Origin of the sequence: Pseudomonas fluorescens, from assembly GCF_900636825.1 — a bacterium.
GTDB lineage: Bacteria > Pseudomonadota > Gammaproteobacteria > Pseudomonadales > Pseudomonadaceae > Aquipseudomonas > Aquipseudomonas fluorescens_BG.
Map to the genome: position 1 here is coordinate 1516064 of NZ_LR134318.1, position 461373 is coordinate 1977436.

Consider the following 461373-nt stretch of genomic DNA (forward strand, 5'->3'; position numbering starts at 1 on the left):
TTGAATAACCATCAGGCGGCATTCCTGGTGGCCGAGTTGGGCTGGCAGGGTTTGCAACACCTGGTACTGGCCCATCTGAGCAGCAAGAACAACATGCCGCAGCTGGCCCGGCAATGTTTTGTCGACACCCTCGGGTGCGACCCGGACTGGCTGCAAATGGCCGATCAAGATTCAGGGCTCGACTGGCGCCACATCGCCTAGCCCACCTACTTAGCAAGCGGAGCCCATCATGGAAAAACGTGAAGAACTCTACCGCGGCAAAGCCAAATCGGTTTACAAGACCGACGACGCTGACCGCTTGATCCTGCTGTTTCGCAACGACACTTCGGCGTTCGACGGCAAGCGCATCGAACAGCTCGATCGCAAAGGCATGGTGAACAACAAGTTCAACGCCTTCATCATGCAGAAACTCGAAGCGGCCGGCGTACCGACCCAATTCGACAAGCTGCTGGCCGACAACGAAGTCCTGGTGAAGAAGCTCGACATGATCCCGGTCGAATGCGTCGTGCGTAACTACGCCGCCGGTAGCCTGGTCAAGCGTTTGGGCGTCGAGGAAGGCCTGAAGCTCAATCCTTACACCTTCGAACTGTTCCTGAAGGACGACGCCAAGGGCGACCCGTTCATCAACGAATCCCACGTCGTGGCATTCGGCTGGGGCACCGCCGAACAACTGGCGCGCATGAAAGAGCTGTCACTCAAGGTCAACGAAGTCCTGACCAAGCTGTTCGACGACGCCGGCCTGCTGCTGGTCGATTTCAAGCTTGAATTCGGCGTGTTCAGCGACGGCTCCATCGTCCTCGGCGACGAGTTCAGCCCGGACGGCTGCCGTCTCTGGGACAAGGACACCAAGAAGAAAATGGACAAGGACCGCTTCCGCCAAGGCCTCGGTGACGTCATCGAAGCCTACGAAGAAGTCGCCAATCGTCTGGGTGTACCGCTTTAACCGACGCAAGCATCTGATAGCACGGAGAAATTTTCGAAAGAGGGTTTGCTTTCGGTAGAAGTGTTGTTATGATGCGCGCCGTTGGAGAGATGCCAGAGTGGCCGAATGGGACGGATTCGAAATCCGTTGTACCTTCACCGGTACCTAGGGTTCGAATCCCTATCTCTCCGCCATACATACAAAAAGCCCCGTAGCTGAAAAGCTACGGGGCTTTTTTGTTTTTCGATCCCGTTGGCCAGGCTTTGCATGCTGCCTATGTGTCATAGGCAGCACTCTTCGGCGTTTAAATCTCCTTAACCGGCGTATCGCCCTGCACACCCTTGATCAACTCGATCACATGCAAACAATCTGCCTTGTTCACATAAGACTCGCCACTGGCCACAGTCTCGTGATTGCCTGCCCTCAGCCTCCAGCGCCATTGCCCTTTGCCAGTGCTCCGGGTGCCTCTGGATTGCCTGTAAATCTCGAAATACATTCGGTTCGCTCCATGCGATTTATACGTGCGACAGCCTCTGTGGCGCCTCGACCCAAGCCTAGCGCAGGCGGATTTTTTGGCTATCGGACATTTGTATCCAATCGTTGGTGGATGTTTCCGAGGACCGCGAAGCAGAGCCCGGAAATAGCCTTTTGTCTGGCCAACATGACGCCGCCGGATGCTTGCAACTCCATCGGGCGGGGACTGGGTTTCAACGATGATTCGCGGATCATGGCGCTGGGGCTGAAGCGCCTGTCGGTGAACTGACACGTCACGGTGATGGACGCCGCACCCATGGCCTTTCTACACTGCGGGCAGTCTGGGGACAGGGGGCAAGGGATGAACCGCAACGAATTACGCAAGGCCGACATCAATCTGATGGTGGTGTTCGAGACGTTGATGCTCGAACGCAACGTGACCCGCGCGGCTGAGAAACTGTTTCTCGGCCAGCCGACCATCAGCTCGGCGCTCAATCGCTTGCGCACAATGCTCAACGATCCACTGTTCATTCGCGTCGGCCATCGCATGGAACCGACCGCTCGTGCCGAAGATATCTTTCGCCACCTCAAGCCAGCCCTGGATTCTTTATCGGTGGCGCTGAGTCTGACCCGCGATTTCGATCCTGCGGTCAGCACCATGACCTTTCGCATCGGCCTGTCCGATGATGTCGAGTTCGGCTTGCTGCCGCCGCTGTTGCGCGCCTTGCGCCAGGAAGCGCCGAATGTGGTGTTTGTGGTGCAACACGTCGATTACTGGCGGATTCCCGATCTGCTCGCCGCCGGCGATATCACCGTTGGCATCAGCCAGACTCGAGGCCTGCCGGCCAATGCCAAACGCAAATTGCTGCGGCACATTCAGCCGAGCATTCTGCGTGCCGACGCCTCCGCGACTCCGCTGACCCTTGATGAATATTGCGCGCGGCCTCATGTGCTGGTTTCGCACACGGCCAATGTCAGCGGTTTCGCCGATGAGTGGCTGGCGGAACTGGGACGGACTCGCCAAGTGGTTTTGTCGGTGCCGCAATACAGCGCCTTGCCCGCGTTGTTGGCCGGCACCGATCTGATTGCCAGCCTGCCGGATTACACCGCTGCTGCCATGGCCGCTTCGGGATTACTGTTCAAGGAACCGTTCCCGTTCAAGACGCCGACGCTGGATCTGTCGATGGTCTGGCTCAGCCACGTCGACAGCGACCCGGCCGAGCGCTGGTTGCGGTCCAGGCTGGAACAATTCATGAGCGAAAGACCCATCACACCGGCCCCCCCTGTAGGAGCTGTCGAGTGAAACGAGGCTGCGATCTTTTGATCTTGATACTTGAAGAAGATCAAAAGATTAAAGATCGCAGCCTCGTTACACTCGACAGCTCCTACAGGGGCTGGCTATATGTACGACCTTTCCGCTGACCGACTGGAGCATCCGATGCCACACCTGCACATGGAATACACCGCCAATCTGCCGCAGTTGAACGCGGATGTTGCGTTGATCCGGCTCAACAATACGTTGGTGGGCTCCGGCCAGTTCGCGGCGGAGTCCGACATCAAAAGCCGCGCGATCAAGGTCGAGACCTTCAAGGTTGGCACCGCCATGGGCGAACGCGCCTTTGTTTACATCAAGCTGTCGCTGCTGAGCGGGCGTGCACCCGAGGTGAAGAAACAGCTGTCGCAGAGCTTGCTGGCGGTGTTGCAGGACCTCTGCGAATGGCCGGCCGGTGTCGACGTGCAATTGGCTGTCGAACTGGTGGACATGGATCGCGAGTCCTACAGCAAAGCGGTGATCGGCCACACGGTGGTTGGCCAGTAGTCATCAAGCGGGTGCGCGCTCGCTGCACACGGTGAGCGCCACTGACAAGTCATCGAAATCGAAGCGCTTCAACAGGCGCGGCAGGATCGGCCCGTGGAAACATTCCGGCGTGACCGCTTGTCGCGCTGGAGCACAGACGACAAAAAAGACCGCGTCAGCCAAACTGCCGCGCGTACTGACCACCACCCCACCTGCAAATCAAATACCTGAAGACAACCTGTAGGAGCTGCCGAGTTAAACGAGGCTGCGATCTTTTGATCGTGCTCGTTTAAAACATCGCACCCTCGTTTAAATCGTCAGCTCCTACATGAATCGCAAAAGTCTGGACAAAAGCTGAACCATTCCCAAACACTTCATAAGTTTCAAGGCCTAGCCTGATGGCAACTAATCGTTGGCGTCTTTTTCACGAAAAATTGATGGTTGCCTGCCTAAAGTTTGTCAGGCGTTAGTTAATGAAAATTTCACAATTGAATTTTTCTCCGGTGTCCAAGGCTCTTCTTCTCAGGAACTGCCCTCTCTATGTTGAAGTTAAAAGCCGTGCGCCCGGAATGGGTGACGTTGCTCGCTAGCGCCTTCCTTTTGGCCGCGTTCAACTCAGTGCTCTGGCAGCACTTGTTCGCCATTACGGCCGCCGACGGTAACGGCATCGCCATGCGCGTGGCTTTTGCGGTAATGATTTTTGCAGCATTCAACATTGTCTTGACGGTGCTGGCTTTTCGTCCGCTGCTTAAACCGATATTGACGCTGATATTTCTGATCAGCGCCGGAGTGGCTTATTTCATGAGCCAATATGGCGTGATGATGGATGCGGGCATGTTTCGCAACTTCGCTGAAACCAACGTGACGGAAGTTCGCGATCTGCTGTCGATGAAGTTGTTTGCCTATATATTCCTGCTCGGGATCGTACCGTCCTGGTTATTGTGGCGGGTGCCGATAAACTATCGCCGCTGGCACCGCGAGTTGTTCAGCAAAGTTATTGTAAGTGTAGCCTCGGCTGCGGTTGTCGGCGGCGTGGCCCTGGCCAACTACCAGGGTTTGTCCTCGTTGTTTCGCAATCACCATGAAATTCGGTTGATGCTGGTGCCGAGCAATTACATCGGCGCCTCAATCGGCTATCTGCACGAACAAGTGGTCTCGGCACAGCAACCGTTCATCAAAATCGGTGAAGATGCGCAACGCAATCCGCAGGTGCAACTGCAACCGCGAAAATCCCTGACGGTATTGGTCGTGGGCGAAAGTGCCCGGGCGGAGAACTTCGGCATCCTGGGTTATGGCCGCGACACCACCCCGACTCTGGACCGGGAAGCGGGGCTGATCGCCTTCACCGATGTGCATTCCTGTGGCACGGAAACCGCAGTTTCGGTGCCGTGCATGTTCTCCAACATGGGCCGCAAGAATTACGACGCCAGCAAGGCGAAGAACGAGGAAGGCTTGCTCGACGTGTTGCAGCGAGCGGGCATTGATGTGATCTGGCGTGACAACCAGTCAGGTTGCAAGGGTACTTGCGATCGCGTGACGGTGCAGGATGTCAGCAACTTGAAAGACCCTGCGTTGTGCGCCAACAGCGAATGCCGCGACGAAATCCTGCTGCAAGGTCTGCAAGGTTTTATCGATCATCTGGACAAAGACACGGTGCTGGTTCTGCACCAGATGGGCAGCCACGGACCGGAATACTTCAAGCGCTATCCCAAGGCTTACGAACACTTCACCCCCGTGTGTGAAAGCAACGCCCTGAACAATTGCAGCCGCGAAAGTATCGTCAACGGTTACGACAACACCTTGGTCTACACCGACCATGTGCTGTCGAGTCTGATTGATGTATTGCGCAGCAATCAGGACAAAGTCGACACCGCCATGCTGTATCTGTCGGATCACGGCGAATCGTTGGGTGAGTACAACCTGTTCCTCCACGGCACACCTTACATGCTGGCGCCGGAGCAGCAGAAGCATGTAGCGATGCTGGCGTGGTTCTCTGACAATTATCAAAAAGCCTATTCAGTTGACACCCACTGTCTGCAAATGAGCCGCGACAAGCCACTGAGCCAGGACAACCTGTTCCACTCGATGCTCGGCCTGCTGGAGGTCAAGAGTTCGGTCTACCAACCGGATCTCGATCTGTTCGCTGGCTGTCGAGGCGCGGTGATCGACGGCGTCCTCGCCAAAGAGTGACTTTCACCCTCTTGTAGGAGCTGCCTGCAACCTTTGTCAGACTATTCTTCCTCTCAGGCAGGACATTTCGTTACAGCTCTTGTCCTTCGCAGGCGCTCAAATCGCCGGTGGCGATATATACTGCGCGCCATTCTTCAAGGGAGAGCCGTGTGGCTATCGATATTCACTGGATTCGCGACAACGAAAGCCTCGCGCAGTTTTGCGCCGAGTGGCAGCAGCTGCCGTTCGTTGCCCTCGACACCGAATTCATGCGGGTCGACACGTTCTACCCGATTGCCGGCCTGTTGCAGATCGGCGATGGCAAACGCGCCTACCTGATCGATCCGCTGACCATCAATGCCTGGCAACCTTTGGCCGCGTTGCTGGAAAACCCGGCGGTACTCAAAGTCCTGCACGCCTGCAGCGAAGACCTCGAAGTGCTGCTGCGCCTGACCGGCAGTCTGCCGGCGCCGCTATTCGACACGCAACTGGCGGCCGCCTATCTCAACCTCGGGTTCTCGATGGGCTATTCGCGGCTGGTCCAGGCCGTGCTTGGCATCGAACTGCCGAAGGGCGAAACCCGTTCCGACTGGTTGCAGCGGCCGTTGTCCGAAACGCAGATCAGCTACGCGGCCGAAGACGCGGTGCACTTGGCTGAAGTGTTCGTGCAACTGCGGCCCAAACTGTCCGACGACAAGTTCGCCTGGGTTCTGGAAGACGGCGCCGAACTGGTCGCCAATCTGCGCCGCGAAACCGATCCGTACGAGGTTTATCGCGAGGCCAAACTGGCGTGGAAACTCTCCCGTGCGCAACTTGCGGTGCTGCGTGAGCTGTGCGCCTGGCGCGAAACCGAAGCCCGCGCCCGCGACCTGCCGCGCAACCGCATTATTCGCGAGCATTCGCTGTGGCCGTTGGCCCGCACGCAACCGGACAATCTTGTCGCGCTCGGCAAAATCGAAGACATGCATCCGCGTACCGTGCGTCAGGACGGGCAGTTTCTGCTTGATCTGATCAAGCGCTCTGGCAGTGTGGGGCCTGATCAATGGCCGCCGGCAGTGCCGGAGCCTTTGCCGGTCGAAGCGGCCGCGTTGATCAAACAACTGCGCGCACTGGGTCAGGCCGAGGCCGAGCGTCTCGACATTGCACCGGAACTGATGCTGCGCAAGAAAACCCTCGAAGCCCTGATCAAAAGCGGCTACCCCGAAGGACCTTACCAATTGCCTGAGTCGCTGCGTGGCTGGCGCCGCGAACTCATGGGCCAGAAGCTGCTGGACAGCCTGGCCACCGCCGGAGAACAGCCTTGAAACGTATTTGTTCCATCTACCAAAGCTCCAAGCGCAGCGGCATGTACCTTTATGTGCTCAAAAGTGATGCGCTTGAACGTGTGCCGGAAGCGCTGATGCTGGCGTTCGGCAAAGCCAGGCATTCCTTCGATCTGGTGCTGTCGCCCGAGCGCAAACTGGCCAGCGAAGACATCGTTGTGGTTCTGGAAAACCTCGACAAGCAGGGTTATCACCTGCAAATGCCGCCGGCCGAGGACGAGTACATCGAGCACTTGCCCGAAGAGTTGCTGCGACGCAACGACCCGGTCTGATCCGCGGGGCCCTGTTCTGGGCCCCGATTGATTCTGGAACTGTTTTTACCGCGACGCTCGCCCGACATCCGGGGATCGTCTGCACGGTTTGCGAAAGGTTTGAAGATGCGCGTTCTGATTGCCGAACACGACCACGCGATATACGCCCGACTGCTGCGTCAGGCGGCGCCGGAACTCGAAGTGCTGACCAGCGGCGACTCAGCCGAACTGGCGCGTCAGGCCGCCGATTGCCCAGTGTGGCTGGGCCAGCCGGACCTGCTCGCGACCCTTTTGCGCCAAGGGCACCAGCCACAATGGCTGCAATCGACCTGGGCCGGCATCACGCCGCTGCTCGCCGACGGTTTGCGCCGAGATTATCGCTTGACCCGCGCGGTGGGGATTTTTGGTCAGGTGATGGCCGAATACGTGCTGACCTACATCCTCGGTCACGAGCGCGAAGTGCTGGCGCGACTGGTCAGCCAGGTTGAGCGCAAGTGGGACAACCGCACCGGCCAGAGTCTCGTCGGGCGCAAGGTGTTGATCGTCGGCACCGGCGACATTGGCCAAAGTGTGGCGCAGTTTCTGCGACCTTTCGGCGTCGAGTTGTATGGCATCGCCAGCAGCGCCCGGGAGCAGGCACCGTTTGTTGAGGTCGGCTCGATGGCCGATCTGCCGCGCCTGGTCGGCGAAGTCGATTACGTGGTCAATCTGCTGCCCAATACCGAACACACCCACGATATCTACGACGCGGCGCTGTTCAAGCAATTCAAACCGACCGGGTTGTTCATCAACGCCGGGCGCGGTGTCGCGGTCGTCGATGCGGATCTGGTGGAAGCGCTGAAGGAAGGGCATCTGGCCGGGGCGGTGATCGACGTTTGCCGTCAGGAACCGTTGCCGCAGCGTCATCCGTTCTGGACTGCGTGGGGCTTGCTGCTCACCGGGCACAGCTCGGCGCCGACGTCTCCGGCGTTGATGGTGCAATTGTTTATCGAGAATTTGCAGGCGTATCAGGCGGGCGAAGCATTGCGCGGGGAAGTGGATTTCAACCGCGGATACTAAGTTGGCATCAAAAGATTGCAGCCTGCGACAGCTCCTACAGGGAACTTTGAACTCCTGTAGGAGCTGCCGCAGGCTGCGATCTTTTGCGTTTCAGAGGGTGAAGTCGCCTTCAGCCACCAGTTCGCTCAGCGGGCGACGCGGGCTCGGGGTCTCGCGGGCTTGCAGGTACTCGGCCAGCGTCGCCTTGTCACCCAGTTTGCCCACCGCCACCGCTGCGTGCAGGGCGTATTCCTGAGGAATGTTCAGCTCTTTGCGGGTCAACTCCTGATCGAAACCCGCCATGCCGTGAGTGTGCCAACCGCTGATGCTCGCCTGCAGCGCCAAGTGGCCCCATGCCGAGCCCGTGTCGAACGTGTGCCACAACGCAGGCGTCTCTTCAGTCGCGCCGGGGGCGGTGAAAGTGGTTTTCGAGATCACGATCACCAGCGCCGATGCGTGCTGCGCCCAGCCGCGATTGAATTCATTGAGCAGGCCCAGATAACGCTGCCAGTTCGGCGTATCACGACGTGCGTACAAAAAGCGCCATGGTTGCGAGTTGTACGCCGATGGCGCCCAGCGCGCGGCTTCGAAAAAACTCAACAGGGTCTCTTCAGGAATCGCTTCGCCGGTGAAGGCACGCGGCGACCAGCGCTCGGTGAACTGCGGGTGAATGGCGTAATCGGCAACGCGAGGGTTGGCACTCATGCACGGATTCCTTGCAAGTGAGGGTTGAGAAGTTCGCTGCAAAACCCTACTGGGCGGCACTGTGACTGACAAGCGCGATTTGCCGCCAGTCGCCAGCGCTTGGCCCGCAAGGCCTTGGCGACTAGACTGGCGGCCTTTTCACCACCTGATGTTGATGCTTGAGCCATGGTCGCCAAAGTCGAACCGTTCTGGAAACACAAAACCCTCGATCAACTCGATCTGGAGGAATGGGAATCGCTGTGCGACGGCTGTGGTCTGTGCTGCCTGCAAAAACTCGAGGACGAAGAAGACAACAGCGTCTATTACACGCGTATCGCCTGCAAACTGCTGGACCTGAACACCTGCCAGTGCAGCGATTATCCGAACCGGGTCAAGTTTGTGCCTGATTGCATTCAGCTCACGCCGGGCCAGGCTGAAGAGTTCAAATGGTTGCCGCCGAGTTGCGGGTATCGGCTGGTCAGCGAAGGCAAGGACTTGCCGTCATGGCATCACCTGGTGTGCGGCGACCGCGATGCGGTGCACCACGAGCGCATTTCCCAATCCGGACGGATGCTCGCCGAAGGCAGCGTGCCGGAGGATGACTGGGAAGATCATCTGATTTTTCGCGCGGGTTGATGAGGTGGTGGGTTCTTGAACCCGTAAATGTCAAAAAATCATCCGAACGCGGCCCGAGCCTGCGGCAGCTCCTGCAATGGAAAACGTTATTCCGTGTAGGAGCTGCCGCAGGCTCGGGCCGCGTTCGGACGATCTTTTGCTTTAAAGCCTCAAACGCCGGCTTGCGGCGATTTCAGCGAATCGTTGCCAGTGACGGTGGCCGTTTCGGTAGCCGCCTCGGCATTGGTTTTCAGCTTGCTCAGTTCTTCGCCGGCACGCTCGATCTTCGCCCGCACGTTATTCATGTCCTGGCGGCCCTTTTCCAGCAGGCTTTTCGCTGAGCAGTGACCGGTGATGCCGCGAGCCACGGCCATGCCGCCCAGTGCCACCTGGATCAGACCGAACACGCCACCGCGGCGCAGGCCTTTGCCGACCATCAGCACGCCGCCGGTCAGCGAGCCGATACGTTCCCAGCCGTGCACGTTCTGGTGCGATGGCGATTGGAACGGGGTGGATTCGATGCGTTCTACGCGTTTGAGCTCGCTCATGATCTATCTCCTGGCAGGATGCGATTGATAGATAAGCTGACTGCCGCGGCGGTCAGCTCGTTCCATCGAATGTGCGACGTTTCAGCGGAATTTCGGGCCGGAGCGAGTGTTCAAGCCTTTGGCCATGCGATCGTAGAGCACGACGTTTACTGTGGCGGCGAGGTTCATGCAGCCGGTGGTCGGGATGTACACGACGTCTTCGCACCAGTCGCGGATCTCTTTATCCAGCGAGCCGTCTTCGGGGCCGAAGATGTACAGGGCGCGATCCGGATGGGTGTACTCCGGCAACGGGCGAGCGCCCTCGACCAGCTCGACCGCGACGGGTACGCAGTTGAGCGGGAGGATCTTTTTCAGGTCGTCGATGCCGATCAAGGGAATGTCGTAATGCACGCGCTTGGTGTCGGTGACGAAGTCGGCGGCGCGTTCATAGCGCTTGCCGGTGTAGAACACCGATGCCACGCCATAGCAGCCTGCGGCGCGCATCACCGAACCGACGTTCTCCGGTGACTTGGGGTTATACAAACCAATGCAGCTGTACCGTTTGTCTGCCACGAGCGGGGTGCCTTCGGGAAAAAGAGGGCGATTATACGGGGATTGGGAGAGGGCGGGCAGATCCGAGATCTGCGGTGTCTGCTCTGGCCCTATCGCTGGCAAGCCAGCTCCCACAGGTATCTCGGGTGTTCACGAAATTTGTGAGCGACCAAAATCATTGTGGGAGCTGGCTTGCCAGCGATGGGGCCAGTTCAGGCGATGATGATCTTCAATCTTCTTTTTTCATCAGGCCAGCGAGGGCGGCGAAGGGGTTGTGTGTGGCCTTGGCGATCTTCGGCGTGCTCAGCGAGCCTTCGTTGAAATACTGCTGATCGGTGTAGCGCGAGTGTTCGTTGTCGTGGCAATACAGGCACAACAATTCCCAGTTCGAGCCATCCTGCGGGTTGTTGTCGTGATTGTGGTCGCGATGGTGCACGGTCAGTTCGCTCAGGCGCTTGCCGGAAAACTCGCGAGTGCAACGGCCGCACACGTGCGGATACATCTTCAGGGCCTTGTCGCGGTAGCCCATTTCCTTGTCGCGCTGGTTGTCGGCGAGGATGCGATCCAGCTTCGACGTGTTGGTTGGCGTGGACGAACTCATGGGTTCACCTTTGTAAAAGACTAATGACGGTTATGCGCAGAGTTTAGCTCAGCCTTTGAGCTTCTCGGCAATCCAGATCGTATGGCGCGTGCCCTTGTTGCCGTGGGCGAAGACCTGTACTTCTTCGGCTTTGAAGCCGGCCTTCTTCAATTTGTCGGAAAACTGCCGATCGGCGCTGGCCGACCACACCGCCAGCACGCCTTTGGGCCGCAGGGCTTTGGCGCAGGCATTCAGACCAGCGGCAGAATACAGCCAGCTATTGGCTTTCTGTGTCAGGCCTTCGGGACCGTTGTCGACATCGAGCATGATCGCATCGAAACCGTTCGGCTCGCTTTGCAGAACCTTGGCTACGTCTTCCTGGCGAATCACCGTGCGCGGATCGAGCAGCGGCCGGCCGGACTTCTCGCCGAGCGGGCCGCGGTTCCACTCGACCACGCCGGGCACCAGTTCGGCGACCACCACTTCGGCATTTTTGCCCAGATGCTTGAGCGCCGACGCGAGGGTGAAGCCCATGCCCAAACCGCCGATCAAAACCCGTGAGTTGTCTCGCCCGGCAACCTTGCGGCAGGGAATCTCGGCCAGCGCGTCCTCGGATCCGTGCATGCGCGTGTTCATCAACTGCCCGCCGTCGCCGCCCTGGATTTTGATGACGAAGTCCTCGCCATACTCGAACAGGCACAGGGCACCGCCGCTTTCAGGGATCGGGGTGGTGTCGAGCAGAACGAAACGTTTCATGGAAATCTCTACAAGGGGGAAGGCAAGCAGGCCCGTTGGGAGTAGCCTGAACACAGACTAAAGGCCAAACGGAGCCCTTGATGAAGCGCACCATTCTAACGGTCATTACCTTGGCCGCGCTCGCGATTACTGCCGTGCAGGCGCAGCAGGCCATTCGGGTCAGCCCGACGCCGCAACCGGGTTCGCCCGGCACTGCGACGCCGACGCCATATCCACAGATCACTCCGATCACGCTGCCCAAGTCCGGCGCGGGCAGTGGCAGCCCGCCGCTGGTGCCGATCGAAATGCCCAGCCCGCCGGGCAAGGATCAACCGGTGCCGGGCATTGAGTCGAACGGCAGCAAGGTCAAATCGCCCGGCGGTTAAACCTGCTGCGCTGCCAGTTGACCGTCGGCCATGCGCAGACGTTTGGACAGCGAGACGGCGAGGGCGCGGATGATCTTCGCGGCGATTTTCGGCGCATCGTTGAGCATTTTTTCCAGCGAGTCCTTGCCCAGATTCAGCAACTGACAGTTGCTCGCGGCGATGCAGGTGGCCGAACGGCGTTCGCCATCGAGCACGGCCATTTCCCCGAAAGCGCGGCCACTGCGCAGGGTCGCCATGGTGATGACCTGGCCATCGGCGCTGGTTTTCTGTACGGCGACCTGACCGGTATGAATGATGCACATGAAGCTGCCGGCATCGCCCTCATGGAAAATCGCTTCGCCTTCAGCGACGGTGCTGATGCTGAAGTAGCCCGAAGCGGCGGCAAAGTCGGCCAGCTGCAATTGATCGAACAGGCCACAGTCCATCAGCCAGTCGCGGATTTCGTTATTGAGGAAGGTCGGTTCTGACATGTCGGTGCGGTCTTTATTGTTTTCTCGGATTTCAGGCTTCACACGGACCCGTGTAGGAGTTGCCGCAGGCTGCGATCTTTTGATTTTTTAACCGCAAGATCAAAAGATCGCAGCCTTCGGCAGCTCCTACACAGGGAATCGGTGGAGGCGTTGGGTCTGCTGTTAAGACCCAAGCCACCCACAGAGTTCCTCAGGCAATACCCAAAACCTTGAACACGAATGCATATTCGAGCGCTACGTCACGTAATCCCTGATAACGCCCACTCATGCCGCCATGTCCGGCGCCCAGTTCGGTCTTGAGCAGCAGCACGTTGTCGTCGGTCTTGGTGGCGCGCAATTTCGCTACCCACTTGGCCGCTTCCCAATATTGCACGCGGCTATCGTTGTAGCCGGCAATCACCAGCATCGGTGGATAGTGCTGCGCAGTAACGTTTTCGTACGGCGCATAAGCCTTGATCCGATCATAAACCTCTGGCTCTTCCGGGTTACCCCATTCGTCGTATTCGGTGACGGTCAGCGGCAGCTCCGGATCGAGCATGGTGTTGAGCACATCGACGAACGGCACCTCGGCGATCGCCACGCCGAACAGATCCGGCCGCTGGTTGAGCACCGCGCCGATCAGCAAACCGCCGGCGCTGCCACCGCTGATCGCCAGTTTTTCCGCCGTGGTGATGCCGTTGAGAATGAGGAATTCGGCGCAGGCGATGAAGTCGCTGAAGGTGTTGTGCTTGTGTTCCTGCTTGCCGGCGCGATACCAGGCTTCACCGAGTTCGCCGCCGCCGCGTACGTGGGCGATGGCGAAGGCCATGCCGCGGTCGAGCAGGCTCAGGCGTGCGTGGGAAAACCACGGGTCGAGGCTGGAGCCATACGCGCCGTAACCGTACAGATACAGCGGCACCGGTTGGCCGACCATTTCGCGCTTCATCACCAGACTGATCGGCACCTGCGTGCCGTCTGGCGCGGTTGCCCACAGGCGCTGACTGACATAGGCGTCGGCGTCGAACGGACCGAGTACCGGAGTTTCCTTGAGGACAGCCTGTTCGCCGCTGGCGAGCATCAGCTGGCGCACCTGGGCCGGACGATTCAATGCTTCATAGCGTAATCGAATGCGGTCGCTTTCAAATTCCAGGCTGTTTTGCACATACAGGCTGTAGGCCGCATCCGGCAACTGCACGCGATACGACGCAAGACCGTGCGGGTGAACTTCGATGATCGGCAAGCCACCTTCGCGCAGGCTCAAGGTCATGGCCTCGGCGTTGAGGCTCACGCCGTCGAGCATCACTTCGTCGCTGTGCGGGATGAGGTTTTGCCACTCGGCTTCGGTTGGCGCGGTGCCGGTGTCCGGGGCCTGATACAGCGCGAAGTTGATGCCGTCGCGGTTGGTGCGGATAAACCAGGTCCAGACGCCATCGAGCAGACCGTGATCGACATCGTATTCATGGTCTTCGACCCGCGGCGCCAGGCACGCGAACGGCAAGTGCGGCTGGTTGGCGTCCAGCGCCCAGACTTCGCTGGTGGTCTTGCTGCCCAGCACCAGCAGCAATTGCTGCTCGGAACTGGACCGGTAGCAATGCAGGAAGAAACGCCCGTCGGTTTCGTGGAAGACTTCTTCAGCCGCGGTGCCATCGAGGCGGTAGCGCAGCAGTTTGTGCGGACGATGAGTGTCGTCGAGCACGCCAAAGAACAGCGTCAGGCTGTCGTTCGCCCAAGTCATGCTGCCGTCGCAGTCTTCGAATACCAGTTCGCTGACCTTGTCGTTGGACAGTTCCTTGACGAAGAGCGTATAGATTTCGTCGCCGGAGGCATCGACGCTGTAGGCCAGACGTTGGTGATCGGGGCTGATGCTGAACGCGCCCAGCGAAAAGAAACCGCCATTGGCCAGCGCGTTCGGGTCGAGCAGCAGTTGTTCGCGGCTTTCGTCGAGGGTCAGGCTGTCGTCCGCCGGACGCGGGCAGCGGTAATGCCGCGCATATTCGTCGCCAGCGGTGGTGCGCGTGTAATACAGATACGGTCCCCACGGCGAGGGCAGGGACAGGTCAGTTTCGAGAATCCGCCCTTTGATCTCTTCGAACAGGCTTTCGCGCAAGGGCGCCTGATCGGCGGTTTGCGCTTCTTGCCAGGCGTTTTCGGCCTTGAGGTAATCGAGCACTGCGTCGGTGTCGCGCTCCTGCAGCCAGGCATACGGATCGGCGCCAGGCGCCTTGTGGGCAATCGGAGCGCTGCTGATGTGGGCGGATTCGGGCATGGAAAGCTCTCGGGCAATATTCGGAATTAAGGTTTCGCGCGGCGCTTGAAATCACCGCAAAACCTTGTAGGAGTGAGCCTGCTCGCGATAGCGGTGTGTCATTCAAATCAACTCTGACAGATCCGCCGCCATCGCGAGCAGGCTCACTCCTACAAGGCGTGTGTCTATTGGGACAAGCCGCATGGGCGAAAAGTCGTTACTATAAGCGCCTATTTGCCTGCCTTGCCATGGACACCATGACCGAGAACGACTATCTGATCGCCTGGGGCCTCTACGCCTTTGCCGCTGTGGGCTGCCTGTTGGTGGGGATGCGCCTGACGCGCTGGATGTGGCGCTGGTTGCGCGAGCCACTGCGCGTGCTGATGGCGGTGTTGCTGTTCAGCCCGACCATCATTGACCCGGTGAAAGCCAAGGTCGCGCCGTCCATCGCCATCACCGCGCTGGACCTGGCCTTCAAGGTCGGCAACAACGCCTGGCGAGCGGTCTCCGATCTGTTCATGTACGGCATGATCGCGTTCGGTATCTACCTGGTTTTCGTATTGATCCGTTTCCCGATCGAACGCGCCTCCCGCGCTCGTCGCGAGCAATCGGAGGCCGCCAAAGCCGCGGCCCGCGCCGATGATCGCGACGACGATCAGCCATTCGGCGGTGCTGGCGACGACCGTTATGGTCGCCCGCCGGTGCCGAATAACCCGCAGCGCATGCGGGTTGAGCCGCGTCTGTAACCCGAGAGTCCGCACATGTGTGAATTACTGGGCATGAGTGCCAACGTGCCGACCGATATCGTGTTCAGCTTCACCGGCCTGATGCAGCGCGGCGGCCGCACGGGCCCGCACCGCGACGGCTGGGGCATCGCCTTCTATGAGGGCCGTGGCTTGCGCCTGTTCCAGGATCCGGCCGCCAGCAGTGAATCGGAAGTGGCCAATCTGGTGCAGCGCTACCCGATCAAGAGCGAGGTGGTGATCGGCCACATCCGTCAGGCCAACGTCGGCAAGGTCAGCCTGTCCAACACCCACCCGTTCGTCCGCGAACTGTGGGGCCGCAACTGGTGCTTCGCGCATAACGGCCAGCTTGCCGATTTCACCCCGATCAAGAGTTTCTACCGCCCGGTCGGCGATACCGACAGCGAGGCGGCGTTCTGCGATCTGCTCAACCGCGTCCGTGCAGCTTTTCCGGAGCCGGTCGAGGTCGAAACGCTGTTGCCGGATCTGGTCGCGGCCTGCGCCGAATACCGCAGCAAAGGCGTGTTCAACTGCCTGCTCAGCGACGGTGACTGGCTGTTCTGCTATTGCTCGACCAAACTGGCACAGATCACCCGGCGCGCACCGTTCGGCCCGGCGCGGCTCAAGGATGTCGATGTGATTGTCGATTTCCAGGCCGAAACCACACCCAACGACGTGGTCACCGTGATCGCCACCGAACCGTTGACCGAAAACGAAACCTGGACCCGCTACGAACCGGGCCAATGGAGCCTGTGGCGACGCGGCGAATGCGTCAGCCAGGGCAAGACCGAATAAGGATTGCACCCGATGTTGCTCAGTTATCTACGGCTGGTGTTGTTTGCGGCGGGCCTGTTGATCGGTGTCCAGGTGCCGGGGTTCATCAATGACTACGCGAAACGCGTCGAGGCGCATCTGATCGAGGCGCAGACCGGGTTGCGCGGTTTTCAAGGCACTGCCGATCAGTTCTTCAAAGGCGATATGCAAGCGCTGGTCGCGCATTATCGTGCCAGCGAAGACCCGATATTTCGCAGCGATGCCGACAGCCTGAACACGTTGCTCACCCGTCAGGTTGCGCTGGATAAACAGTTCCAGGCGATGCAAGGGCCTTGGTACATCCGCTTCCTGCAAGTGGTGCTGGCTGCTGATCCGGATATCCGCAAGGAAACCTGGAACGGCTACAGCTATCAGATTTTGCTGACCCCGGAAGCGATGATCTGGGGCATGAGCGGCGCGTTGCTGTTGTCGTTCGGCCTCGAGTGCCTGTTCCGCCTGATTGACTGGGTAGTCCTCGGCGGCAAGCGTCTGCGCCAGAGCCGACCGATCGAAGATCGCGACGTGCGCGGCCTCTGATTTGCTCGTTCCCACGCTCTGCGTGGGAACGCAGCCCGGGACGCTCTGCGTCCCTTTCAAGCCGAACGCGGAGCGTCCGTGGAGGCATTCCCACGCAGAGCGCAGGAACGATCAGTGTGTGAGGGTGACGTAACCCTTTCCCACCTTGCGTGCATAGTCCGCCAACACCTGCCGACACAACGTCACTATCTCCTCGACCCACTCAACCCCGATCCGCCACGACACCACCACCTGCAAATCTGGCGGTCGCTGTTCGATATTCAGCAGGATCAAATCCCCGCGCGCCAGTTCTTCGGCCACCAGCACCGGCGGCAGCACACCGATACCAAATCCGTCGCGCAGTAACCGCGTGATCGCCGACACCGAATTCACGCAATTCAAACGTGGTGCCAGCACGCCATTGGCCTGCATCAACGCCAGCAAGTCCTGATGCGGCCGGGAGTTTTTCGAATAAGTGATGATGCGTTCCTGCGCCAGTTCGGCGAGGTCGGCGTAGTCGCGGTGGTAGATCGACTGGCTGGCGACGATCCAGCCCAGCGGATGGCTGGCCAGTTCCAGGCTGCGCACGCTTTCGTGGCGGATCAGATCAGTTTGCAGAATGATGTCGAGAAAGCCTTTTTGCAGTTGATCGCAGAGGTTCAGTGCGGTGTCCGCGACCAATTCGATTTCGACCCGCGGATACAAATCGGTCATCTGCGCCACCAACGGGCTGAGCCAGGTGTGGATCACCGTGTCCATCACACCGATGCGCACCCGGCCGATCTTGCTCGAACGGGTCTCGATCGATTGTTTCAGCGCGGCCATGGTGTCGAGCATCTGCTCGGCGTAGTCGAGCACTTTCAAGCCTTCGGGCGTCAGGCTCACGCCACGCGAATCACGCAAAAACAGCTTCACCCCAAGCTCACCTTCGAGCACCGCGATGCGGCTGGAGATCGACGCCTGGGTGGTGAACAGCTTGTCGGCGGTCAGGCGAAAACTCTTCAGTCGGGCGACCCAGACAAAGGTCTCGAGAAACTTCAGGTTCATGGGCAAGGCTCGGGTGACAAGTTTTTCTTATGCCTAAGGCGGGTTTTTATTCGTTGGACGCACAAGCGCCGCGCGGCGAAAAATCGGCGCATGCGGTTCCCACGATAGGCGTCGTCGGAGCTTCGAACAAGACCAATAAAAACCTGCGGAGATTTGCCATGAGTGCTCCCGACACCCTCCCGTTATCCACGTCTGCGGCACGTCCGGGGCCGTTCGACTGGTATCGCAATATCAATCAGCAGGAGCGCCGCACGTTCTGGAGTTGCAAGATTGGCTACGGCCTCGATGGCATGGACACGCAAATGCTCAGCTTTGTCGTGCCGACCCTGATCGCGATGTGGGGCATCACCACGGGCGAAGCGGGGCTGATTCACACCAGCACCTTGATCGCCTCGGCCATTGGCGGCTGGGTCGCCGGGATTCTCTCTGACCGCATCGGTCGCGTACGCACCTTGCAACTCACTGTACTGTGGTTCGCCTTCTTCACTTTTCTTTGTGGCTTTGCGCAAAACTACGAACAGTTGCTGATTGCCCGCACCCTGATGGGCTTTGGTTTCGGCGGCGAATGGACCGCGGGCGCGGTGTTGATCGGCGAGGTTATCCGCGCCAAAGACCGCGGCAAAGCGGTGGGCATGGTGCAGTCCGGCTGGGCGTTGGGCTGGGGCCTGACGGCGATTCTCTATGCCGTGCTGTTTTCACTGTTGCCACCGGAAGACGCCTGGCGCGCACTGTTCATCCTCGGCATCGTACCGGCGATTTTCGTGATTTTTGTGCGGCGTCTGGTGAAAGACCCAGAGATCTACCGCGAGGCTAAAGCGGCGCAAACGCCGGAGAACCCAGCGAAGTTCTATGAGATTTTTGCGCCGGGCATGCTCTTCACCACGTTCCGCGCGTCGTTGCTGACCACCGGTGCGCTGGGCGGTTACTACGCAATCACTTCCTGGCTGCCGACCTTTTTGAAAAACGAGCGCGGCTTGAGTGTGCTCGGCACTGGCGGCTATCTGGCGATGGTAATTGTCGGTTCTTACGTCGGCTATGTGATCAGCGCCTATCTGACTGACCTGCTGGGGCGCAAGAAGAACTTCATCCTGTTCGCGGTCGGCTCGTTCACCATCGTTCTGCTTTATACGCAGATGCCGGTGAGCAATGGCGTGATGTTGTGGCTGGGCTTCCCGCTGGGCTTTTTCGCTTCGGGGATTTTCAGCGGTATGGGCGCGTTTCTCACTGAGCTGTTTCCCACGCGGATTCGTGGTTCGGGGCAGGGCTTTTGCTACAACATCGGCCGCGCACTGGCGGCACTGTTTCCGCTGTTGATCGGCCTGCTCAGCCAGAAAGTGCCGTTGAGCGTAGGTATCGGCGCGTTCGCTGCGGTGTCGTATGGCGTGGTGATTCTTGCGGCGCTGAGCCTGCCGGAAACCCGTGGCAAGCAACTCGACGCGCACTAACTGATAACCTGCCAGGCAAAGTCCTACAGACGAAAAGATCAGCACCTACAGGAGTGTTCACCGTGAGCCGCCTGCTATTGAATTGCGACATCGGCGAAAGCTTCGGCAGCTGGACCATGGGTCTGGACGCCGAGGTCATGCCATTCATCGATTGCGCCAACATCGCCTGCGGCTTCCACGCTGGCGACCCGAGCATCATGCGCAAAACCGTGGCGTTGGCCCTCAAGCATGGCGTGCAGATCGGCGCGCATCCGGCCTATCAGGATCTGGTCGGATTCGGTCGACGTTCCATGGCTTATTCGGCGCAGGAGCTGCAAGACATCCTGCATTACCAGATCGGCGCGCTCGACGGCATCTGCAAGGCGCAGGGCGGCCGGGTCGGTTACGTCAAACCTCACGGTGCGATGTACAACGACATGATGGCCAATCCCGCGCAATTGCGCGCGGTGATCCAGGCCGTGGCCGCTTATGATCGTGACCTGCCGCTGATGTTGATGGCGACCCGTGACAACGCTGCCGCGCAGCAGATCGGCGATGAGTACGGTGTGACGCTGTGGTTCGAAGCGTTTGCCGACCGCGCCTACGACAGCACCGGTCGCCTGGTTGCACGGCAGTTAGCGGGCGCGGTGCATCACGAGGCGGAAAAAATCATCGAGCAAGCGCTGACCATCGCCCGTGGCGGCGAACTCACCGCCAGCGACGGCAGTGCTTTGCAGCTGCAGGCCAACACCTTGTGCGTACACGGTGACAACGCCAGTTCGGTGGCCGCTGTGCAGCGCATTCGCCAGGCGCTGCAGCAGTCGAGTGCGTCATGAATCCACGAATTGAAGTGGTGGCGGTGGATTGTCTGATGGTGCGGCTGTTTGACGAAATTGCCGAAGCCCACATGCCGTGGATGCTTGCCGCCAGCGAGCGCTTGCGCGCGGTGTTCGGTGCGCAACTGATCGATCTGGTGCCGTCGTACACGACGTTGATGGTGCATTACGACCTGACGGTTTTGAGCCCGACCCAGGCGCGCGAATTGATTGCCGAAGCGCTGCGCGATCTCTCGCCGAATGCGCGGGCCAGTGGGCGCTGTCACGTCTTGCCGGTCTGGTACGACCTGAGTGTCGGGCCGGAACTGCGCCTGCTGGCGGGACGCAGCGGCCTGCCGGTGGCCGAGGTTATCCGTCGGCACAGTGCGCGCGAGTATCAGGTGTTCGCCCTCGGCTTCGCCCCGGGTTTTGCCTTCATGGGTTTAGTCGAAGAAATCCTCGCGGCGCCGCGCCTGGACACGCCGCGCAAGAAAGTCGCTGCGGGCAGCGTTGGCATCGCTGAGCGGCAAACGGCGGCCTATCCCGTGGTATCGCCCGGTGGCTGGAACCTGATCGGCCGCACTCCTGCGAAGCTTTTCGATCGCCACCGCGACGGCTACAGCCTGATGCAGCCCGGCGACACGGTGCGCTTCGAAGCGGTCGACCGCGCCGAATTCATTCGTCTGGACGGCGATGACACACCACTGGAGGCGCTGGCATGACGCGACTGACCATTGAAGCGAGCACGCCGCTGTGCCTGTTGCAGGATGCCGGGCGATTCGGCGTGCGGCATCTGGGCGTAACCCAGGGCGGCGCGGCGGATTGGTGTTCGATGCGTTGGGCGAATTGGCTGCTGGGCAATGCGCTGGATGCGGTGGTGGTTGAAATCACCCTCGGTGGGTTCGCCGTGATCGCCGACGCGGATTGCCTGTTGGCACTGGCCGGGGCGGATCTTGGAGCGCAAATTGATGGCCGGCCGCTAGCTCCGTGGCGCAGCTTCAAATTGGCCAAAGGGCAGACCTTGCGCTTCACCCAGCCTGTGCTCGGCGCGCGTGCTTATCTCGCCGCTCCCGCCGGTTTCGCAGCCCCCAAGGTGCTGGGCAGCAGTGCCACGGTGGTGCGCGAAGAACTCGGTGGGCTGGACGGAATGGGCTTTGCGCTCAGTAAAGGCGCGACGCTCGGTTACAGCGGTAACGGGCTCGCCTTGCGCGAAGTGCCATTGGCGCTGCGTCCGGATTTTGCAACGGACACACCGCTGGATCTGGTACTCGGCGCGCAGATCGGCCAGTTCAGCGGGCAAAGCCTGTTCAATGTGTTCAACAGCCCCTGGACGCTCGACAGTCGGGCCGATCGCATGGGCATTCGCCTGCTCGGCAAGGCCTTGCACTATCAAGGGTTGCCGATGATTTCCGAGGGGATTCCATTGGGCGCAGTGCAAGTGCCGCCGGATGGCCAGCCGATCGTGTTGCTCAATGATCGGCAGACCATCGGTGGATATCCGCGCTTGGGCGCCTTGACCCCACTGGCGCTGGCGCGGCTGGCGCAGTGTCTGCCGGGGGCGAAGGTGATGTTGAGACCGGTGATGCAGGACGTCGCGCATCGCGAGCATGTCGACCATCTGCAGCGTTTTGTTTGAGGATCAAAAGATCGCAGCCTTCGGCAGCTCCTACAGAGGTATTCGCGTTTCCCTGTAGGAGCTGCCGAAGGCTGCGATCTTTCAGATCGTCATTTGGAAAGAAACCGCATCCCCTCCTCAAGCCCGCGCAACGTCAGCGGATACATCTGATCCTCGATCAGATCCCGCACGATGTTGGTTGATGAGGTATAGCCCCACGTGTCTTTCGGATACGGATTGATCCAGATGAGCTTCTTGTATTTCTCCATGAAGCGCTGCATCCACACGTAACCCGGTTCTTCGTTCCAATGCTCGACGCTGCCGCCGGCCTGGGTGATTTCATAAGGCGCCATCGCTGCGTCGCCGATGAAAATCACCTTATAGTCGGCGCCGTACTTGTGCAGCAGATCCTGGGTCGAGGTGCGCTCGGAGGTGCGCCGCATGTTGTTCTTCCACACCGATTCATAAATGAAGTTGTGGAAATAGAAATATTCCAGATGCTTGAACTCGGTCTTGCACGCCGAAAACAACTCTTCGCAAATCTTCACGTGCGCATCCATCGAGCCGCCGATGTCGAACAGCAACAACAGCTTTACCGTGTTGCGGCGTTCCGGGCGCATCTGAATGTTCAGCAGCCCGGCGTCCTTGGCGGTGTGGTCAATGGTGCCGTCAATGTCGAGTTCTTCGGCGGCACCCTGGCGGGCGAACTTGCGCAAGCGACGCAGTGCTACTTTGATGTTGCGTGTACCCAGTTCCACCGAGTCATCGAGATTCTTGTACTCGCGCTGGTCCCAGACTTTCACCGCTTTGCCCTGGCGCTTGCCGGCATCGCCAACGCGAATGCCTTCCGGGTTGAAACCGCCGGAGCCGAACGGGCTGGTGCCGCCAGTGCCGATCCATTTGTTGCCGCCGGCGTGACGTTCTTTCTGTTCTTCCAGACGTTTCTTGAATTCTTCGATCAGCTTGTCCAGACCGCCGAGGGACTGAATCTGCGCGCGCTCTTCATCGGTCAGCGAGCGCTCGAATTCCTTGCGCAACCAGTCTTCTGGAATCAGCGCCTGCAAGTGATCGTCGAGCTTTTCCAGACCATTGAAGTAGGCGCCGAATGCGCGGTCGAACTTGTCGAAATGGCGTTCGTCCTTCACCAGAATCGCCCGCGACAAATAGTAGAACTCGTCCATGTCGGCGAACGTCACGCGCTGTTTCAGCGCGTTGATCAGGTCGAGCAACTCGCGCACCGACACCGGCACCTTGGCTGCACGCATTTCATTGAACAGGTTGAGCAACATGGCAGCAGCCTCTTAGCGGGTGCCGCGACGGCTCATGAACGCCAGACGTTCAAGCAACTGCACGTCCTGCTCGTTTTTCACCAAAGCACCAGCCAGTGGCGGAATGGCTTTGGTCGGATCGCGCTCGCGCAGCACTGCTTCGCCGATGTTGTCGGCCATCAACAGCTTCAGCCAGTCGACCAGTTCGGAGGTCGACGGCTTCTTCTTTAACCCCGGCACTTTGCGCACATCGAAGAACACATCGAGCGCTTCGCTGACCAGATCTTTCTTGATGTCCGGGTAATGCACATCGACGATTTTCTGCAGGGTCGTGCGGTCCGGGAAGGCGATGTAGTGGAAGAAGCAGCGACGCAGGAACGCGTCCGGCAGCTCTTTCTCGTTGTTGGAGGTAATGATGATGATCGGGCGCTTCTTGGCCTTGATGGTCTCGTCGATCTCGTAAACGTAGAACTCCATCTTGTCGAGTTCTTGCAGCAAGTCGTTAGGGAACTCGATGTCGGCCTTGTCGATTTCGTCGATCAGCAGAATGACCCGCTCCTCGGACTCGAAGGCTTCCCAGAGCTTGCCCTTCTTCAGATAGTTGCGCACGTCGTGGACTTTTTCGGTGCCCAGTTGCGAATCGCGCAGACGGCTCACCGCATCGTATTCGTACAGGCCCTGATGCGCTTTGGTGGTGGACTTGATGTGCCAGGTGATCAACTTGGCGCCAAACGACTCGGCGAGTTGCTCGGCAAGCATGGTCTTGCCAGTGCCCGGCTCGCCCTTGACCAGCAGTGGCCGCTCCAGGGTGATGGCGGCGTTGACCGCCAGCTTCAGGTCATCGGTGGCGACGTAGGCCTGGGTGCCTTCGAACTTCATCTGCTAATCCTCGAACGGTAGCGCCGACCTGACGGGCAGGGCGGAGGCGAAATAAACGGATGCCCGACTATAACGCGCAGGCCGGTCGACTGTGAACGCAGACGGCTCATTCAGTCTCTGAATGGAGCGTCACATGTTGACTCAGTCTCGGCTCATTGCCAGTATTCAGGTATCGCCGATTTGGCGATACCTTGCGGGCTTGGCAAGGAAGCGCTGGCATGGATAGCGGCCCATCAGGCGCAACTGCTGGAGGACTGGAAACGATGTTACCCATGAAAAGGCCACGCCTGTCGGCCGTGCAGGCACTGTCGGATTTTCGGTTGGCGCTGACCTTTATTGATGGTCAGAAACTTATCCTTGATCTTGATCGTGATATTCACACTTATCCAGGGCTACATCCTTTACTCGACCCGCAAGTGTTTGCGACGGTGACGCTGGACGATTACGGCTGGACCGTCGAATGGCTTGAGCCAGATATTCAGATTGGCGCGGACACGCTTTATATGGATGCGCTGGTTCAGAATGCCGCTGATGAAAACACGCGAATCTTCATTGCCTGGCGAGCTCGGACGGGGCTGTCACTCAACCAGGCTGCCGAGGCGCTTGGGGTGAGTACTCGAAGCATCAGCCGCTATAGCAATGGTCGAGAGCCAGTACCACGCTCGTTGGCGCTGGCGTGCCTGGGCTGGGATTCGCTTCAGCAAAACTCGACATTGGCTGCCGAGGAATCTGGCCGCTATGACATTAAGCGCAAAACCTAACCCTCATCCGGCTTCGGCCGTTCATAACGCGCACTGAACGCCTGAACGAAGCCATTGCGCAAAATTTGCAGGAAGGCTTCGAAGCCGTTGATGTTTTGTTGATGGACGTTGCCGCTGAGTTCGACGCGGGTGGCGAACTGGTTTTTGCCCTGATTCTTCAGCACGGTTTCGGTACCGCCGACCAGCGCTTCCCAGACTGAGCGAAAGAGCCCCTTGTTTTTGTTCTCCACGTCTTGCTGCCAGTTGAAAACATCGACGTCGCGCAGCAGAGGCTTGATGTAGCCGGTCAGCCGGGCTTTTTGCGCTTTCGCTTCGATCACCACGTCGCCGTGGCCGGCATTGAAATCGAACTTGCCGTAGGCCGACGCGAAGTCGTTCATGCGTTTGAGTTCGATGTCTCGGGCGCGCAGGCGGAATTCGAAATCTTCGAAGTTGCTCAAGGGATCGAACGTGGCCGTCGTTTCCATCGGGGCGTGCCCCAGGAGCAGGGCTTTGCCTTCGAAGCGGGCGTCGCGTTTGCCTTCTTTATCGACAACGTTGGTGAGGTTGTAAATGCTCGCGTCGACATTGGTCGCGTTCATGTTCACGGGCGGTTTTGAGTTGAAGTTGCGGAACGTGATTTTGCCGTCGTTGATCTGCACTTCGTCGAGGGTGATTGGCAGGAGCTTGCCCAGTTGCGCGCGCCAGTCCGTGCCTTGACCGGTCTGGGAATTCTGTTTGTTGGCGCCGCCATCGACGAAGTTGATCTCGGGTTTGAGGAATTGCACCTGCGCGACCACCGCATGGTCGTACCACAGTGAATGCCAACTGACCGATAAGTCGATCAACGGTGCATTGACGAAGGGCACCGGGACCTTGCCATCGACCTTGACGATTTTCAGCCCGTTGATCTTGTAGGCGCCGCGCCACCACGCGAGATCGACGTCGGTGATTTGTCCACGGTAATCACCCATGTCGGCCAGTTTTTCGTTGAGGTAGTCGCGCACCACATAGGGCAAGGCGATGTGCAGTGCGATCAACAGCACAACGATCCCCGCGAAAGTCCACAACGGCCAACTGTAGCGACGCTTCATGACTGCAATTCCCTGACGATGTAAAGCGATTGACTATCACGCGTTGCAGACGTTCGACCCGACTGGACGGGATTGGGCAACAGGCTTACCTTGGAAGGCTGAATTCAATGCTGCATAAGGACCCAGCCATGAGCCGTATTTTTGCTGACAATGCCCATTCCATCGGCAACACGCCGCTGGTGCAGATCAACCGCATCGCGCCTCGTGGCGTGACCATTCTGGCCAAGATCGAGGGGCGCAACCCCGGTTATTCGGTCAAATGCCGGATCGGCGCGAACATGATCTGGGATGCCGAAAGCAGCGGCAAACTCAAGCCCGGCATGACCATCGTCGAACCGACATCGGGCAATACCGGCATCGGTCTGGCGTTCGTCGCCGCCGCTCGTGGTTACAAATTGATGCTGACCATGCCAGCGTCGATGAGCATCGAGCGCCGCAAAGTGCTCAAGGCCCTGGGCGCCGAACTGGTGCTGACCGAACCGGCCAAAGGCATGAAGGGTGCCATCGAAAAGGCTGGCGAAATTGTTGCCAGCGATGCCGATAAATATTTCATGCCGGCGCAGTTCGATAACCCGGCCAACCCGGCCATTCATGAAAAGACCACCGGCCCGGAAATCTGGAACGATACCGACGGCGCAGTGGATGTGCTGGTGGCGGGTGTTGGAACCGGCGGAACCATCACTGGCGTTTCGCGGTATATCAAGAATACCCAGGGCAAACCGATTCTTTCGGTGGCCGTAGAACCGGTGTCCTCGCCGGTGATCACCCAGGCGCTGGCCGGCGAAGAAATCAAGCCGAGCCCGCACAAGATTCAGGGTATCGGCGCCGGTTTTGTTCCGAAGAACCTCGATTTGAGCATGGTTGACCGGGTCGAGCAGGTCACCGATGAAGAATCCAAGGCGATGGCGCTGCGGCTGATGCAGGAAGAGGGAATTCTGTGCGGGATTTCCTGCGGTGCGGCCATGGCCGTCGCGGTGCGTCTGGCCGAAACTCCGGAAATGCAGGGCAAGACCATAGTGGTGATCCTGCCCGACTCCGGTGAGCGTTATCTCTCGAGCATGTTGTTCAGTGACCTGTTCACCGAGCAGGAGAATCAGCAGTAACCCCGTTGATTCACGTCAGCCCAGGTTCAGGAGCGATAGGGTAATAATTGCTTTGTTGCGCAATCGTTAACAGTGAATCCTGACGCTTCCGGGTTTTTCCCGAGGCCGGTAATGTTTATCATGGCCGGCTGCCATGTCGGGTAAAGGGCATTGCGCAGCGTTGTTTTTATTCAAGGAGTTGTTGATGACCGTTTCGTTTGCCGCCAAGGCGTTTGTGCTGTTGCTGTTTCTGGGCAGCACGCTTTATGTGCATTTGCGCGGCAAGGCGCGTTTGCCGGTACTGCGTCAGTTCGTCAACCACTCGGCCCTGTTCGCGCCCTATAACGCACTGATGTACCTGTTCTCCGGCGTACCGTCCAAGCCCTATCTGGATCGCAGCAAGTTTCCGGAGCTCGATGTACTGCGCGACAATTGGGAGATTATTCGCGACGAGGCCATGCATCTCTTCGATGAGGGCTACATTCGTGCTGCCGAGAAGAACAACGACGCCGGTTTCGGCTCGTTCTTCAAAAAAGGCTGGAAGCGTTTTTATCTCAAGTGGTACGACAAACCGCTGCCGTCGGCGCAAACCCTGTGCCCGAAAACGGTTGCGCTGCTCAGTGCAATTCCCAACGTCAAAGGTGCGATGTTTGCGCTGTTGCCAGGCGGCAGTCATCTCAATCCGCACCGCGATCCGTTTGCTGGCTCCCTGCGTTATCACCTGGGCCTGTCGACGCCGAACTCCGATGATTGCCGGATTTTCGTCGACGGTCAGGTTTACGCCTGGCGTGACGGCGAAGACGTCATGTTCGACGAGACCTATGTGCACTGGGTCAAGAACGAAACCGATCAGACACGCGTGATTCTGTTCTGCGACGTCGAGCGCCCATTGCGCAATCGTCTGATGACCCGCATCAACCGCTCTATCAGCGCTTTCCTCGGTCGCGCTACCGCACCGCAGAACCTCGACGACGAACGCGTCGGCGGCATCAATCAGGCGTATGCCTGGAGCAAGCGCTTCAGCGACACATTCAGCGGCGGGGTCAAACAGTGGAAGCGCAGCAATCCCAAAGCCTATCGCGTGATGCGACCGGTGCTGGCGGTGCTGGTGCTGACGGTGTTGGGCTATTGGTTGTTTGGTTGAGCCGGGATCAGGCAATAAAAAACCGCTCCTTGTGAGCGGTTTTTTTATGAGCGCAAGGAGAAGGACAACCCGGCCAGTACGCCGTTTGGCTCCTCAACGGCTGGGTTAGCCAGTGCCTTCCTGATGCGATTCATCTCAGTGTCAGATAACTCACTGGAAGACTGCTTTCTTCCTGGCTTTCTGGACTTGGGTGATGCTTTCTTTTCAACGGCAGCTTTCATGGCATCTCCAACACTGATTAGGAATGAACAGATGATCCGATACTAGACGTAGTCAATTCGCTTCACAAGACGACCCTCGGGGTCGAACTCGAAACCCAATTGGCGATACAACGGTATGGCTCCCGATAAAGGCTCCTGAATTTCTATTTGCTGGCTGCCGATGATCCGTGCGAAGTGAGTAACCGCTGTTAGTGCAAACGTCGCTATGCGGTTCTTAAGGGGATGATCGGTTGATGGTTGACCCTCAAGACGCACAATCTTGACTCTCAAGCGGCTTCTGTTCGGATTGGCAAAGCATAATCCGCAAAGCTCATGGTCGAACCAGATTGCCAAATCAAAGCTCATTGGCTCTCTGGCCTTCCACCGGACAACATCCTCCCAGCAGAAATGAGGATTGATCCACTCCTCGTAAAATTTCATGGCAGATGCATCGATCGCTTCGAAGCGAACCCTGGAGTGATCAATATCTACAACCCCGCGCTCCTCCAGTTCGCTCTGTAGCTTCGAAAATGTAACAGCGGTCCGTTTTCTCGCGTCCGACCGATACAACTGATACCGCAAATATGTCCTTTCCCTTGGCATGTGATTTCGTGCATTCCATGTCTCCTGGCAAATCCGTTGCCACCGACAATTACCCTAATCTTCCAGCATTGGGTTGTCGCTACCGGCCCTTTGCCCAAGTCATTGCGGACTGTTTCCGTCCGGCCGTATCAGCTAGCGATCAAGATTTCAGCAACCCTGCAGATCAACGAGTAATCACCCGTGCAGGGGCCTCACCACCGCCGGTTTCAACACCAGCCACAACGCCAGCGCAATCAAAACCCCGCCATACACATGCGCCATCGACAGCGGTTCATCCAGCAGCAACGCTCCCCACAACACGCCGAATGGCGGGATCAGGAAGGTCACGGTCATTGATTTCACCGGCCCGATCGAGGTGAGCAGGCGGAAGTAGATGATGTAGGCGAAGGCCGTGCAACCGAGGCCCAGCCCCAGCAGCGACAGCCACACGCTCCAACCGCCCCAACTCACCGGTGGCGCGGTGACTATGCTGTAGCCGAACACCGGCAGCAGGAACAGTGTGGCGCCGAGCATGCTGCCCAGCGCTGACAAACGACTGTCCACTCCGCCGGCCTGATCCAGCCAGCGCCGGGCCAGAAACCCGGCAAAACCGTAGCAGGTGGTCGCTAGCAGGCAGGCAAGGGCGCCCATCAGCAATTGCATATCGAAAGCCACGGGCCCGGCACGGGTCAGCACGCCGACGCCGAGCAGACCGAGAAAGACCCCGCTGAACTTGGCCGCGGTGAGCTTTTCGCTGAAGAACAACGCGCCAATCAGCACGCCCATCAGAGGCGTGGTGGCGTTGAAGATGGCCGAATAACCGGCGGGCAGGACCAGCGCGGCGATTGAATAGAGCGTCGCCGGCAGCCCGGAATTGATCACGCCCAGCACCATCAAGGGTTTCAGTTTGCCTGTGAAATCCCAGCTGATACGCATCAGCCCGAGGATCACCAGCAGCCCGACAGCGGCAATCGATACGCGAAAAAACGCCGTCGGAACCGAGCCGATTACCGGCGCGATCACGCGCATGAACAGAAAACTCGCGCCCCAAATGGCCGCCAGCGACAACATCCGGACAATATCGACAGGGCTCACGGCGGGTCTCCTTCCTTGATCGGGACGAGAGTGTTACCGAGGCCCCGAATGATGGCAACCGCTAATCGGGCATTTAATTGTGCGTAACCGCCGCGGGCATGGAAGTGCGGTTTGCTACAACCGGCATTACATTTGGCAGAAATTGCACTTCACCTGCACACGCTTACGTGACTAAGCTCAGGCACAGATGCTCACATGCACGCAGAGGTTTCATCTATGCCGCAGCAATGGCCAGCCACCGACATCGCCCGCATGATCCTCGATGGCTTTGACGATTACCGCGAGCACTTTCGCCGGATCACCGATGGCGCCCGCGAGCGCTTCGAGCAGGCGCGTTGGCAAGAGGCGCAGGCAGCATCCGCGGCGCGGATCAACCTCTACGAAGAAAAAGTCGGCGAGACCATCGCCCGCTTGCGGGAATATTTCGATGAACCGACGCTGATGAACGTCAGTTGTTGGCCGCTGGTAAAAAGCGCTTACATCAGCGTCATCGATCTGCGCTTCGACGATGAGCTGTCCGAGACCTGGTACAACTCGATTTTCTGCGGTTTGTTCAGCCACGATCTGATCAGTGACGGCTGCATGTTCATCCACACCACACGCCCAAGCCTGCGCCGTGCCCGCGCCGCGCAAACCCGTACCTACAAGCCGCAAGGCCAGTTGTCGGGCATTCTGGCGAGCATCTTTGCCGATTACCGTTTCAGCGAGGATTACGCCGATCTGCCCGGCGATCTGCTGCGGCTCGAAGCGCAGTTGCGCGAGAACTTGCCGGATTGGGTGTGCAAAGACCCGGAACTCAGCGTCGAGCTGTTTTCCTCCGTGCTCTACCGCAACAAAGGCGCATATCTGGTCGGGCGCATTTACACTCGCGACGAACAGTGGCCACTGGTGATCCCGCTGCTGCACCGCGAGGGCAGAGGCATTCAGATCGATGCGTTGATCACCGACGAAGCCGATGTGTCGATCATCTTTTCCTTTACCCGCTCCTATTTCATGGTCGATGTGCCGGTTCCGGCAGAGTTCATCGGTTTCCTGCGGCGTATCCTGCCGGGCAAGCACATTGCCGAGCTGTACACGTCGATTGGCTTCTACAAACACGGCAAATCCGAGTTTTATCGTGCGCTGATCAATCATCTGGCCAACACTGACGATCAGTTCATCATGGCCCCCGGCGTGCGCGGAATGGTCATGAGCGTGTTCACGTTGCCGGGCTTCAACACCGTGTTCAAGATCATCAAGGACCGCTTTTCGCCGTCGAAAAACGTCGATCGCGCCACCGTCATCGAAAAGTATCGACTGGTGAAAAGTGTCGACCGTGTCGGGCGCATGGCCGATACCCAGGAGTTCGCCGACTTCCGTTTTCCGCTGAGCAAATTCGATCCGGCATGCCTGGAGGAATTACTTGAAGTCGCGCCGTCGACGGTGTCGGTCGAGGGCGAAACCGTGTTGATCCGTCACTGCTGGACCGAGCGCCGGATGACGCCGCTCAACCTCTATCTGGAAAATGCCAACGACGCGCAAGTGCGCGAGGCGCTGGAGGATTACGGTCTGGCGATCAAGCAGTTGGCCGCGGCAAACATTTTTCCCGGCGACATGCTTCTGAAGAACTTCGGCGTCACCCGCCACGGCCGTGTGGTGTTTTACGACTACGACGAGATCTGCTTTCTGACCGAGGCCAACTTCCGCCACATTCCCAAACCGCGCACGCCTGAGGATGAAATGGCCTCCGAGCCGTGGTATTCGATCGGGCCGCTGGATGTGTTTCCCGAAGAGTTTCCGCCGTTTCTGTTTGCCGATTCAGGGCAACGCAAACTGTTCGATCAGTTGCATGGCGAGTTATATAACGCCGATTACTGGAAGAGCCTGCAGGAAGCGATTCGGGCCGGGAAGGTCATTGATGTTTTCCCGTATCGGCGCAAGGGCCTCGACAACGAATAACAGCAGCTGCAAGCGGCAAGCTACAAGCTGCAAGTCACAACGGCTTTTTCTTGCGGCTTGTAGCTTGGCGCTTGCAGCTGCTTTTCTGCGACAATCGCCCCCCTGCATTAACAGACGACCGAATTGCGTACCCGATGACCGACGAATCGCCCTCCATCGACAAACTGCTGAAAAATCTCGATCACGCCATGCTCGCCGACCGTCACCGGCTGCGGCGGCAGTTGCTTGAGCTGCGCAAGAAACCCGACGAGGCCAAACTGGCCCAGTGGGTGGCGCGGATGCAGGCGTCCTGTGATCAGGTGCTGGCGCGGCGTGCCAGCCTGCCGGTGATTCGTTACGACGACAGTTTGCCGATCGCGGCCAAACGCGACGAGATCAAAAAAGCCCTGGAACAACATCAGGTGCTGATCATCGCTGGTGAAACCGGTTCGGGTAAAACCACCCAATTGCCGAAAATCTGTCTGGAAATCGGCCGCGGCCAGCATGGCTTGATCGGCCACACCCAGCCGCGCCGCATCGCCGCACGCAGCGTCGCCAGTCGGGTTGCCGAAGAACTCGGCACGCCGCTCGGATCGCTGGTCGGCTATCAGGTGCGCTTTGAAGATCAGAGCGATGCCAACACTTTGATCAAACTGATGACCGACGGCATTCTGCTGGCGGAAACCCAGAACGATCGCTACCTCGAGCGCTATGACACGATCATTGTCGACGAAGCCCACGAGCGCAGCCTTAACATCGACTTCCTGCTCGGTTATCTGAAAACGCTGTTGCCACGGCGTCCGGATCTGAAGGTCATCATCACCTCGGCAACCATCGATCTGCAGCGCTTCTCCAGGCATTTCGACGATGCGCCGATTGTCGAGGTGTCGGGCCGCACCTTCCCGGTGGAGACTTGGTATCGCCCGCTGACGCTGGAACAGGACGAAGAGGGCAACCGCGTCGAGGATGACCTGACCGTGGATCAGGCCATTCTCGCCGCGCTTGATGAAGTTGCCGCGTATGAGCGTAGCGAGCGGCGCAGTCCCGGCGATGTATTGGTGTTCCTGCCGGGCGAGCGCGAGATTCGTGACGCCGCCGACATGCTGCGCAAGGCTCAGCTCAAACACACCGAAATCCTGCCGCTGTATGCACGCCTGTCGCCGGCCGAGCAACAACGGATTTTCCAGTCGCACCCTGGTCGCCGCGTGGTGTTGGCGACCAACGTTGCCGAAACCTCGCTGACCGTGCCGGGCATCCGCTACGTGATCGACAGCGGCACCGCGCGCATCAGCCGTTACAGCTATCGCGCCAAGGTGCAACGCTTGCCGATCGAGGCGATTTCCCAAGCCAGCGCCAATCAGCGTAAAGGTCGCTGTGGCCGCGTCGAGCCGGGGATCTGCATTCGGTTGTACAGCGAGGAGGATTTTCTCGGTCGTCCGGAATTCACCGATCCGGAGATTCTGCGCACTAACCTGGCGGCGGTCATTCTGCAGATGCTGCATTTGCGCCTGGGTGAAATCACCGCGTTCCCGTTCATCGAGCCGCCGGACGGCAAGGCGATCAGCGACGGTTTCAATCTGCTGCAAGAGCTCTCGGCGGTCGATCGCAACAGTCAGCTGACCCCGCTGGGCCGCCAGTTGGCGCGCTTGCCGGTGGATCCGCGCATGGGCCGCATGCTGCTCGAAGCGGCGAAACTTGGCAGCCTGCAAGAAGTGCTGATTGTCGCCAGTGCGATGTCGATTCAAGACCCGCGCGAACGTCCGCCGGAGCGTCAGCAAGCAGCCGATCAGGCGCACGCACAATGGAAGGACGTCGATTCCGACTTCGCCGGGCTGGTGAATCTGTGGCGCGGTTTTGAAGAGCAGCGTCAAGCGCTGACCGCCAGCCCATTGCGCAACTGGTGCCGGAAGAATTTTCTCAACTACCTGCGGCTGCGCGAATGGCGCGATTCTCACCGGCAGTTGAGCCTGATCTGCCGCGACATGCAGCTGAGCCTGAATAAAGAACCGGCGGATTACCCCAAGCTGCACAAAGCGGTATTGGTTGGCCTGCTCAGTCAGATCGGTCAGAAAACCGAGGATGGCGATTACGTCGGCGCCCGTCAGCGACGCTTCTGGATTCACCCGTCGTCGGGCATCGGCAAGAAACGCCCGCAATGGCTGATGACCGCCGAACTGGTGGAAACCACCAAGCTCTACGCGCGCATGGTCGCCAAGATTGATGCCGACTGGATCGAACCGCTGGCCGGGCATCTGATCAAGAAAAATCACTTCGAACCGCATTGGGAGAAGAAGCGCGGTCAGGTCGTCGCGTTCGAACAGATCACCCTGTTCGGGTTGATCGTGGTCGGCCGTCGCCCGGTGCATTACGGCCCGATCGATCCGGTGGTTTCGCGTGAGCTGTTCATCCGCGAAGGCCTGGTGCGCGGCGAGATTCAGTCGCGCGCCAAATGCCTGAGCGCGAACAAGCAACTGCTGGAACAACTCGACGAGCTCGAAGCCAAGGCCCGTCGCCGCGACATTCTCGCCGACGAAGAAACCTTGTACGCGTTTTACGACGCGCGCTTGCCGGCGGAGATTCACCAGACCGCGACCTTCGACAGTTGGTACAAGGTCAACAGTCAGAAAGACCCGCAGCTGTTGATCATGCGCGAGGAAGACGTGCTGGCCCGCGAGGCCAGCGAAGTCACCGCGCTGCATTATCCGGACACGCTGCACATCGGCGATCTGGAGCTGGCGCTGACTTATCACTTCGAACCCAATCACCCGCGCGATGGCGTGACCCTGCGCGTGCCGGCGCCGCTGCTGCCGATGTTGCCGCCAGAACGCCTGGAATGGTTGGTGCCGGGGCTGATCGAGGCCAAGTGCATTGCGCTCGTGCGTAATCTGCCGAAAGCGCTGCGGAAGAACTTCGTGCCGGTGCCGGACTTCATCAAAGCCGCCTTGCAGCGCATGACCTTTGCCGAAGGCTCTTTACCGCAGGCGCTGGGCCGCGAGCTGTTGCGCATGACCGGCGCGCGTGTCAGCGACGAGGCGTGGGCGGAAGCCGCGCAACAGGTCGAAAGTCATCTGCGCATGAACCTGGAAATCGTCGATGGCCAAGGCAAGTTTCTCGGCGAAGGCCGCGATCTTGCTGAGCTGACCGCACGCTTTGCCGAAGCCAGCCAAGCCGCTTTGGCAGTGCCGCAAAGTGCGAAAAGTCAGCAGCCGGTGGAGGCCAAGGTTTTCGCCCCAGTGGCAGAAAAAACTCAGCAAAAGATCGCCGGACTGTCGATGACGGTCTATCCGGCGCTGGTTGAGGAGGGCGGTACGGTCAAGGAAGGGCGCTTCTCGACGCCCGCCGAGGCCGAGTTCCAGCATCGCCGTGCCTTGCAACGCTTGCTGATGCAGCAACTGGCCGAACCGGCGAAATTCCTTCGTGGCAAGTTGCCGGGACAGACCGAGTTGGGCCTGCTCTATCGCGAGCTGGGCCGCGTCGATGCGCTGGTCGAAGATATTCTGCTGGCGAGTCTCGACAGCTGCATCCTTGACGGCGAAGACCCGTTGCCCCGTGATGGCGCCGGGCTGGCGGCATTGGCTGAGCGCAAACGCGGCGGTTGGACCGAACATGCCGAACGTGTCGCGCGGCTGACCCTGGACATCCTCAAGATCTGGCACGGTTTGCAGAAGCGCTTCAAGGGCAAGATCGATCTCGCTCAGGCCGTGGCACTGAATGACATCAAGCAGCAGATCAATAATCTGGTGTATCCGGGCTTCGTTCGTGAAACGCCCATGCAATGGCTCAAGGAACTGCCGCGTTATCTGAAAGCGGTCGAGCAGCGTTTCGAAAAACTTGGCGCGCAGGTGCAGAAGGATCGCGTATGGAGTGGCGAACTCGCTGGCCTCTGGGCGCAATACCAGGCCCGCGCGGCCAAGCACGCGCAGGAAGGCAAGCGCGATCCGCAGCTGGAGTTATATCGCTGGTGGCTGGAGGAATACCGCGTGTCGCTGTTCGCCCAGCAGTTGGGAACGAAAGTGCCGATCTCTGACAAGCGCCTGAGCAAGCAGTGGAGCCAGGTCGAGGCTTGACTTCGCGCCTTGCAACGATCCTGTAGGAGCTGCCGAAGGCTCGGGCCGCGTTCGGACGATCTTTTGATCTTGATCTTTAAAAAAGCAAAATCAAAAGATCGTCCGAACGCGGCCCGAGCCTTCGGCAGCTCCTACAGGGATCGCGTTTAGCAGGAGGAAGGCGCCAAAACGCTGGGTTTATGGCAAACTTCGCCACCATAACGCGCCGTTTCGCGACTCAGAGCCTTCGACCGTGTCGCGATGCGGAATAAAACGATGCCAGGTTTGCGTCCCCCGGATGGGAATAGACCCTTTGCGTGTTGGTACGACGGTTCCAGCACTTTCTGCCTGAACAGATTAGAGAAACGACCATGCATAACGTCGTCATCAGCGGCACCGGCCTGTACACACCGGCCAACAGCATTTCCAACGAAGAGCTGGTGCAGTCTTTCAATACTTACGTCGCCCAGTTCAACGCGGACAACGCCGAAGCCATCGCCAGCGGCGAGGTAGAGGCCCTGACCGAATCCAGCGCTGCGTTCATCGAAAAAGCCTCGGGTATCAAAAGCCGTTTCGTCATGGACAAAGACGGCATCCTTGACCCGCAACGCATGGCTCCGCGCCTGCCGGAGCGTTCCAACGACGAATGGTCTGTGCTTTGCCAGATGGCCATCGGCGCTGCCGAACAAGCCCTGCAACGCGCCGGCAAAACCGCCGCTGACATCGACGGCGTGATCGTGGCCTGCTCCAATCTGCAGCGCGCTTACCCGGCCATCGCCATTGAAGTCCAGGAAGCCCTGGGCATTCAGGGCTTCGGTTTCGATATGAACGTTGCTTGCTCCTCGGCAACTTTCGGTATTCAGGCTGCTGCGAACAGTGTGCAACTGGGCCAGGCCCGCGCGATCCTGATGGTCAACCCGGAAGTCTGCACCGGGCATCTGAACTTCCGCGACCGCGACAGCCACTTCATCTTCGGCGATGCTGCGACTGCGGTGATCATCGAGCGTGCTGATCTCGCGACGTCCCAGTATCAGTTCGACGTGGTCAGCACCAAACTGCTGACCAAGTTTTCCAACAACATCCGCAACAACTTCGGTTTTCTCAACCGTGCAGCAGAAGAGGGCATCGGTGCCCGTGACAAGCTGTTCGTGCAGGAAGGCCGCAAGGTGTTCAAGGATGTCTGCCCGATGGTCGCCGAGCTGATCGGTGAGCATCTGCAGGAAAACCAGCTCAACGTTGGCGATGTGAAACGCTTCTGGCTGCATCAGGCCAACCTCAGCATGAACCACCTGATTGTGCGCAAACTGCTGGGTCGCGAAGCCACCGAAGAAGAAGCCCCGGTGATTCTCGACAGCTACGCCAACACCAGCTCCGCCGGTTCGGTGATCGCCTTTCACAAGTATCAAGACGATCTCGCCGCCGGTTCGCTGGCCGTGCTGAGTTCGTTCGGTGCCGGTTATTCGATCGGCAGCGTGATTCTGCGTAAACGTTGATTGCGCCATAAAAGATCGCAGCCTGCGGCCGCTCCTGCATCGATCTCTGCAGAAGCTGCCGCAGGCTGCGATCTTTTGTTTTTGACCCTGCGAAAAAGAGGCGCCAATGGCCGCGACGGGCGATAACCTACTGCTCGAACGCCTGCTTGCCGGCGAGCAACTGGCATTCAAGGAACTCGTCAGCACCTACCAGAGCGCCATGCGCGCGGTGGCTTATGCCATCGTCGGCCCGGGTCATGTCGAGGAAGTGGTGCAGGACGCCTGGCTGTCAGTGGTGCGCCACATCGGCCGCTTCGAAGGCCGTTCAAGCCTCAAGACCTGGCTGCTCACCATCACCGCCAATGCCGCGAAAAGTCGCTACAAGCTCAATCGCCGCGAAGTCCTGATCGATGATCTGCCGTCACCCCATGGCAGCATTGGCGACGAGCGATTCTCGCCGAACGACGGTCATTGGCTGATCGCACCGTTTGCGTGGCATCAGGACACCCCCGAAGCATTGCTCACCGAAAATGAATTGCGCGAATGTCTGGAACACACGCTGCTCAGTTTGTCGCAGCTGCAAAGCAGCGTCTTGCTGCTGCGCGAGCGTCAGGGGCTGGAACTGGAGGAAATCTGTAATCTTCTGGGAATCTCGCTCTCCAATGCCCGGATGTTGCTGCATCGTGCGCGATTGAAAGTGTTCGCCACGGTGGAGCATTTTGAGGAGACCGGTGAATGCTGACCTGTAAAGAGCAAGTGGCGCGCTCCAGCGATTATCTCGACGGCCAGTTGAGCTTGCGCGAACGCTTGTTGATGCGCCATCACTTGATGTGTTGCCCCAATTGCCGGCGTTTTATCCGCCAGATGCGCGTGCTGCAGGCCACGCTCAAGGCCATGCCGGAAAAACCGGATGAGAATGTCGATGCGCTGGCCGAACGCTTGGCCGAACAACGCCGCAAAGACCGGCTCCTGTAGGAGCTGTGGGAGCCGTAGGAACTGTATGACCTGTAGGAGCTGACGAGTGAAACGAGGCTGCGATCTTTTGCTCTTGTCATTCAACAGCAAGATCAAAAGATCGCAGCCTCGTTTCACTCGTCAGCTCCTACAGGTTCCAGCGGCAAGCTTCAAGCTGCAAGTAAGGGCGCTCGCTCCTAGCTTGTAGCTTGTAGCTTGTAGCTCACCGCTGCCGTTCTAAAACTTGGCTTCCGCATCCAGCTGCAGGGTGTTGCTGTCTGCGTCACGCTGGGTACGGCTGGCGAAGTCCGCTTTGGTCAGGAAGTACGTGGCGCCGACGGCGAAGTTCTTGTCGATGTCGTAACCGACCTTGAACTTGTGCCCGCGGGAACCGGTGGTGCCGTTGGCGAAGTCGGAGTCGGTGAATGCGCCGACCACGGCATTGCGCTGCACGTCGCGATAGTTGTAGTCGAGGTTGAAGCCGAAGACTTTCGACTTGGCACCGAGCAGCCACGCGGTGTCCTGATCGGTCACGGCATCGTTGTTCTTCACGTATTGGCCGTAAAACGACAGCGGCATTGGCAGTCCGCCAATGTCGATCTGGCTGAACCCTTCATACAGACGGAATTCGTTGTTGGCCGAGTTGCCGTTGACCGCCAACGCGCACGGCGTCGAGGTGCCGGTGCAGCGGCTGTCTTCGTCGTTCTGGTAGGCATAGACGCTGCCACCCAGAGTCATTTTCAGGTTGTCGGTGATGTTGAAACGGCTGCCCAACTGGCCCGCAGTCAGGCGCAGATCGTGACGGAATTGCACGCCATCACCGTCGACGTTGTCCTTGAGGTTGTAGTTACCCAGGCTGCCGAACAGTTCGGCGCTGCTGCCCAGCGGGTATTTATAAGTGAGAGCCAGACCTTCCGGGTTGATGTCGCTATCCCAGATCACGTCGCCCATGCTTACCCACGGTTGCAGCATCTTGCCGCCGATCACGTGCAGGTTCTTGATCTGGTCGGGGTGGTAGTCGATGTAGCCGAGGTCGAGCCAGATCTGCTTCTTGTCGAAGTAGTTGTCCTGATCCTGGTTGGTCGAGCGGGCATCGTCGCCGCCGCCGGTGGCGATGCGGATGCCGGTGTCGACTTGCGGGTTGATCTCGGTGTAAGCGCCCAGACGGGCACGGATGCGCTGACGATCCTTGTCACGGCCGCCGTTGTTCGGCTCGCCATCGATCTTGATGGTTTCCTGACGGATACGCACGTCACCCTTGAACTGAGTCTTGGCCGCCCAGGCCAGTTTCTGATCGAACACGCTTTGTTCGTTGGTCTTCTTCGCGACCGCAGCCACTTGTTCGTTGGTTTCCTGCTGCGCCTGTTGGGCGATTTGCTGAGCCTTCTGATCCTTGGCCAGTTCTGTTTGCAGCTCGATGTACTGCGCCTGGGAAATCGACCCGTTGGCCTTGAGCATGTCGAGCAGTTTGGCGTCGACTGCAGCACTGGCCGGAACGCTCATGGCCAGCAACAAGCCGCCGCACAGGGCCGCTGCAGTTTTCGTGGAAGCAAGACGCATAGCAATCTCCGAAGATGAGAGAGGATGGCTGATCCATCCTGGGCACAACCGACGGTTGAACGTCGGAAAACAGTGTCCGGGTTAGAACCCGGCGCTCTAAAAACAGGCGCCAGTATCGCGATGGTTTATGACAGAGCAGTGGCACGGTGATGGCAGGTTGATGACGATGCGTATCGAGCGTGAACTATCGATCTAGAGCGCTGTCGGCCGATTGAGCGTGTGCAACGGGGTCGCGATCAGCGATACTCACCAGGCTTTCTCGCCATGTTGTGGAGTGCCAGTGGATGCCGTTGCAACGCCTGCAAAACCTGTCAGAAATCGCCCCGGCAATGTGGGATGCGCTGGTGCCGGACAACCAGCCGTTCCTGCGTCACGCCTTTCTCAGTGCGCTGGAAGACAGCGGCAGCGTCGGTCCGCATTCAGGCTGGCAGCCTGAGCATTTACTGCACATCGAAAATGATCGACTGATCGCTGCGCTGCCCAGCTATCGCAAATGGCATTCCTATGGTGAATACGTATTCGATCATGGCTGGGCGGACGCCTGCGCTCGTGCGGGTATCGATTACTACCCGAAGCTGCTGACGGCCGTGCCGTTCAGCCCGGTCAGCGGCCCGCGCTTGCTGGCGGCAAACGTGGAGGACGGTTTCGAACTGCTGAAAAGCCTGCCGGGCTATCTGGAGATCGAAGAGCTCTCCAGCGCGCACATCAATTTCACCGACCCGTTTACCGACGCGGCGATGGCCGAGCAGCCCGGCTGGTTGCAGCGCATCGGTTGCCAGTATCACTGGCAGAACCGTGAGTACCGCGACTTTCAGGATTTCCTCGACGCCCTCAGCTCACGCAAGCGCAAGCAAATGCGCAAGGAGCGCGAGCAAGTGGCGGGGCAGGGCTTCGAATTCGAATGGCTGGAAGGGCGCGAACTCAGCCAGGCGCAGTGGGATTTCGTCTACGCCTGCTACGCCAACACCTACGCGGTGCGCCGGCAGGCGCCATACCTGACCCGCGAATTCTTCAGCCTGCTGGCCGAACGCATGCCGGAGTCGATCCGCGTGGTATTGGCCAAGCAGGGCGCGCGGCCAGTGGCGATGGCCTTCAGTCTGGTCGGTGGCGACAGTTTTTATGGACGTTATTGGGGCTGCTTGGCCGAGTTCGATCGGCTGCATTTCGAGACGTGTTTTTATCAGGGCATGGATTATGCGATTGCCCAAGGGATCCAACGGTTCGATGCCGGGGCTCAGGGCGAGCACAAATTGATTCGCGGGTTTGAACCGGTCATTACCCATTCCTGGCACTACCTGCGCCATCCCGGCCTTAAAGCAGCGGTGAAGGATTTCCTTCAGCAAGAGCGCGCCGGCGTTTTGGCCTATGCCGAAGAAGCCCGCACCGCATTGCCCTATCGCCAGACATAAAGCAAAAGATCGCAGCCTTCGGCAGCTCCTACAGGAGCCGGTGTAGGAGCTGCCGAAGGCTGCGATCTTTTGATCTTGGGGGCATCAATCGATGCCGACAAAGCCCCCGGTCTGATGCGCCCACAACCGCGCATACAGGCCTCGGTGCGCCAGCAGTTCAGCATGGGTGCCGCTCTCGGCGATCTTGCCGTTCTCCAGCACGACCAGCCGATCCATGCGCGCGATGGTCGAGAGGCGGTGGGCGATGGCGATCACGGTTTTACCCTGCATCAGGGTTTCCAGGCTTTCCTGAATCGCCGCTTCGACCTCCGAGTCCAGCGCCGAGGTGGCTTCGTCCATGATCAGAATCGGCGCATCCTTCAACAGTACCCGGGCAATCGCAATGCGCTGGCGTTGACCGCCCGACAGTTTCACTCCGCGCTCACCGACATGTGCATCAAAACCGCTGCGGCCTTCCGCGTCGGACAGCAGCGGAATGAACTCATCGGCGCGGGCCTTGTGCACGGCGTCCCATAGCTCGGCGTCAGTCGCATCCGGTTTGCCGTAGAGCAAGTTGTCACGGATCGAGCGGTGCAGCAGCGAGGTGTCCTGAGTGATCATGCCGATTCTCGCGCGCAGGCTTTCCTGGCCGACTTCGGCGATGTTCTGCCCGTCGATCATGATCTGCCCACCCTCGACGTCATAGAGGCGCAGCAACAGGTTGACCAACGTCGATTTGCCTGCGCCGGACGGCCCGATCAAGCCGATTTTTTCACCCGGTTTGATGGTCAGGTTGAGGTCGCCGATGATGCCGCGCTTCTTGCCGTAGTGAAAATCCACGTGCTCGAAACGCACTTCGCCATGGGCCACTTGCAGCGGTTTGGCCTGCTCGCGGTCGGTGACGCTGACCGGTTGCGAAATGGTGCGCAGACCGTCCTGGACCATGCCGATGTTCTCGAAGATGCCCGTGACCACCCACATGATCCAGCCGGACATGTTGACGATGCGGATCACCAGACCGGTCGCCAACGCGATCGCGCCAACGGTGATCAGCGACTGCGTCCACAACCACAGCGCCAGCGCGGTAGTGCCGACGATCAGCAAGCCGTTCATGGCGGTAATCGCCACGTCCATGCTGGTCACCACGCGGCCGGCCATCTGCGCTTTGACGGTCTGTTCTTCGATGGCTTCCTTGGCGTAATGCTGTTCGAAATTGGTGTGGGCGAACAGCTTCAGCGTGGCGATGTTGGTGTAGCCATCGACGATTCGCCCCATCAGTTTTGAACGCGCGTCGGAGGCTTCCACCGAGCGCTCTTTCACCCGTGGCACGAAATAATAGAGCGCGCCGATGTAGGCGACGATCCACATCAGCAGCGGGATCATCAAGCGCCAGTCCGCCTCGGCGAACAACACCAGCGAACTGATCGCATAGATCACCACATGCCACAGCGCATCGACCGCTTGCACCGCCGAGTCACGCAGCGAGTTGCCGGTCTGCATGATGCGCTGGGCGATGCGCCCGGCGAAGTCGTTCTGGAAGAAATTCAGACTCTGCTTGAGCACGTAGCTGTGGTTCTGCCAGCGAATCATGCTGGTCATGCCGGGGCTCAGCGTCTGATGCACCAGCAAGTCGTGCAGGCCGAAGAAGATCGGTCGCAACACCAGCGCGACCACCAGCATCCACGTCAGTTCGAGGGCGTGGTCGCTGAAGAAATTCGGGTTGGGGGTACCTTGCGCCAGATCGATGATGCGGCTCAGGTAACTGAACAGCGCCACTTCGATGAGCGCGGCGAACAGGCCGACCACCAGCAGGGCGGCGAAACTCGGCCAGACTTGCTTCAGGTAATAGGTATAGAAGGGCCAGACGCGATCTGGAGGAGACGCCGTCGGGGCGTCGCGGAATATGTCGATCAGTTGTTCGAAACGGCGATAGAGCATCAGATAACCGCCCGGAATACGGGCTCTCCTTTTATCAGTGTGAGCGGCGCGGGGTCAGCCCGGCGCCGCTCGATATGCCCTGGAGTACTCAGTCGATGCGCTTGGCCGACTTGATGATCACAGGGTCGACAGGCACGTTTTGCATGCCTTGTTTGGTGGCGGTCTGCGAGTTGACGATGACGTCGACCACGTCCATGCCCTTGACCACTTTGGCGAACACCGCGTAACCGGCGTCACGGCCCGGATCGAGGAAGGCGTTGTCGGCAACGTTGATGAAGAACTGGCTGGTGGCCGAATCCGGATTGGAAGTGCGCGCCATCGACAGGGTGCCGCGAACGTTGTGCAGGCCATTGCTGGCTTCGTTCTTGATCGGCGCCTTGGTTTCTTTTTGCTGCATCTGCTGGGTGAAACCACCGCCCTGGGCCATGAAGCCGGGGATCACGCGGTGAAAAATGGTGTTGGTGTAAAAGCCGCTGTCGACATATTCAAGAAAGTTCTTGGTACTGATCGGCGCCTTGACCGGGTCCAGTTCGATTTCAATCTGACCGTTGGTGGTATCGAGCAGCACGTGCGGCGCTTTGGCCGGTGTGGCAGCCATCAGGTTGGCGGCGAACAGTACGGTGCCGGCGGCGAGGACGAGTTTTTTCAGCATGGGTCAGTGATCCTGAGTTTTGGATTCGGCTGCTGCGAGAAACTCCAGCAGCGTTTGGTTGAAACGCTCGGGTTGATCGAGCGGCGTGGCGTGGCGCGAGTCGGTGATCACCACCAAACGCGCATCGGCCAGCAGTTTTACATAGGTTTCTTTCAGTGCAACCGGCGTGTAATCGCGGTCGGCGGTGACGATGAGGGTTGGACAGGTCACTCGCGAAAGTCGTTCCTGAACGCCCCAGCCCACAATCGCATCGAAGCTGGCGAGATAAGCACGTTTGTCGTTTTTTGCCCAGCGTTCGGACATTTTCTGCCGCAAATCAGCCTGGTCCGGTTTCGGGAAAAGTTTGCTGCCGAGGGTTTTGCCGATGGTTTCCAGGCTGAGCAGACGCATCAGGCTCCAGCGTTTGAACCACTGCCAGTAATCGTCGCGCGTGTGCAGTTTGACTTGCGGCGCGCTGTTGACGATGGTCAAGGTCTTGAGCGCTTGCGGCTGATCGACGGCGAGTTGAAAACCGATCATCCCGCCCATCGACAGTCCGACGTAGTGCACCGGGCCGAGGCGCAGGTGTTCGATCAAGGCGAACAGATCGGCGCTGAAGCCGGCGATGCTGTAGCGCTCGCGGGGTTTGTCCGAGCGCCCGTGGCCGCGAATGTCCGGGACGATCACCCGGTACTGCGCGGCGAGTGCCGGGATCTGCATTTCCCAGTCCAGCGTGCTTGAACCGAGCCCGTGAACCAGCAGCAACGGCGTACCGTGGCCATATTCCTCATAGTGCAGGTTGCAACCTTCATGCTCGAAATACGCCATCGGTGAACTCCATGTCAGGCTTGTTCAGGTGCGGCGAACGGTGCGTCCAGCGGCAAGGTGTCGAAAGTGCGCAGCAGTTCGATGAGGATTTGCGTCGCCGGGCCCAGGGGTTTCTCCTTGTTCGAATACAGATAGAAGCTGGAGTTGCGGCTGCCGCCCCGATCCAACGGTAGCAGCTTGAGCGAGCCATCCTTGAGTTCCCGGTCGATCATGTGCCGGGGCAGCCAGGCGAAGCCCAGGCCGCTGCTGACGAACGTAGCGGCCGTGGCGAGGCTGCCGACGGTCCAGCGCTGTTCGGCGCCGAGCCAGCCGACATCGCGTGGCTGTTGGCGGCCGGAGTCGCGGATCACCACTTGCATCTGGGTTTCCAGATCCTGGAAGCTCAATTCGCGATTAAGCCGATGCAGCGGATGGTCCGGGTGGGCGACGGCGACGAACTCGACATCGCTCAGTTCCGCGCCCAGATACCCCGGAATGCTCAGGCCGGTGATGGCCAGATCGGCGACGCCTTCGAGCAGCACTTCTTCGACGCCCGACAGCACTTCCTCGCGCAGCCGCACCCGGCAGCCGCGACTCTGCGGCATGAACGCGGTCAGTGCGCGGACGATCCGTGCGCTCGGGTACGCCGCATCGACCACCAGCCGCACTTCAGCTTCCCAGCCCTGCTCCATGTGATGGGCGAGGTCTTCCAGTTGACTGGCCTGTTTCACCAGTTGCCGCGACCGGCGCAGCAAGACGCCGCCGGCCTCGGTGAGCACGGCTTTGCGCCCGTCGATGCGCAGCAACGGCACGCCGAGCTGATCTTGCATACGGGCGACGGTGTAGCTCACCGACGACTGCGAACGGTGCAAGGCCTCGGCGGCCTGGGCGAATCCGCCGTGGTCGACCACGGCCTGTAATGTTCGCCATTGATCCAGGGTCACGCGGGGCGCTTTCATCAATAGCTCCTCTTGTCCTAAGCTGGCCGTCCCTCATGGAGACTGCCGAATGAAAAAATTCTGTTGTGTGCTGCTGGCGTTGCTGCCGCTGACCGCGTTTGCCTATCCGATCGATGTGCAGAAGGATCTCAATGGCATGAAGATCGATTATGAAACCTTCGACACCGATAACGACATCGGCTCGATTCGGGTGGCCAACTACGGCGATGTCGACGCAACCTGCAAAGCGGTATTCAGCAATGGCCCGGAAGCGCCACGCACGCGCACCATCGACGTCCCGGCGGGCAAACATAAAAACGCCACCGCCAAATTCACCCGCGAGATCATCAAGCTGCGGATCAAACTGACCTGCGCCCCGAAATAACGCTATTTCCCTGTGGGAGCGAGCCTGCTCGCGAAGGCGGTGTGTCAGTAAACACATTCCTTGACTGACACACCGCCTTCGCGAGCAGGCTCGCTCCCACGAGGTGCATCTAAACGAATTATTCGATGCTTTGCAGCAATTATTTGCGCTTTTTCATCGACTCGACTCTGTTTAACCTTCACTCCATCGACCTACAACATATTCGGATGGAGGCTACACACCATGTCCCGCGTTCTGATCATCGAAAGCAGCGCCCGCCAGCAAGACTCGGTTTCCCGTCAACTGACCCAGACCTTCATCGCTCAGTGGAAAGCCGCGCACCCTGCCGATCAGATCACCGTGCGTGACCTCGCCGTGAACCCGGTTCCGCATCTGGACAGCAACCTGTTGGGCGGCTGGATGAAGCCTGCCGAACAGCGCAACGAAATCGAACAAGCTTCGCTGGACCGCTCCAACCAGTTGACCGATGAACTCATCGCCGCCGATGTGCTGGTGATGGCTGCACCGATGTACAACTTCGCCATCCCAAGCACGCTCAAGGCCTGGCTCGACCACGTGCTGCGTGCAGGCGTGACCTTCAAGTACACCGAAACCGGTCCACAAGGTTTGCTCAGCGGCAAGCGTGCATTTGTGTTGACCGCACGCGGCGGTGTGTATGCCGGTGGTCCGGCGGATCACCAGGAACCGTACCTGCGTCAGGTGATGGGTTTCATCGGCATCAACGATGTGACCTTTATCCACGCTGAAGGCATGAACCTGGGCGGTGACTTCCAGGAGAAGGGGCTGAATCAGGCCAACGCCAAATTGTCCCAGGTCGCTTGATCGGTTAATCGCCAGATAATCGCTGGATGGTCTAGTGACCTGGCGCAACCCCTTCAAGGTTCCACGCGCATCGAACCTCCCTTTGCACTTTTTGCTCCTGAGTGCTGTAGCCCGATTGAACGCTTTAGCGAGATCGGGCTTTTTTTTGTCTGCGATTTGAAAGCAGACACAGCCCCGTGTAGGAGCTGCCGAAGGCTGCGATCTTTTGGTTTTAAAAAACAAGATCAAAAGATCGCAGCCTGCGGCAGCTCCTACATGGGGATTTGTGTTGGTTCCAGAAAGTAAAAACCGCTATCGTCGCCGCCATTCGATTTCCGAGGCGAGCATGGGCTATCTACTTTTTGTGACGCTGATCCAGGCGTTTTCCTTCAGTCTGATCGGCGAGTACCTGGCCGGGCATGTCGACAGTTACTTCGCGGTGCTGGTGCGCGTGGTACTGGCCGGGCTGGTGTTTATTCCGTTGACGCGCTGGCGTTCGGTCGAGCCGGCGTTCATGCGTGGCATGTTGCTGATCGGCGCGCTGCAGTTTGGTGTGACTTACGTGTGCCTGTACCTGAGCTTCCGCGTGCTGACGGTGCCGGAGGTGTTGCTGTTCACGATTCTTACGCCTTTGCACGTGACGTTGATCGAAGACGCGCTGAACCGTCGCTTCAATCCTTGGGCCCTAATCGCCGCACTGGTGGCAGTCGGCGGGGCCGCGGTGATTCGTTTCGACAGCATCAGCCCTGACTTCTTGATGGGCTTTTTGCTGTTGCAACTGGCCAACTTCACCTACGCCGCAGGTCAGGTGATGTATAAACATCTGGTGGCGAAGCACCCGAGCGATCTGCCGCATTACCGGCGTTTCGGCTTCTTCTACCTCGGTGCGCTGGCGGTGGTGCTGCCCGCATTCCTGATGTTCGGCAAAGCCAACTTCTTGCCCGAGGCACCGTTGCAATGGGGCGTGTTGCTGTTCCTCGGCCTGGTCTCCACTGCATTGGGCCTGTATTGGTGGAACCAGGGCGCATGCATGGTCAATGGCGGCACGCTGGCGGTGATGAACAACCTGCACGTACCGGTGGGGTTGTTGCTGAACCTGCTGATCTGGAATCAGCATGAGGAACTGGGGAGATTGTTCCTTGGTGGCAGCGTCATCCTCGCGGCTGTGTGGATCAGCCGGCTGGGCATCCGCAAATCCACCGTCAACGCCTAACCCCCTGGGGGGCCCTGCTGGCGATAGCGCAGTGTCGGTCATATCAATTTGGCTGACACTGCGCCATCGCAGTCCGTTTTTTTTCATACGCAATAACTATGTACCGCACCTGACTACCGCTTGATCGACACGCTGTGCCCTACAGACAAGGAGTGACTGTATGGCACAAAACACATTCAACGATGGCACGTCAGGCGATGTTGTCATCCGCTCCGGGCCACCTGCTTCAAGCGGTGGCTCCGGAAGCGGCTTTGGTGGTGGCGGTGGCGTCTCCGGCGGTTTCGGTGGCACCAGCAAGAAAAAACAAAAAGCTCGAAAACGTGCTTTAGCGGCTCATCGTCAGGCGCAGGCAAATCAGCAGGCCGAGGCGGCGGCCAGAGCGCAGGCCGAAGCGGCGCAAGCACAGGCGGCCCAAGCGCGGGCTCAGGAACAGGCGCGCCAGCAGGCGCTTTTGCAGTTTCTGGAAAGTCTGGCTCAGCGACATAACGTTATCAGAGCCGCAGCAGATAGCCGCTTCGCTGAGCGAACCAAGCAACTATCGCCGTTGCTGGAGCAGGAAATTGTCGCTTCGCGCAGACCGCCGACTATCAATAACAGCGAGCGCTGGCAGCTTCATACCATCACGCTGCAGAAGAATGAAATTGACGGACTGATCGCCCGTAAAACTGCAGACCTCAACGCAAAAAATACCTTGGCCCGATCCTTCGATGGCCATGATCCGCTGACCCGCAACGCCAACGATTACCTGACACGACTGGAGCAGTTTGGTCAGGCACTCAATGACGGTCACCAGATTTGGGAAACCGCTTATAACGCGGCCCATGAGGCGCGGTTGCTGGCGTCGCAAATCAATGTGCTGCGCGGCAAGTCCGCCGCACTGGCCCGCCATCACGCAGAGCAAAAGGTGGTCTGGCGCGAAAGGGATGCTAATTGGGAAGCGCAGCGCAAGTTTGTTGAACAGCGTGAAGCTCGTGTTCGGTTCAAGCAACAAGTTGACGAAAACGCCCGCGTAAGTCAGCTCAGGCAGGCCAATACATTCACCGTCCCGATGGCGCCTGGCGCAACGTTTTTGATGCAAGCCGGGGCGTGGGTGGCTGATGTGTCCACCAAGCTTCTTGTAAAGGCAGTGCAAGAAGCTGTCAGTCGGCTTGCCCTTCCCGCATTGGGTCCCCGACCGACCACTGTCTTGATTGCCGGGTTGGTGTACTCCCCGACGCTGGGCAATGGCGAACTGACTCCGGAACAGAGGCGGCGACTTTTCCAGTCTGTGGCCGTTCCTGCTCAGGCGCTCGGCCTTTCTGATGAGCAAGCGCTGCGGTCGATAGCGGATTCCGGCGGTTCGGTCGAGATGCCTTACCGGCTCAAAAACGAGAATGTGCCCGACGGAACCGCGGTGATTGTGGTCGCCACAGGTAATGACATCGGTACTCAGGTACCGGTCATCAACGCGGTACTAGATCCCCTGACCGGGGATTACACCGCTCAAGTACCCGGCTCCCCGACTCGATACTTGCAGTTCACAGCGGACATTCCCGTTTCGCAATCCGCCTCTAGCCAAGCTCGGGTTGCGGTACTCCCTCCGCTGACGCAGAACCTGCCCAAGGGCGCTGACCTACGCATTCAGGATTGCATTATCTGTCTGCCCGGTTCGGCACCGATCTATTTGTCCTTTAGCCCTCCACCATTGGGATCGGGCATTGTCACCGGGACCGGGCAGCCCGCCACCGCCGACTGGTGGAAGCACTCGACTGGCACGACCGGCGCGGCCATACCTACCCAGATTGGCGATCAACTTCGTGGCCGGGAGATCACTTCATTCCGAGCCTTTGACCAGACGTTTTGGCGAACACTCGGCGAGCAAGCGGCGCTCACCGAACAATTCGATGAGGTGAATAAAAAACGCGTCGAAAAAGGCTTCGCACCTTACGCACCGAAAAGCGCCTGGGTTGGAGAACGGCGTGACTTCGAACTGCGTTTTCAGGAAACCGCAGAAATCGGTGCCAATCCGTTCAACCTCGACAAGATCAGTGTTGCCACGCCGCGAAGCGCTCATGGCCGTCGAGGCGTCTTGCCGAACGTTCAGCCCTGGCCGGTTCCGCCCGTGGGAATTGGTACCTGGACGCCACCTGTCCCTCCGGGCGCGGAGCAGCTTGGATCAACCACCACACCGATTGCTCCGTCAACGCCCGTGGTTTATCCCGGCCAGCCTGTCATCCCGATCCTACCGGCAAACGAGACGTTTCCGGCTGTCGATGAAGGGCAGGTTGGTGCGAATATTCCCGGGTTCCCGGCGGACATGGAGTTGCCTTCGCCGGACCTGGTATTCGTCGGGCCACCGGTGGAGCCGCTGGAGGTTGGGCCGTATAACGAGCTGAGTGGGCGCAGTAGGGGAGATGGGTTGGATATAGACCATATTCCTTCGCGAAAGGCGTTGGATCTCCATTTGAGATATGCGTTTCCAGAGCTTAACCGGCAAAGAAGGGCAGATATGGTGAACAAAGCCCCCAGTGTGGCAATTCCAGTTTATGTACATCAAAAATTCAGTGAAACTTATGGTGGACGGAACAATAGAAATAAGCAGATGGCGGACGCGGAGAGCCTGCGACGTGCCGTAGACATAAATTTTGACGCTATAAAAATTGGTCTGTCGCAGATGGGATTTGATGAGGTGTCTATAGAGAAAGCTCGTTCTGAGATTCACGATCTTCATAACCGTCAAGGGTGGTACGAATGAACATGCTGGAAATTCATAAATGGATAGTTGTTCTTGGTAAAACGTATGATGTTCTCTTGGATAAAGGTTTTTTTGTCGCGTCTCATAAGTTAGATGCGCTGTACCCGGATTGTGATTTGCTGGATGTTGAGTTGGAGGCTGGGTTAAGTCTTGCTTTTTGGGCCGAAACAAAAAAGCTGGAAACTTTATTTGTTACTTTGAAAAAAACCACGCCCTCCACTACCGTTTATCAGGGGGAGCTTTCTGCACCCTATAAAAAAAATATGGATCAAAGAGATGTACATGCGCTTTTCGGAAAAGCCACTGAGTCCAGGGGGCCTATAAAGATGCCTGAACCAATGGGCCAGACAGGCGGTTGGGAGTCCTATCCGCTTGATCAAAAACTTTATCCCGGAGTAAAGGTGGTCTTTCAATATACAGCTGATATGCAGGTTGACACGTTGGTCTTTACGTTGATTGATAAAGCGCGAGAGTAACTGAATAAGTGCGGAGTTGCGGCTGTTACTTACGGCTTTATGGCTTCGATCCCTCAGCCTTCATTCCGACCTACCGGCAAACGAGACGTTTCCGGCTGTCGATGAAGGGCAGGTTGGTGCGAGTATTCCCGGGTTCCCGGCGGATATGGAATTGCCTTCGCCGGATGTGTTGTTTCTGGATCGGCGGGATGATCCGGGAGTTGCGACGGGGACAGGTTCTGTGGCTTCGAACGATTGGCAGGGGAGTTGGACAGCAAAAGGACTCCCTATTCCTTCCCAAATCGCGGATCTACTAAGAGGGAAGGAGTTCAGTAATTTTCATGGATTTCGCCGTGCATTTTGGAGGGCTGTCGCTGCAAATTGAGTATTGAGTAGAAGATTTAGCCCGATCGATTTGCAATTGATGAAGAAAGAGAATGCGCCATTCGCGTCCGCCAACGATAGGAACGGGGGAAGAGTGAAACTTGAAATTCACCACCTTGAAGAAGTCGCCAAAGGTGGGGCTGTTTACGATATGGACAACCTGATAGTGCTACCTCCAAGACAACATATTGATCTGCACAGGAAAGGAAACTGAAAGTGATTTTTAAAGAAAAATTTGAGGATTACAGCGAATCCGAATTTTTAGAGTTTTTACGAGCTCCTTATGAGGCACGGGAGGAGATGTCTGCTGATGAATACGATGCCTTCGTCATAAGAGGGGTACTGCATTTCGAAAAATTAACTCAACATCCTGATCAGTCTGATTTGATTTTTTATCCTAAAGCGGGATGCGAAAGCACTCCTGAAGATGTACTGCGAGTGATTAAGGAATGGCGGGCACTTAACAATAAGCCGGGCTTGAAACCTGAGTAAGCGCCTTCGAATCTCGGACCTCTGCGCCGGTATTCGCTCGACCACCGAGCGGGTACCTTCGCTGTACGCTGAACTAATAAACAAGGAAGTTTAGATCATGCAATTGAAACCATCCCTCAAGGATTACACCGAACCCGAATTCCAAGCGTTGGTCGACAGAATCTGGGCTGTCGATTTGCAAAAAGCCGATCATGATCGGTTGATCAACCATTTTGACCGGATAGCAGGTCATCCCAAGGGCGCCGATCTACTGTTCGATCCTCCTGATGAATACTCTAATCCAAACTCCGCTGACGCCGTGGTCTACTACGTCAAGGATTGGCACCGTAAACAGGGTCGTGTGGCGTTCAAGGGGCAGGCCTCGCTGGCTTCGCCTGCACAGCCGGTCATACCTCCAGCGACGATCAATTGGGCGCAAATAAATCAACAACGCATTGCCCGAGAACTGATTGATAACCAAAAAGCCAGTGCTGATCTGACGACCTCACAGCGTGCTGCGCAAGCGTCACTCAGCCTTCTCGAACAACGGATTGGTGATCTGCGCAGACGATTGAATGCGCAGATAACCGCTTCGGACTTTGAGAAGGATATTCGCAGTCTGGAGATCGCCGAGTTCAATGCCCGTATCGCTGTTCGCGGTTACGAGTCCTGGAAAATGAGCGTCCAGTTCAAGAGAGACAATGCGCAGCGTGAGGCGAATTACGTGCAAGCTGAGCGGGGGCAGTGGCAGAGCATTGCCCAGCAAATTGGCGCTACCTATGACGGATATGTAGCGAGCCTGACTGTCGTTAATCAGCAATTCAAGCGGTTTCAAGAAGAGGCCGAAATACTTCTAAAGACTGCCCAGTCGCAACTTGTAGAACTACGCGAGCGACAGAACGCAGGATCGCCCCCTTCGCCTGTGCAGCTGATTGCTCCGTTTTCTTTCGTCGATGCACGCCCGGCGCTACTGATCGATGGCGAACTATCGCGCACTTTGGAATCCCATCGCGTGGATCTGCAAAAATCCATTCGTTCGGCTGTTGCGGAGTTTACGTGGCAGATCACCTCCAACATGCCGAGGGAACAAATTCAATACGCCGGCGTATTGCGTTTCGAATTTCGCAGTCGCGCGGAGGTGGGCCGTTACGGGGTTTGCGTACCTTTGTCCGAGTTCATGGTGCTTGAGGGGCTGGATTGGCAATATCTTGCTGCGACTAATGGGATCGTCGATGTCCCTTTCAGAATGAGCAGCGGCCACTATGCAGTGCCGAAGGGAACTCTATTTCAAGGCATCAGAGAAATCACAAGCCTGCAGCAGGTGGCAATAACGCCCGTCAACAAAGAGCTGAAACCCGGAGTAAGAGTGCGACCGGCAACGTGGAACGAGTCTGCGCAAACCTACAGTTTCACGGCTGATGGCGACGCTTCGGTGGCCGTCATCTGGCGCCTGCCTGAAACACTGGAAAATTCTTCGCCGCGGACTTCCAACTCTGATTATCGAATGAGCAGCCTCCAGTCGCCGAAGACACCTCTGATAGAACTATTTTCTGGTTCGGCCAGCGTCACTTTCAATGACTATGTGGTGGTTTTTCCCGCCGATGCAGACTTGGAGCCTGTGTACCTGATGTTCGAGGGTTAAGCTGAAGTGGCGTCGGAACTTGTGGGAGCCAGCCCTGCTGGCGATAGCGCAGTGTCAGTCGGCATGACGGTGGCTGACACACCGCCATCGCTGGAAACAGCATGAGGAACTGGGGAGATTGCTCCTCGGTGGCCGCGTCATCTTCGCGGCTGTGTGGATCAGCCGCCTCGGCATCCGACGCACCGCATATCCCCTGTAGGAGCTGCCGAAGGCTGCGATCTTTTGACTTTCAAGATCAAAAGATCGCAGCCTTCGGCAGCTCCTACACGGGAATTTGTGGGTTACATGAGGTGTTTTTCAGGTTCCGGAACATGTGCCGAACCCAACACCGCCGGCAGCAACCCCGCGCGCAAGTCCCCACCACTCGGCTGCTGATAAAGGCTTAAGCCAAACTCCGGCAATACCGCCAGCAGATAATCGAAAATATCCCCCTGAATCCGCTCGTAGTCGGCCCACACAGTGGTGCGGGTGAAACAGTAGATCTCCAGCGGAATGCCCTGCGCGGTGGTCTGCATCTGCCGGACCATGCAGGTCATGTTCGGCTGAATCTCCGGATGACTCTTCAGATATGCCAGCGCGTAGGCGCGGAAGGTGCCGATGTTGGTCATCCGGCGGCGGTTGGCCGACATCGCCGCGACGTTGCCCTGTGCTTCGTTCCAGGCTTTGAGTTCGGCCTTCTTGCGACTCATGTAGTCAGTCAGCAAGTGCACCTGTGAGAGCTTTTCTTCTTCGTCGTCGCGGATAAAACGCACGCCGCTGGCATCGATGAACAGGCTGCGCTTGATCCGCCGCCCACCGGATTGCTGCATGCCACGCCAGTTCTTGAAAGACTCCGACATCAGCCGCCAGGTCGGGATCGAGACGATGGTCTTGTCGAAGTTCTGTACCTTGACAGTGTGCAAGGTGATGTCGACCACGTCGCCGTCGGCGCCAACTTGCGGCATCTCGATCCAGTCGCCGACGCGCAGCATGTCGTTGCTGGTCAACTGCACGCTGGCAACGAACGACAGCAGCGTGTCCTTGTACACCAACAGAATCACCGCCGACATCGCACCCAGACCCGAGAGCAGCAACAGCGGTGAGCGATCGATCAGGGTGGCGACGATGATGATCGCGCCGAACACGTACAAAACCATCTTCGCCAACTGCACGTAGCCCTTGATCGAGCGCGTGCGGGCATGTTCGGTGCGTGCGTAAATGTCGAGCAAGGCGTTGAGCAGGGCGCTGATCGCCAGCACCATGAACAGAATGGTGAACGCCAGCGCGACGTTGCCGAGAAAGTTCGTCGCGTTTTTACTGAGCTCCGGCACCAGATGCAGGCCGAACTGGATCACCAGCGACGGCGTCATTTGCGCCAGGCGCTGAAACACCTTGTTATGGCGAAAGTCATTGATCCAGTGCAGCGCCGGCTGTCGGCCGAGCATGCGGCTGGCGTGCAGAATCAGGTAGCGCGCCACTCGTCCGAGCAACAGCGCAATCACCAGCAACACCATCAGCGCCAGTCCCGATTGTAAAAGCGGATGTTCTTCGAGGGTGCCCCAGAGGTCCTGGACGTTGAGCCAGAGCTGTTTTATTTCCATAAGCGAAACGGTTCTTCTGTAAGACGCGAGGACCGATTAGAGCATTTAAGACGCTGTGTATTGCAACGAGTGACAAATCGGGCAACAAAAAAACCACTGATTGTCGCCGTTTGCACAAAGAAACTCGGCCTGAGCGCTCGAAACCGGTAACCTATGCAGCTGTTTTTTTGCATATCTTCGAGGTAGCACCCGTGTTTTCCCAATTCGCCCTGCACGAACGCCTGCTCAAAGCCGTGGCCGAGCTGAAATTTGTCGAGCCAACGCCTGTGCAAGCCGCGGCCATCCCGCTGGCGCTCCAAGGGCGTGATCTGCGGGTGACGGCGCAAACCGGTAGTGGCAAAACCGCCGCTTTCGTTCTGCCAATCCTCAATCGTCTGATCGGCCCGGCCAAGGTTCGCGTCAGCATCAAGACCCTGATCCTGTTGCCGACCCGCGAGCTGGCCCAGCAAACCTTGAAAGAAGTTGAACGCTTCTCGCAGTTCACCTTCATCAAGTCCGGCCTGATCACCGGCGGTGAAGACTTCAAGGTGCAGGCCGCGATGCTGCGCAAAGTGCCGGACATCCTCATCGGCACCCCAGGGCGGATGATCGAGCAACTCAACGCCGGCAACCTCGATCTGAAAGAAGTCGAAGTGCTGGTGCTCGACGAAGCCGACCGCATGCTCGACATGGGTTTCGCCGAAGACGTGCAGCGTCTGGTCGACGAATGCCCGAACCGCCAGCAAACCATGCTGTTCTCCGCCACCACCGGCGGTTCCGGCCTGCGCGACATGATCGCCAAGGTCCTGAACAACCCAGAGCATTTGCAGCTCAACGCGGTCAGCCAGCTGAACTCGACGACCCGTCAGCAGATCATCACTGCTGACCACAATCAGCACAAAGAACAGATTGTGAATTGGCTGCTGGCCAACGAGACCTATCAGAAAGCGATCATCTTCACCAACACCCGCGCCATGGCCGACCGTATCTACGGCCGCCTTGTGGCTCAGGAATACAAAGCGTTCGTGCTGCACGGCGAGAAAGACCAGAAGGATCGCAAGCTGGCGATCGATCGTCTGAAGCAGGGCGGCGTGAAGATCCTCGTGGCGACCGACGTTGCGGCCCGTGGCCTGGACGTCGATGGGCTGGATATGGTGATCAACTTCGACATGCCACGCAGCGGCGACGAATATGTGCACCGCATCGGTCGTACTGGTCGTGCCGGCAACGATGGCCTGGCGATCTCGCTGATCTGTCATGGCGACTGGAACCTGATGTCGAGCATCGAGCGCTATCTGAAGCAGAGCTTCGAGCGCCGTACGATCAAGGAAGTCAAAGGCACCTACGGCGGGCCGAAAAAGGTCAAGGCCTCTGGCAAAGCCGTTGGCGTGAAGAAGAAAAAGACCGATGCCAAGGGCGACAAGAAGAAAACCGCTGCCAAGACGCCGACCAAGCGCAAGAGCGTCAACCGTCCAAAACCGGATTCTCTGGTCAGCAGCGACGGCATGGCCCCGCTGAAACGCCGCAAGCCAGCCGAGCCTGCGGCTGAGTAAGGCTTTCGACGCGCATGAAAAAACCGGACATATGTCCGGTTTTTTTTGCCTTCAACTGTCGGCTTTTTTCTCCGCTGAACCCAGTTCCTTCAACCGCTGATCGATCAACTGGCATTTGTCCGGCAGATCGGCACTGGCCGTGCCCAGATCCATTTTCTGCAACTCGGCGTTGATCTCCTTTGCCTTGTCTGGATTCTGCTGGGTAAGCTTCGAGACTTCCTTGGCCAGTTGCTCGCGTTTGATCGTCGCCTCTTCCGGCGTACAGGCCCAGACGGGCAGGGCGCTGGCGAGCGTGGCGGCGAGAGTAAGCTTGATCAGGGTTTTCATGGGCAGGCCTCAGTTCCGGTTAAGGCGGGTACAGCGGTTGAGGGCACAAGCGTGAGAAAAGTTCACAAACTGTGGATTCAACGAGCGCTCAATCGCCATGGCAGCAGCCCGATTTCGTCGCGCCGTCATACCGATCATGATGCCGCACCCATTCCATGATCTCGTCCTCATTCCTGCCCTTGGGCGTCAGATCCAGAAAGTTGTAAGCGCCGACCAGCATGTCCAGGCCTCGGGCATAGGTTGAATAGGTGTGGAAAATCTGCCCTTGATCGTTGCGATAAAACACACTCAGCCCTGGCATTTCCTCCTCGGCGCTGTCAGTTTTTTCGTAATTATACGTAGCCTTTCCCTCGGCAACGTCTCCCGCACGGGCGCAGACGCCGAAATCGTAATTGAAGTCGCAGCCCTCGGACGAAACCCAATCGAATTTCCAGCCCATGCGCTGTTTGAACGGCTGAAATTGGTTGTACGGCGCGTGGGAAACCGCCACCACCGCGACGTCATGATGGGACAGATGCAGATCGGCGCCGTCGATGTGGTCGCTGAGAAATGAGCAGCCCTGGCAGCCTTCCTTCCAGCCTTCGGCGAACATGAAATGGTAAACGATCAACTGGCTGTGCTTGCCGAACAGGTCTTTGAGCTGCAGTTCGCCGTTGGGCCCTTGAAAATGGTAGTCCTTGTCGACTTTTACCCATGGCAAGGCACGGCGTTCGGCACTCAGCCGATCACGCTCGCGGGTGAAGGCTTTTTCGTGGGCCAGGTGCTGCTGACGGGCGGCGAGCCATTCTTCGCGTGATACAACCGGATGGTTTGCAACGTTCATGACCTGTCTCCTGCGGGATTGAACCGGCTGTTTCAGACTAGTCGTTCGACGCACAGCAGATTCGACAAACCGCCCGTCGGCCGCGGGCAAAATATGCGGCTGAACCGCTGCGCGCCGCTTCGGTCACAACCTTTGAACGCGGCACACATCACCCGCACCGGAGGTTGGATCAGGATGACGACTTATAACTGGGATTTCATTGAACGTTTGCTTCACGAAGTGCAGAACAGCGCCGGCCACAGCTTCGCGCCGCGCGCTTATGCCGAAGACTACGCGGCAGAGAAGGCCAGCGCTGGCGAGCCGATCGACAACCTCGATCACCTGAAAACGCTGGCCTGCGACTATGAGAAGCTCCTGCTGGAACGCGGATTCATTGAGCCACGTCCGGATGATCAGGGCAGTACCGGCAACAACTTCATTCTGACCCCGCGTGGGTCCAGCCTGTTGAGCCTGATCGACAGCAGCATTCCGGGCAATGACCATCCGCGTCAGGTGCTGGATGATCAAGACGATGCGCTGGATGAGCTGACGTTTGATGAAGTTGCGTCCAAAGCTCAAATCGCTTGATTAAACGGTATTCCCTTGTAGGAGTGAGCCTGCTCGCGAAAGCGGTTTGTCAGCCAAGGATGTGCTGAATGGGTAAACGCTATCGCGAGCAGGCTCGCTCCCACAGGAACATCGATATATTCAAGGTTTTTGCGCCGCCTTCAGGCACTTGAGGTCGTTGAAGTCCTTGCGCACGCCCTCGATCTTTTTCAACAAGCGCTCGCGTTGTTGCGGCGTGCTTTCCGCCATCAAGTCGACAAACAACGCGCGGGCTTGTGCTTCAGTCTTGGCATAAGCCTCGCGGTAGTCCGCTGTCCATAACCGCTCACGATTGACCAGCAGCGTCTCGATACGTTGGGGAAATTCGGGGCTTTTGCGCTGCGCGACGGCGGCGCTGAACTGTTGCTGCCAATGCGCGCGATTGGCGATCCACTGGGTATTCTGGTCGCCCAAGGCGCTGGTCCACGCGACGACGCGTTGTTTCTGTGTGTCGCTCAACGGCCCCAGCCAGTCATTCAGCCGTTTTTCCATGCGTTCGCCACGCTCCTTGATTTGCTGCGCCAAGGGCGGTTTCACGTATTCCTGCTGGCGTTTGCGCAGGTCTTTGGCGAACGCATCGTTCATCTCCGCAACCTGCTTATCGTCCAGCCCTTGCAGCAGCTCGATAGCGGACGGGGTGATTTCACGGGCGGTTTCGGCGATCGCCTGTTTGGCTTCGGCGGTGCGTTCCTGCAGCCCGGCGTCGGTGACTTGATTGGTCTCGACCATGGCCTGCAAGCGGTCCAGCCAATCCAGGTAACCGGGCAACTGCGTGGTGCAATGCCAGCTCAGATGCTCTTTGAGCCGCTCATTGAACCAGTCCTTCTGCTCGCCGTTCATGTCCACATAGTCGCCAAGCGACCATGGAATGATCACGTCGAGATTGCGGTAGGCCAGGCCCACGCGGCTGCATGCGCCGAGGGCGAGGGTAAACATCAACAGGGCGGCAATGTGTTTGAACCAGCGAGACATGGGCAAATCCTTGCGAGAGCCTGGCGTCGGGAAACTGATTCTTATGTGATGCAGGATGGGCGCGGCAGTTCAGCCGATCAGTAGAAAGTGCGCACAGCCTTGAGCGTGACGAGGCCGTCGCATTGGCTGTTGTGGCCGGAGTACGCCGAACAATCGCTGCCGCTAAGGCTGGAATTACTGTAAGTCAGATCCAGATCAACGCCCATGAACGGTCGGGACAGTTGCACCGACCAATCAGTGAAACTGCTGACATATCCGCCGTCTACCGCCACGGGTGTATTCAACTGGTGCGTGGTGTATTTCATGCTCACGCCGATGCCGAAGGGCTGATTGCCACCGAGGTCGGCAAACAAAGTGTTGTTTTGTTTATCCGGGTCGTTGCTCAACGCGACGCCGAAACGGCTGCCGAGCAGGGTCAGGCCACCGAACAGCTCTTGGCTGTCGAGGGTCTCCACGCTGGGATAGCTGTAGTGAATCATGCCGACTTCGTACCCGAGAATCTGATCGAAAGGCTGTTTGAAACCGACGTAGGAGTCGATCTCAAGATCCTTGCCGGGCGTGATGCCCATGCTCGGCGCGTACTGGCCGACATACAGGCCGCTGTCGTGGCTCAGATCGAGGCCGCCATGGAAGGAGCCGACTGCCGCTGGTTTGACCAGGCCTTGGGCCATGCTGCGGCTGGGAGTGGTGCCGAGTTTCAGGTCGAAGTCGCCCAACTCAGCCTGGAAAATCTGCGCGTGCGCACTCGGGCCCGCCAGCAGGCCTACGAGTAATAAACAGAATGTTTTGCGCATGCGTCTCTCCATGAACAGCGAGCGCAGGACAATGGGCCTGCTGAAACGCTTGATCTAGACGCGTGAAAGGATACCGGCGAATGCTCGGCATTGATGGCCGTTCGTCGATTGAAAAGGATTTTTGTTTAAAGCGAGGGGGATTACGCGGTGCCAGTCCAGACGCTTCGAAGCTCAAAGCGCCTATGGACGGGATGAAACCGGTTTTACTTCTTGCCCAGGCTGATCTGCTTGGACGGGCCGAACGTCTGGCCGCTGACGCCTTTGGCAATTTGCTGAATCTCGCCGCCGGACTTGAGGAACGCTGCGATCTGATCGTTGATCGATTCGCTGGTTTCAACGGCTGGAGCTGGCTTTGCTTTGCTGGTGGATGCTTTTACACGCATGGCGGCCATTAACCTGTAGAAAAGTAACTCGGCCAGGCATCGTACAGTAATAACTTGACAATTGCTTGGCAAATATCCCCGGAAATAACCCAACGCGGCGCTGCATTATTCTCGGTCAGTATTCGATATAACCAGCTAACCCCCTGTTTTAAATGAAAAGATCAAGGGGAACCGAACATGTGACAATCTGCCGCGAGCGTGCCGAGCCGACTGACGAGCGGCACCGCATGGGGCGCCAAGTCGAGGAAAAACAAGGCGCGGCACGGATTTCCCGCGAACCGCCGATCTGCCTCCCGGCGCCTTGCTAAAAACGGGTAGAATGCCGCCCACGCAATGAGGGTTCTGGAAATGGCTTTAGTCGGGCGCTACAACAGTTTGCAAGTGGTTAAACACACTAACTTCGGTTTATATCTGGATGGCGGTGCCGATGGCGAGATTTTATTGCCCAACCGTTATATTCCCAAAGATATTCCCAGCGAAGATGAAGACTGGCTCAACGTATTTGTTTATCTGGATAGCGAAGACAAACTTCTCGCTACCACCGAAAAACCGAAAGTTCAGGTCGGCGAATTCGCCAGTCTGAAAGTTGTGGAAGTCAACAGCATCGGTGTGTTTCTCGATTGGGGTCTGCCCAAGGATCTGTTGTTGCCGTACTCGGAAGAGAAGCGGCAGATGACTGCCGGCGAGTACTGCGTGGTGCACGTCTATCTCGACAAGCACACGCGGCGCATCACCGCCACCGCGCGTCTGGATCGCTACCTCGACAAAACCCCGGCGACGTACAGCCAGGGCCAGGAAGTTGATCTGCTGGTGGCTGAAGCGACCGACATGGGCTTCAAGGCCATTATCAACAACAAGCACTGGGGCTTGATCCACAAGAATGAAATCTTCAAGTTCATGCGTTCCGGCATGCGCGAAAAAGGTTTCATCAAGGAAGTGCGCGCCGATGGCAAGATCAGCCTGAGCCTGCAACCGGTGGGTCAGGAAGCGGCCAGCAGCCTCAACTCGAAGATCCTCGCCAAGTTGCGCGAGAATGACGGCACCCTGCCGGTCAGCGACAAGAGCGATCCGGCGCTGATCAGCAGCCTGTTCGGTGTCAGCAAGGGCAATTTCAAGAAAGCCATTGGTGCGCTGTACAAGGAAGGCAAGCTGGTCATCCACGCCGATCGCATTGAACTAACCTGACCCACCGCAGGCCCATGTAGGAGCTGCCGGAGGCTGCGATCTTTTGATCTTTTTTCTTCAAGATCACGATCACGATTAGGATCAGGATCAGGATCAGGATCAAAAGATCGCAGCCTTCGGCAGCTCCTACATTTGGAGGGAGTGGCAAATGAAAAAGGCGCTGATCGCTTACGTCGCAACGCTGCTGACGTTTCTGCTGCTCGACGGGATCTGGCTCGGCCTGCTGATGGCGCCGACCTATCGCGAACTGCTCGGTTCGCTGATGCTGGAAAAACCGCTGCTGGTTCCCGCAGCGGTTTTTTATTGTCTGTACGTCGTTGGCTGCGTGGTGTTCGTGGTGTTGCCGGCGCTGAGTTGGCAGCGGGCGGCGAAGCTCGGTGCGCTGTTGGGGCTGGTGGCTTATGGCACTTACGATCTGACGAATTGGGCGACCTTGCGTGGCTGGTCGATGCAAGTGAGTTTGATGGATTGGGCGTGGGGGACGGTGGCGACGGCGATTGCCTGCACGGTGGGCTTTTTGCTGGCGAAGCGACTGGCGTGAGCGGATCCAATGAACGTGATCGCAACGCTGGCCTCTTCGCGAGCAGGCTCGCTCCCACATTTTCCGGGTCGTTCAACGATTCCCTGTGGGAGCGAGCCTGCTCGCGAATGACGCGTAGCCGCCAGCCATTCGCCGCTGACGCCACTGACCAACTAAATGTCTTTTCCAGACGGCTTTTTCTGCGCATCTGATCGATAATCCCCGACACAGTTTTCTGACCATTGGATGGCCTGCCATGTTGTGTGTGTTCGAGGTGTCGCGGTGAGTGCCGAGCGGCGTAATGCCGACGGTTTTGCCCTGCAAGTGATGATCGGCCTGTGCCTGATCTGGGGTGTGCAACAGGTCCTGATCAAATGGGCGGCAACCGACATCGCGCCGGTGATGCAAGCAGCGGGGCGTTCGGGTATTTCGGCGCTGCTGGTCGGGTTGCTGATTTGCTGGAAGGGTGGCTGGGATCAAGTCGCCAGCACCTGGCGCGGTGGCTTGCTGGCGGGGGCGCTGTTCGGTCTGGAATTTCTGTTCATCGCCGAAGGCCTGCAACTGACTACCGCCGCGCACATGTCGGTGTTCCTTTACACCGCGCCGATTTTCACCGCGCTCGGCGTGCATTTCCTGCTGGCCAGCGAACGCCTGCGACCGTTGCAATGGCTGGGAATCCTGCTGGCATTTATCGGGATTGCGATTGCCTTCGCTGGCGGTGTGTCGTGGGATAACCTCGACCGCCGCATGCTGCTCGGCGATGCCTTCGGCGTACTGGCCGGCGCCTGCTGGGGCGCGACCACCGTGGTGGTGCGCGCGTCGCGACTGTCGGAAGCACCGGTGACGCTGACCCTGTTTTATCAGCTGATGGTCGGGTTTGTCGGCCTGCTGCTGATCGCGCTGTTCAGCGGCCAGATCACTCATGTCAGCCTGACCACCGTGGCGGTGGCGAGCGTGCTGTTTCAAGGCCTGGTGGTGTCGTTCTTCAGTTACCTGGTGTGGTTCTGGCTGCTGCGCCGTTATCTGGCGGCCAACCTTGCAGTGTTTTCGTTCATGACCCCGCTGTTCGGCGTGACCTTCGGCGTGTTGCTGCTCGGTGAACAACTGAGCGTGAACTTCGTCATCGGCGCCGTGCTGGTATTGCTTGGCATCACCTTTGTCAGCGCCGAGCAATGGCTGCGTCGACGGTTGCGCAAAGCGCTGGGCCAGTAACCGGCCGGCGTCAGGGCTGTTGATGACGGAATCGATGCTCGCCAGTCTGCCGGGTCGCGTGCGCGTCGCAGCGCAGCCGTGGCCGATCCGGTCGGGGGTGCGACAACATGGCTCATGGTGCGTAAAGGCATGGCCGGCGCTTATCTCAACGCGTGGATCGAGGTGCAGCAGGCTGTCTATCCCGCGCCTGTAGCGGAATCTGGAGAAATTGCCTGAACCAATGGCCATGGATTCTGTTCAATTCAGTAACAGAACTTTGCGGATTTGGCCGAGCATTGCGTAGGACTTCGGACTATTATCAGTGCGAAGCGGCCTCAGAATTCCAGCCGCTCAGCACCACCCTGAAGGGGGCATGACGATGAAAGAGAAAATCCAGAACTGGCTGCACGATTTGGGGGTTGCCCTCGGTTTGATCGAACCGCCTCTGCAACCGGTACCGATTCGCACGGACGACGAACAGCGTCGGCGCCAGCCACGTCGGCGTTAATATCGCCGATCAAGATTTCAGGATCGCAGCCGTCGGCAGCTTCTACAAAAGGTAGGAGCTGGCGAAGGCTGCGATCTTTTGCTTTTCGCCAGGCGAAAAAAACGGGTGTGGCTACCGACGCCACACCCGCTGAAGAAAACATCAAATCCTTACAGCTGATTCAGATCGCAGTCGCCACTGTCGCAGGACGCGGCGAGAACAGGCTGACCAGCACGAAGCTCACCAGGCTGACACCGAGGCTGTAATAGATCGGCGTGTTGGCGTCCATACCGTCCTTGACCATGAATACCAGCGCCGTGACAAAGCCTAGTGTCATCGCGCTGATTGCCCCGGCGGTGGTCGCACGCTTCCAGAAAATCGCGCCCATCAACGGAATCAGCATGCCGCCAACCAGCAGGTTGTAAGCCAGGGTCAGGGCGCTGATCACGTCGTTGACGACCAGAGCAATGCCCAGCACCGCAACCCCGGTCAGCAGCGTGAACAGGCGGCTGACGGCCACGTTGGACTGTTTGCCGCCACGCAGCTTCGGCAGCAGGTCTTCGGTCAGCGTGGTCGACGCGGCGAGCAGGCCGGCGCTGGCAGTGGACATCATGGCCGCCAGTGCGGCAGCGATTACCAGACCACGGATACCATCCGGCAGCGAGACTTTGACGATGGCGGCGAAGGCGTTGTTGACGTTATCCAGATCCGGGATCAGGACATGCGCGGCCATGCCGATCAAGGCACAGACCAGGCCGTAAATGATGCAGTAGATCCCGGCCGAAGTGCCGGCGTATTTGGCGACTTTTTCGCTTTTGGCGGTGAATACACGCTGCCAGATATCCTGGCCGATCAGGATGCCGAAGAAGTAAATCATGAAGTAGGTGAGGATCGTGTCCCAGCCGATGCTGGTGAAGTTGAAGCTGGCCGCCGGCAATTGCGCGACCAGTTGATCCCAGCCGCCGACGCGGTACAGGCAGATCGGCAGCAACACGAACATCAGGCCGACGGTCTGGATGCCGAACTGGACGATGTCCGTCAGGGTCAGCGACCACATGCCGCCAATCGTCGAATAAATCACCACGATACCGCCGCCCAGCAGCACGGAGATCCAGAACGGTAGACCGAACAGCACTTGCAGCACGGTGCCGATCGCGAGGATCGAGGTCACGCCGATCATCAGTGCATAAGCGAGCATGATCGTCGCACTGGCGGTGCGCGCCATCGGGTTGTAGCGCTTTTCCAGAACCTGGGTGACGGTGAAGACTTTCAGTTTAAGCAGCGGTTTGGCGAGAAACAGGTTCAGCGCGACGATGCCGCAACCCAGTGCCGCGCACAGCCAGAAACCGGAGATGCCATGCACATAACCCAGACGCACCGTGCCGACGGTGGATGCGCCACCGAGTACGGTCGCTGCCATGGTGCCCATATACAGCGATGGCCCCAGGTTACGCCCGGCAACCAGATAGTCTTCGTGGGTCTTGGCCTTGCGCATGCCGTAGTAGCCGAGTATCAGCATCGCAGCGGCATAAATGAGTACGACGAATAAATCCAAAGCCATGATGGCGTGTCTCCGATTGTCTTTTTTATGGTGAGGCTAAAGTCGAATTTCTGTGTGGGAGCGAGCCTGCTCGCGAAGGCTGCAGTACATTCAATAAGGATGTGACTGACAGACCGCTTTCGCGAGCAGGCTCGCTCCCACAGGGAATTGCGTGTGTTCAGGCGGCCTGGCGCATGGCGGGTTTAGCCGGGGCATCGTTGCTTTGGCTGCGCACATCCGTCGGCCCAAACACTTCCCGCGGTTCCGGGAACAGCTTGAGCAATGTCAGATACACCAGCGACGCCAGGCCCAGTGTCACCGGCAAGCTGATGTCGATGCCGCCGGCCAGTTCGCCCAACGGGCCAACGAATTGCCCCGGCAGGTTGACGAAGCACAGGCCGACCAGCGCGCTCGGAATCCACGCACCGAGGCCACGCCAGTTCCAGCCATGGTTGAACCAGTAGCGTCCGCCCTGTTCGCCACGGGTGAACACTTGCAGATCATCCGGGCAATAGAAGCCGCGCCGCACCAGCAGGCCGATGATCATGATCACCATCCATGGCGTGGTGCAGGTGATGATCAGTACGGCGAAGGTCGACACGCTCTGCACCAGGTTCGCGGCAAAACGGCCAATGAAGATGAAGGCGATCGACAGCACGCCGATCAGCAAAGTCGCCTTGACCCGGGAGAGCAGGCGCGGGAACACGCTGGACATGTCCAGCCCGGTGCCATACAGCGACGTGGTGCCGGTGGACATGCCGCCGATTACCGCAATCAGGCACACCGGCAGGAAGAACCAGCTCGGCGACACAGCGAGCAAACCGCCGACATAGTTGTTCGCCGCAATGTAATCCGGCGCCTTGATTGCGACGATGGTCGCGGTGGCCAGCCCGAACAGGAACGGAATCAGTGTCGCCAGTTGTGCAGCAATCACCGCCAGCATGATCCGGCCCTTGGGCGTTTCACGCGGGATGTAACGCGACCAGTCGCCGAGGAACGCACCGAAGGAAATCGGGTTGCTCATCGCCACCAGTGCCGCGCCGATGAACGCCGCCCAGAACCCGGCCTGGCCCAGCGCCACACTACCGGCGTACTGGCTGTCAAAAGCGGGAGCGAAGGCGAAGATGCCGAGCAGGAACAACAGGCTCGCGGCCCACACAGCGATGCGGTTGACCCAAAGCATGATGCGGAAGCCGTAGATGCACACGGTCAGCACCAGCAGCGCGAACAGACCGTAAGCCAGGCCCAGGGTCAGGTCGGTTTCCGGCAAATCGACGAGGCGTTTGGCGCCGCCGACCAGCGCATCACCCGAGCTCCATACGGAAAGGGAGAAGAACGCGATCGCCGTCAACAACGACAGGAACGAACCGACAATCCGCCCGTGCACGCCGAAGTGCGCACCGGAAGATACGGCATTGTTGGTGCCGTTGAGCGGGCCGAACAGGCCCATCGGCGCGAGGATCAGCGCACCGACCACCACACCCAGCACAATTGCCCAGACGCCAGCCTGAAACGACAGGCCGAACAGCACCGGGAAACTGCCGAGCACAGCGGTGGCGAAGGTATTGGCGCCGCCGAAGATCAAGCGAAACAAATCGCTGGGTCGGGCGTCGCGCTCGTGATCGGGGATCTGTTCGACCCCGTTTGTTTCGATGCTGCTAAGGCTTTTTTCGTTGTTGTTGTTATTCATGATCTGCTCCGATCATAAAGGCGCGCTCATCGTGCGTGAACGTCACCTGTCTTGGCTAAGGGGATGGCAGCCCTTCCGGCATTGCGGACAAATGTTCGTGACAGGCCAGCCATAGGCCTTGTTGTTCTAGGCTCGACGCTTGTTTCCTGAAAACAATCGTCTCGCGCTCCTGGCTGAAGTGTTGCTCCCCTTGCATGCGCAGCTCGGTGGCCACGTCATGGATGAAAATCGCCACGTCACCCTGCAGGCTGACAAAAGCGTTGCTCGAAGTGCACGACAGCACTTCGAAACCATCCTCGGCGCGCCAGCTGTCCCACAATGCCTGATAGGCATCGCGCGACAGCAACGGCTGGTCGAGGGTGTAGAAAACGAAGCTGGCATCGGCGCTGAACGCACCGAAGTAAGCTTCGCGATCATTACGCGCAAACGCGGCGACCAACTCGGCGGCCGCGTGCAAAACCTGATCACGTTCGTGCATGACCGAACCCTCAGCGGTGAACTACGCCAGGCAGTACGCAGAGCATTTCGTACAGCAGATTGGCGGCCAGCAGCGAGGTGTTGCCGGTGGTGTCGTAAGCGGGCGAGACTTCTACCAGATCGCAACCGATCAGGTCGAGGCCTTGGCAGCCGCGAATGATCTCAATCGCCTGAATGGTCGTCAGACCGCCGATTTCCGGGGTGCCGGTACCAGGCGCCCAGGCCGGGTCGATACCGTCGATGTCGAAGCTCAGGTACACCGGACCGCCACCGACTTTCTCGCGCACTTCGGCCATCAGCGGTGCCAGCGATTTGTGCCAGCATTCTTCGGCTTGAACGACGCGGAAGCCCTGGTCGCGGCTCCAGTTGAAGTCATCGGCCGTGTAACCCTGGGCACGCAAACCGATCTGCACCACGCGGTCGCAATCGAGCAGCCCTTCTTCGACGGCACGACGGAACGTGGTGCCGTGGGCAATCTTCTCGCCGAACATGTGATCGTTGACGTCAGCGTGCGCATCGATGTGGACCAGGCCAACCTTGCCGTGCTTTTTGTGAATCGCGCGCAGGATCGGCAGGGTGATGGTGTGGTCGCCACCCAGGGTCATCGGGATGACGTTGTGCTCGAGGATATTGTCGTAGGCTTCTTCGATGATGCGCACGGCGTCGAGCAGGTTGAAGGTGTTGATCGCCACGTCACCGATGTCGGCAACCGACAGCGAGTCGAACGGCGCAGCGCCGGTGGCCATGTTGTACGGGCGGATCATTACCGATTCGGTGCGGATGTCGCGCGGCCCGAAACGAGTGCCGGGGCGCAGTGAAGTACCGATGTCCAGCGGCACGCCAACGAAGGCAGCGTCGAGGCCGGCAGCGGTCGGTAAGTGGGGAAGTCGGAGCATGGTGGCGATGCCGCCGAAGCGCGGCATTTCGTTGCCGCCCAGTGGTTGGTGAAGAATCTTGTCCACGGGTAAGGCCTCATCGTCTTTGTTTTATTTATGCCGGCGCGCCGTTGAGCACAGGTTCGGACGCCGCTGTGGGGCCGATGATGCGAAATGTAGTGGCGGGGAAGAATCGCTACGGGCAAAAACTTAGTTCAGATTTTTCTAAACTAATGCCAAGGCCCGAGATAGACTCGTTGACATCAATGAACCCCTGTAGGAGCTGCCGAAGGCTGCGATCTTTTGATCTTGACCCTAAAAACAAAGATCAAAAGAACGCAGCCTTCGGCAGCTCCTACATTGGATGATGTGTGGACTCCTTATGGCCAACGCTTTACCCGACCTGAAACTGTTGCGCATCTTCGTCAGCGTGGTGCGGCATCAGGGTTTTGCCAATGCGCAGCAGGAACTCAACCTGTCGACCTCGGCGATCAGCACCTACATGAGCCAGCTTGAAGCGGCGCTCGGTCTGGTGCTGTGCCATCGCGGGCGTGGCGGGTTCAGCCTGACCAGCAAGGGCGAGCTGTTCCATCAGGAAACCCTGCGTCTGCTCGCTGAGCTTGAAGGATTCGAGCAATACGCCGCCGCGCTCAAGGGCGAGTTGCGCGGCACGCTCAATTTGGGCGTGATCGATTCGACGGTCAGCGACAAGGCCCTGCCATTCGCCGAGGCCATCGGCGCGTATAGCCAGGAACACCCGGCGGTGCATTTGCATTTGTCGGTGATGAGCCCGTACGAATTGCAACTCGGCGTGCAGGACAACCGTCTCGATCTGGCCATCGGCGCGTTTTCCACGCGCATGAGCGGTCTGGTGTACATGCCGCTGTACCGCGAACAGCACTGGCTGTATTGCAGCAGTCGCCATCCGCTGTTCAACGAGCGACGGATCCCCGAGCAGGTCATCACCCAGCAACGCATGGTCGGGCGCGGTTACTGGAGCCAGGCGGAACTGGCCCGGCATGGGTTCAAGCACAGCGCCGCGACGGTCGAGAGCATGGAGGCGCAGCTGATTCTGGTGCTCTCCGGCGCTTACATCGGTTATCTGCCGGAACACTACGCACAGGCCTGGGCCGACAAGGGCGATCTGCGCGTCCTGCTGCCGGCAACCTTCGGTTATCAGGCGCCGTTTTCGATGATCATGCGTCGTGGCCGCAGCCGCGAGCCGCTGATCCAGACCTTTCGCGATCTGCTCAAAGCGCAATTGAATCAGGCGTAACCCATCATGTCCCGACCCCAATGCCCGCGCTGCCTGCGCCCCCAGACACATTGCCTGTGCGCGCTGATTCCGCGCCTCGACAGCCGCACCCGAGTGTTGCTGTTGCAGCATCCGAGCGAGGTCAATCATGCGCTTAATACTGCGCGACTGGCCGCGCTGGGTCTGAGCAATGCCGAGCTGATCGTTGGCGAGGTATTTGAGGATTTGTCGGCGCTGTTGAACCGGCCGGGGTATCAGGCGCGGTTGTTGTTCCCGGCTGAGGATGCGCAGCCTTTGCAGGCTTACAGTGACTCCGATGAGCCGTTATTGCTGGTGGTGCCGGATGGCACGTGGCGCAAGGCGCGCAAAATGTTGCACCTCAATCCGCTGTTGGCGGCATTGCCACGGGTGACATTGGCTGAGGGCGGCGTGTCGCGTTATCGATTGCGCAAGGCTCCGGGGCCGGGGGCGTTGTCGACGATTGAGGCGATTGTGCAGGCGCTCGAAACCCTCGAAGCGCCATACACGTTTGCTCCGTTACTGAAGCCGGAGCGCTGATCGAAGGACAGATTGCGGCGATGGGGGAGGAGACCTTTCAGCGTAATCATGCTGAAAAATAGCCGTTGTTGTAGCTGGCCCCATCGCTGGCAAGCCAGCTCCCACAGGTTCTGAGGTGTCCACAGGTTTTGTGGTCGACACGGACTCTGTGGGAGCTGGCTTGCCAGCGATAGGGCCAGTCAAATCACCACAAAATCCAGAGGTGACTAGCGTTCGCGCATCGCCTCGGTCCGCGCTTTCAGCACCGGTTTGAGCAGGTAATCCAGCACACTTTTTTCACCGGTAATAATGTCCACCGTCGCCACCATTCCCGGAATGATCAGCAGTGGTTTCACATCGCCGCCCAGGTGGTTTTTATCGGTGCGCACCTGAATCAGGTAGAAGCTGTTGCCCTTATCATCGGTAATCGTGTCGGCGCCGATCAACTCGAGCTTGGCGCTCAGCCCGCCATAAATCGTGTAGTCGTAAGCGCTGAACTTGACCATCGCCTTCTGGCCCGGATGCAGGAACGCGACATCTTGCGGGCGGACCTTGGCTTCGATCAGCAGGTTATCTTCCAATGGCACAATTTCGACCATGTCGCTGCCCGGCTGGACTACGCCGCCAATGGTGTTGACCTTCATTTGCTTGATCACCCCGCGCACCGGTGACGTCACCGTGGTGCGGCTGACGCGGTCGTCGATGGCGATGCTCGACGCGGTGATTTTCGACAGGTCGGTGCGTTTCTCATTCAGCTCTTTAGCCGCTTCCGAGCGGAAGGTTTGCTCGGATTCGTCGATCTTGCTGCGAATCTCGGCAATGGCCGATTCGGCGCGGGGAATCGCCAGTGTCGTCGCATTCAGCGAGCCGCGAATCTCCACCGCACTGCGTCTGAGCCGGAGGATTTCCACCGGCGAGACGGCGCCGGTTTTCACCAATGGCTCGGACATGTTCATCTCTTGTTGCAGCAATGCCAGGCTGGAACTGAACTGGCCCTGCTTGGAACGAAACTCCGCCAGCTCCTGGGTTTTCTGCCGCAGCTGTTCGCTCAGTGTGCGCTGCTCGCTGGCGAGCCGGCGCTGGCGCTGTTCGTACAGCGAGCGCTCGTCTTCGGCGACTTGCGGCGCCTTGGCGGTCACTTCAGCGGAAAGCTTGAACGGCCGACCTTCGGCCTCCGCCGACAGACGCTCGACTTGCGCGGTCAGCGCATAGCGATCAGCTTCGCTTTCACCCTTGTTCGAGCGAAACCGCGTGTCATCCAGGCGCAGCAACGTGTCGCCCTTGTTGACCATTTGCCCTTCGCGAACGAAAAGCTCAGTGACGATTCCGCCCTCAAGGTTCTGGATCACCTGAACCTTGCTCGACGGAATCGCCTTGCCTTCGCCCATGGTTACTTCTTCGAGCACGGCAAACTTGGCCCAGACCAGCGCTGCGATCAGCAGCGCCGCTGCCAGCCACACGGTAATTCGTGATTTGCGCGGCGAATCCTGCAGCGAAGCGCCGGCGGTTTCCGGCATGAACTCGGCCTCGGCGCTTTTGCCGAAACTGTCGAAATAGCCGCGAGGCTTGTGTTGCGAAGAAGCGGACATGGGGTGATACCCCTCAATTAAGAAACATCAAACTGGGTGGCAAATCAGTGTCCCAACTATCGTGGCCAGAGAGTTTCCCCGCAGCCAGACAACTTTCCTGTGGCGAGGGGATTTATCCCCGATGGGTTGCGCAGCAGCCCCAAAAATTTTATGAGCGCTGCGCACCCATCGGGGATAAATCCCCTCGCCACAGGTTTTGTGCGTGCCATCAATAATCTCTGTGCATTCATACTGCCGCCGAGCCGACACGGCCCTTGCGCAGTGCATCGATGACCGCTTCTTTCGGTCCGTCAGCGACGACCCGGCCGTTGTCCAGCACCAGCAAGCGGTCTACCAGGCTGAGCATCGAGGTGCGGTGAGTGACCAGCAGCAAGGTTTTGCCTTGGACCCAGCCATGCAGCTTCTGGCGCAGCGCATCTTCGCTGCTGTTGTCCATGGCGCTGGTGGGTTCGTCGAGCAGCATGATCGGCGGATCGAGCAACAGCGATCGCGCGAGCAACACGGCCTGACGCTGGCCACCGGAAAGCAGTTGCCCGCGTTCCCCGACCGGCCGATCAAACCCCTGCGGATGCTGGCGGGCGAGTTCGGTCACGCCGGTCAACTCTGCCACTTCGAGCATGCGCGCATCGCTGATGTAACGGGCGCCGAGGGTCAGGTTGTCGCGCAGGCTGCCGGCGAGCAATGGCAGATCATGGGCGACGTAACCGATTTGCTGGCGCAGGTCAGCGACGTCCAGTTGCCGCAGGTCGAGACCGTCGAGCAACAGCTGGCCTTCCTCGGGTTCGTAGAAGCCCATGAGCAAGCGTGCCAAGGTACTTTTCCCGGAACCGCTGCGGCCGATGATGCCCACGCGTTCGCCGGGCGTCAGGCTGAAACTGACGTTACTCAGCGCCGGTGCACTCTGGCCGTTGTAGTGAAAGGTCACGCCATTGACGTCCAGCGCACCTTGCAGTTGTGTGCGCTCCAGCGGGCGCTGTTTGCCGTCGCGCTCTTGCGGCAGGGCCATCAGCGCATCAGTGCTTTTCATCGTCAGTTGCGCCTGCTGATAGCGGGTGATCAGCCCGGCAATCTGCCCCAACGGTGCCAGCACGCGACTGCCGAGCATGTAGGTGGCAACCAGTGCACCGACGCTGAGATTGCCGGCGATGATGCTGTAGACCCCGGCGACAATTGTCGCCATCCCGGAAAACTGCTGAATGAACAACGTGCCGTTGGTGGCCAGCGCCGAGAGGTTGCGCGCGTGGCTGTCGAGGCGGGCGAGGGCGCCGTGGGTGCTTTCCCATTTGTGTTGGCGCTCGCTTTCGGCGCTGCATGCCTTGAGTGTTTCCAGACCGCCGAGGGTTTCGATCAGCACCGCCTGACGTTCGGCACCCAGGCTCAGGCTTTTTTGCACGGTGTCACGCAGGCGCACCTGGATGATCATGGCGAAGATGATCGTGATCGGAAACGCCAGCAGCGGAATCACCACCAGCCAGCCGCCGAGCAAGCCAATCACCGCCAGCATCAACACGACGAACGGCAGATCAATCAGGCTGGTCAGGGTCACGGCGGTGAGAAATTCACGCAGCCCCTGAAAGTCATGAATGCTTTGCGCGAAACCACCGATGGTCGCGGGCCGCGCCTTCATCGACATGCCGGTGATGCGCTCGAATAAAGTCGCGGAAAGGATCACATCGGTTTTCTTCCCGGCGGTGTCGAGCAAGTGCGCGCGCACCACGCGCAGCACCAGTTCGAACCCGGTGCCGATCAGCAAGCCAATCGACAGCACCCACAGGGTCGAAGTCGCCTGATTCGGCACCACGCGGTCGTAGGTCTGCATGACGAACAGCGGCACCATCAGGCCCAGCAGGTTGATCAGGAAACTGGCGAGAATCGCGTCGCTGTACAGCCATTTCGACAGCTTCAAGGTGTCGCGAAACCACGCATGCACCCGTGGCACCAGCGGCGAACGCAGGTCTTCAAGTTCATGGCGCGGGCGGGCGAACAGGGCTTGGCCGCTGTAATGTTCGTTGAGTTCTGCAAGGCTGACCCATTGCTCGCCGCCCTCGGCTTCGCTGGGCAGGATCAGCGCTTTGCCGTCCTCGCTCAAGCGCCGCAGCACAGCCGTGCGGCCATCATTGAGCAGCAGCAGAATCGGCAGATTGAGCGCCGAAATGTCTTTCAGCTCACGGCGCAGAATTCGCGCCTGCAACCCGGCCCGCGCGGCGGCACGGGGCAGCAGATCGAGGCTCAGGCGTTGTTTGTTGAGCGGCAACCCCGCGCTCAGGCTGGCACGACTGACCGTCGCGCCATGGAGTTTGCAGAGAATCAACAGACCGTCGAGTAACGGATCATCGAAGCTCAGGCGCGGATCGACCCCGGTGGCGCCGGGTTCCATGCTGGTCATATTGAACGCCTCTGGTGAACGGTGATACGCGATGAACACAGCCCCTGTAGGCGCTGGCGAAGGCTGCGATCTTTCGATCGTTGCCATGCTCTGCGTGGGAACGCCTCTAAGGACGCTCTATGTCCAGTGACGCGGAGCGTCACGGGCTGCATTCCCACGCGGAGCGTGGGAACGATCATCAAGATCAAGAGATCGCAGCCCTTCGGCAGCTCCTACACAGAGTTATTTCAGCTCGGGCAGGCGCGCTTCGTTTTTGATTTCGGTCGCGGCAATCGCATCAGCCGGCAGCACCACCCGTTGTTTGCTCAGCAACTGGCCCATATTCGCCAGCACCCGGTACATCGAGTATTCCTCGGTGTAGCGGATTTCGGTGTAGCGACGGTTGGCGTTGTACAGCTCGTTTTCACTGTCGAGCAGGTCGAGCAGGGTGCGTTGACCAAGGCCGAACTGATCCTGATAGGCCGCGCGGACGCGCTTGGTGGTTTCGGCATATTCGCGGGCGGTTGGCGTCTGCTTCTTCGCGTTTTCCATGGCGTTCCAGGCCAGACGAATATTCTCGTTGAGCTGACGCAGGGCGTTGTTGCGGATGTCCATGGCCTGATTGATATCGTGGGCGTTCGCCGCCAGACGCGCCTTGTCACTGCCGCCACGGAACAGGTTGTAGTTCATCACCACGCCCACGCGCCATTCGTTGTCGTGGCCTTCGTCACCCTGCACGTTGTTGTTCGCGCCCACCGCCGCTTCTGCATCGAAGCGTGGATAGAACGGCGACTTGGCCACTTCATACTGGCTTTCGGCGGACTGCACGTCGGCCTGCGCCGATTTCAGATACGGGTTGTTATCGACCATGCTCTGCTGCGCTTCACGCAGATCAGGCGGCAGCTCACCGCGCGTCGACGCCGGGGTTTCCAGCTCATCGGGCATGCGCCCGACCACGCTGTAGAAATTCGATTCGGCATCGGCCAGATCGACTTCGGCGGTGTCGAGGTTGTTTTGCGCCAGCGCGCGACGGGCGACCGACTGGTCGGAGTCCGCCGTGCTGCCGATGCCGCGCTCGGTGCGCAGACCGATCTGATCGTTGACCCGCAGGTGCGCCTGCAGGTTGTTCTTCGCCAGCGTCACCAGCTCACGACGCTTGAGCACTTCGAGATAGACCTCGATGGTGCGCAGGGCCAGGTCCTGCGCGGTGCCTTGCGCGTAATAGGCGCGCGAGTTGGAAACGCCCTTGGTGCGCTCGACCTCGTTGGCGGTGTTGAAACCGTCGAAAATCATCTGCCGCAGGCGCAACTCGGATTGGGTGTAAGTAAGAATTTCGGTGTTGTGATTGCCGAAGGCGCGGGTGTTGGTGTTGTCGCTGTAGCCGCGACCGTAGGCGGCGTTCAAATCGACGGACGGATAGAAGCCACCCTTGGCGACTTTGACCTGTTCATCGGCCGACAGCCGAGCATCCACGCGCGAAGCCAGTTCCGGGTGGGTTGCGATGGTGCTTTGAATCGCCTCGGTGAGGTTCATCGCCTGGGCTTGGGAAGTGCAAGCCATGGCCAGCAAAACCGCGCTGCAGAGGGGGGTTAAAACGCGCATGGGTGCATCTCCCTGGATCTCAATGTTGTGTTACTGTCGCCAAATATTTGACGTAAAATTAGGGTGTAAGCGTTTCACTCTTGTAACAACAGAGCTAAGAACATCCTAGAGCCTAGCTAAGAAAAAATTTTCATAAGGCTTATTCCAAAAAAAACTTATGCGGTTTTTCAAAAGCAGCACATTGTTCAGCTCGAAAGCCTTTGTTTTATGCGCTTTAGGGAGCTCGGAAAGGCTTGAGGAAAGTTCCATTCACTTTGCGAGACACGGCGAAGTACTGCTGAAGGGGAGGGACGCGTAGCGGCGAATGAGCGACATTTTTTTGTCACTCGGGTGATTCACCACCGTTACGTAGCGCGAGTGGGTCGATGCGCTGAACAGGGTTGGCAAGTGCTTGATGGCGCTGACAATTCTTATCAGACGAGACCTGTGAAGCGAACTGTCGAAGGTGCGAGCGTCACTTCCGACAACCCGATTGAGCCATGGGCTGCTTCGCGAACCAGTGCCGACGGTGGTCGGCAGCGGGGGATTTCACATGGCAACGCTCATCGGTACGGTCACGAAAGTCATTGGTCAGGTGTTCGCTCAGGCGGGCGACGGCATCAAGCGTCCGTTGTTCGAGGGCGATCGCCTGTATGCGGGCGATCAACTGATCACTGGCGCAGAAGGCGCGGTGGCGGTGAAGCTGCAGAACGGCCAGGAGTTGACCCTTGGTCGCGGCAGCAGCATGACCATGACTGGGCAGTTGCTTGCCGATCAGGCTGTCCCCGTGAACGTGGCGGAAGCGCAGACTCCGAGCCAGGCGCAACTGACCGACGTCGAGCAGATCCAGAAGGCAATCGCTGCCGGTGAAGACCCGAGCAAAACCGCCGAAGCCACCGCCGCAGGTCCCAACGCGCCTACCGGCAATACCGGTGAACTGGGCGGCGGACACAGCTTCGTTCTGCTGACAGAAGTCGGCGGCCAAGTCGATCCGATCATTGGTTTCCCCACTGCTGGCTTCAACGGCATTCCCGAATTTCCCGAGTATCGCCGCGACGCGGACATCGACGATGGCGACGATGGCGACGATACGCCGGCGCCTGTCGTGGTAGCACCGCCACCGGTGAACAATCCGGTCATCCTCAATGGCCTTGACGCGGCGGGCGGCGAGCTGAATCTCAATGAAGCCAATTTGCCTGACGGCACCGCAGCCAACCCGGGCGCACTGACCCAGAACGGCAGCTTCAGCGTTACTGCGGCGGACGGGCTGAGCAGCCTGAGCATCGGCGGCATCAATGTGATTGTCGGCGGCGTGCCCATCGGATTCCCGCAATCGATTACCACGCAACTCGGCAACACCCTGACCATCACCGGTTACAACCCGGCGACGGGCACCATCACTTACAGCTACACCCTCAACGGCAATGAAACCCACGCGGCCGGCGATGGCGTAAACAATCTCAGCGAACAGTTCACCGTGATCGCCACCGACAGCAATGGCGACAGCGCCACTGGCACGCTGGACGTGAATATCACCGACGATGTGCCCAAAGCCTTTGACGACGCTAACGGCACAGCCTCGGAAACCTTGCTCACCCTGACCGGCAACGTCCTTACCAACGACATCCAGGGCGCCGACCGCGTGCCAACCGGTCCGGTAACCCCCGGCACGTTCACCGGCACTTACGGAACCTTGGTTCTGAACGCCAACGGCACTTACACCTACACCCTGAACACCAGCGACGCGGATTTCAAAGCGTTGACCGGTGGCGGCAACGGCACTGAAACGTTCGCCTACACCATCACCGATGCCGATGGCGATACCAGCACCGCCAATCTCGTTCTGCAGATCCACAACAACGACGATCCGGTCATTATCGACGGCCTGAACGTTGCGGGCGGCGAGCTGACGGTTTACGAACAAAACCTCAGCGACGGCAGCGCCCCGGATGCGACCGCGCTGACGCAGAGCGGCACGTTCACCATCACCGCGCTGGACGGCGTGACTACGCTGACCGTCGGCGGAATCGCTGTGGTCAGCAATGGCGTCGCGGCAGGTTTCCCGCAATCGATCACCACGCCGCTCGGCAGCACGCTGACCATCACCGGGTTCAATGCCACCACGGGCGTGGTCAGTTACAGCTACACCCTGGCCGATAACGAAGCGCATCCAAACGCCAGCGGCGCGAACAATTTGCCTGAGCAATTCGCGGTCACGGTCGTTGATGACAACGGCACAACCGCCACCGGCACGCTCGATGTAAATATCGTCGACGACCTGCCGAAAGCCAACGATGACAGCAACGGCACAGCGTCAGAAACTCAACTGACCCTGACCGGCAACGTGCTCACCAACGACATCCAGGGCGCCGACCGCGTGCCAACCGGCCCGGTAACGCCCGGTACGTTCACCGGCACTTACGGCACGCTGGTTCTGAACGCCAACGGCACTTACACCTACACCCTCAATACCAACGACGCGGACTTCAAAAACCTGCACGGTGGCGGCAACGGCACTGAAACGTTCGCCTATACCATCACCGATGCCGATGGCGATACCAGCACCGCCAATCTGGTGTTGAACATCCATAACAATGACGACCCGGTCGTCCTTAACGGTCTGGACGTCAACGGCGGCGAACTCACCGTTTACGAGAAAAACCTCAGCGATGGCACCAGCCCGAATTCCTCGGCGCTGACCCAGAGCGGCACCTTCACCGTCAGCGCCCTCGATGGCTTGCAAACGCTCACCGTGGGCGGCATCAACGTCATCACTGGCGGTGTGGCCGCCGGATTCCCGCAGTCGATCGTCACGCCGCTGGGCAGCACATTGACCATCACCGGATACGACCCGGCGACCGGCGTGGTCAGCTACAGCTACACCCTGGTCGATAACGAAAGCCATCCAGTCGCCAACGGCGCTAACAGCCTCACCGAAAACTTCAACGTCGTCGCGACGGACACCGATGGCAGCACCGCCAGCGGCCAGATCAACGTCAACATCGTCGATGATCTGCCGACGGCGCATGCAGATGCCGCATCGGTGGCGGAGGGCGACACCGTCAGCGGCAACGTGCTGAACAACGACATCGGCGGTGCTGACGGCCCGGCGGTGACGGGTGCGGTGGTCGGCGTGCGTGCCGGGGCTGACACCTCCACTTCGGCAATCGGCGGACTCAACTCGCAGATCAACGGCACATACGGCTATCTGACCCTGGACGCCAACGGCAACGCGGTCTATCACAGCAATCCCAATGTCGTGAACGGGCCCGGCGCGGTGGATGTATTCACCTACACCGTGCGCGATGCCGACGGCGATGAAAGCACCACGACCATCACCATTGACGTCTACAACAGCTGCCTCAAAGCGGTCAATGACAGCGACGTCAGCGTCTACGAAAAAGCCCTCGATCTGAACAAGGATGGCGCCGATCTGGCGCCCGGTACTGTCATCGGCAGCGACCCGAGCAACCCCGGCGAAACCGCGTCCGGCACGTTGGTCGGCTCGGTCACCGGCGCGGTCGGTGCGATCAGCTATGCGCTGGTCGGCAGTGCCACCGGCAACTACGGGCAGATTGTCCTCAACGCCAACGGCACCTACACCTACACGCTGACGTCGCCGGCGACCACTACGCCGCATGCCGACAACGGCGCCAATACCCTGACGGAAACCTTCACCTATCAGGCCACCGATTCGCTGGGCAACGTTGTCACCAGCAACATCGTTGTCAGCATTGTCGATGATGTGCCACGGGCGCTGGACGACAGCAACGCCAACAACGCTGCGGAAAATCAACTGACGCTCACCGGCAACGTGCTGAGCAACGACGTGCAAGGCGCCGATGTCGTGGCGACCGGGCCGAATGCCGGGCCGATTACTGCCGGCACCTTCACTGGCACGTACGGCCAACTGGTGCTCAACGCCAACGGCACCTACACCTACACGCTGGACACCAACGACGCTGATTTCAAAAACCTGCATGGCGGCGGCAACGCTACCGAGACGTTCACTTACACACTGACTGATGCCGATGGCGACACCAGCACCGCCAACCTGGTGTTGAACGTGCACAACAACGACGATCCGGTGTGCCTCGACGGCCTCGATGCGAAGGGCGGCGAAATCACCGTTTATGAGAAAAACCTCGGCGACGGTACCAGCCCGAATTCTTCGGCGCTGACCCAAAGCGGCACCTTTACCGTCACCGCGCAGGATGGTCTGCAAACCCTCACCGTCGGCGGTATTGCGGTGATCAGCAATGGCGTGACTGCCGGTTTCCCGCAGTCGGTGGTTTCGCCGCTGGGCAGTACCTTCACCGTCACCGGTTACGACCCGGCCACCGGTGTCGTGAGTTACAGCTACACCCTGGTGGATAACGAAGCTCACCCGAGTGCCAACGGCGCCAACAGCCTCACCGAGAACTTCAGTGTGGTGGCCACAGACACTGACGGCAGCACTGCCAGCGGTCAGATCAACGTCAACATCGTCGATGATTTGCCGACCGCCAGGGCGGATGCCGCTTCGGTCGATGAGGGCGGCACCGTCAGCGGCAATGTCCTCAATAACGATATCGGCGGCGCTGACGGCCCGGCGATCTCTGGCGCAATCGTCGGCGTGCGAGCCGGCGCCGATACATCGACTTCAGCCATCGGCGGGTTGAACACCCAGATCAACGGCACCTACGGCTACCTGACGCTGGACGCCAACGGCAACGCCGTCTATCACAGCAATCCCAACGCGGTGAATGACCCAAGCGCAGTGGATGTGTTCACCTACACCGTGCGCGATTCCGACGGGGACGAGAGCACCACCACCATCACCATCGATGTGCATAACAGCTGCCTGACAGCTGCAAGCGACACTGACGTCACGGTTTACGAAAAAGCCCTGGACCTGAGCAAGGATGGCGCCGATCTCGCCCCCGGCACGGTCACCGGCAGCGAACCGGGGAACACCGGCGAAACCGCCAGCGGCACGCTGGTCGGCTCGGTCAGCGGTGGCAGCGGCGCGATCACTTACACGCTGGTCGGCAACGCCACCGGCAGCTACGGGCAACTGCAGCTCAATGCTGATGGCACCTACACCTACACGCTGACGTCGGCGCCGAAAACCGCGCCGAGCGCCAACGACGGGGCAAACACCCTGAGCGAAACGTTCACCTATCAAGCCACTGATGCGCTGGGCAACAGCACCACCAGCACGCTGGTGGTGAACATCGTCGACGACGTGCCGAAAGCTGTTGCCTCGGATCGGTCGGTGACGGCGGTAGAGATTGATTCCAACGTGCTCATCGTTCTCGACATCTCCGGCAGCATGGCCGATGCCTCCGGTGTGCCGGGCCTGTCGCGGCTGGCTCTGGCCAAGCAGGCGATCGGCGCCTTGCTCGACAAGTACGACGATCTGGGCGATGTCAAAGTGCAGTTGGTGACCTTCAGCAGCAACGCCGCCGACCGCACCACGGTGTGGGTCGATGTGGCGACTGCGAAGTCATTGCTCGCGGGGCTGAATGCCGGCGGCGGCACCAACTACGATGCGGCAGTGGCAGTGATGCAGAGCGCGTTCAACACCTCGGGCAAACTCACCGGGGCGCAGAACGTCGGCTACTTTTTCTCCGACGGCAAGCCCAACGAGGGCGACATCGGCACCGCCGACGAAGCCGCGCTGAAGAACTTCCTCGACGCCAACAACATCAAGAACTATGCGATCGGCCTGGGCAGTGGCGTGAGCAACGGCAACCTCGATCCGCTGGCCTATGACGGCATCAATCACACCAATACCAATGCGGTGGTGGTCACCGATCTCAACCAGCTGAACTCGGTGCTGTCCGGCACGGTACAGGGCGCACCGGTCACCGGCTCGCTGCTCGGCGACGGCGGTTCGTTCGGTGCCGATGGCGGTTTCATCAAATCCATCGTGATCGACGGCACCACTTACACCTACGATCCGAAAGCGCTCAGTGGTCAGGGCTCGCTGACCGCCAGCGGCGGCGCCAATCACGGCACCTTCAACACGGTGAACAACACCGTCAGCATCGCCACCAACAACAGCGGCACGTTAGTGGTCAACCTCGACACTGGCGAGTACAGCTACACGTCGCAGAAAACCACTGCGGTGGTCATCACCGAAAACGTCGGCTTCACTGTCAGCGACAACGACGGCGACCTCGCCAGCTCGACGCTGACGGTAAAAGTGATTCCCAACGCGCCGCCAGTGGCGATGGACGATCATGTCATCACCAATGTGCTGTCGGGCAACATCGTCGTGCCGGGTGAGTTGCTACTGGCCAATGACACCGATCCGAACGGCGATGCGCTCAACGCCACGCCCACCAGTTTCAACACCGGTTGGGTGTCGAAAGCGGCGGACTTCACAGGCTCCGGCGCAATCAACTTTACTGGCACCAACGTCAATACTGCGGCCAACCAGAACCTGGCCAATGTGCGCAGTGCGTTCTCTGCCACTGCGGCGACGACGACCGCTGTGCTGGTGATCAGTGGCTGGCTGGGCGCGGTGACCAACAGCAACGCCAATGACGAAGACCGCATCACCGTCAATCTGCGTCAGGGCGAAACCCTTAACCTCGACCGCAACCTGGGGGCGGGGCACGTCGCCATGGAGTATTCGCTCAACGGTGGCAGCTGGATCGCCCTCGCGGACGGCCAGACGCTTACAGCGACAAACGATGGCGTCTATCAGATCCACATCACCAACATCACCAACACCTCGGGGGGCGGCGCCAATGCTGCCGAAAGTTATCAACTGACGATGACCCTCAACTATGCCGGAGCCCACGACATCACTCCGGACTACTACGGCACCTACACCGCCAATGACAATCATGGCGGCAGCGACTCGGCAGGCGTGACCATCAGTTATCAGGACGGCCACACTTTGACCGGCACCGCAGGGGATGACGTGCTGGTGGCCGGCGCCGGCAACAACGTCATCAATGCCGGTGACGGCAACGACGTGCTCACCGCAGGCAATGGCAACAACGAACTGCACGGCGGCGCCGGCAACGATTTGCTCTACAGCGGCCTGGGCAATGACCTGCTCGACGGTGGTAGCGGCCTCGACACCGCCAGCTATGCCCACGCGACCGCCGGGGTCACGGTCAACCTCAGCCTGCTCACCGGGCAAAACACCCTCGGTGCCGGGACGGATACCCTGACCGGAATCGAAAACCTCATCGGTTCGAACTTCAACGACTCGTTGACCGGCGACGGCAATAACAACGTGATCAACGGCGGCCTCGGCAACGACTTCCTCAACGGCGGCGCTGGCGATGACCTGTTGATCGGCGGCATGGGCAACAACACCCTGACCGGCGGCGCAGGGGCGGACACCTTCGAGTGGCTCAAGGGCAACAGCGGCCACGACCTGATAACCGACTTCAACCCCGGCATCGACAAACTCGACCTGTCGCAACTGCTGCAAGGCGAAAACGGCACTCCCTCGTCGCTGGACGATTACCTGCACTTCACCGTCAGCGGCAGCGGCGCATCGGTGATGACCAGCATCGACGTCAGCGCCATGGCCGGCGCGGCGCCAAACCAGACCATCGACCTGGCCGGCGTCAACCTCGCCAGCCACTATGGCGTCACTCCGGGCGCAGGCGGGATGATTGCCAGCGGCCACGACACAGCGACGATCATCAGCGGCATGCTGAATGATCATTCGTTGAAGGTGGATACGGTTTGATCTGAGGTCGGAAACGACAAAACCCGCCGTCCCGATTGATTCGAGGCGGCGGGTTTTTTCTGTCTGAACGCAGGCACTGTAGGAGCTGCCGAAGGCTGCGATCTTTTGACGTTGATTTAAACAAACACGCAACGTCAAAAGATCGCAGCCTGCGGCAGCTCCTACAGGGGATATGTTTCTGTCACGCCTGCCTGACTGCCGCCATTCACTCGAGGATGATCAACTGCGCGATCCCCAACAACGCGCTTAGGCCAATCGGCAGACTTCAAAGCCTCTGCACAAAGATATTGGCAATTTGGAAGTCGTTTCCGCCTTGGGCCCCGCCGTAGCCGCCCCGGTCTTCATGATTCACAATCTGGATTGTGTGAGTGCCGCTACTTTGCACTCTGAAAGTCGTCGTCTGCGGATAATACTGACTTGTCCTCGGGACGGTGAATGGGGGGAAAATGGGCACTCCGGAAGAAAATCTGGCGCTTATCACCGGCGGAAGGTTATCGGGTTGCGGACTAACATTCGCAACGCTATAGCCCAGCCGGTAAGTTCTCGCAGCACTGAATTGGAACGTTTGACTGAGTAACACGCCCGAATTTCCTCCTGCACCGTAAGTGTAATTCTCGTAATAACCGTAGACGAACCTGGCGGTACTTGAGGCGGGTCCGAACGCCCAGCGGCTCAAATCTCCGTCTGAGTCGCGCCAGGTATCCGGCAGAAAACTTAACGACAGCTCAGGTGAGCGGAGCTGGTTATTGACCAGATAGGTGACTTCAACCCGGCGACCGGCATTGGCGATGCAGACTGAACGGGGTATTGAAAAGGTCAAAGGAGTAACACTTGCTACGGTCTGGGGAAATGTGGAGTGGCTTTGTCCGGAACCTTGTAAGTGCACAATCACAGTTTGTCCCGCGGACATACCGCTATAAGCTGGCACCTGGATATCAATACCTGTGTCAGGGATGTCATCAACGTTTAGATTTTGCGACGGCAAATGCAACAGCTGGGGTGCGGTGAGTATCAAAGACTTGACCGCATACCTGCGAACAGGAAAAAGCACAGCTGTTGCCAATTCAGGCTTGTCACTCATGCTTGCCCAAAAGCTGATCGTCACCTCGCTACCATCCTTGAGCCCGCGTAACCATTGTAGATTCACGGGAACTTTAACCCCTGATGCGGATTCGAGTGGCTGGCCGTTCCACACCGTGTCCTGGACCGGTTTTCCGTCATTGCCTGTTCCACCGTAGCTTAGCCAGACCGGCTGCCTGACCCGTTGGCCGATCCAAGGATCGATGGTCAAGTTATCCGTTGCTCTTAATGACGTGATATCCAGTACTTGCCCGGTCTGGCCGGCAACCACTGGCATGGGAAACCGCACGTCCTCGTTTTCAATTTTCTTTATTTCGACGGTGAGAATTGGGGATTGGTCCACCTGCTGGCCACCTCGGTTCAAGTTCCAGCGTAACCGCACATCCGTGCGGCCGTGTCTGGCGGCGAGAAACGCTTGGGTCAGGAGTGTGTTGGTGCGTTGGTTGTTGTTGAATAACTTCAACTCAAAGGGTGGTTCCCCGGCAGGCGCGTTGACTTCAACTAACCGCGCCTTGTCCCCTTCTATCGCCCCGAGATGCTCGACCCGCACGACCACCCCGTCCTGAGAGATCATTACATCGATCGGACTGACTGCCGGTTTCACCAGGAAAGGTGCCAGTAGTTCGATTTTGGCAGCTGCGCCAAACTTCAATTCCAGCAATTGCGAGGTGACCTCGATTTCACCCGGATTGGTAATCGTGTTTTGAACCAGCAAAGGCTGGTTGGCGTAAGGTGAGATGTATCTGGCCGGGACTTTGAAGACCACCGGTTTGCTGGGCTCGGCGACGATCACCTGGAAGATGAAAAGCGCGCCTATGCCGTCCTTATCCGTGGTTTGCCAGCGCAATTCGACCTTGGCGCCAGCCTTCAGTGGCCAGTAAGCGGCCACATGCACCGTCGCCTCAGGTGTGTCGACCGGAAGTGTGTTGTCTATCAGCGGTTCCACGACTGGCAGACCCAGCGGTTGAGAGGTGCCGCGGATCCTCGCGTCAGCCTGTTTGGACGGCTGAATTTTCCCCGCCCTGGTCAGTGTGTAAGTGGCACTCAGTGAGCCGCCGATGAGGTTGCGTATCCACTCGTTGTCGATTTCAAAGCTGATTTCTCTCGCATCGACCAATAGCGTTTTACGAAAAGTGTGAGTAACCGCTTCACCTCCTTTCGCGTGGCCTTGCAAGGTGAGCTCTATCAGGTCGCTGCTGGTAAATTTGCCGCTGACTTCTACCTTCGCAAAACCCTCGAGGGCGTCATGATCGATGACGTCGTTAAAGTCCGCCTCTAAAAAGACAGGCGCGGCGAGCAAAATAACGCCGGGCTTGAACGGCAGTACAAGCGCATCGGACCAGCCGCTGGTATTTTCCACTCGATCAATTATTTCGTAACGCACCATCAAAGTGTTCGTCGATGCCAGCGTGGCCAGCATGTCGGGCGTCAGCTCGAAAACCACATCACCCGGCGCAGTGACTTCGGCTTCCAGCGTCAGCGAGCCAAACGCCAAGACCACGATGTCGCCGATGGATTGGTTGAAGTATTCCAGAACGGTCACATACAGGCCGTCACCTACCACCGTCTTGTCAATGAAACCTTCCGAGGACACGGGCAGCTTGAGTCCTTGGTTAAAGGGCATACCGCCATCGGTGTCTGCTTCGCCCGGGGCCGGGTATTTGTAGAAAAGTGCTACAGGAGGCGAGCTCTCAGTGGTATTGCCGCTGACACGCGTCACTTCATACCAGAATTTTTTGTTGTCTGTGCCAGATGCGTCGAATCGGGAGGCCATATCTGTGGCGGAGATGTAGAAGGGGATGTTTTTCGCCAATCCCTGGTCATCGAAATGCGCGTCGGTAACGGTGAATTTGGCTACCGGCGCGTTCGCCGTGTCGATAAACACTTCGATGGCATCCCCCTCGGCCATGTTCGTGTACGCGAGGATGTAGACCAACAGGCCATCGCGGTCGCCCTGAACCATGTGAATGTTGACGCCCAGCGCCCCGTCCTCCTGCAATTTGTAACCGATCGGCAGAGGCGGGGCGACGCCCAAAACACCGATACCAGGCTCGGGCGGGAACACCACGACTTGGGAAATGGCAGAGGCATCAGCATTGGTGATGGGGCTGTTCATGGCGACGTTCCTTTACAGAACCGCCCGGGAGGGCGTGGCATTGATGGAAAAATGATTAAAACGCCGACGATGGATGCTGCCTACTGTCATATCTGACAGGTGTAAGCGGTTTTCGGACGAGTGGTAGACTCAGTTCTATGCGAGTCTGATCGTTTCAAACTCGCGCGATCTGCGCCTCTCAGTTAGCTGCCTCTGCTGAAGCACTTAAACCCGTCGTCAGTAGGGGATGAGAACCAGCGCCATTAATGGCGTACTTTGACCCGGATCGCATACGATACCCGTGGGAACGAACCAGACCTGGCTGGTGCCGGCTGGACACCCTGACGTCATGCACATCCTCAAAATTCCGTTGCTTGGCAATGGCCAGCCTCCCGATGGGCCATAGACCACTTCCATACTGTTCATGGCATGGTTTAAAGGGATCGCTCCCGGAACGCTATTTATCCAGTTGATTGATTGTGCGTAGTTGACCCGATCTTTACCCATTTCCAACATGTAGACGTTGCTAACATTGACCAGCACATTGATTGAGTGGAATCTGTCTTGAACTGTGATGTAAGCACTACCCCAGCGAAGTCCGGTAATTTTGCCGTTAGTATCTACGGTCGCCACGGATGGATTACTGGAAGAGTATTTGATAGGTATGACACCGTGGAAAACTTGCAGAGATTGCGTATTGCCCGGGAAGTCTCGTCCTGTTTCTGGCCATCCGGTATATACCCTGTAGCCGTTCAAGTTGATTACCGTCATGTTCGCCTGAAGGGGGCGGTGCACGGTGAATGAACGAAGAGGTGACAATTGCTGGCTGCCATATAAAGCTTTGATCCGGATGTGGGTTGCCCTGTCGTAGACAAAACCTGACAAACTTTGGGAAATGAATTGACCGCTGGCGTCAGTGGTCAGCGTCACTTTCGGTTCGTCATCGACCAGAATCTGCACGTGTTGATTGGCGCTTGCCGTTCCTGATATCACTACGCTGGTGGCAATGGTCGGACTGTTATGGGGAATATCAACGTTCTGGGGAGTTTTCACCGAAGTGATCAGTGGTTGGAGTTCGATCAGCGAATGCACCAGATAGTTTTGCTTCGGGAACATTACCGGTTGTGCGCCACGTCGAAAGACCACGCTGAACGTAATGCTTAATTCGGATTCATTCTTGAGTTTCTTCAACCACTCGAGCGGTAGCGGTCTGTGCAAGCCTTTTTCCTGACCGGAAGCTACGCCCTCCAGGTCATCGAAGCGAACCGCGTTGCCTGCTAGATCGATACCCTCGTAGGACAGGAATAAAGGCTGTTCGGGGGTTTGTCCGGGCCATTCCTCCACTGCCAGTAAATTCCCGTTGCTCAAGTTGATGACGTCTATGACACCGTCGATGTTGGTAATGTGCGGTGTGGGAAGCCTCTCGTCTTCTTGTGCGATCGCCTTGACTACAATCTCGACGGCTGGGGAAGTGGCAATCCGTTGTTCGTTGCGCCGCAGATTCCAGGCCAACTGGAGGCTTGTGCCTTGGCTGGCGACCAATAGTGGCCTCTCTAAAACAAAGTTGGCTTGATGATTCTGGTTCAGGAGCTTCGCCGGGAACGTTTGCGAACCGGGCTGGGCCTGCCTTTGAATCAGCCTCGCCCGGTCTTGCGGCTGCGCGGCGGGAAATTTTACGCGTATCGTCGGAAGCTGGCCGAGAGGGTCGATCAAAACAGTGGCGGGTTCCACCGGGAAGGGTGGTGACAACACTATCTCTACCGGAGCGCCGAATTTCAATTCCAGCAACTGCGAGGCGACTTCCATTTCACCCAGATTGGTAATGGTGTTTTGAACAATCAAGGGCTGATTGGCGTAAGGCGAGATGTATTTGGCCGGGACTTTGAATACGACAGGTTGGCTGGGGTCGGCGACGATCAACTGGAAAATGAACAGCGCGCTGATCCCGTCATTGTCCGTAGCTTGCCAACGTAAACCGACCTTGGCACCTGGTTTCAATGGCCAGTAAGCGGCCACATGCACCGTCGCCTCAGGAGTGTCGACCGGAAGTGTTTCGTCCACCAGCGGTTCCACGACGGGCAGGCCAAGTGGCTGGGAGGTGCCGCGGATCCTAACTTCGGCCGGTTTCGACAGGTGTTTTGTGGTGCCCTTGACCCGCTCATAAGTAGCGCGCAGACATCCGCCGATCAAATTGCGTATCCGCTCATTCTCTACTTCGAATTCCACGCTCCTCGCAGCGACTCCCATCTTTTTCGTATAAACATGCGCGACAGGGTCGCCCCATTTTGTGTATCCCTGCAAAGTAAGATTGATCACGTCATCGACGGCAAATACGTCCGTAACGAGAACGGTCGTTGGGCCGCCGATCAACCAGTCATGATGCAGGTCGTCGGCTGGATCGGCCTGTGTGAAAATCGGCGCTCTTAGCAGCAGAACTCCCGGCTTGAACGGCAATACGAGAGCATCGGACCAGCCGCTGGAGTTTTCCACGGTGTCGAATATCTGATAACGCACCGTCAGGCTGTTGGTCGGCGGCAGTGTCGCCAGCTGATCGGACGACAAGTCAAAGAACACATCCCCCAATGCAGTGACTTCGGCTTCCAGCGTCAGCGACCCGAATGCCAGGACAACAATGTCGCCGATAAATTGATTGAAGTACTCCGGCACGGTCACGTACAGGCCTTCACTTACCACCGTCTTGTCAATGAAACTTTCCGAGGACACGGGCAGCTTGAGGCCTTGGTTAAAGGGCATACCGCCGTCGGTGTCTGCTTCGCCAGGGGCCGGGTATTTGTAGAAAAGTGCTACAGGAGGCGAGCTCTCAGTGGTATTGCCGCTGACACGCGTCACTTCATACCAGAATTTTTTGTTGTCTGTGCCAGATGCGTCGAATCGGGAGGCCATATCTGTGGCGGAGATGCAGAAGGGGATGTTTTTCGCCAATCCCTGGTCATCGAAATGCGCGTCGGTAACGGTGAATTTGGCTACCGGCGCGTTCGCCGTGTCGATAAACACTTCGATGGCATCCCCCTCGGCCATGTTCGTGTACGCGAGGATGTAGACCAACAGGCCATCGCGGTCGCCCTGAACCATGTGAATGTTGACGCCCAGCGCCCCGTCCTCCTGCAATTTGTAACCGATCGGCAGAGGCGGGGCGACGCCCAAAACACCGATACCAGGCTCGGGCGGGAACACCACGACTTGGGAAATGGCAGAGGCATCAGCATTGGTGATGGGGCTGTTCATGGCGACGTTCCTTTCCTAAAAATGCTCCGGGAGGGGCGGGCATCGGTGGAAAATGATTAGAACGCCGGCAGGGATCGGTGCCTACTGTCATATCTGACAGGTAAAGGAAGGTTTTGGACGAACGGTAGTCAGAGCGGGTATCTACAGCTAGGGCTTTCGCAGGGTTTTTTGTCGCAGAATATACACGGTAACCAGCACCGCACTGGTCAGCATAAAACCCCGCGCCCACGGCATAGGCACCAGATAACAAGAGAACAGAATGCTCGCCCACATCAGCCCGATCGCGTAGACCTTTCCTTTCAGTGGAATCCCATTGCCATCGAGATAGCCACGTATCCACGGACCAAGCCGGGGATGCTCGACCAGCCAGTTGTAGAAACGTGGAGAACTGCGCGCAAAACAGGCGGCAGCCAGCAGGAGGAAAGGCGTGGTAGGCAGGACGGGCAGGAAGATGCCGATCACCCCCAATGCGACGCTGAGCCAGCCGATGGCCAGCAGGACGTAGCGCAACATCAGGGGGCGGTTGCCTATGGGGTTGTCCATAGGCCGGGTCTTAGTGGTGGCGTGGTTTGAGGATCGCCGGTTTTTCGTCGGGTGCCTGGCACAGCAGGTACAGCGCGGTCAGGGCTTCCGGGATCTGCACGATCATGTCGTCCATCAGGTTGGCATCTTTGGCGATGTCTTCGAATTCAGGCTGTTCGTCGAACAGACCCGAACCGACCATGATCGGCAGGAGCATTTCGCTGACTTCTTCTTCAGCGGTTTCGAACCAGGCGGCTTCACGCAGGAACACGCCTTCCATGAAACCGATGCACCAGCCGCGCAGTTCGGAGTCGTCCGGCTCTTCGCCCAGATCCAGTTCGCAGGGCAATTCGAATTCTTCATCCGAGGCCAGTTGACGAGCGATATGCGCTTTGAGGCCAATCAGCGTGGCTTCGATTTCGGCGCGCTGGGCTTCGTCGGTGTAATGCGGTTCCTCAGCGAACAGGGCGTCGATCCATTCACGCTCCGGTACGTCTTCGGAGCAGATCGACAGCGCGGTCAGGTAACCGTGAGCGGCCACATAATCCAGCGCCTCGTCGTGCAGCTCGTCGGCGTCGAGAAAGACTTGCAGGCGGGTCAGTTGCTCAGCGAAGGACATTACGGGGCTACCTTGGGGAATAAACAATGCGGGAATTCTAGGCCTTCTTGCGCGCTCTAGCCAGCCGCAAGGCAGATTTGCCGCAATTGCTGGACGGTATACAAGTCCATGTGGGAGCGAGCCTGCTCGCGAAGGCGCCGGTCCAGTCAATGCAATCGAACCTGACACACCGCCTTCGCGAGCAGGCTCGCTCCCACACGGTTTTGTGTGTGGCAGGTTTATCAGTGTCTTATCAGCGGCACCCTGCGCACGAGAGGCCTCGGGTATACTGCCGCGTTTTGCGATCCCTGCCCGCATTGCGCTTGTCATGCAATGCGCTCTTACGTTTTGTTTAAGCAGCCGTGGCTGTTCTGAACCAGCCTGAGCAGGGAAGTATCGGTAGATTTCTGGAGTTTCTATGCTCGAACAGGCTCAACGCGTCCTCAAGGACATCTTCGGCTACGACAGTTTCCGTGGCCGTCAGGGTGCAATCATTGAGCGCGTGGCCAGTGGCGGTGATGCACTGGTGCTGATGCCTACGGGCGGCGGCAAGTCCCTGTGTTTCCAGGTGCCGGCACTGTTGCGCGACGGGCTGGCGGTGGTGGTTTCGCCGTTGATCGCCCTGATGGACGATCAGGTCGCCACCCTGGAAGAACTCGGTGTCGCCGCCGCCGCGCTGAACTCCACGTTGAGTGCCGAGCAGCAACGTGACCTCGCCGCGCGAATCAAGCGTGGCGAAGTGAAGATGCTGTATCTGGCGCCGGAGCGTCTGGTTCAGCCGCGCATGCTGGCATTTCTGCAAAGCCTGGAGATTGCGCTGTTCGCCATCGACGAAGCGCATTGCGTGTCGCAGTGGGGTCACGACTTCCGCCGCGAATACCTGCAACTGGGCCAATTGGCCGAGCTGTTTCCCAATGTGCCGCGGATCGCCCTCACCGCGACCGCCGACAAGCGCACCCGGGAAGAAATCGTCGATCGCCTGCACCTGCAAAATGCTGAACGCTTCCTGTCGAGTTTCGACCGCCCGAACATTTTCTATCGCATCGTGCCGAAAGAGCAGCCGCGCAAACAGTTGCTGGCGTTCCTCGCCGAGCGGCGCAGCGACGCCGGCATCGTCTATTGCCTGTCGCGCAAGAAGGTCGAAGAAGTGGCCGCGTTCCTCAGTGAGCAGGGTTTTCCGGCGCTGCCTTATCACGCCGGTTTGCCCAACGATCTGCGCGCCTATCACCAGAAGCGCTTTCTCAATGAAGAAGGTTTGATCATGGTCGCCACCGTGGCGTTCGGCATGGGCATCGACAAGCCCAACGTGCGTTTCGTCGCGCACCTCGATCTGCCGAAATCCCTTGAGGCGTATTACCAGGAAACCGGTCGCGGTGGCCGTGACGGTCTGCCGGCGGATGCCTGGATGGCCTACGGTCTGCAAGACGTAGTGATGCTCAAGCAGATGCTGCAAAACTCCGAAGGCGACGAGCGCCACAAGCGTCTGGAGCAGCACAAACTCGATGCCATGCTCTCGCTGTGCGAAGAAACGCGGTGCCGCCGTCAGACCCTGCTGGCGTATTTCGACGAGGACATGCCCGAGCCGTGCGGCCATTGCGACAATTGCGTCGACGGCGTGCAAACCTGGGACGCCACCGAACCGGCGCGGCAGGCGCTGTCAGCGATTTTTCGCACCGGTCAGCGGTATGGCGTCGGTCATCTGGTCGACGTGCTGTTGGGCAAGGACAACGAAAAGATCCGCAGCTTCGGCCATCAGCACCTGTCGGTGTATGGTGTCGGCACGGCGCTGAGCGAAAGCGAATGGCGGTCCCTGTTCCGCCAATTGGTGGCCCGTGGCCTGGCGGATGTCGATCACGAAGGGTATGGCGGTTTGCGCCTCAACGACAGCTGCCGGCCTTTGCTTAAAGGCGAGGTGACGCTGGAGCTGCGCCGCGATCTGAAGCCGCAGGTTACGGCCAAAAGTGGCAGCAAGAGCCAGGCGAGCCAATTGGTGCGCGGCGAAGAACGCGAACAGTGGGAAGCGCTACGCGCCCTGCGCCGCAAACTCGCCGAAGAACATGGCGTGCCGCCTTACGTCATCTTCCCCGATTCCACGCTGCTGGAAATGCTCCGCAGCCAGCCGACGACCCTGGCGGAAATGGCACGGGTCAGCGGTGTCGGTGCGCGCAAGCTCGAGCGTTATGGCGATGCCTTCCTCGAAGTGCTCGGTGGCGAGGCCGAGGCGCCGAAAGTGGTGGCCGATGTCCGTCACGAACTGATTACCCTGGCCCGCGCCGGGATGACGCCGCTGCAAATCGCCGGGCAACTGCAATGCTCGGAGAAGAACGTTTACACCATGCTTGCCGAGGCGATCGGCAAACAGCAATTGTCGCTGGAGCAGGCGCTGGATTTGCCCGAAGACCTGATGGGCGAGGTGCAGGACGCGTTTCTTGATGGCGAGGGTGAACTGCCATCGGTGGCCGAAGTGGCCGAGTTGTTTGCCGGGCGGGTGCCAGAAGGCGTGCTTTATTGTGTGCGGGCAGCGTTGCAATCCGAGTTCGAAATGTAACTCGGCTTTGCGCCTTATCTGAACGTCGATTGCCCACCTCCCGGTCTCGTGGCGAGAGCAGCTTTTGATCGGAGCACAGTTGTAACGATTCAGTACAGAGCCACGCTTGCCTATAACTGCGGCTCATGCTTAGCTGGCTAATAATTAGATTCTCCGTATTTCAGTCTAACCGTGAGTGTTTTATGCCGTTAACCGATCAACACCGCTTTGGCATGCAACTGGCCCAGATGTCCCGTGGCTGGCGCGCTGAACTGGATCGCCGACTCGCCGGCCTGGGATTGTCTCAGGCACGCTGGCTGGTGCTGCTGCATCTGGCGCGCTTCGAGGAAGCACCGACCCAACGTGAGCTGGCGCAGAGCGTCGGCGTCGAGGGTCCGACCCTTGCACGCTTGCTCGATAGTCTGGAAAGCCAAGGTCTGGTGCAACGCCAGTCCGTAATGGAAGACCGTCGGGCGAAAAAAATCGTCCTCTGTGCCCCGGCGCTGCCGCTGATCGAACAAATCGAAACCATTGCCACGCAGCTGCGTCATGAATTATTCGACGGCGTCGACGAAGCGGATTTGAAGGTGTGCATGCGCGTTCACGGGCACATCCTGGGCAATCTGGAAAAATCTTGAGGCACAACCCCGTGCCGAATCTTTGAGAGATCGCGCTGAGCCGACTATAAGAACTACTGGGCAATATCGTGTTCGTACCGGATGTGCGAACGCATAGAAGTCGGTTTTGCTTATTTTTAAGGGATGCTCATGCTCGCAAGTCGGCACGTGGGATTACGCAGTGGCGCCAAATGGCTGCTGCTCGCTGGCGTATTCAGTTATTCGACTGGTTCGATGGCATTGGGGCTGGGCGACATCATTGTCCATTCGGGCCTCAATCAGCCGCTCAAGGCCGATATTGCCTTGCAGGACGTCGGCGCGCTGAGCCAAAACGACCTTTCGGTCAGTCTCGCCTCGGCGGACGAGTTCGGTCGGGCCGGGGTCGAGCGGGTATTCTTCCTCAACGACCTGAAATTCACCCCGATTCTGCATGGCTCGCGGCAAATGATCCGGGTGACGTCGAGCAAACCGGTCAATGAACCTTTTCTGAATTTTCTCGTGGAACTCAATCAGCCCAATGGCCGTTTGCTCCGCGAATATACGGTGCTGATCGATCCGCCGGGTTCGCCCGGCATAGTGCCGGCCACTGATGAACCCGATCCGCGAGCGCAGTCCTCCGACTTTCCCACGGTGGAACCGGTGGCTGCGCCGCCACAGGCAGCCCAAGGCCGACGTCAAAGCGCACCGGCGCCAGCACCGGGCCCCGCCAGTGATGCGTTGGCCGAGCAACTGGCCGCCAGTACGTTGCTCAACCAGCAGTTGCAACAGACTGTCGACGAACAGAAAGCCCGGCTGCAGGCTCAAGAGGTACAGATCGCCGAGGGCAATAAGCAGCTCAGCGAACTGCGCACCCGTCTCGCAGAACTTGAAAAAGCCGCGCCTGTCCCCGTCGCTGCACCGGCGCCAGCTCCAGCCGCCGCGTCAGTCGAACCGGCGGAGGAGGGGCTGAACTGGCCGTTGCTGGCGGGGTTGCTGTTATTGCTCGGCGCATTGACGGCGCTGTTCGTGCGTCGCCGGCAACAAAGGGGACGCGGCGACGAGCCGTTGCCGTTTTTCGCGCAGCGCGATGAACCGGAAGTAGACGATCCAGACCATCCTTCGCCGGCCCGTGGACACAGTGCAGCAGAACACCGCGAAGAGCCCGCGACCGGGGACGTTCTGGAAGCCGTCGGGATTTACCTGGCGTATGGCCGGCTCGGTGAAGCCGTGGGCCTGTTGCGCGACGCCTTGCAGAAAGAGCCCGAGCGCATCGATCTCGGCATGCAATTGCTCGAGGTACTGGGACGCCAAGGGGATAACGCCGCGTATGACCAGCAGGAAAATCACCTGCGCGCCCTTGGGGTGGACGAACGGCAACTGCAGGACACGCGTGCCCGGCATCCGAAACTGGTGAGCACCGTGCCACTGGCGCCAGTCGTCGCCGTGCAGCCCGCGGTTCCTGTGCAGGCGTCCCCTGAAGATGATTTCGAATTGAATCTGGGTGAGTTGTCGATGGAATCCAGTTGGGATCTTGAGGACACTCGCTCAGCGCCAGTGCAGGGGGCGGCGGCGCTCGGTTCAGGCCTGGAGGTGCTGCCGCAGGATTTCGAGTTGCCCGAATCGACGGCCGCTGACGAGGCCGAACTGGAATGGATTCCCGATCCCGATGCCCAGCCGCTGGATGATGGTTTTCTCAATGAGTTTGCCGATCCGGCGCCCTCGATGGTGCTGGAGCCGCTGGAGCTGCAACCCTCGGAGGCGCTCGTATCGGCCGGCTCAGAGAAGCTCGAACAGGCGCAGACGTGCATTGATGACGGCGATATCGATAGTGCGATCGCACTCCTTAACCAGTTGCTCAAGGAAGGTGATGAACCTTTGAAGCAGACGGCAAGGACGTTGTTGGCGGGGATTCGCTGATTGTTTTGGCAGTGACTGATGTGTCGAAAGTGCTGACGCCTTCGCGGGCAGGCTCGCTCCCACGATGAGATGCGGTTTACCCCATGGGAGCGAGCCTGCTCGCGAAGACGATCAATTGCCGGGCTTGATCAGAACGTCTGCCCCAGATTCAGATAAATCGCCTGCTCATCCGCATCATTCAAGCCATAACTGAAGTTCAGCGGCCCCAACGGCGTGTCGAAACCGATGAACACACTCGCCGCATTGATGTAGCCACTGTCGAACTCGTTGTCGTTGTTCCATGCTCGTCCACGTTCCAGCGAGGCGCCGGCGTACAGCGGAAAGTCCAGCGGCAGATACGATCGCGGCGTTAATCGACGGTAATAAACGGCGCGCAGCAGGCTGACATTCTGCCCGGACACCGCATCCTCGCGGAAACCTGACAACTGCCGCGCACCGCCGAGCAGGAAGCTCGAAGTGACTACGCTGGCATCGTCCAGCGTGCGCCCGTAGCGCCCGCCGAGAATCAAGGTGTCCGGCCCGTGGCTCAGGGCTTTATCGAGTTTGAATTCCCATTGCCGGTATCGCGTGTCCGAACCCAGGCTGGGCTCGAACTGGGTCAGCGTCAGGCTGATGTCTTTGCCTTCGTGGGGAAAGTACACGTTGTCCAGCGAGTCGTAGGAATACTTCAACGTATAAAACCCTTCGTTGAAACTTTCATCCGGTAAGTCCTGATCGCCGATCCGCACATCAGCCTTGCCCCAGGCTTCACCGACGCCGAAACGTATTTCGCCGTTGTTGCCGATCTGTCGACCCAGGTTGAGGCCAAAGCCGTAGCGTTCTACGCGGTACTGCGCGATTGGATCATTGTCGAGCACCGACTCGACGTTTTGCGCTTCGAAGGCAGCGTAGGGCGCGACGAAGTAGCGCGAACCGACGTCGAGAGGCTGATAGAACTCGGTGTACAGTTCCTGCTTGTCGCCAAGTTGTGCGCGGGTCAGCCATTCCGCGCCGAGGCGGTTGATGCCATTAATGCGGTAACTGGCGCCGAGGTTGAAGGCGCTGTCGCCACGCATGTCGTCGGACAGGTTGAGGCCGACCCGCAGGTAATCGGTGCCGCTGCGTTTGCCGCGGGCGCTGATCACCAGCGTGTGATTGTCGCCCTTGTGCGCCACGCGATACTGCACCTGCTCGAAGTAGTCGAGGCCGTACAACGTGCCCATGTCCGAGTGCAATCGTCCCAGATCCAACCGCTCACCGACGGGCTGACGGATGTAGTAACGGATCACGTCATCATCGACTTTCGAGTCGTTTTCGATTTTGATCGCGGTGATGATCGGCGTGCGCTGGCCCGGTGAGCGAGCGGCATTGAGTTCGGCGTCCATCGAATCGGCGGGTTTGAGCGCTGCCAGGCGCGCGTCGAGAATTCGCGTCGCGCGATAACCGGCGTCGATCATCTCCTGGGCCTTGCCGAAATCGGTGACACCGAACGCTGCCAGGGCCGGCTGGATCAACACATCGGTCGGTTTCAACGCCGCCAGTTGCTCTTCGGAATTGCTGCGGGTCATCAGGGTGATCGACTGGTTCAACACGTCGACCACGGTGGCCAGTTGTTTACGATTGCGCAGCGGCGTGCCGATGTCGACGACGATGGCGACGTCGACGCCCATTTCCCGTGCCACATCGAGCGGAATGTTGTCGGTCATGCCGCCGTCCACCAGCAATCTGCCGTCGAGTTCGACCGGGGCAAACACCGCCGGAATCGACATGCTCGCGCGGATCACTTGCGGCAAATGACCCTTGCGAAACACCACTTTTTCGCCGTTGGCGATGTCGGTGGCTACGGCGCGGAACGGAATCGGCAGTTTGTCGAAATCGCGGGTGTCGCTGGTGTGGGCGAGCAGGCTTTCCAGCAGCAGCGCGAGGTTCTGTCCCTGAATCACACCCAGCGGCAGACCCAGGCTACCATCGTCGCGAAAGCTGAGTTTCTGTTTCACCAGAAAATCGCGGTCATCCTGTTTGCGCCGAAACGGCACATCTTCGCGCGGTGGCGCGTCGGACAGCGCGGCCTGCCAGTCGATCTGCAGCGCCAGTTTTTCCAGTTCGTCGATTTTGTAACCCGATGCATACAGCCCGCCGACCACCGCGCCCATGCTGGTCCCGGCAATCGCGTCGATCTTGATGCCCTGTTCCTCGAGTGCCTTGAGCACACCAATGTGCGCCAGCCCGCGCGCAGCACCGCCGGACAGCACGAGGCCGACCTTGGGCCGCGATGCCTCGGCGGCTTCGACGCTGGCGTGGAGGAACAGGGGCAATAAACCCAGGAGCAGGCAGAACAGCAGACGGCGCATTGTGAGTCTCGGGGCAAGCGGTAAAGCCGGCTATTATAGCGGCGCCCTCTGTCTCAGGAGTTTCAGTCAACATGACCGTCGCCAAAGCCGAAATCGTCATCACCTATTGCACCCAATGCCAGTGGCTGTTGCGTGCCGCGTGGCTGGCGCAGGAACTGCTCAGTACCTTTGGCGATGACCTCGGCAAAGTCTCGCTGGTGCCGGGCACGGGCGGGGTGTTTCACATCACCTGCGACGACGTGCAGATCTGGGAGCGTAAGGCCGACGGTGGTTTTCCCGAGGCCAAGGTACTCAAGCAACGGGTTCGCGATCAGATCGATCCGGGCCGCAACCTTGGCCATAACGAGCGCTCTCAGTGAGACGCGGCCTCGGCGGCGACAGTTTTCTTGTCGGCATGGCCGGACATCCGCGCTGACACGACGATGGCAACAATTATCAACGCGCCGCCGATCAACATCTTCGGCGTCGGGTTTTCATTGAACAGCAGCCAGGCGACAGTGATGCCGTAAACCGGCTCCATGGCGAACACCACCGCGGCCGTGCGTGCCTTGATCACCGCGAGGCTGGCGACAAACAGGCTGTGGGCGACGCCGGTGCAGAACACCCCGAGCAGGGCGATCCACAGCCAGTCGAGCGCGCGCACGTCGCTCAGTTGCGGCGCGGCGACCGGCAGCAGACACACCGCCACCACGACGTTCTGACACAACGCCGCCTGCACCGCCGGGATGCGCGCGGAGCTGGCGCGGTTGGTCAACGACAATAAGGAAAACAGCAAGCCCGACAGCACCGACCAGAGCAAGCCGATAGTCGCGCCACTGCCCAGATCGAAGGCTGGGGTTACCAACACCAGACCGATGCTGACCAACACGACCAGGACAATTTCATTGGCTCGGATACGTTCGCGAAAAATCAGCCCTTCAAGAATCACCGTAAACGCCGGGAAACTGGCAAAGCCCAGGGTCGCGATGGCCACGCCGGCAATCTTCACCGAAACGAAAAAGCTCACCCAATGCCCGGCCAGCAGCACGCCGCTCAAGGCCAGACGTCGCCAGTCCTGGGCCTGGAGTTTTTGCCAGCCGGTCTGGCTGGCGAAACGGGCGAAGAACGCCAGGGCGAGTACAGCGAAAGCGGCGCGCCCAAAGACGATCACAGCGGGGGAGGCGGCAGCGAGTTTGCCGAACACGCCGGTCAGGCCGAACATCAAAGCGCCGATATGCAGGGCGCCGAGGGCGGTACGCGGAGTCATTGCAATCCTTAATCAAAACGCCATTTTTTCGTTGATCGTCGCCACGTTCTACGTGGAAACGACCAATAACTGTAGGAGCTGCCGAAGGCTGCGATCTTTTGCTCCTGCCCTGATCGTTCCCATGCAGCGCTTGGGAACGATCAATCAAAAGATCGCAGCCTTCGGCAGCTCCTACAGTTTGGACCGAAGGAGTTGAGAAGTCTGTCGGCAGGCTATCGTCTTTTGTTGTAGGAATCGCGCCGGAGTTGGCCGGGCGATGTACCACACACTCGTAGGATCGCGGCCGAGAAAGCGCCGGCTGCGAATGTTCTCCATCGGTGTCAGTCTACACCGACGCGTTCAGGCTGCGCTGTCACAAGAATGACTTGCCCTTGTCATGGTCGATTAACCGGGCGCGCGCACGCTGGCGCAAACATCATCGAGGGTTGCCCATGACCAGCGCCGAGCTCGCCAGACCCAGCCGCAAACAACGCGTGCGAACCCTGTGGATTTCTGACGTGCATTTGGGCACGCGAGACTGTCAGGCGGAACACCTGTCGCAGTTTCTCAAGGGCTACCATGCCGACAAGATCTATCTGGTCGGTGACATCATCGATGGCTGGAAACTGCGCGGCGGCATGTATTGGCCACAGGCGCACACCAATGTGATCCGCCGATTGCTGACCATGAGCAAGCGCGGCACCGAGGTGATTTATGTCACCGGGAATCATGACGAATTCTTGCGGCGTTATTCGAAGCTCATTCTGGGCAACATTCAGCTCGTCGACGAAGCGGTGCATATCACCGCGGATGGCCGGCAGCTGTTGGTGATTCATGGCGATCAGTTCGACGTGATCACCCGTTATCACCGCTGGCTGGCGTTTCTCGGCGACTCGGCGTACGAATTTACGCTCACGCTCAATCGCTGGCTCAATCACTGGCGCGCTCGGTATGGCTACGGTTACTGGTCGTTGTCGGCGTACCTGAAACACAAGGTCAAGACTGCGGTGAGTTTCATCAGCGACTTTGAAGAAGCCATCGCCCATGAATGCGTGAAGCGCAAATTGCACGGCGTGGTCTGCGGGCATATTCACCATGCCGAAATCCGCAAGGTGGGGGCGGTGGATTACCTCAATTGCGGCGATTGGGTGGAGTCATGCACCGCGCTGATCGAGCATTGGGACGGCACGATCGAGCTTTATCGCCTTGGGGATGCGCAGGCGCGGGAAGCGGAGCTCAAGGCTGCCAAAGTGGCCGAACTTGCCTGATTCTCGGGTGGTTGTGAGGGGCCTCATCGCTGGCAATTCAGCTCCCACAGGGTTTTGTGGCGTTCACAAAACATTGTGGGAGCTGGCTTGCCAGCGATGGGGTCAGAACAAGCACCATCAAACCGTGGTGTGTTCTTCCATCGCCGCTTTGTAAATCGAGTTCTTTGGTTGAGCAAACAACCGCTCCAGCATCGGCTCGAAAAAGCTCAACGGCAGCGACTCATACGCCGGATCAAACGCTGCAGCGTCGTATTTGGCGCAGAATTCGGCGGTCGCCTGATACTGCGGATGTCCGCTGAATTGCTCGCGCAGATGCCGATCCATGCCCAGATGATGAAAAAAGTAATAGCCCTGGAAGATCCCGTGTTTCTCCACCATCCACAGATTCTCGGCACTGACGAACGGTTTTAGAATCGCCGCCGCAATGTCCGGATGGTTATAGGAACCGAGAGTGTCGCCAATGTCATGCAACAGGGCGCAGACCACGTATTCCTCGTCACGCCCGTCGCGAAAGGCGCGGGTAGCGGTTTGCAGCGAGTGGGTCAGGCGGTCGACCGGGAAACCGCCAAAGTCGCCTTCGAGCAGTTTCAGATGCGCCATGATCCGCGCCGGCAATTGTCTGGCGTAGGCACTGAAGTCCGCAGCAATGATTGCCCAGTCTTCCTGGGTGCCATCCTGCATATGGGTGAAGCGTGCATTGGCATTCATAGGCTGAACTCCTTCAAAACGCCACGCGACCGAGGATCATGTCGCGGTACATGACGAAATCGCCGAGCAGGCTGTACAGCGGATGCTGAAACGTCGCCGGTCGGTTCTTTTCAAAGAAGAAGTGACCGGCCCAGGCAAAGCTGTAACCGGCCAGCGGCAGGGCCCATAACAGCGGCCAGGCGCCTTTGGCGATGGCCATCGCCAGAACGAAAATTACCAGGGTCGTGCCAATGAAATGCAGGCGACGACAGGTGCTGTTGCCGTGTTCGCTGAGGTAATACGGATAGAACTCGGCGAAACTGTTGAAACGCTTGATGTTTTCCACGACCGCTTCTCTGTGGTTATTGTTCTGGCGACAAGTTGTTCTGCGGGTAGCTTATTTGAGTCTAGAGTGATCAGTGATGTGGGCCAGTGACAATCGGCGCCACTTTAGTATCCTTCGAAAATCAGGCCGCAAGCTGCGACCCACCTGTAAAAGAAAAACGCCATGAGCGAACGAACGACTTCTGCAAGCTGGGCGATGGGGATTGTCAAAGCACTGGAAATGGACGGCCTGGATTGCCGGGTGCTGTTCAAGCAATTGGGGCTCGATTATTCGGCTCTGGATGATCCGGATGCACGCTTCCCGCAAGATTCCATGACCCGACTTTGGCAACGGGCGGTCGAACTGTCCGGTAATCCGGCGATCGGCCTGAACATGGGCAAAGTGGTGCGCCCGGCGTCGTTTCATGTGGCCGGCTACGCGCTGATGTCGAGCAATACGCTAGCCGAAGGCTTTCGCCGCCTGGTGCGCTACCAGCGAATCATTGCCGAGAGTGCTGACCTGAGCTTTCGTCTGCTCGAAGAAGGCTACGCGCTGATCCTGACCGTGCACGGCGACCACCTGCCGCCGACCCGGCAAAGCGCCGAAGCGTCGCTGGCGTGTGCGTTGGGCCTGTGCGGCTGGCTGAGCGGACGCACCTTGCATCCGGTCAAAGTGCTGGTGCAGGCTGAGCAACCGGTCGATCTGGAGCCGTATAAACAGGCCTTTCACGCGCCGTTGGTGTTCAACGCACCCTATGACGCTTTGATTTTCGAACGCGCCGACATGGAAGCACCGCTGCCCACGGCCAACGAGGCGATGGCGCAGTTGCATGACCGGTTTGCCGGGGAATATCTGGCGCGTTTTTCCGAAAGCCGCGTGACCCACAAGGCGCGCCAGGTGCTGTGCCGCTTGCTGCCGCAAGGCGAGCCCAAACGCGATACCGTGGCGCAGACGCTGCATCTGTCACAGCGCACCTTGCAGCGCCGCTTGCAGGAGGAGGGGACGAGTTTTCAGCAGTTGCTTGATGACACTCGCCGCGAACTGGCCGAGCAGTATCTGGCGCAACCGAGCATGACCTTGCTCGAGATTGCCTACCTGTTGGGCTTCGCCGATCCGAGCAATTTCTTTCGTGCGTTTCGCCGCTGGTTCGACACCACGCCCGGCGATTACCGGACGCGGCTGTTGCAGGCGTCCAGTGCGCTCAATGACGCCAAAAGGCCGGAATACACAGCACAAACACCGTGATGATCTCCAGACGTCCGAGCAGCATGCCGAACGACAGGATCCACTTTGCCGCATCCGGCAGGGTGGCGAAATTGCCCGCCGGGCCAATGGTCTCTCCCAGCCCGGGACCGACACCCGAAACCGTACTGGCGGCGCCGGTCAGCGCGGTCATCCAGTCGACGCCCAGCAACGACAGCAGCAACGCGATCACGCAGATGGTGATGGCGAAGAAGAACGAAAAGGTCAGGATCGAACGGACAATTTCCTCGTCGAGGCGGTGTCCGTTGTATTTCTGCTTGATCACCGCGCGCGGGTGAATCAGTTGATTGAGGTTGGCCTTGAGCAGGATGTAGGCAACCTGGAACCGGAAGATCTTGATCCCGCCGGCCGTCGAGCCGGAACAGCCACCGACAAACCCCAGATAGAAAAACAGCATCAGCGAAAAGTTGCCCCACAGGCTGTAGTCGCCCAAGGCAAAACCGGTGGTGGTGACCACCGAAGTCACGTTCAGCGCCACATGCCGTAGCGCCTCGAGCCAGTGCAGTTTGGTGGTCCACCAGTACCAAGTGCCGAGTACCAGCCAAGTCACCAGCAACATCGCCAGCAAGCCCTGCACCTGTTGATCGCGGAGCAGCGCTTTGCGATTGCCGCGCAATGTCGCCACGTACAGGGTGAACGGCAGGCTGCCGAGAATCATGATGACAATCGCCACCCAGTGCACCGCCGGTTGTGTCCACTTCGCCAGGGACTGGTCGGAGGTCGAGAACCCGCCCGTGGAAATCGCCGACATCGCATGGTTGATCGCATCGAACGGGCTCATCCCGGCCCACCAGAACGCCAGGCTGCCGAGGATGGTGATGCCGACATACGCTGCCACGATCAGCCGCGCCACCATGTGCGAGCGCGGCATGACTTTCTCTGAACGATCCGAGGATTCGGTCTGGAACAGACGCATGCCACCGATGCGCAACAGCGGCAGAATCGCCACCGCCATGCCGATAAAACCGATGCCGCCGATCCAGTGCAGCAGCGAACGCCACATCAGAATGCCGGGGGACATGCTGTCCAGATGATTGAGCACCGTGGACCCGGTAGCGGTGATGCCGGACATGCTTTCGAAAAACGAGTCGGTGTAACTGATGTGCTGGGTCAACAGAAACGGCAGCGCGGCGAAAATGCACACCACCAGCCAGCTGCTGACGGTCAACAAGTACATGTCGCGCGGGCGCAGATGAATGTGTTCCGGCCGGCCGGGAATCACCAGCGCAAGACCTGCGACGAAGGTGATCATGCTGGCCCAGAGAAACGATGGCAGGTCGCTGGTGCGTTCGAAAATCACCAGGGTGGCCATCGGCACGACCATGGCCACAGCCAGGGTGATCAGGAAGATGCCGATGATGAAACCAATGATCCGTAAGGTCGGCAACGCCATGAAGTCCGCTCGGGCTGATGTGGGAAGGGCGCCATTCTACCCGCGGGGCCCGGCATGTAAACCGGCATCCCTGCGGAAGATACCGCTAGAATAGCTGCACATTTTTCTCTGGAGGTGGCCGATGCAGGCTCTCGACGCTTTGCTCAACCGTGTTTCCGTTCCACGTCTGGTCGAACCGGCCCCGACCGCTCAGCAGCGCGAAGCCCTGTTCGGCGCAGCCTTGCGCGCACCGGATCACGGGCACTTGCAGCCGTACCGCTTCCTCACCATCGAAGGCGCGGCGCGCGAGCAGATGGGCGAATTGCTGGCCGAAGCGGCGCAAATGCAGGAAGGCGAAGTCACCGAGGCGATGATCGACAAGGCCCGCAACGGCCCGCTGCGCGCCCCGCTGGTGGTAGTGGTCATCGCGAAATTGCAGGATCACGTCAAATATCCGAAGGCTGAGCAGTTGCTGGCTGCCGGCTGTGCGGCTCACGGGATTTTGCTGGCGGCGTATGCGCAGGGGATTGGCGCGGTGTGGCGCACCGGTGATCTGGCGTATTCGAAGCACGTGGCTCAGGGCCTGGGCTTGACGGACGACGAAGAAGTGATTGCGTTCCTTTACCTCGGCACGCCGCAGAAGGAACCGCGGGTGGCGGAGAAGGTTGATCTGGCACAGTTCGTCAGCGCGTGGCCGGGTAAAGCCTGAAGATCAAAAGCCCCTCACTGTAGAGACCGGTACATCCTTTACAAATTAGACCGGGGACATCGTTTACACCTTTACAGGCTTGCTACGCGTTTAGCGCCGTGTTCAAGCCTGCCTAAACAGTGGCTGCAAAGGTACAGCTCCCAAGCATCATCTGCCACTTCCTTCAACGCGATGTCCTCTCCAATCAAAGCCTCTCCGAGAAAAATCAGCTGTCCTTTCCATTTGATTTCACCATTTGACCGAACCTTGCGTACTTCAACATCAGAGCCGTATTCAAGGGCAGGCAAGTGACCGGGATAAGCACGTTCCGACGGGCTATAGACCGAAGCTGGCGGTTTCATGCCCAGCGCGGTGTGGGGTCGGTGGTGGTTGAAGTCTTGGATGAAATCCTGAAAAGCCAGCTGCTGGCGCACAAGGTTTTCCGCAGGTGGCACCGCTGCCTTTAGCGTTCGATGCATCCGTTCATGTCGACCATTTTGGTCGGGACGGCCAGGCGTAATCGTTTCGACATGGATTCCAAGCCTGATGAACCAAACTGATAACTTCGAAAGTCGCGCCAGTCCTGTCGAGGCAAAAGGAGCGCCATTGTCAGTGCGGATCACATCCGGCAGCCCATATTCTCGAAAAGCCCACTCGAAGCCTTCCCGCGTCGGCGCGCCATGCGTACTGGGCAAAGCTCGACAGACGAATAAAAAGCGGCTCATCTGATCGGTAATGGTAAGCGGGTAGCACCAGTTACCGTCCTGCATTTTGAACTGCCCTTTGTAATCAGCACACCAGGTCTGATTGGGCGCGTCGACCGGACGCAAATGCGTTGGCGCACGGGGACGTGGGGGATAAGGTCGTCGCGCCATGACCAAACCAGCTTTCTTCAACCACTCTCCGGCAGTACTCGCCGCCGGCCACTGGATATGCGGATCGGAAACGCGCAGGCGATCGATGATCTGTTTGGGCCCTCGATCGGGATGTTCGTTTTTCTTGGCAAACAACTTGGCAATGATTTCGTCGGAAGTTTGATGAGGGCAGTTCAGCGGCTTGCGCGACTGCTCTTTCAAACCATCAACGCCCAACGCTGCGTATCGGTCCAACCACTTGTCGATGGTAGGGCGGCTGACACCATACCGCCGGCTTAACTGGCTTTTGGTGTAGCTGCCGCTAAGCCAATCGCTGATTAACTTTACTCGTTGATCCATTGGGGACTCTTGTTTCCAGGGCATGGTCAGCACCTCCTGACCACGATTGATACCTGTAAACCATGTCCCCGGTCTCAAACGTAAAGGATGTATCCGGTTTTTACCTCACCCTAACCCTCTCCCAGAGGGAGAGGGGACTGATTGGGAGATGCTTTGGAGTTACACCGACCTGAGCGACCTTCGCTGAATCCAGAGTCGGGATACCGGACGTGTTGTTTCTGCGAGTCCATAATCGACCCGGTCTTTCACGTCGATGCATTACGCCAGACACCTCGGTCAGCTCCCTCTCCCAGAGGGAGAGGGAGCTGATTGGGGGATGCTTTGGAGTTACACCGACCTGAGCGACCTTCGCTGAATCCAGAGTCGGGAACCCGGACGTGTTGTTTCTGCGAGTCCATAATCGACCCGGTCTTTCACGTCGATGCATTACGCCAGACACCTCGGTCAGCTCCCTCTCCCAGAGGGAGAGGGGACTGATTGGGAGATGCTTTGGAGTTACACCGACCTGAGCGACCTTCGCTGGATCCAGAGTCGGGATGCCGGACGTGTTGTTTCTCCGAGTCCATAATCGACCCGGTCTTTCACGTCGATGCATTACGCCAGACACCTCGGTCAGCTCCCTCTCCCAGAGGGAGAGGGGACTGATTGGGGGATGCTTTGGAGTTACACCGACCTGAGCGACCTTCGCTGAATCCAGAGTCGGGGTACCGGACGTGTTGTTTCTGCGAGTCCATAATCGACCCGGTCTTTCACGTCGATGCATTACGCCAGACACCTCGGCAGCTCCCTCTCCCAGAGGGAGAGGGCTGGGGTGAGGGGCTTTTCAAGGCTGGACGATAACTCCCGGCACCAGCGGCAATTCCAGGCTCGCCACAAAGCCCCCCTGCGGATGATTGGCCAGCGTCAAACTCCCGCCATGCCGCTCTGCCGCGCGCTTGGCAATCGCCAGCCCCAAGCCATGGCCAGCAGCGGTTTGCCCCGGCGCCCGATAAAACGGCTCACCCAACTGGCTCAAATGCTCAGCCTGCACCCCCGGGCCATGATCGCGCACGCTGACGATGATTTTTTCGCCCTGCCGCGCGGCCTGCAGCTCGATCGGTAGATCCGGCGGATTGAAGCGCTGGGCATTGCGCAGCAGATTATCGACCGCCCGTTCGATCATCGTTGGCCAGCCTTTCAGATTGAGCTGCGGCTCGGCCTCCAGCCGTACGGTCTGCTCGGGCGAGCCCAGTTTCGCATCCTTTTGCAGCGCGGCGAGCAGCGCGTTCAGGTCGACGTTTTCCGCGCTGGCGTTGTCGGCATCCACGCGCGCCAGCACCAGAATTTCACTGATCAGTGCTTCGAGGCGATCGCACTCTCGGGTCAGTCGCGGCCAGAGTTTCTCGCGTTCTTCAGGATTGGCGCGTTCCGCCAGGGCCAGGGCAATGCGTAGCCGTGCCAGTGGCGAACGCAATTCATGGGACACGTCGCGCAGCAACTGACGCTGACTGCCAATCAGGCTTTGCAGACGCGCGCCCATGCGGTTGAAGTCGGTGGCAAGCACGCCGAATTCATCGCGACGGTTGGCCAGTTTCGCCAGGCTGTTCTGTTGATAGGTGGTCTGTCCCAGGTCATGCACCGCGCCGCGCAAACGGCTGAGCGGACGGGTGATGGAGAACGTCACCAGCAGACTGAACAGGGTCAGCACCACCAGTGCGATGCCCAACGCACTCAATGGCCAGAGCAGACTGTCGCGGTGCCAGGCGTCAAGTTCCGGGTGCGGGATGCGATAGATGAAGAGGTAGGTGTCACCGGTCTTGTCACTGGTGAATTCGTCGGTCAGACGCCGCCACGGCAGGCGCCGGTCATCATTGTTCTGTCGAGCTTCGAACGCGGCGGCGCGGCGCGGGAAGGTGCCGCGCACCACTGGATCGCCGCTCTCGTTGAGCACTTGAACGTCGATGTGATATTGGCGTTTGCGTTGTTCAAGGATGTCCTGCGCGGCTTCCTCGCCTTGGGCTTCATAGGTCTGCGTCCATTCGCCGGCCAGGGTATTGAGGCCCGGATGGCGACTGAGAATCCACGCGTCCTGATTGAGCATATGCCCGAGCAGAATCGACAGGCCCGCGACCAGAGCGATGGCCAGCCAGAAACTCGCGAGAATACGCCAGAACAGTGAACGCACAGAAAGCCCTCAAAACGATGCAAAACCCCCTGCAGGAGCTGCCGCAGGCTGCGATCTTTTGATTTTGCTTTCGAAAAACAAGATCAAAAGATCGCAGCCTGCGGCAGCTCCTACAGGGTTGCGATGAAAATAGACCCGACGGCGTTAACCGTCGGGTCCGGGTCAGAACATTATTGCGCTTTTTGCGGCTGCTGCGCTTTCCAGGCCTTGAATTCGGCCCATTCGGCGCGACGTTCGGCGCGTTTTTTCTGGATCTGGTCGAACTGCTTCTGTTGCTCGGGTTTCAGCAGTGCGCGGACATCGGACTCGGCCTTCTTGTGGTTGGCAGCGATCTCGTCCTTCATGGCTTTCTGGTCAGCCGGCGAGAGTTTTTCCAGGTATTTGTCGACCACCTGCTTACGCTCGTGCATCTGCTCGCCCATGATCTTGCGGATCTGCTCGCGCTGTTCGCGGGACAGGTCGAGCTGGCTGTACGGGCCTTTGCCGTGCATGCCGCCGTGCATCTGACCACCGTGACGCGGGCCGTCGAGCGGGCCACCCATCGGACCGCCATCTTGCGGCATCGCCATAGCGACGGTTGGCAGAGCGGCAGCGAACATCAGAGCGATAAGAGTCTTGCGCATGGTGTATCTCCTTGTCTCGTTCCCGGTACGTTCCGGATGAGTTCAGATTACGCAGATCAAGGTCAGCGGCGGTCAGCGCAGCGTAAAGCTTCGGTAAAGACCCTTCGGTCCCGCCCTTACACATATCCCTGTAGGAGCTGCGGAAGGCTGCGATCTTTTGATTTCGCTTTTAAAAAACAGATCAAAAGATCGCAGCCTTCGGCAGCTCCTACAGGATCTCGTGTGCGGCTCAGAGGCTGTAGTAATAGCCGCGGCTGCGCAGGGCGACGATGCGCGGACGGCCGTCGGGGTGGGAGCCGATCTTCTTGCGCAGGTTGCTGACGTGCATGTCGAGGCTGCGGTCGTACAGGGTCAACTTGCGGCCGAGGGCCAGTTGCGCCAGTTCCTGTTTGTCCAGCGGCTCGCCGGGCTGTTTGAGCAGGGCTTCCAGCAGGCGGCTTTCAGAAACAGTCAGGGTCAGTTCTTTTTCGTCGATGCTGACCACGCCGCGCACCGGGCTGAAACTCAAATCACCCAGTTCCAGCTGCGTCGACACGGCGGCGGGATGGCTGCGGCGCAACACCGCGCGCAGGCGTGCAGTCAGTTCGCGCGGGTCGCAAGGTTTGGCCAGATAGTCATCGGCGCCCAGTTCGAGGCCGAGGATACGGTCCAGCGGTTCGCCGCGCGCCGAGAGCATCAGCACCGGCAGATCGGCATGGTCGTTGCGCAATTGCTTGAGCAGTTCCAGACCGCTGCCATCGGGCAGCATCACGTCCAGCACCACCGCCGCCGGGGCGGTTTCGGCCAAGGCTTTGCGGGCGCTCTGGCCGTCGTGGCAGGCGCGCACCTGGAAGCCTTCCTGGCTCAACCAGCTACTCAGGAGTTCGCACAACTCCTGGTCATCATCAATCAGTAACAGCTCGCTCATGACTCACTCAATTTAGCCATTGCCGACGTTTTCGGCTTGCACCACTGGCAAAGATACCGCAGAGCAGCGCCAATAGCGCTACCCCGGCACCAGTGACGAACCACTGTTGCTGATCGGTCAACAAGCGCGGCAGCGGACTGGCCTGGGCTTCCTTGAGTTGCAGCTTGAGGCGCTGGTTCTCCTGGCGTAGCCGGGCGAGTTGGGCGCTTTCGCGCGTGTTGTCGGCATTCTGCAGTTGTTTGTTCAGTTCTTCCCGCTGCTGTTCACTGGCCTTGAGGCGCTGTTGCAGCTCGGTGATCTGGCTGCCGGCACTCAGTGACAATGGCGTAGAGCTGCCACCTTCGGTGGTTTCCTCACCATGGGCGGGGGCCATGATCGACAACGTGAGCAACATCAGACACAACGGACCCTTGCGCATCGCGACACCTGCTTCCAAATGGTTATTGGGCAGGTTGTCGGCAGGCAAACGAGAATAATGAGCGATTGAGAGCACGATGAACCGAGAAGGTTCATCGTGCGCAAGGACTTAAGGCAGGACTTGCTTGAACGGCTTGACGATCACGTTGGCGTAGACACCGGCGGCGATGTACGGATCGGCATCAGCCCAGGCCTGGGCGGCGCTCAGGGAGTCGAACTCGGCAACGATCAGGCTGCCGGTGAACCCCGCTGCGCCCGGATCATTGCTGTCGACAGCCGGGTGAGGGCCGGCCAATACGATGCGGCCTTCGGCCTTGAGCGCTTGCAGGCGTTCCAGATGGGCAGGGCGCGCGGCGAGGCGGGCTTCGAGCGAGTTGGCGACGTCGGTGGCAATGATGGCGTAGAGCATGTCAGTCCTCGGTTTTTGGTGTTGTGGTATCGGCGTCGTGCAGATGACGCGACAGGTAAATGCCCTGTGCGACCAGGAACAACACTGTCATGCCCAGACTGCCGAAAACCTTGAAGTCCACCCAGATGCTCTGGAAGGTGAAGGCAACGAACAGATTCGCCGCGCCGCAGAACAGGAAGAAGGCAATCCAGGCGATGTTCAGGCGCGTCCAGACCGGATCCGGCAGGGTCAGCGCGTGGCCCATGATGCGTTTGATCAGCAGGCGGTCACCGATGAAATGACTGCCGATGAAGGCGATCGCGAACAACCAGTTGACCACCGGCGCTTTCCATTTCAGGAAGGTCTCGCTGTGGAAAGCCAGCGTGAGGCTACCGAATACCAGACAGGCGATCAGGGTCAGCCATTGGCTTTTTTCCAGCTTGCGCTGTTTGATGAACAGCGCGCCGTACACCACCAGAGAACTGATGATCAGCATCGCCGTCGCACTGTAAATACCGCCTACAGTCACTTCATGGCCGGCGATGTCGACGACCCGTGGATCAAGTTTGTAAACGATGAAGAACAGCAGAAGCGGGATGAAATCGATGAATTGTTTCACAGTGAGAGCCAGAAGCTGGATGTGGCGGCATAATAACAAACATATGGGCGCGCGATAGCGCCAGCTGATTTGAGGTTACAACTCCCCGTGAATGTCGATTTGCACTGCCACAGCACGGCCTCCGATGGCGCCCTGGCGCCTGCGGTTCTGGTTGCGCGTGCGTTTGAAAACGGCGTGCGAGTCCTGGCGTTGACCGACCATGACACCCTCGAAGGCCTCGCCGAAGCGCGTACGGCTGCCCATGCGCTGGGTATGCAACTGGTCAACGGCGTCGAATTATCGTGCACCTGGGGCGGGGCGACCATTCATGTGCTCGGCTACGGTTTCGATGTCAATGCCGCGCCGTTGGTCGAGGCGATCGCGAAATTGCACGATGGCCGCTGGCTGCGGTCGGAAGAAATAAGCCGCAAGCTCGCCCTCAAGGGCATGCCCGGCGCCCTCGACGGCGCCAGGCAAGTCCAGCAGGAGCTGGGCGACAGCGGCAATGCACCGGCCCGTCCGCATTTCGCTGACTGGATGGTGCGCGAAGGGTTTGTAAAGGATCGCGCCGAGGCGTTTCGCAAATGGCTCGGCGCCGGCAAGCTGGGTGACGTCAAGTTGCACTGGCCGACCCTCGAAGACACCGTCGGCACCCTGCGCGCCGCTGGCGCCTGGGTCAGTCTGGCGCATCCGTGGCACTACGATTTCACCCGTAGCAAACGCCGCAAGCTGATTGCCGACTATATTCAAGCAGGCGGGCATGCAATCGAGGTGGTCAATGGCCATCAACCCGCAGAACAGGTCGGCAGCCTGGCGATTCTTGCCCGTGAGTTCGGTCTGCTGGTCAGCGCCGGCAGTGACTTCCATGGCCCTGGCGGCTGGTCTGAGATCGGCCAGTACCGGCCGGTTCCCGAGGACCTTCCACCCCTGTGGTGTCGGTTCAAACATGACACAGATATTGCCGCCGTCTGAACAGGTAGAGAACGTGAGTCAATTTTTCCAGATACATCCGGAAAACCCGCAAGCGCGCCTGATCAAACAGGCGGTCGAGATCATCCGCAAGGGCGGGGTGGTGGTTTATCCCACGGACTCTTCCTACGCTATCGGTTGCCAGATCGGCGACAAGACCGCGATCGAGCGTGTGCGTCGCCTGCGTCAGCTCGATGAAAAGCATAACTTCGCGCTGATCTGCAGCGATCTGTCGCAACTGGGCAATTACGCGAAGATCGACACTGGCACCTTTCGTATCCTCAAAGCGCACCTGCCGGGGCCTTACACCTTCATTCTCAACGCCACGCGCGAAGTGCCACGGCTGCTCCTGCATCCGAAAAAACGCACCATCGGTCTGCGCGTGCCGAGCCATCCGATTGCCTTGGCGCTGTTGGCCGAGCTGGGCGAGCCGCTGATGAGCGTGACGCTGATCATGCCCGGCGATGAAGATCCGCTGAGCGATCCGTACGAAATGCGTCAATTGCTCGAACATCAAGTGGACTTGATCATTGACGGCGGCTTCGGCGGGATCAAGGCGTCCACGGTGGTCGATCTGACCGGGGATGATCCCGAGGTCGTGCGCGTGGGTTGCGGCGATCCGACGCCATTCATGGTCGAGGCCTGAATGTCCGCAGTGGAACCCGTCGTCGATCCCCAGGCCGGCGCTCAGCAGGAGCTGCCGTTCGCCATGGTCTACGGCCAGGCAGTCCTGGAAATGCCGCTGGACCTGTACATTCCGCCGGATGCGCTGGAAGTCTTTCTTGAAGCCTTCGAAGGCCCGCTCGACCTGCTGCTCTACCTGATCCGCAAACAGAACATCAACATCCTCGACATCCCGGTGGCGGAAATCACCCGGCAGTACATGGGCTATGTCGAGTTGATGCAGTCGGTGCGCCTGGAACTGGCCGCCGAGTATCTGGTAATGGCGGCGATGCTCGCCGAGATCAAATCGCGCATGCTCCTGCCGCGCGCCGAAACCGTCGAAGACGAAGAAGACGACCCGCGCGCGGAACTGATCCGCCGTCTGCAGGAATACGAACGCTTCAAGGCTGCCGCCGAAGGTATCGACGGCTTGAGCCGGGTCGGCCGCGATGTGATTGTGCCCAAGCTCGACGCCCCGGAAGCGCGGGCGCGCAAGCTGCTGCCGGATGTCGCGCTGGAAGAAATCCTGATGTGCATGGCCGACGTGCTGCGCCGTGGCGACATGTTCGAAAGCCACCAGGTCAGCCGCGAGGCACTGTCCACCCGCGAGCGCATGAGCGATGTGCTGGAACGGCTCAAGGGCGGCGGTTTCGTGCCGTTTGTCGAGCTGTTCACCGCCGAAGAAGGTCGCCTCGGGGTCGTGGTGACCTTTATGGCGATCCTTGAACTGGTCAAGGAATCTTTGGTCGAGCTGGTGCAGAATGAGCCGTTCGCCGCGATCCACGTGCGAGCCCGAGCCGAATAACGAGTCCAAACATGAACCTGACTGAACCCCGCGAGCTGGCGCCCCTGCTTGAAGCCTTTCTGTTGGCCTCGGGAAAGCCGCAATCCCTTGATCGCCTTTTCGAATTGTTCGAAGAGGGCGAGCGCCCCGAGCCAGCGGTTTTCAAGAAAGCCCTGACGCTGCTGGGCAAGTCCTGCGAGGGCCGCGCCTTTGAACTCAAGGAAGTCTCGTCCGGCTATCGCTTGCAGATTCGCGAGAAGTTTTCACCGTGGGTTGGCCGGCTCTGGGAAGAACGTCCGCAGCGCTACTCCCGTGCCTTGCTGGAAACCATCGCGCTGATCGCCTATCGCCAGCCGATTACCCGCGGTGAAATCGAAGATGTGCGCGGCGTAGCGGTTAACAGCAACATTGTCAAAACCCTGCTGGAGCGCGAGTGGATCCGCGTCGTCGGTTACCGCGATGTGCCGGGCAAACCGGCAATGTTCGCCACCACCAAGGCGTTTCTCGACCACTTCAACCTGAAAAATCTCGAAGACCTGCCGCCGCTGGCAGAACTGCGCGAGATGGAAGCCGAGCCGGTGCTTGATTTCGACGACGCGCCGGTGCCGCAAAGTCTGCAGGATGCTGTGGACGCCAGCGCTGAACCCGACGAAGAGAAGGAAGAAACCAGTTTTCACACCTTGCTGCTGGAACTGGACAGCATGGAAGAGGGGATCAAGACCGACTTCGACGATTTGCTGCGCGATGCGGTGGATGGGGAAGCGCCGACGGCTGAGTCTGAAACCGAAACCGAAATCGCCGGGCCGCTTGTGGACGTTGAAGCGGTTATAGAAGTTGAACTTGAAGCCGAGCCCGAACCCGAACCGGAAGAAGACATTCTTGGCGTCGCCGAAGCCCGCGAAAAGCTGCTGGCCGCCGTCGCCGCCCTCGAGCAACCGGCGCCCGAACCTAAGCTAAGCGAAGAAGAAGCCGAGGCCCGCGCCCTGGCCGAAGCCATCGAAGCCGAACGGCGCGAGTTCGAAGACTGAGGGCCGCCGAAAAGATCGCAGCCTGCGGCAGCTCCTACAGGGGCCACATTCCAAGGTAGGAGCTGCCGAAGGCTGCGATCTTTTGATCTTCCAAAGGTAACCCAATGAGCTCGACAAAAGACCCGTGCATCAGCCTCTGCAAATTCTCCGACGACATCTGCCTCGGCTGTGGCCGCAGCAAGCGCGAGATCAAGGCCTGGAAAAAGCTCGACAAGGATGACAAACGCACGGTGCTGGCCGAAGCCGCGCTGCGCTTGATCAAACTCGGCGGTGCCGGTCGGCGGAAAAAGAAATAACCTTGTCGTGATCGACTAGTCTCTGATGCGCAAAGACGCACATCCGCGTATGATTCGCGACCCTTCGCCGATCCCTTCGGCCAAGTACCCAGATTCCAATGCTTCAGGCGCCCAATTCAGAGCGCTTGAACAGACCACACCGGGAGGTGCCCAGATGAGTGACATCAATCAGAAAGACGACCAGGAAATCGGCCCAGCAGGCGAAAAACTGCAGAAGGTTCTCGCCCGTATCGGCGTCGGTTCGCGCCGTGACGTGGAATCCTGGATCAGCCAACGCCGGATCAAGGTCAATGGTAAAGACGCCACCCTCGGCCTGCGCGTCGACATGCACGACGCCATCACCATCGATGGCAAGGTGATCAAGCGCGAAGAAGCCGCCGAAATGGTGCGCCGCGTGATCATGTACAACAAACCCGACGGCGAAATCTGCACCCGTGACGACCCGGAAGGCCGTCCGACCGTGTTCGACAAACTGCCGCGTCCGAAAGAAGGCCGCTGGATCAACATCGGTCGCCTCGACATCAATACCACCGGTCTGCTGATGTTCACCACCGACGGTGAACTGGCCAACCGTCTGATGCACCCGTCCTACGAGATGGACCGTGAGTACGCCGTGCGTGTGCGTGGTGAAGTCGATGACGAAATGATCGAGCGCCTGAAGGCCGGCGTCGTGCTGGAAGACGGCCCGGCCAAGTTCACCGACATCAAGCAGGCCCCGGGTGGCGAAGGCTTCAACCACTGGTATCACTGCGTGGTGATGGAAGGTCGTAACCGTGAGGTTCGTCGTCTGTGGGAATCCCAGGGTCTGGTGGTCAGCCGTCTGAAGCGCGTGCGTTTCGGTCCGGTGTTCCTCAACTCCGACCTGCCGATGGGTCGCTGGCGCGAAATGAGCCAGTATGAAGTCGACATTCTCAGTGCCGAAGTCGGCCTGACACCGGTCGCGATGCCGCAACTGAACGCCAAGAGCAAGGACAAGCTCGAGCGTATGCAGCGTAAATCGTCGCGTCCGATGGGCAAGACCGAGCGTGTGCGCACCCTGCGTCCCGCCGCTGGCGCACCGACCGCCCCACGTCCGAGCCGTGAGCCGCAGATCGAAGGCGAACGCCCGGCGCGCAAACCGGTGGCTCGTGACGGCGAGCGCGCTCCTCGTCCAGCCAATGGCCGTACTGAGCGTGGCGAACGTGGCGCTCCTGCCGGTCGCGGTACGCCGGTAGCGGATCGCCCGGCCGACACCACCAACAAGCGCCCGGCCAAACCAGCGCCGAAGCGTCCAGGGATCAAACTGGTTGACGGTGACAAGCCGTCGGGCAAGCGTCGCGGTGCACCGGCCGGTGCCGGTCAGCGTCCGGGTTTCGGCCGCAAGAAGCCGGAGTGAGGCAGCGGTGAGTTGTAAGCTGCAAGCTGCAAGCTAGAGCAGAAACGCCAACCTCAGGGTTGGCGTTTTTTTTTTGTCTGGCTGTCCGGCACGGCATCCACTCGCCCTGTAGGAGCTGACGAGTGAAACGAGGCTGCGATCTTTGCATCTCAAAAACAACATCAAAAGATCGCAGCCTCGTTTCACTCGTCAGCTCCTACAGGAGGCTAGTACGCATTTAGGAGACAAAGCTGCCGTCAATTTTATTATTTGAAAACAAAAAACTATCGGCGAATTTTCTTAGCACACTTGCTAGCGTCAATTTGCAGAGGTCCTACGGAAAATACTGATTTGGAAATAATGCGTTACGCGCCGTAAAGAAAAATTTACGAAAACCGCCTTGGAATCCCATGAATCGCCGGCATCAGCGAGCGCGTAAGGAAAACCTTCCGCGATCTTGATTCCCATAGCCCGCGAAAGGCTCTGGCCCGCTTGTTTCAAAGGTGATTGAAGGGTGAGATGCGTTCCACGCCTGTCGTGCAGGTGAATAACAAGAAGGAGGCGCAATGAACGCCGCGACTGATTTCCACTTCTCTCCGTGGGACGGTTTTTTCCTCGTCCACGTCGATGGCCCGCAAAGGCCTGACTCAATTTTTGCAGCCGCTCGAGTCGCTCGGGGCGGCCCCGCGCAATCCCGGCAACCGACACGCTGATCCAGCGAGGTCTGGCAGCAGGGGGTTAGCGGTGTACAATGCGCCGCGTTTTAACTGTGACCCTCTGCGTAATCGCGAATCTCAAGGCTATCCGCCTTGTTCACTCCGTGACGCCACAAGCGTTTCGGGTTCGATTTCGTCACAGATAAAAACAAACAGGTGACGCATGACCGTTGTAAAAAAGCTGAACTCCTGGTGCCTGCGCTGGGGTTTGATCGGGGCTGCCTGAAATCGCAACCTTGCAGCAACGTCTACTGAACATCATCAAACCTTGCGTGAGACCTTTTTCATGAGTGGACAACCCTCGCATTCAGGCGAGCTGAAACGCGGCCTGAAAAATCGCCATATTCAACTGATCGCCCTCGGTGGCGCGATCGGTACCGGATTGTTCCTCGGTTCTGCCGGGGTGCTGAAATCCGCCGGTCCGTCGATGATCCTCGGCTACGCCATTTGCGGCTTCATCGCCTTCATGATCATGCGCCAACTCGGCGAAATGATCGTCGAAGAGCCGGTGGCCGGTTCCTTCAGCCATTTTGCGCATAAATACTGGGGCGGCTTTGCCGGTTTCCTGTCGGGCTGGAACTGCTGGATTCTGTACATTCTGGTGGGCATGTCGGAGCTGACGGCGGTCGGCAAGTACATTCACTATTGGGCGCCGGATATTCCGACCTGGGTATCGGCGGCGGCGTTCTTCGTGCTGATCAATGCGATCAATCTGGCCAATGTCAAAGTCTTCGGTGAAGCCGAGTTCTGGTTTGCAATCATCAAAGTCGTGGCGATTGTCGGCATGATCGCGCTGGGCAGCTACCTGCTGGTCAGCGGCCACGGCGGCCCGCAAGCCTCGGTGAGCAACCTGTGGTCGCACGGTGGTTTCTTCCCGAATGGCGTCAGCGGCCTGGTGATGGCCATGGCGATCATCATGTTCTCTTTCGGTGGTCTGGAAATGCTTGGCTTCACTGCAGCCGAAGCCGACAAGCCGAAGACCGTGATCCCGAAAGCGATCAATCAGGTGATCTACCGCATTCTGATCTTCTACATCGGCGCGCTGGTCATTCTGCTGTCGCTGACCCCATGGGACAGCCTGCTGCAAACCCTCAATGCGTCCGGCGATTCCTACAGTGGCAGCCCGTTCGTGCAAGTGTTCTCGATGCTCGGCAGCAACACCGCCGCGCACATCCTCAACTTTGTCGTACTGACTGCAGCGCTGTCGGTTTATAACAGCGGCACCTACTGCAACAGCCGCATGCTGCTGGGCATGGCCGAGCAGGGCGATGCGCCGAAAGGCCTGGCGAAGATCGACAAGCGCGGCGTGCCGGTACGTTCGATTCTGGCTTCGGCGGCAGTGACGCTGGTTGCGGTGCTGCTCAACTATTTGATCCCACAGCATGCGCTTGAACTGCTGATGTCGCTGGTAGTTGCGACGTTGGTGATCAACTGGGCGATGATCAGTTTCTCGCACTTCAAGTTCCGCCAGCACATGAACAAGACGCAGCAGACACCGCTGTTCAAGGCGCTGTGGTATCCGTACGGCAACTACGTTTGCCTGGCGTTTGTGGTGTTCATTCTTGGCGTGATGCTGTTGATTCCGGGCATTCAGATCTCGGTGTATGCGATCCCGGTATGGGTCGCATTCATGTGGATCTGCTACGTGATCAAGAACAAGCGCGATGCCCAACACGCGTTGCCTGCAACCGCGAAATAAACGCGCGAGCAGAAACGACAAACCCGGCCAGAGTGCCGGGTTTGTCGTTTCTGTGTAGGAGCTGCCGCAGGCTGCGATCTTTTGATCTTGCTTGTTAAAAGATCAAAAGATCGCAGCCTGCGGCAGCTCCTACAGGGCTCATGGCGTATCCTGCACGTTCTGATTACGGACGCTTTTCCATGCTGGTGATTTCCAACAACGTGCATCTGCCCGATGCCGAGATCGAATTGACCGCCATCCGCGCCCAGGGCGCCGGTGGGCAGAACGTCAACAAGGTGTCCAGTGCGATGCACCTGCGCTTCGACATACCCAACTCGTCGTTGCCTGAGTTTTACAAGGAACGACTGTTGGCGCTGCGTGACAGTCGCATCACCAGCGAGGGCGTGCTGATCATCAAGGCCCAGCAATACCGCACGCAGGAAGCCAATCGCGCCGATGCGCTGGAGCGGTTGGTCGAGCTGATTCTCAGCGCCACCAAAGTTGAAAAGAAGCGCCGCCCGACCAAGCCGACACTGGGTTCGAAGAAGCGTCGGCTGGAGTCGAAAACCAAGCGCGGCAACATCAAGGCCGGGCGCGGCAAAGTGGATTTTTAATCCTCGCGATATTTTGCCGTGTGTTTGTACAAATAAACGCTCAACCCCAAGCCGCTCAACGCCGCGAGGGCAGCGAACAGGAAGATCGAGGCAAAGCCGAATCCCGCCGCAATCGCGCCGGCCAGTGGCCCGGTGACACCCAGTGACAAATCAATGAACAGCGAATAAGCGCCAACCGCAGCGCCGCGACTGGACGCCGGCACCAGATTCACCGCTTCGACGCCCAGCGCCGGGAACACCAGCGAGAAGCCGAACCCGCTCAGCGCCGCCCCGGCCAACGCCCAGTGCGCGTCTGGTGCGATCCACAGCAGCAACAGGCCGAGGGTTTCCACCGCCAGGCAGGCAATCGCCACGCGGAAACCGCCGAGACGGTTGATCAGGTTGCCGAACAGCAGACGCGCGCCAATGAAGCTGGCGCCGAACAGGCTCAGACACAGCACCGCGTTATCCCAATGCTGTGTCGCGTAATACAGGGTAATGAAGGTGGCGATGGTGCCGAAGCCGATCGAGCCCAGCGCCAGCCCGCAGCCATGAGGGAAGACTTTACCCAGCACATGCATGAACGGCAGTCGCTCCCCGGCAACGACAGGCGCAGCGGTTTTCGGCCATGCCAGCGCCAGACCGAGCAAGGCGAGGAGGATGATGCTGACGCCCATGCTCCACAAGCCCAACCGGCTCACCAGCCAGACGCCGAACGGCGCGCCGATCGCCAGCGCGCCGTAACTGGCGATGCCGTTCCACGAAATCACCTTGGCAGTGTTGACCGCACCGACGCGGCCGATGCCCCAGCCAATCGAGCCGGAGCCGACCAGACTTTCAGCGCTGCCGAGCACCAGCCGGCCGATCAACAGGCTGATCAGGCTGAACATCGGCATCGTCGGCGTCCACGCTGAGATCAGCATGAACACACCGCTCAAGCCACAACCGGCCAAGCCAATCATTACCGCGCGTTTGCTGCCCTGGTTGTCGATGATCTTGCCGGCATATGGGCGGCTGAGAAGGGTGGCGAGGTATTGCACGCTGATCACCAGACCGGCGATCACCGCACCAAAACCCAATTCACTGTGGACATAACCGGGCAGCACCGCGAGCGGAATGCCGATATTCAGATAGCCGATGAAGGTGAAGAGGACGATGGAAACGACTTGCAGCGTGACCGCCAGCGGGCGCTGGGGCTCGGATATAGAGGACGACATGGGTAACGATCCACGGGAGCAGCAGATTAGATAGGCTGCTCATGATACCGACGTGAACCGATCACGGGCGGGTAAAAGTAAAACTATTTGCCGGGCGGCGCTTTCAGGGTTTTGCCGGGGCAACCAGGTGCGTGGTGACGAGCGCGGCGAGGGCATTCTCTTCGCTGCCGAAACGCTCTAGCAGAGCGGCTTGTTTTTCAGGCGAGAGACGGTTCCAGATGTCGATCATCTTCTCGGTGGTGCCTATGAGTACGGCAGCTTGGCTTTCGGAGAATTCGTCGGTCATGGCGGGCTCGCGGTTCAGGCAGTGTGGAAAGCGCATGTTAGCGCTTTCCACACGGTCTGTACGACGTGGTCTTACTCTTCGTTGTCGGCCGGGCGGCTCTCAACGGCTTCTTTCTGCTCGGGCTGTTGGGCGCCGGCTTGTTGCGTGGTCGTCTGCTCAGGTACGTGCAGGCTTGGGAAGGGGAGATTAGGAATCTCGTGCATGGTTGCGCTCCTCGCTAAGTCTGTTGATAGATCTGGTAGATCCGCGCTTCTACAAAGCCTGCGCAGGATACAGCAGGAAAAATGACAATCAGACTTTTAATTCAAATTAATGCGACAGATGGCCGCAGGGGCGGGGACCCCCACAGGTTATTTGTTGCCGGTCTGAAGGAAGACGCCCCTGTAGGAGCTGCCGAAGGCTGCGATCCTTTGATCTTGATGTTAAAAACAAAGATCAAAAGATCGCAGCCTTCGGCAGCTCCTACCGGGGAATGCGGGGAGTGGGTTATTTGCAGACGTCGGCGATCGCGTCGGCCAACAGGGCCAGGCGGGTAGCGTCGATGCCGGCGACATTCGCCCGGCCGGAGCTGACCATGTACACGCTGTGCCGCTCACGAAGGTTTTTCACCTGCTCCGGCGAGAGGCCAGTGTAGGAAAACATCCCGCGCTGCACGCCAATGTGCGCAAAGCGCTCGCGCAGGCCGTGCGGCTCCAGCGCTTCTACCAGGCCGCTGCGTAGCTGCGCGATGCGTAAACGCATGGCTTCCACTTCGTCGGCCCAACGGGCTTTCAGCTCGGGATCGGCCAGAATCGTTGCGACCACCGCAGCGCCATGATCCGGTGGCGTCGACCACAGGTTACGGGCGATGTTGGCCAACTGGCTGCGGATATCGATGAGCTTGTCGGCGCTGTTTGCGCAAACAATCAGCGCACCCGTGCGGTCGCGGTACAGGCCGAAGTTCTTCGAACACGAACTGGTGATCAGCAGCTCTGGCACTTGCGCGGCGAACAAACGAGTCGACCACGCATCCTGCTCCAGCCCATCTCCGAACCCCTGATAAGCGAAGTCGATCAGCGGCAGCAGGTCGCGGCTGCGCACGACCTCAAGGACGCGCTGCCAGTCGTCGTGGCTGAGGTCGAAACCGGTCGGGTTGTGGCAGCACGCGTGCAACAGCACCACATCACCTTTGGGCACTTCCTTGAGTACGGCGAGCATTGCATCGACGTCGAGGCGGTTGTCGCTGCCTACATAAGGGTAATGACTGACCTTGACCTTGGCAGCGGCGAAAATGGTTTCGTGGATCGGCCAGGTCGGGTTGCTCAGCCACACGCCTTTGCCCGGCAGGCATTGCGCGATGAAGTCGGCGGCCAGACGCAATGCGCCCGTGCCGCCCGGTGTTTGGGTGGCGCCGGCACGTTGTTCGGTAATCAGCGCCGAGTCGGCACCGAGCACAAGCTCGTTGATGACTTTGCCGAACAGTGGATTGCCGTGGCCGCCGATGTAGGTCTTGGTGTCCTGACTTTCGACCAGACGCGCTTCGGCGATTTTCACTGCTTCAGGGATCGGCGTCAGGCCTTGGGCATCCTTGTAGACGCCAACGCCGAGGTCGAATTTGCGCGGGTTGCTGTCCTGCGCATACGCCTCCATCAAGCCGAGGATCGGATCGCCGGGTACCCGGCCGATGGCGTCGAAGTGCATTACTTGCGTCCTTCTGCAGTCTTCGCCACTTCGTCCGTGCGCGCGGCCATGATGAAGTCGTTGCGATGCAGACCTTTGATCGAATGGCTCCACCAGGTCACGGTGACTTTGCCCCACTCGGTGAGCAGGCCCGGATGATGACCTTCAGCCTCGGAGATCTCGCCGACCGCGTTGGTGAAGGCCAACGCGTGCTTGAAGTTCTTGAACAGGAAAACCTTTTCCAGCTGCATGATGCCGTCGCGTACTTCGATGTTCCAGTCGGGGATCTGCTTGATCAGGATCGGCAGTTCTTCATCGCTGACTTGTGGCGCATCGGCGCGGCAGGCTTCGCAGTGGGCTTGGTTCAAAGTCGACATGGTTTATTCCTGAAATCGAGTGTGTTTTTTTTATTAAAGCGTATTTGCCGTCACGCTAAAGCAAAGTGACGGCAACTGACAGGCGCAATTGTCAGCAAAAGTCGCGGTTCAGGCGGCTTTGGGTTTTGGCGGAAATTTCGGCGCGTGCAGACCCAGCTGCATGCCTTGGCGAACCATGGCCATGATGTCTTCATGGGCGACATCGAACAGGCGCTTGAGGTTGGGCAGGACAAAGTACAGCGGTTGCAGAATGTCGATGCGGTAAGGCGTGCGCATCGCTTCGAGCGGATCAAAAACCTGGTGCTCCGGCTCGTCCGACAGCGAGTAAACAGTCTCTTTTGGCGAAGACAGAATGCCGCCGCCGTAGATGCGCTTGCCTTGTGGGGTATCGACCAGACCGAACTCGATGGTCATCCAGTACAGGCGCGCCAGATACACGCGCTCTTCCTTGCTCGCCTGCAGACCGAGTTTGCCGTAGGTGTGCGTGAATTCGGCGAACCACGGATTGGTCAACAGCGGACAGTGACCAAAGATCTCGTGGAAAATATCCGGCTCTTGCAGGTAATCCAGTTCTTCGCGGGTGCGGATAAACGTCGCCACCGGAAACTGTTTACTGGCGAGCAATTCAAAAAAGGTCTGGAAAGGAATCAGCGCCGGTACGCGAGCGACCTGCCAACCGGTGGTCTCGCCGAGCACTTTGTTGATCTCGCCCAATTGCGGAATGCGGTCGTGGGGCAGACCGAGTTTTTCGATACCGTCCAGATATTCCTGGCAGGCACGCCCTTCGATCACTTTCAACTGGCGCGTGATCAGCGTGTTCCACACCGCATGTTCTTCGGCGGGGTAATCGATAAAACCTTGCGCATCGGGCTCGCGGGCCACGTATTGCGTCTGCTTCATGCTGCTCTCCTGCTAGGGGAATTCGTTCTTGTTATGTCCAGCGATGGGTTTAGAAATACCGGAGAGCGGGGCGGTGCGCATCAGGTTGAAAATCACCTGCGTAGGAAAATTCTGCGGTTTTCGTAAAATAATCGTTACGCTTTCGCCGATTACTCGCGTTTACGCGGATATGCAGGTTTGAAAAGCTTGGCTACTGTCACATAATCTTGACAACTATCTGCGCGCCTCGACAGAAATGCCGGCGTCGTTCCCCTGTAGGAGTGAGCCTGCTCGCGATAGCGGTGAGTCACGACCGCTATCGCGAGCAGGCTCACTCCTACAGGGTTTTGTCTTCGTTCATCCGGATCCTTACCTATGCGAATCAAAGTCCATTGCCAAAACCGCATCGGCATCCTGCGCGACATCCTCAATCTGCTGGTGGAATACGGGATCAACGTCGCCCGTGGTGAAGTCGGTGGCGAGCATGGCAATGCGATCTACCTGCACTGCCCGAACCTGATCAACATTCAGTTCCAGGCATTGCGCCCCAAGTTCGAGGCGATTGCTGGGGTGTTTGGCGTCAAGCGGGTAGGGCTGATGCCGAGCGAACGTCGGCACATGGAGTTGAATGCCTTGCTCGGTGCCCTGGAGTTTCCGGTGTTGTCGATCGACATGGGCGGTTCGATCGTTGCGGCCAACCGCGCAGCCGCCCAGTTGCTCGGCGTGCGGGTCGATGAAGTGCCGGGTATTCCCTTGTCGCGTTACGCCGAGGATTTTGATCTGCCGGAGCTGGTGCGCGCCAACAAGTCGCGGATCAACGGCATGCGGGTGAAGGTCAAGGGTGACATCTTTCTCGCCGACATCGCGCCGTTGCAATCGGAACACGACGACAGTGAAGCCATGGCCGGCGCCGTGCTGACCTTGCACCGCGCCGACCGGGTCGGCGAGCGTATCTACAACGTGCGCAAGCAAGAGCTGCGCGGCTTCGACAGCATCTTCCAGAGTTCCAAGGTCATGGCGGCCGTTGTGCGTGAGGCCCGCCGAATGGCGCCGCTCGATGCGCCACTATTAATAGAAGGCGAAACCGGCACCGGCAAGGAGTTGCTCGCGCGTGCCTGTCACCTCGCCAGTCCGCGCGGCCAATCGCCGTTGATGGCGCTCAATTGCGCGGGATTGCCTGAGTCTATGGCCGAGACTGAATTGTTCGGCTACGGCCCCGGCGCCTTCGAGGGCGCACGCGCCGAAGGCAAGCTCGGGTTGCTCGAGTTGACGGCGGGCGGCACATTGTTCCTCGACGGTGTTGGAGAGATGAGCCCGCGTTTGCAGGTGAAATTGCTGCGCTTTCTGCAGGACGGTTGCTTCCGGCGAGTCGGTAGTGATGAAGAGGTTTATCTCGATGTGCGGGTGATCTGCGCGACTCAGGTGGATCTGTCCGAGCTGTGCGCGCGCGGCGAGTTTCGCCAGGATTTGTATCACCGCTTGAACGTGCTGTCGCTGCACATTCCGCCGCTGCGCGAATGCCTCGACGGGTTGACGCCATTGGTCGAGCACTTCCTCGATCAGGCCAGTCGGCAGATCGGTTGCGCGTTGCCCAAACTGGCGCCGGCGGCGATGGATCGGCTCAGTCATTACCACTGGCCCGGCAACGTGCGGCAACTGGAAAACGTGCTGTTTCAGGCGGTGTCGCTGTGCGACGGCGGCACGGTGAAGGCGGAACACATTCGCCTGCCGGACTACGGCGTGCGTCAGCCGCTTGGCGATTTTTCGCTGGAAGGCGGGCTGGACGAGATCGTCGGGCGTTTCGAGAAAGCGGTACTGGAGCGTCTGTATTCCGAACACCCGAGCAGTCGGCAATTGGGCAAGCGGCTTGGCGTTTCGCACACGACCATTGCCAACAAATTGCGCGAATACGAGGTCGGCAAAGACCTCGAAGCTTAAGATCAAAGGATCGCAGCCTTCGGCAGCTCCTACAGGATTACCCCATTTCCGATGTAGGAGCTGCGGCACGCTGCGATCTTTTGATCTTTTGATCTTTTGCCGCCAAGCGGCATGACACCGCCGGTTTTTCGTCTTCGATACATTGCAAATTTCCCCTCGCTATCCCTCAAGTCCTTTGTTTCATGGGCCTTTGGCTGCCAGAAAAAAGTTGGTCTGCAAATTGCTTATGGCTCAGCAGTACAGCGGTGGGCGGCAAACGTCCGGCATGCAGAGGAAAGAGTGTGGACAAGTACCTTTATGTGGCAATGACCGGCGCCAGCCAGAACGCGCTGGCGCAAAAGGCTCATGCGAACAACCTGGCGAACATCTCCACCAACGGTTTTCAGAAGGACCTGGAACAGGCCCGTTCGATGCCGGTGTTTGGTGACAGCTTTCCGGCGCGTGCGTTTGCCATGAGTGAACGTCCGGCCACTGACTTCTCGCCAGGCTCGCTGGTGGAAACCGGGCGTGACCTGGACGTTGCCGTGACCGGCAACGGCTTCATCGCCGTGCAGAACCCCAACGGTGGCGAAAGCTACGTGCGCACCGGCAGCCTCAACATCGACGCCCTCGGCGTATTGCGCGCCGGCAACGGCATGGCCGTGATGGGTAATGGCGGTCCGATTGCCGTGCCGCCTGAGCAGCAGGTCGAAGTCGGCGAAGACGGCACCATCAGCATTCGGGCGATGGGCGAAGGCCCGCGCGTCATGGCCGAAGTCGACCGCATCAAGCTGGTCAACCCGGACATCAAGAACATGAACAAAGGCCTCGACGGCTCGATTTACACCAAGGACGGCCAGCCTGCGCCAGCCGATGCCAACGTCAAACTGGTGTCGGGATTCCTTGAGTCGAGCAACGTCAATGCCGTCGAAGAAATGACTTCGGTACTGGCCTTGGCCAAGCAGTTCGAGCTGCACATCAAAATGATGAACACCGCCAAAGATGATGACCAGGCCATGGCTCGGGTCTTGCAGATCAGCTAATTATCAGAACGTCGCGCCGTAAAACAGGCGCACGAGGAGAATCGAATGCTTCCGGCTCTATGGGTTGCCAAAACCGGTCTGTCCGCCCAGGACACCAACCTGACCACCATTTCCAACAACCTGGCGAACGTGTCGACCACGGGTTTCAAACGTGACCGTGCCGAGTTCCAGGACCTGCTGTATCAGATCAAGCGTCAGCCTGGCGCCCAGTCGACTCAGGACAGCGAACTGCCGTCGGGTCTGCAGCTGGGTACCGGTGTGCGCATCGTCGGCACGCAGAAAAACTTCACCGCCGGCAGCCTGCAAACCACCGAGCAGCCGCTGGACATGGCCATCGACGGTCGCGGTTTCTTCCAGATCCTGCAGCCGGACGGCACCACGTCCTACACCCGTGACGGCACTTTCCACCTCGATTCCAATGGCCAGATCGTCAACGCCAGCGGTTTCGCGCTGGAGCCTGCGATCGTCATTCCGAACAATGCGCAGAGCTTCACCGTTGGCACTGACGGCACTGTGTCCATCACCGTTCCGGGCAACCCGGCCGCACAAGTGATCGGCAACCTGCAGACCGCCGACTTCATCAACCCGGCCGGTCTGCAAGCGGTGGGCAACAACCTGTTCCTGGAAACCGCTGCTTCCGGCGCGCCGCAAATCGGCACCCCAGGCCTGAACGGTTTCGGCACCACGCTGCAGAACACCCTGGAAGGTTCCAACGTCAGCACTGTTGAAGAGATGGTCAACATGATCACCACTCAACGCGCTTACGAGATGAACTCCAAAGTGATCTCGACCGCCGACCAGATGCTCTCGTTCGTAACGCAGAATCTGTAATCAAGTCTATGTGGCAGCCATGCGGCTGCCTGCAACACCGTGAGGTAGGGTCATGAAACGCTTCGTATCTGTTCTGGCATTGGGTGGGGTCGTCTCGCTCGCGGGCTGTGTCGCACCGACGCCAAAGCCCAATGACCCTTACTACGCTCCGGTGTTGCCGCGCACACCGTTGCCGGCAGCGGCCAACAATGGCTCCATCTATCAGGCGGGCTTCGAGCAGAACCTGTACAGCGACCGCAAGGCATTCCGGGTCGGTGACATCATCACCATCACCCTGAACGAGCGCACCCAGGCGAGCAAGAACGCCAACTCGCAGATGGACAAGAACAGCGACAACTCGATCGGTCTGACATCGTTGTTCGGTTCCAGCCTGACCACCAACAATCCGATTGGTAGCGGTGACTTGAGCCTGAACGCCGGCTACAGCGCCGACCGCTCGACCAAGGGTGACGCGAAGTCCGGCCAGAGCAACAGCCTGACCGGTTCGATCACCGTGACCGTGGCTGACGTGCTGCCCAACGGCATCATCGCCGTGCGTGGCGAGAAATGGCTGACGCTCAACACCGGTGACGAACTGGTGCGCATCGCCGGCATGGTCCGCGCCGATGACATCGCCACTGACAACACCGTGTCGTCGACCCGCGTCGCCGATGCCCGCATCACCTATTCGGGTACCGGCGCGTTTGCCGATACGAGTCAGCCAGGCTGGTTCGACCGTTTCTTCCTCAGCCCGCTGTTCCCTTTCTAGGTGGCTACGTTGAATCTGAAAAGCTTCATGCTGGCGGCGGCGCTGATGTCCGCAGCCTTCGCTGCACATGCCGAGCGACTGAAAGACATCGCGAGCATTTCCGGCGTGCGCTCCAACCAGTTGATCGGCTATGGCCTGGTCGTCGGGCTAAATGGCACCGGTGACCAGACCACGCAGACGCCGTTCACCCTGCAGACCTTCAACAACATGCTCTCGCAGTTCGGCATCAAGGTGCCGCCGGGTTCGGGTAACGTGCAGTTGAAGAACGTTGCGGCAGTGTCGGTGAGTGCCGATCTGCCAGCGTTTGCCAAGCCAGGTCAGCAGGTCGACATCACCGTATCGTCGATCGGTAACTCCAAGAGCCTGCGCGGCGGCACCTTGTTGCTGACCCCGCTCAAGGGTATTGACGGCAACGTCTATGCGATCGCTCAAGGTAACCTCGTGGTCGGCGGTTTTGATGCCGAAGGTCGCGACGGCTCGAAGATCACCGTCAACGTTCCGTCGGCCGGTCGCATCCCTGGTGGTGCGTCGGTGGAGCGTTCGGTGCCGAGCGGTTTCAACCAGGGCAACAGCCTGACGCTGAACCTCAACCGCTCCGACTTCACCACGGCCAAGCGCATCGTCGACAAGATCAACGACATGCTCGGCCCTGGCGTCGCTCAAGCCATCGATGGTGGTTCGATCCGGGTCACTGCGCCGCTCGATCCGAGCCAGCGCGTCGACTATCTGTCGATCCTCGAAAACCTCGAAGTCGACCCGGGTCAGGCGGTGGCGAAAGTCATCATCAACTCGCGTACCGGCACGATTGTCATCGGCCAGAACGTCAAGGTTTCGCCAGCCGCCGTGACTCACGGCAGCCTCACCGTGACCATCACCGAAGACCCGATTGTCAGCCAGCCAGGCCCGTTGTCGAACGGGCAGACTGCGGTGGTGCCACGTTCGCGCGTCAACGCCGAGCAGGAAGCCAAACCGATGTTCAAGTTCGGCCCGGGCACCACCCTCGACGAAATCGTCCGGGCGGTGAATCAGGTTGGCGCGGCACCGGGTGACTTGATGGCGATTCTCGAAGCACTGAAGCAGGCCGGCGCATTGCAAGCCGACCTGATCGTGATCTGAGGACAGCCATCATGGATATGCGCAAAGGCAGTCTGGTCAGCAACAGCGATTCGGGTTCGTACTCCGACCTCAATCGCCTGAATCAGCTGAAAGTCGGCGACAAGAACAGCGACGGCAACATGCGCAAAGTGGCGCAGGAATTCGAGTCGCTGTTCATCGGTGAAATGCTCAAATCGATGCGCTCGGCCACCGATACGCTGGGGCAGGACAATCCGCTCAACACCCCGGCGGCCAAGCAATATCAGGAAATGTCTGACCAGCAACTCGCTGTGTCCATGTCTCGCGAGGGCGGTGGTATCGGCCTGGCTGACGTGCTGTTGCGCCAGATGCAGAAGAACAAACCGATGGCTCCGGGTGAGGCTGCTGCCGCATCCGCCGCCAAGCAAGAAGAAGCCAGGGCCAAAGCCGCTGCCGTGGCGACGCCGATTGCTGCCGGAACCACCGCCATCAACGGCCCGCTGTCGCGCGTCAATGGCGAACGTCCGCTGTGGGCGTCGCGTTCCGGGCGGGTGTCGAACAGCGCCGATGTTTCGCACAGCAATGACATGGCGATGATCAACAAGCGTCGCCTGGCGTTGCCGCCGAAACTGGCTGATCGTTTGCTCGCAGGTCTGGTGCCGTCGGCGACGCCGACAGCCACGCCGGCGCCGAACAACTTGCTGCCGCGCGCCCCCACGGCCGCCGCGGCGCCGACCGCCGTCGCCACAGGTGCCGGTCCGTTGTACAACGGCGACTGGCTGGCCCGCGCCGAAGATGCAAAAGCGGCTGGCGGACAGATGCAGGTGTATGGCCGCGCCATGGCGCAGATTCCGTTGGCGCCGGCGAAGAAAGCCTTCAGCTCCGCCGACGAATTCGTCAACACCATGCTGCCGATGGCCAAGGAAGCTGCCGACCGCATCGGCGTCGATCCGCGTTATCTGGTGGCGCAAGCGGCACTGGAAACCGGCTGGGGCAAATCGGTCATGCGCGCCCAGGATGGCAGCAGCAGCCACAACCTGTTCGGCATCAAGGCGAGCAGCAACTGGAAGGGCGATTCGGCGCGAGCGATCACCAGCGAATTCCGCGACGGGCAGATGGTCAAGGAGACGGCCCAGTTCCGCTCCTACGCCTCGTACAAAGACAGTTTCCATGATCTGGTGACTTTGCTGCAGAGCAACAATCGCTATCAAGATGTCCTGAAGTCTGCCGATAACCCAGAACAGTTTGTACGCGAGTTGCAGAAGGCCGGTTACGCCACCGACCCGAACTACGCGACAAAGATTTCGCAGATTGCCAAGCAGATGAACAGTTTCCAAAACTACGCTGCGGCGGGTGTATCCACCACGCCTTTATAAGGCACAAGGTATAAGGTCTGAACCATGAGTTTGCTCAATATCGGGATGTCAGGACTGTCGGCCAGCCAGTCCTCTTTGGCTACGACAGGCAACAACATTGCCAACGTCGACACCGCCGGTTATTCACGTCAGCAAACCGTGCAGGGCACCAAGTCGTCGCAGCAGTTCGGCACTGTGTTCATCGGCACCGGTACAACCCTGGCCGATGTACGCCGGGTCTACAACTCGTATCTGGAAACCCAATTGCACACGGCGACTTCGCTCGACAGCGAGTCGGCCGCGTTCTTGAAGCAGGCGACCCCGCTGGACGCCATGCTGTCGGACACCAACACCGGCCTGACCGGCGTGCTGCAGAAATTCTTCACCTCGCTGCAGGGTGTATCGACCTCGGCTACTGATGACACGTCGCGCCAGTCGGTTCTGACCGGTGCACAGGCGCTGACCAGCCGCTTCAATACCCTTGCCAAACAGCTGAACGATCAGAACACCACGATCAACGGCAGCCTCGCCGACATGGCGGCGCAGGTGAACAAACTCGCCACCTCGATCGCCAATCTCAACCAGAAGATCGGTGAGATTTCCACCAGCGGCGGCGCGCCGAATGACCTGCTCGATTCGCGTAACGAAGCCGTGCGCCAACTGTCCGAGTTGACCGGCGCGCAGGTCGTCGAGCGCGGCACCAGTTTCGACATCTATGTCGGCAGCGGTCAGCCGCTGGTGATCGGCAACACCACCAATACCCTGAGCACTGTGCCGCTCAAAGACGACCCGTCGCGCGTGGGCATTCAGATGGATCGCGGTTCGAGCACCATCGACATCACTTCGGTGATCAGCGGTGGCGAAATCGGCGGTCTGCTGACCTATCGCAAGGAAGTCCTCGACCCTTCGCTCAACGAGCTGGGGCGTGTTGCGCTGGTGGTTGCTGACCAGATCAACAGCCAGCAGGCGCAGGGCATCGACAAGAACGGTGACTTCGGCGCCGCGCTGTTCAACAACATCAACAGCGCCGCGTTGATCAGCCAGCGCAGCATTGCCAAAGATGGCAACAGCGCAGGGTCGGGCAACCTTGATGTGACCATCAAGGACACCGGCAAGCTGACCACCAGTGACTATCAGGTGACGTTCACCAGCGCCACTGATTACACCGTCAAGCGTTCCGACGGCACCGACCTGGGCGCGTTCAGCACCACCACCAATCCGCCGCCGGTGATCGACGGCTTCAGCCTCGCGCTGAACGGCGGCGCCCTGAGCGCCGGTGACAGCTTCAAGATCACCCCGACCCGTGGCGCCGCGGCGAGCATTCAGACGGTACTCAGCGATCCGAAGAAGATTGCCGCAGCAGCGCCATTGACCGGTACGGCCAGCGCCGCCGGCCTGGGTACTTACACGCAGCCGACGCTCAGCGACAAGATCGACATTTACAACCCGACTGCCCAGGCTGACATGCAGGCAGCGCTGAAGAATTCGACGCCGGTCAAACTGGTTTTCGGTGCGGCCAGTGGTGGCAGCCAGTCGTACAACCTGGTGGACGCCAAAGGCGCGACCATCGGCACCGGCACCATCGTGCCCGGCCAGGCGAATACGCTGAACCTGAAAGTCGGCATCGTCGATGCCAGCGGCAACCCGGTGATGGACACGACCGTCACGCCGAACGTGCAGAAGACTTTCACCGTGCAGACCACCGTGGGCGGTACGCCGAAGTCCGGCGAAACCTTCACCATGAACCTGACCGGCGCGGCGTCTTCGGACAACCGCAACGCCCAGGCACTGGTCGCCCTGCAAACCAAGCAGACCGTCGACACCGGTTCGGCGAGCAAGGGCATCAGCCTGACCGACGCCTACAACACCCTGGTGACCAACGTCGGTACCAAGACCGCCCAAGGCAAGTCCGACAGCGCCGCGACCACAGCAATTCTGGATAACGCCAAAGGTGCACGCGATTCGCTGTCCGGGGTCAACCTGGATGAAGAAACCGGCAACCTGGTCAAATACCAGCAGTACTACACAGCGTCTTCGCAGATCATCAAAGCTGCGCAGGAAACTTTCGCCACGCTGATCAACAGCCTTTAAGGAGTCGTAATTCATGCGCATTTCCACCGCCCAGTATTACGGCACGCAAGCGTCGGACTATCAGCGTAACTTCAACAAGGCTGTGGCCAGCGCCAGCGAAGCGAGCAGCCTGCAGCGCATCAACACGGCGGCCGATGATCCGATTGGCGCCGGTCGTTTGCTGCAGTTGGGCCAGCAGGCCGCGATGCTGGATCAGTACAAGACCAATGTCGACACCACCAAAAGTTCGTTGACCGTGCAGGAGTCTACGCTGGAATCCATCACCACGGCATTGGCGCGCGCCAAGGAACTGGCTTTGGCCGCCAACAACGGCACGGCCACCGACAAGGACCGCCAGGCTTACGCCTCGGAACTGGGGCAGATTCAGCAACAAGTGCTGGGCCTGATGAACGCCAAGGATGCCGGCGGCAACTATCTGTTCTCCGGTTCGAAAACCGACACCGCGCCGTACTCGCAAAATGCCGATGGCACGTATTCCTACAACGGTGACCAGACCACCATCAATCTGGGCATTGGCGATGGCATGACCGTCGGCACCAACACCACCGGTTGGGCAGCTTTTCAGCAAACCATCAATACCGCGCGCACCAACGTCACCATGACCGCTCCGGCCGTGGATGATGGCCGCGTTGTGCTGTCCAACGGCACGGTGGGCACCGCCGCGACCTACGATTCGAAGTTCACCGCCGGCCAGCCATACACCGTCAGTTTCGTCAGCAGCACCCAGTTGAAAATCACTGATGCCTTGGGCAACGACGTGACCGCTGAAGCGAGCCAGAACGGTCTGGTCAGCAACAGCAGCGGGGCCAACCAGACGATCAGCTTCCGTGGCATCGACATGAAGCTGAACGTCAACCTGAAGGCTGGTGACACCAACCCGGACGCAGTCATCGCCGGCCACAGTTTCGAGTTGTCCACCGCATCTGACTCGTTCACCACTGCGCGCAGCCCGGGTAACCCGTCGACCGCAGTCATCACCGGTTCGAATATCACCGATCAGGCAGCCTACACCGCGGGCTTCCCGCAGGGCGGCGCCGTTCTCAAGTTCACCAGCGCCACCGCGTTTGATCTGTACGCTGCGCCAGTCACGGCCGACAGCAAACCGGTGTCTTCGGGCACTGTAGTGGGTGGCAACGCGACTGCCGCGGGCGTGACCTTCGCGCTGGGCAATACCCCGGCTGCAGGCGATCAGTTCTCGATCCAGGCGAACGATCACCAGACCCAGAACGTGCTCGACACCTTGGGCCAGATGATTACCGCGCTGAATACGCCGAGCGACGGTGATCCGGTGGCCAAGCAGAAATTCCAGAACGCGATGGAGGCCGGGATCGGCAACATCGATGCCGCGAGCAATCAGATCGGCACGGCGGTCACCGAGATCGGTGCGCGTGGTCAGGCGCTGGACATGCAGGCCATTACCAACGACAGCCTGAGCACGGCCAACTCAACCACGCAAGGTTCGATCCGCGATTCGGATCCGGCCGAAGTGATGACGCGCCTGACGCTGCAACAGACCATGTTGCAAGCCTCGCAACTGGCCTTCAGCAAAATCTCCCAGTTGGGTCTGTTCAACAAGATCTGACCGTGAGCGGGCGCGCAAGCGCCCGTGTTGTCCTGTTCCTTCAATAGTTAATGTCTTTTTGCGGTTTCAAGGGCTCGCTTTCTGAGCGGGCTCGCACCGCCTGTGAGCCCGCCGTGAATTCACTCCCCCTCGTCAGTCTGGTCATCCCCGCATTCAATCCGCGCTTTTTCGAGCGCGCGCTGAACAGTGCCGTGAGCCAGAGCTACGCGCCTCTCGAAATCATCGTTTGCGACGACAGTCGCGGTCAGGCGATCGAAGCCATTGTCGCGTCAGTGGTCGAGCAGTCCGGCGTTGCCGTGCGCTATGTGCGTAACCCGCGCACGCTGGGCATGGTCGGTAACCTCAAGGCGTGCCTGGAGCAGGCGCAGGGCGAATTCGTCAAGTTTCTGTGCGACGACGATCACCTCTATGCCGCCTGCATCGAGCAGCAGGCCCAAGAGATGTTGCGCGAGGAAGTCAGCCTGGTGCTGGCGCAGCGGCTGTTGTGGGATGCCGATGACATCATTCTTCCGGCGCGGCTGGAAAATACTTCGTTGTCGCCGGCCAGCGGCTTGTTCAAGGGTGATGACCTGCTGGGGATCTTCGAGAAATTCCCGGTCAATGTGCTCGGTGGATTCAGCAACGCATTGTTCCGTCGTGCCGATCTTGCGGAGCTGTTGCCGGCCCTGACGCAAGAAGGTCATTGCTTTGTCGCGACACTGGATTTCGCCCTGTTCGTGTGCCTGATGCGCCGCGGCAACATCGCCGTCTCAAACAACGTCCTGAGTGCCGAGCGGCTCTACCCGGAACGCCTTAGCGCCCAGCAGTCGATGAAGGATGCGGTCGAGGTCGAGCGCGAGTGGATTCTGCAGATGCTCAAGGCTCGCAGCGGTGAGGCCGCGCCTGCGCCAGGCTGGGTTCGCTATGTGCCGTTGAGCAAAGCCGACGAGGCGCCGCGAGCGTGGGAAGAGCTGCCGCTGAGCCGTACGCTCGGCACCAAGCAAAGCCGTCAGGAGTGGTGCGTCGGTATCGATAGCTGGAGCTTCGCCGAACTGTACGCGCACTGGCTCGAATGCCGCGCCCTCACCGAAGGGCAACGCAAAGTGCTGCCCGAAACCCTCGCCGCGTGGTCGCACCAGCCGCGGATTGTGCCGATCGTCATTGATGCTGAAGGCAGTCGCGACGCTGTCGAGCGCACACTTGAGGCGCTGGCCGCGCAGGATTACTCGCCAGAGCTGATTTTGCTTTTGTCTGCATCCAGCACCGAGGCGCAGCTGGATGGGCGCGTGTTCCGCATGCCTTTGCAGGACGATGGTCTGGAACAGATCAACAGTCTGCTGCCGCAACTGGAGGGCGCCGACTGGTTCTATCTGTTACAGGCTGGCGACCGTCTGGTGATGCCGGCATTGCTGGTGATGGCTGACCGAATCGCCCATGACCCGTCGTTGACCTGTCTGTATAGCGACGAAGGCAGCCTGCGCAACGGCGAGTCCGCCGAGCCTGCGTTCAAACCGGATTTCAACCTCGACCTGCTGCGCAGCTATCCGTACGTCGGACGTGCTTTGGCGTTCAAGCGTGAACGCTTCCTTGCGCTCGGTGGATTCACCGCGACGTTCGCCGAACTGGCGCCGCACGACATGCTCTGGCGCATGGTCGAAAGCGACGGCACGCAAGTGGTCGGGCACGTTGCCGAGGTTTTGCTGGAATCGCCGTTCGATCTTGGTGGCTGGCTTGCCCACCCAGGCGTCATTGCGCAAAACCCGCGTGTGCTCGAAGCCCATCTGCAACGACTGGGGATCGCTCACGAGATCCGTCGCGGCAGTTCTGCTTTGCTCAATCGCGCCGATTATCGCCATGCCCGGCGACCTTTGGTGTCGATCATCATCGTCACCCAGGATCAGACCGCCGCCGTCCAGCGTTGCGTAGAAACGCTGTTGGAAAAAACTGCCTACAGCGAGTACGAGCTGTTGCTGGTCGATAAAGGCAGCGAAAGCGCCGAAGCCTTGGCGTGGCTCGATGGCATGGCGCAATTGGGCAGTGATCGCATTCGTGTCTTGCGTTATCCCCAACACGGCAACACATCGGCTTTGCACAACTTTGCGGTGCAGCAGGCCCGAGGCGAATACATTCTGCTGCTCAATACCTTCGCGGTGATCACCCACGCCGAGTGGCTCGACGAGCTGCTCAATCAGGCGCAGCGTCCGGAAGTCGGTGTGGTCGGCGCCAAAGTGTTCAACCCCGACGGTTGTGTGCTGCACGCCGGTCTGATTCTCGGCCTGCAGGGTGCGGTCGGACTGCCGTTTTATGGTCAGGCCTTGCAGGCCGACGGCTACATGTTCCGCTTGCAGGCAGTGCATGACCTGAGCGCCGTGGGCGGTGATTGCCTGATGGTGCGCAAAGCCGTTTACCAATCTGTCGCAGGGCTCGATGAGCAGGATTTGAAGCAATCGCTGAACGTGGCCGACCTGTGTCTGCGGATCGGCCAGGAAGGTTATCTGGTGGTATGGACGCCCTATGCCTTGCTCGCATTGGGCACCCGCCCGAGCGTGGCGGCGAGTGCTGACGAAGACCAGCAGCACGTGCATGAGCAGGAAACTTTTTACAAGCGCTGGTTGCCGCGCATTGCTCGTGATCCGGCGTTCAACGTCAATCTGTCGTTGCAAGGTGTCGGCGCCACCAGTTTCAGTCTCGAGCCAGGCCTGCGTACCGGCTGGAGCGCATTTTCCACCGCGCAGTTGCCGAACGTACTGGCGGTACCGATCAACGCTTCTGCCATCGGTCACTACCGCATGAGCCAGCCGCTGATCGAGCTGGAAGCGGCGAACCGTGCGCAGGGCCGGATCTGTTACGGCTTGCCGTCGATCATCGATATCGAGCGCCAGTCACCGGACGTCATCGTCTTGCAAGGGCGCTATTCGCAAGGGGCGATCGACGAGATTCCGCCGCTGAAAAAGTTCTCTCATGCGCGGCGCATTTTCGAACTCGACGACTACGTGATCGATGTTCCTCATCGCAACGCGCATATCCGCAACATGCCCAACAAACATGAGATGGAGCGCATGGTGCGCCAGGCGATCGGTCTGTGCGATCGCGTAGTCGTGTCGACCCAGCCGCTGGCCAATGCGTTGGCGGACATGCACCACGATATTCGTGTGGTGCCGAATATGCTGGCGCAGGACTTGTGGAGCAACCTGCGTGGCCAGCGCCGTACCTCGAAAAAGCCGCGCGTCGGTTGGGGTGGCGGCACCAGTCACCACGGCGATCTGGCCGTGATCGCCGATGTCGTGCGCGAGCTGGCCAATGAGGTCGACTGGGTATTCTTCGGCATGTGCCCGGATGACTTGCGTCCTTATATGCATGAGTTCCACGGAGTGATTCCGCTGGATGTCTACCCGGCCAAACTGGCGAGCCTGAATCTCGACCTGGCTCTGGCACCGCTGGAATTCCACATCTTCAACGACTGCAAGAGCAACCTGCGTCTGCTCGAGTACGGCGCCTGCGGTTTCCCGGTGGTCTGCACCGATACCGAAGCGTATCAGGGCTACTTGCCGTGTACGCGGGTCAAGACCAACAGCACGGATGAGTGGCTGCAAGCGATTCGCATGCACTTGGCTGACCCGGATGCCAGCTACCGCATGGGCGATGATCTGCGCGAAGTGGTGCTGCGCGATTACGTGCTGCGCGGCGACAACCTGCGGTATTGGGAAAATGGCTGGCTGGCGGATTGATTCGCGATAACGCCCACTAAAAACATCCCCCTGTAGGAGCTGCCGCAGGCTGCGATCTTTTGCTCTTTTAATTTGAGATCAAAAGATCGCAGCCTGCGGCAGCTCCTACACCGGAAGGCGTGGCGCTGATGCATCAGAGGCTCGCTGTAAACCGGCTCCCAGCGAGCTGGCGCTGGCAGGCGGATCACTCCGCAAAATCCCCTCCCGAAAACATCTCCCCCTGTAGGAGCTGCCGCAGGCTGCGATCTTTTGCTCTTTTAACCCGAGATCAAAAGATCGCAGCCTGCGGCAGCTCCTACACCGGAAGGCGTGGTGCTGATGCGTCAGAGGCTGGCTGTAAACCGGGCTTCCACCGAGCTGGCGCTGGCAGGCGGATCTCCCGCAAAACCCTCCGCCGAAAACATCTCCCCCTGTAGGAGCTGCCGCAGGCTGAGATCTTTTGCTCTTTTAATTTGAGATCAAAAGATCGCAGCCTGCGGCAGCTCCTACAGCGGAAGGCGTGGCGCCGATGCGTCAGAGGCTGGCTGTAAACCGGGCTTCCACCGAGCTGGCGCTGGCAGGCGGACCATTCGTAAAACCTCCCGCCGAAAACATCTCCACCTGTAGGAGCTGCCGCAGGCTGCGATCTTTTGCTCTTTTAATTTGAGATCAAAAGATCGCAGCCTGCGGCAGCTCCTACACAGGAAAGCGTGGCGCCGATGCGTCAGAGGCAGGCTATAAACCAGCTCTCACCGAGCTGGCGGTCCGCAAAACCTCCCGCCGAAAACGCCCCCCTGTAGGAGCTGCCGCAGGCTGCGATCTTTTGCTCTTTTAATCTGAGATCAAAAGATCGCAGCCTGCGGCAGCTCCTACACCGGAAGGCGTGGCGCCGATGCGTCAGAGGCTGGCTGTAAACCCCCTCTTACGGAGCTGGCGCGTTTCCTGCAAGTGCCCGGTAAATCGCCATAAAACGAGCGCTCGCGGTCATCCCACCTGCGCCCGGATCGGCAAAAGGTTTGGCCAGACGGCCCGCGCAGCTCAACGAAGCCGCATGCGGCCCGGTGACGCACGAGAGGGGAGACGATGAAGGCAGTAATTTTGGCGGGTGGCCTCGGCACGCGCATCAGTGAAGAGTCGCACCTCAAGCCCAAGCCGATGATCGAGATCGGTGGCAAGCCAATTCTCTGGCACATCATGAAGCAGTATTCCGCGCACGGAATTCACGACTTCGTGATTTGCCTGGGCTACAAGGGCTATGCGATCAAGGACTTCTTCGCCAACTACTTCCTGCACACCTCCGACGTCACTTTCAACATGCGCGAGAACCGCATGGACGTGCACCAGAATTACAGCGAACCGTGGAGCGTCACGCTCATCGACACCGGCGAGGAAACCATGACCGGTGGCCGTCTGCTGCGCGCCGCGCGTTATCTGGAGGATGAAGAGGCGTTCTGCTTCACCTACGGCGACGGCGTTTCTGACATCAATATCGCCGGGCTGGTCGACTACCACAAAGCCCACGGGCGACTGGCGACCGTCACGGCTGTGCAACCGCCGGGTCGCTATGGCGCCCTTGAACGTCAGGGTGATCAAGTGCTCGGTTTCACCGAAAAGCCTCGTGGCGACGGTGGCTGGATCAATGGCGGCTTCTTCGTGCTTTCGCCGAAAGTGCTGCCCTATATCGCCGATGACAGCACGACCTGGGAGGCCGAACCTCTGGCACGCCTTGCTCAGGACGAACAGCTCAAAGCCTTCGAGCATGAAGGCTTCTGGCATCCAATGGACACCCTGCGCGACAAGAACCATCTCGAAGCGCTGTGGCAGAGCGGGGAGGCCCCATGGAAGCAGTGGGCCTGAGTGCGGATTTCTGGCGTGGCAAGCGCGTTCTTGTCACCGGACACACCGGCTTCAAGGGCAGTTGGCTGACCCTGTGGCTGCAAAGCCTCGGCGCGCAAGTCAGCGGCTTTTCCCTTGATCCGTCGACCGCACCGAGCCTGTTCGAACTGGCGCGTGTGCACGAAGGCATTAACGATCAGCGCGGTGATCTACGCGATCTCGGCGCCTTGCTCGAAATCATCGCCGAGACTGAACCTGAGATCGTTCTGCATCTGGCCGCTCAGCCATTGGTGCGCGAAGGCTATCGCGATCCGCTCGGTACTTACTCCAGCAATGTCATGGGCACGCTGAACCTGCTTGAAGCGATTCGGCAGATCGGCGGCGTGCGCGCCTGCGTGCTAGTGACGACCGACAAGGTCTACGCCAACAAGGAATGGCTGTGGCCGTATCGCGAAGACGAAGCCCTCGGCGGTCACGATCCTTACAGCAGCAGCAAGGCCTGCTGCGAACTGCTCGCGCAGTCGTATGCCGCGTCGTTTTTCCCGCCCGACAAACACGCCGAGCACGGCCTGGCCCTGGCCACCGCGCGTGCCGGCAATGTGCTGGGCGGCGGTGACTTTGCTCCCGAGCGGTTGATTCCCGATGTGCTGAAAGCCTGGACCGCCGACGAGCCGGTGACCCTGCGCTATCCGCAAGCCGTGCGTCCGTGGCAACACGCGCTGGAGCCGCTGGCCGGTTATCTGCAACTGGCGGCCGGGCTCTACGAATACGGCCCGGAATACGCCGGTGCATGGAACTTCGGCCCGGGCGAGGCGGATATGTGCAGCGTCGGCGAAGTGGTCGAGTTGCTCGCCAACCGTTGGCCGCAAGCGCGCGGGCTGCGCATCGAACCGAGCGAGTTGCATGAGGCCGGCCTGTTGCGTCTGGACAGCAGCCGCGCGCGTCAGGTGCTTGGCTGGCAGCCGCGCTGGTCGTTGCAGGCCTGCCTGGCACAAACCCTGGATTGGCATCTGGCGTGGCAGAACGGCGATGACATGCGCGCCGTGACCCTCGGCCAACTGAACCTGTACCGAGGCGCGCTGTGAGCGAGTTCTCTCTGCAGCCGCTGCCGCTGGCCGGATTGTTCAGCGTTCAGCACAAGCGTTTCGAAGATCAGCGCGGGCACTTTGCCCGGCTGTTTTGCGAGGGCAGCCTGAGTGCGTTCGGCAGCGAATTTCACATCCGCCAGATCAACCATTCCTGTACCCGCGAGAAGGGCAGTGTGCGCGGTCTGCATTATCAGAATGCCAACGCTCCCGAGGCGAAATTGATCACCTGCCTGCGCGGCGAGGTCTGGGACGTGGCGGTGGATCTGCGCCGCGATTCCGAGACGTTTCTGCACTGGCACGCCGAGCACCTGAAGGCCGGTGACGGCAGAAGTCTGCTGATCCCGGCCGGCTTCGCCCATGGCTTCCAGACGCTCACTGACGACGCCGAATTGCTCTATCTGCATAGCGCCGACTACGCGCCGGAGCACGAGGGCGGCTTGTCGGTGAATGATCCTCGGCTGGCGATCGCCTGGCCATTGCCTGTCAATAATTTGTCAGCGCGCGATTCCAGCCATCCCGCGCTTGATCAACACTTTGCTGGAGTGCATCTATGAATTGCCGTGGGTGCGCCGCACCGCTGAGTCTGCCGCTGATCGACCTCGGCACCTCGCCACCGTCCAACGCCTACGTGCACGCCGATCGCCTCGAGCAGGCCGAGCAATGGGTGCCGCTGAAGGTCGCCGTGTGCCAGCAATGCTGGCTGGTGCAGACCGAGGATTACACCCGCGCCGACAGCCTGTTCGATGCTGAATACGCTTACTTCAGTTCGTTTTCCAGCACTTGGCTGAGCCACGCCGAGCGCTACGTTGCCGAGATGGTCGAGCGTTTCGGATTGACCGCTGACAGCCGTGTGGTGGAAGTCGCTGCCAACGACGGATACCTGTTGCAATACGTCGCCGGTCGCGGCATTGCGTGCCTGGGTGTTGAGCCGACCCGCAGCACTGCGCAGGCAGCCCGAGAAAAAGGCCTGGAGATTCGCGAACTGTTCTTCGGCCGCGACACCGCCACGCAATTGCGCAGCGAAGGCTGGGACGCCGACTTGATGGCGGCCAACAACGTGCTCGCCCATGTGCCGGACATCAACGATTTTCTGGTAGGGTTCGCGACGCTGCTCAAGCCGACCGGCGTAGCCACTTTCGAATTTCCGCAGTTGCTGACGCTGATGGCCGGCGCGCAGTTCGACACGCTGTATCACGAACATTATTCCTACCTGTCGCTGACCGCCGTGCAACGCCTGTGCGAGCGCAATGCTCTGGAAGTGTTCGACGTCAGCCAACTGACCACTCACGGCGGATCGTTGCGCGTGTTTGTCCAGCGCCAGGACGGCCAGCGTCGCCCGGTTCAGCCAGCGGTGCAGCAGCAGTTGCAGGCCGAACTGGAAGCCGGGGTGAAAACCGCCGGGTACTACGCGACCCTCGCGCCAGCCGCCGAACGCATCAAGCATGACTTGCTGCGTTTTCTGTTGCAGGCCAAAGCCGACGGCAAGCGTGTGGTCGGTTATGGCGCAGCGGCCAAGGGCAATACGTTGCTCAACTACGCCGGGGTCAAACCGGATCTGCTCGCCTGGGTGGCCGATGCCAACCCGCACAAGCAAGGCAAGTTCATGCCGGGCAGCCGCATCCCGATTGTTGCGCCCGCGCAGATCGACATCGAGAAGCCCGATTACGTATTGGTGCTGCCATGGAACCTGCTGCAGGAAGTCAGTCAGCAACTGGCGCAGGTGCGTCAGTGGGATGCTCGCTTTGTGATCGCCGTGCCTGAGTTGAAAGTGCTGTGAAGGTTCTGGTCACAGGCGCTACAGGTTTTGTCGGTCGGCATCTGGTTGCCGCATTGCTGGCGCGCGGCTGCGAGATTCGCGCCGTGGCGCGCAGTCTGCAAAAAGCCCAGAGCATGCCATGGATCAATGACGTCGAGTTCGTGAGTGCGGATCTTCACGCGAGCGATCTCGACATCGCTGCGCTGATGGAAGGAGTCGATGCGCTGGCACACTTGGCCTGGCCTGGCTTGCCAAATTATCGGGCGCTGTTCCATTTCGAACACAACCTGATGGCCGACTATCGCTTCATCAAAGGCGCGGTGGAGGCGGGCGTGAAGCAGGTGCTGGTGACCGGCACCTGTTTCGAATACGGCATGCAAAGCGGCCCGCTCAGCGAAAGCAGCGAACCACGGCCGAGCAATCCCTACGGTCTGGCCAAACACACGCTGCACCTGTTTTTGCAAAACCTGCAGCAGGAGCGGCCGTTCACCTTGCAGTGGGCACGTCTGTTTTATCTGCATGGCGAAGGGCAAAACCCCAACAGCCTGTTGGCGGCACTGGACCGCGCGATCGATGCCGGCGAGCCGTCGTTCAACATGTCGGCCGGTGAACAGCTGCGCGATTTTTTGGCCATTGAAAGCGCCGCCGGGTACCTCGCCGCGATCCTGCAACAACGTGACTTCAACGGCGTGATCAATTGCGCCAGCGGCCAGCCGGTTTCCGTCCGTGCGCTGGTCGAGCAACGCCTGCGTGAACGCGATGCGGCGCTGCAACTCAACCTCGGCCATTACCCCTATCCCGGCCACGAGCCGCTGGCGTTCTGGGCGGTGACCGAGCGTCTGCAACAGTTATTGGGAGCGTCGCGATGAAGCACGAGTTGTATCGGGTCACCGACTTGCCGGTGCTGCAAAATCGCACGTTTGCCGACGCGGCGACGGCGCAGGCCTCGGCCCGCGCCGACATGCTGTTGGTGCAGGACGAACGCAGCGGTCTGATCTTCAATGCGGCCTTCGACGCCGACAAGCTCAGTTACGACGCCGACTACCAGAACGAACAGGCGCATTCCGGCCAGTTCCAGCAGCACCTGAGCGACGTCGAAGGCATCATCGCCAAGCATTTCAAGGGCCAGGAACTGATCGAAGTCGGTTGCGGCAAAGGCTACTTTCTGGAGCTGCTCAAGGGCCTCGGCTATTCGATCACCGGCATCGACCCGGCTTACGAAGGCAACAACGCCGCGGTGATCAAAGCGCCATTCACCCGCGGTCTGGGGCTGGCGGCTGACGGCATCGTGTTGCGCCACGTGCTGGAACACATTCAGGATCCGCTGAGCTTCCTCGCCGAAATCGCCGACGCCAATCAGGGCGGGCAGATCTACATTGAAGTGCCGTGCTTCGACTGGATCCTCGACCATAAAGCCTGGTTCGATCTGTTCTACGAGCACGTGAATTATTTCCGGCTCGATGATCTGCGCCGCATGTTCGGCACCGTGCATGAGGCGGGTCACCTGTTCGGTGGCCAATACCTGTACATCGTCGCTGACTTGGCGACCTTGCGCCTGACCCCGACACAACCGGTGCCGCGCCTGACCCTGCCGGACGGGTTCACCGCCAGCCTGGATCGCGCGGTGCAGATTATCCGGTCCGCGCCTGAGCAGGGTTCGGCGATCTGGGGGGCGTCGTCCAAGGGCGTGATCTATTCATTGTTTCTGCAGCGCGCCGGCGTCGCGGTAGATCGCGTGGTGGACATCAACCCGGCCAAACAGGGGCGTTATCTGCCATTGAGCGGTGCCCGAGTGTCCTCGCCTCAGGAGGCGATGGATGCGCTGCCTGAAGGCGCCAATCTGTTTGTAATGAATTCCAATTACCTCGAAGAGATCAAGCGGATGACCGGTGGACGCTACGTCTATCACGCCGTCGACAGCGCTTCGTTTCAGTGACCCTTGAGACTATCAAAATGACCGACAACAGCATCAACCAAGCCTTCGAAGCCGAGTGCCGGGAACAGATCGCCCAGCAGGGTGAGGACCAGAAACTCACCGGCCTGGCGCGGGACTTCTTCAACGAATCGGCCAAGCATAAATACAGCTACCACTTCTCGTGGATGGGCCGTCCGATCATCCAGTTGCCGCAAGACATGATGGCGATGCAGGAAATCATCTGGCAGGTCAAACCGGATCTGGTCATCGAATGTGGCATCGCCCACGGCGGTTCGATCATCTACTACGCCTCGTTGCTGGAGCTGCAAGGGCACGGCGAAGTGCTGGGCATCGACCTCGACATCCGCCCGCACAACCGTGAAGCGATTGAAAGCCACCCGATGGCCAAGCGCATCAAGATGATCGAAGGCTCGAGTATCGACCCGGCCATTGCTGCGCAGGTGCAGGCTGCGGCCAAGGGCAAGAAAGTCATTCTGGTGCTGGACTCCAATCACACCCACGACCACGTGCTCGAAGAGCTGCGCCTGTACGCACCGCTGGTATCGGTCGACAGCTACTGCGTGGTCATGGACACCGTGGTTGAAGACATGCCGGCCGATTTCTTCCCGGACCGTCCATGGGGCCCGGGCGACAACCCGAAAACCGCGGTGTGGAAATACCTGGAAGAGAATGGTGATTTCGAGATCGACCAACAGCTGCAGAACAAGCTGCTGATCACTGTGGCGCCGGATGGATATCTGCGTCGCGTTCGTTAATTCGCAACATCCCCGAAGCGTTATCCTGGCGAGTCGCCGGTTGTGGAGAGAAGTTATGCAAGGCAAGTACAGTTCCGAACTGACGCAACCGCTCAACGAGCTGTTGACCGTGGTGCTTATTACTCATAACCGGCCGGCGTTTCTGCGCCGGGCGGTGAAGTATTACAGCAGCCTGCCGTGCAAAATCATGGTGCTGGACTCCACCGCCGAGCCTGCGCAGGGCGATTTTTCTTCGGTCGATTATCACCACGTGCCGCAGTTCGCCTATTGGGGCATGCAAGCGAAACTGGCTTACGGCGTGGAGCAACTGACCACCCCGTACATGGTGCTGGCGGCCGATGACGATTTTATCCTGCACGATTCGCTGACCGAATCCGTGGGCTTTCTACAGGCCAACCCGGATTACGGCATGTGCCACGGCTATTGCCTGATGTACCTGACGCTGGCCGGCGGTGTGAGCTACTACCGCCGCGACAAGAAAGTCCAGGAGGACTACGCGTCCGAGAACGCGCAGGATCGCGTCATCGATTACATGAGCCAGTACATCCCGCCGTTTTACGCGGTGACTCGCACCGACCTGATGAAAACCTGGCATACGGCGCTGCCGCCGGGCACCAGTTTCCAGTGGCAGGAAATCGGCCATGTCTACTTCCTGCTGGCTAGCGCCAAGGCGCGAATCCTGCCGATCCCTTACGTGGTCCGTGAGATCAACTATGGCGTCTCCGAGCACAGCACCGAGGTGTACCACTCGCTGACCTATGTCGACGCCAAGTCCGTGGCCGAGCGCGAGGCATTCGCCGAATTTCTCGCCGCATTGCCTACCGCGATCACTGGTCTGGACGCCGCACAGGGCAAGGCGCTTGCCCTGCAAAGTTTCGAAGCGATGGTCGATAGCCTGCAATCGAGCCGCGCGTTGACGGCGGAACTGATCATCCAGTCCACCTGGAATCAGGAACTCAAACGCCCGGATCGTCGCTTCGGGCCATTGCAGTACGTCGAAATGCCGTTCTATAACGAGGCGTTCTTCGATCGGCTGGCACAGTTCGAATTCATGCTGCACGCGATGCCGGCGGGACGCATTCAATTGGAAGGCCTTGAAGGCGTCTGGACTCGCCAGGCGCACTTGCTGCAAGCGCGCAACAACGACACGCCGGAAAGTGTGCTCGATCGTCTGTGGCAGGCCCACGACCTCAACGCGTTCAACCGCACCGTGGTCAAGCGTCTGGCGGCGCAACTGGCGTCGATGGGCGAGGCCGAAGAAGCGCAAGACATGCAGGCATGGATCGAGCGTCTCGAGGCGTTGAGCGGCGAAGATCATCACGCGGTCATGGACAACACGCAGTCCGGACGCCTGCTCAAATGGCTGGCTGCGCGCAAGCCCGGCGAGCAGCAAGTCGAAGCGATCGGCCAACATCTGGCGGTCAATGGCGGTGGCCCGCAATTCGGTATTTTCCTGCTGGATCTGGACGACGACATCGACAAGCTCCAGGTCTCGCTCGATAGCTTGCTGGAAGGCCAGTGCAAGGCCTTCCGCATCGTCGTGTTCACCACCGGCGAAGCCCCGGCCGCGACCACCGCACAGAACACCCTGCACTTCGTTCGGGTGACGCCGGCCAACCTCGTCGACAAACTCAATCAGAGCGCGCGGCAGTCGCCGTGCGACTGGTTGCTGCTGGCCGAGGCTGGCGACGAATTCACCGCCAGCGGCCTGCTGCGCGCCAGTCTGGAATTGCTCAACGCCGGCGACTGCCGCGCTGTGTCGACCGATGAAATCCAGCGCGAGGAAAACGGTGCGCTGCGGGACGTGTTCCGTCCGGGCTTCAATCTGGATCTGCTGCTGAGCCTGCCGACCTTGATGGCGCGGCACTGGCTGGTACGTCGCGATGCGTTGACGGAGATCGGTGGCTATCGCGCCGACTTCGGCAAGGCACTGGAACTCGACGTGCTGTTGCGCCTGATCGAGGAGCATGGCCTCAACAGCCTGGCGCATCTCGACGAGCCGCTGCTGATCACCCAAGCGCCAACTCTGCAGGAAAACCCGGACGAGCGTCTGGCGTTGCTGCGTCACTTGGGCAACCGCGGCTACAAGGCCAAGGTCACCTCGGCGGTTCCCGGCATTTACCAGATCGATTATCACCACAGCGAACGTCCGCTGGTGTCGATCATGATTCCAGCGGGCAACGATCTTGCGGCGCTGCGACGCTGCATCGAAGGCGTGTTGTTGCGCACTCGCTATCAGTCGTACGAAGTGCTGGTCGCCACCTCGGCTGATCAGTCGGCCGCGGTCAATGACTGGCTCGGCACTTATAAACACTCCAAAGTCCAGGTGCTGCGCAGCGACCGCTCGCTGAACGAACCGGCCTTGTACAACGCGGCCAGCCGTCAGGCGCGCGGCGAGTACCTGGTGCTGCTGGCGGCTGACGCCGAAGTGGTCAACCCGAACTGGCTCGACTCGTTGCTCAACCATGCCTTGCGCCCGGAGATCGGCGTCGTCGGGCCGAAACTGATCAACCGCGAGCGCGAGATCAGCCAGGCCGGCCTGATTCTGGGCATGAACGGTGCGGTCGGTTCGGCATTCGTTGGCGACAAACACGATGCTGAGGGCTACTTGCATCGCCTGGCGGTGGAGCAGAACTATTCGGCGGTATCGAGCGTGTGCCTGATGGTGCGCAAAGAATTGTTCGAGGCCTTGGGCGGTCTGGACGACAGCAGCTTCGGCGACGGCTTCAGCGATGTCGACCTGTGCCTGAGCGCGGGTCAGGCCGGTTATCTGACCGTATGGACACCCGCCGTGCAGGTGATTCATCAGGGCAGCATGCCTGAGGCTCCGCAAGCGCTGGCGGCCTTGCAGGAAAAATGGTCAGCCGCGTTCGCCCAGGATCAGGCCTATAACGCCAACTTGAGCCTGAACGGCAAAGGCTTTGTGCTCAATGACAGCGCGGTGCTCGACTGGTCGCAGTTGCTCGCTTGAATCGTCCGAACAGGAGACAGGAATCGACACATGTTCAACGGAAAATCGATCTTCATCTCCGGCGGCACCGGCTCGTTCGGGCGTAGATTCATCGCCCGCCTGCTCGAGCAATACCAGCCCAAGCGCGTGGTGGTGTTTTCCCGTGATGAGCTGAAGCAGTACGAGATGCAGCAGACCTTGAACGCGCCGTGCATGCGCTACTTCATCGGTGATGTGCGCGACGCCGATCGACTGCGTCAAGCCATGCGCGGCATCGATTATGTGGTGCATGCAGCAGCACTCAAGCAAGTGCCGGCGGCGGAATACAACCCGACCGAATGCATCCGCACCAACGTCAATGGCGCGGAAAACATCATCGCCGCGGCCATCGACAATGGCGTGAAGAAAGTCGTGGCGCTGTCTACCGACAAAGCTGCCAGCCCGATCAACCTGTACGGCGCGACCAAGTTGCTTTCGGACAAGTTGTTCGTCGCGGCGAACAATATCGCCGGCGAGCAGGAAACCCGATTTGCCGTGGTGCGCTACGGCAACGTGGCCGGTTCCCGTGGCTCGGTGGTGCCTTTCTTCAGCAAACTGATTGCCGATGGTGCAAAGGAGTTGCCGATCACCGACGAACGCATGACAAGGTTCTGGATCACTCTCGACCACGGCGTGCAGTTTGTCCTCGACAGCTTCGCGCGGATGCACGGCGGCGAAGTGTTCGTGCCGAAGATTCCGTCGATTCGCATCGTCGATCTGGCGCGTGGCATGGCTGAACATCTGCCGCGCAAGAACGTGGGCATTCGTCCCGGTGAAAAGCTCCATGAATTGATGGTGCCGCTGGACGACGCGCGGATGACCCTCGAGTTTGAAGATCACTACACCATTCAACCGTCGATCCGCTTCACCAGCGTCGATGTCGATTTTGCCGTCGACAACGTCGGTGAGCGCGGGCGGGCGGTCGGCGAAGATTTCGAATATCGCTCCGACACCAATCCGCATTTTCTCTCGGTCGAGCAGATTGCTGACCTGCACGCGAAGCTCTCGCAATGATTCCCTACGGTCGGCAAAGCCTTGATCAGGCAGACATCGACGCCGTCGTCGAGGTGCTGCAATCCGACTGGCTGACCCAAGGGCCGAGCATCGAGCGTTTCGAGCAGGCGATGGCCGAGTGTTGCCAGGCCGATTACGCCGTGGCGGTGAGCAATGCCACAGCGGCGCTGCACATCGCCTGTGTGGCGGCGGGTCTGGGGCCGGGCGACCGGTTGTGGACGACGCCGAACACCTTTCTCGCCTCAGCCAATTGCGGACGCTATTGCGGTGCCGAGGTTGATTTCGTCGACATCGATCCACTGACCTGGAACCTCGATGCGTTCGCCCTCGCGGCGAAGCTCGAACAGGCCGAACGCGACGGCATCCTGCCGAAAGTGCTGGTGGCAGTGGCGTTCTCCGGGCAGAGCTGCGACATGCGCAGGATTGCCGAACTGGCCGAGCGCTACAACTTCACCGTGATCGAGGACGCTTCTCACGCGGTCGGCGCATCGTACGCGGGACGCCCGGTGGGTTGCGGTGAGTTTGCAGCGATGACGGTGTTCAGTTTTCATCCGGTGAAAATCATCACCAGTGCCGAGGGCGGCATGGTCCTGACCAATCGAGCGGCGCTGGCCGAGCGTTTGCAGCGTCTGCGCAGCCACGGCATGACCCGCGATCCGCAGCAGATGACCGAGCCCAGTCACGGGCCGTGGTATTACCAGCAGATTGAACTGGGCTTCAATTACCGAATGACTGATTTGCAAGCAGCGCTGGGGTTGTCGCAGCTGCGCAAACTGGACGAGTTCGTCGCGCGGCGCCGCGAACTGGCCGCGCGTTACGATCAGTTGCTGGCGTACCTGCCATTGACCTTGCCCAGCGCACAGCCGGAGGCGCAATCGGCGTGGCACTTGTATGTGGTGCGCTTGCAGACCGAGCGCTGCAACCTCAGTCATCGCCAGGTGTTCGAGGGTTTGCGCGCAGCCGGCATCGGCGTGAATCTGCACTATATTCCCGTGCACCTGCAGCCTTACTATCGCGACCTGGGTTTTGCCGAAGGGGATTTCCCCGAGGCGGAACGTTACTACGCCGAGGCGATCAGCTTGCCGCTGTTCCCTTTGCTCAGCGACGCACAACAGGAGCAGGTGGTCGAACAACTCCGCCGACTGCTGCTTGAGGAGTAAGGCACCGTGAGCTGCGTTGCGATCATTCCCGCCCGTGGTGGCAGCAAGCGCATCCCGCGCAAGAATCTCAAGCTGTTCGACGGTGTGCCGATGATCGTCCGCTCGATCCGCACCGCGCTGGACTCAGGGCTGTTCAAGGCGGTTGTGGTCAGCACCGACGATGAGGAAATTGCCGAGATCGCCCGGGCTAATGGCGCCGAGGTGCCGTTCATGCGTCCCGCCGATCTGGCGGATGACTTCACCGGCACGGCTGCGGTGATCGTGCATGCCTTGCAGCACCTGCCGGCCTTCGATTACGCCTGCTGCATTTACGCCACGGCGCCGTTGCTGCAGGCGCGCTATCTGCGCAAGGGGCTGGAGTTGCTCGCGCGGCATCCGTCCAGATCGTTTGCCTTTTCGGTGTGTAGGTTCGGTTTCCCGGTGCAGCGCGCGTTGACCCTCGACGGAGAGGGCGCCTTGACTTCGATGTATCCCGAGTTTCGCCACACCCGTTCGCAGGACCTGCCCGAAGCGTTTCAGGATGCCGGGCAGTTTTACTGGGGCCGCAGCGCAGCGTGGTTGCGTGGCGAGACGCTGTTTTCGCCGGCGAGTCTGCCGGTAATCCTGCCGCGCCATCTGGTGCAGGATATCGACACGCCTGAAGACTGGCAGCGCGCCGAATACCTGTACGCCGCGCTCAAGGCCGGCGGAGAACTGTCATGAGAGTGCTGATCCGCGCCGACGCTTCGCCGACCATCGGCAGCGGCCACATTGCCCGATGCCTGACGCTGGCGCGGGTGCTGCGCGGGCAGGGCAGCCATGTCGCGTTCGCTTGCCGGCGTCTGCCCGGACATCGGCTGGATGTGCTCAACGCCGAGGGCTTCGAAACCTTCGCGTTGCCCGAACGTTATGCTGATGAAGACCCGCAGCAGGCGATCGAATCGATGCTGCCGTGGCAGGCCGACATCGCGGCGTTGGGGGCGTTGCTTGAAGGTCAAGAAGCGTTCGACTGGATCATCGCTGATCATTACGGCCTCGATCATCACTGGCAGACCGCCGCGCGGCGCTGGGCGCATCGGATTGCGGCGGTGGACGATCTGGCCACGCGACGCTACAGCGTCGATCTGCTGCTCAATCAGAATCTGTCCGGTGTCAGCGAACACTATGCGCCGTTGCTGCCGCAGGGCTGTCGTACTTTGCTCGGCCCGCGCTACGCCATGCTGCGTGAAGAATTCAATTGCCCAGCCATCGAAATCAGACCGAAGGCGCGCCGGGTGTTGGTGAATTTCGGCGGCTTCGACGCGGCGATGCAGGCCCATCACGCGATGCTTGCCTTGGCTGATTTCAGCGAGTTGCAAGTGGACTTCATCGCCGGCGCCGACAACCCGGCGTGGGCGCAAATGCAGGCCTTGGCCGAGACGCGGCCGAACTGGCGCCTGCACAGTTTCGTCAGCGATTTCTACCAGCGCATGACGCAAGCCGATCTGTTTATCGGCGCCGGCGGCGGCACCAGTTGGGAGCGCGCGGCGCTCGGTTTGCCGACGATCTGTATTGCCGTGGCAAACAACCAACAGGCCAACGGCGAAGTGATGGCGGCGGCCGGCGCGCATGTGTTCATGGGAGCGCGGGAACATGTCAGTGTCGAGCAATTGCGGGATGCGGTCGGCTTTGTGGTGGACAATCATTTCCTGCGCCGCAGCCTGGCTGAGCGCTCGCGGCGACTGGTCGATGGGCGTGGCGCCGAGCGGGTCGCGGCCGCATTGGCCGGTGCCGTGCTCAAGCTGCGCCCGGCAACGCTGGACGACGCGCAATTGCTCTTCGATGGACGCAATGCCGAAGCGGTGCGGCGCTGGTCGCTGGAGACGGGCGTGATCAATTGGTCGCAACACCTCAACTGGCTGACGGCGAGTTTGCGCAATCCGCAGCGGCTGCTGTTGATCGCCGAGGCGGATGACGGTCCGGTCGGCGTGCTGCGTTACGATTTGCGCGGGTTTGCCGCCGAAGTATCGGTTTATCTGTTGCAAGGTCGTTTCGGCCTTGGCTGGGGGCGGGCGCTGTTGAGTCGTGGCGAGACGTTTGTTGCCGCGCACTGGCCGCAATTGACGCTCATCAACGCCCAGGTCCTGCCAGCCAATCAGTCCTCACTGAAATTGTTCAGCGACGCCGGGTTCACTCAGGAAACCTGCGCGTTTACCCGTGTTTTGAAGGATCACCCGCATGCCTAGTTTCAAGATCGGCAACCACACCATCGGTGCCGACGCGCCGCCGTTCATCATCGCAGAGATGAGTGGCAACCATAATCAGTCTCTGGACGTCGCCCTGCAGATTGTCGAGGCCGCCGCGAAGGCCGGCGCGCATGCTTTGAAACTGCAAACCTATACCGCTGAGACCATGACTCTGGATTTGTCCGAAGGCGAGTTCTTCATCCAGGATCCGGGCAGTCTTTGGGCGGGCACTTCGCTGTATGAGCTGTACGAAAAAGCCCACACGCCGTGGGAATGGCACGCGCCGATTTTTGCTCGGGCCAAGGAATTGGGGATGCTGGCATTCTCGACGCCATTCGATGACAGCGCAGTGGATTTTCTCGAAAGTCTCGACGTGCCGGCGTACAAGATCGCCAGTTTCGAGAATACTGATCTGCCGCTGATTCGCCGCGTTGCGGCCACCGGTAAACCGCTGATCATTTCCACCGGCATGGCCAGCATCGCCGAACTCGATGAAACCGTGCGTGCTGCGCGCGAGGCGGGGTGCACGGATCTGGTCTTGCTCAAATGCACCAGCACCTACCCGGCAACGCCGCTCAACAGCAACGTGCGCACTATTCCCCATTTGCGTGAATTGTTTGGCTGCGAGGTGGGGCTGTCCGATCATTCCATGGGCGTCGGGGTGTCAGTGGCGGCGGTAGCGCTTGGCGCGACGGTAGTAGAAAAACACTTCACGCTCGACCGTTCGGCCGGTGGTGTCGACGCGAGTTTTTCCCTGGAGCCGGCGGATATGGCCAGTCTTGTGCTGGAAACCGAACGCGCCTGGCAAGCCATGGGGCAGGTGCAGTACGGTCCTACCGAAGCCGAGCGCAAGTCGCTGGTCTATCGCCGTTCGCTGTACGTCAGCGCCGATATGGCCGCCGGTGAGGCTTTTTCGCCGGACAATCTGCGCGCCATCCGCCCCGGTCTCGGTCTGCCGCCCAAGCACACCGAAGCGGTTCTCGGCCGTCGCGCGCGGACCGCAATCAAGCGGGGCACGCCGCTTGATTGGTCGCTGGTCGAATAAGTCGATCTGCACCGATTCGGCAAAATAGCGTGACCTGCGAGTCATAACGCGCATCTTCACTGTATTGTATTGACCGGGGAGATGGCGCCTGGGCCGTTTTCGGTGCCAGTGATAGCCCTTTGCGCTTCCCGTGGCTGCCCGTTGTGGCGGCCGTTTTTTGTTTGTCGGCGCCCCTCGAATCCTTGCGAGCGGTGGTTTTGGGCTGTTTTTTATTGGGAAGCCGTAATGATTGGCATAAAAAGCATTGCGAGCTACGTTCCTGTAGCCGGCGTGGACAATTACGCACAAGGTGCAAAATTCGAGAAGGATGAAGAATTCATCCTTGGCAAGATCGGTTCGGCATTCCTGCCGCGCAAAGACGCTGAGCAGGAAACTTCCGATCTGTGCGTGGAAGCGGCCAATGCGCTGTTTGCCAGCAACCCGGAACTGAAGCGTGAATCGATCGACGCGTTGATCGTGGTTACCCAGAACGGTGACGAAGAAGGTCTGCCGCACACGGCTGCCATCGTCCAGGACAAACTCGGCCTGCCGACCCATGTCGCGGCGTTTGATATTTCGCTGGGTTGCTCCGGTTACGTCTACGGCATCTACGCGATCAAGGGCTTCATGGAAGCCGCCGGCCTGAAGAACGGCCTGCTGATCACCGCTGACCCGTATTCGAAAATCGTCGACCCGGAAGACCGCAACACCACCATGCTCTTTGGCGACGCCGCCACCGCAACGTGGATGGGCGAAGATCCGACCTGGGCGTTGGGCAAAGCCAAGTTCGGCACCGACGGCTCTGGCGCTCCGCACCTGAAAGTCACCGATGGCGTGTTCTTCATGAACGGCCGTCAGGTATTCAACTTTGCCTTGCTGAAAGTCCCGGCGCACTTGCATGAGTTGCTCGATGATTCCGGGCTGAAGGCAGATGACATCGACGCGTTCTGCATTCACCAGGGCAGCGCGGCGATTGTCGACGCGGTGGCGCGGCGTTTCGAAGGCGAGCCGGAGAAATTCATCAAGGACATGGTCGAGACCGGCAACACCGTGTCGTCGAGCATTCCGTTGCTGCTGGAAAAACACGTCATCGATTCCGACTGGCAGCGCATTGCACTGAGCGGTTTCGGTGTGGGGCTGTCGTGGGGCTCGGCGATCATTTATCGCCCTTGAGACAGTCGAAAGCGGTAGATATGAAAATAGCGCTCAAAGGCTGACCTCTGAGCGCTATTTTTTTTGCCTGAAAAGGAGTGTGAGGCAACATGAGCGAGATTTTCCAGGCCAATGCCGAAGTGCTGCAGCGGCGCTGGCCGACGCTGTTCGAGCGTCTGTTGGCGGAAGACAGTGCGGCCGTGCAGGCCGAACTCGTGCAAGGGCTGGGATCTACGCTGAGCGTTGACGGTATCCAGCTGACCAGCCGCCGTGATCGTCTACGCGAGGCGCAAACCCAAGCGGCGAGCCTGCCGGAGATACCGCAACTGCACGTCTATGGCACCGGGCTCGGCGACTTGCCTAACGTGCTGCTCGAGCGTGCAAGCCTTGAGCGGCTTTACGTGCACATCCTCAATGGCGCGCTGTTCGCGCTGGTCCTGCAACTGCTCGATCAGCGGCAGTGGCTGGATGATCTTCGTGTCGAGCTGTTTTACGCCGGTGATCACCCGGACTTTTTCACGCCGTTCTTCGCGCTGCCGGCCGAGATGCTGCTGGCCGATGATTTCAATGCGAAGATCCGCGACCGGCTGGTCAATGAAGTCCATCTGACATTCAATAATCGCGATTTCGATCCCCAGTCACCGCAGATCCGTCAGCGCTTGCAGGATTGTCTGCCGGTACTGCTCGGCGATGCCGATGTGGCGCATTTGTTCGGCACCTGCGCCGGCCAGGAAATCTACGTGATTGCTACCGGGCCGACGCTGGAGCAGCATTTCGAACGTCTGGCAGCGATCCGTCAGCGTCCCGAGCGCCCGTTGTTCATCTGCGTTGATACCGCTTATCGGCCATTGCGCGAGCACGGCATCGTACCTGACCTGGTGGTGAGCATCGATCAGCGCATCGGCTTGCGCCATCTACCGTTCGAGGCTTCTGACGGCATCACGCTGGTGTACCTGCCGATGAGCGACCCGCGGGTGCTGAAGGCGTGGAAGGGCAAGCGCTTCGGCGGATATTCGGCGAGCCCGATTTATGCCGGGCTGACGGAACAATATCCGCGCGGCCAGTTGCACGTCGGCGGCAGCGTGATCCATCCGGCGGTGGATCTCGCGGTGAAAATGGGTGCGGCGCGGGTCACGCTGTTTGGCGCTGACTTCGCCTTCCCGATGAACAAGACCCATGCCGGTTGGAACGATGGCGACCTCGGGCCACCGCTGGCTCAGGCACGGCACTGGGTGCACGATGGCCATGGTCAGCGCGTCAGCACGCAGCTGAATTTTCGCGGTTATCTGTGTGTGCTGGAGCGCTTCATTGCCGCGCATCCACAGGTCGAATTTCTCAACAGTAGCCGCGCGGGTGCGTTGATCGCCGGAACGACTTTCCATCCGGAGTTCGTGAAATGAGTGCGCTGAGCCAGAGCCAGAGCCAGGCGCAGTGCCGTCAATGCGCGGCGTTGTTTCGTCTGGGGCGTGACGTCGAGGCTGCACTGACGATGGTCGATGTGTTCGAACAGGTTCAGCAATGCCTGGCGTCCGCGCCCGCAAGTGTGCGGCAAGGTTGGGCACAGTTACTCACCTCAATGCTCGAGTGCCAGGAACGGCAGGACTGGTTGGGCCTTGCTGACTATCTGGAATATGAGCTGGTTGAATTGCTGGAAACGGCCCGACGCTGAACCGCTGCGGGGCACTGGCCCGCGGCTCTGCGGATCAGCCGGTTTTATGACGCCATTTTTCAGCGATTGATGTGCTGCTAAGTCTTTGTTTTCTCGGGAGTGGCCGGGTGATGGCAAAATTTTTTTAAAAAGCCCTCAAGCAACCTGCAAACCCGACGATAACTATTACGAAGGTTCTCTAGGCCATACCCGGCGGTTGCCAGGGCCGGAAGCCGCAGTACCCAACCAACGAGGAATTCGTCATGGCTTTAACAGTAAACACCAACACCACATCGTTGAACGTTCAGAAAAACCTGAACCGCGCTTCCGACGCTCTGTCCACCTCGATGCAGCGCCTGTCTTCCGGCCTGAAAATCAACAGCGCTAAAGATGACGCCGCTGGCCTGCAAATCTCCAACCGTATGTCTTCGCAGATCCGCGGTAACACCCAGGCTATCCAGAACGCCAACGACGGTATCTCCGTAGCTCAGACCGCTGAAGGCGCTCTGCAAGCTTCGACCGACATCCTGCAGCGTATGCGTGAACTGGCTGTTAAAGCACGTAACGGTACCAACGGCACTGCTGACCAGACCGCAACCAACGCTGAATTCGCTCAGATGTCTGACGAAATCACCCGTATCTCCGCGGCTACCAACCTGAACGGCAAAAACCTGCTGGACGGTTCGGCTGGTACTGTGACCCTGCAAGTAGGCGCGAACACCGGTTCGGCTAACCACATCGACCTGGTACTGAGCTCCAAGTTCGACGCCGTCAGCCTGTCGGTTGGTAGCGGCACTGTAGTTCTGACCGGTACTTCGGGTACTGGCGCTGGTTCGGCTTCGCAGAACATCGACAACGCGATCACTGCAATCGACGCCGCTATCGCTTCGATCGGTGCAACCCGCGCCAGCCTCGGTGCTTCGCAAAACCGTCTGACCAGCACCATCTCCAACCTGCAGAACATCACTGAAAACACCACCGCTGCTCAGGGTCGTGTACAGGACACCGACTTCGCCGCAGAAACTGCTAACCTGACCAAGCAGCAAACTCTGCAGCAAGCTTCCACTTCGGTTCTGGCTCAAGCCAACCAACTGCCTTCCGCTGTACTGAAGCTGCTTCAGTAATTCGGAACAAGTTTGAGCGGGGGAGTGCGCTTGTCGTGCTCTCTCGCTTTTTTACGTTGAGAGGTGATGGGCATGGACATGAGCGTAAAGCTTAACCTGTCTTATCCTGCTCCCAAGCCAGTGCCACCGGTTGCTGACAAGCCGTCAGAAACGCCTAAAGTTGCCAAGACTGAAGCGCCGGTCGCTGCCAAGAGTCAGGAATCGGACGACGCCAAGTTGAAACTGGCGGTGCAAGAGATCGAGAAGTTTGTTCAATCGATCAAGCGCAATCTGGAGTTCTCGATCGACGAGCATTCCGGCAAGGTCATCGTCAAGGTGATCGCAAGCGAGACGGGTGAAGTCGTTCGACAGATTCCTTCCGCAGAAGCGCTCAAGCTCGCAGACAGCCTCGCCAACGCAAGTCATGTGTTGTTCGACGCCAAGGTCTGATAGCTGGCATGAATAGTGTCTGTCTTTCTTGATGATGCCGACAGGGGTCAAAAGACTGGCAGCAAACTGAAGGGAGATGCACATGGCAAGTCCAATTCTACCGGGTTCCGGACTGGGTTCCGGCCTGGACATCGGCGCGATCGTGACTGCGCTGGTCAACGCCGACAAGTCTGCCAAGCAGACCCAGATCGACTCCGCGACCAAAACCAATACCCTGAAGATCTCCGGTATCGGTACCTTGAAAAGCGCCCTGGCCGCTTACCAGAAGGCGATGACCGATCTGGGCAGCAAGACCAACCCTGCGTTTGCCGGCTACACGGCGACTTCGGGTACTCCGGCCACGCTGACCGCGACCTCCGACAACACTGCCGTATCCGGCACTTACAGTGTTGTGGTTAACAACCTGGCGACCGGCTCGAAAGTGGCCAGTGCATCGTTTGCCGGCGGTGCGGCCAGTGCCATTCCGAGTGGTACCCTGAAAATCAGTCAGAATGGCACTGATTACAACGTCACGATTCCTGCCAATGCCACGTTGCAGAGCACTCGGGACGCTATCAACACCCAGCAGGGCACCAATGGTATTTCTGCCAACATCGTGACTGACAGCACGGGCGCGTCGCGTCTGGTGATCAGCTCGAACAAGACGGGCGCCGGCTCCGACCTTTCGACCAGCGGCATCGCCGGTCTGGCAATCGATGGCACCAAAGTGATGTCGTCGACACCGGCTGCCGGTGATTCGGGTTCTGTGGGTTCTGTCGCAATGGACGCCAAGCTGACCATCGACGGTCTGACCGTGACCAGCAAGAGCAACACCGTGACCGGCGCCGTGAGCGGCCTGACCATGAACCTGGTCGAAGCCAGTCCCACCGCGGTGAAAGTGACTGTCGACACCAACACCAAGGGTCTGCAGTCCTCGGTCCAGGCATTCGTCGATGCCTTTAACACGCTGAAGACCACCATCGACACGCTGTCCAAGGCGACGCCGGACGAAGATGGCAGGCTGACGGTGCAAGCGGCGTTTACCGGCGACTCCATGCCGCGCACGCTGCTTGCCGATCTTCGCGCTCAGTTGACCACTTCGTCACCAGGCGATCTGTCTGTGTTGTCGCAGATCGGCGTTCTGACCGATCGTGACACTGGCAAGTTGACGCTGGACAGCGCGGCGTTCACCAAAGCCATGGCTCAGCCGGGCATGACTGGCCAGGTTCAGCAACTGTTCTCCGGAACCAACGATACCAATGGTCTGCTGGCGCGGATGAGCAAGGCGGTCGACCCGTATCTCAAAGCTTCTGCCGATGGTAAGTCCACCAGCGGTTTGCTGGATCAGCGTCTGACCATTCTGACCAACAACACGCGCACCCTTACCAACCAGCAGTTGGCGCTGGATCTGCGTGTTGCCAACCTGACCAAGACGTTGACCGCGAAATACAACGCCATGGATTTGCTGGTAGGGCAGATGAAGGCGACGGCGAGCAACATCACGTCGTTCTTCAGCTCGCTGAACGCTCAGCAGTCCGCGAAGTAAGCTGCAATTGCGACAAAAACCCGGCTACGCTTTATCGGCGTGCGCCGGGTTTTTGTCTTTTGATCTAAAGTTTTCCGATTCGTTGGCGATACACTGGTTATACGAGTCATTGTGGCAATGAGGTAGAACATGAACCCAATGTTAGCCCTTCGGCAATATCAGAAAGTCGGCGCTCACGCGCAGACGTCCGAAGCGAGCCCGCACCGCCTGGTGCAAATGTTGATGGAAGGTGGTCTTTCCCGTATCGCTCAGGCCAAAGGCGCCATCGAGCGCAAGGATGTGCCTGCCAAGTGCACTGCCATCAGCAAGGCGATTGGCATCGTCAGCGGTCTTCGCGAAGGCCTGGATCTGGAAAACAGCGCGGACACGCTGGCGGATCTGGACGGGTTGTATATCTACATGATGAAGCGTCTCGCCGAGGCGAACATCAGCAGTGATCCACGCATTCTCGATGAGGTTGCAGGCCTGCTGAGTACGGTAAAAGAAGGCTGGGACGCCATTGCGCCCGTGCCGGCGCCGCAGTTCTGAAGGAGATCACCATGAGTCTTGTATTGCAGCGAATCGCCGATACCCGTGAAGCATTGGTCGGAGCGTTGGCCGAGCGAAACTGGGAAGCCATCGGCGAACTGGATCTGGCTTGCCGTTCCTGCATGGAAGACGTCATGGCTGAAGCTTCGCTGGATGAAGTCGCATTGCGCGACAATCTTGAAGAGCTGCTCCACGTATACAAAGATCTGCTCGAAGTGGCGATGGGGGAGCGGCAGGCAATAGCCAATGAAATGTCGCAGATCACCCAAGCGCAAAACGCGGCAAAGGTTTACCATCTGTTTGGTTGATTAACCGTCAGTTAAACCAGAGATGTGCGCCATAAATTTGACTGTGCACGGTTTTTTGACTTAACTAGTGGCTATTATCAGGTTTAGGGCGTCTACAGGCACATGGTGTCCTGCAAGCGTCTCGCTTGCCCCTAATTTTCGGGCATTGAGTTGACTAGGGAAGTTGCTATTGCATGTGGCGTGAAACCAAAATTCTGCTGATCGATGACGATAGCGTCCGCCGCCGCGACCTGGCGGTGATTTTAAATTTTCTTGGCGAAGAAAATTTACCCTGCGGCAGCCATGACTGGCAGCAGGCAGTCGGCTCTTTGTCGTCTAGTCGTGAGGTCATCTGTGTACTGATCGGGACGGTCAATGCTCTTGGTGCACTTTTGGGCTTGCTAAAGACACTCTCAACCTGGGATGAGTTCCTTCCGGTTTTGTTAATGGGCGATAATTCTTCCGTTGACTTGCCTGAAGACCAACGTCGTCGAGTGCTTTCGACCCTCGAGATGCCGCCCAGCTACAGCAAATTGCTTGACTCACTGCACCGTGCCCAGGTCTATCGCGAGATGTATGACCAGGCCCGCGAGCGCGGCCGTCATCGCGAACCCAACCTGTTCCGCAGCCTCGTCGGCACCAGTCGTGCGATCCAGCACGTGCGTCAGATGATGCAGCAAGTGGCCGACACCGACGCCAGCGTGCTGATCCTTGGCGAGTCCGGCACCGGCAAGGAAGTGGTCGCCCGCAACCTGCATTACCATTCCAAGCGCCGCGACGGGCCATTCGTGCCCGTCAACTGCGGGGCGATCCCCGCGGAACTGCTCGAGAGTGAATTGTTCGGCCATGAAAAAGGCGCCTTCACCGGAGCAATCACCAGCCGTGCCGGGCGCTTTGAGCTGGCCAACGGCGGCACGCTGTTTCTCGACGAAATCGGCGACATGCCACTGCCAATGCAGGTCAAGCTGCTGCGCGTTCTGCAGGAACGTACGTTCGAGCGTGTGGGCAGCAACAAGACCCAGAGCGTCGACGTGCGCATCATCGCTGCAACGCACAAGAATCTCGAAAGCATGATCGAGATCGGCACCTTCCGCGAAGACCTTTACTATCGCCTGAACGTGTTCCCGATCGAGATGGCGCCGTTGCGTGAGCGCGTCGAAGATATTCCGTTGCTGATGAACGAGCTGATCTCGCGCATGGAGCACGAGAAGCGCGGTTCGATCCGCTTCAACTCCGCCGCCATCATGTCGCTGTGCCGTCACGGCTGGCCTGGCAACGTTCGCGAGTTGGCCAACCTGGTCGAGCGCATGGCGATCATGCATCCGTACGGGGTGATCGGCGTGGTCGAGTTGCCGAAGAAATTCCGCTACGTCGATGACGAAGACGAGCAAATGGTCGACAGCCTGCGCAGCGATCTGGAAGAGCGCGTGGCAATCAACGGCCACACGCCGGACTTCAGCGCCAATGCACTGCTGCCGCCGGAAGGCCTGGACCTCAAGGATTATCTCGGTGGTCTGGAGCAGGGCTTGATTCAGCAGGCGCTCGACGACGCCAATGGCATCGTGGCGCGTGCTGCCGAACGGCTGCGCATTCGTCGCACCACGCTGGTGGAGAAGATGCGCAAATACGGCATGAGCCGGCGCGAAGGTGATGAACAGGCGGATGATTGACGCCTGTTTTTCAATTCCTTCATTTATAAGCGATTTTTTTTAGGCACGGGTATTGCTACATCCCTCGCAACGTTCCGTTTCACTGACGGTCAGCCAAGCGAGAGAGCACAATGCCCCAAGCCGCCCAGATCTCTTCTGCCTCCAATATCGTGGGGCAACCCTCGTCCGTAGAGCAGGCAAGCCGTCAGGGACTTGAGCACGCGTTCCAGCTGTTCAACCAGATGTCGAGCCAGTTGACCGACTCCTACAGCATGTTGGAAGCGCGGGTCACCGAGCTCAAGGGTGAACTGGCCGTGGTCAGTGCCCAGCGCATGCAGGAACTCGCGGAAAAAGAGCGCTTGGCCAATCGGCTGCAAAACCTCCTCGACCTGTTGCCCGGCGGCGTAATCGTCATCGACGGCCACGGCCTGGTGCGCGAAGCCAATCCCGCTGCCATCGACTTGCTGGGCTCGCCGCTGGAAGGTGAGCTGTGGCGCCACGTGATTGCGCGCTGCTTCGCTCCGCGCGAAGACGATGGTCACGAAATTTCCTTGAAAAACGGTCGACGCCTGTCGATTTCCACTCGCTCGCTGGATGCCGAGCCGGGGCAGTTGGTGCTGCTTAACGATTTGACTGAAACCCGTCATCTGCAGGATCAACTGGCGCGGCACGAGCGTTTGTCGTCGTTAGGGCGCATGGTCGCCTCGCTCGCCCACCAGATTCGCACGCCGCTGTCCGCCGCGTTGCTCTACGCCAGTCATTTGACTGAGCAGCAATTACCGGTCGACACCCAGCAGCGCTTCGCCGGCCGCCTGAAAGAACGGCTGCACGAACTCGAGCATCAGGTGCGCGACATGCTGGTGTTTGCCCGTGGCGAGCTGCCGCTGACCGATCGCATTACTCCCAACGCTTTGATGCAAGCGCTGCAAGCGGCGGCGCTCACTCATGTGCAGGATCTGCCGATTCGCTGGCAATGCGACAGCCATGACGGTGAGTTGCTGTGCAATCGCGACACGCTGGTCGGAGCGCTGCTGAACCTGATCGAGAACGCGATTCAGGCCAGTGGCGGTAACGCGCGCCTGAAAGTGCATTGCTATACACGTGATCACACTCTGCGCCTGTGCATCAGCGACAGCGGCAGCGGCATCGAGCCCGCAGTGTTGGCGCGGTTGGGCGAGCCATTCTTTACCACCAAAGTGACAGGCACCGGCCTCGGCCTGACCGTTGTCCAAGCGGTTGCACGGGCGCATCAAGGAGAATTGCAGTTGCGCTCGCGAGTCGGGCGCGGCACCTGTGCGCAAGTGACCCTGCCGCTGTTTTCCGCTGTCCAGGGAGCTGAGTGAACGTCATGGGCATCAAGGTGTTGCTGGTCGAAGATGACCGTTCATTGCGCGAAGCACTGGCCGATACGCTGCTGCTCGCCGGCCATGATTATCAAGCGGTCGGCAGCGCGGAAGAAGCGCTGACGGCGGTGGCCCGCGAAGCGTTCAGTCTGGTAGTCAGCGACGTCAACATGCCTGGAATGGATGGGCATCAACTGCTCGCACTGTTGCGCGCGCGTCAGCCGCAGTTGCCGGTGTTGCTGATGACTGCGCATGGCGCCGTCGAACGCGCGGTCGATGCGATGCGCCAAGGGGCGGCGGATTATCTGGTCAAACCGTTTGAACCCAAGGCACTGCTGGATCTGGTGGCGCGGCATGCGCTGGGCCGGATCGGCGCCAGCGACACCGAAGGTCCGATAGCGGTGGAACCTGCCAGTGTGCAGTTGCTCGACCTTGCCACACGCGTTGCGCGCAGCGATTCGACGGTATTGATTTCTGGCGAATCCGGCACGGGCAAGGAAGTGCTCGCGCGCTACATTCATCAGCAATCGCCCCGTGTCGATCAGCCGTTCGTTGCAATCAACTGTGCAGCGATCCCGGACAACATGCTTGAAGCGACGTTATTCGGCCACGAGAAGGGCTCGTTCACGGGGGCCATCGCTGCGCAGGCCGGCAAGTTCGAGCAGGCAGATGGCGGCACCATTCTGCTCGATGAAATTTCCGAAATGCCCTTGGGTCTGCAAGCCAAGCTTCTGCGTGTTTTGCAGGAGCGTGAGGTTGAGCGAGTGGGCGCGCGCAAGCCGATCAGCCTGGACATTCGCGTGGTCGCGACCACCAACCGCGATCTGGCCGGCGAAGTCGCGGCGGGGCGCTTTCGGGAAGACCTGTTTTACCGCTTGTCGGTTTTCCCCCTGGCGTGGCGTCCACTTCGCGAGCGCACTGCCGATATCCTGCCGCTGGCCGAAAAGTTGTTGGCCAAGCACGTCAATAAAATGAAGCACGCGGCGGCGAAACTGTCGCCTGAAGCGCAGGCGTGCCTGACCGCTTACCCGTGGCCGGGCAATGTGCGTGAGCTGGACAACGCAATTCAGCGCGCGCTGATTCTGCAGCAGGGCGGTTTGATCCAGCCGCAGGATTTCTGTCTCGCCGGTTCGGTGACATTTGCTGCGTTGCCAATCCCAGCGCCGTCGTCAGCCGTGATTCGTGAAGTCGAAATCGACGTGGATTCGGCCGGCGCATTGGGCGATGACCTGCGCCGCCGGGAGTTTCAGATGATCATTGATACCTTGCGCGCCGAACGTGGCCGCCGCAAGGAAGCGGCCGAAAAGCTCGGCATCAGCCCGCGGACCTTGCGCTACAAACTGGCGCAAATGCGTGATGCGGGAATGGACGTCGAAGGCTATTTGTTCGCGACGTAACCTGTAACGCCATACATCCAGAATGCTTTTCTGAAGGGGTGCCCATGAGATGGCACCCTTGTTGCTAATACCTGTGTATCCGCCGAGTGAGTGTCAAAAAAATGCGGGCCGCCCAAGAGAGTAGACCATGAGCCAAGGTATTGAATTTAATCGGTTGATGATGGACATGCAGGCCATGAAAGTGGATGCCATGTCTGCGCGCAAATCGACTGCCGCTGTCCCTGAAATCGCTGGCAGCAGCTTTTCCGACATGCTCGGTCAGGCCATCAATAAAGTCAGCGATACCCAGCAGGCGTCGACTCAACTGGCCAACGCATTCGAGATCGGCAAGAGCGGTGTCGACCTGACCGACGTGATGATTGCGTCGCAGAAAGCCAGCGTGTCGTTCCAGGCTCTGACCCAGGTGCGCAACAAGCTGGTTCAGGCTTATCAAGACATCATGCAGATGCCGGTTTAAGGGCGAAATAAGTCATGGCAGAAGCAGTCGCTGATAACGTTCCGGCCAAGGCCACCCCGATCGACGGCAAACCGCCGCTGTTCGGCCTGTCCTTTCTGGAAAATCTTTCCCAGATGACCGTGCTGCGTCAGGTCGGCCTGTTGGTCGGTCTGGCGGCGAGCGTGGCGATTGGCTTTGCCGTGGTGCTGTGGTCGCAGCAGCCGGATTACCGTCCGTTGTACGGCAGCCTTGCCGGCCTGGACGCCAAGCAAGTCATGGAGACTTTGGCCGCCGCGGATATTCCATACAACGTCGAACCGAACTCTGGCGCCTTGCTGGTCAAGGCCGATGACCTGTCCCGTGCGCGTCTCAAGCTCGCGGCCGCTGGTGTCACTCCCAGCGATGGCAACATCGGTTTTGAAATCCTCGACAAGGAACAGGGTCTGGGCACCAGCCAGTTCATGGAAGCGACCCGTTATCGTCGCGGCCTCGAAGGCGAACTGGCGCGCACCATTTCCAGCCTGAACAACGTCAAGGGCGCTCGCGTACACCTGGCGATTCCAAAGAGTTCGGTGTTCGTGCGTGATGAGCGCAAGCCGAGCGCTTCGGTGTTGGTCGAGCTGTACAGCGGTCGTTCGCTTGAGCCGGGCCAAGTGGTGGCGATCATCAATCTGGTGGCGACCTCCGTTCCCGAGTTGAGCAAATCGCAGATCACCGTCGTCGATCAGAAGGGCAACCTGCTCTCCGATCAGGCGGAAAACTCCGAAATGACCATGGCCGGCAAGCAATTCGATTACAGCCGCCGCATGGAAAGCATGCTGACCCAGCGCGTGCACAACATTCTGCAACCAGTACTGGGCAATGATCGCTACAAGGCTGAAGTCTCGGCCGACGTCGATTTCAGTGCCGTCGAATCGACTGCCGAGCAGTTCAACCCGGATCAACCGGCGTTGCGCAGCGAGCAATCGGTCAATGAACAACGCACCGCCAGCAATGGCCCGCAAGGTGTGCCGGGTGCTCTGAGCAACCAGCCACCGGCGCCGGCTTCGGCCCCGCAAACCACCGGCGGCGCAGCTGCACCAGCCGGCATGATCCAGCCGGGTCAGCCGCTGGTTGATGCCAACGGTCAGCAGATCATGGACCCGGCCACCGGCCAGCCAATGCTCGCACCGTATCCGGCGGACAAGCGTCTGCAATCGACCAAGAACTTCGAGCTCGACCGTTCCATCAGCCACACCAAACAACAGCAGGGTCGCCTGAATCGTCTGTCGGTGTCGGTTGTGGTCGACGATCAAGTCAAGGTCAACGCCGCCAACGGTGAAACCACCCGCGCACCGTGGAGTGCCGACGAATTGGCGCGCTTCACTCGCCTGGTGCAGGACGCCGTCGGTTTCGACGCCAGCCGTGGTGACAGCGTCAGCGTGATCAACATGCCGTTCTCCGCTGAGCGGGGCGAAGTGATCGCCGATATTCCGTTCTACTCCCAGCCATGGTTCTGGGACATCGTCAAACAAGTACTGGGTGTGTTGTTCATCCTCGTGCTGGTGTTTGGTGTGCTGCGTCCGGTGCTTAACAACATCACCGGCGGCGGCAAAGGCAAGGAGCTGGCCGGTCTGGGCAGCGACGTGGAACTTGGTGGCATGGGCGGCCTGGACGGCGAACTGGCCAACGACCGCGTGAGCCTCGGTGGTCCGCAGAGCATTCTGCTGCCGAGCCCGAGCGAGGGTTACGACGCGCAACTGAATGCAATCAAGAGTCTGGTAGCTGAAGACCCGGGTCGCGTGGCTCAGGTCGTAAAAGAGTGGATTAACGCAGATGAGTGATAACCGAGCCGCCGCCGTCAAACTGACCAAGGTCGACAAAGCCGCGATTCTGCTGCTGTCCCTCGGTTCGACCGATGCTGCGCAAGTGCTGCGCCACATGGGCCCAAAAGAGGTCCAGCGTGTCGGCGTGGCCATGGCGCAGATGGGCAATGTCCACCGTGAGCAGGTCGAACAGGTGATGAGCGAGTTCGTCGACATCGTCGGCGATCAGACCAGCCTGGGCGTCGGTTCCGATGATTACGTGCGCAAAATGCTCACTCAGGCATTGGGCGAAGACAAGGCCAACGGCCTGATCGACCGCATCCTGCTCGGTGGCAACACCAGCGGCCTCGACAGCCTGAAATGGATGGAGCCGCGCGCGGTCGCCGACGTCATCCGTTACGAGCACCCGCAGATTCAAGCGATCGTGGTGGCGTACCTCGATCCCGATCAGGCCGGTGAAGTGCTCGGCAACTTCGATCACAAAGTGCGTCTGGACATCATCCTGCGCGTGTCGTCGTTGAACACCGTGCAACCAGCGGCGCTGAAAGAACTCAACCAGATTCTCGAGAAGCAATTCTCCGGCAACTCGAATGCCTCGCGCACCACCTTGGGTGGCATCAAGCGTGCGGCGGATATCATGAACTTCCTCGACAGTTCGATCGAAGGTCAGCTCATGGACTCGATTCGCGAAGTCGACGAAGACCTGTCCGGTCAGATCGAAGACCTCATGTTCGTGTTCAACAACCTCGCCGACGTCGACGATCGCGGTATTCAAGCATTGCTGCGCGAAGTGTCTTCCGATGTGCTGGTACTGGCCCTCAAAGGGTCGGACGAAGGCGTCAAGGAAAAGATCTTCAAGAACATGTCCAAACGTGCCGCCGAACTGTTGCGCGACGACCTCGAGGCCAAAGGCCCGGTGCGCGTCAGCGACGTCGAAACGGCGCAGAAGGAAATCCTCACCATTGCCCGTCGTATGGCCGAAGCCGGCGAGATCGTGCTCGGTGGCAAGGGCGGCGAGGAAATGATCTAAGCCCATGGATAAGCCTGACGAGTCTGTGACCGATCTGATCCGCGCCCGCGATGTCCGCGGCTTCGAATCCTGGGCGCTGCCCAGCTTCGATCCGCCGAAACCGGAACCCGAGCCGGAGCCTGAGCCCGAACCGCCGGAAATGGAAGAAGTGCCGCTGGAGGAAGTCCAGCCACTGACCCTGGAAGAACTCGAAAGCATCCGTCAGGAGGCTTACAACGAGGGCTTCGCCATTGGCGAAAAGGAAGGTTTCCACAGCACCACGCTCAAGGTTCGTCAGGAAGCCGAAGTGGCGCTCAACGCCAAGCTCGCCAGCCTCGAACTGTTGATGGCCAACCTGTTCGAGCCGATCGCTGAGCAAGACACGCATATCGAGAAATCGCTGGTCGACCTCGTGCAGCACATTACCCGCCAAGTGATTCAGCGCGAACTGGCCATCGACTCCAGCCAGATCGAACACGTCATGCGCGATGCGCTCAAGCTGTTGCCGCTGGGTGTCGACAACGTGCGTCTGTACGTCAATCCGCAAGACTTCGAGCAGGCCAAAGCCCTGCGCGAGCGTCACGAGGAAAGCTGGCGCATTGTCGAAGACGAAGCGTTGTTGCCGGGCGGCTGCCGGGTCGAAACCGCGCACAGCCGCATCGACGCAAGCGTCGAAACGCGCGTCGGGCAGGTCATGGCCAAGCTGTTCGATCAGTTGCATGAACAGGCCTTGCACCCGGCCGAAGCGGACCTGAGCCTGGATATTCCCGAAGACGTGAAACCGGCGGCTGCTGCTGAAGCGCCGCTCGCGGACGCTGCCGATGCGCCTTGAACGCACCAGTTTCGCCAAGCGCCTGAGCACCTATGCCGAGGCGACCGAGCTGGCGGGCGCGCCGATTCTTGAAGGGCGCCTGCTGCGCATGGTCGGCCTCACCCTCGAGGCCGAAGGCTTGCGCGCCGCCATGGGTACGCGTTGTCTGGTGATCAATGACGACAGCTATCACCCGTCGCAGGTGGAAGCGGAAGTCATGGGTTTTTCCGGCAGCAAAGTCTTTCTGATGCCGGTTGGCAGCGTCGCCGGTATCGCCCCGGGCGCCCGCGTGGTGCCGCTCGCCGATACCGGGCGCTTGCCGATGGGCATGAGCATGCTTGGCCGTGTGCTCGATGGCGCCGGCCGTGCACTGGACGGCAAGGGTGGCATGAAGGCCGAAGACTGGGTGCCGATGGACGGCCCGACGATCAACCCGCTCAACCGTGACCCGATCAGCATGCCACTGGACGTCGGCATCCGTTGCATCAATGGTTTGTTGACGGTCGGTCGTGGCCAGCGTCTGGGTCTTTTCGCCGGTACCGGTGTCGGTAAATCGGTGCTGCTGGGCATGATGACGCGCTTTACCGAGGCCGACATCATCGTCGTCGGCCTGATCGGTGAGCGCGGTCGCGAAGTCAAGGAATTCATCGAGCACAGCCTTGGTGAAGAAGGTCTCAAACGCTCGGTCGTCGTCGCCTCGCCAGCGGACGATGCGCCGCTGATGCGTTTGCGTGCGGCGATGTATTGCACGCGGATCGCCGAATATTTCCGCGACAAGGGCAAGAACGTCCTGTTGCTGATGGATTCGCTGACGCGTTTCGCCCAGGCCCAGCGGGAAATCGCCCTGGCCATCGGCGAGCCGCCGGCGACTAAAGGTTATCCGCCATCGGTGTTCGCCAAGTTGCCGAAACTGGTGGAGCGCGCCGGTAATGCGGAGAAGGGCGGGGGTTCGATCACTGCGTTCTACACCGTGCTGTCCGAAGGCGACGATCAGCAGGATCCGATTGCCGACTCGGCGCGGGGCGTGCTCGATGGTCACATCGTGCTGTCGCGGCGCCTGGCCGAGGAAGGGCATTACCCGGCCATCGACATTGAGGCATCGATCAGCCGGGTGATGCCGGCGGTGGTCTCGCCGGAGCAGATGCAGCGCGCGCAATACTTCAAGCAGTTGTGGTCGCGCTATCAACAGAGTCGCGACCTGATCAGCGTCGGGGCCTACGTGGCCGGCGGTGACCGCGAGACCGACCTGGCGATTTCCCTGCAACCGCAATTGGTGAGATACCAGCGTCAGGGGCTCAACGACAAGATCACCATGGGCGAAAGTCAGGCCTATCTCGAAACCCTGTTTGCCCCTGCGGCGGGCGGCTAACCGGTCATGGCTACCGTCAGTCGAGCCGCGCGCCTGGCTCCGGTGGTGGACATGGCCGAACAGGCCGAGAAAACCGCCGCGCAACGCCTGGGTTATTTTCAGGGGCAGGTGAAGGTGGCCGAAAGCAAACTCGCCGACCTCAATGCCTTCCGGCTGGATTATTCCGAACAGTGGATCGTGCGCGGCAGCACTGGGGTGAGCGGCCAATGGCTGCTGGGTTTTCAAGGCTTTCTGGCGCAACTCGACACCGCGGTCGATCAGCAACGGCAGAGTCTGAACTGGCACCAGAACAACCTCGACAATGCCCGCGAAGCCTGGCAACAGGCGTTTGCCAAGGTCGAAGGCCTGCGCAAACTGGTACAGCGCTACCGTGAAGAGGCGCAACGCCTCGAAGACAAGCGCGAGCAGAAGTTGCTGGATGAATTGTCGCAGCGCCTGCCGCGACGGGATCCTTTTTAAAGCAGATCAAAAGATCGCAGCGTTCCGCAGCTCCTACATCGGTCTCCGTAGGAGCTGCCGCAGGCTGCGATCTTATGAATTGTCGCAGCGGCTGCCGCGACGGGATCCTTTTTAAAGCAGATCAAAAGATCGCAGCGTTCCGCAGCTCCTACACCGGTCTCTGTAGGAGCTGCCGAAGGCTGCGATCTTTTGAATTGTGGCAGCGGCTGCCGCGACGGGATCCTTTTTGAAGCAGATCAAAAGATCGCAGCGTTCCGCAGCTCCTACACCGGTCTCTGTAGAAGCTGCCGAAGGCTGCGATCTTATGAATTGTCGCAGCGCCTGCCGCGACGTGATCCTTTTTAAAGCAGATCAAAAGATCGCAGCGTTCCGCAGCTCCTACGCCGGTCTCTGTAGGAGCTGCCGGAGGCTGCGATCTTTGGACTTTGTTCTTGGCCTTGCCGCAAGTCTGTCCAGATGCTAAACCTTGTACAAGTTCGCCCATGACAAGGAAGCCACTCAATGTCAGTCGTTACAGAAGTTTCACCGGATGGCCACAAACTGACCATCGCGGTCAAAGGCCGGTTCGATTTCGGTCGCCATCAGGAATTTCGCGAATCCTATGAGCGGCTCGACAAGACGCCCGAATCCATCGTGGTCGATCTGAAAGAAGCCACCTACCTCGACAGCTCCGCCCTGGGCATGCTGCTCCTGCTGCGCGATCACGCCGGCGGCGACGATTCGGATATCCGTGTCGTCAACAGCAGTTCCGACGTGAAGAAAATCCTCGCGATTTCCAATTTCGACAAACTCTTTAACATCAGTTGACGCCCATGCAGGCGCTAGAGCCGCTCACCATCCTGATTGCTGAAGACAGCGCCGCCGACCGGCTGCTGCTGTCGACTATCGTCCGCCGTCAGGGTCATCAGGTGCTAACGGCGTCAAATGGCGCCGAGGCGGTCGAAACGTTCAAAGCGCAGCAACCCGATCTGGTGCTGATGGACGCGATGATGCCGGTGATGGACGGCTTCGAAGCTGCGCGGCGGATCAAGGCGCTGGCGGGGGAGACGCTGGTACCGATCATCTTTCTCACCTCGCTGACTGAAAGCGAAGCGTTGGTTCGGTGCCTCGAAGCCGGGGGTGACGACTTTCTGGCGAAGCCTTACAACCAGGTCATCCTCGCCGCCAAAATCAAGGCGATGGATCGCCTGCGCCGGTTGCAGGCGACGGTCTTGCAACAGCGCGATCTGATTGCCAAGCACCATGACTATTTGCTCAATGAACAGCGCGTCGCCAAAGCGGTGTTCGACAAAGTTGCTCACTCCGGCTGCCTGAGTGCGCCGAACATCCGTTACCTGCAATCGCCTTACGCGTTGTTCAACGGAGACCTGTTGCTGGCGGCGTACACGCCGGCGGGTGACATGCACGTGATGCTCGGCGATTTCACCGGACATGGGTTGCCGGCGGCGGTCGGTGCGATGCCGCTGGCCGAGGTGTTCTATGGCATGACCGCCAAGGGTTACGGCCTGGCGGAGACTCTGCGCGAGATGAACGCCAAGCTCAAGCGGATCCTGCCGGTGGACATGTTCTGCTGCGCGATCCTGTTGTGCCTGAGCTCGCAGCGCCGCTCGGTGGAGGTTTGGAATGGCGGCATGCCCGATGGCTACCTGCATCGCATGGACAGCGGCGAGCGCGTGCCATTGCCGGCGCGGCATTTGCCGCTGGGGATCCTCGGCGCGCAGGCGTTCGATGATCGCACCGAGGTCTACCCGATGGCCGTTGATGACCGGGTATTCCTGTTGTCGGACGGCGTTATCGATACCTGCGACGCCAATGATCAACTGTTTGGCGTGGAGCGTTTGCAGGCGGTGTTCGCCGCCAATCGCGAGCCGGATCGACTGTTCGAGGATATCGAACAGGCCCTGCGCGATTTTCGCGGACAGGCCCGCGATGACGTGAGCATGGTCGAGGTCAGCCTGCTCGACTCGGCCGAGGCGCAAGTCTCAGCGCCGGTGTATTCCGACAGTGGCCAGTCATGCCCACTGGACTGGGCGGCGAGCTTCGAATTTCGCGGTGCAACGCTGCGGCGCTTCAATCCCCTGCCGTTTCTCCTGCAGTTGCTGCTCGAGGTGCACGGTTTGCGCTCGCAGAGTGGCGCGCTGTACAGCGTGCTCGCCGAGCTGTATTCCAATGCACTGGAGCATGGCGTGCTGGGGCTGGATTCCAGCCTCAAGCGCGATGCCGCAGGGTTCGCTCGCTACTATCAATTGCGCAGTGCACGGCTCGAGTCGCTGCAGGATGGGTATGTACGCGTGCATTTGCAGGTGCAGCCGCAAGGTGAGGGCGGTCGTCTGGTGATTCGTGTGGAAGACAGCGGCAAGGGATTTGACGTTGCGCGGGTCATGGAGCGACCGCTGGATGTCGTCCGTCTGTCGGGTCGCGGCATCAGTCTGGTCAGGCAACTGGGGCTCAACGCCAGTTGGACGGACGAAGGTCGGAGTGCTCGCGTGGAGTTTTCCTGGGAGGTTCAGGCATAATTCGCGCAATTCTTGATCAAGGAGTGAGCAAGTGACTGACCCACATGTAGATCGCGATGTCCTCGACACCTTGCGCGAGGTGATGGAGGACGGTTATTGGGAGTTGCTGGAGACCTTTCTGGCGGACTCGGATATTCGCTTGCACGAGCTGCAGAAGACCACCAGCGCCAAAGTCCTGTCCGACATCGCCCATAGCTTCAAGGGCAGCGCGAGCAATATGGGCGCGGTTCGACTGGCGGAGTTGTGCCAGGATCTGGAAGCGAACGCCAAGGACAAAAGTCCCGAAGCGCTCGTTCAGCTGGTTGCCGAAATTCACGCCGAGTTTGCCGACATACGCCCTGTGTACAAAGACGAACAAAACCACGCTCAAATCCACTGAAGGGGCCGTCCGGCGGTTTTCGCAAGCGCCGGATCAAACTGGCCCGGCACTTGCAACTATCTCGCTCAACTGTACCTACGATTCCAGTGCAGCGGAGACCGTGTCATGCCTGCAAGCCCAAACATTCTTCTTCAGAGCGCCGCTCAGGCCAAGGCCCAAGCTGCCTCGGCCAAATCATCGGCGATGGCCGTAGACGCCGGGAACAAGGCTTCCAGCTTCGCAAAAGTGTTTGCCGATCAGGCGCCGGCCAAACCTGCCGTCAGCGCCGATAACGCCCCGAAACCAGCGCGCGACAAGGTCGCTGACAACAGCGCCAAAAAGGACGTTGGCAAAGATCAGTCTGCCGCGCCGGAGCCGACGGTTGCCGATAGCGGCAAAGCGTTGCCTGCCGACAAAACGGCGGCAACCGACGACGAGACGGCCAGCGCTGACGATACCGCACAAACTGCGCAAACCCCTGTGGCCGATGCCGCGCCTGCAGATCCGGCGCTGGATCCGGCCTTGGTGCAAGTCGTCCAACCGTTAGTCCCTGCCCCCGTTGGGCAAGCCCCGGTTGCTGCGACACCGGCGCAAGCGGAAACCGAAACACCTGCATTGGCTCTCGTGCCGGGTATGGTCAAGGATCCGGCGGCAACCGACAACGAATTCGATCCTTCTGCCGATCCGTTGGACTCAATGCCAGCCGTGCGCATGGCGATGGAGCAGGGCGGGCACATTTCCGCCGCCAGCCAGGCGCAACCGAAAGCATCACCCGCCCAGGCGCAGGCTGATGGTGAGTTGACCTCGGCGCAGAATTTCGCCGCTGGCCTGGCCAGCATGCTCGACGTGCAAGCCGACAAGGACAGCACCAGCCAGGGTGGCGACAAGGCCTTCAGCGGGCTGATCGACGATGGCCTCAAGGATCTGAAGTCGGCCACCAGCGACACGCGCGTCGATGACTTCGCCAACCGTCTCGCCGCGCTGACCCAAGCGGCCACGCCGAAGACTGCGAACGCGGTGCCGGTGAATCAGCCGATCGCCATGCACCAGAGCGGCTGGACCGAAGAAATCGTCAATCGCGTGATGTATCTGTCGAGCGCCAACCTCAAAGCCGCCGACATCCAGTTGCAGCCGGCCGAACTGGGGCGTCTGGATATCCGCGTCAACATGGTTCCGGATCAGCAGACTCAAGTCACCTTCATGAGCGCCCATCCAAGCGTGCGCGAAGCGCTGGACGGACAGATGCATCGTCTGCGCGACATGTTCAACCAACAGGGCATGGGCCAGGTCGACGTCAACGTTTCCGACCAGAACCGTGGCTGGCAAGGCCAGCAAGGTCAGGAACAGGCGCAGCAGGGGCACAGCGGCCGCACCAATGCGAGCGGTGGGCGTCTCGATTCGATGGACGAGGAATTGGCACCGGCTACTGTGGCTGAAGTGGCGGCGCAGACCACCAGCGTCATCGGCAGCAGCGCGGTCGACTATTACGCCTGACGGTTGCGGTGGCACTGAAAGATCGCAGCCTTCGGCAGCTCCTACAGGTGTATACGCGCCTATGTAGGAGCTGCCGAAGGCTGCGATCTTTTGCTTTGTGCTTCTAGCAGTTCCCGCAATTCTTCGCTTCGACACTTCTGGCATAACACTTGCTCTTGCCTTGCCGTGCGACTGTGAAAACCCGATTAGTGACGGATTATTGGCATGGCGAAGAGCGAAACAGCAGCAGTAAAAGACCCCGCGACCAAAGGCAAACTCAAGCTGATCATCGTGATCGTGCTGGCGTTACTGCTGGCGATCGGTGTATCCGTGGGGGCGACCTGGTTCTTCATGCACAGCGCGCAGAGCAAGCCTGCCGAAGCGGCCGAAGCGGCGCCGACAGGCAAGCAACCGGCGATCTTCGAACCGATGGCGCCAGCCTTTGTCGCCAACTACAACCAGAACGGCCGTCAGCGCTACATGCAGGTGAGCATCACCATGCTGGCGCGTAATCAGGCCGATCTCGACGCGCTCAAAGTGCACATGCCGGTAATCCGCAACAACCTGGTGATGCTCTTCTCCGGTCAGGATTTCGCTACGCTGGCGACCCCGGTCGGCCAAGAGATGTTGCGCCAGAAGGCCACAGCGAGCGTCCAGGAAGTGGCGCAGAAAGAGCTGGGCAAAGTGGTGATCGAACAGTTGCTTTTCACTAATTACGTACTGCAGTAGGAACACGACATGGCCGTGCAGGATCTGCTGTCCCAGGATGAAATCGATGCGCTGTTGCACGGCGTCGACGATGGTCTGGTACAGACCGATAACGCTGCCGAACCCGGCAGTGTCAAAAGCTACGACCTGACCAGCCAGGATCGCATCGTCCGTGGACGCATGCCGACTCTGGAAATGATCAACGAGCGTTTCGCCCGCTACACCCGCATCAGCATGTTCAACATGCTGCGCCGCTCGGCGGACGTTGCCGTCGGTGGCGTGCAGGTGATGAAGTTCGGCGAATACGTACACTCGCTGTACGTGCCGACCAGCCTCAACCTGGTCAAGATCAAACCGTTGCGCGGCACGGCGCTGTTCATCCTCGACGCCAAACTGGTGTTCAAACTGGTGGACAACTTTTTCGGCGGCGACGGCCGTCACGCGAAGATCGAAGGGCGTGAATTCACCCCGACCGAACTGCGCGTGGTGCGCATGGTGCTCGAGCAAGCCTTCGTCGATTTGAAGGAAGCGTGGCAGGCGATCATGGAAGTCAATTTCGAGTACATCAACTCGGAAGTGAACCCGGCCATGGCCAACATCGTCGGCCCGAGCGAAGCAATCGTCGTATCGACTTTCCACATCGAACTCGATGGCGGTGGCGGCGATCTGCATGTGACCATGCCGTACTCGATGATCGAGCCGGTGCGCGAGATGCTCGATGCAGGCTTCCAGTCCGATCTCGACGATCAGGATGAACGTTGGGTCAATGCGCTGCGTCAGGATGTTCTCGATGTCGACGTGCCGATCGGCGCCACCGTGGCTCGCCGCCAGTTGAAACTGCGCGACATCCTGCACATGCAGCCGGGCGATGTGATCCCGGTCGAGATGCCGGAAGAGATGATCATGCGCGCCAACGGCGTGCCGGCCTTCAAGGTCAAGATGGGCTCGCACAAAGGCAACCTCGCGTTGCAGGTGATCGAGCCGATCGAGCGTCGCTGAAGCGGCGCTTTCACCCCACACATTTAGCTGAATTGTTGCCCGCCGAGGACACATGATGAACGACGATATGAACGCTCAGGACGACCAGGCACTGGCCGATGAATGGGCTGCTGCCCTGGAAGAAACCGGTGATGGCAGCCAGGCTGACATCGACGCACTGCTGGCCGCCGACGCTGGCAATTCCAGCTCCAACCGTCTGCCGATGGAAGAGTTTGGCAGCGTGCCGAAAAACAACGATCCGGTGACCCTCGACGGTCCGAACCTCGATGTGATCCTCGATATTCCGGTGTCGATTTCCATGGAAGTGGGCAGCACCGACATCAACATCCGCAACCTGCTGCAACTCAACCAGGGTTCGGTGATCGAGCTTGATCGTCTGGCCGGCGAGCCGCTCGACGTGCTGGTTAACGGCACGCTGATTGCGCACGGTGAAGTGGTTGTGGTCAACGAGAAGTTCGGCATCCGCCTGACCGACGTGATCAGCCCAAGCGAACGCATCAAGAAGCTGCGCTGAGTGAAAAGATTTCTCTGGGCTCTGCTGGCATTGCCGTTGAGCGTGCTGGCCGCCGAGCCGAGCGCAACCACTGCTGCGCCTGCCGCCACCGCGCCGATGGTCACCAGCGGCGTGGCCGGACAATTGACGCAGCTGGTGTTCGGTTTGCTGCTGGTGCTGGGCTTGATCTTCTTCCTCGCCTGGCTGTTGCGCCGGGTGCAGCAGGCAGGGCCGGCGGGGAAAGGGCAGGTGATCGAGCTGATCGGTTCGCGCGCTCTCGGTCCGCGTGACCGCCTGTTGCTGGTGCAGGTCGGCAACGAGCAGATTCTGCTTGGCCTGAGCCCCGGCACGATCACTGCGCTGCATGTGCTCAAGGAGCCGGTTGAAGTCCCCGCGACCAGCGAAAAAGCGACTCCGGAATTTGCTCAGCATCTGCTGAAAATTCTCGGCAAGGATCAGAAGGATACGAAGTAATGGGTGCGTTCCGCATCGTCTTGACGCTGGCCCTGTTGCTGGCCGCGCCACTGGCGTTCGCCGCCGATCCGTTGTCGATCCCGGCTATCACGCTGGGCACCAACGCCGACGGCGCGCAGGAGTATTCGGTCAGTCTGCAGATTCTGCTGATCATGACCGCGCTGAGCTTTATTCCGGCGGCGGTCATCCTGATGACCAGTTTCACCCGGATCATCATCGTCTTTTCGATTCTGCGTCAGGCCCTGGGCCTGCAACAGACGCCGTCGAACCAGATCCTCACCGGCATGGCGCTGTTTCTGACGCTGTTCATCATGGCGCCGGTATTCGATCGGGTGAACAATGACGCACTGCAGCCGTATCTGGCCGAAACCCTGACCGCGCAGCAAGCGGTGGAAAAGGCGCAGGTGCCGATCAAGGACTTCATGCTCGCCCAGACGCGCACCAGCGATCTGGAGCTGTTCATGCGCCTGTCCAAGCGCACCGACATCGCCACGCCGGATCAGGCACCGCTGACCATTCTGGTGCCAGCGTTCGTCACCTCTGAACTGAAAACCGCGTTCCAGATCGGCTTCATGATCTTCATTCCGTTCCTGATCATCGACCTCGTCGTCGCGAGCGTACTGATGGCGATGGGTATGATGATGCTCTCGCCGCTGATCATTTCGCTGCCGTTCAAGATCATGTTGTTCGTGCTGGTCGATGGCTGGGCATTGATCATCGGCACCCTGGCCAGCAGTTTCGGAGGTGTCTCGCCATGACGCCGGAAGTCGCGGTCGATATCTTTCGTGAAGCGCTGTGGCTGACCACCATGATGGTCGCCATTCTGGTAGTGCCGAGCCTGCTGGTCGGGCTTCTGGTGTCGATGTTCCAGGCCGCCACGCAGATCAACGAACAGACCCTGAGCTTCCTGCCGCGTCTGCTGGTGATGCTGGTGACCCTGATCATTGGCGGTCCGTGGATCGTGCAGACGTTCATGGAATACATCATCCAGCTGTACAAAAACATTCCGATGGTCATCGGCTAAGCCATGCAATCGCTGCTTCAGCTGACCGACACCCAGATCAGCACCTGGGTGGCCTCGTTCATGTTGCCGCTGTTTCGCGTCGCCTCGATGCTGATGGTCATGCCGGTGTTCGGCACCACGCTGATTCCGCGTCGCGTGCGCCTGTATTTCGCCGTAGCGATCACCGTAGTCATCACCCCGGCACTGCCGCCGATGCCGGCCGTCAGCCCACTTGATCTCAGTGGCTTGCTGCTGATCGGTGAGCAGATTCTGGTCGGCGCCGTGCTCGGTTTTTCCTTGCAGTTGTTTTTCCAGGCTTTCGCCGTGGCCGGGCAAATTGTCGCGATCCAGATGGGTATGGGTTTCGCCTCGATGATCGACCCCACCAACGGCGTCTCGGTGGCGGTGATCGGGCAGTTCTTCACCATGCTGGTGACGCTGCTGTTCCTCTCGATGAATGGCCATCTGGTGGTGTTCGAAGTGCTCACCGAAAGCTTCACCACGTTGCCCGTCGGCGGTGGCTTGATGGTTGCGCATTATTGGGAACTGGCGGGCAAACTCGGCTGGGTCCTGGGCGCAGCATTGTTGCTGGTATTGCCCGCCGTCACCGCACTACTGGTGGTCAACATCGCGTTCGGCGTGATGACCCGCGCGGCCCCGCAATTGAATATTTTCTCCATAGGTTTCCCATTGACCCTGGTGCTCGGGCTGTTCATCGTCTGGGTCGGGCTGGCGGACATTCTCAATCAGTATCAACCGCTGGCCACCGAGGCCTTGCAGTTGTTACGTGAATTGGCACGGGCGCGCTGAGTCATGGCAGAGAGCGAAAGCGGTCAGGACAAAACAGAAGACCCCACGGAGAAACGTAAAAAGGATTCCCGTGAAAAGGGCGAGATTGCCCGATCCAAAGAACTCAACACCCTCGCCGTGATGTTGGCCGGCGCCAGTGCTTTGCTGATCTTCGGCGGCATGCTCGCGCAAGAGTTGATGGACGTGATGCGCCTGAACTTCACCCTGTCCCGCGAAGTGGTCATGGACCAGGGCGCGATGGGCCGGTTTTTGCTGGAGTCCGGCCTCATCGCATTGCTGGCGATCCAGCCGGTGATGATCACGCTGTTGCTCGCCGCCGTGATCGGACCGATTTCCCTCGGTGGCTGGCTGTTCGCGGCCGGTTCCCTGGCGCCCAAGTTCAGTCGGATGAATCCCGCCGCTGGCCTGAAACGAATGTTCTCGTTCAAGGCTGTGGTCGAACTGCTGAAGGCGCTGGCCAAGTTTCTGATCACCCTCGGCGTGGCGCTGGTGGTGTTGATGTCCGACGTCGACGACTTGCTGCGCATCGCCCATGAGCCGCTGGATCAGGCGATCATTCACAGCGTGCTGCTGGTCGGCTGGAGCACCCTGTGGCTGGCCTGCGGCCTGATCATCATCGCCGCCGTCGATGTGCCGGTGCAGCTGTGGGAAGCGCACAAGAAACTGTTGATGACCAAGCAGGAAGTGCGCGACGAACACAAGGATCAGGAAGGCCGCCCGGAAGTCAAACAGCGCATCCGCCAGACCCAGCGCGAAATGTCCCAGCGGCGGATGATGGCGGCGATCCCCGACGCCGACGTGGTCATCACCAACCCGACCCACTACGCCGTCGCGCTCAAATACGACGCCGAAAAGGGCGGGGCGCCGATGTTGCTGGCCAAGGGCAGCGATTTCCTCGCGCTGAAAATCCGCGAAATCGCCGTGGCCAATAACGTCATGCTCCTCGAATCGCCGGGGCTGGCGCGTTCGATCTATTACTCCACTGAACTCGACCAGGAAATCCCCGGTGGCCTGTATCTGGCGGTGGCGCAGGTCCTGGCCTACGTCTACCAGATCCGCCAGTACCGCGCAGGCAAGGGCAAACGTCCGGATCCGCTGAAGGATGATTTGCCGATTCCACCGGATTTGCGTCGCGATTCCTGAACGCAGCCGTCTGTCTGAAAAAAAGCCACTGAACTAACCCCGAAGCAAGTCTAGATGTGTAAACCCACCACGTTGTTCACGGATGCTATTCGGCTAATCGGTGGTAAATAACTCAAACTGGCATGCGGGCGATGCCAGTTGTACTCGTGCAACCAAGGCGTCAGATAGGTCGCGCGTTGATCTGAGCTTTCATAACTTCTGGCGTAGGCCCATTCGCGCAGAGCGGTCTGTATAAATCGCTCTGCCTTGCCATTCGTGCCCGGCGTGTAAGGCTTGGTAAAGATGTGCTTAAGCCGTAGCCGCCGGCACAGGCGCTTGAAGCTCATGGATTTGTAGCAAGGGCCGTTATCGGTCATTACCCGCTCGAATTTCACGCCAAGCGTTTTGTAGTAACGCAGGGCCCGGATCAGCGCGAGGCAGGCGCTACGAGCGGTTTGGTCCGGGTATAAACCACAGTGCGCCACTCGACTGTGGTCGTCGATGGCAACATGTCCAAATTCCCAACCCACATGGTAAGAACGACCTTTCAGACGGTCTTTTGTTACTCGATGACCAGGTTTGTTAAAGCGCCCCAGCCTCTTGATATCCAAGTGCAGCAAGCCCCCCGGCTGAGGGTATTCGTAGCGAATGACGGCAACTGGCGGATCTAGATAAGCCAAACGGTTGAGTCCGTTGCGGCTCAATATTCTGCCTACCGTGCTATGTCCCACCTTCAAAGACTTGCTGATCTCGCCATAGGTTTTTCGCTCACGGCGAAGCTTGATGATTTTCTCCAGACACTCTGGGGCAGTAGCGTGCGGGCAGGAAGCCGGGCGGGATGAGCGATCCTGGAGACCTTTTTCGCCTTCGGTTCGATAGCGATTTATCCACATGTAGGCAGTGCGAACGCTGACCCCCTGAGCCTTGGCCACCTCCTCAACTCTCAAACCCTCTGTGAGGGCCCTTTGAACAAGAAGGGCTCGACCGGAAACAGTTAATCGGGCATTTTTATGAGTGTTCACTCGGGGCCTCCGGGGGCTTGGTTTGGTTCGCACCTCCAATTTCCGGGAAAAGCCCCGAGTGAACAACCTACAGAGAGATCACATCTAGACCGCGCAATAACCCGCAAAATCAACAATATATCGCAGCCTTCCGTAACTCCTTCGGGTGGAATACATCCCTGTGTAGGAGCTGCCGAAGGCTGCGATCTTTTGATGTTCAACCAACCAGGATCCAAAGATCGCAGCCTTCGGCAGCTCCTACAGGGGCATCGATTGCAAATGCGGATCTTTTCGTCCGGGCAAAAGTTGGAAGGCTTCTTGCAATAGCCGCCGTGCGCCCGCTCTGGGCGTCAAAAGTTTGCTTTAAAGGAACGGGGAAAACCGGTGGATCGCTCTCAGTTATTCAACACAGCACGCACAAACGTTGCCGACCTCAGTCGAGGCAATCTGGGCGTGCCGTTGCTGTTGCTGGTGATGCTGGCGATGATGATGTTGCCGGTGCCGCCGTTCCTGCTCGACGTGTTTTTCACCTTCAACATCGCTCTGTCGATCGTCGTTCTGCTGGTCTGCGTGTACGCGCTGCGGCCGCTGGATTTTTCGGTGTTCCCGACGATTCTGCTGGTCGCGACGCTGTTGCGCCTGGCATTGAACGTGGCCTCGACGCGCGTGGTAATGCTCCACGGTCAGGACGGCCATGCCGCCGCCGGTAAGGTGATTCAGGCGTTCGGTGAAGTGGTGATCGGCGGTAACTACGTGGTCGGTATCGTGGTCTTCGCGATTTTGATGATCATCAACTTTGTCGTGGTAACCAAAGGCGCCGGGCGAATTTCCGAGGTAAGCGCGCGTTTCACCCTAGATGCGATGCCCGGTAAACAAATGGCGATCGACGCCGACCTCAATGCCGGCCTGATCGACCAGAACCAGGCCAAGTCGCGCCGTCAGGAAGTTGCCCAGGAAGCCGAGTTCTATGGCTCGATGGACGGTGCCAGCAAGTTCGTCCGCGGTGATGCCATCGCTGGCCTGCTGATTCTGTTCATCAACCTCATCGGCGGCATGGCGGTTGGTATCTTCCAGCACAACATGAGTTTCGGCGATGCGGGCAAGGTTTACGCCTTGCTGACCATCGGTGACGGTTTAGTGGCGCAATTGCCATCACTGTTGTTATCTACAGCAGCGGCAATCATGGTGACTCGTGCTTCCGGCTCGGAAGACATGGGCAAGCAGATCAATCGCCAGATGTTTGCCTCGCCGAAAGCGCTGGCCGTGGCCGCCGGTCTGATGGCAGTGATGGGCCTGGTGCCGGGCATGCCGCACTTCTCGTTCCTGAGCATGGCAGCGCTGGCCGCCGGTGGCGCGTACCTGTTCTGGAAAAAACAGAACGTGGCGAAAGTCGTGGCGTTGGAAGAGGTCAAGCGTCAGCAGGAACTGCTGCCGTCGCCGGCCCGCGCCATGGAAACCAAAGAGCTGGGCTGGGATGACGTGACGCCGATCGACATGATTGGTCTGGAAGTGGGTTATCGCCTGATCCCGCTGGTCGATCGCAATCAGGGTGGGCAATTGCTGGCGCGGATCAAAGGCGTGCGCAAGAAGCTCTCGCAGGATCTGGGCTTCCTGATGCCGACCGTGCACATCCGCGACAACCTCGATCTGGCGCCCAGCGCTTATCGCCTGACCCTGATGGGCGTGATTCTCGCCGAAGCGGAGATCTACCCGGATCGCGAGTTGGCGATCAACCCCGGCCAGGTTTACGGCTCGCTCAACGGGATCAACGCCAAAGATCCGGCTTTCGGCCTGGAAGCGGTGTGGATCGAAATCAGCCAGCGTGCGCAGGCGCAATCGCTCGGCTACACCGTGGTCGATGCCAGCACCGTGGTCGCCACGCACTTGAACCAGATTCTGTACAAGCACTCCAGTGAGCTGATCGGTCACGAGGAAGTGCAGCAACTCATGCAACTGTTGGCCAAGAGCTCGCCTAAACTGGCGGAAGAATTGGTGCCGGGCGTGGTCTCGCTGTCGCAATTGCTCAAAGTGCTGCAGGCGCTGCTTGCCGAACACGTGCCGGTGCGCGACATCCGCAGCATCGCCGAAGCCATCGCCAACAACGCCGCCAAGAGTCAAGATACCGCCGCGCTGGTGGCCGCTGTGCGGGTCGGCGTATCGCGTGCAATCGTCCAAAGCATTGTAGGCACTGAGTCTGAGCTGCCTGTTATCACCTTGGAGCCAAGGTTGGAACAGATATTGCTCAATAGTCTGCAGAAGGCAGGACAAGGCTCGGAAGAGGGCGTTCTGTTGGAGCCAAGCATGGCTGAGAAGCTGCAACGATCGCTGATCGAAGCGGCCCAGCGTCAGGAAATGCAAGGTCAGCCGGTGATCCTTTTGGTCGCCGGCCCGATCCGCGCGATGCTCTCGCGCTTTGGCCGCCTCGCCGTCCCCGGATTGCATGTGCTGGCCTACCAGGAAATACCGGACAACAAGCAAGTGACCATCGTTGCGACAGTAGGGCCCAACGGCTGAGGTAGTGGTTTATGCAAGTTAAGCGTTTCTTTGCCGCCGATATGCGTCAGGCCATGAAGCTGGTTCGTGATGAGCTGGGCGCTGATGCCGCCATCATTGGCAACCGCCGCATTGCCGGCGGTGTCGAGCTGACGGCGGCACTGGATTACAAATTGTCGGCGCTGGCGCCACGGGTTCCGAACATGGAACTCGAAGACGAGCTGCGCAAGACCCAGTCGCGCATCGTCACCGCCCAGGCCGAGCTGAGCCTGCGTGGCGAAGCCGATGGCAATAGCAATCGCCAGATTTTCGCCGGGCTGCCGCTGACCGCTGGCCTGCCGCTGACCGCCGCTGAACCGCTGACCGAGCCGACCTACGCGGCGCCGGCGCGTCCAGCTCCGGCCCCTGCGCAAGCCGCTGGTGGCGTTGATCCGCGGGCACTGGATTCGATGCGCTTTGAATTGAACAGCCTGCGCGAGTTGATGGAAGTGCAACTCGGCACCCTGGCCTGGAATCAGCTGCAAGGCAGTCGTCCGGCTCAGGCCAACCTGTATCGCCGTCTGCAGCGCATCGGCCTGTCCGGTCCGCTGTCGCGCGATCTGTTGGCGATGATCAGCGATATCGAAGAACCTCGTCAGGCCTGGCGCATGTTGCTCGCGCATCTGGCGCGGATGATTGCCGTACCGGAAGTTGAGCCACTGGAAGAGGGCGGCGTGATCGCCATGGTTGGCCCGGCCGGCATGGGCAAGACCACCACGCTGGCCAAGCTCGCTGCGCGTTATGTGCTCAAATACGGCGCGCAGAATGTCGCGCTGGTGAGCATGGACAGCTTCCGCATCGGCGCCCAGGAACAACTGAAGACCCTCGGTCGCATCCTCAATGTACCGGTGACCCACATCGATCCGGGCCAGTCGCTGGTGCAAGCGCTGGATCCACTGCTGCGCAAGCGCGTGGTGCTGATCGATACCGCGGGCCTGCAAGCCAGCGATCCGGCCCTGCGTATGCAGCTCGAAAGTCTTGCCGGACGTGGCATCCGCTCAAAAAATTATCTCGTGCTGGCAACCACCAGCCAGAAACAGGTTCTAACCGCCGCTTATCACAGTTACAAGCGTTGCGGGCTAGCCGGCTGCATTCTGACTAAACTGGATGAAACAGCCAGTCTTGGTGAAGTTTTGAGCCTGGCGATCAGTCATGAATTGCCGGTCGCGTACCTGACCGATGGCCCACGGATTCCGGATGATCTGCATCTGCCGCGGCGTCATCAACTGGTCAGCCGCGCCGTCAGCGTGCAAATGCAGGAAGAACCCAGCGAAGAAGCCATGGCTGACATGTTCGCTGATATCTATCACAGCCCGACCAAGCAGGTTGGCTGAGGTATTCATGAACAGTTTTTGTACCTACATCGATGGTCTGCCATGCATTGTTCCGATTGTGAACGCGCAGCCAGTAATGTGGCCTCCGTCTATGCAAGACAAGGTAAAGAAATAACATGGGCAGCATGCATCCCGTACAGGTGATCGCGGTGACCGGCGGCAAAGGTGGCGTCGGCAAGACTAACGTTTCAGTGAACTTGTCCCTGGCGCTGGCAGAGCTTGGCCGTCGGGTCATGTTGCTGGACGCCGACCTGGGGCTGGCGAACGTCGACGTTCTGCTGGGGTTGACCCCGAAACGTACGCTGGCCGACGTGATCGAAGGCCGCTGCGAGCTGCGCGACGTACTGTTGCAAGGCCCGGGCGGGATTCGCATCGTCCCTGCGGCGTCCGGCACGCAGAGCATGGTGCACCTGAGCCCGGCGCAACATGCCGGCCTGATTCAGGCATTCAGCGACATCGGCGACAATCTCGATGTCCTGGTGATCGACACCGCTGCGGGTATCGGTGACTCGGTAGTCAGTTTTGTTCGCGCCGCGCAAGAAGTGTTGCTGGTGGTCTGCGATGAGCCGACCTCCATCACCGACGCCTACGCACTGATCAAACTGCTCAACCGCGATTACGGCATGAACCGCTTCCGCGTCCTCGCCAACATGGCGCAGAGCCCGCAGGAAGGGCGCAACCTGTTCGCCAAGTTGACCAAGGTCACCGATCGTTTCCTCGACGTCGCTCTACAATACGTCGGCGCCGTGCCTTACGACGAAAGCGTGCGCAAAGCTGTGCAGAAGCAGCGTGCCGTCTACGAAGCCTTCCCGCGTTCCAAGTGCGCGCTGGCATTCAAAGCCATTGCACAAAAGGTCGATACCTGGCCGCTGCCGGCGAACCCGCGCGGCCACCTTGAATTTTTCGTCGAGCGTCTCGTGCAGCAAACCGCAGGGCCCGTGCTATGACTGCAAGCGGTATGAATTACTACAAAAAGTCGGCACGCGACGCTCAGTACGAGCTGATCGAGCGTTACGCGCCACTGGTCAAACGCATTGCCTATCACTTGCTGGCGCGGTTGCCGGCGAGCGTGCAGGTCGAAGATCTGATTCAGGCCGGGATGATCGGTTTGCTCGAAGTCTCGACCAAATATGATGCCAGCAAAGGCGCCAGTTTCGAGACGTACGCGGGCATTCGAATCCGCGGCGCGATGCTCGACGAAGTGCGCAAAGGGGACTGGGCACCACGCTCGGTTCACCGCAATACCCGTATGGTCAGCGACGCGATTCGCTCGATTGAAGCTAAAACCGGCCGTGACGCTAAAGATCACGAAGTTGCGGCCGAACTCCAATTGAGTCTCGACGATTACTACGGGATTCTGAATGACACCTTGGGCAGCCGCCTGTTCAGTTTCGACGACCTGCTGCAGGACGGCGAACACGAAGGGCTGCACGAGGATGGCGCCAGCGCTCATATGGAGCCGTCACGCGATCTGGAAGATGAACGCTTCCAGGCGGCGCTGGCGGACGCGATTGCCAATTTGCCGGAGCGTGAGCGACTGGTCTTGGCGCTGTACTACGACGAAGAGCTGAACCTCAAGGAAATCGGTGAGGTCCTTGGCGTCAGTGAATCGCGGGTCAGCCAGTTACACAGCCAGTGCGCGGCCCGTTTGCGGGGGCGTTTGGGGGAGTGGCGAGCGCGCTGAAGGCAGTGTGGGGACACTGCGAAACGAGGCTGGTGCGGTGAGAAACGGCGCCGGTCTCGATCCGTTGTGCTCCAGACAAACTTCGAATGCTCTGCCGATTGATTGAAGTGGCGCGCCCAGGTGCTGGGCGCGTTTAAGACTGCTTGGAGGTCGAATTGAACAAAGACATGAAAATCCTCATCGTTGATGACTTCTCAACGATGCGGCGGATCATCAAGAACCTGCTGCGCGATCTGGGGTTCACCAACACCGTCGAGGCCGACGATGGCACAACCGCCATTCCGGTGCTCAACAGCGGCAGCATCGACTTTCTGGTAACGGACTGGAACATGCCCGGCATGACCGGGATCGACCTGCTGCGTCACGTGCGTGCCGATGAAAAACTCAAGCACCTGCCCGTATTGATGGTCACCGCTGAAGCCAAGCGCGAGCAGATCATCGAGGCCGCTCAGGCCGGTGTGAATGGCTACGTAGTCAAACCTTTCACGGCTCAAGCGCTGAAAGACAAAATCGAGAAGATTTTCGAACGCATCGGCTGATGAATGCGCGGGGGAGCTATGGAGCATAAAGAATCTTCACAGGGCGATTTTGAATCGACCCTGAAAAAACATGCGGTCGAACTGGTCGAGAGCCTTGAAAAAGGCAAGTTCGGCGACGCGGTGCAACTGATCCATGAGCTCAATCAGACCCGTGACCGCGGCCTGTATCAGGAAGTGGGCAAGCTCACACGCGAACTGCACAGTGCGATCGTCAATTTCCAGATCGATCCGCACATGCCGCAGGCCGAGGAAGTGTCGCAAATCACCGACGCCACCGAACGCCTCGGCTATGTGGTCAAGCTGACGGAAGCCGCGGCCAACCGCACCATGGATCTGGTGGAAAGCGCCACGCCGGTGGTCAATGGTCTGGCTGAAGAAGCCGAGGCCTTGAGCGCCGATTGGGGTCGCTTCATGCGTCGCGAGGTCGGGGCTGAAGAGTTCCGCGAGCTGGCACGCCGGGTCGACGGTTTTCTGTCACGCAGCACCACCGACAACCGTGCGGTGTCGAGCAATCTCAACGACATCCTGCTGGCCCAGGATTACCAGGACCTCACCGGTCAGGTGATCAAGCGCGTGACCCAACTGGTCACCGAAGTCGAAAGCAACTTGCTCAAACTCGTACTCATGGCCAGTCAGGTCGACCGCTTTGCGGGCATCGAACATGACCGCGCCGCGATGCTTGCAGAAAAAGATCCACAAAAACATCTCTCGCAGGGTGAAGGTCCGCAGATTCATGCCGATAAACGAGAAGACGTTGTGTCCGGTCAGGACGATGTGGACGATTTGTTATCCAGCCTGGGATTTTAAGGTTTCAGCATTCTAGGTTTTTTAGGTTTTTAGACCTGTTAGGAGCACCCCATTAATGAGCTTCGGCGCCGATGAAGAGATCCTTCAGGATTTCCTGGTTGAGGCCGGCGAGATTCTTGAGCAACTGTCCGAGCAACTGGTCGAGCTGGAAAGCCGCCCGGATGACGCAGATCTGCTCAATGCAATTTTTCGCGGTTTCCACACTGTAAAAGGGGGCGCCGGCTTCCTTCAGCTCAATGAGCTGGTGGAGTGCTGTCACATCGCCGAAAACGTGTTCGACATCCTGCGCAAGGGTGAGCGTCGCGTTGATGCAGAACTGATGGACGTGGTGCTCGAAGCACTGGACGCGGTGAACAGCATGTTCAGCGAAGTCCGTGAGCGCTCACCGATTACCGCCGCCACGCCGGAGCTGCTCGCCGCGCTGGCGCGTCTGGCCGAGCCACAATCGGCGGACGAAGCCCCGGCTTCGCCCGTGGCCGAGATGATCGAAGAACTGGTCGTCGAAGGCGATTCTGGCGACATCACCGATAACGAATTCGAACAACTGCTCGACTCGCTCAACGCCGTCAAGGCTGAAGCAGAAGCACCGGCCGCTGCGGCACCTGCTCCATCTGCCGATGGCGCGGCCAGCGATGAAATCACCGATGCCGAATTCGAGTCGCTGCTCGATCAGCTGCACGGCAAAGGCCAGTTCGCAGTGGATGCAGTTGCTCCAGCCGCAGCCGCTGCTCCGGCAGCGCCTGCCAAGGGCGACAGCACGGACATCACCGACGACGAATTCGAAGCGCTGCTGGATCAGTTGCACGGCAAGGGCAACTTCGCCGTTGAGGCGCTGGAGTCGGCGATTGCTTCGGCACCGGCTGCGCCAGCCACACCGGCCGCCGCTGCTGCGGGCAGCGACCTGATCAGCGATCACGAATTCGAATCGCTGCTCGACGAATTGCACGGCAAAGGCAAGTTCACTGAAGTCGGCGCCGCCAAGGCAGGCAGCACATCGGCGGTTTCCACGCCGACGGCAAAAGCGCCGGCAGCCGCCGCAGCGCCCAAGCCTGCCGCCAAGCCTGAGCCAAAAGCTGAAGCGCCAAAACCGGCGGCTGCACCGGCTCCGGCCCGTGCTGCTGCGACCCCGCCGCCGGAAAAACCGGCGAGCGAAGCCGAGACCACCGTGCGCGTCGATACCGCGCGTCTCGACGAAATCATGAACATGGTCGGCGAGTTGGTGCTGGTGCGTAACCGTCTCGTGCGCCTGGGCCTCAACAGCGGCGACGAAGCCATGTCCAAGGCCGTGTCGAACCTCGACGTGGTCACCGCTGACTTGCAGACCGCAGTGATGAAGACGCGGATGCAGCCGATCAAAAAGGTCTTCGGGCGCTTCCCGCGTCTGGTTCGTGACCTGGCGCGTCAGCTGAAAAAAGAGATCAACCTGGAACTGGTGGGCGAAGAAACCGACCTCGACAAAAACCTTGTCGAGGCCCTGGCCGACCCGCTGGTCCACTTGGTGCGCAACGCGGTCGACCACGGCATCGAGTCGCCGGAAGAGCGCGAAGCGTCGGGCAAGGCCCGTGGCGGTCGCGTGGTGCTCGCCGCCGAACAGGAAGGCGACCACATCCTGCTGTCGATCTCCGATGACGGCAAAGGCATGGACCCGAACGTCTTGCGCTCGATCGCGGTAAAACGCGGTGTGATGGACAAGGACGCGGCTGATCGCCTGAGCGACACCGAATGCTACAACCTGATCTTCGCCCCGGGTTTCTCGACCAAAACCGAGATTTCCGACGTGTCCGGCCGTGGCGTCGGCATGGACGTGGTGAAGACCAAGATTTCCCAGCTCAACGGTTCGATCAACATCTACTCGACCAAGGGCCAGGGCTCGAAAATCGTCATCAAGGTGCCGCTGACCCTGGCGATCATGCCGACCTTGATGGTCATGCTTGGCAACCAGGCGTTTGCGTTCCCGTTGGTCAACGTCAACGAGATCTTCCACCTCGACCTGTCGACCACCAACGTCGTCGATGGTCAGGAAGTGGTGATCGTGCGGGACAAGGCACTGCCATTGTTCTACCTCAAGCGCTGGCTGGTGCGCTCCGCCGCTCATGAAGAGCAGCGTGAGGGCCATGTGGTGATCCTTTCGGTGGGCACGCAGCGGATCGGCTTCGTCGTCGATCAACTGGTTGGCCAGGAAGAAGTGGTCATCAAGCCATTGGGCAAAATGCTTCAGGGCACTCCGGGCATGTCCGGCGCCACCATCACCGGTGACGGCCGCATCGCGCTGATTCTCGATGTTCCAAGCATGCTCAAGCGTTACGCCGCACGGCGTATTTGAATCCGGGGCGGCGGGGCGATCACGCGCCGCTGCACCTAATGGAGTGTTTATGGCAGTCAAAGTCCTGGTGGTGGACGATTCGGGGTTTTTCCGCCGCCGCGTCTCGGAAATTCTTTCAGCGGATCCGAGCATCCAGGTGGTCGGCACCGCAACCAATGGTAAAGAGGCGATCGATCAGGCGCTGGCGCTCAAGCCGGACGTGATCACCATGGACTACGAGATGCCGATGATGGACGGCATCACGGCGGTGCGGCACATCATGCAGCGCTGCCCGACCCCGGTGTTGATGTTCTCCTCGCTGACGCACGAAGGCGCGCGGGTAACCCTCGATGCGCTGGACGCCGGCGCCGTGGATTTTCTGCCGAAGAATTTCGAAGACATCTCGCGTAACCCTGAGAAGGTCAAGCAACTGCTGTGCGAAAAAGTCCACAGCATCTCGCGCAGCAATCGTCGCTTCAGTGCCTATAGCGCACCGGCGCCTGCCGCCGCGCCAGCACCGACGCCTGCGCCGGCAGCGACGAGCCACAGCAGTCACAGCAGCCCTGTTGCGGCGCGTCCGGCGCCAGCGCCAACGCCTGCCCGTGCACCCGCTGCCAGCGCTTCGTCGTCGGCACCGAAACGCAAAGCCTACAAACTGGTTGCCATCGGTACGTCGACGGGCGGCCCGGTTGCCCTGCAACGTGTGCTCACGCAATTGCCGGCGAACTTCCCGGCGCCGATCGTGCTGATCCAGCACATGCCGGCGGCGTTCACCAAGGCTTTTGCCGAACGTCTCGACAAGCTCTGCCGCATCAGCGTCAAGGAAGCCGAGGATGGCGACATCCTGCGTCCGGGCCTGGCGCTGCTGGCGCCGGGTGGCAAGCAAATGATGATCGATGGCCGTGGCGCGGTAAAAATCCTGCCGGGCGACGAGCGTTTGAATTACAAGCCGTGCGTGGACATCACGTTCGGTTCCGCCGCCAAGTCCTACGGCGACAAGGTTCTGGCCGTCGTGCTGACCGGCATGGGCGCCGATGGCCGCGAGGGCGCGCGCCTGCTCAAGCAGGGTGGCAGCTCGATCTGGGCGCAGGACGAAGCCAGTTGCGTGATCTATGGCATGCCGATGGCCATCGTCAAAGCTGAACTCGCCGATGCGGTGTACAGCCTGGATGACATTGGCAAGCACATTGTCGAGGCGTGTATCTGATGGATGTTTTAAGCCTTATCGGGATCATCATGGCGTTCGTCGCCATCATCGGCGGCAACTACCTTGAAGGCGGTCACCTCGGTGCGCTGGCCAACGGCCCGGCGGCGTTGATCGTGCTGGGTGGCACGGTCGGTGCCGCGCTGCTGCAATCGCCGATGAGCGCGTTCAAGCGCGCCATGCAGATTCTCGCCTGGATCCTGTTTCCGCCACGCGTCGATCTGGCCGGTGGCATTGACCGGGTCGTCAACTGGAGCCTCACTGCGCGCAAGGAAGGCTTGCTGGGGCTGGAAGGCGTGGCCGATGCCGAGCCCGACAATTACTCGCGCAAGGGCCTGCAATTGCTGGTCGATGGTGCCGAGCCGGAAGCGATTCGCAGCATTCTCGAAGTGGACTTCTACACCCAGGAAGCCCGCGACATCGAAGCCGCCAAGGTCTTCGAAAGCATGGGCGGTTACGCGCCGACCATCGGCATCATCGGTGCGGTGATGGGCCTGATTCATGTGATGGGCAACCTGGCGGATCCGACGCAACTGGGCAGCGGCATCGCCGTGGCCTTCGTCGCGACGATCTACGGCGTGGCCAGTGCCAACCTGGTGTTGCTGCCGGTGGCGGCCAAGCTGAAGTCGATCGCGTTGCGGCAGTCGCGTTATCGCGAAATGTTGCTGGAAGGAATTCTGTCGATCGCCGAAGGTGAAAACCCGCGCTCTATCGAGCTGAAGCTTCAGGGCTTCATGGATTGATGGGGGAGATGGAATATGGCTCGTCGCAGGCATCAGGAAGAACACGTTAATCACGAGCGCTGGCTCGTGTCCTACGCGGATTTCATCACCTTGCTGTTCGCGTTCTTCGTGGTGATGTACTCGATTTCGTCGATCAACGAAGGCAAGTACAAAGTCATTTCCGAAGCGCTGATCGGCGTGTTTACCGACGCTGATCGCTCGCTCAAGCCGATTCCGATTGGCGAAGAACGGCCGAAGACCGTGACCCCGGCCAAGCCGCTGGTCAAGGACGCCGAGCAGGTTGACGCCGGGATTGCCGGCGCCAGCGATCCGCTGAAAAGCATCGCCGATGACATCAGCGCCGCGTTCGGTGACTTGATCAGCTCCAATCAGATGACCGTGCGCGGCAACGAGCTCTGGGTCGAGATCGAACTCAATTCCAGCCTGTTGTTCGGCAGCGGCGACGCCATGCCGAGCGACATCGCGTTCAACATCATCGATAAGGTCGCGGCGATTCTCAAACCGTTCGACAACCCGATCCACGTTGAAGGCTTCACCGACGATCAACCGATTCGCACCGCGCAATACCCGACCAACTGGGAGCTGTCCTCGGCGCGCTCGGCGAGCATCGTGCGCATGCTGGCGATGCAGGGCGTGAATCCCGGTCGCCTGGCGTCGGTGGGTTACGGTGAATTTCAACCGGTCGCGAATAACGCCACGGTAGAGGGTCGCGCGAAGAACCGCCGCGTGGTGCTGGTGGTGTCGCGCAATCTTGATGTGCGTCGCAGCCTTACGGGCACCGGAACCGCCAATGCGCAACCGGACGCCGCGTTGAAGCGCGCTGGCACACAAACTGCACCGACCCCGGTCAAGACGCCGGGACGCGAGAGTGCCGTCAATTCTCCGTCGCCCGCATTAACACGCTGAACCATGTCTCGGTCGAGCATCTTGGCCGAGAGGAACGAACTGAATGAGAGTCTGGGCAGTCGCCAATCAAAAGGGTGGTGTCGGTAAAACCACATCTTCTATCGCTTTAGCCGGATTGCTGGCGGAGGCGGGCAAGCGCGTGGTCGTAGTCGACCTCGACCCGCACGGCTCGATGACCAGCTACTTCGGTTACGATCCCGACAGCCTCGAGCACAGCAACTACGACCTGTTTCTGCACAAGGGCAGCGTGCCGCAGGGCCTGCCGGGGCAGTTGCTGTTGTCGACCAGCGACGAACGCATCTCCTTGCTGCCATCGAGCACCGCGCTGGCGACCCTCGAGCGTCAGTCGCCGGGGCAAAGTGGCTTGGGTCTGGTGATCGCCAAGAGTCTGGCGCAACTGTGGCAGGATTTCGATTACGCCATCATCGACAGCCCGCCGTTGCTCGGCGTGCTGATGGTCAACGCCCTCGCCGCGAGCCAGCAATTGGTGATCCCGGTACAGACTGAGCACTTGGCCGTCAAAGGCCTGGAGCGCATGGTCAACACCCTGGCGATGATCAATCGCTCGCGTAAACAGGCGCTGCCGTTCAGCATCGTGCCGACCCTGTTCGACCGTCGCACGCAGGCTTCGATGCATACCTTGCGCGTGCTGCGCGACAAATTTCCCGACGAGATCTGGCAGGGTTATATCCCGGTCGATACCCGTCTGCGCGACGCCAGCCGTGCCGGCGTCACGCCTTCGCAATTCGACGGCAAAAGCCGTGGCGTGCTGGCCTACCGCGCATTGCTCAAGCATCTGCTTGCGCAGCAACTTGTTCCGCAGGTGGCCTGAATGACGTCGTCTCATGTAGGAGCTGCCGCAGGCTGCGATCTTTTGATCTGGCCTGTCAGTGTTCCTGAAAAGATCAAAAGATCGCAGCCTGCGGCAGCTCCTACAGGGGACTGCGTATGAACCGGCCCTTAAAGTTGACGTCGAAGCCGCAGTTGGCTTTGCAGTCGTACCTGGACAGTTTGCTGCAGGAAATTCCTGACGCGTTGCCGACGCCAGTCGAGGTTGTCGAAGAAAGCGCCGAGGCCATGGACGAGTTCCAGGCCGCTGTGCTGGAAGAGCAGGCTCGCGATGCGCAGAAATCCGCCGGCCCGGTCGCCGCGCCCGCTGCTGCTCTCGTGGCCAAAGCACCGGTCGCGCTGATCGACGAACCGCGCGCGCCGCTGTCGACGCTGGCCCCGCTGCTGCAAACGCAATTATTGACCGTGCCGGAAGCAGAACCAGAACCGGAATCCGCGCCGCCAGTGGCGGAGCCGCAGGCCCTGGTTCCGCCGCTGGTCGAAGTGCATCTGCCACCGAACAACCCGCCGCCACCGTTGGAAACCGATGGCCGTCCGGCTTGGGCCGCCGATGCGTTCGAATGCCTGCTGTTCGACGTTGCCGGGTTGACCCTGGCGGTGCCGCTGGTGTGCCTGGGCTCGATCTATTCGCTGGCCGGTCATGAGCTGACACCGCTGTTCGGTCAGCCGGAATGGTTTCTTGGCATTCTGCCGAGCCAGGCTGGCAACCTGAAAGTTCTGGACACCGCACGCTGGGTCATGCCGGATCGCTATCGCGATGACTTCCGTCAGGGCCTGCAATACGTGATTTCGGTGCAGGGTTACGAATGGGGCCTGGCCGTGCATCAGGTCAGCCGTTCGTTGCGTCTGGACCCGAATGAAATCAAATGGAGAAGTCACCGAGGTCAGCGGCCATGGCTCGCCGGCACGGTGATTGAACACATGTGCGCCTTGCTCGATGTCGCCGCACTGGCCGAGTTGATCGCCAGCGGCGGGGCGAAGCACATGTCCGGCAGTAAGCCGAGCCACAAACCGACTTAACACTGACATAACAGACAAGCACCGGCATTCGCATGGCGGGGCACAGAACTACACCGCGAGTGCGGTACTTCGAGGGGCTAGGGTATGAACGACAAGGCGACGGCGGCAAAGGGTTCTGAAGATCCGATCCTGCAATGGGTGACCTTCAAGCTGGACAACGAAACCTACGGCATCAACGTGATGCGCGTGCAGGAAGTGCTGCGCTACACCGAGATCGCTCCAGTGCCAGGCGCACCGAGCTACGTGCTGGGCATCATCAACCTGCGCGGTAACGTGGTTACCGTGATCGACACCCGTCAGCGCTTCGGCCTGAACAGCGGCGAGATCAGCGACAACACCCGTATCGTCATCATCGAAGCCGACAAGCAAGTGGTCGGGATCATGGTCGACAGCGTGGCTGAAGTGGTTTACCTGCGTCAGTCGGAAATCGAAACTGCACCGAACGTCGGTAACGAAGAGTCGGCCAAGTTCATCCAGGGCGTGTGCAACAAGAACAACGAGTTGCTGATCCTGGTCGAGCTGGACAAGATGATGAGCGAAGAAGAATGGTCGGAACTGGAGAGCATCTGATTTGATTCTCGAGGTTGCGGTAATTGTCCTGTTCCTATTTTGGGCAGGCACGCTGGCGATGTTTGTGTCTTACATCAAGGCGCAAAAAGTCATTGCTGCGCAACAGGCCCAGGGCGATGCGCTGCGCGATCAGCGCATCAAAGACCTGGCCAAGCGCGTCGACGATTACCAGAACGGTAACGTGCGCATGGGCGAAGCCCTGCATGAATTACGTGCGGTGGTGGGCCCGTTGCCGGACAAGATCGTTGCGCTGGAACAACGCGACCCGTCGAGCCTGTCATTCGCCCAAGCGGCGAAACTGGTAGGCATGGGCGCCAGCGTCGATGAACTGACTCAGTCATGCGGGTTGACCCAGGCTGAAGCGGAGTTGATGCGCAAGTTGCATAAGAGCAGCTAGTAGCTTCAAGCTTTAAGCAGGATCAAAAGATCGCAGCCTGCGGCAGCTCCTACATGAAATCCGTGTAGGAGCTGCCGAAGGCTGCGATCTTTTGCTTTTGGGGTTTAATAATCATCGCCGCGATCGGTGATGTCCTTCTCGATCATCGGCGCATCCGGGTCGTGTCCCTCGGGGAATTTGCCTTTCAGGTTCCACGCAAACGCGATGATCTCGGCGATGGTGCGATAGAGCTCTTCGGGAATGCTGTCGCCCAATTCCATCCGCGCCAACAAGCGCACCAGTTCGGCGTTTTCGTAGATCGGCACTTCGCAATCGCGGGCGATGCGCAGGATTTCTTCGGCCAGTTCGTCGTCGCCCTTGGCGGTGAGGGTCGGGGCGTGGTTGCCGTCGTATTTGAGGGCGATGGCCTGGCGTGGGGCAGTGGAATCGTTCATGCGGTTTCGTCGACCCAGCGGTGTTCCAGACGGGTTTGATTGCCTTGCGGTGGCGTGCCGTGGTGGCAGTCGATATCGCCGACGTTGAGCCCGCGATCGAGCAGGCGCTGACGCAGGGCGAACAGGTTGTTTTCGATCAGATCGGCGGTGTACGGCCGTTCGGCCCAGAGTTGGCTCGACAGGCTGCCGGCAATCAACTGCGCCTGAATCTGCAGCGGCCCGAGCGGTTCCATGTCAAACGCCAGATCGACGCGCCACAGCTGTTGTTTGGGCTCACGCTCGCTGCGGCGTTCGTGGGGTTGCGAGTCTCGCTCCGGGGCCTCTTCACGCTGGAGCTTGACCTGCAACGGCACGATGTCTTGCAGGTTGCGCATCGGAATTTCCAATTGCCAGGTGCTGAGCAAACGGCCGTCGTCGGTCACACCCGTTTGTTCCAGGCTGGATAATTGATGGCTCTGCAGGCGCGACACCGCAGCGGCGGCTAGACGCAGCAACTGCTCAAGATCGCCTTCGCCGTCCATGCTTTGCAGCAAGCGCTCGGGCAGGGGGAAGCTGCTCGGCACGGGCTTGGCACTGACTTGACCGAGCGTGCCAAGGGCATTGCGCACGAAACTTGGCAAGGCCTGCGCGAGAGTATTGGCGGCGATGATTGCGTTGAAACTGCTGCTGTTCGGCAAACCCGGAGTCAATTGTGCGATCAGCTTGAGCAGATCGGCTTTCATGTCCGGCGCCAGTGTCGGATTTTGCCCGCCGAGCAGTTTGGCTTCGAGGAACGCGCCGCTGTTGGCCAAGGCCAGCGCTACACCTTTGGCGGTGCTCAATTGCTGCACGTCGGGCAGGCTGGCGAGTAATTTGTCGACCACTGCGCGCAGGTCTGCTGACGTTTGATCAGTGTCGGCCGGCAGATTTTGCAAGGCACTCAACAACCCCGTCAGCGACGCCTGGCGACTCTGCTGGCCGAGCAGTTGCTGACTGACCGCCAGCTGCTCCTGGCGGCTGCTCAATGGCAGGAATTTCAGGGTTTGCGCATCTTCCACCAAGGCGGACAGCAGGGTGCCGATACGCAGCGGTTGCGGGCTGTCGATGGTCAGCGTGCTGCCGCTCTGGGCGGTATTGAGCAAACTGACCAGAGAACGAAATACCGTCGCTTGCCCCGGCGTCTGTGGCAAGACCTGTGAGGTCAATACTTTGCCCTGCAGCAACGTGCCGACTGGCAACTGCGCAGTGTCGATACGGGTGAGGGCGGCGACGCTACCGGCGATGGCCTGTTGCACGGTAATCGCCAGGTTGCCGGCCGACGGCTGAGTGATCGCCACGCTGGTGCCTTGCGCCAGCGGCAGATTGCTGGTGGCCTGCACGGTGGTCTGGCGACCGCTGTCGAGGGTCACTTTGAGCAACAATTCAAACGTCTGATCCGCCTGCTTGAGCGACAACACCTCAGCCTTGGCGCTTTGCCCGGCGCCGATCAAGCCTTCGACCGGCGTCATCAGCTTGAGCAGCTCACCGACTTGCGGGCGAACAGTCGGCGCCGGGGTGGGCGGAATCGGGAGGATGTTCATTTCGCCTGTCATACGCGGACACAACCTGAGGAAAATGCACTCTTGGGAGTAAGGCACGGCATGTATAATGCCGCCCGTCTTGCGCTTTGTTCAAAAAAACCTAGCAATTGTTTGACGCAGCTCTCTGGATCGAGCCGTCAATGCATTTATGCTGCATCTCTTTAACGGCCGCGCCAGAGCCGACTTGAACCGTATAAGGCCCGTGATCCCTTGACCAGTCCTGTCCTGCAAACCGTTGCCCTCGCGTGTGAACGTGATCTCAGGCTGCTTTTCGAACATCTCGAACTGCGTCTGGTCAGCGGCGATATGGTGCAGATCAGCGGCCCCAACGGTAGCGGCAAAACCAGTTTACTGCGCCTGCTCGCCGGGCTGATGCAGCCGACCGACGGCCAGGTCCTGCTCAACGGTCAACCGTTGGCCGCACAGCGCAGCGAACTGGCGCGCAACCTCCTGTGGATCGGCCATGCTGCCGGGATCAAGGAGTTGCTGACCCCGGAAGAAAACCTGTCGTGGCTTTGCGCCTTGCATCATCCCGCCGAACGCGACGCGATTTGGCAAGCACTGGCAGCGGTAGGATTGCGCGGCTTCGAAGATGTTCCCTGCCACAGTCTTTCCGCCGGCCAACAACGCCGGGTGGCGCTGGCGCGTCTGTATCTCGACAGCCCGCCATTGTGGATTCTCGACGAACCGTTCACCGCTCTCGACAAGCAGGGCGTTGCGCAACTTGAAGAACATCTCGCGGGGCACTGCGAGCGCGGCGGTCTGGTGGTGCTGACCACGCACCACACTCTGAGCCGGATGCCGGCCGGTTATCGCGACATCGATCTGGGGAATTGGGCCGTATGAGTGTCTTCGGCCTGCTGCTTGCCCGTGAATCGCGACTGCTGTTTCGCCGTCCGGCGGAACTGGCCAATCCGCTGATTTTCTTCGCTATCGTCATCGCGTTGTTCCCGCTGGCCGTCGGCCCGGAAACTCAAGTCTTGCAAAACCTGTCCCCCGGGTTAGTCTGGGTGGCGGCGCTGTTGTCGGTCCTGCTTTCGCTGGATGGACTGTTCCGCAGTGACTTCGAAGACGGCTCGCTGGAGCAGTGGGTCCTTTCGCCGCACCCGCTGCCACTTCTGGTCCTGGCCAAAGTGCTGGCACACTGGCTTTTTTCCGGGCTGGCGCTGGTTTTGCTTTCGCCCTTGCTGGCGTTGATGCTCGGCTTGCCTGTCGCGTGTCTGCCGGTTTTGCTGTTTTCGTTACTGCTGGGAACGCCGGTACTGAGCTTGCTCGGTGCGGTGGGCGCGGCGCTGACGGTCGGTTTGAAACGTGGCGGCCTGTTGCTGGCGCTGCTGATCCTGCCGTTATACATCCCGGTATTGATCCTCGGCAGTGGCGCCTTGCAGGCCGCCTTGCAAGGCATGCCGGCGACCGGGTATCTGCTGTGGCTTGGTAGCCTGACCGCCCTGGCGATCACCCTGACACCCTTTGCAATAGCGGCTGGCCTGAAGATCAGCGTCGGCGAATAATGAGGTCTGGTTAAATTTTAATCAGCAAAGACCCTGAGACTGCTCACATCGATGAGCGGCATCCGTGATGGAAACAGTATGAACTGGACCTGGTTTCACAAGCTCGGCTCGCCCAAGTGGTTTTACGGCATCAGCAGCAAGTTCTTGCCGTGGTTGAGCATCGCAGCGTTGCTGCTGATCGGCGTCGGCGTCGTTTGGGGCCTGGCCTTCGCGCCGCCGGATTATCAGCAAGGCAATAGCTTTCGCATCATTTATATCCATGTGCCCGCCGCCATGCTCGCGCAGTCGATTTACGTGATGCTGGCGGTGTGCGGCGTGGTCGGCCTGGTGTGGAAGATGAAACTCGCCGATGTCGCCCTGCAATGCGCTGCACCGATCGGTGCGTGGATGACCGCCGTGGCGCTGGTCACCGGGGCGATCTGGGGCAAACCGACATGGGGCTCGTGGTGGGTCTGGGACGCACGACTGACCTCGATGCTGATTCTGCTGTTCCTGTACTTCGGCGTGATCGCGCTGGGTAATGCGATCAGCAACCGCGATAGCGCCGCCAAGGCCTGCGCGGTGCTGGCCATCGTTGGCGTGATCAATATCCCGATCATCAAATACTCGGTGGAGTGGTGGAACACCCTGCACCAGGGCGCAACGTTCACCCTCACCGAAAAGCCGGCGATGCCCGCTGAAATGTGGCTGCCGCTGCTGCTGACAGTGCTGGGTTTCTATTGCTTCTTCGGCGCTGTATTGCTGCTGCGCATGCGCCTTGAAGTGCTCAAGCGTGAAGCCCGCGCGAGTTGGGTAAAAGCAGAAGTGCAGACCAGTCTGGAGGCTGCTCGATGAGTTTCGCTTCATTTGGCGACTTCCTCGCCATGGGCCATCACGGCCTGTATGTCTGGTCGGCCTATGGCATCTGTCTGGCAGTGCTGGCGTTCAACGTGGCGGCGCCGATCCTGGCGCGCAAGCGGTATCTGCAACAAGAGGCGCGTCGTCTGCGCCGGGAGAACGGCAAGTGAATCCGCTGCGCAAAAAACGTCTGATCATCATTCTGGCCATTCTGGTCGGGGTCGGCGCTGCCGTCGGCCTGGCCCTCAGCGCTCTGCAACAGAACATCAATCTTTTCTATACGCCCACCCAGATCGCCAACGGCGAAGCGCCGCAAGACACGCGCATTCGCGCTGGTGGCATGGTCGAGGCCGGTTCGCTGCAACGTTCGCCTGACTCACTGGACGTCAAATTCGTTGTCACTGACTTCAATAAATCCGTGACCATCGCCTATCGCGGCATCCTCCCGGATCTGTTCCGCGAAGGGCAGGGCATTGTCGCGCTCGGCAAGCTCAACGCCGACGGCGTGGTGGTCGCCGATGAAGTGCTGGCCAAGCACGACGAAAAGTACATGCCGCCGGAAGTGACCAAGGCCTTGAAAGACAGCGGTCAGTCCGCCCCAACACCTGCAAAGGAGGGTTGATTCATGACCTCGGCAATCTTCATTCCTGAGTTGGGTCATCTGGCGATGATTCTGGCGCTGTGTTTCTCGCTGGTGCAGGCGGTGGTGCCCTTGGTCGGTGCCTGGCGCGGCGACCGTTTCTGGATGAGTCTGGCCCAGCCCGCCGCGTGGGGACAGTTTGCCTTTCTGCTGTTTGCGTTCGGCATTCTGACCTACGCATTCATGAGCGATGACTTCTCTGTCGCATACGTGGCCAACAACTCCAACAGTGCGTTGCCTTGGTATTACAAGTTCAGCGCGGTGTGGGGCGCCCACGAAGGGTCGTTGCTGTTGTGGGCGCTGATTCTCGGTGGCTGGACGTTCGCAGTGTCGGTGTTTTCCCGGCAATTGCCACAAGTCATGCTGGCGCGGGTGCTGGCGGTGATGGGCATGATCAGCACCGGTTTTCTGTTGTTCCTGATTCTTACGTCCAATCCGTTCAAACGCATTCTGCCGCAAATGCCCAGCGATGGCGCTGACCTCAATCCGTTGCTGCAGGACATCGGCCTGATCGTTCATCCGCCGATGTTGTACATGGGTTATGTGGGTTTCTCCGTCGCCTTCGCGTTTGCGATCGCCGCGCTGATGGGCGGGCGCCTGGATGCGGCGTGGGCGCGCTGGTCACGTCCATGGACCATCGTCGCCTGGGCCTTCCTCGGCATTGGCATCACGCTCGGTTCGTGGTGGGCGTATTACGAACTCGGCTGGGGTGGCTGGTGGTTCTGGGACCCGGTGGAAAACGCCTCGTTCATGCCATGGCTGGTCGGCACTGCACTGATTCACTCGCTGGCAGTGACGGAAAAACGCGGCGTCTTCAAGAGCTGGACAGTATTGCTGGCAATCGCCGCGTTCTCCCTGAGCCTGCTCGGTACTTTTCTCGTGCGCTCCGGCGTGCTGACGTCGGTGCACGCGTTTGCGTCAGACCCCGAGCGCGGGGTGTTCATCCTCATCTTCCTGCTGTTCGTGGTGGGCGGCTCGCTGACGCTGTTCGCCCTGCGTGCACCAGTGGTCAAGAGCCAGGTCGGCTTCAACCTGTGGTCACGGGAAACCCTGCTGCTGGGCAACAACCTGGTATTGGTCGTGGCCGCGTCGATGATTCTGCTCGGCACGCTTTATCCGCTGATACTCGATGCCCTGAGCGGCGCGAAAATGTCGGTCGGCCCACCGTATTTCAATGCGCTGTTCATTCCATTGATGGCGCTGCTGATGATGGTGATGGCGGTCGGCGTGATCGTGCGCTGGAAGGACACACCGGTGAAGTGGCTGGCAAGTATGCTCACCCCGGTGTTGCTTGGCAGCGTCGCCTTGGCGGTAGTGGCCGGCGTGGCGTATGGCGATTTCAACTGGGCAGTGATCGCGACGTTCCTGCTCGCCGCGTGGGTATTGCTCGCCGGTGTCCGCGACATCGTCGACAAGACGCGCCACAAGGGTCTGATCAAAGGCCTGCCGACCCTGACACGCAGCTATTGGGGCATGCAGATCGCTCACCTCGGCATCGCCGTGTGTGCGCTGGGCGTGGTGTTGTCGAGCCAGAACAGTGCTGAACGCGACTTGCGTCTGGCACCGGGCGAGTCGATGGACCTGGGCGGATATCACTTCGTTTTCGAAGGCGCCAAGCACTTTGAAGGGCCGAATTTCACTTCGGACAAGGGCACCGTTCGGGTCATTCGTGATGGCAAGGAAATCAGCGTGCTGCACCCGGAAAAACGTCTGTACACCGTGCAGAACTCAGTCATGACCGAGGCAGGGATCGACGCCGGTTTCACCCGCGATCTCTACGTTGCCCTTGGTGAACCGCTGGATAACGGCGCCTGGGCGGTGCGCGTCCACGTCAAACCGTTCGTGCGCTGGATCTGGTTCGGTGGCTTGCTGACCGGTTTCGGCGGTTTGCTGGCGGCGCTGGATCGACGTTATCGGGTCAAGGTGAAAGCCAAGGTGCGTGAAGCGCTGGGCATGACGGGAGCGGCTGCATGAGACGGTGGTTGATGCTGGTGCCATTGGCGATTTTCCTGCTGGTGGCGGTGTTTCTTTATCGCGGTCTGTACCTGGATCCGGCGGAGCTGCCGTCGGCGATGATCGACAAACCGTTCCCGGAGTTCGCCTTGCCCAACGTGCAGGGCGATAAGCAGCTGACCAAGGCTGACATTCTTGGCAAACCGGCGCTGGTGAACGTCTGGGGCACCTGGTGCATTTCCTGTCGGGTCGAGCATCCGGTGCTGAACAAACTGGCTGAGCGCGGCGTGGTGATCTACGGCATCAACTACAAGGACACCAATGCCGATGCCTTGAAGTGGCTGGCCGAATTCCACAATCCGTACGCGCTGGACATCCGTGATGACGAAGGCTCGCTGGGCCTGAACCTTGGCGTCTACGGCGCGCCGGAAACCTTTTTCATCGACGCCAAGGGCATCATCCGCGACAAGTATGTCGGGGTGATCGACGAGCAGGTCTGGCGCGAAAAACTCGCGGCCAGGTATCAGGCGCTGGTCGATGAGGCCAAGCCATGAAGCGATTTTTAGCCGCGCTGGTATTGGGCTTGAGTCTGGCCGGCGTGGCGCATGCCGCCATCGATACTTATGAGTTCGCCAAAGAAGGTGATCGCGAGCGTTTCCGTGAGTTGACCAAGGAACTGCGCTGTCCCAAGTGCCAGAACCAGGACATCGCCGACTCTAACGCACCGATTGCTGCCGACCTGCGCAAAGAGATTTTCCGCATGCTCGGCGAAGGCAAGGACAACCAGCAGATCATCGATTTCATGGTCGATCGCTACGGTGATTTCGTCCGCTACAAACCAGCGCTCAATTCGAAGACTGCGCTGCTCTGGTTCGGCCCGGCCGGTCTGCTGCTCGGTGGTTTCGTGGTGATCGCGCTGATTGTGCGCAAGCGTCGCGGGCAACGTGCCGAAACTCCGTCATCGCTGTCTGCCGAAGAACGTCAGCGCCTCGACCAACTGTTGGATAAAACCCAAGAATGATTGATTTCTGGCTTGCCGCAGGGCTGCTGCTTCTGGTCGCCCTGAGTTTTCTGCTGATCCCGGTGCTGCGCGAGCGCCGCGCCCAGCGGGAAGAAGATCGCACCGCGCTGAACGTCGCGTTGTATCAAGAGCGTGTTGCCGAGTTGCAAGCGCAGCAGGCCGAAGGCGTACTAGATGCCGCGCAAATGGACAGCGGCCGGGCCGAAGCCGCGCGTGAATTACTGGCCGATACCGAAGGGCTTGCCGCGCCGCGGGTTTCCCGATTGGGCAAGCCGTTGCCGCTGCTGGCGGCCGTGTTGGTGCCGGCGTTGGGACTGGGCCTGTACCTGCATTTCGGTGCCGCTGACAAAGTCGAGCTGACCCGCGAATTCGCCCAGGCGCCGCAGTCGATGGAGGAAATGACTTTGCGTCTGGAGCGTGCCGTGGCCGCGCAACCGGAATCCGCTGAAGGCCTGTATTTCCTCGGCCGCACTTACATGGCCCAAGAGCGTCCGGCGGATGCGGCGAAGATGTTCGAACGCGCCGCGAGCATTGCCGGCCGCCAGCCGGAACTGCTCGGCCAATGGGCACAGGCGAAGTATTTTGCCGACGGCAAAAAATGGTCGGCCCAGGTTCAGGCACTGACCGACGAAGCTTTGAAAGCCGATCCGAAAGAGGTCACCAGCCTCGGCCTGCTGGGCATCGCCGCGTTCGAAGGCGAGCGTTATCAGGAGGCGATCGATTACTGGAACCGTTTGCTCGCGCAACTGCCGCCGGACGACAACTCCCGCGCCGCTCTGCAAGGCGGGATCACACGCGCGGCCGAGCGTCTGCAAGCCAGCGGCGGCAAAGTCGCACAGGCCCCTGTTGCCGCGAAAGCTGCAGTGTTGAAAGTCAGCGTCGAGTTGGCCGCTGAGCTCAAAAGCAAGGTGCAACCGGGCGACAGCGTGTTCATCTTCGCCCGCGCCACTTCTGGCCCACCGGCGCCGTTGGCCGCCAAACGCCTGACCGTGGCCGATCTGCCGGTGACGGTCGAACTGAGCGACGCTGACGCGATGATGCCGCAGTTGAAACTGTCGAACTTCCCTGAAGTCCAACTGGTTGCGCGCGTCTCCCGTGCCGGCCAACCCACGGCCGGTGAATGGGTCGGTCGTAGCGGCCCGCTGGCCAGCAGCACCACCGCGCCACAAAAACTGATCATCGACATCCCGGATCAATAACCGGACACAACAGGAACGTATCGCCATGCACACCATCGCCCGAATCACAGTCCTCACACTGGCCCTGGGCTTGAGTGCATGTGCGGTGCAACGCCCTGAACCGACGACCAGTCTGCCGCCAATCCCGCCGTCTCAGCCAAGTCCGACCCCATCGACTTCGCCAACCCCGGGCAAAAGCATCCCGGCCAAACCCGCCAAGCCCGTGCCACGCACCTCGGCCAGCTTCGCCCCGCCACCGGGCGGCAACAGCCACTGGGACCAGAAACTTGGCGTCTATGTGCTCGACGACCAGACCAACACCTTCTATCGCCAGCGCACCTACTACCGCTGGAACAACGGCTGGAGCCGCTCCGTCAGCCCTAACGGCCCTTGGGAAGACACCAACATCCACGGCGTACCGCCGGGGTTGGGCAAGAAATTCGGACAGTAAAGAGAAACGGCGATCCTGGGATCGCCGTTTTTTTGTCTGCGTTGTACGCAGATGTTGCAGCTGTCAGAGAAGTCTTGTGGGCCTTCGCCTGCTCGCGATTGTCCAGGAATTAGAGCGCAGCCTTGCCGATTGGGCTTCGACCGTCGACAAACAGCTGCGATCAATCACATTCGGTAAAACAACCGGGCCTCGTACTGAAGTTTCCTGTGCTTGAATAAAGATAACTCTAGGGTTATCTTCAGAAATCCAAAGCAAGGAGGCGGTTGGTGCAGAGCAGGCTATTGATAAAGGAGCTGGAGGCGGCTGGGTGGACGCTTGATAGAGTCACCGGCAGCCATCACATCTTCAAGCACCGTTACAACCCACACACGATTCCCGTCCCCCATCCGAAAAAGGATTTACCGTTGGGGACGGTCAAAAGCATCAGGAGGCGGGCCGGGTTGCACAACCCGCCAGCCGGTTACGAAGGAGATCCATAATGCAATATCCAATCTGCATCGAGTGGGGAGATGAAAACACCGCCATCGGTATTCAGATCCCCGATATTCCTGGCGCCGTGACAGCCGGGGATAGCTTTGAAGATGCTTACAACGCGGCGGTTGAAATCGCCCACATCATGCTGCAAGAGATTGCGGCGGACGGGGAGTCGATTCCGATGCCGACTTCGGCATCTGCGCATCGCAATAATCTGGAGTTTGCCGACATGGGATGGGGCATGCTCGATCTCGACATTTCGCCTTATCTCGGCAAGACCGAGAAGGTTAACGTAACGCTGCCCGGTTACGTGATCCAGCGAATCGACCGTTATGTGCGCGAACACAACGTCAAAAGCCGCTCCTCCTTTCTGGCGGATGCGGCGATGGAAAAACTGGTTCGCTATTAAACATCATCGCTCCCCGGGTTCAGTGCATTACCTGTGGGAGCGAGCAAGCTCGCTCCCGCTATGACACCGCCTCAGGAAGCGACTTTTCGTTGCGCCAGCGAAGCGCTTTTCGATGCGCTCAGGAACCGCAGCAACGCCAACAGCGGAAACACGCTGCCGACGATCACGATCCACAACCAGCCGCCGTGCTCGTACACCGCACTGGCCACCGACGAACCAAACGCGCCGCCGATGAAAATGCTGGTCATGTACAGCGCGTTCAGGCGACCGCGGCTTTTTGCATCCAGCGAGTAAACCGCGCGTTGGCCGAGGACCATGTTCATCTGCACGCAGAAGTCCAGGACCACGCCGGTCACCGCCAGGCCGATGACGCTGTAGGCCGGGTGAATGAAGGCGGGCAGGAAGCTGACACTGGCGAACAACATGGCCAGCAGCGAAGCGATGCGGGTGTGGCCGGCGTCTGCCAGGCGTCCGCTGATGGGTGCGGCGATGGCACCGATGGCCCCGACCAGGGCGAAGATCGCGATCTCGCTCTGCGACAGGCCATGGTTACGCGCCAATTCCAGCGGCGCAGCGGTCCAGAACAGGCTGAACGCGGCGAACATGCAGCCCTGATAAAACGCGCGTTGGCGCAATACCGGTTGCTGACGCAGCAATGTCCACAGCGAGCCGATCAACTGGCCGTACGTGGCGCTGTGATCGGGCTGGCGCTTGGGCACGGTCAGCGCCAGCACCACGCTGATCGCCGCCATCAACGCGGCGGCGATCATGAACATGGCGCGCCAGCCGAGGTGATCGGCGACCACGCTCGACACCGGTCGGGCCAACAGAATGCCCAGCAGCAAGCCGCCCATGATCCCGCCGACCACACGGCCACGGGATTCTTCCGGCGCGAGATGCGCAGCCAGCGGAATCAGGATCTGTACCGACACCGAGCTGAAGCCGACCAGCAGCGAGATCAGCAAAAACACATTCGGCTGTTCGGTGAACGCTGCGCCCAGCAAACTCGCGATGGCCACGACGGTGGTGATGATCATCAGCCGTCGATTCTCCAGCAGATCACCCAGCGGCACCAAAAAGAACAGGCCCAACGCATAACCGATCTGCGTCAGCGAAACGATGAAACTGGCCATGGTGTCGGAAAGGCCGATGTCCGGCGCGATCAGGCCAATGATCGGTTGTGCATAGTAGATGTTGGCAACGATGGCGCCGCAGCAGAACGCGAACAGCAGAACCATGCCTCGGGTCATTGCGTGAGGAGTGGTGGTCATAGGAAATCTCGGGTCGGGCGCAGGAAAGCGGTGAGGCTAATGGACATTACGGATCGGCAGAAGACGTTTTCGGATGATAACCAATATTACGATGTGTAATGACCGGTATTGCCGCTCAAACAAAAAGGCGACCCAGTGGGTCGCCTCTTGGTTTTCAGATCAAGCTTTACTGGCCGCTATAGATCTGATCAAACACACCACCATCGTTGAAGTGAGTTTTCTGCACCGTGCGCCAGTCACCGAAGGTCTTCTCCACCGAGAGGAAATCAACTTTCGGGAAACGATCGGTGTACTTCGCCAGCACCGCGGGATCACGCGGACGCAGATAGTTCGCCGCAGCAATTTCCTGGCCTTGCGGCGACCACAGGTATTTCAGGTATTCATCGGCAGCGGCGCGCGAACCTTTCTTGTCGACCACTTTGTCGACCACGGACACCGGTGGCTCGGCCTCAGCCGAAACGCTCGGATAGATCACTTCGAACTGATCACGACCAAACTCACGGGCGATCATTTCCGCCTCGTTCTCGAAGGTCACCAGCACATCGCCGATCTGATTGGTCATGAACGTCGTCGTCGCCGCGCGGCCACCGGTATCGAGGACCGGCGCCTGCTTGAAGAGCTTGCCGACGAAGTCCTTGGCCTTGTTTTCGTCACCACCGTTTTTCAGCACATAACCCCAGGCCGACAAGTACGTGTAGCGGCCGTTGCCCGAGGTTTTCGGGTTGGGCACGATGACTTGCACGCCGTCCTTGAGCAGGTCCGGCCAGTCTTTCAGGGCTTTCGGGTTGCCCTTGCGGACGATGAACACGGTGGCGGAGGTGAACGGTGCGCTGTTGTTCGGCAGGCGCGTGACCCAGTTATCTGGCACCAGTTTGCCGTTGTCGGCAAGGGCGTTGATGTCGGTGGCCATGTTCATGGTGATGACGTCAGCCGGCAGGCCGTCGATGACCGAACGCGCTTGCTTGCTCGAACCGCCGAAGGACATCTGAACGGTGATGTTTTCGTTGTGCTCGGCTTGCCAGTGTTTCTGGAACGCAGTGTTGTAGTCCTTGTAGAAATCGCGCATCACGTCGTAGGAAACGTTGAGCAGCGTCGGGGCTGCCTGAGCGATGTTGGCCAAGGCCAGGCCGGCGGCGAGAAGTGAGGCGCCAAAGAGTTTTTTCACTGCGCATTCCTTGTTTTGTTTATGTGTAGGAGCTGCCGGAGGCTGCGATCTTTTGATCTTGATCTATTCAATCTTTTTGATCTTTTTGATCTTTTTGATCTTTTTGATCTTTTTGATCCTTTTGGTCCTCTGGAAAAACAAGATCGGAAGATCGGAGCCTGCGGCAGCTCCTACAGGGGGTGATGTGTAATTGCCAGTGACTATAACGGGGCGCGCATAGTCGCTTAAAGATTAAAAAGCTCTGTGCTTATTCCAGTTTCTTGAATAGCGGGTTGCCACAGCGTGAGCAGTACGCTGCGCTTTGCTCATGGCTGTTTTTCTTACACACGGGGCAGTCATGTTGCAACTGTTCGCCGCGCATGGCATTGGCCAGTTCGGCGGTGAATATGCCGGTCGGCACGGCGATGATCGAGTAACCGGTGATCATCACCAAGGATGAAATCACCTGGCCCAGCGGGGTCTTCGGCACGATGTCGCCGAAGCCGACCGTGGTCAGGGTGACAATCGCCCAATAGATCCCTTTTGGAATGCTGGTGAAGCCGTGTTCCGGGCCTTCGATCACGTACATCAGCGTGCCGAACACCGTGACCAACGTGCAGACGCTGACCAGAAACACCACGATTTTCTGCTTGCTGCCGCGCAGCGCCGACATCAGGTAATTGGCTTGCTTGAGGTACGGGCTGAGTTTGAGCACGCGGAAAATCCGCAGCATGCGAATGATGCGGATAATCAGCAGATATTGCGCATCGCTGTAATACAGCGCAAGGATGCCGGGGACGATTGCGAGCAAATCCACCAGCCCGTAAAAGCTGAACGCATAGCGCAACGGCTTGGGCGAACAATAGAGCCGCAGAATGTATTCGCCGAGAAAGATCGCCGTGAAGCCCCACTCGATGTAGGCCAGCACATCGGCGTAATTACGGTGAACGCTGTCGATACTGTCGAGCATCACGATCACCAGACTGGCGAGGATGATCAACAGCAGGATGCCATCGAAGCGACGCCCGGCCGGGGTGTCGCTCTGGAAAATCATGACGAAAAGCCGTTCGCGCCAATTGTTGCTGCTGTCCATGAATAACGCCTGAATCGAAGATCAGCGCAGCCTAGGTTGATTCTCCCCGTGAGCGCAAGGCTCATGCGCAAGTGACGCTTTGCCGAGCATCTGGATGCCGGCGCGGATCAGCCAGCAAGCGAGAATGAACGGCGCGGTCAAGGTCGCGAGACCAATGGCTGCAAACAGCGGCGTGACCAGCAGTGCCAGCACGATACCGAGCAGCGGCAGCCACGGTTGTTGCCGTTGCGCGCTGAAGGCGAGTGCGGCGAGCACGGCGTTGTAACTGCCCAGCCCGAGCAGCGCGGCGGACATCTCGTGATGCAACAGACTGGAGCCCAGGCCGATCGCCGAAGCCAGCAGCGCCCAACAGAAAGCACGACGATCAGCGATCAGCAAACCGCAGGCAATCAGCGCTCCGGCCAGCGGATGATCGAGAAACATCACCTGGCCGAATCCGCGCAGTTCAGCGCTCAGAGCATTCGCCGTGTTCAGGTCGATGTTTGCCATCGGTGCGGACGGTTCGGCGAACAGCAACAGCACCCAGCTAATCACCACGAACGGCGAGGTGTAGGCCGGTATGGCGCGGCTGCGGTAAACGTGTTTGAGCCATTGCTGCGTCAACATCGCACTCAATCCTCCGGCCGCAAGAATCAGTGGCGGAAGCAAGGGCGACCAAGGGAAATACAGGCTCACCAGCAAGCCGAGCAAAACACCGTTGTAGCTGAACAGCCCGGCCTGGCGATCAGCCTTGGCGTAGTTGCGCCGTTGCGCGGTGAGCAAACCGGCGACGCCGCCGAGTAGCGCTCCGGCGAACAGCACCGGCGCCGTCAGCAGAATCGCCAACAGGCACAGCAGGCCGCACAGCGGATGACGCTGGAAGAAAATCTGACTGAAACCGTTGAGCAAAGCCTCGGCCCAGTCGGGGCAGTGGGTATTGAAATGATTGGCAGGCATGGGCAGTTCTGAAAGTCAGTGAAACCGAGTTGCCGGCATCGCCAGCAGGCTGGCTCCCACACTGAATCTCTGTTCAGTCTTGGTCTTGTGAGCAACCCAAAACCAATGTGGGAGCCAGCCCTGCTGGCGATGAGGGCAGTTGTTGCGCTCAAGCATTTTGATTGAAGGAATAACCGCTATTCCCGCAGCTGCTTTTTGAGCCTGAAACGATGTGGCTTAGATCAACGTCTCGATACGCAGCGAATTGGTCGACCCCGGCTGGCCAAACGGCACGCCGGCGGTGATCAGCAAAGTGTCACCACGCTCGGCCATGCCTTGCGCCTGGGCGATTTCCAGCGCGGTCGAGCAGACTTCGTCGACCTGACGCAGGCGATCGTTGACCACCGAATGAATGCCCCAGGCCACGCTCAAGCGCCGTGCCGTTTGCAGGTTCGGTGTCAGGTTGAGAATCGGCGCTTTCGGCCGTTCCCGCGCCGCACGCAGCGTTGACGCGCCCGACTCGCTGTAATTCACCAATACCGCGACCGGCAGCACGTTGCTGATCCGGCGGATCGCGCAACTGATCGCATCGGAGACGGTTGCCTCGGCTTTCGGTCGGCTGACGTCGAGTTGAGTTTGATAATCCGGACCGTTTTCCACTTGGCGGATAATCTTGCTCATCATCTGCACGGCTTCCAGCGGGTATTCGCCGGAGGCAGTTTCCGCTGACAACATCACCGCATCGGCACCTTCCGCCACGGCGTTGGCAACGTCGGTGACTTCGGCGCGGGTCGGGGCAGGGGAGAAGCGCATCGACTCGAGCATCTGCGTTGCCACCACCACCGGTTTGCCCAGTTCGCGGCAGGTGGTGATGATGTTTTTCTGAATCTGCGGCACGCTTTCGGCCGGCACTTCTACGCCGAGATCGCCGCGAGCGACCATGATCGCGTCGCTCAATTCAGCAATTTCGCGCAGCTGCTCGACGGCCGATGGCTTCTCTATTTTCGCCATCAGGAACGCCTTGTCGCCGATCAACGCGCGGGCTTCGACGATATCCTGCGGGCGCTGCACGAACGACAGCGCAACCCAGTCCACGCCCAGCTCCAGCCCGAAGCTTAGATCGCGGCGATCCTTGGCGGTCAACGGGCTGAGGTCCAGCACCGCTTGCGGCACATTCACGCCTTTGCGGTCCGACAATTCGCCGCCGTTGAGGACAGTGGTGTCGATCGCATCAGCGTACTTTGTGACCACGCGCAGGCGCAGTTTGCCGTCGTCGAGCAGTAGATCCATGCCCGCTTCAAGCGCGGCGATGATCTCCGGATGTGGAAGATTTACCCGACGTTCATCGCCCGGCGTCGCATCGAGATCCAGACGGAACGCCTGGCCGCGATGAAGCTGCACCTTACCGTCAGCGAATTTGCCGACGCGCAGTTTCGGCCCCTGCAAATCCATCAGGATGCCCAGCGGGTAATTGAGCTGGCGCTCGACTTCGCGGATCGATTGATAGCGCTTGGCGTGGTCGGCGTGATCGCCGTGGCTGAAGTTCAGCCGGAAAATGTTCACGCCGGCCTCGACCAGCTCGCGGATGTCTTCGATGCCGTCGACAGCAGGCCCGAGGGTGGCGAGGATTTTGACCTTTTTATCAGGCGTCATGATTTGCAGTTCTCTAGGATCAGGATGGCGCGGAAGTCGTTGACGTTGGTGCGGGTCGGCTCGGTGACGATCAGCGCATCGAGCGCCTGGAAGTAGCCGTAGCCGTTGTTGTTATCCAGCTCATCGCTGGCGCTCAGGCCCAGTGCAGCGGCGCGGGCGTAGCTGTCCGGGGTCATGATCGCGCCGGCGTTGTCTTCCGAGCCGTCGATGCCGTCGGTGTCGCCGGCCAGCGCGTAGACACCGGCCTGCCCCTTGAGGCTGTCGGTGAGGCTGAGGAGGAATTCAGCGTTGCGTCCGCCACGGCCATTGCCGCGTACGGTCACGGTGGTTTCGCCGCCGGAGAGAATCACGCACGGCGCCGCCAGGGGCTGGCCATGGTTGATGATCTGGCGGGCGATGCCAGCGTGGACCTTCGCCACTTCGCGGGATTCACCCTCGAGGTCGCCGAGAATCAACGTGCTGAAACCGGCCTGACGGCATTTCACCGCTGCGGCATCCAGCGATTGCTGCGGGCGGGCGATCAACTGAAAGTGGCTGCGCGCCAGACTCGGGTCGCCGGGTTTGACGGTTTCCGATTCCGGGCTTTGCAGCCAGGTGCGGACAGAGGCTGGAATGTCGATGCCGTAGCGCTTGATGATCGCCAGGGCTTCGGCCGATGTGCTTGGGTCGGCCACGGTCGGGCCGGAGGCGATGACCGTGGCGAGGTCACCCGGTACATCGGAAATCGCATAGGTATATACAGTCGCCGGCCAGCAGGCTTTGCCGAGACGGCCGCCCTTGATCGCCGAAAGGTGCTTGCGCACGCAGTTCATCTCGCCGATGGTCGCGCCGGATTTAAGCAGGGCTTTGTTGATCGACTGCTTGTCGGCGAGGGTGATGCCTTCGGCGGGCAACGCTAGCAGCGCGGAGCCGCCGCCCGAAAGCAGGAAGATCACGCGGTCGTCTTCGCTGAGGTTGCTGACCAGTTCCAGCACGCGTTTGGCCACGGCCAGACCGGCGGCGTCCGGCACCGGATGCGCGGCTTCGACCACTTCAATTTTTTCGCACGGGGCGCCGTGTCCGTAGCGGGTGACGACCAGGCCCGTGACTTCGCCTTCCCAGCAGCGCTCGACCACTTGCGCCATGGCGGCCGCCGCTTTGCCGGCACCGATGACGATGACGCGACCGCTGCGGTCGGCGGGCAGATGGGCTTCAAGGACTTGGTTCGGATGCGCCGCGTCGATGGCTGTGGCAAACAGCTCGCGCAGCAGTTGTTGCGGATCGACCGACATGGCGGGCTCCCGGAATTCTTGTTATTCGAAAGGGCAACTCGTAACCCTGTGGGAGCTAGCCCTGCTAGCGATTCAGGCGGCGCAGTCGTGCAGGCACACCGCGTCGATTCCATCGCCAGCAGGGCTGGCTCCCACAGGTTTGGTGCAGGTTGGGGCAGGGCTTACTTCTTGTCGCGAATCGAGAAGTTGGCCATGTGTTCCAGACCCTTGATCAGCGCCGAGTGGTCCCAGTTGCTGCCACCGATGGCCGCGCAGGTGCTGAACACTTGCTGAGCGTTGGCGGTGTTCGGCAGGTTGATGTTCAACTCCTTGGCGCCTTGCAGGGCCAGGTTCAGATCCTTCTGGTGCAGGCTGATGCGGAAGCCCGGGTCGAAGGTGCCTTTGATCATGCGCTCGCCGTGCACTTCCAGAATCTTCGAAGAGGCGAAGCCACCCATCAGGGCTTCACGCACTTTGGCCGGATCGGCACCGTTTTTCGAAGCAAACAGCAGCGCTTCGGCAACGGCCTGGATGTTCAGGGCGACGATGATCTGGTTGGCGACTTTGGCGGTCTGACCGTCACCGTTGCCACCGACCAGAGTGATGTTCTTGCCCATGGCCTGGAACAGCGGCAGTGCGCGTTCGAAGGCATCAGCGTCGCCACCGATCATGATGCTCAGGGTCGCGGCCTTGGCGCCGACTTCACCACCGGACACTGGGGCGTCGAGGTACTGGGCGCCTTTTTCGTTGATTTTCGCAGCGAACGCTTTGGTTGCGGTTGGCGAGATCGAGCTCATGTCGATGACGATTTTGCCTTTGCTCAGGCCCGCTGCAACGCCATCGGCGCGGAACAGCACGTCGTCGACCTGCGGGGTATCCGGCACCATGACGATGATGAATTCAGCTTCTTGCGCCACTTCACGCGGGTTGGCCAGGGCAACTGCGCCAGCGGCAACCAGATCAGCCGGGGCAGCGTCGTGATGTTGCGACAGGAACAGGCTGTGACCGGCTTTCTGCAGGTTCGAAGCCATTGGGTGGCCCATGATGCCGGTGCCGATAAATCCGATTTTAGCCATGAGAAAATCCTCTTGTTTTTGTATGTCTCCCTGTAGGAGCTGCCGCAGGCTGCGATCTTTTGATCTTGATCTGCAAAATAACAAGATCAAAAGATCGCAGCCTCCGGCAGCTCCTACAGGGTCATGTGTTTGTCAGATTGCGTTGTGGGTTTTCAGCCAGCCGAGGCCTGCTTCGGTGGTGGTCAGCGGCTTGTATTCGCAGCCGACCCAACCTTGATAACCGATACGGTCAAGGTGCTCGAACAGGAAGCGGTAGTTGATCTCACCGGTGCCCGGCTCGTTGCGGCCCGGGTTGTCCGCGAGCTGCACATGGTTGATCTCGCCCAGATGCGATTGCAGGGTGCGGGCCAGATCGCCTTCCATGATTTGCATGTGATAGATGTCGTATTGCAGGAACAGATTGGCGCTGCCGACCTGTTCGCGAATCGACAGGGCTTGCGCCGTGTTGTTCAGGTAGAAACCCGGAATGTCACGAGTGTTGATGGCTTCCATCACCAGCTTGATGCCCGCCGCTTGCAGCTTGTCGGCGGCGTATTTCAGGTTGGCAACAAAAGTTTTTTCCACCGTGGCATCGTCAACGCCTTGCGGACGGATACCGGCCAGGCAGTTGATCTGGGTGTTGCCCAGCACTTGCGCATAGGCAATGGCCAGATCGACACCGGCACGGAACTCTTCGACCCGGTCTGGCAGGCACGCGATACCGCGCTCGCCCTTGGCCCAGTCACCGGCCGGCAGGTTGAACAGCACTTGCGTCAGACCGTTGGCGTCGAGCTTGGCCTTGATCTCGGCGGAGTTGAAATCGTATGGGAACAAGTATTCCACACCGCTGAAACCGGCCTTGGCGGCGGCGTCGAAACGGGCAAGGAAATCCTGTTCGGTGAACAGCATGGACAGGTTGGCTGCGAAACGCGGCATGGTGGTCTCCTAAAAACGGATGAGGCACGGTGGGTCAGACTAAACGCGATCAGTTCCCTCTCCTGGGGGAGAGGGCTAGGGTGAGGGCGCAGTCCCGAGTCTGATCCCGATACCGCGAACGACGCAAAACCGTTCCCTCACCCCAGCCCTCTCCCGGAGGGAGAGGGGGCTAAAAGCAGTTAATCCAGCAACGAAATCGCCGTTGGCGCATCGTTGCCGACCAGCGCCAGGTCTTCGAACTCATTGACCGCGTTGATCTCGGTACCCATGGAGATGTTGGTCACACGCTCCAGAATGATCTCGACGATCACCGGCACTTTGAACTCTTCGATCATCTGTTCGGCCTTGCGCAGTGCAGGGGCGATTTCAGACGGTTCGAACACACGCAGAGCCTTACAGCCGAGGCCCTCGGCGACTGCGACGTGATCAACCCCGTAACCGTTGAGTTCCGGCGCGTTGAGGTTATCGAAGGACAACTGCACGCAGTAGTCCATTTCGAACCCGCGCTGCGCCTGACGGATCAGGCCCAGGTACGAGTTGTTCACCACGACGTGGATGTACGGCAATTTGAACTGAGCGCCGACCGCCAGTTCTTCGATCATGAACTGGAAATCATAGTCCCCCGACAGGGCCACGACTTTACGGTTCGGATCGGCCTTCACCACGCCCAGCGCCGCCGGAATGGTCCAGCCCAACGGGCCTGCCTGGCCACAGTTGATCCAGTGACGCGGCTTGTAGACGTGCAGAAACTGCGCGCCGGCAATCTGCGAAAGACCAATGGTGCTGACGTAGCAGGTGTCCTTGCCGAACACCTGGTTCATTTCTTCATAAACGCGTTGCGGCTTGACCGGCACGTTGTCGAAGTGAGTCTTGCGATGCAGGCTGGCTTTGCGCTGTTGGCAATCCTGCAGCCAGGCACTGCGGTTTTTCAGTTTGCCGGCGGCTTGCCATTCACGGGCCACTTCGATGAACACGGTCAGCGCGGCGGCGGCGTCGGAGACGATGCCCAGATCCGGCGTGAACACGCGGCCGATCTGCGTGCCTTCGATGTCGACGTGAATGAACTTGCGGCCTTCGGTGTACACATCGACCGAGCCGGTGTGACGGTTGGCCCAACGGTTACCGATGCCCAACACAACGTCGGATTTCAGCATCGTCGCGTTGCCGTAACGGTGCGAAGTCTGCAGACCGACCATGCCGACCATCAGCGGGTGATCGTCCGGAATGGTGCCCCAGCCCATCAGGGTCGGGATAACCGGAATACCGGTCAGCTCGGCGAATTCAACCAGCAGATCGCTGGCGTCAGCATTGATGATGCCACCGCCGGCGACCAGCAATGGACGCTCGGCCTGATCGAGCAGGGCCAGAGCTTTCTCAACTTGCACGCGAGTGGCGGTCGGTTTGGCCAGAGGCAGTGGCTGATAGGCGTCGATATCGAATTCGATTTCGGCCATCTGCACGTCGAACGGCAGGTCGATCAGCACTGGACCTGGGCGGCCGGAGCGCATTTCAAAGAACGCTTTCTGGAACGCGTAAGGCACTTGGCCCGGCTCCAGAACAGTGGTCGCCCACTTGGTGACTGGCTTGACGATGCTGGTGATGTCGACAGCCTGGAAGTCTTCCTTGTGCATACGGGCGCGGGGTGCTTGCCCGGTGATGCAGAGGATTGGAATCGAGTCGGCCGAGGCGCTGTAGAGCCCGGTGACCATGTCGGTACCGGCCGGGCCGGAGGTGCCGATGCACACGCCGATATTGCCGGCCTTGGTGCGGGTGTAGCCCTCGGCCATGTGCGAGGCGCCTTCAACGTGGCGAGCAAGGACGTGATCGATGCCACCGACCTTCTGCAAGGCGGAGTACAGCGGGTTGATCGCTGCGCCCGGGATGCCAAAAGCGGTATCAACCCCTTCACGGCGCATCACCAGAACGGCGGCTTCGATTGCTCTCATTTTGCTCATGGTTTTGTGCCTCTTTACGTTTTGTAATTGTATACAAGTGGCTTTGCGCAGAGTGTATTCACGGCGGACGGCGCAGGTCAATCCATTTTCTCAAGCGCCTGTTTCATTCGTCGGAAGCCATTCAAACTGTGGCTTTTCGTCGCATGTGGCGCTTTTCGATAATTATTGTATACAAAAAAATAACTCATTGTGTTCTATTTGTGTGATCGGACTGCGGCAGAAACGCGCAGTCCCACGACTTTCCCTATAACAAAATGAGGACGGCACCATGAGCGCTTTAACCTTGAAAGTCGCAGTCAACCTGGTCAACCAGGCCATCAACGCAGGGCGGGAGGTCAACGCCGCGCCGCTGACGATTGCAGTGCTTGATACCGGCGGCCACTTGATCGCCCTGCAACGCGAAGACGGCGCGAGCCTGCTGCGCCCGCAAGTCGCCATCGGCAAAGCCTGGGGCGCGATCGCCCTCGGCAAAGGCTCGCGCCTGCTCGCCCAGGACGCCCAACAACGCCCAGCGTTTTTCGCCGCCCTCAACAGCATGGGCCAAGGCAGCGTCGTGCCGGCACCGGGCGGGGTGTTGATTCGGAATCAGGCGGGTGTGGTACTGGGAGCGATCGGGATCAGTGGGGATTTGTCGGATGTGGATGAGCAGGTGGCGATCAAAGCGGTAGAGGCGCTGGATTTGCGGGCGGATGGGGGAGTGGCTGCCTGATTTCACCAGAACTGATGGCGTGATGATGACGAAAAGGGACGGGGTCTATAGACTGCCGCCCCTCTCGTTTATGTATCAAGGAAGATCTGCGTGAAGACTTTATTCACCATCACTTTGGCCGCGGCCATGACCCTCTGTATCTCCGTCCTGCATGCGACGGAAACCCCCGACGCCGACGAAATCGCTTTCAACGCGCTGAGGCCGGTGGTCTCCGCATTGATCAACGCAGACGATGCGCAAGAACTGATGGATCGCGCCGAAAAGCTCGAATCATCCGATACGTTGCAGGCCATTGCGGTGTATCTGGCCGCCACCCGTGAAGACCCCAAACAATTGCAGGCGCCTTATCAGGTCGCGGCTCTTTTTGCTCGCCGTGGCGATGACGAATTGGCCGAACGCTTTCTGCGCGTGGCCGATGATCGTGGCTTGTGGTTCGGTCCGTTGATGGCAAGCGACAAAAATTTCGCCGATCTGCGCGAGTCTGCTACCTATAAAAGCGTTCTTGCCAACGCTCAGGAGCGCTACAAAACCATTGCCGCAGGCAAGGTGGGCGCGATTTCCGTGCTCAATCCGTCGGCCAGCATCCCCGCCCCCAAAGCCTGCCGCCCGGTGGTGGTCTGGCTGCACGGTTACGGCGTTAATGGCGAGCTGGATGGAGACTACCAACCGCTGGCCGACACCGGTGCAATCATTCTGGGGATCAACGGCAATGAAATGATCAACGCAGTCGACAGTTTTCGCTGGACTGGCCCCGGCTTCGAAGGCACTCATCAAACGGTGCAGAAGGGCCTTGAAAGCTTGGAGGCCCAGCAATGCATCGACCGCAAACGCGTGTTCCTTATGGGCTTCTCACAAGGTTCGCAACACGCGGGCGCTCTGTTGGCGCAGCACCCGGACGATTACGCCGGCGCGCTGCTGCTATCGCCCGGCGGCATGCAAACGACGCCAACCGAAAGCAAAGCGCGCGGCAAGCGTGTGTTTGTCGTCAACGGTAAAAAAGAAGGGCCGCGCAATCAGCAGATGAGCGCCGATTTCCGTCAATTGTTCAGCGGCGGCAACGAGGTCAAGTCCCGCACACATGAGGCTGGGCACACCTTCCCGGACGACTGGAGCACTTCGCTGCCACAGGCACTGCGCTGGTTGATGGGAGAGGAGGCTTGAGATGCGGGTGTATCAGTTGGATCATTTGCGTCTGATCGATTGTCATCGCTGGCAAGCCAGCTCCCACATGGTTCTTTGTCGTGGTCAGATTTTGTAACCAATACAAAAACCTGTGGGAGCTGGCTTGCCAGCGATGGCGTCACCGCGGTCTTATTGATCCGGCTCACACCCCTTCAACACCAACCTGATAATCGTCTGCGCCGCCGCTTCATAATCCGCCTCATCGAGCTTGTCTTTCCCCGTCACTGCAGAAATCTGCCAGTCGAAGTCAGCGTAGGTCTGGGTCGCGGCCCAGATGCTGAACATCAGGTGATTGGGGTCGATCGGGGCGATCTGGCCGCGGTCGATCCAGCTCTGGATGCAGGCGATGTTGTGCTTGGCCTGACTGTTGAGCTGCTCGACCAGATCGGCGCTCAGGTGCGGGGCGCCGTGCATGATTTCGCTGGCGAACACCTTGGAGGCGTAGGGCAGGTCGCGGGAGATGCGGATTTTCGAGCGAATGTAGCCGCTCAGCACTTCACTCGGCACGCCGTCCGGATTGAATGGCGTCGACGCCTGCAGAATCGGCTCGATGATACTTTCGAGCACCTCGCGGTAGAGGTTTTCCTTGGACTTGAAGTAGTAGTAGACGTTGGGCTTGGGCAATCCCGCCTTGGCGGCGATGTCGCTGGTTTTGGTCGCCGCGAAGCCCTTGTCGGCAAACTCCTCGCTGGCGGCACGCAGGATCAGTTCTTTGTTGCGCTCGCGGATTGTGCTCATAAACCCGGTGGTTCCTTGCCTGTTCTGGCGGTGGCGCATGGTAGCACCGGCCTCGCGCAGCGCTCAAGAATGCCCCGTGTGGTCCGTGGTCGCGTTATGCTTCGCAACATTCATACATAGAAGGAAACAGGATTCATGGCAGGAAGCAGTTTGCTGGTGCTGATCGATGACATCGCCACCGTTCTGGATGACGTTGCGTTGATGACAAAAATGGCCGCCAAGAAGACTGCCGGCGTGCTCGGTGACGATCTGGCGCTCAATGCCCAGCAGGTCTCGGGCGTGCGCGCCGAACGGGAAATACCCGTGGTATGGGCCGTGGCCAAGGGCTCGTTCGTCAATAAACTGATTCTGGTGCCGTCGGCGCTGGCGATCAGTGCGTTCGTGCCATGGTTGGTAACGCCGTTGCTGATGGTCGGCGGTGCCTATTTGTGTTTCGAGGGTTTCGAAAAACTCGCGCACAAGTTTCTGCACAGCAAAGAGGAAGACGCAGCCGGGCATGCGCAACTGACCGAGGCCGTCGCCGATCCGGCCACCGATCTGGTGGCGTATGAAAAGGACAAGATCAAAGGTGCGATCCGCACTGACTTCATCCTCTCGGCAGAAATCATCGCCATTACGCTTGGCACCGTCGCGGATGCTTCGCTGACGCAGCAAGTGGTTGTGATGTCCGGTATCGCCATCGTCATGACGGTCGGCGTCTACGGCCTGGTAGCGGGCATCGTCAAACTCGACGACCTCGGTTTGTGGCTGACGCAGAAGCCTGGGCTGGCAGCCAAAAAAATCGGCAGCGGCATTTTGAGCGCGGCACCTTACATGATGAAAACCCTGTCGGTGGTCGGCACGGCGGCGATGTTCCTGGTGGGCGGCGGCATCCTGACTCATGGCGTGCCGGTGGTGCATCACTGGATCGAAGGTGTCGGCGCGGCGGCGGGTGGTGCCGGGTTTGCCGTGCCGATGTTGCTTAACGGTGTGGCGGGGATTATCGCGGGCGCGGTGGTGTTGGCGGTGGTTTCCGTCGTCGGCAAAATCTGGAAATCTGTTAAAGGCTGAAAGATCGCAGCCTTCGGCAGCTTCTACAGGGTGTACGCGGTGCCCATGTAGGAGCTGCCGCAGGCTGCGATCCCTTGATCTTAAAAAGGGCCATCCGACTTCCATCGAATGGCCCTTTTTTGTACCCGCCGAAAACTACTCGGCGATCTGCAACTTACGCGCTTCGGTATACACGTAACGGACTTTCTCGTACTCGAACGGTGAATTCATCTGACCGTAGCGGAAGCTGGTCTGGTAACGCTTGTCGATTGCGCGCAACGCCCACACTTCCGGATGGTTGGAGCTGACTTCGGCGACGTTGAGGAAGTTGATCGCGGTGTCGGCGGTGTAGTCCACGGCGAGACCAGCAGTGTCGCGGATATTCGACGGGCCGAAGATCGGCAATACGAAGTAAGCGCCGCCCGGCACACCGTAGAAGCCCAGCGTCTGACCGAAGTCTTCGCTCTGGCGCGGCAGGCCCATCGCGGTAGCCGGGTCCCACAGGCCGGCGATGCCGATCGTGGTGTTGAGCAACAACCGCGCAGTGGTTTCCATCGAGCGCTGCCCTTTGAACTGCAACAGGCTGTTGAGCAGGTTTGGCACGTCACCGATGTTGTTGAAGAAGTTGCTCACGCCGGTGCGCACAAAGCTTGGCGTGATGTAGCGATAGCCATCGACCACTGGCAGAAATACCCATTGGTCGAAGCGGTAGTTGAAGTGATAAACCCGGCGGTTCCATGATTCCAGCGGGTCGTAGACGTTCAGCGCGTTGAGCGTCGAGCGCTCGAATTCGCGCTGGTCCAGCCCCGGGTTAAATTTGAGTTTGGACAGCGGCTCCTTGAAGCCGTCGCTGTCGACCACAACCGGGGCGTTAGCTTTACTGTTGTCGGCCTGGGCCACGCCTGCGCAGAGAAGCGCTGCAATCAGCAGGAGATATTTAGCCACGGAAGAACTCCAGCATGGCGTCGCTGTTGACGCGGTAGTTAAGGTTGCCGCAGTGGCCGCCCAGTGGGTAAACGGTCAGGCGATCACCGAAGGTTTTGCGCAGGAAGCCCAGGTCGCCCGGGCCGAGGATCACGTCGTCGGCGTTGTGCATGACGGCAATTTTCGGGCTGTCGTGCAGGTAATCCTTGAGCGCGTACAGGCTGACCTGATCGATCAGTTGCAGCAGACTGCCGCCGTCAGTGCGCGCACGCCACATCGGAATCACTTGTTCGGTGAGGTAGCAGTCAAAGTCGCATTGCAGCGCACGCTTGAGGAACGGCGTGAGGCTGGTGCCTTCGGTGATCGGGAATTTCGGCGGGGTGATCAGGCCACGACGATTGACCAGGTCCGAGGTGTAGGCAATGTCGGCCGCCGAGAAGCGGAACGAGGTGCCGATCAGCATGGCCATCTGTTCGTTGGTCAAATGCTGCTTGGACTGCTGGAAGTCATACAGCAGCGCATCGTTGAGGTCGATGTAGCCTTTCTGCTGAAAGTAGCGGGTCAGCTTGCTCAGCACCAGCTCATAAAAAGTGGTGCTGTTGTTGATGCCCTTGACCTCGGTCTGTACCAGCTTGTCGAGGTTGGTCACCGAGGTATAGAGATTGACCGGCGGGTTGAGCAGCAGAACTTTCTTGAAGTTGAAGCTGCGGCGGGTCTCATCCAGATGCGCGACGAACGCGGCATCGAGAGCGCCGAGGCTGTAACCGGTGAGGTAGTACTCGGTGACCGGCAGTTTCGGGTTTTGCGCCCGCACCGCCTGCATCACCCGGTACATATCTTCGGCATCTTCCTTGGTCACGCCCGGAGTGGCGAAGCGCGAAGCGGCGCTGATGAAGTCGAAACTGGTCGGCGACGACAACTGAACAACGTGGTAGCCAGCCTTGTAATAGAGCTTTTTCAGGTACTCGTTGAGCGTGCTGTCGAAGCGCGCGCCGGTGCCGGCGATGAGGAAAATCAGCGGTGCTGGCTTGTCCTGAGTGGCGATGCGATAGGTGAGCTTTTTCACTGCCCAGAAGTTGTCCGGCAGAATGAATTCTCGCTCCGGGCGCAACGTCAGGCTGCGATCCGATTGAGTGATGTCATCGTCCAGCGGCAATTCCGGACGCAGATCCGGTGGTGTCGTGGCGATGGTCGCCTCGAACGGGTTGGTCAGCGGGTAGCCATAACTGGCGGCGTCGATATCCACCGCCAGCGCGGACGCACTCAAGATAAGGCCACTGAACAGCGCGGCGAAGCGCAAGGAACGGAGCATGACTAGATCCCTTAGAGGAAGGTGCCGAATGAAGTTCGCAGGCTATGACCACCGGGCTTGCGCCAAAGTGCCATGCTGCGGCACCAAACAGGCGGAATTCGGAGTAATAGTAGCTGGACGATACACTTTGCACTGCCTGAATGAACAGTTAAGTGTTGTTAGCGCTTGCGTATGGATGGCGGCGGATTAAGCTGGCCGCCGATTTCCGAAGATTGGAGTAATTCATGTCCCGCCGCCTGCCCGTGATTGTGCTGCTGGTTTTCCTGCCGCTGTGGCTCGCCGTCAGTTATGCCGCGCGTTATGGCTTCATGGAAGATGGACAGTGGGTGGGCATTTGCGTCGACGAGGCCAGTCGCTGGGAATGCCAGGTGCGCTCGAACCTTGGTTTGATGATCCATTTCAAGGTGCTGGGCTGGGTGGCGTTGGGGGCGGCGCTGATCGGTTTTGTCGTGCCCGGCCGGGCAGGGTGGTGGCTGGCGGTGCTGGCGCTGGTGGTCGGGGTGCCGGCGCTGGCGTTGTACAACACGACGCTGGCGGTGTTCGCGTTGGTGATTGCCGGATTGCGGTTGGTTCGCGAGTCTCGTAGCGCCTGATCGGCCGCTATCGCCAGCAGGGCTGGCTCCCACACTGGATCTCTGTGAACACAATATTTGTGTCGGTCACCAATCCCCTGTGGGAGCTAGCCCTGCTAGCGATGAGGCCATCACGGCTGCTGCAAATTATCGGGAACGAACCCGCAGACAACGCCACAACGCCGTCACCATCAATACGCTGACCAACGCCCAGCCCCACGCCTGTTGATTGAGCAGACCTTCCCGATACAGCTGCGGCGCAATCCCCGCGCCGATGATAAACGTCAGCAAGGCAATCTCACGACGTGGCACGCTCACCGGGCGGCACAGGTAAACCAGCGCCGGTACTACGAAAGCCATGCTGGCGAAGCTGCGATAACGCGGATCGAAGACCATCTCGAGCATCATCACCGCCGCCGCGAAACCGGCGACCGCGACCAGCCAGCCGGCGTGACGCTCAAATATGCCGAACGCGCGTGCACGCCATCCAGTCCGCGTACTCAACGTCAACGCAGCATGCGCAAGCACCAGCAGATTCAACGCCGTCAGCAAGCCGACCCACAACCATTCGCTGGCAAATCGGGTCGTCACTCGCGCCAGATCGCCCCAGGCGCCAAGCGAGCAAGCGGCGAGGGCGCCGAGCAGTGGCAATAGAAGTGCCGAGCGCGTCGTCCGAACGCATCCGCCGAGAAATAACGTCGCCAGGAAAATCAAGCCACCGAGCGCCAGCCACTCCTTCCAGTACGGCACATTGCTCACCGGGCCGGCGAGCACGCCTTTATCCTCCCGATCGGCATCGTACAAACCCCAATAGCCACCGACCGCGCCTTCACTGCCGCGTTTCCATGGCTGATCAAACGCTTCGATCAGGTTGTAACGCCAGCCTTCTTTCTCGGCCATCGCGACGAACCCGCGAATGAATTTCGCTTCGTTCACCCGGCTCGGCACGGCGGTTTCACGCTGGCGGCCTTCGCTCGGCCAGCCGGTTTCGCCGATCATCACGTCCTTGGGCGCGAACTTGTTGCCGAACACCTGGCGCACATCCGCCACGTGCTGCAGGGCGACGTCGATGTTCGACGGATCATCTTCCCAGTACGGCAATAAATGAATGGTAAGGAAATCCACGGCCGGCGCGACTTCCGGATGCTGCAGCCAGAAATCCCAGACATCGGCATAGGTCACCGGTTGCTTGACCTGGCTTTTGACCTTGTTGATCAATCGGGCCAGTTGCGCGCCAGTGACTTCCTTGCGCAGCAGCGCTTCGTTACCGACGATCACTGCACTGACCACGTCGGCATTGGCGTTAGCTGAACTGATCAGCAGCTCGACTTCTTTCTCGGTGTCCACCGGGTTGCTGTTGACCCAGGCGCCGATCATCAATTTCAGCCCGTGTTTGCGCGCCAGCGCCGGCAGCGCTTCGAGGCCGGTCATGGAATAGGTGCGGATGCATTCGAACCGCGTCGCCAGCAGCGCAAGGTCGGCGTCCATCCGTTCCGGGCGCAGCTTGAACGGTACGTCGAACGGCGATTGGTCTTTATCGAACGGCGTATAGGAGGCGCATTGCAGCTTGTGCGTGGGGGTTGCCGCGTCCGGCAGCATCACCGGCTGGCCGAGGCCGTACCAGAAACCGCCGAGGGCAAACAGCCCGAGCACGCAGGCAAATAAATAAGCAGGAAGCGCAAAGCGGGACATCGCGGACATAGTCAGGTCGAGTGGCTGCAAAGCGACGCATGTTACCTGCATTTATCCGGGGTTGGTGGCTTGCATCATTTGCACATGCAAAGTTCGGGCGGATTGTCTGGCGTCAATTATTCAGGGCCGCTTAATGGCTTTCTGATGTCGTTTCTCGGTGCCTTGAGGTCGCTGACAGAGCAGGTCGTTAGCGGCGTCAGGTTGATGATCAAACCGTCAGTACCCTTGTTGAACAATCGCTGATGTTCGAACGAGTTTTCGGTCAGGCGTGAGGGGGCGCTGTGCACCATAACAATACGTTGACGATGCCCGGCATCCGTCGGGCGCAGCATTTCGGGGAAGTAAACGATGAAGAAGCGACGACTTTTAGGCGCAGGTGCCGCAGTGGTGCTTGCGATGAGTTCCACTTTCGCCAGCGCTGAAAAACAGACCCTGAACATCGGATACGTTGACGGCTGGTCCGACAGCGTTGCGACCACCCACGTGGCCGCCGAAGTGATCAAGCAGAAACTCGGTTATGACGTGAAGCTGCAAGCCGTCGCCACCGGGATCATGTGGCAGGGCGTGGCCACTGGCAAACTAGATGCCATGCTGTCGGCCTGGCTGCCGGTGACCCACGGTGAATACTGGACGAAAAACAAGGATCAGGTCGTCGATTACGGCCCGAACTTCAAGGATGCGAAAATCGGCCTGATCGTGCCGGAGTACGTCAAAGCCAAGTCGATCGAAGACCTGAAAACCGACGACACCTTTAAAAACCGCATTGTCGGCATCGACGCCGGTTCGGGCGTAATGCTCAAGACCGATCAGGCGATCAAGGATTACGGTCTCGACAAATACAGCCTCAAAGCCAGCTCCGGCGCCGGCATGATCGCCGAGCTGACCCGCGCCGAGAAGAAAAACGAATCCATTGCTGTCACCGGTTGGGTGCCGCACTGGATGTTCGCCAAGTGGAAACTGCGCTTCCTCGACGACCCAAAAGGCGTGTATGGCGCGGCGGAAACCGTGAACAGCATCGGCAGCAAAGGCCTCGAAGCCAAGGCCCCGGAAGTGGCGAAGTTCCTGAAGAACTTCCAGTGGGCGTCGAAAGACGAAATCGGCGAAGTGATGCTGGCAATTCAGGATGGCGCCAAGCCTGATGCCGCGGCCAAAGCCTGGGTGGCGAAACACCCGGAGCGTGTGGCTGACTGGACCAAATAACCCGAAATAGCATCGTTCACCACGAACCCTGTGGGAGCGGGCTTGCCCGCGATAGCGGTCGGTCAGTTGACTAAAAGTTGGCTGGTACGACGCCATCGCTGGCAAGCCAGCTCCCACATTTTTTTGTTGTGTACTCAAGAATGGCAAAAACATCATGGCCATCTACTACTAAGGTCGTCTGGAACCTCTCCCGCAGCCGCATACATTAGCTACGTTCCAACAATAATTTGTGCTGCGAGGATAAAAACAATGAACGACAGCATTTACCTCTCGATTCAAAACAGTCCCCGATTCAAGGAGCTGGTTCAGAAAAGGGAACGATTCGCCTGGATTCTCTCGGCAATCATGCTTGGGCTGTACTCCGCATTCATCCTGCTGATCGCATACGGGCCACATGTGCTCGGGGCGAAAATCAGTCCTGAATCTTCAATTACCTGGGGCATTCCCATCGGTGTCGGTCTGATTGTTTCGGCCTTCATCCTGACCGGTATCTACGTGCGCCGCGCCAATGGCGAGTTCGACGACCTGAACAATGCGATTCTCAAGGAGGCTCAGCAATGATCCGGCGTCTGCTTGCTTTACTTGGCGTTGCCGCTTTTGCGCCTGGCGCCTGGGCTGCTGATGCCCTGACCGGCGCTGTGGCCAAACAGCCGCTGAACATCCCGGCGATCCTCATGTTCGTGGCGTTCGTCGGCGCGACCTTGTACATCACTTACTGGGCTTCGAAGAAAAACAACTCGGCCGCTGATTATTATGCAGCGGGCGGCAAGATCACCGGTTTCCAGAACGGTCTGGCGATTGCCGGTGACTACATGTCGGCAGCGTCCTTCCTGGGGATTTCCGCGCTGGTGTTCACCTCCGGCTACGATGGCCTGATCTACTCGATCGGCTTCCTCGTGGGCTGGCCGATCATTCTGTTCCTGATCGCCGAGCGCCTGCGTAATCTGGGCAAATACACCTTTGCCGACGTGGCGTCCTATCGCCTTGGGCAAACCCAGATTCGCACCCTGTCCGCCTGCGGTTCGCTGGTGGTGGTGGCGTTCTACCTGATCGCGCAAATGGTCGGTGCCGGCAAACTGATTCAGCTGTTGTTCGGGCTCGATTACCACGTTGCGGTAATTCTGGTCGGTGTGCTGATGTGCATGTACGTGCTGTTCGGCGGCATGCTGGCGACCACTTGGGTGCAGATCATCAAGGCTGTGTTGCTGCTGTCCGGTGCCTCGTTCATGGCGCTGATGGTAATGAAGCACGTTGGCTTCGACTTCAACACGCTGTTCTCCGAGGCGATCAAGGTCCACGCCAAGGGCGAAGCGATCATGAGCCCGGGCGGTCTGGTCAAGGATCCGATTTCGGCGTTCTCGCTGGGTCTGGCATTGATGTTCGGTACCGCTGGCCTGCCGCACATCCTGATGCGCTTCTTCACCGTGAGTGACGCAAAAGAGGCGCGCAAGAGCGTTCTGTACGCTACGGGCTTCATCGGCTATTTCTACATCCTGACCTTCATCATTGGTTTCGGCGCGATCCTGCTGGTCAGCACTAACCCGGCCTTTAAAGATGCGGCGGGCGCGTTGCTCGGCGGCAACAACATGGCGGCGGTGCATTTGGCCAACGCTGTGGGCGGCAGCATCTTCCTCGGCTTCATCTCGGCGGTAGCGTTCGCGACGATCCTCGCGGTGGTGGCGGGTCTGACCCTGGCCGGTGCCTCGGCGGTTTCTCATGACCTGTATGCCAGCGTGATCAAGAAGGGCAAAGCCAACGAGAAGGACGAGATTCGCGTCTCGAAAATCACGACCATTGCCTTGGCGGTGTTGGCGATTGGTCTGGGTATTCTGTTTGAAAGCCAGAACATTGCGTTCATGGTGGGCCTGGCGTTCTCCATCGCGGCGAGCTGTAACTTCCCGGTATTGCTGCTTTCGATGTACTGGAAGAAGCTGACCACTCGCGGTGCGATGATTGGTGGCTGGCTGGGTCTGGTCAGTGCGGTGGGTCTGATGATCCTCGGCCCGACCATTTGGGTGCAGATCCTGCATCATGAGACGGCGATTTTCCCTTACGAATATCCGGCGCTGTTCTCGATGATCATTGCGTTTGTGGGGATCTGGTTCTTCTCGATCACTGACAAGTCGGCGGCTGCGGACAATGAGCGGGCGCTGTTCTTCCCGCAGTTTGTGCGTTCGCAGACTGGGTTGGGGGCGAGTGGGGCGGTTTCGCACTAAGAGGTTAGCTACAAGCTGCGAGTTTTAAGCTGCAAGCTGCAAGCTGTAAGAAATGCCCTGATTGAGAGATTGGGGCATTTTTTTTGTGGGCGGTTATCGGTTGGTTTGGGTGAATATCCGTTTTTTCGGTGCGGCGGCTTGCGGTTTCGCCCTTACGGCGACTTACTTTTTTACAAGCGCCTAAAAAAGTAAGCAAAAAACGCTTGCTCCTGCGTTCGGCCCGCTCGCTGAGGCTCGGGGTTCCTTCGCTCCGGGATCGATCCGGGCGCAGCGCCTCCGGTTTGCTTCGCTGCACCTCCTCTCGCTGTGTTTGGCTGCGCCAAACGGTCGCTACGCTCCCACGCCCGGATCAATCCCTCCACTCAGCCTTCCGACGTCGCCCGTGGATCAAGATCAAAAGCTTTACTCGAGCTTGCGCTCATTGTTGAGTGGGGCGGCTTCGCCGCGGGCAGCTGCGCTGCTTTGCTTTTATGTGGGAGCGAGCCTGCTCCGAGCGGCGATCCGGCGATGGCGGCCTGACAGCCGACCTGTTCGTTAGCTGTTACGCGATCCAACTGTAGGAGCTGCCGAAGGCTGCGATCTTTTGATCTGGCTTTGCTTTGGCTTCTGCTTTTGATCTTTTGCCCCTTCGGCAGGCCGAGCGAAGGTGTTCATCCGGGGGGTAGGCGCGCAGCGCCGTGCGGCGCAGCCGCATTCATCGAGAGGAGGTGCAGCGAAGCAAACCGTAGGCGATGCCCCCGGATGGACACCGTAGCGAGGGAACACTGAGCCTAAGCGAAGTGCCGTACGCCGGGGCAAAGCCTTTTGGGTTACCTTTTCGGCGTTTGGAAAAGGTGACTCGCTGTAAGAGCGAAACCGCCAACCGCAGCGCCCGAAGCAACGGATATGCCCCCAAATCCAAGAACCAGTCGGCCCGAAGGCCGCTGAAACCACAAACAAAAACGGCCTCTATATAAGAGGCCGTTCCTGACACACCACTAAACCATCACAAACAACAAAACCCTTATTTGCGATCTTCCAGCGAAGTAATATCACGCGACTCGTAACCGGTATACAACTGGCGCGGACGGCCAATCTTGTACGGGCTCGACAGCATTTCCTTCCAGTGCGAAATCCAGCCAACAGTACGTGCCAGAGCGAAAATCACCGTGAACATGCTGGTTGGAATGCCGATCGCCTTGAGGATGATCCCCGAGTAGAAGTCGACGTTCGGATACAGCGAGCGCTCGATAAAGTACGGGTCGGTCAGGGCGATCTCTTCCAGGCGCATGGCCAGTTCGAGTTGCGGATCGTTGTTGATGCCCAGTTCCTTCAGCACTTCGTCGCAGGTCTGCTTCATCACAGTCGCGCGAGGGTCGCGGTTCTTGTAAACGCGGTGACCGAAGCCCATCAGCTTGAACGGATCGTTCTTGTCCTTGGCCTTGGCGATGAACTTGTCGATGTTCGACACATCGCCAATTTCATCCAGCATGGTCAGAACGGCTTCGTTCGCACCGCCGTGAGCCGGGCCCCACAGTGCGGCGATACCGGCGGCGATACAGGCGAACGGGTTGGCACCCGAAGAACCTGCCAGACGTACGGTGGAAGTCGATGCGTTCTGCTCGTGGTCGGCATGGAGGATGAAGATCCGGTCCATGGCCTTGGCGAGTACCGGGCTGATCGGTTTGATCTCGCACGGGGTGTTGAACATCATGTGCAGGAAGTTTTCCGCGTACGTCAGGTCGTTGCGCGGGTACATCATGGGTTGGCCCATGGAGTATTTGTAAACCATCGCTGCCAGAGTCGGCATCTTGGCAACCAGACGGATCGCGGAGATTTCGCGATGCTGCGGGTTATTGATGTCGAGGGAGTCGTGGTAGAAGGCCGAGAGGGCGCCGACTACACCGCACATGACGGCCATCGGATGGGCGTCACGACGGAAGCCGTTGAAGAAGGTTTTCAGCTGCTCGTGAACCATGGTGTGGTTTTTCACGGTGCTGACGAACTGGGCCTTCTGTTCTGCGGTCGGCAGTTCGCCATTGAGCAGCAGGTAGCAGGTTTCCAGGTAGTCCGACTTTTCAGCCAGCTGTTCGATCGGGTAGCCGCGGTGCAACAGAATGCCGTTGTCGCCGTCGATATAGGTGATCTTCGATTCGCACGAGGCGGTCGACATGAAACCCGGGTCGAAAGTGAAGCGGCCCGTGGCCGTCAGGCCCCGAACATCAATAACATCGGGACCAACGGTGCCGGTTAAAATGGGCAGCTCGACGGGGGCTGCGCCCTCGATGATCAACTGCGCTTTTTTGTCAGCCATGTGGCCTCCTATTTATGCTTGAACCATCAGACAGACCCCCCACGCAGGGCCCGCACCACTATAGTGAGATAAATTCGAATGTCAATTTGCCTAAAGTCTTGCTCCAGAAGGCTTTAAGCCGACTTTTTCCTCGAAATTGCCTGCCATTTACGCCTTTTATGCAACTTGTGCAATCCGCTATTGGGGGTAGGTGTACGCGTTGTCATTAGTAACCTAACTGTCTATACTCGGCCACCGACCGCCAAGGGCTTTGGGCCTGCTTTATTGGGGGTCGCATCCCTGGGTGGTGGTTACCTGACCAGTGCACTCCCCAACAACTTTGCCCTGATTGTTAGGGGCTCTTCAGTGTGAAAAAAAAGCCGTGAAAAGCCAACGACCTGTAAACCTAGACCTAAGGACCATCAAACTCCCCATCACCGGCGTTACGTCGTTTCTTCACCGTGTTTCCGGCATCATCCTCTTCCTTGGCATTGGCTTCATGCTTTACGCATTGGGCAAATCGCTGGGTTCAGAGGAAGGTTTTGCCGACGTGAAGGCAGGCTTGACCAGTCCGCTGGCCAAGTTCGTAGCATGGGGCCTCCTGTCCGCTCTTCTGTATCACCTGGTAGCCGGTGTGCGCCACTTGATCATGGACATGGGCATCGGTGAGACGCTGGAAGGCGGCCGCCTGGGCTCGAAAATTATCATCGCCGTTTCCGTGGTGCTGATCGTTCTGGCAGGAGTTTGGATATGGTAACCAGCGTTACGAACCTTTCGCGTTCTGGCCTCTATGACTGGATGGCACAACGCGTGTCTGCGGTTGTTCTCGCGGCTTATTTCATTTTCCTGATCGGATACCTCGCAGCGAATCCGGGCATTGGCTACGACCAGTGGCATGCGCTGTTCGCCCACAACGGGATGCGTATCTTCAGTCTGCTGGCCCTCGTTGCCCTGGGCGCTCACGCCTGGGTCGGCATGTGGACCATCGCGACCGACTACCTGACGCCAATGGCGCTGGGCAAGTCCGCGACTGCAGTACGTTTCCTTTTCCAGGCAGTATGCGGCGTTGCGATGTTCGCTTACTTCGTCTGGGGTGTGCAGATTCTCTGGGGTATCTGATTCATGGCTAACATTCCAACGATTTCTTTCGACGCCATCATTATTGGTGGTGGCGGTGCCGGCATGCGCGCTGCGCTGCAACTGGCACAGGGCGGTCACAAGACTGCCGTGATCACCAAGGTTTTCCCGACCCGTTCGCACACTGTGTCGGCTCAGGGCGGCATCACTTGCGCAATCGCGTCCGCTGATCCGAACGATGACTGGCGCTGGCACATGTACGATACCGTCAAGGGTTCCGACTACATCGGTGACCAGGACGCTATTGAATACATGTGTCAGGAAGGCCCGGCTGCCGTATTCGAACTGGACCACATGGGTCTGCCGTTCTCGCGTACCGAGCAAGGCCGAATCTACCAGCGTCCGTTCGGCGGTCAGTCCAAGGACTACGGCAAGGGCGGTCAGGCTGCGCGTACTTGCGCGGCTTCCGACCGTACCGGTCACGCGCTGCTGCACACTCTTTATCAGGGCAACCTGAAAGCCGGCACCACGTTCCTCAACGAGTACTACGCTGTCGATCTGGTGAAAAACCAGGAAGGCGAATTCGTTGGTGTGATCGCAATCTGCATCGAAACCGGCGAAACCTCCTACATTCGCGCCAAAGCCACCGTATTGGCGACCGGCGGTGCAGGTCGTATCTACGCGTCCACCACCAACGCCCTGATCAACACAGGTGACGGCGTCGGCATGGCTCTGCGTGCTGGCGTACCGGTGCAGGACATCGAAATGTGGCAGTTCCACCCGACCGGCATCGCCGGCGCCGGTGTACTGGTTACAGAAGGTTGCCGTGGTGAAGGTGGTTACCTGATCAACAAGCACGGCGAGCGTTTCATGGAGCGTTATGCTCCGAACGCGAAAGACCTGGCTGGTCGTGACGTGGTTGCCCGTTCGATGGTCAAGGAAATCATCGCCGGCAACGGTTGCGGTCCGAATGGCGATCACGTGATGCTCAAACTCGACCACCTGGGCGAGGAAGTGCTGCACAGCCGTCTGCCAGGCATTTGCGAACTGTCCAAGACATTCGCACACGTTGACCCTGTGGTTGCGCCGGTTCCGGTTGTTCCGACTTGCCACTATATGATGGGCGGCGTTGCCACCAACATTCATGGCCAGGCGATCACCCAGAACGCTGAAGGCGTGGATCAGATCATTCCTGGTCTGTTCGCTGTCGGTGAAGTGGCTTGCGTATCGGTTCACGGTGCCAACCGTCTGGGCGGCAACTCGTTGCTCGACCTCGTGGTATTCGGCCGTGCTGCGGGCCTGCACCTGGAAAAGGCGCTGACCGACGGCATCGAATACGACGATGCTACCGAAGCCGATATCGAAGCGGCTCTGTCGCGTCTGAACGCGCTGAACAGCCGTACCGACGGTGAAGACGTGGCGACTCTGCGTCGCGAGCTGCAAAGCTGCATGCAGAATTACTTCGGTGTATTCCGTACCGGTGAATACATGCAGAAGGGCATCGCTCAGCTGGCCGACCTGCGTCAGCGTATCGCCAACGTGAAGATCAACGACAAGTCGCAGGCGTTCAACACTGCGCGTATCGAAGCGCTGGAACTGCAGAACCTGCTGGAAGTGGCCGAAGCTACCGCCATCGCTGCCGAAGTCCGTAAAGAATCCCGCGGTGCTCACGCCCGTGAAGACTTCGAAGACCGTGATGACGAAAACTGGCTGTGCCACACCCTGTACTTCCCGGGTGACAAGCGCGTCACCAAGCGTGCCGTGAACTTCTCGCCGAAGACTGTTCCGACTTTCGAACCTAAAGTCCGGACTTATTAAGGGTGACCGCCATGTTGCAAGTCAGTGTTTATCGCTACAACCCTGATCAGGACGCTGCGCCGTTCATGCAGGATTTCCAGGTCGATACCGGTGGTAAAGACCTGATGGTGCTGGACGTGCTGGCCCTGATCAAAGAGCAGGACGAAGGTTTTTCCTATCGTCGCTCTTGCCGTGAAGGCGTCTGCGGCTCCGACGGCATGAACATCAACGGCAAGAACGGTCTGGCATGCATCACGCCGCTGTCCGCCGTTGTAAAAGGTAACAAGTTGATCGTTCGTCCACTGCCAGGTTTGCCGGTTATCCGTGACCTGGTCGTCGATATGAGCATCTTCTACAAGCAATACGAGAAGGTGAAGCCTTACCTGCAGAACGACACGCCGGCTCCGGCCATCGAGCGTCTGCAGTCGCCGGAAGAACGTGAAAAGCTCGACGGTCTGTACGAGTGCATCCTGTGCGCTTGCTGCTCGACCTCTTGCCCGTCCTTCTGGTGGAACCCGGACAAGTTCCTGGGTCCAGCTGCACTGCTGCAAGCCTATCGCTTCCTGGCAGACAGCCGTGACACCAAGACATCCGAGCGTCTGGCTTCGCTCGATGACCCGTTCAGCGTATTCCGCTGCCGGGGCATCATGAACTGCGTCAACGTATGTCCGAAAGGCCTGAACCCGACTAAGGCCATCGGTCACATCCGTAACATGCTGCTCTCGAGCGGCGTGTGATTCAGCTGCTGTAACCGTTGCACCGTACAGGCTGTGGCGCGGGCTTCAACCCGCGTCATGGCTATAACCAGAGCCGTAGTCATAAGCTGCAGCTCTTCTTTTGAAGAAATGAGACAAGCAGGGGCATCCGGGCTGGTACCCGGACTATCAGTGTGATCCTAGGTGGCTTGTTTTAGTCGCTGCATTCGGACTTCTGCAAGTTTGCTCGGTGTCGACACCGATGGTGTTCCCCTAACCGAGGGTGACCAAGCATGCAAGAAAGCGTGATGCAGCGCATGTGGAACAGCGCCTACCTTTCAGGTGGAAACGCTGCCTATGTGGAAGAGCTTTATGAGCTCTACCTGCACGACCCTAACGCTGTGCCAGAAGAGTGGCGCACCTACTTTCAGAAGTTGCCAGCCGACGGCAACTCTGCCACTGATGTTTCGCACTCGACGATTCGCGATCATTTCGTGCTGCTGGCAAAGAACCAGCGCCGCGCCCAACCGGTTTCCGCCGGCAGCGTGAGCAGTGAGCACGAGAAGAAGCAAGTTGAAGTGCTGCGATTGATCCAGGCCTACCGTATGCGTGGCCACCAGGCAGCCCAGCTTGACCCGCTGGGGCTGTGGCAGCGTCCTGCACCTGCAGACCTGTCGATCAATCATTACGGCTTGACCAATGCCGATCTTGATACGACCTTCCGTGCCGGCGACCTGTTCATCGGCAAAGAGGAAGCGAGCCTACGCGAAATTCACGAAGCGTTGCAGCAGACATATTGCCGCACCATCGGCGCTGAATTTACGCACATCACCGATTCCGAGCAGCGCCAGTGGTTCCAGCAGCGTCTGGAAAGCGTGCGCGGTCGCCCGACGTACTCCGCTGATATCAAGAGCCATCTGCTTGAGCGCGTGACTGCCGGTGAAGGCCTGGAAAAATACCTGGGTACCAAATACCCGGGCACCAAGCGTTTCGGTCTGGAAGGCGGTGAAAGCCTGATTCCGATGCTCGACGAACTGATCCAGCGGTCCGGTTCCTACGGCACCAAGGAAGTCGTCATCGGCATGGCCCACCGTGGCCGTCTGAACGTATTGGTCAACACCTTCGGCAAGAACCCGCGTGAGCTGTTCGACGAGTTCGAAGGCAAGAAAAAGGTCGAGCTGGGTTCCGGTGACGTTAAATACCACCAGGGCTTCTCGTCCAACGTGATGACCGCCGGCGGTGAAGTTCACCTGGCCATGGCGTTCAACCCGTCCCACCTGGAGATCGTGTCTCCGGTGGTCGAAGGTTCGGTTCGCGCCCGTCAGGATCGTCGTAACGACCCGACCGGTGAGAAGGTTCTGCCGATCTCCATCCACGGTGACGCTGCGTTTGCAGGTCAGGGCGTGGTCATGGAAACCTTCCAGATGTCGCAGACCCGCGGTTTCAAGACCGGCGGTACCGTGCACATCGTGATCAACAACCAGGTTGGTTTCACCATCAGCAACCCGCTGGACTCGCGTTCCACCGAGTACGCCACCGACGTTGCCAAGATGATCCAGGCGCCGATCCTCCATGTGAATGGCGATGATCCGGAAGCCGTGCTGTTCGTAACCCAGCTTGCCATCGACTACCGCATGCAGTTCAAGCGTGACGTGGTCATCGATCTGGTCTGCTACCGTCGTCGCGGCCACAACGAGGCCGACGAACCTAGTGGCACTCAGCCTCTGATGTATCAGCAGATCACCAAGCAGCGCACCACCCGTGAGCTGTACGCTGATCGCCTGACCCAGGGCGGTGTTCTTGACGCAGAGCGTGTTCAGGCGAAAGTCGACGAATACCGCAACGCGCTGGACAACGGTCTGCACGTGGTGAAGAGCCTGGTCAAAGAGCCGAACAAAGAGTTGTTCGTGGACTGGCGTCCGTATCTGGGCCACGCCTGGACTGCGCGTCACGACACGCGTTTCGACCTCAAGACCCTGCAGGAACTGTCCGCCAAGCTGCTGGAAATTCCGGAAGGCTTCGTGGTTCAGCGTCAGGTCTCGAAGATCTACGAAGACCGTCAGAAGATGCAAGCCGGCGGCCTGCCGATCAACTGGGGTTACGCCGAAACCATGGCGTACGCGACCCTGGCGTTCGAAGGTCACCCGATCCGCATGACCGGTCAGGACATCGGCCGCGGTACGTTCTCGCACCGTCACGCTGTGCTGCACAATCAGAAAGATGCGGGCACCTACATTCCGCTGCAGCACTTGTACGACGGTCAGCCTCGCTTCGACCTGTACGACTCGTTCCTGTCGGAAGAAGCGGTATTGGCGTTCGAATACGGTTACTCGACTACCACGCCGGATGCGCTGGTGATCTGGGAAGCCCAATTCGGCGACTTTGCCAACGGTGCACAGGTTGTAATCGACCAGTTCATCACCAGCGGCGAGCACAAGTGGGGTCGCCTCTGCGGTCTGACCATGTTGCTGCCACACGGTTATGAAGGTCAGGGCCCTGAGCACAGCTCGGCGCGTCTTGAGCGTTACCTGCAACTGTGCGCCGAGCACAACATTCAGGTTGCCGTTCCAACCACGCCAGCGCAGATCTACCATTTGCTGCGTCGTCAGGTGATTCGTCCACTGCGCAAGCCGTTGATCGTGCTGACACCGAAGTCGCTGCTGCGTCACAAGCTGGCCATCTCGACACTGGAAGATCTGGCCGAAGGTTCGTTCCAGACCGTGATCCCGGAAATCGATGCTCTGGACCCGAAAAAGGTCGAGCGCGTTGTTCTGTGTAGCGGCAAGGTCTACTACGACCTGTTGGAAAAACGCCGTGCCGAAGGCCGCGAAGATATTGCCATCGTGCGTATCGAGCAGCTGTATCCGTTCCCTGAAGATGACTTGAAAGAAGTCCTGGCGCCTTACACCAATGCCAAACATGCGGTCTGGTGTCAGGAAGAGCCGATGAACCAGGGTGCGTGGTACTGCAGCCAGCATCACTTGCGCCGTAGCATCGGTAACCTCGACAAGTCTCTCGTACTCGAGTACGCGGGCCGTGAGGCTTCTGCTGCTCCTGCTTGTGGTTACGCATCGATGCACGCCGAGCAGCAGGAAAAACTGCTGCAAGATGCTTTCACTGTTTAACGCCTTCGCGCTGACTGAAACCGAATTTTAAGGACCCACAGATAATGGCTATCGAAATCAAAGCCCCGTCATTCCCGGAATCGGTTGCCGATGGCACCGTTGCCACCTGGCACAAGAAACCAGGTGAGGCCGTCAAGCGTGACGACCTGATCGTCGACATCGAAACCGACAAGGTCGTACTCGAAGTGTTGGCTGAAGCGGACGGCGTGCTGGGCGCAATCGTTGCCAACGAAGGCGATACCGTACTTTCCAACCAGGTATTGGGCTCGATCGAAGAGGGTGGCGCTGCCGCCGCTGCTCCAGCCGCCGCCGCTGCTCCGGCTGCTGCCGCCGCGCCAGCCGCTGCTGAAGGTGAAGACGATCCTGTCGCTGCACCGGCTGCTCGCAAGCTGGCTGAAGAAAACGGCATCAACATCGCTTCCGTTGCCGGTACCGGCAAGGGCGGTCGTGTGACCAAGGAAGACGTGGTGGCTGCTGTTGCTGCCAAGAAAGCCGCTCCGGCTGCCGCGCCTGCCAAGGCTGCTGCTCCTTCGGCTGCCGCTCCTGTGTTCGCCGCTGGCGACCGCATCGAGAAGCGCGTACCGATGACCCGCGTTCGTGCCACCGTGGCCAAGCGTCTGGTTGAAGCACAGTCGAACATGGCGATGCTGACCACCTTCAACGAAGTCGACATGACTGAAGTCATGGCGCTGCGTTCGAAGTACAAGGACCTGTTCGAGAAGTCCCACAACGGCGTACGCCTGGGCTTCATGTCGTTCTTCGTGAAAGCGGCCACCGAAGCGCTGAAACGCTTCCCGGCTGTTAACGCATCGATCGATGGCGCTGACATCGTCTACCACGGCTACGCGGACATCGGCGTTGCCGTTTCCAGCGACCGTGGCCTGGTTGTTCCGGTTCTGCGTAACGCCGAACTGATGAGCCTGGCTGAAATCGAAGGCGGCATCGCAACATTCGGCAAAAAAGCCCGTGACGGCAAACTGTCGATGGACGAGATGACCGGTGGTACCTTCACCATCACCAACGGTGGTACCTTCGGTTCGATGATGTCGACCCCGATCGTCAACCCGCCGCAGGCAGCGATTCTGGGCATGCACAACATCATCCAGCGTCCTATGGCCATCAACGGCCAGGTCGTTATCCGCCCGATGATGTACCTGGCACTGTCCTACGATCACCGTCTGATCGATGGCAAAGAAGCTGTGACCTTCCTGGTGACCATCAAGAACCTGCTGGAAGATCCGGCTCGTCTGTTGCTGGATATCTAAGAAACAGCTGCAAGCTTTCAGCTACAAGCCTCAAGCTCAAGACGAGCCGGTGGGCTTGCAGCTTGAAGCTTGCGGCTTGTAGCTTTATTGCTAAAGAGGATTTTTTGAATGTCGCAGAAATTTGACGTAGTAGTGATCGGTGCCGGCCCTGGCGGCTATGTTGCTGCCATCAAGGCCGCTCAGCTGGGCCTGACCACTGCCTGCATCGAGAAGTACACCGACGCTGAAGGCAAGCAAGCCTTGGGTGGTACCTGCCTGAACGTGGGCTGCATTCCTTCCAAGGCGCTGCTTGACAGCTCCTGGAAATACAAGGAAGCGAAAGAAAGCTTCAACGTTCACGGTATCTCCACCGGCGAAGTCAAAATGGACGTCGCTGCGATGGTTGGCCGCAAGGCTGGCATCGTCAAGAACCTGACCGGCGGCGTAGCCACTCTGTTCAAGGCCAACGGCGTCACTTCGATTCAGGGCCACGGCAAGCTGCTGGCTGGCAAGAAAGTCGAAGTCACCAAGCCGGACGGCTCGGTAGAAGTCATCGAAGCGGAAAATGTCATCCTCGCGCCAGGTTCGCGTCCGATCGACATTCCACCGGCTCCGGTTGATCAGAAGGTCATCGTCGATTCGACTGGCGCTCTGGAATTCCAGACCGTGCCTAAGCGTCTGGGCGTGATTGGCGCTGGCGTGATCGGCCTGGAACTGGGTTCGGTCTGGTCGCGTCTGGGTTCTGAAGTGGTTGTCCTCGAAGCACTGGACACCTTCCTGATGGCAGCGGACACAGCGGTTTCCAAGGAAGCGCTGAAAACCCTGACCAAACAGGGTCTGGACATCAAGCTGGGCGCTCGCGTTACCGGTTCGAAAGTCAACGGCGAAGAAGTCGTGGTCAATTACACCGATGCCAATGGCGAACAGACCATTACCTTCGACAAGCTGATCGTTGCCGTTGGTCGCCGTCCAGTGACCACTGATCTGCTGGCTGCAGACAGCGGCGTGACCCTCGACGAGCGCGGTTTCGTGCACGTTGACGATCACTGCGCGACCACCGTACCGGGCGTTTTCGCCATTGGTGACGTGGTTCGCGGCATGATGCTGGCGCACAAGGCTTCGGAAGAAGGCATCATGGTTGTCGAGCGCATCAAGGGCCACAAGGCTCAGATGAACTATGATTTGATCCCTTCGGTTATTTATACTCACCCGGAAATCGCGTGGGTAGGTAAAACCGAGCAGGCGCTGAAGGCCGAAGGCGTTGAAGTCAACGTCGGCACCTTCCCGTTCGCCGCTTCCGGCCGTGCGATGGCTGCCAACGATACCGGTGGTTTCGTCAAGGTCATCGCTGATGCCAAGACTGACCGCGTATTGGGCGTTCACGTGATTGGCCCGAGCGCTGCAGAACTGGTTCAGCAGGGCGCGATCGGTATGGAATTCGGCACCAGCGCTGAAGACCTGGGCATGATGGTTTTCTCCCATCCGACCCTGTCTGAAGCCTTGCACGAAGCTGCTCTGGCAGTGAATGGCGGCGCCATCCACATTGCCAACCGCAAGAAGCGTTAACAGACAATAAGAAACCACGGCGGTAACGGCCCGTCGTGAGCCTTGCGAGCAAGTCTCACCGCGGAATGTCCGCCGGACGCAGTCTTGCGTAGCTGCACCGGGTAACCGGAAAGCTGCGCAAGCAGCAGTCACAGGTGGCGCGGCACTCAATCGAGCGCAGCGCCGAATGCGCAGTACCTAACGAAGACGGTAAAAAGCATGAATCTTCACGAGTATCAGGGTAAGCAGCTGTTCGCTGAATACGGCCTGCCAGTTTCCACTGGTTACGCAGTAGACACCCCGGAAGCAGCAGCAGAAGCTTGCGACAAAATCGGCGGCAGCGAGTGGGTTGTCAAAGCTCAGGTCCACGCCGGTGGTCGCGGTAAAGCGGGCGGCGTTAAGCTGGTTCGCAGCAAAGAAGACGCCAAAGCCTTCGCACAGCAGTGGCTGGGCAAGCGTCTGGTGACTTACCAGACTGACGCCAACGGCCAGCCAGTCACCAAGATCCTGGTTGAATCGTGCACTGATATCGCTAAAGAGCTGTACCTGGGCGCTGTCGTTGACCGTTCGAGCCGTCGCATCGTGTTCATGGCTTCCACCGAAGGTGGCGTGGACATCGAGAAAATCGCTCACGACACTCCAGAAAAAATTCTGAAAGCCACTATCGATCCACTGGTTGGCGCTCAGCCATCCCAGGGTCGCGAGCTGGCATTCCAGCTGGGTCTGGAAGGCAAGCAGGTTACTCAGTTCGCCAAGATCTTCGTTGGTCTGGCCAAGCTGTTCAAAGACCACGACCTGGCTCTGCTGGAAGTGAACCCGCTGGTGATCAAGGCTGACGGCGATCTGCATTGCCTCGACGCCAAAATCAACATCGACGCCAACGCCATGTACCGTCAGCCTAAGCTGAAGGCTTTCCACGATCCGTCGCAGGACGATCCGCGCGAAGCGCACGCTGCCAAGTTCGAACTGAACTACGTAGCACTGGAAGGCAACATCGGCTGCATGGTCAACGGTGCTGGCCTGGCCATGGGTACCATGGACATCGTCAACCTGCATGGCGGCAAGCCAGCCAACTTCCTCGACGTAGGTGGTGGCGCTACCAAAGAACGCGTAACTGAAGCGTTCAAGATCATTCTGTCCGACACCAATGTCGCTGCAGTACTGGTCAACATCTTCGGCGGCATCGTTCGTTGCGACATGATTGCCGAAGGCATCATCGGCGCTGTGAAAGAAGTCGGCGTGAAAATCCCGGTTGTTGTTCGCCTTGAAGGCAACAACGCTGAGCTGGGCGCTAAAGTATTGGCAGAAAGCGGTTTGAACATCATCGCTGCTACCAGCCTGACCGACGCTGCTCAACAAGTTGTCAAAGCTGCGGAGGGCAAATAATGAGCGTCCTGATCAATAAAGACACCAAAGTTATCTGCCAGGGTATTACCGGTTCGCAAGGTAGTTTCCACACCCAGCAAGCCATCGAATACGGCACCAAGATGGTTGGCGGCGTAACTCCGGGCAAGGGCGGCACCGAGCACCTGGGTCTGCCAGTGTTCAACACCGTTAAAGACGCAGTAGCGGCCACTGGCGCTACCGCCAGCGTGATCTACGTTCCGGCTCCGTTCTGCAAGGACTCGATCCTGGAAGCGGCGTTCGGCGGCATCAAGCTGATCGTCTGCATCACCGAAGGCATTCCTACCCTGGACATGCTGGACGCCAAAGTTAAGTGCGACGAGCTGGGCGTAGTCCTGATCGGCCCTAACTGCCCAGGCGTGATCACCCCAGGCGAATGCAAGATCGGCATCATGCCAGGTCACATTCACTTGCCAGGCAAGGTCGGTATCGTTTCGCGTTCCGGCACCCTGACCTACGAAGCTGTGAAGCAGACCACTGACGCCGGTTTCGGTCAGTCGACTTGCGTCGGCATCGGCGGTGACCCGATCCCGGGTTCGAACTTCATCGACATCCTGAAGCTGTTCCAGGAAGACCCGAAGACCGAAGCGATCGTGATGATCGGCGAGATCGGCGGTTCGGCTGAAGAAGAAGCGGCTGCCTACATCAAGGCACACGTGACCAAGCCGGTTGTTTCCTACATCGCTGGTGTGACTGCTCCTCCGGGCAAGCGCATGGGCCATGCTGGCGCGATCATCTCTGGCGGCAAAGGCACTGCAGACGAGAAATTCGCTGCACTGCAGGACGCAGGCGTTAAAACCGTGCGTTCGCTGGCAGACATCGGCAAGGCCTTGGCCGAGCTGACTGGCTGGGCTGTCAAGTAAGCCTCGCGCTTAGCTGACGCTCCGCCAAACAAAGGCCACCTTCGGGTGGCCTTTGTCGTTTCTGCAATTCGGAAGATCAAAAGATCGTCCGATCGCGGCCCGAGCCTTCGGCAGCTCCTACAGGAGGAATGCATTGCAAAGGTAGGAGCTGCCGAAGGCTGCGATCTTTTGATCTTTGCCGTAGCAACGAAAAATAAATACGTAAACGCGACACAGAAATGTCGCGTATCGGATAGTTCGCCCTCCAACAGTGCGTTTGTCAGCCAAATTCGTTAGGCTGGCAGCCATTTTTGCGTCCGCCGCCCACAAGGCAGCCACGCGCTTTAAGGGTCAGTCCCATACGGATCGACAGCATTTCCCTAATCCAACAGGGCAATTCCCCTCTAAATTCCGATTCAGTAGTGTGGTATTACCTTAATGAAAGTTTTGAAAGGTCAGGACATCCTGGCGCTTGGCTTCATGACATTTGCCCTGTTTGTCGGGGCTGGCAACATCATTTTTCCCCCTATCGTTGGCTTGCAGGCCGGACCTCACGTCTGGATGGCGGCGCTGGGCTTTCTGATCACTGCAGTAGGTCTGCCTGTGATCACCGTCGTCGCGCTGGCCAAGGTCGGTGGAGCGATGGACGCACTCAGTAGCCCGATCGGTAAAGTGGCCGGGGGCATTCTGGCTGCAGCATGCTACCTGGCAGTCGGTCCGTTGTTTGCGACTCCACGCACCGCGACCGTTTCTTTCGAAGTCGGCCTCGCGCCGCTGACCGGCGAGAGCCCGCTTGCGCTGTTTCTCTACAGCTCGGTGTACTTCCTGCTGGTGTTCTTCATCTCGCTCTACCCTGGGCGTTTGCTGGACACCGTGGGCCGCTTTCTCGCGCCGCTGAAAATCATTGCCCTGGCGGTACTGGGCATCGCCGCGTTCGCACTGCCGGCCGGTGACATCGGCCATGGCACACCGGAATATGTCGCGGCACCGTTCTCGCAGGGGTTCATCAATGGTTACTTGACCATGGATACCTTGGGCGCGCTGGTGTTCGGCATCGTCATCGTCAACGCGATTCGTTCGCGCGGTGTCGATTCGCCCAAGCTGATCACCCGTTACGCAATCATTGCCGGCCTGATTGCCGGCGTTGGTCTGGCGCTGGTCTACGTCAGCCTGTTCCGACTCGGTTCCGGCAGTCATGAAGTCGCGGTCGGTGCAACCAACGGTGCGGCGGTTCTGCACGCTTACGTTCAGCACACTTTCGGTTCGCTGGGGAGCGGCTTCCTTGCCGTGCTGATTTCGCTGGCGTGTCTGGTGACAGCGGTGGGTCTGACCTGTGCCTGCGCCGAATACTTCAGCCGCGTATTGCCGCTGTCGTACAAGACGCTGGTGATTATCCTCGCGGCGTTCTCGCTGTTGGTTTCCAACCTGGGCCTGACCAAGCTGATCGCTTTCTCGATCCCGGTACTCACTGCGATCTACCCGCCGTGCATCGTTCTGGTCGCGCTGAGCTTCTGCAAAGACTTCTGGCATGAACACGGGCGCATCCTTGGCCCGGTGATGCTGGTGTCTTTTGTCTTCGGTACGATCGATGCCCTGAAGGGCGCGGGTCTGGCCGACTGGATGCCGAGCGAGCTGTCGCATCTGCCGCTGAGCGAGCAAGGCTTGGCCTGGCTGGTGCCATGCGTGATGACGCTGGTTGTTGCGGTCGTTTGCGACCGCCTGCTGGGCAAGCGCAGCCAAGCCATGGCCTGACGTGGTGTGAGCCGCCACAAGCGGGTCAAGCACGGTTAAACAGAAATGCCCCGTATCAATCGGTACGGGGCATTTTTTATGCGCGAGGCAGTGTCTTTTTTGCTGAGCTAACGTCGAAGGGTTGCTTAGCTTTTATGTAGGAGTGAGCCTGCTCGCGATAGCGGTCTGGCAGTCACCATTGTATTGACTGACAAAACGCTATCGCGAGCAGGCTCGCTCCCACAGGTCGTTCGTACCGTGTTCACATCTCACAGGGATTTGCATGTCGTTCATCCAAGCCAATCTGATCCACCTGCTCGCCGCGTGCTGGTTCGTCATCTGCTGGGGCGGTTACACCCGTTATGCCACCTGGAAGGGCCGCGATACTGCGTGCCTGGCTAGCGTGCTGCACCTGTACCGCGAAGACTGGATGCGACGCATGTTGCTGCGTGACAACCGCATTGCCGATGCCAGTGTGATCGGTAACCTGGAGCGCAACGCTTCATTCTTTGCGTCCAGTACGCTGATCATTCTTGCCGGTATTCTCACGGTGCTTGGCGCGTCCGAGCGGGCGGTGTCGTTATTGGCGGACATCCCGATGGTGCAGCAGGCGTCACAGGGAATGTCGGAGATCAAACTGCTGTGTCTGGCCATGGTCTTCGTCTACGCCTTCTTCACTTTCAGCTGGTGCATGCGTCAGTACAACTTTGCAGCGGTGCTGGTTGGTTCGGCGCCGATGATCGGCGAACGACATGTCTCCGAACAGGAGCGCAAGGCGTTCGCTGCGCGGGCCGCGCGGGTGATTTCGATGGCGGCCAACCAGTTCAACTTCGGTCTGCGCTCTTATTACTTCGGCATGACCATGCTGGCGTGGTTCGTCAGCCCATGGTTGTTCATGTTATTGAGCGCCGGAGTGGTTCTGGTGTTGTACCGGCGCGAATTTCATTCCGACGTTCTTGACGTAATGGTGTATACCCCTACAGAAGCGCCCATCCCCGAGGCGAACAAAGAGGCTGTTTGATGAGTATTCCGTTCTGGTGTGTATTTATCAGTGCGCTGTTGATCTACATCGCGCGCATGCCGGTGGGCAAAGCCATGAAAGAGCAGGGCGGTTACAACAACCACCTGCCACGCGAACAGCAGGCACAGTTGACCGGTTACGGCGCCAGAGCATTAGCTGCGCACCAGAATAGTATCGAGGCATTCATTCTATTCGCGGTGGGCGTGCTGATGGCGCATACCACACAAACCGCGGGTTGGTTGATCGATGCACTGGCGATCATCTTTGTGATCGCGCGGATCCTCTACGTGTGGCTTTATCTGGCTGATGTGCCCGCACTGCGAAGTCTGGTATGGCTGGTTGGCTTAGTTTGTTCGCTGTTGCTGATGATTAGTCCAACGTTCAGAACTGTGTTGCTCTAAGCCCGGTAAATTCCAGGCAAAAGAAAACCCGCACATGGCGGGTTTTCTTTTTATACCAAAGAGCTTATTGCTTCTTGGCAGCTTCGTCTTGCGCAGCAGCGTTCGATTCAGCCTGAGCTTTGGCAGCTTCAGCGTTTTCTTTTGCTGCGTCGTTCACTTTATCCTGAGCTTTGTTCATGTCTTGCTGAGCTTGCTCAGCATGTTGGTTGGCATCTTGAGCTTTGTCCTCGGATTTTTTATCGCAGGCAGCGAGACCGAGGGAAGCGGTCAACATCAAGGCAATAGCTAAAGTCTTACGCATGGGGTGTTTCTCCTTATGGAAAATAACTACTGGCCTTAAGAACTCGGCGCCGCGGGTTAAGTTCCTCATTTGTTTCAGATATATAAGTTTGTTTTATCACGGAACTTTTGCCGCTTTTCCCACTACTGGCACAACGCCTTAATGCGAGTAATTATCGAATGGCTGAAAACCCCGTTTTTGAGCGCGCGACGCGCTTTCTGTCGGCACTACGCCACTGTCAGGTGCTGAACCTGCAACTACACAGCGCGTCCGGCGAAGGGCTGACGGTGATCCTGCCTTATAGCGAAAAAATCGTCGGCAATCCCGAAACCGGGGTGATTCATGGCGGCGCAATTACCTCGTTGATGGATACCGCCTGCGGCATGTCCACACTGTGTGTATTACCCGAATTCGAAGTCTGCCCGACCCTGGATCTCCGCATCGACTACATGCACGCCGCCGAACCCCATAAAGATGTCTATGGCTTTGCCCAGTGCTATCGGGTGACCACCGATGTGATCTTCGCCCGTGGCTTCGCCTATCAGGACGACCCAGACCAACCCATCGCCCACGTCGTCGGCACGTTCATGCGCATGGGCAAAGGACTCAAAGGCGCGAAAGGCTTCGCCGGCGCGATCAAGGGAGCTCAGCCATGAGCAGCGATCTCAAGGATCGCCTGCAGCAGGCGCATGCCGAAGGCGATTACGCGCCACTGTTGCAACTGATCCCTTATGCAGGGCTGATCGGCATTGAATGCGCGCGGGTCGGCGACGAATTGCTGTTCAAGTTGCCAGCGAACAAGGACAACATTGGTAACCCTTTGTTGCCGGCGATCCACGGCGGGGTGATTGCCGGCTTCATGGAGCTTGCGGCGGCCCTGCATTTGCTGATTTTCACCGAGACGCCGGGCGTGCCGAAAATCATCGACTTCTCCCTCGATTACCTGCGCGCCGGGCAATTTCGCGACACCTGGGCCAAATGTCAGGTGTGCCGCCAGGGCCGGCGCGTCGCCAACGTGGCCATCACTGCTTGGCAAAGCACCGAGGGCGAACCGATTGCCACCGCTCGCGCACATTTCAAAATCGATGAGCCCTTGAAATCCTGAACAGCGCCCCAAACTCAGATGACAACCCGCCGCCGACCATTCGGGTCGCGGCCAATGCCATCTGATTGGAGTTTGATGACCATGAGTGTGGAAACTCAAAAGGAAACCCTGGGCTTCCAGACCGAGGTAAAGCAGCTGCTGCACCTCATGATCCATTCGCTGTATTCCAACAAGGAAATTTTCCTTCGCGAATTGATCTCGAACGCCTCTGACGCTGTCGACAAGCTGCGCTTCGAAGCCCTGGCCAAGCCAGAGTTGCTCGAAGGTGGCGCTGATCTGAAAATCCGTGTGAGCTTCGACAAGGACGCCAAGACCGTCACCCTCGAAGACAACGGTATCGGCATGAACCGTGACGATGTGATCACCCATCTGGGGACCATCGCCAAATCGGGCACCGCCGACTTCATGAAGAACCTTTCCGGCGATCAGAAGAAAGATTCGCACCTGATCGGCCAGTTCGGTGTGGGCTTCTATTCCGCCTTCATCGTTGCCGACCAGGTTGACGTTTACTCCCGTCGCGCGGGCACTCCAGCGAGCGAAGGCGTGCACTGGTCGTCGAAAGGCGAGGGCGAGTTCGAAGTCGCCACCATCGAAAAAGCAGAGCGCGGCACACGCATCGTCTTGCACCTCAAAGCGGCGGAAGACGAGTTCGCTGATGGCTGGCGTCTGCGCAACATCATCAAGAAATACTCCGACCACATCGCTTTGCCGATCGAGCTGCCGAAAGAAGCTGCTGCCGCCGAAGGCGAAGAAGCTCCCGCCGTCGAATGGGAAACCGTCAACCGCGCCAGCGCACTGTGGACCCGTCCGCGTACTGAAGTGAAGGACGAGGAATACCAGGAATTTTACAAGCACATCGCTCACGACTTCGAAAATCCGCTGTCGTGGAGCCACAACAAGGTTGAAGGCAAGCTCGAGTACAGCTCGCTGTTGTACGTGCCGGCCCGTGCACCGTTCGATCTGTACCAGCGTGAAGCGCCCAAAGGCCTGAAGCTGTATGTCCAGCGCGTGTTCGTCATGGATCAGGCCGAGTCGTTCCTGCCGCTGTACCTGCGCTTCATCAAAGGTGTGGTCGATTCCAACGACCTGTCGCTGAACGTGTCGCGCGAAATCCTGCAGAAAGACCCGATCATCGATTCGATGAAAACCGCGCTGACCAAGCGCGTGCTGGACATGCTGGAAAAACTGGCAAAGAACGAGCCTGAGCAATACAAAGGCTTCTGGAAAAACTTCGGTCAGGTCATGAAAGAAGGCCCGGCAGAAGATTTCGCCAACAAAGAGAAAATTGCCGGTCTGCTGCGTTTCGCATCGACCCACGGCGACGACGGCGAGCAGGTTGTCGGTCTGGCTGACTACCTGGCCCGTGCCAAGGAAGGTCAGGACAAGATCTACTACCTCACCGGCGAAACCTACGCGCAGGTCAAGAACAGCCCGCACCTGGAAGTCTTCCGCAAGAAAGGCATCGAAGTGCTGCTGCTGACCGACCGCATCGACGAGTGGCTGATGAGCTACCTCAGCGAATTCGATGGCAAGACCTTTGTCGACGTTGCGCGAGGTGATCTGGATCTGGGCAATCTGGACTCGGAAGAGGACAAGAAAGCCGCAGAGGAGGTCGCCAAGTCCAAAGAGGGTCTGGTCGAGCGCCTGAAAACCGCGCTGGGCGATTCCGTCGCCGAAGTTCGCGTGTCGCATCGTCTGACCGATTCGCCGGCCATCCTGGCCATTGGCGAACAGGACCTGGGCCTGCAAATGCGCCAGATCCTCGAAGCCAGTGGGCAGAAGGTGCCGGATTCGAAGCCGATCTTCGAATTCAACCCAAGCCACCCGCTCATCGAAAAACTCGATGGCGAGCAAAGCGAAGAGCGTTTTGGCGACCTGTCGCACATCCTCTTCGATCAGGCCGCGCTGGCGGCTGGCGACAGCTTGAACGATCCGGCGGCTTACGTGCGCCGTCTGAACAAGCTGCTGGTTGAACTGTCGGTTTAATCAAGTTGTAGAAAAACCCGCTTCGGCGGGTTTTTTCATTCTGGTGTTTAAACGAATCAGGAGTGAGAAATGAGCCAAGTCACTGTACGTTCCGTGGTCTATCAGATTGACGGCCAGCCTTATGAAGGCCGTCTGGCGTTCGACGCTGAGCACAGAGGCGCGCGTCCGGGCTTGCTGATGGCGCCGAACTGGATGGGTGTTGGTGCTGGCGCTGAAGAGATCGCCAAATCAGTCGCGGCCGAGGGTTACGTGGTGTTGATCGCCGACGTTTACGGTCAGGCCGTGCGTCCGCAGAACAACGATCAGGCGCTGGCTGCGATGACGCCGCTCAAGGACGACCGCGCGCTGCTGCGCAAACGTCTGCAAGTGGCCTTCGAACATCTGCAGACTCAGGGCGAGGCGGCGGTGGATACCTCGAAACTGGCGGTGTTCGGTTTCTGCTTCGGCGGTTGCTGTGCACTGGATCTCGCGCGGACCGGCGCGCCAGTAAAAGCGGTGGTGTCATTCCACGGCACGCTGGATTCGCCAAACCCGGCGGACGCGAAAAACATCAAGGGCTCGGTGCTGGTGCTGCACGGCGCTTCCGATCCGTTGGTGCCGAAAGAGCAGTTGCCTGCGTTTGAAGACGAAATGAACGCAGCGCATGTGGACTGGCAGCTGTTGAGTTACGGCGGCGCCGTGCACTCGTTTACCGATCCGCATGCAAATGTGCCGGGCAAGATGATGTACGACGAGAAGACGGCCAAGCGCGCGTTCAAGTCGATGCATGATCTGCTGGATGAAGTGTTCAACGGTTAAAAGCGAAAAACCCCTCACCCTAGCCCTCTCCCGGAGGGAGAGGGGACTGATTGGGGGTTGCTCGGGAGTGGCGTCGACCTGAACGTGAATAGGTGAATCCATAATCGCCGAGGCTTTTCAGGTCGATGTATAACGCAAGACACCTCGGTCGGCTCCCTCTCCCTCTGGGAGAGGGCTGGGGTGAGGGTAAGCGGCCTAGCGCGGTAGTTCGATCCGCTCGACTTCCCCCGGCACCGTCGGCCAATCCCCGGCTGCCCATTTACGCCGTGCCTCATCGATGGCCGCCGGATCACTGGCAACAAAATTCCAGTTGATTCGGCGCGGCCCGTCCAGCGGCGCGCCGCCGAACACCACTGCGTGTACGTCGCTTTCGGCAAACAGACTCAGCTCCTCGCCCGCTGGCAATACCACCAGCTCATGCGGCTCGATCAACTCGCCATCCAGCTGCGCATCGCCACTCAAGACATAAATCGCGCGCTCTTCGTGTTCGATCGGGATTAGCAGCGTGGTCGCGGTTTGCATGTTTACCTCCGCATACAGCGTAGGAGAAAGCACCGGCACCGGCGATTCCAGGCAAAAGCCTGACCCGGCGATCATCCGGATCTGCACGCCAAGGTTATCGCTGACTGGCAACGTCGTGGCCGGGTGGTGGCTGTAATGTCCCGGGCCTTGCTCGTGCGCCTTGGGCGAGGCCAGCCAGACTTGCAAGCCGTGCAGGGTAAAAGTTTCGGCGAGCAGCGGCGCAGGAGTGCGCTCGACATGGGCGATGGCGCTGCCGGCGGTCATCCAGCTGACATCGCCAGCGCTGACCACTTGATCCGAACCAAGGCTGTCTTTGTGTTGCAACTGCCCTTGGAACAGATAAGTGAGGGTCGACAGACCGATGTGCGGATGCTGTCGGATGTCCATGCCTTTGCCTGTCGGATAAACCGTCTCAAGCATGTGATCGAAAAATACGAAAGGCCCGACATTGCGGCATTTGGCTGACGGCAGTGGGCGCAAAATCGGCTGCCCTTCGACGTCTTCGGCGCGTGGGCGAATGATCAGGGGTGGCGTGTCCATGGTGGATTCCAGGCTGAGCGGGTGATGCCAGAAGCATAACCCGCCGCTGGCGTGAGGAGGATTATTGGCTATCGAAGCCTTGCGGGGCGTGAGTTTCGATGGTGACTTCGCTGGTGGTCATCAGCTTGTGGATCGGGCAGCGGTGGGCGACACGCAGCAGTTCCTCGCGCTGGGCGTCGGTCAGCACGCCTTTGAGAGTCAGTGTCACATGCAGGGCGTATTTGCCTTTCTGCTCCTCGCTGTTGTCGCGCTTCACTTCGACCCCGACACCGGTCAGCGGAATGTCTTTCTTCTTCGCGTACATCTTGAGGGTCAGGGCCTTGCAGGCGCCGAGTGCGGCGTCGAAATAATCGTGCGGCTCGGGTGCGGTGCCTTCACCGCCGGCAGTCTTCGGCACGTCGGCGAATAACTCGTGATCATCGATCTGGACAGTGTGACGAAAACCTTCAGCGGAGACGGTATTGACGGTAACAGTCATGGAAACCTCACGGGCAGTAGGAAAAATCGTTCGATAAAACGGGATCTCGCAGTTATAGAACATTCCCACGCGGTACGCGTTCCGCTTTCCTGCGCGATGAACCCTTATCGTTGGGGCGCGGTCTAGGCTATGCCTATTTGCTGGAGATTACTTGTGTCCCTGTATCGTTTGAGTCTCGCCTGCCTGCTGGTGGTTGCCGGTAGCGCCAGCGCCCGTGAATACACCTACAGCGATGCGCACCTGCACTACGTGGATTTTTTCCAGGAAACAGCCGGCATGCAGAAATTGCTGACGGCCATGCAAGAAAATTCCATCGAGCACGTGATGATTTCCGGCATTCCCGTGGCGAAGAAGTGGCACGAAGACGAACCCAAGCGTCCGCGCTACTACGCGGGGGACGACGCCGATGCCTATTGGTACAGCGCCACGGATGTGATCGTTGCCGATGCGGTGCAGAAACTATCGCCCGAACAGCGTCAGTACTTTCATCCTTTTCTGTCGGGCTTCAATCCCAACGACAAGAATTCCGCTGCGCACATCCAGCGCATGCTCGACCTGTACCCCGGCCTCTGGCAGGGCATCGGCGAAGTATTCACCCGGCATGACGACCTCACGGCGTTGACGTCCGGCGACACGCCACGCGCCAACAACGAGGCAATGACCAGAATTTATCACCTTGCCGCGGAAAACGATTTGCCAGTGATGCTGCACTCCAACATCACCTCCAAGCGTGAGAAAAATCCGCTGTACCTGAAGGAAGTCGAGGAGCCGCTGCGCAATCATCCGCATACCCGTTTCATCTGGGCACACGCTGGCACCAGTGCGGAAATCCATCGGCATCAGACGCAGTTGCCGTTTCTCTTGCCAACTTTGACGCGCCTGCTTGAAGCCTATCCCAACCTGTTCATCGATCTGTCCTGGAGCATGCTCACGCCGTATCTGCTGGACGAGCAGGGCCAGCCTCGACCGGAGTGGCTGGCGCTGGTGGAAAAGTATCCGGAGCGCTTCATGCTCGGCTCAGACGTCGTAGGACGGTTCAACAAGCTCGGTCAGGAAATGCACAGCTATAAACCGTTTCTCGACGCGCTGCCGGAAGCAGTAGCGCGAAAAGTCGCACGGGACAACTTCCTGGCGATATTGCCGCGTGCAGCGGCAACAACCGGGTCCTCGCGATGATCGTTCGCTGTGAGCTGACGATGGTCGCCAATATCCCGATGCGACCAAATCCCCTGTAGGAGCTGACGAGTGCAACGAGGCTGCGATCTTTTGATCTTGATTCGATGCAAGCATGAAAAGATCGCAGCCTCGTTGCACTCGTCAGCTCCTACAGGGGTGGCAGTGTGGCGGGAATTGCAGGCAAAAAAATACAGGGGGGGCGGTGTGGCGGGAATTGCAGGCAAAAAAAAGCCCCGCATTTAACGGGGCTCTTTGTTGTGGTGGCGGATCAGCTGCCTTTGACAGCTTTGCCGTTGACGGTGCCGTCCTGGAGCATGATGTTGTATTCCTTGCCGTCGGTCTCAACCTGTTGCAGGCGGACCAGCAAGTAATCCCAGTCCTTGGCGAACCACAACACGGTGATGCGCTTGCTTTGAGTCGGGTCGCGGACGCGCTCGACCTTGATCGCATCGATCTGGCCAGCCTTGGTCTCGACTTTCTCGGAACCCAGCACGCGGAAATCGTACGTATCGACTTCGCCGTCATCGACCACTTGATAGCTCATGGTCTTCTTGCCGGCAGCAACGTCATGCTGCAACGCCAATTGATAGGTGGACTTGTCGACCATGCCACGGTTCAGCGGGATTTTCACCGCGTCGCCACGGTCGGTACCCGTGACCATTTTGCTGTTCCAGTCGAAGTCCAGATCAGCCTTTTTCGCTTTGCCCAGGCCACCACGTTCGAAGTGGTAGGACTGCGGCAGCAGCGTGTCCTTGTCGACGGTCAGGGTGCTTTCTTCATTCAGGCTGGCGATCATCATCGAGGCCTTGAAGCTGAGCTTCCAGACGCCGTTGGCTTCCTTGGTCAGGCTGCGCTCGGCGGTGCCGCTCATGGGTAGCTGTTTCCAGTCGGCGGTGTAGCTGGCGGAGAACGGTTGAAGGTCCGCTGCCTGCGCGAAGGGCAGGGCAAGCAGAGCGCAAGCGAAGAGCAGGGCGCGACGCATAATATCTCCTAGATTCGAATCAAGTGGCCGCTGGCCGCGAGTAACTGGCCGTCCAGTGAAGCACCGTGTTCACCGAGTGCGAGTCTGCCTTCGGCAAACCAGCGTACGGCCATCGGGTAGATCCGGTGTTCCTGAACATGGATTCGCTGCGCCAGACTCTGCGGCGTGTCATGCAACTCTACCGGTAATACTGCCTGTACGACCAGCGGTCCGCCATCGAGTTCCTCGGTGACGAAGTGCACAGAGCAGCCATGTTCCGTGTCGCCGGCCTCCAGCGCGCGCTGATGAGTGTGTAACCCTTTGTATTTTGGCAGCAGCGACGGGTGGATGTTGAGCAGGCGGCCCTGATAGTGGCGCACGAAATCAGCGCTGAGGATGCGCATGAAACCGGCCATTACCACGAGTTTGGGATTGAATTCGTCGATCAGTTCGATCAGTGCAGCATCGAAGGCCTCGCGACCTTCGAATGCCTTGTGATCCAGCGAGCGGGTGGCGATACCCGCAGCACTGGCGCGTTGCAGGCCGTAGGCGTCGGCGCGGTTGGAAATCACCGCAGCGATGCGGACCGGGCTGTCGCCGGTCCGCGTGCTGTCGATCAGAGCCTGCAAGTTACTGCCGGTGCCGGACAACAGCACCACGACATCACAGGTTGCGGTCATTAATGAGCCTTAAGGTTCTGCAGATCAACCTGAGCGGCACCTTCGGCGGCGGCAGCGATCTGGCCGATTACCCACGGCTGCTCGCCGGCGTCACGCAGCGTACTCAGCGCTACTTCGACGTGCTCCTGAGCGACGCAGATGACCATGCCGACGCCGCAGTTCAGCACGCGGTGCATCTCGGTTTCGTCAACGTTGCCTTTCTCTTGCAGCCAGTCGAACACGGCCGGGCGGGTCCAGCTGGCCACGTCAACCACAGCTTGAGCGCCTTTTGGCAGAACGCGCGGGATGTTGTCGAGCAGGCCGCCACCGGTGATGTGGGCCATGGCTTTGACGGCGCCGGTGTCTTTGATCAGCTTGAGCAGCGGCTTCACGTAGATACGGGTCGGAGCCATCAGCAGGTCGGTCAGTGGTTTGCCGTCGAGCTGGATGTTTTCGATGTCAGCACCCGACACTTCGATGATTTTGCGGATCAGCGAGTAGCCGTTGGAGTGCGGGCCCGACGATGGCAGAGCGATCAGCGCGTCACCGGTGGCGACTTTCGACCCGTCGATGATTTCCGCTTTTTCCACCACGCCGACGCAGAAACCGGCCAGGTCGTAGTCTTCGCCTTCGTACATGCCTGGCATTTCAGCGGTTTCGCCGCCGACCAGCGAGCAACCCGACAATTCGCAGCCAGCGCCAATGCCGGTAACCACTTGGGCGGCGGTGTCGACGTTGAGTTTGCCAGTGGCATAGTAATCGAGGAAGAACAGTGGCTCGGCGCCGCACACCACCAGGTCATTCACGCACATGGCGACCAGATCGATGCCGATGCTGTCGTGCTTGTTCAGGTTCAATGCCAGACGCAGCTTGGTGCCAACGCCGTCGGTGCCGGACACCAGCACTGGCTGCTTGTAGCCGGCCGGGATTTCGCAGAGGGCGCCGAAACCGCCCAGGCCGCCCATGACTTCCGGGCGCGCGGTGCGCTTGGCGACGCTCTTGATGCGTTCGACCAATGCTTCACCGGCGTCGATGTCTACACCGGCGTCCTTGTAGCTCAGGGAGGGTTGCTTGCTCATGATCCAGGCCTTTAGGGGAGGGGATTCAGGGGTAACGACCGAGTTCAGCGGGAACTTCGAAATCGACGGGGCGATGGCCTCACGCGAGTTTCGGGGTGCCCGGCTGTTGCCGGTCTGCGAAGGCGCGCGATTTTATCAGGCTTGAGGGGCAGCGGCCATCCTCGCACCGACGGGCAGGGCCATTATCTCCGGAAATTTTTTGCAATCGCAGGGTACGAGTGCCTGTATAAGGTCTGGCTATTAACCGTCTATCGTTATCAGTGTGCAAAAACTTATCGCCGCCGTGTGAATGTTTTGCAACGGCAAAGGGTCACAGCGTTGCTCAACCGGTTCACGCGGCCTGTTCCAGCCGCTCCTGTCGACGGGAATTCTCCATGCGTCTGTGCAAATTATTGTTTGTGGGCTGTTTATCGCTGATCAGCCTGGCGAGTCATGCCGAAAACCTCAAAGGTCTTTATCAGGTGCGTGAGCCGGTCAGCGGCCAGGCGCCGCAGGAACGTGATCGCGCCACGCAAGCGGCGCTTGATACGCTGGTGCTGCGCCTGACCGGAGATCCGAAGGCGCCACAAAGTCCGGGCCTGGCGGCCCTGCGCAAGGACCCGCAGCAGATCATCAGCCAGTTCGGTTTTGACGCCGGGCCGCCAGAGGTGCTGAAAATCGATTTCGACCCGGCCAGCACCGAGCAAGCGTTGCGTCGTGCCGGATTGTCGATGTGGGGCGCCAGTCGGCCGTCGATCCTGAGTTGGTGGCTCAACGATTCGGCTGAAGGTTCGAGCCTGGTCGGCGATGGTCAGGCTGCGGCGGCACCTTTGCGTACCGCGGCGCAACATCGTGGTTTGCCGTTGCGTTTGCCGCTGGCGGATCTCAGTGAACAGTTAGTCGCCACCGCGCCAGTTCTTGAAGGTGCAGATGCGGCACCGTTGCGCGCGGCGTCCGAGCGCTACAGTGCGGATGCTTTGCTCGCCGTGCACGCCCGCGAGGAAGGCGGGCAGTGGCAGGCCAAATGGCGTCTGTGGTTGGGTGAGCAAAAAGAGGCCGGCAGCGTGCAGGGTGCCGATCAGGCCGCCGTCGCTGACGCAGTGATGCTGGCTGTGGCTGAGCGTCTGGCGCCGCGTTTCGTCGCCAAACCTGGGGCTTCAGGTCAGCAGACGCTGGAAGTTCAGGGCATGAATCTTGAGCATTACGCGGCGCTGTTGCGGTTACTCGAACCGTTCGGTGTGCGTCTGCAAAGTGTGGATGGCGATCGCATTGTCTATCGGGTCAATGGCAGTGCCGATCAAATGCGCGCGCAATTGTCGCTGGCCAAATTGCAGGAGTTGCCCGCCGAAGCTGCGGCTCCGGTGGCAGCACCACAACCTGCGGAGGCCGGTGCGGCCCCGGTCGCGCCGCCGGCCCCGGTCCCGGCGGCACCGTCATTGCGGTTTCGCTGGTAAGTCTTTCCTTATATAGAAACATCAGGAGTGGTAAATGGCCGATACACGGCGTTGGTTCTGGCTCGGTGGGGTAGTCCTGCTTTGCGCATTTGTCTGGTTGCTGCACCCGATCCTCACGCCGTTCCTGGTCGCGCTGTTGCTGGCGTACCTGTTCGATCCGCTGGTGGATCGCCTGGAGCGCCTCGGTTTGTCACGAACCTGGGGGGTGATCGCGGTGTTTGCCCTGTTCACCCTGATCGTGACCGCGTTGCTATTGGTGCTGGTGCCCATGCTTGCCAAGCAGTTGCTGCGTTTGTACGAACTGGCGCCGCAAATGCTCGACTGGCTGCAGCATTCGGCACTGCCATGGGCGCAGGCGAAGCTCGGCCTTTCGGACGGTTTCTGGAAGTTCGACAAGGTCAAAGCGGCGATCAGCGAGCACATGGGCCAGACCACTGACATTGTCAGCGTGGTGCTGAGTCAGGCGACCGCGTCGAGCCTGGCGCTGATCGGCTGGCTGGCCAATCTGGTATTGATCCCGGTGGTGAGTTTCTACCTGCTGCGTGACTGGGACGTGATGATGGCCAAGATCCGCAGCCTGCTGCCGCGTGATCGTGAGCCCACAATCGTTGCGCTCGCCGGCGAATGCCATGAGGTGCTGGGGGCCTTTGTTCGCGGCCAGTTGTTGGTGATGGTGGCGCTGGGCGTGATTTACGCAGCGGGCTTGATGATCGTCGGGTTGGAACTGGGGCTGTTGATCGGTTTGATTGCGGGTTTGGCGGCGATCGTGCCGTACATGGGGTTCGTGATCGGCATTGGCGCGGCGTTGATTGCCGGGTTGTTCCAGTTTGGTGGCGATCTGTATCCGATGGTCGGAATCGTCGCGGTGTTCATGGTGGGGCAGGCGCTGGAAGGCATGGTGCTGACGCCGCTGCTGGTCGGCGATCGCATCGGTCTGCACCCGGTGGCGGTGATCTTTGCGATTCTGGCGGGCGGCGAACTGTTCGGTTTTACCGGCGTGTTGCTGGCGCTGCCGGTGGCGGCGGTGATCATGGTGCTGGTGCGCCACGTCCATGACTTGTACAAGGACTCTGACATTTATAGTGGCGCCGACGAACCGGAGTTGTGACGGCTAGGGTCCGCCCGGCGGAGCGCCGGGTTGGCCCGGCTCATGCAGGCATTCTTCGCCCGGGCGTGCCAAAGAATCTGTCATAAAACCAATGTGTTAACGCAAACCTTTGATTTTGCTTGGACTCTGTCGCATTGTGCGCTCAGCTTCACGGGTATAAACTTCGCCAACTTTACACAGAGGCCACTAACGGTTCCTTGAGAACTGTTCAGTCAGCATGAAACCGATTCAGCTGCCCCTAGGTGTGCGTCTGCGTGACGACGCCACCTTTATCAACTACTACCCAGGCGCCAATGCCGCTGCACTCGGCTATGTCGAGCGTCTATGCGAAGCCGACGCCGGCTGGACAGAGAGCTTGATTTATCTGTGGGGCAAGCACGGCGTAGGGCGCACGCATCTGTTGCAGGCAGCTTGCCTGCGCTTCGAGCAGATGGGCGAGCCGGCGGTGTATCTGCCGCTGGCCGAGTTGATGGACCGCGGCGTCGAAATCCTCGACAACCTCGAACAGTACGAACTGGTTTGCCTGGATGATCTGCAGGTGATTGCCGGCAAGGCTGACTGGGAAGAGGCGATGTTTCATCTGTTCAACCGCCTGCGTGACAGCGGTCGGCGCTTGTTGATTGCTGCTTCCGTTTCACCGCGTGAGTTGTCTGTGAAGCTGGCCGATTTGAAATCACGTCTGACCATGGCACTGATCTTCCAGATGCGCCCGCTCTCCGATGAAGACAAATTGCGCGCCTTGCAATTGCGCGCGTCGCGCCGTGGTTTGCACCTCACAGATGAAGTCGGACATTTCATTCTGACTCGCGGTACCCGCAGCATGAGTGCGTTGTTCGATCTTCTCGAACAACTCGATCAGGCGTCCTTGCAGGCACAACGCAAACTGACCATTCCCTTCCTAAAAGAAACGCTGGGCTGGTAACGGCGCGGCTTTCAGCGCATTTCGGCATAATTCAGGCGCCAGAAAATCCGCTTTCCCGCGCCATTGCAGGCCGCGTCTCGTCTCAAATGGGCTTGAGCGCTTAGATGTAAACGAGAAACCGGGAAGTCACATAAAGTTCGATTGAATTTGCAAATGGGTCTGATAGCGGGCATAGTCTCGCCTTCTTTACAACTATCAGCCACGGTCGTGCCCATGCTAAAGCGCTTCGCACCCCTCGTGCCTCTCGCACTTGTTACCCTGTTGTTCGGTTGTGCCGCTCATTCTCCAGTTCAAGAGCCGCCTCAGCAGGTAAAAAATTCTGCCACTGCCCAGTCCTCCGTTATTTATCAGGACGAGCTGGACACCGAAAAAGAACTCAACGAATTCAACGGCAGCAAGCCTTATCAGCTTCCTGTTCTGGCCGACAGCATTCTCGAACGCGGCATGTCCCTGATCGGTACCCGCTATCGTTTTGGCGGTACGTCTGAAGCCGGTTTCGACTGCAGCGGCTTTATCGGTTATCTGTTCCGCGAAGAAGCCGGCATGAACCTGCCTCGCTCCACCCGCGAAATGATCAACGTGGACGCGCCGCTGGTCTCGCGCAGCAATCTTGAGCCGGGCGACTTGCTGTTCTTCGCCACTAACGGTCGTCGCGGTCGCGTCAGTCACGCCGGGATCTACCTGGGTGATAACCAGTTCATCCATTCCAGCAGTCGTCGCAGCGGCGGTGTTCGCATCGACAGCCTCGGTGACAGCTACTGGAGCAAGACCTTCATCGAAGCCAAGCGTGCACTCGCCATGGCGCCGACCGTGGTCACCGCTCGCAAATAATCTTCCGATGTCGCCGCGTTCGTGGCGACAAATCGGCCCGGCAACGGAGTAGACCTAAACTTTACAAGGTGAAGTTAAAGTCTTACTTGAAGTTTGCCGCGTAGCCGCTAGAATCCTGAATCTAATTGATGGCAAACCGCCTGCGTGCTGACGCAGGCGGTTTTGTTTCTGTCCACTCGGCAGAGAAAGCCGCAGCCAGATCAGGATGTTCTGCTTATGACGATGTCGGCCCGCCTCACTTTGATCCTTTGTGCCGCGCTGCTCAGCGCCTGCGCCAGTCGCCCGCCACCGCCAGCCCCCGTGGTTCGCGCGCCGATCGTGTTCGGCCCGGCCCAGGCGTTTTCTCCCGTTGCTGAAGACGTGCTGTTCCGCGCACTCGGCCTGGTTGGCACGCCTTATCGCTGGGGCGGCAATACGCCGGATTCGGGTTTCGATTGCAGTGGCCTGATCGGCTTTGTCTACCGCGACGCAGCGGGTATTGCGCTGCCACGCTCAACCCGCGAAATGATCGTCATGCAGGCACCGAATGTTGGCAAGGAAGGCTTGCAGACCGGTGACCTGATTTTCTTCGCCACCAATGGCGGTTCGCAGGTGAGTCACGCGGGCATTTATGTCGGAGAAGGGCGCTTTGTGCATGCGCCGGCCACGGGAGGCACGGTCAAGTTGGACAGCCTGTCGAAGGCGTATTGGCAGAAGGCCTATCTGAGCGCCAAGCGGGTGTTGCAGCCGGGGCAGTTGGCGCATAACCCTTAGATCAAATATTACACAATCCCTGTAGGAGTGAGCCTGCTCGCGATAGCGGTCTTTCAGTCAACAATGATGTCGACTGACAAGGCCTATCGCGAGCAGGCTCACTCCTACAGTTGTCTTGTGTCAGGCGTTAATCATTTGGCGGCCGAAACGCGCCAAACCTTGTTCCCCACATCATCGGCCACCAGCAAGCCACCTTGCTGATCGATCACTACGCCTACCGGGCGGCCCAATGCGTTCTCGTCCTTGTCGAGGAATCCGCTCAACACATCGACCGGTTGCCCAGTCGGCTTACCGCCGCTGAACGGCACGAAAATCACTTTGTAGCCGCTGTGCGGTTTGCGGTTCCAGGAACCGTGCTGGCCAATAAATGCGCCTTCCTTGAATTGCGCCGGCAGGCTGTTGCCCTCGGCGAAGGTCAGGCCCAGAGACGCGGTGTGCGGGCCGACGGCGTAATCCGGAACGATCGCTTTGGCGACCAGGTCGAGATTCTGCGGTTTGACCCGCACATCGACGTGCTGCCCGTAATAGCTGAAAGGCCAGCCATAGAAACCGCCGTCCTTCACCGACGTGATGTAGTCCGGCACCAGATCGCTGCCGATCTCGTCGCGCTCGTTGACCGCTGTCCACAGTGCGCCAGTTGTCGGTTCCCAAGCGAGGCCGTTGGGGTTGCGGATGCCTGAGGCGAAAATTCGATGATTGCCGGTCGCGCGATCGACTTCCCAGATCGCCGCGCGACCTTCTTCCTGGTCCAGACCGTTTTCGCCGACGTTGCTGTTCGAGCCGACCGTGACGTACAGCTTGTTGCCGTCCTTGCTGGCGATGACGTTTTTGGTCCAGTGATGGTTCAGCGTGCCCCCGGGCAAGTCGACGACTTTGATCGGCTGGGTTTTTATCTCGGTCGCGCCGGGCTCGTAGTTGAAGCGCAGCAGGCGGTCGGTGTCGGCCACATACAGATCGTTGCCGACCAGCGTCATGCCGAACGGAGAGTTGAGATTCTGCAGAAATACCGTGCGGGTTTCTGCCACGCCATCGTGGTCGGCGTCGCGCAGCAGGGTGATGCGATTCGCGCTCGGCACGCCGGCCCCGGCCTTGCCCATGACTTTCTTCATCACCCAGCCCTTGATGCCTTTGCTGTCATCCGGTTTCGGCGGGGCGTTGGTTTCCGCCACCAGCACATCGCCGTTCGGCAGCACATACAGCCAGCGCGGGTGATCGAGGCCGTCGGCAAATGCCGCCACCTGAGTACCGGCAACCGCGGTCGGTTTGCCGCCCTCGGGCCAGCCGACCGCAGGGGCGATATTCACCGTCGGGATCAGCGTCTTGTTCGGTTCAGGCAGTTTCGGCGCCGGTCCGGTACCGTCGGAAACTTGCAGGCTAGAGGTCTCACCGCAGGCGGCGAGCCCTCCGGCGAGGGCGATGACGAAAACGAGTTGGGGCTTGCGCATTGCTGATCTTCCCTATGAATGCATTCCTAATCATAGAGGAGAGGGCGAGCCCGATGGTTCAACCTCAGCCGCGGGCTTCCTTGAACAATACGGCGATACCCGGATGATAATGGCCAGCCTCGCTGCGCAACTTGCGGTAGGCGTAGGGGAAATACCAGGCCACGGCGCAGGTGTGTTCCTTTTGCAGATCGTCGACCATGTCCTGCAACTCTTCGGGGCTGGCGCTGTGCTGGGCCTTTTGCGGGGCGATGAACAGGCAGCCGAGTTTTAGATCGCTGGCAAAACCGATGCGCTTGGCATCGCTGGTGATGTCTAGCAAGGCTTGCGTCAGGTTGAGGTTGTTCACCTTTGGCCAGCGTTGTGTGGCCTGAATGTAGGCTCGATCTTCAGCGCTGGCGAGGAACAGATCTGCCCGTGCGTTACGCTCGCCTTCTTCGGTCTGTTTGCGCGTCGGCGTGTCGTTGAGGGTCACCAGCTCGGCCATCCATGCTGCCGCTGTGAGCAGGCCGAGATTGGCTTTCTCGTCGTGCCAGTAAGGCGTGTCGCTGTCACCGCGCACGGCGTTGTAGCGGTCGATACAGTCAAACCAGCGTTCAAGCACCGGGCGCAGGAATTCCAGGCGCGGGTTGCTGATGATCATGCCTTGCATCGTCATCATCCTTCTTATTGTTGTGGTGGGCTTTTTGTGAAAAGCATGGCTCTTTGATATCACTTGTCGCAGTGTGGCACAAGAAACGCGCGTGATAATTGATCGCCGGCAGTTATTCGCCTGCTGGCTGCCTCTTTAATTGACGCTCCACCCCCAACCCTCTAACCTTCGCCGCTTGTTTCAGGTGCTCTGTGACTTGCGTCGACAGAGTGAAACAGGGAAGCCGGTGAGGGTTGTGTTCGTTTCACGAACCGCCACGATCCCGGCGCTGCCCCCGCAACGGTAAATGAGTGAAAACTGCGCCTTGAGCCACTGCCTCGAAAGAAGCGGGAAGGCGCGCAGTCTGGCGAAGCGCCGCTCATGAGCCCGGAGACCGGCCTGATCCATCCAGCGGCATCACGGTGGGCGATGCCAGGCTTTTTGCCGTCTATTCTTGTGCCCGCCCGCCGTTATCCAGCCTCAACGGAGAGCTCCCCATGACTGATTCCCCCGAGCGTGACGAACGCCATCTGGCGCGCATGCAGCGCAAAAAAGCCGTGATCGACGAACGCATTGCCAACTCCCCCGATGAGTGCGGTCTGGTGCTGGTGTTGACCGGCAATGGCAAAGGCAAGAGCAGCTCCGCGTTCGGCATGCTCGCGCGCGCCATGGGCCACGGCATGCAGTGCGGCGTGGTGCAGTTCATCAAGGGCCGCAACAGCACTGGCGAAGAGTTGTTTTTCCGGCGTTTTCCCGAGCAGGTGCGCTTTCATGTGATGGGCGAGGGTTTCACCTGGGAAACCCAGGACCGTCAACGCGACATCGCCGCTGCGACCGCCGCTTGGGAAGTTTCCCGCGAGCTGCTGCGCGATCCGTCGATCGGCCTGGTGGTGCTAGATGAACTGAACATCGCCCTCAAGCACGGCTACCTCGATCTCGATCAGGTGCTCAGCGATTTGCAGGCGCGTCCGCCGATGCAGCATGTGGTCGTCACCGGTCGCGGCGCCAAGCCGGAAATGATCGAGATGGGCGACACGGTCACCGAAATGGGCATGCTCAAACATGCGTTCCAGGCCGGCATCAAAGCGCAGAAAGGCGTCGAACTTTGAATCAGCCACGTCACTGCCCGGCGGTACTCATCGCCGCGCCGGCCTCCGGTCAGGGCAAGACTACCGTCACCGCCGCGCTCGCCCGTTTGCATCGCAATCAGGGGCGCAAGGTGCGGGTGTTCAAATGCGGTCCGGACTTTCTCGATCCGATGATTCTCGAGCGTGCCAGCGGTGCGCCGGTTTATCAGTTGGACATGTGGATGGTCGGTGAGCAGGAAAGCCGCCGGCTGTTGTGGGAAGCTGCTGCCGAGGCCGATCTGATTCTCATCGAAGGCGTGATGGGGCTGTTCGACGGCACGCCTTCGAGTGCTGATCTGGCGCGGCATTTTGGGGTGCCGGTGCTCGGCGTCATCGATGGCACTGCGATGGCGCAGACCTTTGGAGCACTGGCGCTGGGGTTGGCGAAGTATCAGCCGGATTTGCCGTTCGCTGGCGTGCTGGCCAATCGCGTCGGCACTTTGCGCCATGCGCAATTGCTCGAAGGCAGCCTCACCGAAGGTTTGCGTTGGTACGGCGCGTTGTCCCGCGAGACCGGCATCGAATTGCCGAGCCGTCACCTCGGGCTGGTGCAAGCCAGCGAATTGCTTGACCTCGATGTGCGTCTCGATGCCGCCGCCGATGCTCTCGCCAGCAGTTGCGAGGTCGCGCTGCCGCCGGCCGTTGAATTCGCCGCGCCGGATGTCATCGCTGCACAGCCGTTGTTGAGCGGCGTGCGCATCGCCGTCGCCCGCGACGAGGCGTTCGCCTTCACTTACGGCGCCAGCCTCGATCTGCTGCGGGCGATGGGCGCCGAGTTGAGCTTCTTCTCGCCGATCCGCGATACGCAATTGCCGGAGGCAGACAGCCTGTATCTGCCGGGCGGTTACCCGGAATTGCATCACGTCGCGTTGTCGCAGAACACCGCGATGCTTGCAGCGATCCGCGCGCACCATGCGGCGGGCAAACCGTTGCTCGCTGAATGCGGCGGGATGCTTTATTTGCTTGATTCGCTGACTGATGTCGAAGGCACCCGTGCTGAGCTGGTCGGTTTGCTCAAGGGCGATGCGGTGATGCAGAAACGTCTGGCGGCGCTGGCGTTGCAGGCGGTTGAACTGCCGGAAGGCTCGCTGCGGGGGCACACCTATCATCATTCGTTGACGACGACTGAACTGACGCCGATTGCCCGTGGACTGAGCCCGAATGGCGGGCGTGGTGCTGAGGCGGTTTATCGCGAAGGGCGGATGACGGCTTCTTATGTGCACTTTTATTTTCCGTCGAATCCTGTGGCTGTCGCTGCGCTGTTTGCGCCCGGCCTTGAGACCGCCATCGCTGGCAAGCCAGCTCCCACAGGGGATTGCGTTTCGTCAGGTATTGCACCGCCCACTGTGGGAGCTGGCTTGCCAGCGATGGGGCCATGACCGACAACACTTTCTCCGCAGCCGAACGCGCAGCGGTCTACAAAGCCATCGCCGAACGTCGCGACATGCGCCACTTCACCGGCGGCAGCGTCGAGCCCGACTTGCTGCGCCGCTTACTTGAGGCTGCTCATCAAGCGCCAAGCGTCGGCCTGATGCAGCCGTGGCGTTTCATTCGCATCAGCGACCGCGCTTTGCGCGGGCAGATTCAGCAACTCGTCGAAGAAGAACGCATCCGCACCGCCGAAGCCCTCGGCGAGCGTAGCGATGAGTTCATGAAGCTCAAGGTCGAGGGCATCCATGACTGCGCCGAAGTGTTGGTCGCCGCGTTGATGGACGATCGCGAAAAACACATCTTCGGTCGCCGCACGCTGCCGGAAATGGACATGGCGTCGTTGTCCTGCGCCATCCAGAATTTATGGCTGGCGTCCCGCGCCGAAGGCTTGGGCATGGGCTGGGTCTCGCTGTTCGAACCGCAAGCGCTGGCCGATCTGCTGAAGTTGCCAGCGGGTGCCAAGCCGCTCGCGGTTCTGTGCCTGGGCCCGGTCAAGGAATTCTATCCGGCGCCGATGCTGGTACTCGAAGGGTGGGCGCAGGCGCGTCCGCTCAATGAGTTGCTGTACGAAAATTATTGGGGAGTGAGTCAATGAGTGTGGCGTTGTTGAGTGTCGCCGCGGTGGCGCTGGATGCGCTGCTCGGTGAACCGAAACGCTGGCATCCGCTGGTGGCGTTCGGCAATTTCGCCGGGCGCATCGAGCGACGTTTCAACGCCGCTGGCCGTGGTTGGCGCAGTCATGGCGTCACCGCTTGGGTGCTCGCGGTGCTGCCGCTGACCTTGCTCGCCACCGCGCTTTCGTGGGCGCCTTACGTCGGCTGGGTCGTCGAGATTCTCGCGCTGTATTGCGCTCTCGGCATGCGCAGCCTCGGTGAGCATGTTGCGCCAGTGGCCGCGGCGTTGCGCGCCGATGATCTCGACGAAGCGCGCCGGCGTGTCGGTTATCTGGTCAGTCGCCAGACCGACGAACTCGACAGCACCGCCGTCGCCCGCGCCGCCACCGAATCGGTGCTGGAGAACGGCAGCGATGCGGTGTTCGCCGCGCTGTTCTGGTTTGTTGTGGCCGGTGCACCCGGCGTGGTGCTCTATCGCTTGAGCAATACGCTCGATGCGATGTGGGGTTATCGCAACGAACGTTTCGAGCGCTTCGGCTGGGCGGCGGCGAAAATCGACGACGTGCTCAACTATATTCCTGCGCGGTTGGTGGCATTGACTTACGCGTTGCTGGGCCAGACCCGACTCGCGTGGAAATGCTGGCGGACTCAGGCGCCGAAATGGGACAGCCCCAACGCCGGCCCGGTGATGGCGGCAGGCGCCGGTGCACTGGGCGTAGAGTTGGGTGGCCCGGCGATTTATCACGGCGAATTGCATGAGCGCCCGCAGCTCGGCGAAGGCGCTCCGGCCGACGCCGATTCCATCGACCGCGGCTGGCAATTGGTTCAGCGCGGCGTATGGTTATGGCTGCTGATTCTCTGCGTGGGAGCTGAATTTTATGCTTGAACACGGTGGCCGGTTGCGCAAGGCTGCACGCGATTACGGTATCGCCGAGACCGACTGGCTCGACCTCTCCAGCGGACTGGCGCCGTGGCCATTTCCGATTCCGCAAATCCCCTTGCGCGCCTGGGCCCGTTTGCCCGAAGCCGACGACGGTCTGGAGCAGGCCGCTTGCGATTACTACGGCGCCACGCAAGTGCTGCCAGTGGCGGGTTCGCAAATGGCCATTCAGTTACTGCCGCGTTTGCGCCGCGCCGGCAAGGTCGGCGTGCTGTCGCCATGCTATGCCGAACACGCCGAAGCCTGGCGTCGCAACGGTTACATCGTTCGTGAAGTGCTGGAACAGGAAGTCGAATTCTTTCTCGACAGCCTCGACGTGCTGGTCGTGGTCAACCCCAATAACCCGACCGGCCTGAGTCTGAGCCCGGCGCTGCTGCTTGACTGGCACGCCCGTTTGGCACAGCGCGGCGGCTGGCTGGTGGTCGACGAAGCGTTCATGGACAACACGCCGCATCTCAGCGTGGCCGCTCACGCCCATCAGGTCGGTTTGATCGTCTTGCGCTCGTTCGGCAAGTTTTTCGGTCTGGCCGGTGTGCGCCTGGGCTTTGTCGTGGCTGAGCGCAAGTTGCTCCGATTGCTGGCCGAACAGGTTGGGCCGTGGGCGGTGAGTGGACCGACGCGGGTGCTCGGTCAGGCCTGTCTGCAAGACACGGCAAACCACGCGCGCCAGCGCATTCGCAGCGATGCCGCGAGCGAACGGCTCGCGGCGCTGCTTGAGCGTCATGGTTTCAAACCGCAGGGCGGATGTGCGCTGTTTCAATGGCTGATCACCGATCATGCGCAAGCGCTGCACGAATTCATGGCGCGGCGCGGCATTCTCCTGCGGCTGTTCACGCACAACAGCAGCCTGCGCTTCGGCCTGCCTGCTGACGCAACCGAAGAAGCGCGGCTCGAATCCGCTTTAACCGCTTTCACCAAGGACAACCCATGACCACCCTGATGGTGCAGGGCACCACTTCCGACGCCGGCAAAAGCACGCTGGTGACCGCGCTGTGCCGCTGGGCCACCCGTCAGGGCGTGGCGGTCGTGCCCTTCAAGCCGCAGAACATGGCGCTCAACAGCGCGGTCACGGCGGACGGCGGCGAGATCGGGCGCGCTCAAGCGGTGCAGGCGCAAGCGGCGTTCCTCGAACCGCACACCGACATGAACCCGGTGCTGCTCAAGCCGAACAGCGACACCGGCGCGCAAGTGATCATCCATGGTCGCGCGGTGACGTCGATGAATGCCGTGGCGTATCACGATTACAAAGCCATCGCGATGAAGGCTGTTCTGGCTTCACACCAGCGACTCAGCGCTGCATATCCGTTGGTGATGGTTGAAGGCGCCGGCTCGCCGGCGGAAATCAATCTGCGCGCCGGCGACATCGCCAACATGGGCTTCGCGGAAGCGGTGGATTGCCCGGTGGTGTTGATCGCCGACATCAATCGCGGCGGAGTTTTCGCCCATCTGGTCGGCACCCTGGAGCTGCTCTCGCCAAGTGAACAGGCGCGAGTCAAAGGCTTCATCATCAATCGTTTTCGTGGCGACATCGCTTTGCTGCAACCGGGGCTTGATTGGTTGGAAGCACGCACCGGTAAACCGGTCGTTGGTGTGCTGCCGTATGTGCTGGATCTGCATCTGGAGGCCGAGGACGGCATCGATCAACGGCAGATCGACAAGGCTGATCGCGTGCTGAAAGTGGTGGTGCCAGTGCTGCCGCGCATCAGCAATCACACTGACTTCGATCCGCTGCGCCTGCATCCGCAGGTTGATCTGCAATTCGTCGGGCCGGGGCAGGCGATTCCGTGCGCTGACCTGCTCATCTTGCCCGGCTCGAAAAGCGTGCGCAGCGACCTGGCATATCTGCGGGCGAATGGCTGGGAAGCGGCGCTCAACCGGCATTTGCGCTACGGCGGTAAAGTCCTGGGGATTTGCGGCGGTCTGCAAATGCTCGGCGAGCAGGTGCATGACCCGCTCGGGCTCGAAGGCGCCCCCGGCTCAAGCGCTGGCCTGGGTTTGCTGGCCTTCGAGACGCAACTGGAAGCCGACAAGCAACTGCGCAACGTGCGCGGGCGGCTGGCGTTGGAAAATGCTGAAGTCAGCGGCTATGAGATTCATGCCGGCGTGACCACGGGAGCGGGGTTGGAAAATCCGGCGGTGCATCTCGACGACGGTCGTTGCGACGGCGCGCAAAGTGCCGATGGCCAGGTGTTCGGCACCTATTTGCATGGCTTGTTCGAATCGCCGCAAGCCAGTGCGGCATTGTTGCGCTGGGCCGGGTTGAGCGAGGTGCAGGAAGTGGATTACCACGGCTTGCGCGAGCGTGATATCGAACGGTTGGCGGATCTGGTGGAGAAGCATTTGGATACCGATCTGCTGCGTCAGCTCTGTGGGATTTGAGGTGGATTCATCGCTAGCAGGGCTAGCTCCCACAGGAAATCGAGTCGTACACAAACTCATGACCTACTGAAGTCCACTGTGGGAGCTAGCCCTGCTAGCGATGACTGCGGTCGCCACACCGTATATTTACAGGATGACCCCATGCTCCAACTGATCCTCGGCGGCGCCCGCTCCGGCAAAAGCCGTCTGGCGGAAAAACTCGCCAGCGAAAGCAACCTCTCGGTTACCTACATCGCCACCAGCCAAGCGCTCGATGGCGAGATGAGCGACCGCGTCGCCCAGCACCGCGCCCGTCGTCCAGCCGAGTGGGCACTGATCGAAGAACCCCTGGAGCTGGCCCGTGTGCTGCGCGAATCCGCGCGTGCCGAGCGCTGCCTGCTGGTCGATTGCCTGACCCTGTGGCTGACCAATCTATTGATGCTTAACGATGCCGAACGCCTCGCCAGCGAACGCGATGCGTTGCTCGAATGCCTGGCTGTGCTGCCGGGTGAAATCATTTTTGTCAGCAACGAAACCGGAATGGGCGTCGTGCCGCTGGGCGAATTGACTCGCCGCTACGTTGATGAGGCCGGTTGGCTGCATCAAGCTCTGGCCGAGCGTTGTCAGCGTGTCGTGCTGACCGTCGCCGGCCTGCCCCTGACTTTGAAAGGACCTGCGTTATGAGCCGAACCTGGTGGCTGAACCCGTGCAAACCGGTGAACGCCGATGTTGTTGAGCAAGCCGCTGCGCGCCAGTTGCAACTGACCAAACCGGCCGGTTCGCTGGGGCAACTGGAGTCGGTGGCGGTGCAATTGGCGGGTCTGCAAGGGCAGCTCAAGCCGACGCTCGACCAGCTCTGGATCGCGATTTTCGCCGGCGATCATGGCGTGGTTGCGGAAGGCGTTTCGGCGTTCCCGCAGGAAGTCACCGGGCAGATGCTGCACAACTTCGTCAGCGGCGGCGCGGCGATCAGCGTGCTCGCACGTCAGCTTGGCGCGCAGCTGGAAGTGGTCGATCTGGGCACCGTGACACCGACACTGAACCTGCCAGGCGTACGTCACTTGAACATCGGTCCCGGCACAGCGAATTTCCTATACGGCGCGGCGATGACGCCGGCGCAGGGTGAACTGGCGTTGCAGGCCGGCCGCGACAGCGTGTTGCGCGCGAAAGCGGCCGGTGCGCAGTTGTTCATTGGCGGTGAAATGGGCATCGGCAATACCACGGCCGCAAGTGCGCTGGCGTGTGCTTTGCTCGATTGCCCGGTGACGCACCTTACAGGCCCGGGCACGGGATTGAATGCCGACGGCGTCAGTCACAAAGCGCAGGTGATCGAACGCGCACTGGCATTGCACGCTGCACAACGCGGTGATCCGTTGCAGACGCTGTTCAATCTCGGCGGCTTCGAAATTGCGGCGCTGGTCGGAGGCTATCTGGCCTGCGCTCAGGAAGGCGTGGCGGTGCTGGTCGACGGCTTTATCTGCACGGTCGCGGCGCTGGTGGCGGTGCGCCTGAATCCGGCTTGCCGCGCGTGGCTGCTGTATGGCCACCGTGGCGCTGAGCCAGGTCATCGGCATGTGCTGGAAACCCTTCAGGCCCAGCCATTGCTCGACCTTGGCCTGCGTTTGGGCGAGGGCAGCGGCGCGGCGCTGGCCGTGCCTTTGCTGCGTCTGGCGTGTGATCTGCACGGCCAGATGGCGACGTTCGCTGAAGCGGCGGTAGCGGATCGTCCGGCATGAATTTGCGACTGGATCTGCTGCGGCACGGCGAGACTGAACTGGGCGGCGGTCTGCGCGGCAGTCTCGATGATGCGCTGACGGAGAACGGTTGGCGTCAGATGCGTGCAGCAGTGGCTGAGGGCGGGCCGTGGGATCGCATCGTCAGCTCGCCGTTGCAGCGCTGTGCGCGGTTCGCTGCCGAACTCGGTGAACGACTGAATCTGTCCGTGCATCTCGACAAGGATTTGCAGGAGCTGCATTTCGGCTCGTGGGAAGGGCAGAGCGCGGCGGCGTTGATGGAAACGGATGCCGAGGCGCTGGGGCTGTTCTGGGCTGATCCGTATGCGTTTACGCCGCCACAGGGCGAACAGGTTGGTGATTTTTCCCGCCGCGTTCTGGCAGCGGTTGCGCGTTTGCACAGCGTCTACGCCGGTGAGCGGGTGTTGCTGGTCAGCCACGGCGGCGTGATGCGGTTGCTGCTGGCACAGGCGCGAGGTTTACCGCGCGAGCAATTGCTCAATGTCGAGGTCGGGCACGGCGCAATGTTTGCGCTGACAGTCGAGGCGGATGGCTCGCTCAAGGAAGGTTACTGACATGTTGCCGCTGTGGATCGCCCTGCAATTTCTCAGCAGTTTGCCGATTCGTCTGCCAGGAATGCCGGAGCCGGAGCAACTCGGGCGTTCGCTCCTGTTCTATCCGCTGGTGGGGTTGCTGTTCGGCCTGCTGCTGTGGGCGTTGAATCTGGTATTGGCGGGCGCGCCTTTGTTGTTGCATGCGGCGTTGTTGCTGACAGTCTGGGTGGTGCTCGGCGGCGCTATGCACCTTGATGGTCTGGCCGACAGCGCCGATGCCTGGCTCGGCGGTTTCGGCGATCGCGAGCGCACGCTGTTGATCATGAAAGACCCGCGCAGCGGTCCGATTGCGGTGGTCACGCTGGTGCTGGTGCTGCTGCTCAAATTTGCGGCGCTGCTGGCGCTGATCGAGCAGGGTCACGCCGTTGTGTTGATCATTGTGCCGGTGCTCGGGCGGGCGGCGCTGTTGGGTCTGTTTCTGACCACACCCTATGTTCGTGCGGGCGGGTTGGGGCAGGCGTTGGCGGATCATTTGCCGCGCAAGACTGGCTGGCAGGTGCTTGGGGCGAGTGCGCTGGGCTGCTTGTTGATTGCCGGGGTTCACGCGGTCGTGGCGCTGGTGATTTCGCTCGCAGTGTTTGTCTGGCTGCGTAGGGTGATGATGCGGCGGCTGGGCGGGACAACGGGTGATACGGCGGGGGCGTTGCTGGAGCTGTTGGAAATGGGGGTGATGGTGGGGTTGGCGCTGGTCTGACAGACTTTTGCTGACTGAGGTGGCCCCATCGCTGGCAAGCCAGCTCCCACAATGATTTTGGGTGGATGCAGATTTTGTGGACTCCTCAAATCCCTGTGGGAGCTGGCTTGCCAGCGATAGCCCAATATTCTTGGGTAAATTCATCTGTAACTTGATTTAACACAGTCGCGGGTATATACACGCATCATGCTTTCTTCTCAGTGTTTGTGTACCAACCTGCGTCGCGCCGCGCGTGGCGTCAGCAGGCATTACGACGGCGCCCTCGATGGCTTCGGGATCAACGTTGCGCAGTATTCTTTGCTGTGCAACTTGCAGCGTCTGGATCAGCCCAGCATTTCGGAACTGGCTGAAGCCATGGGCCTGGATCGCAGCACCCTCGGGCGCAATTTGCGCGTGCTTGAAGGCGAGCGGCTGGTGACGCTGGCGGAGGGCGAGGACATGCGCAACCGCATCGTTCGGCTCACCGAAACCGGGGCGCAGCGTCTGGCGGCGGCATTGCCGGCCTGGGAGGCGGCGCAGCAACGGTTGATCGACCGCCTCGGCGCCGAGAAACGCGAAACCTTGCTCAGACTGCTGGATGAACTGGCCTGAGGCCGGTTTTTTCCAAACTCAAGCGGGTATATACCCGCAAGCGGAGAATAATAATGACATCGATGTGGCGTACGTGCGGATGGGTTTTGCTGGGAAGTGCGCTGATCCTGGCGCTGTCGTTGGGCGTGCGGCACGGTTTCGGGTTGTTTCTGTCGCCGATGAGCGCGCGGTTCGGCTGGGGTCGTGAGGTATTCGCCTTTGCCATCGCCCTGCAGAACCTGATCTGGGGCCTGGCCCAGCCTTTCACCGGCGCCTTGGCTGACCGTTTCGGCGCCGCTAAAGTCGTGCTGATCGGCGGCGTGCTCTACGCCGTGGGGCTGGTGTGCATGGGCTTGTCGGATTCGGCGGTAACGCTGTCGCTAAGCGCCGGTCTGCTGATCGGCATCGGCCTGTCCGGCACATCGTTTTCGGTCATTCTCGGCGTCGTTGGTCGCGCGGTGCCACCGGAAAAACGCAGCATGGGCATGGGCATTGCCAGCGCCGCCGGTTCGTTCGGTCAGTTCGCGATGCTGCCGGGTACGCTTGGTCTGATCGGCTGGCTCGGCTGGTCGGCCGCACTTCTGGTGCTGGGCCTGCTGGTGGCACTGATTGTGCCGTTGGTGAGCATGCTCAAGGACAAACCGCTGCCAGTGCTCGGCCATGAACAAACGCTGTCCGAGGCGCTGCGCGAAGCCTGCTCACATTCGGGTTTCTGGCTGCTGGCGTTCGGTTTTTTTGTCTGCGGTTTCCAGGTGGTGTTCATCGGTGTGCATCTGCCGGCGTATCTGGTCGATCAGCACTTGCCGGCGAGCGTCGGCACCACCGTGCTGGCGCTGATCGGGCTGTTCAATATCTTCGGTACTTATACGGCGGGATGGCTTGGCGGGCGGATGTCCAAGCCGCGTCTGCTGACTGGTTTGTACCTGCTGCGTGCGGTGGTGATTGCGCTGTTCCTGTGGCTGCCGGTGACGACCACCTCGGCTTATCTGTTCGGCATGGCCATGGGCTTTTTGTGGCTGTCGACGGTGCCGTTGACCAACGGTACCGTGGCCACCTTGTTCGGCGTGCGCAATTTGTCCATGCTCGGCGGTATCGTGTTCCTGTTTCATCAGCTCGGTTCGTTTCTCGGCGGCTGGTTGGGCGGGGTGGTGTATGACCGAACCGGGAGTTATGACTTGATCTGGCAAGTGGCGATTCTTCTGAGCCTGCTGGCGGCGGCGTTGAACTGGCCGGTGCGTGAGCTTCCAGTGGCGCGCCTGCAGACCAGTGCGAGCGCCGCATGAGTCGATTTTGGCCGCGTCTTGCCATCACCGCATTCGGCGCCGTTGTGCTGGCGTTAGTCTGGTGGGGCTGGCAGCGCGGCGGCCTGGCTTTGATGCAGTTGGGCATGAGCATTTGCTAGAAGCGGGCGTGGCGAGTAACGTCGAAGTCTGACGACTGCTCAAGGATGTTCGAGATGCTGATGCGCTGGTGTGCTGTTCCCGCGTTGCTGATGGCGTTGACTGGCCTGGCCCAGGCCGCTGACTGTCCGGATTTGCTGCAAGGCTCGCTTCCCAAATTGCGCGCCAAGGAATCCATCGATCTGTGCAAACAGTACGCCGACAAACCGCTGGTGGTGGTCAACACCGCCAGTTTCTGCGGTTTCGCCCCGCAATTCGAAGGGCTCGAAGCGCTCTATCAGCGCTACAAGGCGCAGGGCTTGCAGATGCTCGGCGTGCCGTCCAATGACTTCAAGCAAGAGTCCAAGGACAGCGCCGAAACCGCGAAGGTCTGTTACGCCAACTATGGCGTGACATTCAACATGACCGAGCCGCAGAAAGTTCGCGGCGACGACGCGACCCATCTGTTTCAGGTCCTGGCCGCCCAGAGCAACGCGCCGAAGTGGAATTTCTACAAATACGTGGTGGATCGTCAGGGCAAGGTCGTGGCCAGTTTTTCCAGCCTGACCAAACCGGATGATCCGGAGTTCATCGCCGCAATCGAAAAGGCGATAGCGTCAAAACCGCGGCAACCCTGATCATCGCAGTGATTCTGCAGGAGCTGCGGCGCGCTGCGATTTTTGAGAAGGTCAAAAGATCGCAGCCTCGTTTCACTCGACAGCTCCTACAGGGGCTGAGCCGTACGGTTTGTGTAGGAGCTGCGGTACGCTGCGATCTTTTGATCTTGAGCGCCACAGTCGAAAGACGGAATTCCAGTCAATAAAAAGCCCCGCCTCTGCAAACAGAGCGGGGCTTTTTGATGGGCGAGGGATTAGCCTCGCCAACACGCATCAGAAGCGATAGGTCGCGCCGACACCGAAACCGTTCGCCGAGTTTTCATACTTCGAATCGTATGTCTGGCCACGAGCGTTTTCGTTGCGGATGTTGACCGACTCTTCCTTCAGGTACGAATACGCGACGTCGATGGTCAGGTCGTCGGTCGGGCTCCAGCCAGCGCCGATACTGAAGATCGTGCGGTCGCCAGTCGGAATGCGTGGCGAACGATCTTCGTTATTGGTTGGCGACTGGTCGAAGGTCAGGCCGGTACGCAGTACCCACTCCTTGTTCAACTGATACGACGTACCTACGGCGTAAGCCCAGGTGTCGTGCCAGTTCTGGTCTTCGTTGATCGAACCGAACTGACCGGCCAGCAGCGGCTGCACACCGGAGTTCTTCACGGTGATCTTGTCCAGCTGGCTCCAGCGAGTCCAGGTGGTCCCGGCGTAGACGTTCCAACGATCGTTGATCGCCTGGGTGACCGAGAGATCGACGGATTCCGGGGTGGTGATTTTCAACGAAGCGTCGTACTTCTGGCTCGCGCCCAGACCGACTGCGGCCAATGCGCCGTAGTTGACCTTGGTGTCGCCTTCCAGCTTGTAGTCGACTTTGGAGTGGTAAGTCAGGCCCAGGCGAGTAGTGTCGGTGGCTTGTACCAGCAGGCCGACGTTGTAGCCCAGTGCGGTGTCGTCACCCTTGATCTTGACCTTGCCGTCCGGCAGAGCCTGAGTGATCGACAGGTTGGATTCCAGCGAACCGTCGATGCGGTTGATGGTCGGGCCGAAACCGATCGACACCTTGTCGTTGAACGCGTAGCTGACGGTCGGTTGGAAAGTGATGACTTGGACTTCGGACTTGCTGCCGAAGTAACGGCCGGCAAAGCCGTTTTCATAATCAGTGATCAGGCCGAACGGCACATAAACGCCGAGGCCGAATGCCCAGTGATCATCGATCGGTTTTACATAGAAGCCCATCGGTACGGCGGTGAGGGGCACCATATCGCCCTTGTTGCTGCCACCGTTAGGGCTCGAGCTGGCGTCGCTGATATCGGTATGCGCGTCGACCAGGGCTACACCGCCGGTGACTTGTTCGCGCTTGATGCGCGCCATGCCGGCCGGGTTGCCATAAACAGTGCTCGCGTCGTCGGCAGAAGAAGATCGCCCGGCAAAACCAGTCCCCATCCCACTGATGCTTTGTTCGTTGAGGGCAAAACCTGCCGCGAAGATTTGAGTAGAGGCAAGAGTAACGGCGAGGCTAAGGGTGGTTTTGAGCATGACTTTTTTCATTATTAGAACTCCTGGTGATCACCGGGGCGAAAATTACCAACATTTTCGTCCCAGCGCTATAGCCTGTATGCCTTGAGTTAGAGCGGTTTTGTAGGACAATCTGACTAAAATGACGGCCTGTTGCGAGAACTTGTGAAACCGCGCGGTCAGCAAGCGACCTGATTCAGCGGTGAAACACAGGTTTGCCAGGCACAGGTGAAGTCACGCAAACGGCCTTGGGGCTGAAACGTCTGGCGCCAGATTCGCGCCATGCCGAGCAGGTCATTCGGTGCGGGGAGGGTGGGGTTTTGTTCTTCTACCAACAACCAGGCGATGGCGGTGGCGTAACGCAGGTTGACGGTCAGTTCCAGATGCGGACCACTGAGGAACGCATGCTGACTGGCGAGGCCGCGCACCAGGCTGGCGCGCTCCGGATCCAGCGCCAGATAATCGTCCCAGAGCGACTGGTGACGATGCTCGGCAATCCGGTAGAGGCCGTGGCCCCGGCGATCGTGCAGGGCGGACCCGAGGGCGGACTGGCTGGCGGCGATGCCCAACAGCAGGGATTCGGCGGTTGCGCAGTGGCGTCCCAGATAAATCAGTGTGGGACGGATCACGTAGCGGCACAGTTCGCTGGCAGCGATACCCATAACACCCTCGGTTTCTTGTAATAAAGGGCGAGTCCTGAAGGGCTTTGGCAGCAGTGGATCGACTCAGGCTCGCCGCAAGCGGGTCAAGCCGCTTGAGTTGAAGTGTCGTGTCATATTCGGCGTGTAAAGGTCTGTTTTTAAAATATTTCCGCCGGCGAGTTATAATCGTTATATCCGAAGGTACTTAAGCATCGGTGGCTAAAAGTGAAACACCGGGCAATAAAAAGCCCCGCATTTTCGGGCGGGGCTTTTGCTTTTGCAGCCTTTTCGGCTTTCAGGCAACCAGTGCCTGACGTGTACGATCGATTACGGCCTGCAGCGGTTCGGCGCTGGAGTACTGATCGGGGTACAAGCGCTCGGTGTGACGAGCGATCCCGTGTTCATTGACCACGGTGAAGCTGAAGCAGCCTTTGCGAGCGGCCATGATCAGGCAGTTCATTGGGGCAAAAGCGTTGGTTAGGGTGCGAATGGCATCCTGAGTATGGATTTGAGTAGACATAGTTATTAGGTGTTCCTACAAATGACACGGATAAGAACCGTGCAACGTTAAAACGTTCCAGTAACGTCGATCACCATTGATCGAACGAAGAACCCGACTGGAACAAAGCAGCCAGTTTGAAGCGCAATCAAGTTGGCGCGCTTGGGCTGGCAGGTAGGTACTTAGGAGGACAGGCATCACAACGAGGGCAAAGGTTCTGGGCCCGGGGTGAAGATCCTGATCAATTTGCAGGTTGGTTCGGTCAGAGTAAGTGCTCTTCGCAACACCCTTCGCATCATTCGAAGGCAGTGTCGTCGCAAGATTTACCTGGAAACCATCGAGGGGTCGTTCCCGCTTTTTTCGGCAAAGGCTTCTTTGAAGAAGGCTGACCGTGGGGATGTGTTCGACCGGAATTGACTTTCAGCTTGGTACTAACGCCGCGGATACTAACCGATCGAAAATCCTAAAGCAAATGCCTGGCGAAAAAATGTCCAGGAAGCTGTGACTATTTCATTGCTCGAACTCGCCGATGCGCCTGAACCGGGCACAGTTTGCGACCACTGGTCGGAGGGAATCACCTCTGCAAGCCACTGCCGCACCGGTTTATGCCCAGCGCAACGACAAAATTGACCCGAAAAAGCGCGCTCATATAACCGAGTAACAGGCAGTTGTGCACATTAGTTGCGCAGGCTGTCACATGCCTGTCACACACAACCTGACCTGGGTCGCTGCCTGTATCGAAAGTTTAAGTCAATGAAAAACATCGCTTTTTTTTGTTGGTGAAAAAATCGTCAGTTTGACTGGGAGCCCCATTCCATAAGGCTTTGCGACGGTTGCAGGGCGGTTGTCCACTGAGTTATCCACAGCTTCTGTGGATTGTCCCGAGCGCTTGCTCTAGCACGGGCGTGCCGGGTTGTTTTTCGACTTTACCTGTAAGAAAAAGAGAGTAGAGTGGCGCGCCTTCCGATCTGTCCCACAGTGCTTTATGAAGTTTCGCTCAGTATCAGACTCTGTTACCTCACAATCTCTTTCTGTTACCCCGATCAAGCGATTTTCCGTGCGTGTCGCCGAATGGCTGCTCGACAGTCCGCGCTTGAGTGACAGTCACAACGCCAAACACTTGGCCGGTCGCCTGCTCAAGCAACCGGCGCGCGAAGGCGTGGTCGCAGCGCAAAGTCGTCTCGGTCAGTTGATGTGCCGTGAGTGCGGCAACGCCCGGGATCGGCGCATCGGCCAGGAGTTGCTGCGTCAGGCTGCTCGCGCGGGGGACCTGCGGGCACAGCAGGAACTCGGGCTCATCGAAGACTGAGCTGTCCAAGCTCTGACGCCTTGGTTAACCTTCAGGTTTTATCGGATCGGCAGGAGTCGCTATGGCTATGGACTTGACCAGCGTGTTGCTTGGTCTCGCAGGGGCAGGTCTGCCGCTGTTGGCGCTGGCCTGGCAACTGCAGCGCCGGGCGAGCAATGGCCAGGCCGAAGTGGCGCTGCTCGAAGAGCGATTGGCCATGGCGCAACTGGCGCAAGACGGGCTCAATGCTCAGCTCGAGGCCAGTCGCGATGAAATCGCCGATCTCGGTCAGGCCAACGCTGCTAAACAAGCGGATCTGGCTGCGCTGCGCCGGGAAGTCGAGTTGTTGCAAATCGAGCGCGACGATGCCCGTGATGCCTCCCATGCCTGGAATCTCGAACGTGCCAACAAAGACGCCGAGCTGCGCCGCCTCGACGCGCAGGCCGCTTCCTTGAGCGCCGAATTGCGCGAGCAGCAGGAAAGCCATCAGCAACGCCTCACCGATCTCCAAGGCTCGCGCGATGAGTTGCGCGCGCAGTTCGCCGAGTTGGCCGGGAAAATTTTCGATGAGCGCGAACAGCGTTTTGCCGAGACCAGTCAGCAGCGCTTGGGGCAACTGCTCGATCCGTTGAAAGAACGCATTCAGTCCTTCGAAAAACGCGTGGAAGAAAGCTATCAGGCCGAGGCCCGTGAACGCTTTTCGCTGGCGAAAGAGCTGGAGCGCTTGCAAGCGCTAAACCTGCGCCTGAGCGACGAAGCGACCAACCTGACCCGTGCCTTGAAAGGCCAGAAAACCCAAGGCAACTGGGGTGAGCTGATTCTCGAGCGCGTGCTCGAACATGCCGGTCTGGAAAAGGGTCGCGAGTACCAGACCCAAGTCAATCTAAAAGGCGCGGATGGCGAGCGCTTCCAGCCGGATGTGATTATTTATCTGCCAGGCGACAAGCAGGTGGTAGTCGATTCGAAAGTCAGCCTTACCGCGTATCAACAATATGTTGCGGCCGATGACGATACCCTCGGACAGATCGCGATCAAGCAGCACGTGCTGTCCTTGCGCAATCATGTGAAGGGCCTGGCCGGCAAGGATTACAAGCGACTGGAAGGCCTGCACAGCCTCGATTTCGTGCTGCTCTTCGTGCCGATCGAAGCGGCATTTTCCGCTGCTTTGCAGGCTGAGCCTTCGCTGTTTCAAGAGGCGTTCGACCGCAACATCGTTATCGTCAGCCCAACCACGCTGCTGGCGACCTTGCGCGTCATCGACAGCCTCTGGAAGCAGGAACGGCAGAGTCAGAATGCCCGGGAAATCGCCGAGCGCGCCGGGTGGCTGTACGACAAATTCGTGCTGTTCATCCAGGATCTGGATGAGGTCGGCAATCGTCTGCAGCAACTGGACAAGGCCTACAGTTCAGCGCGCAACAAGCTGACGGAAGGGCGCGGCAATCTGGTCAGCCGCAGTGAACAGCTCAAATTGCTGGGTGCGCGGGCGAGCAAAAGCTTGCCGGCGGATTTGCTGGAGCGGGCGATGACTGATGTTGATGGCCTGGTCGAGTTGCCTGAATAAAGATCGAAAGATCGCAGCCTGCGGCAGCTCCATGTAGGAGCTGCCGCAGGCTGCGATCTTTTGCTTTTAAAGCGGCACATACCGACTCAACAGAGCCCGCAACGCCGCCGGTTTCACCGGTTTGGCCAGATAATCCAGCCCCGCTGCATGCACCTGCGCCACCGTTTCAGGTCGCCCGTCCGCGCTGATGACTACGCCTGGCACCGGCTCACCGATTGTCGTGCGCAACCAGGCCATCAATTCGGTGCCGGTATCCCCGTGATCGAGGTGATAGTCGACCAGCGCCAGTTGCGGACGCACGCCGTCGCTCAGCAACGCCGCACATTCCTCGCGATTGCGCGCCGTCCAGACCTGACAGCCCCAGCGGCTCAACAAACTGTTCATGCCGATCAGGATGCTGTCTTCATTGTCGATGCACAGTACCCGCGCGCCGCTGAGCAATTTGCCATTCGATTCGGCAGCAGCACTGACGGGCGCGGTTTGCGTGCGCGCCAACGGCACGCTGACGCTAAAGACGCTGCCGCGCCCCGGCCACGAACGTACGCGTAAGGTGTGGCCGAGCACGCGACACAAACCGTCAGCAATCGCCAGACCCAGTCCCAAGCCTTTTTCGGCGCGGGTCTGATGGCTGTCGAGACGTTTGAATTCTTCGAAAATCACTTGCTGTTTGTCTTCCGGAATGCCCGGCCCGCGATCCCAGACTTCCAGGCACAACTCCTCGCCACGCCGACGCACACCCAGCAAAACCGGGCCTTTGGCATAGCGGAACGCATTGGTCAGGAAGTTCTGCAGAATCCGCCGCAGCAACTTGATATCACTGTCGACGCGCAAACGACTGCCGCGCACGCGGAACGTCAGGCCCTGTTCCTGCGCCAGTGCCATGAATTCGGCCCCAAGGGTGTCGAACAGCTCACTGATCGCGAACGACTTGCGATCCGGATTGATCTTGCGGTTTTCCAGGCGCGATATGTCCAGCAGATCGCTGATCAGGTCTTCAGCCGAACGCAGTGAACTGTCGAGGTGCTGCACCAGTTTCTGCGCCTCGCTGGTCAAGCCTTCCTCCTGATGGGAGAGGGCGGCGGAGAACAACCGCGCTGCGTTCAACGGCTGCATCAAGTCATGGCTGACGGCGGCGAGGAAGCGGGTTTTCGACTGGTTTGCCGACTCGGCATGACCCTTGGCCTCGGTCAGTGCAACGTTGAGTTGCGACAGTTCCTGGGTGCGCTCACTGACCCTCTGCTCAAGGCCTTCGTTGGCCTCGGTCAGCGCCTGTTCGGCCTCGCGGAACGCGGTGATGTCGGTGAAACTCATGACGAATCCGCCGCCGGGCATCGGGTTGCCGATCAGCTCGATCACCCGACCGTTGGGGAATAGCCGTTCAGAGGTGTGCGCCCGGCCTTGACGCATCCAGTGCAGACGTCGGGCGACATGGACTTCCGCTTCACCGGGCCCGCACAAGCCGCGCTCGGCGTTGTAGCGAATGATGTCGGCAATCGGCCGGCCGAGTCGGATCAAGCCATCCGGGTAGTTGAACAATTCCAGATAGCGGCGGTTCCACGCCACCAGCTTCAGCGACTGGTCGACCACGCTGATGCCTTGGGTAATGTTTTCGATCGCGCCTTGCAGCAGCGCGCGGTTGAATTGCAGGACTTCCGAAGCTTCGTCGGCGATTCGCACGACATCCTCGAGCTGCATTTCGCGACCTTCGATGGCGGCTTTTACCACGGCGCGGGTCGACGAAGCACCGAGGACGCCAGCCAGCAGACGTTCGGTGTGGGCGATCCATTCGCCGTCGGCGTTTTGGTTAGGGTTAAAGCCTTTGCCCTGGCGATAGGCGAAGCGAATAAAGCTCTGGCGCGCACGTTCTTCACCAACGAAGCGCGCCGCCAGTTGCAGCAGATCGTCGATTTGCACCGCCAGCATCGAGCGTGCACTCGGCCTGGCGCTGATTTCCTGACCGATAAAACGCCCGGCTTGCCAGTGCTCGGAAACCCTCGTGCGCGACAGCACGGAGACCCACGCGAACAAGGTGAAGTTGCCGGCCAGCGATAGCACCACGCCTTGCGTCAGCGGGGTGATGGGCAGGTTGAGCGGGTTGCTGTGCAGCCACGCCAGACCTGGAAAACTGCTCAGCGACCAGCCGAGGCTGTGCGCGGCAATCGGCAGAACCAGGGTGTAAAACCACAGAAACGTGCCCGTGGCCAAACCGGCAAAAACTCCACGACGGTTGGCCTGTTTCCAATACAGCGCGCCGAGCATGGCCGGGGCCAATTGCGTCACGGCGGCAAAGGCAATCTGGCCGATGGTCGCCAGGCTCGCGGTCGAGCCGAGCAGGCGATAGCTGACGTAGGCCAGGAGCAGGATGACCACGATACTCACACGGCGCACCGACAACATCCATTGGCGGAACACTTCGAACGGGCGCTCGGCGTTGTTGCGACGCAGCAACCATGGCAACAGCATGTCGTTGGACACCATGGTCGACAGCGCCACGCTGGCAACAATCACCATGCCGGTGGCTGCCGAGGCGCCACCGATAAACGCCAGCATCGCCAGCGCCGGATGGGCCTGCGCCAGCGGCAGGCTGATCACGAACGAGTCGGGCAATACGTCGCTCGGTAACATCATCTGACCGGCCAGAGCGATGGGTACTACAAACAGCGCAGCCAAGGCCAGATAGGCCGGAAACACCCACTTGGCCAGGCGCAGATCCTGCGGATCGATGTTCTCCACGACGGTGACGTGGAATTGCCGGGGCAGGCAGATGATCGCCATCATCGCCACGCCGGTCTGCACCACCATTGACGGCCAGTTGATGGTTTCCTTCCAGTATTCCTCCAGGCGCGGGGCGAGCATCGCCTGATTGAACAGATCGTCGAAGCCGTCATACAAGCCATAAGTGACGAAGGCACCGACGGCGAGAAAGGCGAACAGTTTGACTAGGGACTCGAAAGCAATTGCCAGCACCATGCCGCGGTGGTGCTCGGTGGCATCGAGGTTGCGCGTGCCGAAGACGATGGTGAACAGCGCCAGCACCAGCGACACGATCAGCGCGGTGTCCTGGGCGCGGGTGCCCATGGCGTCGGCACCGGCGCCGATCAGCAGGTTCACGCCCAGAACGATGCCTTTGAGTTGGAGGGCGATATACGGGAGTACGCCGACCAGACAGATCAATGCGACCACCACCGCCAGCGATTGCGATTTGCCGTAGCGCGCGGCGATGAAGTCGGCAATGGAGGTGATGTTCTCCTGTTTGCTGATCATCACCATCTTTTGCAGAACCCACGGCGCGCCGACCAGCAGCAGGATGGGCCCCAGGTAAATCGGCAAGAACGACCACAGCTGCTCGGCGGCCTGACCCACCGCGCCGAAGAACGTCCAGCTGGTGCAATAGACCGCCAGCGACAGGCTGTACACCCACGCACGCACGCGCGGCGGCAACGGCGTGCTGCGCCGGTCGCCGTAGAAGGCGATGGCGAACATGATGGCCATGTAGGCCAGGGCGACGGCGGCGATCAGCCCGGTGGACAACGACATGTAGCACTCCCGACAAAAGACTCCCCGGCGACCCTGTCCGGGCGGACAGTCTCGCATGGGCGGGGGCGGTTAGTCAGTGTCGACCAAGGTCGTGGCGCGGCGCGGTGTCGCAGGCACAAATGCGCCGCAGTCCGGAGGAGCTGTCGAGCGCAACGAACCTCTAAATCAACATCAAGAGATCGCAGCGTTCCGCAGCTCCTACAGGGGCTGGCATCGCCCCTCATCTGTAGGAGCTGTCGAGTGCAACGAGGCTGCGATCTTTTGATCTTCGCTACTAACCTCAACAGATCGCAGCGTGCCGCAGCTCCTACAGGGGCTGATGTCGCAGCTAACTCTGTAGGAGCTGTCGAGTGCAACGAGGCTGCGATCTTTTGATCTTCGCTACTAACCTCAAGAGACCACAGCGCGCCTTAAGTGCGATTGTGCGCAGTTTCGGTGATTCAATCCGCGGGCAGCGTTTGAGTGAATATTCACAAAACAGATAACAGTTAGAGATATTACCCGTTATATAGATATTCGATTTGGTTCTACCATGGATTCAACCTCACCAGAGGACAGGAGTTCATGATGATTTGCCCCAACAGCACCACCCCAAGCTACAAGCCTTTAAGCCAGCTTCAACACCCGCGCGAAGTGATCCGCCAGTTCACCCCGAACTGGTTTGCCGCGACCATGGGCACCGGCGTGCTGGCATTGGCGCTGGCGCAATTGCCCGTGGCCATTCCCGGACTGCACTCGGTCGCCGAAGGGCTGTGGTTGTTCAACATTCTGTTGTTCACGCTGTTTACCGCTGCCTACGCTGCGCGCTGGATGCTGTTCTTCGATGAGGCGCGGCGCATTTTTGGCCACTCCACCGTTTCAATGTTCTTCGGCACCATCCCCATGGGCCTGGCCACGATCATCAATGGTTTCTTGCTGTTCGGGCTCCCGCGATGGGGCGAGGGCGTCGTGCAGATCGCCGAGGTGTTGTGGTGGATCGACGTGGCGCTGTCGCTGGCCTGCGGTGTGCTGATTCCGTACATGATGTTTACCCGTCAGGAACACAGCATCGACCAGATGACTGCGGTCTGGCTGTTGCCGGTCGTGGCCGCCGAAGTGGCGGCGGCCAGCGGTGGCCTGCTCGCACCGCATCTGAGCGATCCCCACTCGCAACTGGTGGTGCTGACGACGAGCTACGTACTTTGGGCGTTTTCCCTACCCGTGGCGTTCAGCATTCTGACAATTCTGCTGCTGCGCATGGCCCTGCACAAATTGCCCCACGAGAATATGGCTGCGTCGAGCTGGCTGGCGCTGGGTCCGATCGGTACCGGCGCGTTGGGCATGTTGCTGTTGGGCGGCGAGGCGCCGGCCATTTTTGCCGCGAATGGTTTGCCGGGTGTCGGTGAAATCGCCTCCGGCCTCGGCCTGGTGGCGGGAATCACGTTATGGGGTTTCGGGCTGTGGTGGATGCTGATGGCGCTGCTGATTACCCTGCGTTACCTGCGCGATGGCATTCCGTTCAACCTCGGCTGGTGGGGTTTTACCTTCCCGTTGGGCGTGTATTCGCTGGCGACGCTGAAACTGGCAAGCATCCTTGGCCTGACGTTTTTCAGTGCGTTCGGAACGGTGCTGGTGATTTTGCTCGCAGCGATGTGGCTGATTGTTGGCAAACGCACCGTGCAAGGCGCCTGGCGGGGCGAGTTGTTTGTCTCGCCTTGTATTGCAGGTTTGAAGCAATAATCCGCAAAGTTTAGGTAAGGTGTGGCCTGGATCGCGGTTCGAGATTCCAATAACAAGCAACCAGGCCTCTCTACCTCACATCAGGAAACACGGAAGATGAGTCACCCCTCACAGTTCACCCTGCTGCGTACACGGCGTTTTTTGCCTTTCTTCATTACCCAGTCGCTCGGCGCGTTTAACGACAACGTTTTTAAACAATCTTTGATCCTCGCCATTCTCTACCGGCTGACCATCGAGGGTGACCGCTCGATCTGGGTCAACCTGTGCGCGCTGCTGTTTATCCTGCCGTTCTTTCTGTTCTCGGCGCTGGCCGGGCAGTTCGGGGAAAAATTCGCCAAAGATGCGTTGATCCGTCTGATCAAGCTCGCGGAAATCGCCATCATGGCTGTGGGATCTGTCGGCTTTCTCTTTGATCATCTGTCGCTGATGTTGGTGGCGCTGTTTGCGATGGGCACCCATTCGGCGCTGTTCGGACCGGTGAAATATTCGATCCTGCCGCAGGCGTTGCGCGAAGACGAACTGGTCGGCGGCAATGGTCTGGTGGAAATGGGCACGTTTCTGGCGATTCTCGCCGGGACCATTGGCGCCGGAATCATGATGTCTTCGGCGAACTACGCGCCGGTGGTTTCCGCCGCTATCGTCGGCATTGCCGTGTTGGGTTATCTGGCCAGCCGCAGCATTCCGCGCGCGGCGGCGTCTTCGCCGGAAATGCGCCTGAACTGGAACATTTTCAGCCAGTCCTGGGCGACGCTGAAACTCGGCTTGGGGCAAACGCCGGCCGTGTCGCGCTCGATTGTCGGCAACTCCTGGTTCTGGTTTGTCGGGGCGATTTATCTTACGCAGATTCCGGCATATGCCAAGGAATGGATGCATGGCGACGAGACCGTGGTCACGCTGATTCTTACGGTGTTTTCGGTTGGTATCGCCTTGGGTTCGATGCTCTGCGAAAAACTCTCCGGGCGCAAAGTCGAGATCGGCCTGGTGCCGTTTGGCTCGTTTGGCCTGACGGTATTCGGGTTGCTGCTGTGGTGGCATTCCGGCGGGATTCCCGACAGCGTCAGCGGGCATAGCTGGGTTGAAGTGCTGGGCTTCGTGCACACCTGGGCGGTGTTGATCGACATCCTCGGCCTCGGCATTTTTGGCGGCTTCTATATCGTGCCGCTGTACGCGCTGATCCAGTCGCGCACCGCCGAGAACGAGCGGGCTCGGGTGATTGCCGCCAACAACATCCTCAACGCGCTGTTCATGGTGGTCTCGGCGATTGTTTCGATCGTTTTGTTGAGCCTGGCCAAACTGTCGATCCCGCAGCTGTTTCTGGTGGTCTCGCTGCTGAACATCGGCGTCAACGCGTACATCTTCAAAATCGTCCCCGAGTTCAGCATGCGGTTCATGATCTGGCTCCTCAGCCATTCCATGTACCGCGTCGAGCATCGCAATCTTGAGGCAATCCCCGACGAAGGCGCGGCGTTGCTGGTGTGCAACCACGTATCGTTCGTTGACGCGTTGCTGATCGGCGGGGCGGTGCGTAGGCCGATTCGCTTTGTCATGTACTACAAAATCTACAACCTGCCGGTGCTGAACTTTATCTTCCGCACGGCGGGCGCAATTCCTATCGCCGGGCGTCAGGAAGATATCCAGATTTACGAAAAAGCCTTCACTCGCATCGGGCAATATCTGAAGGACGGTGAGCTGGTGTGCATCTTTCCGGAAGGCAAGCTGAAGACTGATGGTGAAATCAACGAATTCCGCGGCGGCGTGACGCGGATTCTGGAGGAGACATCGGTGCCGGTGATTCCTTTGGCGTTGCAAGGCTTGTGGGGCAGCTTCTTCAGCCGCGATCCGAACAAGGGCTTGTTCCGTCGGTTGTGGTCGCGGGTGACGCTGGTGGCCGGGCCGGCGGTGATCGAAGGCGCGGAGCCGGCGAGATTGCAGGGGTTGGTGGGGGAGTTGCGGGGAGCCGTTAAATAGTTGGTGACTGGGCGGCCCTCATCGCTGGCAAGCCAGCTCCCACAGGTTCGATGGTGTACACCAATCTTGTGGGAGCTGGCTTGCCAGCGATGGGGCCAGAGGCCTAAGCGCTGACTTTAAGGCCGATCAAACCCGTGATGATCAACGCCACACTGGCCAGCCGAATCAATGCCATCGACTCGCCAAACAAGATGATCCCGGCGATCACCGTGCCAACCGCACCAACACCTGTCCAGATTGCGTAAGCCGTGCCGAGCGGCAACTCCTTCATCGCCAGACCGAGCAAGCCAAGGCTGATGGCCATGGCAGCAACGGTCAGGACAGTGGGGAGCGGTCGGGTGAAGCCGTCGGTGTATTTCAGGCCGACGGCCCAGCCAACTTCAAACAGGCCGGCGCAAAACAGAATGATCCAGGACATGACAGACCTCCATCGATTTTGACGGGGTCGTCCCCAGATTAAATGACTCGATCGAGCCGCAGGGTCGTCCCCGCGTTGCGCGATAGTGTGACGAGCATTAATCCTGGGTCAAGTGCGCGCGTCATTCGGCAGCCCGTTGCGCAAGAGTGTCGCGATCTTCCTTCTCGCTCATGCGGCGGAAATAGGTCGACAGTAGCGCCCCGGAAATATTGTGCCAGACGCTGAACAGCGCACTCGGCACCGCCGCCAGTGGCGAGAAATGCGCGCTGGCCAGCGCGGCGCCCAGCCCGGAATTCTGCATGCCGACCTCCAGCGCCAGCGACTTGCGCTGTGCCAATGGCAGTTTGAACAAGCGACCGGTGAAGTAACCCAGCAGATAGCCGAAGCTGTTGTGCAGCATCACCACGGCCATGATCAGCAGGCCTGATTCAGCGATTTTCGCCTGACTGGCGGCAACCACGGCGGTAACGATAATCACGATGCTGACCACCGACACCAGTGGCAACACATCAACAGCGTGACGAACCTTGTCACCCAGCAGACGTTGCGCGACCACGCCGAGAACGATCGGCAGCAGCACCACTTGCAGAATCGACCAGAACAGCTCCATGAACGAGACCGGCAGCCAGGCCGAGGCCAGCAGCCAGATCAGCGCCGGGGTCAGCAGCGGCGCGAGGAGCGTGGTGACGGCGGCGATGGCCACTGACAGTGCCAGATCGCCGCGGGCCAGCCAGGTCATCACATTGGAGGACGTACCGCTTGGGCAGCAACCGACCAGAATCACTCCGACGGCGATTTCCGGTGGCAGGTGAAACACTTGGCAAAGCAACCACGCCACACCGGGCATGATCACGAAATGCGCAACCACCCCCAGCGCCACACGCCACGGATGGCGGGCGACGGCAGCGAAGTCGTCGAGTTTGAGGGTAAGGCCCATGCCGAACATCACCAGCCCCAGCAGCGGGACGATGGCGCTTTTGAGGCCGAGGAACCACGCCGGTTGCAGGAATGCGATGACCGCGAATATCAGAACCCAGTAAGCGAAGGTATTGCCGACAAAGCGGCTGAGTGCAGCCAGTGCGCGCATGGCTTGATCCTTGTTATGTGAAAGCGTTAGGAAGCTAAGCATACGTCGCCAGCAAAAAGATCGCAGCCTCCGGCAGCTCCAACAGAAAAACACGTCATCTGAAGGAGCTGCCGAAGGCTGCGATCTTTTAAGCGTTCACACAAAAAACCGCTTAGATTCCCTGCGGCATCTCTTCCCCGCCCAGCGCTTCAACCAGCGCTGGCAGGAAGTCGCCGAACGTCAGCATCATCAGCGTGAAGCTGGCGTCCAGTTGGCCCAGTGCCTCATCGCCACCGTCCTGTTCCGCTTGATCCTGCAACAGGTCTTCGAACTTCAGACGTTTGACGGTCATCTTGTCATCGAGCATGAACGACAACTTGTCTTGCCAAGCCAGCGACAACTGAGTGACCACTTTGCCGGTGCTCAGGTGCAGCTGAATCTCTTCGCTGGTCAGGTCCTGACGCTTGCAACGGACGATACCGCCGTCTTCGTGGGTGTCGCGCAGCTCGCACTCGTCCAGTACATAGAAGTCGTCGGCGGCTTTTTGCGTGGTGACCCAGTCAGTCATGACCGCAGTCGGTGCCATTTTCACGGTCAGCGGACGCACGGGCAGGGTGCCGATCACTTCTCGCAGGGTCGACAGCAGATCTTCGGCACGTTTCGGGCTGGCCGAGTTGACCAGAATCAGACCCTGTTTCGGCGCGATGGCGGCGAAGGTCGATGAGCGACGGATAAACGCACGCGGCAGGAAGGCCTGGATGATTTCATCCTTGATCTGATCGCGTTCCTTCTTATAGACCTTGCGCATTTGCTCGGCTTCGATCTCTTCGACCTTTTCCTTGACTGCGTCACGCACGACGCTGCCCGGCAGAATGCGTTCTTCTTTACGCGCAGCGATCAGCAGGAAATCACCGCTGACGTGCACCAGCGGCGCATCTTCGCCTTTGCCGAACGGCGCGACGAAACCGTAGGTGGTCAACTCCTGGCTTGCACATGGACGCGCCAGTTTGGTGGCCAGTGCAGTTTCCAGCGCCTCGGCATCGACAGGCAGGTCTTGGGTCAGGCGATAGATAAGCAGGTTCTTGAACCACATGGGGTGAGTCTCTCCTTTATACAAAGGGGGGCATTATTGTCTTCGCCGTCCCATAGGCCAACCCTTCTCTAAGCCTTTGGAAGGCCTCGGAAAATTATTTAAAAAAGTGCTTGCCAGAGGTGGGGTCGCTCCGTAGAATGCGCGCCACACCGAAGCGAAGGGTGATTAGCTCAGCTGGGAGAGCGTCTGCCTTACAAGCAGAATGTCGGCGGTTCGATCCCGTCATCACCCACCATTCGTTTCAAGTGTTTAGCGCAGCGGTAGTTCAGTCGGTTAGAATACCGGCCTGTCACGCCGGGGGTCGCGGGTTCGAGTCCCGTCCGCTGCGCCATATTCGGTAACCTGGACCACTGAACGCCAGGTCACCACGGAAAAACCCGCTGAAGCGGGTTTTTTTCTGCCTCAAGGTTGTACCGCGGGATGCGCCGTTTCACCGGTTTTCGGATTTAACTGAAAAAAAATTCAATTAAATCAACACATTACGAAAACTTGTGGCATAATGCGCCCCGTAACGAAGCGAAGGGTGATTAGCTCAGCTGGGAGAGCGTCTGCCTTACAAGCAGAATGTCGGCGGTTCGATCCCGTCATCACCCACCATTCGTTTCAAGCGTTTCGCGCAGCGGTAGTTCAGTCGGTTAGAATACCGGCCTGTCACGCCGGGGGTCGCGGGTTCGAGTCCCGTCCGCTGCGCCATATTCGGTATCTGGAACTGAACGCCAGATACCACGGAAAGCCCGCCTAGTGCGGGCTTTTTGCTGTCCGGGATTTACAAAAATCCTGTAGGAGCTGCGGCACGCTGCGATCTTTTGATCTTCATAAACAAGAGCAAAAGATTGCAGCGTGCCGCAGCTCCTACAAGGGATGTGTGGATGCGTTTTGGCTGTGTCGATAATCGCTCACCGCCTCATACACCGCTTTGCGCAGGCGATTGATGCCGCCAATCGGCCGATGCGCCTCGACCCCGAACCATGGATTGAACGACAGGTTGTCACAGGCAATATTCAGCGCTGGCGTGTCGAAATCCTGCGGAGGCAGGGTAATCCGCGCCACGGTTTCAAAGGGCGAATCCTGCTCACGCCACTCAATGCTGGTGTCTTCGATCGGCATGTACTTGTGCGCATCCTGGCGCTGAATCTGCAGGACAAAACACGCCGGCACTCGATCCGTCGACAATTGCTGATTCAGCGCAGTGCGCAAGAAATTGGGCAGCGCATGATTTTGCTTCGGCACGGCATAGGCAGGGCAGTTCTCCGGGGCCGGCGCCACGCGAAACTTCGCATTGGTTTCACCGAATTTGTATGGTGACACTGAGAAATAGGTCGTCCCCGTCGGGCTGTCTGGCGGCGGCGATAGCGTGGCCAGCGCGATGAATAAATGGCGGACCTGCCAGCTGCGAGGATCCCAGTCGGGAAAAAACGCCATGATCCTTTCGCCGTCAGCCTGAGCGGCCACATTCTGACGATACTCAGCGACATCGCTGACGAAGAAATTCGGATGGCTGAACATGACGAAATCCTGTTCGCGGCGCTGTGCGCGGTCGCTGAGCAGTTGTTTACCGGGCACATCCAGTAATTTGATCGCCATGCCGCGAGCGTCGCGAATACTGTCGAATTGCGGGTAGGCGTTGCCGTTGGAGAGGCGAATCATCGCCTGCCAGGTTTTTCCCGGTTCGCTGAAAACACCTTGTCGCAAAGACGACGCCAGTTCCGGCAAAACCTGCACCTCAGCTTTCAAACAACCATGGGCCTTGGCGTGAGCGTCTCGCAGATACCGAGTGCTTTCCCGATGTTGGTCGACGATGCGCACCGCAGTCTGGATCACCTCTTGCGTCATCGCCGCTTCGCCGGGCGGAATTTGTTCGTTTGCCGACACCGGCCCGCGATGTTGCCAGGCGAACCAGGCGCTGACGATGGCCCAGCCAAGCAGACCGGCCGCAAGAAAAATCAGCAGGATCTTGCCGAGCGCGCGCCCCAGCCACAACCAGATCCGGGCGAGCAGCGGCAATTCACGTTTGAGGGTTGGCAGGATCATGGCAATTGCGCCTCCAGTGGGCCGCCGAGGACTTTCAGGTATTCGAGCAGTGCCCAGCGTTCCTCTGGCTGCAACAGTCGGCCGATGACCCCATTGCCACGCTGGCCGGCGCGAAATTCGTGGCCGCTGTTGTGGTTGCCAGAGATTCGCGTGTCGAACACGAAGCCATTGACGAATGCGTCGGTGCGATAACCCAGATGCCGTGGATCGTATTCGAAGGAGCCTTTATAGAAAGTGCTGGCGCGTTCATCCTGCGGTGAAAGCAGCTGATAAATGCTGGGCACTGAACCGTTATGCAGAAACGGCGGGGTAGCCCAGACCCCAGCCAATGGCCGGGCCTTGTAAGCAATTTTTTCGCGCACCCCGATTGGCAGACCAAAGCCATCCAGGCTTGGTTTTTCCTCTGGCGTGACGTTGGCTTCGCGGTAGGCGCGGTTCTCAACGAAAGCGGTGACGTAAGCCAGGCCTTTGGCGACTGACAACTGGCTCAGGTCCAGCGGTTCCTTCGGCGCCGGGTGCAGCTTCACGTCCATGCGCTGCAGTTCTTTCAGATCCCATTGCAGGGCCGTCAGGTCGAAGCGATGGGTTGCAATGTTGTTGGCAGCATTCGGGTCGGTGCCGATGACATCCACCGACAGCATGTGCAGGTGCTGCACCCAGCGTTCGCCTTCACGGGTTGTGCGCGGGACGTGACAACCGGCGCAGTTCTCGCTGAACAGGGTGCGACCCTTGGCTGCCAGCGGTTTATCGACGGCGCCCAACAGTGCTTCTGGCCAGGCGGGTGGCTGCAGCTTTTGCAGGGTTTCTTCGATTTTATGCAGATCGCGCACGCGCACGCTGGAGGGATAGCGTGCGTCGCCTTGCAGCGGCTGGCCGTCGGCATCAAAAAAACTCAGGGTCGCGCCGACGCCCAGCGCCTCGCCGATGTTGCGCGCCATTGGCTGCTGCGCCGAACCGTTCCACTGCACCCAGTCGAACGTCCACATTTCCCACAATTGCGGGTAGTCCACCGGAGCGTTGGCCACACGGTAGTTGGTCGCGGAGATCGCGTCGCCGAAGGTGGCGTTGGCGATCCGTCCGAACGCATCGGCACGACCCGGTCCCTCTTCGGTTGGATAAAGGCCGCGGTGGGTGTCGTTCCAGGCGACTTTAATAAAGGTATCGAGCGATGCCTTGAAGTCTTCGCGCAGTTGCGCGTGACGGGCGTCGTATTGATCGCCCAGCACGTTTCGGGCGAACCGCTCGAATTTCCATGGGTTGTAGTAAGTCGAGGCCAGACTTGCGACCAAAGCCTGTCCGAAACTTCCACCACGCAATGTCGGAACACTGGAAGGCAACATATGCTGCGCCGTGCCGCCATCGATGCGCACCGCTTGCCCTTTGAAGCGCAATTCGCCTGTGTGGCAAGCGGCGCAAGTTATGTCCAGATATTGCTCGGAACTGGCGGGATTTTGATGTCGCGCGAAGCCGACGGGCAGGTTGCCGGGGTTATTCGGTGTGGCTTTGCGCTGCGGATCGATGAGAAAACCGAAGCGGGCAAGGTAATCGGGGGAGGCGAACCGGTGCTCGGAGAATGGCAGTTCCAGCGCCTCAAACCATTCATAGCGCAAGCCTTTGACCTGCGTGCCCTGAGGCGTGAAGTAGTAGGTTTGCCGGTCTTCTTCACTCCATTGGTCCAGGTAATGCACCTGCTGGGCGGGCGTATAGAAGGGCAATTTCGGATTGACGACGTAATAAAGCACCACGGCGAGAACGAGTCCCAGCAGTGCGACGATCATGGCCAGCACACGGAATAAGAGGCGCAAGATAAACATCCTTGTCGAATTGTTGCGCTGTTATGCCTGAGCTGGATCGTGCCGGCAAGTGGCCATTACGCCAGATGTTGTGGCGGGCTCTTCGGTCGTTGTCGGATACAGATGACAGAAGCTTCATCGTGCCTTTATCCAAATGCGTTTTAATCCCTGAACTTATCGGAAGAATCCTGCTCTCATGCCGGTAGCCATTGGTCGTGGCGGCCTGATAAGCTCGCGGCTTTACTCGATTGCCCATTCGGCGCATGAACAAGGAAATAGCATGAAACAGCATCGGTTGGCGGCGGCGGTTGCCCTGGTTGGCCTGGTCCTCGCGGGTTGTGATTCGCAGACCAGCGTAGAGCTGAAAACCCCGGCGCAAAAAGCTTCCTACGGTATCGGCCTGAACATGGGCAAAAGCCTTGCTCAGGAAGGTATGGATGATCTGGACTCCAAAGCGGTAGCCCAGGGCATCGAAGATGCCGTCGGCAAGAAAGAACAGAAGCTGAAAGATGAAGAACTGGTCGAAGCCTTCGCCGCCCTGCAAAAGCGTGCTGAAGAGCGCATGGCCAAGATGAGCGAAGAGTCGGCAGCCGCCGGCAAGAAGTTCCTCGAAGAAAACGGCAAGAAGACTGGCGTGACAACCACTGCTTCCGGTCTGCAATACGAAGTCATCAAAAAAGCCGACGGCCCACAGCCCAAGCCGACTGACGTAGTGACCGTTCACTACACCGGCAAGCTGACCAACGGCACCGTATTCGACAGCTCCGTCGAGCGCGGCAGCCCGATCGATCTGCCAGTCAGCGGTGTGATTCCGGGTTGGGTCGAAGGTCTGCAATTGATGCACGTTGGCGAGAAGTACAAGCTGTACATCCCTAGCGATCTGGCTTACGGCGCGCAGTCGCCAAGCCCGGCAATCCCGGCCAATTCGGTTCTGGTCTTCGACCTGGAACTGCTGGCCATCAAGGATCCAGCCAAAGAAGACGCCGCTGCTTCGAAGTAAGCAGCCGGTTTCAACAACAACGCCTCGCTTAAGCGGGGCGTTGTTGCATCTGGACTTCGACAAGGGTAAACAAAGCGAACCGACGCCGGGCGCCGGAGTCATAGCTTTTGAGGCGTCCTGCGCTAGACGTGCTGAGCTGCCAAGTCAATGAAATATTGGGGTTTTTTATGTGAGTAAAAAACGCCCGATCTGAGCGCGGCCCTTGTAAAACGGGGCTCTCAGCGCTGAAATGCAGCTCTGTTCACAAGGTTATCCACAATTTGTGTGGATAACATTTCAACGGGAGGAATAGATGAAGGCTCCGTGGAATTTCGCTCGATTCCTGCCCTTGGCTGGCCGCTTGCTTGCCCGTGGACGGCTGCCGACGTTGCTATTCGCCGTCGCCAGCAAAGGCGCTGCGCAAGGCAATCGCCTCGGTAAACTCAAGGATGATCTGCGTTTGCTCCAGGCGTTGTGCCTGGCTTACTGGCGTGGCGAATACCGTGCAATCAGTGGCAAGGCTCTGGTGTCGGTGGTAGCGGGCTTGATGTATTTCGTCAGTCCGGTGGATGCCATACCTGATTTCATCCCGGTCTTCGGCATGCTCGACGACCTCGCCGTTCTCGCTTGGCTGATGAAAACCCTCGACGACGAACTCAATGCTTTCCGTGTCTGGCGCAAGCGTCAGCAGCCGGAAAAACTCGCTGTCGTCGAACGCCTCCCCGATACACCCGAGCAACTTCAACTTCAGGGACCGAAAAAGCCCTGAAGGTTGTAGTCCCTTTCGCAGATAGATACCCCCCGCGACCTTGGCCGCTGTTAGGATTACACTTCTAGGGAAAAGTGCCGACTCGCTAAGTGTTGTTGTCCTACGGGGTAGTCATGGATATTCAGATAATTGCACGCGATGGCGAACCGGAGTACGCGGTTCTGCCCTGGGCTCAATATCAAGCTCTACTGAAAGCAGCAGGTATCAATGAAACGCCGTCGCGACAGGCCCCCGCGCCACTCGCGACCACTCCAAATGCGGTTCTTCCAGGTCTGGATCAACTACGCAGTTTGCGCGAAGGGAAGGGCATCGCCATCGAGGCGCTGGCCCGCACGGTAGGCATCAGCCCGTCTTATCTGGCCATGATCGAAAGTGGTGAGCGTCTGCCCGACGCCGCGATTCGCCGCAGCCTGGCCTGGGAATTGGCGGTGCCAGGTTGGAGGGATGAATCGTGAGCGTACGCATCAGTCGTCAACATTGGGATGGCTTGCTCGGGGAATTGGATCAGGCGCGCCGACAGCGTCATCTTCTGACCTATCGAGCGCTGCTCGAACGCCTGCAATTGCCGACGCCCGCGATGCAAACCCTGACCGCAGCTCTTGAGCATCTTGCCGCGCTGGACGCCAAAGCCGAACAGCCGTTGCGCAGTTCGCTGGTGATCAGCCAAGGCGCCAGCCGTCTGCCGCGCACCGGTTTTTTCGAGTGTGTCGAACGTTTGGGGCGTTTTTCGGGGCCGTCGGACGGGGTCGCCGCGGCGTCCTGGCATGCTTCGGAAGTGGTCCGTGTTTTTGAATATGAGTACCCGGAATCGGCGGAGGCCTGAGTGTTTCTACAGCTCAAGGCACGTTCCAGTTATTGGCTGGCCCGCCGGCTGTTTCACTGGGCCTGGTTTGTCCGCCAGCCGCGCGGCTGGCGCTGGCTCGAAGGCCAGTTTGCGCGCATGGCCAATCTTGGCGATGTCGGTGCGCAGAGCTTTTACGGGCATATCCTGTTGTTTCGCGGGGTCGGTCTGGGCGCGCGTGAAGAAGGCGTGCGGTTGTTGCGTATGGCTGCGCTGGCGGGCGATGGCAAAGCGGCTTATCAGGTTGGCATGATTTGCCTCAAAGGTACGCCCAGCAAGGCGCCTGATCCGGTTGAAGCCGCACGCTGGTGGGCGATGGCGGCGAAAGCCGGGCATCCCTTGGCCGAGCTGAAACTGAGAGAACTGAACCTGCCCGACGCTTAGTCTTAAAAACTTGTTTGCAAAAGAGTCCATGCTCCGCTTTATAAACGTGGCGTGAGGGAAACCTCACGCCACGTTTGCTTTTTTCCGTGCCCATTTTCCTGAAACATGTGCTTTACAGATTAATCCTACAGCTATCGCCTACTTGCCTGACTTCTTTCCTGATTGATCCCCCGCACAGTTCCCGCGCCTAATTTTTGCGCGAGGGAACGCTCATGTTTGACCCGCTTATTCAGTCCACTCCGCACATCTGCGTGCGCTGATGGAAGCCGTCACCCGTATCGAGCAAGAACTCGACAGTTTCCCAGAGACCCTCAGCCTTTATCGCGAGCAGCTCAAGCATTGGACGAGTCGTGCGGCCGACAATATCAGTCACGCGGCGGACCTGCCGTCGCTGATGGGCATGGAACGGATCATCCGCTTCGGTGACAGCAATACTGCCGTCAGCAGCAGCGATGACGAATTCTTCTCCAGCGTCGTACAGTGCCAGAAGACCGGGCTGATGCTGATCGAAAGCAAGTTCGAGTCCGTCTATGACATCCCGCTGGGCAACATCGCGGTCGATGTGATCGCTATGGACGGTGGCCAAACCACTCCCATCACTCTGGATGCGCAAGGCAAGGGCTCATTCACAGGAACGGCCGGCAAGTTTTATCGAGTGCAGGTGCACAGCAAGGTCACCAGCGGTCAGGTCGATGATTTGTTCACTGCCTATGACGGCCTGACAGCAGAGCTGAATGGCTGGCTGCGCAGCGAGTGGCAGGGGTTCAAACCGCAGTGGTCGCAGTCGCTGGCAACCGCGGCTGGCAACGGCCTGTTGGCCGGGAGCTGGGCGGCCATCGAAGGCGTGTGGAACAGCCTTGGTCTGCTTTCGGACATTCTCAAGGACCCAGGGGCGTTTGCCGACCGATTGGGCGAGGGTGCCACGCAGTTGATGGCGCTCGCTGCGACGGCCCCCGACGTCATGGAAAAGCTGCAATTGCTAGTCAGCGACGAAGCGGCTCTGTGTTTACTGCTTCGCACTGCAAGCCTCTGGCTGGAGATGTTGCCGCCCAGCGAGATGGCCGGGAAAACCGCTGAAGCGGCGTCGATGGTGATCGTTCAGGTGCTGATCGATGTGCTGATCGGCGTGGTTCTGACGTTCGTCGGGGCGGGCGCAGGGATCGCTTATCTGACGCTGCGCCTGGCGAATCGCGCTGCGCAATTGCTGTCAGCGGTGACGCGCTTGGTGAAGGCGATGTTTGGCATCGTCGAGGGGTTCATCAAATACGTTGATCAATACAAATCGGTCGCCGCCCGTGGCATCGCCGCCGGCGTGAAAAAGGGCCGAATGCAGCTGCGTTGGGACGCCAAACGCAACGCCACGTTGAAGAAAAACGAAACCCACGACGACGCCTCTGATCAGGCGAAAAACCCCAACGGCGACAGCGCCGATTGCGCCGCGCTGACCTGCACCAACGGTTGCCCGGTGTCGATGGTCACTGGCGAAGAATTGCTGACCCTGACCGATGCGGTGCTCGACGGCGTGCTGCCGTTCGAGTTCACCCGCTTGTACCGCAGCAGCGCCGTCGAGATCGATATCGGTCTGGGTTTCGGCTGGAGCCATTCGCTGGCGCATCGGCTGGTGTTCGAAGGCGATTTCGTCGTCTGGATCGACCATGAGAACCGTCGTACACGGTTTCCGCTGCCGAACGTCGAGCGCCCGGCGATTCACAACAGCCTGTCGCGGGCGGCGATTTTCCTTGGGGCTGAACCCGAAGAGCTGATTCTTGCCCTGGCGGGGGATTCGGCGCGGTTTTATCACTTTCGTGCGGGCCGGCTGACGGCGATCAGCGATGCCTATGGCAATCGTCTGCGCATCGATCGTGATCGCCAGGATCGGATCAGTCGTGTGGATAACGGCGCCGGTCGTGCGCTGCTGTTGCGTTATGACCGGGCGCAATTGGTGGCGGTCGATTACCAGGTCTTCGCTCAGGGTGAATGGACGACCGAACAAAACCTTGCCGGTTATTGCTACGACGCTCGCCAGCGTTTGCTCGCCGCGACCAACGCGGTCGGCGACAGCGAACGCTACGATTACGACGACAGCCACGTCATTCTGCAACGGCAGTTGACCGGCGGCGCCAGTTTCTTCTGGGAGTGGCAGCGCGAGGGCAAAGCGGCGCGTTGCGTGCGGCACTGGGCGTCGTTCTCGCAGATGAACACCCGCTACGTCTGGAACGACGACGGCAGCGTGACGGTGTACTACGTCGACGGCACCGAAGAGACCTACGTCCACGACGACCGCGCGCGGCTCGTGCGCAAGACCTCGGCCGACGGTGGTGAACAGCTCAAGGCGTACGACGAAGCAGGACGGCTGATCGCCGAGCAGGATGCCCTCGGGGCGGTCACTGAATACCACTACGACGACGTCGGACGGCTGATCGCGCTGATTCCACCGGATGACGCGCCAACTTCCTACGAGTATCGCAACGGTTTTCTCTACCGACGTTCACGCGGCGACGCGGTGTGGACTTATCGGCGCAACGCCGAAGGTGATGTTACGGAAGCGGTCGATCCCGACGGCCAGGTCATCCATTACTACTACGACATTTACGGCCAGCTGCTGTCGATCCGCTATCCGGACAGCAGCCGGCATCGACTGGCCTGGAATACGCTGGGGCAGTTGATCGAGGAAACCCTGCCCGACGGTGGCGTGCGGCGCTTTTCCTACGATGCGCTGGGGCGGCGGACCACAACCGAGGATGAACACGGTGCAGTGACCCGTCAGCAGTGGGACGCCGCTGGCCGACTGCTGCAGACGACTTTTCCTACCGGCGCCAGCCGCGCCTACAGCTACGGCGCCTACGGCCAGGTCACCGCCGAGCGCGATGAACTGGGGCGCATCACCCGTTACGAATACGACGATGACCTGCACCTGGTCTCGCGGCGGATCAATCCCGACGGCACGCGGGTCCAGTACCGCTATGACCACGCGCAACTGCTGCTCACCGAGATCGAGAACGAGTCGGGTGAAAAATATCGACTGGACTACACCTCGACCGGATTGATCCGACAGGAAACCGCCTTCGACGGACGACGCACCGCCTACGCCTACGACCTCAACGGGCATCTGCTGGAAAAGACCGAGTTCGGCGATGTCGGCTCGCAGTTGGTCACCGCGTATGAACGTGACGCTGCCGGGCGCCTATTGGTGAAAACCCTGCCGGACGGAGTCAAGGTCAGCTATCGCTATGACCGCCTAGGTCGTTTGACTGGCGTCGACGATGGGCAAAACCACCCACTGGTCTTCGAATACGACCGCCAGGATCGGCTGATCACCGAGCATCAGGGCTGGGGCACGCTGCGTTATGCCTACGACGCCTGCGGCCAGCTCAAGCAGATGCGTTTGCCGGACAACAGCAAGCTCGATTATCACCACGCCAAGGGCGGTGCGCTGAGCGCCATCGACCTCAACGGCGCGCAACTGACCACGCACATTTTCCTGTCCGGGCGCGAACAGCAACGTCAGCAAGGTCTGCTGCTCAGCGAATATTCTTACGACGATCAGGGCCGTTTGCTCGCTCACGCTGTCGGTCATTCCCACGATTCACTTTATCGCCGCGACTATGCCTACAGTGCCAACGGCAATCTGGACCACATCGCCGACACCCGCCACGGCCAGCGCACCTACGGCTACGACACCCTCGACCGGCTGATCCGCGTCCGCCATTCGCGCGACGAACTGCCCGAATCGTTCGCCCATGACCCGGCTGGCAACCTGCTGATGCAGGACCGCCCCGGCCCGAGTCAGATCAAGGGCAACCGCCTGCTGATGCAAGGCGATCGCCATTACGACTATGACGCCTTCGGCAATCTGATCCGCGAACGCCGTGGCGCCGGGCAACAAATCGTCACTGAATACCGCTACGACTGCCAACACCGGCTGATCGGCCTGACCCGCCCCGATGGCCAGACCGCGACCTATCAATACGACGCCTTCGGTCGGCGCATCCGCAAAACTGTCGACGGCGTCGTCACCGAGTTCTTCTGGCAAGGCGAGCAGATCGTCGCCGAAAGCAGCCAGAACGAATACCGCAGCTACGTCTACGAACCCGGCACCTTCCGCCCCTTGGCGCTGCTCGACGGCAAAGGCCCGAAAAAAGCCTGCCCGTTCTACTACCAACTCGACCACCTCGGCACCCCGTTGGAGTTAACCGACTACAGCGGAGAAATCGTCTGGTCGGCGCAGTACGACGCCTACGGCAAGGTCGCCGCCCTGACACTCGCCGCTGATGAATATCTGGATCAGCCGTTGAGGTTTCAGGGGCAGTACTTCGATGCTGAAAGCGGGCTGCACTACAACCGGCACCGGTATTACGACCCGAGGTTGGGGCGATATCTGACGCCGGACCCGGTGAAGCTGGCGGGTGGGTTGAATCAGTACCGGTACGTGCCGAATCCGACGGGGTGGGTGGATCCGTTGGGGTTGAGTTGCAGTTGTCCGCCGCCAGCGCCGCGACGTCCGATGCGGTACGAGGCTGGTCGCGTCGTTGTGGACGAGGGTGCGCCCCCGCTGCCAAAAATGACGGCGCAGGAGCGTAGAGCGAGGATTGATGAGGTAGCGGAGGAAAATGCTCATAGGAGGTTGGATGAAATGGAGAGAGCCACACAAGGCGCCCATTTTTTAGAGAAGCATGGCGCCCAAACAACTCTACGATCTCAATTTGAACGAATCATGTCAGGAAAAAATCCGACAACTGGAATAATAGAGATCTACAACGGCGGACCAAACCATGGGCAACCTAAAATTCCAAGTGCAGCCACTCATTTTCTCAGCCATAGAGACCAGCTAAATGCTATCTACAGAGCCAAACTGATACTCCGGCGTACCGATCTTCAAACGTCGAGAAGGCCGATGGATATGGGCAAGATCATAGGCGAAGGTTATACGAAAGACGGGATTTACGGGCAGCAAAGGAAAGCAGTGGTTATTCTCAAAGCAAACGGCAACACGGTAACTTCATACGCGGATTTCGATCGATGAAAAAAAAATATGAAATTGTGGACATAAAAAATCTGCTGTTTGTTTTCGATATTGAAAATACTCACGACATTGTGCGAGAGCGATTGATAGCGGAAAGAAACGTCAATGATTTACAACATTTAAAAGAGCTTTTCGACACTCTGCTAAAGCCTGAATTTTATGAGTACACGGATAAAGAACAAGAATCCCTTATAAACACAGTCGATCATTTTCTAGATCAAAATGACAATTTTGATGCTGTGTTTAACCGGATGACGACGTATTTCGGGACGGAAGTCGCCGATAGGCCAAGTTTCATGCGGGTTTTACTGGAATGCTTAAAAAAATACCGAGAGGAACAAGGCCCAGGCTGTTGAAGTCAAAAACTCGCAATGTGCCCGAGTAGGCCCCGGGAGCAGTACGTCAACCAACCAGGATGACCGGTACAGCATCAATCACATGCACACTAAACCCCACAACATCCTTCGCATGATGCTTAGCCTGCGACGCCATTTCGGCAAGTTGGCTGGCATCAAGCGTTGCGCAGTCTTCAGGCCGTAGATGAACAACCCCAATCGACAATGACAACAACGCAAACTCCTGCCGCACGCCCTGTCGATTCGGTGCGATAAAGCATCCCGCTTCCAGATGCTCGGGGCGGTAGAAGCGGCGGCATTGGTTCTGGAAATCGTCGAGCAGTTGGTTGAGACGTTTGCGCCAGTCTTCCGGGCCCAGGACGAGGAGGAAGTCGTCGCCGCCGATGTGCCCGACGAAGTCGCGGGAGGGGTCGACGCGTTCGTTGAGGCATTGCGCGAGGCACAGCAGCACCTCGTCGCCGCGTCCGTAGCCGTAGATATCGTTAAACGGTTTGAAGCTGTCGATGTCGACGTAGCAGATGACGGATTCTCGGCCCTGCTGCAGCAGGCGAGTGAGGCATTGCTGAATCGGCACGTTACCGGGTAACAAGGTTAGCGGGTTGGCGTAGCGGGCCTGTTGGATCTTTAGCTCGGTGATCAACTTGAGCACGTCAATGACCCGGCCGAGGCCCAGGTAGCTGCCGTTGAGGGTGATGATGAAGTCTTCTTCGATGCGTTGGCGGGCGCGGCTGGTTATCAGGCGGCTGACCTGTTGCAGCGACTGGCTCATTTCCACGGCGAGGAAGTCGTCGTTCATCAGGCGGCTGATCGGTTTGCGCGCGAACAGGTCGGTAGCGAACGGTTTGAGCAGGGCGTCCGACAGTGAGTGACGATGGACGATGCCGCACGGCTGGCCTTGTTCGTCGAGCACCGCCAGTGAATTGAGGTTGGCCTGGCGGCGGAAGGCTTCCAGCACCGTGGCGGTCGGAGTATCGCGCTGAACGGCGGGCTGGTCGTTGAGCAAAGCGCTGAGGTCGCTGCCTTCATCGTTCAGCGCGACGGCGCTACTGTCGTGTTTGGGCATCAAGGCGCGGGCATCGCGCGATGGATGTTCCTGAGGTCGCCCGAGCAGGTAACCCTGTACCAGGTCAACGCCCATTTCCGTCAGCACGGCGAGTTCCTCTGGCAGTTCGATGCCTTCCGCGATCACCTGCGCCCGTGAAGCTTTAGCGATTTGCAGAATCGAACCGACAAACTCTCTTTTCAGCGCATCCTGATGGATGCCATCGATAAAGTGCCGATCAATCTTCACGTAATCGGGGCGCAGCTCGGACCACAGGCGCAGGCTCGAATACCCGGCTCCGAGGTCGTCCAGCGCAATGGAAAAGCCCATCGCCCGGTAATGATGCAGCGCGGTTTGCAGCAACTGAAAATCGTCGATCGGCGTCTGTTCAGTCAGTTCGATTACCACTTGGCTCGGCGGAATTCCGAAGTCCTGCAGCAATTGCAACGTACGTCCCGGTTGATGTGCGGCCTCAAGCAAGGATTCCGGCGAGACGTTCAGGAACAGCTTGCCCGGCAGTTGCTGCTCATTGAAGCGGCGGCAGGCGCTTTGGCGGCAGGCAATTTCCAGTTCGCTCAGTCGGCCAGCCTGGCGCGCTACGGCAAACAGCGCGATAGGCGAATGAAGAGGGCTGTTGGACGGCCCTCTGGTCAGGGCTTCATAGCCAAGTATGCGTCGCTCGGATAGACAGATAATTGGCTGGAACAGGCTGTGTAAACCGCTTTGAGTCAGGATCGAGCTCAAGGCGCTCAGCTGTTCGGTCGTGGTCATGGCAATCTCTGGCGATAAAAAAAAGGACCGGAAGCATTTGCTTCCGGTCCTTTATTGCACGACAGAATGATGACTGTTTGATGACGATCCATGGATCGCCAACACTAAATTGCCATCACTTACTTCTTGGCCACCTGATTGCTCAGCTTCAGGTAGTCCAGCAGCACGCGCCCGGTTTCGCTCAGGTAGGCATCGTCTTCCGGTTTGACCTTGTCCGGCTCGGCCGCGGCCAGCGCGTCCTCGTCTTCTTTCTTCAGTTCTTTGAGCGGTTCTTCGCCTTTGGCCTTGCGACGGATGTTCTCCATCGCCAGTTGCTTGGCGTCGATATCGGCATGCTGGGCACGACGTTCGGCTTCGTTGAGGCTGACGGTTTTTTCTTCCATCAGTTTCTGCGCCAAGGCCAACTTGTCGCGGATGAACACGAACTCGGCATCTTTGTTGCTGCGCGCGTCATGTTCGGATTTCAGCTGAGCCAGGTACGGTTTGAACGGGTCGGCCGCCGGTTTGATCGCCGCGCGGATGGTGTCCCACGGCATGGCTTCCGGCAGGGCGCTCTCGCCGATTTCCTTGGTGTCGATCAGCGACGGGTAGTCGATGTCCGGCAACACGCCTTGATGCTGGGTGCTCTGACCGGAAACCCGGTAGAACTTGGCGAGGGTCAGTTTCAGTTCGCCATGGTTCAGCGGCTGAATGGTCTGCACGGTGCCTTTACCGAAGGTCTGGCCACCGATGATCAGCGCGCGATGATAGTCCTGCATGGCGCCGGCGAAAATCTCCGAAGCCGAGGCGGACAAGCGGTTGACCAGCAGCGCCATCGGGCCTTTATAGAAGGCGCCCGGGTTTTCATCTTCCAGTACATCGACGCGGCCATCGGCATTACGCACCAGAACGGTCGGGCCCTTGTCGATGAACAGACTGGTCAGCTCGGTGGCTTCCTGCAGGGAACCGCCGCCGTTGTTGCGCAGGTCGATGACCACGCCGTCGACTTTGTCTTTTTGCAGCTCGGTCAGCAGTTTCTTGACGTCGCGGGTGGTGCTCTTGTAATCCGGATCACCGGCACGGAACGCCTTGAAGTCGAGATAGAAGGCCGGGATCTCGATCACGCCGAGCTTGTAGTCCTTGCCATCCTGTTTCAGGTTGAGCACGGACTTCTTCACGGCCTGGTCTTCGAGCTTCACCGCCTCACGCGTGATCGGCACAATCTTGGTGGTCTGGTCGTTCGGCGCATTGCTCGCCGGAATCACTTCCAGACGCACAACGGTGCCTTTCGGACCACGGATCAGCTTGACCACTTCATCCAGACGCCAGCCCACCACGTCGACCATCTCTTTGTTGCCTTGGGCAACACCGATGATCTTGTCGGCCGGGGCGACTTGCTTGGTCTTGTCGGCCGGGCCAGCCGGCACCAGACGCACGACTTTTACCTGGTCGTTGTCGCTCTGCAACACGGCACCGATGCCCTCGAGGGACAGGCTCATGTTGATGTCGAAGTTTTCCGCGTTATCCGGCGACAGATAGTTGGTGTGCGGATCGTAGGACATGGCGAAGGTGTTGATGTACGCCTGGAAAATGTCTTCCGGACGGGTCTGATCCAGGCGCGCCAACTGGTTCTTGTAGCGCTTGGTCAGGGTTTCCTGAATCTGCTTCGGCTCTTTGCCAGCGATCTTCTGACGCAGGACTTCATCCTTGACGCGTTTGCGCCAGAGGTCATCCAGGTCTGCCGTGGATTTGAGCCAAGGGGCGTCCTTGCGATCGATCAGCAAGGTCTCCTTGGTGTTGAAGTCCATCTTGTCGACGCCTTTGTTCAACTCGGCAAGGGCGAAATCCAGACGCGCTTTGACGCGGTCCAGGTAGCGCTTGTAGATGGTGAACCCGGCGTTGAGGTCGCCGCTCTTGAGGAAGTCGTCGAACTGGGTCTTCCACTTGTCGAATTCGGCGATATCGCTGGCCATGAAATAGCTGCGCGACGGATCCAGCAGCTTGATGTAGCTGTCGTAGATGATCACCGAGCGCGCATCGTCGAGCGGCGGCTTGCTGTAGTGGTGACGCTTGAGCAACTCGACGACGTTGAGACTGGCGATGACTTCATCGCGATCAGGCTGCAATTTGTCCCAGCTGTTGGCTGCGAATGTAGTGCCCGACACCGGCAACAAACCGATACCGATGAAAAGAGCGAGGGCGGTGCTGGGGAGCAGATGCTTCATGCTGATTCGACGCGGGGACAATTGATAACGCATATTAGGCCGTCTTTGAAGTCGCCGGTTCTACGAGAGCCGGTCGCATAATGCAAAAAGCCCGGCGCTACAGCTTCGGGCTCAGTCCAGACTCACTATGGAGGCACTGTGAAGGCATTGCAAGGCGTTGAAGGTCAAGTGGCATGGGTTGAAGAGCCGAGTCCTACATGTGATGTAGGACAAGTTCGCATCCGAGTGGCGGCAGCTGGCCTCAATCGCGCCGATTTATTACAGAAAGCAGGGCTTTATCCGCCGCCGCCAGGGGCCAGCCAAGTGCTCGGTCTAGAGTGTTCGGGGGTCATCACCGAGGTCGGTGCGGGCAGTTCGTGGCAGGTCGGCGATCGGGTCTGCGCCTTGCTGGCCGGGGGCGGCATGGCCGAGGAAGTGGTCGTCGACGGGCGGCATGTGCTGCCGGTTCCCGAAGGTGTTTCGTTGATCGAAGCAGCGTCATTGCCCGAGGTTTACGCAACAGTCTGGCTGAATGTGTTTCAACTTGCGGCGCTCAGACCGGGTGAGAAAATTCTTCTGCATGCCGGGGCGAGTGGAATCGGTTCAGCCGCCATTCAGCTGTGCAAGGCGTTCGGTAATCCGTGTTGGGTCAGCGTCGGTTCGGCCGAGCGTCTGGCTTACTGCGAGGCGCTGGGCGCTCAGGGTGGCGTCGTGCGCACGGACGATATCGAAAGCTTGCGTGACTTCGGGCCGTTCGATGTGATTCTCGATCCGGTGGGCGGTAATTATTCGGCGCTCAATCTGAAACTGATCGCGCTGGATGGGCGTTGGGTGTTGATCGGACTGATGGGTGGCCGCGAGGCGAAATTGGATCTGGCACAGGTGTTAGGCAAGCGCGTGCAATTGCTCGGTTCGACCTTGCGCAGCCGTGACGATCAATTCAAGGCCGATTTGTTGTGTGATCTGGGCCAGCACGTGTGGCCGTTGTTTGCCGAAGGGCGGTTGAGTCCGCAGTTGGCCAAGGCGTTTGCGGTGAAGGATGCCGAGGCGGCGTTTGCCGAGCTGGCGAGTAATACGGTGGCGGGGAAACTGGTGTTGGTGATTGACGAAAGCCTGAGCTGATACAAGAGCAAGATCAAAAGATCGCAGCCTTCGGCAGCCCCTACAGGAGAATGCATTCCAAATGCAGGAGCTGCCGAAGGCTGCGATCTTTTGCTTCTATTTCCAGTGGTGGATCGGCCAGGCGGATTTTTCCGCATGTTCCAGCAACACCGGATCCGGGTTGACCACGTGCGGGAAATCAACCTTCAGCAACAACGGCAAATCATTACGCGAATCGGAATAGAAACTCGCGCCTTCGAGGTTTTCTTCTTCGGCATCCAGCCACTCCAGCAAGCGCGTGATCTTGCCTTCGCGGTAGGTCAGGGTGCCGACGGCGTTGCCGCTGTAAACGCCATGGGCGACTTCCAGTTCGATGGCCAGTATTTCGTCGATGCCCAATCGGTCGGCAATCGGACGAACCAGATGCGTACCCGACGCCGAGATCACCAGAATGCGATCACCGGCCTTGCGGTGTGCGGCGATGGTTTTGGTGGCGTCGCTGAAGATGATCGGCTCGATGAAATCTTCAACCCAGGGGCCGACCAAGTGTTCGATTTCTGCCGGCGTGCGGCCGATCAACGGTTCGAGGCTGAAGGCCATGTAGTCTTCCATCGCCAGATGGCCGCGGCCGTAGGCGTCCATCAATTCCTTGTCGCGCTGCATGAACGATTCGCCATCGACCCAGCCGAGGCGGACCATCTGTTCGCTCCAGAGCGTGGAGCAGTCGCCGTGAATCAACGTTTCGTCCAGATCAAAAATTGCCAAAGCCATGGGTTCTCTCCGAGAACAGCTGCAAGCTACAAGCTTCGAGCTGCAAGAATAAAATCAGGTGCGCCGCAGTCTACAGCTTGAAGCTGATAGCTCGAAGCTTGCAGCTGCTCCTAAGCGACTTTGCAAAGGGCGGTCGGATCGATGAAAAGTGCCAGGCGCTGTCCCTCGGGATGCAGATCGGCCGCGGAGCGGTTGAGCACATCGACCACCAGTTCGACGCCGCGCGCTTCGACCCGATAGCGGATGACGTTGCCCAGCAGACTGTGGCTGCGGATCTCTGCGTCGAGGTCGCCGTCGAGGCTCAGTTCGATGGCTTCCGGGCGGATCGCGATGCGGTGGTTGATCGGCCGTTGCAACAGCTTCGAGGCGGCATCGGCGTCGAGCAGGTTGTAGTTGCCGATGAAGCCGGCGGCAAACACATCAACCGGCGCGGTATACAGCGTTTCGGCGTCACCGCTTTGTACGATCTTTCCCTGATTCATCAGGAAAATGCGATCGGACATGGTCAGCGCCTCTTCTTGATCGTGGGTCACGAAAATAGTGGTCAGGCCGAGTTCGCGTTGAATCTGCCGGATCTGTTCACGCAGATGTTTACGAATCCGTGCATCGAGGGCCGACAGCGGCTCATCCAGCAGCAACAGGCGTGGACGGGTAACCAGCGAACGGGCGAGGGCGACGCGCTGGCATTGACCACCGGATAACTGATGCGGATAGCGGCTGGCGAAGTCGTGCAGTTCAACCAGTTTCAACACCTCTGAAACGCGTTTATGACTGTCGTCGCTGTTGACCTTCTGCATGCGCAGACCGAAGGCAACGTTCTGTTCAACGGTCATGTTGGGAAACAGCGCATAGCTTTGAAACACCATGCCGATCCCGCGTTTCTGCGGGCTCAACGGCACGATGTCGACGCCATCGAGGAGGATTTTGCCGCCATCCACCGATGTCAGCCCGGCGATGCAACGCAGCAGTGTCGACTTGCCGCAACCGGAGGGGCCTAGCAGGGTGACGAACTCGCCTTTGTTGATTTCGCAATCGATGTCGCTGAACACCGTGGTGCCCGCATAGCTTTTCTGCAGATGTTGGACGCTGACGTAGCTCATTCGCTTTTGTCCTTGTTCAAGATGTTGGCGATCCAGGTCAGGACCAGCACGAAAAAGAAGTACGAAATGACCAGCGCGCTGGTGAAGTGGCCACTGCTGTTGCGCATGTTGTTCAGGTAAACCTGCAGGGTTTCGTAACGGGTGCCGACGAGTATGTTGGCGAACACGAACTCACCGAACAGAAACGAGAACGACAGCAGCAGTGCGACCATCAGGCCTTTGCGCAGGTTTGGCAGTACCACCAGAACCGCTGCCTGAAAGGTGCTGGCGCCGAGCAGTTGTGCGGCGTCCATCAGGTCGCGCAGGTTGATCGCTTGCAGGTTGTTGGTGATTGCCCGGTACATGAACGGCAGGGCCACGGTGAAATAGCATCCGATCAGAATCCATGGCGTGCCGACCATCGCCATCGGCCCGGACCCATAAAGCTGCAACAGCCCCACCGAGGACACCACCGGCGGCACCGCGAAGGGCAGCAGAATAAGGATGTTCATCAGTGCGTCGAGTTTCGGGAAGTGGTAATGCACGACGAACAGCAGCGGCAGGATCAGCACCACTGACAACACCAAGGCGCCGACGCAGACGATCAGCGACTGGCCGAACGCATGCAGAAAGCGTGGATCACTCCACAATTGGATGTACCACTTGAAGGTGAAGCCGCTGGGGAGAATGGTCGCCGACCAACTGCTGGCGATTGAATAAACCAGCGTGCCCACCAGCGGCAGCAGAAGAATGGCGAATAACAGATAGACCACGACGCGGTGGTAGAGGCCGGCCGGGCCGGATTCAGCGCGAGACATGGTAGCTCCTCTTCAACAGCAGTTGGTGCACCACGGTGACGATGGTCATCAGCGCCACGAGCACCACGGCCAGCGCGCTGGCCAGGTTCGGATCGAGCGAAATATCCCCGGACACCATGGCCGCGATACGAATCGGCAGGACGTTGAAGTTGCCAGTGGTCAGCGCATAAACCGTGGCGTACGCGCCGAGAGCATTGGCCAGTAGAATCACGAACGTACCGAGCAATGCGGGCGTCAGCACCGGCAGGCCAATGTGCCGCCAGAACTGCCAGCCGTTGGCGCCGAGCAACGCGGCGGACTCACGCCAGTCTTCGCGCAGGGCATCGAAAGCCGGATAGAGCAGCAGCACGCCGAGGGGAATCTGGAAGTAGGTGTAGAGAATGATCAAGCCGGTTTTCGAGTACAGGTTGAAGTCCTGAATGATCCCCGACTGCTTCAACATGATCGTGATGCTGCCATTGAAGCCGAGCAGGATGATGAACGCGAACGCCAGCGGCACGCCGGCGAAGTTGCTGGTCATGTTGGCGAAAGCATTCACAAAATTGCGCAGCTTCGAGTCGACCCGCCGCAGCGAATAGGCACCGAGCACCGCGATGATGATGCCGAACACGCTCGACCAGAAACTGATCTCCAGACTGTACTGGATCGCCTGTAGATAAAACTTCGAGCTGAAGATCTTGCTGAAATTGGCGAAGCCCCAACCGAACTCTTCCGATTGCAGGCTGTTGATCATCACCCAAACCAGCGGGGCGATTTCGAAAACGATAAAGAACAGCGCGAAGGGCACCAGGCACAGTGCCGCGAGCCATTTGCCGCGAGTCATGGAATTCACTTGAGCAACTCCCGGCACACAGGTTTGTCGTGAGGCACGCCAAGCAATTCGCAAACGGTACCGCAGATATCGGTCTGCTTCAGGGGGGCGTCCGGGTTCAGGCTGAAGGCATCGCCGAGCACGAACAGCGGCACCTCGCGCTCTTCCGGGAGCAGGCCGTTGTGCGAGCGGTCGTTGTTCATGCCGTGGTCGGCGGTCACCAGCACTTGATAGCCGCAGTCGAGCCAGTTTTGCAGATAGTCGGCAAGGATGACGTCTGCCGAGCGTGCGCTGTTGCGGTATTGCGAACTGTCGAGACCATGCTTGTGTCCGGCGTCGTCGATGTTCATCGGATGGATCAGCAGAAAATTCGGCGTGTGGCGCAGGCGCAGATTTTCGGCATCGGCGAACAGGTGCGAATCCGGGTAGTGATCGTTCCAGTAGAAATGCCCGTGCTGGATTGGCAGCGATGAATCGTCGGTGTGGCGGTCGCGGCTGGCCACGAATGGCGAGCGGTTGTACAACTCGCTGACCCAGTGGTACGCCGCTGCGGCGGTAGTCAGGCCGGCGTCGCGCGCATAGTGATAGATGCTGCGCTGGTTGGACAGGCGCGACACATTGTTGTGGACGATGCCGCTGTCAATCGGCGGCACGCCGGTAAGAATGCACTCGTAAAGCGGTCGGGACAGGGCCGGCAGTTCGCACTCCAGTCGATACAGCGCCGCGCGTCCTGCGCCAACATAAGCCTGCAGATGCCCCATGGCGTGGCGCGCGACCTCATAGCTGAGGCCGTCGAGCACGACAAGGATGACGTTGTGCTTCATAGGGGCAAAAACTCCGAAAACCAATCTGGAACCAATCCCTGTAGGAGCTGCCGCAGGCTGCGATCTTTTGATGTTGCTCTTAAAGGGCAAGATCAAAAGATCGCAGCCTGCGGCAGCTCCTACAGATGAAGGATTACTTCATCTCTACGATGACTTCTTCGTTCCACTGCTGCGGCAGGGCTTTGGAGGTTTTTTCCCAGGCATCGGCGTCTTTGATCGGCGTGACCTTTTTGTACTGCTCGTTCGGCAGCAGTTTGGCTTTCACGTCTTCCGGCAATTGCAGGTGTTCGGCGCGGATCGGACGGGCGTTGCCGCGTGCGAGGTTGGTCTGGCCGGCATCGCTGAAGATGTATTCACGGGTCAGCTTGGCGGCGTTGGGGTTTTTCGCGTACTTGTTGATGATCGTGGTGTAACCGGAAATCACCGAACCGTCGGACGGAATCAGCACCACGTAGTCATCCGGATTGGCCATCTTGGCTTTGTAGCTCAGACCGTTGAAATCCCAGACCACGCCGACTTCGATCTCGCCTTTTTCCATGGTGGCGATGGTCGGGTTGGCCATCGACAGGCGACCCTGTTTGGCGATGTCGGCGAACAAAGTCAGTGCCGGCTTGATGTTCTTCTCGTCGCCACCGTTGGCCAGTGCCGCCGCGAGGACGCCGTTGGCTGCCTGGGCGGCAGTGCTCACGTCACCGATGGAAACCTTGTATTTGCCGCTTTTCAGATCAGCCCATTTTGTCGGTACTTCGGAGCCGTGCAGCAGCTTCTTGTTGACGATGAACGCGATAGTGCCGGTGTAGGCCAGCGCCCAGTTGCCGTCCTTGTCCTTGGCCCAGTCCGGGACTTGATCCCAAGTGCTCGGCTTGTAAGGTTGCACCACGCCTTGCTTGACCGCAATCGGGCCGAAGGCGGCACCGACGTCGCCGATATCGGCAGTGGCGTTATCCTTCTCGGCGGCGAATTTGGCGATTTCCTGGGCCGAGCTCATGTCGGTGTCGATGTGTTTCAGGCCATATGCCTTGGCCAGATCTTCCCAGGTGCCTTTCCAGTTGGCCCAATCATCGGGCATGCCGACGCTGTTGACGGCGCCTTCCGCCTTCGCAGCGGCTTCGAGGGTTTTCAGATCGGTGTCGGCCGCCATGGCGGCGGTGCACATTGCAATGGTCGAGCCTAACAGTGTTGCCAGGAAAAGCTGTTTCATTCCGAAGCTCCTTGGTCGTGTTCAACGCTGCGATTGCGGTTTGTGTTGGTCTAGGTCAGCAATACCTGAGCCAATTTAGGCTGACTGGATGACACTTTGATGTCGAAGGCCTGATCGCGAGACTTTGGCGGTCCCAGGATCGGCAGATGCGAGATAAGCGTAGACCATGCCGAGGCCCCGACAGGCAAGGGACTTGGCCGATGTATTGCAAGTCATGAGCACGACCGTTCGGACGTTTTGTCATCTCTCGGTCATCTGCACTGCCTAGGCTTGCATCATGTGGTGAAGGTGATAAACCGGGCGGTTCTTGCCCTGAAACAGTGCTGGTCTAGTCCAGATAGGTAACGTTGATGCGTGATGAGGCAACAAAAGCGGTGACAGCGATTGGCCAGGTGTTGCAGGAGCAGCTCGATCACGGCTTGTTGGCGGCGGGCAGCAAGTTGCCGGCCGAGCGCAAGCTCAGCGAGTTGTTCGGGACGACGCGAATCACGGTGCGCGAGGCGTTGTTGCAGCTGGAGGCGCAGGGACAGATTTATCGCGAGGAGCGCCGCGGCTGGTTCGTGTCGCCGCCACGATTGGCGTACAACCTGATGCAGCGCAGCCACTTTCACGCGATGGTCAGTGCGCAGGGACGCGAGGCTTCGACGGAGGTGATTTCAGCGCGGTTGCAGCCGGCGTCGGCGGCGGTGTGTGCATGGTTGCAGTTGCCGGCGTTGTCGAGCGTGATTCAGATTTGCCGTTCGCGGCGCATCGACGGGCGGTTGGTGTTGTATGTGGAGCACTATTTGAATCCGCAGTTTTTTCCGGGGATTCTGGATTTTGATTTGAATCAGTCGATTACCGAGCTGTATGCGCGGCATTACGATTTGCATTATGGACGGGTGCGGTTCGAGATTGTGCCGACGGCGTTGTCGGTGGATGCGGCGGCGGCGCTGCGGGTGTCAGTAGGGAGTCCGGGATTGCGGATTGCGCGGGTCAATTATGATCAGCATGGGCGGTTGATTGATTGTGATCTGGAGTTTTGGCGGCATGATGCGATTCATGTTGGGGTTGATGTTGTTTGATCTTTTGGGTGTATATCCGTTGCTGCGGTAACGGCGGCTTAAGGTTTCGCCCTTACGGCGACTCACTTTTTTTCAAACGCCAAAAAAAGTAAGCAAAAAACGCTTGCTCCTGCGTTCGGCCCGCTCGCTGGGGCTCGGGGTCCCTTCGCTGCGGGATCTATCCGGGGGCAGCGTCTACGGTTTGCTTCGCTGCACCTCCTCTCGCTGTGTTTGGCTTCGCCAAACGGTCGCTGCGCTCCCACCCCCGGATCAATCCCTCCACTCAGCCTTCCGACGTCGCCCGAGGATCAAGATCAAGAGCGGTACTCGAGCTTGCGCTCATTGTGCTGAGTGGTGAGGAGCAGAAGCGATATAGGTTTACGGTTGGACTTAATCCTTGTGGGAGCTGGCTTGCCAGCGATGGCGGCCTGCCAGCCGACCTGTTTCTGGCGGATGAACTCGATCCAAATGTAGGAGCTGCCGAAGGCTGCGATCTTTTGATGTTGATTCCGGCGATCGCTCAATTGCCCAGATCAAAAGATCGCAGCCACGTTTCACCCGGCAGCTCCTACAGGTCGCGGGCGTTGGTATAGAGGTAGTCGGTTGCCAACGACGCTAGTGTTCTCACCCCGACCACCAATGCCGATTCATCCACAAAGAACCCCGGATTATGATTCGGCGCGGCTTTGCTCATGTCCTGATCCCTCGGTGTCACGCCGAGAAACACAAACAACCCGGGCACTTCCTTGGCGAAAAATGAGAAGTCTTCCGCGCCGCCCACCAGCGGTGCATTGACCACGTCATCCTTGGCCGCCCACTTCAACGTCGGCAGCATTTTTTCCGTCAGCGCCGGGTTGTTGATCGTCGGGTCGTATTTTTCGATGATGGTGACGTCAGCTTTCGCACCACCACTCTCGGCGATTTTTTCGATGGTCTGGCGGACGTCGGCGTGCAGTTTCTGGCGGATGCCGTAGTCGTAGGAGCGAATGGTGCCGCTCATGTCGAGCGACTCGGGGATGATGTTGTAGCGGGTGCCGCCGTTGATGGTGCCGATGCTGACCACCGATGGATAGGATGAAATATCGGTGCGGCGGCTGACCACGGTTTGCAGGCCGACGATGGTTTGCGCGCCGACGGTGATCGGATCGATGCCGTCCCACGGGCGGCCGGCGTGGGTTTGTTTGCCGTGGATTTTGATGCGCAGGTCATCGGAGCTGGCGAGGGTCGGGCCTGGACGGTAGGCGATCTGCCCGGCGGGTACGCCGGCCCAGACGTGCAGGCCGAAGACTGCATCGGGTTTCGGCGATGCCATGACGCCTTCTTCGACCATCATCTTCGCGCCCCAAGTGTTTTTGCCGTCGGGGATGAAATCGCTCGGGCCTTCTTCGGCGGGCTGGAAGTAGAACACCACGGTGCCGGGCAGAGTGTCGCGCATGGCTGTGAGAATTTTCGCCGTGCTGAGCAGGATTGCGGTGTGTGCGTCGTGGCCGCAGGCGTGCATCACGTCGACTTCTTTGTCTATATAAGTCCCTTTGGCCTTCGAGGCGAACGGCAGATCGGAGTTTTCTTTGACCGGCAGCGCGTCCATGTCGGCGCGCAGGGCGACGGTCGGGCCGGGCAGGGCGCCTTTGAGGACGGCGACCACGCCGGTGCGAGCGACGCCGGTTTTTACCTCCAGGCCCAAGGCTCTCAGTTGCTTGGCGACCAGCTCAGAGGTGCGTTTCTCGGTGTTGCCGAGTTCCGGGTGGGCGTGTAGATCGCGGCGGGTTTCCAGCAATTGCGGTTCAAGTTTTTGCGCTTGTTCGGCGATGTCAGCGCGGGCGCTGTCCATTGTCGCGGCGCCGGCGTGGCTCGCCACGAGGGTGAGCAAAACGGTCTGGGCAATGCGCGTCAGGTGCATCGGTTTCTCCTTGATTATTGTTGTCGGGCTTCCTTGCCTGTGACTGCAACCGCGCGCTTGAGTGCTATTCCTTCGGCTGACCGCCACCGGCAGTGATCACCTGCACGCTCATCCGTGGTGTCGCCAGATCGAGGCCGGCCTCATCCAGATGGCGTTTGAGCGAAAGATTGAAGGCCCGGGAAACTTCCCACTGTTTGATCGGTGCAGTCTTGAACCGTGCGCGCAAGATCGCGCTGCCGGACTCGAAGCTCTCGACCCCCTGAATTTCCAGCGGCGACCAGATATTGCGCCGCTGCAGCGGGTCGGTGCGCATCTTCTGGCCGACTTCGCGCATCAGTTTGATCGCGTCGTCGATTTCCATGTTGTACGGCACTGCCACGCGGAATATTGCGTAGCCGAATTCTCGCGAGTAGTTCTTGATGCTCTTGATTTCGCTGAACGGAATGGTGTGGACGATGCCGTCTATGTCGCGCAGACGCACGGTGCGGATGGTCAGGCCTTCGACGGTGCCGAGGTGGCCGCCGACGTCGACGTAGTCATCGATGGCCAGCGAGTCCTCGATGATGATGAACAGGCCGGTGATCAAGTCCGCAACCAGCGACTGTGCGCCGAAACCGATCGCCAGGCCGATGACACCGGCACCGGCCAGCAGCGGCGTGACGTTCATGCCCATGTTCGCCAGCGCGACGATCAGCGCAATGATGAATATCGCCACGAACAGCACGTTGCGGATCAGCGGCATCATGGTTTGCGCGCGCGCATTCGCCAGGCCTTTGCGTGAGCGAGTGAGGGCGTGGTGCACGGCGGTGTCGGCGAGAATCCAGATCAGCCAGGAGAAAATCAGCGTGCCGATCAGACTGAACAGTTTGACGCTGATGTCGTGGCCATCACCTTCGGCGAACGCGATCAGCGACTGGCCCCACACGCGCAGGCCCAGTTCGATGAAGATCAGCCAGACCAGCAGATGCGCCAGGGTATAGAAGAAATTCTTCAGCCGCTCCGAGTACAGCGCATGGCGTTTCGGTCCGCGTTGCGGCTTGAGCGAATAACGGCGGACGAGGCCGTTGATCACCATGCACAACACCAGCAGCACGGTGCAGATCAGCGACTGGCGCAACGCGGTGCTGGTGTCGCCGGCAGATACGAACGTGGCGAACAGCGAGATGCCCACCAGCACCAGTGCTGGCACGTACCAGAAGGTGCCGAGAATTTCGATGGTGTCGCTGAGGGCACGGCGGGTCAGGCGCCGCGACAGGGGTTGATTGCGGATCAAGTGCGCGATCGGTCGGCGGAATCGCAGGATGAACAGGCCGGTCGACAGCGCGGCGAGGACATTGGCGATGGTCGCTGCGGTGTGCGCCAGATGCACGCCCAGACTTTCCACCAGACGCGGATCGCTCAGCGCCTCGCCAAACGCGGCGAAGCTGCCGATCAGCCACAGCGGCCGAAACGCCTGATGGCGCAAAATATACAGCGCGCGATGGCGGTGCGGGCCGTCGAGCAGCGAGAAGGCAATGACGCAGATCGCCGAGAAGCAGGTGCCGACCACCAACGCATAAGCCAGCACCATCGCCAGGCTTTTGCCCAGCGACGAGGGCAATGCGTAGCTCATGTAGACGGTCATCACCAAGGCAATCAGCCACGGCCCGAGTTTGCGCAGGGCGAAGCGCAGCATGTCGAGAGCTTTGGGATGTTGCGGCAGTTCTTCAGTGAGGCCGAAGCGCAGGCGCACGCGGTGGCCGAGCCAGATCAGTGCAGCGGCGAGCAGGCTCCAGACCGCGAGGATCATCGCGAAGCCAAAGATGATCGGCAGCCATTCGTTGGCCGGCAGCAGCATGCTGCGCAGTTCATCCTTGGCCAGGTCGAACTCGTTGCCCCAACGATTGAGCGGGCTGTCGGCGCCGGTAAATTGTTTCTCGAAGTTGGCGAGGGTCCCGCCGATCAGGCCGAGAACGCCTTCTTCCGGGGTGGCCTGGGCTTGTTTGGTCGCGTCGCGCAGCTTCTTCAGATCGCTGAGCAACTGCGCGCGTTGCTTGTCGTTTTCCAGCGACTTGATGACCTCGTCCAACGACTGGCCGAGCGGTTCCTGGGCTTCCGCCTGCGGCTTGGAGGTATTGAGCAGGCCGGGCAAGCCGACCGCTTGCGCGGGCGCCATCGGCAGCAGCGTCATCAGGCAGACAAGGAACAGACCGGGCAAAGCAAAAAGACGAGCGAACACCAGAAAACAACCTCGCGAGGGGCGGATGCGCTGGAGTGTACGAGGCCCATTGGCTCAATGCGAGCCGGGCACCGTTATTCGTTGAGTTTGGCGAGGATCTTGTAGACGACGGTGGCGAGGATCATCAGCATGCCGATCCACATGGCCAACACGCCGGCGTTTTTGTCGCGGAAGTTGAAGCCGATGGCCAAGAGGATCATCCCGGTGAGGATGGGAATGAGCATGGCGTGGAAGGAGGACATCGAGATCATGAAGACTGCCTTGTCTGTAGAGGATGCTTGCAGTCTAGGCGGGTTTTCGAGGCAGGGTGTGATGTGGCTCAGGAATGCATCAGGCCGAGAGGATTCTGCTGTCTGCACAGGCGCTTTCGCGAGCAGGCTCGCTCCCACAGGTTGATTTGCATTCCAAGGGGAGATGACTGGCTCCCACAATGAAATGCAGTTCAATTGTGGGAGCGAGCCTGCTCGCGAAGCTTGTCAGCCGCTACGGCAAATCGCGACTGGCATAGAACGCGCTGAGCACTTTGACCAAGTGCGCCAGGTCATGACTGCCGCACAGTTCGCGGATCGAGTGCATGGCGAAGGTCGGCAGGCCGATGTCGACGGTGCGCACGCCCAAGTGGCTGGCGGTGATCGGGCCGATGGTCGAACCACAACCCATATCGCTGCGCACCACAAAACTTTGCACCGGCACTTCTTCGGCCATGCACAGATGGCGGAAGAAACCGGCGGTTTCGCTGTTGGTGGCGTAGCGCTGGTTGCTGTTGACCTTGATCACCGGGCCGGCGTTGAGTTTCGGGCCGTGGTTGGCGTCGTGTTTGTCCGCGTAGTTGGGATGCACGCCGTGGGCGTTGTCGGCCGACACCAGCAGGGATTTCTGAATGGTGCGGACGAACTCGTCGCCTTCCGGCAGCACGCGGCGCAAGGTCTGTTCGAGCATCGGGCCGTCGGCACCGCAGGCCGAGCAGGAGCCGACTTCTTCGTGGTCGTTGCACACCAGCACGCAGGTTTCGTCGGTTTCGGCGCTCAGCAGTGCTTGCAGACCGGCGTAGCACGACAGCAGATTGTCCAGACGCGCACCGGCAATGAAGTCGCCGTTCAGGCCGATCACCGCTGCGCTTTGCGTGTCGTAGAAACTCAGCTCGTAATCGAGTACGACGTCGGCGTTCAAGCCGTGTTCGCGGGCGAGTTGATCAGTCAGCACGGCGCGGAAATCGACGCGTTCATCGCCAGCAAATTGCGCGAGGATCGGCGGCAGCTCGGTCTGCGCGTTGATCGCCCAGCCCTGATTGGCTTCACGGTTGAGGTGGATGGCCAGATTGGGAATGATCGCGATCGGCGCCTTGAAGTCGATCAACTGGCTCTCGACCTTGCCGTCGCGGCGGAAAGTCACGCGGCCGGCCAGCGACAGATCGCGGTCGAACCACGGCGCCAGTAGCGCGCCGCCATACACTTCGACGCCCAACTGCCAGAAGCCCTGGCGCTGCAGTTCCGGCTGCGGCTTGACCCGCAGGCACGGGCTGTCGGTGTGCGCGCCAACCAGACGGATGCCGCCGTGCAGCGGCGAGGTGCGGCCCATTTTGATCGCGACGATCGAAGAGTCGTTACGGGTGACGTAATAGCGGCCGTTGGCTTCGGTGGTCCATGGCTCGCGCTCGTCGAGGCGCACGTAACCGGCGGCCTCCAGACGCTGAACGAGACTGGCGGTGGCGTGAAACGGGGTAGGGGAGGCCTTGAGGAAGTCGATCAGGCCTTGGTTCAACTCTTCGCGCATAACAAGCTCCAGACAGCAATGGGCGGAAGTTTAACGTATTGGCCGAACAATTGAATCCGACGCATAGCCCCTGTAGGAGTGAGCCTGCTCGCGATTGCGCTGTGTCAGATCATTATTAATTGACTGACAGAGCGCAATCGCGAGCAAGCTCGCTCCCACAGGGGTTCGGTGGTGGCAGTCAGAACGGCGCCGGGCACTCGAAGCGCAGGCGTTCGCCGCTTTGCGGGTGGGTGAAGCTGAGCATGCTCGCGTGCAGGCACAGACGCGGCCAGGCGGCCAGCGCTTGCTCGTGCGCATATAGGCCATCGCCCAGCAGCGGATGACCGATGGACAACATGTGCACGCGCAATTGGTGCGAGCGGCCGGTGATCGGCGTCAGTTCAACGCGGCACCAGTCGCCGCAACGTTCCAGCACGCGCCAGAAGGTCAGGGCGTGTTTGCCGAACTCGTGATCGACCACATGACGCGGCTTGGTCGGCGGATCGTAGCGCAGCGGCAAGTCAATGCTGCCGCTGTCGAGTTCCGGTTGGCCCCAGGCCAGCGCGGTGTAGGCTTTTTCGGTTTCACGATCGTGAAACTGGCGGGACAGCTCGCGGTGGCTGTCGGCGTCCCGGGCCAGCAGAATGATGCCGGAGGTTTCCCAGTCCAGACGATGGACGATGCGCGCTTCCGGGTAGCCGTTTTCCTGCAAGCGGGTAATCAGGCAATCCTTGTTGTCATCGGCGCGACCGGGCACCGAGAGCAGCAACGTCGGTTTGTCGACCACCAGTACGGCGGCGTCCTGATGAATGATGCGGATGTTGGACAACGGCATTAAACAGCCTCGTAACAAATGCCAACGGCGGCTCAGGGCCACATTCCCTGTAGGAGCTGAGGCACGCTGCGGTCTTTTGATCTTTTAAACGACAAAAGCAAAAGATCGCAGCGTGCCGCAGCTCCTACAAAAGCGTGTAGGCCCTGAGCCGCCGTCGCGACTGCCGGATCGACTCAGCGATCGGGCAGGGTGATGTTGAGTTCCAGAATCGAGCAACTGCCCTGGCTTTCCAGTGCAACATGTACGTCATCGTTACCGATGTTGACGTACTTGCGGATCACGTCGACCAGTTCCTTCTGCAAGGCTGGCAGGTAATCCGGCGTGCTGCGCTGGCCGCGCTCATGCGCCACGATGATCTGTAGACGCTCTTTCGCTACCGAGGCGGTACTTGGCTTTTTGTTGGCACGAAAGAAGTCAAAAAGGTTCATTACCTACCTCCAAACAGGCGCTCGAAGAATCCCTTCTTCTCGACATCGAGGAAACGGTGGGCTTTTTCTTTGCCCAGCAGGCGGTCGACGGTATCGCTGTAAGCCTGACCGGCATCGCTCTGGTCGTCGAGAATTACCGGTACGCCCTGGTTGGATGCCTTGAGCACCGCCTGGGATTCCGGGATCACGCCAAGCAGGGTCACCGAGAGGATTTCCTTGACGTCTTCAACGCCAAGCATCTCGCCCTTTTCCACACGCTCTGGATGGTAGCGGGTGATCAGCAGGTGTTCCTTGATCGGGTCTTCGCCACGTTCGGCGCGACGCGACTTGCTCGCCAGCAGGCCGAGCATGCGGTCCGAGTCACGTACCGAAGACACTTCCGGGTTGGTCACGACAATCGCTTCGTCAGCGAAGTACATGGCCAGGTGCGCGCCTTTTTCGATGCCCGCCGGGGAGTCGCAGACAACGAACTCGAATTGTTCCTTGAGCTCCATCAGGACTTTTTCCACGCCTTCGACGGTCAGCGCGTCTTTGTCGCGGGTCTGACTGGCGGCCAGTACGTAGAGGTTTTCCAGGCGCTTGTCTTTGATCAGGGCCTGTTGCAGGTTGGCTTCGCCGTTGACCACGTTGACGAAGTCATACACCACGCGGCGCTCGCAACCCATGATCAGGTCGAGGTTACGCAAGCCCACGTCGAAGTCGACAATCACTGTTTTGTGGCCGCGCAGAGCGAGACCGGTACCGATAGCGGCGCTGGTGGTGGTCTTACCCACACCACCCTTGCCGGATGTAACCACGAGAATCTTGGCCAAGGTGTTTCACCCCTAAGGAAGAAGGACTGTTCAGCCCCTGAAAAACATCTCTTGAAAACTACTGCAGTCGGACAGCCTTGGCTGGAATTTGGCTTTTGGCCTTTTTCCTACTTCGTTTGAGCCGTTTTCGCTACGTTTTAGAGATGCTTGGAAAATGCGGCAGTATCCGTTAAAGCCGAATGATGTTCAACACGTCGCCCGATAGGCTGACCTGTACGCCCGCGCCCCACATCGGGTCGCGACGCAAATCCTCGGACACCTTGTAATGACCGGCGATGGAGATCAGTTCAGCGCTCAATTGCTGACAGAAAATCCGTGCCTTGGTGTCACCTTTGACGCCGGCCAGCGCACGGCCACGCATCGGGCCGTATACATGGATGTTGCCATCGGCAAGAAGTTCCGCCCCCGGACTTACCGATGAGACCACGACCAGATCGCCACCCTGGGCGTATATCTGTTGGCCACCACGCACTGGCGTAGTGATTACACGGGTCGGTTTGACGGTCGGCTCGGGAGGTTTTTCCGGCTTCTTTTTGACTTCCGCTTCAGGCATGTCCAGCGGCCGCTCGCGGGCACCGGACGGCGGCAGCACGGGAATGTCGATGGCGATGGCGGCGGCGATGTCTTCGATCCGGCTGGCGCGAATGGCCAGCGTGCGCAAGCCATGTTGACGGCACACGCGCATCAGTCCGGGCAGGTCGACGGCGCCCTGATTCGGCGGCAGTTTGTCCAGGGCCAGAACCAGCGGTGCGTTGCTGAAGAAATTCGGCGCCTGCGCAACTTTTGCGGCCAATTGCCGATCAAGGCTGTCGAGGTCGTTACGGGCCAGTTCCAGCACGGTGATGGCCAGCATACTGCCCTTGAGCTGGAATACGGGATCTTGGTCTAACGGGTCGGTTTGGCTCATGTCGGCATACAACGGCTTGTCACTAAAAGTGCCGAGACTTATAACGAGAACGCCCGCGAGCCGCAAGCCGGGTCGAACGATGTAGAATGCGCGGCCACTGTATTTACGGAAGCTTTAATGGATCGCCCGCGTTTTCAAAAAGCATTTCTTGCTCCGCGCTTCTGGCCGCTCTGGTGCGGCCTGGGGCTGTTGTGGCTGATCGTGCGACTGCCTTATCCGGCCTTGCTGACCATCGGTCGAGTTTTGGGCGCGTTGATGTATCGCTTTGCCAGCGACCGGCGGCGCATCGCCAAGCGCAACCTGGAATTGTGTTTCCCGAAAAAATCCGCTGAGGAGCGCAAGCGCCTGCTCAAGGAAAACTTCGCCTCCACTGGCATCGCTTTTTTCGAGATGGCGATGAGCTGGTGGTGGTCGCGCGAGCGTCTGGCAAAACTGGCCCACGTCGAAGGTCTGGAGCATTTGCAACAGGCCCGCCGCGACAACAAAGGCGTGATCCTGATGGCGGTGCATTTCACCACGCTGGAAATCGGCGCGGCGTTGCTCGGTCAGCAGCACACCATCGACGGCATGTACCGCGAACACAAGAATCCGCTGTTCGACTTCATTCAGCGTCGGGGTCGTGAACGGCACAATCTTGATTCGCTGGCGGTAGAACGCGATGACGTTCGCGGCATGCTCAAGTTGCTGCGCTCGGGGCGGGCGATCTGGTATGCGCCGGATCAGGATTACGGCGCCAAGCAAAGTATCTTCGTTCCGCTGTTCGGCATTCAGGCGGCGACCGTGACCGCGACGACCAAGTTTGCGCGGTTGGGAAAGGCCCTGGTGGTGCCGTTCACCCAGGAACGTCTGGCCGATGGCAGCGGTTATCGCCTGGTCGTGCATCCGCCGCTGGAAGATTTTCCGGGCGGGACCGAAGAGGACGATTGCATTCGCATCAACCAGTGGGTCGAGGGCGTGCTGCGTGAATGCCCGGAGCAATATCTGTGGGCGCATCGGCGCTTCAAGAGCCGTCCACCGGGCGAGCCGAAGTTGTACGCCAAACGCGGTTGATTGACCCATCCCTGCAAGCGTCATGGAGTGTTGCGATGAGCCCGACTGAACCGGTCACGGGTCTGATTCTCTCCGGCGGCGGGGCTCGGGCGGCGTATCAGGTGGGCGTGCTGGCGGCGATTGCCGAACTGCTGCCGCCGGGTGCAGACAATCCGTTCCCGATTATCGTCGGCACTTCCGCCGGGGCGATCAACGCCGTGAGCCTCGCCAGTGGCGCCAGCGATTTTCGCGCTGCCATCGAACGCCTGACGCTGTTCTGGCAAGGCTTTCGCAGCCATCGCGTGCTGCGCAGCGACTGGCCCGGAGTGATCCGCCAAGCCACTCGCTTTGTCAGCCACAGCCTGCTCGGTCTCGGCCGGCAAATGCCGGTGGCCCTGCTCAACAGTTCGCCGCTGCGTGAACTGCTCGATGAAAAACTGCACTTGCCCGGCATCGCCGAATCGATCGCGCGCAAGCAATTGCATGCGGTAGCGGTGACCGCGTTCGGCTACGAGTCGGGACAGGCCGTCACCTTTTATCAGAGCAGCGGCAAGATTGATGCGTGGTTGCGCCATCGGCGCATCGGCGTGCCGACGCAATTGTCGGTGGAACATCTGCTGGCCAGTTCGGCGATCCCATTGTTATTTGCACCGGTGAAGATCGGCGATGAATATTTCGGCGACGGTGCGGTGCGTCAGTCGGCCCCGATCAGTCCGGCGCTGCACCTGGGCGCGAGCCGCGTGTTAGTGGTCGGTGTCAGCGGCAACCCGCGCGGGTCCGATCCGCAGCGCCCGCCGGTGCGTACCTGCACCGGGCAGCAGCCGACACTCGCGCAGATCGGCGGGCACATGCTCAACAGCACCTTCATTGACAGTCTTGAAAGCGACATCGAGTTGCTGCAGCGTCTCAACCAGTTCAGCCAGTTGCTGCCTGCCGGCACGCCGACCCGCGCGTTGGGGGTGGCGCCAGTAGAGGTGCTGGTGATTTCGCCGAGTCAGCCAATCGATGAGATTGCCGCCCGGCATCGCCAGGAATTGCCGGCAGCGTTGCGTCTGTTTTTGCGTGGGCCAGGGGCGACGAAGACGAGCGGGGCGGGGGTGCTGAGTTATCTGCTGTTCGAGGCGGGGTATTGCAGCGAGTTGATTGATTTGGGCCGGCGCGATGCATTGGCCAAGCGCGAGGAGCTGTGCCGGTTTTTGGGATTGCCATTTTAAGGCAAAAGATCGCAGCCTTCGGCAGCTCTCCTACATTGGAATGCGCTATCCCTGTAGGAACTGGCGAAGCCTGCGATCTTTTGATTTTTATCAGAAGTGGAACTTCACCAGGAAGTTGGTCACGCTCTGATTGGTCTTGAACGCACCGGTGTCGTCGATGCCGTATTTGTCTTTCCAGTAGTCGTACTCAACACCGACATACAACTGCTTCTCGCCGTAATGCAGCGCTTTGCCCAAGTCGTATTTGACCTGTGGGTTGAAGTGCAGGTTGGCGTGGTAATCGCCCTTGGAGTTGGAATCGTTGTCGGTGACCCAGTCCATGTAGCCGTCGATCAGGATGTTCGAGTTGCCCACGGGAAGGGTGTAGGACCAGACCGGGGTGATCTGCCAGACATTGTCGCCGGCACGCGAACCGTCGGTGTGGCGCTGATAGAAGTTCACCTGGAAGTAGTCGAAGCCCGGGATGGCCAGATCGAAGCCAGGACCGATCAGGTAAGACTCGGAATCACCTTCGCCGAACTCGTAGGTCATCGCCAGCAGCACGTCTTTGATTGGGCCGAACTCGATCTTCTGGTCGAGGACCTTGCCCAGCGAGATGCGTGGCTGGAACTCGCCGTAGTAGGTGTTCGGACCATTGGTGAAGTCCTTGTCACCGTTGTAGAAGATCTTGTCGAGGAAGAAGAAGTTGTCCCCGTACTTCCATCCATCGGCGTGCTCGAAAGTCACAGTCTGCTGAATGCGCGGGTTGACCTGGAAATCCTTGCCATAGAGGTAGGTCAGGCTGTTGTCCTGCCATTGCAGGAGGCCATCGGCCATGGCCTGGCCGCCCGCCAGCATCGATCCCGCGAGCATCAGGCTGGTGCACATACGTTTCATTCGGTTGCTCCCAAAGTAGGTGTTCCACATTATTTTTTTAAGTTCGGCGCTCTGGTGTGGCGCCTTTTTTCGTTGCTGCAAAAATCATCCGATCGGTCAGGTTCATTGCTGTTAGCAAGACCTGCGCCAAGGCTTTTCGAAAAACAAAAAAACGCCCGTCGGCTGCTGAAAAACAGTCGATTGGGCGTGTTTTCGGAGTGCCTCGGTACTGACCAGGGCCGGGATAAGTTGGCTTTTCGGTCAGGAATTAAATCCGGGCTTTTTTTTAGACCGAATTCAGAAGGCCGCGGAGAATACTGACTCCTCGGCCAGCGCTCAAGTGCCCCGCAACAGAGCACCGACGACAGGTATGGCGCACGGATGCGGGCCATCTCAGAAGTGCACCTTCAACAGCAGACTGGCGGTGTTCTGGTTGGTGTCGAAAGAGTGGGTGTTTTCGATTCCGTATTTGTTCTTCCAGTAGCTGTATTCGGTGCCGACATACACCTGCTTCTGACTCCAGCCCAAGGCTTTACCGAGGTCGTATTTGATCTGCGGATTGATGTGCAGGTTGGCGTGGTAGGTTCCGCGCGAGTTCTCGTCGTTATCGACAACCCAGTCGAGGTAGCCGTCGATCAACACGTCGGAGTTGCCCAGCGGGAAGCTGTAGGACCAGGCGGGCGTGATCTGCCAGACGCCATCGCCAGGGCGCGGGCCTTCGGTCTGACGACGGAAAATGTTCAGGGTGACGTAGTTGAAGCCGGGCACTTTCAAGTCGAAGCCGGGGCCGATGAGATAGGCCTCGCTATCACCTTCGCCATACTCGTATGTCATCGCCAGCAACACGTCTTTGATCGGCCCGAATTCGAGCTTGCGGTCGAAGATCTTGCCGAACGAAAAGCGTGGGGTGAATTCACCGTAAAAGGCATGCGGACCTTTGTTGGCGTCCTCTTTGCCGTTGTAGAAAATCTTGTCGACGAACAGAAAGTTGTCGCCATATTTCCACTTGTCGGCATGCTCGAAAGTCAGCGTCTGCTGAATCGCCGGGTTGATCGCGAAATTCTTGCCGTACAAGTAGCTCAGGCTGTTGGTCTGCCACAACAGCAGGTCACCGGCCATGGCTTGACTGGCAGCCAGCAGGCCGCCACTCAACAAAACGTTGGTGTGCGTGCGAATCATCTGTTGCTCCCTCTTGTTTTTATTTTCAAGGCACAGAGTTGCGATCCCCTTGTAGGAGTGAGCCTGCTCGCGATAGCGTGATTGCATTCAACAAATCAGTTGACTGAAGAGACGCAATCGCGAGCAGGCTCACTCCTACAGGGGTTTGGTGTGGCTGTCAGTGAGCATGGCAATCGTTGATCGCTGCACGCTCCTTGCCGCCAAGAATGTTGAACAGCAGGTTCAGCGTCAGTGCGCTGAGGGTGGCCATGGCGATGCCGCTGTGGGTGATCGGACTCATCCACATTGGCAGGTGGGCGAAGAATTCTGGACGCACCACCGGGATCAGGCCCATGCCGATGCTCACCGCGACCAGCAACTGGTTGCGCCGGTCACCGATGTCGGCCTCTTGCAGGATCTTGATGCCGGTGGCCGCGACCATGCCGAACATCGCAATCGCCGCACCGCCCAAGACAGCGGGTGGAATCGATGCCACCAGAAACGCGGCTTTGGGCAGCAGACTCAGGACGATCAACAAACCGCCGGCAACGATCGTCACCGAACGGCAGCGCACGCCCGTCATCTGCACCAGGCCGATGTTCTGTGCGAACGAGGAGTGGGTGAAGGTATTGAAGAAACCGGCGAAAAACGACGCACCGGCATCGCACAGCAAGCCGCGCCGCAGCATGCGCGGGCAGACTTCCTGACCGGTGATCTTGCCCAGCGCGAGGAACATGCCGGTCGATTCAACGAAGATGATCACCACCACCAGACACATCGACAGAATCGGCGCGAGCTCGAACTTGGGCATGCCGAAATGCAGCGGCGTGACGAACTGAACCCACGGCGCGTTGGCCATGCCGCTGAGGTCGACCATGCCGATCACACCGCACAACACGTAGCCAAGGCACATGCCGATCAGCACCGAAATGTTGACCCAGAAACCGCGCATGAAGCGATGCACCAACAAAATGGTGCCTAACACCAATGCAGCGATGGCCAGATAAATCGGCGAGCCGAATTGCGCGGCGTCGACCCCGCCACCGGCCCAGTTCACGGCCACGGGGAACAGCGATAAACCGATCGAGGTGATGACCGTGCCGGTCACCAGCGGCGGGAAGAAACGCACGACCTTGGACATGAACGGCGCGATCAGCATGCCGAAGAAACCGGCAGCTATCGTCGCACCAAAGATGCCTTGCAGACCGATGCCGGGCATGCCGGCCATGGCCACCATGCTGCCGACCGCAGCGAAACTGGCCCCCATCATCACCGGCATACGGATGCCCATCGGGCCGATGCCGAGCGACTGCACGATGGTGGCGATGCCGGCGACGAGCAGGTCGGCGTTGATCAGGAAGGCGATTTCTTCACGACTCAGGCCAGCGGCCTGTCCAATGATCAGCGGCACCGCGATGGCACCGCCGTACATCAGCAGAACATGTTGCAGACCGACCAGGATCAGTTGCAAAAGGGGCAAACGCTGAATGGCGGGTGCGTCGGGGATGCGCGCTTTGGACAGCTCGGACATGCAACACCTCGGATCTTTTTTATTCTTGTGATTAACAGCTGCGGGGTTGCTTGCAGCTGTTTCTTTGCATCAGGGGGACCGCGTTGCGGCGGCTATTCGCGAGCAGGCTCGCTCCCACAGGATCTCTGTAGGCGTGAGCCCGCTCGCGAAGCTTTTACGGCTTAGTTGGTCTGCGCTCCCTGCACAATCCAGGCGCCGATCAGCTCGCGTTCCTGCTGGGTCATCTGAGTGATGTTGCCCAGTGGCATGATCTGACTGGTAACGGCTTGTGCCTGAATCCGCGCTGCGTTCTGGCGGATCTGTTCAGGGGTGTCGAACATCACACCCGCCGGTGCAGCGCTGAACAACGGACTGGTCGGTTTGGCCGAATGGCAAACCGTGCAACGCTCTTGAATCACGTTGTGCACCTTGTCAAAACCCGGCCCGGCGTTGGAGGCTTGCGCCGCCGCAGCAGGTTCGGCCGGTGCTGCCGGTTGCGCCGCTTCAGCCGGTTTCGCGCCACCACCCAGAGCCGTTTCCGGCAGCGGTTGGTACTCGATTTTTGCCGGTGCCTTGGCCACTTCTGGCGCGTTCGACATCGGCATCGGGCCGGTGACGTACGCCAGACAGATCATGCCCACCGCTGCCACCGGCAGGGTCCAGGCAAATTTGTGGCTGTCGTGACGGGTGTTGAAGTAGTGACGCACTAACACCGCCAACACCGCGATCCCGGCCAGGATCAACCAGTTGTATTGGCTGCCATAAGTGCTCGGGAAGTGGTTGCTGATCATGATGAACAGCACCGGTAGGGTGAAGTAGTTGTTATGACGCGAACGCAGCAGGCCTTTGGCCGGCAGCGCCGGATCCGGCGTACGGTTTTCGGCAATCGCTGCCACCAGTGCCCGTTGCGCCGGCATGATGATGCGGAACACGTTACCGACCATGATGGTGCCGATGATCGCGCCGACGTGCAGGTACGCACCACGACCGCTGAACACTTTGCTGAAGCCATACGCCGCGCCGATGATCAGCACGAACAGGATGAAGCCCAGCAGAGCAGGGCGTTTGCCCAGGGCCGAGTCGCACAGGAAGGAATAGATGAACCAGCCGATGAACAGCGAGCCGATACCGATGGCCACGCCTTCAGGACCGCTCAGTGTGCTGCCGGGGGCCAGCAGGTACAGCGTTGGATTGGAGTAGAACACCACGCACAGCAGCGCTATACCCGACATCCAGGTGAAATAGGCTTCCCACTTGAACCAATGCAGGTTATCCGGCATGGACGGAGGGGCCAGTTTGTATTTTTCCAGGTGATAGATACCGCCGCCGTGGATCGCCCACAGATCACCGGCCAGACCGGTTTTCGGATTGACGCGGTTGAGGTTGTTCTCCAGCCAGACGAAATAGAACGACGCGCCAATCCAGGCCACGCCAGTGATCATGTGAACCCAGCGCACGCTCAGGTTCAGCCATTCCAACAGATGTGCTTCCACAGTCTTTACCTCTCGCCTGTCACTCTTGTTGTCGAGTGATCAGACCTTCTCTTATTGGTGGGGGGCGAGGATCAAACGCTCATCCTCTTTGAAAAAATGCTCATCGCAGTTATTGCCTGTGCCACTGCGATCAACCACCAGGAAGTCATCCCGCTTTTCGATCGTCAGCACCGGATGGTGCCAGACGCCGCGATGGTAATTGATGCCCTGCCTGCCGTTGGTGACGAAGGCGCGGACCAAGCCTGATACAGGTTCATCGCCAACTGGCGCGACCACGATCAGAAAGGGGTTGCCGAGCAGCGGAATGAAAGCCTGGCTGCCCAGCGGATGGCGTTCCAGCATGCAAACGGTCAGCGGCATGTCCTGCGCGTCGGCGCGGAAAATGCTGATGATGGCGTTGTCCTCAGGCGTAGCGGTTTCGACCGTCGCCAGTTTGTGGAAGCGCATGGTCGAACCGTTGTTGATCATGAAGTGATCGCTGCCGTCGGTTTCGATCACGTCACCGAAAGGGGCGAAGGCTTCTTTGGTCAGCGGTTCAATCGTCAATGTGCGCATGCTGTTCTTCTTATCCAAAATTCTGTGTTGTTCAACTTGTCAGTGCGTCTCGCGCGATCCCTGTAGGAGCTGGCGAAGCCTGCGATCTTTTGATTTTGCTTAAGATCAAAAGATCGCAGCCTGCGGCAGCTCCTACAGGTTTTGTGTCGCTGCTTATTTAGCGACCTTGCCGAGAACACGCAGGCGACTCACGCCACCATCCGGGAACACGTTCAGGCGGATGTGGGTGATCGGGCCCAGTGCCTTGATCTGCTCGACGAAGGTGTGCTCGGCGTGCATTTCCAGCTTCTGGCTTGGCAGCAGTTCGCGCCAGAACAGCGACTGGGTTTCGATCTGGCTGTCAGTACCGCCCTTGACGAACGCGCCCTGAATCGAGCAGGTGTCCGGATAGTTACCTTTGAAGTGCAGGGTGTCGACAACGATCTTCTCGATCTCGCCCGGATGACCCAGAGCGACGATCACCCAGTCATTGCCCGGCGTACGACGACGTGCGGTTTCCCAGCCGTCGCCCATGTTGATGCCACGGCCCGGGTTGAGGATGTTGCTCATACGACCGAAGTGTTCGTCGGAGCAGGCGAGGGCGCGGCCACCATTCAGGGCTGCGGCCAGATCGACTTGCTCGTTGTCGCCAACCGCCGACCAGTCGCGGAACGGAACACCGTAAACGCGCAGACGGGCAACACCGCCGTCCGGATAGATGTTGAAGCGCAGGTGACTGAACGCTTGGTCGTTGCTGATTTCGTGGTAGTGGTGGCTGTTGCCCTGCAGCTCGACGGCCGACAGCACTTCGGTCCACTGGGTGTTTTCATCCGGCTCGCCCGAGGCCAGGAAGCACGCTTCCAGCGAGGCCGATGGCGGATAGTTGCCGGTGAAGAATGAAGTGTCGATGTCCACGCCTTTGATCGAGCCCGGTACGCCCAGACGGATCACCGCGCTGTCGAAACCTTCGAAGCGCTTGCGGCGCGATTCCCAGCCGTCCATCCACTTGCCGTTGTCATCGAACACGCCCTCCTTCCATACGGCCGGGGTCGGTTGGAACAGACGATTGGCGTCTGCGAACCAGTCATCGGTGACCGAAATGATTTTGGTGCCCAGGCGGGCGTCGGCCAGGTTGACGTATTTTTCGAAAGGTACGGCGTAAGCTTTCATTCTTCTTGTCTGCCTTTGAATAAGTGGCTGGGGATGCTCGCAGGGCCCTGGGCGTTTACGCGTTCATTTACGCTCGGGCCAGGCTTGCTAGAGAGTCAGTAAACGGAACAGGGCAATCTTGTTGATCTCCGCCAGCGCGCACTTGAACTCGGCTTCTACCGAATTGTTGATGCGCGTTTCGAACGCCGCGAGGATCTGATGCCGGTTGCTGCCTTTTACCGCCATGATGAAGGGAAACTTGAACTTGGCTTTGTAGGCGTCGTTCAGCTCGGTGAAGCGCTGGAACTCTTCGGCCGTGCATTGGTGAATACCGGCGCCAGCCTGTTCATTGGTGCTGGCTTCGGTCAGTTGGCCCTGGACGGCGGCTTTGCCGGCCAGGTCCGGGTGAGCGTTGATCAGTGCCAGTTGACTGGCGTGATCGGCGCTCAACAGGATGTCGCTCATGCGCTGGTGCAGGGTTTCGATCTCGTCAATCGAAGCGTCCGCGCCCAGATCGTAGGCCTTCTCGGCCACCCATGGCGAATGTTCATAGATGTCGGCGAAGACCTTGACGAAAGCGTCGCGGCTCAGGGTCGACGGTTGCAAGGTTTGAAAGCGGCTCATTGGGCGGCCTCTTGGTACGGGTGGGTTTCGTGCCAGTGACGTGCGATGTCGACGCGGCGGCTGAACCACACCTGTTCATGACTTTTGGCGTATTCGATAAAGCGTTTGAGCGAAGCGAGGCGACCTGGGCGGCCGATCAGGCGGCAGTGCAGACCGATCGAGAGCATCTTCGGTGCTTCAGCGCCTTCGGCGTAGAGCACGTCGAACGCGTCTTTGAGATATTCGAAGAAATCGTCACCCTTGTTGAAACCCTGCACCTGAGTGAAGCGCATGTCGTTGGTATCAAGGGTGTACGGGATCACCAGGTGCGGCTTGCCGGTCGGGTTGTTCGGTTCCCAGTAGGGCAGGTCGTCGTCGTAGGTGTCGCAGTCATAGAGGAAACCACCTTCTTCCATGACCAGACGACGAGTGTGCGGCCCGGTGCGGCCGGTGTACCAGCCCAGCGGACGTTCACCGGTGAGTTCGGTGAGGATGCGGATCGCTTCGAGCATGTGCTCGCGTTCCTGCGCTTCGTCCATGTACTGATAGTCGATCCAGCGGTAGCCGTGGCTGCAGATCTCATGACCGGCCTCGACCATCGCGCGAATTACGTCGGGATGGCGCTGGGCAGCCATGGCGACCGCGAAAATGGTCAGCGGAATATCGAATTCCTTGAACAGCTTGAGAATCCGCCACACACCGGCACGGCTGCCATACTCGTAAAGCGATTCCATGCTCATGTTGCGCGCGCCCTGCAGCGGCTGAGCGGCGACCATTTCCGAAAGGAAGGCTTCCGATTCCTTGTCACCGTGCAGAATGTTGCGCTCGCCGCCTTCTTCGTAATTCAGTACGAACGACAGCGCGATGCGTGCATTGCCCGGCCAGTGGGGGTGAGGAGGGTTACTGCCGTAACCGATCAGGTCGCGTGGGTAGTCAGCGCTCACTGCAGTCTTCCTTCTTGTTCGTTGACAGATTTTTGTGGCGGCCTGACGGTGAGTTGCAGGCTGGTGTCACAGCGATGGGATGATTGTATACAACTTCAATCGCAATTTGTAAGCCTGAATTTTCGCATTTTTCACCGGCTGTCATCTTTCATGGAGAATGTCATCAGTCTGCAAGAAACCTGCCTGACTCGTCAGTTAATGGCTGTGGAGTTCAGTCATCTGGCGCCTTGCCGGCAGATCAGCAGTAAAAGCCCGGATGACGGGGACGGCAGAAAAAATGTCGTTTTTATTGTGTACAATTTTTTTCAAAAGTGTCTTAATCAGTCGCTCGCCGCAGCTTTTCGTGCTCCGAACTGGTGCGGTCTCCTTTTCAACTGACTTCGGGAGGCGCGAAGTCTGACTGCTTCCACGCAGGCAGGCGCGCAGAATCAATGGGACGTTTGACAACACACGTTTTGGACGCTGCACACGGTTGCCCGGGCAGTTCGATCAAGGTCGAGCTGTACCGCGTTGAAGGTTCGCAACTGGAATTGGTCGCCAGTGCCGTAACCAACAGCGATGGCCGGGTCGATGCACCACTGCTGCAAGGCGATGATTATCGAACCGGCGTTTATCAGGTTCAGTTCCATGCGGGCGATTACTACCGCGCCCGTGGTGTTCAGTTGCCGGAACCGGCATTCCTGGACGTGGTCGTGCTGCGCTTCGGCATTTCTGCCGAACAGGATCACTACCACGTCCCATTGCTGATTTCGCCGTACAGCTATTCCACGTACCGGGGCAGCTGACCCCCAAGCAGATGCCCCCAACCGGGAAGCGACTGCGCATATAGCTTCTTTGGTCTTTCGCCCGCTCACACTGCGGGCTTTTTTTTGCGCGTGATTCGCTGGCGGGTCAGCGCAATGGCGGCGCGTCAGAACATACGCATGTCATCGCGGACGATAAACACTAGATCCTGGGTGCCCGATACCTGCAGACCACCCTTGAGCCACACGATCTTACCGAGACTGTCGGCGTCACGAACGGCTTTGGCGGCGTCCTCACCGACACGGTCGTTCAGTGATGTTGCGGTTACCGGATCGGGTATTGCCAACAGTTCGATGGTGTCGCCGTTGACGCGATACACGCTCAGGAAAAACACCGAATCATGGCCGTCACGGGTAAATACCAGCGTTGGCCAGCCATGGGTGAGGGTGGGCTCGAAGACGGAGTAACCATTACGGGTCAATATCCCCGCCATCAGCTTTTTCAGGTTGAGTCCGCCGGGGCGGGCGTAGTAAGCATCCATCTCGGTACGGAAATAATTGGGATGAAAGTCCAGCCGCAGCAGCTCTTGAGTCGTCTGCGCCGGAAGCGTCAGCATGCGACCCTTGCCTGTCGGCTGCGCGGTGACCGCCAGAGACGGCAGCATCAGAAGCGGGTCGCACAGCTCCGGTCGACGGAACGGCCCGGGCTCACTCCAGTCGTGAATGGCCTGCCTCAGCGCGGTGAGTCCTGCACCGGTTGTGCGATCCGAACCATTGGCCAGAACGAATTGGGTTTTGGCGACACGCTTGATCGCCTCGGTCGAAAGCTCTGGCAATTGCTTGAAGACGCTCAGCGTCAGCGGGCGTTCAAACGGCAAGCGCGGATCGATGACCCAATGATTGTCCGGCGGCACTCGCGTTGCCCCTCGAGGCTGATGCTGCGGAGTGAGGATCAGCAATTGCTCGAACGCCTGGAAATTCGAAACCGGATGGTCTGCCTCGTAGGTGTAGACAATGCCGCTGTCCAACTCGGCGTTTGTTGGCAGTACTCGGTGCTGCTGGTTATCAACCGTAATGGATTCTTGCGATGACGGTTGAGAAGGGCGCGCAGGCTCGACCGTCGACGTCGCTTCGATTGCTCTGGCCGGGGCTGGCCTCCTGATGATAAAGACAGAAGGTGTTGAAAGCTTTTCCATTTCGACGCCGCCGCTGAGCCAGATGAGCTCATCGCGCGCGTGGGCCACAGTCAAAGCATCGCGGGTATCGGCAAGCAGGCCCGAGGCGAAATTCGCCGACTCTACATCGGCTGCCTTGTAATCGATAGACGCCGTCCGGGTGACGTGAATGGTCAAATGATAGAGCTGCTGCTCTCGCCGGAAAGCCACTTCGTTGCCTTTCGAATCGCTCAAGGGGAAAACTTCGTAGCCACTGCGGGTCAAAATCTTGCTGAAGATCTCGCTCATCGACAGCCCTGTCGTCGGCTCTGTGCTGACCAGATCCAGACGCATAGGTGCTTGTCCCGAGTCGACCGGCGCCAGCGCCATTGTCGCTTGATCGTCGACGTGAACCACCGGGGTCACCGGTAGCAATCGCAAAGGGTCGGATAATTCGCGAGGAGACATAGGGAAACGGCTGGCGACATCGCCAGTGCTGCTCGCGGTCGGGCTGCTCCAGCGCTCGAGTGTGGCTGCCACTACTTGCAGACCGTGGCTGGTCGGTAAATTCCTCGGATTGGCGCGCTCAAACAAGGCTCTGGCGACACTCAGCGAGGAAGCAGCAGAAAAGTTGGGGAACGCGGCAGCAATGGATTGAGCGATCGGTCGTTCAAACAACGGCCCTGTGACGTTCCATCCCACGGGCGAGGGCGTTGCTGGCGCGAGGACGGGGGAAGGGCTTGCGCGGGTGATCGCAACAGCTTTTACCGGTTGTATCCAGGGCTTGGATGCCAATATGGATTCAAAATAATCGAAGCTGTCCGGCCATTGGGCGTAATGAATCATCGCGGTGTTTTCACTCACACCGGGCAAGGTTCTGTAATACAGGTTGCCGATGCGAATACATCCTTCGGGGTGTGGCCTTTGATTGCCCCAGGTCAGCCATAGGTGCGGATTGAGTAGCGGCACCGCCACGGTGTCGTCCAGTCGTGGACGCTTGGCGGAGCTGGACGTTGCGTCGTTCTGCGGATCCGCAGCGGTTTTTGTTGCACTGACATTTTCAGGACGCTCACGCCAGCGTGTCGAACCTTCGATTCGCTGAAGCTTGGGGCCATTGGGCGTTAACAGTCGTCCGCTCATTGCCTGTAATCCACCGTTTTCCAGGGTCGCGACCATCACGGTGCCGAGGCTTTCCAGGTCGACGTATTTCCTTCCAGTCGAATCATGGCGAATGCCGTCCGCGTCCGCCGCGCTCAATGTATCCGCATGTTTTTTCGGAATGAGCAGTTGTGTCAGACGCACCGTCTGCAAGTGCAGCGGTATTTGTACATCCCACCCTTTATCTGACGCAGGCAGCGATTGCGAATGTTTTTGCCACTGAGGTTTGCCTGGGATTTTTTTCAGTGTCAGAAGATGGCTTTGCGTGGAGGTGGTCTGGACCTCGAAATGCCCGTCGTCGTTTTGTCTGACCCGGACAGCGCCGATACCGTCAATGTTGGCGCACAGGTCGCGACTCCCGTTGACGAAGAACAAACCGGAATCCCCGATCGGAACCAGTCTCCCCTTGAACACTTCCATGTCTGGCGGAAACTCGGAAGGTCCCTTTTGCACGGCCGGAATTTCCTTGACGATGACCACGGATTGTTCGTCAGCAAGAGGATCTGTCGCCACGTCAGCGCGGCTTGGCTCTGTGGCGCTGTCTATCTTTGCTAACGCAATCTCGGGATGTACGGCGCTGACAGGGTGCAATAGGCCGGAAGGATCATCCGGGGTGATGCGCGGCGGCGGTTCGTGCTCGGTGCCGAGCGCCGGGGTGGTATCCAGCGCAGTGCCCAGCGTCGTGCCGGGATTGGGTTTTCCGTCAATGGTTTTCGTTGTCTTGCCCACGTTGATCTCCAGTTAATGACGCGCAGATCAATTTGCGAGACGCGGCCGTGCGGGTAAGCGCCCAGCGTCCGGGCGACGCGTGGCGGGTGTCCGGTCTGCTCTGTTGATCAGGTTGTTTGCCTGGTCAGCCGAAAGGCTGCTGGCAATGGCAGGAGATTAACGAGGGATTTTTCGGCCGAGATATACATAGTTATATCTGTGTTGCCGGTTGTTGCGCGATGTTCAGTCGGGTTCGGGCAGCCATGCCGAGCATCGTTGTGACGCCGCTCGGCATGGCCAGAACCCCTGCGGGATCAGTGACTGCTCAGCAACGAAGCCGCGCCGGCGCCGCCGAACAGCGTGGCGCTGATACGGTTGAACCAACTCTGGCCTTTGCCACTGCGCAGATAGCGCGCGGCACCATGGGCGCCGAGGCCGTAGGTCAATTTGCACATCAGGTCGAGCAAGGTCCACGTCGCAATCATGATCAGCAGCTGCGGCAGAAACGGTTGCTCGGCGCTGAGAAACTGCGGCAGAAATGCGGCGAAAAACAGGATGTCTTTCGGATTGCTCGCGCCGAGAACGAAGGCTCGACCGAACAGGGCGCGAAAACGTGGAATTGCTGCGGCCTGCGGTACTTCAGCGCCGACCGAAGGCTGACGCGACTGCTGCCAGCTCTGCCAGGCGAGATAGAACAAGTACAGGGCACCGACGATTTTCAGCGCGCTGAACAGTTGTTCCGAGGCCAACAGTAAGGCGCCCAGACCCAATGCCGAGGCGCTGAGCAGACAAATCGACGCGGTCACGCCACCGAGAAACGCCGGGTAAGAGCGACGCAAACCGTAATTCAGACTGTTGCTGATCATCAGCAACGACAGTGGCCCGGGGATCAGGATCACCACCAATGCAGCGCCGCTGAACAGCAGCCAGGTTTCCAGACTCATCACTTTCCTCCTTTTTGTTGTATTGAAAAATGCACAAAAGCCCCACCCGTGAGGGTGAGGCTGTGTTGAAGCCTGAACCGCCGGACGCTTACAGGAAGATGAACTTGGCGATGAAGATCGCGCAGAGCACCCACAGACTGACGGAAATTTCCTTGTACTTGCCAGTACCGGCCTTCAACGCGACGTAGGTGATGAAGCCCAATGCGATGCCGTCGGCGACCGAGAAGGTCAAGGGCATCATGATCGCGGTCACGATTGCCGGGATCGCGTCAGTGGCTTCGTCCCATTCGATGTGAGCCATGCCGCCCATCATCAGCATCGCAACGTAAATCAGTGCACCGGCGGTGGCGTAAGCGGGAATCATGCCGGCCAGCGGTGCGAAAAACATTGCCGCTATAAATAGCACACCTACGGTCACTGCGGTAAGACCAGTCCGACCACCAGCGGCGACGCCAGCAGCACTTTCCACATAGCTTGTTACCGGCGGAACCCCGACCACGGCACCAAAAACGCTGGACGCACTGTCGGCTTTCATTGCGCGGGAGAGATTTTCGATACGGCCGTCAGCGTTCACCAGATTGGCGCGCTGGGCAACGCCCATCAGCGTGCCGGCGGTATCGAACATGTGCACGAAGAGAAAGGCCAGCACTACGCTGATCATGCTGACGTTGAATACGCCCGCAACGTTCATGGCCATCCAGGTCGGCGCCAGACTTGGCGGCGCGGACATGATGCCTTCGTAATGAACAAGGCCCAGACCCCAACCGGCCAGGGTGACCGTAATGATGCTGATGAGGATTGCACCGAACACGCGGTGGTAGCTGAGGATTGCGATCATCAAGAAGCAGATGGCGGCGAGCAGCGGGCCAGGCTCGCGCAGGGAACCGAGTTTGATCAGCGTAGCCGGACTGTCGACGACGATGCCTGCGGTTTTCAAACCGATCAGGCCGAGGAACAGGCCAACGCCGGCGCCCATGGCAAAGCGCAGGCTGACCGGAATGCTGTTGAGCAGCCATTCGCGAATCCGCGAGAAGGTCAGAATCATGAACAATACGCCGGAGACAAACACCGCACCGAGCGCGGTTTCCCAGTTGTAGCCCATCGTGCCGACGACGGTGTAGGTGAAGAAAGCGTTGAGGCCCATGCCCGGCGCGAGGCCAACCGGCCAGTTCGCATAAAGCCCCATGAGCAGGCAGCCCAGCGCGGCGGCGATACAGGTGGCGACGAAGGCTGCACCATGGTCGATCCCGGCATCGGCCATGATGTTGGGGTTGACGAAAATGATGTAGGCCATGGTGATGAAGGTTGTCAGACCGGCGATCAGCTCGGTCTTCACCGTGGTGCCATGCAAGCTGAGTTTGAACAGGCGCTCAAGCAAGCCAGTGCGTAATGGCGGCGAGAGATCCAGCGGCGATGCTTCGGATTTGCGGCTTTCCACAGCGAGTACTCCTCAAGAGTTTTATTGTTATTTCCAGGGCCGGACCCATGAGGGGTGGCAGCGGCCCTTTGAGGCATACGCGAATTTGTTGACCATGCGGTCAGGAACTCGCACGCTGTGGATTATGCTTTTGTGTACAAATAAAGCAAATATTGTTTTTGGTTTTGTTTACGAAAGTCCCGTCGATATAGATATATCGCCGCCGAAGGCCCCTTCGCGAGCAGGCTCGCTCCCACATTGAAATGCGTTCCCCTGTGGGAGCGAGCCTGCTCGCGAATAGATCAGCCAATCACCCAAGAACTGTCTGGCTGTTCCCCAACGCCAGATTCACCGTCAACCAGCCATCCACCGCCGCTTCCCCAGCCTCGGCAAACACCCGCTCCAGCAATTTCACCTGCTCACGACGCAGTGCCTGTTCAAACTTCGCGCCTTCCACGGTCAGTTCCAGCAGGCGCTTACGCTTGTCGGTCGTGGCGGCGACGCTGTCGACCAGTTGCATTTCCTGCAATTGCCGCAGCGGCATGTTCAACGCCTGTTTGCTCACCCCGAGCAAGGCCAGCAATTCCTTCACACTCAGATTCGGATAGCGCGCGATGAAAAACACGATGCGCTGATGCACCCGCGACAGTCCGCGACGTTCCAGCATTTCATCAGCCTTAGCCGTGAAAGCCTGATAGCCGAAGAAAAACGCTTCCATCGCCTGCTGTTGGCTGGCAGGATTTTTAAGGTCAAGCATGTTGACGTACTCGCTAAAGCTGGCGTAATTTCAGTCAACCAGTTTGACTCATTTTTCAGACGCCTAGCTACCGGTGACTTCCATGGCTTTTTCCGAACGTGTCTCGCGCCTTAAAAGTTCTTTGATCCGTGAAATCCTCGCCGCTGCTCAGCGTCCAGAGGTGATGTCGTTCGCCGGCGGCTTGCCCGCCGAAGCCATGCTGCCGAAAGTCGACTGGGCCGACATGCCGCTGTCGCTCGGCCAGTACGGCATGAGCGAAGGCGAGCCGGCATTGCGTGAAGCCCTGGCCGCAGAGGCGCGAGCGCTTGGCCTCGATTGCACCGCAAGTCAGGTGCTGGTGGTCAGCGGCTCTCAGCAGACACTGGATCTGGCCGCCAAGTTGTACATCGACAAAGGCACGGAAATCCTTCTGGAAGCGCCAACCTATCTGGCGGCACTGCAAATTTTCCAGTTGTTTGGCGCCGATTGCCTGACCGTGGCGCAAGAATCCGATGGCCCGAATCTCGCGCATTTGCGCACGCGTCTGGAACAGCATCGCCCGGCGTTCGTCTACCTGATCCCGACGTTCCAGAATCCATCTGCTGTGCGCTACAGCGAAGCCAAACGCGCGGCGGTCGCTGCATTGCTGGACGAGTTTGGTGTGACGTTGATTGAAGACGAGCCCTATCGCGAACTGACTTTCGACGGCGGCAGTGCCAAACCCATCGCCGCCCGCTTGCACACATCCAGCTGGATCTACACCGGCACCGTGTCGAAAACTCTGCTGCCGGGGCTGCGCGTCGGCTATCTGATTGCCAGCCCGGATCTGTTCCCGCATTTGCTCAAGCTCAAGCAATCGGCGGATCTGCACACGAACCGCATCGGCCAGTGGCAGGCGCTGCAATGGATCGGCAGTGAAAAATATCAGCAGCATCTGCGCGAGTTGCGCGGCTTTTATCGGCAGCGGCGCGATGCATTTCAAGCGGCGCTGGTTACGCATTTCGCCGATCTGGCGGACTGGCAAATGCCCCAGGGCGGACTTTTTTTCTGGCTCACCCTCAAGCAGCCGCTGGACACGCGCACGTTGCTGGATGATGCGTTGGCCCATGATGTCGCGTTTATGCCGGGTGAGCCGTTTTTCCCCGAGCCGGATAACCATCACGGCCACTTGCGCTTGAATTTCAGCCACATCGATCCGGCGCGACTGGATGAAGGGTTGAAGCGATTGGCGGCGGTGGTGCGGCGGGCGCAGCTAGAAAACGCGGCCTGAAAACAAATAAACCGGCGTATGCGCCGGTTTATTTTTGTCTGAAATTCGCTGTGTCTGTGCGCGCCTCATCGCTGGCAAGCCAGCTCCCACAGTGATCTGTGGCGTTCACAAAACTTGTGGGAGCTGGCTTGCCAGCGATAGGGGCATCAGCCACACCCCTTAAACATCAGACTGCAGCAAAGCGCTTGTCCAGATAATCAATAATCACCTTCGACTCATACATCCACGTCGTCTGCCCGTTTTCTTCAATTCGCAGGCATGGCACTTTGATCCGGCCACCCTGTTCCAGCAGCGTCTGGCGGTCCTGCTCGTTGTTTTTCGCGTCTTTGAGCGCCACCGGTACATTCAGGCGATGCAGCGTGCGGCGGGTCTTCACGCAGAACGGGCAGGCGTGGAATTGGAACAGCGTCAGATCCTTCGCGGCCGCGTCCACCTGCGCTTGAGCAGCGGCGGGGCGCTTTTTCTTGCCGGGGCGGGTGATGAAATCGATGAAGATAACCAGTTGGCCGAGGCCGACACGAAGCGCTTTGACGAACACGTTGAAAGCCTCACGATGCATGTTGAGAAAGGCGCGCAGCTTACCCGATTTTTCACGGGCGAAAAAAAACCGGCGATGAATGCCGGTTTTCTTCGTACCGCGGGATTACTTGATCAGGCTGAGAAACTCGCTGCGGGTAGCCGCGTTTTCACGGAATTCACCCAGCATCACCGAAGTGATCATCGACGAATTCTGCTTCTCGACACCGCGCATCATCATGCACATGTGTTTGGCTTCGATCACGACCGCCACGCCCAGCGCACCCGTTACTTGCAACACGGCATCGGCGATCTGGCGGCTCAGGTTTTCCTGAATCTGCAGGCGACGCGCATACATATCGACGATCCGCGCGACCTTCGACAGGCCCAACACTTTGCCGCTCGGGATGTACGCCACATGCGCCTTGCCGATGAACGGCAGCAGGTGATGTTCGCACAACGAGTACAACTCGATGTCCTTGACCAGCACCATTTCGCTGTTGTCGGAGCTGAACAGGGCACCATTGGTGACCTCTTCGAGCGTCTGTTCATAACCGCGGCAGAGGTACTGCATGGCTTTGGCGGCACGCTTTGGCGTGTCGAGCAGGCCCTCGCGGGAGACGTCCTCGCCCAATTGGCCGAGGATCGCGGTGTAATTCTGTTCCAGTGTCACAGAGCTTTTTTCCGTATGGGTTCTAGAGGGGTACGGTTTCTGTCTGTACCCATTTTTACCAATGAACCTTGATCAAGCCCCCGTCGTCACTCCAGTCCTGACTGGGAACAATCCCTTAGGAAGTCGAAGTGACATCTGCACGTTGCGGCCAAGCTGATTCTGGATGAACTCGAGGTTCATGCGGGTCATGGGCCTTATGGTAGCGCAAGTATGCCATTTGTTGTATTGCTGTCTAGGTTTGATCTTCGTAGCGACAAGGGCCCACCTAAAGTGTTTCCGCTCATGGTTGCCAATGAAGCCTGTCCGTCCCAGACTGGCGATTACCTTGCAGTATCCATTGTCGGTGCCGAAGCACTTCACGGTTCACTCATCTTGGGAGCGAATCGGCGCAGGTCTGCGCGTTTTCGCACGGCAATTCGTAGCAACCAGTCCACGCTCAAAATTTGCTTCGTGTATGACGATCCAATCGGTGCTCTTCACTTGATACCTACTTCTAAAACAACCGTTGCTCGCCCGTAGTGTGAGCTGCTTGTTAATAAAAGTATTCCTTTTTGATTTCTGAAGTAGGATGCTGTACGGATTCCTTGGCGCTTGTGTAAAAGGACAAAACAAGTGTCAAATATATCGCTGCGCCAACCAATAATTTTCCATTGCTAAGTTCACTTTTTATATTTTTTGAAGAGCCGAAAGAGATTGCGCAATATGCAATCAAATGCAATGGGAGAAAAAACCTGGTCTCAATTGCCCCGGGTGTAATAGCGAGCGCAGGTAATAATAATAAACTTAGCCATAAGACGCTTCGAAATGTTTCCGGCCACGCTTTGTGCCTAGCGATTATGAGCAGGATAAAAAATATACCAAGAACGCAAACCGCAATGCTTGCGAAGGAGCGAATATTGCGATCTCTCGAAGGTTTAGTGGTGTATGGGTCTGGGTCCCGTATATCCATGCCGTTGATAAAATGTTTAGCATAAATTCTAGCGAAAGTGATTGGATGATTAATGATGGTGGTTAGCATCTTTGATACGCTGATGTCTCCCTGATCCAAACCAAATTCTTCAAATACGCGCTCACCCAAAGGGTCTAGATAATAAATAGGATATATCGCGCCGCTTGCGGGGATGTAGCCTGTCTCGTACCTTTGTATGGTTACGCCCCACTTTAACTGGTTGGCGTACAGTGAGGTTTTTTTGTCATCAGTGATGACAAATGGTGATGGGAGATTGAGATGTTTGATGTTAATCATTATCTGCGGTAGCGAGGCAAAAGCCGCACCTGAGACAAAGATAGCTGTAAATAAAAAATTTTCGATATGGGTTCTTTTTTTGAGGGTAACGAAGGGGATGATTGGAACCAATATTAGCAGCGGAAATAAGTATATTGTTCGAGCGTTATAGGCGCCATACGCCATTATTCCCGCAAGAAACAAGAGTATCAGCGGAGAAAGTATGTTGTTTTGCTGTGAAGATTTCAATATGAGATAAAGGGAGGCTATTATCATGCATAAGGCTGGCAGGTCGCTTAGCGGATGCGCCAGCAGACCTGGGAAAAATATCGCCACCAATATTGGAGGGGCTATCCGGCGGTATAAAGATGTCTTGCCACCGATAAGTTCTGTAAATACATAAGGCAGCATAATAGAAAGCGTGTAACTGAATAGTGCTGCTTGTATAACATATAATCCCAGGTAGCCTGTAGCCGGAAATGTCTCGAATATAAATCTAGGAAAAGCCAGTATTAGGGGATAAAAAAAACCTCGCATGGTTTTGGGGAAATCCATGTTCAGTATTAAGGAGCTGTAATGCCAGTAGGCGTTAGAGTCACCTACGAACTTGATCGCGCCGATGCTCAGCTGAGCAACGAAAATAACGATTAAGGTCCCTACAAATGCCGCAAGTATTTCTTGGCGCTGAATAGCTCGGATCATATTCTGGAATTTATAGTTGTGATTGGTATTGTATGTGTCAATGTCCATTCGTATTGTTCCGAAATTTTAAGTCGTGCGCGATAGCAATTCTGTGTTCTAAAATGGTGCAATGCCGCCATAATACTACATTTTTGCGGTTGTTTATCGAACTTCATCAAGCATTGTCAGGATCTTTCTTGCGAAGAGACGTGAAATTACGATCCATTATAATAGCTCTCGGATCATGCGGGATTGGCAAAAAATATAGGCAAATTGTGCTCGTTTGCCTCGTGTCAACCATGTCGAAATAAATCGGGATAATGGGATAGGAAAGCGCTGTAAAAAGCGAACACCAGCACGCATGTGCGAACGTGGGCTGCGCTCCTTTGCCCTCACTTGTCAGGAGCCGCGCTCGCGCTAAAGCCCACCCGGTAGCCGGCGCAAGCACAATGTGATTCAGTCATGCTATGGAAAGAGATAGGTCCCGTTGGACAATGCGTCACCGTGCGCGACGTTTAGCTTGAAAATTGGCGCACGGAGGTCTTGAAGCCTTGTCACCAAGTTTACGCCACTAATGTGTCGTACCAAGCCCAAGTCTTTTTTATCGGAAAGGGCGAGAAAGGACTGCAGCTTGCCTGGTTTTGACCTCGGTGGCTGAAGCTTTGCGGCCATGGACGCGGCGGCCGGGAGCTGTCGATAGAGCTTCGGACCTGAATTAATTGGAATTAATTTTTGCTGGAAACTACAATGCCGGGTTTTGTATCCGCTTATCGTGCGGGTTTTAATACAGTTTTGACTAGGGAATTACTTAATGGGCTCGAGTGTTTCGTTTGAGTTGATGTCGAAACAGGCCTCGTCAGGAAGCAAGTCTGTAATTGATAATCAACATTTAAGCTATCGCCCTGATATCGACGGAATGCGTGCGCTTGCAATTCTCGCGGTTGTGATATATCACGCGTTCCCACAATTTGCTACGGGCGGATTTGTCGGGGTTGATATTTTTTTTGTAATTTCAGGATATCTGATATCTAGCATAATATTTAAAGGCGTGTCGGCAAATGATTTTAGTCTTGTTGATTTTTATGAGCGACGCGTCAGGCGGATATTTCCGGCGCTCCTGCTCGTGCTATTTTCCACTTTTATAACGGGAGCAGTGGTTTTGATGGGGGGGGAGTATGTGACCCTTTCAAAGCATATTATCGCAGGTATCAGCTTTGTGCAGAACTTGGTAATGTACACCGAGTCTGGTTACTTTGATGCGACCGTCGAAACAAAGCCTCTTATGCATTTGTGGTCATTAGGCATCGAAGAGCAATTTTATCTGCTGTTTCCAGTTTCTATAATTATTTTTTCTAAGCTCGGAATTCGAAAACTTTGCGCGCCTGCGCTTGCACTGGCATGCGTGTGTTCATTTGGTTTCGGTTTATATTATATGTCCGACATGCCGGCAGGCGTTTTTTTTCTACCACAGTTTAGAGTTTGGGAGCTGCTGTTTGGTAGTTTGTTAGCTTATATGACCGTTTTCAATGCCCACCATTTGCGTATATTCATGACGAAGCCTGTTTGCAACAGTGCCTCGCTCGTGGGGAGCGGGCTACTGATCGCAGCAGTCTCTCTTATCGATAAAAATAAGCAATTTCCCGGTTACTGGGCGCTGCTTCCCGTCCTAGGCTCTACTTTGTTAATCTTTTCGGGGCCGGACGCGTGGGTCAATAAGAGGATACTTGCTTCACGCTGGTTGATTTTTATCGGTCTGATCAGTTATCCACTGTATCTATGGCATTGGCCCATTTTCTCGTTTTGCTACATATTTCTGTCCGGTACACCCAGCGTTACATTGAGAGTCGCTTTAGTTGTCTCAGCGGTAATATTGGCATGGTTGACGTACAGGTTTGTTGAACTGCCCTTGCGCCGATACATATCTGGTCGTGTAGCTGTAAAATCTCTAGTCTGGCTGGCGATTTCGTTCACGGGCGTTGCCGCAATAACCATTTTACAACAGGGTTTCCCGCTTCGTCATGACGAAAAGCAACAGTTTGCCGACTACTTTGAAAATTCAAAACCTGATTGGCGTTATTTTAAAGCCAATGATATTCCAGGGAAATTCAGATATGATTGTGACTGGTACAACATGGATGCCTTCATTAGAGGGTCGGCGTCGAATACGCCAGTTCCTAACATAGCGGAAAAATGCTTCAAGTCCAAAAGCGATAAAAAAATCATGTTTTGGGGGGATTCTCACGCACAGCAATATATTTATGGGGTGACACATGAGTTGCCCAGAGATATAGCGATTCTCAGTGTTGCGAGCTCGGGGTGCCTGCCAAATCTTCCTGATTTTGATGCATCGGCTGCTGAGTATTGCAAAAAATCAAATAAATTTGCGATTCAGGCGATAAAGGATCAGAAACCCGATGTGGTCATCATAGCTCAGGTGCTTTGGCACGATGTGTCGAGTAGTCTGCCTCAACTGGCAGCTGCATTAACCTCTTATGGTGTAAAGCACGTGATAGTTATGGGCCCCGTTCCTCTATGGGACGGTAGGCTTAATCAAATTGTATTGCAGAAATATTGGGGTTCCACGCCGATTTATTTGAAAGACGAGCTCGTCAAAAATGTGTTGGATTCTGATATTTTGCTTAAAGGCAAATATGGCGCTGGGCAGGGAGGCTTTCAATACGTGTCGATGATTGACCTGCTCTGTACTGATAAAGGTTGCCGAACCTATATAGGGGCTGATCGAAAAACTGGAATGACCACATTTGATAATAGCCACCTTTCTCCGGTTGCATCTATTTACACTGCTCAGACTTTATTGGTTCCTTTGATAATAAAAAATATCGAAGAGGAAGAATAGTTATCGCCTTTCAGGATTATTCGTCGCGGCCTTCCATCATGGTGCGTTTGAGCATCACGTAAACCGCGCCGGCGCCACCGTGGCGAGCTTGGCAGGAGCAAAATCCGAGCACTTGCGCGTGCTGCCTCAGCCAGGTGTTGACGTGACTTTTTATCATCGGCCGCTTGCCGTCCAGACGCACTGCCTTGCCGTGGGTGACGCGCACGCAGCGGATTTCGAATTTGGTCGCTTCAGCGAGAAATGCCCAAAGGGTTTCGCGGGCCTTTTCGACGGTCATGCCGTGCAGATCGAGGCTGCCTTCGAACGGGATCTGCCCGACCTTGAGCTTGCGCATCTGGCTTTCCTGCACCCCATCGCGCGCCCACATCAACTCGTCTTCCGGGCCGACGTCGATCACGAACTGATCGGACAGACCATCAACGGTATGGGTGTCAGTGCGCACAGTGGCAGACTGGCGCAGCTTGGCGATCTGCGCGCGGTCAGCCTTGGGTTTGCCGGTGTCGGCGCGGTCGTGCTTGATCGGCTTGACGCCCTGGATCGCACTTTTGAACAGAGAAAAATCGTCGTCTTGCATGTCAGCCTCCGCGAAGGGCGGCCAGTTTACCCAAGTCGAAACAAAACGGCCCGGCAAAAAGCCAGGCCGTGGAGTCAGTCGTGTTTTTTCATCAGGTGCGGGGACATGTTCAGTTCCCGCGATTGCCGTGCGCGACGGCGGCAGCGGCGCCACAGGGCGACACCGAAATACAGAAACAGCAAACCGACCGCCAGAATGATCGCCGAGCCCATCGGCGTCGCATTCAGCTCGCCGAGCGCCGGTGGTCGTCCGAGCAGGCTGGCTGCGCCGGCCATCGCCAGCAACACGCCGAACGTCGCCAATATGGCAGCGAACGCCGCGCCGAAGCGAAAACGCCAGTTGCTTTGGCCTTTGGGCCGCAAGCGGCGTGCGTCAAATCCATCGGATAACTTCATTCCGACCTTCCTCAATGGGTATCGGCCCTTCGACCGGGAGTTGACCGGGTTGTTCCTGAGGCTATGGCATTTGCGGAAAATGAGAGGATTTTGCAGATGAGCGGCGCCGTGAGCCGCCCATCGGAGCCGTCGGTGCGGATCAGATCAAGTCTTGCGTCAAGGCGAGGGTGGCGAAGTTATCGGCCATGATCGCCATCTCCGCTTCCTGAACCCGTTCGGCACTCAGCACGCCGCCCTTGAATGGCAAATCGCGAGTCGCGCAGGCGTCCTCTACCAGCGTGCAGCGGAAACCAAGATTCTTTGCGGCGCGCACCGTGGTGCTGACGCTGGAATGGCTCATGAAACCGCAAACGATCAAGTCCAGCGAGCCAAGGTTCTGCAGGCGATCAAGCAGCTCGGTTCCATGGAACGCGCTCGGCAGCAGCTTGCCGATAATGGTTTCATCGCCGTGCGGTTCGAGGCCGGGGATGAATTCGCCGCGCTCACCCTGCGGATCGAACAGGCCACCGACGGTGCCGAGATGACGCACGTGCACGATCGGCCGACCGGCGGCACGGGCTGCGGCAACCACTTGTTTGATGTTCGCGACGGCCGCGTCCATGCCACTCAGGGCCAGCGGGCCACTGAGATATTCTTTCTGGGCATCGATGATGACCACGGTGGCATGGCTCAGTGTGGCCGCTGCGTAACCGCGACCGCTGAGTTGAAACATCGTTTTTGGAACGGACATTCTGGGGCTCCTCGGGGTGGGGCTTTTGCGACATTGTCCTCTGGCTGAGCGCTTCTGTGAATCGCTACCAACGTAGACGCCGTCGTTACTGGCCTGCAGCCTTGTCAAGTTACACGTTCTGTTCAATAGCTGATGCAAAAAAAAGAAAACTCCTACCCTTGGCGAGATGTTTTTCCCGCGTCGTCGTCGCGCGTTTTGGCTGGTAGAATCGCCAGTCGTTTTTTCTGGAGTTCTACGCCGTGATCACTTCCCGACTTCGTACCCTGCGCGACCACATCCGTTGGGCCGTCAGCCGCTTCCATGGGGAGGATCTGTTTTTCGGCCATGGCACCGACAATGCCTGGGACGAAGCCCGGCAGCTTGTGCTGGGAGCGTTGCACCTGCCTTGGGAAATCGCCGATAGCTATCTCGACTGCGCGTTGGAGGACGACGAACTGGTCAACCTGCAGCGCCTGCTCAAGCGCCGCATCGAAGAACGCATTCCCACGGCTTACCTGCTGGGCGAAGCGTGGTTCTGCGGTATGTCGTTCATTGTCGACGAGCGCGTGTTGATCCCGCGTTCACCGATTGGCGAGCTGATCGAAAACCGCTTCGCACCGTGGCTGGGCAACGAGCCGGCGCGGATTCTCGATCTGTGCACCGGCTCCGGTTGCATCGGTATTGCCTGCGCTTACGAGTTCGAGAACGCCGAAGTGGTGTTGGCGGATCTGTCGTTCCCGGCGCTGGAAGTGGCCAACCGGAACATTGAACGTCATGGCGTCGATACGCGCGTTTACACGGTGCAGGGCGATGGTTTTGATGGCCTGCCGGGGCAGCGTTTCGACCTGATCGTATCGAACCCGCCTTACGTGGACGCGGAAGATTTCGCCGACATGCCGGACGAATATCAGCACGAGCCCGAGCTGGGCCTGGCCTGTGGCGATGATGGTTTGAATCTGGTGCGCCGCATGCTCGCTGAAGCGGCCGATCATCTGACCGAGAAGGGCTTGCTGATTGTCGAAGTGGGCAATAGCCAGGTGCACGTCGAGGCGTTGTACCCGGAGGTTGATTTTGCCTGGCTGGAATTCGAGCGTGGCGGGCATGGTGTGTTCATGTTGACGGCTGAACAGTGCCGCAACCACCAGGCCTTGTTCGCGTCCCGTGTTTAACACCTTAAACGGTCGCAGAGCGTCCTGGTCTGCATTACCACGCAGAGCATGAAGACGATTAGAGCAAAAGATCGCAGCCTTCGGCAGCTCCTACAATGGAATGAGTACATCCTGTAGGGGCTGCCGGAGGCTGCGATCTTTTGATCTACCGGTGCGTAGCAATCCAGATCAACAACCCAGCCTGGAACACCGCGAACGCCACCAGACAGGTAATGGTAAAGCGCAGTCCGGCGTCTTCGCGCTTGAACTTGCTGACTTTTTCTTCCTGCTTCTTCAGCTTCACTTCCTGCTCGGCGAGATTCTGCTCAGCCTGCTGAAGCATCTGCGCCGCTTCCAGAATCTCGACGATCTGCAGCTTTTCGCTGTTCCAGTCGCCGAGCAGATCGCCAACTTGCACAGCCTTGATGCTGCCTTTCAAATGCTGCGCATCAGCGTAAGCGACTTCAAAGCCATGCACGCGCAAAAAATGATCGCGACGCAGGCGGGTGTCTTCGTTCAAGGCATCCTTGTTGTTCAGATCCATCGCGTCGACGGTGTAAGTCGGCCAGCGTTTTTTCGCCCAGTTGATCCCTTGCGCAGCCATATAGCGGCCGATGCCACGGTTCAGCGGTTCGATCTGCAAACCGCTGTCGGGGCCGAAATGCACACGTTTGGCGGCGTGATCGACCCACACGTCCAAGTGATTCTGCTCCTTGCGCACACGCTGACCGGGCAACTTGATCGCCATGCGTAGCAGGCTGCGATCCTTGGCGTTGCGCTCGGCATAGCCGAATTCGACGAAACGCAAGGGCCGGCCGCCGGTGTGTCGATCGGTCTGCAACGGGGCCAGGCGGAGCATCCTGGTGTGCTCGGCATGGACATCCGCCCACGGCAATTCGACCGCTGGCGGTGCGTTTTTTTCAGCGCTGATGTCGGGTGAAGTTTGAGTATCAGTCATAACGGCGAGATCCTGTCCAAGCCCTGCTTGTCGCCAGCGATAGCGCTGGCGACAAAGGCTTATCGGCCGTTTTTGCCGAGACTGGAGGGCAAAACGCAGTTAACTGGCGCGAAGTCCGTCAATAAAATCGATGATCGCCGCGCCCAATTCGGCGGCCAGCGGCAAATTCGGATCCTTGTAAGAAGCCAACTGCCGCTTCATGTCGTTGTGCACGATGCGCAGCACATGGTTCATGCCTTCGATGACCACCAGTTCCGCGTCCGGTTTGGCTGCCTTGAGCAACTTCGCGTCTTCGGTGCCGACCTGGATGTCGTTGCTGCCCTGAACAACCAGTGCCGGAATCTTCAATTGCGCGAACGCCTTCGCCGGATCCTGGCGGAACAGCGAGATCAGGTACGGCTGTACGCTCGGGCGGAAAATCACCTGCAACGGCTGCGGCACATCGGCATCGGTATGGCCAGCCTTGAGGCTGTCGAGCAATTGGTTGCTGCGCAACATCAACGGCGGCGGCAGGCTGCGAGCCAGTTGCTCGCGGATCACCTGATCGACCGGGCGTGCGCTGCCGGACAGGGAAATCAGCGCGGCGGCATCGACGCCGGGCGCGGCCAGCGTGGCAATCATTGCGCCTTCGCTGTGGCCCAGCAGGATCAACGGGCCGAAGCGCGGATCAGCCTTGAGCTTGCGCGCCCAGGCCTGAGCGTCGGCCACATAGGCTTCCACTGACAAATTACGCTCGTCCGGGGTCGCCGGCAGACTCGCCGCAACCCCGCGCTTGTCATAACGCACGCTGGCGATGTTGTGTTTGGCCAGCACCCACGCCAGCCGTTTCAGGCTGTCGTTGCGCCCGCCGTCGGGGTTGTTGCCGTCGCGATCGGTAGGACCGGAGCCAGAAATAATCAGGACAACGGGCACCGGGCTGTCGGACTTTGGCAGTAGCAACGAGCCGAAAAGCTCGCCGCTACCGGTATCCAAAGTTACCGGGCGTTGTAGGACCGTCGCTTGGGCAAAGCCCGTGAAGAGGGTAAGACTCAAGATCAAAACTCGCAGCATCATCGCGCCATCATTTGCCAAGGTGCCGGTTGGACTCACCCGCACCGCTAAGGTTCGAGGATGAACTACTCGGTTAGCCTGCGTATACTGGCGCGCATCACGAATTCGGGTTTGATTTCACGGAGCGTCCTGCATGTCCGGCAATACCTACGGCAAGTTGTTCACTGTCACCACCGCTGGCGAAAGCCATGGTCCGGCGTTGGTCGCCATTGTCGACGGCTGCCCGCCGGGCCTGGAGATTTCCCTTGAAGACTTGCAGCGCGATCTCGATCGCCGCAAGCCCGGCACCAGCCGCCACACCACCCAGCGCCAGGAAGCGGATGAAGTCGAAATACTGTCCGGCGTGTTTGAAGGGCGCACCACTGGTTGCTCGATTGGCCTGTTGATCCGCAACACCGACCAGAAGTCCAAAGATTACTCGGCGATCAAGGATCTGTTTCGCCCGGCCCATGCCGACTACACCTACCACCACAAATACGGCGAGCGCGACTACCGTGGCGGTGGCCGCAGTTCGGCGCGCGAAACCGCGATGCGGGTGGCCGCCGGTGCGATTGCGAAGAAATATCTGGCCAGCCAGGGCATCGTCATTCGTGGCTACATGAGCCAGCTCGGCCCGATCGAAATCCCGTTCAAGACCTGGGATTCGGTGGAGCAGAATGCGTTCTTCAGTGCAGATCCAGACAAAGTCCCTGAGCTGGAAGCCTACATGGATCAGTTGCGTCGCGATCAGGACTCGGTCGGAGCAAAGATCACCGTCGTTGCCGAAGGCGTGATGCCCGGCCTCGGCGAGCCGATTTTCGACCGCCTCGACGCGGAACTGGCCCACGCGCTGATGAGCATCAACGCAGTCAAGGGCGTGGAAATCGGCGCCGGTTTTGCCTCGGTCGCGCAGCGCGGCACCGAGCATCGCGATGAAATGACCCCGGAAGGTTTCCTCACCAACAACGCCGGCGGCATCCTTGGCGGCATTTCCTCCGGTCAGCCGATCGTTGCGCATCTGGCGCTGAAACCGACGTCGAGCATTACCACCCCGGGCCGTTCGATCGATGTCGATGGCAACCCGGTCGACGTCATCACCAAGGGCCGTCATGACCCGTGCGTCGGCATCCGCGCCACGCCGATTGCCGAAGCGATGATGGCCATTGTGCTGATGGATCACCTGCTGCGTCATCGCGGGCAGAACGTCGATGTGCGCGTGAGCACGCCGGTGCTGGGTCAGCTCTGATGGCTGCCTTTATCGCCGTCGCGGCATAACTGGCGTGGCGGCGCTCCCTTACTGGCGACTGTCCAGTTTCTATCTGTTCTATTTCGCCTTGCTTGGTTCGACAGCGCCGTTTCTGGCGCTGTATTTCGACCACCTTGGCTTCAGCGCCGCGCGCATCGGCGAGCTGGTGGCGATCCCGATGCTGATGCGCTGCGTGGCGCCGAACATCTGGGGCTGGCTGGGTGATTACACTGGCAGGCGGCTGGCCATCGTGCGCTTCGGTGCGGTGTGCACGCTGCTGACGTTTGCGCTGATATTCGTCAGCAAAACCTACGCCTGGCTGGCGATGGTCATGGCGTTGCATGCGTTCTTCTGGCACGCGGTGCTGCCGCAGTTCGAAGTCATCACCTTGGCGCATTTGCAGGGCCAGACATCGCGCTACAGTCAGATTCGCCTGTGGGGCTCGATCGGTTTCATCATCACCGTGGTTGCGCTGGGCCGTCTGTTCGAATGGCTGAGCCTCGATATCTATCCCGTCGCGCTGGTGCTGATCATGGCCGGCATCGTGCTCAGCAGTCTGTGGGTGCCGAACGCACAGCCACCGCAAGGCACGCGGCCGAATGGCGACGGCTTCCTCAAGCAACTGCGCAGTCCCGGCGTGCTGGCGTTTTATGGCAGCGTGGCGCTGATGCAGATGAGCCACGGCCCGTATTACACCTTTCTGACTTTGCACCTTGAGCGCCTCGGCTACAGTCGCGGCACCATCGGCATGCTCTGGGCCGTGGGGGTCGTGGCAGAAGTGCTGATGTTCATGGCGATGAGCCGGATTCTCGCGCGGTTTTCCCTGCGCCGCGTGCTGCTGGCGAGTTTCCTGCTGGCGGCGCTGCGCTGGTTGCTGCTCGGTTCGCTCGCAGAATTCCTCTGGGTGCTGCTGTTTGCGCAGATTCTCCACGCGGCGACCTTCGGCAGTTTCCACGCCGCAGCGATCGCATTCGTGCAGCGCAGCTTCGGCGCTCGCCAGCAAGGGCAGGGCCAGGCGCTATATGCCGCACTGGCCGGCACCGGCGGTGCGCTGGGCGCGTTGTATTCCGGTTACAGTTGGAACGCGCTTGGCGCGCCATTGACCTTTAGTATTGCCAGCCTCGCAGCGCTCGCGGCTGCCGTTATCATTGCCACCCGTATGCAAGAGGACAGGCCATGAGCCTTACGCGTGAACAACTCGCCCAGCAAATCGTCGACGCCGGGCGCTTCCTTTATGGTCGCGGCTGGTCGCCGGCCACCAGCAGCAATTATTCGACGCGCCTGTCGCCGAGCGAAGCGTTGCTGACGGTGTCAGGCAAGCACAAGGGGCAGTTGGGGCTGGACGATGTGCTCGCCACCGACCTGTCCGGCAACAGCCTGGAACCGGGCAAAAAACCGTCCGCCGAAACCCTGTTGCACACTCAGCTTTACCGCTGGCGCGCGGAAATCGGCGCGGTGCTGCATACCCATTCAGTCAATGCCACGGTGCTGTCGCGCCTGACCCCGGCGGATTTTATCGAGTTCGAAGACTACGAACTGCAAAAGGCCTTCAGCGGCATTTCGACCCATGAATCGCGGGTACGCGTGCCGATTTTCGACAACGATCAGGATATCGCGCGCCTCGCCGCCAAGGTGCAGCCGTGGCTCGACGCCCATCCCGATTGCGTCGGTTACCTGATTCGCGGCCACGGCCTCTACACTTGGGGCGCGCAGATGAACGATGCGCTGCGGCAGATCGAGGCCTTTGAATTTCTGTTCGAATGCGAGCTGAAAACCCGCAGCGTCATGAACCGCCAAGGCTGACTTCACCAGAAGCCGCCCATATGCCTGATGAAAATGCTGTGCCCGACCGGTCTGCAAGAACCGGACGGCAAGGCCGATACCGAGGAATTGCCCCATGAGCAGCCTGTCCGTTTACCACGTTGAAAGCCCTGAAATTCCCAACAAGGTGCTGACCCATTTCGAAGACATCGCTTCGACCCTGGCCGAACAGGGCGTGCGCTTTGACCGCTGGCAAGCGGCCGCGAAGATTCAGCCCGGCGCCACCCAGGAAGAAGTCATCAGCGCTTACCAGGAGCAGATCGACAAGCTCATGACCGAGCGCGGCTACGTCACCGTTGACGTCATCAGCCTGAACAGCGATCACCCGCAAAAAGCCGAATTGCGCGCCAAATTCCTTGAAGAACATCGCCATGGCGAGGACGAAGTCAGATTTTTCGTCGCCGGCCGTGGGCTGTTTACTTTACACATCGACGATTATGTCTACGCCGTACTCTGCGAAAAGAACGATCTGATCTCGGTGCCGGCCGGCACCAAGCATTGGTTCGACATGGGCGAGCATCCGCATTTCGTGGCGATCCGTCTGTTCAACAACCCCGAAGGCTGGGTTGCCAATTTCACCGGCGAAGACATTGCCGGTCGTTTCCCGCGTCTGGAGGACTGAACCGTGGCGATCAAAGTTATCCTCACCGACATCGAAGGCACCACCAGTGCGGTGAGTTTCGTCTTCGACGTGTTGTTTCCTTACGCGGCCAAACATCTGCCGGATTTTGTTCGGACCAACGCCGCGCGTGCCGATGTCGCTGAGCAACTCGACGCGGTACGTTATGAAAGCAATGAGCCGCACGCCGACGTCGATCGGGTGGTGAACATCCTGTTGAGCTGGATTGCCGAAGACCGCAAGGCCACGCCGCTCAAGGCTTTGCAAGGCATGGTCTGGGCGCAGGGTTATGAGGCCGGACAATTGAAAGGGCACGTTTACCCGGACGCCGTTGAAGCGCTGCGACGTTGGCATGCCTCCGGTTATCAACAGTTTGTGTATTCGTCGGGTTCGATACAGGCACAGAAGCTCATATTCGGCTGCTCGGAGGCGGGCGATCTGACGCCGCTGTTCAACGGCTATTTCGACACCACGTCGGGCCCCAAGCGCGAGGCGCAGTCGTACCGCACTATCCAGCAGGCGATTGGCGTTGAAGCGGAGGACATCCTGTTTCTTTCGGACATCGTCGAAGAACTCGATGCCGCCCAATCCGCCGGCCTGAAAACCTGCGGTCTGGCCCGCGAAGGCGGGGAACTGGGCGGGCATGTCACCGTCAACAGCTTCACCGCCATCGAACCGGAAGCGTTCTGAAAAAACCGATCCCCTGTAGGAGCTGACGAGTAAAACGAGGCTGCGATCTTTTAATACTGTGAGAATCAAAAGGATCGCAGCGTGCCGCAGCTCCTACACACAAATAAAACAGGCCGTGAAGCACATGCTCCACGGCCTGTTTTGTTTAATACAGATTAAAGCGAGTGATACGTCGGCAGGGCAAAACGCTGCTGGCTCTGCAGCATGGCAATTTGCGGCAACTCGCTAGCCTGTTCGGCCAGGTCACGGCGGATCGCGCTGATCGCCCACGACAGTTGGTCACCCGCATGCAGTTGCTGATACGAGAGTGCGCGCTTGAACACTTTGCCGTCGCTGCTACGCAGAGTCAGAAGAATGCCACCGTCAGGACGTGGCGCAGTGCTGACTTCGTAGTTGGAGAACAGCGATGTAAATTTTTCTTGAATCAGGCTCATGTCATCAGCTCCGTATGTACTTGAATGGCAAGCATGCGGAGGTAGTTGCAGCGATTGTGCCAGTATTGATATGAATTAAAACCCTTATAAATCAATAAGTTGAAAGCGTTGCATTTTGCAGGCGTCGTGCAATCTGCATGAATGGCCATCGTGCATCCTGCATTTTGCGTGATTTTTGCCTGACCTACGGAACCAAACGTCCGTACCAGAATCACTCGCCGCGTCGTTCGCGCTACGGGATACAAATCATTGCAAAAACCGCGTGTACAGGCGCCGAAGCGCTGACGTACTTTCCTTCTCGACCGCGGCGTAAAGCATTCGGTCATCCAAGCCAGTACCCGATAACAAGAACAGCGATCTGCACGTCAAGGTCGAACGGGGAGCTTCCATGCGTCATGCACCAAGCGACACGATTACCTGGGGCATGATGCTCCGCAAACTGCCGACGATTGCCAGGGCCATTCCGCGTGTGGTCAAAGGCATGAAAGTGGCCAACGTCACGGATCCGACGCAAACCTGTGGCTTGGGCTGGACGTTCGAACAAGCGACCCTGCGCAACCCTGACGGCGTGGCCTTGCTGCAGGGCGATGTGTCACTGACTTACGCACAGGTCAACCAGTGGGCAAATCGTATCGCCCATTGTCTGAGCGAACAGGGCATCGGCAAGGGTGACGTGGTTGCGGTGTTTATCGAGAACCGTCCGGAACTGCTGGTGACGATTCTGGCGCTGGCCAAGGTTGGCGCGGTCAGTGCGCTGCTCAACACCTCGTTGATGCGCGACACGCTGATCCACAGCATCAACCTCGTGGCGCCAGTGGCCATAGTCGTTGGTGAAGAGCTGACCACGGCTTACGCCGGCGTGCGTGATCAGGTTTCAATCACGCCGCAGCGCACCTGGTTTGTCGCCGATCAGGACACTTATAACCACCCAGGCATTGCGCCCGAGGGCTACGTCAATCTGATCAGCGCCAGTGCCGACGCTTGCAGCGCTAACCCGCCGAGCAGCCGCCAGGTGTTTTTCAACGACCCGTGTTTCTACATTTACACCTCTGGCACCACCGGGTTGCCCAAGGCCGGTGTGTTCAAGCATGGCCGCTGGATGCGCAGTTCGGCCAGCTTCGGCATGATTGCTCTCGATATGCGCCCCGATGACGTCGTCTATTGCACGTTGCCGCTCTACCACGCGACCGGTCTGTGCGTGTGCTGGGGCTCGGCGATCAATGGCGCTTCGGGTTTCGCCATCCGCCGGAAATTCAGCGCCAGCCAGTTCTGGAATGACGTGCGCCGCTATCGCGCGACCACCATCGGTTATGTCGGAGAACTGTGCCGCTACCTGGTCGATCAGCCGATCAGCGCCGACGACAGCCGTCACGACGTGCGCAAGATGATCGGCAATGGCCTGCGCCCCGGTGCCTGGGCGCAGTTCAAGACGCGCTTTGCCGTCGAGCATGTCTGTGAGCTGTACGCGGCCAGCGACGGCAATATCGGTTTCACCAACGTGCTCAATTTTGACAACACCATCGGGTTCTCGCTGATGGCCTGGGAGCTGGTGGCCTACGATCACGACAGCGGCGAACCGCTGCGCAGCGACGATGGCTTCATGCGCAAGGTCGGCAAAGGCGAACAAGGCCTGTTGTTGGCGCGGATCGACGAGAAAGCGCCGCTGGACGGCTATACGGATCCACAGAAAACCGCCAGGGTGGTTTTTCACGATGTGTTTAGCAAAGGCGACCGTTTCTTCAACACCGGAGACCTGCTGCGCAACATCGGTTTCGGTCACGCACAGTTTGTTGATCGCCTCGGCGATACCTACCGTTGGAAAGGCGAGAACGTCTCGACCACCGAAGTCGAAAATCTACTGCTGCAGCATCCGCTGATCTCCGAAGCCGTGGCCTATGGCGTGGAAATCCCTGAGACCAACGGCCGCGCCGGCATGGCCGCCATCACCCCGGCGGAATCGTTGGCGACCCTGGATTTTGCCGAGTTGTTGAGTTTCACCCGCCAGCGCATGCCCGCATATGCCGTGCCGCTGTTTTTGCGGGTGAAGGTGAAGATGGAGACCACTGGCACCTTCAAGTACCAGAAAACGCGGCTTAAAAACGAGGGTTTCGACCCCGGCCAGACGGGCGATGATCCGATCTTCGCCTGGTTGCCGGGCAGCGAGACCTACGTCCAGATCACCGATGAGGTACTGGCTGACATTCATCGAGGCAAATACCGTTATTGATTCTGGCTATGACCGAACGTGAGAAAAAGGGGGTGACAGCGCGGGGCGCGCTCGGGAAACTGTCGGCTTTCCGATTGACCGAAAATGGAGTTGCCTAATGTCCGATCAAAGCCGCCAGATGACCCCTGAGGAAGCTGCCGAATTTACCGAGCAGGTTTTCAACAAGGCGCGCGACGGTGATGCCGAGATGCTTGATCGCCTGGTGACGGCCGGTCTGCCCGTGAATCTGAAAAACAGCAAAGGCGATACCTTGCTGATGCTCGCCAGCTACTACGGCCATATCGATGCGGTAAAGGTTTTGCTTAAACACAAGGCCGATCCGGAAATGCGCAATGGCAACGGCCAGAGCCCGATTGCCGGCGCGGCGTTCAAGGGCGATCTGGCGGTGGTCAAGGCGCTGGTCGAGGCGGGCGCCGAGCTCGAAGGTTCGTCGTTCGATGGCCGCACTGCGCTGATGATGGCGGCGATGTTCAACCGGGTTGAAATCGTTGATTACCTGATCAGTCAGGGCGCTGACCCCAGAGCCAAGGACGCCAACGGCGTCACGGCGCTCGACGCGGCTCGCACGATGGGCGCGGTCGACACCACGGCGCAGCTGGAAAAATTGTTGGCTTGAAGACGGACGCAATACGTGGCGAGGGAGCTTGCTCCCGCTCCAGCGCGCAGCGCTGGCAAAAATGGCGGCTCCTCGGTTTTTTTTGGGGCCGCTACGCAGCCCAGCGGGAGCAAGCTCCCTCGCCACGGGTGTTTGGCGTGCTGAAGAATGCGCTATGCTTCGCGCCCTCAAAATCTACCGCCACAGGATTCGCCCTCATGAAAGCCGCACTCGTCGAACTCATCAGCAAAATCAGCTCCGGCTGCATGGGCGAGGACGAGATCCTGAAGGTGGCCGATGAAGCGGCGCAGGCTTACGCCGATGCCGACGCCTTTCTGGCAGCCAACCCGGACATCAACTACGACGACACTTTCCCGATTCCGTTGGGTGAGTGGGTCGTGGTCGGCAGCTTGCCGGACACCGTGTTGTTCCAGGCCGACACTTATGTTGACCTGTTCGCCCAGATCGTCGCCTCGTTCGGCCCGACGGTGGACTTCAATCTCAAGCCCAAGCAACTGGCCAAGACCGAAGCGCTGACCGCGCTCAACCGCATTCAGGTGCAGATGAGCAGCCTGAACAAGGAAAACGGCGGCTACACGCTGGTGAACTTCAGCCAGTTGCTCGACGACGAGCTGCAAATGGTGCTGGTCTACGGCAACGACGTACCGCGGGTCCTTGAGTTGTGCGCTGAAGTCGGCATCGCCGCCGCGCCCGCGCTGGAAGCCTTGAAGGTCGCCGTTCACGTCTGATCGCAATAAAAGGGAACCCTGCGCGTGACCGTCTATCCTAAAAGTGCATGCCACTATTCTGGAGCGACACCATGGGTTCCACGTTCAACGGTCTGATCGGCCTGATTATCCTTGCGCTCGATATCTGGGCGATCATCAAGGTGCTGAAAAGCGGCGCATCCACCGGGATGAAAATCGTCTGGGTGCTGCTGATCATCCTCCTGCCGGTGCTGGGCCTGATCATCTGGGCGATTGCCGGACCGCGGGGCAATGTCCGCATCTGACCGCACCCATGTAGGAGCTGCCGCAGGCTGCGATCTTTTGATGTTGATTGTAAAAAAAACAAGATCAAAAGATCGCAGCCTGCGGCAGCTCCTACAGGGATTATGGTTGTGAGGTTCGACCTGTCATCTTCGGCAACGTAGAATGCGCGCCTTTCCCGGGCAATCGTCGCCACGATTGACGCCCGCGCATTTATCGGAGCACTTCACCATGACCGTCACCAAAACCAGCGAATACCTGGAAACCCTCTACGAAGGCTACGGCCAGCGTTTTCGCATGGAAAAACTGCTGCACGAAGTGCGCACCGAACATCAGCATCTGGTGATCTTCCAGAACCCGCGCATGGGCCGCGTGATGGCGCTGGACGGGGTGATCCAGACCACCGAAGCCGACGAGTTCATCTATCACGAAATGCTCACCCACGTGCCGATCCTCGCCCACGGCAGCGCCAAGCGCGTGCTGATCATCGGCGGCGGCGACGGCGGCATGCTGCGCGAAGTCAGCAAGCACGCCGGCGTCGAACACATCACCATGGTCGAGATCGACGGTACTGTGGTCGACATGTGCAAGGAGTTCCTGCCGAACCATTCCGCGGGCGCCTATGAAGATCCACGCCTGAACCTGGTGATCGACGACGGTATGCGTTTCGTCGCCACCACCACTGAAAAATTCGACGTGATCATCTCCGATTCCACCGACCCGATCGGTCCGGGCGAAGTGCTGTTCTCGGAAAACTTCTACCAGGCCTGTCACCGTTGCCTGAACGAAGGCGGGATCCTTGTGACCCAGAACGGCACGCCGTTCATGCAGATCGATGAAGTCAAAACCACCGCCGGCCGCTTGCGCAGCCTGTTCCCGGACTGGCACTTCTATCAGGCCGCCGTGCCGACCTACATTGGCGGCTCGATGACCTTCGCCTGGGGCTCGACCAACCCGGCCTACCGCAAGCTGAGCCGCGAAACCCTGCAACAGCGCTTCATCGGCAGCGGTATCGTCACCCGCTACTACAACCCGGAAATCCACCTCGGCGCGTTCGCCTTGCCGCAATACGTATTGCAGGCGATCAACAAGCCAAGCAACGACTGACACTGAACCTGATGTAGGAGTTGCCGAAGGCTGCGATCTGTTGATTTGATCGTTCCCACGCTCTGCGTCCCAAAGATCGCAGCCTCCGGCAGCTCCTACAGTGCATGGTGTTTTGTCCGTACTCGCTGTAATCCTTTTGAACCAACTATCGCGAAAAAAAGTCGAGATATTGGTAAGCCCATTTACGGGTTGATCGAGGAGGCACTGATGCAAAAGTGGAAAGTCACTTTCGTGGATGATCACGGTGAAATTGTTGAAGAAGTCTTCGAACGTGAGGAATGCCCGTCCGATGATGAAGCCGCGCGGCTTATCAAGGAGCGGCTTCTTCCGGTCGCCGCTCAACTGGATCTGAACGATCTTGAAGGGCGCACCGCCGATGCCGGGGTGAAAAACCTCAAGACCCAGAACGGCATTGAAATCCGCAGCATCACACCCATCTGACACTTCCTGTCATCTCATCAAACCAGGCCTTGGCAGCAGCTCTATCTTGGGGCTACTCTGCAAGCGAGATCAGCGAATGGATCGCTAAGGTCTGGTCTTGTCAGCTACATGCTTGTTTCCCGCGCGCAACCACGTTGCCGTAGTACTTAGGTCGAAAGGCCCGGGGCGGGAATACGGAAAGTCTATCCATCTATCCGAGGGGGACGATTCATGAGCACAGCCTATCAAGAAGACATCAGCAGCAACGTTCTGCGCCGCATGAAAGAAGGCGGTTTCGATTTTTCCCGGTTCCATCCCATCGAGTTCTACGCGATTTTCCCGGACGAGGAGCGGGCGCGCAGGGCCGCAGGCAAATTTCGTGGTGAATCCATCAACGCTCAGGTCAGTGCGCGTGATGACGGTGCGTGGGCACTGGAATTAAGCAAAGTGATGTACGCGACGTATGACGATATCGGCGACTTTGAACAGGGCTTTTCGGCGGTGGTTGAGCCCTTGGGCGGAATAATCGAAGGGTGGGGCGTGAAACAGGAGGTGCGTAGCCGCCACCGGTTGAATTGAATTTTATAGATAGAAGATCAAAAGATCGCAGCCTTCGGCAGCTCCTGCACCTAATCGGTATAGGAGCAGCCGGAAGCTGCGATCTTTTGCTTTTGCATTCAAAACATTTCAAAAAAACAAAAAAAAGCCACCGGAGAGGGTGGCTAAAAGGGAATGCGGATAACGTGATGAAAACCCCGTAGGCCGGGGCTGCCAAGGCATTGCAGATCGGATGGGCTGGAGACTTCGCAGCGCTGTGGCCAGCGCAATTTCGCAGCGGATGCGCGGATTATCCGCAGCCAGCGCCGGGCAGTGAAATCAACTCTGACTATGCTGGTGATAGGCGATGCAGTGCGTCGCAATGAAGCGGGGGCAATCGGGTCGGGGCATTTGCCGCACAGGAATGGTGCGCTGCCTGCGACGTGGATATACAACCGATTGAAATCAAAGCGTTTATGCCGATGGCACGGGCCTTGCGAAGGCCTGTATGTCCGGAGTGACAAGGAGTACGGCATGATCCGCACCTATTTTGACGAGATGTACGATGCTGGCGGCCAGGTTCGCCCGCATTATCGGGAGTTCGCCCGATGGCTGGCCGACACGCCCGACGAGTTGCTGGCCCAACGGCGACGCGAGGCCGATCTGCTGTTCCATCGTGCCGGGATTACTTTCACGCTTTACGGAGACGAGCAGGGCACCGAACGCCTGATCCCGTTCGACACCATTCCGCGGAGCATTCCTGCCAGCGAATGGCGGATTGTCGAGCGCGGCTGCATCCAGCGGGTCAAGGCGCTGAACATGTTTCTCGCCGACCTGTATCACGAGCAGCGCATCATCAAGGCCGGGATCATTCCCGCCGAGCAGGTGCTGGCCAACGAGCAATATCAGCTGGCGATGCAAGGCCTGGATTTGCACCGCGATATCTATTCGCATATCTCCGGCGTCGATCTGGTGCGCGACGGCGACGGCACCTATTACGTACTGGAAGATAATTTGCGCACCCCGAGCGGCGTGAGCTACATGCTCGAAGACCGCAAGATGATGATGCGCCTGTTCCCCGAGCTGTTCGCCGCTCAGCGCATTGCGCCAATCGATCACTACCCGAACCTGTTGCTCGACACCCTGAAAAGCTCCAGCCCGATCGACAATCCGAGCGTGGTCGTGCTCACGCCGGGGCGCTTCAACAGTGCGTTTTTCGAACACGCGTTTCTCGCGCGGGAAATGGGCGTGGAACTGGTCGAAGGCGCGGATCTGTTCGTGCGGGACGACAAAGTCTTCATGCGCACCACCGATGGCCCGAAAGCGGTCGATGTGATCTATCGCCGTCTCGACGATGCGTTTCTCGATCCATTGGCGTTCAATCCAGACTCCATGCTTGGTGTGCCGGGGCTGCTGTCGTCCTATCGTTCCGGCAATGTGGTCTTGGCCAACGCAATCGGTACCGGCGTGGCCGATGACAAATCGGTGTATCCGTTTGTCACTGACATGATCCGTTTCTACCTCGACGAAGAACCGATTCTCAAGAACGTGCCGACCTGGCAATGCCGCAACCCGTCTGAGCTTTCCCATGTGCTGGCCAATCTGCCAGATCTGGTGGTCAAGGAGACTCAGGGCTCCGGGGGCTACGGGATGCTGGTCGGGCCCGCGTCGACGACAGCGGAAATCGATGCGTTCCGCGAGCGCATCAAGGCCAAGCCCCACGCTTACATCGCGCAGCCGACGTTGTCGCTGTCGACATGTCCGACATTTGTCGAAAACGGTATCGCGCCGCGTCACATCGACTTGCGTCCGTTTGTCTTGTCCGGGCGCGAAACGCGGGTCGTGCCCGGTGGTTTGACTCGTGTGGCGTTGCGCGAAGGCTCTCTGGTGGTGAACTCCTCCCAGGGCGGCGGAACCAAGGACACCTGGGTGGTCGAGGATTGAAGGAAGCTTGCCATGTTAAGTAGAACTGCCTCGGATCTGTACTGGATGTCGCGTTACCTGGAGCGGGCGGAAAACCTCGCACGGATGCTCGACATCAGTTATTCGCTGTCGCTGATGCCGCAGGACGGTCGCGGCGATGGCCTGCACGAATTGGCCATGCCGCTGCTGATCACCGGCACCCTCGAGGATTATCTTGAGCGCCACGGCGCCCTGCACGCTGAACGCTTGCTGCACTTTTTTGCCCTTGATGCGGCCAATCCGGCGAGCATTTACAGTTGCCTGGGTGCGGCGCGAGCCAGCGCCCATGCGGTACGCGGGCGTATCACCGCGGACATGTGGGAAAACATCAACGCGACCTGGCTGGAAATTCGCGGGATCGCCGAGCAGGGCCTCAGTCGCTACGGCATGAGCCGTTTCTGCGAATGGATCAAGGAGCGTTCGCACCTGTTTCGGGGCGCCTCCTACGGCACGATCATGCGTAACGACGCGTTTCGTTTCATTCGTCTCGGCACCTTTATCGAGCGGGCGGACAACACGCTGCGTCTGCTCGACGCCCGTTACGAAATGGCCGGCGATCAGGCCGAAGCGGTGAGCGACGGTACAGCCCACGCCTATTACCAGTGGAGCGCGCTGTTGCGTGCGTTGTCGTCGTTCGAGGCTTACACCGAAATCTACCGCGATGCCCCCGGCGCCCGGCATGTGGCCGAACTGCTGTTGTTGCGCGCCGATGTACCGCGTTCTCTGCGTGCCTGCACCGAAGAGATCGACCAGATTCTCGCGCAGTTACCCGGTGCCAATGGCCGCCCGGCACAACGGCTGGCAGCGGAAATGGACGCGCGTCTGCGCTACACCGGCATAAATGAAATCCTCGAGGAAGGCCTGCACGCCTGGCTGACCGAATTCATCCCGCTGGTGCGCCAGCTGGGTAATGCCATACACAGTTCTTACCTGGAGGCTGCATGAGACTTTCCATTAGCCACGAGACCACCTATCACTACGAAGACAAGGTGCGGGCGAGCATCCAGTATCTGCGGCTGACGCCACACGACAGCGAGCGCCAGCACGTCTTGAGCTGGCAACTCGATCTGCCGCGTCCGGTACGCGCGCAACTCGATCCGTTCGGCAATATCCTGCATGTGCTGACCATGGACGAGCCCCACGAAGCGATCATCATTGGCGCCCGCGGGCAGGTCGATATCGATGAGTTGCGCGAGGCTGAACACGAGAGCCAGTCGGCGCTGCCGTTCCTGCGCTTCACCCGGTTGACCGAGGCGGATGAGGCCTTGCGTGCCTTCGCGGAAAAATCCTGCAAGCAGCGGCGTGATCGCACGGCGTTGATCGATCTGATGCATGGCTTGAATCAGCACATGACCTACAAGCCGGGTTCCACCGAAGTTGACACCTGTGCCGCCGACGCCTTCGCCGGGCGCGCTGGGGTTTGCCAGGATCATGCCCACGCGTTTCTGGCGTGCGCCCGCAGCCTCGGAATTCCGTCGCGATATGTGTCGGGCTATTTGTACAGCGAAGATTGCGAACATCTGGCCAGCCATGCCTGGGCGGAAGCGTGGCTGGATGACGCGTGGTACAGCTTTGACGTAACCAATCAACTGGCGCGGCCTGAGCGACACTTGAAGCTGGCGGTGGGTCTGGATTACCTGGATGCCTGCCCGGTGCGCGGCATGCGCAGGGGCGGAGGGTGTGAACAAATGCACGCCAAGGTATTCGTCTCGCCCACCCCGGTGATTTCCGTGCAACAACAGTAAACACGATCCCTGTAGGAGCTGCGGCACGCTGCGATCTTTTGATCTTGATTCCGCAGATCAAAAGATCGCAGCCTCGTTGCACTCGACAGCTCCTACAGAGTGGGGCGCAAGCGTCAGGGCTTAACCTTGCGCCCAGCCATGTGTTTCAGATAACCGACGAGCATTTCCAGATCGCCATCCGGCAGCACCTGCGCCGAAAACCCCGGCATCTTTGCCTGCGGCCACTGACGCAAACTCTGCGGATCGCGAATGTAGCGCTTGAGAAAATCCGCGCCGAAATATTCGGTCGGGTTGTACGGAATGTTCAGATCCGGCCCGAACTGGGCGTCTCCTGCGCCGTTCAACCGGTGACACGCCAGACAGTTTTTCTGAAACAGCGCGAAGCCTTTGTTCACCGGATCGTCGGATTTCAAAGCGGGATCGGGAAGCAGCGCAGGGAATCGCTCGGCCACCGGCGCCATCAGCTTGATGCTGGCGACCTCGAATGGCCATTGCTCCGGGCTGATATTGCCTGCGTGCGGATCGGTCCAGACCAGATAGAACGGCCCGGCACTGTGCTTGCCCTCAGACAATGGTGGCCATGGCTGAGCGGGATCCTCAATCGCCAGCCAGGCGCGGGCGCCTTGTTGGCTGAGCAAGGGTGCGGCGGCCAGTTCTGCGGCAAACCCGTCCAGCGCCACTGCTTGCAGATGATCCTGCGGTTTGATCCCGGTGAGCAGCGCGGCGACAGGCACGGCGCGATAGATCATGTCCCTTTTGTAAGACACATCATCCTTGATCGTAAGGGTTTGCACCTGAGGGTGCTTGAGCAAATCCTCGGTCCGCCAGGTGCGGCTGTTTGCGCCCAAATGCAGATCCAGTTGTGCGGCAAACGATGGCATGCTCAGTAGCAGAGCACCGAACACAATGAGCACTTTCAAATGATCGTCGTCCATGTCGTGGAAAGGCGCAAAGGGTGGCACAGCCACGCTGGCCCGGGTAGCGGGCCAGTCACATTTTCAGTGGCGATATGCAGCACGCGGCGCTTGAATCAGCCGATGACCTTGGTCAGATTCGGCAAGATCAATAACAGCGTCGTGGCGAAAAGAATGAGTCCTGCTTGACGAACTTTCGGTTGTTTGAACATGGCTTGACCGCCTTTATTGTTATTTCCTGATGCGTGCCTGCTTATCCATGACGGCCCGCGATGCACTTCCTGTTGCCGCATTTCTTTCAAAGACGCCCGTCTCGGCAAAACCCGACGACGATGACGTACATGTTCACCTTAGGGCCCGCGTCACCGTTGGCTTAGATTCATTTCATATGGAGCGCTTGAAAAAAGCTTTGAAAAAAGCATGAGGCGTATTGCCAGCTCTTTGGCGGGCCGCTGGCTAGACAACTCCGCGACCTGAACCGGTTCACCGGATGTCTGATGACCGTCCGTCTGAGCGCGAGGGTCAAGCGCATTGAGCACTGTGGTCATTGATCGCGAGCCTGTGCCGCATGACAGTGAGGGCACCATAAATCAGGTTCGAGGACGTCATGACCCAAGCTTTGATCTTCGATGCGCTACGCACACCCCGTGGCAGAGGCAAGGCGGATGGCGCTCTGCACAGCGTCAAGCCAGTGAATCTGCTGGCGGGGTTGTTGACCGCGCTGCAAGCGCGCACGGCACTGGACACCAGCCAGGTTGATGATGTGGTGATCGGGTGTGTAACGCCGATTGGCGATCAGGGCTCGGACATTGCCAAAACAGCGGTGCAAGTGGCCGATTGGGACGTCAGCGTGGCGGGCCTGCAGATCAACCGTTTCTGCGCTTCGGGCCTCGAGGCGGTGAATCTTGGCGCGATGAAAGTGCGCTCCGGTTTTGAAGACCTGGTGGTGGTCGGCGGCGTCGAGTCGATGTCGCGGGTGCCAATGGGCAGCGATGGCGGCGCCTGGGCGCTGGATCCGCAGACCAACCTGCACAGTCATTTCACTCCACAGGGGGTTGGCGCAGACCTGATTGCCACGCTCGAAGGTTTCAGCCGTCACGACGTCGACGCCTACGCCTTGCATTCGCAGCGCAAAGCCGCGCGCGCACGCGCCGATGGCTCCTTCAACAAGTCGCTGGTGCCGGTGCAGGACCAGAACGGCATCATCCTGCTTGATCATGACGAGTTCATTCGGGCCGAATCGACCCTCGAAGGCTTGGGCAAGCTCAAGCCGAGTTTCGAGATGATCGGCCAGATGGGTTTCGACGCCACGGCGCTGCGGGTTTACAGCCATGTGGAACGGATCAGTCACGTGCACACGCCGGGCAACAGTTCCGGGATCGTCGACGGTGCCGCGCTGATGCTGATCGGCTCCGAAGCCAAGGGCCACGCGCTGGGCTTGCAACCACGGGCGCGAATTGTCGCCACTGCGGTAACCAGTACCGACCCGACCATCATGCTCACCGGCCCCGCGCCAGCCACCCGCAAAGCGCTGGCCAAAGCCGGGCTGCGGGTCGAAGACATCGATCTGTTCGAAGTCAACGAAGCGTTCGCCTCGGTGGTGCTGAAGTTCATTAAAGACATGGCTGTCGACCCGGACAAGGTCAACGTCAACGGCGGTTCGATCGCCATGGGTCACCCCTTGGGCGCCACCGGTTGCGCGATTCTCGGCACCTTGCTCGATGAACTGGAAGCCCGGCGCCTGCGCTATGGCCTGGCGACGCTGTGCGTCGGCGGCGGCATGGGCATTGCCACCATCATCGAACGTCTCTGAGCCCCGAATTCAAGGAACCTTGTCATGAGCGAAGCCATTCGTTACGAAAAAGGCCAGGACAATATTGTCGTTCTGACCATCGATATGCCGGGCCAGAGTGCCAACACCATGAACGCTGTGTACCGCGAGGCCATGGCCGAGTGTGTCACCCGACTGGTCGCTGAAAAAACCGATATTGCCGGCGTAATCATTACCTCGGCGAAAAAAACCTTCTTTGCTGGCGGCGACCTCAACGAACTGATCAAAGTCGGCAAACCGCAAGCCAAAGCTTTCTACGACATGGTGCTGACTTTAAAAGCTCAACTGCGCACCCTGGAGACCCTCGGCAAACCGGTGGTGGCGGCGATCAACGGCGCGGCGCTCGGCGGTGGCTGGGAAATCTGTCTGGCCTGTCATCACCGCGTCGCGCTGGACGATGCGGCCGTGCAACTGGGCCTACCGGAGGTGACGCTCGGCCTGCTGCCGGGCGGCGGCGGAGTGGTGCGCATGGTGCGCATGCTCGGGATCGAGAAGGCGCTGCCGTATCTGCTCGAAGGCAAAAAAGTCCGTGCGCAGCAGGCATTGCAGGCTGGATTGATCGACGAAGTCGCGGCGAATCGCGAGGAGTTGCTGGCCAAGGCCCGCGCCTGGATCCTCGCCAACCCCGTCGCCGTGCAGCGTTGGGACGTGAAGGGTTATCAGATTCCCGGCGGGACGCCGTCGAATCCAAAGGTCGCGCAGATGCTCGCGATTGCGCCTTCGATCCTGCGCAGCAAAACCCAAGGAACCATGCCTGCGCCGGAGAAAATCCTGTGCGCGGCGGTAGAAGGTGCGCAGGTCGATTTCGATACGGCGCACCTGATCGAAACCCGCTATTTCACCGAGTTGACCACCGGGCAGATTTCGAAAAACCTGATCGGCACGTTCTGGTTTCAGCTCAACGAGATCAATGCCGGCGGCTCGCGGCCGCAAGGTATCGCACCTTGTGTCACGCGCAAGGTCGGCATACTCGGTGCCGGGATGATGGGGGCGGGGATCGCTTACGTCAGCGCGGCGGCCGGTGTCGAGGTGGTGCTCAAGGACATCAATCTTGCGGCGGCGGAGAAGGGCAAGGCACATGCGGCGGCGCTGCTGGACAAGAAAGTCGCCCGTGGCCAGATGACTTCCTCCCAGCGTGAGGCGGTGCTGGCGCGAATCCACCCATGCGAGAGCGATGCTGATCTGGCCGGTTGTGATCTGATCATCGAAGCGGTGTTCGAGGACCGCGAACTCAAGGCGAAGGTTTCGGCGGCGGCGCAGAAGGTGGTTGGCGCCGACGCGGTGATCGCTTCCAACACCTCAACCTTGCCGATCACGGGCCTGGCGGCTGCCGTGCCGGACCAAAGCAAATTTCTCGGCCTGCACTTCTTCAGCCCCGTGGAAAAAATGCCGCTGGTGGAAATCATCAAAGGCGCAAAGACCAGTGACGAAACGCTGGCGCGCGGGTTCGATTTTGTCCTGCAAATAAAGAAAACCCCGATCGTCGTCAACGACAGCCGGGGCTTTTTCACCTCGCGGGTGTTCGGCACATTCACCAACGAAGGCATCGCCATGCTCGGCGAAGGCGTCAGCGCAGCGATGATCGAGACCGAAGCGCGCAAGGCCGGCATGCCGGTCGGGCCTCTGGCGATCTCTGACGAAGTTTCCCTCAGCCTGATGAGCCATATCCGCCAACAAACCGCCAAGGACCTACGAGCAGAAGGGAAACCGCTGATTGAACACCCGGCGTTCACCGTGATTGACTTGCTGCTCAACGAATACAAGCGCCCCGGCAAAGCTGCAGGCGGCGGTTTCTACGATTACCCGGCCGGTGCGCAGAAGCATCTGTGGCCGGAACTGAAAGCCCGTTTCGAGACGGCCGACGGGCAAATCCCGGCGAAGGATGTGCGTGACCGTTTGTTGTTCGTGCAAGCCCTGGAAACCGTGCGCTGTGTGGAGGAGGGCGTGCTGACCTCGACAGCGGACGCCAACGTCGGCTCGATCTTCGGGATCGGCTTTGCCGCGTGGACCGGCGGCGCATTGCAATTTATCAATCAGTACGGCGTGCAGGACTTTGTCGCCCGTGCCCAGTACTTGACCGAGCAGTACGGCGAGCGTTTTGCGCCCCCGGCGTTCCTACTGGACAAGGCTGCGCAAGGCGAGCTGTTTTAAGTGATTGGATGAGCGCTACGGGGCTTGCCTTGCCGGGGTGTTTCAAGGCAGGCTCTGGGTGTTCATTATTCCCATCACGTGTCAGGTATTTTTTATGTCGCTGCGCATCTGCATTCTCGAGACCGACATCCTGCGTCCGGAACTGATCGATCAATATCAGGGTTATGGGCAGATGTTTCAGCGCCTGTTCTCGCAGCAACCGATCGCCGCCGAGTTCACCGTCTACAACGTGGTACAGGGCCAATACCCAGGCGATGACGAAGCTTTCGACGCGTATCTGGTCACCGGCAGCAAAGCCGATTCGTTCGGCACTGATCCGTGGATCCAGACCCTCAAGCAATACCTGCTGAGCCGTTACGAGCGCGGCGACAAATTGCTTGGCGTGTGCTTCGGCCATCAATTGCTGGCGTTACTGCTGGGCGGTAAAAGCGAGCGCGCATCCCAAGGCTGGGGCGTCGGCACGCACAATTACAAACTCGCCGCCAAGGCACCGTGGATGAGCCCGGTTCGCGAAGAACTGACGTTGTTGATCAGCCATCAGGACCAGGTGACTGCGCTGCCCGAGAACGCGACAGTGATTGCTTCGAGCGATTTCTGCCCGTTTGCGGCGTACCACATCAACGATCAGGTCTTGTGTTTCCAGGGCCATCCGGAATTCATTCACGACTATTCCCGAGCGCTGCTGGATTTGCGACAGGAAGCGTTGGGTTCGCAGACTTACAGCAAGGGCGTGGCCAGCCTCGAGCAGGAACACCACGGCGCCACGGTGGCGGAATGGATGATGCGCTTTGTGGCGCACAAGCCTGAGGCGGCTTAGCTGCTAAACAACGTAAAGGCGTAAAGGCAAAAGACAGATCAAAAGATCGCAGCCTGCGGCAGCTCCTACAGGGATGGTGTTTCACCTGTAGGAGCTGCCGGAGGCTGCGATCTTTTGCTTTTACAACCAACCCGACCGCTTGAAGCTTGCCCACAAACTCACACAACCGACCGTGATGAAGCCCAACACGGCGAAATAACCGTAGTGCCAGCTCAGCTCCGGCATGTTCTGAAAGTTCATCCCGTAAATGCCCGCCACCGCCGTAGGGAATGCCAGAATCGCCGCCCAGGCAGCAAACTTGCGCTGCACCACGCTTTGCCGGGACGCTTCCAGCAATACGCCGATTTCGATGGTCTGGCTGGCAATATCGGCCAGCGTGCTCAGGTCTTCCATCTGCCGCGTAACGTGGATCTGCACATCGCGGAAGTACGGGCGCATGTTCTTGTCGATGAACGGAAAGCTCAGCTTTTGCAATTCCTCGCCAATCTCCACCATCGGTGCCGCATAACGGCGCAGACGCACGACATCGCGGCGCAAGCCGTGCAACTTCTGGATGTCCCGCTCGTTCAGTGCGCTGCACAATACGTTGCGTTCAAGCTCATCGATCTCGGCATGGATCGCTTCACCGACGGGCTGGTAGTTCTCGATCACGAAATCCAGCAGCGCATAGAGAACGAAGTCTTCGCCATGCTCAAGCAGGAGTGGACGCGCCTCGCAGCGCTGGCGGACTTGCGCGTAGGACGCGGAATGGCCGTTGCGCGCGGTAATGATGTAGCCCTTGCCAGCGAATATATGCGTCTCGATGAACTGCAAAACGCCATGTTCACGGACTGGCGAGTAAGTGACGATAAACAGAGCGTCACCAAAGGTTTCCAACTTCGGCCGGCTGTGTTTTTCCAGCGCGTCTTCAATTGCCAGTTCGTGCAGGTTGAATTGCCGTTGCAGGTTAAACAGTTCCTGAGCGTCCGGCTCTTCGAGGCCAATCCAGACAAAGTGGCCGGTTTTCGCCGCCCAGGCAGCGCCTTCATCGAGCGTAATATTGGTGACTTTCTTACCTTCGCTGTACACCGCAGCAGCAACAACTCGACCCATGGTGGTGATTCACTTCTACTTGGCAGATGGCAGGGAATACAAGGCTTCAGCTTAGCCGTGTCGCTGCTTGAGAGTCAGTGAAACTTGTACAGTTCATCCGGCAAAAGAAAACCCGCACGAGGCGGGTTTGTCTTTCATGCGGCTCGTAGTTGCCGATCCATTGATTCGATGCATTCGCGCATCTGCTCACGGCATCGATCGATGAGCATGGGCATGTCGTCCATAGTCATTCCGGCTGTGGGAATCGGCGGCAGAGAGCGTATGAGAATGTTGCCACTGCGCCAGCGGTTCAAACGCATGTGCTTGACGTAGCTGCTGACGCACACCGGAACGATCGGCACACCCGCAGCAATCGCCATCTGGAACGCGCCTTTCTTGAACGGCAGCAGTTCTTCGCCGAGATTGCGCGTGCCCTCCGGGAACACCCAGATCGAGGTATCTTCGTTTTGCAGCGTATGCGTTGTCGTCAGCATCGATTGCCGTGCCTTGTGCGCATTACCGCGATCGATCAACACATTGCCCGCCAGCCAGAACAGTTGGCCGAACAACGGCACCCATTTGAGGCTTTTCTTGCCAATGCACACGGTGCGGCGTGGCACGACGTTTCCGAAAACGAACAAGTCGTAATTGGATTGATGGTTGGCGATGATTACGCAGCTGTCAGGTTTGTTCATCAAACCGCCGACATCGGATTTCACTCGCAAACGCAAAATGCACATGGCCGGCAAAGCGTACAGGCGGGCGCATAAACGGCTGTTGTCGGGATTAAACGGGCGGCACAGCCCAAGGATCACCCCAAGAATACCCGCGAGAATAAAGTGCAGGCCCATCAATAACATACGAAACACGAACAGCATTTGCAGGCCCCACCGGGACAAAAGGTGGCGCAGTGTACGGATGTGCACTGTTTTCGGCAATTGCCACTATAGAGCCCGGAGATAGCCGATGTTTAAGCGCATGTTTCGGAGTGGCTTGTCAGACGCGTCTTAGAGCAGCCAGACGGTTTTCAACAGAACACGTACGAAAAAGCCCGACACGACGGTCGGGCTTTTCTTCGCTGCCACTGTCGGGTAATTAACCCATGTGTTGCTGATCTTGAATGATCGCGTCGTCCAGCAGTTCCAGCAGAGCCTTGCGCACCTTCAACTTGGTGTTCTTGTGCGCGAGCATGTTGATCTTCTTCAGCTGGCGCGCAGCGGCGAGGGCGGCAGCTTGCAGCTCCTCGGCGCTGACCACCTTGTCGAGGAAGCCAGCATCCACAGCGCTTTTCGGATCAAACATCTCGCCATTGATCACCGAACGGTGGAATGCCGAGCGGCGCAGGCGATCGCGCGCCAGTTCGATACCAGCGTGGTGCATGGTCATGCCGATCTGCACCTCATTCAGACCAATGCTGAACGGGCCGTCGACGCCGATGCGGTAGTCGGCGGACAGCAAAATGAAAGCGCCTTTCGCCACGGCATGCCCCGGGCACGCGACGATCACCGGAAACGGGTGTGAAAGCAGGCGGCGGGCCAGCGTTGAACCGGCAGTGACCAATGCCACGGCTTCTTTAGGGCCGGCAGTCATCACTTTCAAGTCATAGCCGCCGGACAAAATCCCCGGCTGACCGGTAATGATCACCACGGCGCGATCAGCCACCGCCTGATCCAGCGCCGCGTTAAACGCGTCGATCACGTCCGGGGAAATGGCATTGACCTTGCCATTGCTTAACGTCAGGGTCGCGATACCGTCTTCGAGGTGGTAGGAAATCAACTCACTCATGACGCTATTCCTTGTAAGAAAGATGGGCAGACGTTACCCACCGTCGCAGGCCAGGTAAAGCGCCGTGACTGACCCGTCAGTCACCGTTTCCGGACGCATCTGGCGTAGCCCGCCGTTTTGCTCCTATATAGAAGAAGCGCAGCACCGGAGATTGGCCGGTTTGCCATGGCTCACCAGGAGGTAGCGACGGTTTCTCTTAAGCGCATGAAAATTCTGAAAAAAAGTTTGCCATCGGAAAAGCTTTCGACTACATTAGCGCGCCTCGACAGACAGAACATGTTTGAAGAGATACGGTGAAGTGTCCGAGTGGCTTAAGGAGCACGCCTGGAAAGTGTGTATACAGGAAACTGTATCGAGAGTTCGAATCTCTCCTTCACCGCCACATTCAGTACACAAAACCCCTGATTTCGAAAGAAGTCCGGGGTTTTGTGGTTTTTGGCGTCTGTAATTTTCAGGCGTGCTTTTTTAACCCGATTCAGAACCGACTGCGAAAATCCGGGCTGATCGGGAGCGCCTGTTTTGCGATGCCCATTCGTCGGGGATTGAGCGGCCTGAACAGCAAGTCCAAGTGTGACCGACTAGTCTCACAAGCCTGAGAGGTCGATATATTTCGGGCAAAAGCAATTTGCCGGTGTCGACCTGATTGCGAAGGGGAGAGGCCATGATCGGATCGTTTATCGAGGATGACGGAGCTGAGTTTTCGTTCAACAACTGCGTGCGATGCGGCCAGTCGGATTATCAATCGGGGTTTGGCGAAGACCCGGTGAGCATCGGCAAAATCAAATCCACAGCACCCAAAGGGCCGAAGGCGAAATTTTTACCCAAGGTAACGGCAAGGACAAGAAAGTGATTGAACCCGGTAACCCCGTCACTGAACGGGGTTTTTTATGCGCGCGACAAATGCCGGATTGCTTTGCGGGCGTTGACATTAATGTAGGATTTTTTTCACAAACTTTTCACGTTGGCCAACGTACTGTGAAGCCATCCGTTAGAAAGCAAGTCTCCAGCCCGTCTCCCCAGCGGGCTTTTTTTTGCCTGGAATAAAACCTTTTCTCTGATTGCGGTCAAATCGACGCCGAATGCCCCGACGCGCTTATAACGTCTGGACTTCTGTGCGTCGAGCGCATTAAATCCCGGCCCCCTTTTCGTCATCCCACTTTTTGAGGTTTCATCATGCGTTTAACACTGCCCGCTCTGGTTCTTGGCCTTCTGGTTGCTCAAGGTGCAATGGCTGCCGGCGATGGCACTGCTGCGCTGGGCGGTGGCTTGGGCGGCGCGCTGGGTAACGTGGTTGGTCAGAAAATGGGTGGTAGCACCGGTGCGGTGATTGGTGCCGGCGTCGCGGGCGCAGCGGGTAGCGCAGTCGCTGCACGCAAGGGGAGCCGTACCAAAGCCGCCATCGGCGGCGGTGTTGGTGCAGCCGGTGGTTCAGTAATCGGCAACAGCCTCGGCGGCAGAACCGGCGCCACCATCGGCGCTGGCCTGGGTGGTGCGGCGGGTGGTGCTGTCGGCAGCAACCTGGCCAAAGGTCACAAGCGCCACTAAACCTGATCGCGTGTCAGAAGAAGCCCGACTTGATGTCGGGTTTTTTCATGGCTGAACGTTTCGTCCGAAATCGTCTCCAACTTTCATACGCCCCGCTTGGGCGGATTGTCCCGATTCGGGAACTGCGAGGTTCATATGCGACTGTCATTATCTGCACTGGTTTTCGGCTTGTTCATAGCGCAGGGCGCGATGGCTGCCGGCGATGGCACCGCTGCCGTGGGCGGTGGTCTGGGCGGTGCGCTGGGTAATGTGGTGGGCGGACAACTCGGCGGCAGTACGGGCGCGGCGGTCGGCGCAGGTGTTGGCGGCGCGGCGGGCAGTGCCGTTGGCGCGAACAAACGCAACCGCACCGAAGCTGCGATTGGCGGCGGTCTGGGCGCTGCGGGCGGCTCGGTCGTCGGTAACAGTCTCGGCGGCTCCACCGGCTCCGCCATTGGCGCAGGCCTGGGCGGCGCAGCCGGCGGCGCGGTGGGTAACAATCTTGGCGACGACGGCGGTGGATCGCATTCCGGCGGCCACAAGCACAAGAACAAACACAAAAATAAACATCGCTGATTGATCTACGGAAACCCGGCTTGGCGCCGGGTTTTTCGTGTCTGGCAGTCGGATTCTGGAACGATTGGCTGTAGGGCTTTTCGAACGTTGTACATCCCAATAATCAAGAGGTGCGCCATGACTCCTGAAACCGAAGGCAAGGAAGAGAAAGGTCCTAGTGGAGTGCCATTTATCAATGACCCGGGCAATGAAGATCCGGGATCGCTGATGGATGACGCGACGGTGCCGTTGAATGATGCGGATGAGGCGGATATGGAGTATGAGGAGGATGGGGATGAGCAGTGAGAGTGTTCGTGGTGAACGGAAATTTTGAAAATAGGTTTAAAGGGCCTGAGCTATCAGGCCCCCCGTATCTTTGTTCAGCCATCTACGGTTGAGTCGATAAGTACATAGAGGTCATCGGAGGGCGACATTTTCTCGATTCTGCCTGCATCTATATAGGTCTTGAACTCTCTCTCAAGAAATTTCATGTCAGTGTATTTTTTATATTTTAAAGGCCTGTCGGTGGCGTACATGTAAAGGCGCCACTCATCAAAACCATCGATCCTGTTATTCGAACCGTAATCGAAGTCCACTGATTCAGTAGGAAAATGGATAGCACAGCCTATGCCGTGTAATTCATATTCAACGCCATCGATGACTTCTCCGCAGCGTTCTATTTGGCCGCTCCTCCAAAGTCTTAGGATGTTTCGAGTGCCAAATTTTTCTTGTAATAGCGTCGTACCTTTTTCCACTTTGTTGAGAAAGTCTTTGATGAGATATCCGAGCGTTGTATCATAATTGTCGTTCATCGTCTTCGCTTAGGCTCCAGTCGATCAAACCCAACATTTTCGGCTGATTCGATTACGTCTTCTATCGTTTCAAAGTTGCTTTTATGTTCTTTTATATTGGTGATCAGTTTCACGATTATTGGCGTTGCTGTTTGTCTCGCCGCCGCTGCGCGATGATGTCCATCTAAAATATATAGAGTACCTTCATGCTCAGCCACATGGATGGGGAAGCGAATATTATATCCGCCGCTGCGCATGTTGCTCGCCGCTGCTTCAACCGATTTAGCTGATTTTTTTCCAGAGATTGCGTGTGTTCGCTTCAAGGATTTTGCGTCTACGCCGTGGATTAATTTCGGTAGATCAGGCTCCCCCTCATCAACCTTAACCCCATCACTCGCCCCGGGCACCTCACACCCAGGCTTATTCGGTGGCGGGCAATTGGAGTTCAACCCCAACGGATCCACCCACCCTGTCGGATTCGGCACATACCGATACTGGTTCAACCCGCCCGCCAATTTCACCGGGTCCGGCGTCAGATATCGCCCCAACCGCGGGTCGTAATACCGATGCCGGTTGTAATGCAGCCCGCTTTCAGCATCGAAGTACTGCCCCTGAAACCTCAACGGCTGGTCCAGATATTCGTCAGCGGCCAGTGTCAGGGCGGCGACCTTGCCGTAGGCGTCGTACTGCGCCGACCAGACGATTTCCCCGCTGTAGTCGGTCAACTCCAGCGGCGTGCCGAGATGGTCGAGTTGGTAGTAAAACGGGCAGGCTTTTTTCGGGCCTTTGCCGTCGAGCAGCGCCAAGGGGCGGAAGGTGCCGGGTTCGTAGACGTAGCTGCGGTATTCGTTCTGGCTGCTTTCGGCGACGATCTGCTCGCCTTGCCAGAAGAACTCGGTGACGACGCCGTCGACAGTTTTGCGGATGCGCCGACCGAAGGCGTCGTATTGATAGGTCGCGGTCTGGCCATCGGGGCGGGTCAGGCCGATCAGCCGGTGTTGGCAGTCGTAGCGGTATTCAGTGACGATTTGTTGCCCGGCGCCACGGCGTTCGCGGATCAGATTGCCGAAGGCGTCATAGTCGTAATGGCGATCGCCTTGCATCAGCAGGCGGTTGCCCTTGATCTGACTCGGGCCGGGGCGGTCCTGCATCAGCAGGTTGCCAGCCGGGTCATGGGCGAACGATTCGGGCAGTTCGTCGCGCGAATGGCGGACGCGGATCAGCCGGTCGAGGGTGTCGTAGCCGTAGGTGCGCTGGCCGTGGCGGGTGTCGGCGATGTGGTCCAGATTGCCGTTGGCACTGTAGGCATAGTCGCGGCGATAAAGTGAATCGTGGGAATGACCGACAGCGTGAGCGAGCAAACGGCCCTGATCGTCGTAAGAATATTCGCTGAGCAGCAGACCTTGCTGACGTTGCTGTTCGCGCCCGGACAGGAAAATGTGCGTGGTCAGTTGCGCGCCGTTGAGGTCGATGGCGCTCAGCGCACCGCCCTTGGCGTGGTGATAATCGAGCTTGCTGTTGTCCGGCAAACGCATCTGCTTGAGCTGGCCGCAGGCGTCGTAGGCATAACGCAGCGTGCCCCAGCCCTGATGCTCGGTGATCAGCCGATCCTGGCGGTCGTATTCGAAGACCAGTGGGTGGTTTTGCCCATCGTCGACGCCAGTCAAACGACCTAGGCGGTCATAGCGATAGCTGACCTTGACTCCGTCCGGCAGGGTTTTCACCAATAGGCGCCCGGCAGCGTCACGTTCATACGCGGTGACCAACTGCGAGCCGACATCGCCGAACTCGGTCTTTTCCAGCAGATGCCCGTTGAGGTCGTAGGCGTAGGCGGTGCGTCGTCCGTCGAAGGCGGTTTCCTGTCGGATCAATCCGGTCGAGGTGTAGTCCAGTCGATATTTTTCACCCGACTCGTTCTCGATCTCGGTGAGCAGCAGTTGCGCGTGGTCATAGCGGTACTGGACCCGCGTGCCGTCGGGATTGATCCGCCGCGAGACCAGGTGCAGGTCATCGTCGTATTCGTAACGGGTGATGCGCCCCAGTTCATCGCGCTCGGCGGTGACCTGGCCGTAGGCGCCGTAGCTGTAGGCGCGGCTGGCGCCGGTAGGAAAAGTCGTCTGCAGCAGTCGGCCAGCGGCGTCCCACTGCTGACGGGTCACTGCACCGTGTTCATCCTCGGTTGTGGTCCGCCGCCCCAGCGCATCGTAGGAAAAGCGCCGCACGCCACCGTCGGGCAGGGTTTCCTCGATCAACTGCCCCAGCGTATTCCAGGCCAGTCGATGCCGGCTGCTGTCCGGATAGCGGATCGACAGCAGCTGGCCGTAAATGTCGTAGTAGTAATGGATGACCTGGCCGTCGGGATCGACCGCTTCCGTAACATCACCTTCGGCGTTGCGCCGATAAGTCCACACCGCGTCGCCGCGTGAACGTCGGTAGAGAAAACCGTTGCGATACTCGTAGGAAGTTGGCGCGTCATCCGGTGGAATCAGCGCGATCAGCCGTCCGACGTCGTCGTAGTGGTATTCAGTGACCGCCCCGAGGGCATCCTGCTCGGCGATCAGCCGTCCTGCTTCGTCGTACGCCTTGAGCTGTTCACCACCGTCGGCCGAGGTCTTGCGCACGAGCCGCGCGCGGTCGTCGTGGACGTAGGTCTCTTCGGTGCCGTCGACGTAGTACACCGTCACGCTGCCGTCGTCGTTCCAGACGTAGCGGGTGTTCATCTGCGAGAACGACGCCCAGTGCCGCACGCAACGCGCCGCTTTGCCCTCGCGCTGCCACTCCCAGAAGAAACTGGCGCCGCCGGTCAACTGCCGTTGCAGAATGACGTGGCTGTCGTCGTAATCGTAGCGTTCGCTGTCGCCGACCGCGTTGGTCGCGGCGAGCAAACGCTGGCGAGCGTCGTAGCAATAACCGGCAAGGTTTTGTTCGGTCGTCCATTCACCCTGAGCGAAGACCTGGTAATCGACCGCCACCAATTGCGCCCGGTCATAACGCAACAGCAGCGCACGACCGGCGCCGTTATCCACACGACTGATCCGATCCTGGCGATCACGATCGATGCGCAGACGATTGCCATAGGCATCGCTGATCGCCGTCAGCCGGCCCGCACGAAAGTGATAAAACCGCGCCGAATCCCCCGCCAGGGCAAGAATCAGCTCTTCGGGTTCAGCCCCAAGGAAAATCGCCGCCCGCGACAGGCTGTTGTGGATCGCAGGGCGCTCGACGTTCGGCAGCGGAAACCGTGTACGACGGTTCTCATGGTCGATCCAGACGACGAAATCGCCTTCGAACACCAGCCGATGCGCCAGCGAATGGCTCCAGCCGAAACCCAGACCGATATCGATCTCGACGGCGCTGCTGCGATACAAGCGGGTGAACTCGAACGGCAGCACGCCATCCAGCACCGCGTCGGTCAGGGTCAGCAATTCTTCGCCAGTGACCATCGACACCGGGCAACCGTTGGTGCAGGTCAGCGCGGCGCAATCGGCGCTGTCGCCGTTGGGGTTTTTCGCTTGGTCAGAGGCGTCGTCGCGGGGTTCGTGGCGCTCAAGGCGCGCCATGCCTTGGGATTTTTCCCGCGCAAGCGGCGCCGGATTCGGCACGTTCAACACCACTGAGTCCGCTTGGCGAATGTTCAGCGGAATCGACGGGGTCGGCTTCAACGCAACCTCGCGGGCATGAACCATCAGCGGCTTCAACACGCTTGCGTGCTGCTTGAGCTCCGGTATTGAAGTCAGTTCCGCCAAGCGCAAAGCCGACGCCGCCAACCACTCCCGCGCCCGTGGCGACTTGATCTTCGCCAAAACCTTGCTGCTCAAACGCAGCGATACGCCAGCGCCGCCCGCCACGCGCACCAACAGGAAACTGATGAGCAACTCGGTGCGAACTTCGGCCACCACTTCGGCGAGGTATTGCGGCGGCAGCATCTTCAGCCAACTGATGAACGCGGCGAGATGAATGAACAGCAACGGTTCGTCGCTCAGCATCAACAAGGCGTTGGCTATCGCCTCGCTTGAAGCCGCAAGCAGTGCCTCAAGTTCGATCTCGCTCAGATATTCAAGGAGCTTTTCGCTGTGTTCCTGCAAATCGGCGATAAGAGCAAACAGTTGCTGGATGTCATCCCAAACCCCGTTCAGGGCTTTTTCCGTGCCGCGCCAGTCGGCCCGCTGCAACTGCCCGTAACGTTCGAGAAAACCGACGCTGGAAAACTCCGTCCACTGCGGCTGAAATTCCGCCCACTCTCCCCGCAACCAGCGTTCCAGGCCGGCAATCACGCTCTCATAGGAGCCATACAACGCTCGCACATGAGCAGTGGAAACATCGGGAAAGAAGGTGATGCGATAACGCTGGCCCTGATCGCAATCATTCACTTGCAGAATACCGCTCGGCCCGATGGTGTGACGCAGCGGTTCGCCGAAGGTCCGCACACCACCGTCGTCACTCAGCAGCGGTTCGAGCGTCACCGGGGTATCGCCGATCGGCACGAAACGCGCGGCTTCGAACATGTGCACCAGCGTCAGCGGGCCATCAGCCGGGCACATCGCCACCGAAGAACTGATGGGTTTGCGCGAACTGATCGGAGCGCTCAACTGCACATCGTTACCGACCTTGAACACCTGTTCGATGTCCAGCGCGTTCCCGGTCCAGAACTGTTCGGCCCACGCCTCGTAATCGTTCAGGCACAGGCGGAACTCGCCCAGGAGGGCTTCGAAATCCGGTTGTTTGGGGTTCAGAGCGGCAAGCACCAGCAAACCGATGCTGTTGTTCAGGGCCAGTAGCCGATCAGGTTCAAACATTCGCAGTCGCTCGCGCATATGAAAAACAGGAGCGCGGACTTTGCGGGGGATCAAACAGGAAAGAAGTCGGGGAAGTAGGCGGTGTCTGTAGGAGTTTTCGCTAAATACGAAACGCGCGCCGTGGGCATTGCCCGTTGCTCAATGTCCACCAGCCTCGCTATGCTGCTGAACCCATTAATCAGATCCGAGCAGCGACCTGTTGCAGGCGCCCGGAATGTCTTTGATAACGGATCCGATGATGAATGCACCGCTGAAGGCGTTCGGCCCGATCAAGGCCGTGATTTTCGATATGGATGGTTTGTTGCTGGACACGGAGGGCATTTACACCGAAGTCACCTCGATGATTGCCGGGCGTTACGGGCGAACCTTCGACTGGAGCGTCAAGCAGAACATCATCGGTCGCGGTGCCAATGACCTGGCCAATTACGTGGTGCAGGCACTGGAATTACCGATCACCCCGGCAGAATTTCTGGCGATTCGCGAGCCGTTGATGCGCGAGCGCTTTCCCAAGGCCCAGGCCATGCCGGGTGCCGAAGCGCTGGTGCGTCATCTGAAAGCGCACAACATTCCGATTGCTGTCGGCACCAGTTCGTCGCGGCAGTCGTTCGGTCAAAAAACCACGTTGCACCGTGACTGGTTCGCGCTGTTCGATTTCATTGTCACGGCGGATGATCCGGAAGTCGGCGCGGCGAAACCGGCGCCGGATATTTTTCTAACGGCGGCCCGGCGGCTGGGCGTCGCGCCGGAAGACTGTCTGGTGTTCGAAGATTCGCCATTCGGCGTGACCGCGGCCAAAGCGGCTGGCATGACCGCCATCGCTATCCCCGACGCAGCGATGGCCGATGAAAAATATGCACACGCCGACGGCATTCTTCGAACGTTGAAAGCGTTTACGCCTATCGCATTTGGCCTGCCAGCGCTGGAATGGGCTTGATCTTCAACAACAAAAACGCCGCCCTTGTGTAAAAACAAGGGCGGCGTTTTTTTGTACGGTTCTAGCAGGATTATCAGGCGCCGAAACCACCATCGATGGTCAGGCTGGCACCGGTGATGTAACCGGCTTCCGGCCCGGCCAGGTAGGCGACGAAGCTGGCGATTTCATCGGCGGTGCCGTAACGACCCACGGCCATCAGCGGGATCAGGCTGTCGGCGAAGTCACCATGGGCCGGGTTCATGTCGGTGTCGACCGGGCCGGGCTGCACATTATTGATGGTGATGCCGCGCGGCCCGAGATCGCGTGCCAGACCTTTGGTCAAACCGACCAGCGCCGATTTGCTCATCGCGTAAACACCGCCACCGCCAAAGGGCATGCGATCGGCGTTGGTGCTACCGATGTTGATGATGCGCGACCCTTCGCCCATATGCTTGGCCGCTTCCTGCGAAGCGATGAACACGCTGCGCACGTTGATGGCCAAGGTCTGATCGAAGTCTTCCAGTTTGAAATCTTCCAGCGGCGCGATGGCCAGCACGCCGGCGTTGTTGACCAGAATATCCAGGCGACCAAAGGCTTCGACAGTGGTGCTGACCGCGTGGCGAATGGCGCCAGCATCGGCGCTGTCAGCCTTGATCGCCAAGGCTTTGCCGCCACCGGCGGTGATGCTGTTCTGCAACTCTTCGGCTTTGGCCGTCGAGCTGACATAAGTGAAGGCAACCGCAGCGCCTTCAGCGGCCAGACGTTTGACGATCGCAGCGCCGATACCACGGGAACCGCCTTGAATCAGAGCGACTTTGCCGCTGAGGTGTTGAGTGGTCATGTTCGATCTCCAGAATCTTCAAGGCGGAATGCCTTGTTGTTGGTGCCGAGTATCGGCGTGGCATCGACAACCGTGTAGACCATGATTGCTATAGTCTGTGTAAACCAAAAGTTTATAGTGGCGATCATGGAAACGTTCAGCAGTATCGAATGCTTTGTGCGCAGTGCTGAAGTGGGCAGCTTTGCCGAGGCCGCGCGGCGCTTAAGTCTTACCCCGGCAGCGGTAGGCAAAAGCGTGGCGAAACTGGAAGCGCGGCTCGGCGTGCGGCTGTTCCAGCGTAGTACACGCAGCCTGACCCTGACTGAAGCCGGCCAGCTGTTTTTGAGTGAGGTCAGTTCCAGCCTGACAACGATCCAGAACGCCGTCGCCAATCTCGCCAGCGCTGGAGGGCAACCGGCCGGCACACTGAAAGTGAGCATGGGTACGGTGTTCGGTCGTCTGTATATCGTGCCGTTGCTCGGCGAGTTTCTGCGGCGTTATCCGGCGATCAATCCGGACTGGAATTTCGATAACCGTCAGGTCGATCTGATCGGGCAGGGCTTCGATGCGGCGATTGGCGGCGGCTTCGAACTGCCACAAGGCGTGGTCGCGCGCCGATTGACTCCGGCGCACCGGGTGCTGGTGGCATCGCAGGATTACCTGCAAAGTCATCCGCCGATAACGCATCCCGATGATCTTGCACTGCACGACGGGATTCTGATTCGCTCACCGCAAACCGGGCGGGTGCGTTCGTGGCAACTGACTCACGCCGATCAGCAGCATAGCCCCTTGCTGCTCAGAGCGCGGATGACCATGAGCGATTCCGAGGCGGCGTGTGCGACAGCCCTGCAAGGGTTGGGCATTGCCTTGGTGAGTATGCCGTTTGCGGTGGGTTATCTTGAGGCGGGGACGCTGCAGCGTGTGTTGCCGGAGTGGTTTGTCGATGACGGTAACATTTCGATTTACTACGCCGAGCATAAACTGTTGCCGGGCAAGACTCGGGCGTTCGTTGATTTTGTGATCGAGCAATTTGCACAGCAGGGATTGGCGCGGCGGTTTAGCGCGGTTTGAGTAATGCATCAGACCGAGGCGCGGCATTCGCGAGCAAGCGATCCCACAGCGTTTGTGTTGAACCAACATCTTGCATACGACACAAAACCTGTGGGAACCGAGCTTGCTCGCGATGAACGATGACGCGGTCTACCGGGCAAACCGCCCCGGCCAGCCAATAATGTTTTTCGGCCGCGGCGTCGCATAAGTCCGCACCTTGGACGTCGACAACTTCAACCGCACCAGCGACTCGGCAATCATCACTGCCGCGGTCACCCCGTCCACGACCGGCACACCGGTACGCCGGCGAATTTGCTCATCCAGCCCGGCCATGCCGCCGCAACCCAAACAAATCACCTCTGCTTTATCCTGCGTCACCGCCAGCTCGGCCTGTTGCACGATCGCTTCCAGCGCACGCTGCGGCTCATGCTCCAGTTCCAGCACCGCCAAACCGCTGGCCCGAACCGACGCGCATCGATCCCACAACCCCGACAGTTTCAGCCGGTCCTCGATCAACGGTACGGTGCGATCCAGGGTGGTCACCACCGAATACGCGTGGCCGAGGAACATCGCAGTACTCGCGGCGGCATCGGTGATGTCCACTACCGGCACATTGAGCAGCTCCTGCAGACCTTCGCGCCCATGCTCGCCATATCCGGCCTGAATCACTGCATCGAACGGCTGATCGTAGGACATCACTCGATCCATCACCGCGATGGCGGCGAGGTAGCTTTCGAAGTTGCCCTCAATCGAATCGGCGCCGAAGTAAGGCGTGAGCCCGACAATTTCCGTTCCCGGTGACGCGACGGCCTGCGCCGAACGCGCAATAGCTTCAGTGATGGACTCGGTGGTGTTGACGTTGACCACGAGAATACGCATGGAAAAATCCTTATAGCGGGCAGTTCTGCGGCCCGAAGAGCGGGCCGCAAGGGAGTTAATGGCAGACGTTGTCGACCGCGATGGCTTCGCCACTGACGTCGGCGTAGTGCGGCTGGCGCTTGGCGATGATCAGGTAGAGCATTCCGGCAATACCGGCACCGATCAGCCAGGAGAACGGCGAAACGCTGTGGAAACCAGGAACGAGCGCGAGGACGATGGCGATCAAGGCAGCAGGAATAAACGCCGCGACCGCCCGGAAATTGATACCGCGGCTGTAGTAATAGGCACCATTGGGATCTTCGCTGTAGAGCTGCGGGACGTTGATCCGGCCTTTGCGGATCAACCAGTAGTCGACCATGATCACGCCGTACAATGGGCCAAGCAGGGCGCCGAGGCCGGACAGAAAATAAACGATCACCAACGGGCTGTTGTAGAGATTCCACGGCAGGATCAACACCGCGATGGTTGCGCTGATCAGGCCGGCGCGGCGGAACGTGAGGTATTTGGGCGCCAGGTTGCTCAGCACGAACGCCGGAGCAACGAAGTTGGCCATGATATTCACCGCCACCGTGACGATCAGGAACGCCAGGCACCCGAGGACCAGAAAGAACGTGTTGGGAATCGAGGCGATGATTTCGGTCGGGCTCTCGATGATCCGGCCATTGATTTGGAACTGCGCGCCGCACAGCAGGACGGTGATCGCGGCGAACACCAGAATATTTACCGGCAAGCCCCAGAAATTTCCGACCTTGATGGTCTTGCGGCACGGCGAAGAGCGAGCGAAATCGCAGAAATTGAGGATTAACGTGCCATATATCGCCAGCCACAAAGCGCCGCCGGCAAAAATGTTGCGCCACATTTCCCCGCCAGTCAGCGGTTCGCGGATCGACCAGGCGATGGTGGCATTGGCCTGAAAGTACATCCATCCGGCGAGGGCGGCCACCGTCAACAGGATCACCGGCCCGGCAAATGCCTCATAGCGGCGAACCATTTCCATGCCGTACGCAAGAATCGCCAGTTGGACGAACCAGATCGCCACGAAGCACACCCAACCCAACGTCGACAGGCCAAGAATCGAGTTGTGGTCGTATTCGGCGAAGCCGGGATGCACGGCCGTGAGCAATACGCGAAACACCACGGAGGCCAGATACGTCTGAATACCGAACCAGGCGATGGCGATAACGGCCCTGATCAATGCAGGAATTTGTGCACCGTGGATGCCGAAACTGATCCGGCTGATCACTGGAAACGGCACCCCGGTTTTCTGCCCCATGTACCCGGACAGGTTCATGAAGAAGTACACCAGGGCCGCGCCGATTCCCAGTGACAACATAATCTGCCAGCCGCCCAGGCCCAAGGCGTAGAGACCGATGGCGAAGGAGTAGTTGGCGATGTTGTGCACATCGTTCGTCCACAGCGCAAAAATGCTGTACTTGCCCCAACGCCGGCCCTCGGCCTTGGTCGGCGCCAGATCGTTATTGTGCAGGCGCGGGCTGAGTTGTAACGGCTCGGCCAGACCGTCATGGGGTAACGGCTGGTCGACGGCAGAGGCGGGCAGATTCAGCGCGATGTTATTCGAGATACTTGTACGCATTCCGGCAGGCTCCTGATGTTCAGGGCCGCGATGACTGTGCGTAAGCCGTCAGGCTCGACAAATCTTCGTCGCGGCGGTGAAAAACATCATTGGTTACGGGGCATCTGCAGCCTGTACGGGATAGGGCGCTTCAGGCTTGCGGATCGAAAGTGTGCATGTTTTGCGGTTTTGTATACAAAACATGTATGCACTAAAGCCAGATCTGTGCCAGTTGCGGATCTATGCGCGGCCTTCCTCATTTCGAAAAGTTATCGATACGCACTAAGTCTCTGAAAATAGGCGGATAAAAATTGACTGTTCGAACAGGTATTTATTTTTGATGAGGGATTTTCAGAAGAGGCTGGCGAGAGAGGTTTTCAGGCGGGATGTAACTTTTCAGGGCGCGGAAACAAAAAAGTGCACACACAAATGGCACCGATGGTGACATTTGTGTGTACACATTTTTGGAGATCAAGAAATCGCAGCCTGCGGCATCTCCTACATGCGCAAGCGGTCCCTGTAGGAGCTTCCGAAGGCTGCGATCTTTTTTAGATTTTGGATTTGCTAATAATATTCCCGGCATGCAGCCCGCATTCCTTCTGCGTGGCTTCTTCCCACCACCAACGGCCTTCACGCTCATGCTGGTTCGGCAAGACAGGGCGGGTGCACGGTTCGCAGCCGATGCTGATGAAACCGCGCTCATGCAGGCTGTTGTAAGGCAGTTCAAGCATGCGGATGTAACCCCAGATCTCTTCGCTGCTCATTTGTGCAAGCGGGTTGAATTTGTACAGGGTGCGCTCCGGCGTCGAGAATGCCGTGTCGATTTCCAGGACTGCCACGGCGCTGCGGGTGCCCGGGCTCTGGTCGCGGCGCTGGCCGGTGGCCCAGGCTTTGACGCCGGAGAGCTTGCGGCGCAGCGGCTCGATCTTGCGGATGCCGCAGCATTCGCCATGACCGTCCCGGTAGAAACTGAACAGGCCTTTTTCCTTCACGAACGGTTCCAGTTTCGTGTAGTCCGGCGAGACGATTTCGATGTCGATCTTGTAATGCTCGCGCACCTGTTCAATGAACCGATAGGTCTCCGGATGCAAGCGGCCGGTATCAAGGCTGAACACCTTGACGTTCTTGTTCAGCTTCCAGGCCATGTCCACCAGCACCACATCCTCGGCACCGCTGAAAGATATCCACAGATCATCGCCGAACTCGGCAAAGGCGAGTTTGAGGATGTCTTGGGCGGATTTATTGGCATAGGTCGTGGCGAGTTCCACGACGTCGAACGTTGGGCTCATCAGGGCGGCTTCCTACAGGTCGGTGGCGCTGGGCGCTCTATATGGGGCCGATGGTAACAAAAACCTGCGCGGCTCGGGGCGTGCTGTGCGTTGCGCGTCGGCATTCGAGTCGCTAGAGTTCGGCCTCGCTCGACTCACATAATCAATACAAACGGGAGTGTCTTGTGGAAATTGCTTGCCTGGATCTTGAAGGGGTTTTGGTACCGGAAATCTGGATCGCCTTCGCCGAAAAAACCGGAATCGACTCCCTCAAGGCCACCACCCGGGACATTCCCGATTACGACGTGCTGATGAAGCAGCGGCTGCGCATCCTCGATGAGCACGGCTTGAAGCTGTCGGATATTCAGGAAGTGATCGCCACGTTAAAGCCGCTGGATGGCGCCGTGGAGTTCGTCAACTGGCTGCGCGAACGCTATCAGGTTGTGATTCTGTCGGACACGTTCTACGAATTTTCGCAGCCGTTGATGCGTCAGTTGGGCTTTCCGACGCTGCTTTGCCATCGCTTGATTACTGACGAAAGCGGTCGCGTTACCAGTTATCAGCTGCGCCAGAAAGACCCCAAACGCCAGTCGGTGCTGGCGTTCAAAAGTCTGTATTACCGGGTGATCGCGGCGGGGGATTCGTACAACGACACGACGATGCTGGGCGAAGCGGATGCCGGGATTTTGTTCCACGCGCCGGACAACGTGATTCGCGAGTTCCCGCAGTTTCCGGCGGTGCACACGTTTGAGGAGTTGAAGCGCGAGTTCCTCAAAGCCTCAAACCGCGACCTCAGCCTGTAGGTGGCCCGACTTTTCCCACGAAGAGGGTAGGAACGATCACCAACCCCTGTAGGAGCTGCCGAAGGCTGCGATCTCTGCTGTTTAAGATCAAAAGATCGCAGCCTTCGGCAGCTCCTACAGGGGACTGTTCAGCAGTTTTGCAGGGTATCGAGGAGTATCCGGACTTTGGTGATCGACTCCTGATACTCCGCCTGCCAGTCCGAGTCGGCGACGATCCCGCCACCGCCCCAGCAGCACACCTGCCCATCCTTGACCAACAGACTGCGAATAGCGATGGAGCTGTCCATCTCGCCGCGCACATCCAGGTACAGCAGCGAACCGCAATACAACCCGCGCCGCGTCGGCTCCAGTTCGTCGATGATCTGCATCGCGCGAATTTTCGGTGCGCCGGTGATCGAGCCGCCGGGAAAACTGCCCGCGATCAGATCCAGCGCGTCGCGATCATCCGCCAGTTCCCCGGTCACGCTGCTGACCAGGTGATGCACATTCGGATAACTCTCCAGACTGAACAACTCCGGCACCCGCACCGAGCCGATGCGGCAGGTGCGCCCGAGATCGTTGCGCAGCAGATCGACGATCATCAGGTTTTCCGCGCGATCCTTGGGGCTGGCCAGCAGTTCGGCGGCGTTGGCCGCGTCTTCGGCTGGGGTCAAACCGCGGGGGCGAGTGCCCTTGATCGGTCGGGTTTCGACTTGACCCTGGCTGACTTTGACGAAGCGCTCCGGCGAAAGGCTCAACACTGCGCCGCCGTCGGGCAGGCGCTGGAAGCCGGAAAACGGCGTCGGGCAGGCTTCGCGCAGTTTGCAGTAAGCCAGCCATGGATCGCCCTGACACGATGCACGAAAGCGCTGGGCGAAGTTGACTTGGTAGCAGTCGCCGGCCTGGATGTACTCTTGAATGCGCTCGAAAGCCTGACGGTAATCGTCGGCCGAGAGATCGGCGGCCATTGGCTGATTGAGTTTGAACGGGATCACCGCATCAGTAGCCGGCTGCGTGAACAACGCGATCAGTCGCTGCTGTTCACTGTGGACAAGCGATGGGTGAAAGACCAATTGGCTGGTTTGAGCCTGGTGGTCGCTGATCAGCGCCCAGTCGTACAAACCAAAACGCGCATCCGGCAGTTGCAGATCATCCAGCGCCTGACTTGGCAGATTTTCCAGATGCCGGCCGAAGTCGTAGCTCAGGTAACCAATCAGACCGCCGGCGAATGGCAACTCGCAGCCCGTTGGCAAATCAGCCTCTCCCAAGCAGTCGAGGTTATCGCGAAGGCGCTGCAGAAAATGCGCACCGCTTTCATCCGGCAACACCGCCAGTTGTTCCAGGGGCCAGGCGCTGAGTAAGTCATAACGGCCACGCTCGGCGCTCGGCCGGCCACTGTCGAGCAGCACGGCGCCGGGGGCGTTGCGGATGACCGCGAAATAGTCAGCGGGATTGGCGCGGTAGGGCAGCGGATATACGGAACAGGTCAGCATGGGCGGGGCAGATCGGCCGTTGAGGCGGGGAGGGGATTGTAGTCCTCTGCGCTGCCAGATCAAAGTCAAAAGCCTCCCCCTCACCCCAACCCTCTCCCCCAAGGGGGCGAGGGGGAAAGGGAGCCGATCTTCACGCTTTTCAAGGCCTGAGTTCGACCGGATATTTCAGGTCGGCGTAGCTCTCGCATACACCACGGTCAGTTCCCTCTCCCCCAAGGGGGCGAGGGGGAAAGGGAGCCGATCTTCACGCTTTTCAAGCCCTGAGTTCGACCGGATATTTCAGGTCGGCGTAACTCTCGCATCCACCACGGTCAGTCCCCTCTCCCGCAAGGGGGCGAGGGGGAAAGGGAGCCGATCTTCACGCTTTTCAAGACCTGAGTTCGGCCGGATATTTCAGGTCGGCGTAGCTCTCGCATCCACCACGGTCAGTCCCCTCTCCCCCAAAGGGGCGAGGGTAGTAAAGGGAGCCGATCTTCACGCTTTTCAAGACCTGAGTTCGACCGGATATTTCAGGTCGGCGTAGCTCTCGCATCCACCACGGTCAGTCCCCTCTCCCGCAAGGGGGCGAGGGGAAAGGAAGCCGATCTTCACGCTTTTCAAGCCCTGAGTTCGACCGGATATTTCAGGTCGGCGTAACTCTCGCATCCACCACGGTCAGTCCCCTCTCCCTCCGGGAGAGGGCTAGGGTGAGGGGCTTTTGGCTTTAAGGCCTGTCAGCCCTCAACCGCAGGAATATGCCCAAACATCTCCTGGGTAAACGCCACTCGCTCTTCAACCGATTCCTTTACGCCCCGCGCTTTCAACTCTTCCAGCCGCGCTTCAACCGCGTGAGTACGCAAGGTCAGGCCGCAATCATTGGCGATCTGGATATTCAGCCCCGGCCGCGCATTCAGCTCCAGAATCAGCGGCCCCTTCTCCTGATCCAGCACCATGTCCACGCCGATATACCCCAGCCCGCACAGCTCATAGCAGCCGGCGGCGAGTTTCATGAAACCGTCCCAATAGGGCAGTTGCACGCCATCTACCGCATTGGTGGTGTCGGGGTGTTTGGTGATGATGTTGTTCAACCAAGTGCCACGCAACGTCAGGCCGGTCGCCAGATCGACGCCAACGCCGATGGCGCCCTGGTGCAGGTTGGCCTTGCCGCCGGACTGGCGGGTCGGCAAGCGCAACATCGCCATCACCGGGTAACCCATCAGCACGATGATGCGGATGTCCGGCACGCCTTCGTAGCTGATGCTCTTGAAGATCTGATCCGGGGTCACGCGGTATTCGATCAGCGCGCGGTCACGGTGACCACCCAGTGAGTACAGGCCGGTGAGGATGCTCGAGATGTGATGCTCCAGCTCTTCGTGGGCGAGGATCTTCCCCGACACCGTGCGATAGCGGCCTTCGAAGCGGTCGGCGATGACGATGATGCCGTCGCCACCCGCGCCTTGGGCTGGTTTGATCACGAAGTCGCTGCGTCCGCCGATGATCTCGTCGAGCTTGTCGATTTCCTTCTCGGTGGAGATCACCCCGTACAGCTCCGGCACGTGAATGCCGGCGGCGATGGCGCGCTCCTTGGTGAGGATCTTGTCATCGACGATCGGGTACAGGCTGCGCTTGTTGTACTTGAGCACGTAGTCGGCGTTACGCCGATTGATGCCCATGATGCCGCGGGCTTCCAGAGCCTTCCAGGTCTTCCAGAAACCGAACATCAAGCGTCAGCCTTCTTCAGGAAAGCCTTGAAACGCACCAGTTCAGTCAGGCGATAACCGCGATAGCGACCCATCGCCAGCATGAAGCCGACCAAAATCAGCAGGATCGCCGGGAAGGTGAACACGAAATACACCAGCTCCGGCACGGTCATGATCAGGTGCGCCAGCGAGGCGGCGAACAGTGTGCCGATCGCGACTTTCAGCGCATGGTTGGCGCCGCGTTCTTCCCAAGTGATCGACAGGCGTTCGATGGTCATGGTCAGAATCACCATCGGGAACAGCGCCACCGACAAGCCGCGCTCAAGCCCCAGCTTGTGGCTGAACAGACTGATCGCCGCGATCAACACCACGACAAAGGTCAACACGACCGACAGGCGCGGCAGCATTTGCAGCTTCAGATGTTCCAGATAAGAGCGTAATGACAGGCCCAGCGCGGTAATCACCGTGAATAGCAGAATACCGAAGCCCAGCTGCGTTTCGCGGAAGGCGAGGGCGATCAGCACCGGGGTAAAGGTGCCCAGGGTCTGCAGGCCGATGAGGTTGCGCAGGATCAGAATCACCAGCACGCCGATCGGGATCATCACCATGATCATGAACGTCTGTTGGGTCTGCAGCGGCAAGCCGTAGAGTGAGTATTCGAGGAAGTTGGCATCGGTGTTTTCGTCGGTCAGCTTGGCCAGACGAATCGCATTCATCTCGCTGTTGTTCAGGCTGAACGTCACGTTGGCTTTCTTGCCGCCGTCGACGGTGATCAGGTTTTCGTCACCGGTCCACCACAGCAGGCGGTCGGTTGGCAGGCCTTGCTCACCGGTTTCCGGGTTGAAGTACAGCCAGTCGTTGCCGTTGAAGCTGCGCAGCCACAGTTCGGGTGTCTGTGGCTGATCGGCGACGAGGCGGATGGTGTGGACTTTTTCCACCGGGACGTGGGCGATGGACAGCAGCAGTTCGACGATCTTCGCTTTGTGCGCGGTCGATGGATCGCCGGCCAGCAGCAGTTTCACGTTGTCATCGTTGAGGTTGTTGACGCGTTTGATCGCCTCGCCAATAAAGGTTTCGACGTCGGCGGAGTGTTGGCGGATCGGCGCGAGCAGGGCTTCGGCGGCGATTTTTTCCGGACCTTCGATGACCATGCTGTCGCGGAACGTCGGGCCTTTGATCTTGGTTTTTTCCGCGGTGAAGCGCTTGGTCAGCACCAGGCGGTAATACAACGTCTGGTTGCCTTTGGCGCGCCGGGCCGACCAGGTCACCTTGCGGTTGCCATCGACGCGATTGACCGCGACGCCGTAGTTATTGGAGATGAAGCTTTCGTTGAGGCTGACGTAATCGCGGCTCAATGGCGGCACGAACATCTGGATCTTCACTGGATCCTTGGTGCTGGCGACGAACTCGACCTTGGCGTCGATGTTCCACAAGTCGTCGGTCGCATCTTCGGTCACCGGGATGCCGAGCACGAAAATCTGATAGGCCGTAACCGAAACGCCCAGCAGCACCAGAACGGCGATCAGGATTTTCAGGTGGAAGGTTAGAGAACGCATGGAAATTACTCGGCGGTATGAGCGGCGATGGTGCAGGCGGGTTTGCCGGCAGCGTATTTAAGACTGGGGTCGACCAGCGCGTCGAAGCGTTTCAATGCCTCGGAGCCAATCAAAAGCGGGTATTGGAACGCACTTCGGTCGGTCAGGTTCACTTCGATGCTGCGCATCGCTGATCCCATGCAGATATCCAGTTCGATGACCGGGCGCGCAGTGTACTTCTTGCCCTCTTCGGGATCGTAGTCGCCAGCCCGGCGCTTGATCTTGCTGACGCGGGCCAGCGGACGCTCGATCGGGTGCGAGTGCGCGGCATCGATTGCCAGATAGAACCGCACCCAGGATTCACCGTTGCGTTTGAAGCGTTTGATGTCACGGGCACTCAGCGAGGCGGTTTTCGCGCCGGTGTCGAGTTTGGCCGCGACTTCGAGATTGATGCCGTCAAGCGAAGCGTATTCGTTGAGGCCGTACACGGTTTTTTCCCCCGCGGCGGCGAGGCCGGGCAGGCAAAACAGGGTAAAAAAAGCAGGGAAGGGCTTGAGTCTCATAAATCCTGGTGCGCAGCGTTCCGTTTTCGGTTCAGGAGCGTGGCAAAACCTGCGCAAGCTCCTGCGTGTGCCTTTCAGCTTTTTATGACAAGCCGTACAAATGGCCAGCAAATGCGGGCGGCATTCTAGCACGGTGGTTTTATGGCGCCAGCGCTTGGGGTGGTCTATCCAAGATCAAAGGATCGCAGCCTTCGGCAGCTCCTACACTGATCCAGCAATAGGACGAGCTTTATGGGTTATTAGACGATTGTCGACAATACCCATTTATCCTTTGACTGATTGGGCTGAATTAGCTAGTTTTTGCCGCATCGGATTTGAAGGTGTCGACAATCATGCTGGATCAACTCGATCCCCCGGTCATAAGCGGTGACGATTCGGAAACGCTGTCGGAAAACGTTTTCCGGCGCATTCAGGCGGCCATTGTCAAAGGCGAGATCGCCCCCGGCAGCAAGATTTCCGAACCGGAGCTGGCGCGCACCTACGGCATCAGCCGCGGGCCGTTGCGCGAGGCGATCCACCGGCTGGAAGGTCAGCGCCTGCTGGTGCGCGTGCCGCACGTTGGTGCGCGAGTGGTTTCGCTCAGTCATGCCGAATTGCTCGAACTCTACGAAATCCGTGAATCCCTGGAAGGCATGGCCTGCCGCCTCGCCGCCGAGCGCATGAGCATTGCAGAGATCGACGAACTGCGCCGAGTGCTGGAAACCCACGAGCGCGACGCGGCGTTTCAGACCGGCGTCGGCTATTACCAGCAGGAGGGCGATTTCGACTTTCATTACCGGATCATTCAGGGCAGCGGCAACCGCACGCTGACGCAGATGCTCTGCGGCGAGCTGTACCAGCTAGTGCGCATGTATCGCATCCAGTTTTCCACCACGCCGAACCGCCCGCGCCAGGCTTTCGCCGAACACCACCGGATTCTCGACGCCATCGCCGACCGTGACGGCGAACTCGCGGAATTGTTGATGCGCCGCCACATCGGCGCCTCGAAACGCAACATCGCCCGTCACTACGAGGACGGCGCTCACAACAAGACAGCCACTGAACGAGGTGACGCATGAGTTCCAACCTGAATACGCCGGGCCAGCGCTTCCGCGACGCGGTCGCCAGCGAGCATCCATTGCAAGTGGTCGGCGCGATCAACGCCAACCACGCGCTGCTGGCCAAGCGTGCCGGTTTCAAGGCGATCTACCTGTCCGGTGGCGGGGTGGCCGCAGGCTCGCTCGGCGTGCCGGACCTGGGCATCACCGGTCTGGATGACGTGCTCACCGATGTGCGGCGCATCACCGACGTTTGCGACCTGCCGCTGCTGGTGGATGTCGACACCGGTTTCGGCTCGTCGGCGTTCAACGTCGCGCGTACCGTCAAATCGATGATCAAATTCGGCGCGGCGGCGATTCACATCGAGGATCAGGTCGGCGCCAAGCGCTGCGGCCATCGTCCGAATAAAGAGATTGTCAGCCAGCAGGAAATGGTCGATCGCATCAAGGCAGCGGTCGACGCGCGTACCGATGACAGTTTCGTGATCATGGCGCGCACCGATGCGCTGGCCGTGGAAGGTCTGGAATCGGCACTCGATCGCGCGGCCGCCTGCATCGAGGCCGGCGCCGACATGATTTTCCCCGAGGCGATCACCGAGCTGGACATGTACAAGCTGTTCGCGAGCCGGGTGAAAGCGCCGATCCTGGCCAACATCACCGAATTCGGCGCGACGCCGCTGTACACCACCGAACAACTGGCCGGCGCCGACGTGTCGCTGGTGCTCTATCCGCTGTCGGCGTTCCGCGCGATGAACAAGGCGGCGGAAAACGTTTACACGGCGATCCGCCGCGACGGCACGCAACAGAATGTCATCGACACCATGCAGACTCGCATGGAGCTTTACGATCGCATTGATTACCACACGTTCGAGCAGAAGCTCGATGCGTTGTTTGCTGCGAAAAAATGATTGAAAGATCAAAAGATCGCAGCCTCGTTTCACTCGACAGCTCCTACAGGAACGCGGTCGATGTAGGAGCTGCCGAAGGCTGCGATCTTTTGCGAACAACACCGTAATTGCAGATTCCCTAACAAATTCAAAAATTGGAGATAGCAATGGCCGAAGCAAAAGTACTCAGTGGCGCCGGGCTCCGGGGCCAGGTCGCCGGGCAAACTGCGCTGTCCACCGTGGGCCAGGCCGGTGCCGGGTTGACCTATCGCGGCTATGACGTGCGCGAACTCGCCGCCGACGCGCAATTTGAAGAAGTCGCTTACCTGCTGCTGTACGGCGAACTGCCGACCAAAGCGCAACTGGCCGACTATCAGACCAAACTGAGCAAGCTGCGCGATCTGCCGCAAGCCTTGAAGGAAGTGCTCGAGCGCATCCCTGCCGACGCCCATCCGATGGACGTGATGCGTACCGGTTGCTCGTTCCTTGGCAACATCGAGCCGGAGAAAGACTTCTCCGAGCAGCGCGACAAGACTGACCGTCTGCTCGCGGCGTTCCCGGCGATCATGTGCTACTGGTATCGCTTCAGTCACGATGGCAAACGCATTGATTGCGTCAGCGACGAGCCGACCCTCGGCGGGCATTTCCTGCATCTGCTGCACGACAAGAAGCCGAGCGAGCTGCATGTCAAAGTCATGAACGTGTCGCTGATCCTTTACGCTGAACATGAATTCAACGCCTCGACCTTCACCGCACGCGTTTGCGCATCGACGCTGTCCGATCTGTATTCCTGCGTCACCGCGGCCATCGGCTCGCTGCGTGGCCCGTTGCACGGCGGTGCCAACGAAGCAGCGATGGAAATGATCGAGCGTTTTTCGTCGCCGGAAGACGCGATCAAAGGCACCCTCGGCATGCTCGAGCGCAAGGACAAGATCATGGGCTTCGGCCACGCGATCTATAAAGACAGCGACCCGCGCAACGAGGTGATCAAGGGCTGGTCGAAAAAACTCGCCGATGAAGTGGGCGACAAGGTGCTGTTCCCTGTTTCCGAAGCCATCGACAAGACCATGTGGGAACAGAAAAAACTGTTCCCGAATGCCGACTTCTACCATGCCTCGGCGTACCACTTCATGGGCATCCCGACCGAGTTGTTCACGCCGATTTTCGTCTGCTCGCGCCTGACCGGCTGGGCGGCGCACGTATTCGAACAGCGCGCCAACAACCGCATCATCCGCCCGAGCGCCGAATACATCGGCGTCGAACAGCGCAAGTTCGTGTCAATCGAACGTCGCTGAATGGTGAACTGACCCGAACACCGCAGACCCCTGTAGGAGCTGCCGAAGGCTGCGATCTTTTGATCTTTGTTTTCAAGATCAAGATCAAAAGATCGCAGCCTTCGGCAGCTCCTACAGAGGCGATGTGAACTTCACCTGCAAATCACCGTGACCCGAGTCCTGACCCGATGAACACAGAATTCCGCAAGAACCTGCCCGGTACGCCGCTGGACTACTTCGACACCCGTGCGGCGGTCGAAGCGATCGCGCCCGGCAGCTACGACACCCTGCCGTACACCTCCCGCGTGCTGGCGGAAAACCTCGTGCGTCGCTGCGACCCGGCCACACTGACCGCTTCGCTCAAGCAACTGATCGAGCGCAAACGCGATCTCGATTTTCCGTGGTTCCCGGCGCGAGTGGTCTGCCATGACATCCTCGGGCAGACCGCGCTGGTCGATCTTGCCGGTCTGCGTGACGCCATTGCCTTGCAGGGCGGCGATCCGGCGCAAGTCAACCCGGTGGTGCCGACGCAACTGATCGTCGACCACTCGCTGGCGGTTGAGGCGGGCGGTTTCGATGCCCAGGCGTTCGAGAAAAACCGCGCCATTGAAGACCGCCGCAACGAAGACCGTTTCCACTTCATCAACTGGACAAAAAAGGCCTTCAAGAACGTTGATGTGATCCCGCCCGGCAACGGCATCATGCACCAGATCAACCTGGAGAAAATGTCGCCGGTGATTCAGGTGCGCGAAGGCGTGGCGTTCCCCGACACCTGCGTCGGCACCGACAGCCACACCCCGCATGTCGATGCGCTGGGTGTGATCGCCATCGGCGTCGGCGGCCTCGAAGCCGAGAGCGTGATGCTCGGCCGCGCGTCGTGGATGCGCCTGCCGGAAAGCGTCGGCGTCGAACTGACCGGCAAGCTGCAACCGGGCATCACCGCCACCGACATGGTGCTGGCACTGACCGAATACCTGCGCAAACAGAAAGTCGTCGGCGCCTGGCTGGAATTCTTCGGTGAAGGCGCCGCGGCGCTGACCCTCGGCGACCGCGCGACCATTTCCAACATGGCCCCGGAGTACGGCGCCACGGCGGCGATGTTCTACATCGATCAGCAGACCATTGATTACCTGAAACTGACTGGCCGTGAAGACCAGCAAGTGCAGTTGGTCGAGCAATACGCCAAGCTCACCGGCCTGTGGGCTGACAACCTGAAGGGCGCGCAGTACGAGCGCGGCCTGACTTTTGACCTGTCCTCGGTGGTGCGCAACATGGCCGGCCCGAGCAACCCGCATGCCCGCGTCGCGGTTGCGGATCTGGCGGCCAAAGGCATTTCCGGGCAGTGGGATGACGTACCGGGACAAATGCCTGACGGCGCGGTGATCATCGCCGCGATCACCAGTTGTACCAATACCAGCAACCCGCGCAACGTCATCGCCGCCGGCCTCCTGGCGCGCAATGCCAACAGGCTCGGTCTGACCCGCAAGCCGTGGGTGAAATCCTCACTGGCGCCGGGCTCGAAAACCGTGGCGCTGTACCTCGACGAAGCTGGGCTGACCACTGAACTGGAGCAGCTCGGCTTTGGCGTTGTCGCGTTCGCCTGCACCACGTGCAACGGCATGTCCGGCGCCCTCGATCCGGTCATTCAGCAAGAGATCATCGACCGCGACCTGTACGCGACTGCCGTGCTCTCGGGCAACCGCAACTTTGACGGCCGCATCCATCCTTACGCCAAGCAAGCGTTCCTCGCATCGCCGCCGCTGGTGGTTGCCTATGCGATTGCCGGGACCATCCGTTTCGATATCGAGAAGGATGTATTGGGTGTAGTCGACGGCAAGGAAATTCGCCTCAAAGACATCTGGCCGAGCGATGAGGAAATCGACGCCGTGGTGAAATCTTCGGTCAAGCCTGAGCAGTTCCGCCAGGTCTACATTCCGATGTTTGCCGTGCATGAAGACACTGGCCCGAAAGTTACGCCGCTGTACGACTGGCGTGAGATGAGCACCTACATCCGCCGTCCGCCGTACTGGGAAGGCGCGCTGGCCGGCGCCCGTCCGTTGAAGGGTATGCGTCCGCTGGCGGTGCTGCCGGACAACATCACCACCGACCACCTTTCACCATCCAATGCGATCATGCTCGACAGCGCCGCCGGCGAATACCTGGCGAAAATGGGCTTGCCGGAAGAGGACTTCAACTCTTACGCCACCCACCGTGGCGACCACTTGACCGCGCAGCGTGCGACGTTTGCCAACCCGAAACTGTTCAACGAAATGGTCGTGGAAAACGGCAAGGTCAAACAGGGCTCGCTGGCCCGTGTCGAGCCGGAAGGCAAAGTGATGCGCATGTGGGAAGCCATTGAAACCTACATGGAGCGCAAGCAGCCGCTGATCATCATTGCCGGCGCCGATTACGGTCAGGGTTCGTCCCGCGACTGGGCGGCGAAAGGCGTGCGTCTGGCCGGCGTCGAGGCGATTGCCGCTGAAGGTTTCGAGCGCATTCACCGCACCAATCTGGTGGGCATGGGCGTGTTGCCGCTGGAGTTCAAGCCGGGCACGGACCGTCATACGTTGGCCATCGATGGCAGCGAAACCTATGACGTGATCGGCGAGCGCAGACCGCGCGCGGACCTGACGCTGGTGATTCATCGCAAGAATGGCGAGCGTGTTGAAGTGCCGGTGACATGCCGTCTCGATACCGCTGAAGAAGTGTCGATCTACGAGGCCGGCGGCGTGTTGCAGCGTTTCGCGCAGGACTTCCTCGAAGGGGCGGCGGTGGCCGTTTAACTATGTTCAGCGGCCAGAGGATGATGAGTTCTCTGGCCGTTTTGAAGGAGTAATCCATGGCTCACGCAGCACAGATCAAAATCCCTGCGACTTACATGCGTGGCGGCACCAGCAAAGGCGTGTTCTTCAGCCTCACCGATCTGCCCGAAGCGGCGCAGGTTCCCGGCCCGGCGCGCGACGCTTTATTGCTGCGAGTGATCGGCAGCCCCGATCCCTACGACAAGCAGATCGACGGCATGGGCGGCGCAACCTCCAGCACCAGCAAAACCGTGATCCTGTCGAAAAGTACTCGCGCCGATCACGACGTCGATTACCTGTTTGGCCAGGTTTCCATTGATAAGCCTTTCGTCGACTGGAGCGGCAACTGCGGCAATCTTTCGGCGGCGGTGGGTTCGTTCGCCATCAGTAACGGCCTGGTCGACGCGAGCCGCATTCCGCACAACGGCGTGGCGGTGGTGCGGGTGTGGCAGGCCAATATCGGCAAGACCATCATCGCCCACGTGCCGATCACCAACGGCGAAGTGCAGGAAACCGGCGATTTCGAGCTCGACGGCGTGACCTTTCCGGCGGCCGAAGTGCAGGTAGAATTCATGGACCCGGCGGCGGAAGAAGAGGGCGGCGGTGGTTCGATGTTTCCCACCGGCAATCTGGTCGATGAGCTGGAAGTGCCAGGAGTCGGCACGTTCAAGGCAACCATGATCAACGCCGGCATCCCGACGATTTTTATCAATGCCGAGGACATCGGTTACACCGGCACCGAGCTGCAAGGCGCGATCAATGGTGATCCGAAAGCGCTGCTCATGTTTGAGACCATTCGCGCCTACGGTGCATTGCGCATGGGCCTGATTTCCACTCTCGAAGAAGCAGCCAAGCGACAGCACACGCCGAAAGTCGCATTCGTGGCCAAGCCTGCGGATTACGTGGCCTCGAGTGGCAAAGCGATTGCCGCCGGAGACGTGGATTTGCTGGTGCGTGCCTTGTCGATGGGCAAGCTGCATCACGCAATGATGGGCACGGCGGCGGTGGCGATTGGCACGGCGGCGGCGATATCCGGCACCTTGGTCAATCTCGCGGCAGGTGGAGTCGAGCGCAACGCCGTACGTTTCGGCCATCCGTCCGGGACGTTGCGCGTGGGCGCAGAGGCGACGTATGAAAATGGCGAATGGGTGGTGAAGAAAGCCATCATGAGTCGCAGTGCGCGGGTTCTCATGGAAGGCTATGTGCGCGTTCCTGGAGATTCTTTCTGACACGTCACCTCTCTCTGTAGGAGCTGCCGAAGGCTGCGATCTTTTGATCTTCACCTGAAAAACAAAGATCAAAAGATCGCAGCCTTCGGCAGCTCCTACAGGGTTTGCATTTCAATCATAAGAAATTCGTTAGCCCTGAACCGAGGTCCCATCAACGAACCACTTCACGAGTGAATCGAACATGAGCGCCAACGTCGACCTGAACAACCGCCCCGATTATGACCGTGTCCTGCAGGACATCGCCGACTACGTCCTCACCTTCCGAGTCGAGTCCAGCGAAGCCCTCACCACCGCGCGCAACTGCCTGATCGACACCATGGGCTGCGGCCTGCTGGCGCTGCGTTTCCCCGAATGTACCAAGCACCTCGGCCCGTTGGTCGACGGCACGGTGGTGCCGTTTGGCGCGCGGGTACCGGGCACCAGTTATCGTCTCGACCCGGTTAAAGCCGCCTGGGATATCGGCTGCATCATCCGCTGGCTCGACTTCAACGACACTTGGCTTGCCGCCGAATGGGGCCATCCGTCGGACAACCTCGGCGCCATCCTCGCCGTTGCCGATCACCTTTCGCAGAAACGCGTGGCCATCGCCGAGCCACCGCTGACGATGCGCGATGTGCTGGATGCGATGATCATGGCCCACGAAATCCAAGGCGTGATCGCACTGGAAAACTCCTTCAACCGTGTCGGACTCGATCACGTCATTCTGGTGAAAGTCGCTTCGACTGCCGTCAGCGCCAGACTCATGGGCGCCAACCGCGAGCAGATGCTATCGGCGCTTTCCCATGCCTTCGCCGACGGCCAAGCACTGCGCACCTACCGCCATGCACCCAACGCCGGCTCGCGAAAATCCTGGGCGGCGGGAGATGCAGCGAGTCGAGGCGTGCGGCTGGCGGATATCGCGATGCGTGGCGAGATGGGCATTCCCGGCGTGCTGAGCGCGAAGCAGTGGGGCTTCTATGACGTGTCGTTCAGCCACACCAACAATGATTTGGCGCTCAAGGCCGAGGGCAAACGCGCTTTCAGCTTTTCTCGGCCGTTCGGCAGTTACGTGATGGAAAACGTGCTGTTCAAAATCAGCTTCCCCGCCGAATTCCACGCGCAAACGGCATGCGAGGCGGCGGTGATGTTGCATCCGCAGGTGCGCAATCGTCTGCACGAAATCGACCGGATTGTCATCACCACCCATGAATCGGCGATCCGCATCATTTCCAAGGTCGGCCCGCTGGCGAATGCCGCTGATCGTGATCACTGCCTGCAATACATGACTGCCGTGCCGCTGGCGTTCGGCGACCTGGTGGCCGAGCACTACGAAGACGATTTCCACAAGGCGCACCCGATCATCGATGTGCTGCGCGAGAAAATGGTCATCGTTGAAGATCCGCGATTCAGCCGCGAATACCTTGAGCCCGACAAGCGTTCGATTGCCAATGCGGTGCAGGTGTTTTTCAAGGACGGCAGCAGCACCGACAACGTGCTGGTGGAATACCCGCTCGGCCATCGCCGCCGCCGGGCGGAAGGCATTCCTCTGCTTGAAGACAAGTTCAAGGCCAACCTGGCGACGCGTTATGTCCGCCAGCGCTGCGATGAGATTTTTGCGCTGTGCGAGGATCAGGCGCGGCTCGAAGCGACAGCGGTGAATCGATTCATCGACCTGTTTGTCATCTGATCGAGCGGGCGCTGAAGATCAACTGTAGGAGTGAGCCTGCTCGCGATAGCAGTGTGTCAAACAACATCAACGCTGAATGTGCCACCGCTTTCGCGGGCAAGCCCGCTCCCACAGGGTTTTCAGAGTGATCGCAATATTGTATCCACCACAAAACCCTGTGGGAGCTGGCTTGCCAGCGATAGCGTCAGATCAGCAAACACAGGTCTATTTGAACCGCCGCTCAACCCCTTTCTCGACGAGAATCTTCGCCGAAATCTCTTCCACGGAGAAATGCGTGGAATTGATGTGCGGGATGTTCTCGCGACGGAACAGGTTCTCCACTTCGCGCACTTCGAATTCACACTGCGCGTAGCTCGAATAGCGGCTGTTGGGCTTGCGCTCGTTGCGGATCGCAGTGAGACGATCCGGGTCGATGGTCAGGCCGAACAGCTTGTGCTGATGGGCGCGCAGGGCGGTCGGCAGGGTCAGGCGTTCCATGTCGTCTTCGGTCAACGGATAGTTGGCCGCACGGATGCCGAACTGCATGGCCATGTACAGACACGTCGGGGTTTTGCCGCATCGCGACACGCCCACTAGTATCAGATCGGCTTTGTCGTAATAGTGGGTGCGCGCGCCGTCATCGTTGTCGAGGGCGAAGTTCACCGCCTCGATGCGCTCCATGTAATTGGAGTTGTGCCCGATGGAATGGGACTTGCCGACAGTGTAGGAAGAATGTTCGGTCAGCTCCTGTTCGAGCGGCGCGAGAAAGGTCGAGAAAATATCGATCATGAAACCATTGGACGTTGCGAGAATCTCACGGATGTCCTGATTGACGATGGTGTCGAAGATGATCGGACGGAAGCCGTCGGTTTCAGCGGCTTTGTTGATTTGTTGTACCATGGCCCGCGCTTTTTCCACGCTGTCGATGTAGGGCCGCGTGAATTTGCTGAAGGTAATGTTTTCGAACTGCGCCAGAAGACTTTGACCCAGGGTTTCGGCGGTAATGCCGGTGCCATCGGAGATGAAGAAAGCAGATCGTTTCATTTGCACCTTGGGCCTTAGACTAATGAGCATTCTTGGATATGATAGGCGCGATTTGCCGGCCGCCGTTGGCCCGCATTCTCACTTATTTTCCAGGTCCAGGCCATACAACCGGCCAAGGCTCCCCCGGGCCGCCGGTTTCTGAGCTTTTCCAACACAGTTAGTGGAGAGATCACCTTGGTAGAGTACGTAGTTTCCCTCGATAAGCTCGGCAAACACGATGTTGAGCATGTGGGGGGCAAGAACGCATCCCTGGGCGAGATGATCAGTAACCTGGCAGGCGCCGGTGTTTCGGTCCCCGGCGGCTTCGCCACGACGGCTCAGGCCTATCGTGACTTCCTCGAACTGAGCGGCCTGAACGATCAGATCCACAAGGCCCTCGACGCGCTCGATGTCGATGATGTCAATGCGCTGGCCAAGACGGGCGCGCAGATCCGCCAGTGGATCATGGAAGCCGAATTCCCCGAAAAACTGAATGCCGAGATCCGCACCGCGTTTGCCGCGCTGTCGGCCGGCAACCCTGACGTGGCCGTGGCCGTGCGTTCCTCCGCCACCGCCGAAGACTTGCCGGACGCTTCGTTCGCCGGTCAGCAGGAAACCTTCCTGAACATCCGTGGCGTGGAAAACGTTATCCGCGCCGCCAAAGAGGTGTTCGCTTCGCTGTTCAACGACCGTGCGATTTCCTACCGTGTGCACCAGGGCTTCGACCACAAACTGGTCGCCCTGTCGGCTGGCGTGCAGCGCATGGTGCGTTCGGAAACCGGCACCGCCGGCGTGATGTTCACCCTCGACACCGAATCCGGTTTCCGTGACGTGGTGTTCATCACCGGCGCTTACGGCCTGGGCGAAACCGTCGTACAAGGCGCGGTCAACCCGGATGAATTCTACGTACACAAAGGCACGCTGGAGGCCGGTCGTCCGGCGATCCTGCGGCGCAATCTGGGCAGCAAAGCCATCAAGATGATCTACGGCGACGAGGCCAAGGCCGGTCGTTCGGTCAAGACTGTCGATGTCGACAAGGCCGAGCGCGCGCGCTTCTGCCTGACCGACGCCGAAGTCAGCGAGCTGGCCAAGCAAGCGATGATCATCGAAAAGCACTACGGCTGCCCGATGGACATCGAGTGGGCCAAGGACGGTGATGACGGCAAGCTGTACATCGTGCAGGCGCGTCCGGAAACCGTGAAGAGCCGCACCCAGGCCAACGTCATGGAACGTTACCTGCTGAAAGAAACCGGCACCGTGCTGGTGGAAGGTCGTGCGATTGGCCAGCGCATCGGCGCCGGCAAAGTGCGGATCATCAAAGACGTCTCCGAGATGGACAAGGTTCAGCCGGGCGACGTACTGGTTTCCGACATGACCGACCCGGACTGGGAACCGGTAATGAAGCGCGCCAGCGCCATCGTCACCAACCGCGGCGGGCGTACCTGCCACGCGGCGATCATCGCTCGTGAGCTGGGCATTCCAGCGGTGGTTGGTTGCGGCAACGCCACCCAATTGCTGAAGGATGGCCAAGGCGTAACCGTGTCCTGCGCCGAAGGCGACACCGGTTACATCTTCGAAGGCGAGCTGGGCTTCGACATCAAGAAGAACTCCGTCGACGCCATGCCGGAGCTGCCGTTCAAGATCATGATGAACGTCGGCAACCCGGATCGCGCCTTCGACTTCGCACAGCTGCCGAACGCTGGCGTCGGTCTGGCCCGTCTGGAATTCATCATCAACCGCATGATCGGCGTGCACCCGAAAGCGCTGCTGAACTATGACGGCCTGCCGCAGGAAATCAAGGACAGCGTCGACAAGCGTATCGCCGGTTACAGCGACCCGGTCGACTTCTATGTCGACAAACTGGTGGAAGGCATCAGCACCCTCGCTGCAGCGTTTACGCCGAAGAAAGTCATCGTCCGCCTGTCGGACTTCAAGTCCAACGAATACGCCAACCTGATCGGCGGCAAGCTCTACGAGCCGGAAGAAGAAAACCCGATGCTGGGCTTCCGTGGCGCTTCGCGTTACATCAGCGAATCGTTCCGCGATTGCTTCGAACTCGAATGCCGCGCGCTGAAACGCGTGCGCAACGAGATGGGTCTGACCAACGTCGAAATCATGGTGCCGTTTGTCCGTACCCTCGGCGAAGCCAGCCAGGTTGTCGATCTGCTGGCCGAGAACGGCTTGAAGCGCGGCGAGAACGGTCTGCGCGTGATCATGATGTGCGAACTGCCATCCAACGCGATTCTGGCTGAGGAATTCCTCGAATTCTTCGACGGCTTCTCGATCGGCTCCAACGACCTGACCCAGCTCACCTTGGGTCTGGATCGCGACTCGGGGATCATTGCGCACTTGTTCGACGAACGTAATCCAGCCGTCAAAAAGCTGCTGGCCAATGCCATTCAGGCATGCAACAAGGCTGGCAAGTACATCGGCATCTGCGGTCAGGGCCCTTCGGATCACCCGGATCTGGCCAAGTGGTTGATGGAGCAGGGCATCGAAAGCGTGTCGCTGAACCCGGACACCGTGCTGGAAACCTGGTTCTTCCTCGCCGAAGGTCAGGCTTGATCGGTATGTAAACGACCCGCGCCCCCTGTGGGAGCGAGCCTGCTAGCGAAGACGCAGCAACATTCAGCATGGATGTTGACTGATTCACCGCTTTCGCGAGCAGGCTCGCTCCCACACTGGCCGGGCCTTGAGATTCAGTAGGGCGGGCTCTTGTAGATGCCGCCCTTTTTTGTGCAAGAGCATTATGCAAAGCAGCAGCAACCTATTTCCCGTCGCGCTGATCAGCGCCGAACGGCGTGGCGATCTGAGCGAAGATGTGTATCGCTTGAAACCCGGCAACAGCCCCGACTGGTCCGTGGAAATCGCCGTAACCCGCTTGGGCATGGCCGATGACTCGGCGCCTCGCGGTGTGCCGGTGATCCTGTTGCACGGCAGCTTTTCCAATCGGCGCTTCTGGTTTTCCCCCAAAGGCCTTGGGCTTGGCGCATATCTGACGCGCCAAGGGTTCGACGTGTGGATTCCGGAGATGCGCGGCCATGGCCTGTCCCAGCGCAACGAGGCTTACCGGCACAACCGCGTGGCCGACTATGCCCGTTATGACTTGCCGGCGATCGCCGCATTCGTCCGCGAACAGAGCGGGCAAATCCCGCACTGGATCGGCCACTCATTGGGCGGCATCACCCTAGCCGCCGCGCTCGGTGGTGAATACCTGGGCGAGCCTGCGGTGGCCTCCGCAGCGTTCTTCGGCACGCAAGTCAGCCGCACTTATTGGCCGCTGAAAATTCCACCAGTGGAATGGAGCAGCCGTTTCATTCTCAAGCGCTTCGCGCAATTGTCCGGCTCACGCCTCAAGCGCGGCCCGGAAGATGAACCGATCGGTCTGGCCCTTGAAAGCATGCGCTGGTACGGCTTGTTCGGGCGCTTTGGCGACAAGGAGAAGGATTGGTGGGCTGGGCTCGCCGACGTCAAGGTGCCAGTGCTGGCGGTGACAGCGACGGGCGATCATCAGGATCCGGCCTGGGCCTGTCGCAAATTGTTCGAGCAGCTCGGTTCGGAACACAAACAGTTCATCAATCTGGGCCGCGAACACGGCTTCAGCGATAACTACGGTCACGTCGAAATGCTGGTGAGCAAAGCCGCGCAGACGGAAGTGTGGCCATTGGTGGCACGCTGGCTGCGCGACCAGCAGACGTCCCTGCTCGGCGAGCAGCCGGATCTGGCCGCGGCGGGCTGACTGATCGCGCTGAAAAGGCCATTTCGTTCGGCTTTGCTTGCGGCTAAGATATGACGCGTTGTGCGGTTCTGGTCATATTTGATGGCTGTTTAGCGATTACGTTTCAGGGTTTGTTCAGCTGCATTCAGCGACCATGGAATGGACTAAGGTAAACAGCGGCCACCGGAACTCGTTTCATCAGAGCGCGGCATCCTTGATCGTCTTCCTTGTTACAGGAGTTTTTCGATGGAACATTACCTTACGCCTGATCTGTGCGACGCCTATCCGGAGCTGGTGCAGGTGCTGGAACCGATGTTCAGCAATTTCGGCGGCCGTGATTCCTTCGGTGGCGAAATCGTGACCATCAAATGCTTCGAAGACAACTCGCTGGTCAAGGCCCAGGCCGAACTCGACGGCAAGGGTAAAGTGCTGGTGGTCGATGGCGGCGGGTCTCTGCGCCGGGCACTGCTGGGCGACATGATCGCGGCCAAGGCGGCGCAAAACGGTTGGGAAGGGCTGGTGATCTACGGTTGCATCCGTGACGTCGACGTAATTGCGCAGACCGACCTCGGCGTGCAGGCGCTGGCCAGTCATCCGATGAAAACCGACAAGCGCGGCATCGGCGACCTCAATGTTCCGGTGACCTTCGCCGGTGTGACATTCCATCCGGGCCAGTACATTTATGCGGACAACAACGGCGTGATCATCTCGCCAAGTCCGCTGAAGATGCCTGAATAAGAGTTTCGATCAAGGGATGCGGATGTTCGAGGAAGAAAACGCGCAATGGGGGCTGGTGCATGCCCTGGTGCTGGACGGTAAAGGCGGCGCGCGTTCGATAGCCCGGACTGAACTCGACGACTTGCAGCTGCAGGCGCATGAAAGCCTGTGGCTGCATTGGGATCGCGGTCATCCGCAAACCCAGACCTGGTTGCGCAAAGACAGCGGTCTCAACGAATTCACCTGCGATCTGCTGCTGGAAGAAAACACACGACCACGCTTGTTGCCGCTGCCCGATGCCGAGCTGTTGCTGTTTTTGCGCGGGGTCAATCTCAATCCTGGCGCCGAGCCCGAAGACATGGTCTCGGTGCGGATTTTCGCCTCGGCCCAGCGCGTCATTTCCCTGCGCTTGCGCCCGTTGCGCGCTACCGATGAACTGCTGGCCATGCTGGCCGACGGCACAGGGCCGAAAACTGCCTCTGAACTGATCCTTTATCTGGCGCAGTTCCTGACCAACAAGGTGCAGGATCTGGTCACTTGCCTCTCGGAAATTGCCGATGAGGAAGAAGAAAAGATGGACGCCGACGAACGGTATACCCCCGAACATGGCTCCATTTTGCATATCCGTCGCCGCGCTGCCGGGTTGAAGCGTTTTCTAGCACCGCAGCGGGATATTTTCGGACAACTGACTCGGATAAAACTGCCCTGGTTTGTCGAGGACGATGGCGACTACTGGAACGAACTGAACAACAGCCTGACCCGCTATCTGGAAGAACTCGAATTGACCCGAGAGCGCGTGGGGCTTGTGCTGGAGGCTGAAGACCGGCGTCTGAGCGTACACATGAATCGCACCATGTACCGTTTCGGCATCATTACCTGCATCTTCTTGCCGATGAGTTTTATCACCGGTCTGCTCGGCATCAACGTCGGCGGCATTCCGTTCGCCAGCAGCCCGTATGGTTTCCTGATTGCCTGCTTGACGGTACTCGCCCTGGCCTTCGGCCAGTGGTGGTTGTTCCGCCGTTTGCGCTGGGTGTGAACATGGCGCATGTGACCCGAGCAAATTTGCCCGCGTCTTTCACAGACATCACGAGAGGTGCGTATGCACGATCCGTTTGAACAGTCTTTACGTGACATGCTCAACGCTTCGCCGTCCAGCCGCGACGACGATGCCTGTCTGGGCCGCGTACTTAAAACCGCCAACCGCCAGGTCGGCGCCGGTGATCTGTTCAGCCTGCTGGGCCGCTGGCTGCCCGCGCTGATGATTGCCCTGAATAACGGATCGGCACACGTCTCGCCGGTTTCCCGTCTTCGTAAACCTACCGCTCGCACTGCTGATAAGGCTGATTGAATATGGAACTCGACCTCTGGACTCAGAGCCTCGTCACTGCAATGACTGCGTTGTGGACCAAAGTAGCCAATTTCATTCCGAACCTGTTCGGCGCACTGGTCGTGCTGCTGTTGGGTTTTGTCGTGGCCAAGCTGCTCGATACCTTGCTCTCCAAGCTGCTCGCCAAACTGGGCCTCGATCGCCTGATGGGTGGCACCGGGCTGACCAAGCTGATGTCGCGCGCGGGGCTGCAGGTTCCGATCTCGACGCTCATTGGCAAGATCGTTTATTGGTTCGTCCTGCTGATTTTTCTGGTTTCCGCAGCAGAGTCCCTTGGACTTGAGCGAGTTTCAGCTACGCTCGATATGCTGGCGTTGTATCTGCCGAAAGTGTTCGGTGCCGCGCTGGTGTTGCTGGTGGGTGTTTTGCTTGCGCAACTGGCCAACGGGCTGGTGCGCGGGGCGGCAGAAGGCGTAGGCCTGGACTACGCTTCAGGGCTTGGACGAATTGCACAGGGGCTGGTGATCATCATCAGTATCTCGGTGGCGATCAGTCAGCTCGAGGTCAAGACTGACCTGCTCAACCATGTAATTGTGATCGTATTGATTACCGTTGGTCTGGCTGTTGCGCTGGCCATGGGTTTGGGAAGCCGGGAAATTGCCGGTCAGATTCTTGCGGGAATCTATGTGCGTGAGTTGTATCAGGTAGGGCAACAAGTGCGTGTTGGCGAGGTCGAAGGCCAGATCGAAGAGATCGGCACGGTTAAAACCACATTGCTGACCGATGAGGGTGAGCTAGTCTCACTCTCCAATCGGATCCTGCTGGAACAGCATGTGAGTAGCCGCTAATCCGGCAAACCCTGCTAATGTATGCCGCCGCGAAATGCCAGCCAATGCTGGCTGCGGTGGACATTGACCTGACTGTCGGCACGACTTGTTTTGAATACAGCCCAACCGCTATCTACGCGCTACGACCCCCGCGAGCTCTCTGATGAGGAGTTGGTCGCGCGCTCGCATACCGAGCTTTTTCACGTAACGCGCGCTTATGAAGAGTTGATGCGGCGTTACCAGCGAACATTATTTAACGTCTGTGCGAGATATCTTGGGAACGATCGCGACGCAGACGATGTCTGTCAGGAAGTGATGCTGAAGGTGCTGTACGGTCTGAAGAACTTTGAGGGGAAATCGAAGTTCAAAACGTGGCTTTACAGCATCACTTACAACGAATGCATCACGCAGTATCGGAAGGAACGGCGTAAGCGTCGCTTGATGGACGCTCTCAGTCTGGACCCTCTTGAAGAAGCGTCTGAAGAAAAGGCGCCGAAGCCGGAGGAGAAGGGTGGGCTTGATCGCTGGCTGGTGTATGTGAATCCGATTGACCGCGAAATTCTGGTGCTACGATTTGTCGCAGAACTGGAATTTCAGGAGATCGCAGACATCATGCATATGGGTTTGAGTGCGACAAAAATGCGTTACAAACGCGCTCTAGATAAATTGCGTGAGAAATTTGCAGGCATTGCTGAAACTTAGTTCAGCGCAAATATCTCTTACGTGTAGGCAAGTTCTGATAGACTTGCCGCCGAGTTGTCCCCCGGTTTGCGGGACTGCTTCACAATCACCAGATGGGGATTTAACGGATGAAACTGAAAAACACCTTGGGCTTGGCCATTGGTTCTCTGATTGCCGCCACTTCGTTCGGCGCTCTGGCACAAGGCCAAGGCGCAGTTGAAATCGAAGGCTTCGCAAAGAAAGAACAATTCGACAGCGCTCGTAACTTCAAGAACAACGGCAACCTGTTCGGCGGTTCGATCGGTTACTTCCTGACCGACGACGTTGAACTGCGTCTGGGCTACGACGAAGTTCACAACGTACGTGCTGACGATGGCAAGAACGTAAAAGGCGCTAACACCGCTCTGGACGCTCTGTACCACTTCAACAACCCAGGCGACATGTTGCGTCCATACGTTTCGGCCGGTTTCTCTGACCAGAGCATCGACCAGAACGGTTCGAACGGTCGTAACCGTTCCACCTTCGCCAACGTTGGCGGCGGTGCCAAGCTGTACTTCACCGAGAACTTCTACGCCCGTGCTGGCGTTGAAGCTCAATACAACATCGACCAGGGCGACACCGAGTGGGCTCCTAGCGTCGGTATCGGTGTGAACTTCGGTGGCGGCTCCAAGCCTGCTGCTGCTCCAGTTCCAGCACCAGCTGAAGTCTGCTCCGACAGCGACAACGACGGCGTTTGCGACAACGTTGACAAGTGCCCTGACACCCCAGCCAACGTAACTGTTGACGCTGACGGCTGCCCAGCAGTTGCTGAAGTTGTTCGTGTTGAGCTGGACGTCAAGTTCGACTTCGACAAGTCGGTTGTGAAGCCAAACAGCTACGGCGACATCAAGAACCTGGCTGACTTCATGAAGCAGTACCCATCCACCACCACTACTGTTGAAGGTCACACTGACTCCGTCGGTCCTGACGCTTACAACCAGAAACTGTCCGAGCGTCGTGCAAACGCCGTTAAGCAAGTTCTGACCAACCAGTACGGTGTTGAATCGTCCCGCGTTCAGTCTGTTGGCTACGGCGAATCCCGCCCAGTTGCTGACAACAAAACTGACGCTGGCCGCGCTGTAAACCGTCGCGTAGAAGCGCAGGTTGAAGCTCAAGCTAAGTAATTAGCTGCCGCTCTGAGAAAAGCCCGGCTTTGGCCGGGCTTTTCTTTGTCTGCGATTTGGCTTTGCGGCTTTGAAGGTCGTCCGAACGCGGGCCGAACCTTCTGCAGCGCCTACAGGACGTGCGCAGATGCAATGTAGGAGCTGCCGCAGGCTGCGATCTTTTGCTCTTCAACAGCAGCAGCCACAGCGCCAATCACGAGAATCGCCGGGCTCTTCAATTCAAACGCACACGCGTCCTCAGCCATCGCCATCAAATCGCTGCGACATTCGCGCTGATGCGGCAACGAGGCGTTTTCGATCATCGCCACCGGCATATCCGCCGCCATCCCTCCTGCCAACAGCTGATCACGAATTTCGCTCAGCTTGGCCACGCCCATGTAAATCACCAGCGTCGTCCCGCCTTGCGCCAGGGCCTGCCAGTTCAATTGGCTATCATCCTGCGTGTGCGCAGTCACCAGCGTCACCCCGCGCGCCACACCACGCAATGTCAGCGGAATATCGCACTGTGTCGCGCCCGCAAGTCCGGCAGTGATGCCATTGACCAATTCCACTTCAACGCCACGCTCGCGCAGCCACTGCGCTTCTTCACCACCCCGCCCGAAGATGCACGGATCACCGCCCTTGAGGCGCACCACGCATTTACCGTGGCGGGCATAACGCAGCATCAGGCGATGGATGAACGCCTGTGGTGTCGAACGGCACCCGCCACGTTTGCCCACTGCAATCACCCGCGCAGTCGGGCAATGTTCCAGCACTGCGTCGTTGACCAGATCATCGATCATCACCACATCGGCCTCGCGCAATGCGCGCACGGCTTTGAGGGTCAGCAGCTCGGGATCGCCAGGGCCCGCACCCACCAGCCAGACTTTCGCACTCATGGTGTTTTCCTCGTTAAATAACTGCAACCGGCCGCGCTTCGGCAGCCAGCAAGCGCTTGATTTCCGGAACGCAGGAACCGCATTGCGTACCGCAGCGGAGATTGTTTTTCAGGCCTTGAAGGTCCAGGCCCTGGCGAATGCCGGCGCAGACTGCGTTGAGGCTGACGTTTTCGCAATTGCACAGGGTCTTGTCGCTAGCGATCGCCGCAACCGTGCCCGGCGGCGTGCTCAGCGGTGCCAACAGCCAGCGCCGCAATTGTTCGTCGGCGCGACCCTCGAGCCACAAGCTTTGCAGCCAATGCTGCGCGAGAGTTTCGCCGGCCAGGCGGATGGCGGTGATGCGCCCGTTCTCGATGCGCACGCGTTTGCCGATGGCACGGCGCGGGTCGTCGTAGGCCAGAACCGGGCCGTCGAGCAGCGACAGGCATTGATCGATCTCACTCAGCAAGCCTGGATCAGGCGCTGCGATGTGGGCCGCGCGTAGGAGCAACGCTGGCCGTTCACGTCCTACAAGGCTGATATTGACGTAGGAAAACGCCTCGCACAGCGGTCGTAGAGTTTCGAAGTGCCGTTGAATATCGCCCTCGATCAATGCGAACAGCTGCCATGGCAGATCCACCGGCTCGAGGCGCACACCGCTGTGCTTGAGTTCGGGTTGTTTCGACAGCGGATCGACAGCGGGCAATGTCAGGTTGTTCACGCCGCCCTTGAGAAAGCGGTCACCCCAATGCATCGGCAAAAACGCCTGGCCCGGACGCACGCTGTCATCGCTGCCAACCGCGACGATCACCGCGCCCCGACGGCTTTTCAGGTTGATCAGATCGCCCGGCTGCAAGCGATGCCGACGCAGTTCATCCGGATGCAGGCTCAATACCGCTTCGCTGACATGGCCGAACAATTGCGCGGCGGTGCCAGTGCGGCTCATGCCGTGCCACTGGTCGCGCAGACGGCCGGTGATGAGGGTCAGCGGGAAGCGCGCGTCACGCTGTTCCTTGGCGGCGCGATAGGGCTCAGCGATGAATTGCGCGCGACCGCTGGCCGTAGGAAAAACGCCGTCTTCGTAGAGTCGCGCAGTACCTTGCCGCGCGTCGGCAGGGAAGGGCCATTGTTGCGGGCCGATCTCGTCGATCAAGGCATGACTGATGCCGGACAAGTCCAGATCACGGCCCTTGGTCAACAGTTTGAATTCATCAAACAACTGCGAAGGCTGATCGAATGCAAACAGACTCGGCTGCTGCGGACGCAGACGTTTTTCCAGCCGTTGTGCGAAATCCACCGTGATCGCCCAGTCCGGACGCGCTTCCCCCGGTGCGACAATCGCTTTGCGCACGTGGGAAATGCGCCGTTCGGAGTTGGTCACCGAGCCTTCCTTTTCGCCCCAACTGGCGGCCGGCAATAGAAGGTCGGCGAATGCCGCCGTTTCGGTGGTGCGAAAGGCTTCTTGCAGCACCACGAACGGGCAAGCCGCCAGCGCTGCGCGCACCGATTGTTGATCCGGCATCGACTGCGCAGGGTTGGTACAGGCAATCCACAACGCCTTGATCTTGCCGCTGCGAACTTGCTCGAACAGTTCGATGGCGCTGAGCCCAGGTGCTTCCGGCAACCTGTCCACGCCCCAGTAAGCCGCCACCTCTGCGCGATGTGCAGGGTTGGCGGCATCGCGATGACCAGGCAGAAGATTCGACAGGCTGCCGGTTTCTCGGCCGCCCATGGCGTTTGGCTGACCGGTCAGAGAAAAAGGTCCTGCGCCTGGTCGGCCGATTTGCCCGGTGGCCAAGTGCAAATTGATCAGCGCGCTGTTTTTCGCACTGCCGGCCGTGGACTGATTCAAGCCCATGCACCACAACGATAGAAAGCTCGGCGAAGTACCCACCCACTCGGCACATTGCTGCAACTGTTCGACGCTGATGCCGCACAGTTGCGAGACCATTTGCGGCGTGTAATCACGCACCAGCGCTTTGAGTCCGGCGAGACCCTCGGTGTGCGCCTTGATGAACTCGCGATCGACCCAGTCTTCCCACAGCAGCAGGTGCAAAATCCCATGGAACAACGCGACATCGGTGCCGGGAAGAATCGCCAGATGCAAGTCAGCCAGATCGCAGGTGTCAGTCCGACGAGGGTCGATAACGATGACTTTCATCTGCGGACGGCGGGATTTTGCTTCCTCCAGCCGGCGAAAAAGTACCGGATGGGCGTAGGCCATGTTACTGCCGACGATCATCACACAATCGCTGACGTCCAGGTCTTCATAGCTGCACGGCGGTGCGTCGGCGCCGAGGCTGCGCTTGTAGCCGACCACCGCCGAAGACATGCACAGCCGCGAGTTGCTGTCGATGTTATTGGTGCCGACCAGCGCCCGCGCCAGTTTGTTGAAGGCGTAGTAATCCTCGGTCAGCAGCTGTCCCGAAATATAGAACGCCACGCTGTCCGGGCCGTGTTCGGCGATGGTTTCACTGAAAACATTGGCGGCGTGCTCCAGCGCGGTGTTCCAGTCGCTGCGGCTTCGGGCCAGGCCTTTGCCCAAGCGCAATTCCGGATACAAGGCGCGGGCGGCGAGGTCGCCGGTCAAATGCAGCGTCGAGCCCTTGCTGCACAGTTTGCCGAAGTTGGCCGGGTGCGCCGGATCGCCGCTGACGCCGAGGATGCGCTCGCCGTCGTGCTCGATCAGTACGCCGCAGCCGACCCCGCAATAACAGCAGGTCGAGGCGGTCGTCTGGCGGTTCATCAGATGGCTTCCCGCAGGGCCAGTTGCACGCGACCATTCTCGACCCGCGCCGGATGGTGATGCGCACAGCCGATGTCCGGCGCCTGGGCTTCCCCGGACTCGAGGTCGATCTGCCAGTTGTGCAGCGGGCAAGCCACGCGTTTGCCGTAGATCAGACCTTGTGACAATGGCCCGCCCTTGTGCGGACAGCGGTCGTCGAGTGCGAAAACCTCATCGTCGCTTGTACGAAAAATCGCGATATCGCCTTTCGGCCCGGCAATGATTCGCGAACCGAGGGCGTTGATCTCATCCAGCGCACAGATATCGAGCCAGTTCATGCCGGCACCTCCAGGTTTTTCACGGGGATTACCTCGAACTCTTTCTTCAGTTGTGGCTGCGCCAAGCGCTCTTTCCACGGGTCTTGCTCGAACGACAGGGAAAATTGCAGGCGCTCGTTCAAGGCTTTGCGCCGGTCGGCGTCTTCCAGCACGTTCTTCTTGATGTGCTCCATGCCGACCCGTTGCAGGTAATGCACGGTGCGCTCCAGATAGAAGGCTTCTTCGCGGTAGAGCTGCAGGAACGCGCCGTTGTACTCACGCACTTCCTCAGCCGTTTTCAGCTTGACGAAGAACTCGGCGACTTCGGTTTTGATCCCGCCATTACCGCCGATGTACATTTCCCAGCCGGAGTCCACGCCGATGATTCCTACGTCCTTGATCCCCGCTTCCGAGCAGTTGCGTGGGCATCCGGAGACAGCAAGTTTCACTTTGTGCGGCGACCACATGTTGAACAGGTCGTGCTCGAGTTCGATGCCCAGTTGCGTCGAGTTTTGCGTGCCGAAGCGGCAGAACTCACTGCCGACGCAGGTTTTCACCGTGCGGATGGATTTGCCATAGGCATGGCCGGACGGCATGTCGAGGTCTTTCCAGACACCCGGCAAGTCCTGCTTTTTGATCCCCAGCAAGTCGATGCGCTGACCGCCGGTGACCTTGACCATCGGCACCTGGTATTTGTCGGCAACGTCGGCGATACGTCGCAGTTCCGACGGGTTGGTCACACCACCCCACATCCGCGGCACCACCGAATACGTGCCGTCTTTCTGGATGTTGGCGTGGGCGCGTTCGTTGATCAGGCGCGATTGCGGATCGTCCTTGGCTTCGCCCGGCCAGGTGGAAATCAGGTAATAGTTGAGCGCCGGGCGGCATGTGGCGCAGCCATTGGGGGTGCGCCAGTTCAGATAAAGCAGGGTGTCGGCGATCGTTAGCAGATGTTCCTGGCGAATCGCCTGACGAATCTGCCCGTGATTGAGATCGCTGCAACCGCAGATGGCTTTTTCGCTTTTCGGTTTGACGTCTGCGGCACCGCCCACCGTGTTGATCAGGATCTGTTCGACCAGCCCGGCGCACGAGCCGCAGGAGCTGGCGGCCTTGGTGTGTTTCTTCACTTCATCGACGCTGAACAGACCGTGTTCCTGAATCGCCTTGACGATGGTGCCTTTGCACACGCCGTTGCAACCGCAAACCTCGGCGCTGTCGGCCATGACCATGGCTTTGTCCTGGCCTTGATGTCCTACGTCGCCTAACGCGTTTTCCCCAAACATGAGGTGATCGCGGATCTCGCCAATGGCGTGATTCTCACGAATCTGCCGGAAATACCAACCGCCATCTGCCGTATCTCCGTACAGACAGGCGCCGACCAACACGTCATCCTTGATCACCAGTTTTTTGTACACACCGCCGATCGGATCGGAAAGGGTAATAGTTTCGGTGCCTTCGCCGCCCATGAAGTCGCCCGCGGAAAACAGGTCGATGCCGGTGACTTTGAGTTTGGTCGAGGTGACCGAGCCCTGATAGCGGGCGAAACCCAGCTGGGCGAGGTGATTGGCGCAAACCTTGGCCTGTTCGAACAGTGGCGCGACCAGGCCGTACGCGATCCCGCGATGGCTGGCGCATTCGCCGATCGCGTAAATGCGTGGGTCGTAGGTTTGCAAGGTGTCGTTGACCAGAATTCCGCGATTGCACGGGATGCCGGCCTTTTCCGCCAGTTCGGTGTTGGGGCGAATGCCTGCGGCCATCACCACCAGATCGGCGGGGATGATGTCACCGTTCTTGAACTGCACCGAGCCGACCCGGCCGTTGCCGGCGTCGTGCAGGGCCTGGGTCTGTTCGCACAGGCGGAAATGCAGGCCACGGGATTCCAGCGCCGATTGCAGCAGTTGGCCGCTGGTCTTGTCCAGTTGCCGTTCCAGCAGCCATTCGCCGAGGTGCACCACGGTAACGTGCATGCCGCGCAGCATCAGGCCGTTCGCCGCTTCGAGGCCAAGCAAACCGCCGCCGATGACCACGGCGTGCTTGTGGGTCCTGGCGGTGTCGATCATTGCCTGGGTGTCGGCAATGTCGCGGTAACCGATCACACCCTGCAAGGTGTTGCCGGGGATTGGCAGGATGAACGGCGTCGAGCCGGTGGCGATCAACAGACGGTCGTATTCGGCTTCGGTACCGTCCTCGGCGATCACCCGGCGTTTGACGCGATCGATCTCCACCACTTTACGGTTGAGCAGCAATTTGATGTTGTTTTGCAGATACCAGTCGAGGTCGTTGAGCACGATCTCTTCGAAGGTCTGTTCGCCGGCCAGCACCGGCGAGAGCAGGATGCGGTTGTAGTTGGTGTGCGGTTCGGCGCCGAAGACGGTGATGTCGTAGAGCTCGTCGCTCAGCTTGAGCAGTTCTTCAAGGGTACGCACCCCGGCCATGCCATTGCCGATCATCACCAGTTTGAGTTTTTTCATCAGGTTCTCCGGGAGCTGCGGCTGGCCTCTGATGGGCCGTCGGGCCGTGCTCGACAAATTTTGCGCAAACAAAAAAAGGCGTCCCGCTAGTTGCCTAGCGAGGACGCCTTTGTCCTTGTCCCGTTCTCTCGGGAAGCGCAGCCCTCGTCGTTGAAGGTTGGGCTTTATGTATGGTGAGAAAGGTAATGCAGTGGTTGTGCCAACTTGGGTGGGGGCCGTAATTGCTGGGGTTTTCGACCGATTGGAAATGTCTCGCTGCACTTTCTGGAGGCGTGTTGCGCCTTTTTGGAGCGAAGGATCAACAGATCGCAGCCTTTGGCAGCTCCTACAGGGGTATGCAATCCACTATAGGAGCTGCCGAAGGCTGCGATCTTTTCAGGGGTGATGAAACAACAGAACCAGCAGCACCACATTCCCCAACAAGGCCAGCAACGCCATGGTCCGCCAGACCTTCAACGGCTCACGTTCCAATAAGGGCCGGGGCCGTACGCTCAGGCTGCGCCGCTCGCCCTGTTCCAGCACCAACAACCATTCTTCAGCCGTTTCAAAGCGTTGTTGCGGATCGGCCGCGACGCCGCGTTCGAGGCTTTGCGTCAGCCACTCTGGTAAGTCCGGCCGATAGCGACTGGCGCTCACCGGCACGCCAAATCTGGGACGCTGAAACGCTTCGATCTCGCCGTATGGAAAGTGCCCGGTCAGCAGGTGATACAGCGTGACGCCCACTGCATACAAATCCTGCTGTGCACTCGGCGGCTCACCGCGAAACGCTTCCGGTGCGATAAAGCTTGGGGTTCCGGGCAGTGTCGACGGGGCGTCTTGCGAGAGTCCGGGGCAATACGCCAAGCCAAAATCCAGCAGGCGCAACTCGCCGTCGTCGCCGAGCAGCAGATTGTCCGGTTTGATATCGCGATGCAAAATCTGCCGCCGATGCAGTAACCCGACGGCGCGCAGCAATTTCTCGGCGATCTCCTGCCATCGCGCCAGCGGCAGAGGTCCGAGCAGCGCCAGTGTTGTCCCCGAATATTCCCGCATCACGTAGTACAAATGCTGACGCCGGCTGCACGCATGGACTTCAGGGAAATGCCGTCCTGCCACCCGTTTCAGGAACCATTCTTCCGACAGCAAGGCCTGGGCGGCTTGCGTATCTTCGGCGAGACGCAAGGGCAGGGTTTTCAACAGCCATGGCTGGCCATGTTCATCCAGCACTCGATAGAGCAGCGATTGCTGGCTCTGGCCGACGATGCTTTGCACTCGCCAGCCTTCGAACAATTGCCCAGGTTTGAGCGGTGGCGGCAGTGGCCACTGCCGCAAATGGATCAGCGCATCGCCTATGGTCGCTTCACCGACCGCATCGACACGCACCAGCAAAGCGCTGGCATTGTCCTGACTGCCAGCCAGATGCGCGGCGTTGACCAGCGTTTGCGCGGCACTGTGCAGCTCAGGTTGGTCGCGCAGAATCGCCGCAATCGCGCTATCGCCCAAAGTCGACCAGACACCGTCGGTCAGCAGTACAAAGCTTTCGCCTTCGCGCAATTCGCCGTCGAGAAAATCCAGCACCAGATGCTGATCCAGGCCCAGCGCGCGCTTGAGCACATGCTGCATGCCGGGTTGTTCCCAGACATGGTCTTCGCTGATCCGCTGCAAATGGTCGGCGTGCCAACGATAAACCCGGCAATCGCCTACGTGGGCAAGGGTAAAGCGTCGACCGCGGATGACCAGAGCGCTGACCGTGGTCAGCAGCGGTTGCCCACCGCCATTGGCCTGCAGCCAGCGGTTCTGCGCGAGCAACAAGCGATCCAGCGCCTGGGCGACGCTCCAGGTTTCCGGCGTCGCGTAATAGTCGAGTGCCAAAGCCTGCAAGGTGGAGCGGGCAGCGAGGCCACCGTCGGCGCATTGGCTGACGCCGTCGGCGACGGCGAACAGACAACCTTTGCTGGCCGCCAGTGCCGGGGCCGGTGTCACCGCACGCAGCGCGTCCTGATTCTCCGCGCGCGGACCGGTGGCGCTGGCTTCGGCGAAACTCAGTTGCAGGGCCATTGAAGCCTCAGACCCGCGCTGCCGTCACCGCCGCCGAACCCCAAGTGGTTCTCCAGCGGCGCTTGACCCCGTGCAGGCCAAACCATGCGAGCACGCCCAGACTGGCGAACAACCACAAGGCCAATTGATAGCTGCCGGTGCTCTGTTTGATCGCGCCCATACCGGCCGCCAAAGCAAAGCCGCCAATACCGCCGGCCATGCCGATCAGCCCGGTCATCACGCCGATCTCCAGACGAAAACGCTGCGGCACCAGTTGGAAAACCGCACCGTTGCCTGCGCCCAAGCCGAGCATGGTGCAGACGAAAAGCGCTAGCGCCGCGTAGGAACTTGGCAAATTGAAGCCGACGGCAGCAATGCAGATGGCGGCGACGGTGTACATCGCCAGCAAGGTGCGAATGCCACCGAAGCGATCGGCCAGTGCGCCACCCAACGGCCGCATCAGGCTGCCACCGAACACGCAGGCAGCGGTGTAGTAGCCGGCGGTTACCGGGCTCAGACCGTATTGATCGTTGAAATAACCGGGCAGGGCGCTCGCCAGGCCGATGAAACCGCCGAAGGTGACGCTGTAAAAGAACATGAACCACCAGCTGTCACGGTCGCCGAGGGCCTTGAAGTAGTCGGCCATGGCTTTCGGTTTCGGCCGCTGCGGAGCGTTTTTTGCCAACAAGGCGAACAGCACCAGGGTCAGGACGAGCGGGATCAGGGCGAAACCGAAAACATTGCTCCAGCCGAACGCGGCGGCAATTACCGGCGCGAGCAGCGCGGCGAACACGGTGCCAGAGTTGCCCGCACCGGCGATGCCCATGGCTTTGCCCTGATGCTCCGGCGGGTACCACTGCGACGCCAATGGCAACGCCACGGCAAACGATGCGCCAGCCATGCCGAGGAACAGGCCGAGGATCAGCGCTTGTTCATAACTGTGGATGCCGATTTTCCATGCGCCGAACAGTGCGCAGATGACGATGACCTGGCCGATCACGCCGGCGGTCTTGGGCGACAAGCGATCCGCGAGCATGCCCATGGCGAAGCGCAACACCGCACCAGCCAGAATTGGCGTGGCGACGACGAGGCCGCGTTGCTGGGTGGTCAGGTGCAGGTCGGCGGCGATCTGCACCGCCAACGGGCCGAGCAGGTACCAGACCATGAAGCTCAGGTCGAAATAGAGGAAGGCCGCGAACAGGGTCGGGGTGTGGCCGGATTTCCAGAAGCTTGAATTCATCGCGCACCTCAGCTGAAAAGAGTCTCTAAAGGAGTCATGCAACAGCAGGTGGAGCGCCCCCACGGCCGCACCACCGGCCCCGATCTGTGGGGCCAAAACGCAAAAACGCCGCTACCTGATTCGCCGATGGGCGAACGGGGTGAGCGACGTCTTTGTCGTAGGTGGGGCAACCGCCGTTGGTTACCTGAGGGAATGCTTAGCGAGATTTGTGCCAAGGCTTGAAAAGATCGCAGCCTCGTTGCACTCGTCAACTCCTACAGGAGGGGGCGTGCCCCTGTAGGAGCTGCCGAAGGCTGCGATCTTTTGATTTGCTATCAGCCCAACAACTCACTCATCGCAATAATCTGCTCCGCTACCTGTATCAGCTTCTGCTGGCGGCTCATGGCCTGGCGGCGCATCAGGGTGTAGGCCTCTTCCTCGTTGCAGTCTTTCATCTTCATCAACAAACCCTTGGCCAGCTCGATACGCTTACGCTCGGCCAGTTGCTGATCGCGGGCCTGCAGTTGCGCGCGCAAGGCCTGGTCGCTTTCGAAACGCGCCATCGCCACGTCGAGAATCGGCTGCAAACGCTGTGCGTGAATGCCCTCGACGATGTAGGCACTGACCCCGGACTTGATCGCCTGACGCATCACGCCGGGGTCATGTTCGTCGGTGAACATTACGATCGGCCGAGGCTGGTCGCGGCTGACCAGCACCACTTGCTCCATCACATCGCGACTGGGTGACTCGGTATCGATCAGGATCACGTCAGGGCGCACCGTTTCGACGCGTGCGGGCAGATCGATGGTCAGACCGGACTCGTCAATGACCTCGAACCCGGCCTCAGTCAATGCGGCTTTCAGGCGTCCGACTTTTTTCGCGGTGTCGTTGATCAGCAGAATGCGCAACATGTTCGCGGCTCCTGTCAGCGTCGGGCGAGAAGGGGAGCGTCGTCGCTCAGGGCATGTAGCCTGAAACTGCGCGCATAGCCGGCCGGATCGCTGCCGTCCCAGACTTTGCCGTCGAGCAACTGGCTGCTGCGCATATCGCTGCGGGAGGCGACGACATCGACCGCTGCCGCCGCTTCGCGGTAGAGATCCAGTTGCTGAACCTGACGGGCGACGGCGAGGTAATCCGGATCCTCACGCAACAAACCCCAGCGGCGGAACTGGGTCATGAACCACATGGCGTCGGAGAGGTACGGCAGATTCACTTCGCCATGCCCGTGAAAGCGCAGCGCATGCGGGTCCTGCCAGCGATTGGCGAGGCCATCGGTATAGTCGCCGAGAAAGCGCGGTTCGATGCAGGCCACCGGCGCGTCGAGGTAATCTGGCGCACTCAACAACTGCGCGGTGCTGCGTCGATTTTCCGGGCTCTGTTCGATGAAGCGGCTGGCTTCGAGGATCGCCATCACCAACGCTCGCGCGGTGTTGGGGTATTGCTCGACAAAGGCGCGGGTGCAACCGAGGACTTTTTCCGGGTGGTCGGGCCAGATGGTCTGGCTGGTGGCGAGCGTGAAGCCGAGGCCCTGCTGCACTGCGCTCGCGGCCCACGGTTCGCCGACGCAGAAGCCGTCGATCCGCCCGGCCTGCAGGTGCGCAACCATTTGCGGCGGCGGCACTACGACGCTGTCGACATCCTGCAACGGATGAATGCCTTGGCTCGCCAGCCAGTAATAAAGCCACATCGCGTGGGTGCCGGTGGGGAAGGTCTGGGCGAAGGTGAGTTTTGCGCGGCTTTGGTGCACGTGGCGATCCAGCGCTTCAGGACCGGTCACGCCAAGCTGTTGCAGGCCATGCGACAGGTTAAGGCTTTGGCCGTTCTGATTCAGGCCCATCAGCACTGCCATTTCGGTGGGTGCAATGCCGCCGATTCCCAAGTGCACGGCATAGATCAGCCCGTACAGGCTGTGCGCGGCGTCGAGTTCGCCGCTGACCAGTTTGTCGCGCAGGTTCGCCCATGACGTCTGGCGCTTGAGGTTCAGGGTCAGGCCATAAGGCTGGGCGAAGCCCTGAGTGGCGGCGACAACGATCGAGGCGCAGTCGCTCAGCGCAATGAAGCCCAGATTGATCGCGCTCTTTTCCGGCGCATCGCTGCCATTGACCCAGGCCAGCGGCCCCGCGGACGTTTCGTTCATACGCTACCTCAAAAAAAACGTCGTCCCGGATTTCGCGCAGGCAAACCCGAGGACGACGCCATTGTCGTGGCCTGCGCGCCGTCATTGGTCGGCAGACTGATAGCCAGGGCGGTGCAAGGCATATGCCAGCCGCCTTGTTTTGCGCAGGCGCCTCGCGCCGGACGATGATGCCCGGCTATAATCGCCGCCTCTTTTCGCCGCCCGAGTCATCGCCGCCCATGTACACCCTGGCCCGTCAGCTGTTGTTCAAACTTTCTCCGGAAACCTCCCACGATCTGTCGCTGGATCTGATCGGCGCAGGTGGGCGTTTGGGTCTCAATGGCTTGCTGTGCAAGGCGCCGGCGAAGCAGCCGGTGACCGTAATGGGCCTGGAATTTCCGAACCCGGTGGGGCTGGCGGCGGGTCTGGACAAGAATGGCGCGGCGATTGACGGCTTTGCGCAACTGGGATTCGGTTTTGTCGAAATCGGCACCGTGACCCCGCGTCCGCAGCCGGGCAATCCGAAACCACGCATCTTCCGTCTGCCGGAAGCCGAGGCGATCATCAATCGCATGGGCTTCAACAACCTCGGCGTGGATAACCTGCTGGCGCGAGTGGCGGCGGCAAAATTCCGCGGTGTGCTGGGCATCAATATCGGCAAGAACTTCGACACGCCGGTCGAGCGCGCCGTCGATGATTACCTGATTTGCCTGGACAAGGTCTACGCCCATGCCAGTTATGTGACCGTCAACGTCAGTTCGCCGAACACGCCAGGCCTGCGCAGCTTGCAGTTTGGTGATTCGCTCAAGCAATTGCTCGCTGATCTGGCCACGCGCCGCGCCGAGCTGGCCTTGCGTCACGGCAAGCATGTGCCGCTGGCGATCAAGATTGCGCCGGACATGACTGACGAAGAAACCGCGCAGGTTGCCCATGCATTGCTCGAGACCGGCATGGACGCGGTGATTGCCACCAACACCACCCTGAGCCGGGTTGGCGTGGAAGGCATGGAACATGGCGACGAAGCGGGTGGCCTGTCGGGCGCGCCGGTGCGTGAAAAAAGCACGAACACGGTGAAAGTGCTGGCGGGCGAATTGGCCGGACGTTTGCCGATCATCGCCGCTGGCGGGATTACCGAGGGTAAGCATGCGGCGGAGAAGATCGCTGCCGGTGCAAGCCTGGTGCAGATCTATTCGGGCTTCATCTATAAAGGCCCGGCGCTGATTCGTGAATCGGTAGACGCCATCGCCGCCCTGCGCAAATAACCCGACCCGACCCGATACGGTCAATGTAGGAGCTGCCGAAGGCTGCGATCTTCTGATCTTGTTTTTAGAATCAAGATCAAAAGATCGCAGCCTTCGGCAGCTCCTACAGGGGTAGTTGCCCGCCAATCGAAAGGTGGGTGCCAGTCGAGTCAGACAGGCATAAAAAAGGGCTCCTCGAAGGAGCCCCTGGGCCGTAGCCCGCCGTCCGGGAGGGACGTGCGTGGTTAATTCATTGCAAATTCAGATTGTCGTGTCGGAATAAATGCCCTGTGTCAGCCGACGGCGTGAAGTTCGTTGAGTCTGTGGATTCCCGCAGTGCCGGTCATACCGTCCCAGTTGTCGCCGCGTCCTTCTCGCCAGCCGTTAATCCAGGCTTGGCGTACCGACGGTAGAGTAAATGGGCAAAGCTCACGGGATTTGCCACCAACGCCATATTGATATCCGCGCAAAAATGCTCTTTCCAACGGATCACGCTTAAGTCTTCTCATAGGGTGTTTCCCTCACTTGTTGACTGTAGTGTCGCGTTGACCTCAATCGAGGCCTGGCAGAAAAAACCTGCCATCGTGCGGCTCGCTGCCGGCGTGGCGAGCCAAGGTGTTGACGCCGTTGCGACGTCAACCTGCGTTCAGTTCTAACCAATGAGTCACACCGAGGGAATGATCGTTTTGTCATAAGGACGTAACGTAAAGGATGCTATGGCGATAAGTAACCGTGTATTTATTCAACGGTTAGCGGGCAAACCCCGGTATGATCGGCGCCCCGCTGAGAAAGGGGGTTAATCCTTTAGTGAGAATGACCCACGTTTGCGCTTGGGTACTATTCGACGAAGGGTCGCTTTCAGTCTTTTCATGTCATCAACTTTTTTATCTGTCCCGGCATCTAAGCTCTTTTAACCCGAGCAGCGGGGATGGAACGGCACACCTTCGTGCCACGCGGGCGCTCTTTCAGAAAAGCGCCTGATTGAAAACCGGGTCGGCAATGCGTTGTCGGCCCACTAGCCAAAGGCTCTGGAATTACCATGTCCGATCGTTTCGAACTCTTCCTCACTTGCCCCAAAGGCCTTGAAGGCCTGCTCATCGAGGAAGCCGTCGGGCTTGGCCTTGAAGAAGCGCGCGAGCACACCTCCGCCGTGCGTGGCATGGCAACCATGGAAACCGCTTATCGTCTGTGCCTGTGGTCGCGTCTGGCCAACCGGGTGCTGCTGGTGCTCAAGCGTTTCCCGATGAAAGACGCTGAAGACCTGTACCACGGCGTTCTCGATATCGAGTGGCAGGACCACATGCTCAACGACGGTACCCTGGCCGTCGAATTCAGCGGTCACGGTTCGGGCATCGACAACACGCACTTCGGCGCGCTGAAAGTCAAAGACGCCATCGTCGATAAATTGCGCACCCCGCAGGGCGACCGTCCGTCGATCGACAAGCTCAATCCGGACCTGCGCATCCATCTGCGTCTGGATCGCGGTGAAGCGATTCTCTCTCTCGATCTCTCCGGTCACAGCCTGCACCAGCGCGGCTATCGTTTGCAGCAGGGCGCGGCGCCGTTGAAGGAAAACCTCGCGGCAGCGATCCTGATCCGTTCCGGCTGGCCACGCATTGCGGCCGAAGGCGGCGCGCTGGCTGACCCGATGTGCGGTGTCGGTACGTTCCTGGTCGAAGCGGCGATGATTGCTGCCGACATGGCGCCGAACCTGCGTCGCGAACAGTGGGGCTTCACCGCCTGGCTGGGTCACGTGCCGGCGCTGTGGAAAAAGCTTCACGAAGAAGCCGTCGAACGCGCTGCTGCCGGCCTGGCCAAGCCACCGCTGTGGATTCGCGGTTACGAAGCCGATCCACGGCTGATTCAGCCGGGCCGCAACAACGTCGAACGCGCAGGCTTGAGCGAGTGGATCAAAATCTACCAGGGCGAAGTCGCGACCTTCGAGCCGCGTCCGGATCAGAACCAGAAAGGTCTGGTGATCTGCAACCCGCCGTACGGCGAGCGTCTCGGTGACGAAGCCAGCCTGCTCTACCTCTATCAGAATCTTGGCGAGCGTCTGCGCCAGGCCTGCCTGAACTGGGAAGCGGCGGTGTTTACCGGCGCGCCGGATCTGGGCAAGCGTATGGGCATTCGCAGCCACAAACAGTATTCGTTCTGGAACGGCGCGCTGCCGTGCAAACTGCTGTTGATCAAGGTTCTGCCGGACCAGTTCGTCACTGGCGAGCGGCGCACCCCGGAACAGCGTCAGGCCGAGCGCGAGCAAGCGGCTTACGATCAGACTCCGGACGAGCCGCAAGAGCGCAAATTCAACAAGAACGGCAACCCGATCAAACCGACGCCTGCCCCGGCGCCTGTGATCGAGCAGCCGCGCTTGAGCGAAGGCGGGCAGATGTTCGCCAATCGCCTGCAGAAAAACCTCAAGGCGATGGGCAAGTGGGTCAAGCGCGAAGGCATCGATTGCTACCGCGTGTACGATGCTGACATGCCGGAATATGCCATGGCGATCGACCTGTACCACGACTGGGTGCACGTGCAGGAATACGCCGCGCCGAAGTCCATCGACCCGGAAAAAGCCTCGGCGCGGATGTTCGACGCACTGGCCGCGATTCCGCAGGCGCTGAACGTCGACAAGAGCCGCGTGGTGGTCAAGCGCCGCGAGCGTCAGAGCGGCACCAAGCAGTACGAGCGTCAGGCGGCGCAGGGCAAGTTCGTCGAGGTGAATGAAGGTGGCGTGAAGTTGCTGGTCAACCTCACCGACTATCTCGACACCGGCCTGTTCCTCGATCACCGGCCGATGCGCATGCGCATTCAGAAAGAGGCGGCCGGCAAGCGTTTCCTCAATCTGTTCTGCTACACCGCGACCGCCAGCGTGCACGCAGCCAAGGGTGGCGCGCGCAGCACCACCAGCGTCGACCTGTCGAAAACCTACCTGGACTGGGCGCGCCGCAACCTGTCGCTGAACGGCTTCTCGGACAAGAACCGTCTGGAGCAGGGCGACGTCATGGCGTGGCTTGAAAGCAGTCGCGACGAATACGACCTGATTTTCATCGACCCGCCGACGTTCTCCAACTCCAAGCGTATGGAAGGCATCTTCGACGTGCAGCGCGATCAGGTGCAATTGATCGACCTGGCCATGGCGCGACTGGCGCCGGGGGGCGTGTTGTATTTCTCCAACAACTTCCGCAAGTTCCAGTTGGAAGAGAACCTCGCCGAGCGTTACGCCGTCGAAGAAATCAGCGCGCACACCATCGATCCGGATTTTGCCCGCAACACCAAGATCCACCGCGCCTGGAAAATCACGGCCCGTTGACACTTGCCCCGGTTGGATCCACAGAGCGTTGATTTTTAAAGGCTCCGTGGATCTAACTGAGCTAGCTAAATTAGTGGCTAATAGCTATAACTCACACACGGTCAATGGGGTTTTCCCGTCATGCTGGCGTAGTGAGTTGTGTTTATGTCGTTGCATCCCGTGCGCCCCAAGATTCTGGGTTTCATCAGTGAAGACGTCTCGGCCTGGCTGGTCGCGATGCTGGTTTTGCTCGCCGGCGGGATTCTCACGGGGCTGCTCGCCTGGGGCACACTTACCCAGTATCAGCAGCAACTGCGTCAGCGCTTTCAGCTGCTGGCCAACGAACGCTACAGCCGCATCGAAGAACGGTTTCAGGATCAGGAGCAACGGCTCGGCGGTCTGAGGCGCTTTTTTGCCAACTCCGAATCGGTGTCCCGCGCTGAATTCGACGGCTACACCCAACCCCTTCTGGTGCGAACCCAGGCGTATTCGTATGCCGTGCGGGTCAGCGGTGCCGAGCGCGAGGCATTCGAGCAGCGCGCGCGGGATGAGGGCTTGCGCGCCTTTGCCATTCGCGAGCTGAACGAGCAAGGTGAACTGCAGCGTGCGGCGTTGCGTGATGAATACGTACCGGTGATCTATAGCCAGACCCAGAGCCGCCTCGGTTCGCCACTGGGCTACGACTTGCTCGCGCAACCGTTGCGCCGGGACACCTTGCAGCGCGCCGATAAAATCGGCGGCCTCGCCGTTTCGCAACCCATGCATCTGGTCAGTATCGACCCGTCCTACGCCCGTGGCGTGTTACTGGTCGCCCCCGTGGCGCGCGACGGTGAGCCGCAGCCGTTTGGTTACGTGATGGCGGTGATCAGCATGCGGCAACTGCTGAGCGATGGCTTGCCGGATGCTTTTCATGATTATCTGTCGGTGCGCATCCTCGATTTGTCGATCCAGGATCAGCACGAAGTGTTGTTCGAATCGGCCAATGAGCCGGCATCCAGTGATCTCGCCGCGACACGCCTGTTGCGCATGGCCGATCACGATTATCAGGTGGATATCCAGCCGAGCGACGCGTTCTTGCAGGCCAACCATTCTTCGGTTGGCAGCGTGATCATTCTCGGTGGTCTGCTCAGTCTGCTGCTCAGCGCGCTGTTATATGTGTTGGTCAGCCAGCGGCAGCGTGCCTTGCGCCTGGTCGAACAGCGCACTCAGGAATTGCATGAGCGCGAGCAGGAACTGCGCGGCACCCACGGCCAATTGCGCGGGGTGCTCAATGCCGCGACTCAGGTCGCAATCATCGCCACCGACCTGCGCGGGGTAATCAATACCTTCAACCCCGGCGCGGAACAGATGCTCGGGTACAGCAGCGCCGATGTCGTCGGCCGCATGACCCTGGAAAATCTGCATTTGCCGCGGGAATTGACGGCCCGTGCCGCCGAGCTGAGTGCGCGCTATGGCAAAACCATTCCGACCTGCCACGCCATGCTCGTCGAGGGCGGCGAAGTCGGCGGTCACGAGGCGCGCGAATGGACGCTGCTGCGCAGCGATGGCAGCCATTTGCCGGTGAACATGCTCGCCACGCCGGTGCTCGACGAACAAGGCTTGTGGGTCGGTCACCTGGCGATCTGCATCGACATCACCGAGCGCAAACGCGTGCATGAGGTGCTGGCCGCGCGGGATGTGTTGCTGAAGAAACTCAGCGCGCATGTGCCGGGTGGCATTTACCAGTTCAAGATGGAATTCGACGGACGCTTCAGCGTGATCTATGCCAGCGATGGCATCCGAGAAATCTACGAGCTGGAGCCGGATGTGCTGTTGTTCGACGCTGAGGCGATTTTCAGCCGCATTCACCCGCAAGACGCCACGCGCGTGCGCAGCTCGATCCGTCAGTCGGCGGAACACCTCAGCCCTTGGCGTGAAGAATATCGCGTGCAGCTGCCCGAGCGCGGCTTGCGCTGGGTGCGCGGCGAAGCGACGCCGGAAGAGTTGCCGGGTGGCGGTGTGCTGTGGCACGGCTACATTTCCGATATCTCCGATTTGAAGCGCGTTGAAGAAGAGCTGCGCGCGCTGTCAGTAACCGACTCGCTGACCGGCATTCATAACCGCCGCTATTTTCAGGAGCGCCTGACTACGGAGATGGCCAGGGTCGAGCGTGGCGGCGGCGAGTTGTCGGTGATCATGCTCGACATCGATCATTTCAAACGCATCAACGATCAGTACGGGCACGCCGTGGGCGACCGCGTGCTGCAAGCGGTCTGCGAGCGCATTGGCCATCGCCTGCGCCGCACCGACGTGTTCTGCCGTTTAGGCGGCGAAGAGTTCATGGTGTTGTGCCCGGACATCGACGGCGATCACGCCTACATGCTGGCGATGGAGCTGTGGGAAGGCCTGCGCAGTGCGCCGGTGGATGTAGTCGGTGTGGTGACGGCGAGTTTCGGTATCGCCAGTTGGCGCCCGGGGGAGGGCGCGGATGCGTTGCTGCTGCGCGCGGATTCGGGGGTATACGCGGCGAAACAGAATGGCCGGGACCGGGTTGAGCGGCAGATGCACTGAGCCGCTGATGCTCGATACACGACAAACCTGTGGGAGCTGGCTTGCCAGCGATAGGGTCATTCCAGTCAGCATATTCGTTGACTGACACTCCGCTATCGCTGGCAAGCCAGCTCCCACAGGGTTTTGTGGTGTTACTTGGCTTGCGTTAAAGGACCGAAGCGGTTTGTGGCAGTTTTGGCTGTTTGTAGAGATCCAGCAGTACCTGATCCAGTACCGACGACGCGCCAAACGGCGCTTTGTCGTTAAGGATTGCCACGACTGCCCATGTGTTGCCATTCACATCACGGCTGAAGCCGGCAATCGCCCGCACAGTGTTCAGGGTGCCGGTCTTGACGTGCGCCTCGCCACGCATCGCTGTGGTTTTCAGACGCTTGCGCATGGTGCCGTCAGTGCCGGCAATCGGCAGCGAGCTGATGTACTCGGCGGCGTAAGGGCTGTGCCACGCGGCTTGCAGCATGCTCGCCATTTCCCGGGCGCTGACCCGTTCGGCACGCGACAGGCCGGAGCCGTTTTCCATCACCAGGTGAGGCGCGGTGATGCCTTTCTTCGCCATCCACTGCCGCACGACGCGCTGCGCGGCCTTGGCGTCGTCGCCGTCGGCCTCGTTGCGGAAACGCTGGCCGAGGCTGAGGAACAGCTGCTGTGCCATGGTGTTGTTACTGTATTTGTTGATGTCGCGGATGATTTCCGCCAGATCCGGCGAGTACGCCCGGGCGAGCAGTTTGGCACTGCTCGGCGTTGGCGCCAGACGATCCTTGCCCTGGATGCTGCCACCCAGTTCCTTCCAGATCGCGCGCACGGCGCCGGCGGTGTAGGTCGCGTGGTCGAGCAGCGACAGGGAAGTCTGCGAACTGCAGCCTTCGCCCAGCTGGCCGCCGACGGTCACGGTCACGCTGCCATCGGCCTGCGGCACCGGGTTGTAACGCACGCCCCCAGTGCATTGCTTGGAAGGCAGGGCCTTGACCGTGTTTTCGATGCGCACGCTGGCAATCGGCGGCTCAACCGAGATCAGCACCCGGCCATTGTCGTTACGCGCTACGAAGCGCAGCGCTTTGAGGTTGACCAGCAGCGAATCGGGTTTGACCAGGAACGGCTTGTTATCGTCGTTGCCGTCATCGTTGAATTCCGGCAGTTGCGGCTGCACGAAGAAGTTGCGGTCGAGGATCAGGTCGCCAGTGATCTGGGTGACGCCGTTGGCGCGCAGGTCGCGCATCAGCAGCCAGAGTTTTTCCATGTTCAGCTTCGGATCGCCGCCACCCTTGAGGTAGAGGTTGCCGTTGAGGATGCCGCCGTTCAGGTCACCGTCGGTGTAGAACTCGGTCTTCCACTGATGGTTGGGGCCGAGCATCTCCAGCGCCGCATAGGTGGTCACCAGTTTCATGGTCGAGGCCGGGTTGACCGACACATCGGCGTTGAACACGGTCGGCGTACCAGGGCCGTCGAGTGGCACCATCACCAGCGACAATGCGCTGGGCTGCAATTTGCTCGCCTTGAGGGCTTTTTCGACGTTCGGGGTGAGGGAAGTATTGATGGTGGCAGCAGAGACAGGCAGCGCCAGAGGCAGGAGAAGGCCGGCGAGAAACAGTGGACGCAACGATTTGATCATATGAAATAAAACCCTACAGCCGAGGGGAAAAAAGACGAGGACATGGATGAAAAGGTCCTCAGTGGTCACGAAAGTGTCGGCATTATGCCCCAAGGTGTAACCGATTGTGCCGTCCCCGGGGTAGCGATTGGCTGATTTTTTACAGGCGGTCGGCTTCTGTGTCCAGAGAGTCGGGCAATCGATTGCCGAAACTGGTAAAGTGCCCGCCGTATTTACTTAAGAGGATTGTTCCAATGGCGACTAACCGTTCCCAGCGTCTGCGCAAAAAACTGTGCGTTGATGAATTTCAAGAGCTGGGTTTCGAGCTGAACCTGGACTTCAAAGAAGACCTGTCCGAAGAAGCCATTGACGCTTTCCTCGAAGCTTTCATCAAAGAAGCCATGGAAGCCAATGGCCTGGGTTATGTTGGCGGCGACGACTTCGGTCTGGTTTGCCTGCAGAAGCGTGGCTCGGTCAACGAAGAGCAACGCGCTGCCGTTGAAGCCTGGCTGAAAACCCGCTCCGAGCTGACCAAGTACGAAGTCAGCCCGCTGCTGGACGTGTGGTATCCGGAAAAGCCGATCAACGCGGCAAAGTGATACTGAAAAAAACGGCGACCTGAAGATCGCCGTTTTTTTTCGTCTGGGGTTTGGGTGTTCGGCTTGGATTCAGTGGTGGATTCACCCCTCACCCCAGCCCTCTCCCCAAGGAGAGGGAGCCGATGTGAGAGCTGTTCAACCTGAGTTCAACTCGGTATCTCGCGTCGGCGTATATCTTCCGAGCACCTTGGTCAGTCCCCTCTCCCTTTGGGAGAGGGTTAGGGTGAGGGGCTTTTGATCTTAAGCTCTGCGCCAATTCAAAATCACCAATGTCAAAACCCCCGCAACAATCCCCCAAAACGCCGAACCGATGGAAAACAGCGTCAGCCCCGACGCGGTGACCATGAACGTAATCAACGCCGCCTCGCGCTCCTTCACTTCGGTCATGGCAATGCTCAAGCCATTGATGATCGAACCAAACAGCGCCAACGCGGCAATCGACAGCACCAGCTCCTTTGGCAGCGCCGCAAACAATGCCGCCAATGTGGCACCGAACACCCCGGCAATTCCATAGAACACTCCACACCAGACCGCAGCGGTATAGCGCTTGTTGCGATCTTCGTGGGCATGTGGCCCGGTGCAGATCGCCGCGCTGATGGCCGCGAGGTTGATGCCGTGGGAGCCGAACGGCGCCAGCAACAGCGAGGCGATGCCGGTGGTGGTGATCAGCGGTGAGGCCGGGACGTTGTAGCCGTCGGCGCGCAGCACCGCGATGCCGGGCATGTTCTGCGAAGTCATCGCGACGACAAACAGCGGGATGCCGATGCTGATGGTCGCGGCCAGCGAGAAGTGCGGCGTGGTCCATACCGGCGTCGCCACTTCGAGATGAAAACCGCTGAAATCCAGCAGGCCCATGAAGCCCGACAGCGCGGTGCCAATCAGCAGCGCCGCGAGCACCGCATAGCGCGGCGACAGACGCTTGACCAGCAGATAAGTGAAGAACATGCCCAGCACGAGACCTGTGCGGTGCTGCGCGGCGACGAAGATTTCGCTGCCGATCTTGAACAGAATCCCCGCCAGCAATGCCGCCGCCAGCGATGCCGGGATCTTTTTCACCAGTCGTTCGAAGCTGCCGGTCATCCCGCAAATCGTCACCAATACGGCGCAAGTCACAAAGGCGCCGATGGCCTCGCCGTAACTGACGCCGCCCAGGCTGGTGATCAGCAACGCCGCACCGGGCGTCGACCAGGCAATGGTGATGGGCGTGCGATAGCGCAGCGACAGGCCGATCGAACAGACGGCCATGCCGATGGAAATCGCCCAGATCCACGAAGAAATCTGCCCGCTGCTCAACCCCGCCGCTTGCCCGGCCTGGAACATCAGCACCAGCGAACTGGTGTAGCCGGTCATCATCGCGATGAAACCGGCGACGATGGCCGACGGCGACGTGTCGGCCAGCGGGCGCAGTTGATTGTGCGTGGCGTCGTTCATGACAACGGTGTTCCTTCTACAGATGATATTCCCTTGTAGGAGCTGCCGAAGGCTGCGATCTCTTGATCTTGCTTCTTAAAATCAAAGTCAAAAGATCGCAGCCTTCGGCAGCTCCTACATGAGGCGGGCGGCGGATTCTGCGATCAAGCCTAAACTCAAAAGAGATCTACCGTTGCAATACAGCCGAAGTCGCAAACAGCCGTACAGTCGTGTTGCCACCATTCATTGTGTACAATCGCGCTGTTTTTTACGCGATACTTGCCAGCGACCTACTGTGCCGTATTACAGTCACGGTCTATTCGCCGCAGTTCTCCCGACTCGAGTGCCCATGAACGAACAGTTGCAACCCCTCAAGAAACAACCGCGAGCAGGCAAAGCCGGCCGCAGCGGAACCCAGGACGATATTGTCTACGCGCATATCTTCGAGGCCATCCTCGAACAGCGTCTGGCGCCCGGCACCAAGTTGAGCGAAGAAGCGCTGGGGGAAATCTTCGGGGTCAGCCGCACCATCATTCGCCGCGCGCTGTCGCGTCTGGCCCATGAAGGTGTGGTGCTGTTGCGGCCGAACCGTGGCGCCGTCGTCGCCAGCCCGAGTGTTGAAGAGGCGCGGCAGGTGTTCATGGCCCGTCGTCTGGTCGAACGCGCGATCACCGAACTGGCGGTGCAACATGCCACCGCCGAGCAGATCGCCGAATTGCGTCAGATGGTCAATGACGAGCGTGACAGCTTCTCTCGCGGCGATCGCGGTGCCGGCATTCGTTTGTCGGGTGAATTCCACCTGAAATTGGCCGAAGCGGCAAAAAACGCGCCGCTGGTCAGTTTCCAGCGCAGCCTGGTTTCGCAGACGTCGCTGATCATTGCCCAGTATGAAAGCGGCAACCGCTCGCATTGTTCCTACGATGAGCACACGCAGCTGATCGATGCGATCGAAAAGCGCGACGGCGAGCTGGCGGTAAACCTGATGATGCATCACATGGATCACATCGACAGCAAGCTCAACCTCGACGAGGAAGGCGCATCGGACGATCTGCATGCGGTGTTCTCGCATTTGTTGCAGACCAAGAAACCGGGGCGCTCGAGCGCCAAGCTCTAAAAAATCGCAGCCTCGTTCCACTCGACAGCTCCTACAGGAATTGCGGTCCATGTAGGAGCTGCCGAAGGCTGCGATCTTTTGATCTATTCGACCGGCAACAAAAATCCCCCGGGGTAAACACCACCGGGGGATTTTTTATGCTCTGAAAAAACTCAGCGCTGATGCACCAGCGCCCCCGCCGCGTAAGTCTGCTGCACCGTGCGGTCATCGCCCAGGGTCATCAACACAAACAACGTCTCGGCAATGTTGTTCGACTGCTTCAAGCGGTAGCTCAGCAGTGGCGTGGCGTTGTAGTCCAGCACCAGGAAATCGGCGTCTGAACCCGGTTGCAGGTTGCCGATCCTGTCTTCCAGGCGCAGCGCCCGCGCGCCGCCCAACGTCGCCAGATACAGCGACTTGAATGGGCTCAAACGCGCGCCCTGCAGTTGCATCACTTTGTACGCTTCGTTCAGCGTTTGCAGCAGCGAGAAACTGGTGCCGCCGCCGACGTCCGTGCCCAAACCGACATTGAGTTTGTGCTTCTCGGCCATCGGCAGGTTGAACAAGCCGCTGCCAAGGAACAGGTTCGAGGTCGGGCAGAAAGAGATCGCCGAGCCGGTTTCCGCCAGACGCGCGCATTCGTCGTCGCACAAGTGCACGCCGTGCGCGAACACCGAGCGTTCGCCGAGCAACTGATAATGATCGTAAACGTCGAGATAGCCTTTGCGCTCCGGGAACAGCTCTTTGACCCACTCGATTTCCTTGAGGTTTTCGCTGATGTGGGTCTGCATGTACAGATCCGGATACTCGGTCAACAGTTGCCCGGCGAGGGTCAGTTGTTCCGGAGTGCTGGTCGGTGCGAAACGCGGAGTGACGGCGTAATGCAGGCGGCCCTTGCCGTGCCAGCGCTCGATCAGCGTCTTGCTTTCGACGTAGCTGGATTCAGCGGTGTCGGTCAGATAGTCCGGGGCGTTGCGGTCCATCATCACCTTGCCGGCGATCATGCGCAGGTCGAGCTTTTCGGCGGCTTCGAAGAACGAGTTCACCGACTGCGGGTGCACGCTGCCGAACACCAGCGCGGTGGTGGTGCCGTTGCGCAGCAATTCCTTGATGAAAATGTCCGCCACTTCATCGGCGTGGGCCTTGTCGCCAAACTGGCTTTCGCACGGGAAGGTGTAGGTGTTCAGCCAGTCGAGCAACTGCTCGCCGTATGAGCCGACCATGCCGGTTTGCGGCAGGTGAATGTGCGTGTCGATAAAGCCCGGGGTGATCAGGGCGTCCTGGTAGTGCTCGATTTCGATGTCCGCTGGCAGCGTCGGCAGCAAATCACTGGCGTGGCCGAGGGCGCTGATCTTGCCGCCATCGACCACCAGCAGGCCGTCCTCGAAATATTCGTAGGAGGCTTCGATCCCGACTTCGGCGGGGTCGGCGATGCTGTGCAGGATGGCGGCGCGGTAGGCTTTGCGAGTCAGAGGCATGAGGGTTCTCTAATCAGTTTGAGGCTTTGAGTTTGGCGGCCTGACTGCGCCGGGAAAGCGGCAACAGTTTGGCAATCGGTTCGGCGCTGGCGGTCTGCTGGCCGAAATTGGCGTTGTAAGTAGCGATGATTTCGCCAGCGATGGAGATGGCGATTTCCACAGGCAGTTTGCCTTTGACTTCGCCGATGCCCATCGGGCAGCGCATGCGTTGGACGACGCTGCTGTCGAAGCCGCGATCACGCAGCCGGTGTTCGAACTTGGCCCGTTTGGTGTTCGAGCCGATCAGGCCGAAGTAGGCGAAGTCGTTGCGCTTGAGAATCGCGGCAGTGAGTTCAAGATCTAGTTGATGGTTGTGGGTCATGACGATGCAGTAGCTGCCGGCGGGCAGATCATCGATTTCATCCACAGGCTCTTCGGTGACGATTTTACGCACCCCGTGGGGGATCTGTTCGGGGAACTCGGCGTCGCGCGAATCGATCCAGCGCACCCGGCACGGCAGGCCGGCAAGCAGGGGCACCAGTGCGCGACCGACATGGCCTGCACCGAACACGGCGATTTGCGCCTGCACCTGGCCCATGGGTTCGAACAGCAATACCGTGGCGCCGCCGCAGCACTGGCCAAGGCTGGCGCCGAGGCTGAAGCGCTCCAGATGGGTGTCCTGCTTGCCGCTGGCGAGCATCTCGCGGGCGATCTGCATGGCCTTGAATTCCAGATGCCCGCCACCGATGGTGTCGAACATCCGGTCAGCGCTGACGACCATCTTCGAGCCGGCATTGCGTGGCGTCGAGCCGAGTTCTTCGATGATCGTCACCAGCACACAGGGTTCACCCTGATTCTGCAGGTCGGCGAGGGCGTCGATCCAGTTGTACATAGTTCACCCCTACAACATCGTTGTCTGTTCGGGCCTCATCGCTGGCAAGCCAGCTCCCACAGGATTTGTGTTGAATCCAGATTCTGTGAGCATCACAAAACCCTGTGGGAGCTAGCCCTGCTAGCGAATGGCCGCGCCTCGGTCCTAGAGCGGAGCCAACTCGGTTTCAGCCGCAACCGTTTTCACAGTCTTGAGCTGACGCATCTGCTCACAGCCCCACAACACCCGCTCCGGTGTCGCTGGCGCATCGATCTGCGGCTGATGGCGATAATCACCGAGGCTCGCCACCGCATCCTTGATCGCACACCACGCGGCAATCCCGAGCATGAACGGCGGTTCACCGACAGCCTTGGAGTGGAACACCGTGTCTTCCGGGTTCTTGCGGTTTTCCACCAGTTTCACCCGCAGATCCAGCGGCATGTCCGCCACTGCCGGGATCTTGTAGCTGGCCGGGCCGTTGGTCATCAGTTTGCCTTTGTTGTTCCAGACCAGCTCTTCCATGGTCAGCCAGCCCATGCCCTGGACGAAACCGCCTTCAACCTGACCAATGTCGATCGACGGGTTCAACGAGGCGCCGACGTCGTGCAGGATGTCGGTACGCAGCATTTTGTATTCGCCGGTCAGGGTGTCGACGATCACTTCGCAGCAGGCTGCGCCGAAGGCGAAGTAGTAGAACGGCCGGCCCCGCGCCTGGCTGCGGTCGTAGTAGATTTTCGGAGTCTTGTAGAACCCGGTGCTCGACAGCGAGACCTGGTTGAAATACGCCTGCTGGATCAGCGCTTCAAAGGTCAGGATCTGCTCGCGTACACGCACGTGGCCATTGCGGAACTCGACGTCTTCTTCACTGACCTTGTAGTGCCGCGCTGCGAATTCGACCAGACGCTGCTTGATGGTTTGCGCGGCGTTCTGCGCGGCTTTGCCGTTCAGGTCGGCGCCGCTGGAGGCAGCGGTCGGCGAAGTGTTCGGCACCTTGTCGGTGTTGGTCGCAGTGATCTGCACTCGGTCGATTTCGACCTGGAACACTTCCGCCACGACCTGCGCGACTTTGGTGTTCAGGCCCTGACCCATTTCCGTGCCGCCGTGGTTCAGGTGGATGCTGCCGTCGGTATAGATGTGGATCAGCGCACCGGCCTGATTGAGGAAGCTGGCGGTGAAGGAGATGCCGAATTTGACCGGGGTCAGCGCGAGGCCTTTTTTCAGGATCGGGCTGTTGGCGTTGTAGCGGCGGATCGCTTCGCGGCGCTCGGCGTACTGGCTGCTTTCTTCCAGTTCGGCGGTCATTTCTTCGAGCATGTTGTGCTCGACGGTCTGGTAGTAATGGGTGACATTGCGCTCGGTCTTGCCGTAATAATTGGCTTTGCGCACGGCGAGTGGATCAAGGTTGAGGTGACGGGCAATCGCGTCCATCACTTCTTCGATCGCGACCATGCCCTGTGGGCCACCGAAACCGCGATAAGCAGTGTTCGACGCGGTGTTGGTCTTGCAGCGATGACCATGAATGGTTGCATCGCCCAGATAATACGAGTTGTCCGAGTGGAACATCGCCCGGTCGACGATCGACGCGGACAGGTCCGGCGAGCAGCCGCAGTTGCCAGCCAGGTCCATGTTTATCCCGTGCAGGCGCCCGGTGCTGTCGAAGCCGACGTCGTACTCGACGTAGAACGGATGCCGCTTGCCGGTCATCAGCATGTCTTCGACGCGCGGCAGGCGCATCTTGGTCGGCTGGCCAGTGAGGTGCGCAACTACCGCGCACAGGCATGCCGGGCTCGCGGCCTGGGTTTCCTTGCCACCGAAACCCCCGCCCATGCGGCGCATGTCGACGACGATCTTGTTCATCGACACGTCGAGCACTTCGGCGACCAGTTTCTGCACTTCGGTCGGGTTCTGCGTCGAGCAGTAGACGATCATGCCGCCATCTTCGGTGGGCATCACCGAGGAGATTTGCGTCTCCAGATAGAAGTGTTCCTGACCGCCGATGTGCAGCGTGCCCTGAATGCGGTGTTCGGCCGTTGCCAGCGCCGAAACCGAGTCGCCGCGCTGGTGGGTGTGGCTGTCGAGCACGAAGTGGCGTTTGCGCAGCGCTTCGACGACGTCCAGCACCGGCTCAAGGTCTTCGTATTCAATAATCGCCGCCATCGCTGCTTTGCGTGCGGTTTCCAGATCTTTCGCAGCGACCGCCAGCACCGGTTGGCCAACGAACTGCACATCATCGATGGCCAACAGCGGATCGCCCGGCATCAAAGGGCCGATGTCTTTCAGGCCCGGCACGTCCTCGTGAGTGATGACGATGCGCACGCCTTCGAAGGCGTAGCACGGCTGGGTGTCGATGCTGAGGATTTTCGCGTGGGCGCGATCCGACAGGCGTGCATACAAGTGCAACTGGTTGGGGAATTCCAGGCGATCATCGATGTACTGCGCTTCACCGGACACATGCTTGGCGGCGCTGTCGTGCTTGACGCTGCGGCCGACACCGGTGGTCAGGTCTTTGGCGAACAGTTCAGCCAATTCAGCCTGAGTTTTCTCTACGCCGTGATGGTTAGACATAAGCGGTCACCCGAGTCTCGATGTGCGGTGTTTGCAGTTCGATGAAGTATTTGCGCAGCAGGTTCTGCGCGCTGAGCAGGCGATATTCCTTGCTGGCGCGGAAGTCCGAGAGCGGCGTGAAATCTTCGGCCAGTGCGGCGCAGGCGCGTTCTATTACCGCGTTGTTGAACGGTTGACCGATCAGCACGGCTTCACAATTCGCCGCACGTTTCGGAATCGCCGCCATGCCGCCGAAGGCCACGCGTGCGTCACTGATCACGCCGTTTTCCATGCGCAGGTTGAACGCGGCGCAGACGGCGGAGATATCGTCGTCCAGCCGCTTCGACACTTTATAAGCGCGGAACAGGTGCTCGGCGCTCGCGCGTGGGACGATGATCTTTTCGATGAACTCGCTTTCCTGCCGCGCGGTGACGCGGTAGTCGATGAAGTAATCTTCCAGGTTCAGCGTGCGACGGGTTTCGCCTTTGCACAGCACGATCTGCGCGCCGAGGGCGATCAGCAGCGGTGGCGAATCGCCGATTGGCGAGGCGTTGCCGATGTTGCCGCCGAGGGTGCCCTGGTTGCGGATTTGCAGGGATGCGAAGCGGTGCAGCAATTCGCCGAAATCCGGGTACTCGGCATTCAACGCTTCGTAGCAGTCGGAGAGGGCGGTGGCGGCGCCGATTTCGATGCGGTCCTCGAAACTTTCGATGCGCTTCATTTCGGCGACGTTGCCAACGTAGATCATCACCGGCAGGGTGCGGTGGAACTGAGTGACTTCCAGTGCCAGATCGGTGCCGCCGGCGAGCAGCCGCGCTTGTGGATAGGCGTCGTAGAGGTCGGCCAGATCGGCCACGGTCAGCGGCACCAGGCAGCGCTTGTCGCCGCTGTTGAGTTCACCGATATCGGTCGGCGCGATGGCTTTGAGACGGGCAATGGTTTCTGCTTCGCGGGCATCGAACTGATCCGCCTGTTTGCCGCAGCAGGATTGTTCGGCAGCGGCGAGAATCGGCCGATAGCCGGTGCAGCGGCATAAGTTGCCGGCCAGCGCTTCGTGGGCCTTGGCCTGATCCGGCGCGTCACTGTTCTTTTGCAGAGCGAACAGCGACATGACGAAACCGGGGGTGCAAAAACCGCACTGCGAGCCGTGGCACTCGACCATGGCTTTCTGCACGCTGTGCAGTTCGCCTTTGTGCTTGAGGTCTTCGACGCTGATCAGTTGTTTGCCGTGCAATGACGACACGAAGGTCAGGCATGAATTGAGGCTGCGATAGCGAATGTGTTCGCGGCCAGCGTCATCCGTCTGCAACTCGCCGACCACCACGGTGCAGGCGCCGCAGTCGCCACTGGCGCAACCTTCTTTGGTGCCGGACTTGCCTACGTGTTCACGCAGATAATTGAGCACAGTCAGATTCGGGTCCAGGGCGTGCTCGCTACGGAGTTCCTGGTTAAGTAAAAACTGGATCACGGAAGGCCTCGCAGACTCATTATTGTTGTTAACCGACGTGAACCGAATTTAGCAGGTCTGACTTTTCGGTCAATGGTTTTCTGACTTAAAGGTCAGGAAAATCCGCTTCGTCGATCAACAGCGTGTCTATTCAGTATTGACCTTCATCGGTCACTGCGCTTTTTTGCGGGATTCGTGCCAAAAACCGCTGAGTGGGCACTCCGCCATGACCGTGCATTTGCGCTACACTGCGCCGCTTGTGCAGATCGATAGAGTTTGAAGGACAACCATGACGTTCAAGGCGCCGGACAGCCTCGCCGAGCAAATTGCTCACCACCTCGCCGAACGCATCATTCGTGGCGAAATGAAGCCGGGAGAGCGCATCCAGGAACAGAAGGTCACGCTGGCGCTGAACGTCAGTCGCGGTTCGGTCCGCGAAGCCTTGCTGATTCTCGAGCGCCGTCACCTGATCGCGATCCTGCCGCGTCGTGGCGCCCACGTTACCGAGCTGACGCCGCACAAGGTGCAGAGCCTCTGCACGCTGATGAGCGAGCTGTATATCCTGCTCGGCAACTCGGTGGCCAACGGCTGGCAAGTGCAGTCGGACATGGCGCCTTTCGTGCAGATCCAGCAGCGCCTGACCTCCAGTTACGAGCGCGGCGATATCCGTAGCTTCGTCGATGACAGCTTCGCGGTAATGCGCGCCGCTTATCCGTTCGCCAACAACCCGTATCTGCAAGAAACTGTCGAGAACCTGCAACCGGCCATGAGCCGCGCGTACTTTCTGGCTCTCGAACAGCGCAAGGCGGAAATGAGCGAGTTCCTCGACCTGTTCGAACGCCTGTTGGCCGCCGTGCTCGCCCGTGACTTGCCGCAGATCCGCATTGTGCTCACGGCGTACGCCCAGCGCAGCTGCGATCTGGTGGTGTCTGCCCTGACGGTCGCCTAAACGTGCGGCTCAAGTGCATCAAACTGGCGGGATTCAAATCCTTCGTCGATCCGACCACGGTGAACTTCCCCAGTAACATGGCGGCGGTCGTCGGGCCGAACGGTTGCGGCAAGTCAAACATCATCGACGCCGTGCGCTGGGTGATGGGCGAAAGTTCGGCGAAAAACCTGCGCGGCGAGTCGATGACCGACGTCATCTTCAACGGCTCGACCAGCCGCAAACCGGTAAGTCAGGCGAGTATCGAGCTGGTCTTCGACAACTCCGATGGCACGCTGCTCGGCGAATACGCGGCCTACGCGGAAATTTCGATTCGCCGCAAAGTCACCCGCGACAGCCAGACTACTTATTACCTCAACGGCACCAAGTGCCGGCGGCGCGACATCACCGATATCTTTCTCGGCACCGGCCTCGGCCCGCGCAGCTACTCGATCATCGAGCAGGGGATGATCTCCAAGCTGATCGAATCCAAGCCGGAAGACTTGCGTAACTTCATCGAAGAAGCCGCCGGCATCTCCAAATATAAAGAGCGCCGACGCGAGACCGAAAACCGCATCCGCCGCACCCACGAAAACCTCGCGCGCCTGACCGACCTGCGCGATGAGCTGGAGCGTCAACTCGAGCGTCTGCATCGCCAGGCCGAGGCCGCCAAGAAGTATCAGGAACTCAAGGCCGAGGAGCGTCAGCTCAAGGCGCAACTGTCGGCCCTGCGCTGGCAGGACCTCAACGAGCAGGTCGGCCAGCGCGAGTCGATCATCGGCAATCAGGAAATCAGCTTCGAGGCGTTGGTCGCCGAACAGCGTAACGCTGACGCGGCCATCGAACGCTTGCGTGACGGTCATCACGACCTGTCCGAGCGCTTCAATCTGGTGCAGGGGCGCTTCTATTCGGTCGGCGGCGACATCGCCCGGGTCGAGCAGAGCATCCAGCACGGCCAGCAACGTCTGCGCCAGTTGCAGGACGATCTGAAAGAAGCCGAGCGCGCGCGCCTGGAAACCGAGTCGCATCTGGGCCACGACCGCACGCTGCTGCTGACCCTCGGCGAAGAGCTGGACATGCTCACCCCCGAGCAGGAAATCACCAGCGCCGCTGCCGAAGAAGCCGCTGCGGCCCTCGAAGAAGCCGAAACCACCATGCACGGCTGGCAGGAGCAGTGGGACACCTTCAACCTGACGGCTGCCGAACCGCGCCGTCAGGCCGAAGTGCAACAGTCGCGCATCCAGCAACTGGAAAGCAGCATGGAGCGTCTGGCCGATCGGCAGAAGCGCCTCGCTGAAGAGCGCGCGTTGCTCTCTGCCGACCCGGAAGACGCGGCGATCATGGCGCTCAACGAGCAGCTCGCCGAGTCTGAAGCGACCCTCGAAGATTTGCAGACCAGCGAAGAAGCGCAGGTCGAAAAACTTGAACAACTGCGGCAAGAGTTGCAGCAAGCGTTGACCGCGCAGCAACAGGCGCAGGGCGATCTGCAGCGTCTCAACGGTCGCCTGGCGTCGCTGGAGGCCTTGCAGCAGGCGGCGCTCGATCCGGGCACCGGCACCGCTGAATGGTTGAAGCAACACAATCTTGCCGAGCGTCCGCGTCTGGCCGAAGGCTTGAAGGTCGAGGCCGGTTGGGAACTGGCGGTGGAAACCGTGCTCGGCGCCGATCTGCAAGCGGTGCTGGTCGACGATTTCAGCGGCTTTGATCTGTCCGGTTTCACCCAAGGCGATCTGCGCCTGCTCAGCCCGGCCAGCGATGGCGTGCGGGTGGCGGGCAGTCTGCTGGATAAAGTCGAGGCGCAGATTGATCTGTCGCCATGGCTTGGCCAGGTCAAACCGGTGGACAGCCTTGAGCAGGCGTTGGCGTTGCGCAGTCAATTGAGCAACGGCCAAAGCCTGATCAGCCGCGACGGCTATTGGGTTGGCCGACACTTTTTGCGCGTGCGCCGTGCCAGCGAAGCGGAAAGCGGCATGCTTGCCCGCGGACAGGAAATCGAAGACCTGCAGCTTGAGCGCGAGGAGCGCGAAGCCACGGTCGAGGCCATGGAAACCCGCCTGCAAACCCTGCGCGCGCAACAGCGACAGCAGGAAAACGGTCGCGAACATCTGCGCCGTTTGCTGCAGGATGAAGCGCGTCAGCAAGGCGAATTGAAAGCGCAGTTGTCCGCCGGCAAAGCGAAGGCTGAACAGCTGACCTTGCGGCGTACCCGTCTCGACGAAGAACTGATCGAGCTCGGTGAGCAGCGCGAACTCGAGCACGAGCAGGTCGGCGAAGCGCGCATGCAGTTGCAGGAAGCGCTGGATGCCATGGCGCTGGACACCGAGCAGCGCGAGTTGCTGTTGGCCCAGCGCGACAGCCTGCGCGAGCGCCTCGACCGCGTGCGTCAGGAAGCGCGGCAGCACAAGGATCACGCGCACCAATTGGCCGTACGCCTTGGCTCGTTGCGTGCGCAGCACGATTCCACGCGTCAGGCTCTCGAACGTCTGGAAATGCAGGCCGAGCGCCTGACGGAAAAGCGCGAACAGTTGAGTCTGAATCTGGAGGAGGGCGAGGCACCGCTGGAAGAGCTGCGCCTGAAACTCGAAGAGCTGCTCGACAAGCGCATGACCGTCGATGAAGAACTGAAGACCGCGCAGATCGCTCTGGAAGATGCTGATCGCGAACTGCGCGACGCAGAAAAGCGCCGGACCCAGGCCGAGCAGCAATCGCAGTTGATTCGCGGCCAACTCGAACAGCAGCGCATGGAATGGCAGGCGCTGACGGTGCGGCGCAAGGCGTTGCAGGATCAATTGCTCGAAGACGGCTACGATCTCAACGGTGTGCTTGCGACACTGACTGCACAAGCCAGTGAACGCGAAGCCGAAGAAGAACTCGAACGCATCAACGCGCGGATTCAGCGCCTGGGTGCGATCAACCTCGCGGCCATCGACGAATACACGCAACAATCGGAGCGTAAACGTTATCTGGATGCGCAGGACGCCGATCTGGTCGAAGCGCTGGAGACGCTGGAAAACGTTATTCGCAAGATCGACAAGGAGACGCGTAACCGCTTCAAGGATACCTTCGATCAGATCAATGGCGGTTTACAGGCGCTTTTTCCAAAAGTTTTCGGTGGTGGACGGGCGTATTTGGAACTGACGGGCGAAGATCTACTCGATACAGGGGTGACGATCATGGCGCAGCCGCCAGGGAAGAAGAACAGCACTATCCATTTGCTCTCCGGCGGGGAAAAAGCCCTGACCGCGCTGGCACTGGTTTTTGCCATCTTCAAGTTGAACCCGGCGCCGTTCTGCATGCTCGATGAGGTTGACGCGCCACTGGATGACGCTAACGTTGGACGCTACGCACGCTTGGTCAAAGAGATGTCGCAGACCGTGCAGTTCATCTATATCACCCACAACAAGATCGCCATGGAAATGGCCGAGCAATTGATGGGCGTGACGATGCATGAACCGGGTTGTTCGCGGCTGGTGGCCGTGGATGTCGAGGAGGCGATGGCGATGGTGGACGCCTAGCGGCGCAGCTTCGAGTTGCAAGCCACAAGCTGCAAATAGACGGCTTGGGGCTGGAGGCTTAAAGCTTGTAGCTGCGAAGCCGTTGATCGTGCTAGTTTAATGTCAATTTTTCGTATACGTGGGCAAAACGCCTGTCAGAACATAGAGTTGGCGCCACGTTTTAAAGCGGTTTGCACAATGTAAACCCCTTATTTTTCAGCATTTTTTATAGAGGCACGGGATTAAATGGAAATCGGTCTGCGCGAGTGGCTGATCGTCATCGGCATCATTGTGATAGCCGGTATTCTTTTCGATGGCTGGCGCCGCATGCGCGGCGGCAAGGGAAAACTGAAATTCCGTCTCGACCGAAGTCTGTCCAATCTGCCGGACGAGGACACCAGCGCTGAGCTGTTGGGCCCGGCCCGCGTGCTGGACACACACAAAGAGCCGCAACTGGACGAACATGATCTGCCGTCGGTGAGCATGCCGGCCCGCGAAGCACGCGAGGCTCGCGAATCCGGCTCGAAGCGTGGCAAGCGTGGCAGCAACGGTCCGGCGCAGGGCGACCTGAACCTCGATCTGGATCTGGACGGCGGGCCGAGCTTCAGCAGCCGTGACGGTGATTTCGTCGAAGACAGCAAACCTGCGGCTGCTGCAGTCGAGAAGGATCAACCGCAAGCCGAAGAAGTTCTGGTGATCAGCGTGATCTGCCGTGACGCCGCTGGCTTCAAAGGCCCGGCACTGTTGCAGAACATTCTGGAAAGCGGCCTGCGATTCGGCGAGATGGATATTTTCCACCGCCACGAAAGCATGGCCGGCAACGGCGAAGTGCTGTTCTCCATGGCCAACGCAGTCAAGCCGGGTATTTTCGATCTGGACGATATCGACCATTTCAGCACCCCGGCGGTGAGCTTCTTCCTCGGCCTGCCAGGCCCGCGTCATCCGAAGCAAGCCTTCGACGTGATGGTCGCCGCAGCCCGCAAGCTGTCGCAGGAACTCAACGGCGAGCTGAAAGACGACCAGCGCAGCGTGCTGACCGCGCAAACGATCGAACACTACCGCCAGCGCATCGTCGAGTTCGAACGCCGTGCGCTGACCCAGAAGCGTTAAGGGCAAGATCAAAAGATCGCAGCCTTCGGCAGCTCCTACAGAAGACCGCGATCCTGTAAGAGCTGACGAGTGCAACGAGGCCGCGATCTTTTGGCCCCGCCGCCGATGATGAAATAAAACTGGAGCAGCCTCGGCTGCTCTTTTGCTTTATGAGAGAACAACATGACCGCCGCCAAAACCCGCATTCTAGAGCTGCGCGCCGAGCTGGATCAGCACAACTATCGCTACCACGTTCTCGACGAGCCGAGCATTCCGGACGCCGAGTACGATCGGTTGTTCCACGAGCTCAAGGCACTGGAAGCGGCCAACCCGGAGCTGATCACCAGCGACTCACCGACCCAGCGTGTCGGCAGCATGGCGCTGACCGCGTTCACTCAGGTGCGTCACGAAATCCCGATGCTCAGCCTCGGCAACGCCTTCGAAGAATCCGACATGCGCGAGTTCGATCGCCGGGTCAACGAAGGTCTCGATCTCCCGGCTGGCGATCTGTTCGGTGGCGGCGCGGCGGTGGAATACAGTTGCGAGCCGAAGCTTGACGGCCTGGCGGTCAGCCTGCTGTATCAGGACGGCATGCTGGTGCGCGGCGCCACCCGTGGCGATGGCACCACTGGCGAAGACATCAGCGTCAACGTGCGCACCGTGCGCAACATTCCCCTGAAGCTGCACGGCGAAGGCTGGCCGGCGACGCTGGAGGTGCGCGGCGAGGTGTTCATGTCCAAGGCCGGTTTCGAGCGCCTCAATGCTTCGCAACTGGAAATCGGCGGCAAGACGTTCGCCAACCCGCGCAATGCGGCAGCGGGCAGCCTGCGTCAGCTCGATTCGAAGATCACCGCCAATCGCCCGCTGGAATTCTGCTGCTATGGCATTGGTCAGGTGTCCCACGATATTTCCGACACCCACATCGGCAACCTCAAGCAATTGCAAAAGTGGGGCATGCCGATCAGCCATGAACTGAAGCTGGCCAAGGGCGTCGACGAATGTCTTGAGTACTACCGCGATATCGGCGCACGGCGTAACGCGCTGGCCTACGAGATCGACGGCGTGGTGTTCAAGGTCAACAGCATTGCCGATCAGCGCGAACTGGGCTTCCGCGCCCGCGAGCCGCGCTGGGCGATCGCGCACAAATTCCCGGCGATGGAAGAACTCACCGAACTGCTCGACGTGGAATTCCAGGTCGGTCGCACCGGCGCCGTCACGCCGGTCGCACGCCTGAAACCGGTGAAAGTCGCCGGCGTCACCGTGGCCAACGCCACGCTGCACAACATGGACGAAGTCGCGCGTCTGGGCTTGATGATCGGTGACACCGTGATCATCCGCCGTGCCGGTGATGTGATCCCGCAAGTGGTGCAGGTAGTCACTGAGCGTCGTCCCGATAACGCGCGCCCGGTCGCCATTCCCGAGAGTTGCCCGGTGTGCGGCTCCCACGTCGAGCGCACGCAACTGGTCAAACGCAGCAAGGGCAAGGAAACCATCAGCGAAGGCGCGGTGTATCGCTGCGTCGGCCGCCTGGCCTGTGGTGCGCAACTGAAGCAGGCGATCATTCACTTTGTTTCGCGCCGAGCGATGGACATCGAAGGTCTCGGCGACAAGAGCGTCGAGCAACTGGTCGACGAAGGTCTGGTCGGTTCGCCGGCCGATCTGTATGCGCTGAAGTTCGACGACATTGTCGCTCTGGAAGGCTTCGCCGAGGTATCGAGCAACAAGCTGCTGAAAGCCATCGAAGACAGCAAGCAACCGGGCCTGGCGCGGTTCATTTACGCGCTAGGCATTCCCGATGTCGGTGAAGAGACGGCCAAAGTGCTTGCGCGCTCGCTGGGTTCGCTGGAGCGGGTGCAGCAGGCGCTGCCGCAAGTGCTGACCTACCTGCCGGACGTTGGCCTGGAAGTGGCGCACGAGATTCACAGTTTCTTCGCCGATGCGCATAACCAGCAGGTGATCACTGAGTTGCTGGGCCACGGCTTGCAGATTCAGGATCAGGGCGAACTGGGCGCCGAGTTTGCCGCCAGCACCACGCTCGGCGGTTTTCTCGACAAACTGCACATTCCTTCGGTGGGCCCTGGCGGTGCGCAGAAGCTCGCCGACCGGTTCGGCTCGCTCGACGCGGTGATGAACGCCGACTGGCTGGACATGCGGCAGGCGTTGCCGGAGAAACAGGCAAATTCGGTTCGCGAATTTTTTGCCGTGCCCGAACACCGGCAGTTGGCTGAAGCCTCGGAGAAGCAATTGCGTGACTTCGGCATGCATTGGCAGAGCGAGAAGAAGGTTGTCGAGGGACTGCCATTGTCCGGCGAAACCTGGGTGCTGACCGGCAAGGTCGAACTGATGAGCCGGGATGTCGCGAAAGATCACCTCGAAAGTCTGGGTGCGAAAGTCGCGGGGTCGGTGTCGGCGAAAACCCATTGCGTGGTTGCCGGGCCGGGCGCTGGTTCGAAACTGACCAAGGCCAATGAGCTGGGGGTGAAAGTGATGGACGAAGAAGCATTTATCGCCTTCCTCAAAACCCATGGCGTTACTGTTTAGAAGCGAAAGATCGCAGCCTTCGGCAGCTCCTACCGATTGACAGGGTGAAACACCGACCGTGTAGGAGCTGCCGCAGGCTGCGATCTTTTGATCTGCCCCTGGAAGCCTGCGGGAACGATGTTGTCTTCAGGATGATCTAGTCTTGGCCAGTCCCAGGGAGAGATCGCCATGCACCGCTTTTTCGAGCAGCTCAGTTCCCGCATCATCGCGCCGTTCGTGGGCGGATCCTCGCGCAACAGCAAAATCTGGCCGTGCCGCTGCGGCCAGTCACTGTTTTTTCGCAACAGTCAGTGTCTGGCCTGTAGTGCGTTGCTCGGCTATCAAGCCGAAGCCAGTCGCCTGACTTCGCTGCAACCCGGGCCGGAGGAGGGCACCTGGACGCTCGACGCTGCCCCCGAGGCCGGGCTGTTCCGCCGTTGCGCCAATCTCGACACGCCCGCGGCGTGCAACTGGTTGCTGCCGGCCAACGACCACCAAACGTTATGCATCGCGTGCAGCCTCAATCGCACCATCCCCGATCTGTCCGTCCCGGAAAACCCCGAACGCTGGCGCAAAGTCGAAATTGCCAAGCGCCGACTGGTGGCGCAACTGATCACCCTCGGCCTGCCGGTCATCGCGAAAACCGTCGATGAACAAGCCGGGCTGGCCTTCGACTTCATCGGTGTCGACCTCGAAGGCAATGCGCCAATGACCGGCCATGCCAACGGCCTGATCACCCTCGACATCAAAGAGGCCGACGACGCCCACCGCGAGCAGGTGCGGGCACAGATGCACGAACCCTATCGCACCTTGCTCGGGCACTTTCGGCATGAAGTCGGCCATTACTACTGGGATCGACTGATTGCCAATGGCCCGTGGCTTGACTCGTTCCGCGACCTGTTCGGTGACGAACGCGCCAGTTACGCTGAAGCGCTCGATCGCCATTATCAGCAAGGCGCGCCACTGGATTGGCCGCAGCGCTACGTCAGCGCCTACGCAACCATGCACCCGTGGGAAGACTGGGCGGAAACCTGGGCGCACTACCTGCACATGATGGATGCTGTCGACACCGCGCTGGGTTTCGGCATGAGTGCGCGGGAAATGGATTTTGATTACCAGCCGTTTCCGAGCAGCACGCTGTACGATCCCGAACACCCTGGCGGCGAAGCGTTCCTGTCGTTCGTCAACGCATGGATCGAGCTGGCGGGCATGCTCAACGAACTGTCACGCAGTATGGGCCAGCCGGACTTCTATCCGTTCGTGCTGCCGGCACCGGCGATTGCCAAGCTGCATTTCATCCATCTGGTGATCCAGCATGCGGGCGGCCGCGCAGACGAAGTCCTGACGCTGTAGGGCCGCCCCGAGCGGCGATCTTTTACCGTCATCGCATGTCCTTGAACCTGTTGATGTTTTTTATCTGCAACCAACGGTTGTAACTTCGTCTCAGACAGGTACAATGGCGCGGCTCGCCGACAGGCAAGCGTCGTTATGGTGACCCCATCGGTCCCCCCGCAACGATTACCCGTGAACCTGGTCAGAGCCGGAAGGCAGCAGCCACAGCGGGAACATTGTGTGCCGGGGTGTGGCTGGTGGGGGCACCACCTTAACGAACCACCGACGGCTGTAAACAGAACTGCATGGGTTTTGCCCACTGCGGTTTTTTTATGCCTGCGATTTGGCGATCGGTCGCTACCGTTGAACAGTGGCATACTCCGCTGCCTGGCATCATGAGGTAACTGGAAGTGGGCGAAGTTGACGATCTGACGCGAGAAAAGCTGCGGGACTGGCAGTTGCGTCGTCTGCAGATCAAGGATCAGATGCAGGATCATCCCGAGCGGACGCTGGAGCTGTCGCGGGTGCTCGATCTTATGGACGATGAGCATGCGGGGATTCTGGCAGCGGCGACCATCAAGACCGCAGATGCGCGCGAGCCAGCGGCCGTGCAGGAGCCGCTCGGCCCTCGCTTTGATCTGCAATTGCAGGCGACCGCGCAAAGTCCTGAAGACCTGCGCAAGCTCCTCGAACTCGCGCTCTATGAAGTGCAGGCGCAGATCGATCGATCCGCACTGATGGCGGATGAAAATCGCAGCTATCCCGGCAGCATGGCCGGAACCTTGGGTGACTACCATTTCGAACTGCGGGTCAACGATGAGCGCGCGGCCAATCCCGTTCTGAATGAGGTTGCGCATCTGGCGGGCAGGTTCTCGTCGCCATCCGTTTCCGAGCCTGCGGCCTGTGATCCTGCAACGCAGCAAAAGTATGACCAGGATTGATCTGGTGATGTGTCCCTGCCCAGGCGCGAGGTTGTATGCAGCCGGAACATTTTGATTTATCCACACCCGTGTATTTGCCTGTGACCCATGAGGTCTGCACGGCGCTGTTGCAGCCTGAGGGCGAACAGACGCTCGTCAGCCTGACCGATCCGGAGCTGGCGTCGATTCTCGTCATTCAGAACCTGGCCCAGGCCGGCGAAAAAGACCTGACGCCCAATACGGCAGAAAAAATTCTCGCCAGACTGATTGGCTGGGCTGTCGATGCCCGAACGGCGGGATCCGCTGGATTGCTTTCAGAGGCCCAGCGGTTGTTCGATCCGCGCAAGTTGTATTTCGGGCTCAACGCAACCAAAGGTCTCAACCTGCGTTTTTTGCTGGCCGACGAAGTTACTGCGCAGGATTACCTGTTACCCAGTGGTCAATGGGATGTGGAATACAAAATCCGCCACAAGCAGCACAACAATCCGTTCGTCCAGCAAGTGGTCACACCGCGACACCGCGAGCGCTGGTTGAGCGATGCGCAAGACAAGTTGCTCAGAACCTTTCGTGCCAATCTCGACGAAGACCTGCACGTGCAAGGCTACGCCGGCATCGGCAAGAGCCATCTGCTCGGGGCGCTGGTCGAATGCCTGCGCGCCGACAAGACACTGATTCTGGCGCGTACGCCGGCGAAACTGGAAACCCTGCGCAAATACCTCAAGCAAACGCAGGACAAAGACCTCGCTCAGACATTCCGCCACTTCGCCCAAACCCAGTTATATGGGCCACGACGTCCAATGGCCCGGGCTGCGGCCCGGATCCCGAGCCGGCAGGTGCTTGCGCAAACGCTGAATATCTTCGGGTTCCGCCGCCACGATGGACAGGGCGCGCTGGAGGTCTGTCTGCGGGTGCTCGAGGTTTACTGTGGCTCCCGCGATCACAGCTTGTCGGCCCGGCATCTGCCGTTTTTCCAGCAGCCGCTGTCGGCTACGGAAACCCAGGTCCTGCTCGAGTACTCGAGTCGCTTGTGGGTTTACATTGAGACGAATCCCGCATGGGCCGGCCAGACTGGCTTTGAAACGCTGCTGTTGATCAAGCGCGCCAGTCTGTCGGGCTGTCGAGTGCCGGCGCGCTATACCCACGTGATCATCGACGAGAGTCAGGATGTGCCGGCGTCGCTGTTGCAGATGATCGAACGGGGTCGCCAGGTATTGATTACGCTTGGCGATGAGTATCAGCAGGCGAGCGGCTTGCCGGTCAAGCGCAAGCGCGAGGTTCGCCAGAGCGACATCTGCTATTCCGTGCGCTCGGGGCGCAATGTCGAGCGGCTGGTCAATCCGCTGATCTCGCGGCATTCGCAAAAAAGCAAAGTGCCCTTCGAGGGCGCCCGTCACGCGGACGTCGATATCGAGCACTATCCGCAAGGTTTCGTGCCGCCCGAGGGCTGCGTGGTGCTGACGGCGTCGCCGTGGGACACGATGATGTGGGCCATGCACTTGCACGATGCCAACTGCGCGTTCAGTTTTCCAGACAAGGAAACACAGGCCGGTCTCAAGCATTTCATGCTCACCGCCATCGAGCTGTTCAGACCGCAATTCTATGATGCCGAGGCCAGTGAAAAGGGCCGCCACGGCTATTTCAGCGATCTGCTCGATTGGCAGCAGGTGCGTGAAGCCAATCAGTTCGATGAGGCCTTTCTGGCGGTCGAAGCCGAACTGGAAAAAGGCTTCAAGGTCGCCGACCTGACCCGCTTGCACGGCAGAATCGGCGAGCCGGGCAAGGCCTGCATGTTGATGATGGCCGAGCAGGCGGGCGGCATGGAGTTCAACCGCGTGCTGCTGACGAGCGCTTTGCTCAGCAATGAAAAGTTCAAGGATGCCTACGCGTTCGACCGGCGCATTTGCGCTGTGTACATCGCGATTTCCCGCGCCCGCCAGCAGCTTTATCTGCCTTACGATGTGGTCGAGTGGATCGAATTTCACGATTACCAGAAGTTTCGCGAGTCGCACGGCTATTAAGCGAAAAACCTGTGGGAGCGAGCCTGCTCGCGAAAGCGTCCTGATGTTCAACAACCATGTCGCCTGACACGGCGTTTTCGCGAGCAGGCTCGCTCCCACAAGGGGTTATGGGGATTTGTCGGAAGTGCCGGTGTAGAGCCGGATGACCTCATCGATTTCCCCCGACATTTTCATCCGCAGCAAGGTGCGCAAAATCCGCTGCACCGGCACCTTCGGGTCGTTCCTCACATAGCAGCCGATATGTTGTTCCTGCAGCACCGCGACTCCCTGCAGTTGCTGCTCCGGTTGCAGGCGCTGGTTGATCCAGTCCAGCGTCCATTGATTACTCACCGCATAGCGATAGCGGCCGGCCAGCAATTTCTCCAGCACCTGTTCCTGATTGCGCGCGTCTTCGCGTAGCAGCTGGTCGGCGTCGAACAGGGGTTGCAGGGTGGGGTAGTTGTAACCAAGAACGGTGCCGATGGCCTGGCGCGGGAGTCGGCCGGGGCTGACCTGTGCCCCATGTTCCTTGCGGCTGACCAGCAGGTCGCGCTGGAACCATAGCGGCACGCTCCAGATGTAATCACCCGATTGATTCGGCAACCACGACTGCGCGGCGTAGCAACGGACGTCGATCTCACCGTGTTCCATGGCGCTCTGAACCCGAGCGCGCGGCAGCACGACGAATTGCGCCGGCACGCCGACCTGAGTGGCCAGGCTGAGCAGGATGTCGTGAAGGATGCCCTGGGTCGGTCTGCCCCGTTCAAATTGACCATCGGCATCGCCCAGCTGTCGGGCACGGCGAAGCGCAACAGCGGTTGCGCTGCCGTCGCAGTGAGGCTGATTCCCAGCAATGCCCCCAGGGCCCACCGCATAAATGCTCCGGTCATTCCCGTCCCGAGCCGATAAAAGCCTCTGCTGATGCAGCTTAGCCACATTAGACGAGGACACCGGATGCAATTTTGCCCTTGCTCCGCTAGCATTAGCCGCTTCAGCTTCCTTCGTTGCGACGGTTTTCGATGAGTTATCAGGTTCTTGCACGTAAATGGCGTCCGCGCTCGTTCCGCGAAATGGTCGGCCAGACCCATGTGCTCAAGGCTCTGATCAATGCCTTGGACAGCCAGCGGCTGCACCATGCGTACCTGTTCACCGGGACGCGCGGGGTGGGTAAAACCACGATTGCGCGGATCATTGCCAAATGCCTGAACTGTGAGACAGGTATCACCTCCAGCCCCTGCGGCGAATGTTCGGTATGTCGCGAGATCGATGAAGGGCGTTTTGTCGACCTGATCGAAATCGACGCCGCGAGCCGCACCAAGGTCGAAGACACTCGCGAGCTGCTCGACAACGTGCAGTACGCGCCGAGCCGTGGGCGCTTCAAGGTCTACCTGATCGACGAAGTGCACATGCTTTCCAGCCATTCGTTCAATGCGCTGCTGAAAACCCTTGAAGAACCGCCGCCGTACGTCAAATTCATCCTGGCGACGACGGATCCGCAGAAACTTCCGGCAACGATTTTGTCGCGCTGCCTGCAATTCTCTCTGAAGAACATGACGCCGGAGCGCGTGGTCGAGCATTTGACCCACGTTCTGACGGCCGAAAACGTACCGTTCGAAGACGACGCGCTGTGGCTGCTCGGTCGCGCCGCTGATGGCTCGATGCGCGACGCCATGAGCCTGACCGACCAGGCCATCGCCTTTGGTGAAGGCAAGGTTCTGGCCACCGATGTGCGGGCGATGCTCGGTACGCTGGATCACGGCCAGGTCTATGACGTACTGCACTCGCTGATCGAAGGCGATGCCAAGGCGCTGCTCGAGGCGGTGCGTCATCTGGCCGAGCAGGGGCCGGACTGGAACGGCGTGCTCTCGGAAATTCTCAACGTTCTGCACCGCGTCGCCATCGCCCAGGCCTTGCCCGAAGGCGTCGACAACGGGCATGGCGACCGCGATCGCGTGTTGGCCCTGGCCCAGGCTTTGCCGGCCGAAGACGTGCAGTTCTATTACCAGATGGGACTGATCGGTCGCCGCGATTTACCGCTGGCACCGGACCCGCGCCGCGGCTTCGAGATGGTCTTGCTGCGAATGCTGGCGTTCCGACCGGCGGATACGGCCGATGCGCCGAGGCAACCGCTAAAGCCAGTGGGGATCAGCCAGGCCACAGTTGATTCCGCAAACTCCGTGGCTGCCGCGCCCAAGCCTGCGCCGGTGGTCGCTGCGGCTGAGCCTGCATCTGTAGCGCCGATTCCCGAGGCTGCAGCGGTGGCGCCGGTGGTTGAACCGCAACCGCAACCAGAGCCCGAGCCAGTTGCCGTCGAAGCCGTGGTCGATCTGCCGTGGAACGATCCAGTCGAAGCCGAGCCCGAGTCCGAGCCTGAACCGGCACAGCAGCCTGCCGTCGAGCCGGTACTGGAAACTGCCGGCGAGCAGCCCGAGTTGCCGCCGATGCCGCTGCCGACTCCGGACAGCGTCGTCCCGGATGCGCCAGAGTGGGCCGCTGCGCCGATTCCCGAGCCGTCCGTCGCCGACGTCGATGCCGCAACACCGGGCATGGACATGGACGACGAACCGCCGCTGGACGAGGACTACATCGAGCCGGACATGGATTCGGCCTACAGCTACCTCGACGAACTGGCCAGCGAACACGCCGCCGATCCCGAGCCGGAACCCGAGCCGGAACCAGCCGCTGCGCCGGCGACCGGTCTGGCCTTGCAATGGCTGGAGCTGTTTCCGAAACTGCCGATTTCCGGCATGACCGGCAGCATCGCCGCCAACTGCACGTTGATCGCTGTCGATGGCGACCATTGGTTGATGCACCTCGATCCTGCGCACAGCGCGCTGTTCAACGCCACGCAGCAGCGTCGTCTCAACGATGCGTTGAACCAGTTCCACGGGCGCACACTCACGCTGACCATCGAGCTGATCAAGCCCGAGCAGGAAACCCCGGCGCAGGCCGCGTCCCGCCGGCGTGCCAACCGTCAGCGCGAAGCGGAGGAATCGATCCACGGTGATCCGTTCATCCAGCAGATGGTTCAGCAGTTCGGCGCGGTGGTGCGAAGCGATACTATTGAACCTGTCGACGCCTTGGTCACTCAAGGCTAATAACTGAAGGTGCCCGGCCTCGATGGCCGGGCGCTGTTTTGATCCAAGTACGTTTGAGGTGATTCCCATGATGAAAGGTGGCATGGCCGGCCTGATGAAGCAGGCGCAGCAGATGCAGGAAAAAATGGCCAAGATGCAGGAAGAACTGGCCAACGCCGAAGTCACCGGTAAGGCCGGCGGCGATATGGTCACCGTGGTGATGACCGGTCGTCACGACGTGAAAAGCGTCAGCATCGACCCAAGCCTGGTTGAAGGCCTGAGCGAAGACGATAAAGAAATGCTGGAAGCCGTGGTCGCCGCCGCCGTCAACGACGCCGTGCGCAAGATCGAAGCCAACAGCCAGGAAAAAATGGGCAGCATGACTGCCGGCATGAACCTGCCAGCGGGTATGAAACTGCCATTCTGATTCGCCAATCGGCGGCAGATGAGCTACACAAAATGCCAGGCATCTCGCCTGGCATTTTTGTTTCCGCCCGATAGCCACAGCACCCTGTAGGAGCTGTCGAGTGCAACGAGGCTGCGATCTGTTGATCCTGCTCTTAAACAAAGATCAAAAGATCGCAGCGTGCCGCAGCTCCTACACGGGAACACAGTTCACACCCAATCCCTGTAGGAGCTGTCGAGTGAAACGAGGCTGCGATCTTTTGATCCTGCTCTTAAGCAAAGATCAAAAGATCGCAGCGTGCCGCAGCTCCTACATGAAGGACGTGCGGTGTGAAACATCGAACCCGGCACCGTTGCCGACGGTCTGCTCCCTATACCGCCGAATTCCCCATTCACAGGAGACGCTGACATGTCCGACCCTCTTACCCTCAACCAACGCTTCGTTCTTGCTTCACGCCCGACCGGCGCGCCGACTCCGGAGAACTTCCGCCTCGAGCGCGAGGCGCTGCCGGATCTGCAGGACGGCCAGGTGCTGCTGAAAACGCTTTATCTGTCGCTCGACCCCTATATGCGCGGGCGCATGAGCGACGCACCGTCCTACGCCGCCCCGGTGCAGATCGGCGAAGTCATGACCGGTGGCGCGGTCAGCCGTGTCGAGGATTCGCGTCACCCGAAATTTCACAAAGGCGATCTGGTGGTCGGCG

At 59.2% G+C, this 461373-nt stretch carries 408 protein-coding genes, 6 tRNA genes, 1 other RNA gene, 4 pseudogenes and 1 riboswitch (2 of these 420 only partly in view); of the genes and pseudogenes, 260 read left to right on the forward strand and 159 right to left on the reverse strand.

Going from position 1 to position 461373, the window contains the following annotated elements:
* From EL257_RS06925 to EL257_RS06935, 3 genes are all read left to right on the forward strand, one after another.
* Positions 1-201, forward strand: the 3' end of a protein-coding gene (locus EL257_RS06925) for an MBL fold metallo-hydrolase (RefSeq protein WP_126361004.1). 561 nt of this gene lie to the left of the window's left edge; 201 of the gene's 762 nt are visible here — the last part of the coding sequence; the start codon falls outside the window, past its left edge; the stop codon is at positions 199-201.
* 28 nt (positions 202-229) lie between these two features.
* Positions 230-943, forward strand: coding sequence for a phosphoribosylaminoimidazolesuccinocarboxamide synthase (purC, locus tag EL257_RS06930; RefSeq protein ID WP_093438296.1), 714 nt, complete (start codon positions 230-232; stop codon positions 941-943).
* Positions 944-1026: 83 nt separating this feature from the next.
* Positions 1027-1116, forward strand: a tRNA-Ser gene (locus EL257_RS06935).
* A gap of 110 nt (positions 1117-1226) precedes the next feature.
* Here EL257_RS06935 and EL257_RS06940 read toward each other — a convergent pair.
* Positions 1227-1418, reverse strand: coding sequence for a YegP family protein (locus tag EL257_RS06940; RefSeq protein WP_126361006.1), 192 nt, complete (start codon positions 1416-1418; stop codon positions 1227-1229).
* A gap of 111 nt (positions 1419-1529) precedes the next feature.
* Between EL257_RS06940 and EL257_RS27690 the strand changes: the two genes are divergently transcribed.
* The 3 genes from EL257_RS27690 (at position 1530) to EL257_RS06950 (ending at position 3215) form a co-directional block, all read left to right on the forward strand.
* Complete coding sequence (locus EL257_RS27690) at positions 1530-1685, forward strand: hypothetical protein (protein ID WP_172604458.1); 156 nt, start codon at positions 1530-1532, stop codon at positions 1683-1685.
* 72 nt (positions 1686-1757) lie between these two features.
* Positions 1758-2699, forward strand: coding sequence for a LysR substrate-binding domain-containing protein (locus EL257_RS06945; protein WP_126361008.1), 942 nt, complete (start codon positions 1758-1760; stop codon positions 2697-2699).
* A 135-nt stretch (positions 2700-2834) separates the two neighbouring features.
* On the forward strand, positions 2835-3215 hold the full coding sequence (locus EL257_RS06950; protein WP_126368020.1) for a 5-carboxymethyl-2-hydroxymuconate Delta-isomerase: 381 nt from the start codon (positions 2835-2837) through the stop codon (positions 3213-3215).
* 3 nt (positions 3216-3218) lie between these two features.
* On the opposite strand, the gene EL257_RS06955 is transcribed toward EL257_RS06950, so the two are convergent.
* Complete coding sequence (locus EL257_RS06955; RefSeq protein WP_126361010.1) at positions 3219-3398, reverse strand: hypothetical protein; 180 nt, start codon at positions 3396-3398, stop codon at positions 3219-3221.
* A 336-nt stretch (positions 3399-3734) separates the two neighbouring features.
* On the opposite strand from EL257_RS06955, the gene EL257_RS06960 reads away from it, so the two are divergent.
* The 4 genes from EL257_RS06960 (at position 3735) to EL257_RS06975 (ending at position 7995) form a co-directional block, all read left to right on the forward strand.
* Complete coding sequence (locus tag EL257_RS06960; RefSeq protein ID WP_126361012.1) at positions 3735-5384, forward strand: phosphoethanolamine transferase; 1650 nt, start codon at positions 3735-3737, stop codon at positions 5382-5384.
* 149 nt (positions 5385-5533) lie between these two features.
* Complete coding sequence (gene rnd / locus EL257_RS06965) at positions 5534-6667, forward strand: ribonuclease D (RefSeq protein WP_126361014.1); 1134 nt, start codon at positions 5534-5536, stop codon at positions 6665-6667.
* Positions 6664-6957, forward strand: a complete 294-nt coding sequence (locus EL257_RS06970) for a YcgL domain-containing protein (protein ID WP_126361016.1) — start codon at positions 6664-6666, stop codon at positions 6955-6957. Before rnd ends, EL257_RS06970 begins: the two co-directional genes overlap by 4 nt.
* Positions 6958-7062: 105 nt before the next feature.
* A complete protein-coding gene (locus EL257_RS06975; protein WP_126361018.1) occupies positions 7063-7995 on the forward strand; it encodes a D-2-hydroxyacid dehydrogenase in 933 nt (310 codons plus the stop codon).
* A gap of 90 nt (positions 7996-8085) precedes the next feature.
* Here EL257_RS06975 and EL257_RS06980 read toward each other — a convergent pair whose 3' ends face one another.
* Positions 8086-8679, reverse strand: coding sequence for a nitroreductase family protein (locus EL257_RS06980; RefSeq protein ID WP_126361020.1), 594 nt, complete (start codon positions 8677-8679; stop codon positions 8086-8088).
* A 165-nt stretch (positions 8680-8844) separates the two neighbouring features.
* On the opposite strand from EL257_RS06980, the gene EL257_RS06985 reads away from it, so the two are divergent.
* A complete protein-coding gene (locus EL257_RS06985) occupies positions 8845-9294 on the forward strand; it encodes a YcgN family cysteine cluster protein (RefSeq protein ID WP_126361022.1) in 450 nt (149 codons plus the stop codon).
* Positions 9295-9443: 149 nt separating this feature from the next.
* On the opposite strand, the gene EL257_RS06990 is transcribed toward EL257_RS06985, so the two are convergent.
* The 4 genes from EL257_RS06990 to EL257_RS07005 all read right to left on the reverse strand — a co-directional run bounded on the left by EL257_RS06990 (position 9444) and on the right by EL257_RS07005 (position 11688).
* A complete protein-coding gene (locus tag EL257_RS06990) occupies positions 9444-9821 on the reverse strand; it encodes a YgaP family membrane protein (protein ID WP_126361024.1) in 378 nt (125 codons plus the stop codon).
* Between the two features lie 81 nt (positions 9822-9902).
* On the reverse strand, positions 9903-10373 hold the full coding sequence (locus EL257_RS06995) for an RNA methyltransferase (protein WP_007911337.1): 471 nt from the start codon (positions 10371-10373) through the stop codon (positions 9903-9905).
* Between the two features lie 208 nt (positions 10374-10581).
* On the reverse strand, positions 10582-10953 hold the full coding sequence (locus EL257_RS07000; RefSeq protein ID WP_126361026.1) for a YajD family HNH nuclease: 372 nt from the start codon (positions 10951-10953) through the stop codon (positions 10582-10584).
* A gap of 48 nt (positions 10954-11001) precedes the next feature.
* Complete coding sequence (locus EL257_RS07005; RefSeq protein ID WP_126361028.1) at positions 11002-11688, reverse strand: spermidine synthase; 687 nt, start codon at positions 11686-11688, stop codon at positions 11002-11004.
* Positions 11689-11768: 80 nt separating this feature from the next.
* Between EL257_RS07005 and EL257_RS07010 the strand changes: the two genes are divergently transcribed.
* Positions 11769-12053 carry a hypothetical protein gene (locus EL257_RS07010; protein WP_126361030.1) on the forward strand — a complete coding sequence of 95 codons (285 nt, stop codon included), beginning with the start codon at positions 11769-11771 and terminating at the stop codon, positions 12051-12053.
* On the opposite strand, the gene EL257_RS07015 is transcribed toward EL257_RS07010, so the two are convergent.
* Positions 12050-12523 (reverse strand): Crp/Fnr family transcriptional regulator, encoded by a 474-nt coding sequence (locus tag EL257_RS07015; RefSeq protein WP_126361032.1) that lies wholly within the window; start codon positions 12521-12523, stop codon positions 12050-12052. The genes EL257_RS07010 and EL257_RS07015 overlap by 4 nt on opposite strands.
* A gap of 190 nt (positions 12524-12713) precedes the next feature.
* The gene (locus EL257_RS07020) at positions 12714-14768 is read right to left on the reverse strand and encodes a S9 family peptidase (protein WP_126361034.1); all 2055 of its coding nucleotides are present in this window, start codon (positions 14766-14768) and stop codon (positions 12714-12716) included.
* A 227-nt stretch (positions 14769-14995) separates the two neighbouring features.
* Between EL257_RS07020 and EL257_RS07025 the strand changes: the two genes are divergently transcribed.
* From EL257_RS07025 to EL257_RS07035, 3 genes are read left to right on the forward strand one after another with little or no spacing between them, the layout of a single operon-like run.
* Positions 14996-15493: an MFS transporter gene (locus tag EL257_RS07025; protein WP_126361036.1), complete on the forward strand. Its 498-nt coding sequence runs from the start codon at positions 14996-14998 to the stop codon at positions 15491-15493.
* A gap of 15 nt (positions 15494-15508) precedes the next feature.
* On the forward strand, positions 15509-16285 hold the full coding sequence (locus EL257_RS07030) for a class II glutamine amidotransferase (protein ID WP_126361038.1): 777 nt from the start codon (positions 15509-15511) through the stop codon (positions 16283-16285).
* Positions 16286-16297: 12 nt separating this feature from the next.
* Complete coding sequence (locus EL257_RS07035; protein WP_126361040.1) at positions 16298-16840, forward strand: DUF2937 family protein; 543 nt, start codon at positions 16298-16300, stop codon at positions 16838-16840.
* 111 nt (positions 16841-16951) lie between these two features.
* On the opposite strand, the gene EL257_RS07040 is transcribed toward EL257_RS07035, so the two are convergent.
* Positions 16952-17866, reverse strand: coding sequence for a LysR family transcriptional regulator (locus EL257_RS07040; RefSeq protein ID WP_126361042.1), 915 nt, complete (start codon positions 17864-17866; stop codon positions 16952-16954).
* A gap of 158 nt (positions 17867-18024) precedes the next feature.
* On the opposite strand from EL257_RS07040, the gene EL257_RS07045 reads away from it, so the two are divergent.
* The 4 genes from EL257_RS07045 to EL257_RS07060 all read left to right on the forward strand — a co-directional run bounded on the left by EL257_RS07045 (position 18025) and on the right by EL257_RS07060 (position 21741).
* Positions 18025-19311: an MFS transporter gene (locus tag EL257_RS07045; RefSeq protein WP_126361044.1), complete on the forward strand. Its 1287-nt coding sequence runs from the start codon at positions 18025-18027 to the stop codon at positions 19309-19311.
* Between the two features lie 62 nt (positions 19312-19373).
* On the forward strand, positions 19374-20126 hold the full coding sequence (locus EL257_RS07050; protein WP_126361046.1) for a 5-oxoprolinase subunit PxpA: 753 nt from the start codon (positions 19374-19376) through the stop codon (positions 20124-20126).
* The gene (locus EL257_RS07055) at positions 20123-20827 is read left to right on the forward strand and encodes a 5-oxoprolinase subunit B family protein (RefSeq protein WP_126361048.1); all 705 of its coding nucleotides are present in this window, start codon (positions 20123-20125) and stop codon (positions 20825-20827) included. Before EL257_RS07050 ends, EL257_RS07055 begins: the two co-directional genes overlap by 4 nt.
* The gene (locus EL257_RS07060) at positions 20824-21741 is read left to right on the forward strand and encodes a biotin-dependent carboxyltransferase family protein (protein ID WP_126361049.1); all 918 of its coding nucleotides are present in this window, start codon (positions 20824-20826) and stop codon (positions 21739-21741) included. Before EL257_RS07055 ends, EL257_RS07060 begins: the two co-directional genes overlap by 4 nt.
* 89 nt (positions 21742-21830) lie before the next feature.
* On the opposite strand, the gene EL257_RS07065 is transcribed toward EL257_RS07060, so the two are convergent.
* Together EL257_RS07065 and EL257_RS07070 are read right to left on the reverse strand one after the other, a co-directional pair.
* Complete coding sequence (locus tag EL257_RS07065) at positions 21831-23009, reverse strand: vWA domain-containing protein (protein WP_007956512.1); 1179 nt, start codon at positions 23007-23009, stop codon at positions 21831-21833.
* Positions 23010-23021: 12 nt separating this feature from the next.
* Complete coding sequence (locus EL257_RS07070; protein ID WP_028620815.1) at positions 23022-23867, reverse strand: AAA family ATPase; 846 nt, start codon at positions 23865-23867, stop codon at positions 23022-23024.
* 263 nt (positions 23868-24130) lie between these two features.
* Between EL257_RS07070 and EL257_RS07080 the strand changes: the two genes are divergently transcribed.
* Positions 24131-24628 carry a helix-turn-helix domain-containing protein gene (locus tag EL257_RS07080; protein WP_126361051.1) on the forward strand — a complete coding sequence of 166 codons (498 nt, stop codon included), beginning with the start codon at positions 24131-24133 and terminating at the stop codon, positions 24626-24628.
* On the opposite strand, the gene EL257_RS07085 is transcribed toward EL257_RS07080, so the two are convergent.
* Positions 24625-25701 carry a DUF748 domain-containing protein gene (locus EL257_RS07085; protein WP_126361053.1) on the reverse strand — a complete coding sequence of 359 codons (1077 nt, stop codon included), beginning with the start codon at positions 25699-25701 and terminating at the stop codon, positions 24625-24627. The two genes, EL257_RS07080 and EL257_RS07085, sit on opposite strands and share 4 nt — an antisense overlap.
* A gap of 128 nt (positions 25702-25829) precedes the next feature.
* Here EL257_RS07085 and cysK point away from each other — a divergent pair, with 128 nt between their 5' ends.
* Together cysK and EL257_RS07095 are read left to right on the forward strand one after the other, a co-directional pair.
* Positions 25830-26804, forward strand: a complete 975-nt coding sequence (gene cysK / locus EL257_RS07090; protein ID WP_126361055.1) for a cysteine synthase A — start codon at positions 25830-25832, stop codon at positions 26802-26804.
* Positions 26805-26988: 184 nt separating this feature from the next.
* Positions 26989-27927 carry an aspartyl/asparaginyl beta-hydroxylase domain-containing protein gene (locus tag EL257_RS07095; RefSeq protein ID WP_126361057.1) on the forward strand — a complete coding sequence of 313 codons (939 nt, stop codon included), beginning with the start codon at positions 26989-26991 and terminating at the stop codon, positions 27925-27927.
* Positions 27928-27971: 44 nt separating this feature from the next.
* Here the strand turns inward: EL257_RS07095 and EL257_RS27695 are convergent, their stop codons facing one another.
* The 3 genes from EL257_RS27695 to EL257_RS07105 all read right to left on the reverse strand — a co-directional run bounded on the left by EL257_RS27695 (position 27972) and on the right by EL257_RS07105 (position 29804).
* Positions 27972-28148 (reverse strand): hypothetical protein, encoded by a 177-nt coding sequence (locus tag EL257_RS27695; protein WP_172604459.1) that lies wholly within the window; start codon positions 28146-28148, stop codon positions 27972-27974.
* A gap of 42 nt (positions 28149-28190) precedes the next feature.
* The gene (locus EL257_RS07100; RefSeq protein WP_126361059.1) at positions 28191-28730 is read right to left on the reverse strand and encodes a hypothetical protein; all 540 of its coding nucleotides are present in this window, start codon (positions 28728-28730) and stop codon (positions 28191-28193) included.
* Positions 28731-28904: 174 nt separating this feature from the next.
* Positions 28905-29804, reverse strand: coding sequence for a DMT family transporter (locus tag EL257_RS07105; RefSeq protein WP_126361061.1), 900 nt, complete (start codon positions 29802-29804; stop codon positions 28905-28907).
* Positions 29805-30020: 216 nt separating this feature from the next.
* Between EL257_RS07105 and aceK the strand changes: the two genes are divergently transcribed.
* The 5 genes from aceK to EL257_RS07130 all read left to right on the forward strand — a co-directional run bounded on the left by aceK (position 30021) and on the right by EL257_RS07130 (position 38214).
* Positions 30021-31742 (forward strand): bifunctional isocitrate dehydrogenase kinase/phosphatase, encoded by a 1722-nt coding sequence (gene aceK / locus EL257_RS07110; protein ID WP_126361063.1) that lies wholly within the window; start codon positions 30021-30023, stop codon positions 31740-31742.
* A gap of 134 nt (positions 31743-31876) precedes the next feature.
* A complete protein-coding gene (hrpA, locus tag EL257_RS07115) occupies positions 31877-35788 on the forward strand; it encodes an ATP-dependent RNA helicase HrpA (RefSeq protein ID WP_126361065.1) in 3912 nt (1303 codons plus the stop codon).
* A gap of 350 nt (positions 35789-36138) precedes the next feature.
* The gene (locus tag EL257_RS07120) at positions 36139-37260 is read left to right on the forward strand and encodes a beta-ketoacyl-ACP synthase III (protein ID WP_126361067.1); all 1122 of its coding nucleotides are present in this window, start codon (positions 36139-36141) and stop codon (positions 37258-37260) included.
* Between the two features lie 106 nt (positions 37261-37366).
* Positions 37367-37981 (forward strand): RNA polymerase sigma factor, encoded by a 615-nt coding sequence (locus EL257_RS07125; protein WP_126361069.1) that lies wholly within the window; start codon positions 37367-37369, stop codon positions 37979-37981.
* Positions 37975-38214, forward strand: a complete 240-nt coding sequence (locus tag EL257_RS07130; RefSeq protein WP_126361071.1) for an anti-sigma factor family protein — start codon at positions 37975-37977, stop codon at positions 38212-38214. Before EL257_RS07125 ends, EL257_RS07130 begins: the two co-directional genes overlap by 7 nt.
* 216 nt (positions 38215-38430) lie before the next feature.
* Here EL257_RS07130 and EL257_RS07135 read toward each other — a convergent pair whose 3' ends face one another.
* Entirely contained in the window at positions 38431-39753 is a 1323-nt protein-coding gene (locus tag EL257_RS07135) for a putative porin (RefSeq protein WP_126361073.1), read from the reverse strand.
* 284 nt (positions 39754-40037) lie between these two features.
* On the opposite strand from EL257_RS07135, the gene EL257_RS07140 reads away from it, so the two are divergent.
* Entirely contained in the window at positions 40038-41162 is a 1125-nt protein-coding gene (locus EL257_RS07140; protein WP_126361074.1) for a GNAT family N-acetyltransferase, read from the forward strand.
* A gap of 84 nt (positions 41163-41246) precedes the next feature.
* On the opposite strand, the gene EL257_RS07145 is transcribed toward EL257_RS07140, so the two are convergent.
* From EL257_RS07145 to EL257_RS07160, 4 genes are all read right to left on the reverse strand, one after another.
* The gene (locus tag EL257_RS07145) at positions 41247-43079 is read right to left on the reverse strand and encodes an ABC transporter ATP-binding protein (RefSeq protein WP_126361077.1); all 1833 of its coding nucleotides are present in this window, start codon (positions 43077-43079) and stop codon (positions 41247-41249) included.
* 88 nt (positions 43080-43167) lie between these two features.
* A complete protein-coding gene (locus EL257_RS07150; RefSeq protein ID WP_126361079.1) occupies positions 43168-43731 on the reverse strand; it encodes a peptidylprolyl isomerase in 564 nt (187 codons plus the stop codon).
* Between the two features lie 3 nt (positions 43732-43734).
* On the reverse strand, positions 43735-44538 hold the full coding sequence (locus EL257_RS07155; protein WP_126361081.1) for an alpha/beta fold hydrolase: 804 nt from the start codon (positions 44536-44538) through the stop codon (positions 43735-43737).
* Positions 44539-44552: 14 nt separating this feature from the next.
* Positions 44553-45476 carry a LysR family transcriptional regulator gene (locus EL257_RS07160; protein WP_126361083.1) on the reverse strand — a complete coding sequence of 308 codons (924 nt, stop codon included), beginning with the start codon at positions 45474-45476 and terminating at the stop codon, positions 44553-44555.
* A 49-nt stretch (positions 45477-45525) separates the two neighbouring features.
* On the opposite strand from EL257_RS07160, the gene EL257_RS07165 reads away from it, so the two are divergent.
* From EL257_RS07165 to EL257_RS07200, 8 genes and pseudogenes are all read left to right on the forward strand, one after another.
* Complete coding sequence (locus tag EL257_RS07165) at positions 45526-45840, forward strand: 3-phosphoglycerate kinase (RefSeq protein ID WP_126361085.1); 315 nt, start codon at positions 45526-45528, stop codon at positions 45838-45840.
* A gap of 222 nt (positions 45841-46062) precedes the next feature.
* Complete coding sequence (locus EL257_RS07170; RefSeq protein ID WP_126361087.1) at positions 46063-46662, forward strand: FMN-dependent NADH-azoreductase; 600 nt, start codon at positions 46063-46065, stop codon at positions 46660-46662.
* Positions 46663-46987: 325 nt separating this feature from the next.
* Positions 46988-47854: a carboxylate/amino acid/amine transporter gene (locus tag EL257_RS07175; RefSeq protein WP_126361089.1), complete on the forward strand. Its 867-nt coding sequence runs from the start codon at positions 46988-46990 to the stop codon at positions 47852-47854.
* Between the two features lie 160 nt (positions 47855-48014).
* Positions 48015-50588: an S-type pyocin domain-containing protein gene (locus tag EL257_RS07180; RefSeq protein ID WP_126361091.1), complete on the forward strand. Its 2574-nt coding sequence runs from the start codon at positions 48015-48017 to the stop codon at positions 50586-50588.
* Positions 50585-51064 (forward strand): DUF6392 family protein, encoded by a 480-nt coding sequence (locus EL257_RS07185; RefSeq protein ID WP_126361093.1) that lies wholly within the window; start codon positions 50585-50587, stop codon positions 51062-51064. Before EL257_RS07180 ends, EL257_RS07185 begins: the two co-directional genes overlap by 4 nt.
* 145 nt (positions 51065-51209) lie before the next feature.
* Positions 51210-51641 (forward strand): annotated as a pseudogene (locus EL257_RS28250) (hypothetical protein).
* 2 nt (positions 51642-51643) lie between these two features.
* Complete coding sequence (locus tag EL257_RS07195; RefSeq protein WP_126361095.1) at positions 51644-51919, forward strand: bacteriocin immunity protein; 276 nt, start codon at positions 51644-51646, stop codon at positions 51917-51919.
* A gap of 97 nt (positions 51920-52016) precedes the next feature.
* Positions 52017-53540, forward strand: coding sequence for a bacteriocin immunity protein (locus tag EL257_RS07200; protein WP_126361097.1), 1524 nt, complete (start codon positions 52017-52019; stop codon positions 53538-53540).
* A gap of 281 nt (positions 53541-53821) precedes the next feature.
* Here EL257_RS07200 and EL257_RS07205 read toward each other — a convergent pair whose 3' ends face one another.
* Positions 53822-55120, reverse strand: a complete 1299-nt coding sequence (locus EL257_RS07205) for a mechanosensitive ion channel family protein (RefSeq protein WP_126361099.1) — start codon at positions 55118-55120, stop codon at positions 53822-53824.
* Between the two features lie 191 nt (positions 55121-55311).
* On the opposite strand from EL257_RS07205, the gene EL257_RS07210 reads away from it, so the two are divergent.
* Positions 55312-56652 (forward strand): DEAD/DEAH box helicase, encoded by a 1341-nt coding sequence (locus tag EL257_RS07210; protein WP_126361101.1) that lies wholly within the window; start codon positions 55312-55314, stop codon positions 56650-56652.
* Positions 56653-56703: 51 nt separating this feature from the next.
* On the opposite strand, the gene EL257_RS07215 is transcribed toward EL257_RS07210, so the two are convergent.
* Positions 56704-56979 carry a hypothetical protein gene (locus EL257_RS07215; RefSeq protein ID WP_126361104.1) on the reverse strand — a complete coding sequence of 92 codons (276 nt, stop codon included), beginning with the start codon at positions 56977-56979 and terminating at the stop codon, positions 56704-56706.
* A gap of 88 nt (positions 56980-57067) precedes the next feature.
* Positions 57068-57802 (reverse strand): DUF899 domain-containing protein, encoded by a 735-nt coding sequence (locus EL257_RS07220; protein WP_126361105.1) that lies wholly within the window; start codon positions 57800-57802, stop codon positions 57068-57070.
* A 174-nt stretch (positions 57803-57976) separates the two neighbouring features.
* Here EL257_RS07220 and EL257_RS07225 point away from each other — a divergent pair, with 174 nt between their 5' ends.
* Complete coding sequence (locus EL257_RS07225) at positions 57977-58369, forward strand: transcriptional regulator (protein ID WP_126361107.1); 393 nt, start codon at positions 57977-57979, stop codon at positions 58367-58369.
* A 120-nt stretch (positions 58370-58489) separates the two neighbouring features.
* Here the strand turns inward: EL257_RS07225 and EL257_RS07230 are convergent, their stop codons facing one another.
* The 3 genes from EL257_RS07230 to EL257_RS07240 all read right to left on the reverse strand — a co-directional run bounded on the left by EL257_RS07230 (position 58490) and on the right by EL257_RS07240 (position 60545).
* Positions 58490-59359 (reverse strand): DUF6279 family lipoprotein, encoded by an 870-nt coding sequence (locus EL257_RS07230; RefSeq protein WP_126361109.1) that lies wholly within the window; start codon positions 59357-59359, stop codon positions 58490-58492.
* 77 nt (positions 59360-59436) lie between these two features.
* The gene (locus tag EL257_RS07235) at positions 59437-60153 is read right to left on the reverse strand and encodes a TorF family putative porin (RefSeq protein ID WP_126361111.1); all 717 of its coding nucleotides are present in this window, start codon (positions 60151-60153) and stop codon (positions 59437-59439) included.
* Positions 60154-60356: 203 nt separating this feature from the next.
* On the reverse strand, positions 60357-60545 hold the full coding sequence (locus EL257_RS07240; protein ID WP_016985943.1) for a hypothetical protein: 189 nt from the start codon (positions 60543-60545) through the stop codon (positions 60357-60359).
* A 339-nt stretch (positions 60546-60884) separates the two neighbouring features.
* Between EL257_RS07240 and EL257_RS07245 the strand changes: the two genes are divergently transcribed.
* The 5 genes and pseudogenes from EL257_RS07245 (at position 60885) to EL257_RS28190 (ending at position 63940) form a co-directional block, all read left to right on the forward strand.
* Positions 60885-61721 (forward strand): S1 RNA-binding domain-containing protein, encoded by an 837-nt coding sequence (locus tag EL257_RS07245; RefSeq protein WP_126361113.1) that lies wholly within the window; start codon positions 60885-60887, stop codon positions 61719-61721.
* A gap of 148 nt (positions 61722-61869) precedes the next feature.
* The gene (locus EL257_RS07250) at positions 61870-62262 is read left to right on the forward strand and encodes a DUF2177 family protein (protein WP_126361115.1); all 393 of its coding nucleotides are present in this window, start codon (positions 61870-61872) and stop codon (positions 62260-62262) included.
* Between the two features lie 261 nt (positions 62263-62523).
* Entirely contained in the window at positions 62524-63453 is a 930-nt protein-coding gene (locus EL257_RS07255; RefSeq protein WP_126361118.1) for a DMT family transporter, read from the forward strand.
* A gap of 19 nt (positions 63454-63472) precedes the next feature.
* A pseudogene (locus EL257_RS27895) lies at positions 63473-63669 on the forward strand (LysR family transcriptional regulator); the annotation flags it as partial.
* 142 nt (positions 63670-63811) lie between these two features.
* A complete protein-coding gene (locus EL257_RS28190) occupies positions 63812-63940 on the forward strand; it encodes a PA1414 family protein (protein ID WP_003184145.1) in 129 nt (42 codons plus the stop codon).
* A gap of 160 nt (positions 63941-64100) precedes the next feature.
* Here the strand turns inward: EL257_RS28190 and EL257_RS07265 are convergent, their stop codons facing one another.
* From EL257_RS07265 to speB, 4 genes are all read right to left on the reverse strand, one after another.
* Complete coding sequence (locus EL257_RS07265) at positions 64101-65480, reverse strand: sodium:solute symporter (protein WP_126361120.1); 1380 nt, start codon at positions 65478-65480, stop codon at positions 64101-64103.
* Positions 65481-65637: 157 nt separating this feature from the next.
* The gene (locus tag EL257_RS07270; RefSeq protein WP_126361122.1) at positions 65638-67149 is read right to left on the reverse strand and encodes a purine-cytosine permease family protein; all 1512 of its coding nucleotides are present in this window, start codon (positions 67147-67149) and stop codon (positions 65638-65640) included.
* Between the two features lie 55 nt (positions 67150-67204).
* Complete coding sequence (locus EL257_RS07275; protein ID WP_126361125.1) at positions 67205-67627, reverse strand: YybH family protein; 423 nt, start codon at positions 67625-67627, stop codon at positions 67205-67207.
* A gap of 10 nt (positions 67628-67637) precedes the next feature.
* Positions 67638-68588, reverse strand: coding sequence for an agmatinase (gene speB / locus EL257_RS07280; RefSeq protein ID WP_064388313.1), 951 nt, complete (start codon positions 68586-68588; stop codon positions 67638-67640).
* A 295-nt stretch (positions 68589-68883) separates the two neighbouring features.
* On the opposite strand from speB, the gene EL257_RS07290 reads away from it, so the two are divergent.
* Positions 68884-69777 (forward strand): LysR family transcriptional regulator, encoded by an 894-nt coding sequence (locus tag EL257_RS07290; protein ID WP_007956593.1) that lies wholly within the window; start codon positions 68884-68886, stop codon positions 69775-69777.
* 6 nt (positions 69778-69783) lie between these two features.
* Positions 69784-70376, forward strand: a pseudogene (locus EL257_RS07295) (tRNA-uridine aminocarboxypropyltransferase).
* 144 nt (positions 70377-70520) lie between these two features.
* Here the strand turns inward: EL257_RS07295 and EL257_RS07300 are convergent.
* The 3 genes from EL257_RS07300 to EL257_RS07310 all read right to left on the reverse strand — a co-directional run bounded on the left by EL257_RS07300 (position 70521) and on the right by EL257_RS07310 (position 75849).
* The gene (locus EL257_RS07300) at positions 70521-71882 is read right to left on the reverse strand and encodes an HlyD family type I secretion periplasmic adaptor subunit (protein ID WP_126361127.1); all 1362 of its coding nucleotides are present in this window, start codon (positions 71880-71882) and stop codon (positions 70521-70523) included.
* Positions 71883-72108: 226 nt separating this feature from the next.
* The gene (locus EL257_RS07305) at positions 72109-74268 is read right to left on the reverse strand and encodes a type I secretion system permease/ATPase (RefSeq protein ID WP_126361129.1); all 2160 of its coding nucleotides are present in this window, start codon (positions 74266-74268) and stop codon (positions 72109-72111) included.
* A gap of 222 nt (positions 74269-74490) precedes the next feature.
* Positions 74491-75849, reverse strand: a complete 1359-nt coding sequence (locus EL257_RS07310) for a TolC family outer membrane protein (protein WP_126361131.1) — start codon at positions 75847-75849, stop codon at positions 74491-74493.
* Positions 75850-76381: 532 nt separating this feature from the next.
* On the opposite strand from EL257_RS07310, the gene EL257_RS07315 reads away from it, so the two are divergent.
* Positions 76382-83530, forward strand: coding sequence for a retention module-containing protein (locus EL257_RS07315; protein ID WP_126361133.1), 7149 nt, complete (start codon positions 76382-76384; stop codon positions 83528-83530).
* A gap of 265 nt (positions 83531-83795) precedes the next feature.
* Here the strand turns inward: EL257_RS07315 and EL257_RS07320 are convergent, their stop codons facing one another.
* The 4 genes from EL257_RS07320 to EL257_RS07335 form a co-directional block, all read right to left on the reverse strand.
* A complete protein-coding gene (locus tag EL257_RS07320; RefSeq protein WP_126361135.1) occupies positions 83796-86726 on the reverse strand; it encodes a hypothetical protein in 2931 nt (976 codons plus the stop codon).
* 216 nt (positions 86727-86942) lie between these two features.
* A complete protein-coding gene (locus EL257_RS07325; protein ID WP_126361137.1) occupies positions 86943-89951 on the reverse strand; it encodes an Ig-like domain-containing protein in 3009 nt (1002 codons plus the stop codon).
* 147 nt (positions 89952-90098) lie between these two features.
* On the reverse strand, positions 90099-90494 hold the full coding sequence (locus EL257_RS07330; RefSeq protein WP_126361139.1) for a YbaN family protein: 396 nt from the start codon (positions 90492-90494) through the stop codon (positions 90099-90101).
* A 10-nt stretch (positions 90495-90504) separates the two neighbouring features.
* Positions 90505-91092, reverse strand: a complete 588-nt coding sequence (locus EL257_RS07335) for a YecA family protein (RefSeq protein ID WP_016771143.1) — start codon at positions 91090-91092, stop codon at positions 90505-90507.
* Between the two features lie 397 nt (positions 91093-91489).
* On the opposite strand from EL257_RS07335, the gene recQ reads away from it, so the two are divergent.
* The 3 genes from recQ (at position 91490) to EL257_RS07350 (ending at position 96111) form a co-directional block, all read left to right on the forward strand.
* Complete coding sequence (recQ, locus tag EL257_RS07340; protein WP_126361141.1) at positions 91490-93619, forward strand: DNA helicase RecQ; 2130 nt, start codon at positions 91490-91492, stop codon at positions 93617-93619.
* A gap of 182 nt (positions 93620-93801) precedes the next feature.
* Positions 93802-94236 (forward strand): MarR family transcriptional regulator, encoded by a 435-nt coding sequence (locus EL257_RS07345; protein ID WP_122593286.1) that lies wholly within the window; start codon positions 93802-93804, stop codon positions 94234-94236.
* Positions 94237-94365: 129 nt separating this feature from the next.
* Positions 94366-96111 carry a FimV/HubP family polar landmark protein gene (locus tag EL257_RS07350; protein WP_126361143.1) on the forward strand — a complete coding sequence of 582 codons (1746 nt, stop codon included), beginning with the start codon at positions 94366-94368 and terminating at the stop codon, positions 96109-96111.
* A 128-nt stretch (positions 96112-96239) separates the two neighbouring features.
* Here the strand turns inward: EL257_RS07350 and EL257_RS07355 are convergent, their stop codons facing one another.
* Positions 96240-98441 carry a patatin-like phospholipase family protein gene (locus tag EL257_RS07355; RefSeq protein WP_126361145.1) on the reverse strand — a complete coding sequence of 734 codons (2202 nt, stop codon included), beginning with the start codon at positions 98439-98441 and terminating at the stop codon, positions 96240-96242.
* 71 nt (positions 98442-98512) lie between these two features.
* Here EL257_RS07355 and EL257_RS07360 point away from each other — a divergent pair, with 71 nt between their 5' ends.
* Positions 98513-98800, forward strand: coding sequence for a SelT/SelW/SelH family protein (locus EL257_RS07360; RefSeq protein ID WP_126361147.1), 288 nt, complete (start codon positions 98513-98515; stop codon positions 98798-98800).
* Here the strand turns inward: EL257_RS07360 and EL257_RS07365 are convergent.
* Positions 98794-99687 carry a DMT family transporter gene (locus tag EL257_RS07365; protein ID WP_126361149.1) on the reverse strand — a complete coding sequence of 298 codons (894 nt, stop codon included), beginning with the start codon at positions 99685-99687 and terminating at the stop codon, positions 98794-98796. The genes EL257_RS07360 and EL257_RS07365 overlap by 7 nt on opposite strands.
* 431 nt (positions 99688-100118) lie before the next feature.
* Between EL257_RS07365 and EL257_RS07375 the strand changes: the two genes are divergently transcribed.
* Positions 100119-100934, forward strand: coding sequence for a UDP-2,3-diacylglucosamine diphosphatase (locus EL257_RS07375; RefSeq protein ID WP_126361151.1), 816 nt, complete (start codon positions 100119-100121; stop codon positions 100932-100934).
* A gap of 117 nt (positions 100935-101051) precedes the next feature.
* On the opposite strand, the gene EL257_RS07380 is transcribed toward EL257_RS07375, so the two are convergent.
* Positions 101052-101642, reverse strand: a complete 591-nt coding sequence (locus EL257_RS07380; RefSeq protein WP_126361153.1) for an HD domain-containing protein — start codon at positions 101640-101642, stop codon at positions 101052-101054.
* 13 nt (positions 101643-101655) lie between these two features.
* On the reverse strand, positions 101656-101967 hold the full coding sequence (locus EL257_RS07385) for a DUF962 domain-containing protein (RefSeq protein WP_126361155.1): 312 nt from the start codon (positions 101965-101967) through the stop codon (positions 101656-101658).
* 162 nt (positions 101968-102129) lie between these two features.
* Between EL257_RS07385 and EL257_RS07390 the strand changes: the two genes are divergently transcribed.
* Positions 102130-103191: an AraC family transcriptional regulator gene (locus EL257_RS07390; RefSeq protein WP_232013068.1), complete on the forward strand. Its 1062-nt coding sequence runs from the start codon at positions 102130-102132 to the stop codon at positions 103189-103191.
* On the opposite strand, the gene EL257_RS07395 is transcribed toward EL257_RS07390, so the two are convergent.
* Positions 103148-104602, reverse strand: a complete 1455-nt coding sequence (locus EL257_RS07395; RefSeq protein ID WP_126361157.1) for a TrkH family potassium uptake protein — start codon at positions 104600-104602, stop codon at positions 103148-103150. The two genes, EL257_RS07390 and EL257_RS07395, sit on opposite strands and share 44 nt — an antisense overlap.
* A 121-nt stretch (positions 104603-104723) precedes the next feature.
* Here EL257_RS07395 and EL257_RS07400 point away from each other — a divergent pair, with 121 nt between their 5' ends.
* On the forward strand, positions 104724-105290 hold the full coding sequence (locus EL257_RS07400) for a nitroreductase family protein (RefSeq protein WP_126361159.1): 567 nt from the start codon (positions 104724-104726) through the stop codon (positions 105288-105290).
* Between the two features lie 71 nt (positions 105291-105361).
* Here the strand turns inward: EL257_RS07400 and EL257_RS07405 are convergent, their stop codons facing one another.
* The 7 genes from EL257_RS07405 to EL257_RS07440 form a co-directional block, all read right to left on the reverse strand.
* Entirely contained in the window at positions 105362-106507 is a 1146-nt protein-coding gene (locus tag EL257_RS07405; RefSeq protein WP_126361162.1) for an integrase core domain-containing protein, read from the reverse strand.
* A 799-nt stretch (positions 106508-107306) separates the two neighbouring features.
* On the reverse strand, positions 107307-108647 hold the full coding sequence (locus tag EL257_RS07410; protein WP_126361164.1) for a sensor histidine kinase: 1341 nt from the start codon (positions 108645-108647) through the stop codon (positions 107307-107309).
* 170 nt (positions 108648-108817) lie between these two features.
* The gene (locus tag EL257_RS07420) at positions 108818-109270 is read right to left on the reverse strand and encodes a Spy/CpxP family protein refolding chaperone (RefSeq protein ID WP_126361166.1); all 453 of its coding nucleotides are present in this window, start codon (positions 109268-109270) and stop codon (positions 108818-108820) included.
* A gap of 229 nt (positions 109271-109499) precedes the next feature.
* Complete coding sequence (locus EL257_RS07425) at positions 109500-110177, reverse strand: response regulator transcription factor (protein WP_126361168.1); 678 nt, start codon at positions 110175-110177, stop codon at positions 109500-109502.
* A gap of 7 nt (positions 110178-110184) precedes the next feature.
* Positions 110185-110595, reverse strand: a complete 411-nt coding sequence (locus EL257_RS07430) for a translation initiation factor 2 (protein WP_039761083.1) — start codon at positions 110593-110595, stop codon at positions 110185-110187.
* 108 nt (positions 110596-110703) lie between these two features.
* Positions 110704-111003, reverse strand: coding sequence for a YciI family protein (locus tag EL257_RS07435; RefSeq protein ID WP_126361170.1), 300 nt, complete (start codon positions 111001-111003; stop codon positions 110704-110706).
* A 1-nt stretch (position 111004) separates the two neighbouring features.
* A complete protein-coding gene (locus EL257_RS07440; protein ID WP_126361172.1) occupies positions 111005-111601 on the reverse strand; it encodes a septation protein A in 597 nt (198 codons plus the stop codon).
* An 87-nt stretch (positions 111602-111688) separates the two neighbouring features.
* Here EL257_RS07440 and EL257_RS07445 point away from each other — a divergent pair, with 87 nt between their 5' ends.
* The 8 genes from EL257_RS07445 to arfB all read left to right on the forward strand — a co-directional run bounded on the left by EL257_RS07445 (position 111689) and on the right by arfB (position 119682).
* Positions 111689-112552 carry a PHP domain-containing protein gene (locus tag EL257_RS07445; protein WP_126361174.1) on the forward strand — a complete coding sequence of 288 codons (864 nt, stop codon included), beginning with the start codon at positions 111689-111691 and terminating at the stop codon, positions 112550-112552.
* Positions 112553-112565: 13 nt separating this feature from the next.
* Entirely contained in the window at positions 112566-113195 is a 630-nt protein-coding gene (locus EL257_RS07450; protein ID WP_126361175.1) for an L-threonylcarbamoyladenylate synthase, read from the forward strand.
* Between the two features lie 123 nt (positions 113196-113318).
* Complete coding sequence (locus tag EL257_RS07455) at positions 113319-114017, forward strand: segregation and condensation protein A (RefSeq protein WP_172604541.1); 699 nt, start codon at positions 113319-113321, stop codon at positions 114015-114017.
* An 11-nt stretch (positions 114018-114028) separates the two neighbouring features.
* Positions 114029-115024 carry an SMC-Scp complex subunit ScpB gene (gene scpB, locus EL257_RS07460; RefSeq protein ID WP_126361179.1) on the forward strand — a complete coding sequence of 332 codons (996 nt, stop codon included), beginning with the start codon at positions 114029-114031 and terminating at the stop codon, positions 115022-115024.
* A gap of 104 nt (positions 115025-115128) precedes the next feature.
* The gene (locus EL257_RS07465; RefSeq protein WP_016771121.1) at positions 115129-115320 is read left to right on the forward strand and encodes a DUF1289 domain-containing protein; all 192 of its coding nucleotides are present in this window, start codon (positions 115129-115131) and stop codon (positions 115318-115320) included.
* Between the two features lie 154 nt (positions 115321-115474).
* Positions 115475-116695, forward strand: a complete 1221-nt coding sequence (gene rluB / locus EL257_RS07470; RefSeq protein WP_126361181.1) for a 23S rRNA pseudouridine(2605) synthase RluB — start codon at positions 115475-115477, stop codon at positions 116693-116695.
* A 981-nt stretch (positions 116696-117676) separates the two neighbouring features.
* Positions 117677-119089 (forward strand): amino acid permease, encoded by a 1413-nt coding sequence (locus EL257_RS07475; protein ID WP_126361183.1) that lies wholly within the window; start codon positions 117677-117679, stop codon positions 119087-119089.
* A 179-nt stretch (positions 119090-119268) separates the two neighbouring features.
* Positions 119269-119682: an alternative ribosome rescue aminoacyl-tRNA hydrolase ArfB gene (gene arfB / locus EL257_RS07480; RefSeq protein ID WP_126361184.1), complete on the forward strand. Its 414-nt coding sequence runs from the start codon at positions 119269-119271 to the stop codon at positions 119680-119682.
* On the opposite strand, the gene EL257_RS07485 is transcribed toward arfB, so the two are convergent.
* The 6 genes from EL257_RS07485 to phhA form a co-directional block, all read right to left on the reverse strand.
* Positions 119679-120878 (reverse strand): MFS transporter, encoded by a 1200-nt coding sequence (locus EL257_RS07485; protein ID WP_126361186.1) that lies wholly within the window; start codon positions 120876-120878, stop codon positions 119679-119681. The two genes, arfB and EL257_RS07485, sit on opposite strands and share 4 nt — an antisense overlap.
* Before the next feature lie 103 nt (positions 120879-120981).
* Positions 120982-121164, reverse strand: a complete 183-nt coding sequence (locus EL257_RS07490) for a hypothetical protein (protein ID WP_126361188.1) — start codon at positions 121162-121164, stop codon at positions 120982-120984.
* A 71-nt stretch (positions 121165-121235) separates the two neighbouring features.
* Positions 121236-121367: a hypothetical protein gene (locus EL257_RS28195; RefSeq protein ID WP_256573958.1), complete on the reverse strand. Its 132-nt coding sequence runs from the start codon at positions 121365-121367 to the stop codon at positions 121236-121238.
* A gap of 283 nt (positions 121368-121650) precedes the next feature.
* Entirely contained in the window at positions 121651-122844 is a 1194-nt protein-coding gene (locus EL257_RS07500) for an amino acid aminotransferase (RefSeq protein ID WP_126361190.1), read from the reverse strand.
* A complete protein-coding gene (locus tag EL257_RS07505) occupies positions 122844-123200 on the reverse strand; it encodes a 4a-hydroxytetrahydrobiopterin dehydratase (RefSeq protein ID WP_016771115.1) in 357 nt (118 codons plus the stop codon). The genes EL257_RS07500 and EL257_RS07505 overlap by 1 nt, the downstream gene beginning before the upstream one ends.
* A 108-nt stretch (positions 123201-123308) precedes the next feature.
* The gene (gene phhA / locus EL257_RS07510) at positions 123309-124100 is read right to left on the reverse strand and encodes a phenylalanine 4-monooxygenase (RefSeq protein ID WP_126361192.1); all 792 of its coding nucleotides are present in this window, start codon (positions 124098-124100) and stop codon (positions 123309-123311) included.
* Between the two features lie 354 nt (positions 124101-124454).
* Here phhA and EL257_RS07515 point away from each other — a divergent pair, with 354 nt between their 5' ends.
* The 51 genes from EL257_RS07515 to flhB all read left to right on the forward strand — a co-directional run bounded on the left by EL257_RS07515 (position 124455) and on the right by flhB (position 181116).
* Complete coding sequence (locus tag EL257_RS07515; protein ID WP_126361194.1) at positions 124455-126017, forward strand: sigma-54-dependent transcriptional regulator; 1563 nt, start codon at positions 124455-124457, stop codon at positions 126015-126017.
* Between the two features lie 281 nt (positions 126018-126298).
* A complete protein-coding gene (locus EL257_RS07520; protein ID WP_064390829.1) occupies positions 126299-127039 on the forward strand; it encodes a flagellar basal body rod protein FlgF in 741 nt (246 codons plus the stop codon).
* A 45-nt stretch (positions 127040-127084) separates the two neighbouring features.
* The gene (gene flgG / locus EL257_RS07525) at positions 127085-127870 is read left to right on the forward strand and encodes a flagellar basal-body rod protein FlgG (RefSeq protein ID WP_003222804.1); all 786 of its coding nucleotides are present in this window, start codon (positions 127085-127087) and stop codon (positions 127868-127870) included.
* A gap of 52 nt (positions 127871-127922) precedes the next feature.
* The gene (gene flgH, locus EL257_RS07530) at positions 127923-128618 is read left to right on the forward strand and encodes a flagellar basal body L-ring protein FlgH (protein ID WP_126361196.1); all 696 of its coding nucleotides are present in this window, start codon (positions 127923-127925) and stop codon (positions 128616-128618) included.
* A 27-nt stretch (positions 128619-128645) separates the two neighbouring features.
* The gene (locus EL257_RS07535; protein WP_049802112.1) at positions 128646-129734 is read left to right on the forward strand and encodes a flagellar basal body P-ring protein FlgI; all 1089 of its coding nucleotides are present in this window, start codon (positions 128646-128648) and stop codon (positions 129732-129734) included.
* Between the two features lie 11 nt (positions 129735-129745).
* A complete protein-coding gene (gene flgJ / locus EL257_RS07540) occupies positions 129746-131068 on the forward strand; it encodes a flagellar assembly peptidoglycan hydrolase FlgJ (RefSeq protein WP_126361200.1) in 1323 nt (440 codons plus the stop codon).
* Positions 131069-131092: 24 nt separating this feature from the next.
* The gene (gene flgK / locus EL257_RS07545; RefSeq protein WP_126361202.1) at positions 131093-133138 is read left to right on the forward strand and encodes a flagellar hook-associated protein FlgK; all 2046 of its coding nucleotides are present in this window, start codon (positions 131093-131095) and stop codon (positions 133136-133138) included.
* Positions 133139-133151: 13 nt separating this feature from the next.
* A complete protein-coding gene (locus EL257_RS07550; RefSeq protein WP_126361204.1) occupies positions 133152-134720 on the forward strand; it encodes a flagellar hook-associated protein 3 in 1569 nt (522 codons plus the stop codon).
* Positions 134721-134833: 113 nt separating this feature from the next.
* Positions 134834-138427 carry a glycosyltransferase gene (locus tag EL257_RS07555; RefSeq protein WP_126361206.1) on the forward strand — a complete coding sequence of 1198 codons (3594 nt, stop codon included), beginning with the start codon at positions 134834-134836 and terminating at the stop codon, positions 138425-138427.
* Positions 138428-139489: 1062 nt separating this feature from the next.
* Positions 139490-140263 carry a glucose-1-phosphate cytidylyltransferase gene (rfbF, locus tag EL257_RS07565; RefSeq protein ID WP_126361210.1) on the forward strand — a complete coding sequence of 258 codons (774 nt, stop codon included), beginning with the start codon at positions 139490-139492 and terminating at the stop codon, positions 140261-140263.
* On the forward strand, positions 140245-141327 hold the full coding sequence (gene rfbG, locus EL257_RS07570) for a CDP-glucose 4,6-dehydratase (protein ID WP_126361212.1): 1083 nt from the start codon (positions 140245-140247) through the stop codon (positions 141325-141327). The genes rfbF and rfbG overlap by 19 nt, the downstream gene beginning before the upstream one ends.
* Positions 141324-141884: a dTDP-4-dehydrorhamnose 3,5-epimerase gene (rfbC, locus tag EL257_RS07575; protein ID WP_126361214.1), complete on the forward strand. Its 561-nt coding sequence runs from the start codon at positions 141324-141326 to the stop codon at positions 141882-141884. Before rfbG ends, rfbC begins: the two co-directional genes overlap by 4 nt.
* Complete coding sequence (locus EL257_RS07580) at positions 141881-143107, forward strand: class I SAM-dependent methyltransferase (RefSeq protein WP_126361216.1); 1227 nt, start codon at positions 141881-141883, stop codon at positions 143105-143107. The genes rfbC and EL257_RS07580 overlap by 4 nt, the downstream gene beginning before the upstream one ends.
* A complete protein-coding gene (locus EL257_RS07585) occupies positions 143104-143955 on the forward strand; it encodes an NAD-dependent epimerase/dehydratase family protein (protein WP_126361217.1) in 852 nt (283 codons plus the stop codon). Before EL257_RS07580 ends, EL257_RS07585 begins: the two co-directional genes overlap by 4 nt.
* The gene (locus EL257_RS07590; protein WP_126361218.1) at positions 143952-145022 is read left to right on the forward strand and encodes a class I SAM-dependent methyltransferase; all 1071 of its coding nucleotides are present in this window, start codon (positions 143952-143954) and stop codon (positions 145020-145022) included. The genes EL257_RS07585 and EL257_RS07590 overlap by 4 nt, the downstream gene beginning before the upstream one ends.
* Positions 145023-145039: 17 nt before the next feature.
* Positions 145040-145777, forward strand: coding sequence for a cephalosporin hydroxylase family protein (locus EL257_RS07595; RefSeq protein WP_126361219.1), 738 nt, complete (start codon positions 145040-145042; stop codon positions 145775-145777).
* A gap of 55 nt (positions 145778-145832) precedes the next feature.
* Positions 145833-148748: a glycosyltransferase family 2 protein gene (locus EL257_RS07600; protein WP_126361220.1), complete on the forward strand. Its 2916-nt coding sequence runs from the start codon at positions 145833-145835 to the stop codon at positions 148746-148748.
* A 30-nt stretch (positions 148749-148778) separates the two neighbouring features.
* Positions 148779-149780: a UDP-N-acetylglucosamine 4,6-dehydratase (inverting) gene (gene pseB / locus EL257_RS07605; RefSeq protein ID WP_126361221.1), complete on the forward strand. Its 1002-nt coding sequence runs from the start codon at positions 148779-148781 to the stop codon at positions 149778-149780.
* The gene (gene pseC / locus EL257_RS07610; protein ID WP_126361222.1) at positions 149777-150940 is read left to right on the forward strand and encodes a UDP-4-amino-4,6-dideoxy-N-acetyl-beta-L-altrosamine transaminase; all 1164 of its coding nucleotides are present in this window, start codon (positions 149777-149779) and stop codon (positions 150938-150940) included. Before pseB ends, pseC begins: the two co-directional genes overlap by 4 nt.
* A 6-nt stretch (positions 150941-150946) precedes the next feature.
* Positions 150947-151642: a pseudaminic acid cytidylyltransferase gene (gene pseF / locus EL257_RS07615; protein ID WP_126361224.1), complete on the forward strand. Its 696-nt coding sequence runs from the start codon at positions 150947-150949 to the stop codon at positions 151640-151642.
* Positions 151639-153144: a UDP-2,4-diacetamido-2,4,6-trideoxy-beta-L-altropyranose hydrolase gene (gene pseG / locus EL257_RS07620; RefSeq protein ID WP_126361226.1), complete on the forward strand. Its 1506-nt coding sequence runs from the start codon at positions 151639-151641 to the stop codon at positions 153142-153144. The genes pseF and pseG overlap by 4 nt, the downstream gene beginning before the upstream one ends.
* A complete protein-coding gene (gene pseI / locus EL257_RS07625) occupies positions 153137-154189 on the forward strand; it encodes a pseudaminic acid synthase (protein ID WP_126361228.1) in 1053 nt (350 codons plus the stop codon). The genes pseG and pseI overlap by 8 nt, the downstream gene beginning before the upstream one ends.
* A gap of 225 nt (positions 154190-154414) precedes the next feature.
* A complete protein-coding gene (locus EL257_RS07630; protein ID WP_126361230.1) occupies positions 154415-155341 on the forward strand; it encodes a ketoacyl-ACP synthase III in 927 nt (308 codons plus the stop codon).
* A gap of 89 nt (positions 155342-155430) precedes the next feature.
* Positions 155431-156720: a motility associated factor glycosyltransferase family protein gene (locus tag EL257_RS07635; protein WP_126361232.1), complete on the forward strand. Its 1290-nt coding sequence runs from the start codon at positions 155431-155433 to the stop codon at positions 156718-156720.
* Positions 156717-156989 carry a hypothetical protein gene (locus EL257_RS07640; RefSeq protein WP_126361234.1) on the forward strand — a complete coding sequence of 91 codons (273 nt, stop codon included), beginning with the start codon at positions 156717-156719 and terminating at the stop codon, positions 156987-156989. The genes EL257_RS07635 and EL257_RS07640 overlap by 4 nt, the downstream gene beginning before the upstream one ends.
* 242 nt (positions 156990-157231) lie before the next feature.
* Positions 157232-158092, forward strand: a complete 861-nt coding sequence (locus EL257_RS07645) for a flagellin domain-containing protein (protein WP_126361236.1) — start codon at positions 157232-157234, stop codon at positions 158090-158092.
* Between the two features lie 72 nt (positions 158093-158164).
* Positions 158165-158521, forward strand: coding sequence for a flagellar protein FlaG (locus EL257_RS07650; RefSeq protein WP_126368024.1), 357 nt, complete (start codon positions 158165-158167; stop codon positions 158519-158521).
* An 82-nt stretch (positions 158522-158603) separates the two neighbouring features.
* Entirely contained in the window at positions 158604-160046 is a 1443-nt protein-coding gene (gene fliD / locus EL257_RS07655) for a flagellar filament capping protein FliD (RefSeq protein WP_126361238.1), read from the forward strand.
* Positions 160047-160175: 129 nt separating this feature from the next.
* Positions 160176-160574 (forward strand): flagellar export chaperone FliS, encoded by a 399-nt coding sequence (gene fliS / locus EL257_RS07660; RefSeq protein ID WP_126361240.1) that lies wholly within the window; start codon positions 160176-160178, stop codon positions 160572-160574.
* A gap of 11 nt (positions 160575-160585) precedes the next feature.
* Positions 160586-160882: a flagellar protein FliT gene (locus EL257_RS07665; protein WP_126361242.1), complete on the forward strand. Its 297-nt coding sequence runs from the start codon at positions 160586-160588 to the stop codon at positions 160880-160882.
* Between the two features lie 173 nt (positions 160883-161055).
* Positions 161056-162531, forward strand: a complete 1476-nt coding sequence (locus EL257_RS07670) for a sigma-54 dependent transcriptional regulator (RefSeq protein ID WP_126361244.1) — start codon at positions 161056-161058, stop codon at positions 162529-162531.
* Positions 162532-162641: 110 nt separating this feature from the next.
* Positions 162642-163853, forward strand: coding sequence for a sensor histidine kinase (locus EL257_RS07675; protein ID WP_126361246.1), 1212 nt, complete (start codon positions 162642-162644; stop codon positions 163851-163853).
* 5 nt (positions 163854-163858) lie between these two features.
* Positions 163859-165250 (forward strand): sigma-54-dependent transcriptional regulator, encoded by a 1392-nt coding sequence (locus tag EL257_RS07680; RefSeq protein WP_126368026.1) that lies wholly within the window; start codon positions 163859-163861, stop codon positions 165248-165250.
* 127 nt (positions 165251-165377) lie between these two features.
* A complete protein-coding gene (gene fliE, locus EL257_RS07685) occupies positions 165378-165707 on the forward strand; it encodes a flagellar hook-basal body complex protein FliE (RefSeq protein WP_016771081.1) in 330 nt (109 codons plus the stop codon).
* A gap of 14 nt (positions 165708-165721) precedes the next feature.
* On the forward strand, positions 165722-167509 hold the full coding sequence (fliF, locus tag EL257_RS07690; protein WP_126361248.1) for a flagellar basal-body MS-ring/collar protein FliF: 1788 nt from the start codon (positions 165722-165724) through the stop codon (positions 167507-167509).
* Complete coding sequence (gene fliG, locus EL257_RS07695; RefSeq protein WP_039761172.1) at positions 167502-168521, forward strand: flagellar motor switch protein FliG; 1020 nt, start codon at positions 167502-167504, stop codon at positions 168519-168521. The genes fliF and fliG overlap by 8 nt, the downstream gene beginning before the upstream one ends.
* A 4-nt stretch (positions 168522-168525) precedes the next feature.
* Positions 168526-169332: a flagellar assembly protein FliH gene (gene fliH, locus EL257_RS07700; protein WP_126361250.1), complete on the forward strand. Its 807-nt coding sequence runs from the start codon at positions 168526-168528 to the stop codon at positions 169330-169332.
* Positions 169322-170680 carry a flagellar protein export ATPase FliI gene (gene fliI / locus EL257_RS07705; protein WP_126361252.1) on the forward strand — a complete coding sequence of 453 codons (1359 nt, stop codon included), beginning with the start codon at positions 169322-169324 and terminating at the stop codon, positions 170678-170680. The genes fliH and fliI overlap by 11 nt, the downstream gene beginning before the upstream one ends.
* A gap of 6 nt (positions 170681-170686) precedes the next feature.
* A complete protein-coding gene (gene fliJ, locus EL257_RS07710; protein ID WP_126361254.1) occupies positions 170687-171139 on the forward strand; it encodes a flagellar export protein FliJ in 453 nt (150 codons plus the stop codon).
* A gap of 501 nt (positions 171140-171640) precedes the next feature.
* On the forward strand, positions 171641-171946 hold the full coding sequence (locus tag EL257_RS07715) for an STAS domain-containing protein (protein WP_126361256.1): 306 nt from the start codon (positions 171641-171643) through the stop codon (positions 171944-171946).
* Between the two features lie 5 nt (positions 171947-171951).
* Complete coding sequence (locus tag EL257_RS07720; protein ID WP_126361258.1) at positions 171952-173655, forward strand: ATP-binding SpoIIE family protein phosphatase; 1704 nt, start codon at positions 171952-171954, stop codon at positions 173653-173655.
* A 31-nt stretch (positions 173656-173686) separates the two neighbouring features.
* Positions 173687-174034 (forward strand): Hpt domain-containing protein, encoded by a 348-nt coding sequence (locus tag EL257_RS07725; protein WP_126361260.1) that lies wholly within the window; start codon positions 173687-173689, stop codon positions 174032-174034.
* A 105-nt stretch (positions 174035-174139) separates the two neighbouring features.
* A complete protein-coding gene (locus EL257_RS07730; RefSeq protein WP_126361262.1) occupies positions 174140-175507 on the forward strand; it encodes a flagellar hook-length control protein FliK in 1368 nt (455 codons plus the stop codon).
* A gap of 204 nt (positions 175508-175711) precedes the next feature.
* A complete protein-coding gene (fliL, locus tag EL257_RS07735) occupies positions 175712-176215 on the forward strand; it encodes a flagellar basal body-associated protein FliL (protein WP_126361264.1) in 504 nt (167 codons plus the stop codon).
* Between the two features lie 9 nt (positions 176216-176224).
* Complete coding sequence (gene fliM, locus EL257_RS07740) at positions 176225-177193, forward strand: flagellar motor switch protein FliM (protein WP_038363850.1); 969 nt, start codon at positions 176225-176227, stop codon at positions 177191-177193.
* Between the two features lie 55 nt (positions 177194-177248).
* A complete protein-coding gene (fliN, locus tag EL257_RS07745; protein ID WP_126368028.1) occupies positions 177249-177707 on the forward strand; it encodes a flagellar motor switch protein FliN in 459 nt (152 codons plus the stop codon).
* On the forward strand, positions 177708-178160 hold the full coding sequence (gene fliO, locus EL257_RS07750; RefSeq protein WP_126361266.1) for a flagellar biosynthetic protein FliO: 453 nt from the start codon (positions 177708-177710) through the stop codon (positions 178158-178160).
* Positions 178160-178918, forward strand: a complete 759-nt coding sequence (fliP, locus tag EL257_RS07755; RefSeq protein ID WP_126361269.1) for a flagellar type III secretion system pore protein FliP — start codon at positions 178160-178162, stop codon at positions 178916-178918. The genes fliO and fliP overlap by 1 nt, the downstream gene beginning before the upstream one ends.
* Positions 178915-179184, forward strand: a complete 270-nt coding sequence (gene fliQ, locus EL257_RS07760) for a flagellar biosynthesis protein FliQ (RefSeq protein ID WP_016771067.1) — start codon at positions 178915-178917, stop codon at positions 179182-179184. The genes fliP and fliQ overlap by 4 nt, the downstream gene beginning before the upstream one ends.
* Before the next feature lie 3 nt (positions 179185-179187).
* Positions 179188-179973, forward strand: coding sequence for a flagellar biosynthetic protein FliR (gene fliR, locus EL257_RS07765; protein WP_126361271.1), 786 nt, complete (start codon positions 179188-179190; stop codon positions 179971-179973).
* A gap of 3 nt (positions 179974-179976) precedes the next feature.
* A complete protein-coding gene (flhB, locus tag EL257_RS07770; RefSeq protein WP_126361273.1) occupies positions 179977-181116 on the forward strand; it encodes a flagellar biosynthesis protein FlhB in 1140 nt (379 codons plus the stop codon).
* Between the two features lie 50 nt (positions 181117-181166).
* Here the strand turns inward: flhB and EL257_RS07775 are convergent, their stop codons facing one another.
* On the reverse strand, positions 181167-182117 hold the full coding sequence (locus EL257_RS07775) for an IS481 family transposase (protein ID WP_126361275.1): 951 nt from the start codon (positions 182115-182117) through the stop codon (positions 181167-181169).
* 363 nt (positions 182118-182480) lie between these two features.
* Here EL257_RS07775 and flhA point away from each other — a divergent pair, with 363 nt between their 5' ends.
* The 14 genes from flhA to EL257_RS07845 all read left to right on the forward strand — a co-directional run bounded on the left by flhA (position 182481) and on the right by EL257_RS07845 (position 196983).
* The gene (flhA, locus tag EL257_RS07780) at positions 182481-184610 is read left to right on the forward strand and encodes a flagellar biosynthesis protein FlhA (protein ID WP_126361277.1); all 2130 of its coding nucleotides are present in this window, start codon (positions 182481-182483) and stop codon (positions 184608-184610) included.
* An 11-nt stretch (positions 184611-184621) separates the two neighbouring features.
* On the forward strand, positions 184622-185962 hold the full coding sequence (gene flhF, locus EL257_RS07785; protein ID WP_126361279.1) for a flagellar biosynthesis protein FlhF: 1341 nt from the start codon (positions 184622-184624) through the stop codon (positions 185960-185962).
* Positions 185963-186078: 116 nt separating this feature from the next.
* Complete coding sequence (fleN, locus tag EL257_RS07790) at positions 186079-186909, forward strand: flagellar synthesis regulator FleN (RefSeq protein WP_003222917.1); 831 nt, start codon at positions 186079-186081, stop codon at positions 186907-186909.
* Positions 186906-187646, forward strand: a complete 741-nt coding sequence (fliA, locus tag EL257_RS07795) for an RNA polymerase sigma factor FliA (protein ID WP_093439777.1) — start codon at positions 186906-186908, stop codon at positions 187644-187646. Before fleN ends, fliA begins: the two co-directional genes overlap by 4 nt.
* A 167-nt stretch (positions 187647-187813) precedes the next feature.
* Positions 187814-188185: a chemotaxis response regulator CheY gene (locus tag EL257_RS07800; protein WP_024012118.1), complete on the forward strand. Its 372-nt coding sequence runs from the start codon at positions 187814-187816 to the stop codon at positions 188183-188185.
* Between the two features lie 18 nt (positions 188186-188203).
* The gene (locus EL257_RS07805; protein ID WP_126361281.1) at positions 188204-188992 is read left to right on the forward strand and encodes a protein phosphatase CheZ; all 789 of its coding nucleotides are present in this window, start codon (positions 188204-188206) and stop codon (positions 188990-188992) included.
* Between the two features lie 55 nt (positions 188993-189047).
* Positions 189048-191315: a chemotaxis protein CheA gene (locus tag EL257_RS07810; protein ID WP_126361283.1), complete on the forward strand. Its 2268-nt coding sequence runs from the start codon at positions 189048-189050 to the stop codon at positions 191313-191315.
* 49 nt (positions 191316-191364) lie between these two features.
* Positions 191365-192501, forward strand: coding sequence for a protein-glutamate methylesterase/protein-glutamine glutaminase (locus EL257_RS07815; RefSeq protein ID WP_126361285.1), 1137 nt, complete (start codon positions 191365-191367; stop codon positions 192499-192501).
* Positions 192501-193241, forward strand: coding sequence for a flagellar motor protein (locus tag EL257_RS07820; protein WP_007919994.1), 741 nt, complete (start codon positions 192501-192503; stop codon positions 193239-193241). Before EL257_RS07815 ends, EL257_RS07820 begins: the two co-directional genes overlap by 1 nt.
* Positions 193242-193256: 15 nt before the next feature.
* On the forward strand, positions 193257-194147 hold the full coding sequence (gene motD / locus EL257_RS07825) for a flagellar motor protein MotD (RefSeq protein WP_126361287.1): 891 nt from the start codon (positions 193257-193259) through the stop codon (positions 194145-194147).
* 43 nt (positions 194148-194190) lie between these two features.
* Positions 194191-194979 carry a ParA family protein gene (locus EL257_RS07830; protein ID WP_093103426.1) on the forward strand — a complete coding sequence of 263 codons (789 nt, stop codon included), beginning with the start codon at positions 194191-194193 and terminating at the stop codon, positions 194977-194979.
* A gap of 116 nt (positions 194980-195095) precedes the next feature.
* On the forward strand, positions 195096-196016 hold the full coding sequence (locus tag EL257_RS07835) for a CheW domain-containing protein (protein ID WP_126361289.1): 921 nt from the start codon (positions 195096-195098) through the stop codon (positions 196014-196016).
* Positions 196017-196100: 84 nt separating this feature from the next.
* Positions 196101-196586 carry a chemotaxis protein CheW gene (locus EL257_RS07840; RefSeq protein WP_126361291.1) on the forward strand — a complete coding sequence of 162 codons (486 nt, stop codon included), beginning with the start codon at positions 196101-196103 and terminating at the stop codon, positions 196584-196586.
* Position 196587: 1 nt separating this feature from the next.
* Positions 196588-196983: a DUF2802 domain-containing protein gene (locus EL257_RS07845; protein ID WP_126361293.1), complete on the forward strand. Its 396-nt coding sequence runs from the start codon at positions 196588-196590 to the stop codon at positions 196981-196983.
* A gap of 104 nt (positions 196984-197087) precedes the next feature.
* Here EL257_RS07845 and EL257_RS07850 read toward each other — a convergent pair whose 3' ends face one another.
* Positions 197088-197417, reverse strand: a complete 330-nt coding sequence (locus EL257_RS07850; protein ID WP_126361295.1) for an EscU/YscU/HrcU family type III secretion system export apparatus switch protein — start codon at positions 197415-197417, stop codon at positions 197088-197090.
* A complete protein-coding gene (locus EL257_RS07855; protein ID WP_126361297.1) occupies positions 197414-198988 on the reverse strand; it encodes a flagellar hook-length control protein FliK in 1575 nt (524 codons plus the stop codon). Before EL257_RS07855 ends, EL257_RS07850 begins: the two co-directional genes overlap by 4 nt.
* A gap of 198 nt (positions 198989-199186) precedes the next feature.
* Here EL257_RS07855 and ccmA point away from each other — a divergent pair, with 198 nt between their 5' ends.
* The 12 genes from ccmA to EL257_RS07915 all read left to right on the forward strand — a co-directional run bounded on the left by ccmA (position 199187) and on the right by EL257_RS07915 (position 207450).
* Entirely contained in the window at positions 199187-199822 is a 636-nt protein-coding gene (gene ccmA, locus EL257_RS07860; RefSeq protein ID WP_126361299.1) for a cytochrome c biogenesis heme-transporting ATPase CcmA, read from the forward strand.
* On the forward strand, positions 199819-200487 hold the full coding sequence (gene ccmB, locus EL257_RS07865; RefSeq protein ID WP_126361301.1) for a heme exporter protein CcmB: 669 nt from the start codon (positions 199819-199821) through the stop codon (positions 200485-200487). Before ccmA ends, ccmB begins: the two co-directional genes overlap by 4 nt.
* 78 nt (positions 200488-200565) lie before the next feature.
* Complete coding sequence (locus EL257_RS07870) at positions 200566-201321, forward strand: heme ABC transporter permease (protein WP_126361303.1); 756 nt, start codon at positions 200566-200568, stop codon at positions 201319-201321.
* On the forward strand, positions 201318-201494 hold the full coding sequence (gene ccmD, locus EL257_RS07875) for a heme exporter protein CcmD (RefSeq protein ID WP_064390881.1): 177 nt from the start codon (positions 201318-201320) through the stop codon (positions 201492-201494). The genes EL257_RS07870 and ccmD overlap by 4 nt, the downstream gene beginning before the upstream one ends.
* A complete protein-coding gene (ccmE, locus tag EL257_RS07880) occupies positions 201491-201946 on the forward strand; it encodes a cytochrome c maturation protein CcmE (RefSeq protein ID WP_126361305.1) in 456 nt (151 codons plus the stop codon). The genes ccmD and ccmE overlap by 4 nt, the downstream gene beginning before the upstream one ends.
* Before the next feature lie 3 nt (positions 201947-201949).
* On the forward strand, positions 201950-203938 hold the full coding sequence (locus EL257_RS07885) for a heme lyase CcmF/NrfE family subunit (protein WP_126361307.1): 1989 nt from the start codon (positions 201950-201952) through the stop codon (positions 203936-203938).
* Complete coding sequence (locus EL257_RS07890) at positions 203935-204471, forward strand: DsbE family thiol:disulfide interchange protein (protein ID WP_126361309.1); 537 nt, start codon at positions 203935-203937, stop codon at positions 204469-204471. Before EL257_RS07885 ends, EL257_RS07890 begins: the two co-directional genes overlap by 4 nt.
* Positions 204468-204938, forward strand: a complete 471-nt coding sequence (locus EL257_RS07895) for a cytochrome c-type biogenesis protein (RefSeq protein ID WP_126361311.1) — start codon at positions 204468-204470, stop codon at positions 204936-204938. Before EL257_RS07890 ends, EL257_RS07895 begins: the two co-directional genes overlap by 4 nt.
* Positions 204935-206137, forward strand: coding sequence for a c-type cytochrome biogenesis protein CcmI (gene ccmI, locus EL257_RS07900; RefSeq protein ID WP_126361313.1), 1203 nt, complete (start codon positions 204935-204937; stop codon positions 206135-206137). The genes EL257_RS07895 and ccmI overlap by 4 nt, the downstream gene beginning before the upstream one ends.
* 25 nt (positions 206138-206162) lie before the next feature.
* Positions 206163-206567 (forward strand): hypothetical protein, encoded by a 405-nt coding sequence (locus tag EL257_RS07905; RefSeq protein WP_073472737.1) that lies wholly within the window; start codon positions 206163-206165, stop codon positions 206565-206567.
* Positions 206568-206833: 266 nt separating this feature from the next.
* Complete coding sequence (locus EL257_RS07910; RefSeq protein ID WP_126361315.1) at positions 206834-207046, forward strand: type II toxin-antitoxin system HicA family toxin; 213 nt, start codon at positions 206834-206836, stop codon at positions 207044-207046.
* Positions 207046-207450, forward strand: coding sequence for a type II toxin-antitoxin system HicB family antitoxin (locus tag EL257_RS07915; protein WP_126361317.1), 405 nt, complete (start codon positions 207046-207048; stop codon positions 207448-207450). Before EL257_RS07910 ends, EL257_RS07915 begins: the two co-directional genes overlap by 1 nt.
* Positions 207451-207521: 71 nt before the next feature.
* Here EL257_RS07915 and EL257_RS07920 read toward each other — a convergent pair whose 3' ends face one another.
* The 9 genes from EL257_RS07920 to gcl form a co-directional block, all read right to left on the reverse strand.
* The gene (locus EL257_RS07920) at positions 207522-208721 is read right to left on the reverse strand and encodes an MFS transporter (protein ID WP_126361319.1); all 1200 of its coding nucleotides are present in this window, start codon (positions 208719-208721) and stop codon (positions 207522-207524) included.
* Between the two features lie 166 nt (positions 208722-208887).
* Positions 208888-209886 carry a sulfate ABC transporter substrate-binding protein gene (locus EL257_RS07925; protein WP_126361321.1) on the reverse strand — a complete coding sequence of 333 codons (999 nt, stop codon included), beginning with the start codon at positions 209884-209886 and terminating at the stop codon, positions 208888-208890.
* A gap of 247 nt (positions 209887-210133) precedes the next feature.
* The gene (locus EL257_RS07930; RefSeq protein ID WP_126361323.1) at positions 210134-210958 is read right to left on the reverse strand and encodes an ion transporter; all 825 of its coding nucleotides are present in this window, start codon (positions 210956-210958) and stop codon (positions 210134-210136) included.
* A 21-nt stretch (positions 210959-210979) separates the two neighbouring features.
* A complete protein-coding gene (locus EL257_RS07935) occupies positions 210980-211894 on the reverse strand; it encodes an urea transporter (protein ID WP_126361326.1) in 915 nt (304 codons plus the stop codon).
* A gap of 216 nt (positions 211895-212110) precedes the next feature.
* Entirely contained in the window at positions 212111-213526 is a 1416-nt protein-coding gene (gene pyk, locus EL257_RS07940) for a pyruvate kinase (protein ID WP_126361328.1), read from the reverse strand.
* Complete coding sequence (locus EL257_RS07945; RefSeq protein WP_126361330.1) at positions 213523-214797, reverse strand: glycerate kinase type-2 family protein; 1275 nt, start codon at positions 214795-214797, stop codon at positions 213523-213525. The genes pyk and EL257_RS07945 overlap by 4 nt, the downstream gene beginning before the upstream one ends.
* A gap of 161 nt (positions 214798-214958) precedes the next feature.
* Positions 214959-215852 (reverse strand): 2-hydroxy-3-oxopropionate reductase, encoded by an 894-nt coding sequence (locus EL257_RS07950; RefSeq protein WP_126361333.1) that lies wholly within the window; start codon positions 215850-215852, stop codon positions 214959-214961.
* 132 nt (positions 215853-215984) lie between these two features.
* Entirely contained in the window at positions 215985-216767 is a 783-nt protein-coding gene (gene hyi, locus EL257_RS07955; RefSeq protein ID WP_126361335.1) for a hydroxypyruvate isomerase, read from the reverse strand.
* A gap of 179 nt (positions 216768-216946) precedes the next feature.
* Positions 216947-218722, reverse strand: coding sequence for a glyoxylate carboligase (gene gcl / locus EL257_RS07960; protein ID WP_008083509.1), 1776 nt, complete (start codon positions 218720-218722; stop codon positions 216947-216949).
* Positions 218723-218990: 268 nt separating this feature from the next.
* Between gcl and EL257_RS07965 the strand changes: the two genes are divergently transcribed.
* Both EL257_RS07965 and EL257_RS07970 read left to right on the forward strand, forming a co-directional pair.
* Entirely contained in the window at positions 218991-219431 is a 441-nt protein-coding gene (locus EL257_RS07965) for a GlcG/HbpS family heme-binding protein (RefSeq protein WP_126361338.1), read from the forward strand.
* 90 nt (positions 219432-219521) lie between these two features.
* Positions 219522-220592: an alpha/beta hydrolase gene (locus EL257_RS07970; protein ID WP_126361341.1), complete on the forward strand. Its 1071-nt coding sequence runs from the start codon at positions 219522-219524 to the stop codon at positions 220590-220592.
* Between the two features lie 150 nt (positions 220593-220742).
* Here EL257_RS07970 and EL257_RS07975 read toward each other — a convergent pair whose 3' ends face one another.
* The gene (locus EL257_RS07975; RefSeq protein WP_126361344.1) at positions 220743-221351 is read right to left on the reverse strand and encodes a TetR/AcrR family transcriptional regulator; all 609 of its coding nucleotides are present in this window, start codon (positions 221349-221351) and stop codon (positions 220743-220745) included.
* A gap of 135 nt (positions 221352-221486) precedes the next feature.
* On the opposite strand from EL257_RS07975, the gene EL257_RS07980 reads away from it, so the two are divergent.
* Positions 221487-222401, forward strand: a complete 915-nt coding sequence (locus EL257_RS07980; protein WP_126361347.1) for a DUF808 domain-containing protein — start codon at positions 221487-221489, stop codon at positions 222399-222401.
* A gap of 135 nt (positions 222402-222536) precedes the next feature.
* On the opposite strand, the gene EL257_RS07985 is transcribed toward EL257_RS07980, so the two are convergent.
* Positions 222537-223325, reverse strand: a complete 789-nt coding sequence (locus EL257_RS07985; protein ID WP_126361350.1) for a VacJ family lipoprotein — start codon at positions 223323-223325, stop codon at positions 222537-222539.
* Positions 223318-224616 carry a serine/threonine protein kinase gene (locus EL257_RS07990; RefSeq protein WP_126361353.1) on the reverse strand — a complete coding sequence of 433 codons (1299 nt, stop codon included), beginning with the start codon at positions 224614-224616 and terminating at the stop codon, positions 223318-223320. Before EL257_RS07990 ends, EL257_RS07985 begins: the two co-directional genes overlap by 8 nt.
* Positions 224617-224840: 224 nt before the next feature.
* On the opposite strand from EL257_RS07990, the gene EL257_RS07995 reads away from it, so the two are divergent.
* The gene (locus tag EL257_RS07995) at positions 224841-225209 is read left to right on the forward strand and encodes a hypothetical protein (RefSeq protein ID WP_126361356.1); all 369 of its coding nucleotides are present in this window, start codon (positions 224841-224843) and stop codon (positions 225207-225209) included.
* A 126-nt stretch (positions 225210-225335) separates the two neighbouring features.
* Here EL257_RS07995 and EL257_RS08000 read toward each other — a convergent pair whose 3' ends face one another.
* Together EL257_RS08000 and EL257_RS27700 are read right to left on the reverse strand one after the other, a co-directional pair.
* On the reverse strand, positions 225336-226931 hold the full coding sequence (locus EL257_RS08000; protein ID WP_126361359.1) for a beta (1-6) glucans synthase: 1596 nt from the start codon (positions 226929-226931) through the stop codon (positions 225336-225338).
* 65 nt (positions 226932-226996) lie between these two features.
* Entirely contained in the window at positions 226997-227287 is a 291-nt protein-coding gene (locus EL257_RS27700; protein WP_172604433.1) for a hypothetical protein, read from the reverse strand.
* On the opposite strand from EL257_RS27700, the gene EL257_RS08010 reads away from it, so the two are divergent.
* From EL257_RS08010 to EL257_RS08020, 3 genes are all read left to right on the forward strand, one after another.
* Complete coding sequence (locus EL257_RS08010) at positions 227229-228080, forward strand: glycine betaine ABC transporter substrate-binding protein (protein ID WP_126361361.1); 852 nt, start codon at positions 227229-227231, stop codon at positions 228078-228080. The two genes, EL257_RS27700 and EL257_RS08010, sit on opposite strands and share 59 nt — an antisense overlap.
* Positions 228081-228329: 249 nt before the next feature.
* Positions 228330-228641, forward strand: coding sequence for a DUF485 domain-containing protein (locus tag EL257_RS08015; RefSeq protein WP_126361364.1), 312 nt, complete (start codon positions 228330-228332; stop codon positions 228639-228641).
* Positions 228638-230296, forward strand: coding sequence for a cation acetate symporter (locus tag EL257_RS08020; RefSeq protein ID WP_126361367.1), 1659 nt, complete (start codon positions 228638-228640; stop codon positions 230294-230296). The genes EL257_RS08015 and EL257_RS08020 overlap by 4 nt, the downstream gene beginning before the upstream one ends.
* 1003 nt (positions 230297-231299) lie before the next feature.
* Here EL257_RS08020 and gltA read toward each other — a convergent pair.
* On the reverse strand, positions 231300-232589 hold the full coding sequence (gene gltA, locus EL257_RS08025; RefSeq protein WP_101158686.1) for a citrate synthase: 1290 nt from the start codon (positions 232587-232589) through the stop codon (positions 231300-231302).
* 361 nt (positions 232590-232950) lie between these two features.
* Between gltA and sdhC the strand changes: the two genes are divergently transcribed.
* From sdhC to EL257_RS08085, 12 genes are all read left to right on the forward strand, one after another.
* Positions 232951-233325: a succinate dehydrogenase, cytochrome b556 subunit gene (sdhC, locus tag EL257_RS08030; protein WP_126361370.1), complete on the forward strand. Its 375-nt coding sequence runs from the start codon at positions 232951-232953 to the stop codon at positions 233323-233325.
* Positions 233319-233687: a succinate dehydrogenase, hydrophobic membrane anchor protein gene (gene sdhD / locus EL257_RS08035; RefSeq protein WP_007898993.1), complete on the forward strand. Its 369-nt coding sequence runs from the start codon at positions 233319-233321 to the stop codon at positions 233685-233687. Before sdhC ends, sdhD begins: the two co-directional genes overlap by 7 nt.
* A gap of 3 nt (positions 233688-233690) precedes the next feature.
* Positions 233691-235463 (forward strand): succinate dehydrogenase flavoprotein subunit, encoded by a 1773-nt coding sequence (gene sdhA, locus EL257_RS08040; RefSeq protein ID WP_126361373.1) that lies wholly within the window; start codon positions 233691-233693, stop codon positions 235461-235463.
* A gap of 11 nt (positions 235464-235474) precedes the next feature.
* Positions 235475-236179, forward strand: coding sequence for a succinate dehydrogenase iron-sulfur subunit (locus EL257_RS08045; RefSeq protein WP_016773675.1), 705 nt, complete (start codon positions 235475-235477; stop codon positions 236177-236179).
* A 251-nt stretch (positions 236180-236430) separates the two neighbouring features.
* Positions 236431-239262, forward strand: a complete 2832-nt coding sequence (locus EL257_RS08050) for a 2-oxoglutarate dehydrogenase E1 component (RefSeq protein ID WP_126361376.1) — start codon at positions 236431-236433, stop codon at positions 239260-239262.
* Positions 239263-239306: 44 nt separating this feature from the next.
* Positions 239307-240527, forward strand: a complete 1221-nt coding sequence (gene odhB / locus EL257_RS08055; protein ID WP_126361379.1) for a 2-oxoglutarate dehydrogenase complex dihydrolipoyllysine-residue succinyltransferase — start codon at positions 239307-239309, stop codon at positions 240525-240527.
* Positions 240528-240635: 108 nt separating this feature from the next.
* Positions 240636-242072 carry a dihydrolipoyl dehydrogenase gene (gene lpdA / locus EL257_RS08060; protein ID WP_126361382.1) on the forward strand — a complete coding sequence of 479 codons (1437 nt, stop codon included), beginning with the start codon at positions 240636-240638 and terminating at the stop codon, positions 242070-242072.
* A 198-nt stretch (positions 242073-242270) separates the two neighbouring features.
* Complete coding sequence (sucC, locus tag EL257_RS08065) at positions 242271-243437, forward strand: ADP-forming succinate--CoA ligase subunit beta (RefSeq protein WP_126361385.1); 1167 nt, start codon at positions 242271-242273, stop codon at positions 243435-243437.
* The gene (sucD, locus tag EL257_RS08070; RefSeq protein ID WP_007919877.1) at positions 243437-244318 is read left to right on the forward strand and encodes a succinate--CoA ligase subunit alpha; all 882 of its coding nucleotides are present in this window, start codon (positions 243437-243439) and stop codon (positions 244316-244318) included. Before sucC ends, sucD begins: the two co-directional genes overlap by 1 nt.
* A gap of 417 nt (positions 244319-244735) precedes the next feature.
* On the forward strand, positions 244736-246049 hold the full coding sequence (gene brnQ / locus EL257_RS08075; protein ID WP_126361388.1) for a branched-chain amino acid transport system II carrier protein: 1314 nt from the start codon (positions 244736-244738) through the stop codon (positions 246047-246049).
* Positions 246050-246311: 262 nt separating this feature from the next.
* Positions 246312-247049: a DUF599 domain-containing protein gene (locus tag EL257_RS08080; RefSeq protein ID WP_126361391.1), complete on the forward strand. Its 738-nt coding sequence runs from the start codon at positions 246312-246314 to the stop codon at positions 247047-247049.
* The gene (locus EL257_RS08085; protein ID WP_126361394.1) at positions 247049-247450 is read left to right on the forward strand and encodes an MAPEG family protein; all 402 of its coding nucleotides are present in this window, start codon (positions 247049-247051) and stop codon (positions 247448-247450) included. Before EL257_RS08080 ends, EL257_RS08085 begins: the two co-directional genes overlap by 1 nt.
* Before the next feature lie 64 nt (positions 247451-247514).
* Here EL257_RS08085 and EL257_RS08090 read toward each other — a convergent pair whose 3' ends face one another.
* Positions 247515-247751 carry a hypothetical protein gene (locus EL257_RS08090; RefSeq protein WP_008082962.1) on the reverse strand — a complete coding sequence of 79 codons (237 nt, stop codon included), beginning with the start codon at positions 247749-247751 and terminating at the stop codon, positions 247515-247517.
* Between the two features lie 158 nt (positions 247752-247909).
* Here EL257_RS08090 and EL257_RS08095 point away from each other — a divergent pair, with 158 nt between their 5' ends.
* The 4 genes from EL257_RS08095 to EL257_RS08110 all read left to right on the forward strand — a co-directional run bounded on the left by EL257_RS08095 (position 247910) and on the right by EL257_RS08110 (position 251619).
* Entirely contained in the window at positions 247910-248386 is a 477-nt protein-coding gene (locus tag EL257_RS08095; RefSeq protein ID WP_126361397.1) for a PaaI family thioesterase, read from the forward strand.
* Positions 248383-248835 (forward strand): PaaI family thioesterase, encoded by a 453-nt coding sequence (locus tag EL257_RS08100; RefSeq protein WP_126361400.1) that lies wholly within the window; start codon positions 248383-248385, stop codon positions 248833-248835. The genes EL257_RS08095 and EL257_RS08100 overlap by 4 nt, the downstream gene beginning before the upstream one ends.
* An 81-nt stretch (positions 248836-248916) precedes the next feature.
* Positions 248917-250821: a molecular chaperone HtpG gene (htpG, locus tag EL257_RS08105; protein ID WP_126361402.1), complete on the forward strand. Its 1905-nt coding sequence runs from the start codon at positions 248917-248919 to the stop codon at positions 250819-250821.
* Positions 250822-250890: 69 nt separating this feature from the next.
* Positions 250891-251619: a dienelactone hydrolase family protein gene (locus EL257_RS08110; protein WP_126361405.1), complete on the forward strand. Its 729-nt coding sequence runs from the start codon at positions 250891-250893 to the stop codon at positions 251617-251619.
* A 195-nt stretch (positions 251620-251814) separates the two neighbouring features.
* On the opposite strand, the gene EL257_RS08115 is transcribed toward EL257_RS08110, so the two are convergent.
* Positions 251815-252681: a pirin family protein gene (locus tag EL257_RS08115; protein ID WP_126361408.1), complete on the reverse strand. Its 867-nt coding sequence runs from the start codon at positions 252679-252681 to the stop codon at positions 251815-251817.
* A gap of 61 nt (positions 252682-252742) precedes the next feature.
* Positions 252743-253159, reverse strand: a complete 417-nt coding sequence (locus tag EL257_RS08120; protein ID WP_126361411.1) for an OsmC family protein — start codon at positions 253157-253159, stop codon at positions 252743-252745.
* Positions 253160-253288: 129 nt separating this feature from the next.
* Between EL257_RS08120 and EL257_RS08125 the strand changes: the two genes are divergently transcribed.
* Positions 253289-254335 carry an amidohydrolase family protein gene (locus EL257_RS08125; protein WP_126361414.1) on the forward strand — a complete coding sequence of 349 codons (1047 nt, stop codon included), beginning with the start codon at positions 253289-253291 and terminating at the stop codon, positions 254333-254335.
* A gap of 268 nt (positions 254336-254603) precedes the next feature.
* Here the strand turns inward: EL257_RS08125 and EL257_RS08130 are convergent, their stop codons facing one another.
* Genes EL257_RS08130 through purM form a run of 3 tightly spaced genes read right to left on the reverse strand, consistent with a single transcriptional unit; the run spans position 254604 to position 257034 of the window.
* Entirely contained in the window at positions 254604-255317 is a 714-nt protein-coding gene (locus tag EL257_RS08130; protein WP_126361417.1) for a DUF3108 domain-containing protein, read from the reverse strand.
* Positions 255318-255325: 8 nt separating this feature from the next.
* A complete protein-coding gene (gene purN, locus EL257_RS08135; RefSeq protein ID WP_126361420.1) occupies positions 255326-255976 on the reverse strand; it encodes a phosphoribosylglycinamide formyltransferase in 651 nt (216 codons plus the stop codon).
* Positions 255976-257034 carry a phosphoribosylformylglycinamidine cyclo-ligase gene (purM, locus tag EL257_RS08140; protein WP_126361423.1) on the reverse strand — a complete coding sequence of 353 codons (1059 nt, stop codon included), beginning with the start codon at positions 257032-257034 and terminating at the stop codon, positions 255976-255978. The genes purN and purM overlap by 1 nt, the downstream gene beginning before the upstream one ends.
* Before the next feature lie 374 nt (positions 257035-257408).
* Here purM and EL257_RS08145 point away from each other — a divergent pair, with 374 nt between their 5' ends.
* From EL257_RS08145 to EL257_RS08165, 5 genes are all read left to right on the forward strand, one after another.
* Positions 257409-258467 carry a DUF2066 domain-containing protein gene (locus tag EL257_RS08145; protein ID WP_126361426.1) on the forward strand — a complete coding sequence of 353 codons (1059 nt, stop codon included), beginning with the start codon at positions 257409-257411 and terminating at the stop codon, positions 258465-258467.
* 34 nt (positions 258468-258501) lie between these two features.
* Positions 258502-259575, forward strand: coding sequence for an AI-2E family transporter (locus EL257_RS08150; RefSeq protein WP_126361429.1), 1074 nt, complete (start codon positions 258502-258504; stop codon positions 259573-259575).
* Positions 259576-259792: 217 nt separating this feature from the next.
* Positions 259793-260497 (forward strand): DnaA regulatory inactivator Hda, encoded by a 705-nt coding sequence (gene hda / locus EL257_RS08155; RefSeq protein WP_126361432.1) that lies wholly within the window; start codon positions 259793-259795, stop codon positions 260495-260497.
* A 213-nt stretch (positions 260498-260710) separates the two neighbouring features.
* Positions 260711-261328, forward strand: a complete 618-nt coding sequence (locus EL257_RS08160) for a C40 family peptidase (protein ID WP_126361435.1) — start codon at positions 260711-260713, stop codon at positions 261326-261328.
* Positions 261329-261544: 216 nt separating this feature from the next.
* Complete coding sequence (locus EL257_RS08165; protein WP_126361438.1) at positions 261545-262081, forward strand: C40 family peptidase; 537 nt, start codon at positions 261545-261547, stop codon at positions 262079-262081.
* A 131-nt stretch (positions 262082-262212) separates the two neighbouring features.
* On the opposite strand, the gene EL257_RS08170 is transcribed toward EL257_RS08165, so the two are convergent.
* Both EL257_RS08170 and EL257_RS08175 read right to left on the reverse strand, forming a co-directional pair.
* Positions 262213-263526 carry a PQQ-dependent sugar dehydrogenase gene (locus tag EL257_RS08170; protein ID WP_126361441.1) on the reverse strand — a complete coding sequence of 438 codons (1314 nt, stop codon included), beginning with the start codon at positions 263524-263526 and terminating at the stop codon, positions 262213-262215.
* A 64-nt stretch (positions 263527-263590) separates the two neighbouring features.
* A complete protein-coding gene (locus tag EL257_RS08175) occupies positions 263591-264175 on the reverse strand; it encodes a hypothetical protein (protein WP_126361444.1) in 585 nt (194 codons plus the stop codon).
* A 165-nt stretch (positions 264176-264340) separates the two neighbouring features.
* A riboswitch (cobalamin riboswitch) is annotated at positions 264341-264572 on the forward strand.
* 79 nt (positions 264573-264651) lie between these two features.
* Here EL257_RS08175 and cobO point away from each other — a divergent pair.
* The 14 genes from cobO to EL257_RS08240 all read left to right on the forward strand — a co-directional run bounded on the left by cobO (position 264652) and on the right by EL257_RS08240 (position 276252).
* Complete coding sequence (gene cobO, locus EL257_RS08180; RefSeq protein WP_016773703.1) at positions 264652-265263, forward strand: cob(I)yrinic acid a,c-diamide adenosyltransferase; 612 nt, start codon at positions 264652-264654, stop codon at positions 265261-265263.
* On the forward strand, positions 265260-266660 hold the full coding sequence (locus EL257_RS08185; RefSeq protein ID WP_126361447.1) for a cobyrinate a,c-diamide synthase: 1401 nt from the start codon (positions 265260-265262) through the stop codon (positions 266658-266660). The genes cobO and EL257_RS08185 overlap by 4 nt, the downstream gene beginning before the upstream one ends.
* Positions 266657-267307, forward strand: coding sequence for a 5,6-dimethylbenzimidazole synthase (bluB, locus tag EL257_RS08190; RefSeq protein ID WP_126361451.1), 651 nt, complete (start codon positions 266657-266659; stop codon positions 267305-267307). The genes EL257_RS08185 and bluB overlap by 4 nt, the downstream gene beginning before the upstream one ends.
* Positions 267304-268212, forward strand: a complete 909-nt coding sequence (gene cbiB / locus EL257_RS08195; protein WP_126361454.1) for an adenosylcobinamide-phosphate synthase CbiB — start codon at positions 267304-267306, stop codon at positions 268210-268212. The genes bluB and cbiB overlap by 4 nt, the downstream gene beginning before the upstream one ends.
* On the forward strand, positions 268205-269197 hold the full coding sequence (cobD, locus tag EL257_RS08200) for a threonine-phosphate decarboxylase CobD (RefSeq protein WP_126361458.1): 993 nt from the start codon (positions 268205-268207) through the stop codon (positions 269195-269197). The genes cbiB and cobD overlap by 8 nt, the downstream gene beginning before the upstream one ends.
* Positions 269194-270645 (forward strand): cobyric acid synthase, encoded by a 1452-nt coding sequence (locus tag EL257_RS08205; protein ID WP_126361460.1) that lies wholly within the window; start codon positions 269194-269196, stop codon positions 270643-270645. The genes cobD and EL257_RS08205 overlap by 4 nt, the downstream gene beginning before the upstream one ends.
* Positions 270646-270786: 141 nt before the next feature.
* On the forward strand, positions 270787-271308 hold the full coding sequence (gene cobU, locus EL257_RS08210; RefSeq protein ID WP_126361463.1) for a bifunctional adenosylcobinamide kinase/adenosylcobinamide-phosphate guanylyltransferase: 522 nt from the start codon (positions 270787-270789) through the stop codon (positions 271306-271308).
* The gene (gene cobT, locus EL257_RS08215; RefSeq protein ID WP_126361466.1) at positions 271305-272360 is read left to right on the forward strand and encodes a nicotinate-nucleotide--dimethylbenzimidazole phosphoribosyltransferase; all 1056 of its coding nucleotides are present in this window, start codon (positions 271305-271307) and stop codon (positions 272358-272360) included. The genes cobU and cobT overlap by 4 nt, the downstream gene beginning before the upstream one ends.
* Positions 272357-272932, forward strand: a complete 576-nt coding sequence (cobC, locus tag EL257_RS08220; RefSeq protein ID WP_126361470.1) for an alpha-ribazole phosphatase family protein — start codon at positions 272357-272359, stop codon at positions 272930-272932. Before cobT ends, cobC begins: the two co-directional genes overlap by 4 nt.
* Before the next feature lies 1 nt (position 272933).
* Entirely contained in the window at positions 272934-273665 is a 732-nt protein-coding gene (locus EL257_RS08225; protein ID WP_126361472.1) for an adenosylcobinamide-GDP ribazoletransferase, read from the forward strand.
* 186 nt (positions 273666-273851) lie between these two features.
* The gene (locus EL257_RS08230) at positions 273852-274256 is read left to right on the forward strand and encodes a MarR family winged helix-turn-helix transcriptional regulator (protein WP_126361475.1); all 405 of its coding nucleotides are present in this window, start codon (positions 273852-273854) and stop codon (positions 274254-274256) included.
* A gap of 53 nt (positions 274257-274309) precedes the next feature.
* The gene (locus EL257_RS08235; protein ID WP_126361478.1) at positions 274310-275518 is read left to right on the forward strand and encodes an MFS transporter; all 1209 of its coding nucleotides are present in this window, start codon (positions 274310-274312) and stop codon (positions 275516-275518) included.
* A complete protein-coding gene (locus EL257_RS28200) occupies positions 275515-275637 on the forward strand; it encodes a hypothetical protein (RefSeq protein ID WP_269471994.1) in 123 nt (40 codons plus the stop codon). Before EL257_RS08235 ends, EL257_RS28200 begins: the two co-directional genes overlap by 4 nt.
* 54 nt (positions 275638-275691) lie before the next feature.
* Positions 275692-276252 (forward strand): glutathione peroxidase, encoded by a 561-nt coding sequence (locus EL257_RS08240; protein ID WP_126361481.1) that lies wholly within the window; start codon positions 275692-275694, stop codon positions 276250-276252.
* A 252-nt stretch (positions 276253-276504) separates the two neighbouring features.
* On the opposite strand, the gene EL257_RS08245 is transcribed toward EL257_RS08240, so the two are convergent.
* The 3 genes from EL257_RS08245 to EL257_RS08255 all read right to left on the reverse strand — a co-directional run bounded on the left by EL257_RS08245 (position 276505) and on the right by EL257_RS08255 (position 278904).
* Positions 276505-277776 carry an OmpP1/FadL family transporter gene (locus tag EL257_RS08245; protein ID WP_126361485.1) on the reverse strand — a complete coding sequence of 424 codons (1272 nt, stop codon included), beginning with the start codon at positions 277774-277776 and terminating at the stop codon, positions 276505-276507.
* A 146-nt stretch (positions 277777-277922) separates the two neighbouring features.
* A complete protein-coding gene (locus EL257_RS08250) occupies positions 277923-278405 on the reverse strand; it encodes a hypothetical protein (protein ID WP_126361488.1) in 483 nt (160 codons plus the stop codon).
* A gap of 274 nt (positions 278406-278679) precedes the next feature.
* On the reverse strand, positions 278680-278904 hold the full coding sequence (locus EL257_RS08255; RefSeq protein ID WP_126361490.1) for a hypothetical protein: 225 nt from the start codon (positions 278902-278904) through the stop codon (positions 278680-278682).
* 964 nt (positions 278905-279868) lie between these two features.
* Here EL257_RS08255 and EL257_RS08265 point away from each other — a divergent pair.
* Positions 279869-280192: a sel1 repeat family protein gene (locus EL257_RS08265; RefSeq protein ID WP_126361493.1), complete on the forward strand. Its 324-nt coding sequence runs from the start codon at positions 279869-279871 to the stop codon at positions 280190-280192.
* Between the two features lie 175 nt (positions 280193-280367).
* On the forward strand, positions 280368-281732 hold the full coding sequence (rmuC, locus tag EL257_RS08270) for a DNA recombination protein RmuC (RefSeq protein ID WP_172604542.1): 1365 nt from the start codon (positions 280368-280370) through the stop codon (positions 281730-281732).
* A 66-nt stretch (positions 281733-281798) separates the two neighbouring features.
* Here the strand turns inward: rmuC and EL257_RS08275 are convergent, their stop codons facing one another.
* Positions 281799-285269: a PAS domain-containing hybrid sensor histidine kinase/response regulator gene (locus tag EL257_RS08275; protein ID WP_126361499.1), complete on the reverse strand. Its 3471-nt coding sequence runs from the start codon at positions 285267-285269 to the stop codon at positions 281799-281801.
* A gap of 567 nt (positions 285270-285836) precedes the next feature.
* On the opposite strand from EL257_RS08275, the gene EL257_RS08280 reads away from it, so the two are divergent.
* Entirely contained in the window at positions 285837-286988 is a 1152-nt protein-coding gene (locus EL257_RS08280; protein ID WP_126368030.1) for a TDT family transporter, read from the forward strand.
* Positions 286989-287084: 96 nt separating this feature from the next.
* Positions 287085-288956 (forward strand): MFS transporter, encoded by a 1872-nt coding sequence (locus EL257_RS08285; protein WP_126361501.1) that lies wholly within the window; start codon positions 287085-287087, stop codon positions 288954-288956.
* A 103-nt stretch (positions 288957-289059) separates the two neighbouring features.
* Here the strand turns inward: EL257_RS08285 and sugE are convergent, their stop codons facing one another.
* The 3 genes from sugE to rdgC form a co-directional block, all read right to left on the reverse strand.
* Entirely contained in the window at positions 289060-289374 is a 315-nt protein-coding gene (gene sugE / locus EL257_RS08290) for a quaternary ammonium compound efflux SMR transporter SugE (protein ID WP_126361504.1), read from the reverse strand.
* 121 nt (positions 289375-289495) lie between these two features.
* Entirely contained in the window at positions 289496-290461 is a 966-nt protein-coding gene (locus EL257_RS08295) for a bile acid:sodium symporter family protein (protein ID WP_126361507.1), read from the reverse strand.
* Positions 290462-290612: 151 nt separating this feature from the next.
* On the reverse strand, positions 290613-291533 hold the full coding sequence (gene rdgC, locus EL257_RS08300) for a recombination-associated protein RdgC (RefSeq protein WP_126361510.1): 921 nt from the start codon (positions 291531-291533) through the stop codon (positions 290613-290615).
* 159 nt (positions 291534-291692) lie between these two features.
* Here rdgC and EL257_RS08305 point away from each other — a divergent pair.
* The 4 genes from EL257_RS08305 (at position 291693) to EL257_RS08320 (ending at position 292226) form a co-directional block, all read left to right on the forward strand.
* Positions 291693-291768, forward strand: a tRNA-Val gene (locus tag EL257_RS08305).
* A 19-nt stretch (positions 291769-291787) separates the two neighbouring features.
* Positions 291788-291864 (forward strand) — tRNA-Asp (locus tag EL257_RS08310).
* Positions 291865-292054: 190 nt separating this feature from the next.
* A tRNA-Val gene (locus EL257_RS08315) sits at positions 292055-292130 on the forward strand.
* Between the two features lie 19 nt (positions 292131-292149).
* Positions 292150-292226: transfer RNA gene (locus EL257_RS08320), tRNA-Asp, on the forward strand.
* A gap of 159 nt (positions 292227-292385) precedes the next feature.
* Here the strand turns inward: EL257_RS08320 and EL257_RS08325 are convergent.
* Together EL257_RS08325 and EL257_RS08330 are read right to left on the reverse strand one after the other, a co-directional pair.
* Positions 292386-293531 (reverse strand): catalase family protein, encoded by a 1146-nt coding sequence (locus tag EL257_RS08325; protein WP_419866615.1) that lies wholly within the window; start codon positions 293529-293531, stop codon positions 292386-292388.
* A 29-nt stretch (positions 293532-293560) separates the two neighbouring features.
* A complete protein-coding gene (locus EL257_RS08330; RefSeq protein WP_126361516.1) occupies positions 293561-295369 on the reverse strand; it encodes a di-heme-cytochrome C peroxidase in 1809 nt (602 codons plus the stop codon).
* Positions 295370-295637: 268 nt separating this feature from the next.
* Between EL257_RS08330 and EL257_RS08335 the strand changes: the two genes are divergently transcribed.
* The 7 genes from EL257_RS08335 (at position 295638) to EL257_RS08365 (ending at position 303709) form a co-directional block, all read left to right on the forward strand.
* On the forward strand, positions 295638-296357 hold the full coding sequence (locus tag EL257_RS08335) for an FKBP-type peptidyl-prolyl cis-trans isomerase (RefSeq protein ID WP_126361519.1): 720 nt from the start codon (positions 295638-295640) through the stop codon (positions 296355-296357).
* Between the two features lie 292 nt (positions 296358-296649).
* Positions 296650-297105 carry a YkvA family protein gene (locus EL257_RS08340; RefSeq protein WP_126361523.1) on the forward strand — a complete coding sequence of 152 codons (456 nt, stop codon included), beginning with the start codon at positions 296650-296652 and terminating at the stop codon, positions 297103-297105.
* 113 nt (positions 297106-297218) lie between these two features.
* A complete protein-coding gene (locus EL257_RS08345) occupies positions 297219-297560 on the forward strand; it encodes a helix-turn-helix domain-containing protein (RefSeq protein ID WP_126361526.1) in 342 nt (113 codons plus the stop codon).
* Positions 297557-297928 carry a hypothetical protein gene (locus tag EL257_RS08350; protein ID WP_003223109.1) on the forward strand — a complete coding sequence of 124 codons (372 nt, stop codon included), beginning with the start codon at positions 297557-297559 and terminating at the stop codon, positions 297926-297928. The genes EL257_RS08345 and EL257_RS08350 overlap by 4 nt, the downstream gene beginning before the upstream one ends.
* A complete protein-coding gene (locus tag EL257_RS08355; protein ID WP_126361530.1) occupies positions 297929-298330 on the forward strand; it encodes an SEL1-like repeat protein in 402 nt (133 codons plus the stop codon).
* Positions 298331-298589: 259 nt separating this feature from the next.
* Positions 298590-303353 (forward strand): RHS repeat-associated core domain-containing protein, encoded by a 4764-nt coding sequence (locus EL257_RS08360; protein ID WP_126361533.1) that lies wholly within the window; start codon positions 298590-298592, stop codon positions 303351-303353.
* Positions 303350-303709 (forward strand): hypothetical protein, encoded by a 360-nt coding sequence (locus EL257_RS08365; protein WP_126361536.1) that lies wholly within the window; start codon positions 303350-303352, stop codon positions 303707-303709. Before EL257_RS08360 ends, EL257_RS08365 begins: the two co-directional genes overlap by 4 nt.
* A gap of 46 nt (positions 303710-303755) precedes the next feature.
* Here the strand turns inward: EL257_RS08365 and EL257_RS08370 are convergent, their stop codons facing one another.
* The gene (locus EL257_RS08370; protein ID WP_126361539.1) at positions 303756-305522 is read right to left on the reverse strand and encodes a bifunctional diguanylate cyclase/phosphodiesterase; all 1767 of its coding nucleotides are present in this window, start codon (positions 305520-305522) and stop codon (positions 303756-303758) included.
* A 119-nt stretch (positions 305523-305641) separates the two neighbouring features.
* Positions 305642-307726: a carboxy terminal-processing peptidase gene (locus EL257_RS08375; RefSeq protein WP_172604462.1), complete on the reverse strand. Its 2085-nt coding sequence runs from the start codon at positions 307724-307726 to the stop codon at positions 305642-305644.
* Positions 307727-307864: 138 nt separating this feature from the next.
* On the opposite strand from EL257_RS08375, the gene EL257_RS08380 reads away from it, so the two are divergent.
* Positions 307865-308827: a zinc-binding dehydrogenase gene (locus tag EL257_RS08380; RefSeq protein ID WP_126361544.1), complete on the forward strand. Its 963-nt coding sequence runs from the start codon at positions 307865-307867 to the stop codon at positions 308825-308827.
* A 96-nt stretch (positions 308828-308923) separates the two neighbouring features.
* Here the strand turns inward: EL257_RS08380 and EL257_RS08385 are convergent, their stop codons facing one another.
* From EL257_RS08385 to EL257_RS08410, 6 genes are all read right to left on the reverse strand, one after another.
* The gene (locus tag EL257_RS08385; protein ID WP_126361547.1) at positions 308924-309577 is read right to left on the reverse strand and encodes an HAD family hydrolase; all 654 of its coding nucleotides are present in this window, start codon (positions 309575-309577) and stop codon (positions 308924-308926) included.
* Positions 309578-309687: 110 nt separating this feature from the next.
* Positions 309688-310677, reverse strand: coding sequence for an ABC transporter ATP-binding protein (locus tag EL257_RS08390; protein WP_126361550.1), 990 nt, complete (start codon positions 310675-310677; stop codon positions 309688-309690).
* On the reverse strand, positions 310674-311474 hold the full coding sequence (locus tag EL257_RS08395) for an ABC transporter permease (RefSeq protein ID WP_105709332.1): 801 nt from the start codon (positions 311472-311474) through the stop codon (positions 310674-310676). The genes EL257_RS08390 and EL257_RS08395 overlap by 4 nt, the downstream gene beginning before the upstream one ends.
* A complete protein-coding gene (locus tag EL257_RS08400; RefSeq protein WP_172604543.1) occupies positions 311461-312297 on the reverse strand; it encodes an ABC transporter permease in 837 nt (278 codons plus the stop codon). Before EL257_RS08400 ends, EL257_RS08395 begins: the two co-directional genes overlap by 14 nt.
* Positions 312298-312302: 5 nt before the next feature.
* Positions 312303-313109 (reverse strand): alkaline phosphatase family protein, encoded by an 807-nt coding sequence (locus EL257_RS08405; protein ID WP_126361553.1) that lies wholly within the window; start codon positions 313107-313109, stop codon positions 312303-312305.
* Between the two features lie 133 nt (positions 313110-313242).
* Positions 313243-314310: an ABC transporter substrate-binding protein gene (locus tag EL257_RS08410; protein ID WP_126361555.1), complete on the reverse strand. Its 1068-nt coding sequence runs from the start codon at positions 314308-314310 to the stop codon at positions 313243-313245.
* Positions 314311-314660: 350 nt separating this feature from the next.
* Here EL257_RS08410 and EL257_RS08415 point away from each other — a divergent pair, with 350 nt between their 5' ends.
* Entirely contained in the window at positions 314661-315374 is a 714-nt protein-coding gene (locus EL257_RS08415; RefSeq protein ID WP_126361558.1) for a UTRA domain-containing protein, read from the forward strand.
* 547 nt (positions 315375-315921) lie between these two features.
* On the opposite strand, the gene EL257_RS08420 is transcribed toward EL257_RS08415, so the two are convergent.
* The 8 genes from EL257_RS08420 to minC form a co-directional block, all read right to left on the reverse strand.
* Positions 315922-317253, reverse strand: a complete 1332-nt coding sequence (locus EL257_RS08420) for an amidohydrolase (RefSeq protein ID WP_126361561.1) — start codon at positions 317251-317253, stop codon at positions 315922-315924.
* Positions 317254-317317: 64 nt separating this feature from the next.
* Positions 317318-319471 (reverse strand): mechanosensitive ion channel family protein, encoded by a 2154-nt coding sequence (locus EL257_RS08425; protein WP_126361564.1) that lies wholly within the window; start codon positions 319469-319471, stop codon positions 317318-317320.
* Between the two features lie 74 nt (positions 319472-319545).
* A complete protein-coding gene (locus tag EL257_RS27705; protein WP_172604463.1) occupies positions 319546-319722 on the reverse strand; it encodes a hypothetical protein in 177 nt (58 codons plus the stop codon).
* 232 nt (positions 319723-319954) lie between these two features.
* On the reverse strand, positions 319955-321244 hold the full coding sequence (locus EL257_RS08430; RefSeq protein WP_126361567.1) for a M18 family aminopeptidase: 1290 nt from the start codon (positions 321242-321244) through the stop codon (positions 319955-319957).
* A gap of 178 nt (positions 321245-321422) precedes the next feature.
* The gene (locus tag EL257_RS08435; protein WP_126361570.1) at positions 321423-322058 is read right to left on the reverse strand and encodes an RluA family pseudouridine synthase; all 636 of its coding nucleotides are present in this window, start codon (positions 322056-322058) and stop codon (positions 321423-321425) included.
* 173 nt (positions 322059-322231) lie between these two features.
* Positions 322232-322486: a cell division topological specificity factor MinE gene (gene minE, locus EL257_RS08440; protein ID WP_003223146.1), complete on the reverse strand. Its 255-nt coding sequence runs from the start codon at positions 322484-322486 to the stop codon at positions 322232-322234.
* Entirely contained in the window at positions 322486-323298 is an 813-nt protein-coding gene (gene minD, locus EL257_RS08445) for a septum site-determining protein MinD (RefSeq protein ID WP_007913953.1), read from the reverse strand. The genes minE and minD overlap by 1 nt, the downstream gene beginning before the upstream one ends.
* Positions 323299-323467: 169 nt before the next feature.
* On the reverse strand, positions 323468-324205 hold the full coding sequence (minC, locus tag EL257_RS08450; protein ID WP_126361575.1) for a septum site-determining protein MinC: 738 nt from the start codon (positions 324203-324205) through the stop codon (positions 323468-323470).
* Positions 324206-324322: 117 nt separating this feature from the next.
* On the opposite strand from minC, the gene EL257_RS08455 reads away from it, so the two are divergent.
* Entirely contained in the window at positions 324323-325255 is a 933-nt protein-coding gene (locus EL257_RS08455; RefSeq protein ID WP_126361577.1) for a lipid A biosynthesis lauroyl acyltransferase, read from the forward strand.
* A 35-nt stretch (positions 325256-325290) separates the two neighbouring features.
* The gene (locus EL257_RS08460) at positions 325291-326448 is read left to right on the forward strand and encodes a patatin-like phospholipase family protein (RefSeq protein ID WP_126361579.1); all 1158 of its coding nucleotides are present in this window, start codon (positions 325291-325293) and stop codon (positions 326446-326448) included.
* Positions 326449-326538: 90 nt separating this feature from the next.
* On the opposite strand, the gene EL257_RS08465 is transcribed toward EL257_RS08460, so the two are convergent.
* From EL257_RS08465 to puuE, 8 genes are all read right to left on the reverse strand, one after another.
* On the reverse strand, positions 326539-327324 hold the full coding sequence (locus EL257_RS08465; RefSeq protein WP_126361581.1) for an outer membrane protein OmpK: 786 nt from the start codon (positions 327322-327324) through the stop codon (positions 326539-326541).
* A gap of 372 nt (positions 327325-327696) precedes the next feature.
* Positions 327697-328482: an outer membrane protein OmpK gene (locus EL257_RS08470; protein WP_126361584.1), complete on the reverse strand. Its 786-nt coding sequence runs from the start codon at positions 328480-328482 to the stop codon at positions 327697-327699.
* A 157-nt stretch (positions 328483-328639) separates the two neighbouring features.
* Positions 328640-329992, reverse strand: a complete 1353-nt coding sequence (locus EL257_RS08475) for a nucleobase:cation symporter-2 family protein (protein WP_126361587.1) — start codon at positions 329990-329992, stop codon at positions 328640-328642.
* 161 nt (positions 329993-330153) lie between these two features.
* Positions 330154-331464, reverse strand: a complete 1311-nt coding sequence (locus EL257_RS08480) for a urate hydroxylase PuuD (RefSeq protein ID WP_126361590.1) — start codon at positions 331462-331464, stop codon at positions 330154-330156.
* A gap of 51 nt (positions 331465-331515) precedes the next feature.
* A complete protein-coding gene (locus EL257_RS08485; RefSeq protein WP_016773758.1) occupies positions 331516-332019 on the reverse strand; it encodes an ureidoglycolate lyase in 504 nt (167 codons plus the stop codon).
* 153 nt (positions 332020-332172) lie between these two features.
* On the reverse strand, positions 332173-333168 hold the full coding sequence (gene alc, locus EL257_RS08495) for an allantoicase (protein WP_126361596.1): 996 nt from the start codon (positions 333166-333168) through the stop codon (positions 332173-332175).
* An 87-nt stretch (positions 333169-333255) separates the two neighbouring features.
* Entirely contained in the window at positions 333256-333771 is a 516-nt protein-coding gene (gene uraD, locus EL257_RS08500) for a 2-oxo-4-hydroxy-4-carboxy-5-ureidoimidazoline decarboxylase (RefSeq protein ID WP_126361599.1), read from the reverse strand.
* A complete protein-coding gene (puuE, locus tag EL257_RS08505; RefSeq protein WP_126361602.1) occupies positions 333768-334694 on the reverse strand; it encodes an allantoinase PuuE in 927 nt (308 codons plus the stop codon). The genes uraD and puuE overlap by 4 nt, the downstream gene beginning before the upstream one ends.
* Positions 334695-335125: 431 nt before the next feature.
* Between puuE and uraH the strand changes: the two genes are divergently transcribed.
* A complete protein-coding gene (uraH, locus tag EL257_RS08510) occupies positions 335126-335479 on the forward strand; it encodes a hydroxyisourate hydrolase (protein ID WP_008080901.1) in 354 nt (117 codons plus the stop codon).
* Positions 335480-335604: 125 nt separating this feature from the next.
* Here uraH and EL257_RS08515 read toward each other — a convergent pair whose 3' ends face one another.
* From EL257_RS08515 to EL257_RS08530, 4 genes are all read right to left on the reverse strand, one after another.
* Entirely contained in the window at positions 335605-338478 is a 2874-nt protein-coding gene (locus tag EL257_RS08515) for a hypothetical protein (protein ID WP_126361605.1), read from the reverse strand.
* Positions 338479-338771: 293 nt separating this feature from the next.
* Entirely contained in the window at positions 338772-339401 is a 630-nt protein-coding gene (locus EL257_RS08520; protein ID WP_126361608.1) for a LysE family translocator, read from the reverse strand.
* An 88-nt stretch (positions 339402-339489) separates the two neighbouring features.
* Positions 339490-340839 carry an NCS2 family permease gene (locus EL257_RS08525; protein WP_126361611.1) on the reverse strand — a complete coding sequence of 450 codons (1350 nt, stop codon included), beginning with the start codon at positions 340837-340839 and terminating at the stop codon, positions 339490-339492.
* Positions 340840-341128: 289 nt separating this feature from the next.
* Positions 341129-341575 (reverse strand): MarR family winged helix-turn-helix transcriptional regulator, encoded by a 447-nt coding sequence (locus EL257_RS08530; protein WP_126361614.1) that lies wholly within the window; start codon positions 341573-341575, stop codon positions 341129-341131.
* A gap of 82 nt (positions 341576-341657) precedes the next feature.
* Between EL257_RS08530 and EL257_RS08535 the strand changes: the two genes are divergently transcribed.
* Positions 341658-342824 (forward strand): PLP-dependent aminotransferase family protein, encoded by a 1167-nt coding sequence (locus EL257_RS08535; RefSeq protein WP_126361617.1) that lies wholly within the window; start codon positions 341658-341660, stop codon positions 342822-342824.
* A 166-nt stretch (positions 342825-342990) separates the two neighbouring features.
* Here EL257_RS08535 and EL257_RS08540 read toward each other — a convergent pair whose 3' ends face one another.
* The 3 genes from EL257_RS08540 to EL257_RS08550 form a co-directional block, all read right to left on the reverse strand.
* Positions 342991-343362 (reverse strand): glutathione S-transferase N-terminal domain-containing protein, encoded by a 372-nt coding sequence (locus tag EL257_RS08540; protein WP_126361620.1) that lies wholly within the window; start codon positions 343360-343362, stop codon positions 342991-342993.
* 105 nt (positions 343363-343467) lie between these two features.
* On the reverse strand, positions 343468-344013 hold the full coding sequence (folE, locus tag EL257_RS08545; RefSeq protein WP_003175229.1) for a GTP cyclohydrolase I FolE: 546 nt from the start codon (positions 344011-344013) through the stop codon (positions 343468-343470).
* A 532-nt stretch (positions 344014-344545) separates the two neighbouring features.
* Complete coding sequence (locus EL257_RS08550; RefSeq protein ID WP_126361625.1) at positions 344546-345988, reverse strand: hypothetical protein; 1443 nt, start codon at positions 345986-345988, stop codon at positions 344546-344548.
* A gap of 742 nt (positions 345989-346730) precedes the next feature.
* On the opposite strand from EL257_RS08550, the gene EL257_RS08555 reads away from it, so the two are divergent.
* Positions 346731-348776 carry an acyltransferase family protein gene (locus tag EL257_RS08555; RefSeq protein ID WP_126361628.1) on the forward strand — a complete coding sequence of 682 codons (2046 nt, stop codon included), beginning with the start codon at positions 346731-346733 and terminating at the stop codon, positions 348774-348776.
* A 16-nt stretch (positions 348777-348792) separates the two neighbouring features.
* On the opposite strand, the gene EL257_RS08560 is transcribed toward EL257_RS08555, so the two are convergent.
* The 3 genes from EL257_RS08560 to EL257_RS08570 form a co-directional block, all read right to left on the reverse strand.
* The gene (locus tag EL257_RS08560; protein WP_126361631.1) at positions 348793-349350 is read right to left on the reverse strand and encodes a Smr/MutS family protein; all 558 of its coding nucleotides are present in this window, start codon (positions 349348-349350) and stop codon (positions 348793-348795) included.
* 74 nt (positions 349351-349424) lie between these two features.
* Positions 349425-349745, reverse strand: coding sequence for a hypothetical protein (locus EL257_RS08565; protein WP_126361634.1), 321 nt, complete (start codon positions 349743-349745; stop codon positions 349425-349427).
* A 139-nt stretch (positions 349746-349884) separates the two neighbouring features.
* Complete coding sequence (locus tag EL257_RS08570; protein ID WP_126361637.1) at positions 349885-350475, reverse strand: cysteine hydrolase family protein; 591 nt, start codon at positions 350473-350475, stop codon at positions 349885-349887.
* Positions 350476-350714: 239 nt separating this feature from the next.
* Between EL257_RS08570 and prmB the strand changes: the two genes are divergently transcribed.
* Positions 350715-351623 carry a 50S ribosomal protein L3 N(5)-glutamine methyltransferase gene (gene prmB, locus EL257_RS08575; RefSeq protein WP_126361640.1) on the forward strand — a complete coding sequence of 303 codons (909 nt, stop codon included), beginning with the start codon at positions 350715-350717 and terminating at the stop codon, positions 351621-351623.
* A 145-nt stretch (positions 351624-351768) separates the two neighbouring features.
* Here prmB and EL257_RS08580 read toward each other — a convergent pair whose 3' ends face one another.
* Together EL257_RS08580 and EL257_RS08585 are read right to left on the reverse strand one after the other, a co-directional pair.
* Positions 351769-352560, reverse strand: a complete 792-nt coding sequence (locus EL257_RS08580) for a hypothetical protein (RefSeq protein ID WP_126361643.1) — start codon at positions 352558-352560, stop codon at positions 351769-351771.
* Positions 352561-352659: 99 nt separating this feature from the next.
* Positions 352660-353613, reverse strand: coding sequence for an alpha/beta hydrolase (locus EL257_RS08585; RefSeq protein WP_126361646.1), 954 nt, complete (start codon positions 353611-353613; stop codon positions 352660-352662).
* A 130-nt stretch (positions 353614-353743) separates the two neighbouring features.
* Here EL257_RS08585 and aroC point away from each other — a divergent pair, with 130 nt between their 5' ends.
* From aroC to mtnC, 5 genes are all read left to right on the forward strand, one after another.
* The gene (gene aroC, locus EL257_RS08590; RefSeq protein ID WP_126361649.1) at positions 353744-354835 is read left to right on the forward strand and encodes a chorismate synthase; all 1092 of its coding nucleotides are present in this window, start codon (positions 353744-353746) and stop codon (positions 354833-354835) included.
* Between the two features lie 34 nt (positions 354836-354869).
* Entirely contained in the window at positions 354870-356015 is a 1146-nt protein-coding gene (locus tag EL257_RS08595; protein ID WP_126361652.1) for an MFS transporter, read from the forward strand.
* Positions 356012-356638: a methylthioribulose 1-phosphate dehydratase gene (locus tag EL257_RS08600; protein WP_126361655.1), complete on the forward strand. Its 627-nt coding sequence runs from the start codon at positions 356012-356014 to the stop codon at positions 356636-356638. The genes EL257_RS08595 and EL257_RS08600 overlap by 4 nt, the downstream gene beginning before the upstream one ends.
* 94 nt (positions 356639-356732) lie before the next feature.
* Complete coding sequence (locus EL257_RS08605) at positions 356733-357278, forward strand: 1,2-dihydroxy-3-keto-5-methylthiopentene dioxygenase (RefSeq protein ID WP_126361658.1); 546 nt, start codon at positions 356733-356735, stop codon at positions 357276-357278.
* Between the two features lie 3 nt (positions 357279-357281).
* Entirely contained in the window at positions 357282-357965 is a 684-nt protein-coding gene (mtnC, locus tag EL257_RS08610) for an acireductone synthase (RefSeq protein ID WP_126361660.1), read from the forward strand.
* A 155-nt stretch (positions 357966-358120) separates the two neighbouring features.
* Here the strand turns inward: mtnC and EL257_RS08615 are convergent, their stop codons facing one another.
* Entirely contained in the window at positions 358121-358399 is a 279-nt protein-coding gene (locus EL257_RS08615; protein ID WP_016773780.1) for a DUF3509 domain-containing protein, read from the reverse strand.
* Positions 358400-358787: 388 nt separating this feature from the next.
* On the opposite strand from EL257_RS08615, the gene EL257_RS08620 reads away from it, so the two are divergent.
* From EL257_RS08620 to EL257_RS08665, 10 genes are all read left to right on the forward strand, one after another.
* A complete protein-coding gene (locus EL257_RS08620) occupies positions 358788-360626 on the forward strand; it encodes a long-chain-acyl-CoA synthetase (protein ID WP_126361662.1) in 1839 nt (612 codons plus the stop codon).
* 97 nt (positions 360627-360723) lie between these two features.
* Positions 360724-361242, forward strand: coding sequence for an ankyrin repeat domain-containing protein (locus tag EL257_RS08625; RefSeq protein ID WP_126361664.1), 519 nt, complete (start codon positions 360724-360726; stop codon positions 361240-361242).
* 197 nt (positions 361243-361439) lie between these two features.
* A complete protein-coding gene (locus tag EL257_RS08630) occupies positions 361440-361970 on the forward strand; it encodes a hypothetical protein (RefSeq protein ID WP_126361666.1) in 531 nt (176 codons plus the stop codon).
* A 71-nt stretch (positions 361971-362041) separates the two neighbouring features.
* A complete protein-coding gene (locus EL257_RS08635; protein ID WP_126361668.1) occupies positions 362042-362233 on the forward strand; it encodes a PLDc N-terminal domain-containing protein in 192 nt (63 codons plus the stop codon).
* Between the two features lie 208 nt (positions 362234-362441).
* Positions 362442-363317, forward strand: coding sequence for a polyamine aminopropyltransferase (gene speE, locus EL257_RS08640; RefSeq protein ID WP_126361671.1), 876 nt, complete (start codon positions 362442-362444; stop codon positions 363315-363317).
* Between the two features lie 207 nt (positions 363318-363524).
* Complete coding sequence (locus tag EL257_RS08645) at positions 363525-363758, forward strand: hypothetical protein (RefSeq protein ID WP_126361673.1); 234 nt, start codon at positions 363525-363527, stop codon at positions 363756-363758.
* A 210-nt stretch (positions 363759-363968) separates the two neighbouring features.
* Positions 363969-364316: a ribonuclease E inhibitor RraB gene (locus EL257_RS08650; protein WP_126361675.1), complete on the forward strand. Its 348-nt coding sequence runs from the start codon at positions 363969-363971 to the stop codon at positions 364314-364316.
* A gap of 492 nt (positions 364317-364808) precedes the next feature.
* Positions 364809-366218, forward strand: coding sequence for a circularly permuted type 2 ATP-grasp protein (locus EL257_RS08655; RefSeq protein ID WP_126361677.1), 1410 nt, complete (start codon positions 364809-364811; stop codon positions 366216-366218).
* A gap of 12 nt (positions 366219-366230) precedes the next feature.
* Positions 366231-367181 (forward strand): alpha-E domain-containing protein, encoded by a 951-nt coding sequence (locus tag EL257_RS08660; RefSeq protein WP_126361679.1) that lies wholly within the window; start codon positions 366231-366233, stop codon positions 367179-367181.
* Complete coding sequence (locus EL257_RS08665) at positions 367178-367981, forward strand: transglutaminase family protein (RefSeq protein WP_126361681.1); 804 nt, start codon at positions 367178-367180, stop codon at positions 367979-367981. The genes EL257_RS08660 and EL257_RS08665 overlap by 4 nt, the downstream gene beginning before the upstream one ends.
* Before the next feature lie 113 nt (positions 367982-368094).
* Here the strand turns inward: EL257_RS08665 and EL257_RS08670 are convergent, their stop codons facing one another.
* On the reverse strand, positions 368095-368916 hold the full coding sequence (locus tag EL257_RS08670) for a c-type cytochrome (protein ID WP_126368033.1): 822 nt from the start codon (positions 368914-368916) through the stop codon (positions 368095-368097).
* 586 nt (positions 368917-369502) lie between these two features.
* On the opposite strand from EL257_RS08670, the gene EL257_RS08675 reads away from it, so the two are divergent.
* From EL257_RS08675 to EL257_RS08685, 3 genes are all read left to right on the forward strand, one after another.
* Positions 369503-370708 (forward strand): acetyl-CoA C-acetyltransferase, encoded by a 1206-nt coding sequence (locus EL257_RS08675; protein WP_126361683.1) that lies wholly within the window; start codon positions 369503-369505, stop codon positions 370706-370708.
* Positions 370709-370732: 24 nt separating this feature from the next.
* Positions 370733-372877 (forward strand): 3-hydroxyacyl-CoA dehydrogenase NAD-binding domain-containing protein, encoded by a 2145-nt coding sequence (locus EL257_RS08680; protein WP_126361685.1) that lies wholly within the window; start codon positions 370733-370735, stop codon positions 372875-372877.
* A gap of 94 nt (positions 372878-372971) precedes the next feature.
* The gene (locus EL257_RS08685; protein ID WP_126361687.1) at positions 372972-373694 is read left to right on the forward strand and encodes an amidotransferase; all 723 of its coding nucleotides are present in this window, start codon (positions 372972-372974) and stop codon (positions 373692-373694) included.
* A gap of 120 nt (positions 373695-373814) precedes the next feature.
* Here EL257_RS08685 and EL257_RS08690 read toward each other — a convergent pair whose 3' ends face one another.
* From EL257_RS08690 to EL257_RS08700, 3 genes are all read right to left on the reverse strand, one after another.
* Positions 373815-374786, reverse strand: a complete 972-nt coding sequence (locus tag EL257_RS08690) for a magnesium and cobalt transport protein CorA (RefSeq protein ID WP_126361689.1) — start codon at positions 374784-374786, stop codon at positions 373815-373817.
* A gap of 134 nt (positions 374787-374920) precedes the next feature.
* Positions 374921-375643: a 1-acylglycerol-3-phosphate O-acyltransferase gene (locus EL257_RS08695; RefSeq protein WP_126361691.1), complete on the reverse strand. Its 723-nt coding sequence runs from the start codon at positions 375641-375643 to the stop codon at positions 374921-374923.
* 217 nt (positions 375644-375860) lie between these two features.
* Positions 375861-376550, reverse strand: a complete 690-nt coding sequence (locus EL257_RS08700; protein ID WP_126361693.1) for a crotonase/enoyl-CoA hydratase family protein — start codon at positions 376548-376550, stop codon at positions 375861-375863.
* A 292-nt stretch (positions 376551-376842) separates the two neighbouring features.
* Between EL257_RS08700 and EL257_RS08705 the strand changes: the two genes are divergently transcribed.
* The 5 genes from EL257_RS08705 (at position 376843) to EL257_RS27710 (ending at position 378935) form a co-directional block, all read left to right on the forward strand.
* Positions 376843-376932: transfer RNA gene (locus EL257_RS08705), tRNA-Ser, on the forward strand.
* Positions 376933-377211: 279 nt separating this feature from the next.
* Positions 377212-377400, forward strand: coding sequence for a hypothetical protein (locus EL257_RS08710; protein ID WP_126361695.1), 189 nt, complete (start codon positions 377212-377214; stop codon positions 377398-377400).
* A gap of 323 nt (positions 377401-377723) precedes the next feature.
* Entirely contained in the window at positions 377724-378095 is a 372-nt protein-coding gene (locus EL257_RS08715) for a glycine zipper domain-containing protein (protein WP_126361697.1), read from the forward strand.
* A gap of 135 nt (positions 378096-378230) precedes the next feature.
* Positions 378231-378650: a YMGG-like glycine zipper-containing protein gene (locus tag EL257_RS08720; protein WP_126361699.1), complete on the forward strand. Its 420-nt coding sequence runs from the start codon at positions 378231-378233 to the stop codon at positions 378648-378650.
* A gap of 117 nt (positions 378651-378767) precedes the next feature.
* Complete coding sequence (locus EL257_RS27710) at positions 378768-378935, forward strand: hypothetical protein (RefSeq protein ID WP_172604464.1); 168 nt, start codon at positions 378768-378770, stop codon at positions 378933-378935.
* 74 nt (positions 378936-379009) lie between these two features.
* Here EL257_RS27710 and EL257_RS08725 read toward each other — a convergent pair whose 3' ends face one another.
* Both EL257_RS08725 and EL257_RS28360 read right to left on the reverse strand, forming a co-directional pair.
* Positions 379010-379441, reverse strand: coding sequence for a DUF6896 domain-containing protein (locus EL257_RS08725; RefSeq protein WP_126361701.1), 432 nt, complete (start codon positions 379439-379441; stop codon positions 379010-379012).
* Positions 379438-384216 (reverse strand): RHS repeat-associated core domain-containing protein, encoded by a 4779-nt coding sequence (locus EL257_RS28360; RefSeq protein WP_126361703.1) that lies wholly within the window; start codon positions 384214-384216, stop codon positions 379438-379440. Before EL257_RS28360 ends, EL257_RS08725 begins: the two co-directional genes overlap by 4 nt.
* A 238-nt stretch (positions 384217-384454) precedes the next feature.
* On the opposite strand from EL257_RS28360, the gene EL257_RS08735 reads away from it, so the two are divergent.
* A complete protein-coding gene (locus EL257_RS08735) occupies positions 384455-385150 on the forward strand; it encodes an HAD-IA family hydrolase (RefSeq protein ID WP_126368035.1) in 696 nt (231 codons plus the stop codon).
* A 73-nt stretch (positions 385151-385223) separates the two neighbouring features.
* On the opposite strand, the gene EL257_RS08740 is transcribed toward EL257_RS08735, so the two are convergent.
* A complete protein-coding gene (locus EL257_RS08740) occupies positions 385224-385970 on the reverse strand; it encodes a 3-oxoacyl-ACP reductase family protein (protein ID WP_126361705.1) in 747 nt (248 codons plus the stop codon).
* Between the two features lie 126 nt (positions 385971-386096).
* On the opposite strand from EL257_RS08740, the gene EL257_RS08745 reads away from it, so the two are divergent.
* Positions 386097-387020 (forward strand): LysR family transcriptional regulator, encoded by a 924-nt coding sequence (locus tag EL257_RS08745; protein ID WP_126361707.1) that lies wholly within the window; start codon positions 386097-386099, stop codon positions 387018-387020.
* Between the two features lie 129 nt (positions 387021-387149).
* Here EL257_RS08745 and EL257_RS08750 read toward each other — a convergent pair whose 3' ends face one another.
* The 3 genes from EL257_RS08750 to EL257_RS08760 all read right to left on the reverse strand — a co-directional run bounded on the left by EL257_RS08750 (position 387150) and on the right by EL257_RS08760 (position 390740).
* Complete coding sequence (locus EL257_RS08750) at positions 387150-387878, reverse strand: aspartate/glutamate racemase family protein (protein ID WP_126361709.1); 729 nt, start codon at positions 387876-387878, stop codon at positions 387150-387152.
* A gap of 55 nt (positions 387879-387933) precedes the next feature.
* Positions 387934-389472 carry an NCS1 family nucleobase:cation symporter-1 gene (locus tag EL257_RS08755; RefSeq protein WP_126361711.1) on the reverse strand — a complete coding sequence of 513 codons (1539 nt, stop codon included), beginning with the start codon at positions 389470-389472 and terminating at the stop codon, positions 387934-387936.
* A 527-nt stretch (positions 389473-389999) separates the two neighbouring features.
* Complete coding sequence (locus EL257_RS08760; RefSeq protein WP_126361713.1) at positions 390000-390740, reverse strand: phosphoadenylyl-sulfate reductase; 741 nt, start codon at positions 390738-390740, stop codon at positions 390000-390002.
* A 164-nt stretch (positions 390741-390904) separates the two neighbouring features.
* Here EL257_RS08760 and thrH point away from each other — a divergent pair, with 164 nt between their 5' ends.
* The gene (gene thrH, locus EL257_RS08765; RefSeq protein WP_126361715.1) at positions 390905-391522 is read left to right on the forward strand and encodes a bifunctional phosphoserine phosphatase/homoserine phosphotransferase ThrH; all 618 of its coding nucleotides are present in this window, start codon (positions 390905-390907) and stop codon (positions 391520-391522) included.
* A 128-nt stretch (positions 391523-391650) separates the two neighbouring features.
* Here the strand turns inward: thrH and pabB are convergent, their stop codons facing one another.
* The 4 genes from pabB to EL257_RS08785 form a co-directional block, all read right to left on the reverse strand.
* Positions 391651-392994, reverse strand: coding sequence for an aminodeoxychorismate synthase component I (pabB, locus tag EL257_RS08770; protein WP_126361717.1), 1344 nt, complete (start codon positions 392992-392994; stop codon positions 391651-391653).
* 713 nt (positions 392995-393707) lie between these two features.
* The gene (locus tag EL257_RS08775) at positions 393708-394694 is read right to left on the reverse strand and encodes an alpha-L-glutamate ligase-like protein (RefSeq protein WP_016773817.1); all 987 of its coding nucleotides are present in this window, start codon (positions 394692-394694) and stop codon (positions 393708-393710) included.
* On the reverse strand, positions 394694-396229 hold the full coding sequence (locus tag EL257_RS08780) for an inactive transglutaminase family protein (RefSeq protein WP_126361719.1): 1536 nt from the start codon (positions 396227-396229) through the stop codon (positions 394694-394696). Before EL257_RS08780 ends, EL257_RS08775 begins: the two co-directional genes overlap by 1 nt.
* 5 nt (positions 396230-396234) lie before the next feature.
* Positions 396235-396771, reverse strand: a complete 537-nt coding sequence (locus EL257_RS08785) for an ATP-dependent zinc protease (protein ID WP_126361721.1) — start codon at positions 396769-396771, stop codon at positions 396235-396237.
* A 335-nt stretch (positions 396772-397106) separates the two neighbouring features.
* Here EL257_RS08785 and EL257_RS08790 point away from each other — a divergent pair, with 335 nt between their 5' ends.
* The 6 genes from EL257_RS08790 to prpD all read left to right on the forward strand — a co-directional run bounded on the left by EL257_RS08790 (position 397107) and on the right by prpD (position 405665).
* A complete protein-coding gene (locus EL257_RS08790) occupies positions 397107-397829 on the forward strand; it encodes a GntR family transcriptional regulator (RefSeq protein ID WP_172604544.1) in 723 nt (240 codons plus the stop codon).
* Entirely contained in the window at positions 397826-398716 is an 891-nt protein-coding gene (prpB, locus tag EL257_RS08795; RefSeq protein ID WP_126361725.1) for a methylisocitrate lyase, read from the forward strand. The genes EL257_RS08790 and prpB overlap by 4 nt, the downstream gene beginning before the upstream one ends.
* 146 nt (positions 398717-398862) lie before the next feature.
* Positions 398863-399990 carry a bifunctional 2-methylcitrate synthase/citrate synthase gene (gene prpC / locus EL257_RS08800; protein WP_126361727.1) on the forward strand — a complete coding sequence of 376 codons (1128 nt, stop codon included), beginning with the start codon at positions 398863-398865 and terminating at the stop codon, positions 399988-399990.
* Positions 399991-400157: 167 nt separating this feature from the next.
* Entirely contained in the window at positions 400158-402752 is a 2595-nt protein-coding gene (gene acnD / locus EL257_RS08810; protein WP_126361729.1) for a Fe/S-dependent 2-methylisocitrate dehydratase AcnD, read from the forward strand.
* A 56-nt stretch (positions 402753-402808) separates the two neighbouring features.
* Complete coding sequence (gene prpF, locus EL257_RS08815; RefSeq protein WP_126361731.1) at positions 402809-403999, forward strand: 2-methylaconitate cis-trans isomerase PrpF; 1191 nt, start codon at positions 402809-402811, stop codon at positions 403997-403999.
* Positions 404000-404180: 181 nt separating this feature from the next.
* Positions 404181-405665: a 2-methylcitrate dehydratase gene (gene prpD / locus EL257_RS08825; protein ID WP_126361733.1), complete on the forward strand. Its 1485-nt coding sequence runs from the start codon at positions 404181-404183 to the stop codon at positions 405663-405665.
* 204 nt (positions 405666-405869) lie between these two features.
* On the opposite strand, the gene EL257_RS08830 is transcribed toward prpD, so the two are convergent.
* Positions 405870-406688, reverse strand: a complete 819-nt coding sequence (locus EL257_RS08830) for a pyruvate, water dikinase regulatory protein (RefSeq protein ID WP_016773826.1) — start codon at positions 406686-406688, stop codon at positions 405870-405872.
* Positions 406689-406862: 174 nt separating this feature from the next.
* On the opposite strand from EL257_RS08830, the gene ppsA reads away from it, so the two are divergent.
* From ppsA to EL257_RS08870, 8 genes are all read left to right on the forward strand, one after another.
* The gene (gene ppsA / locus EL257_RS08835) at positions 406863-409232 is read left to right on the forward strand and encodes a phosphoenolpyruvate synthase (RefSeq protein ID WP_126361735.1); all 2370 of its coding nucleotides are present in this window, start codon (positions 406863-406865) and stop codon (positions 409230-409232) included.
* A gap of 184 nt (positions 409233-409416) precedes the next feature.
* Positions 409417-410406 (forward strand): alpha/beta fold hydrolase, encoded by a 990-nt coding sequence (locus EL257_RS08840; protein ID WP_126361737.1) that lies wholly within the window; start codon positions 409417-409419, stop codon positions 410404-410406.
* Between the two features lie 225 nt (positions 410407-410631).
* A complete protein-coding gene (gene rraA, locus EL257_RS08845; RefSeq protein ID WP_126361739.1) occupies positions 410632-411123 on the forward strand; it encodes a ribonuclease E activity regulator RraA in 492 nt (163 codons plus the stop codon).
* Between the two features lie 22 nt (positions 411124-411145).
* Entirely contained in the window at positions 411146-412141 is a 996-nt protein-coding gene (locus EL257_RS08850) for a zinc transporter ZntB (RefSeq protein ID WP_126361741.1), read from the forward strand.
* A gap of 63 nt (positions 412142-412204) precedes the next feature.
* Positions 412205-412453 carry a hypothetical protein gene (locus EL257_RS08855; protein ID WP_008076827.1) on the forward strand — a complete coding sequence of 83 codons (249 nt, stop codon included), beginning with the start codon at positions 412205-412207 and terminating at the stop codon, positions 412451-412453.
* Positions 412454-412455: 2 nt separating this feature from the next.
* Positions 412456-413280 (forward strand): mechanosensitive ion channel family protein, encoded by an 825-nt coding sequence (locus EL257_RS08860; RefSeq protein ID WP_007916401.1) that lies wholly within the window; start codon positions 412456-412458, stop codon positions 413278-413280.
* Between the two features lie 90 nt (positions 413281-413370).
* Positions 413371-413961 (forward strand): RNA polymerase sigma factor SigX, encoded by a 591-nt coding sequence (gene sigX, locus EL257_RS08865; RefSeq protein ID WP_126361743.1) that lies wholly within the window; start codon positions 413371-413373, stop codon positions 413959-413961.
* 107 nt (positions 413962-414068) lie between these two features.
* Complete coding sequence (locus EL257_RS08870) at positions 414069-415103, forward strand: OmpA family protein (RefSeq protein ID WP_126361745.1); 1035 nt, start codon at positions 414069-414071, stop codon at positions 415101-415103.
* A 110-nt stretch (positions 415104-415213) separates the two neighbouring features.
* On the opposite strand, the gene cobA is transcribed toward EL257_RS08870, so the two are convergent.
* The 8 genes from cobA to EL257_RS08910 form a co-directional block, all read right to left on the reverse strand.
* Positions 415214-415981 carry a uroporphyrinogen-III C-methyltransferase gene (cobA, locus tag EL257_RS08875; protein ID WP_126361747.1) on the reverse strand — a complete coding sequence of 256 codons (768 nt, stop codon included), beginning with the start codon at positions 415979-415981 and terminating at the stop codon, positions 415214-415216.
* A 13-nt stretch (positions 415982-415994) separates the two neighbouring features.
* Positions 415995-418706, reverse strand: coding sequence for a nitrate reductase (locus tag EL257_RS08880; RefSeq protein ID WP_126361749.1), 2712 nt, complete (start codon positions 418704-418706; stop codon positions 415995-415997).
* Positions 418706-419023, reverse strand: a complete 318-nt coding sequence (nirD, locus tag EL257_RS08885; RefSeq protein ID WP_126361751.1) for a nitrite reductase small subunit NirD — start codon at positions 419021-419023, stop codon at positions 418706-418708. Before nirD ends, EL257_RS08880 begins: the two co-directional genes overlap by 1 nt.
* On the reverse strand, positions 419020-421473 hold the full coding sequence (gene nirB, locus EL257_RS08890; protein WP_126361753.1) for a nitrite reductase large subunit NirB: 2454 nt from the start codon (positions 421471-421473) through the stop codon (positions 419020-419022). Before nirB ends, nirD begins: the two co-directional genes overlap by 4 nt.
* 375 nt (positions 421474-421848) lie before the next feature.
* Entirely contained in the window at positions 421849-423510 is a 1662-nt protein-coding gene (locus EL257_RS08895; protein ID WP_126361755.1) for a bifunctional protein-serine/threonine kinase/phosphatase, read from the reverse strand.
* A 7-nt stretch (positions 423511-423517) separates the two neighbouring features.
* A complete protein-coding gene (locus EL257_RS08900) occupies positions 423518-424729 on the reverse strand; it encodes a nitrate/nitrite transporter (RefSeq protein ID WP_126361757.1) in 1212 nt (403 codons plus the stop codon).
* Positions 424730-425043: 314 nt separating this feature from the next.
* Positions 425044-425619, reverse strand: coding sequence for an ANTAR domain-containing response regulator (locus EL257_RS08905; RefSeq protein ID WP_007916390.1), 576 nt, complete (start codon positions 425617-425619; stop codon positions 425044-425046).
* Positions 425620-425633: 14 nt separating this feature from the next.
* A complete protein-coding gene (locus EL257_RS08910; protein ID WP_126361759.1) occupies positions 425634-426845 on the reverse strand; it encodes a CmpA/NrtA family ABC transporter substrate-binding protein in 1212 nt (403 codons plus the stop codon).
* Positions 426846-427063: 218 nt separating this feature from the next.
* Here EL257_RS08910 and EL257_RS08915 point away from each other — a divergent pair, with 218 nt between their 5' ends.
* Positions 427064-428086: a quinone-dependent dihydroorotate dehydrogenase gene (locus tag EL257_RS08915; protein ID WP_126361760.1), complete on the forward strand. Its 1023-nt coding sequence runs from the start codon at positions 427064-427066 to the stop codon at positions 428084-428086.
* A gap of 272 nt (positions 428087-428358) precedes the next feature.
* Here EL257_RS08915 and rmf read toward each other — a convergent pair whose 3' ends face one another.
* Positions 428359-428574 (reverse strand): ribosome modulation factor, encoded by a 216-nt coding sequence (gene rmf / locus EL257_RS08920; RefSeq protein WP_003223300.1) that lies wholly within the window; start codon positions 428572-428574, stop codon positions 428359-428361.
* Between the two features lie 530 nt (positions 428575-429104).
* Between rmf and rlmKL the strand changes: the two genes are divergently transcribed.
* Positions 429105-431375: a bifunctional 23S rRNA (guanine(2069)-N(7))-methyltransferase RlmK/23S rRNA (guanine(2445)-N(2))-methyltransferase RlmL gene (rlmKL, locus tag EL257_RS08925; RefSeq protein ID WP_126361762.1), complete on the forward strand. Its 2271-nt coding sequence runs from the start codon at positions 429105-429107 to the stop codon at positions 431373-431375.
* A 144-nt stretch (positions 431376-431519) separates the two neighbouring features.
* Positions 431520-433904, forward strand: a complete 2385-nt coding sequence (locus tag EL257_RS08930; protein ID WP_126361764.1) for a GGDEF domain-containing protein — start codon at positions 431520-431522, stop codon at positions 433902-433904.
* Positions 433905-434049: 145 nt separating this feature from the next.
* On the opposite strand, the gene dacB is transcribed toward EL257_RS08930, so the two are convergent.
* Complete coding sequence (gene dacB / locus EL257_RS08935) at positions 434050-435510, reverse strand: D-alanyl-D-alanine carboxypeptidase/D-alanyl-D-alanine-endopeptidase (RefSeq protein WP_126361766.1); 1461 nt, start codon at positions 435508-435510, stop codon at positions 434050-434052.
* Positions 435511-435743: 233 nt separating this feature from the next.
* Between dacB and EL257_RS08940 the strand changes: the two genes are divergently transcribed.
* Positions 435744-436088 (forward strand): YggL family protein, encoded by a 345-nt coding sequence (locus EL257_RS08940; RefSeq protein ID WP_007916365.1) that lies wholly within the window; start codon positions 435744-435746, stop codon positions 436086-436088.
* A gap of 240 nt (positions 436089-436328) precedes the next feature.
* On the opposite strand, the gene EL257_RS08945 is transcribed toward EL257_RS08940, so the two are convergent.
* Positions 436329-437519, reverse strand: coding sequence for a benzoate/H(+) symporter BenE family transporter (locus EL257_RS08945; protein WP_126361768.1), 1191 nt, complete (start codon positions 437517-437519; stop codon positions 436329-436331).
* A gap of 328 nt (positions 437520-437847) precedes the next feature.
* Here EL257_RS08945 and EL257_RS08955 point away from each other — a divergent pair, with 328 nt between their 5' ends.
* Positions 437848-438612 (forward strand): GntR family transcriptional regulator, encoded by a 765-nt coding sequence (locus EL257_RS08955; RefSeq protein ID WP_126361770.1) that lies wholly within the window; start codon positions 437848-437850, stop codon positions 438610-438612.
* Positions 438613-438764: 152 nt separating this feature from the next.
* Here EL257_RS08955 and guaD read toward each other — a convergent pair whose 3' ends face one another.
* The 4 genes from guaD to xdhA all read right to left on the reverse strand — a co-directional run bounded on the left by guaD (position 438765) and on the right by xdhA (position 444931).
* A complete protein-coding gene (guaD, locus tag EL257_RS08960; protein ID WP_126361772.1) occupies positions 438765-440069 on the reverse strand; it encodes a guanine deaminase in 1305 nt (434 codons plus the stop codon).
* Between the two features lie 13 nt (positions 440070-440082).
* A complete protein-coding gene (xdhC, locus tag EL257_RS08965) occupies positions 440083-440940 on the reverse strand; it encodes a xanthine dehydrogenase accessory protein XdhC (RefSeq protein WP_126361774.1) in 858 nt (285 codons plus the stop codon).
* A 144-nt stretch (positions 440941-441084) separates the two neighbouring features.
* Positions 441085-443484, reverse strand: coding sequence for a xanthine dehydrogenase molybdopterin binding subunit (gene xdhB, locus EL257_RS08970; protein WP_126361776.1), 2400 nt, complete (start codon positions 443482-443484; stop codon positions 441085-441087).
* Positions 443477-444931 carry a xanthine dehydrogenase small subunit gene (xdhA, locus tag EL257_RS08975; RefSeq protein ID WP_126361778.1) on the reverse strand — a complete coding sequence of 485 codons (1455 nt, stop codon included), beginning with the start codon at positions 444929-444931 and terminating at the stop codon, positions 443477-443479. The genes xdhB and xdhA overlap by 8 nt, the downstream gene beginning before the upstream one ends.
* 268 nt (positions 444932-445199) lie before the next feature.
* Here xdhA and EL257_RS08980 point away from each other — a divergent pair, with 268 nt between their 5' ends.
* The 8 genes from EL257_RS08980 to EL257_RS09015 all read left to right on the forward strand — a co-directional run bounded on the left by EL257_RS08980 (position 445200) and on the right by EL257_RS09015 (position 457208).
* Positions 445200-445859: a GntR family transcriptional regulator gene (locus EL257_RS08980; protein WP_126361780.1), complete on the forward strand. Its 660-nt coding sequence runs from the start codon at positions 445200-445202 to the stop codon at positions 445857-445859.
* A 2-nt stretch (positions 445860-445861) separates the two neighbouring features.
* Positions 445862-449350: a chromosome segregation protein SMC gene (smc, locus tag EL257_RS08985; RefSeq protein WP_126361782.1), complete on the forward strand. Its 3489-nt coding sequence runs from the start codon at positions 445862-445864 to the stop codon at positions 449348-449350.
* 225 nt (positions 449351-449575) lie between these two features.
* Complete coding sequence (gene zipA, locus EL257_RS08990; protein ID WP_126361784.1) at positions 449576-450439, forward strand: cell division protein ZipA; 864 nt, start codon at positions 449576-449578, stop codon at positions 450437-450439.
* A gap of 162 nt (positions 450440-450601) precedes the next feature.
* Complete coding sequence (gene ligA, locus EL257_RS08995) at positions 450602-452959, forward strand: NAD-dependent DNA ligase LigA (RefSeq protein ID WP_126361786.1); 2358 nt, start codon at positions 450602-450604, stop codon at positions 452957-452959.
* Positions 452960-453127: 168 nt separating this feature from the next.
* Positions 453128-454291 (forward strand): zinc-binding metallopeptidase family protein, encoded by a 1164-nt coding sequence (locus tag EL257_RS09000; RefSeq protein ID WP_126361788.1) that lies wholly within the window; start codon positions 453128-453130, stop codon positions 454289-454291.
* 145 nt (positions 454292-454436) lie between these two features.
* An RNA gene (gene ffs / locus EL257_RS09005) (signal recognition particle sRNA small type) lies at positions 454437-454533 on the forward strand.
* 147 nt (positions 454534-454680) lie between these two features.
* Positions 454681-455211 carry a hypothetical protein gene (locus EL257_RS09010; protein ID WP_232013069.1) on the forward strand — a complete coding sequence of 177 codons (531 nt, stop codon included), beginning with the start codon at positions 454681-454683 and terminating at the stop codon, positions 455209-455211.
* A gap of 35 nt (positions 455212-455246) precedes the next feature.
* Positions 455247-457208 (forward strand): hypothetical protein, encoded by a 1962-nt coding sequence (locus tag EL257_RS09015; RefSeq protein ID WP_126361790.1) that lies wholly within the window; start codon positions 455247-455249, stop codon positions 457206-457208.
* Positions 457209-457313: 105 nt separating this feature from the next.
* On the opposite strand, the pseudogene EL257_RS09020 reads toward EL257_RS09015, so the two are convergent.
* Positions 457314-458062, reverse strand: a pseudogene (locus EL257_RS09020) (substrate-binding periplasmic protein).
* Between the two features lie 144 nt (positions 458063-458206).
* Between EL257_RS09020 and dnaX the strand changes: the two are divergent.
* From dnaX to EL257_RS09035, 3 genes are all read left to right on the forward strand, one after another.
* Positions 458207-460285, forward strand: coding sequence for a DNA polymerase III subunit gamma/tau (gene dnaX / locus EL257_RS09025; protein WP_126361792.1), 2079 nt, complete (start codon positions 458207-458209; stop codon positions 460283-460285).
* Between the two features lie 67 nt (positions 460286-460352).
* Positions 460353-460691, forward strand: coding sequence for a YbaB/EbfC family nucleoid-associated protein (locus tag EL257_RS09030; protein ID WP_003223337.1), 339 nt, complete (start codon positions 460353-460355; stop codon positions 460689-460691).
* A gap of 387 nt (positions 460692-461078) precedes the next feature.
* A protein-coding gene (locus EL257_RS09035) for an NADP-dependent oxidoreductase (protein ID WP_126361794.1) crosses the window boundary here: on the forward strand, positions 461079-461373 show its 5' end (the start). It continues 740 nt past the right edge of the window; the window shows 295 of its 1035 coding nt (coding positions 1-295); the start codon lies at positions 461079-461081; its stop codon lies off the right edge, out of view.

Bases quoted from the DNA above. Each gene is read 5' to 3' on its own strand.
- purC (WP_093438296.1), top strand. From the start codon at position 230: ATGGAAAAACGTGAAGAACTCTACCGCGGCAAAGCCAAATCGGTTTAC.
- EL257_RS06940 (WP_126361006.1), bottom strand. From the start codon at position 1,418: ATGTATTTCGAGATTTACAGGCAATCCAGAGGCACCCGGAGCACTGGC.
- EL257_RS27690 (WP_172604458.1), top strand. From the start codon at position 1,530: ATGTTTCCGAGGACCGCGAAGCAGAGCCCGGAAATAGCCTTTTGTCTG.
- EL257_RS06945 (WP_126361008.1), top strand. From the start codon at position 1,758: ATGAACCGCAACGAATTACGCAAGGCCGACATCAATCTGATGGTGGTG.
- EL257_RS06950 (WP_126368020.1), top strand. From the start codon at position 2,835: ATGCCACACCTGCACATGGAATACACCGCCAATCTGCCGCAGTTGAAC.
- EL257_RS06960 (WP_126361012.1), top strand. From the start codon at position 3,735: ATGTTGAAGTTAAAAGCCGTGCGCCCGGAATGGGTGACGTTGCTCGCT.
- EL257_RS06975 (WP_126361018.1), top strand. From the start codon at position 7,063: ATGCGCGTTCTGATTGCCGAACACGACCACGCGATATACGCCCGACTG.
- EL257_RS06980 (WP_126361020.1), bottom strand. From the start codon at position 8,679: ATGAGTGCCAACCCTCGCGTTGCCGATTACGCCATTCACCCGCAGTTC.
- EL257_RS06985 (WP_126361022.1), top strand. From the start codon at position 8,845: ATGGTCGCCAAAGTCGAACCGTTCTGGAAACACAAAACCCTCGATCAA.
- EL257_RS06990 (WP_126361024.1), bottom strand. From the start codon at position 9,821: ATGAGCGAGCTCAAACGCGTAGAACGCATCGAATCCACCCCGTTCCAA.
- EL257_RS07000 (WP_126361026.1), bottom strand. From the start codon at position 10,953: ATGAGTTCGTCCACGCCAACCAACACGTCGAAGCTGGATCGCATCCTC.
- EL257_RS07005 (WP_126361028.1), bottom strand. From the start codon at position 11,688: ATGAAACGTTTCGTTCTGCTCGACACCACCCCGATCCCTGAAAGCGGC.
- EL257_RS07010 (WP_126361030.1), top strand. From the start codon at position 11,769: ATGAAGCGCACCATTCTAACGGTCATTACCTTGGCCGCGCTCGCGATT.
- EL257_RS07015 (WP_126361032.1), bottom strand. From the start codon at position 12,523: ATGTCAGAACCGACCTTCCTCAATAACGAAATCCGCGACTGGCTGATG.
- EL257_RS07020 (WP_126361034.1), bottom strand. From the start codon at position 14,768: ATGCCCGAATCCGCCCACATCAGCAGCGCTCCGATTGCCCACAAGGCG.
- EL257_RS07025 (WP_126361036.1), top strand. From the start codon at position 14,996: ATGGACACCATGACCGAGAACGACTATCTGATCGCCTGGGGCCTCTAC.
- EL257_RS07030 (WP_126361038.1), top strand. From the start codon at position 15,509: ATGTGTGAATTACTGGGCATGAGTGCCAACGTGCCGACCGATATCGTG.
- EL257_RS07035 (WP_126361040.1), top strand. From the start codon at position 16,298: ATGTTGCTCAGTTATCTACGGCTGGTGTTGTTTGCGGCGGGCCTGTTG.
- EL257_RS07040 (WP_126361042.1), bottom strand. From the start codon at position 17,866: ATGAACCTGAAGTTTCTCGAGACCTTTGTCTGGGTCGCCCGACTGAAG.
- EL257_RS07045 (WP_126361044.1), top strand. From the start codon at position 18,025: ATGAGTGCTCCCGACACCCTCCCGTTATCCACGTCTGCGGCACGTCCG.
- EL257_RS07055 (WP_126361048.1), top strand. From the start codon at position 20,123: ATGAATCCACGAATTGAAGTGGTGGCGGTGGATTGTCTGATGGTGCGG.
- EL257_RS07060 (WP_126361049.1), top strand. From the start codon at position 20,824: ATGACGCGACTGACCATTGAAGCGAGCACGCCGCTGTGCCTGTTGCAG.
- EL257_RS07065 (WP_007956512.1), bottom strand. From the start codon at position 23,009: ATGTTGCTCAACCTGTTCAATGAAATGCGTGCAGCCAAGGTGCCGGTG.
- EL257_RS07070 (WP_028620815.1), bottom strand. From the start codon at position 23,867: ATGAAGTTCGAAGGCACCCAGGCCTACGTCGCCACCGATGACCTGAAG.
- EL257_RS07080 (WP_126361051.1), top strand. From the start codon at position 24,131: ATGTTACCCATGAAAAGGCCACGCCTGTCGGCCGTGCAGGCACTGTCG.
- EL257_RS07085 (WP_126361053.1), bottom strand. From the start codon at position 25,701: ATGAAGCGTCGCTACAGTTGGCCGTTGTGGACTTTCGCGGGGATCGTT.
- cysK (WP_126361055.1), top strand. From the start codon at position 25,830: ATGAGCCGTATTTTTGCTGACAATGCCCATTCCATCGGCAACACGCCG.
- EL257_RS07095 (WP_126361057.1), top strand. From the start codon at position 26,989: ATGACCGTTTCGTTTGCCGCCAAGGCGTTTGTGCTGTTGCTGTTTCTG.
- EL257_RS27695 (WP_172604459.1), bottom strand. From the start codon at position 28,148: ATGAAAGCTGCCGTTGAAAAGAAAGCATCACCCAAGTCCAGAAAGCCA.
- EL257_RS07100 (WP_126361059.1), bottom strand. From the start codon at position 28,730: ATGCCAAGGGAAAGGACATATTTGCGGTATCAGTTGTATCGGTCGGAC.
- aceK (WP_126361063.1), top strand. From the start codon at position 30,021: ATGCCGCAGCAATGGCCAGCCACCGACATCGCCCGCATGATCCTCGAT.
- hrpA (WP_126361065.1), top strand. From the start codon at position 31,877: ATGACCGACGAATCGCCCTCCATCGACAAACTGCTGAAAAATCTCGAT.
- EL257_RS07120 (WP_126361067.1), top strand. From the start codon at position 36,139: ATGCATAACGTCGTCATCAGCGGCACCGGCCTGTACACACCGGCCAAC.
- EL257_RS07125 (WP_126361069.1), top strand. From the start codon at position 37,367: ATGGCCGCGACGGGCGATAACCTACTGCTCGAACGCCTGCTTGCCGGC.
- EL257_RS07130 (WP_126361071.1), top strand. From the start codon at position 37,975: ATGCTGACCTGTAAAGAGCAAGTGGCGCGCTCCAGCGATTATCTCGAC.
- EL257_RS07135 (WP_126361073.1), bottom strand. From the start codon at position 39,753: ATGCGTCTTGCTTCCACGAAAACTGCAGCGGCCCTGTGCGGCGGCTTG.
- EL257_RS07140 (WP_126361074.1), top strand. From the start codon at position 40,038: ATGCCGTTGCAACGCCTGCAAAACCTGTCAGAAATCGCCCCGGCAATG.
- EL257_RS07145 (WP_126361077.1), bottom strand. From the start codon at position 43,079: ATGCTCTATCGCCGTTTCGAACAACTGATCGACATATTCCGCGACGCC.
- EL257_RS07150 (WP_126361079.1), bottom strand. From the start codon at position 43,731: ATGCTGAAAAAACTCGTCCTCGCCGCCGGCACCGTACTGTTCGCCGCC.
- EL257_RS07155 (WP_126361081.1), bottom strand. From the start codon at position 44,538: ATGGCGTATTTCGAGCATGAAGGTTGCAACCTGCACTATGAGGAATAT.
- EL257_RS07160 (WP_126361083.1), bottom strand. From the start codon at position 45,476: ATGAAAGCGCCCCGCGTGACCCTGGATCAATGGCGAACATTACAGGCC.
- EL257_RS07165 (WP_126361085.1), top strand. From the start codon at position 45,526: ATGAAAAAATTCTGTTGTGTGCTGCTGGCGTTGCTGCCGCTGACCGCG.
- EL257_RS07170 (WP_126361087.1), top strand. From the start codon at position 46,063: ATGTCCCGCGTTCTGATCATCGAAAGCAGCGCCCGCCAGCAAGACTCG.
- EL257_RS07175 (WP_126361089.1), top strand. From the start codon at position 46,988: ATGGGCTATCTACTTTTTGTGACGCTGATCCAGGCGTTTTCCTTCAGT.
- EL257_RS07180 (WP_126361091.1), top strand. From the start codon at position 48,015: ATGGCACAAAACACATTCAACGATGGCACGTCAGGCGATGTTGTCATC.
- EL257_RS07185 (WP_126361093.1), top strand. From the start codon at position 50,585: ATGAACATGCTGGAAATTCATAAATGGATAGTTGTTCTTGGTAAAACG.
- EL257_RS07200 (WP_126361097.1), top strand. From the start codon at position 52,017: ATGCAATTGAAACCATCCCTCAAGGATTACACCGAACCCGAATTCCAA.
- EL257_RS07205 (WP_126361099.1), bottom strand. From the start codon at position 55,120: ATGGAAATAAAACAGCTCTGGCTCAACGTCCAGGACCTCTGGGGCACC.
- EL257_RS07215 (WP_126361104.1), bottom strand. From the start codon at position 56,979: ATGAAAACCCTGATCAAGCTTACTCTCGCCGCCACGCTCGCCAGCGCC.
- EL257_RS07220 (WP_126361105.1), bottom strand. From the start codon at position 57,802: ATGAACGTTGCAAACCATCCGGTTGTATCACGCGAAGAATGGCTCGCC.
- EL257_RS07225 (WP_126361107.1), top strand. From the start codon at position 57,977: ATGACGACTTATAACTGGGATTTCATTGAACGTTTGCTTCACGAAGTG.
- EL257_RS07230 (WP_126361109.1), bottom strand. From the start codon at position 59,359: ATGTCTCGCTGGTTCAAACACATTGCCGCCCTGTTGATGTTTACCCTC.
- EL257_RS07235 (WP_126361111.1), bottom strand. From the start codon at position 60,153: ATGCGCAAAACATTCTGTTTATTACTCGTAGGCCTGCTGGCGGGCCCG.
- EL257_RS07240 (WP_016985943.1), bottom strand. From the start codon at position 60,545: ATGGCCGCCATGCGTGTAAAAGCATCCACCAGCAAAGCAAAGCCAGCT.
- EL257_RS07245 (WP_126361113.1), top strand. From the start codon at position 60,885: ATGGCTTTAGTCGGGCGCTACAACAGTTTGCAAGTGGTTAAACACACT.
- EL257_RS07250 (WP_126361115.1), top strand. From the start codon at position 61,870: ATGAAAAAGGCGCTGATCGCTTACGTCGCAACGCTGCTGACGTTTCTG.
- EL257_RS28190 (WP_003184145.1), top strand. From the start codon at position 63,812: ATGAAAGAGAAAATCCAGAACTGGCTGCACGATTTGGGGGTTGCCCTC.
- EL257_RS07265 (WP_126361120.1), bottom strand. From the start codon at position 65,480: ATGGCTTTGGATTTATTCGTCGTACTCATTTATGCCGCTGCGATGCTG.
- EL257_RS07270 (WP_126361122.1), bottom strand. From the start codon at position 67,149: ATGAATAACAACAACAACGAAAAAAGCCTTAGCAGCATCGAAACAAAC.
- EL257_RS07275 (WP_126361125.1), bottom strand. From the start codon at position 67,627: ATGCACGAACGTGATCAGGTTTTGCACGCGGCCGCCGAGTTGGTCGCC.
- EL257_RS07290 (WP_007956593.1), top strand. From the start codon at position 68,884: ATGGCCAACGCTTTACCCGACCTGAAACTGTTGCGCATCTTCGTCAGC.
- EL257_RS07300 (WP_126361127.1), bottom strand. From the start codon at position 71,882: ATGTCCGCTTCTTCGCAACACAAGCCTCGCGGCTATTTCGACAGTTTC.
- EL257_RS07305 (WP_126361129.1), bottom strand. From the start codon at position 74,268: ATGACCAGCATGGAACCCGGCGCCACCGGGGTCGATCCGCGCCTGAGC.
- EL257_RS07310 (WP_126361131.1), bottom strand. From the start codon at position 75,849: ATGCGCGTTTTAACCCCCCTCTGCAGCGCGGTTTTGCTGGCCATGGCT.
- EL257_RS07315 (WP_126361133.1), top strand. From the start codon at position 76,382: ATGGCAACGCTCATCGGTACGGTCACGAAAGTCATTGGTCAGGTGTTC.
- EL257_RS07320 (WP_126361135.1), bottom strand. From the start codon at position 86,726: ATGAACAGCCCCATCACCAATGCTGATGCCTCTGCCATTTCCCAAGTC.
- EL257_RS07325 (WP_126361137.1), bottom strand. From the start codon at position 89,951: ATGAACAGCCCCATCACCAATGCTGATGCCTCTGCCATTTCCCAAGTC.
- EL257_RS07330 (WP_126361139.1), bottom strand. From the start codon at position 90,494: ATGGACAACCCCATAGGCAACCGCCCCCTGATGTTGCGCTACGTCCTG.
- EL257_RS07335 (WP_016771143.1), bottom strand. From the start codon at position 91,092: ATGTCCTTCGCTGAGCAACTGACCCGCCTGCAAGTCTTTCTCGACGCC.
- recQ (WP_126361141.1), top strand. From the start codon at position 91,490: ATGCTCGAACAGGCTCAACGCGTCCTCAAGGACATCTTCGGCTACGAC.
- EL257_RS07345 (WP_122593286.1), top strand. From the start codon at position 93,802: ATGCCGTTAACCGATCAACACCGCTTTGGCATGCAACTGGCCCAGATG.
- EL257_RS07350 (WP_126361143.1), top strand. From the start codon at position 94,366: ATGCTCGCAAGTCGGCACGTGGGATTACGCAGTGGCGCCAAATGGCTG.
- EL257_RS07355 (WP_126361145.1), bottom strand. From the start codon at position 98,441: ATGCGCCGTCTGCTGTTCTGCCTGCTCCTGGGTTTATTGCCCCTGTTC.
- EL257_RS07360 (WP_126361147.1), top strand. From the start codon at position 98,513: ATGACCGTCGCCAAAGCCGAAATCGTCATCACCTATTGCACCCAATGC.
- EL257_RS07365 (WP_126361149.1), bottom strand. From the start codon at position 99,687: ATGACTCCGCGTACCGCCCTCGGCGCCCTGCATATCGGCGCTTTGATG.
- EL257_RS07375 (WP_126361151.1), top strand. From the start codon at position 100,119: ATGACCAGCGCCGAGCTCGCCAGACCCAGCCGCAAACAACGCGTGCGA.
- EL257_RS07380 (WP_126361153.1), bottom strand. From the start codon at position 101,642: ATGAATGCCAATGCACGCTTCACCCATATGCAGGATGGCACCCAGGAA.
- EL257_RS07390 (WP_232013068.1), top strand. From the start codon at position 102,130: ATGAGCGAACGAACGACTTCTGCAAGCTGGGCGATGGGGATTGTCAAA.
- EL257_RS07395 (WP_126361157.1), bottom strand. From the start codon at position 104,602: ATGGCGTTGCCGACCTTACGGATCATTGGTTTCATCATCGGCATCTTC.
- EL257_RS07400 (WP_126361159.1), top strand. From the start codon at position 104,724: ATGCAGGCTCTCGACGCTTTGCTCAACCGTGTTTCCGTTCCACGTCTG.
- EL257_RS07405 (WP_126361162.1), bottom strand. From the start codon at position 106,507: ATGCCCTGGAAACAAGAGTCCCCAATGGATCAACGAGTAAAGTTAATC.
- EL257_RS07420 (WP_126361166.1), bottom strand. From the start codon at position 109,270: ATGCGCAAGACTCTTATCGCTCTGATGTTCGCTGCCGCTCTGCCAACC.
- EL257_RS07425 (WP_126361168.1), bottom strand. From the start codon at position 110,177: ATGAGCGAGCTGTTACTGATTGATGATGACCAGGAGTTGTGCGAACTC.
- EL257_RS07430 (WP_039761083.1), bottom strand. From the start codon at position 110,595: ATGCGCAAGGGTCCGTTGTGTCTGATGTTGCTCACGTTGTCGATCATG.
- EL257_RS07435 (WP_126361170.1), bottom strand. From the start codon at position 111,003: ATGCTCTACGCCATCATTGCCACCGACGTCGCCAACTCGCTCGAAGCC.
- scpB (WP_126361179.1), top strand. From the start codon at position 114,029: ATGAACCTGACTGAACCCCGCGAGCTGGCGCCCCTGCTTGAAGCCTTT.
- EL257_RS07465 (WP_016771121.1), top strand. From the start codon at position 115,129: ATGAGCTCGACAAAAGACCCGTGCATCAGCCTCTGCAAATTCTCCGAC.
- rluB (WP_126361181.1), top strand. From the start codon at position 115,475: ATGAGTGACATCAATCAGAAAGACGACCAGGAAATCGGCCCAGCAGGC.
- EL257_RS07475 (WP_126361183.1), top strand. From the start codon at position 117,677: ATGAGTGGACAACCCTCGCATTCAGGCGAGCTGAAACGCGGCCTGAAA.
- arfB (WP_126361184.1), top strand. From the start codon at position 119,269: ATGCTGGTGATTTCCAACAACGTGCATCTGCCCGATGCCGAGATCGAA.
- EL257_RS07485 (WP_126361186.1), bottom strand. From the start codon at position 120,878: ATGTCGTCCTCTATATCCGAGCCCCAGCGCCCGCTGGCGGTCACGCTG.
- EL257_RS07490 (WP_126361188.1), bottom strand. From the start codon at position 121,164: ATGACCGACGAATTCTCCGAAAGCCAAGCTGCCGTACTCATAGGCACC.
- EL257_RS28195 (WP_256573958.1), bottom strand. From the start codon at position 121,367: ATGCACGAGATTCCTAATCTCCCCTTCCCAAGCCTGCACGTACCTGAG.
- EL257_RS07500 (WP_126361190.1), bottom strand. From the start codon at position 122,844: ATGCACTTCGACGCCATCGGCCGGGTACCCGGCGATCCGATCCTCGGC.
- EL257_RS07505 (WP_016771115.1), bottom strand. From the start codon at position 123,200: ATGTCGACTTTGAACCAAGCCCACTGCGAAGCCTGCCGCGCCGATGCG.
- phhA (WP_126361192.1), bottom strand. From the start codon at position 124,100: ATGAAGCAGACGCAATACGTGGCCCGCGAGCCCGATGCGCAAGGTTTT.
- EL257_RS07515 (WP_126361194.1), top strand. From the start codon at position 124,455: ATGCGAATCAAAGTCCATTGCCAAAACCGCATCGGCATCCTGCGCGAC.
- flgG (WP_003222804.1), top strand. From the start codon at position 127,085: ATGCTTCCGGCTCTATGGGTTGCCAAAACCGGTCTGTCCGCCCAGGAC.
- flgH (WP_126361196.1), top strand. From the start codon at position 127,923: ATGAAACGCTTCGTATCTGTTCTGGCATTGGGTGGGGTCGTCTCGCTC.
- EL257_RS07535 (WP_049802112.1), top strand. From the start codon at position 128,646: ATGCTGGCGGCGGCGCTGATGTCCGCAGCCTTCGCTGCACATGCCGAG.
- flgJ (WP_126361200.1), top strand. From the start codon at position 129,746: ATGGATATGCGCAAAGGCAGTCTGGTCAGCAACAGCGATTCGGGTTCG.
- flgK (WP_126361202.1), top strand. From the start codon at position 131,093: ATGAGTTTGCTCAATATCGGGATGTCAGGACTGTCGGCCAGCCAGTCC.
- EL257_RS07550 (WP_126361204.1), top strand. From the start codon at position 133,152: ATGCGCATTTCCACCGCCCAGTATTACGGCACGCAAGCGTCGGACTAT.
- rfbF (WP_126361210.1), top strand. From the start codon at position 139,490: ATGAAGGCAGTAATTTTGGCGGGTGGCCTCGGCACGCGCATCAGTGAA.
- rfbG (WP_126361212.1), top strand. From the start codon at position 140,245: ATGGAAGCAGTGGGCCTGAGTGCGGATTTCTGGCGTGGCAAGCGCGTT.
- EL257_RS07580 (WP_126361216.1), top strand. From the start codon at position 141,881: ATGAATTGCCGTGGGTGCGCCGCACCGCTGAGTCTGCCGCTGATCGAC.
- EL257_RS07590 (WP_126361218.1), top strand. From the start codon at position 143,952: ATGAAGCACGAGTTGTATCGGGTCACCGACTTGCCGGTGCTGCAAAAT.
- EL257_RS07595 (WP_126361219.1), top strand. From the start codon at position 145,040: ATGACCGACAACAGCATCAACCAAGCCTTCGAAGCCGAGTGCCGGGAA.
- EL257_RS07600 (WP_126361220.1), top strand. From the start codon at position 145,833: ATGCAAGGCAAGTACAGTTCCGAACTGACGCAACCGCTCAACGAGCTG.
- pseB (WP_126361221.1), top strand. From the start codon at position 148,779: ATGTTCAACGGAAAATCGATCTTCATCTCCGGCGGCACCGGCTCGTTC.
- pseC (WP_126361222.1), top strand. From the start codon at position 149,777: ATGATTCCCTACGGTCGGCAAAGCCTTGATCAGGCAGACATCGACGCC.
- pseG (WP_126361226.1), top strand. From the start codon at position 151,639: ATGAGAGTGCTGATCCGCGCCGACGCTTCGCCGACCATCGGCAGCGGC.
- pseI (WP_126361228.1), top strand. From the start codon at position 153,137: ATGCCTAGTTTCAAGATCGGCAACCACACCATCGGTGCCGACGCGCCG.
- EL257_RS07630 (WP_126361230.1), top strand. From the start codon at position 154,415: ATGATTGGCATAAAAAGCATTGCGAGCTACGTTCCTGTAGCCGGCGTG.
- EL257_RS07635 (WP_126361232.1), top strand. From the start codon at position 155,431: ATGAGCGAGATTTTCCAGGCCAATGCCGAAGTGCTGCAGCGGCGCTGG.
- EL257_RS07640 (WP_126361234.1), top strand. From the start codon at position 156,717: ATGAGTGCGCTGAGCCAGAGCCAGAGCCAGGCGCAGTGCCGTCAATGC.
- EL257_RS07645 (WP_126361236.1), top strand. From the start codon at position 157,232: ATGGCTTTAACAGTAAACACCAACACCACATCGTTGAACGTTCAGAAA.
- EL257_RS07650 (WP_126368024.1), top strand. From the start codon at position 158,165: ATGGACATGAGCGTAAAGCTTAACCTGTCTTATCCTGCTCCCAAGCCA.
- fliD (WP_126361238.1), top strand. From the start codon at position 158,604: ATGGCAAGTCCAATTCTACCGGGTTCCGGACTGGGTTCCGGCCTGGAC.
- fliS (WP_126361240.1), top strand. From the start codon at position 160,176: ATGAACCCAATGTTAGCCCTTCGGCAATATCAGAAAGTCGGCGCTCAC.
- EL257_RS07665 (WP_126361242.1), top strand. From the start codon at position 160,586: ATGAGTCTTGTATTGCAGCGAATCGCCGATACCCGTGAAGCATTGGTC.
- EL257_RS07670 (WP_126361244.1), top strand. From the start codon at position 161,056: ATGTGGCGTGAAACCAAAATTCTGCTGATCGATGACGATAGCGTCCGC.
- EL257_RS07675 (WP_126361246.1), top strand. From the start codon at position 162,642: ATGCCCCAAGCCGCCCAGATCTCTTCTGCCTCCAATATCGTGGGGCAA.
- EL257_RS07680 (WP_126368026.1), top strand. From the start codon at position 163,859: ATGGGCATCAAGGTGTTGCTGGTCGAAGATGACCGTTCATTGCGCGAA.
- fliE (WP_016771081.1), top strand. From the start codon at position 165,378: ATGAGCCAAGGTATTGAATTTAATCGGTTGATGATGGACATGCAGGCC.
- fliF (WP_126361248.1), top strand. From the start codon at position 165,722: ATGGCAGAAGCAGTCGCTGATAACGTTCCGGCCAAGGCCACCCCGATC.
- fliG (WP_039761172.1), top strand. From the start codon at position 167,502: ATGAGTGATAACCGAGCCGCCGCCGTCAAACTGACCAAGGTCGACAAA.
- fliH (WP_126361250.1), top strand. From the start codon at position 168,526: ATGGATAAGCCTGACGAGTCTGTGACCGATCTGATCCGCGCCCGCGAT.
- fliI (WP_126361252.1), top strand. From the start codon at position 169,322: ATGCGCCTTGAACGCACCAGTTTCGCCAAGCGCCTGAGCACCTATGCC.
- fliJ (WP_126361254.1), top strand. From the start codon at position 170,687: ATGGCTACCGTCAGTCGAGCCGCGCGCCTGGCTCCGGTGGTGGACATG.
- EL257_RS07715 (WP_126361256.1), top strand. From the start codon at position 171,641: ATGTCAGTCGTTACAGAAGTTTCACCGGATGGCCACAAACTGACCATC.
- EL257_RS07720 (WP_126361258.1), top strand. From the start codon at position 171,952: ATGCAGGCGCTAGAGCCGCTCACCATCCTGATTGCTGAAGACAGCGCC.
- EL257_RS07730 (WP_126361262.1), top strand. From the start codon at position 174,140: ATGCCTGCAAGCCCAAACATTCTTCTTCAGAGCGCCGCTCAGGCCAAG.
- fliL (WP_126361264.1), top strand. From the start codon at position 175,712: ATGGCGAAGAGCGAAACAGCAGCAGTAAAAGACCCCGCGACCAAAGGC.
- fliM (WP_038363850.1), top strand. From the start codon at position 176,225: ATGGCCGTGCAGGATCTGCTGTCCCAGGATGAAATCGATGCGCTGTTG.
- fliN (WP_126368028.1), top strand. From the start codon at position 177,249: ATGAACGACGATATGAACGCTCAGGACGACCAGGCACTGGCCGATGAA.
- fliP (WP_126361269.1), top strand. From the start codon at position 178,160: ATGGGTGCGTTCCGCATCGTCTTGACGCTGGCCCTGTTGCTGGCCGCG.
- fliQ (WP_016771067.1), top strand. From the start codon at position 178,915: ATGACGCCGGAAGTCGCGGTCGATATCTTTCGTGAAGCGCTGTGGCTG.
- fliR (WP_126361271.1), top strand. From the start codon at position 179,188: ATGCAATCGCTGCTTCAGCTGACCGACACCCAGATCAGCACCTGGGTG.
- flhB (WP_126361273.1), top strand. From the start codon at position 179,977: ATGGCAGAGAGCGAAAGCGGTCAGGACAAAACAGAAGACCCCACGGAG.
- flhF (WP_126361279.1), top strand. From the start codon at position 184,622: ATGCAAGTTAAGCGTTTCTTTGCCGCCGATATGCGTCAGGCCATGAAG.
- fleN (WP_003222917.1), top strand. From the start codon at position 186,079: ATGGGCAGCATGCATCCCGTACAGGTGATCGCGGTGACCGGCGGCAAA.
- fliA (WP_093439777.1), top strand. From the start codon at position 186,906: ATGACTGCAAGCGGTATGAATTACTACAAAAAGTCGGCACGCGACGCT.
- EL257_RS07800 (WP_024012118.1), top strand. From the start codon at position 187,814: ATGAAAATCCTCATCGTTGATGACTTCTCAACGATGCGGCGGATCATC.
- EL257_RS07805 (WP_126361281.1), top strand. From the start codon at position 188,204: ATGGAGCATAAAGAATCTTCACAGGGCGATTTTGAATCGACCCTGAAA.
- EL257_RS07810 (WP_126361283.1), top strand. From the start codon at position 189,048: ATGAGCTTCGGCGCCGATGAAGAGATCCTTCAGGATTTCCTGGTTGAG.
- EL257_RS07815 (WP_126361285.1), top strand. From the start codon at position 191,365: ATGGCAGTCAAAGTCCTGGTGGTGGACGATTCGGGGTTTTTCCGCCGC.
- EL257_RS07820 (WP_007919994.1), top strand. From the start codon at position 192,501: ATGGATGTTTTAAGCCTTATCGGGATCATCATGGCGTTCGTCGCCATC.
- motD (WP_126361287.1), top strand. From the start codon at position 193,257: ATGGCTCGTCGCAGGCATCAGGAAGAACACGTTAATCACGAGCGCTGG.
- EL257_RS07830 (WP_093103426.1), top strand. From the start codon at position 194,191: ATGAGAGTCTGGGCAGTCGCCAATCAAAAGGGTGGTGTCGGTAAAACC.
- EL257_RS07835 (WP_126361289.1), top strand. From the start codon at position 195,096: ATGAACCGGCCCTTAAAGTTGACGTCGAAGCCGCAGTTGGCTTTGCAG.
- EL257_RS07840 (WP_126361291.1), top strand. From the start codon at position 196,101: ATGAACGACAAGGCGACGGCGGCAAAGGGTTCTGAAGATCCGATCCTG.
- EL257_RS07850 (WP_126361295.1), bottom strand. From the start codon at position 197,417: ATGAACGATTCCACTGCCCCACGCCAGGCCATCGCCCTCAAATACGAC.
- EL257_RS07855 (WP_126361297.1), bottom strand. From the start codon at position 198,988: ATGACAGGCGAAATGAACATCCTCCCGATTCCGCCCACCCCGGCGCCG.
- ccmB (WP_126361301.1), top strand. From the start codon at position 199,819: ATGAGTGTCTTCGGCCTGCTGCTTGCCCGTGAATCGCGACTGCTGTTT.
- EL257_RS07870 (WP_126361303.1), top strand. From the start codon at position 200,566: ATGAACTGGACCTGGTTTCACAAGCTCGGCTCGCCCAAGTGGTTTTAC.
- ccmD (WP_064390881.1), top strand. From the start codon at position 201,318: ATGAGTTTCGCTTCATTTGGCGACTTCCTCGCCATGGGCCATCACGGC.
- EL257_RS07885 (WP_126361307.1), top strand. From the start codon at position 201,950: ATGACCTCGGCAATCTTCATTCCTGAGTTGGGTCATCTGGCGATGATT.
- EL257_RS07890 (WP_126361309.1), top strand. From the start codon at position 203,935: ATGAGACGGTGGTTGATGCTGGTGCCATTGGCGATTTTCCTGCTGGTG.
- EL257_RS07895 (WP_126361311.1), top strand. From the start codon at position 204,468: ATGAAGCGATTTTTAGCCGCGCTGGTATTGGGCTTGAGTCTGGCCGGC.
- ccmI (WP_126361313.1), top strand. From the start codon at position 204,935: ATGATTGATTTCTGGCTTGCCGCAGGGCTGCTGCTTCTGGTCGCCCTG.
- EL257_RS07905 (WP_073472737.1), top strand. From the start codon at position 206,163: ATGCACACCATCGCCCGAATCACAGTCCTCACACTGGCCCTGGGCTTG.
- EL257_RS07915 (WP_126361317.1), top strand. From the start codon at position 207,046: ATGCAATATCCAATCTGCATCGAGTGGGGAGATGAAAACACCGCCATC.
- EL257_RS07920 (WP_126361319.1), bottom strand. From the start codon at position 208,721: ATGACCACCACTCCTCACGCAATGACCCGAGGCATGGTTCTGCTGTTC.
- EL257_RS07930 (WP_126361323.1), bottom strand. From the start codon at position 210,958: ATGGACAGCAGCAACAATTGGCGCGAACGGCTTTTCGTCATGATTTTC.
- EL257_RS07935 (WP_126361326.1), bottom strand. From the start codon at position 211,894: ATGCCTGCCAATCATTTCAATACCCACTGCCCCGACTGGGCCGAGGCT.
- pyk (WP_126361328.1), bottom strand. From the start codon at position 213,526: ATGACGCCTGATAAAAAGGTCAAAATCCTCGCCACCCTCGGGCCTGCT.
- EL257_RS07945 (WP_126361330.1), bottom strand. From the start codon at position 214,797: ATGTCGGTCGATCCGCAACAACTGCTGCGCGAGCTGTTTGCCACAGCC.
- EL257_RS07950 (WP_126361333.1), bottom strand. From the start codon at position 215,852: ATGGCTAAAATCGGATTTATCGGCACCGGCATCATGGGCCACCCAATG.
- hyi (WP_126361335.1), bottom strand. From the start codon at position 216,767: ATGCCGCGTTTCGCAGCCAACCTGTCCATGCTGTTCACCGAACAGGAT.
- gcl (WP_008083509.1), bottom strand. From the start codon at position 218,722: ATGAGCAAAATGAGAGCAATCGAAGCCGCCGTTCTGGTGATGCGCCGT.
- EL257_RS07965 (WP_126361338.1), top strand. From the start codon at position 218,991: ATGAGCGCTTTAACCTTGAAAGTCGCAGTCAACCTGGTCAACCAGGCC.
- EL257_RS07975 (WP_126361344.1), bottom strand. From the start codon at position 221,351: ATGAGCACAATCCGCGAGCGCAACAAAGAACTGATCCTGCGTGCCGCC.
- EL257_RS07980 (WP_126361347.1), top strand. From the start codon at position 221,487: ATGGCAGGAAGCAGTTTGCTGGTGCTGATCGATGACATCGCCACCGTT.
- EL257_RS07990 (WP_126361353.1), bottom strand. From the start codon at position 224,616: ATGCTCCGTTCCTTGCGCTTCGCCGCGCTGTTCAGTGGCCTTATCTTG.
- EL257_RS07995 (WP_126361356.1), top strand. From the start codon at position 224,841: ATGTCCCGCCGCCTGCCCGTGATTGTGCTGCTGGTTTTCCTGCCGCTG.
- EL257_RS08000 (WP_126361359.1), bottom strand. From the start codon at position 226,931: ATGCAGGTAACATGCGTCGCTTTGCAGCCACTCGACCTGACTATGTCC.
- EL257_RS08010 (WP_126361361.1), top strand. From the start codon at position 227,229: ATGAAGAAGCGACGACTTTTAGGCGCAGGTGCCGCAGTGGTGCTTGCG.
- EL257_RS08015 (WP_126361364.1), top strand. From the start codon at position 228,330: ATGAACGACAGCATTTACCTCTCGATTCAAAACAGTCCCCGATTCAAG.
- EL257_RS08020 (WP_126361367.1), top strand. From the start codon at position 228,638: ATGATCCGGCGTCTGCTTGCTTTACTTGGCGTTGCCGCTTTTGCGCCT.
- gltA (WP_101158686.1), bottom strand. From the start codon at position 232,589: ATGGCTGACAAAAAAGCGCAGTTGATCATCGAGGGCGCAGCCCCCGTC.
- sdhD (WP_007898993.1), top strand. From the start codon at position 233,319: ATGGTAACCAGCGTTACGAACCTTTCGCGTTCTGGCCTCTATGACTGG.
- sdhA (WP_126361373.1), top strand. From the start codon at position 233,691: ATGGCTAACATTCCAACGATTTCTTTCGACGCCATCATTATTGGTGGT.
- EL257_RS08045 (WP_016773675.1), top strand. From the start codon at position 235,475: ATGTTGCAAGTCAGTGTTTATCGCTACAACCCTGATCAGGACGCTGCG.
- EL257_RS08050 (WP_126361376.1), top strand. From the start codon at position 236,431: ATGCAAGAAAGCGTGATGCAGCGCATGTGGAACAGCGCCTACCTTTCA.
- odhB (WP_126361379.1), top strand. From the start codon at position 239,307: ATGGCTATCGAAATCAAAGCCCCGTCATTCCCGGAATCGGTTGCCGAT.
- lpdA (WP_126361382.1), top strand. From the start codon at position 240,636: ATGTCGCAGAAATTTGACGTAGTAGTGATCGGTGCCGGCCCTGGCGGC.
- sucC (WP_126361385.1), top strand. From the start codon at position 242,271: ATGAATCTTCACGAGTATCAGGGTAAGCAGCTGTTCGCTGAATACGGC.
- sucD (WP_007919877.1), top strand. From the start codon at position 243,437: ATGAGCGTCCTGATCAATAAAGACACCAAAGTTATCTGCCAGGGTATT.
- brnQ (WP_126361388.1), top strand. From the start codon at position 244,736: ATGAAAGTTTTGAAAGGTCAGGACATCCTGGCGCTTGGCTTCATGACA.
- EL257_RS08080 (WP_126361391.1), top strand. From the start codon at position 246,312: ATGTCGTTCATCCAAGCCAATCTGATCCACCTGCTCGCCGCGTGCTGG.
- EL257_RS08085 (WP_126361394.1), top strand. From the start codon at position 247,049: ATGAGTATTCCGTTCTGGTGTGTATTTATCAGTGCGCTGTTGATCTAC.
- EL257_RS08090 (WP_008082962.1), bottom strand. From the start codon at position 247,751: ATGCGTAAGACTTTAGCTATTGCCTTGATGTTGACCGCTTCCCTCGGT.
- EL257_RS08095 (WP_126361397.1), top strand. From the start codon at position 247,910: ATGGCTGAAAACCCCGTTTTTGAGCGCGCGACGCGCTTTCTGTCGGCA.
- EL257_RS08100 (WP_126361400.1), top strand. From the start codon at position 248,383: ATGAGCAGCGATCTCAAGGATCGCCTGCAGCAGGCGCATGCCGAAGGC.
- htpG (WP_126361402.1), top strand. From the start codon at position 248,917: ATGAGTGTGGAAACTCAAAAGGAAACCCTGGGCTTCCAGACCGAGGTA.
- EL257_RS08110 (WP_126361405.1), top strand. From the start codon at position 250,891: ATGAGCCAAGTCACTGTACGTTCCGTGGTCTATCAGATTGACGGCCAG.
- EL257_RS08115 (WP_126361408.1), bottom strand. From the start codon at position 252,681: ATGGACACGCCACCCCTGATCATTCGCCCACGCGCCGAAGACGTCGAA.
- EL257_RS08120 (WP_126361411.1), bottom strand. From the start codon at position 253,159: ATGACTGTTACCGTCAATACCGTCTCCGCTGAAGGTTTTCGTCACACT.
- EL257_RS08125 (WP_126361414.1), top strand. From the start codon at position 253,289: ATGCCTATTTGCTGGAGATTACTTGTGTCCCTGTATCGTTTGAGTCTC.
- EL257_RS08130 (WP_126361417.1), bottom strand. From the start codon at position 255,317: ATGCGTCGCGCCCTGCTCTTCGCTTGCGCTCTGCTTGCCCTGCCCTTC.
- purN (WP_126361420.1), bottom strand. From the start codon at position 255,976: ATGACCGCAACCTGTGATGTCGTGGTGCTGTTGTCCGGCACCGGCAGT.
- purM (WP_126361423.1), bottom strand. From the start codon at position 257,034: ATGAGCAAGCAACCCTCCCTGAGCTACAAGGACGCCGGTGTAGACATC.
- EL257_RS08145 (WP_126361426.1), top strand. From the start codon at position 257,409: ATGCGTCTGTGCAAATTATTGTTTGTGGGCTGTTTATCGCTGATCAGC.
- EL257_RS08150 (WP_126361429.1), top strand. From the start codon at position 258,502: ATGGCCGATACACGGCGTTGGTTCTGGCTCGGTGGGGTAGTCCTGCTT.
- hda (WP_126361432.1), top strand. From the start codon at position 259,793: ATGAAACCGATTCAGCTGCCCCTAGGTGTGCGTCTGCGTGACGACGCC.
- EL257_RS08160 (WP_126361435.1), top strand. From the start codon at position 260,711: ATGCTAAAGCGCTTCGCACCCCTCGTGCCTCTCGCACTTGTTACCCTG.
- EL257_RS08165 (WP_126361438.1), top strand. From the start codon at position 261,545: ATGACGATGTCGGCCCGCCTCACTTTGATCCTTTGTGCCGCGCTGCTC.
- EL257_RS08170 (WP_126361441.1), bottom strand. From the start codon at position 263,526: ATGCGCAAGCCCCAACTCGTTTTCGTCATCGCCCTCGCCGGAGGGCTC.
- EL257_RS08175 (WP_126361444.1), bottom strand. From the start codon at position 264,175: ATGCAAGGCATGATCATCAGCAACCCGCGCCTGGAATTCCTGCGCCCG.
- cobO (WP_016773703.1), top strand. From the start codon at position 264,652: ATGACTGATTCCCCCGAGCGTGACGAACGCCATCTGGCGCGCATGCAG.
- bluB (WP_126361451.1), top strand. From the start codon at position 266,657: ATGACCGACAACACTTTCTCCGCAGCCGAACGCGCAGCGGTCTACAAA.
- cbiB (WP_126361454.1), top strand. From the start codon at position 267,304: ATGAGTGTGGCGTTGTTGAGTGTCGCCGCGGTGGCGCTGGATGCGCTG.
- cobD (WP_126361458.1), top strand. From the start codon at position 268,205: ATGCTTGAACACGGTGGCCGGTTGCGCAAGGCTGCACGCGATTACGGT.
- EL257_RS08205 (WP_126361460.1), top strand. From the start codon at position 269,194: ATGACCACCCTGATGGTGCAGGGCACCACTTCCGACGCCGGCAAAAGC.
- cobU (WP_126361463.1), top strand. From the start codon at position 270,787: ATGCTCCAACTGATCCTCGGCGGCGCCCGCTCCGGCAAAAGCCGTCTG.
- cobT (WP_126361466.1), top strand. From the start codon at position 271,305: ATGAGCCGAACCTGGTGGCTGAACCCGTGCAAACCGGTGAACGCCGAT.
- cobC (WP_126361470.1), top strand. From the start codon at position 272,357: ATGAATTTGCGACTGGATCTGCTGCGGCACGGCGAGACTGAACTGGGC.
- EL257_RS08225 (WP_126361472.1), top strand. From the start codon at position 272,934: ATGTTGCCGCTGTGGATCGCCCTGCAATTTCTCAGCAGTTTGCCGATT.
- EL257_RS08230 (WP_126361475.1), top strand. From the start codon at position 273,852: ATGCTTTCTTCTCAGTGTTTGTGTACCAACCTGCGTCGCGCCGCGCGT.
- EL257_RS08235 (WP_126361478.1), top strand. From the start codon at position 274,310: ATGACATCGATGTGGCGTACGTGCGGATGGGTTTTGCTGGGAAGTGCG.
- EL257_RS28200 (WP_269471994.1), top strand. From the start codon at position 275,515: ATGAGTCGATTTTGGCCGCGTCTTGCCATCACCGCATTCGGCGCCGTT.
- EL257_RS08240 (WP_126361481.1), top strand. From the start codon at position 275,692: ATGCTGATGCGCTGGTGTGCTGTTCCCGCGTTGCTGATGGCGTTGACT.
- EL257_RS08245 (WP_126361485.1), bottom strand. From the start codon at position 277,776: ATGAAAAAAGTCATGCTCAAAACCACCCTTAGCCTCGCCGTTACTCTT.
- EL257_RS08250 (WP_126361488.1), bottom strand. From the start codon at position 278,405: ATGGGTATCGCTGCCAGCGAACTGTGCCGCTACGTGATCCGTCCCACA.
- EL257_RS08255 (WP_126361490.1), bottom strand. From the start codon at position 278,904: ATGTCTACTCAAATCCATACTCAGGATGCCATTCGCACCCTAACCAAC.
- EL257_RS08265 (WP_126361493.1), top strand. From the start codon at position 279,869: ATGAAGTTTCGCTCAGTATCAGACTCTGTTACCTCACAATCTCTTTCT.
- EL257_RS08275 (WP_126361499.1), bottom strand. From the start codon at position 285,269: ATGTCGTTGTCCACCGGGCTGATCGCCGCCGTCGCCCTGGCCTACATG.
- EL257_RS08280 (WP_126368030.1), top strand. From the start codon at position 285,837: ATGATTTGCCCCAACAGCACCACCCCAAGCTACAAGCCTTTAAGCCAG.
- EL257_RS08285 (WP_126361501.1), top strand. From the start codon at position 287,085: ATGAGTCACCCCTCACAGTTCACCCTGCTGCGTACACGGCGTTTTTTG.
- sugE (WP_126361504.1), bottom strand. From the start codon at position 289,374: ATGTCCTGGATCATTCTGTTTTGCGCCGGCCTGTTTGAAGTTGGCTGG.
- EL257_RS08295 (WP_126361507.1), bottom strand. From the start codon at position 290,461: ATGCGCGCACTGGCTGCACTCAGCCGCTTTGTCGGCAATACCTTCGCT.
- rdgC (WP_126361510.1), bottom strand. From the start codon at position 291,533: ATGTGGTTCAAGAACCTGCTTATCTATCGCCTGACCCAAGACCTGCCT.
- EL257_RS08335 (WP_126361519.1), top strand. From the start codon at position 295,638: ATGAAACAGCATCGGTTGGCGGCGGCGGTTGCCCTGGTTGGCCTGGTC.
- EL257_RS08340 (WP_126361523.1), top strand. From the start codon at position 296,650: ATGAAGGCTCCGTGGAATTTCGCTCGATTCCTGCCCTTGGCTGGCCGC.
- EL257_RS08345 (WP_126361526.1), top strand. From the start codon at position 297,219: ATGGATATTCAGATAATTGCACGCGATGGCGAACCGGAGTACGCGGTT.
- EL257_RS08360 (WP_126361533.1), top strand. From the start codon at position 298,590: ATGGAAGCCGTCACCCGTATCGAGCAAGAACTCGACAGTTTCCCAGAG.
- EL257_RS08365 (WP_126361536.1), top strand. From the start codon at position 303,350: ATGAAAAAAAAATATGAAATTGTGGACATAAAAAATCTGCTGTTTGTT.
- EL257_RS08370 (WP_126361539.1), bottom strand. From the start codon at position 305,522: ATGACCACGACCGAACAGCTGAGCGCCTTGAGCTCGATCCTGACTCAA.
- EL257_RS08375 (WP_172604462.1), bottom strand. From the start codon at position 307,726: ATGAAGCATCTGCTCCCCAGCACCGCCCTCGCTCTTTTCATCGGTATC.
- EL257_RS08385 (WP_126361547.1), bottom strand. From the start codon at position 309,577: ATGGCTTTGGCAATTTTTGATCTGGACGAAACGTTGATTCACGGCGAC.
- EL257_RS08390 (WP_126361550.1), bottom strand. From the start codon at position 310,677: ATGAGCTACGTCAGCGTCCAACATCTGCAGAAAAGCTATGCGGGCACC.
- EL257_RS08395 (WP_105709332.1), bottom strand. From the start codon at position 311,474: ATGTCTCGCGCTGAATCCGGCCCGGCCGGCCTCTACCACCGCGTCGTG.
- EL257_RS08400 (WP_172604543.1), bottom strand. From the start codon at position 312,297: ATGACTCGCGGCAAATGGCTCGCGGCACTGTGCCTGGTGCCCTTCGCG.
- EL257_RS08405 (WP_126361553.1), bottom strand. From the start codon at position 313,109: ATGAAGCACAACGTCATCCTTGTCGTGCTCGACGGCCTCAGCTATGAG.
- EL257_RS08410 (WP_126361555.1), bottom strand. From the start codon at position 314,310: ATGAAACAGCTTTTCCTGGCAACACTGTTAGGCTCGACCATTGCAATG.
- EL257_RS08415 (WP_126361558.1), top strand. From the start codon at position 314,661: ATGCGTGATGAGGCAACAAAAGCGGTGACAGCGATTGGCCAGGTGTTG.
- EL257_RS08420 (WP_126361561.1), bottom strand. From the start codon at position 317,253: ATGCACCTGACGCGCATTGCCCAGACCGTTTTGCTCACCCTCGTGGCG.
- EL257_RS27705 (WP_172604463.1), bottom strand. From the start codon at position 319,722: ATGATCTCGATGTCCTCCTTCCACGCCATGCTCATTCCCATCCTCACC.
- EL257_RS08430 (WP_126361567.1), bottom strand. From the start codon at position 321,244: ATGCGCGAAGAGTTGAACCAAGGCCTGATCGACTTCCTCAAGGCCTCC.
- EL257_RS08435 (WP_126361570.1), bottom strand. From the start codon at position 322,058: ATGCCGTTGTCCAACATCCGCATCATTCATCAGGACGCCGCCGTACTG.
- minE (WP_003223146.1), bottom strand. From the start codon at position 322,486: ATGAACCTTTTTGACTTCTTTCGTGCCAACAAAAAGCCAAGTACCGCC.
- minC (WP_126361575.1), bottom strand. From the start codon at position 324,205: ATGAGCCAAACCGACCCGTTAGACCAAGATCCCGTATTCCAGCTCAAG.
- EL257_RS08455 (WP_126361577.1), top strand. From the start codon at position 324,323: ATGGATCGCCCGCGTTTTCAAAAAGCATTTCTTGCTCCGCGCTTCTGG.
- EL257_RS08460 (WP_126361579.1), top strand. From the start codon at position 325,291: ATGAGCCCGACTGAACCGGTCACGGGTCTGATTCTCTCCGGCGGCGGG.
- EL257_RS08465 (WP_126361581.1), bottom strand. From the start codon at position 327,324: ATGAAACGTATGTGCACCAGCCTGATGCTCGCGGGATCGATGCTGGCG.
- EL257_RS08470 (WP_126361584.1), bottom strand. From the start codon at position 328,482: ATGATTCGCACGCACACCAACGTTTTGTTGAGTGGCGGCCTGCTGGCT.
- EL257_RS08475 (WP_126361587.1), bottom strand. From the start codon at position 329,992: ATGTCCGAGCTGTCCAAAGCGCGCATCCCCGACGCACCCGCCATTCAG.
- EL257_RS08485 (WP_016773758.1), bottom strand. From the start codon at position 332,019: ATGCGCACATTGACGATTGAACCGCTGACCAAAGAAGCCTTCGCCCCT.
- alc (WP_126361596.1), bottom strand. From the start codon at position 333,168: ATGAAAGCTTACGCCGTACCTTTCGAAAAATACGTCAACCTGGCCGAC.
- uraD (WP_126361599.1), bottom strand. From the start codon at position 333,771: ATGAGCCGCTTTCAAACCTTGCAACCGTCGACCCTGAGCCGCGACGCT.
- uraH (WP_008080901.1), top strand. From the start codon at position 335,126: ATGGGACGTTTGACAACACACGTTTTGGACGCTGCACACGGTTGCCCG.
- EL257_RS08520 (WP_126361608.1), bottom strand. From the start codon at position 339,401: ATGAGTCTGGAAACCTGGCTGCTGTTCAGCGGCGCTGCATTGGTGGTG.
- EL257_RS08530 (WP_126361614.1), bottom strand. From the start codon at position 341,575: ATGCTTGACCTTAAAAATCCTGCCAGCCAACAGCAGGCGATGGAAGCG.
- EL257_RS08535 (WP_126361617.1), top strand. From the start codon at position 341,658: ATGGCTTTTTCCGAACGTGTCTCGCGCCTTAAAAGTTCTTTGATCCGT.
- EL257_RS08550 (WP_126361625.1), bottom strand. From the start codon at position 345,988: ATGGACATTGACACATACAATACCAATCACAACTATAAATTCCAGAAT.
- EL257_RS08555 (WP_126361628.1), top strand. From the start codon at position 346,731: ATGGGCTCGAGTGTTTCGTTTGAGTTGATGTCGAAACAGGCCTCGTCA.
- EL257_RS08560 (WP_126361631.1), bottom strand. From the start codon at position 349,350: ATGCAAGACGACGATTTTTCTCTGTTCAAAAGTGCGATCCAGGGCGTC.
- EL257_RS08565 (WP_126361634.1), bottom strand. From the start codon at position 349,745: ATGAAGTTATCCGATGGATTTGACGCACGCCGCTTGCGGCCCAAAGGC.
- EL257_RS08570 (WP_126361637.1), bottom strand. From the start codon at position 350,475: ATGTCCGTTCCAAAAACGATGTTTCAACTCAGCGGTCGCGGTTACGCA.
- EL257_RS08580 (WP_126361643.1), bottom strand. From the start codon at position 352,560: ATGACTGATACTCAAACTTCACCCGACATCAGCGCTGAAAAAAACGCA.
- EL257_RS08585 (WP_126361646.1), bottom strand. From the start codon at position 353,613: ATGATGCTGCGAGTTTTGATCTTGAGTCTTACCCTCTTCACGGGCTTT.
- aroC (WP_126361649.1), top strand. From the start codon at position 353,744: ATGTCCGGCAATACCTACGGCAAGTTGTTCACTGTCACCACCGCTGGC.
- EL257_RS08600 (WP_126361655.1), top strand. From the start codon at position 356,012: ATGAGCCTTACGCGTGAACAACTCGCCCAGCAAATCGTCGACGCCGGG.
- EL257_RS08605 (WP_126361658.1), top strand. From the start codon at position 356,733: ATGAGCAGCCTGTCCGTTTACCACGTTGAAAGCCCTGAAATTCCCAAC.
- EL257_RS08615 (WP_016773780.1), bottom strand. From the start codon at position 358,399: ATGAGCCTGATTCAAGAAAAATTTACATCGCTGTTCTCCAACTACGAA.
- EL257_RS08620 (WP_126361662.1), top strand. From the start codon at position 358,788: ATGCGTCATGCACCAAGCGACACGATTACCTGGGGCATGATGCTCCGC.
- EL257_RS08625 (WP_126361664.1), top strand. From the start codon at position 360,724: ATGTCCGATCAAAGCCGCCAGATGACCCCTGAGGAAGCTGCCGAATTT.
- EL257_RS08630 (WP_126361666.1), top strand. From the start codon at position 361,440: ATGAAAGCCGCACTCGTCGAACTCATCAGCAAAATCAGCTCCGGCTGC.
- EL257_RS08635 (WP_126361668.1), top strand. From the start codon at position 362,042: ATGGGTTCCACGTTCAACGGTCTGATCGGCCTGATTATCCTTGCGCTC.
- speE (WP_126361671.1), top strand. From the start codon at position 362,442: ATGACCGTCACCAAAACCAGCGAATACCTGGAAACCCTCTACGAAGGC.
- EL257_RS08645 (WP_126361673.1), top strand. From the start codon at position 363,525: ATGCAAAAGTGGAAAGTCACTTTCGTGGATGATCACGGTGAAATTGTT.
- EL257_RS08650 (WP_126361675.1), top strand. From the start codon at position 363,969: ATGAGCACAGCCTATCAAGAAGACATCAGCAGCAACGTTCTGCGCCGC.
- EL257_RS08655 (WP_126361677.1), top strand. From the start codon at position 364,809: ATGATCCGCACCTATTTTGACGAGATGTACGATGCTGGCGGCCAGGTT.
- EL257_RS08660 (WP_126361679.1), top strand. From the start codon at position 366,231: ATGTTAAGTAGAACTGCCTCGGATCTGTACTGGATGTCGCGTTACCTG.
- EL257_RS08665 (WP_126361681.1), top strand. From the start codon at position 367,178: ATGAGACTTTCCATTAGCCACGAGACCACCTATCACTACGAAGACAAG.
- EL257_RS08670 (WP_126368033.1), bottom strand. From the start codon at position 368,916: ATGGACGACGATCATTTGAAAGTGCTCATTGTGTTCGGTGCTCTGCTA.
- EL257_RS08675 (WP_126361683.1), top strand. From the start codon at position 369,503: ATGACCCAAGCTTTGATCTTCGATGCGCTACGCACACCCCGTGGCAGA.
- EL257_RS08680 (WP_126361685.1), top strand. From the start codon at position 370,733: ATGAGCGAAGCCATTCGTTACGAAAAAGGCCAGGACAATATTGTCGTT.
- EL257_RS08685 (WP_126361687.1), top strand. From the start codon at position 372,972: ATGTCGCTGCGCATCTGCATTCTCGAGACCGACATCCTGCGTCCGGAA.
- EL257_RS08690 (WP_126361689.1), bottom strand. From the start codon at position 374,786: ATGGGTCGAGTTGTTGCTGCTGCGGTGTACAGCGAAGGTAAGAAAGTC.
- EL257_RS08695 (WP_126361691.1), bottom strand. From the start codon at position 375,643: ATGCTGTTCGTGTTTCGTATGTTATTGATGGGCCTGCACTTTATTCTC.
- EL257_RS08700 (WP_126361693.1), bottom strand. From the start codon at position 376,550: ATGAGTGAGTTGATTTCCTACCACCTCGAAGACGGTATCGCGACCCTG.
- EL257_RS08710 (WP_126361695.1), top strand. From the start codon at position 377,212: ATGATCGGATCGTTTATCGAGGATGACGGAGCTGAGTTTTCGTTCAAC.
- EL257_RS08715 (WP_126361697.1), top strand. From the start codon at position 377,724: ATGCGTTTAACACTGCCCGCTCTGGTTCTTGGCCTTCTGGTTGCTCAA.
- EL257_RS08720 (WP_126361699.1), top strand. From the start codon at position 378,231: ATGCGACTGTCATTATCTGCACTGGTTTTCGGCTTGTTCATAGCGCAG.
- EL257_RS27710 (WP_172604464.1), top strand. From the start codon at position 378,768: ATGACTCCTGAAACCGAAGGCAAGGAAGAGAAAGGTCCTAGTGGAGTG.
- EL257_RS08725 (WP_126361701.1), bottom strand. From the start codon at position 379,441: ATGAACGACAATTATGATACAACGCTCGGATATCTCATCAAAGACTTT.
- EL257_RS28360 (WP_126361703.1), bottom strand. From the start codon at position 384,216: ATGTTTGAACCTGATCGGCTACTGGCCCTGAACAACAGCATCGGTTTG.
- EL257_RS08735 (WP_126368035.1), top strand. From the start codon at position 384,455: ATGAATGCACCGCTGAAGGCGTTCGGCCCGATCAAGGCCGTGATTTTC.
- EL257_RS08740 (WP_126361705.1), bottom strand. From the start codon at position 385,970: ATGACCACTCAACACCTCAGCGGCAAAGTCGCTCTGATTCAAGGCGGT.
- EL257_RS08745 (WP_126361707.1), top strand. From the start codon at position 386,097: ATGGAAACGTTCAGCAGTATCGAATGCTTTGTGCGCAGTGCTGAAGTG.
- EL257_RS08750 (WP_126361709.1), bottom strand. From the start codon at position 387,878: ATGCGTATTCTCGTGGTCAACGTCAACACCACCGAGTCCATCACTGAA.
- EL257_RS08755 (WP_126361711.1), bottom strand. From the start codon at position 389,472: ATGCGTACAAGTATCTCGAATAACATCGCGCTGAATCTGCCCGCCTCT.
- EL257_RS08760 (WP_126361713.1), bottom strand. From the start codon at position 390,740: ATGAGCCCAACGTTCGACGTCGTGGAACTCGCCACGACCTATGCCAAT.
- pabB (WP_126361717.1), bottom strand. From the start codon at position 392,994: ATGCTGACCTGTTCCGTATATCCGCTGCCCTACCGCGCCAATCCCGCT.
- EL257_RS08775 (WP_016773817.1), bottom strand. From the start codon at position 394,694: ATGTTCGGTTTCTGGAAGACCTGGAAGGCTCTGGAAGCCCGCGGCATC.
- EL257_RS08780 (WP_126361719.1), bottom strand. From the start codon at position 396,229: ATGCGTTCTCTAACCTTCCACCTGAAAATCCTGATCGCCGTTCTGGTG.
- EL257_RS08785 (WP_126361721.1), bottom strand. From the start codon at position 396,771: ATGAGACTCAAGCCCTTCCCTGCTTTTTTTACCCTGTTTTGCCTGCCC.
- prpB (WP_126361725.1), top strand. From the start codon at position 397,826: ATGAGTTCCAACCTGAATACGCCGGGCCAGCGCTTCCGCGACGCGGTC.
- prpC (WP_126361727.1), top strand. From the start codon at position 398,863: ATGGCCGAAGCAAAAGTACTCAGTGGCGCCGGGCTCCGGGGCCAGGTC.
- acnD (WP_126361729.1), top strand. From the start codon at position 400,158: ATGAACACAGAATTCCGCAAGAACCTGCCCGGTACGCCGCTGGACTAC.
- prpF (WP_126361731.1), top strand. From the start codon at position 402,809: ATGGCTCACGCAGCACAGATCAAAATCCCTGCGACTTACATGCGTGGC.
- prpD (WP_126361733.1), top strand. From the start codon at position 404,181: ATGAGCGCCAACGTCGACCTGAACAACCGCCCCGATTATGACCGTGTC.
- EL257_RS08830 (WP_016773826.1), bottom strand. From the start codon at position 406,688: ATGAAACGATCTGCTTTCTTCATCTCCGATGGCACCGGCATTACCGCC.
- EL257_RS08840 (WP_126361737.1), top strand. From the start codon at position 409,417: ATGCAAAGCAGCAGCAACCTATTTCCCGTCGCGCTGATCAGCGCCGAA.
- rraA (WP_126361739.1), top strand. From the start codon at position 410,632: ATGGAACATTACCTTACGCCTGATCTGTGCGACGCCTATCCGGAGCTG.
- EL257_RS08850 (WP_126361741.1), top strand. From the start codon at position 411,146: ATGTTCGAGGAAGAAAACGCGCAATGGGGGCTGGTGCATGCCCTGGTG.
- EL257_RS08855 (WP_008076827.1), top strand. From the start codon at position 412,205: ATGCACGATCCGTTTGAACAGTCTTTACGTGACATGCTCAACGCTTCG.
- EL257_RS08860 (WP_007916401.1), top strand. From the start codon at position 412,456: ATGGAACTCGACCTCTGGACTCAGAGCCTCGTCACTGCAATGACTGCG.
- EL257_RS08870 (WP_126361745.1), top strand. From the start codon at position 414,069: ATGAAACTGAAAAACACCTTGGGCTTGGCCATTGGTTCTCTGATTGCC.
- cobA (WP_126361747.1), bottom strand. From the start codon at position 415,981: ATGAGTGCGAAAGTCTGGCTGGTGGGTGCGGGCCCTGGCGATCCCGAG.
- EL257_RS08880 (WP_126361749.1), bottom strand. From the start codon at position 418,706: ATGAACCGCCAGACGACCGCCTCGACCTGCTGTTATTGCGGGGTCGGC.
- nirD (WP_126361751.1), bottom strand. From the start codon at position 419,023: ATGAACTGGCTCGATATCTGTGCGCTGGATGAGATCAACGCCCTCGGT.
- nirB (WP_126361753.1), bottom strand. From the start codon at position 421,473: ATGAAAAAACTCAAACTGGTGATGATCGGCAATGGCATGGCCGGGGTG.
- EL257_RS08895 (WP_126361755.1), bottom strand. From the start codon at position 423,510: ATGGCCCTGCAACTGAGTTTCGCCGAAGCCAGCGCCACCGGTCCGCGC.
- EL257_RS08900 (WP_126361757.1), bottom strand. From the start codon at position 424,729: ATGAATTCAAGCTTCTGGAAATCCGGCCACACCCCGACCCTGTTCGCG.
- EL257_RS08905 (WP_007916390.1), bottom strand. From the start codon at position 425,619: ATGTTGCGCATTCTGCTGATCAACGACACCGCGAAAAAAGTCGGACGC.
- EL257_RS08910 (WP_126361759.1), bottom strand. From the start codon at position 426,845: ATGAACGAAACGTCCGCGGGGCCGCTGGCCTGGGTCAATGGCAGCGAT.
- EL257_RS08915 (WP_126361760.1), top strand. From the start codon at position 427,064: ATGTACACCCTGGCCCGTCAGCTGTTGTTCAAACTTTCTCCGGAAACC.
- rmf (WP_003223300.1), bottom strand. From the start codon at position 428,574: ATGAGAAGACTTAAGCGTGATCCGTTGGAAAGAGCATTTTTGCGCGGA.
- rlmKL (WP_126361762.1), top strand. From the start codon at position 429,105: ATGTCCGATCGTTTCGAACTCTTCCTCACTTGCCCCAAAGGCCTTGAA.
- EL257_RS08930 (WP_126361764.1), top strand. From the start codon at position 431,520: ATGTCGTTGCATCCCGTGCGCCCCAAGATTCTGGGTTTCATCAGTGAA.
- dacB (WP_126361766.1), bottom strand. From the start codon at position 435,510: ATGATCAAATCGTTGCGTCCACTGTTTCTCGCCGGCCTTCTCCTGCCT.
- EL257_RS08940 (WP_007916365.1), top strand. From the start codon at position 435,744: ATGGCGACTAACCGTTCCCAGCGTCTGCGCAAAAAACTGTGCGTTGAT.
- EL257_RS08945 (WP_126361768.1), bottom strand. From the start codon at position 437,519: ATGAACGACGCCACGCACAATCAACTGCGCCCGCTGGCCGACACGTCG.
- EL257_RS08955 (WP_126361770.1), top strand. From the start codon at position 437,848: ATGAACGAACAGTTGCAACCCCTCAAGAAACAACCGCGAGCAGGCAAA.
- guaD (WP_126361772.1), bottom strand. From the start codon at position 440,069: ATGCCTCTGACTCGCAAAGCCTACCGCGCCGCCATCCTGCACAGCATC.
- xdhC (WP_126361774.1), bottom strand. From the start codon at position 440,940: ATGTACAACTGGATCGACGCCCTCGCCGACCTGCAGAATCAGGGTGAA.
- xdhB (WP_126361776.1), bottom strand. From the start codon at position 443,484: ATGTCTAACCATCACGGCGTAGAGAAAACTCAGGCTGAATTGGCTGAA.
- EL257_RS08980 (WP_126361780.1), top strand. From the start codon at position 445,200: ATGACGTTCAAGGCGCCGGACAGCCTCGCCGAGCAAATTGCTCACCAC.
- zipA (WP_126361784.1), top strand. From the start codon at position 449,576: ATGGAAATCGGTCTGCGCGAGTGGCTGATCGTCATCGGCATCATTGTG.
- ligA (WP_126361786.1), top strand. From the start codon at position 450,602: ATGACCGCCGCCAAAACCCGCATTCTAGAGCTGCGCGCCGAGCTGGAT.
- EL257_RS09000 (WP_126361788.1), top strand. From the start codon at position 453,128: ATGCACCGCTTTTTCGAGCAGCTCAGTTCCCGCATCATCGCGCCGTTC.
- EL257_RS09015 (WP_126361790.1), top strand. From the start codon at position 455,247: ATGCAGCCGGAACATTTTGATTTATCCACACCCGTGTATTTGCCTGTG.
- dnaX (WP_126361792.1), top strand. From the start codon at position 458,207: ATGAGTTATCAGGTTCTTGCACGTAAATGGCGTCCGCGCTCGTTCCGC.
- EL257_RS09030 (WP_003223337.1), top strand. From the start codon at position 460,353: ATGATGAAAGGTGGCATGGCCGGCCTGATGAAGCAGGCGCAGCAGATG.